Genomic DNA, 461,373 nt, shown 5'->3' on the forward strand with positions numbered 1-461,373 from the left:
CATCGGCGAGCGCCTGCTCGGCCTCCGCCTTGAGGGACTCGGCGTCCTTGGTGGCCTCGCCGACCAGCCGGGCGATCTCCGACTTGGCGGTACGGGTGCGCTGCTCGTTCTGCGACTCGGCGCCGGCCAGCCGCTTGACCGCGGCCTCCTTCGCCTCGGACAGCACCTTCTCGGCCTCGACGCGCGCCTCGCGCAGCTGAGTCTCGGCCTCCTGCATGCGCTGCTCGGCGGCCCGGTTCAGCTCGGTGGTCTGCTGCCGGGTCTGCTCGGTCTCGGCCGTCGTCGACGTACGCAGCTGCTCGGCGTGGGCGGTGGCCTCCTGCGCCTGGCTGGAGGCGGCGCCCAGCATCCGCTCGGCGTCCTTGCGGGCGCGCAGCAGGATCGACTCGGCCTCGGCGCGGGCGGCCTCGGCCTCGGAGCCGAGACGCTGCCGCGTCTCGTCGGCCAGCCGCGAGGTCTCGGCACGGGCGGCGCTCAGCGCCTGCTCGGCCTCGGCCCGCGACTCCTCCAGCAGCCTGCGGGCCTGGGACTCGGTCCTGGCACGCAGCTGCTCGGCCCACGCCACGTTCTCGTTGACGTGCGACTCGACGGTCTGGCGGCGCTCCGCCAGCTCCTGGTCGAGCTGCTGGCGGCGCTGTACGGCCTCGTTGTGCAGTTCGGCCTGGAGCCGCGCCTGGTGCTCGGCGTGCTCCTGAAGGATCCGCTGCGTCTGCGCGCGGGCGTCGCGCAGCTCGCGCTCGGCGTCGTTGCGCAGCTGGTCGGCCTGGATCTGGGCGTTACGGAGCAACTGCTCCGCCTGGTAACCGATGTCCGCGCTGTCGTAGGCGGGACGGGTCGCCAGACTGCGCCGGGCCTCGTGCAGCTTGGCACGCAAGACCTCGACCTGGTAACCGAGGTCCTCGGCGTGCTGGACGGCCTTCTCCCGGTCGGTCTTCAGCCGGTCCATCTCGGCTTCGAACCGCGAGAGATGGTCGTCTTCAGCTCGGTGGCTCTCCTGGCGTTCGTAGCCCCGCACTGCGCGGTCCCATCCGTCCCCTGGTCGCAAACTCCAAACGAGTACCGCTCGCCGGCGAACGGTCCCCCGGGGAATGGTGACAGATCAACGGCTGAGGCCACGGCGCGGCCCCGACCCGGCCCCGGCCCGGAACCGCCCACTCTACCGGGCCGGGTATCCCTGAGAAGCTGTTGTCCGGCTCCGGACAACAGCTTCTCAGGTCAGTGCTCCGTCCGGGCCGTGACCAGTTCGGTCAGTACACCGTGGCAGTCCTTGGGGTGCAGGAAGGTGATCCGGGACCCCATCGACCCCGTCCTGGGCTCGTCGTACAGCACCCTGATCCCCTTCTCCCCGATGTCAGCGGCGTCCGCGTCGACGTCCGCAGTACCGAAGGCGATGTGGTGCACGCCCTCACCATTCTTGGCCAGCCATTTGCCCACGGCGGAGTCCTCGCGGGTCGGTTCCAGCAGTTGGAGGTAGGAGGCGCCGCCGTCCGACGTCTCGTTGATCTTGAGCATGGCCTCCCTCACGCCCTGCTCCTCGTTGATCTCGGAATGGAACACCTCGAACCCGTAGGTCGAGCGGTAGAACTCGACAGTCTTGTCGAGGTCGAAACAGGCGATCCCGATGTGGTCGATTCGCGTCAGCATGGAACCAGTGCAGCGCTCGGCGGATGGTTACGCAACGTGCGCGCGATCACACCCGTTGCCGGATGACGAGCGAGGTACTGCTCAGTACATTCAAGTAAACCCTCGTTCACAATCGATCCCAAGGGGCTGCGCCTCATGTCAGGAACGACCGGATCCACCTCAGTGATCGTCGCGGGCGCCCGTACGCCCATGGGCCGCCTCCTCGGCTCCCTGAAGAGCTTCTCCGGAGCCGACCTCGGCGGCTTCGCCATCAAGGCGGCGCTGGACCGGGCCGGCATCGGCGGCGACCAGGTCGAGTACGTGATCATGGGCCAGGTGCTGCAGGCCGGGGCAGGGCAGATGCCGGCCCGCCAGGCAGCGGTCAAGGCCGGCATCCCGATGAACGTCCCGGCGCTCACCGTCAACAAGGTGTGTCTCTCCGGGCTCGACGCCATCGCCCTGGCCGACCAGCTGATCCGCGCCGGTGAGTTCGACATCGTCGTGGCCGGTGGCCAGGAGTCCATGACGAACGCCCCTCACCTGCTCCCGAAGTCCCGCGAGGGCCACAAGTACGGCGCCATCGAGATGCTCGACTCGATGGCGCACGACGGTCTGACCGACGCCTACGAGAACATCCCGATGGGCGAGTCCACGGAGAAGCACAACACCCGCCTCGGCCTGGCGCGTGCGGCCCAGGACGAGATCGGCGCCCTGTCGCACCAGCGCGCCGCAGCGGCCCAGAAGAACGGTCTCTTCGAGGCCGAGATCACCCCGGTCGAGATCCCGCAGCGCAAGGGCGACCCGGTCCTCTTCTCCAAGGACGAGGGCATCCGCGCCGAGACGACCGTCGAGTCCCTCGGCAGGCTGCGCCCCGCCTTCGCCAAGGACGGCACGATCACCGCGGGCACCGCCTCGCAGATCTCCGACGGTGCGGCCGCGGTCGTCGTCATGAGCAAGGCCAAGGCCGAGGCGCTGGGCCTGGACTGGATCGCCGAGATCGGCGCGCACGGCAATGTGGCGGGTCCGGACAACTCCCTCCAGTCGCAGCCGTCCAACGCGATCCGCCACGCCCTGAAGAAGGAGGGCATCGGCGTCGAGGACCTCGACCTGATCGAGATCAACGAGGCGTTCGCGGCCGTCGCCCTCCAGTCCATGAAGGACCTCGGCGTCACCTCGGACAAGGTCAACGTCAACGGCGGCGCCATCGCGCTCGGCCACCCGATCGGGATGTCCGGCGCCCGCGTGGTGCTGCACCTGGCGCTGGAGCTCAAGCGGCGCGGCGGCGGCACCGGTGCGGCGGCGCTGTGCGGCGGCGGCGGTCAGGGTGATGCGTTGATCATCCGCGTTCCGGGCAAGTAGTCGGTACGAGCGAGCGAGGAGGCCGAGCGTGAAGGTGGACGTCCCCACCCTGGTCGAGCAGGCCCGCGAAGGCGGGCCGCGGGCCGTGGCCCGGCTCATCTCCCTGGTGGAGGGGGCATCGCCGCAACTGCGTGAGGTGATGGCGGCACTGGCGCCCCTGGCGGGCAACGCCTGTGTCGTCGGCCTGACCGGATCACCGGGTGTCGGCAAATCGACATCGACATCGGCGCTCGTCTCCGCCTACCGGCGGCAGGGCAAGCGGGTCGCCGTGCTCGCAGTCGACCCGTCGTCGCCGTTCTCCGGCGGCGCGCTCCTCGGTGACCGGGTCCGGATGTCGGACCACGCATCCGACCCGGGCGTCTACATCCGCTCCATGGCCACGCGGGGCCATCTGGGCGGGCTCGCCTGGTCGGCACCGCAGGCGATCCGGGTGCTGGACGCCGCGGGCTTCGACGTGATCCTCGTGGAGACGGTGGGCGTCGGCCAGTCGGAGGTGGAGATCGCCTCCCAGGCCGACACCTCCGTCGTCCTCCTCGCCCCGGGCATGGGCGACGGCATCCAGGCGGCGAAGGCCGGAATCCTGGAGATCGGCGACGTGTACGTCGTGAACAAGGCCGACCGGGACGGCGCCGACGCCACCGCCCGCGAGCTCAACCACATGCTGGGCCTCGGGGAGTCCCGAGGTCCCGGCGGCTGGCGGCCGCCGATCGTGAAGACGGTCGCCGCCCGGGGCGAGGGCATCGACGAGGTCGTCGAGGCGCTGGAGAAGCACCGGGCATGGATGGAGGAGCACGGCGTCCTGGCCGAGCGGCGCACGGCCAGGGCCGCCCGCGAGGTCGAGACGATCGCTGTCACCCGGCTCCGCGAACGCATCGGCGACCTGCACGGCGACCGCCGCCTGGACGCCCTCGCGGAACGCATCGTGGCCGGCCGCCTCGACCCGTACGCGGCGGCGGACGAACTGGTGGCAGGGCTCACCGGGGAGGGCTGACCGACCCTGTTCCAGGCGCGGCGTGCGGCCGCACCGGGAACAGGGACGTGCGGCCGCACCGGGAACAGGCAAGGCGCCTGTGCGGCGGCCTCAGCCGTCGTCGCCCCGGTCGTCCCCGTGACCGTCGTCCGACCGGTCCACCGTGACCTGGGCCGACTTCGCGTCCACGTCCAGCTCGGACGCCCTGCCGTCCTTGCCCCGGACGTCGACCTCCCAGCGCACCGCCCCACCGCTGCGGCCCTCCAGCTCGACCGAGGTCACCGTGCCCGGTGACGTCCTGAGCGCGGCGGCGACCGCCGCGTCGAGCGTGACGGGGGCAGACCGCGGGGCGTGGCGGTCGCGGTCGTCGTTGTCGTCGGACGTGTGCTTCCCGAGCACCTTGCCGTTGCCCGCGTCCACCGTCACGTCGTGCCAGACCCTGTCGGAGCCGTACACGTCCAGCTCCCAGACGAGTCCGCCGTCCTCGTCGTCGAGCTCCGCCTCGGTCACCGTGCCCGGGACGGCCCGGACGGCGGACGAGGCCGCGTCGCCGACGGTGACACGGGCGGCACCACCGCCCGCGGCACGGCCGTCGTCGTCCGCGAAGGCCACGGCGGTGGCGGCTGTGCCGCCGACGAGTACGGCCGCGGTGACGGCGGCGATGACGATCTTTCGCTTCATGAGGGGTCCTCCCCGGTCGGATCAGTCCGTTGCGATGCGGTCCACACTGCCGGGGCGATGCTGAACGCAGCCTGAAGCCGCCTGAAGCCTTCTTCAGGTTCCGTTTGCGACGCTGTGCCCATGCGCCTGTTGATCGTGGAGGACGAGAAGCGGCTGGCGATCTCCCTGGCCCGGGGGCTCACCGCCGAGGGCTTCGCCGTGGACGTCGTGCACGACGGCCTCGAAGGGCTGCACCGGGCCTCCGACGGCGCGTACGACCTCGTCGTCCTCGACATCATGCTGCCGGGGATGAACGGCTACCGGGTCTGCGCCGCCCTGCGCGCCGCCGGCCACGAGGTGCCCATCCTGATGCTGACCGCGAAGGACGGGGAGTACGACGAGGCGGAGGGGCTCGACACCGGCGCCGACGACTACCTGACCAAACCGTTCAGCTACGTGGTGCTGGTCGCCCGGGTCCGCGCGCTGCTGCGCCGCCGGGCCGGGTCCGCCTCGCCGGTGGTCACCGTCGGATCCCTGCGCATGGACACCGCGGCTCGCCGGGTCCACCTCGGCGACGGCGAGATCACCCTCACCGCGAAGGAGTTCGCCGTGCTGGAACAGCTCGCCCTGCGGGCCGGGCAGGTGGTGAGCAAGGCGGACGTTCTGGAGCACGTCTGGGACTTCGCCTACGACGGCGACCCGAACATCGTCGAGGTGTACGTCAGCGCCCTGCGCCGCAAGCTCGGCGCGGCTTCCATCCATACGGTGCGCGGCGCCGGCTACCGGCTGGAGGCGCTGTGAGGTCCGTACGGGCCAGGGCGGCGCTCGGTGCCACCGTGGTGGTCGCCCTCGCGCTGGCCGTCGCCGGAATCGCCGTCCTGCTGGTCCTGCGGGCCAACCTCACCGACCAGGCGGGCCTCCAGGCCGAGGTGGCGGCCCGGGAGGTCGCGGGGCAGCTGGCCCTGGACGTGCCGTACGACGAACTGGAGATGGGCGACGAGGAGGACCACCCCGTGCAGGTGACCGACGAGGACGGCCGGGTGGTGGCCGTCTCCAAGGACCTGGAGGCGATCTCGGGCACCGGCACGGACCGGGTCGCCCCCGTCGTGCAGCCCTCGGCCGAAGGCGACCGCCACGGCGGCGAGGACCGCGACGACGACGATGACGAGGACCGGGAATCGGGCAGCGCCGACCCCGCCCGCCGCGAAGTCTCCACCGACGAACCGGACTTCACGAACGGCACCGCCACGGTCGACGGCGACCGCGCGGACTACCGGTTCGCCTCCGTCGAGGCCACCAACTCGGCCGGACTGACCCTGACCGTGCACGCGGGCTCCCCGCTCGCCGCGGAACAGCGGGCCGTCGCCAGCGTGCGCGGCGCGATGCTGACCGGACTGCCCGTCGTGCTCCTCGTCGTCGCCGGCGTGACCTGGCTGGTGACTCGGCGGGCGCTGCGCCCGGTCGAGGGCATCCGGCGCGAGATGGCCGCGATCACCGCGTCCGAAGATCTGAGCCGACGGGTACCGGAGCCCGGCTCGCACGACGAGATCGCGCGTCTGGCGCGTACGACCAACGAGACGCTCACCGCGCTGGAGGCCTCCGTCGACCGGCAGCGGCGCTTCGTCGCCGACGCCTCGCACGAACTGCGCAGCCCGATCGCCTCGCTGCGCACCCAGCTGGAGGTGGGAGCCGCGCACCCCGGGCTGCTGGACGTGCCGGGCGCGGTTGCCGACACCGTACGGCTCCAGGCGCTGGCCGCCGACCTGCTGCTGCTGGCACGGCTGGACGCGGGGGAGCGGCCGGGCACGGGCAGGCTGGATCTTGGCGCGCTGGTCCACGAGGAGGTCTCGCAGCGCACCGGCGACCGCATCCCGGTGACGGTGTCCGCGGCGGAGGGCGGCGGCTTCGAGGTGACCGGTTCCCGCACGCAGCTGGCCCGGGTGATCGGCAATCTGCTGGACAACGCCGAGCGGCACGCGCGCAGTGCGGTCGCGGTCGCCGTGCGCGCGGAGGGCGGCGACGTGGTCGTCGAGGTCACCGATGACGGCGACGGGGTTCCCGGGGCGGAGCGTGAGCGGATCTTCGAACGGTTCGTCCGCCTGGACGACGCCCGCACCCGCGACGAGGGCGGGGCGGGCCTGGGCCTCGCCATCGCCCGCGATGTGGCGGTACGGCACGGGGGCCGGCTGACTGTGACGGATACGGGGGACAGGGGCGCCCGGTTCGCGCTGTGGCTGCCGGACGCCCGCTGAACACTCCGGGGTGTCAGACCTTGCCGCGCCGCCCGCGCAGATGGTCGGCGACCGGGGCCAGGGCCGTGTGCAGCTGCTCCAGGGCCTCCGGCGCCAGCAGGTCCATGAAGTGCTTGCGGACCGACGCCACGTGGTGCGGCGCGACCTTGCGCATCGTCTCGGCGCCGGTCTCGGTGAGGACCGCGTACAGCCCTCGGCGGTCGGACTCGCAGTTCTCCCGGCGGACCAGGCCGGCGTTCTCCATGCGGGTAATCTGGTGCGAGAGCCTGCTCTTGGACTGCAGCGTGGCACCGGCGAGGTCGCTCATCCGCATGCGCTGGTCATCCGACTCCGAGAGATTGACGAGGATCTCGTAGTCGTTCATGGTCAGGCCGAACGGCTGGAGGTCCTTCTCCAGTTGGTGCGTCAGCAGTCTGCCGACGTCCAGGTGGGTGCGCCATGCGCACTGCTCCGCGTCGCTCAGCCAGCGGGTGGCCGTCTCGGTCTCCATGTATGGATTCTACCTAAGAAGTTGAAAGCCGGACGAAGTGGGGGTGTGTGACGCCGGGCACGCACTCGCAGGCCGGTGTCGCGACGGGCAGGGCCCCCCGAGGGGCGCTAGGCGCAGACGTTCGACGTCACACTCCGCAGACTACCGCTCACAAGCCGAAGTGATGTTGGAAGTCCCCCCGCTGACCGGGCCTGCGGGGTCCGGATCCAGGTTGACCCGCCCCCGGGATTCCCGCCTGCTGCGGCACGGCCCCCGTCGGCTGCTCGGCCATCAGCACCTCGCTGGACTGGAGCAGTACGGTACCGGCGCCCACGAACTCGAACTGGTGCTCCTCGCCCGAGGTGCCCCCGATTCCGGTGAACGCCCGCAGCCCGCCCAGCACGCCCGTCATATAGCCGTGGTCGTAGTGGTGGCACGGCGAAGGGCAGTCCGCCCAGCCGACCAGTGCCTGCGGGTCGACCCGCAGTGGCGGCTCCATGAAGACCACCGGACCGTTGGAAGCGGCGACGAACTTCCCCGTACCGATCAGCGTCAGGAACCCCGGCACGATCGACTGCTTCAGCGCCAGTGTCGGCTGATAGGCGAGGAGATTGCCGGACCGGATCGTCAGGTTCCCGTCGTCCAGGTCGTACGAGTTCACATCGAAGGCCCGGTCCGCGAGCAGCATCTTGCCGCTGCCCTCGGCCACCACCCAGTCACTCGCGTGCAGCGGCGAGTGGAAGCTCGTACGGATCAGCCCCTCGAAGCGGCCGTGCCCGATGCCGTTGAACTCGATCCGCCCGTAGTAGGCGATCATCTTGCCCTTCTGCAGGAACCACTGGCTCCCCTTGAGCTCCACACAGAAGGTGTACGCGTTGACGTTGTCGTCCGACGGCAGCGTCATCGGGTCGAAGACCATGGGCCCGCTCACAGCTTCTCCTCCGACGCCTGGACGTACACCGCACCACTGCCGCTGAGCTCCAGCTGGAACCCCTCGCCGGAACCGCGCCCCACCATCTCGCGCCAGCCCAGCGCGGTGGAGAGCTTGTTGGTCACGTCGCCGTGGTGCGCGACGTACGCCTGCGGGTCCACATGCACCTCGCGGCCCGGCGCGATCGGCAGCTCGATGACCCCGCCGTGCGCCATCACCGCCACCGCGCCGTGCCCCTTGAGCGTCGTGGTGAACAGGCCCTGCCCGCTCACCTGGCCGCGCACCATGCCCATCACGCCGCCCTGTGAGCCCATGAACATCGTGCCCTGCTGCAGCGTCCCGTCGAAGGCGAGCAGCCGGTCGGCCTCCACGTAGAGGGTGTCGCCGGTCAGGTTGATCACCTGGATGTGGTGGCCGCCGTGGCCGAACATCACGGTGCCGCTGCCCTCGACCGTCATGAGTGGCGTCGCCTCGTTCGCCATCCGGCGGCCGATCATCGACATGACGCCGCCCTGGCCGCCCTGGATGTTCGGCGTGAACGACACCTCGCCCCGGTAGGCGAGCATCGCGCCGCGCTGGCTGAACATCTTCTGGCCGGGGATCACCGTCGCCTCGACCATCTTCGAGTTGATCTCGCGGAACGGCATCAGACGTTGCCCCCGATCGTGTTCCGCTCGCTGGGCTGGACGTAGACGAGTCCCTCGCCCTCGAACCGGATCTGGAAGGACTCGCCCGACCCCTCGCCCATCAGCGTCCGGAAGTTGACCCCGGACTGGAAGTGCTGCTGGAGGTTGCCCTGGTGGGCGATGTAGGCGCCCGGGTCGACGAAGAGCGGGTACTGGGCGGAGACCCGCAGGGCCACGGCCGACCCGTCCGACATGATCGCCGCCTGGCCGGTTCCCTCGACGGTGGTGGTGAACAGGCCGTTGCCCGCCGCGCTGCCGCGCATCCCGGTGAAGGCGGTGCCGGTGCGCAGACCGGAGTCGGTGCAGAGCAGGTTGCTCGCTTCGACGTACAGCTTGTCGCCGTGCAGCGAGACGAGGTTGATCTCGCTCGCGCGGTCGGCGAAGTAGCAGGTGCCCTGCCCGGTCACCTCCATCACGGCCATCTGCTCGCCGGTCAGCCGGCGGGTCACCATGCCGCGCAGGCCCTCACCCCCGCCGGTCATCTTCTTGAACGTCACCCGGCCGTCGTACGCGACCATCGAGCCGTTCTTCGCCTTGACGGCGTCGCCGGTCAGATCGACGGCGAGCGTCTTGCTGCCTTGGAGTCGGAACATTGCCACCCGGCGACGGTAGCGGCAGGGGCCGCCGGCGGGACAGGGCCTGCGGCACGATCCGGCCCCTGAACCATCCCTGATACGCATCCGGTACCGGACCCGGACGCAATCGGGACGTATCCCTTACGGAGCGGGTGGCGCGGGACCCGCCCGGGGCCGCCCCCGCTGCCGGGCGCCGCGGGCGGCGATGCCACAATGGGTGCCGCTTGTGCCTGCGTTCACAAGCTGTCACCGTCCTCCCACCGAAGGTGCCCCCGTGGACATCAAGACCGCTACCGCCCTGCACCGGCTGCGCCTCATCTCGATTCCCGAGGCGCTCTCCTTCCCCGCGCTGATCCTCTTCGGCTCGGTCCTGAGCCGGGTCTCCGACATCGACTTCCTGATGAAGCCGCTCGGCATGCTGCACGGCGTGCTCTTCGTGATCTACGTCGTCCTGCTGCTGGACGTGTGGAACAAGACCAAGTGGCCGCTCAAGCGCGTCGCGTTCTTCTTCCTCCTCTGCGTGCTGCCCTTCGGTGGTCTGTACGGCGACAAGGTGCTCAAGCGCTACGAGGCCGACGGCGTCATCGCCGCCCGGGCCCGCCGGGAAGGCACGGTCAGCGCATGATCGTCGCCTTCTCCGTCAGCCCGCTGGGTGTCGGCGAGGACGTCGGCGAGTACGTCGCCGACGCCGTCCGGGTCGTCCGCGAGTCGGGGCTGCCCAACCGCACGGACGCCATGTTCACCTCCATCGAGGGGGAGTGGGACGAGGTCATGGACGTAGTCAAGCGCGCCGTCGCCGCCGTCGAGGCGCGCGCCGGACGGGTCTCCCTCGTGCTCAAGGCTGACATCCGCCCGGGTGTCACCGACGGTCTGACCTCGAAGGTCGAGACGGTCGAGCGCTACCTCGCGGACTGACTCGCCGCGCCCGCCCGTACGAAGCCCCCTGCCGCACCCGGCAGGGGGCTTCGGTCATGGCGGAGGGTGGTGCTCCCGCCGTCGAGGTCCGCAGGAACGCTCCCGCACCCGCTCACCCGTATTCGGACCGAAGTTCGAGACAGGGAGGACCGGCATGTGGTCAATGGGTAAGGTCGATGCCGTGCCGAAGCCGCTCAGTCTCCCCTTCGATCCCATTGCCCGCGCCGACGAACTCTGGCAGCAGCGCTGGGGCCCGGTGCCCTCCATGGGGGCGATCACCTCGATCATGCGTGCGCAGCAGATCCTGCTCGCCGAGGTCGACGCGGTCGTCAAGCCGTACGGACTCACCTTCGCGCGGTACGAGGCACTGGTGCTGCTCACCTTCTCCCAGGCCGGAGAGCTGCCGATGTCCAAGATCGGCGAGCGGCTGATGGTCCATCCCACCTCCGTGACGAACACCGTGGACCGGCTGGTGCGCTCCGGCCTCGTCGACAAACGCCCCAACCCGAACGACGGTCGCGGAACACTCGCCTCCATCACCGACAAGGGCCGTGAGGTCGTCGAGTCCGCCACCCGTGAGCTGAACGCCATGGAGTTCGGTCTCGGGGTGTACGACGCCGAGGAATGCGCGGAGATCTTCGCTCTGCTGCGCCCGCTGCGCATCGCGGCCCAGGACTTCGAGGAGATCTGAGCGGGCCTCCGAGGGGGTCCGTTCCGGCCCCGGGCCCGCTGCAAGATCGCCCCGGGTGTCCGGTTACGCTCGATGGCATGAAACGCAGTGTGCTGACCCGCTATCGGGTGATGGCTTACGTCACCGCCGTCATGTTGCTGATCCTCTGCGTGTGCATGATCTTCAAGTACGGCTTCGACAAGGGTGAGGGGCTGACCCTCGTCGTCTCCCAGATCCACGGCGTGCTGTACATCATCTACCTGATCTTCGCCTTCGATCTCGGCTCCAAGGCGAAGTGGCCGATGGGCAAGCTGGCCTGGGTGCTGCTCTCCGGCACCATCCCGACGGCCGCGTTCTTCGTGGAGCGCAAGGTCGTCCGCGAGGTCGAGCCGCTGATCACGGACGCGTCCTCCGCCGTGACCGCGAAGGCCTGACCGGCGTAGGCCTGATCCGCGAAAGTTTGACCCGAAAAGCCTGACCGAACCGCCCCGTGCGAAGCACCGGGCGGTTTGTCATCGACATTTACTAGGACGTCCTAGTAAATTGATGAGTATGGACGCTGACGCGATCGAGGAAGGCCGCCTCCGCTGGCAGGCCCGTTACGACAAGGCCCGCAAGCGTGACGCGGACTTCACCACGCTCTCCGGGGACCCGGTCGAGCCCGTCTACGGTCCCCGGCCCGGGGACGCGTACGAGGGCTTCGACCGGATCGGCTGGCCCGGCGAGTACCCCTTCACCCGGGGGCTCCACGCGACCGGCTACCGCGGCCGTACCTGGACCATCCGGCAGTTCGCCGGCTTCGGCAACGCCGAGCAGACCAACGAGCGCTACAAGATGATCCTCGCCGCGGGCGGCGGCGGGCTGAGCGTCGCCTTCGACATGCCGACGCTGATGGGCCGGGACTCCGACGACCCCCGCGCGCTCGGCGAGGTCGGCCACTGCGGGGTGGCCATCGACTCCGCCGCCGACATGGAGGTCCTCTTCAAGGACATCCCGCTCGGCGACGTCACGACGTCGATGACGATCAGCGGCCCCGCCGTGCCCGTCTTCTGCATGTACCTGGTCGCCGCCGAGCGCCAGGGCGTCGACCCGGCCGTGCTCAACGGCACGCTGCAGACGGACATCTTCAAGGAGTACATCGCGCAGAAGGAGTGGCTCTTCCAGCCCGAGCCCCACCTGCGCCTCATCGGCGACCTGATGGAGCACTGCGCCCGCGACATCCCCGCCTACAAGCCGCTCTCCGTCTCCGGTTACCACATCCGGGAGGCCGGGGCCACGGCCGCGCAGGAGCTCGCGTACACCCTCGCCGACGGCTTCGGCTACGTGGAGCTCGGCCTCTCCCGCGGACTCGACGTCGACACCTTCGCCCCTGGCCTCTCCTTCTTCTTCGACGCGCACCTCGACTTCTTCGAGGAGATCGCCAAGTTCCGCGCGGCCCGCCGGATCTGGGCCCGCTGGATGAAGGAGACGTACGGCGCGAAGACCGACAAGGCGCAGTGGCTCCGCTTCCACACCCAGACCGCCGGCGTCTCGCTCACCGCCCAGCAGCCGTACAACAACGTCGTACGGACCGCCGTGGAGGCGCTCTCCGCCGTCCTCGGCGGCACCAACTCCCTGCACACCAACGCCCTCGACGAGACCCTCGCGCTCCCCTCCGCGCAGGCGGCCGAGATCGCGCTGCGCACCCAGCAGGTGCTGATGGAGGAGACCGGCGTCGCCAACGTGGCCGACCCGCTGGGCGGTTCCTGGTACGTGGAACAGCTCACCGACCGGATCGAGGCGGAGGCCGAGAAGATCTTCGACCAGATCAGGGAGCGCGGCACCCGGGCCCACCCGGACGGGCAGCACCCCATCGGGCCGATGACCTCCGGCATCCTGCGCGGCATCGAGGACGGCTGGTTCACCGGCGAGATCGCCGAATCGGCCTTCCAGTACCAGCAGTCGCTGGAGAAGGGCGACAAGCGGGTCGTCGGCGTCAACGTCGCGCTCGGCTCGGTCACCGGCGACCTGGAGATCCTGCGGGTCAGCCACGAGGTCGAGCGCGAGCAGGTGCGCGAGCTCGCCGGCCGCAAGGAGGGGCGCGACGACGCCCGGGTGGGCGCGGCGCTGGACGCGATGCTGGCCGCCGCCCGCGACGGCTCCAACATGATCGCGCCGATGCTCGACGCCGTACGCGCGGAGGCGACCCTCGGCGAGATCTGCGGGGTGCTGCGCGAGGAGTGGGGCACCTACACGGAGCCGCCCGGCTTCTGACGGCCCGCGGGAGCCCCGTGGCTCCGATCGTTCATGAGTCCTCGTCGGGTCCCCGGCGGGGACTCTGTGCTTGTGAGGTGTGGAGTCTCGTGGGCCAGGGCAGGCCGGCGGACCTGCCTTCCCGTCGGGTGGGCACTGGGGACATGTGTGCGCCCGGTGCACCAAGAAGCGGTCGCGTTCTCGGTGCTACGAGGTGCTCAGTTCCGATTGTGGAGCCCGGCCGGCCGTGTCGGGTAACAAGATGATCAACAAGCCGCTCGCTTTGTCCACCGCTGAGACCCATGACCTTTTGCTGAAGATTATTTGTTCTTCTCGTGAAGAACCGCACATGACATGGTCACAGAGCAAGCGGCAGCGTCGACTCGTGGGGAAGGCGGGCACGCCGGCAGTTGCCGCGCAAGGGGGAGTGCGACCCGGACGGTAGGCATCGCCTGTCATGCTCATGTAGAACAGCTGCCGGTCGATCCAAGAGATCAAAGCAGACATGTCAATGCTCAGAGATGTCGGCAGACGCCGGCGTCGCATACGTTCCACACTGGCCAGAGCCACTAGTGCGACGGCGCTCGTCACTGCCGCAGCCGTGCTGGCGGGTGTGTTCCAGGCTCCTCCGGCGCTGGCCGACCCGGCACCCCAGGAGGACACCGGGGTCAGCCGCAACAGCATCGGGTGAGGACGTTCGGCGTGACCGCTGCCTCGCCGGTGTGGCATTGCACGTTGGCGGTCCTCAGATGAAGGCCAAGGCCATCGAGGCCCTGACCGGCACCAACGAGCAGCTCCGCGAAGCCATCGGCGACATCGGCTGGATCGGCTTCGGCCCGCTGGGCGTTGCCGGAACCGCAGACAAGGAGGCCGGCAGCGCCTACGCGGACGCGAGTGCCCTGCGTACCGAGGAACTCGACGAGGCCAACAAGCCCTACCGCGAGTCCGCGTGGGCCAGCGATGACATGGAGTGGCACGCGCCCGTCTTCGGTGCGGACGTGAACTACTTCACCGCGATCAATCAGGTCCAGCTCGCCTCCCCGCTCGGGTGGGACGGCCACAGCGAGGCCAGCGACGAGGCGATCGCCCGGGCCCGCGCGATCACCGACGAGAACCAGGGCAAGGACAGCTGGCACGACGCCGCGGCGGACGTGATGCTGCGGGACGTCGGATACGGGTATTCGGGCGGAACCACCTCCAGCGACATCGCCTCCTACCTGCGACGTGGCGGATTCGCTTCCGAAGCACCGGCCGAGGACTCGGCTGAGTACCGCGTCGAGGTCGAAGACCTCAAGCAGGCCTGGATGGCCTGCGACTACCAGAACCCGATCGACCCGCGGCGCATGCTCAACGCCCCAGTCATGACCGCGATGGTCGAGTGGGAGGCGGAGTACGCGGGGCAGGCCCCCCAGCGCGCCACGGTCATCCAGGCCGAGGCGGACGCAGCCGCGGCAACCCAAGCCGCGACCGACGACATGATCGAGGCCATCAGGCAGGCCTGGATCGTCGAGCAGATCCTGACCTGGCGCAAGTACTGGCAGGACGACCTCGCCGACGATTCCGAAGAGAAGCCCGACCAGGCGTTCTACGACAAGGCCACGGCCGACCTGAACGCCGCCCGTACCAAGGTGGGCGCCCTGGTCGTCTCGTCCAAGGCACAGGCCGCCAAGGCCGCTACGGCCGCGCAGAAGGCCGCGACCGCGCAGCAGGAGGCCTGGGCCGTCGCGGACACGGCCCACGTGCCGCGCGGCCGGGGTCTGATGTACGCGCAGCAGTCGGTCCAGGTGGCCCGCGCCTCGGCGGCGGCCGCCACGGCCGCCGCGAAGGCAACCGAGACCGCGCTTTCCGCCGCCAACGCGACGATCGCTGACGCGGATGCCCTGCTCGCCAAGGCACAGACCGACTCGCACGCCATCAGCACCGAGTTCCGCCGTGTCGCCGCAGAGGAGGCCGCAGCTCAGGCCAAGGCCGCCGCCGACAGCGCCGAGACCAATGCCGGGGCCGCCGCCGACAGCGCGAAGACGGCGAAGGACGCTCGCACGACAGCGGAGCAGAAGCGCGACAAGGCCAAGGCCGCCGCCGCTACCGCTGCTTCCCAGCGGGCCAAGGCACAGACGGAGAAGGCCAACGCGGCCGCCTCCCGCGCGACTGCCGCCGCCGAGCGCACTAAGGCGCAGGAGGCCGAGCAGCGGGCGGCGACGCAGCAGACCAGTGCCAGCAGCGCCGATACGGCAGCCGAGACCGCGACGACCGACGCGACGGCGAAGCGCAAGCTCGCTACCGAGAAGGCGAAGGCCGCGCAGACTGCGCGCGAGAAGGCCGTCGCCGCGCGCCAGGCGAAGCAGGCTGTCGCGGCCCGCGCCGCCGCGCTAGAAGCCGCGGCCACCGCTGCCGAGGGCACCGCGGCCTCTGCCGAGACCCGGGCCGCGGCCACCGCGGCCCGTACGGCGGCGAACCAGGCCGCCCAGGCCGCCACCGCCGCGCAGACCGCGGCGGACGAGGCGACCACCGCCGCCGTCGGCGCGCGGACCGCCGCGACCACGGCGGAGGGCGCCGCCCAGCGTGCCAAGGCCAACGCGACTAAGGCGTGGTCGGCTTACCGCACGTCCCTTAGCGCGGCCTCTTCGGCGTACGCCGCCGCTGCCGTCGCCCTGGACGCGTCGCAGGACGCGGCGCTCCTCGCGGACAACGCCGCCACGGCGTCGGGGAACGCCACGAAACTGGCCGAGAAGGCCGAGCAGGAGGCCGCGGCCGCCGGGGCCGACGCGACCGCGGCCGTGAAGTCGGCTGCGACCGTGGTCGGCCGTGCCTACGCGGCCGGACAGGCGGCGCTCGCCGCGCGCGACAGCGCGAAGGCGGCGACCACCGCGTCCAATGAGGCCGTGGCGGCGGGGACCCCCTACCGGGTGACCGACAGTTCGGCCGCGTTCGCCGTACTCGTCGGGCAGTCGTCGAAGACGATCGCCGAGCAGCAGGCGGCAGCGGCCGAGGCCAAGGCCACCGAGGCGGCAGCGGCATCCGAGACGGCGCAGCAGGCTGCCACGCAGGCGACGGGTGACGCCAAGCTGGCCGCGGAGGCCGCCGCACGTGCCGCGAGCGATTCGGTGCGTGCCGTCGAGGCCGTGACCCGCGCCCGGGCGTCCGCCACTGAAGCGGCAGACGCCCGGAAGGGTGCCGGGAGCGCGTCCGCCGCAGCGGCCGGATACTCCGAGCAGGCAGGTACCGACGCGGCAAGTGCCCTTCTCCTCGCGAACGACGCGAGCGACACCGCCGCCGAGGCGGACCGCGAGGCGACCGACGCCGAGCGGCACGTCGCCGAGGCGAACGAGAAGGCCGGCCGGGCCGGGGAAGCCGCCGAGGGCGCCCAGGACAAGGCGACTCAGGCGGAGAAGGACGCCAAGGCCGCCGAGGACAAGGCATCCGACGCACAGGGCGACAGCACCGCCGCCGAGGACGCGGCGGCCCAGGCCGAGCAGGAACAGCGCGAGAAGAACGAGGCCGCGCACAAGGACGCGCTCGCCGAGGGCGTCACGCCCATCAAGGGCGGCGCCTCCAACTGGCCCGTCCTGGGGGACCGCGAGGAGAAGATCCTCCTGGACGCGTGCGGCCAGACCTGTGTCGACGACTACCGAGAGGGCCTCGCGGCCGTCTCGGTGGACATCGTCGCCTGGGCGACGGCCAACGGCGGACAGATCCTCTTCGAGGAACTCGACGCGGCCGAGGTGAAGAAGTGCCTGGCCGGCTACGACGTCGAGGACTGCCTCTGGGAGCTCGTCGACATCGGTTCCTCCGTCGCGATCGTGGGCCGCGTTCCCGCGCTCGCCCAGGCGGTCGAGAAGGTCTCAGCCGGCGTCCGGCAGATCTTCGTCGACGCCGACAACGCCCTGCGCCGGCTCACCGAGCTGACCGCCGTCCTCAGTGACGTCCGCTCGACCCCGCGCCTCAACCAGTGCCTCGCGGGAGTCGCCCTGCACGCGGGCGGCGCCAAGATGAAGGCCAAGGCCATCGAGGGCCTGACCGGGACCGACGAACAACTCGACGCCGTCATCGGCTGGATCGGGTTCATGCCCCTGGGGCAGGCCCGGGACCAGGACGAGAAGGACGGCTACGCCTTCCAGGACGCCATGGCCGCCCGTGAGGCCCTCCTGGAGGACGCCAACCGGCCGTACGCGATGAGCTCGTTCGACGACGGGATCACCCTGCACACGCCGGAGTTCGGCGAGGACGTCCTCGGGTTCACCCTGGCCTCCCAGGCCGAGCTGTCCCAGCGTCTGGGCTGGGACGACCACACCAACGCCGGCGACGAGGCGCTGGCGAAGGCCCGGGAGATCACCGAGCAGAACCGGGGCAAGGACACCTGGCACGACGCCGAGGCCGATGTCATGCTGCGGTCCTCCAACGTGAGCAACACCCGGTACTCCGGTGGTACCACCTCCGCGGACATCGCCTCCTACCTGCGGCACGGCGGCTTCCTCGACAAGAAGGTCACCGAAGGCACCGTCGAGTTCCGCATCGAGGTCGAGAACCTCAAGCAGGCCTGGGCCTCGTGCAACCACCAGGACCCGGTGGACCCGCGCAACTCCCTGAGCGAGGTCGTCTCGCAGGCCTCGGCCGAGTGGCAGGCGGAGTACGCCGGCCAGGCGGCCCCGCGCGCGGTCATCATGCAGGCGGAGGACGACGCCGCCGCCGCGACCCGGTCCGCAGCCGACAACATGGTCGAGGCCATCGGCCAGGCGTGGTTCGCCGACCAGATCCTGCGCTGGCAGAAGTACTGGCACGACCAGCTCGAGAACGACCCGGACGACATCCTCAAGCCGAAGCAGGCCCTCTTCGACAAGGCGAAGACGGACCTCGCGAAGGCCCGCGGCAGGGTTCAGGCACTCGTCACCACCTCCAAGCAGCAGGCCACCTCCGCCACCGCAGCCGCGCAGCGGGCGGTGACCGCCCAGCAGCAGGCCTGGGCGATCGCGGACGCCACCGATGTGCCGCGCGGCCGCGGGCTGCTCTACGCCCAGCAGTCGGTCCAGGTCGCCCGCGCCTCCGGTGCGGCCGCCACGGCCGCCGCGAAGGCGACGGAGACGGCTCTGAACGCGGCGAACGCGACCGTGTCGACGTCCGAGGCGCTGCTCGCCCTGGCGAAGACCGAAGCGCACGCGGTGAACACCGAGTTCCGCCGCATCGCCGCGCAGGAGGCCGCCTCCCAGGCGAAGGCCGCGGCGGACAGCGCCGACGCCTACGCGGCCTCGGCCGCGGCGAACGCCGCCATTGCCAAGAAGGCCAAGGAAACCGCTCTGGCGGAGGAGGAAGACGCCCGCAAGGCCGCGGCCGAAGCCCAACGGACGCGTGCCGTGGCCGAGCTCGAGCGTGCCAACGCGGCGGCCTATCGGGCCACCGCGGAGAGCGAGCGGGACAAGGCAGCCGCTCACGAGGCGGATGCGGTCGCGCAGGGCCGGATCGCTTCGGACGCCCGGATCTCCGCCGAGGCCGCGGGAACCACGGCGTCGACCCGCAGGGGTGACGCCGAACAGGCGGAGCGCGAGGCGGTCGCCGCCCGTGGCAGGGCCCTTGAGGCCGAGCAGCGGCGGGACTCGCTGAGTGCGAAGGCGGCAGCCCTGGAGGCCTATGCCGCCGCTGTGGACGGTACGGACGCCGCGGAGGCGGCCCGTGCCGCAGCGACCGACGCTCGCAGCGCCGCGACCACCGCAACCACGGCAGCCACCAACGCACGCGCGTCGGCGAACGCGGCCACGGCCGCCGCCACCAACGCCCGTGAGGCTGCCACCAAGGCACAGGGCGCGGCCTCGCGCGCCAAGGCAGCCTACGAGGCCACCTGGGCCTCGTACCTGAAGGCGGCCGGTGCCGCTGCGGCGGCCCACGCCGCAGCGGCCGAGGCGATTGACGCCTCCGAGGCGGCGGCACTCGATGCCAAGGGCGCCAAGGAGGAGTCGGCGAAGGCCTCTGCCGCAGCCAAGACAGCAAAGGAGGAGGCGGCTGCCGCTCGCGGTGAGGCGCTCCAGACAGCGTCCTGGGCGGCGACCACCGCCGGCAAGGCGCTCGCGGCCGTGCACTCGTCACTCGCGGCGCGGGACTCCGCGGCAGCGGTGAACAAGCCGGCGAACGAAGCGATCACGCTCGGCGGTCCCTACCAGGAGACTGACAGCTCAGCCGCGTTCGCCACGCTTCTCGGCCAGCAGTCCCTGACGGTCGCGCAGCAGCAGGCGGCCGCGGCGGCCGCTACGGCCGGCCTGGCCGAGGGGTTCTCCGCAGAGGCGAAGGCCCTCGCCGCCCAGGCCGCGGCGGACATGAAGCTCGCGGCGCAGGCGTCCGCGGCAGCGGCGTCCGACGCGGCCCGCGCCGCCAAGGCGTACCAACGGGCCCAGGCCTCGGCCACCCAGGCCGCGGCGGACGCGAAGCTCGCCCAAGCCTCCGCGACGCGCGCCGACGGCTACGCACAGGCGGCGGGCGCGGACGTGGCGAAGGCCTGGTCGGCGTCGAACGACGCTCAGCTGGACGCGACCGCGGCGGACAACGCGGCCACCGAGGCGGAGCACGACGCCGCTTCGGCCCGTGCCGCCGCCACCAAGGCCGAGGAGGACGCGGCCAGCGCCCGCGACACCGCCACCCAGGCGGAGACCGACGCGACGGCGGCGGAGGAGGCCTCCGAAGGCGCGTGGGACGCGGCGAACGAGGCCCAGGAAGCCGCGGACCGCACGGAGAAGGCCGACAACACCGAGCAGATCACGCAGGGCGCCACCACCGGGATCGGTGGGGTGTGGCAGGTCCTCGACCACATCGAGTACATCGGTGAACCCAAGAACGTCGTCAAGGACAACTGCAACCCGATCGTCCACGTCGGCAACTGCACGATCACGGCCGACATCACCTACAAGTCGCATGCCGACGTGTTCATGTGTCTGGCCTCGCCGGAGTCCTACTCGGGCAGCTGCCCGAACGCGGACACGATCTACCTCGGTACCGACGTCTCGGAGGTCCAGACCCGGCGGATGTCGCAGACGCTGACGATGGTCGAGTTCAACTCGGGCATCGATCCCATCGACGTCCTGCTGGGCGATTTCATCGGCTGCGCCAAGCTGATCAACCCGTTCACGGCGGGCGGCAGCTGGGGTGACTGTGCCTGGATCGTGGGCTTCATCGTGATCGGCGCGCTCTTCAAGGCGGGCAAGGCCGCAGTGACGGCGATGGATGCCGCCGCCAGGATGGAAATCAGCTTCGTCGAGGCGTGGAAGGCGCTAAGGGCCCTCAGTCTTTCCGACGCCGCCGTCGCCGGAATTGCCGGGAAGATGGCGGAGAAGTTCTACGCCGCTTGCCGGAAGGTCTCGCGGGTCGCCTCTGTCGCGCCGACGTCGCGGGTCGCGACCATCGTTCCGATGGGCACCATCGGGAGCCCGGTTTCCGAGTATTCCTGCATCGGGCTGATCGCCTACAACAGCACCGAACTCTCCAGCATGGCCTATCGGGCCAGAATCAAGGCGGGTTTCGGCATCTTCGGCAAGAAGAATGTGGCCGTCGCTAGGGTGCCGGGCTGGAACGACCCGGAGACCGGCGATCTCGTCGTCGGTTTCAGTAAGTACGAGAGCGGGCTTCACGCGGAGGACCACATCCTGGAGCAGCTGGCCAAAAAGGAAGTCTCACCGAAGAAGATCACGGAGCTCTACTCCGAACGGCAGCCGTGCCCCGCGTGCGGACCGAATCTGGAAAGCAAACTCGAGAAGGGCACAGAGATAACGTGGTCCGTGCAGTACGGCTCGGAGCCACTGATGAACGCCGCATTCCGGGATATGCTGTCGGATATGATTCAGGCCCAGGGACGCCCCTAGCGCCTGATCTCGACCCACTGATCCCGTAGGATGTAAAAGGGTGGGTGACCCGGCCGGGTCACCCACCCTTTTCCTGACCGCATGGCGAAATGGCAGCAGGTAGTGATGTTCGAAATCAAAAAGGCGAGTGAGGCGGAGATCGCCGAACGGAACGATCTGGCCGGTAAGGTGGCCCAAGCGTTGGCGAGGGCCGGATTCTCCGTGCATCGGGACGTGAACCAACCGGCTGCCGCGCTGGGCGCGCTGGTCTGGGCGGACCCGGCAGAAGGCTCCGAGGGCGGAGTCTTCGTCCAGTGGCTCATCGATCCGTCCCTCAGCCGAGCTGCAGCGGAAAGTGCGCAGAAGGGCGAGGTCCAGGCGCCGGCATTCCGGCATTTCGGCTTCGTGACCGAGCACATGTGCGCGACGCTGATCGCAATTCTCGGATCTGCGGGCTTTCGGGCCGGCGACGCCGACGACGATATGAGTCCCTTCCTGATCCGTGTCGAAGGCTGATCTCCGGGGGGAGGGGCCGGGCCGGCCGGCGTAGTCGCCCCGACCCGAGCAGGGGTATCGGCTCCTGACCACGGCCCGCGCGGACGGGCCTGAGAACGGCCCGCGCGGACGGGATGGAACCCCCCCGTCCGCGCGGGCCGGCTGCGTCAGCCCGTCTCACCCGCGATCCGGTCGAGCTGCGCCTGGATGAAGCTCTTCGGGATCGCCGCGTTCTTCATGTCGAGCATGTTCACGCCGTAGAACGCGGCGATGACACCACCGCTGCGAACGACCGTGTACGTCATCGGCACCTTCTGCTTGCCGATGTCACCCGTGATCCGGTAGTCGACGCTCTCGTCGCCGAGCTCGGTCGCAGGAAGCTTCTCCACCTTGCCGTACGTGAGGCCCAGCGTCTTGAACCCCTTGGGGCACGCGGTGACCGCAGTGCGGAGATCCTTCATGACCTGAGTGGCGTTCTTCTCGGAGTGCGAGGCGAGCCACATCGAGCCGACGGTCGCATTGGTCGCCTTGACCGGCTGGAGGGACCGGTGCGCCTCGCTCACCGCAGGGATGTGCGTAAAGCCGCCGATGAGACTGGCGAGGGGCTGACAGACCTTCTTGTCCGCCTTCATCCCGCGTCCGGCCTCGACCTCTGCCTTGGCCACCTTCTTGGCGTTGATCCCCTTGGTCGTTCCCGTGAGAGTCGCCTTTTCGAGGTGCTCGGTGTCGAGGGCGCCGACGCGCTTTGCCTCTGCGGCTTCCTTCTCCTCGGCGCTCTGCGTGCTTTTCGCGCTCGCCTTCGGCTTTCCTTCACTGGAATCTGCCGACTCGCCGCTGCACGCGGAGATCACCAGCAGCGTCGACAAAACGGAAGCGATCGGAAGGGCCCTACGCAGTCTCACGTTCTTGTTCTTTCCTGGCGTCTCTCGCGGGCGAAGGCAAAGCGAAATGATCTTACCGGCGACAGGAAGTTTCCCTCGTTACAATTTGAGATCAGCTCAATCTGGCATGACGCTCATATTGGGCATATCGCATGCCCTGGTCCCACGAAGGCCCGGGCTAACCCGCAGCGGCCGCGCCCAGCCCCGCCAGCAGCAGCAGCGTGAAGCGCCGGGCCCAGTCCTCGTCGACGGGCTCGGCGCTCACCAGTGCCCGGTGGACCACCGCACCGGCGATCACATCGAAGATCAGGTCGGCGGTCAGCGCCGCCGTGGCCTCGTCCTGCTCGACGGGCAGTTCGCCCCGCTCCTGCGCCCGCTGCCGGCCCTGGAGGACGAGGCGCTTCTGCCGGTTCACGATCGAGTCGCGGATCCGGGTCCGCAGCGCCTCGTCGCGGGTCGACTCCGCGACCACCGCCATCAGCGCCGTCTGGGTCTCCGGCCGCTCCAGCAGCGCGGCGAACTGCAGCACCACCGCCTGCACATCGGCGGACAGGCTACCCAGGTCCGGCAGTTCCAGCTCGTCGAAGAGCACCGCCACGGCGTCCACGACCAGTTCGTTCTTGCCGGCCCAGCGCCGGTACAGGGTCGTCTTGGCGACCCCCGCGCGCGTCGCCACATCACCCATCGTCAGCTTCGACCAGCCGAGGTCGACCAGTGAGGCTCTGGTGGCCTCGAGGATCGCCTCGTCGGCCGCGACACTGCGCGGACGTCCCGTTCGGGAGGGTTTGGGGTGGCTTCGGCTCAGCATCCCGCGACCATACCCGCCGGTAGCTAGTTCCGGCCGACCCCGTTCACCGTGAGACAGATCACCGAACACTCTTGTGCATCGAGGGTGAGGGCCAGTTACGCTACGGGTCGTAGCGTAAGAGCGACGGTCCAGCCGTTGTGGCGCCACGAACGAGCAACAGCCACAGGCGCCGGGTGGGGACCGGGCGCCGAACCGGGTCTTTCAGGGGCCCTCGGACCGTGTCTGTCCGTGCACCTCGCACACCGGCGGGGGCTGCGGACGGGCGCGGTTCCCGTAACGCTTTCCGGAACAGGGCGACGAGGGGGGAGGATGTACGCATGCAGCCTAGGAACATGTCCATGAGCGGCGTCGTCGACCTCGCCGCGGTGAAGGCGGCCGGTGAGGCCAAGGTGAAGGCGGAGCAGGCCCGTGCCGAGTCCGCCCGGCAGGGCGGCCCCGCAGCCGTGCCCCCGTCCTCCCTCGTGATCGATGTCGATGAGGCGGGTTTCGAGAGCGACGTCCTCCAGCGCTCCGCCGAAGTCCCCGTCGTCATCGACTTCTGGGCCGAGTGGTGCGAGCCGTGCAAGCAGCTGGGTCCGCTCCTGGAGCGCCTGGCCCACGAGTACAACGGCCGGTTCCTGCTGGCCAAGGTCGATGTCGACGCCAACCAGATGCTGATGCAGCAGTTCGGGATCCAGGGCATCCCGGCCGTCTTCGCGGTCGTCGCCGGACAGGCGCTGCCCCTCTTCCAGGGCGCCGCCCCCGAATCCCAGATCCGGCAGACGCTGGACCAGCTGATCCAGGTCGGCGAGGAGCGGTTCGGGCTCACCGGTATTCCGGTCGACCAGGACGCGGCGGGCCCGGACGCGGCCACCGAAGCCCCTGAGGTGCCCGCAGGGCCGTACGACGCGCTTCTGGAGGCGGCCGCGCAGGCGCTGGACGCCAATGACTTCGCCGGCGCTGTGCAGGCGTACAAGAACGTCCTCTCCGACGACCCGGCCAACAGCGAGGCCAAGCTCGGCCTCGCGCAGGCGGAACTCCTGGCCCGGGTCCAGAAGATGGACCCGCAGCAGGTCCGCAAGGCTGCCGCCGAGAACCCGGGGGACGCGGACGCGCAGATCGCCGCGGCCGACCTCGATCTGGTCGGCGGTCATGTCGAGGACGCGTTCGGGCGTCTCGTCGAAACGGTCCGACGGAATTTCGGCGACGAGCGGGACCGGGTACGGGTCCGCCTGCTGGAGCTCTTCGAGGTGATCGGCCCCGACGATCCGCGCGTCGGCGCCGCGCGCACCGCACTCGCGCGCGTCTTGTTCTGATCTGACAACACGGCCGTGGCTCCCGGTGGGGGTCACGGCCGTTTTCGCGTTCTGGCGATAAGAGACCCCTCTGCTTTACCAAATCTTGATAAAAGCACGGCCTGTTACTCGCAGTAAATCGATCATCGCGATCTGTCCGATTTCACTCCCCAATGATGGCTTTCGTCTGCCGGGCCGGGGCAACCCTGTGTGGCCGCTCGGTGCCGCGCGGTCGCGGGTCGGTTATCGGGCCGTTACTAGCGAGTAACGAACCCCCTTGTGTCACGGCCGCGAATGGACCACGATCGGCCACGCTCGGTCCAATAACGCCAGTCCGGCTGCCAGTCGGTGCGGCGGCTCTGTTGGGTCCCCACCGAGTGGGTCGGCGGCAGTGGCGCCGACTCCGGACAGGGGGGTTCCTGCTGACCGGCAGGGCCTGTCCGAAACAGGTTGCGCGAACGCGTGGCCAGTGGTTGTCGCTCGGGGGTGATCGCCAGTGATTCGGGCGCGGTTCAAGCCTCCGTTTGCAGGCGCTCTCCTTTCCGAGGACGTAGCACTTCTCCCATCCCAGGTCGGGCAGGATGCCAGGCCGGAGATGTACGTCCGAGAAGGAGGAAAAGTATGAGTTCCCAGGTTCGCGGTGGCACGAGATGGAAGCGTTTCGCTGTCGTCATGGTGCCGAGCGTCATAGCCACCGCCGCGGTGGGTGTCGGTCTGGCACAGGGCGCGCTCGCCGCGTCGTTCAGCGTGTCCGGCCAGGAGTTCAAGGTCAGCGCGGATGAGCTGGTCGGCCATGACTTCGTGCAGTACGGCAGTGTGGCGACCGGTAAGGACCTCAAGGGCAAGGACCAGGCGGCCCCGGTCGCCGTGTCGGGGTTCCACGACGCCACCATCACCAACATGTGCCAGTCGGTCGTCACTCCTGACCTGCCGTTCGGTCTCGGCAGCATCACGCTGCAGCTCAAGGCCGGCACCGGCAAGGACAAGGTCTACGCCGAGGGTCTGTACCTCGATGTGTCGCAGCTCGACGCGGACGCCGAGTTCAAGAACATCGACATCGGCGTCGCTGCCGGTTCGCTGAAGCGCAACGACAAGGGCACGGGCATCCAGCCCGGAACCCAGGCCAACCCCTACGGGTTCTCGCAGCGGGCCGAGGAAGCCAAGCTGACGGGCGTCAAGCAGCAGGCGTGGGCCACGACGGCCGGCACCTTCAAGCTTCCTGACCTGAAGCTGAGGCTGCTCAAGGGCGTCAAGGAGTGCTACTAAGCACTCGCCCGGGTGGCCGGGGTACGCCTCGCAGCGGACCCCCGGCCACCCACCCTTCTCTTTCTCACAGCAGTACCGGTTCCAGGGAGCTGTTTTCCATGAGCCCCGAATCCCAAGGGCAGAACGAGCACTACCTCAGCGTCTACCGGCGGAGCTTCCGCACCTGGCGGGGTAACCGGCCGTTCTGGGCGGGCCTGTTCACCATGCTGGGCGGTGTACCCATCGCGTACTTCCCGTACGCGAACATGCACCTCGGCAACATGACGCTGGCCATGTCCACCACCGCGGGCGCCGGATCGCTCATCATCGGGGTCCTGCTGATCACACTGGGTCTGACGATGTGGTTCCACCACATCGTCCGGGTGTTCGCCGGTGTCGCGTCGATCCTGCTGGCGCTGATCTCCATACCCGTCGCCAACATCGGCGGCTTCTTGATCGGCTTCCTGTTCGCCCTTATCGGTGGCGCACTCTCCGTCTCCTGGGTCCCGGGCGAGCCGAAGGCGGACGAACCCGGCCCGGCCCAGGGCCTTCTCGGCGAGGAGGAGCCGGAACTTCTGGGCGCGGAAGCGCTGGACGGTAGCTCGTTCGCGAAGGACGGGCAGGCCGCCCCGGTCCATCCCGAGGGTGCGCTCCACGGGATGGGTGTTCCCGAGCAGCAGCCGGCGCAGTACGACACGACAGTTGAGGTCGACGGCGGGAGGCATCGTGCGGGGTGACGACAGGCAGGTGAACGCCTCGGGCGAGGGCGGGCTCGAGGAGCGAAGAGGGCCGCGCCACGCAGCCCCCAGGAAGTCGCTGCTGACGAAGCTGCACATGCCTGCCGGCAAGAAGGCGTTCGCGCTCGCCGCGATGCCGACGGCGGTCTTCGTCGGGATGGGGCTCACCCCGAAGCTCGCGATGGCCGACGACAGCACGGACATCCCCTTCGCGCCCGGCCCCTGTGTGACGCGCTCCGACGAGCCGAGCGAGTCGGCGGATCCGTCGCCCTCGGCGTCGAAGACGCCGTCCCCGTCGGCCACCGAGAGCGCCAAGCCCACGCCGGACAAGAGCGGCGAGGCGACCCCGAAGCCCACGGCCACCCCGTCGGCGAGCGCCACGGACGAAGCGACGGCCGACGCGACGGCCGACGCGGCCAGGACGAGCGCCGACGCCCCCGCTGCGACGGCGAGCCCGAGTCCCACCCCCACGAAGTCGACGAACCCGCTCGACCCGCTGGGAGTCGGAGACGCGCTCAAGGACCTCTTCGACGGACCGGACAAGGAGACGGAGAGCCCGACCGCCAGTGCCACCACTGCGGCCCCGGAGCCCTCGGAGTCCGCCACCGCGGAGGCCACGGACAAGGCGGCCGGCAATACAGCCGACGGGTCCGCCGAGAAGCCCGTCGAGAAGGTCACGGACGCGGCGAAGGGCACGGTCGACAAGACCACCGACGCCATCCGCGAGGCGGCGGAGAAGGCCGGGAAGCCGGTCGAGGAGCTCGACGAGGACGTCAAGGGGCTCGACCCCAAGGCGGACGAGGACATCCCGGACGGCGCCAAGCAGCCCTTCCCGTGCCCGACCGCCGACCCGGAGGCCCTGGCCGCGGCCGATCTGGAGCAGGGCATCCCCCGCCTCCCGAACGACCCGTGGATCCTGGAGAGTTCGATGCTCACCCTGAGCGGACTCGACTACAAGGGCATCGTCGAGGTGGAGAAGGGCGACGGCACCACGAAGAAGGTGCTGAAGTTCACCGCCTCCTCCGTCGACATCAAGGACCTTCACCAGCTGACGGTCGGCCCGATGGACGGCGTGACGGGTCACGTGAAGGCGCGGAAGGGCTCCACGTCCACCATCCGCAACGGCACGGTGACGATGTACACGGAGGAGCTGAAGGGCAACCTCTTCGGCCTCATCCCGATCACCTTCAGCCCGGAGACCCCGCCGCCGCTGAACGTGCCGTTCGCCTTCTTCACCAACGTGAAGGTGACGCAGGCCGGCCAGTTCGGCGGGACGCTGACGGTGCCCGGTCTGCAGAACTACTTCACCCAGGGCACCGGCTGACGCACCCTGACCCGTCCGGGAGCCGCAGAAAGACTGTGGGCCGTACCCCTTCCTTCGGGGTACGGCCCACAGTCATGTCCGGGGCGGACGCGCGCGGTCAGTCGCGGCTCTGGCCGCCCACGTGGTGCACGCGCACCATGTTGGTCGTGCCGGGGATGCCGGGAGGCGAGCCGGCCGTGATGACCATCGTGTCGCCGTTGCTGTAGCGGTTCAGCTTCCGCAGCTCCGCGTCGACCAGGTCCACCATGGCGTCCGTGTTGTCCACGTGCGGGACCACGTAGGCCTCGACGCCCCAGCTGAGGGCCAGCTGGTTGCGGGTCGACTCGTCCGTGGTGAAGGCCAGGATGGGCTGGGCGGCACGGTAGCGGGAGAGGCGGCGGGCGGTGTCGCCGGACTGGGTGAAGGCGACCAGTGCCTCACCGTTCAGGAAGTCCGCGATCTCGCAGGCCGCGCGGGCCACCGAACCACCCTGGGTGCGGGGCTTCTTGCCCGGCACCAGCGGCTGGAGGCCCTTGGAGAGCAGCTCCTCCTCGGCGGCGACGACGATCTTCGACATCGTCTTGACCGTCTCGATCGGGTACGCGCCCACGGAGGACTCCGCGGACAGCATGACCGCGTCGGCACCGTCCAGGATCGCGTTGGCGACGTCGGACGCCTCGGCGCGCGTCGGGCGCGAGTTGGTGATCATCGACTCCATCATCTGGGTCGCCACGATCACCGGCTTGGCGTTGCGCCGGCAGAGCTCCACCAGGCGCTTCTGCACCATCGGGACCTTCTCCAGCGGGTACTCGACGGCGAGGTCGCCACGGGCGACCATCACACCGTCGAACGCCATGACGACGCCCTCCATGTTGTCGACGGCCTGCGGCTTCTCGACCTTGGCGATGACGGGGACCCGGCGGCCCTCCTCGTCCATGACCTTGTGGACGTCCTTGACGTCGCTCGCGTCCCGCACGAAGGAGAGCGCGACCAGGTCACAGCCCATCCGCAGGGCGAAGCGCAGGTCGTCGATGTCCTTCTCGGACAGGGCGGGGACGTTGACCGCCGCACCCGGCAGGTTGATCCCCTTGTGGTCGGAGATCACCCCGCCCTCGATGACGATGGTGTGGACGCGGGGGCCGTCCACGGAGACGACCTTCAGCTCGACGTTGCCGTCGTTGATCAGGATCGGGTCGCCCTTGGTGACGTCGCCGGGCAGACCCTTGTAGGTCGTGCCGCAGATCGACTTGTCCCCGGGGACGTCCTCGGCGGTGATGACGAACTCGTCCCCGCGGACCAGTTCGACGGGGCCCTCGGCGAACTTCGCGAGGCGGATCTTCGGGCCCTGGAGGTCGGCGAGCACGCCGACCGCCCGGCCGGTCTCGGCGGCGGCCTTGCGGACCCGGTCATAACGACCCTGGTGCTCCGCGTGGGAACCGTGACTGAAGTTGAATCGGGCCACGCTCATGCCGGCCTCGATCAGAGCGACGAGCTGCTCATGGGAGTCGACGGCGGGACCGAGGGTGCAGACGATTTTGGAACGGCGCATGAGGCGGATCCTATCGGTTTGTTTCGCTGCGGAATATTCCGTCTGGTGGAAGATACAAAGGGGCGCGGGGGTGCTCAGTTGTCGACCAGTGCGAAGGTCTGACCGGCGATCTCCAGCTCCTCGTCCGTCGGCACCACGGCGACCGCGACCCGTGCGTAATTCGGCGAGATCAGCCGCGGTTCGCCGGACCGTACGGCGTTGAGATCCGCGTCCACCACAAGGCCGAGCTCCTCCAGACCCGCGATGGCAGCCTCCCGTACCGGAGCCGAGTTCTCCCCGACCCCGGCCGTGAACACGACCGCGTCCACCCGCCCGAGGACCGCCGAATAGGCGCCGATGTACTTCTTCAGCCGGTGGACGTAGATGTCGAAAGCGAGCGCGGCCCGCTCGTCGCCCTCGTCGACCCGGCGCCTGATCTCCCGCATGTCGTTGTCGCCGCAGAGGCCGACCAGACCGCTCTTCTTGTTGAGAAGTTCATCGATCTCGTCGGCGGACATGCCCGCCACCCGCTTGAGGTGGAAGGTGACCGCCGGATCGATGTCCCCGGAACGCGTACCCATGACCAGCCCCTCCAAGGGGGTCAGTCCCATCGAGGTCTCCACGCACCGGCCGCCCGCCACGGCCGAGGCCGAGGCGCCGTTGCCCAGGTGCAGCACGATGACGTTGACGTCCTCGGGGGCGCTGCCCAGCAGCTCGGCCGTCTTGCGGGAGACGTACGCGTGCGAGGTGCCGTGGAATCCGTAGCGGCGGATCCGGTGGGCGTCGGCCGTCTCCACGTCGATCGCGTACCGCGAGGCGTATTCCGGCATCGTCGTGTGGAACGCGGTGTCGAAGACCGCCACCTGCGGCAGGTCGGGGCGCAGCGCCTGGGCCGTACGGATGCCGGTGATGTTCGCCGGGTTGTGCAGCGGCGCCACCGGCACCAGGCGCTCGATCTCCTTCAGCACCTCGTCCGTGATCACGGTCGGTTCGGTGAACCGCAGCCCGCCGTGCACCACTCGGTGGCCGATGGCGGCCAGCTCGGGGGAGTCCAGCCCGAGCCCGTCGGCGGCGAGTTCCTCGGCGGCCGCCCTGAGCGCCGCCTCGTGGTCGGGGATCCGGCCGATGCGCTCCCGGGGCTCTCCGCCGCCGCCGGCCAGCGGGGTGTGGACGAGCCGGGAGGTCTCCTCGCCGATCCGCTCGACCAGGCCGGCCGCGAGCCGGGAGTGGTCGCGCATGTCGAGGAGCTGGTACTTCACGGAGGAGGATCCGGAGTTGAGGACGAGCACCCGGCTCGCTCCGGTGCCTGCTGTGTCTTCTGCGGTGGGGGTGGTCATGCGGGTCGCTCCTCGCCCTGTGCCTGGATCGCCGTAATGGCCACGGTGTTGACGATGTCCTGGACGAGTGCGCCCCTTGACAGGTCGTTGACGGGCTTGCGCAGCCCCTGGAGGACCGGGCCGACGGCCACGGCGCCCGCCGAGCGCTGCACGGCCTTGTAGGTGTTGTTGCCGGTGTTCAGGTCCGGGAAGATGAGGACCGTCGCCTGGCCCGCCACCTCGGAGCCGGGCAGCTTCGTCGCGGCGACGCTCGGCTCCACCGCGGCGTCGTACTGGATCGGGCCCTCGATCATCAGGTCCGGGCGGCTCGCGCGCACCCGGTCCGTCGCCTCACGGACCTTGTCGACGTCGGCGCCCGCGCCCGAGGTCCCGGTCGAGTACGAGAGCATCGCGATCCGGGGCTCCACGCCGAAGCGGGCGGCGGTGACCGCGGACTGCACGGCGATGTCCGCGAGCTGCTCCGCGTTCGGGTCCGGGTTGACCGCGCAGTCGCCGTACACCAGGACCTTGTCGGCGAGGCACATGAAGAACACCGACGAGACGATCGACGCGTCCGGCTTCGTCTTGATGATCTCGAAGGCCGGCCGGATCGTCGCCGCGGTGGAGTGCACGGCCCCGGAGACCATGCCGTCCGCGAGCCCCTCCTGGACCATCAGGGTGCCGAAGTAGTTGACGTCCGAGACGACGTCGTACGCGAGCTCGACCGTCACTCCGCGGTGGGCGCGCAGCTGCGCGTACCGCTCCGCGAACGCCTGGCGCAGCTCGGAGGTCTGCGGGTCGATCAGCTGGGTGCCGGCCAGGTCGATGCCGAGGTCCGCGGCCTTCTTGCGGATGACGTCGGGGTCGCCGAGCAGCGTGAGGTCGCAGACGTCGCGCCGCAGCAGTACGTCGGCGGCGCGCAGCACCCGTTCCTCGGTGCCCTCCGGCAGCACCACCCGGCGCCGGTCCGCGCGCGCCTGCTCCAGCAGCTCGTGCTCGAACATCATCGGAGTGACCCGGCCGCTGCGGGCGACCGAGATCCGGTCGAGGAGGGCCCCGGTGTCGACATGTCGCTCGAAGAGGCCCAGCGCCGTCTCGGCCTTGCGCGGCGTCGCCGCGTTCAGTTTGCCCTCCAGGGCGAAGAGCTCCCCGGCCGTGGGGAAGGAGCCGCCGGCCACCGAGACGACCGGGGTTCCCGGTGCGAGCCGTGCGGCCAGCTTGAGTATCTCCTCGCCCGGCCGCTCGTTCAGCGTCAGCAGCACGCCCGCGATGGGCGGTGTCCCGGCGCTGTGCGCGGCCAGCGAGCCGACCACCAGGTCCGCCCGGTCCCCGGGGGTCACCACGAGGCACCCCGGGGTCAGTGCCTTCAGCAGATTCGGCAGCATCGCGCCGCCGAACACGAAGTCCAGGGCGTCCCGCGCCAGGCCCGCGTCGTCACCGAGCAGCACCGTGCCGTCCAGGGCCGCGGTGATCTGCGCGACCGTCGGCGCGGAGAGTGCCGGGTCGTCGGGCAGCACCGAACAGGGCACCGGCAGCGTGGCCGAGAGCCGCTCCGCGATCACCTCACGGTCCGCGGAGGCCACCCGGTTCACGATCATCGCCAGCACGTCGCAGCCCAGACCGGCGTACGCGCGGTACGCGTTGCGGGTCTCGGCCTTCACCGACTCCGCGTCCTGGCCCTGGCCGCCGACCACCGCGAGGACCGAGGCGCCGAACTCGTTGGCGAGGCGTGCGTTCAGGGCCAGCTCGTCGGGGAGCTGGGTGGCGGCGAAGTCGCTGCCGAGGACGAGCACCACCTCGTACTCCGCGGCCACCCGGCGGAAGCGCTCGACGAGCCGGGAGACCAGTTCGTCGGTACCCTGCTCCGCCTGGATCGCCGAGGCCTGGTGGTAGTCGAGGCCGTAGACGGTTCCCGGGTCCTGGGAGAGCCGGTAGCGGGCCCGCAGCAGCTCGAACAGCCGGTCGGGGTCGTCGTGGACCAGGGGCCGGAAGACCCCGACCCGGTCCACCTGACGCGTCAGTAGCTCCATGACTCCCAGATCGACGACCTGACGGCCGTCTCCCCGGTCGATCCCGGTCACGTACACGCTGCGCGTCACGCGTGCTCTCCCGTCATCTCTTGTCCGGTACGTTGTCCGGTTCGAGTGGTATCGCCTGTTTGACGATACCTGCGGGGACCGAGAGGTCGCCCGCCGGGCGAAAGCCCCTGGTCGCAGCCGTCGTAGCAGCCGCCGCAGCCGGTCCGGCCGCCCATGGAGCAGCCGAAAGCGCGAGGTACGGACCTGACGTGGGACAATCGTCGCGACTCACGGTACGGGGGATCACGCCGTTGCCCCCGGCCCGTACGGCTTACGACGGGCCCCAGCGAGCAGGAGATACAGCACGATGCGCATCGGAGTTCTCACCGCAGGCGGCGACTGCCCAGGCCTGAACGCAGTGATCCGCTCGGTCGTGCACCGTGCCGTTGTGGGGCACGGAGACGAGGTCATCGGGTTCGAGGACGGGTTCAAGGGCCTCCTCGACGGTCACTTCCGCCCCCTCGATCTCAACGCGGTGAGCGGCATCCTCGCCCGCGGCGGAACCATCCTCGGCTCCGCCCGCCTGGAGCGTGACCGGCTGCGCGAAGCGGCGGAGAACTGCGCCGAGCTGAGTCGCCGTTACGGCATGGACGCACTGATCCCGATCGGCGGCGAGGGCACCCTCACGGCCGCCCGGATGCTGTCGGACGCGGGCATGCCCGTCGTCGGCGTCCCGAAGACCATCGACAACGACATCTCGGCCACCGACCGCACTTTCGGCTTCGACACCGCGGTGGGCGTCGCCACCGAGGCCATAGACCGGCTGAAGACCACCGCCGAGTCCCACCAGCGCGTGATGGTCGTCGAGGTCATGGGCCGCCACGCGGGCTGGATCGCGCTGGAGTCCGGCATGGCCGGCGGTGCGCACGGCATCTGTCTGCCCGAGCGGCCGTTCCAGGTCGAGGACCTCGTCAAGATGGTCGAGGAACGCTTCGCGCGCGGCAAGAAGTTCGCGGTCATCTGCGTCGCCGAGGGCGCGCACCCGGCCGAGGGCTCCATGCCGTACGCCAAGGGCGCGATCGACCAGTTCGGCCACGAGCGCTTCCAGGGCATCGGCAACCGCCTCGCCGTCGAGCTGGAGACCCGCCTCGGCAAGGAGGCCCGGCCGGTCATCCTCGGCCATGTGCAGCGCGGCGGCACGCCGACCGCGTACGACCGGGTGCTCGCCACCCGCTTCGGCTGGCACGCGGTGGAGGCGGCGCACCGCGGTGACTTCGGCCGGATGACTGCCCTGCGCGGCAACGACATCGAGATGGTGCCGCTGGCCGACGCGGTCACTCGGCTCAAGACGGTGCCCCTGGACCGGATGCACGAGGCCGAATCGGTCTTCTGAGCCGGTACCGGCGCGTGGCGTGACCAACGGGCCCCGACCGGCCTCGTGGACGGCCGGGGCCCGTCCTGGACGGAAGACGCCGCGTCGGGCTGTGGCTCGCGGAAGCGCGACGTCAGGACCCGGACATGGCTGGGCTCAGCTTTCAGCAGAAGCCCGAGCCGTCAACGGCATCCGGGCGCGCGCTTTCGCGGCGCCGGGCCCGGACCGGCGCGGACGGCGGCCGGCGCCTGACACCTCCCGCCCCGCCGGGCAGCGTGCGGCCCCGGGCACCTACGCCTCCGCCGTCTCCCAGAACCGCTCCACGATCCCCGCCAGGAACGCCCGGCCGGCTTCCCCGGTCGCACCGGCCGGCTCCGTGCCCGTGCTGCTCCAGCTGAGCGTGGACGCCATCAGCGCCTGGTAGTCCGAGTGCAGTCGCTCCAGCATCTCCTGGAGCAGTGACCGGTCCACCGGCGCGAGCTTCGACACCGGCCTGACGTAAGCCTGCCAACGGGTCGTCACCGAACTGCGCAGCAGCTCGGCCAGTTCCTCGTCCCGCCCGCAGGCCGTCACGAATCCGGCGGCGTTGAGTCCCAGCGCCTCGATGAGGGCCGCGGACTGGCGCTCGTTGCCCCGCCAGCGGCCCGACTCCTCCATCCGCAGATACGAGGGCACGGACATGGACACCTGCCCCGCCAGCTCGTCCACGGTCAGCTCCCGGGCGATCCGGTGCTCGCGGAGCGTCCGGGCGTCGGTGAGGAGTTCGCCCGGAGCGCACCACAACACACCGGCCAGCGCCGTGAGTTCGTAATCGGTCGGCCGGGCGAGTCCGCGCTCCCAGCCGACGACCGTCTCGGCGCTGATCCGGAGGCCGTACTGGGCGCCGAGGCCGTAGGCGACATGGCCCGGAGCCATCCCCAGGGCCTCGCGCAGTCTGCGCGCGGCGGGGGCGTTGAAAGGCGGGGTGGGGTGCACGGCCCCACCGTAGGAGGCCGGAGGGCATATGACTACGGTGTGTTCGCCCGAGACCACGGCTCGTAGGAACGTCCAGGCCGGGCGGCCCTTCCGGGGCACCGCGGACCCCGCTCAGCGCCCCTCGGCCAGCCATCGGTAGTGCAGCTCCGGGCGCCCGATCTGCCCGTACTGCGGACTGCGCACCGCCCGCCCCGCCGTCACCAGGTGCTCCAGATAACGACGCGCGGTGATGCGGGAGATGCCGAGCTCCAGCCCGGCCGCCGCCGCCGTCACGCCGTCCGGGGCCGCACGCAGCACACGGGTCACCGCCTCCAGGGTCGGGCTGCTGAGGCCCTTGGGCAGGCGGGCGGGCTGCGGGGTGCGCAGGGTGGCCAGGGCGCGGTCCACCTCGTCCTGGCCGCTCGCCTCGCCGGCCGTGGACCGGAACTCGGCGTAGCGGACGAGCCGGTCGCGCAACGTGGCGAAGGTGAAGGGCTTCAGCACGTACTGGACGACGCCGAGCGAGACCCCCTCGCGGACCACGGCCAGATCGCGCGCCGAGGTCACCGCGATCACATCGGCCGCGTGCCCGGCGGCCCGCAGCGCACGCAGCAGCTGGAGACCGTGGCCGTCGGGCAGGTACAGATCGAGGAGCAGCAGATCGACCGGTACGCGGTCCAGTGCCCGCACCGCCTCGGCCCGGGTGTGCGCGACGGCCGCCACGGAGAAGCCCGGGACGCGGTCCACGTACAGCTGATGGGCGTCGGCGGCGACGGGGTCGTCCTCGACGACCAGCACCTGGATCACGGGATTCACAGGGCCGCCTCCTTCTGCGCGCCGCTGCCCCGCGGCAGCGGCAGCCGTACCGTGAACTCCGCGCCGCCGTCCGGTCCCTGCTCCAGTACCACGGCCCCGCCGTTGCGGTGTGCGGCCTGCCGGACGAGTGCCAGGCCTAGCCCGCGGCCGGCGCCGTGGGTCGACCAGCCGCGGCGGAACACCTCCGCGGCGTCGGCCGGTCCGACGCCCGCCCCGTTGTCGGCGACACGCAGCAGGAGCTCCCCGTCGCCGGCGAGTGCGGTGACCGTGACCCGGGCGCGGGCCGGCCGGGGGCCCGTGCGCTGGACGGGGACGCCGCCTCCGTCGGCACCGGGGGTGCCCGCCACCGACTCCGACGCGGCGTCCACCGCGTTGTCGATCAGGTTGCCGAGGATGGTCACCAGGTCGCGCTGCGGCAGCGTCGCGGGCAGGGCACCGTCGTCGATCAGGCTGTCGTCCGCCAGCACCAGCTCCACCCCGCGCTCGTTCGCCTGCGCCGCCTTGCCGAGCAGCAGCGCCGCCAGCACCGGTTCGGCGACCGCGTCCACGACCCGGTCGGTGAGGACCTGGGCCAGCTCCAGCTCCGCCGTGGCGAAGCCGACCGCTTCCTGCTCCCGGCCCAGCTCGATCAGCGAGACCACCGTGTGCAGCCGGTTCGCCGCCTCGTGCGCCTGCGAGCGCAGCGCCTGGGTGAACCCGCGCTCGGAGTCCAGCTCGCCGGAAAGGGCCTGGAGCTCCGTGTGATCGCGCAGGGTGACGACGGTGCCGCGCCGCTCCCCGCCCACCACCGGACGGGTGTTCACCACGATCACCCGGTCCGCCGTCAGATGCACCTCGTCGACCCGCTCCTCGGAGGCGAGCAGGGCCCCCGTCAGCGGGGCCGGCAGGTCGAGTTCGGCGACCCGGCGCCCGACCGTGCCGGGAGCCAGCCCCAGCAGCTCGCGGCCCGCGTCGTTGATCAGGGCGATCCTGCGCTGCCCGTCCAGCATCAGCAGCCCCTCGCGCACCGCGTGCAGGGTGGCCTCGTGGTAGTCGTGCATCCGGCTCAGCTCGGCGGCGTTCATCCCGTGGGTGTGCCGCCGCAGCCGGGCGTTGATCACGTACGTGCCGAGACCGCCGAGCGCCAGTGCCGCGCCCGCCGCGAGCCCCAGCGCGCCCAGCTGCGCCCGCACCTGCGAGGAGACCCGCTCGACCGTGATGCCCGCACTGACGAGGCCGACGATCCTGCCGCCGTCCCGGATCGGCGTGACGACCCGTATCGAGGGGCCGAGCGTGCCGGTGTACGTCTCCGAGAAGGTCTCACCGCGCAGGGCCCGCGCGGTGTGCCCGAGGAAGGTCTCGCCGATCCGCTCGGCGTCCGGGTGCGTCCAGCGGACCCGGTGCGGATCCATGATGGTGACGAAGGTGATCCCGGTGTCCTTGCGGACCTGCTCCGCGTACGGCTGAAGCACGGCCGACGGGTCCGGGGTGCGGATCGCCTCCCGTACCGACGGCGAACCGGCGATCGCCAGCGCGGCCGCCCGCACCTGCCGGGTCGCCGTCTCCTTGGCCTGGCCGCTGCCGGAGACGTACGCGAAGAACGCGCACCCCGCCACCACGGCCGCGACCAGCACCACCTGCATGGCGAAGAGCTGGCCCGCCAGGCTGCGCGGGCGGGTACGGGGAAAGCGCATGGCCACAGTCTGCCTGTCCGAAAACCCAAGAGGGGCCGGCCATCGGGGGCCGGCCCCTCTTGTGAACGAAATGCACGCAAGGGTGACCGGCATCACAGGGGGCGGGATAGTCGCCGGGGCCCCCAGGGACGGGGGAGGGACAAGAACGAGCCGAGGAGACCCCCGTGGGAGTGGCCGCCGCCAAGCGGGACCGTACGAAGTATCTGTATCTCGCCGTGATCGCTGCGGTGGGGCTGGGCATCCTGGTGGGCCTCGTCGCTCCGGACGCCGCCGTCGAGCTCAAGCCGATCGGGACCGGCTTCGTCAACCTCATCAAGATGATGATCTCGCCGATCATCTTCTGCACGATCGTGCTGGGAGTCGGCTCCGTACGCAAGGCAGCCAAGGTCGGCGCCGTCGGCGGTCTTGCCCTCGGCTACTTCCTGGTGATGTCGACCGTGGCCCTGGCCATCGGCCTGGTCGTCGGGAACATCCTGGAGCCCGGCTCCAGCCTCCACCTGACCGAGGCGACCCGCGCCGCGGGTGAGGCGCAGGCGGGGGACAGCGAGTCCACCGCGGACTTCCTGCTCGGCATCATCCCCACCACCATCGTGTCGGCCTTCACCGAGGGCGAGGTCCTGCAGACCCTGCTCATCGCCCTGCTCGCGGGGTTCGCGCTCCAGGCCTTGGGCTCGGCCGGCGAGCCGGTCCTGCGCGGCATCGGCCACATCCAGCGCCTGGTCTTCCGCATCCTCGCCATGATCATGTGGGTGGCCCCGGTCGGCGCGTTCGGCGCCATGGCCGCGGTGGTCGGCGAGACCGGCGTGGACGCGCTGAAGTCCCTCGCGGTCATCATGATCGGCTTCTACATCACCTGCGCGCTCTTCGTCTTCGTGATCCTGGGCACGATCCTGCGCCTGGTGGCCGGGGTCAACATCTTCTCCCTGCTGAAGTACCTGGGCCGGGAGTTCCTGCTCATCCTCTCCACCTCCTCGTCCGAGTCGGCCCTGCCCCGGCTGATCGCGAAGATGGAGCACATGGGCGTCAGCAAGCCCGTCGTCGGCATCACCGTGCCGACCGGCTACTCCTTCAACCTCGACGGCACTGCGATCTACCTCACGATGGCCTCGCTCTTCATCGCCAACGCGACGGGTGACCCGCTGAGCATCGGCGAGCAGATCTCGCTGCTGGTCTTCATGGTGATCGCCTCGAAGGGTGCGGCGGGCGTCACCGGCGCCGGACTGGCCACCCTCGCGGGAGGCCTCCAGTCGCACCGCCCCGAGCTGGTGGACGGCGTCGGCCTGATCGTCGGCATCGACCGCTTCATGAGCGAGGCCCGCGCCCTCACGAACTTCGCGGGCAACGCGGTGGCCACGGTCCTCGTCGGTACCTGGACCAGGGAGATCGACCGCGAGCGGGTGGACCGGGTCCTCTCCGGAGCGCTTCCGTTCGACGAGAAGATGATCACGGACGAGGGTCCCGCCGAGCCGTACGTCCCCGAGGCCAGGGACGGCGGCGAGGAGCAGCCCTCGCTCGCGAAGGTGTAACGCGTTGCCGATGCGGCCGGTACGGGATTCCCGTACCGGCCGCATCCGTGTGTCCGTCCGTGTGTCCGTCCGCCCTTGCCTTGACGCCGACGTCAAGGATTACCGTCGAGACATGCGAATCGGGGAACTGGCCGAACGCGCCGGAACGACGACACGGACGCTGCGGTACTACGAGTCACGGGGCCTGCTGCCCGCACGCCGTGCGGACAACGGCTACCGCACCTACGACGAGGGGGACCTGCGCCTGATCCAGCAGATCCGGACCCTTCAGGACTTCGGGTTCGACCTGGAGGAGACCCGGCCCTTCGTCGACTGTCTGCGCGCCGGCCATCCGGCGGGCGACTCCTGCCCGGCGTCGCTCGCCGTCTACCGGCGCAAGCTCGGCGAGCTGGACGCGCTCATCGGCCAGTTGCAGTCGGTCCGCACGGAGGTGGGCGCCCAGCTGGCCCGCGCCGAGATCGAGGCCTCCGCCGAGCTGCCGGGCGGGCCCGAACCACGATGTGAACTGAGACCGGTCGGTCTGAACTGGGAGGACGAAAGATGATCCACGCAGATGGTGTCGCCGAGGTCACCGACACGACGTTCGACGCGGAGGTCCTGGCAGCCGGTCTGCCGGTCCTGGTCGAATTCACCGCCGACTGGTGCGGCCCCTGCCGTCAGCTGGCTCCGGTGCTCGGCGCGATCGCCGGGGAACAGGCCGGCCGGCTCAAGGTGGTGCAGATCGACGTGGACCACAACCCGGAGATCACGGGCCGCTACGCGGTGCTGTCGATGCCGACCCTGATGGTCTTCCAGGACGGCGAACCGGTGAAGTCGATGGTGGGCGCCCGCCCCAAGCGGCGGCTGCTCCAGGAACTGGAGGACGTGCTGCCGACGGCGGTCTGAGAAAGCCGGACACACCCGCGCCTGCGGGAGCGGACCGGATCGGGGCAGCCGTCAGGAGAGTTCCTTCCGCATCAACGTGCACATCGTCTCGTGGCGGCGCAACGATCCATCGGGGGCCTGCTCGTCCCACGAATCCGGCTCGCGGTCGTACGCGACATAGCCCAGCCGTTCGTACAGAGCGCGCGCCCGGGGGTTGCTCTCCTCCACGGCCAGCTCGGCGCGGAGCAGACCGCGGTTCCTGATCCGCTGTTCCGCGGCTTCGACCAGGAACGCGCCGATCCCGCACGACTGCAACGCGGGGTGGACCGCCAGCTGCCAGAGAGTGCCTGCGCCCTCCTTGACCTGGTAGTCGACGCCGCCCTTCGCCACGGGAATGTCCGTTGCGGGGCAGACCGCGAGGTAGTCGACCTCACCGGTCCGGACACGTTCCAACTGCTGGGCGACACCGGTCAGATGGTGGTCGGACCCTGACCATCCGCACGACGCCAGGTCCGCATGCACCAAATCGCGGACCGTCAGCTTCAGCACCACATCGATCATTTTCCGTACCTCCGGCAAGCCAGCATCCACGCCGAACGCACGGGGCGCAAAGCTGTTTCCCTGCCGGAAGAGGCCGTCGGGCGAGCGGGGGCGCGGCCGGCGGGAGCACACCTCGCCCCCGCCGGCCCCGGTCCCGCTTGCGCAGCCCGGTCAGGCCGGCCGCAGCCACACCGTCGCCAGCGGCGGGAGCGTCAGCGTGATGCTGGTGTCCCTGCCGTGCGCCGCCACCGCCTCCGGCTTCAGCGGTTCCTCGTTGCGCACATCGCTGCCGCCGTACCGCAGTTCGTCCGTGTTCAGGACCTCCACCCAGGCCTCCGGCCCGTCCGGCACCCCGATGCGGTAGTCGTGCCGCACCACCGGGGAGAAGTGGGAGACGGCGATCAGTGGTGATCCGTCCGCGTCGTAGCGCACGAACGCGAAGGCGTTGTCCTCCGCGGCGCCGCCGTCGATCCAGCTGAAGCCCTCCGGGACGGTGTCGCGCTGCCAGAGCGCGGGCGTCGCCCCGTACACCGTGTTCAGATCGCTGACCAGCGTCCGCACGCCCCGGTGATCGCTCTCCGCCGCGTACGACGGGTCGAGCAGCCACCAGTCCGGGCCGTGCCCCTCCGACCACTCCGCACCCTGGGCGAACTCCTGCCCCATGAAGATGAGCTGCTTGCCGGGGTGGGCCCACATGAAGCCGAGATAGGCGCGGTGGTTGGCGCGCTGCTGCCACCAGTCGCCGGGCATCTTGCTGACGAGCGACCTCTTGCCGTGCACGACCTCGTCGTGCGAGATCGGCAGGACGTAGTTCTCGCTGTACGCGTACACCATCGAGAAGGTCATCTCGTTGTGGTGGTACTTGCGGTGCACCGGTTCCTTCGACACGTACTCCAGCGAGTCGTGCATCCAGCCCATGTTCCACTTCAGCCCGAAGCCGAGACCGCCGAAACCGCCGGGGCCCACATGATGGGTGGCGCGGGTGACGCCGTCCCAGGCGGTGGACTCCTCCGCGATGGTGACGACACCGGGGTTGCGCCGGTAGACGGTGGCGTTCATCTCCTGGAGGAAGGCGACGGCGTCCAGGTTCTCCCGGCCGCCGTGCTCGTTCGGGGACCACTCCCCGTCCTCGCGCGAGTAGTCGAGGTAGAGCATCGAGGCGACCGCGTCGACCCGCAGCCCGTCGATGTGGAACTCCTCGCACCAGTAAGTGGCGTTGGAGACCAGGAAGTTGCGCACCTCGGTGCGGCCGTAGTCGAATTCGAGCGTTCCCCAGTCGGGATGGGCTGCCCGCTGCGGGTCCGAGTGCTCGTACAGCGGGCGGCCGTCGAACTCGGCGAGTGCCCAGTCGTCGCGCGGGAAGTGCGCGGGCACCCAGTCGACGATGACGCCGATCCCGGCGCCGTGCAGGGCGTCGACCAGGAAGCGGAAGTCGTCCGGTGAACCCATCCGGGACGTGGGGGCGTAGAAGCCGGTGACCTGATAGCCCCAGGAGCCGCCGAAGGGATGCTCGGAGACCGGCATCAGCTCCACGTGGGTGAAGCCCAGATCGCGTACGTACGCGGGGAGTTGCTCGGCGAGCTGGCGGTAGGTCAGCCCCGGCCGCCAGGACGGCAGGTGGACCTCGTAGACCGAGAGCGGCGCCTCGTGCACGGGTACGTCCCCGCGGTGGGCCATCCACTCCTGGTCCTGCCAGACGTGGTGCGCGGCCGTCACGACCGAGGCGTTGGACGGCGGGACCTCGGCATGCCGGGCCATCGGGTCGGCGCGCAGCGTGTGCGAGCCGTCCGGGCGGCAGATGTCGAACTTGTACAGAGCCCCCTCCCCGATCGCCGGCAGGAACAGCTCCCACACCCCGGTGGAGCCGAGCGAACGCATCGGGAAGCCGGTGCCGTCCCAGTAGTTGAAGTCCCCGCTGACCCGCACCCCGCGGGCGTTGGGCGCCCACACCGTGAACCGGGTGCCGGTGACGCCCTGGTGCTCCATCGTCCGGGCACCGAGCGCGGTCCACAGCTCCTCGTGGCGGCCCTCGCCGATCAGATGCAGATCGAGATCGCCGAGCGCGGGCAGGAAGCGGTACGGATCGTGGATCTCGATCTCGTTGTCGTCGTAGGCCACCAGAAGCCGGTACTCGGGAACCGCGGGCATCGGCAGCAGCCCGGAGAAGAAGCCGTCGCCGTCGTCGAGCAGCTGGGCCCGCAGCCCCTTGGCGAGCACGGTGACCGAGCGGGCGAACGGGCGCAGCGCCCGGAAGGTGACCCCGCCGCGGATCTGGTGGGCGCCGAGCAGCTCGTGCGGGGCGTGGTGCTCACCCGCCAGGAGCCGTGCCCGGTCCCCGTCGTCGAGCGCGCGGGCCGGGCGGACCCCCTGCCCGCCTGCGCGGCGGGGACGCGGTGGGGCCGCCGTCCGCTTCGCCCGCTTGGCGGGTGCGGCTGCGGGGGCGGCGGGCGGCGCGTCCGCCTCCACCGGTGCGAGGGTCCCGGTGGCCGGGCCGGCGGCGGCGTCCGCGTGCTCGGCGGAGGCCGCGGAGAGAGGGGCCGCGGAGAGGGGGGCGTCGGTGGTGGGCTGGGCGGGATCGGACGCGTTGCGGGACGGCTTGCGGGCGGTCACAGGGACAGCCTCCTCGGAGGGTGTGGGTGGGGCGGGGCGGGCGGAAGGGGGTCTGGCGGGCCGGATGGCGCGGTACGGGAGGGCGCTTGCCGCGTCAGTCGGCGTCGGCCGCCAGGCGGTGGATGGCCGCCATCGGGACCGGCAGCCAGTCCGGCCGGTGGCGGGCCTCGTACAGCACTTCGTAGACCGCCTTGTCGGTCTCGTGGGCGCGCAGCAGCTCCGGCTCCTCCCGGGGGTCGACGCCCGCGGTCTGCGCGTAGCCGTCGCAGTAGGCGGTCCGGCAGCGCGCCGCCCATGCGGCGTTCCAGGGCCGGTGCGAGCGGGCCGCGTAGTCGAAGGAGCGGAGCATTCCGGCGATGTCGCGCACCGGTGGCTGAGGGCTGCGGCGCTCCGGGAGCGGGCGGGCCGGTTCGCCCTCGAAGTCGATCAGTGACCAGAAACCGTCGGTCCCGCGCAGGGTCTGGCCGAGGTGGAGGTCGCCGTGTACCCGTTGGGCGGCCCAGCCCTGGCCCCGGTGGCCCAGTGCGGTCACGGCGTCGAAGGTGGCGCGCAGTCCGGGTACGTACGGCACCAGCTCGGGCACCGCGTGGGCGGCCGCCTCCAGCCGCCGCACCATGGCGGCGGCCAGCTGGTCGGTCTGGGAGCGGTGCAGGGACGGTGTGGGCAGGGCCGCGGCGAGGGCGGTGTGTACCTCGGCGGTGGCCCGGCCCAGGGCGTGGGCCTCGCGCGTGAAGTCGTCGCCTGCCGCCAGTGCCTGCAGGGCGAGCTGCCAGCCGTCCTGGGCGCCCGGCAGGAACGGCTGGAGCACGCCGAGCGTGAGACGTTCCGGTGCGGCGGCCTCGAACCAGGCGACGGGTGCGGGGACGCGTCCGCATCCCTCACGGGCGAGCGCGAGTGGCAGTTCCAGATCGGGGTTGGTGCCGGGGAACACCCGGCGGAAGATCTTGAGGATGTAGGAGTCGCCGTACACGAGTGAGGAGTTGGACTGCTCGGTGTCCAGCACTCGGGGGGTGAGCCCGTCGGGGATCGGCTCCGCTCCCCGGCCGAAGCGCAGGCCGCCGAGCCCGCCGGGCGTCCGCAGCCGCTCCAGCAGCAGGGAGGCGAGGCGGGGGTCGTGCAGCCCGTCGTAGACGGTGCGGCCGGCCAGCGGCCCGTCCGTCACATGACCCATGAGGGCGGGCGCCAGCCGCGAAGGCAGCGTGGACCGCACACCGAGCAACAACTGGTAGCAGTCCGGGGGCGGCTGGGCCGGCATCGTGGGCTGATGGGCCCTCACCAGAAGGTGGAGGAGCCCCGGCCCGGTTTCGGCCGCGCCGGAGTCCACCGGCAGTATCTCGGTCGCCGAGACGAGCGAGAAGGCGGTGATGGGTCGCCCCTTGCCCGCGAACCACCGCTGCCGGGGCAGCCATTCGTGCAGCAGCGGTCCGAGAGACGGGAGCAGGGCTGTGCTGTTCGCCAGGGTGACCTGAGCGGATGCAGCCTCCGACATGGCATCGCGTCCTTTCCCCGGGCACACCACAGGATGCGAAGAGTGTCCCGGATTGCGGCTTTGGCTGTCCGGCTGTGCGGGACGTGTCGGGTCAGGATGGTCCGTACGGACTCGACTCGGAGTGATCGAAACGCCAGGAAGATCCAAGAAGGCTACGGAAGTGTTCGATATGGGGGGAAGAGTGCCCCGTGCGGGGCGGCGGAAACCGCCCCGCCGGTGGTGCCGGCAGCCGATGCCGGATCAGCTCGGCGGTGCGTCCTTCCGCAGCCGGAACCAGTAGAAGCCGTGTCCCGCGAGAGTCAGCAGGTAGGGCCACTGACCGACGGCGGGAAAGCGCACCCCGCCGATCAGCTCCACCGGATGACGCCCGTTGAAGGACCTGAGATCGAGCTCCGTCGGCTGCGCGAACCGCGAGAAGTTGTGCACGCACAGCACGAGATCGTCCCCGTGCTCACGGGTGAAGGCGAGCACGGCGGGGTTGGAGGAGGGGAGTTCGTTGTACGAGCCCAGCCCGAACGCGGGGTTCTGCTTGCGGATCTCGATCATCCGTCGCGTCCAGTGCAGCAGCGACGACGGCGAGGCCATCGACGCCTCGACGTTGGTGACCTGGTAGCCGTAGACCGGATCCATGATCGTGGGGAGGTAGAGCCGCCCCGGATCGCTGGAGGAGAAGCCGGCGTTGCGGTCGGGCGTCCACTGCATCGGGGTGCGTACGGCGTCCCGGTCGCCCAGCCAGATGTTGTCGCCCATGCCGATCTCGTCCCCGTAGTAGAGGATCGGGGAGCCGGGCAGGGACAGGAGCAGGGCGGTGAACAGCTCGATCTGGTTGCGGTCGTTGTCCAGCAGGGGAGCGAGGCGGCGGCGGATGCCGATGTTGGCCCGCATCCGCGGATCCTTGGCGTACTCCGCGTACATGTAGTCGCGCTCTTCGTCCGTGACCATTTCGAGCGTCAGCTCGTCGTGGTTGCGCAGGAAGATGCCCCACTGGCAGCGCGCTGGGATCGCCGGTGTCTTGGCCAGGATTTCCGAGACCGGGTAGCGGCTCTCGCGCCGTACGGCCATGAAGATCCGCGGCATCACCGGGAAGTGGAACGCCATGTGACACTCGTCGCCGCCGGCCTGGTAGTCGCCGAAGTAGTCGACGACGTCCTCGGGCCACTGGTTGGCCTCGGCGAGCAGCACGGTGTCCGGGTAGTTGGCGTCGATCTCCTTGCGGACCCGCTTGAGGAAGCCGTGGGTCTCGGGGAGGTTCTCGCAGTTGGTGCCCTCGCGCTGGTAGAGGTAGGGCACGGCGTCGACCCGGAAGCCGTCGATGCCGAGGTCCAGCCAGAAGCGCAGGGCGGAGATGATCTCCTCCTGCACCGCCGGGTTCTCGTAGTTGAGATCGGGCTGGTGCGAGAAGAACCGGTGCCAGTAGTACTGCTTGCGCACCGGGTCGAAGGTCCAGTTGGACGTCTCGGTGTCGACGAAGATGATCCGGGCGTCCTGGAACTGCTTGTCGTCGTCGGCCCAGACGTAGTAGTCGCCGTACGGACCGTCGGGGTCGGTGCGGGACTGCTGGAACCAGTCGTGCTGGTCGCTGGTGTGATTCATGACGAAGTCGATGATCACGCGCATGCCGCGCTGGTGCGCGGCGTCGACGAACTCGACGAAGTCGGCGAGGTCGCCGAACTCCGGCAGCACGGCGGTGTAGTCGGAGACGTCGTAACCACCGTCGCGCAGTGGCGACTTGAAGAACGGCGGCAGCCAGAGGCAGTCGACGCCCAGCCACTGCAGATAGTCCAGCTTGGCGGTGATCCCCTTCAGGTCTCCGATGCCGTCGCCGTTGGAGTCCTGGAAGGACCGGACGAGGACCTCGTAGAAGACAGCACGCTTGAACCAGTCGGGATCGCGGTCCTTGGCCGGGGTGTCCTCGAACTTGTCGTGGACGGGCTCATTGACGATCATGGTGTGGGTGACCCTCCGGTCGGCGGGGACGGTCGCAGGACGGCGATGTGCGCGGGCGTGACGCCCGGCTCCAGACGCACATAGAAGGTCCTGCCCCAGTGATAGGAAGTGCCGGTGAGCTCGTCGCGCACCGGCACGCTCTCGTGCCGTTCGAGGCCGAGTTGCGGCATGTCCAACGAGACGGTCGCCTCCTGGGTGTGGTGCGGGTCGAGGTTGACGACTGTCAGAACGATGTTCGAACCGGAGCGCTTGCTGTACACGATCAGGGCGTCGTTGTCGGACGAGTGGAAGTGCACGTCACGCAGCTGCTGCAGCGCCGGATGACGGCGCCGGATCCGGTTGAGTGTGGTGATGAGCGGGGCCAGTGACCGGCCCTCGCGCTCGGCGGCTTCCCAGTCCCTGGGCCGGATCTCGTACTTCTCCGAGTCGAGGTACTCCTCACTGCCGTTGCGGACCGGGGTGTTCTCGCACAGCTCGTACCCCGCGTACACCCCCCAGGAGGGGGAGAGGGTCGCCGCGAGCACCGCCCGTGCCTCGAAGGCCGGCCTGCCGCCTTCCTGAAGATGACCGGGAAGGATATCGGGGGTGTTCACGAAGAAATTGGGCCTCATGACGGAGGCTGATTCACCGGACAGCTCGGTCACGTACTCCGTGATTTCCTGCCGGGTGTTGCGCCAGGTGAAGTAGGTGTACGACTGCTGGAAGCCGATGGCGGCAAGGGTGCGCATCATCGCAGGGCGGGTGAATGCCTCGGCCAGGAAGATCACATCGGGGTCGGTGCGGTTGATGTCGGCGATCACCTTCTCCCAGAAGATCACCGGCTTCGTGTGCGGATTGTCGACCCGGAAGATGCGTACGCCGTGATCCATCCAGAAACGCAGGATGCGTACGGTCTCCGTGACGATCCCCCGCAGATCCTTGTCGAAGGCGATCGGATAGATGTCCTGGTATTTCTTCGGCGGATTCTCCGCGTAGGCGATGGTGCCGTCCGCGCGGTGGTGGAACCACTCGGGGTGTTTCTCCACCCACGGATGGTCGGGAGAGCACTGGAGGGCGAAGTCCAGCGCGATCTCCATGCGCAGGGTGCGGGCCGTCTCGACGAAGTGGTCGAAGTCGTCCAGGGTGCCGAGATCGGGGTGGACCGCGTCATGACCGCCCTCGGCGGAACCGATCGCCCACGGCACACCCACGTCGTGCGCGGCGGGGGAGAGGGAGTTGTTGCGGCCCTTGCGGTGGGTGGTGCCGATGGGGTGGATGGGCGGGAGGTAGACCACGTCGAACCCCATGGCGGCGACCGCGGGCAGCCGTTCGGCCGCCGTGCGGAACGTTCCGCTGATGATCCGGGGCGGCTTCGGGGCCGTGGCCCCCTTGGCCGTACGACCCTTGCGGGGCGCCTTGGCCGGTTCGACCCTGGCCCCCTCGGAACGGGGGAACAGCTCGTACCAGGAGCCGAACAGCGCGCGCCGGCGCTCGACGACGAGCGGGTGCGGGCGTGACGCGGTGACCAGCTCACGCAGGGGGTGACGGGCCAGCGCGGCGGCCGCCTCGGGGGCGAGGGCCGCGGCCAGCCGGGAAGCGGCCGGCCGGGACTCGTCGCGCAGGGCGTCGACGGCGGCCAGCACCGACTCGCGCCCGTCCCGCTTCGGTACGCCCTCGGCGGCCCGCTCGAACAGCTCGGCGCCCTCCGCCAGGACGAGTGCGGTGTCGATCCCCGCCGGGATCTTGATCTGCGCCGCGTGGAGCCAGGTGGCCACCGGGTCGCTCCAGGCCTCGACCGTGTACGTCCAGCGGCCCTCCGCGTCCGGAGTCACCTCGGCGCCCCAGCGGTCGGTGCCCGGAGCGAGCTCGCGCATCGGCGTCCAGGGGCCGGGGCGGCCGCTCGGGTCCCGCAGTACGACGTCGGCCGCGACCGCGTCATGGCCTTCGCGGAAGACGGTCGCGGTGACCTGGAAGGTTTCACCGGCGACGGCCTTGGCGGGCCTTCTGCCGCAGTCGACGAGCGGCTGGACATCGAGGACGGGAATACGACCGATCATGAAATCACCTGGGGACTGGAGCTCGGACTCGACAGGGCGCGAAATGGGCGCGGAGGGCTGAACGCGCGCGCCGCGATGGTGGGGTCCGGTCCTTTCTAGCCGCTCCGTCGATGGCTGATGGGGTGTGGGCATGGCCGCTCCTGTCCGCGTTCACTCGAATGGCACTCGAATGGATGAGGCGGGTGGTCCGGTGCACCGGTGTGGACCGAATGCCTACGACGTCCGTACCGATTGCATACGAACCATGTGCGGATCGCTGGTGGACGGGGGTGAATCGTGCGCGGAGTGGTTACGGATCGCTTTCGGCTCTCATCCGAATGCATGCGTTCCGGGTACCGGAGAAGCCTTCCCACGGATCTCGGTGGGCCAATCCGGCGGTGTGTTAACTACTCGGGCGTATCTGTGACGTTCCGAATGCGCCCGGCTCCGCCGCGCGTGCGCGGGATTGCGCGGAACCGGCGCACGCGGGGCGGTACGGGCGCCACAGGGCAGCTTTCCCTGTGACGCGAAGGCCCACAAGGCCACGCGAGGTGAGGGAATCGGCCATAACGCCTGTGACGGATGTGTCTGGATCTGCGGACAGTGCGGGACGGGACGCGAGAGGCACCGGCGGCGGGGCGGCCGGACCGCCCGGGGTCGCACACCCCGAGCCCGCCGCGCGCCGTGGTTGCGGGATGCCGCACACCGCTACCGTCGAGGGTGACGGAGCGGCGCACACAGCGGTGCGTCCCCTCGGATTCGTACGTCCCCTGTAAAGGTGGAATACGTGAAGGCCATTCGTCGATTCACCGTGCGTCCCGTCCTCCCCGACCCCCTTCAACCGCTCAGCGACCTCGCGCGCAACCTGCGCTGGTCCTGGCACAACGAGACCCGTGAGCTCTTCCAGGCCGTCGACCCGGTGGCCGGCCGGACGGCGGAGTGCGATCCCGTGCGCCTGCTCGGTGCAGTGTCCGCCGGACGCCTCGCCGAGCTGGCCCGGGACGAGCAGTTCCTGCACCGTCTGACCGAGGTGTCCGCCGATCTCCGGGAGTACCTGGAGGGCCCCAGGTGGTACCAGGAGCAACGCGCCCAGGGCGACGGGCTCCCCGCCGCCATCGCCTACTTCTCGCCCGAGTTCGGAGTGACGGCTGCCCTGCCGCAGTACTCCGGCGGGCTCGGCATCCTTGCCGGAGACCATCTGAAGGCCGCCAGCGACCTGGGTGTTCCGCTCATCGGCGTCGGCCTGCTCTACCGCCACGGCTACTTCCGCCAGAGCCTCTCGCGCGACGGCTGGCAGCAGGAGCGCTATCCCGTCCTCGACCCGAACGAACTCCCGCTCACGCTCGTGCGCGAGGCCGACGGGACGCCCAGCCAGGTGGTCCTCGCCCTCCCCGGCGGCCGCTCGCTGCACGCCCAGATCTGGCAGGCCCAGGTGGGCCGGGTGCCGCTGCTCATGCTCGACTCCGACGTCGAGGACAACGCCCCCGTCGAACGCGAGGTCACCGACCGGCTCTACGGCGGCGGCAGCGAACACCGTCTGCTCCAGGAGATGCTGCTCGGCATCGGCGGGGTGCGCGCGGTGCGGACCTACTGCCGGCTCACCGGCCATCCGGACCCCGAGGTCTTCCACACCAACGAGGGGCACGCCGGCTTCCTCGGACTCGAACGGATCCGGGAGCTCTCCGGAACCGGCCTCGACTTCGACTCCGCGGTGGAGTCCGTCCGCGCCGGCACCGTCTTCACCACCCACACCCCGGTCCCGGCCGGCATCGACCGGTTCGACCGCGAACTGGTCGCCCGCCACTTCGGCGACGAGGGCGAACTGCCCGGTGTCCCGGCCGACCGCATCCTGCACCTGGGCACGGAGACCTACGACGGCGGCGATCCGGGCGTCTTCAACATGGCGGTCATGGGGCTCCGGCTCGCCCAGCGGGCCAACGGGGTCTCCACCCTGCACGGCGCCGTCAGCCGGGAGATGTTCGCCGGTCTCTGGCCGGGCTTCGACGCCCCGGAGGTGCCGATCACCTCCGTGACCAACGGGGTCCACGCACCCACCTGGGTCGCGCCCGAGGTCTACCGGCTGCGCACCGAGTCCGGGGGCACCCCCGGCCGGTGGGACTCCGTCGCACAGATCCCCGACCGGCAGCTCTGGGACCTGCGCCGCACCCTGCGCGAACAACTGGTGACCGAGGTGCGGGAGCGGCTGCACGCCTCATGGCGCACCAGGGGCGCCCAGGCCGCCGAACTCGGCTGGATCGACGGGGTGCTGGACCCCGGCGTCCTGACGATCGGCTTCGCCCGCCGGGTGCCCTCGTACAAGCGCCTGACGCTGATGCTGCGCGACCGGGACCGGCTGCGGAGGCTGCTCCTGCATCCCGAGCGCCCGATCCAGATCGTGGTGGCGGGCAAGGCGCACCCGGCCGACGACGGCGGAAAGCGCCTGGTCCAGGAGCTGGTCCGGTTCGCCGACGACCCCAGGGTGCGCCATCGCATCGTCTTCCTGCCCGACTACGGGATGGCGATGGCCCAGAAGCTCTACCCGGGCTGCGATGTCTGGCTGAACAACCCCCTGCGCCCGCTGGAGGCATGCGGTACGAGCGGGATGAAGGCGGCGCTCAACGGCTGCCTCAACCTGTCGGTCCTGGACGGCTGGTGGGACGAGTGGTTCGAGCCGGACTTCGGCTGGGCCATCCCCACGGCCGACGGCTCCGCGCTGGACGAGGACCGGCGCGACGACCTGGAGGCGGGCGCCCTCTACGAGCTGATCGAGGACCGGGTCGCGCCGCGCTTCTACGACCAGGGGGACGAGGGGCTCCCCGGGCGCTGGATCGAGATGGTCCGCAGCACCCTGGGCACGCTGGGCCCCAAGGTCCTCGCCGACCGGATGGTCCGTGAGTACGTGGAGCGGCTGTACACCCCCGCGGCCCGGGCCCGGCGTTCCCTGGACGACGCCACGGCACGGGAGCTCGCCGCGTGGAAGGCCAGGGTCCGGGTGGCCTGGCCGCGGGTGGCCGTCGACCATGTGGAGGCGGTGACGCCCACCGAGGCCGGCGGCTCGGCCGAACTGGGCTCCACCCTGGCGCTGCGGGTCCGGATCACCCTCGGGGCGCTGGATCCGGACGACGTGGAGGTGCAGGCGGTGGCCGGCCGCGTCGACTCCGCCGACGCGATCTCGGACGCCCAGGTCTTCCCGCTGAAACCGGCGGGCGGCCAGGATCTGGAGGGCCGCTGGCTGTACGACGGTCCGCTCGCCCTCGACCGCACCGGTCCGTACGGCTACACCGTGCGGGTGCTGCCGGCCCACCGGCTGCTGGCCACCGGCGCCGAACTCGGCCTGGTCGCACAGCCGACAGAGGCGACGGGCGAGGGCGCGGGCGTGCTGATGCGCTGACGTCCTGCCCGAGGACGGGCCCGGCACCCCCTGGAAACCATCCGGGGTGCCGGGCCCGTCCGCTGCCGGGGCGCAGCTCCTTCGTTCTCTGAACACATGTCCTTGACGTGTTCATGGGATGCCTTTAGGTTCCTCACTCATTGCAGCGTTCACAACCCGACTCGATGTTCACGGACGTGAACTCTTGTTGTTCCGGGCCGGGTTGTGGACCTCCTCCGCACCGGAAGGCACCCCACATGCGCACCGGAACCATCGGGCGCGGCCTCGGCCTCGCCACCGCCCTCGCGGCACTGATCACCGGCATCTTCATGGCGCCCGCCTCGGCCGGCCGAGGAGCCCCGGACCCGGCCCCGGCGGCAGTGAAGGCCGCGGCCCCCACGGCCTTCACCCACCCCGGCGTGCTCGTCAGCCGCCCCCAGCTCGACTTCGTGCGTGCCAAGGTGCAGGCCGGCGCGCAGCCCTGGAAGAGCGCCTACGACCAGATGATGGCGAGCAAGTACGCCTCGCTCGGCCGGACGGCCGAACCCCGCGCCGTCGTCGAGTGCGGCTCGTACTCGAACCCCAACTACGGCTGCACCGACGAACGCGAGGACGCGATAGCCGCCTACACGCTCTCGCTGGCCTGGTACATCACCCAGGACAGCCGCTACGCCGTGAAGGCAGTCGAGATCATGGACGCCTGGTCGGCCGTGATCAAGGACCACACCAACAGCAACGCCCCCCTCCAGACGGGCTGGGCCGGCTCCTCCTGGCCGCGGGCCGCCGAGATCATCAAGTACACCTACAGCGGCTGGCCGAACGCGGGCCGCTTCGCCACCATGCTGCGCACCGTCTACCTGCCGAAGGTCATCAACGGCTCGAACAGCAATGGCAACTGGGAACTGAGCATGACCGAGGCCGCGATCGGCATCTCGGTCTTCCTGGAGGACCGCACCTCGTACGACAAGGCCGTCGCCAAGTTCCGCGGGCGCGTACCCGCGTACATCTACGTGACCGCGGACGGCGCCCTGCCGAAGACCGCGCCGGGCAGCGGACTGGACACCCGCGACGAGATCATCAACTACTGGCAGGGCCAGTCGACGTTCATGGACGGTCTCTCGCAGGAGACCTGCCGGGATCTGACCCATACCGGGTACGGCCTCTCCGCCGTCTCGCACATCGCCGAGACCAGCCGGATCCAGGGTCAGGACCTCTACCCGGAGATCGCCGACCGCCTCCGCCACGCCCTCGGTCTGCACGCCAAGTACCAGCTGGGGACGGCTGTTCCGTCGTCGCTGTGCGGGGGGTCGCTCAAGGACGACCTCGGGCCGGTGACCGAGGTCGGTTTCAACGCGCTGCACAACCGGATGGGCATCGCGATGACCAACACCCAGACCCTCACCGAGCAGCAGCGGCCCGCCGGGTCCAACAACCTGTTCGTCGCCTGGGAGACCCTGACCCACGCGAACAACCCGAACTGACCGCACACACGCAGCCGCCCGGGAGGAGTGATCTCCTCCCGGGCGGGGCGGTGCATCAGATGCGGGTCATGCGGCGCTGCCGGTTCAGAAGGTCAGCTTGAAGCTGTTGATCTTCCCCGTGTCGCCCGAGTAGACGTCCTGGACCTTCAGCTTCCAGGTTCCGTTCGCCACCTCCGAGGAGGCGTTGACGGTGTACGTCGTCTGGACGTTGTCCGCCGAGTCGCTCGACGAGGAGTTCTTCAGGCGGTAGGCGGTGCCGTCCGGGGCGACGAGGTCGATGACCAGGTCACCGCGCCAGGTGTGGGTGATGTCCACCCCGACCTTGAGGGTGCTGGGCGCGTTGCCGGTGACACCGGTGACGGCGACCGAGCTGGTGACGGCCGAACCGGCGTCGGGGATGGAGACCGCGGTGGTGCTCTCGAAGACCTTGCCGCCGGGGTCGGTGCCACCGGGGCGCGTACCGACGTTGATGCCGGCCCAGGCGTTGGCGACGGCGGTGTACTCGGCGCTGGTCGTGCCGTACAGCTCACCGGCCACGGCGAGCGTGCCCGTACGGGCGGCCGCGTAGTTGGTCGTGGAGGTGAACTTGGTGGAGAGCGCCTTGAACCAGATCTGCTCGGCCTTGGCGCGGCCGATGCCGGTCACCGGCAGGCCGTCGGAGGTCGGGGAGTTGTAGGAGACGCCGTTGATGGTCTTGGCGCCGCTTCCCTCCGAGAGGAGGTAGAAGAAGTGGTTGGCCGGACCCGACGAGTAGTGCACGTCGACGTTGCCGATGCCCGAGTACCAGGCGTCCTTGGACGCGCCGTCCTTGCTCGGCTTGTCCTGGTAGCGCAGCGGTGTGCCGTCGCCGTTGATGTCGATCTTCTCGCCGATGAGGTAGTCGCCCACGTCGGAGGAGTTGTTCGCGTAGAACTCGACGGCGGTGGCGAAGATGTCGCTGGTCGCCTCGTTGAGGCCACCGGACTCACCGCTGTAGACCAGGCCGGCGGTGTTGGAGGTGACACCGTGGCTCATCTCGTGGGCCGCGACGTCCAGCGAGGTCAGCGGCGAGGCGTTGCCGCTGCCGTCGCCGTACGTCATGCAGAAGCAGCTGTCGTCCCAGAAGGCGTTGACGTAGTTGTTGCCGTAGTGGACGCGGGAGTACGCGCCGACGCCGTCGCCCCGGATGCCGGTCCGGCCGTGGACGTTCTTGTAGTAGTCCCAGGTCTCGGCCGCACCGTAGTGGGCGTCCGCCGCCGCGGTCTCCGCGTTCGAGGCAAGGCCGTTGCCCCAGACGTCGTCGGAGCCGGAGAAGAGCGTGCCCGTCCCGGACGTACCGTGGTTCAGGTTGTACGTCTTGTGGTTGCCGCGGGTGGTGTCGGTCAGGTTGTACGTACCCGAGGTGTTGAGGGTGACCGTGCCGCTGTACTCGGTGTTGCCGGTGCCGTTCTCGATGGCCTGCCACTCGTAGAGCTTCGCGCCGGAGGTGGCATCGGTGATGACGTGCAGGGCGTTCGGGGTGCCGTCCTCCTGCAGTCCGCCGACCACGGTCTCGTAGGCCAGCTGCGGCGTGCCCGACGCCATCCAGACGACCTTGCGGGGCGCCTTGTCGGCAGTGGTCCTGGACGAGCCGTCCGCCTTGGCCAGGCCGACGGCCTGCTTCTCGGCGGTCGCCGGGGCGACGTCCGCGGTCGTGTCGACGGCCTTGAGCTGCGCCGAGGTCGTCTTGGACGCCTTGGTGACGCTCTTGGTCGCGCCGGCCTTCGACTCCTGGACGACCAGGTCGCCGCCGAGGACGGGGAGTCCGCCGAAGGTGCGCTCGTAACGCGTGTGCGTGGTGCCGTCGTTGTCCTGGATGACGTCCCGGACGACGAGCTTCTCCTGCGAGCCGAGCCCGAGCTCCTTGGCGGTGGCCGCGCTGCTCGCGGTGGCCTCGCGGATCAGCTCGGCGCGCTGCGAGGGCGAGAGCTGCTTGGCCAGTGCACCGGGATTGGGCTGTGAGGCCGAAGAGGCGGCCTGTGCGGCACCGCCCGGTGTGGCTGTGGCTGTTCCGGTCTGGACTCCTACGGCGAGGAGGGCTGCTGCGGCTATCAGAGCGCCGGTCGCGGTGGTACGACGGCTGAGCGTGGATCTCACGCGGACTCCTTCTGCGAGGGGGGTACCGGCGGCTGGGTGACCGTCCGGGCAGTGCAAGCAGTGAGCAGAACGGGGTGAAGAGTGTCAGCAGAGAGCGACCTCTGTCAGGACCGCGTCAACAAGTTGGCCGGAATTCGTCCGTTGCCGGAATGGTCATGTTCGTTAAGCGGACGTTTCGCCGATCATCACCGCGATGTCGTCCGGGGGCCTTTGGCGCCCGGATTCCAAGAGGGAGCTGCGGTCGGGCACGAACGTGTCGTGTTCGAAAAGTATGTGAAGAAGTGGAAAGTGCCCACCTGCCGAGACGGCTTCGAACTGTGGCGCGTTCCGCGCCCTGCGCGCCCGGCGCGAGGCGGCGCAGGGGCGGGCTCGAAGACATCGACGCCGGGATACGGGAGATCAGTTGAGCGAGCCCGGGCCGACAGCCTGCTCCTCAGCCGCGCGGAGGCCGGTCCGACGCCGGAGAGCGCTTCCCGGCTGTCATCCTGAGCAGGACGAGCGCCGGCGCCTACGCGCAGCAGGCGTCCAAGACGCTGGATCCCGCCGCGCTCAGGTACGCGTGCTGACGGGTATGTCCCGTGCGGACGCTTCCTCGTGCCGGATCGACCCCTGGACGGGCGATGCGGACGGAGGCTTCAGGCCAGGCTCTCCCGCCACGCGCGGTGCAGGCCGGCGAACCGGCCCGTGCCGCCGATGAGGTCCGCCGGGGCGCCGTCCTCCACGATGCGGCCGTGCTCCATCACCAGGACCCGGTCCGCGATCTCCACGGTCGACAGCCGGTGGGCGATGACCACCGCGGTGCGGCCGTGCAGCACGGTGTCCATCGCCCGCTGCACCGCCCGCTCGCCCGGGATGTCCAGCGAGCTCGTCGCCTCGTCGAGGATCAGGACCGCCGGGTTGGCCAGCAGGGCGCGGGCGAACGCGACCAACTGGCGCTGACCTGCCGAGATCCGGCCGCCCCGCTTGCGTACGTCCGTGTCGTACCCCTCGGGCAGACCGGCGATGAAGTCATGGGCACCGATCGCCTTGGCGGCCTGCTCGATCTCCTCACGGGTCGCGTCCGGGCTGCCGATCGCGATGTTCTCCGCGACCGTGCCGGAGAACAGGAAGGCCTCCTGGGTCACCATGACCACCCCGCGCCGCAGTTCGGGCGTGGCGAGGTCGCGCAGATCGGTGCCGTCCAGCAGGACCCGGCCCTCGGTCGGGTCGTAGAAGCGGGCCAGCAGTTTGGCCAGCGTCGACTTGCCCGCGCCCGTCGAACCGACCACGGCGACGGTCTGGCCCGCGGGTACGGTCAGATCGAAGCGGGGCAGCACCTCTCCACCCGTCCGGTATGCGAACCGCACCCCGTCGAAGTCCACTTCGCGGCCCGGGTGGTCGCCCGTGAGCGGCGGCAGCTCCTGCGGCTCCAGGGCTTCCGGAACCGTGGGGGTCTGGGCCAGCAGCCCCGCGATCTTCTCCAGCGAAGCCGCCGCCGACTGGTAGGAGTTGAGGAACATGCTGAGCCGGTCGATCGGATCGTAGAGGCGCCGCAGATACAGGACCACCGCGGCCAGCACGCCGAGGGCGAGACTTCCGGAGGCGACGCGGTAGGCACCCCACAGTACGATTCCGGCCACGGCGGTGTTGGCGACCAGCCGGGAACCGACGACGTAACGCGCGTTCTCCAGCATCGCGTCGCCGTTCGTACGCCGGTGTTCGTGGTTCAGCTTCCGGAAGACCTCGTCGTTCACGGGCTCGCGGCGGAAGGCCTGGACGGGACGGATCCCGTTCATCGTCTCCGCGAACTTCACGATGACCGCGGCGATCGCCGTCGACCGCGAAGCGAAGATCACCGCGGCCCGGCGCTGGTAGAGCCGCACCAGCAGGTACAGCGGCACGAAGGACAGCACCGCGACGGCGCCCGTGGCGAAGTCCAGCCAGAGCAGCATCAGGGAGATGGAGACGAACGAGAGGACGACTCCGATCAGCTCCTGCAGCCCCTCGCTGAGCAGCTCCCGCAGCGACTCCACATCGGTGGTGGAACGGGAGATCAGCCGCCCCGAGGTGTACCGCTCGTGGAAGTCCACGCTCAGCGCCTGCGCATGGCGGAAGATCCGCCCGCGCAGATCGAGCAGCACGTCCTGGTTGACCCGGGCGGAGGCCCGGATGAAGGCGTACTGCATGGCGCCCGCACCGGCCGAGCAGAGTGCGTAGCCGAGGGCCACCGCGATCAGCGGCCCGTAGTCCTCGTCCCGGAACGCGGGCACCCCGCTGTCGATGGCGTACGCCACGAGCAACGGCCCCGCCTGGACCGCGGCCTGCTGGATCAGCAGGAGCAGCGCGGCGACCACGACCCGGCCGCGCAGTGGCCGCAGCAGCGAGACGAGCAGCGTGCGCGTGGCGCCGGGCGGAGTGGGCAGGTCGTCGCGGTCGAAGGGGTCCCCGGGCCGCTCGGCGGGCGCGTCGCCCGCTGATACCGGGGCCTGCGGATGCCCGGTCCCGTCGTTGCCGCTGTCGCCCGGTTCGGTGGGACGCCCCGTCGTGGTGCTCGTCATCGGGTGCTGCTCTCCTCTGCGGGGGCGTGCACGCCCGGAAGGTCATCGGCCGTCGTTCCCGAACCGGGCGTCTCGGTGGGCTCCCCGCCACCCGAGACGCCCGCTCCGGACATCAGCCAGGCGTACTCGGCGTTGCTGCGCAGCAGTTCCTGGTGGGTGCCGACCGCGCTGATCCGGCCCTCCGACAGCAGGGCCACCCGGTCGGCGAGCATCACCGTGGACGGGCGGTGCGCGACCACGATCGCCGTGGTCTCCTCCAGCACGCGCCGCAGCGCTGCCTCGACCAGCGTCTCCGTGTGCACGTCCAGCGCGGAGAGCGGGTCGTCCAGCACCAGGAAACGCGGCCGGCCGACGACGGCCCTGGCCAGTGCGAGACGCTGGCGCTGGCCACCGGAGAGGCTGAGGCCCTGCTCGCCGACCTGGGTGCCGATGCCGTGCGGCAGGTCGTGGACGAAGTCGGCCTGCGCGACGGACAGGGCCCGCCGCAACTCCTCCTCGCCCGCGCAGGCCGCGCCCATCAGCACGTTCTCCCCGACGCTCGCCGAGAAGAGGGTCGGCTCCTCGAACGCCACCGACACCAGCTCACGCAGTCGTTCGCGCGACATGGTGGTGATGTCCTCGCCGTCCAGCGTGATCCGGCCCGACGTGGCGTCGTGCAGCCGGGGAACGAGCGCGGTGAGCGTGGTCTTCCCGGATCCCGTGGCCCCGACCAGGGCCATCGTCTCGCCGGGCCGGATCCGCAGATCGATCCGGGTGAGAACGGGTACGGAATCCTCCGCCGCGTCCGGGTAGCGGAACCCGACGCCCTCGAAGACCATGCCGCCGGCCTCGGGGTGCCCATCCGGGACAACGCCCCCGGGCACGGCCGTGTCCTCCTCCTCCGCCACGTCCATCACCTCGAAGAACCGCTCCGTCGCCGTCGCCGACTCCTGGCTCATCGCCAGCAGGAAGCCGATCGACTCCACCGGCCAGCGCAGCGCCAGCGCCGTGGAGAGGAAGGCGACCAGGGTGCCCGCCGAAAGACCGCCGTCCGCGACCTCGATCGTGCCGAGCACCAGCGCCGCCCCGATCGCGAGTTCGGGAATCGTCGTGATGAGCGCCCAGATGCCCGCGAGCAGCCGCGCCTTGCCGATCTCCGTGGTGCGCAGCCGCTGGGAGAGCGCCCGGAAGGCGAGGGCCTGGCTGCGGTGCCGGCCGAAGCCCTTGATGATGCGGACGCCGAGCACGCTCTCCTCGACCACCGTCGTCAGATCGCCCACCTGGTCCTGTGCCCTGCGCGCCACGACCGAGTACTTCGTCTCGAAGACCGAGCAGATGATCACCAGGGGCACGACAGGGGCGAGCAGCACCAGGCCGAGCGTCCACTCCTGGAGCAGCAGGATCACGAAGCCGATCAGGATGGTGGTGGCGTTGACCAGCAGGAAGGTCAGGGGAAAGGCCAGGAACATCCGCAGCAGCATCAGATCCGTGGTGCCACGCGACAGCAACTGGCCCGAGGACCAGCGGTCGTGGAAGGCCACCGGCAGGCGTTGCAGATGCCGGTAGAGGTCGGCCCTCATCGACGCCTCGACTCCGGCCAGCGGACGCGCCACCAGCCATCGACGTACCCCGAACAGGACCGCCTCGGCGATCCCCAGGAGCAGCAGGAACAGTGCGCCGAGCCAGACGCCGCCCGGGTCCTGGTGGGCCACCGGGCCGTCGACGATCCACTTCAGCACGAGCGGGATCACCAGGCCGAGACACGAGGCGACGATCGCGATCAGGGCAGCGCCGAACAGACGGTTCCGTACCGGCTTCACATACGGCCACAACCGCAGCAGGGTCTGCGCGACGGACCGGTCCTTGGGCTCTACATGTTCTTCGGGCATCAGGAGCGAGCTTACGTTTCACCGCTGACATCGCTCATGTGGTTTTCCTCGCTCTGCGGAGGCTTGAGGGAAGGCGGGCATGCGATATCTGTCCAGCCCCGGGGGAGGGGCGAGTGCGCGCGCGGTTGCCCACCCACCTTGTGGGCGACTCGGGTCGGAACGCATGACGACGGCCGAGGCGTACAACGAGCGCTGCGAGCAGCCGTTCCTGGCGGGCGGACGCGACGCCGGGTCGTAGCGCGGCATCAACCGATCGGCCGATGCCGGTTCGAGCGCGATGGGGGATGCCGCCGAGGGGCCTGCGCCCGCGATGCTCACAGGCATGGCAATCATCGAGCTGAACGGGGTGCGCAAGACCTACGCCGGCCGCCCCGTGGTCGACGGGATGAGCTTCTCCGTGGACGAGGGGGAGATCTTCGGGATTCTCGGCCCCAACGGCGCGGGCAAGACCACCACGGTCGAATGCGTCGAGGGCCTGCGGGTCCCCGACGCCGGTACGGTCCGGGTCGCAGGTCTCGACCCCGTCGTCGACCACGACCGCGTGACACTCCTGCTGGGCGCGCAGCTCCAGGAGAGCGAACTGCAGCCGAAGATCACCGTGGGGGAGGCGCTTGAGCTGTACAGCGCCTTCTACCCGCAGCCCGCCGACTGGCGCCCGCTCGCCGAACGCCTCGGGCTGCACACCAAGCTCACCACCCGGTTCGGCCGGCTCTCCGGCGGCCAGAAGCAACGCCTGTCCATCGCGCTCGCCCTCGTCGGCAACCCCCGGGTCGTGGTCCTCGACGAGCTGACCACCGGACTGGACCCGCGGGCCCGGCGCGACACATGGCAGCTCATCGAGGAGGTACGGGACAGCGGGGTCACGGTCCTTCTGGTCACCCACTTCATGGAGGAGGCCCAGCGCCTCTGCGACCGTATCGCCGTGATCGACCAGGGGAGGATCGCCGCCCTCGACACCCCGTCCGGACTGATCGCCGGGGCCGGCAGCTCGACGGCCATCTCCTTCACGCCCTCCGAGCCGCTCCCCGACGCCGAACTGGCCGGACTGCCCGGCGCCGTCTCGTGCGAGAACCGGAACGGGCGGATCGTCATCAACGGCACCGACGAGACCGTCAACGCCGTCATCTCGCTGCTGGCCCGGCTCCGTGTCACCGCGCAACAGCTCCGTGTCGCCGAGGCCACGCTCGACGACGCCTTCCTCGACCTCACCGAGCACCCCGGCCCCGCGGACGAGCGCGGCCTGACAGAACAGGCAGTCTGAGATGGCCACAGCGAACACCGTCCCGGCACAAGCGCCCCGCGCCACCTCCGCCGGCCCGATGCTCTCGGTCCTGAGGTCCGAGGCCCGGCTCTTCCTCCGTGAACCCGGCAGCATGTTCTGGATCCTCGCCTTCCCGACCGTACTCATGACGATCCTCGGTCTGATCCCGTCCTTCCGGGAGCACGACGACGCGCTCGGCGGGCGTCGCGTCATCGACCTGTACGTACCCGTGGCCGTGCTGCTCGCCATGATCATGGCCGGTCTCCAGGCGATGCCGCCCGTACTCACCGGCTACCGCGAACGCGGCATCCTGCGCCGCATGTCCACCACCCCCGTGCGGCCCTCCGCCCTGCTCGGCGCGCAGATCGTCCTGCACGGAGCCGCGGCGCTCGGCTCCACCCTGCTGGTGACGGCCGTCGGCCGGATCGCCTTCGGGGTGCGGCTGCCCGGTCAGCCGTTCGGCTATCTGCTCGGGCTGCTGCTGGCCGTCGCCTGCGTGCTTGCGCTGGGCGCGCTGGTCTGTGCCGTCTCGCGCACCACCAAGATCTCGGCCGCCGTCGGCTCGGTCGTCTTCTTCGTCATGATGTTCACCGCGGGCGTCTGGGTGCCGGTGCAGACCATGCCCGACGCACTCCGGCGCATCGTCCAGGTCACCCCGTTCGGCGCGGCGTCCCAGGTGCTGGACCGCGCGGCCACCGGCGCCTGGCCGAGCTGGGCGTATCTCGGGGTGGTGGCTCTGTGGACCGTGCTTGCGGCGGTGGCCGCGATCCGTACGTTCCGGTGGGAGTAGGTGTCACGGGGGAGACTTCACCCATGGACGCGGGGGAGAGGGAAGGCATGACCGGGGTGACGACGGCCGAGCAGTGGTGGGAACGGTTCTTCCGGCACGGACCGTACGGCCTGCTGGGCCTGGCCACCGTGGTCTCGGCCGTGACCAGCGGGCTCATCATGTCCCGCACGGATGTGTACGCCACAGCGGTGCTGCTCCCCACGGCACTCGGCCTGCAGCTCTGGTGGAGCCGCACCCAGGCCGGCCCGGGATCGCGGGCCGCGCTGTGCTACTTCGTCGTCCGCACGCTGCTGGCCTTCGGGCTGACCTGGTGCAACCCGTTCTTCTCGATCTACGCGGTGCTCGGCTACTTCGACGTGGGCCGGGTCCTGCCGCGACGGGGCGTGCGGGCCGGACTGCTGACCACGGCCGTCATCATGGCCGGGGCGCAGTCCGGCAGCGGCCTGCCGCCCCTCTCCTTCATGAACTGGGTCGTCTTCTTCATCGTGCTGGCCGTGCACGTGACCCTCACCATGGTCTTCGCCCAGATCGGCGACCGGGAGGCCGAGCAGTCCCGTACCCAGACCGACACCATCACCGCGCTTGAGTCCGCCAACGCCCGTCTCGAACAGGCCCTGGCGGAGAACGCCGGCCTGCACGCCCAACTCCTCGTGCAGGCCCGCGAGGCGGGGGTGGCCGACGAGCGGAGCCGGCTGGCCGCCGAGATCCACGACACCATCGCCCAGGGGCTCACCGGCATCATCGCCCAGCTCCAGGTCGTCACCTCCACGGCGGAGACCGACCCCGCGCTTGCCCGGGAGCACCTGGCCCGGGCCGCCGCACTGGCCCGGCACAGCCTGGGCGAGGCACGTCGGTCGGTGCACAATCTCGTCCCGGCCGCTCTGGAACACGACGACCTGCCCCGCGCCCTGGAGAAGACGGTCACCACCTGGTCGGAACGGACCGGTGTCCGGGCCGAGTTCACCGTCACCGGCACCGCTGAACCCCTGCACGACGAGGTCGGTGCCACCCTGCTGCGCATCGCCGAGGAGGCCCTGGCCAACGCGGCCCGGCACGCCGGGGCGTCCCGGGCCGGTGTCACCCTGTCCTACATGGGCGACGAGATCTCGCTGGACGTACGGGACGACGGCCGCGGCTTCGACCCGGCCGCGCTGCCGCCGTACCGGGGCGCCGGCGGATTCGGACTCGGCGGCATGCGGGTCCGCGCCGAACGCATCGCGGGCACGGTCGAGGTGGAGACCGGACCGGACCTCGGCACCGCCGTCTGCGCCCGGGTCCCGATGGTCCGCAACGGTTGAGAGGCTGTCGGGTGGGGCGGGCACAGTACGGTTGGCCGCTATGGCCCAGGAACCCGCACGCGTCATCACCCTGATCGTCGTCGACGACCACCCCGTCGTGCGGGACGGACTGCGCGGCATGTTCGAGTCGGCACCGGACTTCAGGGTGCTCGGTGAAGCGGCCGACGGCGTCGAGGGCGTCGAGATGGCCGTGCGGCTCGACCCCGACGTCGTCCTCATGGACCTGAGGATGCCGGGCGGCGGCGGTGTCGCGGCGATATCCGAACTGACCCGGCGCGGCGCCCGCTCCAAGGTCCTGGTGCTCACCACGTACGACACCGACTCCGACACCCTGCCCGCGATCGAGGCGGGCGCGACGGGCTATCTGCTCAAGGACGCGCCGCGCGACGAGCTCTTCACCGCCGTCCGCGCCGCCGCCGACGGCCGGACGGTCCTGTCGCCGGCCGTCGCCTCCCGGCTGATCTCACGGGTGCGCACCCCGGTCGCGCCCGGCCACGAGTCGCTGTCCGCGCGCGAGCGCGAGGTGCTCGGACTCGTCGCCAAGGGGACGTCGAACCGGGAGATCGCCGCCGAACTGTTCATCAGCGAGGCGACCGTGAAGACGCATCTCACCCATGTCTTCGCCAAGTTGGGTGCCAAGGACCGCGCCGAGGCGGTCGCGGTCGCCTACGAACGCGGCATCCTCGGCTGACCGCCTCCCTCACCCTGTCACCCGCAGCAGCAGCACCGACCTCGCCGGTACCGTCATGTGCGCGCCGCCCCGGTGGAGCGTGCCCGGCGCGGCGGACTGGTCCTCCCGCGAGGTGTCCAGGACCAGTTCGTACGCGTCGGCCCACGGCGGCCCCGGCAGCAGGAAGTCCGCCGGGCGGTGACCGGAGTGCAGGACGGCCAGGAAGCTGTCGTCGGTCACCTGCTCGCCCCGGGCGTCGCGGCCCGGGATGTCGCGGCCGGAGAGGTAGAGCCCCACCGTCGCGGCCGGTGCGTACCAGTCCTCCTCCGTCATCTCCGCGCCCTGCCGGGTGAACCACGCCAGGTCCCGCAGCCCGTCCGGGGCCTGCGCCCGGCCGGAGAAGAACGCCCGGCGGCGCAGCACCGGATGGGTGTGGCGCAGCTCCAGCACCCGGGCCGTCAGCTCGGTCAGCTGCCGCCACTGCGGCTGCTCCAGCAGGGACCAGTCCACCCAGCTGACCTCGTTGTCCTGGCAGTAGGCGTTGTTGTTGCCGCCCTGGGTGCGCCCCAGCTCGTCACCCGCCACCAGCATCGGCACCCCGGTCGACAGGAGCAGAGTGGTGAGCAGGTTGCGCAACTGGCGGCGGCGCAGTGCGTTGACACCGGCGTCCTCGGTCTCGCCCTCGGCACCGCAGTTCCAGGCCCGGTTGTCCGAGGTGCCGTCCCGGTTGCCCTCGCCGTTGGCCTCGTTGTGCTTCTGCTCGTAACTCACCAGGTCGCGCAGGGTGAAGCCGTCGTGTGCGGTGATGAAGTTGACCGAGGCGTACGGCCGGCGTCCGCCCCATGCGTACAGGTCGCTCGATCCGGTCAGCCGGTAGCCGAGATCGCGTACGTCGGGCAGGGCGCCGCGCCAGAAGTCCCGTACGGCGTCGCGGTAGCGGTCGTTCCACTCGGTCCACAGCGGTGGGAAGGCCCCCACCTGGTAGCCGCCGTTGCCGACGTCCCACGGCTCGGCGATGAGCTTCACCCGGCGCAGCACCGGGTCCTGGGCGATCACCGCGAGGAACGGGGACAGCATGTCGACGTCGTGCATCGAGCGGGCGAGCGCCGCCGCCAGGTCGAAGCGGAACCCGTCCACGCCCATCTCGGTCACCCAGTACCGCAGCGAGTCCGTGATCAGCCGCAGTACGTTCGGCTGCACCACGTGCAGGGTGTTGCCGCACCCCGTGTAGTCCGCGTATCTGCGGGCGTCGGACTGGAGGCGGTAGTAGCCGCGGTTGTCGATGCCGCGCAGCGACAGCATCGGGCCCAGTTCGCCCGCCTCGGCCGTGTGGTTGTAGACGACGTCGAGGATCACCTCGATGCCCGCGTCGTGCAGGGCGTGGACCATCCGCTTGAACTCACCGACCTGCTCCCCCGCCGTGCCGCTCGCGGAGTATCCGGCGTGCGGGGCGAAGTAGCCGATCGAGTTGTAGCCCCAGTAGTTGCGCAGCCCACGCCGCAGCAGATGGTCCTCGTGGGCGAACTGATGCACCGGCAGCAGCTCCACGGCCGTCACCCCGAGGCGCTTCAGATGGCCGATCGCCGCGGGGTGCGCGAGTCCGGCGTAGGTGCCCCGCAGCTCCTCGGGGATACCCGGGTGGCGGGCGGTGAAGCCGCGCACGTGCAGTTCGTAGATGACGGAGTCCGCCCACGGCGTCTTGGGCCGACGGTCCTCGGCCCAGTCGTCGTCATCATGGACGACCACCCCTTTGGGGACGTACGGAGCGGAGTCCCGTTCGTCGCGCACCGTGTCGGCGACATGCTGCTCGGGCCAGTCCCTCACATGGCCGTACACCTCCGCCGGAAGGGTGAAATCGCCGTCCACCGCACGTGCGTACGGATCGAGGAGCAGCTTCGCCGCGTTCCACCGGGCGCCCGTCCACGGGTCCCAGCGGCCGTGCACCCGGTAGCCGTAGCGACGGCCGGGGCGCACACCGGGCACGAAGCCGTGCCAGATCTCGTGGGTCAGCTCGGTCAGGGCGAGCCGGGTCTCGGTGCCGTCCTCGTCGAAGAGGCAGAGCTCGACGGCCTCCGCCCCGCCGGCCCAGAGGGCGAAGTTGGTGCCCGCCACCCCGCCGGGGCCCACCCGGAAGCGGGCACCCAGGGGCGTCGGCGCCCCCGGCCACACGTCGGGCGGCCGCCGGGCCGGCTCGACGGTCCGCCCGGATCCGGCGGCGGGAGCCCGCTCCGCCGGCGGCCCGGACGGCCCCGTATCCGTCCTCGGTACTGCCTCCTGCTCGGCTGCGCTCGACACCTGCTCGCCTCCCGCGGCTCGTGGGGACCGGCACCGGAAGGGGGCGCGCGGCGTCCCGGCCGCGGCTCCCCGAGTGTGGTCGTCCCCTCTGTTCTGCCCACGACGGGGCCCGCACTCACGTTTCCCCCGGACCGCCCGCGTCGTTGGGGGGACGTGAACCACGTAGCGAAGAAGACAGGGGCGATCCCGGCGACCGTGACGGCCCGGTCGGGACTGCTCGCCGTACTGGCCGTACTGGCTGTCCTGACCGGCTGCTCGGGTGCGAACTCGATCATCGGCGGGAAACCCCGCTCGCCGCAGGAGGCCATCCGGATCACCCCCCGGGACGGGGCCGAGGACGTCGCGCCGGACAGCCGGGTCGAGGTGAAGGTCCCGGACGGGCGGCTGGAGAGCGTCGAGGTGACCCGGATCGAGGACGCGCAGAAGCAGGAGGTGCGTGGCCTGATCGCCGAGGACGGGCTGTCCTGGTCCCCGCAGGGGGTGGCCGGCCGGCTCGGGCTCGCCGCCAAGTACAGCGTCGACGCGGTGGCGCTGGACGGGGCGGGGCACCGCTCGGCCCGGCACACCACGTTCACCACGGCGGTCCCCGAGCACCGCTTCATCGGGTACTTCAAACCGGAGAACCGGTCGACGGTCGGCACCGGCATGATCGTCTCCTTCGAGTTCAACCGTCCTGTCACCCGCCGGGCGGCCGTGGAGCGGGCCGTCCGGGTGACCTCCGATCCGGCGGTCGAGGTGGCGGGGCACTGGTTCGGCGACGACCGCCTCGACTTCCGCCCCGCCGCCTACTGGCAGCCGGGCACCGAGGTGACCGTCGAGGTGGGGCTGCGCGATGTGGAGGGCGCGCCAGGCGTGTACGGCAGCCAGCGCAAGACGATCCGCTTCACGGTCGGCCGGGAGCAGGTGTCCCGGGTGGACTCGGCCGCGCACACGATGGAGGTGCGCCGGGACGGGCAGCTCGTCTCGACCGTCCCGATCACCGCGGGCTCGCCGACGACGACCACGTACAACGGCAAGATGGTGGTCAGCGAGATGCACGAGGTGACGCGGATGGACGGGCGGACCGTCGGCTTCGGCGGCGAGTACGACATCAAGGACGTCCCGCACGCGATCAGGCTCACCGAGTCCGGCACCTTCCTGCACGGCAACTACTGGTCCGACGAGGACATCTTCGGTTCGACGAACGTCAGCCACGGGTGCATCGGACTGCGCGACGTGCAGGGCGGCAGCAGCTCCGCTCCGGCCGGCTGGTTCTTCGACCGGACACTGATCGGCGACGTCGTCGAGGTCGTCAACTCCAAGGACAAGCAGGTCGCTCCGGACAACGGCCTGGGTGGCTGGAACATGGACTGGAAGCGGTGGAAGGCGGGTTCCGCACTCCGCTGACACCCGGGGGTTTCCCCCGGTCCCTCATCGACGGCGCGGCCGCTCCCGGCCGCGCCGTCCGGCGTACCGGCCCCGTGGCGGCCGCACCGCCCGCGACCAGGAGAACTTCTGGGCCGAGTTGGGACTGAACGGTGACAATAGTGGGGCGATCTGCCTGCGGGTGGTGTGATTATCTTTCGCTGAGCGCGCATGTGCAGCGTGCGGGGGTGGGGGCCTGCGGGCCCCCGGGGCCTTGGCTGGGCCAGGCCGTGTGAGGGGAGACGACCACATTGAACGGGCAGCCGATATCGGGGACATCGGCCGGGGCGACCGGCGGACGGCGGGGGCGTGGTGCCACCGGCCTGCTGGCTCTGGTGCTGGGTGCGCTGCTGTTGCTGGTGACGGCGTGCGGCGGGGGAGACGCCGACGGCGGGAGCAAGGGCGGCGGCAAGGCGGACGGGGCGGGGACGGGGGACACCACCGCCTCGCAGGCCGTCGTGGACATCGTGCCGAAGGACGGGGCCGATTCCGTCGCCACGAGCGGGGCACTGAAGATCTCGGCCGAGCAGGGGAAGCTGGCCACGGTCAAGGTCTCCGACCCCAAGGGGGCGGAGGTCGCGGGGAAGATCGCGGCAGACGGTACGAGCTGGGAGCCGGACCGGCACCTGGCCTCGGCGACCAAGTACAAGGTCCATGCGGTCGCCAAGGACGCGAAGGGCCGTGAGTCGGCGAAGGACACCACCTTCACCACGCTGGTCCCGCAGAACACCTTCATCGGGCAGTACACCCCGGAGGACGGTTCCACGGTCGGCGTCGGTATGCCGGTCTCGATCCACTTCACCCGGGGCATCACCGACCCGGAGGCCGTCGAGAAGGCCATCGAGGTGTCCGCCGAGCCCGCAGTGGAGATCGAGCCCCACTGGTTCGGCAACGACCGTCTGGACTTTCGCCCCGAGGACTACTGGGCCGCGGGCACCAAGGTGACCGTGAAGCTCGACCTCGACGGCGTCGAAGGGCGTCCGGGGGTCTACGGCAAGCAGGCCAAGACGGTGTCCTTCACCGTAGGACGCCGGCAGGTCAGCACGGTCGACGCGAGTACGCACCGGATGAAGGTCGTCCGCGACGGCAAGCAGATCAAGGACGTCCCGATCTCGGCGGGCGCCCCGGCCACCACCACGTACAACGGCCAGATGGTCATCAGCGAGAAGCTCCGGGTGACCCGGATGAACGGAGACACCGTCGGCTTCGGCGGTGAGTACGACATCAAGGACGTGCCGCACGCGATGCGCCTGTCCACGTCGGGCACCTTCATCCACGGCAACTACTGGGGCGGCTCGGGCATCTTCGGCACCACCAACACCAGCCACGGCTGCGTCGGTCTGCAGGACGCGCGCGGCGCCGGCGACCCGAGCACCCCGGCGGCCTGGTTCTTCGACAGCTCGCTGATCGGCGACGTCGTGATCGTCAAGAACTCCCACGACGACACGATCCAGCCGGACAACGGCCTCAACGGCTGGAACATGAGCTGGTCGGAGTGGACCAAGTAGGGCCCACCGCACGGACATTCACGGGCCCGGTGCCGACGGACAGACGCCGTTGGCACCGGGCCCGTGAATGTCCGTGGACCCGCGAACGGCGTCGGCTCCCGCGACCACACTGTGGTCGCGGGAGCCGACGCCGTTATAGGGACCGGCGGCCCAAGAGCGGTGTGAAGCGATATTTCCGCCCGTATTCGATACGTGTGCGACGGTCCGGTTCGTTACGTGGGTGATGTTCCGGGCGTACATGCCGAGGATGTGGACCCATCCGCGGTCCCGGCGTTATCCGATAGGTCGGGCTCTTTCCTCGTCACGGAAGTCCGGGACGGTGGAAAGGGATCGTCGACCAGGCCCGCCCGAGTCAGGTGAACGCCGGCTTGAAAGCGGCTGATGGCTCCCTGGGCATCCATGATTTCAGCGATGTGCCGGCGGCATGTGCGGACCGATATACCGAGCCGTCGAGCCACCATTTCATCTTTGTGCCCCATCGCCATAAGGCGCACTATCGACTTCTTGAGGGCATCGATCGTTTGCGGAGTTTCCTTCGCGTCGGGAATGAGTGGGCTTGCGGTGTTCCACAGGTTCTCGAAAGCGGCGCAGGCGAACGCGACCATTGCCGGGTCCCGCACCGCGGCCGCCGTCGTCATGCGGCCTCCCCGGGAGGAGCCCGGGGAGTGGGGCAGCACGAGCGCTTCACGGTCGAAGGCGACGAGCGGATCGATCAGCTCGGCGCTGGTCCTGACCTCGGCCCCGTGCTGCGTCAGCTCCCGCACCAGGGCTCGGGTCACCAGGTCGCCGCGTACGGCGTGCTGGTAGATCAGCCGGGCCCGCACCCCGCGGTCGAGCAGGTCCAGGGCGATGGTCCGGGCGGCCGGGAAAGCCTGACAGGGGCGGGCGCCGCTGGGCAGAACCAGGAGGAGTTCCTCCTGGCAGTGGGCGCTCATGTGCTCGATCAGCGCATGTAAGGCCGTGATACCGGCGGGGTCGTCCATCGGCGGAGGGGCCGCGGCGAGCGGACCGGCCGGGTCCGGCCGGCTCTCCTCGTGGTCGCGGGCGCGGTCCGTGCGACGGTCGCGCAGCCGCGCTCCGAGCGCCCGTGCCAGCTGCGCCCCGGTCTCCTGCGCGTCCACCGGGGCGACGGGCTCGTCCTCGGCGGCATCCGGCCGGATCAGGCCCAGGAGGCGCAGCACCCGCTCCGCGCCTATCGACTGCTCAGGGCTCAGGCTCAGGCTCTTGGCGACGTCCTCGTGCTCGAGCCGGGTCGCTTCCCCACTGAATCCTTGCGTCGATGCGCTGTGGTCCAGTGGCGTGCATTCCCCGACCGAGCGGGACCCTCTGGCTGCCGGCATTCGCTGCTCCCCCTTTTGCCCGCAGGTCACTGGGCGTCAACTCTAAGGTATCTGGATTTCGTGAAGGGAAATGGAGCGTGAATTCGCTCACGAGTGATCCGAGGGTACGGCCGTGCAATGGCGGGAGGGGATACGGAAAGCGTCGGAAGGGTTGGCGGAAATTAACGCAAGAGGAATCGGGCGGGTGTGCTTCGGTGGTGCTGAGTCAGGGTGGACTCTCCTGGTCCGGAATTTCCTGTAAGGGTAATCAGGGTGGGATTGGTCGAGCACGAGCGTAACCGAGGGGGTTGCCCACCCAACAGTGTTTACTCAATTAATGCATTTCATTTACTTTCCCTTTACTTGTGTTCGGAGGGTAACACCGTTTGGGCGTGCCGCATGAAGGGAAGAGCGGTTTCCGATTTCCCGGGATTTCGGCACGCTCGCTGCGGCCGCCGGGCCACGGCCGGCCGTGGCCCGGCCGCTCACATGTCGCGACGTTGCCCCGCCGCCCCGGGCCCGGGCGCCACCGGCCGCGCCGAGAGCGTGCCCGCGACCGGATCGAAGCCGGGCTCCGCCTCCGTGAAGTCGAGCTCGCGCCGGGGCGGCGGATGCAGGCCCCTCTCGCGCGGCAGGGAGGCGGCCGCGCGGAAGCCGGGGCGGTGGGTCATGCTGCCGGTCACACCGTCCGGCCGGTCACGCCGTCCGGCCGGACGGGCTGATCAGACCGTTTCGGCCGTGGAGACCGTGAGGTGGAGGTCCACCGGAAGGTCCTGCCGGCGCGTGATGTTGAGCTTGCGGTAGACGCGCGTGAGGTGCTGCTCGACCGTGCTGACGGTGATGTGCAGCTTCAGCGAGACCTCACGGTTGGTGTATCCGCTCGCCGCGAGGGTGGCCACCCGGCGCTCGGAGTCGCTCAGCTTGGTGTCGAGATCGGAGCGGCACTCCTCCGGGGCGCTGCGCCGGTGCATCCGGTCCTCCGGGCCGAGCTCCGGGGAGATCTCCTCGCACAGTGACTCGGCACCGCACTCCCGGGCCAGGTTCCAGGCCCTGCGGAGCGCCGCGTCCGCACGGGCGGGTTCGGAGACCGCCCGCAGGGAACGGCCCAGCGCGGCGAGCGAACGGGCCAGTTCCACCCGGTCGCCGGAGCGGCTCAGTTCATCGACCGACTGATTGAGCAGGGCGAGTTGCTGCCGCGGATCCGAAGTCACCGCGCGTAGACGCAAGCTGATGCCGCGTACCCACGGCCTGCGCGCGTCCGGATCGGCGAACTGCTGCTCCACGAGCGCCTTGGCCCGCTGCGTCTCACCGAGCCGGAACAGCACGTCGGCCGCGTCCGTGCGCCAGGGCAGCATCGCCGGCCGGTCCACGCCCCAGCTCTTGGCGAGCCGGCCCGCTTCCAGGAAGTCACCGAGCGCGGCGTGGAGTTGATGCGTCGCCATGAGGTAGAGGCCGCGAGCGCGCAGATAGGAGAGACCGTGGGTGCTCTTGAACAGCGTGTCCGAGACGGGCTGGTGGAGCTGACGGGCCACCGCCGCATGGTCGCCCATGAGGGTGCGCGCCCGGATCAGCGTGGCCGTCGGGCTCCCGATGAACGCGCTGCTGCTCTGCTCGGGCAGGCAGTCCAGTGCCCGGCGCGCGTACTCCTCGGCGGCGTGCAGATCACTCAGGCGCAGAAGTACCGCCGCGAGTGCCGAGGAGAACAGGGCCTGCCAGGCGGGGGCCTTCTGCCGCTCGGCCTCGGCGATCAGCTCACGGCAGCAGGCGGCGGCCCGTTCGGGGTGACCGAAGTAGGAGAGGGACCGCAGGGCGCGCATGACCGGTTCCAGCGTCTCGTCGGTGAGGATGGTCGTGCGCAGGAAGCGTTCGGCGACCGTGGCCTCCGCGCTGTTCTCGGTGCCGGGCGAGGGTCTCCCCTCGCCGGGTCCCCGCGGATTCTCGATCCGGACGCCGGGTGCGCCGGGCGCCTCGTCCGGGCCGGGTCCGGGCCCGAGTCCCTCGTGGCCGGCCGCGCCGCTCGTCACGGTCTCCCTGAGGATCATGGACATCACCTCGGCGGCCTCGGCGATGCGGCCCTGGGAGGTGAGGAGTCCGGCCAGCGGTGCCAGACGCTCCACGGCCATCCGGCCGGAGCGGAGCACTGCGAGCGGGGCGGACAGGTGCTTCTCCGCCCGTCCCGGATTGACCCGCCAGGTGACGGCCGCGAGCCGGGTCTTGATGTCCGCCCGCTGCTGCTCGTCGAGGCTCAGTTCGTGGGCGAGTTCGAGTGCCTCGGTGGCTCGGGCGGGGTCGCTGCGCGTCAGCAGGTCCTCGGCGGCCTCCCGCAGCACGTCCACGGCCCAGGGGGCGGCGTTGAGCGATGCCCCCATGTGGGTGGCGGCGAGCAGATGCCTGGCGACCTGGGTGACGGATTCGCCCTCCAGGTGCAGGAGTTCGGCGGTACGCAGATGCAGACCGGCCAGCACGTCGGCCGGCACCTGATCCAGGACCGCCCGTTCGGTGTGCGGGTGCGGGAAGCGGTGGCCGTTGAGGATCCCGGAGGCGGAGAGCGAGGCGACCGACTGGGCGGCGGCGAACGCCGGGACGGCCAGGAGCCTGCCGGCCCGTTCCGGCGTGTAGGCGTCGCCCAGCACGGCGAGCGCCGCCCCGAGGTCCAGCATGTGCGGTCCGTTGTGCCGCAGGCAGGTCAGGACGGCCTGCCCGAACAGCCCGCCCTGCTCGGGCCGGAAGGTGTCGGTGCCGGTAGGAGCGGAGCGGTACTCCTCCAGGAGGGCGCGCAGCAGCAACGGGTTGCCCCCGCTGATCGCGTGCAGCTCGCCCGAGAGCGCCTCGCGAGGTGTGGGGCCGTGGGAGCCGGCCGCGACGCGTCGGCATCCCTCGGGGCTGAGCCGCCGGAGCCGGATGCGCCGCACGTTGCGGCTGCGCAGCAACTCCGTACCGAAGGAGGCGTCCTGACAGTCCTGGTGCAGGGGCGTCGTGAGGACGAGCAGCATCCTGGTGGAGCGGCAGTGCCGGACGATGTGCTGGAGGTAGCGCAGGGACGCGCTGTCCGCGTGGTGCACGTCGTCGACGGAGATGACGAGGGGCGTGGCGGCGCTCAGCCGCTCCAACGCCGCCTGGAACTCCCGCATCGCACTGACCTGCGGCTGGCCGTCCGGCGCCGTGGAGACCTCGGGGAGTGCGCCGGCCGGTGCGTCTCCGGTCAGCTGTCGCATCAGGCCGAGCGGCAAATCCCGTTCGGTCGGTGAGCCGAACGCCCGCAAGGCCAGGTCGTCGCTTGCTTCGGTCCATTCGGCGAGAGTGTCGATGAGCTCACTCTTGCCGCATCCGGCAGCGCCCTCGATGAGGACGATGCGGGCTGCGCCGCCCCGGCTCTCACCGAGCGCGGTGCGCAGTATCTGGACTTCCGGCTCTCTTTCGGCAAATTCCACTCTGTCCCCCGAGGCCCACGCTGCAGATTGACTTGTCCCGGCATTGGGAAATGCCCTGATGGAACACGTGTGGCGTATATGGAACGCGTGTGCGTACGCTACACGCCTATGAGTGTGGCGCACGCTCGGCGTATCCTCTAGTGGCCACAAGTTGCACGCCCGGCGAGGCGCTGTTGTGTTCGGCAGCCGGGTCAACACTTCGCAGTTCCACGGGAGTTCGGTCGGTCTAAGATGCCCCGACGGCTTCGAGGCAAGGGTGGTGCTGTGGGTCACCGTGAAGATCTCCTGGAAGGCGCGAAGCGCTGTCTGCTGGAGAAGGGGTTCGCCCGTACGAGCGCGCGGGACATCGTTGCGGCATCCGGAACCGCTCTGGCGTCCATCGGCTACCACTACGGTTCCAAGGACGCCCTGTTGGTGCAGGCCTACGTCCAGGCGATGCAGGAGTGGGCGGACGAGTTCGCGCCGGACACCGCGATCGGGGTCGACCTCGAATCCGCGGAGTCGACGATCGAGCGCTTCGAGATGGTCTGGAACCGTATCGTCGAGATCTTCCCGGAGCGCAAACCCCTGTGGGCGCTGAGTGTCGAGGTCGCCGTGCACGCGGAGAACCTGCCCCAGATGCGCCAGGGGCTCTCCAGGGCGCAGCCGTTCGGCTGGTCGGCGCTGGTGGCTCTCTTCCACGGCGTGGACGAGAGTGAGGTCGACGAGCAGATGGCGGTCACCCTCGGGCGGTTCTACGCCGCGTTGCTCAACGGGGTGATGTCGCTGTGGCTGTTCTCGCCGGAGACCGCGCCCTCCGGGCGCGATCTGGCCGAGGCGATGCGAGCCATTCTGGTGCTGCACCAGGGCGCCGCCGTCGGTTCGGGCCCGGCCGCCTGAAGGGGGCCGGGGAGTGACCGGGCGCCCGGAAGGGGGGTGGGCGCCGCACCCCGCCCGGTGGGTGCCGCACCACCGCCCGGTGGGCGCCGCACCCCGCCCGGTGGGTGCCGCACCATCACCCGCTCAGGGCTCGTCGCGGACCAGGCCGGCGTCCCGTAGCTCGCTCACCCAGATGTCCATGTCGGTACGGGTGTTCTCCGGGTCCGTACACCACAGCTCGGCCAGCATCTCCGCAGCCGGGCCGAGTTGGCCGTTGTGCTGGCGCAAAGCGATCCACATGGCTGCGGCGACGGGGCTGCACCGGTAGCTGGTGCCGTCTGCCGAGGTGAGGAATTCGAGGTACCCGTCCTCGGTGACGCGTGAGGTGACGCCGTGCTCTGGTCGTACCGGCACTCTGGCCTCCGTTGTCGATAGCCGGCTGGTGACGGCCAACCATGAGGAGGAGGCGTGACCGTGTACGCGGGGTGGGGGTGGGATGTCTGTCAGGTCGGTCCGTCTGTGAGCGCCGACCGGGTCTGCCTCGCACATCGGCTCATGAGGGCAGGACACCCGATGCCGCGATAGACGTTAGTCTAGTACGGTCGTCTAGATTCTGGTGAGCGAAGTTCAACTCTGTCCGGAATGCATTGGCCGGGGCCATGAAGCGCGCCTGCCCCGGAGTTGACTCCGGGACAGGCGCGAGCACGCTTCCCGAAGGGGGCGCCGGTCCCGGCGCCCCGCGCGGGACTCACATGTGTGCGACCGGGAGCGCGGGCCGGACGGTCCGGCGCTCCCGGCCGCTCACGATTCCACGGTCACCGCGCTCGTGCGGGCGCGGATCAGGTCGAGGACCGGGGGCACGTGGGAGTCGAGGAAGAAGTGGCCACCGGGGAACACCTTCAGCTCGAACGACCCCGTGGTGTGCTCGCCCCACGATGCCGCCTCGTCGACGGTCACCTGCTGATCGCTGTCACCGACGAGCGCCACGACGTCCAGGCCGAGCAGCGGTCCCGGCCGGTAGCGGTACGTCTCCGCGGCCTTGTAGTCGCTGCGGATCGCCGGAAGGATCATGCGCAGGATCTCGGGATCGGCCAGCACGGCGGAATCCGTCCCGCTCAGCTGGGCGATGTCGGCTATGAGGCGGTCGTCGGTCGCCAGGTGCACGGTCTCCTCGCGTACCCGGGAGGGGGCCCGGCGGCCGGAGGCGAACAGCGTGGCCGGTGGTGTCCCCGCAGCCTCCAGCCTGCGGGCCACCTCGAACGCGAGCGTGGCCCCCATGCTGTGGCCGAACAGGGTCAGGGGCACGTCCCCCCAGGGGCGCAGCTCCTCGATGACGAGATCGGCCAGTTCCTCGATGTCCTCAACACAGGGCTCGGTCCTGCGGTCCTGGCGGCCGGGGTACTGGATCGCGAGAACGTCGATCGCCGGGGACAGTGCACGTGACACCGGGAAGTAGTAGGTGGCCGATCCGCCCGCGTGCGGGAAACAGACCAGGCGGGCGGGGGCCTCGGGCGCCGGATGGAAACGCCGGATCCAGGGCCCGGTCTCCCGTGAGTCGTCCGTCATCAGTGCTCTACATCCTTCTGTCGCTGTCGCTGTCGCTGTCGCTGTCGCTGTCGCTGTCGCTGTCGGTCCAGGTCCGGTACGGAGTCCGAGTCGGGGTCGCCCCGGCCGTTGCCGAAGTACCTCACCGTGCCGCCCAACTGCCGGGTGGGCGGTAGTGAAGCGGCGCGCTCCACCGGGGTGCGGCGCAGGGACGGGTGTCCGGGCCGGCCGTAGGAGCGCGGCGCAGGCTCAGCAGAGCGGCGGTCACGGCGGCGATCTCCTCGGCGGACGGCACGCCGCCGAGGAAGCGCAGCGCCGGGCCGGCGCCGTCCGGGCCGGCGGCTCCGGTGGCCGGGGCGTAGGGGGCAGCGGTCATGGCTCGGTCACTCCTCACAGGGCTCAGGTCGGGGGGTTGCCGTGCTTGCGGGCCGGAACCCGTGCGTCCTTGGTCCGCAGCATCGCGAGGGAACGTACCAGCACCGCGCGGGTCTCGGCAGGATCGATCACGTCGTCCACGAGACCGCGTTCGGCCGCGTAGTAAGGGTGCATCAGCTCCTGCTGGTACTCCTTGATCCGCTGCTCACGGGCCGCCGCGGGATCGGGAGCGGCGGCGATCTCCCGGCGGAAGACGATGTTCGCCGCGCCCTCCGCACCCATCACGGCGATCTCGTTGGTCGGCCAGGCGAAGGAGAGGTCGGCCCCGATGGAACGCGAGTCCATCACGATGTACGCACCGCCGTACGCCTTGCGCAGGATGACCTGGACACGGGGGACAGTCGCGTCGCAGTAGGCGTAGAGCAGCTTCGCGCCGTGCCGGATGATGCCCTGGTGCTCCTGGTCGGTGCCCGGCAGGAAGCCCGGCACGTCGACCAGCGTGACCAGGGGGATGCTGAACGCGTCGCAGGTCTGGACGAACCGCGCAGCCTTCTCCGAGGCGTGGATGTCCAGCACCCCGGCCTGCGAGGCGGGCTGGTTCGCCACGATGCCGACCGTGTGACCGTCCAGCCGGGCCAACGCGCAGATGATGTTGGTGGCCCACTGCGCGTGGACCTCGAAGAAGTCCTCGTCGTCGACGATCTCCCGGATCACCGCGCGCATGTCGTACGACTGGTTGGCGTGGTGCGGCACCAGGCTCAGCAGACTCTCGCACCGCCGGTCCGCAGGGTCGTCCGTCGGGGCCTCGGGCGGCAGTTCGCGGTTGTTCGCGGGCAGCAGGGAGAGCAGGTGCCTGACCTCCTCCAGACACTCCGCCTCGTCGTCGTACACGAAGCCGGCCGCGCCGGAGACGGTCGCGTGGACCTCCGCCCCGCCGAGCTGTTCGTGCGTCACGCGCTCGTTCGTGACGGCCTGGACCACGTCCGGCCCGGTGATGTACATCTGCGAGATGTCCCGCACCATGAAGACGAAGTCGGTGAGCGCCGGCGAGTAGGTGGCACCGCCCGCGCACGGCCCGAGGATCACACTGATCTGGGGGATCACCCCGGACGCCCGAACGTTGCGGCGGAAGATCCCGCCGTACCCGGCGAGCGCCGTCACACCCTCCTGGATCCGTGCCCCGGCACCGTCGCTCAGCCCCACCAGCGGCGCACCGGACGAGATCGCCAGATCCATCACCTTGTGGATCTTCTGCGCGTGCGCCTCGCCCAGCGAGCCGCCGAAGACCCGGAAGTCATGCGCGTACGCGAACACCGTGCGGCCGTGCACCTGGCCCCACCCGGTGATCACCCCGTCCCCGCTGGGGCGTCGGTGCTCCAGGCCGAACCCCGTGGACCGGTGGCGCCGCAGCGACTCGACCTCCTGGAACGTGCCCGCGTCGAAGAGCAGCTCCAACCGCTCCGGAGCAGTCAACTTTCCCCGTGCGTGCTGCTGTTCGGTGGAGCGTGGGCCCATTCCCTCGCGCGCGGCGCTCTTCAGCGCCGCCGCCTGAGCCACCAGCGAGCGCAGATCCGGCCGGAGCGGCGCGGAGTTGGCGCCGGCGCTGCTCGACGGGGCGTCCTGATTGACTGTCATGGTCCCACCCATCCTTGGCTCGACGGTGCGCGGTGGCTTCTTGCACCGGCGCCGGAATCCGGATATCCGTCCCTCATTGAAGACCCGGCGCGGTCCTCGTGCCCTCCCCTAAGTTGTCCGGCACCCCCCTAAAGGGCTGTCCCGTCATCCCTGCCAGGACAGCCCTGACGACCTGCGGCCGGGCCCCGGCCCGCCCCCCGGACCGGCCGGCCCGGACACGGGGCCCTTAGGGGACCTACGGGGCACCACCGGGTGGAAGCGAAGTCCCTTTACGCCGCCCGGACGGTGGGGCGCCACGCCTCCACGGCCGAGGGCGTCAACGGAATTGGGACCCGCGAACCTTAGGGGTTTTGGCGGGGGCGGGCAGACCTCAGCCTGGGTCCCGACCGGTTCGGAAACGAAGCGCCCGACGGGCTGATCGCGCCGGGACGACGTGCTGAAGGGCAGGACACCATGAGAGACGACTTCCGTACCGGCGGTGCGCTGGTCTTCCCCGGCATGAGCCCCACGCGCTTCCAGGAATCGGCCAAGTTCATGCTGGTCAACCCGGTGGCCCGCCGACTCGTCGCCGAGGCCGACCGCGCACTCGGCTACTCACTGGTCGACCGCTACCGCGAGACCGAGGGCGACTACAGCGAGTACGCGCAGGTCGCGTTCCTCGTCAACTGCCTCGCCCTCGCCACCTGGGCGCAGGACCGGTTCGACCCGGAACCCGCGCTCTGCGTCGGACCCAGCTTCGGCGGAAAGACCGCGGCGGCCCACACCGGCGTCCTGGACTTCGCCGACGCCGTCCGCCTGACCGCCGGCTGGGCCAGGCTCCTGGAGTCGTGGTTCGCCGAGAACCATCGCGACGTCGTCACCCATTCCTTCACCCGCGTCCCGCGCCCCGAACTGGACCGGGTCCTCGCCGAACTCGACGAGCTCGGCGAGTGGTACGAGATCTCCTGCCATGTCGACGAGGACTTCTACATGGTGTCGCTGCGCGCGACCGTGCTGGAGTGGCTCGGCAAGCGACTGCGCTCGGTCGGGGGCCTGCCGCTGTACACGATGCGCCCGCCCATGCACGCGAGCGTCTTCGCCCCTCTGCGCGAGCGGGCCGAGGAGGAACTCTTCGCCCCGCTGACCTTCCACGATCCCCGGATCCCGGTCGTCGCCGACCAGGACGGCACCCTGCTGACCACCGGCGACCAGGTCCGCACCATGCTGCTGGACGGCTTCGTCCGCCCGGTTCAATGGCCCGCCGTCGTCGACTCGCTGCGCCGCCAAGGCGTCGGCAAGCTGTACGTCGCCGGTCCGGACAGCCTTTTCGGCCGGGTTCCCGTCACCACCAGGAACTTCGACGTCGTCGCCGTGGACCCGCGGACGGCGCTCCGGCCCGTCCGCCGGAGCCTCGCCGCCTGAGCGCGGCCCGGTCTCCCCGGACCCGAAGCACCTTTGAGGGACGCGCCCAGGCCGGCGCCGTGTCCCTGCCACCGGCACCAGGACCGGCCGCGGACTTTCGAGCGAGAGGTACACCATGACCCTTCTGACCAGGACCGACCTGGGATTCGCCTATCTGCAGCTGACCGGGTCGGCCTGGCAGGAGCCGGTGCGGTACACGCTGGAGGAACGGCTGGCGGCGCTGGCCGAGAACAACTGTGTCTCGATGGGCATGGCCGTCGAGGAGCTGGAGTCGTTCCTGGCCGACCACTCGGCGGACAAGCTGCGCGGCCTGCTCTCCGAGTACGGGGTCCGGCTGCACGAGCTGGAGGTCCACTTCGGCTGGAACGCCGGACCTGAGGAGAGCGGCCCCGCCCTGGAGTCGGAGACCCGCCTCTTCGAGCTGGCAGGACTGGCCGGCATTCCCGCCGTCAAGTCCTGTGCCGTGTACCCGCCCGGTGTGGAGATGCCCCCCACCGAGGTCCTCACCGAGCGCTTCGGCGCGATGTGCGACCGTGCCGCCGCGCGCGGACTGAACATCTCCCTCGAAGCCATGGCCGTGATGCCCGGCTTCACCTACCAGGTCGCCTCCGACATCATCGTCGCCGCGGACCGTCCGAACGCCGGTCTGCTCATCGACATGTGGCACCTCTTCCGCGACCCGACCGGCGTCGGCGCGGTCGACCAGCTGACGGGCGCGCAGATCGCGGCCGTGGAGTTCGCGGACGCCCCGCTCACCCCGTCCCCCGACGTCATGAACGAGGTCCTCAGCGGGCGGCTGCTGCCCGGCGAGGGCGACTTCGACATCACCGGGCTGCTGCACACGCTGGACGCCAAGGGCGTCGACCTCACCCCGTCGGTGGAGGTCCTCTCCGCCGACCTGCGCGCCCTGCCGCTCAGCGAGAACATCGCCCGCACCGCCGCGGCCGTGCGCGCCTCCCTCGAGAAGGCCCGCGGCTGAGAGCGCCACCCCTCACGGCCGCACCCGCGACAGGGAGATCGGCTCCCTGTCGCGGGGAGGCGGCTACCCACCGAGCGCAGAGACCTCTGGAGAAGGAACCATGTCCGATCTCGTCGACGCATGTCCGCACGCCCAGCCCCGCCCCTTCCCCCTGGAGCGCACCGGCTGCCCCCTCGACCCCGCACCGGAGTACGCGGTGCTGCGGGAGACCGAGCCGGTCTCCCGGGTCAAGCTCAAGTTCAACGGCCGTGAGGCCTGGCTCCTCACCCGGTACGAGGACGTCCGGCAGATGCTGGTCGACCCGCGGTTCAGCTCCAACATGGCCGACCCCGGCTACCCGCTCCAGTTCCACTTCCCCATGGAACTGCTCGGCAAGGTCAAGCCCGCCCTGCTGCACATGGACCCGCCGGAGCACACCGCCCACCGCATGATGCTGATGCCGGAACTCAGCGTGAAGCGCGTCGAGGCGATGCGGCCGCGCACCCAGGAGATCGTCGACGAGTGCATCGACGCGATGCTGGCCCAGGGCGGCCCGGTGGACCTGGTCTCCATGCTGTCGATGCCCGTGCCGTCCATCGGCATGTGCGAGCTGACCGGAGTTCCGCACGAGTCGCGCGACCTGTTCCACCGCTGGGTCACCCTCCTCGTCACCCAGGGCAGCGCCGAGGAGCACGCCTCGGCCAACGCCGAGGTCGAGGTGCTGCTCTACGAGCTCATCGCCGAGCGTCAGAAGAACCCCGGTGACGACCTGATCAGCAGCCTGCTCCAGCGCAACGACCAGAAGAAGGAGCTGGAACCGGCCGACATCAGCGCCCTGGTACGGGCCATGATCGCCGCCGGCCACGAGAGCACCGTCAACGGCATCACCATCGGCACCCTCGTCCTCCTCCAGCACCCCGAGCAGGCCGACTGGCTGCGCGCCCACCCCGAACTCTCGGGCCAGGCCGTCGACGAGCTGTCGCGCTACTCCAGCATCTCCGACCACGGCACCGTCCGCGTCGCGCTGGAGGACGCCGAGATCGGCGGCCAGCTGATCCGCAAGGGCGAGGGCGTCATCTGCTCGCTCTCCGCCTCCAACCACGACCCGGCGGTCTTCAAGGACCCCAACACCCTGGACCTGACCCGCCGCGAGGCGCGCCACAACGTGGCGTTCGGCTTCGGACGCCACCAGTGCGCGGGCCAGATGCTCGTCCGCATGCAGCTGGAGGTCGTCTTCACGACCCTGCTGCGGCGCATCCCCGGACTGCGCCTCGACGCGGCCCTGGACGAACTGCCCTTCAAGGCCAACGCCCTCATCGACGGCGTCCACGAGCTGCCGGTGACCTGGTAAAAGGAGATATCCATGCGTGTGATCGTCGACAAAGAGCGTTGTGTCGCGGCGGGTTCCTGTGTGATCACCTCGCCCGCCGTCTTCGACCAGAACGACGAGGACGGCAAGGTGGTGCTGTTGATCGCGACACCGGACGAGAAGCTGCGTGACGAAGTCCTGGAGTCCGTCAACGTCTGCCCCGTCGGGGCGCTGAGCGTCGCCGACTAGGCCACCGGCCACCCCCCGGAAGCCGGGGCACGGACCCACTCCCCTCGGGGCCCGTGCCCCGGCCGCTCCAGACCTCCCCACCCCCCCCGAAGCGTCCGGCCCCCGTCACGCGACGATGCCGGCCCGCTCGTCACCCACACCCGAAAGCGACGTTGGAACCGTGGAGAATCCGAACACCACTTACGCGCCGACGGCGCACGGGAACGGCGGGACGGTCCATTCCCTGCTCGACGACGCGACCGCGGACACCCCGGACGGGCAGTGTCTGCACGACTCCGCCGGCGAGGTGACGTACCGGCGGATGGCCGAACTCAGCCACGGTTTCGCCGCCTGGCTCGGCGAGCAGGGCGCGGCACGCGGTGACCGGCTGGTCGTGCAGCTCCCCAGCCGGCGCGAGCTGGTGGCCATGGTCTACGGGGCCTCGCGCCTCGGTGTGATCCTGGTACCGCTCAACCCCGCCATGAAGGAGTACCACCTCCGGTCCGTCATCGAGGACGCCGAACCCTCCCTGATCATCGGCGACGGCCCCACCACCGAGGTGCTCGGCCGGGCCACCGCCCTTCCCGTGCACGACCTCGCGGCGATCTGGCCCCACGTCGAGGAGGCCGCAAGGCGCCCGGCGCCCCCGCCCCTCGACATCAGCGCCGACGACACCGCGTTCCTCGTCTACACCTCCGGCAGCACCGCGGCGCCCAAGGCGGTCGTGTGCCCCCACGCGCAGGTCACCTTCGCCTCCCGCGCCATCCAGGAAGTGCTGGCGTACCGCCCGGACGACGTCGTCTTCTGCCGCTTCCCGATCTCCTGGGACTACGGCCTGTACAAGGTGCTGCTCGCCTGCCTGGGACGCTCCCAACTGGTCCTGGACGGCGGCGAGTCCGACCTCGTACTGCTGCGGCGGATGCGTGAGACCGGTGCCACCGTGGTCCCCATCGTGCCGTCCCTGGCCACGATGATCGGCACCCTCGCCCGGCGCGACACCCAGGACCCGCCCCCGGTACGGATGTTCACCAACACCGGTGCCGCGCTGCCCGACCACGCGGTCGCCACCCTGCGCGAGGCGTTCCCCGGTGTGCAGGTGGTCCGCCAGTTCGGCCAGACCGAGTGCAAGCGCGTCACCATCATGCCGCCGGACCAGGAGAACGAGCGCCCCCAGTCGGTGGGGCTGCCCCTGCCCGGTACCACCGTCCTCATCCTCGACGCGGAGGGCCGGTCCCTCCCGACCGGCGAGACCGGTGAGATCGTCGCCGTGGGACCGCACGTCATGCCCGGCTACTGGCGCCGCCCCGAACTCTCGGCGCGCACCTTCCGCCGCGACCCCGACACCGGGGCGCTGCGCCTCCACACCGGCGACTACGGCCGGCTCGACGAGGACGGCTACCTCTACTTCGAGGGCCGCCGCGACGACATGTTCAAGCGCAAGGGCATCCGGATGAGCACGGTGGAGATCGAGGCCGCCGCCATGGACATCCCCGGGGTGCGCACCGCCACGGCGCTTCCTCCCACCGACACCCGCGACCTGGTCATCTTCGCTGAGACGGAACTGGCCCCCCACACCGTCCTGAAGGAACTCGCCGAGCGCCTGGAGTCGGCCAAGGTGCCCGCTCTGTGCCGGGTCCTGGACGAACTGCCGCTGAGCCTGCACGGGAAGAACGCCCGGCAGGTACTGACCGAGATGATCGACGGGGAAGGGCGATGAGCCGCTACCAGGCACTGGCCGAACGCTTCGGCACACCGCTGTACGTGTACGACCTCGACGAGCTCGACTCGGCACGGCAGCAGCTGTTCGACTCCCTGCCCGAGGAGTTCACCCTCTTCTACGCCCTCAAGGCCAACCCCCACCCGGGCCTGGTCCGGGCCCTGCGGGAGGGCGAGGGCCGCCACTGCCGGCCCGAGATCAGCTCCACCGGCGAGCTGGAGTCCGCCCTCTCCGCCGGCTTCCGCGGCGAGGACTGCCTCTACACCGGCCCCGGCAAGACCCCGGGCGAGCTGGACGAGGCGATCCGCCTGGGTGTCCGCGTCTTCTCCACCGACTCGGTCTCCGACGTCCGCCATGTGGCCGACGCCGCCCTGGCGAACGGTGTGACCGCCGACTGCCTGCTGCGCGTCAACAGCGCGTCCGCCAGCGCCACCAGCAGTATCCGGATGACCGGTACTCCCTCGCAGTTCGGCTTCGACAGCGAGACCCTGGCCGACGTGGTCCCCGAGCTGCGGACGATCGCGGGCGTCCGCATCACCGGGATGCACTTCTTCCCGCTGAGCAACGCCAAGGACGAGGACAGCCTCGTCGGCGAGTTCCAGCACACCATCGAGCTGGCCGCCCGTCTCCAGAACGAACTGGACCTTCCCCTGCGCTTCCTCGACATCGGCGGCGGCTTCACCGTGCCGTACGCCGTTCCCGGCACTCGCGGGACGTACCCCAAGCTGCGCGGCGAGCTCGCGGCCGCGCTGGACACCCACTTCCCGCAGTGGCGGACCGAGGGCCCCGAGATCGCCTGCGAGTCGGGCCGCTACCTCGTCGGGGCGAGCGGCACTCTCGTCGCCTCGGTCAGCAACGTCAAGGTCAGCCGCGGCCGCAAGTTCGTCATCCTCGACGCGGGCATCAACACCTTCGGCGGCATGTCCGGCCTCGGCCGGCTGCTGCCCGTCGCCGTCGGGACCGAATCGGGGGAGTGCGTCGAATCGGCCAGTCTGGTGGGCCCGCTGTGCACGCCCGGCGACATCCTCGGCCGTGAGATCGACCTGCCCGCACTCGCCGCCGGCGACCTGGTGACGATCCCCAACGCCGGCGCGTACGGGCCGACCGCCAGCCTGCTGATGTTCCTGGGCCGCCCGGCCCCCACCGAGGTGGTCGTGCGCGGGGACACGGTGCTGTCCGTCTCCCGGATCGAGCACAGCCGCTCCTACGCGTCCCTGGACGAACCGTCCGCGAACACCGTCGAGGGAGGTACCGAATGAGCACCGGCCTCATGCACGGCGCCACGAGCACCATGAGTCCGGCGGGTGCCCGGCGCGGCACCGTGGTCGTCACGACCATGGCCTCCGACTCGCACACCTGGAACCTCGTCTTCCTCCAGCTGCTCATCGAGGAGCTGGGCTACGAGGTGATCAACCTGGGCCCGTGCGTCCCGGACCAGATCCTCGTGGAGGCCTGCCGGGAGACCGCCCCCGACCTGGTGGTGATCAGCAGCGTCAACGGGCACGGCCACCAGGACGGGCTGCGCGTCATCGAAGCGCTGCGCGCCTGTGGTGACCTGACCTCGACCCCGGTGGTCATCGGCGGGAAGCTCGGCGTCGCCGGGCAGCAGAGCGACGCGGCGATCGGTGAGCTGATCTCGGCCGGGTTCGATGCCGTCTTCGACGACGCCTCCACGGCCGCACGGGAGTTCAGCCGGTTCGTCGGCACGCTCTCCACCGCCCCCCGCTCCCTGGAGCGCACCGAGGTCGGGGCGTGAGACCGGGCGCGCACCCGCTCCGGCGGACGGCCGAGGGGGCGCGCCCGGTTGACTTCGGAGCCTTCGTCCGAGCGAGAAGCCGCGCCGGTGACCTGGTGGTGCAGCCCCGGATGGGGTTCAGCGACCCCGCCACCATGCGTGCGGGGCTGGCCGCCACCCGCGCAGCCGACGCCACGACGGTCGGCACCGTCACCCTCGACAGCTACACGAGGGTCGGTGAACTCGCCTCCGTGGAGAGCGCTTTGCGTGCCGGGGCCGGACTCAACGGCTACCCCATCGTCAGTTACGACCCGGCCGTGACCGGTCAGGTTCTCGCGGGGATCAGGGACGAGACGTTCCCGGTCCAGGTCCGGCACGGATCGGCCGTCCCCGGGGACATCTTCGCCGCGCTGGGCAGGACGCTGATCAACGCCACCGAGGGCGGCCCCGTCTCGTACTGCCTCCCCTACGGACGTACTCCGCTGGACGAGTCCGTACGGAACTGGGTCCGCTGCACCGAGGATTTCGCGCAGCTGCGGGAATCGGGAGTGGAACCGCATCTGGAGACGTTCGGCGGCTGCATGCTCGGGCAATTGTGCCCACCGAGCCAGCTGGTGGCGATCAGTGTGCTCGAAGCGCTTTTCTTCTGCCAGCACGGAATACGAAGTGTGTCGCTCAGTTATGCCCAGCAGACCCACCCGGGGCAGGACCGGGAAGCGGTCGCGGCTCTGCGGCGGCTCTGCGAGGAATTGCTTCCGACGCCCAACTGGCACGTGGTCATCTACGCCTACATGGGCGTCTATCCGACCACGGACGAGGGCGCCTATCTGCTGCTCGACCAGGCGACGCGCCTCGCGGTCGACTCCGGGTCGGAACGGCTCATCGTGAAGACGGTGGCGGAATCCCGCCGGATCCCGACCGTCGCGGAGAACGTCGCCGCACTGGAGTCGGCGGCCAGGGCCGCCAGGACGGCGCCGCCCGGCGAGCCGGCCCCCGCCGAAGCCGACTCGCAGACATACCTGGAGGCCAGAGCCCTGGTCGAGGGCGTGCTCGAACTGTCCTCCGACATCGGACACGCCTTCGAACTCGCCTTCAGGCGGGGAGCTCTGGACATCCCCTACTGCCTGCACCCGGACAATCACGGCCGGGCCCGCAGCTACATCGACGGCGACGGCCGGCTGCGGTGGGCCGGTATCGGGCGGCTGCCACTGGCCGGGCTCGTCGGCCCGGCCCGTACCCGGGATGTCACCTCGTCCGGGCTGCTCGCCGATCTCTCCTACGTACAAAGGGCGTTCGACCGGGTGGCGATGGAATCCGGTGGTTCGCACAACCGCGACGGCGCCGGCATCGCGCCGGCCGGATTCCGGTCCCTCTCCCCCGGCGAATCGCAGGAGAGTTCCTAGGACTTAGGGGGGCCGTAGGGGCTGTGCGCGGCCTTTCGCCTTCATAGCGTGACCCGCAGTGGTGCGGTTCCTTGGTGAATTCCGTCCGGTGACGGGCGACAATTGTGTGGAGTGCAGATGACTGAGTCGGAAAACTTCGTCTCTGGCACCGACGGTGTGCCGGACGGGGGCACGGTGCAGCAGGCCGCACTCGTGCGTGAGCTGGAATCCCTCCCCACCTCGGAGCAGACCCGGGTGCTGCTGGAGCTCGTGCGGGAGAGCACCGCGGCCGTACTGAGGCAGACCCGGCCGGACGCCACGCAGACCGTGGACCCGGCACGCGCCTTCCGCGAACTGGGGCTCGACTCCGTGGCGCTGGTGGCCCTGCACGTCCGGCTGATCGCGGCCACCGGCCTTCCGCTACCCCCTACCGTCGCCTTCGACCACCCCTCACCGGCCGCCCTCGCCGCACATCTGCGCACCGAGGCCCTGGGCCTGCCCGACCTGCCCGACCCGGTCTTCGCGCCGGGCATCGCCACCGACGACCCGATCGCCGTCGTCGGCATCGGCTGCCGCTACCCCGGTGATGTGTCGTCCCCCGAGGACCTGTGGCAGCTGGTCGCCGACGGCACCCACGTCCGCGACGACTTCCCCGCCGACCGGGGCTGGGACCTCGACCGCCTCTTCGACGACGACCCCACGACCCCCGGCACCACCTACGCCCGCCACGGCGGATTCCTGTCCGGCGCGGCCGAGTTCGACGCGGACTTCTTCTCCATCAGCCCCCGTGAAGCCCTCGCGATGGACCCCCAGCAGCGCCTCGTGCTGGAGACCGTGTGGGAGGCCGTGGAGCGGGCCGGGATCGACGCGCAGACCCTGCGCTCCAGCCGGACCGGCGTCTTCGTGGCCGCCGAGCCGCAGGAGTACGCGATGCGCCTGCACGAGGCGCCGGACGGCCTGGACGGATACCTGCTCAGCGGCAACGCACCCAGCGTCGTCTCCGGCCGGGTCGCCTACACGCTCGGCCTGGAAGGCCCCGCGCTGACCGTCGACACCGCCTGCTCGGGTTCGCTCGTCGGCCTCCACCTCGCCGTCCAGTCCCTGCGGCGCGGCGAGTGCACCCTCGCGCTGGCCGGCGGGGTCGCCGTCATGGGCAGCCCCGGCGTGTTCACCGCGTTCGCACGGCAGCGCGGTCTCGCGGCCGACGGCACCGTCAAGGCGTTCGCCGCCGCCGCGGACGGCACCGCGTTCGCCGAGGGCGCCGGTGTGTTCGTCCTGGAACGCCTCTCCGACGCACGGGCCAACAACCACCCCGTCCTCGCCGTCGTACGCGGCACGGCCGTCAACCAGGACGGCGCGTCCAACGGCCTGACCGCGCCGAGCGGCCGCGCGCAGCGCCAGGTCATCCGCCAGGCACTCGCGGACGCCGGACTCACCGTCGGCGATGTCGACGCCGTCGAGGCGCACGGCACCGGTACCACGCTCGGCGACCCGATCGAGGCCCAGGCGCTGATCGCCACCTACGGGCAGGAGCGCACCGGGGGACCGGTCTGGCTCGGTTCGGTGAAGTCCAACATCGGGCACACCCAGGCGGCGGCGGGCTCGGCCGGCCTGATCAAGATGATCATGGCGATGCGCCATGGTCTGCTGCCCGCGACGCTGCACGTGGACGACCCCTCGCCCAACGTCGACTGGTCGGCGGGGGAGGTCCGGCTGCTGACCGAACCCGTGCCGTGGGCGTCGGGGGAGCGCACCCGCCGGGCCGCCGTCTCCTCCTTCGGCGTCAGCGGCACCAACGCCCACATCGTCGTCGAGGAACCGCCGGCCGAGACCACGCAGAGCGCCGCCGCCGAGGGCGACGGCACCCCGGCCGAGGACGGACGGCCCCTGCCGGCGACGCTCTCGGCCAAGAGTGAGGCCGCCCTGCGTGACCAGGCACGACGCTTGCTGGCACACGTCGAGAGGAACCCCGGGGCCCGGCCGCTCGACCTCGCCCACTCCCTGGCGACCACCCGCTCCGCACTGCCGCACCGCGCCGCGGTGCTCGCCGGCGACCGCGCGGCCCTCCTCGACGGGCTGCGCGCCGTGGCGGACGGCCGCGACGCCCCCGGCGTGTTCACCTCGGTCACCGGCGGCGCCACCGCCTTCCTCTTCACCGGCCAGGGCAGCCAGCGCCTCGCCATGGGACGCCGGCTGTACGACGCCTACCCCGTCTACGCCAAGGCCCTCGACAACGCCATCGGCTATCTCGACCTCCAGCTCGACCGCTCCCTGTGGGACGTCCTGTTCGCCGAGGAGGACACCCCCGAGGCGGCCCTGCTGGACCGCACCATGTACGCGCAGGCGGCCCTCTTCGCCGTCGAGGTCGCCCTGTTCAGGCTCCTGGAGTCCTGGGGCGTCCAGCCCGACTACGTGGCCGGGCACTCCATCGGCGAGCTGACCGCCGCGCACGTCGCCGGTGTGCTCTCGCTCGACGACGCCGCCACCCTCGTCGCCGCGCGCGGCCGGCTGATGCAGGCACTGCCCGAGGGCGGCGCCATGATCGCCGTGGAGGCGGACGAGGCGACGGTGGAGCCGCTCCTCGCGCACTGCCGCGACACGGTGAGCATCGCGGCGGTCAACGGCCCCCGCTCGGTCGTCCTTTCCGGCGACGAGGACACGGTCACCGCCATCGCCGCCCGGCTGGAGGCCGACGGCCACCGCACCAAACGGCTCCGGGTCAGCCACGCGTTCCACTCGCCGCTGATGGAACCCATGCTCGACGAGTTCCGGCAGATCGCCCGGATCCTCACCTACAGCGCGCCGAAGCTCCCTGTCGTCTCCGCCCTCACCGGCGGGCTCGCCACCGCCGAGGAACTCACCGACCCCGAGCACTGGGTACGGCACATCTGCGCGCCCGTACGCTTCCACGACGCCGTCGCCTCCCTCGCGGGCCGGGACGTCGCCACCTTCCTCGAACTCGGACCCGACCCGGTGCTCTGCGCCATGGGCCGCGCGAGCGCCGACCCGTCCGCGGTGTTCACCCCGCTCCTGCGCCGCGGGCACGACGAGGCGTACCAACTGCTCAGCGCCCTGGCCGTCGCCCACACGCGTGGCACCCGTGTCGACTGGCACGCCTTCTTCGCCGGTGCCGGCGCCCACCGCGTCGAGCTCCCCACCTACGCCTTCCAGCGCGAGCGGTTCTGGCTCAGCGCCCCCGACGCCGCCCAGGACGCGACGGCGCTCGGCCAGATGGCCGCCGACCACCCCCTGCTGGGCGCGGTGGTGGGCCTCGCGGACACCGGGGGCGCCGTCCTCACCGGACGGGTCTCGCTGCGCTCGCACCCCTGGCTCGCCGACCACGTGATCGACGGCCATGTCCTGCTGCCCGGCACCGCGTTCGTCGACCTCGCGGTCCGGGCCGGTGAACAGACCGGCTGCGAACACCTCGACGAACTGGTCATGGCGGCCCCGCTGACCCTGCCCACCACGGGCGGCGTCGCCCTCCAGATCGTCGTCGACGCCCCCGACACCACCGGCCGGCGCGCCGTCGCCTTCTACTCACGCGACGAGGACGCCCCCGCCGACGCCCCGTGGACCCGTCACGCCACCGGCCGCCTGGCCCCCCGGGACCTGACCGGCCCGCCGCCCGCGGACTTCGCGGCAGGCACCTGGCCGCCGCCCGGCGCTGAGGCCCTCGACATCACCGGCCTCTACGGTGACCTGGCCACGCAGGGCTACGGATACGGCCCCGCCTTCCACGGACTGCGAGCGGTCTGGAAGGCCGGGGAGGGCGAGGTGTTCGCCGAGGTACGGCTGCCCGAGACGGCCGGGGACCCGGCCTCCGCCTACGGACTCCACCCCGCGCTGCTCGACGCGGTCCTGCACGCCACGGACTTCGCCACAGCGGCCGCCACGGACGGCCCGGAAGACCGCATCCTGCTGCCCTTCGCCTGGACCGGCGTCACCCTGCACGCGGTCGGCGCCACCACGCTGCGGGTACGCGTCACCGCCACCGGCACCGACGAGGTCGCCCTCGAACTGGCCGACGCCACCGGAGCCCCGGTGGCCTCCGTCGACTCCTTCCTCGTCCGGCCCCTCGCGGCCGGCGGACTGGCCGCCACCGCCCACCCGGACGCCCTCCACCACGTCCGGTGGACCCCGCTGCCGACCCCCGCCGCCACCCCGCCGAACCCCGACGCCGCATTCCACACCTGCCCCGCACCGACCGGGCCCGACGTCGCCGCCGACGTCCGCACCGTCCTCGGCGACACGCTGACGGCCGTACGCGACTGGCTCACCGACGAGCGGTCCACCACCGCGCGCCTGACCGTAATCACCCGGGGCGCGGTCGCCGCCGCCCCCGGTGAGCAGGCCGCACTCGCCCAGGCACCCGTCTGGGGCCTGGTGCGCTCGGCACAGGCCGAACACCCCGGCCGCTTCCTCCTGCTCGACACCGACGGCTCCCTCGACACGGACGAACTGCTGCGCCTCACCGCCGACTCGGACGAGCCCGAGATCGCGCTGCGCGACGGCCGGTTGCACGCCCCCCGGCTGACCCGCACCACGCAGGCGCCGGACACCGCCGCGACCCCCTGGCGCACCGACGGCACCGTCCTGATCACCGGTGGCACCGGCGGCGTCGGCGCCACGGTCGCCCGGCACCTGGTCACCGCACACGGTGTACGCGGACTGCTGCTCACCGGCCGCCGGGGCGCGGACGCCCCCGGCGCAGAGGAGCTGCGCGCCGAGCTGACCGCACTCGGTGCCGAGGTCGTGATCGCCGCCTGCGACGCCGCCGATCGCGAGGCGCTGGCCGACGTACTGGCCGCCGTACCGGAGCGGCTGCCGTTGAGCGCCGTGGTGCACGCCGCAGGGGTGCTCGACGACGCACTGGTCGAATCGCTCGACGACGCCCGCCTGGACACCGTCCTGCGGCCCAAGGCCGACGGGGCCTGGAACCTGCACGAGCTCACCCGCGACAGCGACCTGTCGGCGTTCGTCCTGTTCTCCTCCACCGCCACCCTCCTGGACGGTGCGGGACAGGGGAACTACGCCGCCGCCAACGTCTTCCTCGACGCACTGGCCACCCACCGCGGCGCCCTCGGCCTCCCCGCGACCTCGCTCGCCTGGGGGCTGTGGACCGGCACCGGCGGCATGGGCGGCAGCCTCGACGAGGCCGCGCTGCGGCGCATCGAACGCCTCGGCCTCCAGCCCCTGTCCGTCGCGGAGAACCTCGCCCTGCTTGACCGTGCGATCACCACCGTCGACCACCCGGCCGTCGTGCCCGTACGGCTGAACCTGCGCACGCTCAACGCCCGCGCCGACGACGTCCCGGCCCTCCTGCGAGCCCTGGTCCGCCCGCCGCGCCGCTCCGTGGGCGGCGGCGGGGTCAGCGTCGAACAGTCCCTCGCGCGGAGCCTGAGCGGCCTGACCCGCTCGGAGCGCGGCGAGGCCCTCCTCGACCTGGTCCGTACCCAGGTGGCCGCAGTCCTCGGCCACGACGGACCCGAACGCGTCCTCACCACAAGGGCGTTCAACGAAATGGGCTTCGACTCCCTCGCGGCCGTCGAGCTCCGCAACCGGCTCAGCGCCGCCACCGGCCTGCCACTGACGGCCACGCTCGTCTTCGACTACCCCTCGCCCGGATCCCTCGCCGACCACCTGGCATCCCGGCTCGGCGGCGACGCGGAGCAGCACGCCGGGCGGCACACTCCGGCCGCCCCCGCCGCGACCGACGACGACCCCATCGCCATCGTCTCCATGGCCTGCCGCTACCCCGGGGGCGTGACCTCGCCCGAGGAGCTGTGGCAGCTCGTCGAGGAGGGACGCGACGTCGTCTCGGCCTTCCCCACCGACCGCGGCTGGGCCACCGACATCCACGACACCGAGCCCGGCGCGCCGGGCAAGAGCCTCACCGACCAGGGCGGTTTCCTTTACGGGGCGGCCGACTTCGACGCCGAGTTCTTCGGCATCAGCCCCCGCGAGGCCCAGGCCATGGACCCCCAGCAGCGACTGCTGCTGGAGATCGCCTGGGAGACCGTCGAACGCGCGGGCATCGACCCGCACACCCTGCGCGGCAGCGACACCGGCGTGTTCGCCGGCGTGATGTACCACGACTGGGGGCTGCGGCTCGGTCCGCTGCCCGAGCACGTGGCCGGCTACCACGGCAACGGCAGCCTCGCCAGCGTGGTGTCCGGACGTGTCGCCTACACCCTGGGCATCGAAGGCCCCGCCGTCACCGTCGACACCGCCTGCTCGTCCTCCCTCGTCGCCCTGCACTGGGCCGCCCAGGCGCTGCGCCGGGGCGACTGCGCCCTCGCCCTCGCGGGCGGCGTCACCGTCATGTCCACCCCGGACACCTTCGTCGACATGAGCAGGCAGCGCGGCCTGGCCACCGACGGGCGGTGCAAGTCGTTCGGCAGCGGTGCCGACGGCACCGGCTGGGGCGAGGGCGTCGGCATGCTCCTGCTGGAGCGGCTCTCCGATGCCGAACGCAACGGCCACCGCGTGCTCGGCATCGTCCGAGGCTCCGCCGTCAACTCCGACGGGGCCTCCAACGGCCTCACCGCCCCCAACGGCCCCGCCCAACAGCGCGTCATCCGTCGCGCGTTGAGCGTCGCCGGCCTCACCCCGGCCGACGTCGACGCCGTCGAGGGGCATGGCACAGGCACCGTCCTGGGCGACCCGATCGAGGCCCAGGCACTGCTGGAGACGTACGGCCAGGAGCGCCCGGCCGCCGACAGCCCGCTGCTGCTCGGCTCCATCAAGTCCAACATGGGCCACACCCAGGCGGCGGCCGGCGTGGCGGGCATCATCAAGATGGTGCAGGCGATGCGCCACGGCACGCTGCCCGCGACCCTGCACGCCGACGAGCCGTCACCCCAGGTGGACTGGGACTCCGGCGCAGTCGCGCTGGTGACCGGTCCCACCGCCTGGCCCGCGCACGGCCGCCCGCGTCGCGCAGGCGTGTCGTCGTTCGGCATCAGCGGCACCAACGCCCACGTGATCATCGAGGAGCCGCCCGCCGCCACCGCGCCGCAGGACGTGCCCGAGCCGGCCGGGCCCACGCCCGGCCCGGTCATCTGGCCGCTCTCGGCGAGGACCCCGGACGCGCTGAGCGCCCAGGCCACGCGCCTGCTCGGCCACCTCGCCACGGTCCCCGACGACGCACTCGCCGCGACGGGCCACGCCCTCGCGACGACCCGCGCCGCCCTGGACCACCGCGCCGTCGCCCTCGGAGCCGACCGCACGGAACTCGCCGCCGCTCTGGAGGCGTTGGCTTCCGGTGGCGGGGCGGTGCGGGACGCGGTCAGTGAGGGCAAGGTCGCGTTCCTGTTCACGGGTCAGGGTGCGCAGCGTCTTGGTATGGGCCGGGAGTTGTATGAGGCGTTCCCGGTGTTCGCGGAGGCGTTCGACGCGGTGCTCGCGGAGCTGGATGCCCGGTTGGGGCGTTCGTTGCGTGACGTGGTCTGGGGTGAGGACGCCGGCCTGCTGAACGGGACGATGTTCGCCCAGGCCGGTCTGTTCGCGGTCGAGACGGCGTTGTTCCGGCTGGTGGAGTCCTGGGGTGTGCGTCCGGACTTCCTGGTCGGCCACTCGGTCGGTGAGATCGCGGCCGCGCATGTGTCTGGTGCGTTGTCGTTGGCGGATGCGGCTGAACTGGTCGTGTCACGTGGTCGGTTGATGCAGGCGCTTCCTTCCGGCGGCTCGATGGTGGCGGTGGAGGCGGCGGAGGCTGAGGTGCTTCCGTTGCTGAACGGTGAGGTGGGCATCGCTGCGGTCAACGGGCCGCGTTCCGTCGTTGTCTCGGGTACGGAGGCGGCGGTTCGCGAGCTGGTCGCGACGTTCGAGGCTCAGGACCGCAGGACGAGTGTGCTGCGGGTGTCTCACGCGTTCCATTCGCCTTTGATGGAGCCGATGCTGGCGGAGTTCGGGGCGGTGGTGGCCGGGCTGGAGTTCGGTGCCCCGTCGATTCCGGTGGTGTCGGGTGTGTCCGGGGATCTGTCGGAGGGTTGGGGTTCGCCGGAGTACTGGGTGCGGCATGTCCGTGAAGCGGTGCGCTTCGCCGACGCGATCCGGTTCCTTGAGGACCGCGGCGTCACCTCGTACATCGAGATCGGACCGGACGCCGTGCTCAGTGGCATGGGCCAGGACTGCGTCCAGGATGCGGAGGGGACGGCGTTCGTCCCGTCGCTGCGACGGAAGCGGCCCGAGGTCCGCGACCTCCTCGCAGCCGTCGGTCGTGCCCACGCACGCGGTGTCACCGTCGCATGGGACGCCTTCTTCGGTCTCCATGGCATCGGACAGGGCCCGGACCTGCCCACCTACGCCTTCCAGCACCAGCGCTACTGGCTCGACCTGGCCACTGCCCCCGGCGACCTGGACGCGGTCGGTCTCGAAGCGGTCACCCACCCGCTGCTGAGCGCGGCTGTGGCGACGCCGGACGACGGTGGCGTCGTCCTCACGGGGCGGCTCGCGACCGGCACCCAGCCGTGGCTCGCGGACCACGGCGTGCTGGGCAGCGTGCTGCTGCCGGGCACCGGTTTCGTCGAGCTGGCGATCCGGGCGGGTGACCACGTCGGCTGCGGCCGGATCGAGGAGCTGCTCCTCGAAGCGCCGCTGACGCTGCCGGCCCGGGGAGGGGTCGCCCTGCGCGTCGTCGTCGGCGCACCGGACCCCTCCGGCGCCTGCACGGTCAGCATCCACTCCCGCGGCTCCGCGGACCCCGACGCCCCGTGGACCAGACATGCCCACGGCACCCTCACCCGCGAGGCGTCCGAACCCGCCTTCGACCTCACCCAGTGGCCGCCGGCCGGCGGCACCCCGCTCGACGTCGAATCCGCCTATGAGCGGCTGCGCGAGCGCGGCTACGCCTACGGCCCCGCCTTCCAGGGCCTGCGCGCGGCCTGGCGGCGCGGCGACGACGTGTTCGCCGAGGTCGCTCTCGACGGTGCCGCCCGCGACGAGGCAGCGGCCTTCGGACTGCACCCCGCGCTCCTCGACGCGGCCATGCACGCCGATCTGCTGACGGACCCGGCCGCCGACGCGGCCACCCTGCTGCCCTTCTCGTGGAACGGCGTCACCCTGCACGCCGCCGGAACCCCCTCGCTACGCGTCCACATCCAGCGGATACGCGGCGACGAGGTGTCCGCCATCATGGTCGCCGACGAGAGCGGCGCACCGGTGGCCACCGTGGAGTCGCTCGTCTCCCGCCCGGTCTCGCCGGAGCAGATCGCCGCGGCCTCGGGCGCAGCCTCCGCCGCCCTCCACCGGATCGTCTGGCAGCGGACGGAGCCGGTCACCGCGACGGCCGACGACACCTCCGCGTACACCGTCCTGCACTGCCCGGTGTCGCCCGAGGGCCAGGACGTCCCGGACGCCGTGCGCGCCCTCACCCACCGCGTGCTCGGCGAGATACGTGACCGGCTCGCCGGCCCCGAGGCCGGCAGCGGCCCCCTCGTCGTGGTCACCCGGCGTGCCGTGCCCGTGCGGCCCGGCGAGGACGTGGACCCGGCCCAGGCCCCCGTATGGGGTGTGGTGCGTGCCGCACAGGCCGAGAACCCGGGCCGGTTCCTCCTCCTCGACGTCGAGGACGAGTCCGGGGCGACGGAGGCCGCCCTCGCCGCGGCCGTCGCGTCCGGCGAACCCGAATCCGCCCTGCGCGGCGGCGAGTCCTGGGTGCCGCGACTGGGCCGCGCCACCGCGCCCGAGCCCGCGCGGACTTCCCCGTGGGACACCGAGGGCACGGTGCTGATCACCGGAGGCACCAGCGGCCTCGGCGCACTCGTCGCGCGTCACCTCGTCACCCGGCACGGAGTACGGCACCTCCTCCTGGCCGGCCGGCGCGGCCCGGGCACACCCGGCGCGGAGGAACTCGCCGCCGAACTGACGGGCCTCGGCGCCCAGGTGAAGATCGCCGCGTGCGATGTGGCCGACCGCGACGGGCTGGCCGCCCTGCTCGCCGGGATCGACGCCGACCGCCCGCTGCGCGCCGTCGTGCACGCGGCGGCGGTCGCCGACGGCGGCCTGGTCGGCAGCCTCACGCCCGAACGGTTCGACGCCGTCCTGCGCCCCAAGGCCGAGGGCGCGTGGCACCTGCACGAGCTGACCAGGGACGCCGATCTCACCGCGTTCGTCATGTTCTCCTCGGCAGGCGGCCTCGTCCTCGCTGCCGGACAGGCCGACTACGCGGCGGCCAACGTCTTCCTGGACGCGCTCGCCACCCACCGCGCGGCGGCCGGACTGCCCGCGACGTCCCTCGCGTTCGGCATGTGGGAGGTCAGCACCGGGCTCGGCGGCGACCTCACCGAAGCCGACCTGGAGAGGATGCGGCGGCTCGGCCTGCCCGCCCTCCCCGCCGAGCGGGGCCTGGAGCTCTTCGACGCCGCCCTCGTCGCCGAGGACGCCGTCGTCGTCCCCCTCGCCATCGACGCGGCGGCGCTCGCCGCCCGCAGCGACGAGGTGCCCGCACTGCTGCGCGGCCGGGTCCGTACCCCCGCCCGCCGCACCGTCCGGGCGGCCGCCACCGGCTCCGCCCTGGAACGCCGCCTGGCCGGTGCGACCCCCGACGAGCGGGCCCGCATCCTGCTGGACACCGTCCGCACCCAGGTCGCGTCCGTCCTCGGCCAGCCGACCCCCGAGGCGGTCGGACCCGACACGGCCTTCCGCGACCAGGGGTTCGACTCCCTCGCCGCCGTGGAACTGCGCAACCTGCTGGTCGGCTCCACCGGGCTGCGGCTGCCCGCGACGCTGGTCTTCGACTACCCCAACTCCCGTGCCGTGGCCGGGTACCTCGACACCCTGCTCACCGGCTCGACCGCCGCCGCCGCTCCCGTCGCCACCCCGCTCGCGGCCGTCGACGACGACCCGATCGCCGTGGTGGCCATCAGCTGCCGCTTCCCCGGAGGCGTCCGCTCACCCGAGGACCTGTGGGACCTCGTCGCGGAGGGCGTCGACGCCATCGGTGACTTCCCCGCCGACCGTGGCTGGGACGCCGACGGCCTCTACGACCCCGAACCGGGGCTCCCCGGCCGCACGTACGTGCGCGAAGGCGGATTCCTCTACGACGCGGCCGAGTTCGACCCCGAGTTCTTCGGCATCATGCCGCGCGAGGCCCTCGCGATGGACCCGCAGCAACGGCTGCTGCTTCAGTCCGCGTGGGAGACGTTCGAGCGCGCCGGCATCGACCCGGAGACGCTGCGCGGCAGCCAGACCGGTGTGTACGCCGGTGTGATGTACCACGAGTACGGCAGCCGGGTCACCAACGTCCCCGACGACCTGGCCGGCTACCTCGGCAACGGCAGCGCGGGCAGCATCGCCTCCGGCCGCGTCGCCTACGCGCTGGGCCTCGAAGGGCCCGCCGTCACGGTCGACACCGCCTGCTCCTCATCCCTGGTCAGCCTTCACATGGCCTGCCAGGCGCTGCGTACCGGCGAGATCGACCTCGCCCTGGCGGGCGGTGTCACCGTCATGCCGACCCCGGAGATCTTCGTCGACTTCAGCCGGCAGCGCGGACTCGCTGCCGACGGACGCTCCAAGGCGTTCGCGGGCGCCGCCGACGGCACGAGCTGGGCCGAGGGCGTCGGCCTCCTGCTGGTGGAGCGCCTTTCCGACGCCCGCCGCAACGGGCACCCCGTCCTCGCGGTGGTCCGGGGCAGCGCCATCAACCAGGACGGCGCCTCCAACGGCCTGACCGCCCCCAACGGCCCCTCCCAGCAGCGCGTCATCCACAAGGCCCTCTCGGCCGCGGGACTCACCCCTGCCGATGTGGACGCGGTGGAGGGACACGGCACCGGCACCCGGCTGGGCGACCCGATCGAGGCCCAGGCCCTGCTCGCCACGTACGGCCAGGGCCGCCCCGCCGACCGCCCGCTGTGGCTCGGCTCGGTCAAGTCGAACATCGGGCACGCCCAGGCCGCCGCGGGTGTCAGCGGAGTCATCAAGATGGTGATGGCCCTGCGCAACGGCCTGCTGCCCCGGACCCTGCACGTCGACGAGCCGTCACCGCAGGTGGACTGGGAGGCCGGTGGCGTACGGCTGCTGACCGAGCCGGTCACCTGGGCGGCGCACGACCGGCCCCGACGGGCAGGCGTATCCTCCTTCGGGCTCAGCGGCACCAACGCCCACGTCATCATCGAGGAAGCACCCCGGGACGACACCGCGTCCTCCGAGCCCTCTGCGCAGGACGGCCCGGCCGGCGTCGCCGCTTCCGCCGGACCGCTGCCCGTCGTAACGCTGCCGCTGTCCGCGCGCAGCGCCACGGCCCTCGCGGCGCAGGCCGGTCGCCTCCTTGCCCATGTGGAGGCGCACCCGGACGAGGCGTTGGTGGATGTCGGTTATTCGTTGGCGACGACGCGTGCGGTGTTGGATCACCGTGCGGTGGTGCTGTCCGCGGACCGTGAGGCGGCGGTGCGTGCGTTGTCCGATCTGGTGGCGGGCCGGGAGTGTGCGGATGTCGTCACGTCGGCGGGTTCGTCGGCGGAGGGTCTGACGGCGTTCCTGTTCACGGGTCAGGGTGCGCAGCGTCTCGGTATGGGCCGGGAGCTGTATGAGGCGTTCCCGGTGTTCGCGGAGGCGTTCGACGCGGTTCTCACCGAGCTGGATGCCCGGCTGGGGCGTTCGTTGCGTGACGTGGTGTGGGGTGAGGACGCCGGCCTGCTGAGCGGGACGATGTTCGCCCAGGCCGGTCTGTTCGCGGTCGAGACGGCACTGTTCCGGCTGGTGGAGTCGTGGGGCGTACGGGCCGATGTGGTGGCGGGCCACTCGATCGGCGAGATCACGGCCGCGCATGTGTCGGGCGTGCTGTCGTTGGCCGATGCGGCTGAACTGGTCGTGGCACGTGGCCGGTTGATGCAGGCGCTTCCCGCGGGCGGGGTGATGGTGGCGGTGGCCGCGTCGGAGGCGGAGGTGCTTCCGTTGCTGAGCGGCGAGGTGGGGCTGGCGGCGGTGAACGGTCCGTCGGCCGTGGTGGTGTCGGGGGCGGAGAAGGAGACGCTCGCGGTCGCGGAGCACTTCACCGCGCTGGGGCGCCGGACGAAGCGCCTGAACGTCTCGCACGCCTTCCACTCGCCGCTCATGGAACCCATGCTCGACGAGTTCCGGAAGGTCGCCGGGACACTCTCGTACAACGCTCCCTCGATGCGCGTCGTGTCCCACGTGACCGGAACCGAAGCGACCACCGAGCAGCTGACCTCGCCCGAGTACTGGGTACGTCACGTGCGCGAGGCCGTCCGTTTCGCCGACGGCATCGCCCACCTCTCGGGACAGGGCGTCACCCGATTCGTGGAACTCGGACCCGACGCGGTGCTCACCGCACTCGCCGAGGCCACCGCACACCACTCGACCGACACCCTCACCGTGCCCGTCCTGCGCAAGGGCAGGCCAGAGGTTCCCACCCTGCTCGCAGCCCTTGCCCGGCTGCACGTCGCCGGGCCCGGCATCAGCTGGGCCGACGTCCTCGACGGTCGCGGCGGCCGCAAGGTCGAGCTGCCCACGTACGCCTTCGACCGGACCACGTACTGGCTCGACGCCCCCGATCCCGTCGGCGGCGATGTCACCGGCCTCGGCCAGACCGCCGCCGCGCACCCGCTGCTCAGCGCCGTGGTCGCCTCCCCGGAGGCCGGCGGCGTGGTGCTCACCGGGCGACTCTCCGTCCGCACCCACCCCTGGCTCGCCGACCACGACGTCCTCGGGACCGTGCTGCTGCCCGGCACCGGCTACATCGAACTGGCCATCCGGGCCGGTGAGGAAGTCGGCTGCGAGGTGGTGGAGGAGCTCACCATCGAGGCACTGATGCCGCTCCCGCCCCACGGCGGACTCGCCGTCCAGGTCGTCGTCGACGCACCCGACGCGGGCGGGCGCTGCTCACTCGCCGTCTACTCCCGCGCCGACGACGCCCCGGCCGGCGCACCCTGGAGCAAGCACGCCAGCGGCGTACTCGCCCCGGGAAGCGGACAGGCGCCGCCCGCCGGCACCTTTGCCCCCGCCCCGGCGGACTGGCCGCCCACGGGCGCGACCGAGGTCGACATCTCCGGTGTGTACGACTACCTCACCGGCCAGGGCTACGGCTACGGCCCCATGTTCCGGGGGCTGCGCGGCATCTGGTCCCGGGGCAGGGAGACGTTCGCGGAGGTGTCCCTGCCGGAGGACTCCCTGGACGTCGGCAAGGACTTCCGTCTCCACCCCTCGATCCTCGACGCGGCGCTGAGCGCGACCGACTTCATGGACGGGCGCCGCCCCCAGGACGTCGGCGGCACCCAACTGCCGTTCGCCTGGTCAGGCGTCACCCTGCACGCCGCCGGCTCCTCGCGGCTGCGGGTGCGCATCACCGCCGTCGAATCCCACCGGTCACAGGGCTCGGACGCGGTACGCCTCGAACTCACCGACCCCATGGGCACCCCGGTCGCCACGATCGAGTCCCTCGTGGTCCGCCCCGTCACCGCGGCCAAGGTCAACGCGGCCGCCGCCGCGGGTGGCGGTGGTGAGCACGAGGCCGTGTTCCAACTGGTAACCCAGCAACTGCCCCTCGGCGCGGCCGTCGCCGCGGCCACCGACCGCTGGGCGGTGCTCGGTGCCGACCCCGGCGGCACGCAGGCCGCCGGACCCGGCACCCCCTACCGCGACCTCTCCGCCCTCGGCGCCGCGCTGACCGGCGGCGCCCCGGTCCCCGACGTCGTCCTCCTGCCCGTGCCGCACTCCACGGACCACGAGGACATCCCGGCGGCGGTCCGCTCCGTCACCGGACAGGTCCTCGCCACGCTCCAGTCCTGGCTCGCGGACGAGCGGTACGCCCGGTCCCGCCTCATGGTGGTCACCCGCGACGCCCTCCCCGCCGAGGACAGCGGCGCCGCCGCGGACCTGGTCCAGGCACCGGTGTGGGGGCTGCTGCGCGCCGCCCAGGAGGAGTACCCCGGCCGGTTCGTGCTCGTCGACTCCGACGGCAGCGCCACGGCCCGCGAGTCGCTGCCCGCCGTGGCCGCGTCCGGCGAACCCGAGGCGATCCTGCGCGGCGCCGAAGTACGGGTGCCCCGCCTGGCCCGGGTGCCGGCGACAGCACCCACGGTGCCCCTGCCCTGGGACGCCGAGGGGACCGTACTGATCACCGGAGGGACCAGCGGCCTCGGCGCCGTCGTCGCCCGCCACCTGGTGGAACGGCACGGCGTACGCCATCTCCTGCTCGCCGGACGGCGTGGCCAGGACGCGCCAGGAGCCACCGAACTCCGCGACGCACTGCACGGACTCGGCGCCCGTGTCACCCTCGCGGCCTGCGACACGTCCGACCGCGCGGCGGTCGACGACCTGCTGACCGCGATACCGGCCGCACACCCGCTGACGGCGGTGGTCCACGCGGCCGCGGTCATGGACAACGCACTGATCGCCGCCCTCACCCCTGCACAGGTCGACACGGTGATGCGCCCCAAGGTGGACGCGGCCTGGAACCTGCACGAGGCGACACGCGGCCTGGACCTGAAGGCGTTCATCCTCTTCTCCTCCTGCGCCGGCCTGGTCGTCGGCATCGGCCAGGGCAACTACGCCGCAGCCAACCGTTTCCTGGACGCCCTCTCCGCCCACCGCCGCGCGGCCGGACTTCCCGGTACGTCCCTGGCGTTCGGCCTCTGGGAGACCAAGACCGGCCTCGGGGGCGGCGTCACCCACGCCGACCTGCGGCGCATGCGCACGATGGGCATGCCGGCCCTGCCGACCGCCGAGGGCCTGGCCCTTCTCGACGAGGCCCTGGAACTCGACCGGCCGGTGCTCGTACCGATCCGGGTGGAACGCGATCGCCACGCCACGGCCGAACCGCCGCACCTGCTGAAGGACGTGCTCGGCGCACCGGAACGGCCCGCCGCCCGCAAGGAGGTGCGGGCACCCGCCGTCACCACGGTGACCGCTCCTGCCACCGAACTCACGCTGGAACAGAGGCTGGCCGGCATGAAGGCGGCCGAACGCAGGCGCACCGTCCTGGACGTCGTACGCGAGCAGGTCGCCGGAGTCAGCCACAGCGTTCCGGCCACCATCGACGTCTCCAAGGGCTTCACCGAGCTCGGCCTCGACTCGCTCGCCGCGATCGATCTCCGCAACCGGCTCCAGAAGGCCACCGGCCTCCGGCTCCCGGCGACCCTCATGTTCGACTACCCCAGCCCGACGGTGCTGGCCGACTACCTTCTCGACGAACTCCCGCCGGGCCTCGACGAGAACACACCGGACGCGCCCGCCGGCACCGCACCCGCACAGAGCGGGCCGGGGACCGCGGAGACCGACGACTCCATCCGGCAGGCCCTCGCGGACATCCCGGTCGACGCGCTCCGGGAGTCCGGCCTGCTGGACGCACTGCTGAAACTCGCCGCCCGACCCGCGGCACCCGCACCCGCCACCGAACCCGGTACGCGCACCCCGCGGGACGAGGCCGCACAGGCCGGCGAAGCGATCAGGACCATGGACGTCGACGACCTGGTGCGCGCCGCGCTCGCGTCCGCCGACCCGACCCGGAACCCGAGCGAGGGCTGAGAACATCATGGAAGCATCTGTAGAGCAGTTGGTCGCCGCCCTCCGCACGACCATGGTCGAGAACGAACGCCTGCGGTCGGCCAACGACCGCCTCACCGGCGACGCCACCGAGCCGATTGCGATCGTGGGGATGGCGTGTCGTTATCCGGGTGGGGTGGGTTCTCCGGATGAGTTGTGGGATCTGGTGGTGGAGGGCCGGGACGGTGTGTCGGGGTTTCCGGTGGACCGTGGGTGGGATGTGGAGGGGCTTTACGATCCGGAGCCGGGGAAGCCGAATCGTACGGTGACGCGTGAGGGCGGCTTCCTGTATGACGCGGCTGATTTCGATGCCGGGGTGTTCGGGATTTCGCCGCGTGAGGCGTTGGGGATGGATCCGCAGCAGCGGTTGTTGCTGGAGGCGTCCTGGGAGGCGGTGGAGAGTGCGGGGATCGATCCCCTCTCCCTGAAGGGCAGCCGGACCGGAGTCTTCGCCGGCGTCATGTACCACGACTACGGGCCGGGCACGAGCGACGGCAGCCTCGTCACCGGCCGCGTGGCCTTCACCCTCGGCCTCGAAGGTCCCGCCGTCACCGTCGACACCGCGTGCTCGTCCTCGCTCGTCGCCCTCCACTGGGCAGGCCAGGCGCTGCGCCGAGGCGACTGCTCGATGGCGCTGGTGGGTGGCGTGACGGTGATGACGACGCCGGACATGTTCCTCTACTTCAGCCACCAGCGGGGCATGGCGAAGGACGGCCGTTGCAAGTCCTTCGCCGCCGATGCCGACGGCACCGGCTGCTCGGAGGGCGTCGGCGTCCTCATGGTCGAACGCCTCTCGGACGCCCGGCGGAACGGGCACCCGGTCCTTGCGGTGATCCGGGGAAGCGCCATCAACCAGGACGGCGCGTCGAGCGGGATGACCACCCCCAACGGTCCGTCGCAGCAGCGGGTGATCCGCGCGGCGCTGGAGAACGCCGGGATCGCGACCACGGACGTGGACCTGGTGGAGGCGCACGGGACAGGCACCCGGCTGGGTGACCCGATCGAGGCGCAGGCGTTGCTGGCGACGTATGGGCAGGGGCGCCCCGAGGGCGATCCGCTGTGGCTGGGGTCCTTGAAGTCGAACCTGGGGCACACCCAGGCTGCCGCGGGTGTGGGCGGGGTGATCAAGGCGGTGCAGGCGATTCGGCACGGTGTGCTGCCGAAGTCCCTTCACTCGCAGACGCGTTCGCCGCATGTGGACTGGGACGCGGGTGCGGTGGAGCTGCTGACGGAGTCGCGTGCGTGGCCGGAGCGGGATCGTCCGCGTCGTGTGGGTGTGTCGTCGTTCGGTCTGAGTGGGACGAACGCGCATGTGATCGTGGAGCAGGCTCCGGTGGTGGAGGAGCCGCAGGCGGTTGCCGGGGTTGAGCTGCCGGTGGTTCCGGTGGTGTTGTCGGCGCAGAGTGAGAGTGGGCTGTCGGGTCAGGCGGCGCGGTTGCTGGCCCGGATCGAGTCCTCTGATTCATCTCTGCTGGATGCGGGTTTCTCGTCGGTGGTGTCGCGTGCGGTGCTGGAGCATCGTGCGGTGGTCGCGGCTTCGGACCGTGAGGAGTTGGTACGGGGCCTGCGCGCGTTGGTCGAGGGCGAGTTGTCGCCGTCGGTGGTGCGGGGGGTTGCACGGCCGGCAGGTGCCACGGCCTTCCTGTTCACGGGTCAGGGTGCGCAGCGTCTTGGTATGGGCCGGGAGTTGTATGAGGCGTTCCCGGTGTTTGCGGAGGCGTTCGACGCGGTGCTCGCGGAGTTGGATGCCCGGTTGGGGCGTTCGTTGCGTGACGTGGTGTGGGGTGAGGACGCCGGCCTGTTGAACGGGACGATGTTCGCCCAGGCCGGGTTGTTCGCGGTCGAGACGGCGTTGTTCCGGCTGGCGGAGTCCTGGGGTGTGCGCCCGGACTTCCTGGTCGGCCACTCGGTCGGTGAGATCGCGGCCGCGCACGTGTCTGGTGCGCTGTCGTTGGCGGATGCAGCTGAGCTGGTGGTGGCGCGTGGTCGGTTGATGCAGGCGTTGCCGGCCGGTGGGTCGATGGTGGCGGTGGAGGCGGCGGAGGCTGAGGTGCTTCCGTTGCTGAACGGTGAGGTGGGCATCGCGGCGGTCAACGGGCCGCGTTCCGTCGTTGTCTCGGGTACGGAGGCGGCGGTTGCTGATCTGGTGGAGAAGTTCGCCGGTCAGGGCCGTCGTACGAGTGTGTTGCGGGTGTCGCATGCGTTCCATTCGCCTTTGATGGAGCCGATGCTGGCGGAGTTCGGGGCGGTGGTGGCCGGGTTGTCGTTCGGTGCCCCGTCGATTCCGGTGGTGTCGGGTGTGTCCGGGGATCTGTCGGAGGGTTGGGGTTCGCCGGAGTACTGGGTGCGGCATGTGCGGGAAGCGGTGCGTTTCGCGGATGCGGTGTCGTTCGTGGTGTCGCGGGGTGTGACGTCGTTCGTCGAGGTGGGTCCGGACGGTGTGCTGAGTGGGATGGCGCAGCAGTCGGTGGACACGGAGTCGGCGACGGTCTTCGTCCCGCTGGTGCGCAAGGGCCGCCCCGAGCTGCCCACGGCCGTGGCGGCGTTGGGGCAGTTGCATGTGGCGGGTGTTCCGGTGGACTGGGCCCGGCTCTTCGAGGGCTCGGGTGCCCGCCGCGTCGATCTGCCGACCTACGCCTTCCAGCGCGAGCGGTTCTGGTTGGAGTGTGTGGGTGGTGGGGATGCGGGTGGTTTGGGTCAGGTGGTGGTGGATCATCCGGTGTTGGGTGCTGCGGTGGCGTTGCCGGATTCTGGTGGTGTGGTGTTGACGGGTCGGTTGTCGGTGGAGGGGATGGGGTGGTTGGGGGATCACGTGGTGTTGGGTTCGGTGTTGTTGCCGGGGGCGGCGTTTGTGGAGTTGGTGGTGCGGGCTGCTGATGAGGTGGGTTGTGGGGTGGTGGAGGAGTTGACGTTGCGGGCGCCGTTGGTTGTTCCGGAGCGTGGTGGGGTGGCGTTGCAGGTGGTGGTGGGTGGTCCGGACGATGTGGGTAGTCGTTCGGTGCGGGTGCATTCGCGTCGGGAGAGTGCGGGTGCGGGTGCGGCGTGGGTGTTGCATGCGGATGGTGTGGTGGGTGGTGGTGCGGGGGAGTCGGTGCCGGCTTTCGACCTCACCGCATGGCCCCCACCCGGCGCGACCGCCGTACGTACGGACGACGCCTACGAGCTCCTCCACAAGCAGGGTTACGTCTACGGCCCCGTCTTCCAGGGACTCAAAGCAGTGTGGCGGCGCGGGGACGACGTCTTCGCCGAGGTCGAGCTGCCCGAGCAGGCGCACGGGGACGCCGAACGTTTTGGTCTCCATCCCGCCCTGCTCGACGCGACCATGCATGCACTGGGAGTCGGGGAGGACGTCACGGGCGACGAGCCGACCGAGCTTCCCTTCTCCTGGACGAACGTGTCCCTGCACGCCGCCGGTGCCCGCTCGCTGCGGGTGCGGCTTTCGCCGCAAGGCGCCACAAGCCGCACGCTGAGCCTGGCGGACCAGGACGGCGCCCCTGTGGCCACGATCGGCGGACTCATGTTCCGTCCGGTGTCGGTGGAGCAGTTGGCCGGGTCGGGTGTGGGTGGTGGGTTGCATGAGGTGGTGTGGCGGCCGTTGGTGGCGGCTGGGGTGGTTGAGGGTGCGGGTGTGTTGAGGCCGGCTGTGTTCGAGGTGCCGGTGGTGGGTGTGGATCCGGTGGTGGGTGTGCGGTCGGTGTTGGGTGGGGTGCTTGAGGCGGTTCAGGGCTGGCTGGCTGATGAGGGTGCGGACGGTCCGCTGGTCGTGGTGACGCGTGGTGCGGTGTCGGTGGGTGCGGATGGCGGGGTGGATGTGTGCCAGGCGCCGGTGTGGGGTTTGGTGCGGGCGGCTCAGGCGGAGAATCCGGGGCGGTTCGTGTTGGTGGATGTGGATCCCGCGGGTGGGGTGTTCGCGGATGTTGTGGGTGTGGTGCTGGCTTCGGGTGAGCCTGAGGTCGCGGTGCGTGGGGGTGAGGTTCTGGTTCCGCGTCTGGTGGAGGTGGCTGCTGGTGTCGCGGTGGCGCAGGGGGTGCCGGACGGGGTTGTGTTGGTGACGGGTGGCACGGGTGGTCTGGGTGGTTTGGTGGCGCGGCATCTGGTGGAGGTGCATGGGGTGCGGCGTCTGGTGTTGGCGGGTCGTCGCGGTCTGGAGGCTCCGGGGGTGGGTGAACTGCTCGATGGCCTTGCGGGGTTGGGTGCCGAGGTGTCGGTGGTGGCGTGTGACATGTCGGACCGTGATGCGGTGGCCGGTCTGGTGGGGGGTGTGGGTGCGGATCTGGTTGGTGTGGTGCATGCGGCGGGTGCTGGTGACAACGGTTTGGTCGGGTCGATGGACGGGGCCCGGTTTGATCGGGTGTTGGGTGCGAAGGCGGATGGTGCCTGGTACTTGCACGAGCTGACGCGTGAGCGTGAGTTGGCGTTCTTCGTGATGTTCTCGTCGGCGGGTGGTTCGGTGCTGGCTGCGGGTCAGGCGAACTATGCGGCGGCGAACGTGTTCCTGGACGCACTGGCTGTGCAGCGTCGGGCGGAGGGTCTGCCGGCCACCTCCCTCGCGTACGGGCTGTGGGACGTCGCCACCGGCCTGACCGAGGCCATCGACGACGACGCCCGTCTCATGGCAGCACGCGGCCTGCCCGCGCTCGCCCCGGCCGACGCGCTCCGGCTCTTCGACGCCGGCCTGCGCTCCGGGCGGCCGGCGCTGGTGCCTCTCGCCGTCGACGTACCGACCCTGAAGGCGAAGCCCGGCGCGCTGCACTCCCTTCTGCGGGACATGGTCCTCACCGAGGCCGGCCCCGTCGTCCGGAGCCGCACGAAGAGCGCCGATCCCGCCGCGCTCGTCGCCCGCCTCACCGGGCTGAGCACCGAGGACCGTGAACGGGCCCTGCTGGACCTGGTACGCGGTCACGCCGCCGCCGTTCTGGGGCACTCGGGTGCCGAAGCGGTCCCGGCCGAGCGCGGATTCCTCGACATCGGATTCGACTCGCTGACGGCTCTGGAACTCAGGAGCCGCCTGGGCGAGGTGACCGGCTGCCGGCTGGCGCCGACGCTCATCTTCGACTACCCCTCGGCCGCCGAGCTTGCCACGCACCTGCGCCGGACGCTCTTCGGCGAGGACACCCCCGCGGATGACCTCAGCGCGGCCACCGCGGACGAGTTGTTCGACATTCTCGACGGCGAGGCGTAGTGCCCTCCCGGCAGGCCCTGCCGGGAGTGGCCCCAGGCGTTCACGTGAGCACTGACCGGAGACGAGGAGTGAGTGTGCTGAACCAGATAGTCGTCGTGGGCGCGGCGGCAGCAGGACTGACCGCGGTGGAGACGCTGCGTGCGAAGGGCTACGAAGGCGGGCTGACGCTCGTCGGTGACGAGCGCCATCCGCCGTACGACCGGCCGCCCCTCTCCAAGGAGTTGCTGAGCGAGGGCTGGGAACCCCCGAGCACCTGGTTGCGCAAGGAGGACGTGCTGTCGGCCGTCGATGTCGATCTGCGCCTCGGCTGCCGGGCCACCGGCCTGGACCAGGCCGCCCGCACCGTCACGCTCTCCACCGGTGAGAGGCTGCCCTACGACGCGGCGATCATCGCGACCGGACTTCGGCCTCGCAGGCTGCCGTGCGGGGACGGTCTGCGGGGCGTCCATGTCCTGCGTTCACTGGACGACGCGGTCCGCCTGCGCGAGGCGCTCCTGGCAGGACCCAAGGTGGCGGTGATCGGGGCAGGTTTCCTCGGTGCGGAGATCGCCGCCACGGCGCGCGGTGCCGGGCTCGAGGTGACGCTGATCGACACGAACGACCAGCCGCTCGCGCGCCAGGTCGGTGAAGAGATCGGCGGGCTCGTGGCCGGCCTGCACCGTGACCACGGAGTACGGCTCGTGCTCGGCGCGGATGTCGTGGGCATGGCTCGGGACGGCACCGGTGTCCGCGGGGTGCTGCTGTCGGACGGCACCGTCGTCGACGCCGATCTGGTCGTCGTCGCGATCGGCTCGGTACCCGCCGTGGACTGGCTCGCCGATTCCGGACTGCCCCTGGGGGACGGGGTCCTGTGCGACACCTACTGCCGGGCCGCCCCCGGGGTGTGGGCGGCGGGGGACGTCGCCAACTGGCCCCACCCGATGGTGGCCGGGGCCCGGGTCAGGCTCGAACAGCGGACCAACGCCGCCCAGCAGGCCATGGCGGTCGTCGCCAACCTGCTGGCCGGCGACGCGGGCGCGCAGCCGTACACCCCCGTGCCCTTCGGGTGGACCCATCAGTTCGGGGAGAAGATCCAGACCGTCGGCTGGTGCCCTCCGGACGCACGGACGGAGATCATCAGCGGGTCCACCGCGGACCGGGAGTTCGTGGCCGCGTACCACCGCGACGGGATCCTCGTCGGCGGGGTGGGCTGGAACAGCGCGCGCGGCCTGCGGCAGTGCCGGCTGCTGCTCGGCCGGCCGTCGACGGAGCTGGCCGCCACGGCGGCGGGCGTCTGACGTACTCACCGGGAGGCGGGCGGGAACCGCCCGGTGCTTCACCGCGTGCGGTGTCGTACCGTCTCCCCACCCCGGTCTCACACCGGCTCCGCGTACGGCGGACCCGAGGCGTATACGATGCTCTATGCGTGCGTGATACGCATGGGAAGGCTTCCGATGAAGGCAGGCACGAGATGACTACTGGTGAAGGAACGAGCTCGGAAGGCATCGGCCTGCCGAACAGCATCGCGGTGCTCTGGGAACTGCGGAACCGGGAACAGCGCACCGCGCGCACCGGTCTGAGTGTCGAGCGCATCGTGACGGCCGCGATCGAGTCGGCGGACGCCGACGGTCTTGCCGGGCTGTCCATGTCCCGTGTCGCCAAGAGCCTCGACTTCGGCACCATGTCTCTGTACCGCCACGTGTCGAGCAAGGACGAGCTGCGACAGCTGATGCTGGACATGGCCTACGGAACCCCGCCCCGTATCGACACGGCCGACGGGGACTGGCGGGGCGGGCTGGAGCAGTGGGCCCGCGCCTTCCAGGAGGTCTTCCACCGGCACCCCTGGATGCTTCAGATCTCGGTCAGCGGACCGCCCCTGGAGCCGGGCCAGCTCAGCTGGCTGGAGTGCGGCCTGCGCACGCTGGGCGGCACCGCCCTGAGGCCGGACGAGAAGCTTTCCGTGATGATGCTGATGATCGGGTACGTGCGCAACAACGTGCAGATGTCCCTCGGTGTCGTCACCCAGGACATCAGCGAGGCGGACCTGATGGCCAACTACGGCCGCGCGCTGGCCAAGTACGCAGACTCCGCGTCGTTCCCCGCTCTCGCCGAGCTGTTGGATGCCGGGGCGTTCGACGAGCCCGAGGACGACTTCACCTTCGGGCTCCAGCGGGTCCTGGACGGTATCGACGTGCTGGTCCGTATCCGTAACGGCGAGAAGCCGCTCACCTGACGGCCTCACCGGCCGGGACCGCGAAGGCCCGGCCGGTACACGTGGGGCATGCCGGAGCACTTGGGACCGGCGGGGGCACACGGGAGTACAGCAGTACGGGGCGGGGCTGCATACGGACTCGTACGGACTGCATGCGAAAGGGGGCTGGTTCCCCACCCGGCCGGGTGGGGAACCAGCCCCCTTCCTTTGTTTACGGCGCCTCAGCTCGCGGTGGGCTGCATGCGTCCCGGGGCGGGGACGGTCGCCGGCGCGTCGATGTCGAACGGGTCGATCGGCTCGCCCGTCTCGATCGGTACCTTGCGCAGCAGTACGGCGACGATCGCGGCCACCACGACCATGGCAGCGGCCCCGGAGAGCGCTGCCACCTGGAGGCCGTGGGTGAAGGCCTCGCGGCTCGTGGCGAGCAGCTCGGCACCGATCGCGGCCGGCTGCTGGGCGGCGACGGTGGCGGCACCGCCGATGGTGTTGCGTACGGCGTCCAGCGCCTCGCCGCCGAGACCGGCCGGGTTCACCGCGTTCATGTCGTGCCGGTAGATGGCGGAGCCGATGCTGCCGATCACCGCGAAGCCGAACGCGCTGCCGAACTCGGTGAACGTCTCCGAGGTGGCCGTGGACGATCCGGCGTGCTCCTTCGGTGCGGAGGTGACGACGATCTCCGCCGTGAGCGTCTTCGAAGCCGTCATGCCTGCCGCCATCAGCCCCACGCCCACCAGCAGGACGGCGACGTTCGACTCCACCGTGAGGCGGCTGAGCACGCCGAAACCGATGGCCATCACCAGCATGCCGCTGGCGACCAGATAGACCGGCTTGACCTTGCGGGACAGGGCCGAGACGAGGCCGACCGCGATCCCGATCGCCGGCATCACCGCCATGGACCACAGGGCCGCCCGGAAGGGCGTCATGCCCAGCACCATCTGGAGGTACTGGTTGGTGAGGATGCTGACGCCCATGAACGAGAACATCACCATCAGGTTGGTGAGGATCGCCCCGGTGAAGCCGCCGTAACGGAACAGCGAGATGTCGATGAGCGGGTGGGATGTCATGCGCTGGCGCTGTACGAAGGCGATGAGCAGGACGGCGCCGACACCGGCCCAGATCGCGGACTCGCGGGACCAGCCGTCGACGGCCAGCTCCTTGAGGCCGTAGATGAACGGCATGATGCCCGCGATCGACAGGAACGCGCCGAGCAGGTCCAGCTTGCCGCGCGAGGGGTCGCGCCGCTCCGGCAGCAGGATCGGGGCCAGGATCAGCACCAGCACCATCACCGGGGTGTTGATCATGAAGACCGAGCCCCACCAGAAGTTGTTCAGCAGCAGGCCGCCCACGACCGGGCCCAGGGCCGCCCCGGTGGCGAGGGTGCCGCTCCAGGCGGCGATGGCCGACTTGCGCTGCTTGGAGTCGTGGAACATGTTGCGGATCAGGGCCAGGGAGGTCGGCGTCAGCGTGGCGGCGCCGAGCCCCAGCAGGGCGCGCGAGCCGATGAGCATCTCGGGGGTGTCCGCTGTCGCGGCGAGCGCGGACGCGACGCCGAAGACCAGGGCGCCGATGATCAGGAGCTTTCGCCGCCCGAAGCGGTCGCCCACCCAGCCCATCGTGATCAGCGCGCCGGCCAGCACGAAGCTGTAGATGTCCATGATCCACAGCAGCTGGGTGGCGCTCGGCTTCAGCGACTCGCTGATGGGCGTGATCGCGAAGCCGAGTACCGAGATGTCAATGGCGATCAGCAGGGTGACCAGGACGATCACCACGAGGCCGAGCCATTCCTTGAGCCCCGCCCGGGGCTTGATTTCTGTCATGGCAAACGTCCATGCCTTCCTGCGTCATGACCCTGGGTACGTAACACGCTGAGCGTATCAGGTACGCGTCGGCGTGTCGCGTACTCATCCCTGCCGGGCAGGGCCCCGGAGCCCTGTCGCGCCAAGGTCTCAGTGCGTTCGGCCGAGCAGTTCCTGTGCGCGGCGCAGCAGTGCCCGGCGGTCGATCTTCCGGTTGGTGTTGAGCGGGAATTCCGCGATGTGGAAGAAGCGCTGGGGGAGTACGGCCCGTGGGAGCGTGCGGCTCAGCTCGCGGGCCAGGACGACGGGCGGCACGGGCTCGCCGGTGTGGAACGCGGCCAGCGTGATGCCCTCCTCGGAGGGCACAGGCACCGCGACGGCGTCCTCGACCCCCGGGCACCGGCGCAACGCCTCGTCGATCTCGGCCAGTTCGATCCGTACGCCGCGGACCTGAACCTGCTGGTCCAGTCGGCCGAGGTAGAGCAGCTGCCCGTCCTCGCCCAGCCGGATCCGGTCGCCCGTCCGGTAGTAGCGGACTCCGTCCCGGTCGAGGAATCGGCCCACGTCATCGGCCGGGTCCAGATATCCGGCGGTGAGCTGCGGACCGGCGACACACAACTCGCCTTCCAGCGCGTCCGGTTCGCCATCCGCGCCGACCAGCATCCACTCGTGCCCCGCGTGTACCGGACCGATCGGGACGACGCCCGCGACCGAGATCCCGGGCGACGTCTCACGCGACCAGCGGTGCCGGGTGATGGTGATCGTCAGCTCGGTGGGGCCGTAGAGGTTCTCGATGGCCGAGCCCGTCGCCGCGCGCTGCCAGTCAGTCACGTCCTGGCAGGTCACCGCCTCGCCCGCGAAGAAGCTCCAGCGCAGCGAGGGCAGGGCACCGTTCGCGAGCTGGTCGGTGCGACGGATCAGGCTGATCACGCTGGGGGTGGAGAACCAGACGGTGATGCCCTGTTCGGCGACGAAGGCGGGAAGGTCCCGGTACGCGCCCGCCGGAACGGCCACCAGAGTGGCGCCGGCGCCCCACGCGCAGAACAGGTCGAACATCGCGCAGTCGAAGTTCAGATCGAAGTTCTGGGAGAACACGTCGTGCGGACCGAAGTCGTACCGCGCGTCGAGCAGGCCGAAGTAGTGGGCACCGTTGGCGTGCGTGACCGGTACACCCTTGGGCCGGCCCGTGGAACCGGAGGTGAAGAGCACATAGGCGGTGTCGTCGGGTGCGACCGGGTGGGGCCGCGCCAGGCGTGCCGCCGGATCGGGGGCGATCACCCCGTCGGCTCCGTCCGTCGCCCCGTCCGTCGCCCCGTCCAGCAGGGCGGGAAGCGCCACGCCTTCCGCACGCAGCTTCTCCAGTGCGGTGACTGCCTCGGCGTCCACGATCAGCGCCTCCACCCCCGCCGCTTCGAGCATCTGGAGGGTACGGAGCACCGGGAAGGAGGACTGCAGTGGAACCATCGGCACCCCGGTGAACAGGCAGGCCAGGATGCCCGTGTAGGCATCGAGGCCCTTGCCCGCGAGCACGCCCACCGCGGCCGGACGCTCCGGGAGCGCGGCCAGCAGCGAGCCCGCCCAGGTCAGCGCCCGGTCATGCAGCTCCTGGTACGTCAGCGAGGCGTCGCCGACGCGGATGGCCACCCCCTGCGGGGACCGCGCGAGTCCGCGCAGGAAACGGTCATAGAGGGCGTGGGCCGACGTCTGGTCCATGAGTGTTCCCCGGATGGCGGTGGATGGATGAGGTGGAGCGGTGCTCGATGCCCGCGAGGCTCCCGCCGGACACCGGACCGCCGAGCGGCTCGTACGGGCTTCCCCGACGGATCTCGGCGAGGGGCCGCGTCGACGGGGCGTCGGTGGGGGTGTGCGGCGGCCGGCCGGATGCCGGGGCGGACTCGTTCGCACCGGGACGCGGCATCGGGCCCGCGACCCGCAGGAGGAACTCGGTGAGGTCGGCCCAGGAGCGGGTGGCCGGCGCATGGTGCAGGGAGACCCGGGGGTTCCTCGCGAGCCACTCGCGTACGTCCCGGGACCGCACCGCTCCGTTCCCGTCCAGAAGCACGTGCAGCCTCGGGTAGGGATGGGCCTGGGCGACCGCGTCCAGGAGGTTCAGGAAGGTGGTCGGCGCGGAGGCCCTGTCGGACCCCGGTCCGGCCCGGTCGAGCAGCAGGGGGCGGAGCCGTTCCTCGGGCCGGTGCCCCGCCCGGTCGTCCGCCCGCAGGACCACGGCGTTCCACGGCGCCGCGCGACAGACGCCGACGACACCGCGATGGGCGCCGGGCGGCAGAGGTGGCACGGCAGGCAGCTGGAAGGTCTCGGGGCGTTGCGGATGCACCCCCCACTTGCGCCACACACGCGCGACCGTGGAGTGGGCGATCCCCAACTCGCCGGCGAGCAGCCGCGACGACCAGTACGGCGCCCGCAGCCGGGCCGGAGGCGTACCGCGGTCGCAGAGCGTGGCGACGAGCACCGCCACCTCGTCCACCGTCGCGGGGCGCCCCGGCCGGGGCAGATCGCCCAGTGCCGCGATGCCTGATTCCTCGTACCGGGAACGCCACTTGAGGACGGTCGGACGGGACACGCCCAGCAGAGTGGCGACCTCCGTGTTGGAGGCACCCCCTGCCGCGAGCAGCACGATCCGCGCCCGCCGTACGAGCCCGGCCGGCGCGGTCGACATACGGGTCAGCGCCTCCAGTCGGGCCCGGTCGCCCTCCTGCAGTCGCAATGCCGGGACTCTATGCATGGTCGCGGCCCTCAGCGCAGACGTTGCAGCGAGTTCCAGAGAACGTCCGGGGTCTTGAATATCTCCAGGGAGAGCGCATCGTCGCGGAAGTGCACGTCGTACGCGGATTCAAGGCCCGCGAGCAGCTCGATCATGCCCAGTGAGTCGAGACCGAATTCACGCATTTCCATGTCCCCGGTGATCGGCTCATCCGGAGGAAGGAAGGACAACTGCTTCCGAAGGAGAATGTCGAACTGCTCATCCCACATGATGACTCCGGTTCAGGCGTGAAGGGGTGGATGGTTGTTCCGGGATCGCCGGACTGCACCGGTGCCCCGGCGCAGAGCTGCCTGCGGGCATCGACGGAAGTGCCGAGGAAGCCGCCCGATGGGTGGCAGTGCGGAAACGAATGGACGGGCCGGAACGGAGACGGGAAACAGCCGGCCGCCCACATGCCCGGCAGGAATGGGGTACCTGGCCCCGACGCTAGTCCCGGCAGGCCCGGACCAGTACCCCTACCCGCCCCTATGAAGGCGCCGCGCCGAAGTCGCCATCGGCTGTGGGCTGGGCGCAAGCCGCTCGTGCCCGCGCCCTCCCTCGCAGGTGAGACCTGTCGGGCGGCACCCAGGTCAGCCGTGTTCCGCCCGCCGGGACGGTCCGGTGACCCCACCCCGGCTCTGGGGTGACCGGGGTCGGGCAGGGGCCCGATTGTGGGGACCCAGGGCACGACTAAGGGGTGGGCAACAGGTCCGTCGACACCGTAATTTTCCGAGTGGCCCCACTCTTCATTCTCTTCATTCCGCCATTCGCTCGGGTCCGCGGTCCGCTGAACGTCATGACACAGGAGGGCATGCTCGGTGAGTAACGAGGAAAAACTTCTCGAGTATCTGCGCCGGGCGACAGCCGACCTGCGCGACATGCGTAAAAGGCTCGCTGCCGCAGAACGCAAGTCCAGTGGCGAGCCGATTGCGATCGTGGGGATGGCGTGTCGTTATCCGGGTGGGGTGGGTTCTCCGGATGAGTTGTGGGATCTGGTGGTGGAGGGCCGGGACGGTGTGTCGGGGTTTCCGGTGGACCGTGGGTGGGATGTGGAGGGGCTTTACGATCCGGAGCCGGGGAAGCCGAATCGTACGGTGACGCGTGAGGGCGGCTTCCTGTATGACGCGGCTGATTTCGATGCCGGGGTGTTCGGGATTTCGCCGCGTGAGGCGTTGGGGATGGATCCGCAGCAGCGGTTGTTGCTGGAGGCGTCCTGGGAGGCGGTGGAGAGTGCGGGGATCGATCCCCTCTCCCTGAAGGGCAGCCGGACCGGCGTCTTCGCCGGCGTCATGTACCACGACTACGCCCTGGGCACCGAGGCCGCCGCCACGACCGGTGGCAGCCTCGTATCGGGTCGCGTCTCCTACACCCTCGGCCTCGAAGGACCGTCGGTCACGGTGGACACCGCGTGCTCGTCGTCGCTGGTTGCCCTGCACCTGGGCGCCCAGGCACTGAGGTCCGACGAGTGCTCGATGGTGCTGGTCGGCGGCGTGACGGTGATGCCGACGCCGGACATGTTCCTCTACTTCAGCCACCAGCGCGGCATGGCGAAGGACGGCCGCTGCAAGTCCTTCGCCGCCGATGCCGACGGCACCGGCTGCTCGGAAGGCGTCGGCGTCCTCATGCTGGAGCGCCTCTCGGACGCCCAGCGGAACGGGCACCCGGTGCTTGCCGTGGTCCGGGGAAGCGCCATCAACCAGGACGGCGCCTCCAGCAGCATGACGGCACCGAACGGCCCGTCGCAGCAGCGGGTGATCCGCGCGGCGCTGGAGGGCGCGGGGCTGACCGCCACGGACGTGGACCTGGTGGAGGCACACGGGACAGGCACCCGGCTGGGTGACCCGATCGAGGCGCAGGCGTTGCTGGCGACGTATGGGCAGGGGCGCCCGGAGGGCGATCCGCTGTGGCTGGGCTCGCTGAAGTCGAACCTCGGCCACACCCAGGCTGCTGCGGGTGTGGGTGGCGTGATCAAGGCGGTGGAGGCGATTCGGCATGGTGTGTTGCCGAAGACGTTGCATGTGGATGTGCCGACGCCGCAGGTGGACTGGGCTGCGGGTGCGGTGGAACTGCTGACGGAGTCGCGTGCGTGGCCGGAGCGGGATCGTCCGCGTCGGGTGGGTGTGTCGTCGTTCGGTCTGAGTGGGACGAACGCGCATGTGATCGTGGAGCAGGCTCCGGTGGTGGAGGAGCCGGAGCCGGTGGCCGTCGCTGAAGTGCCGGTGGTTCCGGTGGTGTTGTCGGCGCGGAGCGAGGCGGGGCTGTCCGGGCAGGCCGGGAAGCTTCTGGCCCGGATCGAGTCCTCTGGTTCTTCTCTGCTGGATGTGGGTTTTTCGTCGGTGGTGTCGCGTGCGGTGCTGGAGCATCGTGCGGTGGTCGCGGCTTCGGACCGTGAGGAGTTGGTACGGGGCCTGAGCGCACTGGCCAAGGGCGAGACGTCGTCTTCGGTGGTGCGTGGGTCGGCGCGGCCGGCGGGCAAGGTCGCGTTCCTGTTCACGGGTCAGGGTGCGCAGCGGATCGGTATGGGACGGGAGCTGTATGAGGCGTTCCCGGTGTTCGCGGAGGCGTTCGACGCGGTGCTCGCGGAGCTGGATGCCCGGTTGGGGCGTTCGCTGCGTGACGTGGTCTGGGGTGAGGACGCCGGCCTGTTGAACGGGACGATGTTCGCCCAGGCCGGTCTGTTCGCGGTCGAGACGGCGTTGTTCCGGCTGGTGGAGTCCTGGGGTGTGCGTCCGGACTTCCTGGTCGGCCACTCGGTCGGTGAGATCGCGGCCGCGCATGTGTCTGGTGCGTTGTCGTTGGCGGATGCGGCTGAGTTGGTGGTGGCGCGTGGTCGGTTGATGCAGGCGTTGCCGGCTGGTGGGTCGATGGTGGCGGTGGAGGCGGCGGAGGCTGAGGTGCTTCCGTTGCTGAACGGTGAGGTGGGCATCGCTGCGGTCAACGGTCCGCGTGCGGTGGTCGTTTCGGGTACGGAGGCGGCGGTTGCTGATCTGGTGGAGAAGTTCGCTGGTCAGGGCCGTCGTACGAGTGTGTTGCGGGTGTCGCATGCGTTCCATTCGCCGTTGATGGAGCCGATGTTGGCGGAGTTCGGGGCGGTGGTGGCCGGGCTGGAGTTCGGTGCCCCGTCGATTCCGGTGGTGTCGGGTGTGTCCGGGGATCTGTCGGAGGGTTGGGGTTCGCCGGAGTACTGGGTGCGGCATGTGCGGGAAGCGGTGCGTTTCGCGGATGCGGTGTCGTTCGTGGTGTCGCGGGGTGTGACGTCGTTCGTCGAGGTGGGTCCGGACGGTGTGCTGAGTGGGATGGCGCAGCAGTCGGTGGACGCGGAGTCGGCGACGGTCTTCGTCCCGCTGGTGCGCAAGGGTCGTCCCGAGCTGCCCACGGCCGTGGCGGCGTTGGGGCAGTTGCATGTGGCGGGTGTTCCGGTGGACTGGGCCCGGTTCTTCGATGGTTCGGGTGCCCGCCGTGTCGATCTGCCGACCTACGCCTTCCAGCGCGAGCGGTACTGGATGGAAGCGGAACTCGGCGCCCTCGACGCGGGTTCGTTGGGGCTGGACCAGCCCGGCCACCCCCTGCTCGGTGCCGCCGTCACTCTTCCCGGAACGGACGGGCCCGTGCTGACGGGGCGGCTGTCCCTCGACAGCCAGCCGTGGCTTGCCGACCACCGGATGGGCGCGTCCGTCCTGTTCCCCGGGACGGGTCTGGTGGAGCTGGCGCTCTGCGCCGGCGCGCAGGTCGGATGCGACGTGCTCGACGAGCTGACCCTCCAGGCACCCCTCGTGCTGCCGCCCCGCGGCGGCGTCCAGGTCAGGGTCCTGGTGGGGGCCGACGACGGTACCGGCGCCAGGAGCGTCGCTGTGCACGCGCGGCACGAGGACGACGAAGCGGGCGACACACCGTGGACCCTGCACGCCGACGGTGTGCTGCTCCCGGATGCGTCGGCACCCGTCTTCGACGCCTCCATCTGGCCACCTGAGGATGCCTCTCCGGTAGAACTGGGCGATGTCTACGGCCAGTTGGCCGTGCAGGGGTACGAGTACGGACCGGCGTTCCAGGGGCTCGAAGCGGTCTGGCGGCGCGACGGCGAGATCTTCGCGGAGGTGGCCCTGCCCGAGGTGTCGGCCCCGGACGCCGAGCACTACGGCCTGCACCCCGCCCTGCTCGACGCCGCGCTGCACGCCTCTCTCCTCGACGGGGCCGACGCGATGCCGGGCGACGAGGGAACGGCACAGCTTCCCTTCGCATGGAAGGGCGTCCGCCTCCACGCCACGGGCGCAGCCCGGCTCCGGGTGAGGATCGCACCATCGGGTGCCGACAGCATCACCGTGGACGGCGCGGACACCGAAGGACGCCCCGTGTTCTCCGTGGGCGCCCTCGTCACCCGGCCGGTGTCCGTCGCGGCCACGACCGGAACGTCACAGCGCGGTTCCCTGTACTCCGTGCGATGGACGCCGCTCACGCCGGCTGCCGCCCCCGACGTCGTCGCCGTGCCCTGGGACGACCGGGACGGTGGCTCCGTGCCCGAGGCTGCCGTGCTCGTCTGGGAATGCCCGCCGCCCGTCGGCGACATGGTGTCCGGGGCCCACGAACTGACCGCCCGCGCCCTCGGTGTCGTGCAGGAGTGGCTGACGGACGAGCGGTTCGCGTCCACCAGGCTGCTCGTGGTCACCCGGGGAGCGGTCGCCCTGCCGGGCGAGACGCTCACGCATCCGGCTGCTGCGGCTGTCGCCGGTCTGGTGCGGTCTGCTCAGACCGAGAATCCCGGGCGGATCCTGCTCACCGACACCGACACCGACACCGACACCGACACCGACACCGACACCGACACCGACACCCGTACCGACACCCGAACCGGCGCCCTCGTCCCTCTGGACGTCGCCGCGGTGGTCGCCTCCGGCGAACCCGAGTCGGCGGTCCGGGAAAGCGGCGTGTGGGTGCCCCGACTGGTCCGCCGTGTCCCGCCGGCACGGGACACGACGGACCGCTCCCCGTTCAGTGGCGACGACGCGACCGTGCTGGTCACCGGCGGTACGGGCACGCTCGGCGCCCTCGTCGCCCGTCACCTCGTCACCGCGCACGGCGTCCGGCGGCTGGTGCTCACCGGCCGCCGCGGACTCCACGCACCGGGAGCCGCCGAACTGGGTGCCGAACTGGCAGGTCTGGGAGCCGAGGTCACCGTCGCCGCGTGTGACCTCGCCGACCCGGAGGCCGTCCGCGCCCTGCTGACCTCGCACCCGCCGACGGCGGTCGTCCACTGCGCAGGGGTGCTGGAGGATGCCACCCTCGGCTCGCTCACCGCCGGCCAACTGGCCCGCGTACTGCGGCCGAAGATCGACGCTGCATGGAACCTCCACGAACTGACGGCCCATCTGGACCTGTCCGCGTTCGTACTCTTCTCCTCCGTCGCGGGCGTCCTCGGCAATCCGGGGCAGGCCAACTACGCCGCCGGCAACGCCTTCCTGGACGCCCTCGCCGTCCTGCGGCAGGGGCTCGGCCGCCCGGGGCAGTCGCTCGCGTGGGGACTGTGGGCCGACGGCGACGGCATGGCGAGCGGGCTGGACGGCACCGATCTGCGACGTATGAGCCGCTCCGGCGTGGAACCCCTCGTGCCGGCTCACGCACTGGCACTGCTGGACGAGGCCGGGCAGTCGGACGACGCGCTGCTCCTCCCGGTCCGCCTCGACCTCAGGACCCTGCGCGCGGCGGAGCCGCCGTCGCCGATCCTGTCCGGCCTGGTACACCGCAAGGCGCGTGCCACCTCCGCCGCACCCGCTCGGGAGCCCCGGTCCGGTCTGGCCGCTCTCGCGCCCAAGGAGCGACTGCGCGCTCTGCTCGACCTCGTGCGGGCCCAGGTGGCCTCCGTGCTCGGCCACGGGTCGGCGGCCGACGTGGAGCCCGACCGGGCCTTCACCGAGATCGGGTTCGACTCCCTGACCGCGATGGAGCTGCGTAACCAGCTCGCCTCCGCGACCGGGCTGAGGCTGCCCGCCACCCTGGTCTTCGACCACCCCAACGCCCGTGCCGTCGCCGGGCACCTGGACACCCTGCTCGCGGGCGACAGCACCACCGCAGCCGCCGTAGTCGCCGCACCGTCCGCCGACGACGATCCCGTGGTCATCGTCTCCATGGCCTGCCGGTACCCCGGCGGTGTGCGCTCGCCCGAAGACCTGTGGCGGCTCGTCGACGACGGTGTCGACGCCATCACCGAGTTCCCACGCAACCGCGGCTGGGACCTGGAACGGCTCTACGACCCGGAGTCCGCCCGGCCCGGCACCTGCTACGTACGCCACGGTGGATTCCTGCACGACGCCGCCGACTTCGACCCCGGCTTCTTCGGGATCAGCCCGAACGACGCGCTGACCAGCGACCCGCAGCACCGGCTGATGCTGGAGGTCGCGTGGGAGGCGATGGAGCGGGCGACGATCGATCCGCTCTCGCTCAAGGGCACCGCGACCGGCGTCTTCACCGGCACGATGTACCACGACTACGCGGGCAACAGCGCCGCCGGATCGCTGGGCCCCGGCCGCGTCTCGTACACCTTCGGTCTCGAAGGGCCCTCGTTGGCCGTCGACACCGCGTGCTCGTCGTCCCTGGTCGCGCTGCACCTGGCCGCCCAGGCCGTGCGGTCGGGCGAATGCGGGCTGGCCCTGGTCGGCGGTGTGACCGTCATGTCGACCCCCGAGACGTTCATCGAGTTCGCCCGGCAACGCGGGCTGTCCCGTGACGGCCGGTGCCGCTCGTTCTCCTCGGCCGCCGACGGCGCCGCCTGGTCCGAGGGGGCGGGCGTGCTCGTGATCGAGCGGCTCTCCGATGCCCGCCGGAACGGGCATCCGGTCCTGGCCGTCCTGCGCGGCAGCGCCGTCAACCAGGACGGAGCCAGTAATGGGCTCATGGCCCCCAACGGCCCGTCCCAGCAGCGCGTCATCCGCCAGGCCCTCGCGAACGCGGGACTCGGCGCCGCAGATGTGGACGCCGTCGAGGCCCATGGCACCGGGACCACCCTGGGCGACCCCATCGAGGCGCAGGCCCTGCTCGCCACCTACGGTCAGGACCGCGTCGAGGGCAGGCCGCTGTACCTCGGGTCGATCAAGTCGAACATCGGGCACGCCCAGGCCGCCGCCGGCATCGCCGGGGTGATCAAGATGGTCGAAGCGATGCGGCACGGCGTCCTGCCGACCTCGCTCCACCTGGACGAGCCCTCGTCCCAGGTCGACTGGGAGACCGGCGACGTCACGCTGCTGACGGAGCCGCGCCCGTGGCCCGAACTGGACCGTCCGCGCCGCGCGGGAATCTCGTCGTTCGGTATCAGCGGCACCAACGCCCACGTGATCATCGAGGCGCCGACGGCCGATCGCCGTGCCGCAGCGTCGACCGGGGCCGAGGCCACCCCCGAGGCCGCAGCGTCGACCGGGGCCGACGCCGCCTCTGCCGCCGTTGAGCACGCCGTCCCCGTGCCGTGGCTCCTGTCGGCCCGCGACCCCGAGGGCATAGCCCGCCAGGCCGGGCGGCTGCTGACCCACCTGGAGGCCCGGCCCGGCGCGACCGCACTCGACGTCGCCCACTCCCTGGCCACCACCCGCACCCCCCTGGAACAGCGCGCCGCGCTCCTGGTCACCGACCGCGCGCAGGCCCTGCGCGACCTGGCCGTGCTCGCGGAAGGCGGCTCCACGGCCTCGCTCGTGGCCGCACAGGACACCGGACGCACCGGCGGCGGACCGACCGCGTTCCTCTTCTCCGGCCAGGGTGCCCAACGCCTCGGCATGGGCGAGCGGCTCCACCGCACCCACCCCGTCTTCGCGCATGCCTTCGACGAGGCCGTGGCCGCGCTCGACGTCCACCTCGGCCGGCCGCTCGCCGCCGTCGTCCGCGAGGACGAAGCCGCCCTGAACCGCACCGGGTACACGCAGGCCGCGCTGTTCGCCTTCGAGGTGGCACAGTTCCGCCTCCTCGAGTCCTGGGGCGTCCGCCCCGACTTCCTCGCAGGTCACTCCATCGGCGAACTGGTCGCTGCCCACGTCTCAGGGGCCCTGTCGCTGCCGGACGCCGCACGCCTGGTCACCGCGCGCGGCCTGCTGATGCAGGCACTGCCGGAGGGCGGGGCCATGGCCGCGCTGCGGGCGAGCGAGGACGAGGTGGCACCGCTTCTCACCGGCGAGGTCGCCGTCGCCGCCGTCAACGGTCCCGAATCCGTCGTCGTGTCGGGCACGGCCGCCGCCGTACGGGCCGTGACGGACCACTTCGCGGCGCTGGGCCGCCCGGCCAAGCCGCTCCGGGTGTCGCACGCCTTCCACTCGCCGCTGATGGAACCCATGCTGGCCGACTTCGCGCGCGCCGCCGCAGGGATGACGGTGTCCGAGCCGTCCGTCCCGCTCGTCTCCACACTGACCGGGCGTGCAGTGACGGCCGCCGACCTCGCCGACCCCGCGCACTGGGTCAGGCACGTACGGGAAGCCGTACGGTTCGCCGACGCCGTACGCACCCTGGACGAGGCGGGAGTCACCACGTACCTGGAGATCGGTCCGGACGCGGCACTGGCCGCCCTCGGCCCCGCCTGCCTGCCCGAGACGACCGCTGCCGCGTTCCTGCCGCTCTCCCGCCGCGACCGCGACGAGGCGGCGGAAATCGCGGGAGCCCTCGCGCTCGCCCACGTACGCCATGTTCCGGTCGACTGGGCGAAGTTCTTCGCCGGGACCGGGGCGCGCCGCATCGAACTGCCGACGTACGCGTTCCGCCGCGAGCCGTTCTGGGCGCTGCCCGAACGGGCCGGGGCCGACCTCACCGCCGCCGGACTCGGCGCGACGGAACACCCGCTGCTCGGTGCGGTCGTGGCGCTCCCCGACGGCGGCGCCCTCCTGACCGGCCGGCTGAACCGTTCCGAACTGCCCTGGCTCGACGACCACGACCTGCTGGGGACCCCCGTCCTGCCCGCCGCGGCGTTCGCCGACCTCGCGCTGAGCGCCGGAACGGAGACGGGCTGCCCCCGCCTGGACGAGCTGACCGTGACGGCGCAACTGCCGCTCACGGCCGGCCCCGGCGCCGCACTGCGCGTCACCGTCGGCGCGCCCGCGGACGACGGCCGCCGCACGGTCGAGATCCACTCCAGGACACGGGGTGCGCAGTCGGGAGACGAAGACGCGGCCTGGATCCGGCACGCCCGGGGAGTCCTCGCCCAGCCCGCCGCCGAGCCGGCCGGGGAAACGACCACCTGGCCGCCGCCCGGCGCCACCCCGGTGGATCCGGGCAGCCTCTACGACCGGCTGTTCGCCCTCGGCCACGGACACGGCCCGGCCTTCCGTACCCTCACTGCCGCCTGGCGGCGCGGGGACGAACTCTTCGCCGACGCCGTACTCGACGAGAACACGGCCCGTGAGCAGTGCGCGCTGCACCCGGTCCTGCTCGATGCCGCCGTCCAGCTGGCCCGCTTCGGATCCCTGCCCGCCGGCGCGGAGCCGGACGGCGACGCGCCACTGAGCCCTGCGGCCTGGACCGGTGTGCAGGTGCACCGCGCCGGCGCCACCGAACTGCGGATACGGGTCCGGCCGACCGGCCCGGACCGGGCGTCGTTCGACATCGCGGACGGCCAGGGCCGGCCCGTACTGACGGCCGCGGACGTCGCATGGAAGCCCGTCACCCCGGCCGAACTGACCACCGGCGCCCCCGTGGGCGCGCTGTACCGGCTGGAGTGGGCGCCCGCGCCCGTCGACATCGCCGACCTCGGATCCAGGACCGCCGTGCTCGCCGCCGCCGGACCCCTCGACGACCCGCGCACCGGCCTCCCCTTCCCGGCCTTCGACCCGCGCGACCCCCTGGACGGGGACGCCCCGGACTTCGTCCTGCTGCCGCTGCCCGCCCCCTCCGGCGATGTGCCGGACGCCGTACGTACCCGCACCGCCGAAGTCCTGGCCCACATGCGGGAATTCCTCCGCCACGCGCCGGACGGAGGATCGGCCAGGCTGGTCGTCGTCACCCGGCACGCCGTCGCGGCGGGGGACGAGGCGCCGGACGTCCGCCACGCGGCCGTATGGGGCCTCGTCCGGGCGGCGCAGAGCGAACACCCCGGACGGTTCGTCCTCGCCGACGTGGACGGGCTGGACGCCTCGTCGACCGCGCTGCCGGACGCGCTCGCCACCGGTGCCGACGAACTCGCCGTCCGGGGCGGCACCGTACTCGTCCCGAGGCTGGTCCCGGCGGAACCGGGCGCCGACGCGGCGCCCCTCCCGTCCGGGGGCACGGTGCTCGTCACCGGCGGACTCTCCGCAACGGGCGCTGCGCTGGCCCGCCACCTCGTCACCGCACACGGCGCCGGCCGCGTCCTCGTCGCCGGCGGCGGCGCCGCACCCGGAGCGACGGACGCGCTCACCGACGGCACCGATGCCGAACTGGTGCTCAGCGACTGCGACCCCGCCGACCGCGCCGCGCTCGCCGCGCTGCTGGCCGGCCTTCCCGACGGCCGGCCGCTCACCGCCGTCGTCCACACGGGCCCCGCCGGGGAGAGCGCACCGATCGGCGAGCACACCCCGCACCTCCTGGACGACGCACTGCGCCATCACGCCGACGCCGCCTGGAACCTGCACGAACTCACCACCGGCCTCGGCCTGTCGGCCTTCGTCCTGCTCACCTCGACCCACGGCCTCGTCCACGGAGCCGGTGCGGCCCACAACGCTGCCGCGCACACCTTCCTGGACGCCCTCGCCCGGCACCGGCACGCCCTCGGCCTCCCCGCCACGGCCGTCGCTCTCGCCCCGGGGGACGCCACCACCGACCCCGCGGACGAGCACAGCTCACGCGCCGGCACCGGGCTCCTGCCGCTGACCACCGAGCGCTCCACGGCGCTCCTCGACGACGCGCTGCGCACCCGGACCGCCTCCCTGCTCGCCCTCCACCCCGACCAGGGCGCCCTGCGCTCCCTGGCCGGCCATCTGCCACCCGTGCTCGGCACACTGGTCCGCACTCCCGGCCGCCCCGGAACCCTGCCGGGCACCGGCCTCTCCGCCGCAGCCGACCTGCACAGGCGCCTCGCCGGGCGGGGCGAGGACGAACGGGGCCGCATCCTGCTGGAGCTGGTCCGCTCACACGTGGCCACCCTGCTCGGCCACCCCACGCCCGAGGCAGTGGGTGCCGACCGGGCCTTCCAGGACCTCGGCTTCGACTCACTGGCCGCCGTCGAACTGCGCCGCCGGCTCGGCAGCGCCACCGGCCTCAGCCTTCCCGCCAGCCTCGTCTTCGACCACCCGGACTCCCGCGCCGTCGCGGCCCACCTCACCGGACTGATCGGCGACGGATCCGACGAACAGGACGACTCCGGCGCCCTGTTGGAGATGCTCGACCAGCTCGACGCGAGCCTCACCGCCGCACGGCCCGACGCCGGGGACCGCCCGCGCATCACCTCCCGCCTGGAAGCGCTGCTGCGCCGCTGGCACGACACCCACGGCGACGGCATCAGCCGCGCCGGGGAAGAGGACGACGCACTCGACTCGGTCACCGACGACGAACTGTTCGACGTGCTGGACCAGGAGATCGGACTCCTCTAGTGCCCCCATCCACACGCCCGTCGGACCGACCGGAGCCTCGCCGGGCAGGAACGTCTGCCCCCTCGGCTCCCCGCCTGACAGGACCGTCTGCCCCGTCGGCTCCCCGTCCGGCAGGGCCGTCGGACCCGTCGGCGACCCGCCCGACACGACCGTCGGACCCCTCGGCCTCGGCGCCCCGCCCCGACACCGCGCCCACCACCGACACGCTTTGCCCCGTCGCGCACACCACTGCCGGTCACGGCACCGGTTCCGCCGGCACGGCTGACACCCGCACCGAGATTGGTTGAGGTACAGATGGCAACCCAGGACAAGCTTCGCGACTACCTCCAGCGGGCCACGGCCGACCTGCGGCAGGTGAAGCGCCGTCTGCGGGAAGCGGAGGCCAGGGAACACGAGCCGATGGCGATCGTCGGCATGAGCTGCCGCTACCCCGGCGGCGTGACCACCCCCGACCAGCTGTGGGACCTGGTGGCCGAGGGCCGGGACGGCATCACGACCTTTCCGGTCAACCGCGGCTGGGACGTGGACGGGCTGTACGACCCCGAACCCGCCACGCCCGGACGTACGTACGCCCGCGAGGGCGGCTTCCTCCACGAGGCCGACCGGTTCGACGCCGACTTCTTCAGGATGAGCCCCAAGGACGCCCGGGAGACCGACCCCCAGCAGCGGCTGCTGCTGGAGACGTCATGGGAGGCGCTGGAGCACGCCGGAGTGGACCCGCTCTCCCTCAAGGGCTCCCTCACCGGTGTGTTCGCCGGCGTCGTCTACCACGACTACGCCACCGACGGCGGCACCGGCGGCCTGGCCAGCGTCGCCTCCGGACGTGTCTCCTACACCCTCGGACTCCAGGGCCCGGCCGTCACCGTCGACACCGCCTGCTCCTCCTCCCTCGTCGCCCTCGACTGGGCGGTCAAGTCGCTGCGTACGGGCGAGTGCGACCTGGCCCTGGTCGGCGGCGTCACCGTGATGGCCACACCCACCTCCTTCGTCGGCTTCAGCCAGGAACGCGGCCTCGCCCCCGACGGCCGATGCAAGTCCTTCGCCGCGGCCGCCGACGGCACCGGCTGGGGCGAAGGCGTCGGCATGCTCGTCGTCGAACGGCTCAGCGAAGCCCGGCGCAACGGACACCGCGTGCTCGCCGTGGTCCGCGGCAGCGCCGTCAACTCCGACGGGGCCAGCAACGGCCTCACCGCCCCCAACGGCCCCGCACAGCAACGGCTCATCCACCAGGCCCTCGCAGCCGCCCAGCTCACCGCCGACCAGGTCGACGCGGTCGAGGCCCATGGCACCGGCACCACGCTCGGCGACCCGATCGAGGCCCAGGCCCTGCTCGCCACGTACGGCCAGGGCCGCCCCGCCGACCAGCCGCTGTGGCTCGGCTCGGTCAAGTCGAACATCGGGCACGCCCAGGCAGCCGCAGGCGTCGGCGGGATCATCAAGATGGTGCAGGCCATGCGTCACGGCATCCTGCCCCGGACCCTCCACGTGGACGGCCCGACGCCGAACGTCGACTGGACCACGGGCAACATCTCCCTGCTCACCGACGCCATCGCCTGGCCCGACCGCGGGCACCCCCGCCGCGCCGCGGTCTCCGCCTTCGGGCTCAGCGGCACCAACGCCCACGTCATCATCGAGGAGGCGCCGGCGGCCGAGGAGGGCGAACCCGAAGCCCCGCCCACCGTCACGTCCTCGCTGATCCCGCTGCCGCTCTCCGCCAAGACCCCCGAAGCCCTCGCGGCGCAGGCCGGTCGCCTCCTTGCCCATGTGGAGGCGCACCCGGACGAGGCGTTGGTGGATGTCGGTTATTCGTTGGCGACGACGCGTGCGGTGTTGGATCACCGTGCGGTGGTGCTGTCCGCGGACCGTGAGGCGGCGGTGCGTGCGTTGTCCGATCTGGTGGCGGGCCGGGAGTGTGCGGATGTCGTCACGTCGGCGGGTTCGTCGGCGGAGGGTCTGACGGCGTTCCTGTTCACGGGTCAGGGTGCGCAGCGTCTTGGTATGGGCCGGGAGCTGTATGAGGCGTTCCCGGTGTTCGCGGAGGCGTTCGACGCGGTTCTCACCGAGCTGGATGCCCGGTTGGGGCGTTCGTTGCGTGACGTGGTCTGGGGTGAGGACGCCGGCCTGCTGAGCGGGACGATGTTCGCCCAGGCCGGTCTGTTCGCGGTCGAGACGGCACTGTTCCGGCTGGCGGAGTCCTGGGGCGTGCGTCCGGACGCCCTGCTGGGCCACTCGGTCGGTGAGATCACGGCCGCGCATGTGTCGGGCGTGCTGTCGTTGGCGGATGCGGCTGAACTCGTCGTGGCACGTGGCCGGTTGATGCAGGCGCTTCCCGCGGGCGGGGTGATGGTGGCGGTGGCCGCGTCGGAGGACGAGGTGGTGCCGTTGCTGGGTGAGGGGGTGGCACTGGCGGCGGTGAACGGTCCGTCGGCCGTCGTGGTGTCGGGGGCGGAGAAGGAGACGCTCGCGGTCGCGGAGCACTTCACCGCGCTGGGGCGCCGGACGAAGCGCCTGAACGTCTCGCACGCCTTCCACTCGCCGCTCATGGAACCGATGCTCGACGAATTCAGGGACGTCGCCGCCCGGATGACGTATCACGCACCCCGGCTGCCCGTCGTCTCCAACGTGACGGGCCGGCTCGCCGGACCCGACGAACTGACCTCGGCCGACTACTGGGTCCGCCACGTCCGCGAAGCGGTCCGCTTCCGCGACGGCGTACGCACCCTGCACGCCGAAGGGGTCCGTGTTCTCATCGAGATCGGCCCGGACGCGGCGCTCACCCCCATGGCGGCCGACTGCCTGACGCCCGCCGACGAGACCCTGTGCGTCCCCGTCCTGCGCCGCACCCGCGACGAGGAACGCACCCTGATCACCGCCGTGGCCCATGCCCACGCGCACGGCACCTCTGTTGACTGGAACGGCCTCTTCGCGGGCCGGGGCGCCCATCGCGTCACTCTCCCCACCTACCCCTTCCAGCGCCGCAGCCACTGGCTGGAGCGCCCCGAGGCGCAGGACACGACGAACAGGGCCGCCGACCCGGCCGGGGCCGCATTCTGGGAGGCCGTCGACCAGCAGGACGTCGCCGCACTCGCCGACCGGCTCTCGGTCACCGAGACCGCACTCGCAGAGGTGCTGCCCGCGATGGCGCGCTGGCGCCGGCTCCACCAGGAGAGGGCGGCTCTCGACGACCTGCGCTACCGCGTCGTCTGGCAGCCCGTCACCACGCCCGCCGCCCCCGCCACCGCGCTCGACGCCCCCTGGCTCGTCGCCGTCGCCGAAGGACAGGCCGACACCCCCACGGTCACCGCGATCCTGGCCGCACTCATCGAACGCGGCGCCTCCCCGCACGTCATCGAAGCGGTCCCCGGACAGAGCCGTGCCGACCTCGCCGAACGGCTCGCCGCACAGCCCGCCGCAGGCGTCCTGTCCCTGCTCGCCCTCGACGAACGCCCCGAACCCGAACACCCCCATCTCACCCGCGGCCTCACAGCCACCGTCACCCTCGTGCAGGCCCTCGCCGACACCCCGGACGCCCCCAGGCTCTGGTGCGCCACGCAGTCAGCCGTCGCCACGTCCCGCTCCGCCGAGCTGACCGCCCCGGCACAGAGCCAGTTCTGGGGCCTCGGTGGCGGCCTCGCCCTCGACCACCCCGACACCTGGGGCGGCACCGTCGACCTCCCCGCCGAACCGGGCTCCGCCGACCTGCGCCGCCTCTGCGACGTGCTCTCGGGCGCCACCGGCGAGGACGCGGTGGCCCTGCGCTCCGACGGCCTCCTCGCCCGACGCCTGGTCCGTGCCCCCCTGGGCGACCGCACCCCGGTCCGGGCCCGCCCGTCGCACGGCACCGCCCTGATCACCGGCGGCACCGGCGGCCTCGGCGCCCACGTCGCCCGCATGCTCGCCGCCGACGGCATCCCGCACCTGCTGCTCCTCAGCCGGCACGGCGACGCGGCCGCCGGCGCCCGCGAACTGGCGGCCGAACTGGAGGCGGGCGGCACCCGGGTGACCCTCGCCGCCTGCGATGTCACCGACCGCGCCGCACTGGCCCGGGTCCTCGACGCCGTACCCGAGGAACTGCCCCTGACCACCGTCGTGCACGCCGCCGGTGCCATGCAGCGCATGGCACCCCTCACCGAACTGACCGACGACGAGTTCGCGGCCGTCGGCCATGCGAAGGTCACCGGTGCCCAGCACCTCGACGACCTCCTCGGTGACCGCCCCCTCGACGCCTTCGTGCTCTTCTCCTCCGGCGCCGCCGTCTGGGGCAGCGCAGGGCAGGCCGCCTACGCCGCCGCCAACGCCCACCTCGACGCCCTCGCGCACCGCCGCCGCGCCCGCGGACTCACCGCCACCTCCGTGGCCTGGAGTTCCTGGCAGGGTGGCATGGTCGACGCCGAACTCAGCGCCGTGATGGAGCGCATCGGCGCACCCGCCATGGACCCCCACCTCGCCATCGGCGCACTGAAGCAGGCCCTGGAGCACGACGAGAGCCATCTCGTCGTCGCCGAATTCGACTGGTCCCGCTTCGCCCCCACGTACACGCTCGCCCGCCCCCGCCCGCTGCTCGACGCACTCGACGACGTGACGGAGATCCTCTCCGCCGAGCCGGACTCCGCGGCCTCCGGCGCGGACGGTCTGATGGCACAGCTCGCCGGCCTCTCCGTCGCCGAGCGCGGCCGTGCGCTGCTCGACCTCGTACGCACCCGCGTCGCGACCCTGCTCGGCTACGACGCACCCTCCCAACTCGACCCGCAACGCGCCTTCGAGGACCTCGGCTTCGACTCCGTCGCCGCCGTGGAGCTCCGCCAGGCCCTGACCGCCGCCACCGGCACCCAGCTGCCCGCGACGCTGGTCTTCGACTACGCCACACCCACCGCGCTCGCGGACCACCTGCACACCCGGCTCTTCCCCGACAGCGACGACACGGCAACGCCGATCCTCGCGGAGGTCGACCGGTTCGAGGAACTGGTCGGGGCGCTGGACATCGAGGAGATCCGCAGCAGCCGCATCACCTCACGGCTGCAGACCCTCCTCGACACCCTGACCACCCTCCAGAGCGGCGAAACGGGGGTGGCCGCCGTGCGGGACTCGCTCGACGAGGCCTCCGCCGACGACGTCCTCGCCTTCATCGACCAGGAACTCGGCCTCGCCTGACACGGGCACGCTGCCGGCATCTGACCCAAAGGACTCGGTGAGACCGATATGGCCAACGACGAGAAGATCCTCGACTACCTCAAAAAGGTGACCGCCGACCTGCACCGCACCCGGCGCCGCCTTCAGGACGCCGAGGCCGCCGCGCAGGAACCCATCGCCATCGTCGCCATGGGCTGCCGCTACCCCGGCGGGGTGACCACCCCCGAGGAACTGTGGCACCTGGTCGCCGAGGGCCGCGACGCCGTATCGGGCATGCCAGACGACCGGGGCTGGGACCTCGACCAGCTCATGGGTGAGGACGCCTCGCAGCCGGGCACCAGCTACGTCCACCAGGGCGGATTCCTGCAGGGTGCGGGTGACTTCGACGCCGGGTTCTTCGGCATCGGCCCCATGGAGGCGGAGGCCACCGACCCGCAGCAGCGCCTCACCCTCGAAGTCGCCTGGGAAGCCTTCGAACGGGCCGGAATCGACCCGGAGACCCTGCGCGGCGGCCGCGTCGGCGTCTACATGGGATCCGGAATCCAGGACTACGGCGACTTCCCGGAGGGCGTACCGGAGGCCGTCGAGGCCTACATGGCCACCGCGCGGGCCGCTTCCGTCATCTCCGGCCGCATCTCCTACACCCTCGGCCTCGAAGGCCCCTCCTTCACCGTCGACACCGCCTGCTCGTCGTCGCTCGTCGCCCTCCACCTCGCCGCACAGGCTCTGCGCCAGGACGAATGCAGCCTCGCACTGGCCGGCGGCGTCATGGTCATGTCGACGCCCGCACCCTTCGTCGCCTTCAGCAAGCAGCGCGGCCTCGCGCCCGACGGACGGTGCAAGGCGTTCTCCGACAGCGCCGACGGCACCGGCTGGTCGGAGGGCGCGGGCATCGTCCTGCTGGAGCGCCTCTCCGACGCCCGCCGCAACGGGCACCCCGTGCTCGCCGTCATCCGCGGATCGGCCATCAACTCCGACGGGGCCTCCAACGGCCTCACCGCCCCCAGCGGCCCGTCCCAGCAGCGCGTCATCCGCCAGGCCCTCGCCAACGCCCGTGTACCCGGCGCCCACGTCGACGCCGTCGAGGCCCACGGCACCGGCACCACGCTCGGCGACCCCATCGAGGCGCAGGCCCTGCTCGCCACGTACGGCCAGGACCGCACCGCCGAACAGCCCCTGCGGCTGGGCTCCCTCAAGGCCAACATCGGCCACGCCCAGGCGGCGGCGGGCGTCGGCGGCGTCATCAAGATGGTGATGGCCCTGCGCAACGGCCTCCTGCCCAGGACCCTGCACGTCGAGCAGCCCTCCACCCACGTCGACTGGACCTCGGGCAACGTCAGTCTGCTCACCGAGGCCGAACCCTGGGCGCAGCACGGCCACCCGCGTACCGCCGGCATCTCGGCGTTCGGGCTCAGCGGCACCAACGCCCACGTGATCCTCCAGGAGGCACCGGCGGAGGAACCGGCGCCGGAACCCACGGCGGAACCTGCCGCGGCCCCTGGCGCGACCGAGCCGGCCACGGAGCTCCGCCCCGCTCCCTTCACCTCGTCGCCGGCCCCGTTCCTCGTCTCCGGCCGCAGCGCCGCGGGTCTGCGCGCACAGGCGGGGCGGCTCGCCTCCTTCGTACGGGACGGAGCCGGCGCCACCGCCCGCCCCCAGGACATCGGCCACGCCCTGGTCGCCAACCGCACCGCGTTCGAGCACCGTGCCGTCGTCCTCGACAACGGGACCCCTCCGGGCACGGACGGCACCGAGCCCACGCCCCTGCTCGCCGGCCTGGACGCGCTCGCGGAGGGCGCCAAGGCACCGCACGTGATCCGGGGCACCGCCACCGGCCCCGCCCAGGTCGCCTTCGTCTTCCCCGGCCAGGGGTCCCAATGGGTCGGCATGGCCGTCGAACTCCTCGAATCCTCACCGGTGTTCGCCGACCGTATGCGCGAGTGCGCCGACGCGCTGGCCCCCTTCACCGACTGGGACCTCCTCGACGTCGTCCACCAGCGCCCCGGAGCGCCCACCTTCGACGAGGTCGACGTCGTCCAGCCCGTCCTGTGGGCCGTCATGGTCTCTCTCGCGGCCCTCTGGCGCGCATGCGGTGTGGAGCCCGCCGCCGTCGTCGGTCACTCACAGGGAGAGATCGCGGCCGCCTGCGTCGCCGGGGCTCTCTCGCTGGAGGACGGCGCCCGCGTCGTCGCACTCCGCAGCAGGATCATCCGCCAGGACCTCGCCGGGCGCGGCGGCATGATGTCGGTCGCGCTGCCCTCCGCAGAGGCCGAGTCGGTGATGCGCGGCTGGGGCGACCGGCTCCAGATCGCCGTGGTCAACAGCCCCGCCTCCACCGTCGTGTGCGGTGAGACGGAAGCCCTCGACGAGCTGTACACCCACCTGGAGTCACAGGGCGTGCAGGCCCGCCGGATACCGGTGGACTACGCCTCGCACTCGGTGTTCGTCGAGGAGATACGCGAGCGCCTCCTCGCAGAGATCGCCGAGGTGACACCGCGCCCGTCCACCACGACCTTCTACTCCACGGTGACCGGCGGCCCGCTCGACACCACCGCACTCGACGCCGGCTACTGGTACGAGAACCTGCGGCGCACCGTGCGCTTCGAGGACACCACCCGGGCCATGCTCGACGACGGTTTCACCCTCTTCGTGGAGGCCAGCCCCCACCCGGGCCTCTTCATCGCCATCGGCGAGACGGTCGCCGCGACATCGTCCGGCGCCACCGCTGTCGGATCGCTGCGCCGTCACAGCGGCGACCCTGCGCGGTTCGCCCAGTCACTGGCCGAGGCCTACGTACACGGTGCCCCGGTCGACTGGAGCCTCTTCTACGACGACGCCGCGCCCACCGCCCGCGTGGAGCTGCCGACGTACGCCTTCCAGCGTGAGCGCTACTGGGTCACCGCGCCCACCGGTGCCGGCGACGTGCTGACCGCCGGTCTCGAACCGGCCGGCCACCCGCTGCTCGGCGCACGGATATCGGCTCCGGACACGGACGCGCTCAGCCTGACGGGCCGCCTGTCCCTCGGCACGCACCCGTGGCTCGGCGACCACCGCGTGGGCGACGCCGCCTTCTTCCCCGGCACCGGACATGTGGAACTCGCGATCTACGCCGGTGACCAGGTCGGCTGCCCGGTCATCGACGAACTGACGCTGGAGACCCCGCTGATCGTCCCCGAACGGGGCGGCGTGGCGGTACGCGTCACGGTCGGCACGGCCGGCGACGACGGCCGCCGCCAGGTGACCGTGCACGCCCGCCCGGAGGACGGCGACCAACCGTGGACCCGCCACGCGACCGGCATCCTCGCGCCGGCGAAGCCGGCCTCGGGGGCGAACGGCTCCGAGAGCGCCGACTGGGCCTCGGGCCAGTGGCCTCCCACCGGTGCGGAGCCGGTCGACCTGGACGGGTTCTACGACGGCATGGCCGAGGAGGGCCTGCGCTACGGGCCCGCCTTCCGCGGACTGAACGCGGCCTGGCGCTCGGACGGCGACCTCTACGCGGAGGTCGCCCTCCACGCCGGAACTCAAGCGACCGACTTCCAGCTCCACCCGGCCCTCCTCGATGCGGCGTTGCATGGGGTGGCGTTGTCGGGTGCGGTGGGTGAGGGGGCTGCGTTGCCGTTTGCGTGGTCGGGTGTGTCGTTGGGTGTGGTGGGTGCGTCGGTGGTGCGTGTCCGGGTTTCGGTGGTGGGTGAGGGCCGGGTGTCGGTGGTCCTGGCCGATGCGGGTGGTGGTGTGGTGGCGTCGGTGGGCTCGCTGGTGCTGCGTGCCGTGGGCGGGGAGCGGCGCGCCGTCGCGGAGTCGGGCGTCCGGGGATCGCTGTTCTGCGTGGAGTGGCCCGAGGTGGCCCTGCCGGACGCGGGAGCCGTCGACGGTCTCTCCGTGGGGCGCTGGTCCGATCTCGTGGGCTCGGACCGGGCTGTGGTGCCGGATGTGGTGGTGTTCGATTCGACCCGCGCCGGTGTCGGTGCCGGTGGGGTGGGGGCTGGTTCCGCGGGTGGTGTGCGGGATGCGGTGTGCGAGGCCCTGGAGGTGGTGCAGGAGTGGCTGAGCGATGAGCGCTTCGGCGACGCGCGGTTGGTGGTACGGACGGTGGGCGCCGTGGCGCTGCCGGGCGAAGGCCTGGCGGACGTGGCCGGCGCGGCGGTGTGGGGGTTGGTGCGGTCGGCGCAGTCGGAGAACCCGGGACGCCTGGTGCTGCTGGACAGCGCCTCGGGTGCCACGGCCGACGAAGCCGCACGGGTGGTGGCCCTGGGCGAATCGCAGGTGGTGGTGCGCGAGGGCCGTGCCCACCTCGGCCGGCTGGTGCGCGCGACGCAGCCGGCCGATGAGGTTGAGAACGAGGGCGTGGAGTTCGGTTCCGCGGGGACGGTGTTGCTGACGGGCGGTACGGGGACGCTGGGCCGGGTGTTCGCGCGTCACCTGGTGGTGGAGCGTGGAGTGCGGCGGCTGGTGCTCACGAGCCGGCGCGGTGCCGGGGCCGAGGGCGTGGCGGAGCTGGTGGAGGAGCTCGCGGGCTGGGGGGCCGAGGTCGTCGTGGAGGCGTGCGATGCCGCCGACCGGGCCTCTCTGGAACGGCTGTTGGGGGCGATTCCGGTGGATCGGCCGCTGGTGGGTGTGGTGCATCTGGCGGGTGTGCTGGACGACGGGGTGATCGGTTCACTGACGGCGGAGCGGGTGGGGGCGGTGCTGCGCCCCAAGGTGGATGCGGCGTTGAACCTGCACGAGCTGACGCGGGGCATGGACCTCGCGGCCTTCGTCCTCTTCTCCTCGGTGGCCGGCACCTTCGGCAACGCGGGCCAGGGCAACTACGCCGCCGCGAACGCGTTCCTGGACGCGCTGGCCACGTACCGCAGAGCGGAAGGACTCCCCGCCCACTCCCTCGCCTGGGGCTTCTGGGACGAGGCCAGCGGGATGACCGGCAAACTGTCCGGTGCGGAACGCTCCCGCATCTCCTCCGTCGGTGGCGTCTTCCCGATCTCCTCGGAGAGCGGTGTGGCTCTGTTCGATGCCGCGCTGCAGATGACCGAACCGGTGATCGTCCCGGTGCACCTCGACCTCGCCGCCGTACGGGCCCAGGGCGACAGCAGCCGCGAGCTCTTCCGCACCCTGGTCCCGGTCGTCACCCGGCGCAGGGCCACGGGCCACGTCGAGGCGAACGGCCTTCAGCAGCGGCTCGCGCGCCTCGCCGAGCCCGAGCGCGAAGCCGCCATGCTGGAGGTCGTCCTCGAGCAGGTCGCCTCCGTCCTCGGCTACAGCTCCCTCCAGGCCATCGAGCCGGAGAAGGCGTTCAAGGACCTCGGCTTCGACTCCTTGCGGGCGGTGGAGTTCCGTAACGCGCTGGCCGACGCCACCGCGCTCCGCCTCCCCGCCACAGTCGTCTTCGACTACCCCACCCCCGTGGCCCTGGCCCGCCACCTGCTGAGCGAGGTGTCCGACACCGACGCTCCCGCGACGGCCACCCTCGCCGCGGTGCGCACGAACCCCGCCGCGCACGCCGACGACCCGATCGCGATCGTGGGCATGGCGTGCCGCTACCCGGGCAACGTCGGCTCACCCGAAGCGCTCTGGCAGGCCGTGACCGAGGGCGCCGACCTCATCTCCGACTTCCCGACCGACCGGGGCTGGGACCTGCGGAAGATCTACGACCCGGAAGGCACACGGCCGGACACGAGTTATGTCGCCCGCGGCGGGTTCCTCGACGACGCCCCCGGGTTCGACCCGGCGTTCTTCGGCATCAGCCCGAACGAGGCCCTGATCATGGACCCGCAGCAGCGACTGCTGCTGGAGACGTCCTGGGAGGCGTTCGAACGGGCCGGTATCGACCCGCTCTCCCTCAAGGAGAGCCGGACCGGCGTCTTCGCCGGAATGATGTACCACGACTACGCCCACAACGCGAGCACGGGCGGCATCGCCTCCGGCCGGATCTCCTACGTACTCGGTCTGGAAGGCCCGTCGATGACGGTGGACACCGCGTGCTCCTCGTCGCTGGTGGCCCTGCACCTCGCGATCCAGGCGCTGCGCTCCGGAGAGTGCTCCCTCGCGCTGGCGGGCGGCGTGGCCGTCATGTCGGAGCCCGAGGTCTTCGTTGAGTTCAGCCGTCAGCGCGGGTTGGCGAAGGACGGCCGGTGCAAGTCGTTCGCGGGTGCCGCGGACGGTGCCGCGTGGTCCGAGGGCGTCGGTGTTCTGCTGGTCGAGCGGCTGTCGGACGCCCGGCGGCTCGGGCACGAAGTCCTGGCTGTGGTGCGGGGCAGTGCCGTCAACCAGGACGGTGCGAGTAATGGGCTGACGGCTCCGAACGGTCCGTCGCAGCAGCGGGTGATTCGTGCGGCGTTGGCTGATGCGCAGATTTCGTCGGATCAGGTGGATCTGGTGGAGGCGCATGGGACGGGTACCCGGCTGGGTGATCCGATCGAGGCGCAGGCGTTGTTGGCGACGTATGGGCAGGGGCGTCCGGAGGGTGATCCGCTGTGGCTGGGGTCGTTGAAGTCGAACCTGGGGCATGCGCAGGCTGCTGCTGGTGTGGGTGGTGTGATCAAGGCGGTGGAGGCGATTCGGCATGGTGTGTTGCCGAAGACGTTGCATGTGGATGTGCCGACGCCGCAGGTGGACTGGGCTGCGGGTGCGGTGGAGTTGTTGACGGAGTCGCGTGCGTGGCCGGAGCGGGATCGTCCGCGTCGTGTGGGTGTGTCGTCGTTCGGTCTGAGTGGGACGAACGCGCATGTGATCGTGGAGCAGGCTCCGGTGGTGGAGGAGCCGGAGGCGGTGGCCGTCGCTGAAGTGCCGGTGGTTCCGGTGGTGTTGTCGGCGCGGAGCGAGGCCGGGCTGTCGGCGCAGGCCGGGAAGTTGCTGGAGCAGATGGGGGTCTCCTCTTCGCTGTTGGATGTGGGCTTCTCCTCCGTGGTGTCACGTGCGGTGCTGGAGCATCGTGCGGTGGTCGCGGCGTCGGACCGTGAGGAGTTGGTGCGGGGTCTGACCGCGCTGGCGGAGGGTGGTGTCGCGGCGTCTGTGGTGCGTGGGTCGGTGCGGCCGGCGGGCAAGGTCGCGTTCTTGTTCACGGGTCAGGGTGCGCAGCGGCTTGGTATGGGCCGGGAGTTGTATGAGGCGTTCCCGGTGTTTGCGGAGGCGTTCGACGCGGTGCTCGCGGAGCTGGATGCCCGGTTGGGGCGTTCGTTGCGTGACGTGGTGTGGGGTGAGGACGCCGGCCTGTTGAGCGGGACGATGTTCGCCCAGGCCGGTCTGTTCGCGGTGGAGACGGCGTTGTTCCGGCTGGTGGAGTCCTGGGGTGTGCGTCCGGACTTCCTGGTGGGCCACTCGGTCGGTGAGATCGCGGCCGCGCATGTGTCTGGTGCGTTGTCGTTGGCAGATGCGGCTGAACTGGTCGTGGCGCGTGGTCGGTTGATGCAGGCGTTGCCGGCCGGTGGGTCGATGGTGGCGGTGGAGGCGGCGGAGGCTGAGGTGCTTCCGTTGCTGAACGGTGAGGTGGGCATCGCTGCGGTCAACGGGCCGCGTTCCGTCGTTGTCTCGGGTACGGAGGCGGCGGTTGCTGATCTGGTGGAGAAGTTCGCCGGTCAGGGCCGTCGTACGAGTGTGTTGCGGGTGTCGCATGCGTTCCATTCGCCGTTGATGGAGCCGATGTTGGCGGAGTTCGGGGCGGTGGTGGCCGGGTTGTCGTTCGGTGCCCCGTCGATTCCGGTGGTGTCGGGTGTGTCCGGGGATCTGTCGGAGGGTTGGGGTTCGCCGGAGTACTGGGTGCGGCATGTGCGGGAAGCGGTGCGTTTCGCGGATGCGGTGTCGTTCGTGGTGTCGCGGGGTGTGACGTCGTTCGTCGAGGTGGGTCCTGACGGTGTGCTGAGTGGGATGGCGCAGCAGTCGGTGGACCCGGAGTCGGTGACGGTCTTCGTCCCGCTGGTGCGCAAGGGCCGCCCCGAGCTGCCCACGGCCGTAGCGGCGTTGGGTCAGTTGCATGTGGGCGGTGTTCCGGTGGACTGGGCCCGGCTCTTCGAGGGCTCGGGTGCCCGCCGCGTCGATCTGCCCACCTACGCCTTCCAGCACCAGAACTACTGGATCGTCGGCGAGCAGCGCGGTACGGACCTCGAATCCATCGGACAGGAGTCTGCGGGCCACCCCCTTCTGAGCGCGGTGGTGTCGTCGCCCGAATCGGACAGTGTGGTGCTGACCGGTCGCCTGTCCACCGGATCGCACCTCTGGCTTGCGGATCACGCAGTCGGTGACACCACCCTCTTTCCCGGCACTGGTTTCGTGGAACTTGCGCTGAGAGCGGCACACGAGGTCGGCTGCACCACTCTGGAAGAGCTGACCCTCGAAACACCGCTGGTTCTTCCGGACCACGGTGGCGTCGCCCTCCAGGTCGTCGTCGGCTCTCCCGACGAGTCCGGCCGGCGAGCGGTCACCATTCACTCGCGGGGCGAGGCGACGGACCTGCCGTGGGTGCGGCACGCCACCGGTTCGCTCGTCGTCGTGGCCGATGCCGTCGGCGCCGAGGACGTGGCGTGGAGCGCGGGGCAGTGGCCGCCGGCGGGTGCGGAACCCGTGGACCTGGACGGGTTCTACGACGGAATGGCGGAAGCGGGCCTGCGGTACGGTCCGTCCTTCCGCGGACTGAGTGAAGCCTGGCGGACCGACGAGCACGTCTTCGCCGAGGTGGGTCTCCCCGAAGGCATCGAGCCGGGAACCTTCGCACTCCATCCGGCGCTGTTTGATGCGGCGTTGCATGGGGTGGCGTTGTCGGGTGCGGTGGGTGAGGGGGCTGCGTTGCCGTTTGCGTGGTCGGGTGTGTCGTTGGGTGTGGTGGGTGCGTCGGTGGTGCGTGTCCGGGTTTCGGTGGTGGGTGAGGGCCGGGTGTCGGTGGTCTTGGCCGATGCGGGTGGTGGTGTGGTGGCGTCGGTGGGCTCGCTGGTGCTGCGTTCGGTGGACGGGCAGCGGCGTGCGGTGGCGGAGTCGGGTGTGTCGGGGTCGTTGTTCTGCGTGGAGTGGCCCGAGGCGGCTCTGCCGGACGCGGGAGACGCCGACGGCATCTCGGTTGGGCGTTGGAGCGAGGTGAAGAGCTCGTCGAGCGTCGTCGTGCCGGATGTGGTGGTGTTTGATTCGCTGCGCGTCGGTGGGGTGGGGGCTGGTTCCGCGGGTGGTGTGCGGGATGCGGTGTGCGAGGCCCTGGAGGTGGTGCAGGAGTGGCTGAGCGATGAGCGCTTCGGCGACGCGCGGTTGGTGGTACGGACGGTGGGCGCCGTGGCGCTGCCGGGCGAAGGCCTGGCGGACGTGGCCGGCGCGGCGGTGTGGGGGTTGGTGCGGTCGGCGCAGTCGGAGAATCCGGGGCGTGTGGTGTTGCTGGATGGTGAGGTGGGTGACCTCGCCGAGGTGGCACGGATGGTGGCGCTCGGCGAGTCCCAGGTGGTTGTACGGGCGAGCCGTACACATGTGGCGCGGCTGGAACGTGCCCTGCCGTCTGCGGAGGACACGGGAGGCGTGGAGTTCGGTTCCGCGGGGACGGTGTTGCTGACGGGCGGTACGGGGACGCTGGGCCGGGTGTTCGCGCGTCACCTGGTGGTGGAGCGTGGAGTGCGGCGGCTGGTGCTCACGAGCCGGCGCGGTGCCGGGGGCGAGGGCGTCGAGGAACTGGTCGAGGAATTGGCCGGTTGGGGTGCCGAGGTGGTGGTCGAGGCGTGTGATGCGGCTGACCGTGAAGCGTTGGCCGGTGTGTTGGGGGCGATTCCGCTGGATCGGCCGTTGGTGGGTGTGGTGCATCTGGCGGGTGTGCTGGACGACGGGGTGATCGGTTCGCTGACGGCGGAGCGGGTGGGGGCGGTGCTGCGTCCGAAGGTGGATGCGGCGTTGAACCTGCACGAGCTGACGCGGGGCATGGACCTCGCGGCCTTCGTCCTCTTCTCCTCGGCTGCCGGAGTCCTCGGCAACCCGGGGCAGGGCAACTACGCCGCGGCGAACGCGTTCCTGGACGCGCTGGCCACGTACCGCAGGGCCGAAGGGCTTCCCGCCCAGTCCCTCGCCTGGGGTCCCTGGGCGGACGGCGGCATGACGGACACCCTGCAGAGCGCCGACTCCCAGCGAATGCGCCGGACCGGCATCGAAACCCTGTCGGGCGAGGAAGGGACCGCCCTCTTCGACGCGGCCGAGACCTCCGGTGGGGCCGCACTCGTCACCATGCGCGTCGATCTCACAGGACCGGGGGCCCCGGAGCCGGACGACCTGCCCGACCTCTTCCGAGGACTGGTACGGCCCAGCGGCCACCGAACCACCGACGCGTCGGCATCCGGCGCTGCGGCGTTCCGCAGGCGGATGACCGCCCTGACCGACAACGAGCGCGCGGAACAGGTGCTCGACCTCGTACGCGCCCACGCGGCCGCGATTCTCGGATACGCGGGTCCCTCGGCCATCGAGCCGGACCGGGCGTTCAAGGAGCTCGGGTTCGACTCGCTGGCCGCGGTGGAGTTCCGCAACGGACTGGCCCAGGCCACAGGACTGCGCCCACCGGCCACGCTGGTCTTCGACTATCCGAACTCGCGCGCGCTCGCCCAGTACCTCGCGGACGAACTGCGTCCCGATTCCCCCACGGACGACGAGGCCGTCGGGGAGGAGCGGGTCCGACGCATTCTGCAGGGAATTCCCCTGAGCCGGCTCAGGGACGCAGGACTGATGGAAGTCCTCTTCGAACTCGCCGGTGCTCATGACGAGCCGGCGAATCCGGCGGGGGGAACGGACGAGCCTTCGCCCGACTCCATCGACTCGATGGATGCCGAGAGCCTGATCAGCATGGCGCTCGACGGTTCCGGCCTTGACGACGCGACGCAGGGAATGTGAGTGCCCCGATGAGTAATTCTGACGAGAAACTGGTCGCCGCGCTGCGGGCGTCGCTCAAGGAGAACGACCGTCTGCGGGCCCACAACAGGAAACTGTCGTCCGCGGCCCGCGAACCCATCGCCATCGTCGCGATGAGCTGCCGCTTTCCGGGTGGCGTCGAATCACCAGAGGCTCTGTGGCAGTTGGTGAACGATGGTGTGGACGCCATATCCGACTTCCCGGAGAACCGTGGTTGGAACCTCGGTGCTCTCTACGACCCGGACGGCGAGCGACAGAACACCAGCTACGTCGACAAGGGCGGGTTCCTTCACTCCGCGGACACGTTCGACCCCGTTCCCTTCGGCATCAGCCCGAACGAGGCCCTGATCATGGACCCGCAGCAGCGACTGCTGCTGGAATGCTCGTGGGAGGTCTTCGAGCGGGCCGGTATCGACCCCACCACGTTGAAGGGCAGCAAAACCGGCGTATTCGCCGGAATGATGTACCACGACTACGTCCACAACAGCGCCACGGGTTCCATTGCGTCGGGCCGCGTCTCGTACGTCTTCGGCTTTGAGGGGCCGTCGATGACGCTGGATACGGCGTGCTCGTCGTCGCTGGTGGCGTTGCATCTGGCGGCCCAGGCGCTGCGTTCGGGCGAGTGCTCGATGGCGCTGGCCGGAGGCGTGGCGGTCATGTCGACGCCTGAGGTCTTCGTCGAGTTCAGCCGACAGGGCGGCCTGTCCAGGGACGGTCGCTGCAAGTCCTTCGCAGGGTCCACCGACGGCACCAGCTGGTCGGAGGGGGCCGGCGTCCTGCTCCTGGAGAAGCTCTCCGACGCTCGCAGCAACGGACATCCGGTTCTGGCCGTGCTGCGGGGCAGTGCGGTGAATCAGGACGGTGCGAGTAATGGGCTGACGGCTCCGAACGGTCCGTCGCAGCAGCGGGTGATTCGTGCGGCGTTGGCTGATGCGCAGATCTCGTCGGATCAGGTGGATCTGGTGGAGGCGCATGGGACGGGCACGCGGCTGGGTGATCCGATCGAGGCGCAGGCGTTGTTGGCGACGTATGGGCAGGGGCGTCCGGAGGGTGATCCGCTGTGGCTGGGGTCGTTGAAGTCGAACCTGGGGCATGCGCAGGCTGCTGCTGGTGTGGGTGGTGTGATCAAGGCGGTGGAGGCGATTCGGCATGGTGTGTTGCCGAAGACGTTGCATGTGGATGTGCCGACGCCGCAGGTGGACTGGGCTGCGGGTGCGGTGGAGCTGCTGACGGAGTCGCGTGCGTGGCCGGAGCGGGATCGTCCGCGTCGGGTGGGTGTGTCGTCGTTCGGTCTGAGTGGGACGAACGCGCATGTGATCGTGGAGCAGGCTCCGGTGGTGGAGGAGCCGGAGCCGGTGGCCGTCACTGAACTGCCGGTGGTTCCGGTGGTGTTGTCGGCGCGGAGCGAGGCGGGGCTGTCCGGGCAGGCCGGGAAGCTTCTGGCCCGGATCGAGTCCTCTGGTTCTTCTCTGCTGGATGTGGGTTTTTCGTCGGTGGTGTCGCGTGCGGTGCTGGAGCATCGTGCGGTGGTCGCGGCGTCGGACCGTGAGGAGTTGGTACGGGGCCTGAGCGCACTGGCCAAGGGCGAGACGTCGTCTTCGGTGGTGCGTGGGTCGGCGCGGCCGGCGGGCAAGGTCGCGTTCCTGTTCACGGGTCAGGGTGCGCAGCGGCTTGGTATGGGCCGGGAGTTGTATGAGGCGTTCCCGGTGTTCGCGGAGGCGTTCGACGCGGTTCTCGCGGAGTTGGATGCCCGGTTGGGGCGTTCGTTGCGTGACGTGGTGTGGGGTGAGGACGCCGGCCTGTTGAACGGGACGATGTTCGCCCAGGCCGGGTTGTTCGCGGTCGAGACGGCGTTGTTCCGGCTGGTGGAGTCCTGGGGTGTGCGTCCGGACTTCCTGGTGGGCCACTCGGTCGGTGAGATCGCGGCCGCGCATGTGTCTGGTGCGTTGTCGTTGGGTGATGCGGCTGAGTTGGTGGTGGCGCGTGGTCGGTTGATGCAGGCGTTGCCGGCCGGTGGGTCGATGGTGGCGGTGGAGGCGGCGGAGGCTGAGGTGCTTCCGTTGCTGAACGGTGAGGTGGGCATCGCTGCGGTCAACGGGCCGCGTTCCGTCGTTGTCTCGGGTACGGAGGCGGCGGTTCGCGAGCTGGTCGCGACGTTCGAGGCTCAGGACCGCAGGACGAGTGTGTTGCGGGTGTCTCACGCGTTCCATTCGCCGTTGATGGAGCCGATGCTGGCGGAGTTCGGGGCGGTGGTGGCCGGGCTGGAGTTCGGTGCCCCGTCGATTCCGGTGGTGTCGGGTGTGTCCGGGGATCTGTCGGAGGGTTGGGGTTCGCCGGAGTACTGGGTGCGGCATGTCCGTGAAGCGGTGCGTTTCGCGGATGCGGTGTCGTTCGTGGTGTCGCGGGGTGTGACGTCGTTCGTCGAGGTGGGTCCTGACGGTGTGCTGAGTGGGATGGCGCAGCAGTCGGTGGACACGGAGTCGGCGACGGTCTTCGTCCCGCTGGTGCGCAAGGGCCGCCCCGAGCTGCCCACGGCCGTGGCGGCGTTGGGTCAGTTGCATGTGGCGGGTGTTCCGGTGGACTGGGCCCGGCTCTTCGAGGGCTCGGGTGCCCGCCGCGTCGAACTGCCCACCTATGCCTTCCAGCGCGAGCGGTACTGGATGGAAGCGGAACTCGGCGGCAACGACCCCGGCTCGCTCGGCTTGGGCACCACCGATCACCCACTCCTCGGCGCGGCCGTCGCTCTGGCGGAAGCCGACGAGATGGTGCTCACCGGAAGGCTCTCTCTGGCCACCCAGGCCTGGATCGCCGATCACGGCGTGCTGGGCAGCGTGCTCCTGCCCGGCACAGCCTTCGTCGAGCTGGCCGTCAGAGCAGGTGACGAGGTCGGATGCGACCTCCTGGAAGAGCTGACGTTGCAGGCGCCACTCGTGATCCCTGAGCAGGGAGGTGTCGCGATTCAGGTGGCGATCGGCGCAGCCGATCAGACGGGCCGCCGTTCGGTCGGCGTGTACTCACGAGGCGACGGCTCCGGTTACGGGCCGTGGACGCGTCACGCGGAAGGCATCCTTGCCACGGGCGCGGAGACGCCGGTCGCGGACCTGACTGCGTGGCCGCCGAAGGGTGCCACGGCGATCAGCGTCGAGGGAGCCTACGGCCTCCTCTCGGAGCGTGGCTACGGTTACGGACCGGTGTTCCAGGGGCTCAAGGCCGCCTGGACCTCCGGGGAGGAGCTGTACGCGGAGGTCGCACTGCCGGACTCGGCGCACGACGACGCCCAGCGCTTCGGCTTGCACCCCGCTTTGCTCGACGCCGCCATGCACGTGGCGCTCATCGATGACGGTTCGCGGACCGACGAGTCGACCGTGCTGCCCTTTGCCTGGACCAATGTGGCTCTTCACGCGGCAGGAGCATCGGCTCTTCGTGTACGGATCGCGCCTGCCGGGCAGGACAGTGTGTCGGTCCTGGTGGCCGACGGGGCGGGCCAGCCGGTGCTCAGCGTTGGTGCGTTGGTCTCCCGTCCGGTGTCGGTGGAGCAGTTGGCCGGGTCGGGTGTGGGTGGTGGGTTGCATGAGGTGGTGTGGCGGCCGTTGGTGGCGGCTGGGGTGGTTGAGGGTGCGGGTGTGTTGAAGCCGGCTGTGTTCGAGGTGCCGGTGGTGGGTGTGGATCCGGTGGTGGGTGTGCGGTCGGTGTTGGGTGGGGTGCTTGAGGCGGTTCAGGGCTGGCTGGCTGATGAGGGTGCGGACGGTCCGCTGGTCGTGGTGACGCGTGGTGCGGTGTCGGTGGGTGCGGATGGCGGGGTGGATGTGTGCCAGGCGCCGGTGTGGGGTTTGGTGCGGGCGGCTCAGGCGGAGAATCCGGGGCGGTTCGTGTTGGTGGATGTGGATCCCGCGGGTGGGGTGTTCGCGGATGTTGTGGGTGTGGTGCTGGCTTCGGGTGAGCCTGAGGTCGCGGTGCGTGGGGGTGAGGTTCTGGTTCCGCGTCTGGTGGAGGTGGCTGCTGGTGTCGCGGTGGCGCAGGGGGTGCCGGACGGGGTTGTGTTGGTGACGGGTGGCACGGGTGGTCTGGGTGGTTTGGTGGCGCGGCATCTGGTGGAGGTGCATGGGGTGCGGCGTCTGGTGTTGGCGGGTCGTCGCGGTCTGGAGGCTCCTGGGGTGGGTGAACTGCTCGATGGCCTTGCGGGGTTGGGTGCCGAGGTGTCGGTGGTGGCGTGTGACATGTCGGACCGTGATGCGGTGGCCGGTCTGGTGGGGGGTGTGGGTGCGGATCTGGTTGGTGTGGTGCATGCGGCGGGTGCTGGTGACAACGGTTTGGTCGGGTCGATGGACGGGGCCCGGTTTGATCGGGTGTTGGGTGCGAAGGCGGATGGTGCCTGGTACTTGCACGAGCTGACGCGTGAGCGTGAGTTGGCGTTCTTCGTGATGTTCTCGTCGGCGGGTGGTTCGGTGCTGGCTGCGGGTCAGGCGAACTATGCGGCGGCGAACGTGTTCCTGGACGCACTGGCTGTGCAGCGTCGGGCGGAGGGTCTGCCGGCCACCTCCCTCGCGTACGGGCTGTGGGCGGGTGCGGGGATGGGGGAGTGGTTGGGTGAGGCGGATCTGGAGCGGATGAGGCGTCAGGGGTTGCCGGCGTTGGAGCCGGAGCAGGGTCTGGCGTTGTTCGATGCGGGTCTGGCGTCCGGCCGGGCTGCTCTGGTTCCGTTGCCGATCGACGTCACCGCACTCCGTACGCGTACGGACACCATCCCCGCACTCCTCCGCGACCTCGTCCCCACCACCAGGCGACCCGCCGCACGTGCGGTGGCCGGGGCCGGAGACGGTCAGGAGCTGCTGCGCAGCCTGGCGGGGCTCGCGGACGACGAGCGGTCCCGCAAGCTGCTCGAGATGGTCCGTGGCCGCGTGGCCAAGGTGCTGGGCCATGCGTCGGCCCAGGCCATCGAGGCGGACCGGCCCTTCCAGGAGCTCGGCTTCGACTCGCTCAGCGCGGTGGAACTCCGTAACGAACTGAACCTGACGACCGCGCTCCGGCTCCCCGCGACGCTGGTCTTCGACTACCCGACCTCGCGGGCCGTGGCGGGGTACATCGACGGCGAGCTCGACGGAAGCGGGGCGCGGGAGGCCGAGCAGTCGAGCAGCAGTCCCGCCGCGCGCGACCTGGACGACGAGCCGATCGTCATCGTGGGCATGGCGTGCCGCTACCCGGGCGGAGTGACCTCGCCCGACGACCTGTGGGATCTGGTCGCCGACGGCCGCGACGCGGTCTCAGGCTTCCCGCGCGACCGGGGCTGGGACGTCGAGGGTGTGTACGACCCCGAGCCGGGTGTGCCGGGCAAGACCTACGCGAACGAGGGCGGCTTCCTCTACGAGGCGGGTGAATTCGACCCGGCGTTCTTCGGCATCAGCCCGAACGAGGCTCTGATCATGGACCCGCAGCAGCGGCTGCTGCTGGAGGCGTCGTGGGAAGTCCTCGAACGTGCGGCGATCGATCCCCGCTCCCTGAAGGGGACCAGGACGGGAGTCTTCGCCGGCCTGATGTACCACGACTACGGCCAAGGAACGGAGGCCGCCGCGACCACGGGCGGAAGCCTGGTGTCCGGTCGCATCTCCTACACGCTGGGACTTGAAGGTCCTTCTCTGACGGTCGATACGGCGTGCTCGTCGTCGCTGGTGGCGTTGCATCTGGCGGCGCAGGCGCTGCGTTCGGGCGAGTGCTCGATGGCGCTGGCCGGCGGTGTGGCCGTGATGTCCACCCCGGACATGTTCGTTGAGTTCAGCCGTCAGCGCGGGTTGGCGAAGGACGGCCGGTGCAAGTCGTTCGCGGGCGCCGCGGACGGTGCCGCCTGGTCCGAGGGCGTCGGTGTTCTGCTGGTCGAGCGGCTGTCGGACGCCCGGCGGCTCGGGCACGAAGTCCTGGCTGTGGTGCGGGGCAGTGCCGTCAACCAGGACGGGGCGAGTAATGGCATGACTGCGCCGAACGGTCCGTCGCAGCAGCGGGTGATCCGTGCGGCGCTGGAGAACGCCGGACTGTCGTACTCCGATGTGGATCTGGTGGAGGCGCACGGGACGGGGACCCGCCTGGGTGATCCGATCGAGGCGCAGGCGTTGTTGGCGACGTACGGGCAGGGGCGCCCGGAGGGCGATCCGCTGTGGCTGGGCTCGCTGAAGTCGAACCTGGGGCATGCGCAGGCTGCTGCTGGTGTGGGTGGTGTGATCAAGGCGGTGGAGGCGATTCGGCATGGTGTGTTGCCGAAGACGTTGCATGTGGATGTGCCGACGCCGCAGGTGGACTGGGCTGCGGGTGCGGTCGAGCTGCTGACGGAGTCGCGTGCGTGGCCGGAGCGGGATCGTCCGCGTCGTGTGGGTGTGTCGTCGTTCGGTCTGAGTGGGACGAACGCGCATGTGATCGTGGAGCAGGCTCCGGTGGTGGAGGAGCCGGAGCCGGTGGCCGTCACTGAAGTGCCGGTGGTTCCGGTGGTGTTGTCGGCGCGGAGCGAGGCCGGGCTGTCGGCGCAGGCCGGGAAGTTGCTGGAGCAGATGGGGGTCTCCTCTTCGCTGTTGGATGTGGGCTTCTCCTCCGTGGTGTCACGTGCGGTGCTGGAGCATCGTGCGGTGGTCGCGGCGTCGGACCGTGAGGAGTTGGTACGGGGCCTGAGCGCGTTGGTCGAGGGCGAGCTGTCGCCTTCGGTGGTGCGGGGGGTTGCACGGCCGGCAGGTGCCACGGCCTTCCTGTTCACGGGTCAGGGTGCGCAGCGTCTTGGTATGGGCCGGGAGTTGTATGAGGCGTTCCCGGTGTTTGCGGAGGCGTTCGACGCGGTGCTCGCGGAGTTGGATGCCCGGTTGGGGCGTTCGCTGCGTGACGTGGTGTGGGGTGAGGACGCCGGTCTGCTGAACGGGACGATGTTCGCCCAGGCCGGTCTGTTCGCGGTCGAGACGGCGTTGTTCCGGCTGGCGGAGTCCTGGGGTGTGCGCCCGGACTTCCTGGTGGGCCATTCCGTCGGTGAGATCGCGGCCGCGCACGTGTCGGGCGTGCTGTCGTTGGCGGATGCGGCTGAACTGGTCGTAGCGCGTGGTCGGTTGATGCAGGCGTTGCCGGCCGGCGGGTCGATGGTGGCGGTGGAGGCGACGGAGGCCGAGGTGCTTCCGCTGCTGAATGACGGCGTTGCCGTGGCTGCTGTGAACGGTCCGCGTGCGGTGGTCGTCTCGGGTACGGAGGCGGCGGTGCGCGAGCTGGTCGCGACGTTTGAGGCTCAGGACCGCAGGACGAGTGTGCTGCGGGTGTCCCACGCGTTCCATTCGCCGTTGATGGAGCCGATGTTGGCGGAGTTCGGGGCGGTGGTGGCCGGGCTGGAGTTCGGTGCCCCGTCGATTCCGGTGGTGTCGAACGTGACGGGTGAGGTGTCGCAGGAGGTCGCGACGCCGTCGTACTGGGTGCGGCATGTCAGGGAGGCGGTGCGGTTCGCGGACGCGGTCCGTTTCCTGGAGGACCAGGGCGTCACCTCCTACGTCGAGCTGGGCCCCGATGGTGTGCTGAGCGGAATGGCGCAGCAGTCCGCACGCTCGGAGGCGGCCCTCTTCGTCCCGCTGGTGCGCAAGGGCCGCCCCGAGGCGGCTACGGCTGTTGGGGCGTTGGGTCGGTTGCATGTGGCGGGTGTTCCGGTGGACTGGGCCCGGTTCTTCGATGGTTCGGGTGCCTGCCGTGTTGATCTGCCGACCTACGCCTTCCAGCGTGAGCGGTTCTGGTTGGAGTGTGTGGGTGGTGGGGATGCGGGTGGTTTGGGTCAGGTGGTGGTGGATCATCCGGTGTTGGGTGCTGCGGTGGCGTTGCCGGATTCTGGTGGTGTGGTGTTGACGGGTCGGTTGTCGGTGGAGGGGATGGGGTGGTTGGGGGATCACGTGGTGTTGGGTTCGGTGTTGTTGCCGGGGGCGGCGTTTGTGGAGTTGGTGGTGCGGGCTGCTGATGAGGTGGGTTGTGGGGTGGTGGAGGAGTTGACGTTGCGGGCGCCGTTGGTTGTTCCGGAGCGTGGTGGGGTGGCGTTGCAGGTGGTGGTGGGTGGTCCGGACGATGTGGGTAGTCGTTCGGTGCGGGTGCATTCGCGTCGGGAGAGTGCGGGTGCGGGTGCGGCGTGGGTGTTGCATGCGGATGGTGTGGTGGGTGGTGGTGCGGGGGAGTCGGTGCCGGCGTTCGACCTCACCGCATGGCCCCCGCCCGGCGCGACCCGGGTCGAGGTCGCCGACATGTACGACCTTCTGTCGGAGCGTGGCTACGGTTACGGGCCGGTGTTCCAAGGGCTCAAGGCGGCCTGGACCGTCGGAGAGGACATTTACGCCGAGGTGGAACTCGACGAGTCCGGACATGCGGATGCCAAGCGGTTCGGGCTGCATCCCGCGCTTCTCGACTCCACCATGCACGCCCTCGGACTCCGAGCAGCCGATCTCGAATCCGGCCCGGCGGGGGACGGTCGTCCCGCACTCCCCTTCTTCTGGGAGGGGGTCCGCCTGTTCGCTTCGGGTCCGACCGCGCTGCGCGTACGCCTCACGGGGTCCAGTGACGACACCGTGTCCCTGGCCATGGCTGATTCCGCGGGAGCACCGGTCCTGTCGGTCGATGGACTGACGCTGCGTCCGGTGTCGGTGGAGCAGTTGGCCGGGTCGGGTGTGGGTGGTGGGTTGCATGAGGTGGTGTGGCGGCCGTTGGTGGCGGCTGGGGTGGTTGAGGGTGCGGGTGTGTTGAGGCCGGCTGTGTTCGAGGTGCCGGTGGTGGGTGTGGATCCGGTGGTGGGTGTGCGGTCGGTGTTGGGTGGGGTGCTTGAGGCGGTTCAGGGCTGGTTGGCTGATGAGGGTGCGGACGGTCCGCTGGTCGTGGTGACGCGTGGTGCGGTGTCGGTGGGTGCGGATGGCGGGGTGGATGTGTGCCAGGCGCCGGTGTGGGGGTTGGTGCGGGCGGCTCAGGCGGAGAATCCGGGGCGGTTCGTGTTGGTGGATGTGGATCCCGCGGGTGGGGTGTTCGCGGATGTTGTGGGTGTGGTGCTGGCTTCGGGTGAGCCTGAGGTCGCGGTGCGTGGGGGTGAGGTTCTGGTTCCGCGTCTGGTGGAGGTGCCTGCTGGTGTCGCGGTGGCGCAGGGGGTGCCGGACGGGGTTGTGTTGGTGACGGGTGGCACGGGTGGTCTGGGTGGTTTGGTGGCGCGGCATCTGGTGGAGGTGCATGGGGTGCGGCGTCTGGTGTTGGCGGGTCGTCGCGGTCTGGAGGCTCCGGGGGTGGGTGAACTGCTCGATGGCCTTGCGGGGTTGGGTGCCGAGGTGTCGGTGGTGGCGTGTGACATGTCGGACCGTGATGCGGTGGCCGGTCTGGTGGGGGGTGTGGGTGCGGATCTGGTTGGTGTGGTGCATGCGGCGGGTGCTGGTGACAACGGTTTGGTCGGGTCGATGGACGGGGCCCGGTTTGATCGGGTGTTGGGTGCGAAGGCGGATGGTGCCTGGTACTTGCACGAGCTGACGCGTGAGCGTGAGTTGGCGTTCTTCGTGATGTTCTCGTCGGCGGGTGGTTCGGTGCTGGCTGCGGGTCAGGCGAACTATGCGGCGGCGAACGTGTTCCTGGACGCACTGGCTGTGCAGCGTCGGGCGGAGGGTCTGCCGGCCACCTCCCTCGCGTACGGGCTGTGGGCGGGTGCGGGGATGGGGGAGTGGTTGGGTGAGGCGGATCTGGAGCGGATGAGGCGTCAGGGGTTGCCGGCGTTGGAGCCGGAGCAGGGTCTGGCGTTGTTCGATGCGGGTCTGGCGTCCGGCCGGGCTGCTCTGGTTCCGTTGCCGATCGACGTCACCGCACTCCGTACGCGTACGGACACCATCCCCGCACTCCTCCGCGACCTCGTCCCCACCACCAGGCGGCGCAGTGCCGTGATCAGGACGGATGCGACGTCTCTGCGGCAGCGATTCGCGCAGGCCGATCAGGCTGGGCAGGAGGCCCTCCTCAGGACGCTCGTCATGGAGCGGGCGGCCGCGCTCCTCGGCCACAGCAGCGCGGACGCCCTCGACGCGGAACGGGACTTCCTGGAGGCAGGGTTCGACTCGCTCGGCGCGATGGAACTCCGTAACGCCCTGATGAAGGACACCGGACTACGGCTCCCTCCGATGGTGGTCTTCGACAGCAAGAGCCCGGCCGGGCTCGCCCGGCTGCTGCGTACGGACCTCCTGGCGGCAGAGCCCCTCGCGGCCGACGAAGCGGGAGCGCCCGTGGGTGCCGACGGGGTGCAGAGCGGCGCCGTATCCGGTGAGGCCGAGGCCCGTTCGGCCGGCAGGCCGCCCGAGACGCTCCGAGACCTGTTCCATTCCGCCGTCGTGTCCGGCCGCGCGGACAAGGGATTCGCGCTCCTTCAGGCAGCCGCCGACGTCCGGCCGGGCTTCGGCTCCGTGGACGAGATCGACCGGCTGCCCGCCGCGGTGCGTCTCGCGGACGCCGCCGAAGGGCCGCACCTCATCTGCCTCAGCACGCCCATGGCCACCGGTGGTGTCCACCAGCACGCGCGTCTGGTGTCCCACTTCGGAGGCAGGCACAAGATATCCGCACTGCCCGTCCCCGGATTCCTTGCGGGCGAGAGCCTTCCCACGTCGTCCGACGCAGCCGTCCAGGCACTCGCCCGGAGCGTGCTGGACACGGCGGACGGGAAACCGTTCGTTCTGCTCGGCTACTCGTCCGGCGGCACCCTCGCCTACGCCACCGCCGGACACCTGGAACGGGAATGCGGGGTGCGCCCGGCGGGCGTCATCCTGCTGGACACGTTCAAGGTCCACGACGGCGGGAGTGACGGGGTCCCCCTCGACGGACTCGCACTCGGCATGTTCGACAAGGAAGCAGTGTTCGGCCGCTTCGACAGCAGCCGGCTCTCGGCGATGGGCCGCTGGGTCGAACTGGTTCCGCAACTCCCGCTCACCCCGGTCGAGGCACCGGTGCTCTTCGTCCAGTGCACCCAGTCCTTCGTGCCGGACGGGGACGACGCGTCCCCCGACCTGGTCAGTGGCCGTGCCGAGCCCTGGGAGGCCAGCCATACCCTGCGGACCGTACGAGCCAACCACTTCACCCTCGTCGAGGACCGCGCCGAGGAAACCGCGCACGTCATCGACGAGTGGCTGGCGTCGAAGAGTACGGCGTCCGACCCCGGAGTGACCGCGTGACCGCGTGACCGCGTGATCGCGTGACCGCGTCACCCACCGCTCCCCTCCGCGAGCAGCGTGCGGGACGAAGCGTAACGAAACGAAATGAAACGAGGCGAAGTGACGTGACCGTGGCACCCAGCGCGAAGGGGACCCTGCCGTTCGGCGAGCATGAGACGTGGTACCGGGTGACGGGCGACCTTCGCTCCGACCGGCCCACGCTCGTCGTCGTGCACGGTGGCCCGGGATCCACCCATGACTATCTGCAGAACCTCTCCGACCTGGCCGACGACGGCTGGTCCGTCGTGCACTACGACCAGATCGGGAACGGCGGATCGACCCATCTGCCCGACCGGGGAGCAGACTTCTGGACGGTGGACCTGTTCGCCGCCGAACTCGACAACCTGCTCACGGGTCTCGGGATCGCCGACAACTACGTACTGTTCGGGCAGTCCTGGGGCGGCATGCTCATCACGCACCACGCCGCGGCGCGTCCGGCCGGCCTGCGCGGCCTCGTCATCGCCAACTCGCCCGCCTCCTATCCGCTCTGGCTCCAGGAGGCCAAGATCCTCCGGGACCAGCTCCCGCCCGGTGTCAACGACACGCTGCTCCGGCACGAGGCCGCCGGAACCACCGAGTCGGACGAGTACCACGCGGCCATGCGCACCTTCTACGAGCGTCACGTCTGCCGCCTCGCGCCCTGGCCCCGTGACTACCTGGCGTCGTTCTACGAGGTGTACAACGACCCCACCGTCTACTACGCGATGAATGGCCCCAGCGAGTTCCATGTGAACGGCACGCTGCGTGACTGGTCCGTCATCGACCTCTGTCCCGACGTCGACGTGCCCACCCTGCTGATCTCCGGGCGTCACGACGAGGCCACCCCCGCGACGGTGCAACCGTTCCAGGACCTCATTCCAGGAGCACGCTGGGAGATCTTCGAGGAGTCCAGCCACCTGCCGCACCTCGAGGAACCGGAACACTTCCGTGAGGTCATGCGGACGTTCCTCGACGAGGTGGATCCGCCGGTGGGGCAGCCGGACTCCTCCGCGCCGTCCCGCCGGCCGTAGGCTGCACGGAGTGCTGACAAGATGGTGTGCCGCTGAAACAAGGGCCCAGGTGTCACCTGCGGGGCGATGACATCTGGGACGCTAGCGGTCAGGTAGTCGCAAGGCGCGTCCGGAGTGGGTGCACGAGGTCCGGGCGGCCTGTCGCGGCAGGGATGGTCCCGGACACAGGTCCGGGATTCGTTGAGAGGGCGGTTCCCATGGTCATCGGTCGTGTGGTGCGTTTCGACAGCGTGAAGGGTTATGGGTTCATCGCTCCCGACCACGGTGGCGAGGACGTCTTCCTGCATGTGAACGACCTTCGTATTCCCGAGGCGTCTCTCCGGCCCGGCCTGATGGTCGAGTTCGAGATCGAGCAGGGTGACCGGGGTCTGAAGGCGTCCTCGGTGCAACTCGCCGCGGGCAACGGAAGCGGGGCGGCGTCGGTTACGGCATCGGTCTTCCCGGGGCGCTCCGAGTCCCCGAGCAGGCACCCCGTGGACGGCGACGACGTGTTGTGCGATGTGCTCAACTCGGAGGAGTACGTACGGGACGTCACGGAAGTACTGCTGGAATCGGCACCCGGACTCACCGCGGCGCACATTCTTCAGGTACGCCAAGGGATGCTGCAGTTCGCCAAGAACCACGGATGGGTCGAGGGCTGAATCCGGGGAGCACTGCCGCACGCCGCGGCCCGGGACAACGGACCCGGGCCGCGCGGGCTTTCGGGCTGTGACGAACGGCACCGGGCCCGGCCCTGTCCGGCCCGGCGTTAGCGCCGGTTAACCTGCCTCCCATGACCGTAACCCTTGAAGTGAGCGGCGGCGTCGGCACGATCCGGCTGGACCGTCCGCCGATGAACGCCCTGGACATCGCCACCCAGGACCGGCTGCGCGAGCTCGCCGAAGAGGCGTCCCGGCGCGACGACGTGCGTGCCGTGGTGCTCTACGGCGGCGAGAAGGTGTTCGCGGCCGGCGCGGACATCAAGGAGATGCAGGCGATGGACCACCCGGTGATGGTCGTACGGTCCAAGGCGCTGCAGGACTCCTTCACCGCGGTGGCCCGGATCCCCAAGCCGGTCGTCGCAGCCGTCACCGGCTACGCGCTCGGCGGCGGCTGCGAGCTGGCCCTCTGCGCGGACTTCCGGATCGCCGGCGACAACGCCAAGCTGGGGCAGCCGGAGATCATGCTCGGGCTCATCCCGGGCGCGGGCGGCACTCAGCGCCTCGCCCGGCTGGTCGGCCCCGCCAAGGCGAAGGACCTGATCTTCACCGGCCGTCATGTGAGGGCCGAGGAGGCCTTGACCATGGGGCTGGTGGACCGGGTGGTGCCCGCAGCCGAGGTGTACGAGCAGGCGCACGCCTGGGCCGCCAAGCTGGCGAAGGGCCCCGCGCTCGCGCTGCGCGCCGCCAAGGAGGCCGTCGACGCCGGACTGGAGACGGACATCGACACCGGTCTCACGATCGAGCGGACCTGGTTCGCCGGCCTCTTCGCCACCGAGGACCGGGAGCGCGGAATGCGCAGCTTTGTAGAGGAGGGTCCGGGCAAGGCCAAGTTCCTCTGACCGAACGCCAGTTGGGAACGTCCGGGCGTGCGTTCATCCGTGTGGGCGGATTAGCTGAGCCTTAAGGCAACCTTAAGGCTCAGCCTCCCGTCCGTTCCGGCAAACCCGTTCGGGCAGGGTATCCATGCAGGTCGGCGTGGGTATCGGGTGCGGCATTCTGCCAGCGGCATATGCCTCCAGCCCTCTACGGAATGCCTGATTCCGGGTCAGGGATTCCGCGGGAACGGCCACGGAGCGACTGCTGTGCAGCCATGATGGTGTCCATGGCGGGCCTGGAGGGTGTGGAGCAGCCGCGACAGCGCAGTAGCGCGACAGCGGCACGGAGAGTGCCGGCCGTCGATGACGAACAGGCGTTCAAGGCGCTGGAGTTGTTCGGAAATCCGACGGAGGATGAAGTGCGGCTGCCCTCCCGCCCGGAGTCCGCCGCAACCGCCCGCAGGCTCACCTCCTGCGTGGTGCTGCGGCAGTGGGCGCTTTCCCCGCAGACTGCCGAGTATGCCGTTCTGCTCGTGTCCGAACTCGTCGGGAACGCCGTGCGGCACACCGGTGCCAGGGTCTTCGGGCTGCGGATGATGCGGCGCCGCGGTTGGATCAGGATCGAGGTGCGCGACCCCTCGCGCGGGCTGCCGTGCCTGATGCCCGTCCAGGAGATGGACATCAGTGGGCGCGGGCTCTTCCTGGTCGACAAGCTCTCCGACCGGTGGGGCGTGGACCTGCTGCCGCGTGGCAAGACCACCTGGTTCGAGATGCGGATCTCCGACCGCTGACCCGGTGGCCCCGCTGCTCGCGGAAGCGCGGGAGTCCCTGGATGTGCGGATGTCCTCGGATGCACGGAGCCCCCGGCGCGCAGAAGCCCCCGGATCGGCCGTGGTGCGGCGCTTCGGGGGCTTCTGTGTGGGGGCCGTGAAATGGGGGGTGTGTTCACGGCCGCTTGTGACGACCTGGCCCGGGTCAATGGGGGTCGCGTCCCCGACTATGGCAGACGGACGACTCCAGCACCAAAGTCGCAATATGCGCACTACGTGTTGAATCTGGACATTCCTTCAATGAATCATAGGTGTGTTAGGTCACTCACCTTGAAAACAGTGCATATGCATGGCATTCCTCGGGTGATTCATTGATCGCCCAAAGTGTGGGCGTGCGCATCCGTGTGACCTTCGCCAGCCACTATGGGTCAATTGTCATTTTCCTGACATATCACCCTTAGTGTTCTGCGCATGAACGCCCCCGACAGACCGGTGCACCGCCGCAGCGCCCTGCGCGCAGGAGCCGGGGCCGCCCTCACGGCCGCCCTCGCCACCGGCTGTGCGGACCCGGACGCCACCGGTACACCGGCGAAGCCCCTCAGCCACCCGGCACAGAAGAGGCAGGCCGCCACCACCGGCGCGCACGCACCCGCACCCGCACCGCACCGCATCGCCGGGCAGCCCGTGCAGATCGACCACGGCCCCCGCGACCGGGCACGCGTCGCCCTCACCTTCCACGGTCAGGGCGACCCCGCCGTCGCCCGGACCGTCCTGGGAGAGGCCGAGCGTGCAGGGGCGAGGGTCACCGTCCTCGCCGTCGGCAGCTGGCTGGACGAGCACCCCGAGATGGCCCGCCGGATCCTCGACGGCGGCCACGACCTCGGCAACCACACCCAGCATCACGTCGACATCTCGTCGATGGACGAGACACGGGCGTACGCGGAGATCACCGGCTGCGCCCAGCGGCTGCGCCGGCTCACCGGCTCCATCGGTACCTGGTTCCGGCCTTCCCGCACCCGGTACGCCACCCCGCTCGTCCAGCGGCTCGCGGTCCGGGCCGGATACCCGCACGTCCTCTCGTACGACGTGGACTCCCTCGACTTCACCTCGCCCGGTGCCGCGGCCGTCACACGCAAGGTGGCCGGGGAGATCCGCAACGGATCGGTGGTGAGCCTGCACTTCGGCTATGCGGACACGGTCGCCGCGCTGCCCCTCCTCCTCACCGAACTCGACCGCCGCCAACTGCGTGCGGTGACGACCACGGAGCTGCTGACCTGATGTCTCCCTCCACCACCCGCACCGCGGCCCTCCTCGGGGGCGTCCTGCTCGCCGTCCTCACAGGCTGCGGCACCCCGCCCGCGGACAGGGGTGCGTCGGACGCCCCCACCGAGGCCGCCGCCCCGCCCGCCCGGCCCAAGCGCGTCACCCCGCCCGCGCCGCCGGGCCTGCCCGGGATGCCTCCGGTGCTCGACGCCAGGAACGTGTACGCGGCCGACGCGCCGGGGAAACTGTCGCCGGCCGTCAAGGACTTCCCGTCCCGCGTCTACGTGCCCAACACCAACTCCGACACCGTCTCGGTGATCGATCCCGCCACGTACAAGGTCATCGAGACGATCCCGGTCGGCCGTCAGCCGCAGCACGTCGTCCCGTCGTGGGACCTGAAGACGCTCTGGGTCAACAACGATGTCGGCGACAGCCTCACCGCCATCGACCCGGCGACCGGGAAGGCGGGGAAGACGGTCGACGTCTCCGACCCGTACAACCTCTACTTCACGCCGAACGGCAAGTACGCCATCGTGATGGCCTCGATGGACCGCGAACTGGTCTTCCGCGACGCGCACACCATGAAGACGGCCAAAGCCGTCCCGGTGAGCTGCGCGGGCGTCAACCACGCCGACTTCTCCGCGGACGGCCGGTACTTCATCGTCTCCTGCGAGTTCTCCGGCGAACTGCTCAAGGTCGACACGGCGAAGATGAAGGTCGTGGGCCAGCAGAAGCTGCCGTCCCAGGGCGCCATGCCGCAGGACGTCAAGCTGTCACCCGACGGAAGTACCTTCTACATCGCGGACATGGTGGCCAACGGCGTGTGGGTGCTGGACGGGGAGAAGTTCAGCACGCCGGAACTGCTGCCCACCGGCAAGGGCTGCCACGGGCTCTACGTCAGCCGCGACGCCAAGGAGATGTACATCTCCAACCGCGGTGAGGGCTCGGTCTCCGTGTTCGACTTCGCACAGAAGAAGCTGGCGAAGAAGTGGCACCTGCCGAACGGCGGCAGCCCGGACATGGGCGGGGTCTCGGCGGACGGGAAGGTCCTGTGGCTGTCCGGGCGTTACAACGCGGAGGTGTACGCCATCGACACCACCACAGGCAAGCAGCTGGCCCGGATCCCGGTGGGCAGCGGCCCGCACGGCCTCGCCGTCTATCCGCAGCCGGGCCGCTACTCGCTCGGCCACACGGGCGTCTTCCGCTGAGCCGCTACTGGCTCGGCCGCGCCGGCGTCCGCCGCTGAGCCGCTCGCGTACCGTGCGGGCCGCCGGCCGCTTCCCGCGTGGGCGGCCGGTGGTTCACCCCGCGATCAGCAGGGCCTCCGAGCCCACCGGCCGGTATCCCGCCGCCTGGAACGTCCGCACACTGCGGGCGTTCCCCGGCGACTGCTGGGCCCACACCACCGAGTCCGGCACCAGATGGCGGGCCGCCCGGGCCAGGCGCTCGCCGAGCCGTTGCCCGCGCGCCTCCTCGGACACCTCGACCGAGGTCTCCCAGCGCCCCGCCACACCGCGTCCGAGGATCACCACACCGCCCTCGGCTCCCCACACCCGCACCTCGTCACGGAACCTCATCGCCCGTGCCACCCGAGGGTGTCCGGGGTCGCGGATCTCCCGCAGCTCCAGCTCCGGTGCGCCCGGCAGCGCGGGCGCGACCGTGAGCAGATCGGTCGTGTTCATGTACCGGCCGGTGCGGGCCAGCAGGGCACTCAGGAACGGCGGACTCATGGTCGCGGCGAGCGGGTCGCCAGGGCTGGCGGCCAGCATGTCGTGCACCCACCGCGGGTCCTCGTCGGTGAAGACCACCGAGTGCGCGGTGAACGCCAGCACCCCGGCATCGCGTTCGCTCGGCTGCCTCACCACGGTCGTGGAACCGTCCGGCGGCGGGAACCGCCCCTGCGCCGCGGCGTCCAGGATCCGTGCCAGTGCCTCGCTCATCGCGCCTTGCGCTCCCCGCTCGGGTCACCGGCCACCGGGCGGTGGCCGGCCCACCCCATGATCGACGACCGGCCGCCGCGAGGGCCATCCGTCGCGCCCGTTAATCTGACCTCCGTCAGACAGTCATACGAAGGGGCGGAAAAGTGGCGGACATCGAGTCGGCGCGCAAGGCATTCGAGCGGTTCGACCTGAACAGCGACGGGCTGATCTCGGCTGTCGAGTACAAGAGCGTCATGGCTCAGCTGGGTGACCCCTACGTCACCGAGACGGTCGCACAGGCCGTGATCAACTCCCACGACGCGAACGGGGACGGGCTCCTCACGTTCGACGAGTTCTGGGCCGCGCAGAACAAGGGCTGACGGCCGGGGTCCCCCGGCCGGCGGGCCGGGGGCCGCGGGACGGTGCTCGGGGACGGGCGCCCCGCCCCGCTCAGGAGCCGGCAGGAGACACGGGCTCCGCCGTGCGGAAGACCTCGTCCGGGGTGGCCACCGGACAGAACAGGTCGTGCAGCCGGCCGGCCCGCAGCAGGCGCAGGATCCGAGGGCAGCCGCAGACGAGCCAGAACCGCCCCTTGCGGTCCAACACGCGCCGGCGGGCCCGGCACAGCAACGTCAGTCCCGAGCAGTCGAGGAAACTCACCTCCGTCAGGTCGACCACCAGCTGGGGTGAGCCGTCCGATGTCGCCCCGTCCAGGGCCGGTGCGATGAGCGCGGCGGTCGCGAGGTCGATCTCGTCGCGCAGCGCCACCACCGTGCGGCCTTCCCTGCGGTACACCCGGCCGCACGGCTCGGGCAGCGGGGCCGGTACGGAGGGTGCCGTGGGGGCCGGCGTCTCGGTCATTGGTGCCTCTCCTCGCGGCGCCGGGCCCGCAGGACGTACCAGGAGCCCGCATGACGGCCGGTGGGGGACGGTCGGTGAGGTGACAGTCGGTGAACCTAACCCGAGGGTCCGCCAGGGAGTGGCGCAGAAACGTTCGAGCTTTCTCCAATGCCTTCTTCCGGGTGAACGTCCGCTGTCCACCGTGGACAGGAGTGGGTGATTTGTACGGTTATCGGTGAGGTAGGGGTGGGCGGTGCCGTGCTCACCGTCGTCCACTCGGCGTCCGGCTCGGGCCGCGATCGTGCGACAACCGCGGGATCGGCCGTGAGTCCTGCTGCCGTATCAACCGACGGACGGCCCGCGCTCCCCTCGTGGGGGGTGCGCGGGCCGCCTTTGCGTGCCGGTCAGTTGTAGCCGAAGCCCGCGGGGAGCGGGGACGGCCAGAACAGGCGGGCGGGGACGGCTTCGGCCAGGATCCGGTAGCCCGCGGGGTTGAGATGGAGGTGGTCGCCGACGTCCACCGAGGCGCGGAGCGCACGGGGGTTCTCCGGATCACGGACGGTCCGGTCGAAGTCGATCACCCCGTCGAAGCGGCCGCCGGTGCGGATCCAGGTGTTGACCTTCTGCCGGGCCCCCTCGCGGTAGCCGTCCGGGTCGTCGTACCCGGTGTTGCCGCCGAAGGGGGTCAGCGTCGCTCCGTACACGCGGATCCCCAGCGCGTGGGCCCGGGTGATGATCTGGCCGTACGCCGCGATGACGTCGTCCGCCGCCTGCTTCTGGGCGGCTGGTTCCGCGGCCGCCGTCCCGATGTCGTTGACGCCCTCGAAGACGATCAGCCGGTCGACACCGCTCTGGGCCAGCACGTCGCGGTCCAGCCTGGCCAGGCCGTTCGGGCCCAGACCGTCGTTGAGCAGGCGGTTCCCGCCGGCCGCCTGATTGACGACCGAGGTCCGCACCGCGCCCCCGCCGGCCGCCAGCCGCTGCTGGAGCACGTCCGGCCAGCGGTCGTTCCCGTTGGTGGTGGACCCCCGGCCGTCGGTCAGCGAGTCGCCGAGCACGGCCGTCGCCGAGGTGGTGCTGCTGGACCAGGCCTCGACGCCGCTGAGGAAGTACCAGTGGTCGGTGGTGGCCGCACCGGGGAGATCCGGGTCCTGGACGTGATCCCCGGACCGGAGGTACGAGGTCGTACGGGAGCCGGGGTGCGAGGTGATGGCGGTGGACGCCTGCCCGGTGGCCAGGTAGACCGTCGCCGTCAGGTTGGAGCCGGGTGCGAGGCGGAAGTCCAGAGGATCGGAGACGGCCTGCGAGCCGGCGGGGACGGTCACCGACGCGCTGCCCCCGAAGGTCACCGAGCGCGTGGTCCCCTCCCTGATGGCGCCCGTACCGGCGCGGCCGTCGAGCGGCAGCGCCACGGACACCTTGGTGAGCGGCAGCACCGCCCCGCCGAACGCGTTGGAGAACCGCAGTCGGATGTGGTCGCCGCCCGCCGAGACGTGGACGGTCTGCCGCAGCGTGGTGTCCGTCAGGACGGAGTCGTCCTGGGTGAACGGTGCCGGCGGCATGTTGGACGGCTCCGTCAGCTGCGGCATCGACGTCCAAGCGGCGACCCAGTGCGCGTTCCGTTCCTTGGGTCCGGGTGCGTGGTCCGCCCCCGCCGTGTCGCCGGCCCCGAGCGCCGGCGACACGGCGGCGAGGAGCGCCCCGGCGGTGATCAGGCTGATGAGAGAGGTTCTTCGGTTCATGGATGTGTTCCCTCTGTGCGGTGGGGAAACGGGGTGAAGCGCAAAGCGTCCACGTACGCGGACGGCATCCCCATCCATGCGCCCGCCGGACCACGCGGCACGCTAGTCCTTCCGATAATTGCGGTCAATCATTCGAAATGTTTCGGTCGAATGGATCGGCGGGGACGCGACACCAGGTCGCTCACAAGATCGACGAACCGGGCCATTCCCATGCATCCGATGCCTCTGGCCGACATAGCGCGATGAACTGGGGGCTTTTTCTGTCCGGAATGACGGGCAAGGCAGCACGGTTCCACGAGGTAGTGCAACGATGCGGGCGAAGAAGAGGTCTCTCGCGGATTCGAAGGAGCAGTAACAGTGACAGGGTCACGCGTGGTCAGCATGGGCCACTACCAACCCCCGAAGGTCCTGACGAACGACGATCTGGCCCAGCGGATCGAGACCAGCGACGAATGGATCCGCAGCCGCGTAGGCATCGAGACGCGGCATGTGGCCGGGCCCGACGAGACCGTTGACTTCATGGCCGCACAGGCGGGCAAGAACGCGCTGGACCGCGGTGGCGTCGCCCCCGACGACATCGACCTGGTCCTCGTGGCGACCTGCACCGCCATCGACCGCTCTCCCAACACCGCGGCCCGTGTCGCCGCCCAGCTGGGTATCCTCGGCGCGGCCACGCTGGACATCAACGTCGCCTGTTCGGGCTTCTCCCACGCGCTGGCCACCGCCGACCACACCATCAAGGCGGGCTCCGCGACCCGGGCCCTGGTGATCGGCTCCGAGAAACTGAGCGACTTCACCGACTGGGACGACCGCACCACCTGTGTGCTGATCGGCGACGGCGCCGGCGCGGCCGTGGTCGAGGCGGCCCCCGAGGCGCAGATCAGCCCCGTCGTGTGGGGGGCGGTCCCGGAGCTGAGCAACGCGGTGCGCATCGAAGGCGTGGGCGGCACGTTCCAGCAGGAGGGGCAGTCGGTCTACCGCTGGGCCACCACCCAGCTTCCGGCCATCGCCCGCAGCGTCTGCGACAAGGCCGGGGTGGCGCCGGAGGAGCTCGGCGCGGTGGTGCTTCACCAGGCGAACCTCCGCATCATCGAGGCGTTCGTGAAGCGGCTCGGGGCCGGTAACGCGTACATCGCCCGCGATGTCGTCGAGTCCGGCAACACCTCGGCAGCCAGCATCCCGCTGGCGCTGTCCAAGGCGCTGGAGCGGGGTGACATCCCCTCCGGCGCGCCGGCCCTGCTGTTCGGGTTCGGCGGTGGTCTGGCCTACGCGGGCCAGGTCATCCGCTGCCCCTGAGAGGCGGCGCCGACGTGACGTGAGACCCGGCGTCCACCGCACGGAGGTCGTGGTGGGCGGTGCTTCGCCGACCGGAGGCCGCCCCCGTGGCGCCGCGCCGACGACCGGTGGTGCTGCCGCACTCGGCGGCAGGCCCCACCGCACCGGCCGACGTCCTGGGACCGGTGCACCATGACGCGGAGACCGTTCCGTCCGGGCACGGCCTCGGCGCGCTGCTCGACCTTCACGTCGCCGGGGTCCTCGGCGGCTCCTGCAAGGCCCCGGTGACCGGCGCGCAGGTCCCGGGGCCTGCTGGGAAGCCGCCGTGCCGTCGTCCTGGCCCGCGGTCGGGCCGGCGGGCGCGACGGGGACCGGCGGCCTGCCGGCACGGTGGACCGAGGCCAGGTTTCACGGCGCCCGTGGCGAGGCCCTCCGGCCCGGTCCGGGGCCTCCCGCTCGGATCGTGCCGCGCTCGCGGGGTCCGGCACACCGGACCCCGCTTCATGCTCCTGCCTGCTCCAGACGAAAGGCCCTAGCGCCCGTCGAGCGGCAGTTGAGCCGACGCACCTAGCTTCCCGGTGTGAAGCCGAACCGTAGAGACCCCCTGGAAACCGGCGTCGCCGGCGGTGCGGTCACACTCCCTCCGCCGGGCCGTGCCCTTCTGGCGGCGCCGGAGGCCGGGCCGCCGGGGCCGGGCGCACCAGCCCTTGCCGGGGTTCCGCATGGGCCAGCAAGCGATCGCACCGGCCCCGGGCCGGGGTGCGGATCGAGTATGTCCGGGCCCGCGCAGCCGCCGGCATTCCGGCAGCCGTGCGGTGACGTGCGAGACGACGTGAGCCGCCCTCCCGGCCGTGCTCTCCCGGTGAATCCGCCGGAGGACGCCGCACCCATGAGAAAGGACCCTCGTATGGAGGTGCTCGTGTTGTCGGGCGGGGCGGGGAGCCGCCCGCACGCCACGGAGACGTCGGTCCGCCCCGCCGCGTACGGCGGGGGCCTCGGCAGGCGCCCGGGCGGTGCCCGGTGAACATCGTCGTGCTGGGTGCCGGCGGCTTCCTGGGCACGCACATCTGCCGGGCACTGACGGAAGCGGGCGACCGGGTGGTCACCCTTCCCGCCGGCTTCGACCTGGTGACGGCCGGGCCCGAAAGGATCGCGGCGTTCGTCGCCGGAGCCGACGCGGTCGTCAACGCCGCGGGCCGGGCCTGGAAGGCCGATGAGCCTCAGATGCACACCGGCAACGTCGAGCTCCCTCTCCGCGTCATACGCGCGCTGGCCCTGCTGGACCGGCGGCCCACCCTCGTGCAGCTGGGCAGCAGTCATGAGTACGGTCCCGGAACCAGCGGCTCGGGCACCCACGAGAGCACCGAGCCCGCGCCGGTCACGCCGTACGGACGTACCAAGCTTCTCGGCGCGCGGGCTGTGCTCGACGCGGCCCGGGAAGGCGCGCAGCCCGGGGTGGTGCTGCGCATCGCGAACGTCTGCGGTCCCGGCACGCCCCCCGGCAGCCTGCTGGGCTCGGTGGCGGGCCGGCTGGTGCGGCTCGCCCACGACCCGGGCCCGACCGGGGTCCCCGCAGAGTTGCGGCTGCCGCCGCTGCACGCCTGGCGTGACTTCGTGGACGTACGCGATGTCGCCGACGCCGTCCTGTGCACCGTCCGGGCCGATGGCGCCGAGGTCGCGGGCCAGGTGATCAACATCGGCAGTGGCGCGGCCGTCCACACCCGGGACCTGGTCAGCCGGCTGATCGCGGTCAGCGGGCTGCCCGTCCGGGTCGTCGAGGAGGCCCCGGCCGGCGGACAGGCGCGCGTCGACACGGAATGGCAGCAACTGGATGTCTCGCGCGCCGCCAAGGTGCTCGGCTGGGAGCCACGCCGCTCCCTCGACCAATCGCTGCGGGATCTGCTCGCGGCCGCATGACCACCCATCAGCACGGCAGGAAGGAAGCGGAGATGAGCGACCACAGGGCGCTGGTGCTGGACGAGGTCCGCAAGTACCACCAGGAGCGGGAGGAGGGCGTTTCGGGCTTCGTGCCCGGCGTCACCGAGATCTGGCCGTCCGGCGCGGTACTGGACGAGGAGGACCGGGTGGCGCTCGTCGAGGCCGCTCTGGAGATGCGGATCGCGGCCGGTCGCAGCTCACGCAAGTTCGAGTCGGCCTTCGCGCGCAAGCTCAAGCGCCGAAAGGCACATCTGACCAACTCGGGGTCATCGGCCAACCTGCTCGCCGTCTCCGCGCTGACCTCCCATCTGCTGGAGGACCGGCGCCTTCGGCCGGGCGACGAGGTCATCACCGTGGCCGCGGGATTCCCCACCACGGTGAACCCGATCCTGCAGAACGGGCTGGTCCCGGTCTTCGTCGACGTGGAGCTCGGCACGTACAACACCACTGCCGAGCGAGTGGCGCAGGCGATCGGCCCCAAGACCCGGGCGATCATCATCGCGCATGCACCTCGGCAACCCCTTCGAGGTGGCCGAGATCGCCGAACTCGCCGCTGAGCACGAGCTGTTCCTCATCGAGGACAACTGCGACGCGGTCGGCTCGACGTACGACGGCCAACTCACGGGGACCTTCGGCGACTTCTCGACCGTCAGCTTCTACCCGGCCCACCACCTGACGATGGGCGAGGGCGGCTGCGTCCTCACATCGAACCTGGCCCTGGCCCGGATCGTGGAGTCGCTGCGGGACTGGGGCCGGGACTGCTGGTGCGAGCCGGGTGAGAACGACAAGTGCCTCAAGCGCTTCCAGTACCAGATGGGCACGTTGCCGATGGGCTACGACCACAAGTACATCTTCTCGCACGTCGGGTACAACCTGAAGGCCACCGACATCCAGGCCGCCCTGGGACTCAGCCAGTTGACCAAGCTGGACGGATTCGTGGCGGCCCGCAAACGCAACTGGCAGCGGCTGCGCGACGGGCTGCAGGACGTGCCGCACCTGGTGCTGCCCGAGGCGACGCCCCGCAGTGACCCGAGCTGGTTCGGATTCGTGCTGACCGTCGCCCCCGACGCCCCCTTCACCCGGGCGACGCTGGTCGACTTCCTGGAGAACCGCAAGATCGGCACCCGGCGGCTCTTCGCCGGGAACCTCACTCGCCACCCGGCCTACATCAACAAGCCGTACCGGGCCGTCGGCGACCTCACCAACAGCGACATCATCACCGAGCAGACCTTCTGGATCGGCGTCTATCCCGGCCTCACCGACGAGATGCTCGACTACGTCATCGCCTCGGTGAAGGAGTTCGTGCAGGCGCGGGGCTGAGAACCGCGGCAGGGCCCTCGGCCCGGCCGTACCCACGCAAGGACAGCGGTCCGGCCCCAGGCCGGACCGCTTCGCCGGGTTCGGGACCGGACAGGTATCCGGCTCCGGGAACATCCAGGGGCGTCCAGCGACATCCATGGGCATCCGGGGGCTGAGCGGAGCGGCCGGAGATGCCGGCGCCGGCTCGGCAGCGCAGCGGCACCGTGCCGATGCGCTGCCGCGCCGGCTCGGCAGGGCCACCGTGCCGATGCGCTGCACGCGTGTCGACAGGCTTGCCGCCTTCTGTGCATGCTCTGTTCTGCGTGCACGGACGGCGTACGAGGACAGGGCCTGCCGGGGCGGGGCCATGCCGGCCGACGGCACACGGGCCACCGTCAGCCGTCCGAGGCAGCCCGCGTACCCGGCCGGAGCCCCCGCTGCGGAGCCACGAAGTGGGCAACGGGGGCGACATACGCGAACGACGCGCCGAGGGCGTGGTGTGCCCTCAACGCGTCGTTCGGGTTCCTCCGTCAGCCGGCCTGGGGATGCCAGGCGACCGGGAGGCGGCGCGGGCCGCGGATCAACGCGGTGTCCTCACGCCAGGGCACCTCGGCCACGGGTACAGCCAGGTGCAGTCGGGGGAACTCGCGCAGCAGTGTCGCGAGTGCGACCCGGATCTCGGTCCGGGCCAGTTGGGCACCGAGGCAGAAGTGCGGGCCGAAGCCGAAGGCCAGGTGCGGATTGTGCTTCCGGTCGAGGTCGAGAACGTCCGGATCGGTGAACACCTTGCCGTCGAAGTTGGCCGAGACCATCGCGGGAAAGACCGCTTCCCCCTTGCACACGGTCACGTCCCCCAACGACACGTCCTCGGTGGCGACCCTGGGCAGGGACTCGCTGCCGCCCAGCGGAACGAACCGCAGCAGTTCCTCGACCGCGGTGTCGAACCGGTCCGGACGCGCCGCCAGATCCGCCCACAGCCCGTCGACGAGCAGGGTGTGGACGAAGTTGGCGATCGCGTTGGCCGTGGTCTCGTGTCCCGCGGCCAGGATGGTCATACCGAGGGTGACCAGCTCTTCCTCGGTCAGCCGTCCCTCGTCCTCGTCGCGCGCGGCGATGAGTTCGGAGAGCAGGTCGTCCTGCGGCTCGGCGCGGTGGCGGGCGACGTGTTCGGCGAGATAGGACATCAGCGCGGTGGCGGCGTCCTGGATGTCCTGGGCGGCGACTCCGGTGCCGCTGAACATCAGCTCGGAGAACCGCTGGAAGAAGTGGCGGTCCGCGGCCGGCACGCCCAGCATCTCGCAGATCACGGTGATCGGGAGCGGCATCGTGAACGACTCGACCAGATCCACCGGGGAACCGGCCGCCCGCATGCCCGCGACGAGTTCGTCGACGAGCTCCTCGATGCGGGGCCGCCACAGCTCCACATTCCGGCGCGAGAACGCCCCCGACACCAGCTTGCGAATCCGGGAGTGCTCCGGCTGGTCCAGCGAGAGGATGTCACCGCCCGGATTCAGCCATTCCTTCGTCCGGGGGATGTCTGCCTGAACGGTGGCCGCCCGGGAGAACCGGGAGTCGCCGAGCACCGTCTTGACGTCGGCCTGCCGGGTCACCAGCCAGCCTTCACCGCCGTACGGAAGTTCCACCCGCTGCACCGGACACTTCGCCCGCAGGCCGGCGAACTCCGGCGGGACGTCCAGCCGGTGGCTGTCGGGGAAGGGGAACTTCATCACCTGGTCCGGATCGGTCACAGGAGCTCCTCGGTCAGTCGGGGGACGGTCAGGCGGCCGGTACGGGGTCGGGGGCCGGTTTGCGGCGCGCGGAGCCGAACCGGCGCATGACCGGCCGTTCCACCGCGAGGAACATGGCGACACCGACAAGCTGGGTGATCACGAAGAGCACGACCACGATGAGGAGGCCGGTCCCCACACCGAACTGCTTGCCGTCGCCGACCACGTGCCGGGTCAGTGCGAGCAGGGGGAAGTGCACCAGGTAGGCGGCGTACGAGGCGTTCCCCAGCAGCACCATGAACTTGTTGTCCAGCCAGCTCGGCCGGTTGTCCAGATCACGCATGGCGATGGCGGGGACGAACAGGCACAGACCGATGGTGAGCAGACCGCTGGCGCGGAACGTCTCGGGCAGCTGGAACATCAGCCAGCACAGGCCGACCGTGAGGAGCACCGGCAGCCAGATGCTCATCCGGGGCCAGTTTCCGGTCTGGACGATGCGTGCGAGGAAGACGCCCAGCAGGAACTCGGGCATCCGGGAGAGCGGGAAGAAGTCGGTGTAGTAGATCTGGTCCCAGGACAGGCTCTGGCCCGGTGCGAGCGGTCCGTCCAGGAAGAAGTGCGTGAGGGTGGGGATGGCGACGATCACCACGGCGCACAGGGTGAACCAGTGCCAAAGGCGCTTGTCGGCGATGCGCAGGATCGGGCGTATCAGCAGCGGCAGCGCCAGGTAGAACACGATCTCGACGGAGACCGACCAGTTCACGCCGTACACGCTGAAGACGTACGGCATCTGGGGAATCCAGTCCTGCACCAGGAACAGATTGGCGACCGCGGGGCCGGCCTCGGTCTGCTCCCAGGAGCCGATCATCGCCATCGGGCCCACGGCGAACAGCATCAGCAGGGTGGCAGCCCAGACGATCATGTGACCGGGGTAGATCTTGACCACGCGGCGCCGCCAGAAGCGGCCGATCGTGCTGCGCCACGGCTCACCCCAGGTGAGCACGAAGCCGCTGAGCACGAAGAAGGTGGCCAGGGCGCCCGTGCCGTAGGGGAGCTGGGTGCCGGCCTTGTTGATCGACTGGTCGGCGAAGAAGTAGCCCGCGCCGAGAGCATGGGTGACGAACACGGCGACGAACAGGATGGCGCGGTAGCCGGTCAGAGAGGGCAGCTGGCGGATCGGTGGAGACGCACTGGTCATGTTCCAGCTCCTGGAATGGGTTGGGGAGTCGGCGCCCGACGCCGGATCGGCCCGAAAGCTATGGGCGGCCGCTAGGGGCAGACTCGAGATCCGGCCCAACTCCGGCTCAACTCCGGTACGCAGCCGGGGCGTACGTGCTCGCAGGGCGGCGTACGTGCTTGGGCGGGGCGTTGCGTACTGGCTCGAACGTGTCACGTTGCCCGCTCGGAGGGGCGGTGCTACGGTTTTCTCCGAGCCCCGTATGGGCCTACGCATGGAGGTAGCGGCTACTCAGCCATTACAGAGATCGGCATGGTCCGTCTCTCGCAGCTTGTCAATCCCTGACCTGGGATTGCTGCGCCCATCTTCACTGCGTAGGCGTGCGGGGTATTTCTGTGTCGATTTCCGGTTGCGTGGCCCGCCTTCTGTCGTCAATCGACTTCGGGAAGGTAGTGCATGAGCAAGGAACAGGCCGAGACCTGGGAAGCGCAGTCCGAGACCTGGGCGGGCTTCGACGTCAATGAGTTCCAGCGTCAGGTCATCGCCGAGTTTCGGGCGAACAACGGAAAGATGAGCGGGATGTTCGAGGGCTGGACATTGGCTGTGCTGACCACCGTCGGAGCCAGGACCGGTCAGCGCCGGGAGAGCATCCTGGGGTACCTCGAATTCGACGGAAAGGGGATTGTCGTCGCGTCTTCGAACGGCGCCGACAAGCACCCCGCGTGGTACCACAACATCCGCAAGAACCCGATTGTGACGGTGGAGACCGGCACCGACACCTATCAGGCGATCGCCGCCATTCCGCCCGGTGAGGAGCGCGACAAGCTCTTCGACCGGGTGATCGCGGAGGCGCCGGGGTACGCCGACCACCAGGCCAAGACGACCAGGGAGATTCCCGTCGTCGTCCTGAACAGGATCGGTCCCAAGCCCGGCGAGGAGCGGGTCAAGGGCATGGGGGACTGGATCGTCGAGGTGCACGACTGGCTGCGGGGAGAGCTGGAGACGCTGCGTACGCAGGCGGACCAGTTGATCGAGGGCAGCGCGGACACGATCGAGCGGATGCCGCCGGACCTCGCCCAGCAGATGCGCACCCACTGCCTCAGCTTCTGCGGAGCGCTGAGCAGGCACCACGGTGGCGAGGACGCGGCCATGTTCCCGATGCTGGCCAAGCAGTTCCCGGCGCTCGCTCCGGCGCTCGGGCAGCTCGGTGAGGAGCACAAGGTGGTGGCGCGGCTGCAGGACGACATCCAGCAGCTCGTCGACGGCTTCGTCCCCGGTGAGTCCGACCCGGTGCGGCTCCGTGCGGATCTGGAGCGGCTGGCGAACCAGCTCGAGTCCCACTTCAGGTACGAGGAGGAGACGATCGTGACGGCGCTCAACGCCACGGCCCCTGCTCCGAACTACGGCTGATCGGTCACCAGCGCCCCCGGGCCGGATCCTTCCCCGGCCCGGGGGTGCTGCCGTGCGTGGGGAAGAGGCGTGCCGCGGCCGGGGAATCCCGCTTCCGGGGTTCTCGATAGCAGGCGTTGAGTTGTCCTCAAGCGGGGGTTGCCAACCTGAGCCGAGGAAGATGCTCGGCGTTCTCCTCGGGGGACCGCAAAGGCTCGCAGCGTGAGTTCTTCCCAGAATCCAGGAAGGAACTTTTATATGTCCTGTCGCGTCGTGATTACGGGAATCGGGGTGCGAGCGCCAGGGGCATCCGGAACAAAAGAGTTCTGGGACCTGTTGAGCTCTGGCCGCACCGCGACTCGTCGGATCAGTTTCTTCGATCCCTCGCCCTACCGGTCCCAAGTGGCCGGCGAATGTGACTTCGACCCCGAACTCGAAGGCCTGACCGCCCGGGAGATCCGGCGCATGGACAGGGTCGCCCAGTTCGCCGCGGTGTGCACCGACGACGCCGTCGCGGACAGCGGGCTCGTGCTGGACTCCCTCGATCCCCACCGGGTCGGTGTCAGCCTCGGCAGCGCTGTGGCGGCATCCACCAGCCTGGACCGCGAATACCAGATCCTGTCCGATGCGGGCAAGCGGTGGAACGTGGACTCCGGGTACCTGTCGCCGCACATGTTCGACTACCTCACCCCCGGTGTGATGCCGGCCGAGGTGGCGTGGCGGGTCGGGGCCGAAGGGCCGGTGGCGATGGTCTCCAACGGCTGCACGTCAGGGCTCGACGCGGTCGGCAACGCGGTCCAGACGATCCGCGAGGGCGCGGCCGACGTCATGATCGCCGGAGCCGCGGACACCCCGGTCACCCCGATCGTCGTGGCCTGCTTCGACGCGATCAAGGCCACCACCACGTACAACGACGACCCCGAGCACGCCTCCCGGCCCTTCGACGCGACCCGCAACGGCTTCGTACTCGCCGAGGGCTGCGCCATGTTCGTCCTGGAGAGTTACGAGCGGGCCACCGCCCGCGGCGCGCACATCTACGCCGAGGTCAGCGGCTACGCCACGCGCAGCAACGCGTACCACATGACCGGTCTGAAGAGGGACGGCCGCGAGATGGCCGAGGCCATCGGCGCGGTGCTCGACCAGTCGAGGACGAACCCCGACGCCCTCGACTACATCAACGCCCACGGCTCGGGCACCAAGCAGAACGACTGGCACGAGACCGCCGCGTTGAAGCGCAGTCTCGGCGAGCACGCGTACGGGACACCGGTCAGCTCGATCAAGTCGATGGTCGGGCACTCGCTGGGCGCGATCGGGTCGATCGAGATCGCGGCAAGTCTGCTCGCGATCGAGAACAACGTGGTGCCCCCCACCGCGAACCTGCACCAGGCCGACCCGGACTGCGACCTCGACTACGTGCCGGTGGTCGCCCGCGAGCAGCGGGTGGACACCGTACTGAGCGTGGGCAGTGGGTTCGGCGGATTCCAGAGCGCGATACTGCTGAAGCAGCCGGGAGGAGCGGAATGACCACGGCTGTAGTGACCGGCCTCGGCGTGGTGGCCCCCAACGGGCTGGGCATCGAGGAGTTCTGGAAGTCCACACTGGACGGCCGCAGCGGCATCGCGGCGATCACCCGGTTCGACGCTTCCGAGTACGGAGCCGAACTGGCGGGCCAGGTGACGGACTTCGAAGCCGCCTGGCCGACACCCGCCAAGCTGCTTCCGCAGACCGACGTCTCCACCCGGTTCGCACTCGCGGCCGCCGAGTGGGCGCTGTCCGACGCCGCAGTGGACCCGTCCGCCCTGGTCGACTACGACATGGGTGTGGTGACGGCCAACGCCTTCGGCGGCTTCGAGTTCACGCACCGGGAGCTCAGCAAGCTGTGGTCCAAGGGCGGGCAGCATGTGAGCGTCTACGAGTCGTTCGCCTGGTTCTACGCCGTCAACACCGGCCAGATCTCCATCAGGCACGGGTTGCGTGGGCCGAGCAAGGCCCTGGTGGCCGAGCAGGCGGGCGGACTGGACGCGATCGGGCACGCCCGGCGCACGCTCCGGGACGGCACCGGCCTGGTCGTCACCGGAGGGGTGGATTCGGCACTCGACCCGTGGGGCTGGGCGTCCCAGCTGTCCGGCGGACGGGTGAGTCCCACCGCCTACCGGCCGTTCGACGTGCACGCGAACGGCTACCTGCCGGGTGAGGGCGGCGCGATCCTCGTGGTCGAGGACGTCGACGCGGCCCGCCGGCGTGGAGTCGGCCGGATCTACGGAGAGATCGCGGGGTACGCGACGACCTTCGACCCGGCTCCCGGCTCCCCGCGCCCGCCGGGGCTGCGCCGGGCCGTCGAACTGGCCCTGGCCGATGCGGGACTCGCACCGGGCGACGTCGACGTGGTCTTCGCCGACGCAGCCGGTGTTCCCGAACTGGACCGGCAGGAGGCCGAGGCGATCGCCGGGGTCTTCGGCCCGTCCGGTGTGCCGGTGACCGCGCCCAAGACGCTGACCGGCCGGCTCTACTCGGGGGGCGGACCGCTCGACGTGGTCGCGGCCCTGCTGTCCGTCCGGGACGGCGTGATCCCCGCGACGGCCGGCGTCGTCGACCTTCCCGACGACCACCCGATCGACCTGGTGCGCGGGGAACCGCGCTACCGGACCGTGTCGAACGCCCTCGTTCTGGCCCGTGGCAAGTGGGGCTTCAACGCGGCGATCGTCGTACGTGCCCACAACGGCTGAAACCCCCCTATCTCTAAGGAAATCACCCATGAGCAACACCATCACCGCTGACGATCTCCGCCGCATCCTGGCCACGTGCGCCGGGGCCATGGACGGCGGGAGCCTCGACGGGGACGCGCTCGACAAGGCCTTCGACGACCTGGGGTACGACTCGCTGGCTCTGATGGAGACCGCGTCCGCGATCGGCCGTGAGTACGGAATCGTGATACCGGACGACGAGCTCTTCGACCTGGAGACTCCGCGTGCGCTGCTTGACATGGCCAACGGCCTCGTCCGCACGGCCGGCTGAGCGATGCGGAGGCACACGCGACACACACTGATCTCCTCCGCGCCCGCCGATGTGCTCTACAGCCTGGCCGCAGACGTGAGCCGTTGGCCCGCCGTCTTCGCGCCGACCGTGTACGCACACCACTTCGAGCGGTCCGAGCGGTCCGAGCGGTTCCAGCTGTGGGCCGAGGTGGGCGGCGAGGTGAAGACCTGGGTCTCCCGGCGGGAACTCGACGCGCACCGGCGCCGCATCCGCTTCGACCAGGAGAGGAGCGCCGCACCCATCGCGAGCATGGGCGGGGAGTGGATCTTCGATCCGCTGCCCGGCGGAGGGACCGAGATCGTCCTGCTGCACGACTTCACGGCCGTGGGCGACGCCCCGGGGACGGTGGACTGGATCAATGCCGCGCTGGACCGCAACAGTCCGGTGGAGCTGGCCGCCCTCGCCCGGGTGGCCGAGTTCGGCCACCCCGTCGAGGACGTGGTGTTCTCCTTCAGCGACACGGTGACCGCGCAGGGCTCGGCCGCCGATGTCTACGACTTCGTGTACCGCTCGGACCTGTGGCCGCAGCGACTGCCCCATGTGGGCCGGGTGGCCCTCACGGAAGAAGTGCCGGGCATCCAGCACATGGAGATGGACACCGTCACCCAGGACGGTTCCGCACACACCACCCGGTCGATCCGGGTGTGTTCGCCGGGGGAGCGGATCGTCTACAAGCAACTCGTGCCGCCGAAACTGCTGCTCGGCCACAGCGGGCGGTGGGAGTTCGCCGACACCCCGGACGGTGCGGTGGTCACGGCGCAGCACACCGTCGCCATCGACCCTGCCGCCGTCACCGAGGTGCTCGGCGGTTCGGCGACGCTCGCGGATGCCAAGGAGTACATCCGGGAAGCGCTCGGCAGGAACAGCCGCAGCACGCTGGCCCACGCCCGGGTCTCCGCGCCATGAGCGCGGTGGGCGCGGTGAGTGGTGTTCCGCGGGGCGGGTCGGTGGAGGACGCCTTCGCCGAGGTGGCGAAGGCGTTCGAGGCGAACTTCGCGTCGGGCGCGGAGGTGGGGGCGGCCGTATGCGTCTACCACCGCGGCCGGCCGGTGGTGAACCTGTGGGGCGGGACCGCGAGCGAGGACGCAGACGACCTGTGGCGGCCCGGCACGGTGAGCATGCTCGCCTCACCCACCAAGGCGCTGGTCACGGTGTCGGCGCTGCTGCTGGTGGAGCGGGGGCTCCTGGAACTGGACACTCCGGTCGCGGAGTACTGGCCCGAGTTCGCCGCCGGCGGCAAGGAGCACATCACCCTCAGGATGGTGCTCAGCCACCGTTCCGGAGTGGTCTGTCTGGACCACGCCCCGATCACGAACGAGGACATGCGGGCCCACACCCCGATCGCCGAGGCGCTCGCCGCGGCGCGCACGGAGTGGGAGCCGGACACCGCGCACGGCTATCACGCGATCACCTTCGGGTACCTGGTGAGTGAACTGGTGCGCCGCAGGACCGGGTTGACGGTCGGCCGGTTCTTCGCCCGGGAGATCGCCGGGCCGCTCGGGCTGGACAGCTACATCGGCGTGCCCGATCCGGACGCGGTCCATGTCGCCACCATGTTCCAGTCCAAGGCCGAGGACGTGATGTCGGGTGGCGATCCCGGTGACGCGGTTCCCATGCTGGTCGAACTCGGCAAGCCGGAATCGCTCACCTGCCGCGCGACGATCAGCAGTATGTCGCTGGATCCGGGATTCCTGGATCTCACGGTGGAGGACCCGTCCTACGGGGGCCTCAGCAGCGCCCGGTCGCTGGCCAGGCTGATGGCCCTGCTCATCGGAGAGGCCGACGGGCCCCGCCTGATCGGCCCGGACCTCACCGCGGAGCTGAGCCGGGTGCACGCGAGCGGCCCGTGCCGCATCACGATGATGAACACGGCCTGGAGCCTGGGATTCATGCGCGGCGACAGCCCGGTGTTCCCGGTCTCCGCCGGCCTGGACACCGCCTTCGGCTTCGACGGTGCGAACGGCACCTTCACCTTCGCCGATCCGGTGGACGGACTCTCGTTCGCCTATGTGCAGAACGCGGGCTCGCCCGGGCTGGGCAAGCTGGACGACCGGGCCCGAGGTCTGGTCGAGGCCGTCTACCGCAGCGTGGGAGCACTCCGCTGACAGGAGCCCTTCGGCTCGCGGCGGCCTCGGGGCGAGTACGGCTCGGGGCCGCCGGCTACGCACAACCCATTCGACCTTCATGGAGGAATCATGCCGGGGAACAACCGGGTGGCACTCGTCACCGGCGCCACCAGCGGAATCGGTCTGGAGATCACCAGGCGGCTGGCTCAGGACGGGGGGCGTGTCTACATCTGCGCCCGGAAGGCGGACGCGCTGGCGGCCACCGTCAAGTCGCTGCAGGACGACGGCCTGGACGTCGACGGGCAGGTCTGCGACGTGACTTCGCCCGAGGACATCCGCTCGTACGTGAGCTCCGCCACCGAGCGCTTCGGCCCCGTCGACATCCTGGTGAACAACGCGGGCCGCTCCGGCGGCGGGGTCACCCGGGACTTCCCGGACGACGAGTGGTTCGACGTGATCAACACCAACCTCAACAGCGTCTTCCTGATGACCAAGGAAGTCCTCAACCACGCGGGGATGCTGGAGAAGGGTCACGGGCGGATCATCAACATCGCCTCCACCGGCGGAAAGCAGGGTGTACTGCACGGTGCGCCCTACTCGGCGTCCAAGCACGGTGTGGTCGGGTTCACCAAGTCACTCGGCCTTGAACTCGCCAAGACCGGCATCACCGTGAACGCGGTGTGCCCGGGCTTCGTGGAGACCCCGATGGCGGAGCGGGTGCGGGAGCACTACTCCGGTATCTGGGGTGTTCCGGTGGACGAGGTGCACGAGCGGGTGAGCGCGCGCGTGCCGATCGGCCGGTACGTGATGCCGGAGGAGGTCGCGGCGATGGTCGAGTACCTGGTCGGCGCCGGCGCTGCGGGTGTGACGGCACAGGCACTCAACGTCTGCGGTGGGCTCGGCAACTACTGAACCTTCCCGGAGCCGGTGTCCGGACTCCGTTCCGGCTCCCGGGCGTGCGCTCGCACGCCAGGGGGCCGGCCGCCGTGCAGCTTCCCCTTCCGGCACGACGGTGACGTCAGCAGGCCGCAGCGTGAGTACCCGCTGCGGCCTGCTGGTGTTCCCGGGCGAAGCCGGGCTCATACGGTGCGACGGCTCCGGTGGAACGCCTCGACGGCCAGGTCGAGATGGGCGGCGTCGCCCGTCCGGAAGGTCTCCACACCGGGGCTGATCCGACGGCAGAGGCCCCCGAGGGCCTTGCCGGGACCCACCTCGACGAACCGCCCCACCCCCGCAGCCGTCAGGTACTGCACCGTGCCCGTCCAGTTGACCCGGCCGGTGAGCTGCCGGAGCAGGCAGGCACGGGCCGCGTCCCCGTCGGCCACCGGTTCGGCCGTGACGCTGGAGATCACCGGGACCACCGGGTCCCTGAACTCGATCTCCCCGAGTGCGGCGGCGAATTCCGGCTCGACGCCTCCGAGCAGCGTGCAGTGGGCCGCGCCGCCGATCTCCAGCACCACGATCCGGTTCGCGCCGGCGTCGTTCACCAGATCGAGGAGGACGTTGACCGCCTCCGTCTGACCGGAGATCACCACCTGGGTGAAGTCGTTGTGGTTGGCGACCTCCACGACCTGTCCGGATTCCGCGGCGGCCTTGGCGCACAGCACCTCCATCACCGCCAGCTCCAGGCCGACCACGGCGGCCATCTTGCCGGGCACCTTCTCGGTGACCGATGCCATCAGCTTCCCGCGGATGTTGACCAGTCGGAGGGCGTCGGTCCAGTCCAGGACCCCTGCGCAGACCATCGCCGTGAACTCGCCCAGGCTGTGGCCGGCGACGAAGTCCGGTACGACTCCGCGCTCCTCCAGCACCCGAAGGGCGGCAAGGCTGGTCAGCACCATCGCGGGCTGTGTGACCGTCATGTGCCTGAGTGCCTCGGCCGGTCCTGTGAAGCACAGGTGCGACAGCCCGAAGCCCAGCAGCTCATCGGCGGGCCGGTAGTGGGTGTCCGCCAGCGTGGGCCAGCGTTTCAGCAGGTCGAGGCCCATGCCTACGCGCTGGGCGCCCTGGCCGGGAAAGACGAACGCGGTCCTGTCCATGGGGACGAGGATCCGGGACCGGCCTACACGGCTGCTCGAGTCCCGCTGCAGCCCCGCGCCGCCGGCCTGCTCAAGCGGATCTCAGGTCGTTTCTGCGACGGTGCACGCCGACACTCAGGAGGGCAGTATGCAGGGAATGACGACAACACGCCGCGGCTTCCTCGGCCTCGGCGCCGCGCTGGGCGGTGCGGTGGTGCTGGGGGCCGGGCAGGGCACGGCCCGGGCGGCGGACGTACGGTCCAGGGGGGCATGGCCCACCACGCTGAACCTGCCGGACGGCTTCCACCCGGCGGACATCACCATCGGAAGGCAGCCGTACGCCTACTTCGCGTCCCTGCTCGGTGGTGCCGTCTGCCGCGTCAGCCTCGCGTCCGGGCAGAACGAGGTCATATACCCGGGGCTGGGAGACGGGTACATGGCCATCGGGATCCAGGTGGACGACCGCGGGCGGCTGTTCGTCGCGGGCGGCTGGGGACGGACCATCAGCGTCATCGACGCCGGCAGTGGTGCCGTGCTCAAGACGTACCAGGTGGGCATCCCCCACTCCTGTGTCAACCACGTGACCGTCACGCCGGAGGGCGCGTGGTTCACCGACGCCTGCAACGGGCTCCTGTACGGGCTCCCGTTCGGACCGGACGGCTCGCTGCCCGGCCAGGACGAGGTGGTGACCCTGGAACTGTCGGGGGAGTGGGTGCAGGGACCGCAGGACGTCATCACCTCGGCCGGTGTCGCGCCGACACCGGACGGCAGGGCCCTGCTGGTGGTCAACCAGTTCACCGACGGAGGGACCCTGTTCCGGATCGACCGGACCACCGGATCCGCCCGCCGGGTGCCGCTGGGTGACCTGAAGCTGCCGACCGCGAACGGGATCACCCTGCACGGCAGGACCCTGTACACGCCGCAGCAGACTGATCTGACGGCCATCCGGCTCGACCGTACGGGGCACAACGGATCCCCGGTCGTCAGGCTCACGGACCCGCGCTTCGACACACCCTGCGCGGCCGCCGTGTACGGCGAACGCCTCTACCTGGCGAACTCCCGCTTCCCGCTCCCCCCGACACCGACGACGAAGTACAACGCGGTGTCCATCCCGCTTCCGGTGTAGCGCTCGGACCGCCGGGGCGTGCCGGAGCCACGGCGCCGGCACGCCCCGGCGGACACGGACACCCTCAGAGGACAGGAGGAGAATCCCATGCCCGAGGACGGCATACAGCTGATCGAGCTGGAGGACGGGTTCCAGTGCTACACGAGCAGTGAGGCGGAGGCCCGGTTCATCCACCGCGAGATCTTCCAGGACGACACCTACGATCTGGACGGGCTGCCCGACGACCCCGTGGTCGTCGACGCCGGGGCCAACATCGGTCTGTTCACCCTGTTCGTCAAGCGCAGGTACCCGGCGGCCCGGGTCATCGCCTTCGAGCCCGTCCCCGACAACATCCGCGTCCTGAAGAAGAACCTGCGGCTGCACGGCATCCACGACGTCACGGTCCACCCGGTCTGCCTGGGCGCGGAGCCGGCGGCCGCGGCTGACTTCACGTACTTCCGGCGCATGCCCGGCAACTCCACCCGCCACCCGGAAGGGCTCGCCCTCCAGAAGACCCTCATGGCCGCACACATGGGCGAGGAACAGGCCGAGGCCGCTCTGGAGCCGACCAGGATCACCGTCCCGGTCGACCGCCTCTCCGACGTACTGGCCGCCCGGCATCCCGGGACCGGCCCCATCGACCTGATGAAGATCGATGTCGAGGGAGCGGAGCTGGACCTGCTCAGGGGTGTCGACGCGGCCGACTGGGAAAGGACCCGCGCCGTAATCATCGAGGTCAGCGCTCTCGACGGCGTACGCGCTGAGGTGGAGCGGACCCTGCGGGAGCGCGGGCTGACCGTCTCGGGCGCCCGCGCCCCGTTCATGTGGCCCGAGCTGGAGCTCTACAACGTGACGGCCAGGCGCTGAGCCCGCCGGGGCGGGACGAGTGACTCGAGGCGCCGGACCGTGTCGTGCGGGCTCGGCGCCTCCAGCATCTCCCGGTGCAGCAGGTCTGTGCCCTCCCGGAACGACGGTTCGGTGAGGACCCGGGTCAGCTGCTCGCGCAGTGTCCCGACGGTGAGTTCCTTCGGTTCGAGCAGCAGTCCCGCGCCGCGATCGGCCATGTGCCGTGCGGTGATCGCCTCGCCCCACATCGGCATGGGCGCGATCAGCTGCGGCACCCGGTGTGCCACGGCCGCCGCGAACGTGCCGCCACCGCCGTGGTGGATCAGCGCACTGCACGTGGGCAGCACGTAGTTCAGCGGCACGTACTCGACCAGGCGGACGTTGTCGGGCACGTTGCGGACGGTGTCCAGATGCTGGGGGTGCAGAGTGGCGATCAGCTCGATGTCCAGCTCGGACAAGCCGGAGACGACCTCGGCGAACGTCACGCCGGCCTCGCGGAACAGCTGCCTGCCGCGCCCGCCGACCCCGAGGGTCAGCAGCACCCTGGGGCGCTCGGGCCGGTCGTGCGTCCAGGGCTGCGGAGCGAGGTTCCCGTTGTAGGGAACCCGCCGGATCGGCTGGTACGTCAGGTCCAGCGGCAGCCGCAGCGCGGCCGGCATCGGATCGATCGTCCACTCGCCGAGCAGGAGGTCCTCCGTGAACTCGAGGCCGTGCGGCTCCAGCATCGGACTCATCAGGGCCGTCACCGGATCCTCCTCGGCGCCCGCGCCGCGTTCGGCCAGAGCGGCACGCGACTTCGCCCGCAGCCAGCCGATGTTGTCCTGGCCCCAGAGGAAGCGTGCCTGCCTGGCGCCGGTCACCCTGGCGGCGACGGCGGCCGCCACGCAGAAGGGGTCCCACAGCACCAGATCGGGGCGCCACCGCTCACAGAAGTCCACGAGGTCGTCCAGCATCGGTGTGAACCGGGAGAGCATGCCCGTGGTGCCACGCCACTGATCGGCCCAGGTGTCGTCGTGCTCGGCGTCGAGAGCCATGAAGTCGGTGAGGGCCTCCAGCTTCTCGAAGTTGTCGTTCCACTCCATGACGTCCTTGAGCCGGCCGCCCGCGGGGACCGCGGCGAGACCGGCCTCCGTCACCAGGTCCACCGCGTCCGGATGGATCGCGACGCGGACCTCGTGCCCGGCGTTCTGCAACGCCCAGGCCAGCGGGACGATCGGGTGCACATGTGCCGTCGCCGGAAACACACTGAACAGGACACGCATCGGGGTTCTCCCAAAATCCGGGTAGGGGCGGGTTCGTACCACACTGGAGGCGCGTCCTCGATCCTTGCTCGAATAGCGATCGGGGTCCCTGACGGAGCGCTGTTAGGGCCCCGCTCGAGTGCGGCCTGCGCAACGCTGGAGTGCCCCGACTACCGCTGCCCCGGCGGTGATCGGTCTGGCAACATCGAGCGGACCCAGACCACCGAGTGAATGGATGTGTCATGCAGGTGCGCCAGCTCGCCGTTCCGGGCAGCTTCGAATTCACTCCGCAGCATCACCGTGACCATCGCGGGGTCTTCGTGTCGCCGATGGAGGAACCGGCTTTCGTCGAGGCGGTCGGCCACGGGTTCCACGTCGCCCAGACCAACCAGAGCCGATCGGCCAAGGGCGTGCTGCGGGGGGTCCACTTCACCACGACCCCTCCGGGGCAGGCCAAGTACGTCCACTGCGTGAACGGGCGTGCGCTCGACGTCGTCGTGGACCTCCGGGTCGGCTCACCGACCTTCGGGGTCTGGGACACCGTCGAACTGGACACCGTCTCGTTCCGGTCGGTCTACCTCCCCGTGGGCGTCGGCCATGCCTTCCTCGCGCTGGAGGACGACACGGCGATCTCCTATCTCGTCTCCACCGGCTACCAGGTCGGCCTGGAACAGGCGGTGGACGCGTTCGACCCGAAGCTGGGCCTGCCGTGGCCCAAGGACACGGAGTTCATCGTGTCCGAGCGGGACACGGCCGCGCTCAGCCTCGACGAGGCGCTGGAGAAGGGAGTCCTCGCACGGTATGCCGACTGCCTGCCGGGTCCTTCCGCGGCAGCTTCCTGACCGCACCGGAACGTGCCGGAACGGCCGGCCCCGCTTCCCGACGGGAGCGGGGCCGGCCGTTCCGGCCTCTGGGCGGTCAGTGCGCGGCGCGCACGCCGTGCGCGGCACCTGCACACGGCGCGTGCCCGGCCGCGTCGAGGATGCGCGGCCGGACGGGGTCAGGCGTGGCAGGTGATCGGGCCGCCGTTGTAGTCGACCATCTCCTGGAAGATGACGCCCATCTCCTTGAGCATCGCCGCGACATCCGGTTCCTGGCCGAGCGCGGCGCCGCGCTCCTCGGCGTAGGCACGGTGCAGGTTCGCCACCAGCCGCTCCGGCTCCAGGAGTTCGGTGAAGGGTCCCGCCTCGGCGTCGCGTGCCGCCTCGTGGGGCGGGACGCCGGCCGCGACACCGGCCTTGGCCAGTTCCTGGACCCACCGCAGGTACGCCTCGCCGGTCTCGAGGATCTCGGGACCGCCGACCGGGCCGTGACCGCTCACCACGGTGACGGCACCCAGAGCGCGCATGTGTGCGACAGCCCGCAGCGAACCGGCGATCGAACCCATGGGGAAGAACGGAGTCGCTCCGGACATGACAATGTCTCCGGTGAAGAGGACCCGCTGTCCGGGTATCCACACGATGGTGTCGTTGCTCGAGTGGGCGGGCCCGGTGTGGATGAGTTCGGCCGTGAGGTCGCCCACGTGCAGGGTCATGCGGTCCTCGTACGTCGCCGTCGGCAGCGCGAGTTCGATGCGGCCCCACTCCACGTCCGGCCACAGTTCGGTGAGGTGCAGACCGGCCTTGTGCATCTCGTCCCGGGCGAGGGCGTGCCCGAAGACCGTCGCCTCGGGGAACACGAAGTTACCGAAGCTGTGATCCCCGTGCGAGTGGGTGTTGATGACGGCGAACGGTGCACCGCGGCCGTCGCGGACCACGTGCTCGCGCAGTCGGACGGCACGCGCCTCGGTGGCCGCGGTGTCCACCAGTGCCACCTTGTCGCCGGAGGTGAGCACGCCCGCGTTGTTCACGCACCATCCGCCGGGTGCCTGGATGTAGGCGAAGACGCCGTCGGCCACCTCCTGCAGTACGGGTTCGCTCTGGGGGGTCGCTGATGACGGGCGCATGGAAGTGTTCCTCGCTGTGTTGGTCGTCCTGGTCTTCACGCGGTGCGTCGGCATCAGACGGCACCGAACGCGTGGAGTGACAGGTCAGGGGCGTTCGCCAGTACTGCCCGGTGCAGTTCCTGCAGTCGGCTGGAGGGTTCGACGCCGAGTTCGCTGCTGAGGGTCTGGCGGAGGTCCCGGAACGCCTGCAGTGCCCGCCACGGCGCCCCCGACTTGTGGAGGCAGACCATGAGCATGGCGCAAAGTCGCTCATCCATCGGGTTCTGAGCGATCAGCACCCGTAGCTCGGGGATCAGCATGGCGTGTTTGCCGAGGCTCAGATCGGCGAGGATCCGCTGCCCGTGCACGCGCATCCGGCCTTCCTCGAAGCCGATCGACTCCATGTGGAGCACACGTCCGGCCGGCACGTCCATCAACGCGGGACCGCGCCACTGGTCGAGTGCCTCTTTCAGGCACTTCGCCGCGGTGGCGGCATCCCCCGACTCGAGTGCGAGATCACCCTTCACCGAGAGCCGCTCGAATTCCCGTACGTCGAACGCGCAGGAGTCGATCATCAACTGGTACCCGTTGAAGTGCGTCACCAGGATGCTCTTGGCCCCTCCGGGGTAGTCCGGGGGCAGGGATTCCGTGATCAGCTTGCGCAGCTGAAGGATGTACGTCTGGAGAGTCGTCGTACTGCTCCGGGGAATCGAGTCCCCCCAGATCTCCTCCATCAGGGTCGAGATGGGTACGACGCGGCCGCAGCGCAGGGCCAGCAGGGCGAGTAGCTGCTTCGGCTTGCCTGCCGAAGGAACGATTGACACCCCGCCTATTCGCACATCCAGCGGCCCGAGAAGATTTATCTCTGCCGTCTGTATGGGCCGCGCCTCGACCAATTGCTTAGATGTATTGTTCTGGATAATTATCCTCATCCCCCTGTGAATTGTCCAGAAAAGCATTTTCGGGAAATTGACGAGCTTTTTCTTGCCCCATTCTGGTTTGCGGGGCTGAATCCCTCCGGGAGAGCAGCAAAAATCGCCATTGAATTTTGTGCTGTGTTGAGGGGTGCAACGCTGCTACCCATGACGGGGTTCCGGTGGAACAGGGTGGCGCTCGGGGTGCCGAGTGCACCGCCGCCACCGCTGATGACTCCCTCACGCCTGGATCGTTGCTGGTCATGCGCAGGTGTGGGGGGATCGGGCGGGTCAGGCCCTATGCGCGCTCCAGGAGGTCACGTGGTTATCCGTGACCGCACTTCCCTATCGGTACCTCTTCCGGTGGGTGGAGCGCCCGTGCTCATGGCTTGATCGACTGACCCAGTTTGCAGCCTGCCCCTGCGGGAGCACAGGTGGATTTCAAGTCATGCCTGAGTGCCCGGTTCCGGCTGCCGATGGCGCGTGCCCGGTTACATCGCGGCAACAAATGCGTCGGCGGTATGTGTGGGAGGTGTGAAAGGTGACGTTTGCAGTATGAAATGCTTGCTCCATCAAGGATATACCCGGACTCAAGTGGCGGTGTGGAGACTGCGTTCGCGGTTAGGGCCGACGAGAGGAGCTCCGCAGTCATGGGAAGCGGTTTGAGAATGCTATTCGTCGCGGCGGGAAGCCCCGCGACCGTCTTCGCCCTCGTACCGCTGGCGACCGCGGCGCGTAACGCCGGGCATGACGTCTTCGTGGCGGCGACCGAGGAGATGACGCCGGTCGTCGTCGGGGCGGGGCTGCCGGCGGTGTCCCTGACCGGGCGGACGATGCGCGAGTACATGTTCATCGGTGACGACGGTGCCCGGCTCACGCTGCCCACCGAGCCGACGGAGCGGATGCGATTCGGTGGTCACGGCTTCGGCCGCCTGGCGTCGGACGGCCTGGAGAACCTGCGGGCGCTGAGCGACGTGTGGCGGCCCGACATCGTCGTCGGAGGCACCCTGTCCTTCGCGGCGCCGCTTTTGGCCAGGCATCTGGGTGTTCCCTGTGTACGGCACGCGTGGGACATGGGCGAGCCGCTGGAAATGGACCTCGGAGCGGCCGAACAACTCGCGCGGGAGCTTTCCCGGCTCGGCCTCACCGAACTGCCCGAGCCGGATCTGTGGGTCCATATCTGCCCACCGAGTCTGCTCGCGCCCGACGCGGCGGCCGGTGAGGTGATGCGGTTCGTGCCCACCGGCGGGCAGCGGCTGACGGAACCGTGGATGTACACCCGTCCGGCGAGGCCGCGGGTGTGTGTGACGGCGGGCAGCCGGGCCGGCCGTGAGCAGGATCTCGACCTGCTCGACGGCCTGGTGGCACAGGTCGGCAGCCTCGATGTGGAACTGGTGATCGCCGCACCGGACGAACTCGCCCCGGCCCTGACCGAGGGGCGGCCGCAGGTGCGCGCGGGCTGGCTTCCGCTGGGCACCGTGCTCCCCACCTGTGACGTGCTCGTGCACGCCGGCGGAGGGCAGACCGCGCTCACCGCCTTGCACGCCGGTGTGCCGCAGCTGGTCCTGCCGAACATGCCCAAACTGGTTCCGCACTCGCGGCGGCTGACCGAGTCCGGCGTCGCACTCACCCTGCTGCCCGGCGAGGAGACTGCGGACGCCGTCGTGGAAGCCTGCCGCGAGCTGTTGTCCACGCCGTCGTACCGGAAGCGGTCGCAGGAGGTCGCCGCCGAGATGGCCGCGCTGCCCGGTCCGGCCGAGGTCCTGGAAGTCCTGGAGGATCTGAAGGCGGGCTGACGACCACTGGCGGACCGGCCCGGGTGAACCGGGCCGGTCCGTCCGGCTGTTGCCCTCCGGCTGTTGCCCTCCGGCCCCCGCCGGCAGGGCCTCCGGCCCGTGCCCCCGCAGTCCCGCCGGTGCCCCCGGGGACCTGGCGCGGCGGCACTACGAGGAGAGGCCCGGGGCCCGCACCCGGCCCCCTCTCACACGCCGTCGGCGGTCCGCAGGACTGCGGCCAGGAGATCCGCCTGAGCCACGCACTCGGCGTGCGGCGTCTCGCGGGTGCGTACCGCCGACACGAAGGAGGAGAGGGTGTTCGCGACCTGGTCGTCCGGTGGCAGCGGGACGGTCCGCGTGCCCGATGCGGTCTCCAGCGTGACCGCCGGCGTGTGGTCCGCGGGCGGAGTGAAGGCACGGTCCACGACGACGCGGCCGGTGCTGCCCGTCAGCTCGTAACGGGAGCTGTAGGCGTGCTCCATACCGAACGACAGATGTGCGGTGACGCCGTCGCCGCGACGCAGCAGCACGGCACCGGAGGTGTCGACCTGCCGCCCGGGAGGACGCTCGAGTACGGCGCCCCGGACCTCCAGGGTGTCGCCGAGGAAGTGCAGCGCCGCCCGTAGGGGGTACACACCGACGTCGTACAGACTTCCGCCGCCCAGCTCGGGCTGATACCGGATGTCCTCGCCCGGCAGGGCGGGAATGGTGAAACTCGAATGGAACGAGCGGAGATCTCCGATCGCGCCGTCCGCCACGAGCCGCCGCACCGCCGCGTGCTGGGAGTGATGGACGAACATGACGTTCTCCATCAGCGTCAGCTCTCGGGTGCGCGCCGTCGCCATCAGTCTGCGCGTGCGCGCGGGGTCCGTGGTCAGCGGCTTCTCCGCGAGCACGTGCTTGCCGGCGGCGAGGGCCGTCCCGGTCCAGTGTTCGTGCAGCGCCGCGGGCAATGGTATGTACACGGCCTCCACGTCGTCGAGGGCCATCAGCGCTCCGTAGCCGGTGACCGGGCGGCAGCCGAACTGCCGGGCGGTGTCGGCGGCCTTGGCGGCATCCCGGCTGGCGACGGCCACGATCTCGATGCCGGGGTGGACCAGCATCGCGGGCAGCATCCGGCGCCGGGCGATCGCGGCACAGCCGATGACTCCGATTCGCAACATCGAGGGCACTCCACGATTGGGTGGGGGAGGGGACGGGACTCCGTGAACCATGGCCGTCCCGTCTCGATCGCGGCTCAAGTATCGGCGGAACGGGGCCGGCAGCCGGTACGCCCTTCGACCGGACCGGCACCCGTCTCCACCGCCCGCGGGGCGGTGCGTCGTGGTCAGTCGCGGACGCCGGACCGGTCCAGCGCCGTCATGGCCTGCTCCAGGATCGCGAGCCGCCCGTCGAGGTCCGTCGCCACCGCCGAGATCATGACGCTCAACGTGGTCACACCCGCGTCGGCGTACTCCCGCAGGCGTTCGGCGATCCGGCCGACGGGACCCACGAGTGCCGTCCGGTCGATGAAGTCCCGGGGCACGGCCTTGGCGGCACGGGCCCGGTCGCCTGCCCGGACGGCGTTGCTGACCTCGGCGGCCTCGTCCGCGAAGCCGAGCCGCGCCGCCAGCGAGCAGTAGAAGTTGCGCTCCGCCGTTCCGATGCCCATGAGGTGTGCGTAGTGGTCGCGCAACAAGTCGATGCACGCGTCGGTGTCCTCGCCGATCGACGTCGCAAGGGCCGGTACCGTCTGGAAGCCGCTCATGGTCCTGCCGACCGACTCACGGCCCTGTCTGATGTGTTCGACGGACTGCGCGACATGCTCCGGCGCGGCGAAGACGCCGATCCATCCGTCGGCGATCTCGCCCGCCAGCCGCAGGTTCTTCGGCCCCACCGCACCCAGATAGACCGGGACGGGGGAGTGGGCGGGTTCGGTGATCACGTGCAGGGGCGCGCCGCCCGAGCCGGAGTAGGGCAGCCGGTAGTGCTCTCCCTGGTACCGCACCGGCTCGCCGGAGAGAGCCATCCGCACGATCTCCACGTATTCGCGGGTTCTGGCCAGGGGATGCCCGAAGGGAACGCCGTACCAGCCGTCCGACACGTCGGGGTTGGAGACGCCCAGACCGAGGCGGAACCTGCCGTTCGACAGGGAGTTCAGCGTGGCCGCGGTCAGTGCGGCCAGAGCCGGTGTACGGGCGGGGATCTGCATGACCCCGGAGGCGAGGCCGATGCGTTCGGTGCGCCCCGCGACGAGCCCCAGCACACTGGGCGCGTCCGAGCGGTATCCCTCGGGTGCGAAGGCGACGTCGTAGCCGAGCCGTTCGGCCGTGACGGCGAGTTCCGCCGCACCTTGGTAAGTGAGGTTCACGCCAAGTTTCATCACTGCCCCTTTGTGAGCGTCGAGGGTGCGGGTCGTGCTCAGATCAGCAGGTGGGCGCCGCCGTCGGCCAGGACCACCTGGCCCGTCGAGTACCTCGCCCGGTGCAGGCCGACGACCAGCTCGGCGACGTCCTCCGGGGTGCCGACCCGGCGCAGCGGAGTGGTGGCCTCGACCCGTTCGCGGATCGCGGTGAAGTCCTTCGTCCACGCGGTGTCGATCAGCCCGGGGGCGACCGCGTTGACCCTCACGGCCGGTCCGGCCGACGCCGCGAGCAGCCGGGTCATGTGGTCGACGGCCGCCTTGCTGACCGCGTACGGGATGGAGCTGCCCGCCGGCCTGGTCCCCGCCACGGAGGAGATGTTGACCACGTGCCCGTCGGCGGACCTGCGCAGGTGCGGCATGGCGGCCACGGTCGTCTGCCAGGTTCCGATGACGTTGAGGCCGAGGATCTCCCGCCAGACGTCGCCCGTCGCCGCCTCCAGGTCGGTGTGGGGGATGGGGCGGGTGACGCCGGCGTTGTTGACGAGCAGGTCCAGCTGCCCGTATTCGGCGATGACCGCCTCCGTCAGGGCGCGGGCCTGCTCCTCGTCGGAGACGTCGGCCTGGACGAACCTCGCGTCCGGCAGCGACTCGGCGAGATCCTTGCCCGCCTCCACGCTCCGTACCGCGTTGACGACGACCGCCATGCCCTCGGCGGACAGCCGGCGGGCGATGGCTGCGCCGATACCGGACGACGATCCGGTCACCAGGGCGACCTGCTTACCGCTCATGTGTGGTGCCTTTCTGCGTGGTTGGCGGTGCCCGGGACTCAGAACAGCTGGTCGTGTCCGACCTTGCGGGAACGGTTGCGCAGCTCGCCGTCCTCGAGGACCAGTACGTCGTTCACGAAGCAACTGGGGCCGACGAGGGGCTCCTTGACGCCGGGACGCGTGGTGAGGACCAGGGCGTAGAAGGAGGCGTCGAAGGCGCCGTCCGGGCGCTCGGCCAGATTGATCATGTTGAACCAGTGGCGCCGCTGCACCGGGTCGCCGTCGAACCGGGTGTTGAACGACCTCAGTTCGGCGATGATGCCGGCCGTCGTGCGCGCGGCGGGCATGTTGGGGGTGTGCTGGAACTCGCCGTCGGCGGTGAAGGTCGCCGCGTACTCCTCGAACCGCCCGGAGTCGAGGAGTTGCACCTGCCGCGCGTAGAACTGCAGCACTGCGGCGTAGGTGTCGGTGAAGGTGGTGTTCACGACAGTCGTCATCGCGGGTTCCTCCGGTGAGTGGATCGGTGCGGGACGAGCCGCGCCTGGGAGCGGCGCAGAGCGCACCGCGGGGGCAGCGCAGGGCGCACCGCGGGGTCACGTCCGTTCGGAGGAGTCTGTGGCTGCCGCCTAGAGCCCGGCTCGAAGGGCCGGTGAGCCGTGGTCCGGCCGGTCGGCTCCAGCGGCGTTCTAGCTGTCCGCGATCCGTGGTGCCCAGGATCGGCCCCGGAGTCGAGCCGAGGAGGCCATGTAGATGACCGACCAGTCTCTGCCCGGATCAGGGGTGGCACGAGCCGCGCAGGACGTCGCGTCCCTCGCGGCTCTTCGGGCCGACCAGGCCGAAGAGGACCGGCAGTTGAGCGCAGACGTCGTGCGGGCGATGGTCGTGGCGGGGTTCGCCCGCCACTTCGTGCCGGCCGGCCACGGCGGCAGCGCCGGCACCTTCGCGGAGCTGTCCGCCGCGATCACCGTCGTCGGCGCTCGGTGCGCGGCGGCGGCCTGGTCCGCCTCACTGATGGCGAACCTGGCCAGGATGGCTGCCTATCTACCGGAGGAAGGGCGCAAGGAGGTCTGGAAGGACGGGCCCGACACGCTGATCGTCGGCGGTGTCTCCCCGGTCGGGAGGGCGCACGCGGAGGGTGACGGATGGCGGCTGTCGGGGAAGTGGCCCTACATCAGCGTCGTCGACCACTCCGACTGGGCCCTCGTGTCCGGTGTGGTGCCGACCGGCGCGGGCTACGAACCGAGACTCTTCGCCCTGCCCCGCGAGGTCTACACCGTCGAGAGGACGTGGTCCGACATCGGGATGCGGGCCACCGGGAGCAACACCTTGGTCGCCGACGACGTGTTCGTCCCGGCCACGCTGAGTTTCCCGGTCAGGGACCTGCACGGAAGCGGTGCCGCCGAGCCCGTGTCCCCGTGCCACGCCGTCCCGCTGCCGGCGGTGAACGGACTCTCGTTCTGTCTGCCGATCCTCGGCGCCGCCGAGGGCGCGCTGGAATACTGGTCGGCCTACGCCGCGCAGAAGATCCGCGCCTGGTCGCCCGCCAGGCCGGGCCCCGGCCCCGGCCGTGGGTTCTACGAGGAGGTGCTGGCCCGGTGCTCCGGCGAGATCGACGCCGCACGGCTGCTGCTGGAGCGGGTGGCCCGGGTCGCCGACAAGGGGCCGGGGATCACCGCCGTGGAGACCGCCCGCAACCAGCGGGACTGCGCCCTCTCGGCGGATCTCCTGGTGGGCGCGGTGAACCGGTTGTTCAGAGCTTCGGGAACCGCCGGACACAGCGACGGGCAGCCCCTCCAGCGGATCTGGCGCGACGTCAACTCGGCCGCGGGGCACGTGGTGCTGCAGTTCGGCCCGTGTGCGACCGCTTACACCGATCGGGCGCTCGGCCTGAGCGCCGGTGGCCACGACGGCCCGCCGGCACGTAAGTAGACGCGTATCTCGAAGGGACAGTCGTATGAGCGTGGAAGAGAACGGAGAATCCGGGGACACCGGACAGGAGTCTCCGCGTGAGGAGTTCGACGCCGGGGCGTTCCAGCGCGGCGTCATCGCGGAGTTCCGGGCGAACGGGGGGAAGGTCGGGGGGATGTTCGAGGGAGCGCGTCTGCTCCTGCTGACCACCACCGGCGCAAGGAGCGGCGAGCCGCGGACCAACCCGCTGGGGAAGGTCGAGGTCGAGGGCAGGACGGTCGTCGTCGGGTCGATGTTCGGCGCACCCAAGCATCCCGACTGGTTCCACAACATCAGGAAGAACCCGAAGGTCACGGTCGAGGTCGGCACCGAGACCTATGAGGCGGTCGCCACCGTCCCGCAGGGCGGGGAGCGCGACCGGCTCTTCGAGAAGGTCGTCGAAGTCGCTCCGGGATACGGCGAGTACCAGGCCAAGACCACCCGGGTGATTCCGGTCGTGGTCCTGGAACGCGTCGGCCCCGGCAGCGCTCCCGCAGGGTCCTGAGGCGCCACCACTCGTGCCGGTGAGCCAGGGCAGGGCCCTGGCTCACCGGCATGCCCGTGGCCGGCGCACCCGCAGATGGCCGGTGTTCCGGCCGCCGCGCCGGGCCCGCCCGGCCGGTGGCGCTGATATCAGGACGCGGTCCCCGCGGAACCTTCCCCGGTCTGCAGGGTGCCGCCTTCGCGCTGCCACCGGGTGATACCGCCCTCGAGCGGACGGGCCGGGATCTCATGGCTGCGCAGCAGACGGACCAGGTCGGGGGAGAGCACGCAGTACGGGCCCTGGCAGTAGGCGATGACCTCCACGTCCCTCGGGATGCTGTCCATCTTCTGCCTCAGCTCAGCGGCGGGCAGCGAGATCGCGCTGGGCACATGGCCCCTGGCGTAGTCCTCCGACGGGCGCACGTCGATGATCAGGATCCTCGGATCGTCGATGTGCGCCCGCAGTTCGTCGACCGTGACCGGCCGGAGCTCGGAGGCGTTGCCCAGCAGATCGTCGATGGCCAGCCGGAGATCGGCGAGCCGGACCTCCGCGCAGGTCTGCAGAGAGCCGAGCAGGCGCGACACGTCGGGCCCGGCGAGCCGGTAGAAGATCCGGGTGCCCTCCCGCCTGGTGGTGACCAGGTTCGCGCCACGCAGCTGCTGGAGCTGGGCCGAGGTGTTCTTCAAACCGACGCCGGAGGCGGTGACGAGGCCTTCCACGTCGCTCTCGCCGTTCTCGAGCAGATCGAGCAGGCGCAGCCGTACAGGACTGGCCAGCGCCTTCCCGATCCGAGCGAGCTGTGTGTAGACCTCGGTCTCGATGAACTCTCCCATGGGACCATTCTCGCTTCCGAGGCCGTCGCTTCTATGCCTGCTGTGACCGAGGGCCCGTGAGCCCCGGCTGCTGCGGTTCGGCCGGCCCGGTGGGCGGCGGCGCGTCCGGCCGGACCGCCCGCTCGGGAAGCCGGGGTTCGAGGCGGATCAGGGTGAGCGCCGAACCGGCGACCCCGAAGGCGAGCAGCAGCCACATGCCCGTCGGGGACAGCGTGAGCAGCGCGGTCAGCGCGGCGGGTGCCAGCGCGGTCGGGACCGCCCAGGACAGCTGGTAGACCGCGAGGTGCCGGCCGCGGGTGGCTTCCGGGGCGGCGCTGGCCACCAGTGCCGACGTGGTCGCTCCGTGCATCAGCTCGCCCAGGGTGAACAGCAGCGTGGCCGCGAAGACACCGATCAGTACGGGCGTCCTGGCCGATACGAGGCCCAGAGCGGCGAACGACAGGAAGGCCGCGCAGAACACCATCCCGCCGAGTGCGGCGACCCGGGTGCGCCGGTAGCGGGTGAGCAACCGGGTCACCGGGATCTGCAGCAGCGCGATGCCCACGGTGTTGGTGGCGTAGAGCACGCCGACCAGCGAATCCGCGGTGTTCAGCTCCTGGGTGATGTACACCGGCAGGCTCACCGAGAGCACCATGTAGCCGAACGCGGTCGGCACGTTCAGCGCGGTGAGCAGGAGGAACGGCCGGTTGCGCGCGACCAGCCGGTAGCCGCGCTTCGCGCGTGCGGGCAGCACGGCGCCCGCGGCCCGCGCCTGCGGGATGGACCGGATGAGTGCGGCGGCCGCCAGATACGCGGCGGCCGTGCTCAGCACGATCGCCTGGAAGGCGGCGCCGAAGCCAAGGGCGAGCACACCGCCCGCTATCAGACCGCCGACGCCCAGACCCGCGTTGCGCAGGCTGCGCTGGGCGGCGAGGAGCTTGTCCCGTGCGGTGCCCTGCACGATCTCCGCGATGAAGGACTGGATCGACGGCGAGAACGACACGTCGCCGAAGGCCACCACGGCCACCACCGCGAACATCGGTCCGGCCGAGTCCACCAGCGGATACGTCGCGAAGCCCGCGGCGCGCAGCACGTATCCGCCCACCACGACCGCTCGGGCGCCGTACCGGTCGATCAGGATGCCGGTGACGGGGTTGCCGACCAGGCCGAGCAGCGCGGCGGCCGTCATGACGGTGCCGACCCGGGTGAGCGACATGCCGGTGACGTGGTGGAAGTACAGCAGCGACAGCGGCAGGTACATGCCGCTGCCGGTGGCGTCGATCACCATGCCGAGCATGTAGCGCGTCTGTATCGAGAGCCTCCTCACGGCGCCGCCGTGATCTCGGTCTGGGCCTCGAAGCGCGCACCCAGCTCCCGCAGTCTGCGCTCGCACTCCGTGCGTGTGGGCGCGGTCGCGACGGCGCAGGTGAGGAAGTCCGAGGAGCCCGAGGCGGGCGGGATCACCTGGCCGGCCTCGCCGTAGAGCCAGAAGTGCTCCACCCAGAGCTCGTCCGGTACGGCCGGCACGGAGCGGAGGAGCCCCGGCCGCTTCATCATCAGCACCTGGCCCGCCATGGACTGCGGCCGAGGCCGCGGCCCGCCCCGCAGGCTCTGCTCCAGCAGGGGCAGCGGCAGTCCGAGGGGGGCTCGGGCCGCGTACGCGCCGAGGTTGAAGCCGAACATGGAGTGGAAGACCTCGCGGACCTTGGCGCCGCCCGGCCGGCAGGCGATCTCGCACAGGACGAGCCGGTCGTCCGGGGTGTGGAAGATCTCCGCGTGGAACCCGAAGTCCTGCATTCTGCCGCCGGGTTCGCGCAGGGCTGCCAGGACCCGGTTGGTCAGCGACAGCAGCCGCTCGGTGAGCGGATCGTCCGGGTCCAGGGTCAGATCGATACGGGCGCCCGGGTCCGATCCGTAGGAGGCCAGGTCGTACTGGTACTGCGAGGGCCAGGCCAGCACGGTCCGTCCCTGGGCCACGAGTCCGTCGACATGGCACATGCGGCCCGGGACGAACGACTCGAGGATCAGGTCGTCACGCGGGGCGCCGGCCAGCACCCGCGCGGTGTGGGCGCGCAGTTCCTCCCGGTCACGCAGGATGCGCAGGCCGATGGAGTTGTAGCCCGCCCGGTCCTTGAGGACCAGCGGGAAGCCGTGGAGGCCGGCGAAGTCGAGCGCTTCCTGGGCGTTCTGCGGCACGGTGTAGCGGGCGACCTCGACTCCCGCCTTCTCCAGGCGCTCCTTCATCAGGGCCTTGTCCCGGAAGGGCTGCACCTCGGCGGTCCAGGCGCCGGCCAGCTCCAGAGCCTCACGCAGCCAGGCCGCGATGGTCACGTCGCCCTCGTGGAACGCGAGGACGTGCCGGACGCCGAACTCGTCCGCGAGCTTCAGCGCCCTCCCGCGCACCTGCTCCTCGTCCTCGAAGTCGTCGAGCATCTCCAGGTGGGTGAAGCCGTGGTTCCCGGTGGGGATCTGCTCGCCGGACAGCCTCAGCCTGTCGCGGGCGGCGAGCACGACGATGTCGCCCGTGTAGTCACTCAGCCAGCTCCGGTAGGGGAAGGGCTCGAACGGGTTGCGGTGCAGGATCAGCAGGCTCATGCCGCGTCTCCCGAGTCCTGCGTGAGGGCCTCGCGGCCGGCGACGCGGGCGCGGGTACTGCCGCCGCCTGCGCGGGCGATCCGGATCTCGACGGTGTCGCGGATGAGCTCCGCGCCGCGCAGGATCGCGCTTGTCGTGTCCGGGCCGGTGACGGCCACCAGGCCGAGCCGGTCCCAGTTGTCCTTCAGTTCACGTACGGCGTCGCCCGGACCGGCGCTGAGCCGCACGTCGAGGACGTCCGGTTGCCTCCGGGCCTCCTCGACCCCGGAGACCGACTCGACCCGCCCCGCCTCGCCGACGAGGAACCGGGTGCTCGCACCGGCGTGTGCCTCGAGCGCGTCCGGCAGTTCCGGCACCAGGCCGAAGGGCCAGCCCAGAGCGTGGGTCACCAGGTCGATGCCGTAGGCGCCCTGCACCAGATCGGTGATGGCGTCACCGGCGATGCGGTTGTGACTCTCGATGATCGCGGGCCCTCGCGCACCGATCCGTACCTCGGTGTGGCAGACCCCGTCCCCGATGCCCATCAGGTCGAGGAAGCGGCTGACGCACTCGCGCACCTGCTGGGCCGGGGCCGGGTCGAGGCGGGCGGGCACGGCGTGCCCGAGTTCGGCGAAGTGCCGGGGGTCGACGAACTTCTCGGTGATCGCCACGACGACGTGGCGGCCCGCGAAGCTGAAGGATTCGACGCTGAACTCGGGGCCGTCGACGTACTCCTCCATCAGGAAGTCCTGAAGGACGAACAGGGTCGAGATCCGGTCGGTGCGGGTGCCGCGCAGCCGTTCCACCTCGGCCCAGACACGGTCGGTGTCCTCGGGGGCTCCCACCCGGAAGACACCCAGGCTGGCGGTGCCGTCGGTCGGCTTGACTATGAACGGGTACCCGTGGCGGTCGGCGAAGACGTCGAGGTCCTCCCGCTTGGCGAGCGGGGCCGCCGCCGGCGCCGCCGGGTCGAGTCCGGCGAGGTGCAGACGCATGGCCCACTTGTCGCGGATACGTTTCGCCACCTCGAACCCGGTGCCACCGAGGCCGAACAGGTCGTTGACCCGACCGGCGTTCTCCAGCCCCGCTTCGGTGAGGGAGAGCGCGGCGCCGAAGCCCGGTGACGCCTTCAGCTCCTCGGCGACGGGCCGGACCTCGGACCAGTCGGTGTAGTCGAGGACCCGGGTGTGGTCCGAGAGCCGTTCCTGTTCGACACTGAGCTTGCTGGGGTGCTGCAGCAGTAAGACGTGGAGGCCGAGTTGCTTGGCCTTCTGCACGGTCTCGTCGTTGGCGCCTACGAGCAACAGTGTGGTGTCCGGGTTCAAGCGGTCCGTTCCTTTCCTGCGGGTGATGTGCGGGCGGGTGGGGTGAAGGTCTATGGCCTCTCGGCCGTGTCGTCCCCTGGAGCGTTGGCCCAGACGCTGAGATAGCGCTCGCCCGTGTCGGGGAGGATGGTGACGACGGTCCTGCCCGCGTTCTCGGGCAGCCGGGCGGTGCGCATGGCGGCGTGCACCGCCGCACCTGAGGAGACTCCGGCGAGCACGCCCAGGCGCCGGGTGAGCCACCGGGCCGTTTCCATGGCCTCGTCGTCGGAGACGGTCAGCACCTCGTCGATGAGATCGACATCGGTGGTCTCGGCGACGAAACCGCCGGTCAGCCCGGGGATGGCGTGCGTACCGGCGTAGCCCTTGGACAGTACGGGGGAGCTCTCGGGTTCCACCGCGACGGCCTTGAGCCCCGGATTGTGCTTCTTGAGGAAGCCGGCCGTGCCGCAGAGCGTGCCGCCGGTGCCGATGCCGCACACCAGGATGTCGACACTGCCCTCGGTGTCGGCCCAGATCTCCGGGCCCGTGGTCTCGTGGTGGGCACGGACGTTGTCGAAGTTCTCGTGCTGCCGGGCGTACCAGGAGCCCGGAGTCGCACGGTGCAGTTCCTCGGCCCGGTCGATTGCGCCCTGGAAGCGGAGCTCGTGGGAGGTCAGCACCACCTCGGCGCCCAACGCCTGTAGCAGGTTGATCCGTTCGGTCGTCGCGCTGTCCGGGAGCACGATCACACAGCGGTATCCGCGGGCACCCGAGAGGGCGGCCAGCGCGATGCCGGTGTTGCCCGACGTCGCCTCGATCACGGTGCCGCCGGGCTGTAACCGCCCGGATGCCTCCGCGCTGTCGAGCATCCACAGCGCGGCCCGGTCCTTGACACTGGCCAGCGGATTGGCCGACTCCAGCTTGGCCAGCACACGGGTGCCCTCCGCCGCCCCGGTGACAGGCAGGGCGAGCAGCGGCGTGTTCCCGATCAGTTCGTCGATGCGGTTCGCGATACGGGGCCGGACACCGGACCGTACCCGGAGCGGTGATTCGGGCATGTGGGGCTCTCCTCCGACGTCCTTGACGGTGCGGGCCGGGGTCACCAGGAGCCCGCCGATGCGTTTCGGCGCAGGAGCTCGAAGGCGCCTTGCGGGGTGTTCCGGGGCGGCGCCGCGGCGGAGCCGTGCGCGTGGACCCTGGCCTTGGCCGGTACGTCCCTGACGACGAGGGCCCGGGCTCCGATGACGGCGCCGGCCTCCACGGTCACCGGGCCGAGGACCGTGGCGCCCGCACCCAGCACCACGCCGTCCCCGACGACGGGGTGTCGCCGCTCTCCCTCGGCCCGCCTGTTGTCGTGCCACCAGCCGACCGCGCCGAGGGTGACCTGGTGGTAGATCGTCACGTCATCACCCACCCGTGCGGTCTCACCGATGACCACGGCCGCGCCGTGGTCGATGAACACCCGGCGGCCGAGCTCCGCGCCGGGGTGGATCTCCGTGCCGGTGACCGCGCGCACGAGGACCATCAACGCCCGCGCGGTGACCCGGTGCCCTCGCCGGTGCAGCCGGTGGGCGATGCGGTGGGTCCAGACCGCGGGCAGTGCGGGGTGGAGGACGGCCTCCGCACGCGTGCGGACCGAGGGGTCCCGCTCGATGACGGTACGCAGATCCTCGCTCAGTGTCCCCAGAAGCGTCCCTGAGCGACTCACGCGCCGACCTCCGAATCTGTAATTCTAGTGATCTTTAGATTAGTAGAATGAGTGTGGCTCCGCAAGAGATCGCCGCCCCGGTCCGTCACTTGGCGTCCGGCCCGGCTTCCCGCGGGATGCCGGCCATCGTGTCCTGGTCGAAGTTGACCGCGCTGCACCAGCGGCCCGGCGCCAGGAGCAGCCAGATGTCGCTGACGATCGTTCCCTCGATGACCTCGTCGCCGTACGCCCATCCGACGGCCCGGTGACTCACCCGGTCGTCGGGGAGGAGTAGTTCGAGGACGGGACTGTCCAGCGAAGGGCCGGAACGGACGTTGGCGTCGCGCCAGATCGGTCCGGCCGTGAAGGCGTCTGCGGGCCGCTGCTCTTCGGACATCGGTTCCTCCTGTAGGTGGGGCGAAAGGGGGGAGCGGTGGATCAGCTGCGGCTGCCCGCGAGGCGCTGCCGGGCCGAGGCGGTGGCGTTCACGAACGCCATGGAGAGCACCTGGGAGATCATCACGGCCATCTGGTCGCGCGACTGCCGCTGTTCGGAGGTCACGTCGTCCGTCGGTACGGCCCCGTCGTCGGCCCAGTTGCGCGCGGTCACCCCGAGGGGCGTCGGCCAGGCGCGCAGGGCGTGGCCGATCGTGCGCAGGGTGGTCAGGGTGGACGCCATGCCCTGCGCCCCCGCGCCGACCGCGACGCAGCCGACCGGCACCCCCTCCAGGAACGCCCGGGGCGCGACCAGGTCGTTGGCGTAGTCCAGCGCGTTCTTCAGGAGTCCGGAGACCGTGCCGTGATAGGTGGGCGAGACGAGCACGAGCCCGTCCGCGCGGCCCAGCGCGCGCACGAACCCGCCGATCTCGCCGTCCTCACCGTCCTGTTCGGACAGACCGGGCCGGTAGAAGGGGAACTGCAGCTCGGCCCCGGTGAACACCCGGGCGTCGGCCCCCTGTTGCGCACACTGCCGCGCGCACCAGCGTGCCACCCGGTCAGAGGTCGAGTCCGCCCTCAGCGATCCGCTGACAAGCACTATGTTCGGTGTGTCCACTGGTGCGAGAACCTCCGTCGATGTCATCGGTCTGCCGCCTCGGCGCCCGGCCGGTGGTCCGGGGCCCTTCGGCCCCGGACCGCTTCGGTGAGAGGACCGGCCGTGTCCGGCCGCCAGTCGACGACGTCGAGCGTGGCGGCGTCCTTGCGGCCCCTCTGCTTCATGGCGCCGTCGCGCGCCTGCGCGTGCTTCCGGCTCGCGCCCTGGTCGAGAGCGCCCTGCCGACGCGAGTGCAGGACGATCCGGGTCGTGCGCCCGACGCGCTGTGCCTGATAGCGCCGGAGCGCCTCGCCCGGATCGGCGCACTCCCGCAGCGACTGCGCGAGCACGACCGCGTCCTCGATCGCCGTGTTCGCGCCCTGTCCCATCGCGGGCGCCATCGGGTGCGCGGCGTCGCCGAGCAGGGTCACCCGGCCGTCCACCCAGCGGGACACCGGGTCGCGGTCGTGGATGTCCGTCACCGACAGATCCGCGGGGTTCGCGGTACGGATCATCCGCACGACCGGCTCGTGCCAGCCGGCGATGCGGTCGAGCAGCGCCGCGAGCGCACCCTGCTGCCCCAAGGCCGGCCAGACACCGGGCGGGGAGGTGATCTTGGCCGTCCAGTACAGGGTCTCCCCGTCGGCCGGGGCCACGAAGATCTGCACTCCCAGCCCGTTGACGACGAACGCCTGGGGGTGCAGTTCGGATCCGACGGCCCGGCCCCGGACCGAGGTGTACCCCAGGTACTGGGGCGGACCGTCCCGCAGCATCGCGGTCCGGATCACGGAGTTGAGGCCGTCGGCCGCTACCAGCACGTCGCCGTCCAGGGCGGTGCCGTCGGACAGGCCCACCGACACCCGGCCGCCGTCCTGGGAGTACCCCTCGACGGCAGTGCCGAGGCGGATGTGCGCCCCGGCGGCGGACGCTTCCCGCAGCAGCAGGTTCTGCAGCGCCGACCGCAGGATGGGCACCTGCGGCAGGCCGAGGCGCCGGCCCATCTCACCGATCTCTTCCCGGGCCAGGACCCGGCCGGCCGAGTCCATCAGCACGCGTACGTCCTCGGGGCCCACCACATGTCCGGCGGCGCGGATCCCCCTGCCCAGCCGGGTGCTGATGGCGTCGGCCGCAGCGATGCCGTTCTGGTAGAGCAGCAGACCTGAACCGACGTCACCGATGTGTGCCGCACGTTCGAGCACGGTCACCCCGAACCCCGAGGACGCCAGGGCGGCGGCGGCCGCGAGGCCGCCGATCCCGCCGCCCGCCACGACCACGTGGCTGCCGCCGCTCACTGGATCCACCGCCCCTCGTACGAGCCGAAGGTGCCGCTGTCGGCATCCCAGACGACCTCGCCGCGCCGTATGGTCCGCGTCACCCGGCCGGTCATCGTCCAGCCCTCGTACGCCGACCAGCCGCACTTGGAGCGCAGGGTCCGCGCCGAGAGCATCCAGGTGTCGTCCGGAGCGAAGAACACGAGGTCGGCATCGGCTCCGGGCGCGATCCGCCCCTTGTCGCGCAGACCGAAGAGTTCTGCGGGCCGCGTCGACATGTGGCGGACCAGCCGCCCGACGGCGACGTCGGGATGCTCGTCGGGCAGCCGCCTGCGCATGCCCGTCCACACCGCGACCGCGAGTTCCTGCACGCCCGGCAGTCCGGGTGGCGAATCCCGGACCGATCTGGTCTTCTCCTCGATCGTGTGGGGCGCGTGATCGCTGCCGATCGTGTCGGCCTGACCCGACGCCAGCGCCTGCCACAGCCGGTCCTGGTCGCTCTGCTGGCGGATCGACGGTGAGAGCCGCGTCCGGGCGCCCAGGCGCAGGGTGTCGGCGTCGGTGAAAGACAGGTGATGCCCCGTCACCTCGAAGGTGACGGGCAGTCCGGCGGCGCGGGCCGCGCACACCAGATCCGCCTCCTCCCGGCTGGAGAGGTGGAGTATGTGCGCCTCGGTGCCATGGCGGCGGACCAGCTCGATGACCTTCGCCACAGCCGAGATCCCCCCGCTGCGCGGGCGGCGCGCCTCGTAGTCCAGATAACTGCCCGGGGTGCCCCACCACTCGTCGAGCAGTGCGAACAGTTCGCCGTCCTCGGCATGCAGCACCAGACGCACCCCGCCCTCCGCCGCGGCGATGAAGGCCTTCTCCAGCTGCGCCGGGTCGCGGAACACGGTGGGAGCCGTGTGGTGCCCGGCCATGAAGATCTTCGCGCTGGTCGCGACGGCGGGTTCGAGCCCGGCCAGCGTCTCGGGACGGGCGGGGTCCGCTCCGATGTGGAAGCGGTGGTCGACCAGGGAATGGCCCGCGACCAGCGCAGCCTTCTCCCGCACCGCGTCGGCCGTCAGCGCCGGCGGACTGGTGTTGGGCATGTCCAGCACCGTGGTCACCCCACCCGCCACGGCCGCCCTGCTGCCGTGCTCCCAGTCCTCCTTGTACGTCAGGCCGGGGGTGCGGAAGTGCACGTGGGAATCGATGAGACCGGGCATGACGTAGCAGTCACCCGCGTCGGTGACGGGCACCCCGGGAGGTGGTGCGACACCGGGGTCCAGGACGGCGAGGACACGCCCGTCCCGGATCAGCACCGTGCCCGCGCGCACCCCTGTGGGGGTCACGAGCCTGCCGGCGGTGACGGCCAGATCGGCGGAGGTCAGTCGGACCATGTCGAAGCCACCAGCTCTCGGCAGAGTGCGTTGGTCGGTCCCATCAGGGCCACGGCCCGTGCGTCGGCCAGCAGCCGGTTGAGGCCCGACGAGGCCGTGTATCCGGCCGAACCGAGCATTCCGGCCGCCTCCAGGCAGACCTCCTCGGCCACGACGGACGCGTGCAGCTTGCTGTGCAGGGTGGTCATCCCTGGGTCGGCCGAGGACCGGGCACCGGCCCGCTCGACCACCGCCCGCGCCGACTCGATCCGCGTCGCCATGGACACCAGCCGGTCCCTGACGACGGGCTGCGCCAACTGCCGGCGGCCCCGGAGGTGTTCGACCAGCAGCTCGAGCGCGGCCTGGGAGGCGCCGACGGCGACAGCGCCCAGGGACGCCCCCGACTCCCGTACTCCGGCGATGATCTGCGCCGCACGGCCTTCGGGGCCCAGCCGGTCCGTCCCGGCGACGACACACTCGTGCATCGAGACGAACCCGGTCGCCGACCCCCGCATCCCGATGAGGTCCAGGCTCAGATCGGGGACCAGCCCGGGATTGCCCGCGTCGACGAGGAAGAAGGTCTGTCCGGCCGCGCCGTAACCACTGCCGGGATCCTCGGACCGCTCGCCCGTGCGCACCAGGACGAGGTAGACATCGGCGACGGACGCGGTGGTGGTGAAGGACTTCGTCCCGTTGAGGACCCAGGACCCGTCGGGCCGGCGGACAGCGGTACTGCTGAGGTCGCGCTTCGCCGCGCCGGCGCCCTGCTCGCTCCACGCGGACGCGGCGAGACAGGTGCCGTCGGCCAGCCGCGGCAGGAGGTCCCGCTTCTGTGCGGGCGAGCCCCATTCGGTGATCCGGGAGCTCACCGCGAAGTGCTGGAATGCCACGATGGCCAGGGACGGGTTCAGCCGCGCGAGCCGCTCGACGATCCGGTTGACGTCGGTCGCGTCGCCCCCGGCGCCGCCGTGTTCGCGGGGAACGGCGGTGGCGAGCAGACCGGACCTGCGCAGCTCGGCCAGCGCCTCGTGATCGGGCTGTCCGGTGACGGCGGTCCGGTCGGCCGACTGCCGTAATCTCGCGGCCAGTCCGGGCTCGATGTCGGTATCGGCCCGGACCTCGTGGATGTCGTGGACGGTGACAGGCATTTTCGGCGAACTCCTCACAACGTGGCTGGTGCCGGCGGATCGAGCGACAACGGCCCCTGGAACGTCACCCGCTTGTGGTCGACGGAGGCCCAGCTCAACGCGGTCACCCCGTCGGTGTTCTGGACGGCCGCGGTCACCGCGGTGCGGCCGCCGGGCGTGATGATCTCCAGGCCGTCCGGGCAGCCCAGTTCCTGCGCCACCTGCCACGGCACGGTGCCGGGGATCTGCACGGCGGAGCCGAGGCACACCGCACCGGTCAGCGCGATGGTCGGATGCCACGACGGCACCGAGATCGCCCGCGCGGCGATCCGGCCCTCGTCGACCGGCAGCAGGGCGGCGATCTTGGGGAACGCCCCGCCGGTGGGCCAGCCCAGCTGGCTCGTCACCGCGGCGCGGATGCGGGTGAGCGTCCCGAAGAGCGCCTCGCCGCCGGCGAAGAGCGCCTCGGGATCCTTGACGCCCACCGTGCGCGCGTCGAGGAACGCGTACGCGTTGCCGGACGACACGAGCGACACCTGCGGCAACTCGCCGTCGACCGCGACCGTGGTCTGCGGCTCCCCGGTGATCAGCAGGTCCGTCACCGGGATCGCCTCGGGAGGGACGAAGTGGACGGTGAACCGCGCCGTGTCACGATCGACGGCGTCGGCCTCGCACACCACGCTGTCACCGTTGTTGAGGACCTTGACCCGCACCCTGGAGCCCACGGAAAGCCTCGGGAGCATGCCCACCCGCTCGGCGACGAGGGCCGAGGACAGGATCGAGTGCCCGCACGACCCTCGCAGGTCGAACGAGTGCACGGTGTCCGGCAGCGCCTGTACGAAGCGGTACTCGAGATCGAACATGGGGTGACGGGACGGACGCACCAGCGCGATCTTGAGCACCTGCCCGTTGCCGGTCGCCTCCAGGCGGCGCCGGACTCCGGCCAGGTATTCCAGCAGGGAGCCGTCGTCCTGCGGAACGGCGTCCGCGTCGAGTACCAGCGTCGGGCAGGGGCTGCCGGCCGCGTACGCGAGATGCGCGATCACGACGCTGCCCCGACGCCGACGAACCTGGCAGACCCCTGGAACTGGTCCTGCCACACCTCGTACGTCATCAGCGCCCAGATGGTCAGAGCGGTGGTGTCGTCGGGCCGCAGCTCCTGCGTCCTGAAGAGGGCGTCGACGGCGTGCGGGTCGAGCCGGCCGGCCGGGCGCAGCCGGCCAGGGGCGAGAGTGTCCCGCGCCATCTCCCAGAGCGGTGATCCGGGAGCCAGCATGGCCGTGACGGGAAGCGTGAACGGCTGCTTGACCCGCTCGTGCACCGCGTCGGGGACCAGGCCGGCAGCCGCACCGTAGAGCGTCCGCTTGACCTTGCCGCCGCCGATCCGGAGCCGGTCGGGCAGCGCCTGGCCCAGCGAGGTGACGCTGGGCTGGCAGAAGGGCAGCCGCGACTCGACGGAGTGCGCCATGCTGAGGTGGTCCACCCTGCGCAGGTGGTAGGCGGGCAGACGGTGGGCCAGTTCGAAGTCCGTGATGCGTTTCAGCACCGTGCCTTCGCCGTGGCGCAGCCGGTCGAGCGCCGCGGCGGGGATCGGCGGGACGCCCCGGACGAGCCGCCGGTAGTCGTCGGTGTAGAGCGAGTGCCGCCGTTCGGCCGGGACGACGGCCAGCGCGTCGAGGTAGCGCCCGTACCACGGGCCGGCCGGTGCGGCCTCGTGTGCCGCGTGCATCCGCGCGTAGCCTCCGAACACCTCGTCCGCGGCGTCCCCCGTGAGCGCGACCTTGAACCCGGCTTCGCGCACCGCGGCGAACAGCGCGTAGGTGCTCACGGTGATCGGGTCGGCGTTGGGCTGGCCGAGGTGCCAGACCACGTCCTCGACCAGGTCGGGCAGCGTCGCAGGGTCCAGTTCGACCTGGTGGTAGACGGCGGAGGCGTGCTCCGCGGCCTGCCGGGCGAAGTGCCGTTCCTCGAACGGCCAGGTGCCCCGGTAGGCGATGTTGAACGAGTGCACGGGCCCGTGTTCGGCCGCCAGGGCCGTCACCAGGCTGGAGTCGAGACCGCCCGAGGTGATCACGGCGACCGGGACGTCGGCCACCAGGAGCCGTCCGACCTCCGTGCGCAGGGTGTCACGCACCAGCTCGGCGGCCTCGTCCGCGTCGTCGGGCACCTGCACGGGAGCGTGCGGACGGTGGAGCACCTCGGGTGCATCGCCCAGCGTGCACCGCAGTGTGGTCGCGGCCGGCAGGACCTTGATCTCCTGGAACATGGTCTGCTCGCCGAACGGAGTCCTGCTCGCCAGGTACGCGTCGAGCCCCGGTCCCCAGATGTCCGTTCCGAGCCCTTCGAAACCCAGCAGTGCCGGGATCTCCGACGAGAAACGCAGTGACCTGTCCACCGCGTCCCACCGGTAGTAGAGCGGCTTCATCCCCATGTGGTCGGTCACCAGCAGCAGCTTCGGCCGGTCCCGCAGGTCCAGCAGGGCGATGGCGTACATGCCGTCCAGGTGGTCGGTGAACTTCTCCCCGTACTCCTCGTACAGGGCTGGGATGATCGCCCCGTCGCAGCGGTCGGTGAACGTGTGGCCGCGCTTCCTCAGCCGGTCCCGCAGGGCGTCGTGGTTGTAGATCTCCCCGTTGAACACGGCCGAGATCCGTCCCTCGATCTCGTACGGCTGTATGCCGCCGTCGAGGTCGATGACCGCGAGTCTGTTACTGCCCAGGCCCCAGCCGGGAGCCCGTGACAACCCTGTGCGGTCCGGTCCCCCGTGCCGCTGCAGTGCCCCGACCCTCTTCATCTCGTTGGGTGACGCGACGGCGTTGAAGTAGCCGTAGATGCGGCACATTCTCTTCCCCTCCTTCAGGACCGCGGTGCGGACGACGGGCTGGTCAGCTGCTCCGGAGCCTCGGAGGCCAGGGACAGATAGCGCTCGCCGGTGTCGGGGAAGACGGTCACGATCGTCGACCCGGCCCAGCGCCCACGCCGGCTCAGCACCCGGCACGCGTGTGCCGCGGCGCCCGAGGAGACGCCGGCGAGCAGGCCGGTGGCCAGAGTGATCTCCTGGCGTGTGGTGGCAGCCGTCAGGTCCGGCACGGTGACGACCTCGTCGATGACACCGAGGTCGGTGATCTCCGAGACGTAGCCCGCCCCGAGACCGGGGATCCCGTGCGGTCCGGCCTCCCCGCCGGACAGGACCGCCGAGCGTTCGGGCTCGACCGCGACCACGTGTACGTCCCCGCGCTCCTTGAGGTAGCGGGCCACTCCGGTCAGCGTTCCGCCGGTTCCGACCCCGCACACGAAGACGTCGACCCGCCCGGCGCACGCCTCCCAGATCTCCGGCCCGGTCGTCTCGTAGTGCGCGAGGACGTTGGCCGGATTGCGGTCCTGGTGGGGCAGCCAGGAGCCGGGGGTCTCCCGGTGCAGCCCCTCGGCGAACTTCCAGGCGGCAAGCAGCCCTTCCTCGTGCGGCACCAGGACGGTCTCCGCGCCGAGTTCGCGCAGGATCTGGCGCCGTTCCGCGGTCGCGTTGTCCGGCATGACGATGATGCAGCGGTGACCGCGCACCGCGCACATCGCCGCGAGGGAGATGCCGGTGCTGCCCGACGAGCACTCGATCACCGTGCCCCCGCGGGCGGGCAGCAGGCCCGTCCGCTCCGCCTCGCGCAGCATGAAGAGGACCGCCCGGTCCTTCACGTTGAACAGCGGGTTGAACATCTCCAGTTTGGCCAGCAGCCGGACCCCGTCGGGGACTCCGGGCAGCTGCACCTCCATCGTCGGAGTGCGGCCCACCAGCTCCTCCAGGGAGCGGACCGGTCGTGCGGACGTTCCCGTCATCACGGCTCACGGACCGGTGACGTGGCGGGAGAGGCCGCTCCCGTGCCGGCGGCCGCCAGATGGGCGGCCGCCACCTCCTGCAGGTGGGTGATGTCGCTCGACACCGTCGCGAAGGTGAACCCCTCGGCCAGCCGGCGGGCCGCCGTGGAACCGTCCAGGCAGTGGATCCCGCAGGCGATGCCTGCTTCGGCCGCGGCTTCCACGATGTCCTTCAGCGTCTGCTCCAGGCGGTCCTGCACCGCCGGGTCGCCGAAGTACGTGGCCCCGAGTGCGACGGACAGGTCCGCCGGACCGACGTACACCGCGTCCAGCTGCGGGGTGGCGCAGATCGCGGCCAGGTCCTTCAGTGCGCCGGCGGTCTCGATCATGACTATGCAGGCCACCGCGTCGTCCAGCTCCCCGGGAACGGCGCCGAGCCGGAGCTCCGCGCGCACCGGGCCCCCCAGGCTTCGGGTGCCCACGGGCCAGTGGCGGCAGGCGCGGGCGGCGACCGCGGCCTCCTCGGCCGTCTCGACCATGGGCACGATCACCGCGCGCGCACCCGAGTCCAGGGCCGCCCCGATGGCGATCGGGTCGACCGAGGGGACCCGGATGACCCCCGCCGAACGCCCCATGGCGTCCACGGCGAGCATCGCGGACTGCCAGCCCTGCTGGTGCAGGACACCGTGCTGGCCGTCGACGCCGATGTAGTCGTAACCGACGCCGGCGATGCGTTCGGTGCCGACCGGGTTGTCGCACGCGATCCAGTAGCCGACGAGTCTCTCCCGGTTGCGCAGCCGGGCCACGAACGCGCCCGGATCCTGCTTCCCGGGCCTCACCGGTCCTGCTCGATGGCGTAGCTGCTTCTGCCGTCCAGGCCCACCGGCGTGTCACCGGTGATCGAGACGCGGTTCAGCACCCGCTTGTGGCTGCCGTAGTCGTTGACCGCGAAGTGCTGGGTGTTGCGGTTGTCGAGGATCAGCACGTCCCCCGGCTGCCAGGTCCACCGCGCCACGTTCTCCGGCCGGTGCACGTAGGACTGGAGTACGTCGATGACCGGGCGGGACTCACGCAGTGTCAGGCCTGTCAGCCGCTGGGCGAAGCCGCCGAGGAACAGCGACGGCTCACCGGACTCCGGGTGCACCCGCACCACCGGGTGCGCCGTCTCGAACCGCTTGGCGAGGAACGCCTTGCGCGTCGCCTCACCGCGGTCGGTGCCGAGCCGGGGCTGCTCGGCGTGGTTGGTGTGGACGGCCCACAGCCTGTCGGCGATCTCCCTCAGCTCCGGCGGGAGCTGCTTGTAGGCCGCCTCACCGTTGGCGACCATGGTGTCGCCTCCGTAGGGCGGCAGGACGACGCTGCGCAACGTCGTCCCCATGGACGGCGTCGGTGTGAAGCTGATGTCGGTGTGCCAGTGGTCCGCACGCTGGTCCTCGCCGTCGACCGCGATCACCTGGGGCTTGCCGTCCACCGTGCGCATCATCGGGTGCTTCTGCGTCAGTGGGCCGAACCGGCCGGCGAAGGCCAACTGGTCCTCGTCGGTGATCTTCTGGTCCCGGAAGAAGAGCACTTTGTGCTCGAGAAGCGCCTGGTGGACCTGGGAGAAGACCGGACCGGAAAGCTCACTGCTCAGATCGACGTCGATCACCTCGGCGCCGATATGGCCACCGATCCTGCGTATCTCTAAGGACATTCTTGGTTCCCTTCACCGGCAGCGGCTCGAAGAAGATCAGGGGCGGCTATGCGCTGAATGCGGGCGGGTCGAACTTTCCGACGCTCCGGTAGACGGCCTCGATGAGCCGTCGGGGCCGGTCGTCCAGACTTCCCATCACCGGGGAGCCGGCATTCTGCATATATCCGAAGGCGAGGTCGTACTCGGGGTCGGCGAAGATATACGATCCGGTCGCCGCGCTGAGGCCGAAAGCGGTGTCGAGGCCGGCCGAGGCCGGGAACACCGGATGGTCAGGCACCTGGAACCCCAGACCCCAGTTGCACTGCGTGAGCGTCACCAGGCAGTGTCCCTCGGAGTGCGGCCGGGTGAGCTCCGCCAGGGTGGCGGGGCTGAGCAGCCGGATGCCGTCGACCTCACCGATCAGCGCGGCCATGAAGCGGGCGAGCGAGGGCGCGCTGGCCCGTGCCCCGTAGGACGGGTCCTCCGCCACCAGCTCCACCACACCACCGTCCAGCGCCAGGCTGCCCATCATCGAGCGGTAGGTGAGCGAGGCGGTGTCGATGAACGAGGCCAGGTCGATGTCGTCACCTGCGAACAGGGCCTCGGCCTTGGACTGGAACATGGTGGCGACATGGACCGCGTCCGGATCGGGCACGCCGATGTAGCAGTCCAGCCCGAGCGGCCCGGCGATCTCCCGGGCGAAGAACCGGCCGACCGTCAACCCGGTCCTGCGGCGCACCAGTTCACTCACCAGGTACCCGAAGGTGATGCCGTGATAGCCGTGCGCGGTGTCCGGCTCCCACTCCGGACGCGCCGCGGCGAGCGCCTCGGCGATCGGGGTGTGGGCCCGCATGGCCTCGTTCGTGATCGGGGCGTGGTCCAGACAGACCACTCCGGAACGGTGGCTGAGCACCATCCTGAGAGTGATGTGCTCCTTGCCGCCCGCGGCGAACTCGGGCCAGTACTCCGCGACCGGAGTGTCCAGTTCCAGGAGTCCCCGCTCCACCAGCAGCAGCGCCGACACCGTGACCAGCGCCTTGGTGGGGGAGGCGAGCAGGCCGAGGGTCTCGGGCCGCCACAGGTCGCCGGCGTCCTCGCTCGCGGTGCCGGCCCACAGGTTCACCACCGGCCGGCCGCGGTGGTAGACGCATACGCCGGCCCCCACCTCCGCGCCCGACGCGAAGTTCGCCTCGAACGCCTTCGCCACCTCGGCGAAGGCGTCCTCCACCGACCCGTTCCGCGGAATACCACTCACAGCGCCCACCCTTCATGCTCACGTCGGATCAAACCATGACGATAGTTTCGCCACTCGCGTCCCACTCGAATTCCGGTAATGCGGCACTCGGGCCGGAACGGGATGTCGCGCATGAAGGGGAAAAGCGATCGATGGCCTCCGTTTCCGGTCTTCCCGGCGAGCTCGGATCCTGGCACCTCCACGGCTGGCTGAGCTTCACTGGGGGCACACTCGAATAACGATGGTGAATTCCTGTACCCCGTATTGAGTGGTGAATTCACCTGGGTCGGGCCAGCCATTTATTGACGGCCCTGTGGCAGTATCCAGAATATGAAAATCCTCTTTCCTGCCGCACCCGGCTATGGGCTGCTGCTGCCGGTCGTGCCGCTGGTGTGGGCCGCACGGGCCGCCGGACACGAGGTCCTCCTCGCCACCACCGCCTATGTGACCGCAGCCGCGGCGGACTCCGGACTCCCGACCGTCAACGTCTTTCCGCACCGCGATGTCGGCGCGGACCTGCTGCTCGCACAGAGCGGCGAGACCCCTCCGCCGGACGCCGGGGAGCCGGACCGGCTGCCGCCGGGCTACTGGGAGGCGGCCCGTGAGATGAAGCCCTTCGACCTCTTCACGCTCGCCATGACCGAGGGCACCATCGAGGCGGGCCGCAGCTTCGGAGCCGACCTCGTGGTGTACCCCTCCGACCATGCGGCCGGCCTGCTGGCCGCGGCCGCGCTGGGGGTCCCGGCGCTGGAGGTCGGCAACCGCGTCTCATGGTCGATGCGCGACAAGGGCATCAAGGAGAGCGGTGCGCAGAACCACCGCACCGGCGTCATCGACGAGGACTCGCCGGTCATCGCCGGGCTGCGGGAACGGCTGGGTATCGGCGACCGCCGGCCCCGCCTGGTCGCGCGTATCGATCCGCGCCCCCCGAGCCTCGGCGGACTGGACCAGGACGAGCCCGACACAGAAGGCGGAACCCCTTGGTGGCCGATGCGCTACGTCCCCTACAACGGCGGCTCCGTCGTGCCCGAGTGGGTGCTGAACCGGAGTGAGCGGCCGAGGATCTGCCTGACCCTGGGCACGGTCATCCCGCTGCTCTCCGACGGCAGTGGACTCCTGCTGCTGATCAAGGCACTGAGTGAACTGGACGTCGAGATCGTCCTCGCCGACCACTCGACGGACTTCGAGGCGCTCGGTGAACTGCCCGACAACGTACGCCTGGCCGGGTACCTTCCGCTGTCGTCCTTCCTCGGCACCTGCTCACTGATCGTGCACCACGGCGGCTCGGGCACCACCGCCGCCGCGCTGCACAGCGGAACGCCGCAGCTGGTGCTGCCCGACGGCGCCGACCAGCCCCTGGTGGCGCAGCGGGTCGTCGACTGCAAGGCCGGCCTGTCCCTGCCGCTCGGCGAGGCCGACCCGGTCACCGTGCGGGAGATGGCCGACCGTCTGCTCACCGATCCCGCCTATGCCGAAGCGGCGGCGGCGGTGAGCGCGGAGATGGCGGCCCAGCCCAGCCCCGCGGCCGTGATCGACCGACTCATGCGGGAGCTGCAGCCCCGGTAGCGGCCCGGCTTTCGAACAGTACTTGGGAGCCCCAATTGTTTTCTGGAATAGCCGACTTCACCAGCTGGTTCACCGCCCGGTGCGAGGCGAACGAGTACCACGTGTCCCAGGTCCCGCTCGACCGGCTCGACGGCTGGCACGTCGAGCCGGGAACCGGGAACCTGGTGCACCGCAGCGGGCGCTTCTTCTCCGTCGAGGGCCTGGACGTCAGGCACTCGGGCCGTGAGGTCGACGCCTGGCAGCAACCCATCATCGTGCAGCCCGAATACGGGATCCTCGGGTGCCTCGTCAAGCAGTTCGACGGCGTCCCGCACTTCCTGCTGCAGGCCAAGATGGAGCCGGGCAACGTCAACCTCGTCCAGCTCTCGCCCACCGTGCAGGCGACGAAGAGCAACTACACACAGGTGCACGGCGGCAAGGCCGTTCCGTACCTGGAGTGGTTCGTCACCCCTCGCAGGGGACGGGTCCTGCACGACGCGCTCCAGTCCGAGCAGGCGTCCTGGTTCCTGGGCAAGCGCAACCGCAACATGATCGTCGAGGTGGAGGAGGACATCGACCTGCTCGACGACTTCTGCTGGCTCAGTGTCGCCCAGATCGGTGAACTGCTCGCGGTCGACAACCTGGTGAACATGGACACCCGGACCGTCCTCTCGGGTGCGGCCCCGTTCCGGCTGACCGGTTCCGAGCGCCGGGGAGACACGTTCCGCAACGCACTGGCCCGCTCCTGGCAGCCGGATTCGGGGAGCCATCGCGAAACCGCGGAGCTGCTGAGCTGGTTCACCGAGGCCAAGTGCCGGGCCACCCTGACCCGGGAGTGCATCCCGTTGTCGAAGGTGCACTCGTGGTCGCTGTCCGACGGCGTCATCACCCATGACGAGGGCAAGCACTTCAGTGTCGTCGGCGTCGACGTCGCCGCCAGCAACCGCGAGGTGGCCAGCTGGTCCCAGGTGATGCTCAAGCCCCGCAGCGAGGGTGTGATCGCCTTCGTGGCCAAACGCGTGGAGGGCGTGATGCACCTGCTGGTGCAGGCCCGGGTCGAGACGGGGGCCGGCGACGTGATCGAGATGGCGCCGACGGTCCACTGCCAGCCGGGCAACTACGGGTCGCCCCCCGGCGCCGGAAAGCCGCAGTTCCTGGACGAGGTCCTCACCGCACCGCCCGAGAACGTGCGCTTCGAGGCGATCCATTCCGAGGAGGGCGGCCGGTTCTACCACGCGCAGAACCGCTATCTCCTGGTCGAGGCGGACGACGGCTTCCCGGTCGACGTCCCGGACAACTACACCTGGATGACGTTGCGTCAGCTGATGGAGTTCGTGCGCTACGGCAACCACCTCAACGTGGAGGCCCGCAGCCTGCTGACCTTCCTGGGCTTCGCCGAACTGGACGCGCCGGCCCTGAGGAACGCCGCCTAAGGGCTGTCCTGCAATTCCTGGTGGATCAGCGCGCGGCGTCAGGTGCGGTGCATCGCAAGGCGGAGGGACGCCCGCATACTGGATGTATTCGGGCGTTCCGCCATCGCGGCGAGGTGCCGTAGCTGTCGTCGCGCGCCCGCCAGGAATTGCGGGACAGTCCTTCGGGCCTCTCGTCCGGATCACGCCGGGCATCCCCGCCCCTGGCCCCGACTCGTACGAGTCGGGGCCAGTCGTGCGGGCGGGGCGTTGAGCACTCCAGAACCGCGAAGCCCCGGCCGACGGCGGCCCCGGGATCCCGCCCCGTGCCGTACCCGACGCCGCCGGAAGCGCAGGCCGGCGCACCGGCCGGGCGAACGCCTCCGAGCCCGGTCCAGGAGGACCGGGCTCGGAGCATGGGGAAGGACGGGCAGAGGCCGGCCGTCAGGCCGAGCGCAGGGGCCGGCTGTCCGCGCCGCCGGCCCGGCCGCCGCCGGCCGCTCGGCGCACCTCGGGCAGCGCTTCGGCCAGCGCGTCCCGCCAGGGCCTGATCGGTTCGATCCCCGCCGTGCGCCACCGGCCGTGGCTCAGCACGCTGTACGCGGGCCGGGGCGCGGGCCGCGGGAAGACATCGGTGGAGGTGGGGCGTATGCGCTCGGGATCCGCGCCGAGAAGGGTGAAGATCTGCCGGGCGTACTCGAACCAGGTCGTCTCTCCCGTACTGGTGCCGTGATACACCCCGGGCGGGGCGGTCCCGTCGAGCGCACCGCGTCCGAGGGCGACCAGCCGGTCGGCGAGGTCCCTCGTCCAGGTGGGCTGCCCCCGCTGGTCGTCGACCACGTCGAGGGTGTCCCGCGTCTGCTCCAGGCGGATCATCGACCGTACGAAACTGGGCCCGTTCGCCCCGTACAGCCAGCCGGTCCGCACCACGTAGCCGGCGTCCGGCAGGTTCTCCAGCACACCCTGCTCGCCCGCCAGCTTGGTGCGCCCGTACACACTCCGGGGCGCGGTGGGCGCGTCCTCCCGGTACGGTGCTCCGGCGTCGCCCGCGAAGACGTAGTCCGTGGAGACCTGGATCAGTACGGCGCCCGTCGCGGCACACGCCTCGGCTACCCGGCGCGCGCCCGTGCCGTTGACGGCGAGAGCCGCTTCGGGCTGCGCCTCCGCGTCGTCGACCGCCGTCCAGGCCGCGCAGTTGACCACGACGGCCGGGCGGTGATCCCGGAGGAGGAACCGCACGGAGTCGGCTTCAGTGACGTCCAGGGCGGAGCGGCCCAGGCCGAAGGCGGGGACGCCGGCCGCCGCGAGCTGTCGCAGGACGTCACGGGCGAGCATCCCGCCCGCCCCCGTCACCAGCCACGGGTTCACAGCGCGGCCCGCTCCTTCAGCGGCTCCCACCAGTCGCGGTGGTCGCGGTACCACTGGACCGTCTCCGCCAGTCCTTCGCGGAAGTCCACCCGCGGCGCGTAGCCCAGCTCGTCGCGGATCTTCGAGCAGTCGACCGAGTACCGGCGGTCGTGGCCCTTGCGGTCCTCGACATGGACGACGCTGGAGTCCCAGTCGGCGCCGCACGCGGCGAGGAGCATCACCGCCAGCTCCTTGTTGGAGAGTTCGGTGCCGCCGCCGATGTTGTAGACCTCGCCGGCACGCCCCCGGGTGCGTACGAGTTCGATGCCCTGGACGTGGTCGTCGACGTGCAGCCAGTCCCGGACGTTGCCGCCGTCGCCGTACAGCGGGATCTTCCCGCCGTCCAGCAGTTCCGTGACGACGAGCGGGATGAACTTCTCGGGGAAGTGGTGGGGGCCGTAGTTGTTGGAGCAGCGGGTCACCCGCACGTCCAGGCCGTGCGTCCGGTGGTAGGACAGCGCGATGAGGTCGCTGGACGCCTTCGCCGACGCATAGGGGGAGTTGGGCCGCAGCGGGTCCGTCTCCGGCCAGGAGCCCTCGTCGATCGACCCGTACACCTCGTCCGTGGAGATGTGCACGAACGTCTCGACGCCGGCCCGGCGGGCGGCGTCCACCAGGGTGTGCGTGCCCAGCACGTTGGTCCGTACGAACTCGGCTCCTCCGTCGATCGACCGGTCCACGTGCGACTCCGCCGCGAAGTGCACCACCTGGTCGTGTCCGGCCATCAGCCGTGCGACGACCTCGCCGTCGCAGATGTCGCCCTGCACGAACGTGAAACCGGGATGCGCGCGTACGGCATCCAGGTTGGCGGGATTCCCCGCGTAGGTGAGTCGGTCCAGTACCGTCACGGACACATCGCCGGGCCCCTTCGGGCCCAGCAGTGTCCGGACGTAGTGGGAACCGATGAAGCCGGCACCGCCGGTGACCAGTACACGCTTCGTCATGACGAGATCTGCACCTTGCTGTGGTCACCGAGCACGAACCGGTGGGCGGACGGGTTGCGGGGGGCCGGGGTCACCTGCACGTCGCGGCCGATGAGGGAGGCCTCGACACGGCGCACACCGGTCAGTGCGGAGTTCTGCAGGATGATCGTGTACTCGACCTCGCTGTCCGCGATGTGGCAGCCCTCGGAGATGGAGGTGAACGGCCCGACGTACGAGTCGGTGATCACGGCGTCGGCTCCGATGATGGCGGGTCCGACGACCCTGCTGCCGGTGATCCGGGCGCCCTTCTCGATCCGCACCCGGCCGATGATCTCGCTGTCGGCGTCGACCGTGCCCAGCACGTCGGGGACGACGGTCTCCAGCACCGAGCGGTTGACCTCCAGCATGTCGGTGACGTTGCCGGTGTCCTTCCAGTACCCCGAGATCGTGGTCGACCGCACGTCCCGGCCCTCGTCGATCAGCCACTGGATCGCGTGGGTGATCTCCAGTTCGCCACGCCACGACGGCTTGATGGCCAGAACGGCGTCGTGGATGGCCGGGGTGAACAGGTAGACGCCCACCAGGGCGAGATCGCTCTTGGGGTGTTCGGGCTTCTCCACCAGTGCGGACACCCGGCCCTCCGCGTCCAGTTCCGCCACTCCGAAGGCCGACGGGTCGAGCACGGGGGTCAGCAGGATGTGCGCGTCGGGGCGCTCGGTGCGGAAGCTGTCCACCAGTTCGGTGACGCCGCCGACGATGAAGTTGTCGCCGAGGTACATCACGAAGTCGTCGTCGCCCAGGAACTCACGGGCCACGCGTACTGCGTGCGCCAGCCCCAGCGGCGCGTCCTGGCGGATGTAGGTGACCTCGAGTCCGAACGCGGAACCGTCCCCCACGGCCTTGCGGATCTCGTCGGCGGTGTCCCCGACGACGACGCCGACCTCGGTGATGCCGGCATCGGCGATCGCCTCGAGACCGTAGAAGAGGACGGGCTTGTTGGCCACAGGAACCAACTGTTTCGCCGAAGTATGGGTGATCGGTCGAAGTCGGGTCCCAGCCCCGCCCGACAGCACGAGTGCCTTCACGTAGCCAGCCTCCACAGCAGATGACTCCAGTCTCTTTCCGCTCGTAGCGTGGAGGCCGGAGCTGCAGGGAAGGTGGAGCCGCGGTGGAGAGCCGCCGTCCCGGAACGCGGAGGGACGTCCGCACCCACCCCCGGGGACTGGGTGCCGGACAAGCGCTTCATCGCGGCGTACCGCCATGCTTCGGCGCCTCGTTCACGACCCCGTTGGACGTGCCCGAACCGAGTTGTGGGCCGCTCCCGGCTGAAGGCTGTCCACCGCGAGCACGCCATGCAGGGCCCCGTGCCCGTGCACCCGGCCGAGCCGCCCGGGTGGGTGCCGGTGCGGCTCGGTCACGGCGTCACCCCGAACGCGGGCGGCGGCCCAGCAGCTCGGGGCGGCCTGCCTTCAGACGTTCGTCCAGGCTTCGAGGAAGGCCTTTCGTCCAGCGGGATCGTCCGACCTGCCGTCGGCGTGCAGGACGCGCCAGGCAGTGAGTTCGAGATCGCGGAGCCACAGTTCTCCAATGACCTGTGTCTTGAGCTCGGGGAGGTGGTCGGACTCGGCGAGGGCCTGGCCGATCACCTCCCCGGCTGCGACACGCTGGGGCGGGGTCATCTCGTCGACGGCCGAGAGGATCTGCCGGGCCAGGGCGGCTCCTTCGCCTGTCAGCGACTGCAGTACGTCAGCCTTGATGGTGGCCGGTAGCAGGTAGGCGGTGCCCGAAGACCTCCACAGGTCCGACCAGAAGCGTTCTCCTGCCTCGGCGGGGGCAGGGAGCGCGGCCAGTAGTCCGAGGAGGTGGCCGATGGCCGCGTATCCACCGGAATGGGCAGCCGCGACGACTGCGATACCTGCGACGCGCTCCACGTCGAGCCGGCCGGCATCGCGGTCCGAAGCCGGGCCCAACTGCTGTTCCAGCTGGTCGGTGAGGGAGGCGGACACGTGGGGGCGAACCTCAGGAAGCATCGGCGGTCCTTGCGGGTTGGCGAGCGGAGATGCTCGTTCGGAAGCCCTGATCGTTCCCCACGACCAGCTGATCTACTCGGCTTCGGAAGGCCCAAATGGCGTCGGGACCAAGGGGCCGGCGCCCACATGGCGGCGAGAGGGCCCGCGTTGGCGGCATGGGCTTTCGAGCAGACCCCTCGATGTGTGACGTCGCCCCGGGCCGGAGGGGCTCACGGCCGCAAACGTCGGCGTCACCTGGGTTGCCCGGCAGCAGGGGCGCCACCCTGATCCCGCGTCGTGACCGATGTATGCACCGATGTACGGACGTTCAGTCGATTGGTCGTTGTCTTCGAGCGTGAAGGGTGGTCGTTCTTCCTGTGACGCCGTGCTCCGGGTGGACCAATATCTACGGTCGCGATATGAGGGTTCAACGCGCCGCGCTGGGAGTGTTTTTACCGCTGTGAAGAGAGTGGAATTATTCACCGTACGTGGACCATTACGGCATGCTACTGTCGATCTCAGTTGCAGTTGTGGTTCCCAAAACTTCAAGCTTCTTCGTCGGTGTTTCGGCCAGGGAAAGCTTCATTGTATTTCCGGTTTCCTCCGGGTGGGGCATCATCGCGGCGACGCGGCATCCGTGCATCACGGATCCCGACGTACTGCCCCCCCAAGGAGACATGACATGGCGTCAGGCACTGTGAAGTGGTTCAGCGCAGCCAAGGGTTTCGGCTTCATCGAGCAGGACGGTGGCGGCGCTGACGTGTTCGCCCACTTCTCGAACATCGCCGCCCAGGGTTTCCGTGAGCTGCTCGAGGGTCAGAAGGTCACCTTCGACATCGCACCGGGCCAGAAGGGCCCGACGGCCGAGAACATCGTCCCCGCCTGACGCTGACGTGCACTTCGTGGCTGGGGCCCCCACCCCTCGGGGTGTGAGCCCCGGGTACGGGCATTCCCTGCAGTGGTGTCACCTGCAGGGCAACCCCCTCCCGTGGAGTCTTCTCCGCAGGTGACTGCTCCTTCGCAGCTGCACCCCGGCGCCGTCCTGGATTCCTCGGCCACGTGACGTCACCCCTTTCATGGGCTGTGCCCCGCTCCGGGGGCAACCGCAGGCCCGATCTATTTCGCATTCTCTTCGGCCCGTTCTTGTGATTCCCTGCGCTGCTGTTCCGCTGCGGGAATTCCTTGATACGTGCCGTATCAAGGAAGGTTCTGAATGAATCCCACACGTACGAACAACCGATCCTCCCGCAGCCGCAACGCCGACTCCGGCGCGGGTTCAGGCCGCGGCAGCCGCTCCGGCTCGTTTGCCCCGAGGGGTTCCGGCGGCCAGGGCCGTCCGGGTGGTCCGGGCCGCCGGCCCGCCGCGGTCCAGGGCGAGTTCGCCCTGCCGGTCACGGTCACTCCCGCGCTGCCCGCGGTCGAGACGTTCGCCGACCTCGACATGCCCGCCCCACTGAAGGACGCGCTGACCGCACAGGGTGTGAGCGTTCCGTTCCCGATCCAGGGGGCGACCCTGCCCAACACCCTCGCGGGCCGCGACGCCCTGGGACGCGGGCGAACCGGCTCCGGCAAGACTCTCGCCTTCGGCCTGGCTCTGCTGGCCCGCACCGCCGGTCAGCGCGCCGAGCCCCGCCAGCCCCTGGCCCTGGTCCTCGTGCCGACGCGTGAGCTGGCACAACAGGTGACCGACGCCCTGGCCCCCTACGCCCGCTCGGTGCGGCTGCGCCTTGCCACCGTCGTCGGCGGAATGTCGATCGGGAGGCAGGCCAACGCGCTGCGTGGCGGTGCCGAGGTCGTCGTTGCGACGCCGGGCCGGCTCAAGGACCTCATCGACCGCGGTGACTGCCGACTCGACCAGGTCGCGATCACCGTCCTGGACGAGGCCGACCAGATGGCCGACATGGGCTTCATGCCCCAGGTCACCGCGCTCCTCGACCAGGTCCGCCCCGAGGGCCAGCGGATGCTGTTCTCCGCCACCCTCGACCGCAACGTCGACCGCCTGGTCCGACGCTACCTCGCCGACCCGGTCGTCCATTCCGTTGATCCGTCCGCAGGCGCGGTCACCACGATGGAGCACCACGTCCTGCACGTCCACGGCGCCGACAAGCACCGGACGACGACCGAGATCGCGGCGCGCGAGGGCCGGGTGATCATGTTCCTGGACACCAAGCGGGCCGTGGACAAGCTCACCGACCACCTGCTGGCCAGCGGTGTCCGGGCCGCTTCCCTGCACGGCGGGAAGTCGCAGCCGCAGCGCACCCGGACCCTGGCCCAGTTCAAGACCGGGCACGTCACCGTGCTCGTGGCCACGAACGTCGCCGCACGCGGCATTCACGTCGACAACCTCGACCTCGTCGTCAACGTCGACCCGCCGACCGACCACAAGGACTACCTCCACCGCGGCGGCCGTACCGCGCGGGCAGGGGAGTCCGGCAGCGTCGTCACCCTCGTCACCCCCAACCAGCGCCGCGACATGACCCGCCTCATGACCGCCGCCGGCATCGTGCCCCAGACCACCCAGGTCCGCTCCGGCGAAGAGGCACTCGGCCGCATCACCGGAGCCCAGACCCCCTCCGGTATTCCCGTGACGATCACCGCGCCGGTAGTCGCGCGTCGTCAGCGCGGCGCGTCCTCACGCGGACGGCGCAGCCCCGCCTCGGCTGCACGGCGCGTGACCGCGCAGCAGTCCTCCTTCGATGCGGCGGCCTAGGGCCTCTCGTCTGGATCATGCCGGGCTCCCTGATCCGGCCGGATCCAAACGAAAGACCCTGGAACTCTCGTGATCAGGAAACTGACCCACCTCTGCAGGAGACACACTTTGACGCTGGTTCAGATGCAATCCCGCTCGGCCAGTGCCACCATCGGGCACACGGCGGCGGCCATGGCCAAGGGCACGGGCGGACCTGAGGTCTGTGACGACATGACTGTCGAGGTCGCGCTGTCTGTCATGGCCAGTGCCCGCACCGGGCACCTGCTTGTCTGTGACCCCTACGGGCCGTGCACCCAACTGGTCACCTGGGCACAGCTCGCCGCGGTACGCGACAGCCCCGACTACACCGACCGGGTTCAGCTGCGCGACATCCTCGGCGACCACAGGCCGCCCACCCCGCCCGTGACCACGATGCCCCGAGCTGAGCACGCAACGCGCGGCGGCTTGCTCTATGCGCTGCCGGCCGCCGACGCACAGGGCAGCACTCCGCGCATCCTTGCCCTTGCCGGCTGAACTGCCTCACCGCGGCACGACCATCTCCCCTCCGCCCTCTCCTTGTGAGGCATCATGCGCTGTGTCATCGCCCGTTTCCCGTTCGACCTCACCAGGAGCGGCGTCCTGGAAGCGATGAACGGCATCAAGCCCGAGCAGGTTTCCGGCGAGTCCGTGATCATCGGCCGACGCACCTACCCCGTCAAACAGGTCGGACAGGTCGTCACACGCCAGGACCGCCGCGACTTCAGCGCCGGCGAGGTCCTTCGGGCCATGGCCCAGCTCGGCTTCACCTGCCGCGACCTCCCCCAGGCCTCCGCCCCCAGCCGCGTTCTCGACCCGTTGACACGCGCGTCCGCGATGCTCGGCGGCTCTGTGGCCGCCTGACCGGCGGGCAGCGGCCACAGAGCCGCCGGCAAGCAGCGGTGAGGGTCCGACCGGGGTGCGCCGGTCGGACCCTCACCGTGTGCCGGGGGCTGTCCGGACGGCAGTGGGTCAGCGGTCGGAGTAGCTGAAGTTGCCCATGGTCCAGGCACTGACGTCTTCGATCGCCACCCGGTACATCCCGCCTGTCTCCGGGATTCCCACCGTGCCCTGCAGAATCCGAGCCACATGGAAGTGCAGATGTGTGGGCGGTCCTTCCTGGGGTGCCGCGGTGGCGAACATGGCAGAAAAGTCGCTCAGGCGGGCCGAGTCCGCCAGGACCTCCGACACCCGTTGCCTCCAGACAGCTTCGGGAGCCAGCCGGCCAGTGATGACAGCACCACCGGCAACCACGGTCAACGACATCTGATTGCTGTGCCCGGATTCCACCAGGGCGACAACGTCAACAAGCAGCGCGTCAGGCTTCGTCATGGGGCCGATCATATTCGTCGACCATCGGGCTGCTTCTGTGCGGTGCCGGTTTCGGCTAAGAGGGTGCTGAGGTCCTGACGCCGAAGGCGCCGGGGGCTTGTGGGCGGCACCCAGGATTCCCCCGCATGCGGCCGGCTGGGTTCCCACCCTCAAGGACACCTCAGCGATGCCAGTCCGGCAGCAGGGCCGAAGGGGAGCAAGTCGGCATGCCCCCGCGTCGTGTCGGTCCTCGGGCTCGACGTGCACTCCGGTCCTGGGATGAACGTGGCCGGGCAACTTCACGTTCGGGAGTCCGCGGGCCCTGGGGGTGCGGTGTGCTGCCCGGCCGCGGGGGAGGCGTCGGTGACGTCAGCGCCGTGGTCGGCGTCGCGGCGGGTTGACTCGGTGCCGTACCAGTCCAGGCACATCACGGTGGCGTCGTCGTGAAGGAGGCCGTCATGGGCACGGACGACGTGCTCGACCAGGACGCGAGCGGCCTCCCGCGGGTGCAGGTCCTGAGTGCTCTCGATGAGGCCGGGCAGATCGAGGTTCGCGGCGCTGCGCTCCTGCATTCCGTCGGTGAGCATGATCAGCCGGTCCCCTTCCTGCAGGTCCAGGTGCTGGACCGTGTAGGTGTGCGGGGCCAGGAAACCGAAGGGCATGTCGATGGCCGGCGCGATCTCCTCGACTTTCCCGGCGCGCAGGCGCAGGGGCCAGGGGTGGCCGGCGTTGATGAACTCGGTTTGACCGTCTTGCAGGCTGATCCGCAGCAGTTGTCCGGTGGCGTAGCGGCCGCCGCTGTGCTCGGCCACGGCCTGGTCGGCGGTCCGTGCTTGTTCGGCGAGGTCGGCTCCCTGCCTGCGGGCGCGGCGCAGTGCGCCGACAAGCAGGGTGGCCAGGAGGGCGGCGTCGACGTCGTGGCCCATGGCGTCGGTGACGGACAGTTGGACGTGGTCGCGGTCTATGACGTAGTCGAAGGTGTCGCCGCCGACGTGCTCGGCCGGCTCCAAGGCCCCGGCGACCGCGAACTGGGCGGCCTCGCAGGCCAGGGAGGTCGGCAACAGCTGGTACTGGATCTCGGCGGCCAGGCTCAGCGGGGTGGTGCGGCGGCCCCACTGGTACAGGTCGGTGAAGGGCCGGTTCGCGATGACGATGTAGGACAGGGCGTGGGCGCTCCGGCTGATTTTCAGCAGGGTGTCCGGGCCGGGGTGGTGGGGCAGATGAAGCTCCAGCAGCCCGAGGGCGTCCCCGCGATTGGTGACCGGTGCGATCACCCGAGTCCAAGCACTGTCCCCTATGGACTCCACATGCGGTTGCTGGGCCCGTATCACCCTGTCGTAGACGGTGCCGGAGACGGCGATCGGATCTGCGGGACACTCCAGGTCGATGCCGTCCGCGGTGCCCAGGCGGACGACGGAGGCGCCGGTGAAGTCGGTGATCAGGAACGACACCGACCGGGCCCCGAGCTGTCTTCGCAAAGTCGCGGCGATGACGTCGACGGACTCCACCGGCGGCGCGGCCTCCGCAGCGGCCAGTGCCTCACCCAGTTCGTCCATTCCGCTGTCCCGCATGGAAGAGCCCTTCCCCCCTGGCGTGTCGCCCCAGTACGTGCCTGCGACACGTCTTGTCGGGCGAGTACGGAAAGGCAAGCTACCCCACTGCATGACACGGGCTCCCCCTTTCGGTCGCGCGACGTGCCGCCGTGAGCCCGACCTGTTCCCGCCACAGCGGTCGTACTTCCGAGGGGCGGCTGTGCACCGCCCGGCCGGAAGGACGCGCAGCCGCTGGGTCGTGTCTGCCGACTACCTGGGCGGGGACAGCACCGGCGGTGTCGTGCGCTTCGAGCGAGGCCCCCGCCCTGTCTGAGTTGTTGATCGGGCGTCTTCGGTATCGCCGACGACAGTGGAAAGCGTTCGTGCGTGCGCCGATCGCTTCGGGCTTTGGCTCTTCCGGCGTGCTCCTCGTGCTTCCAGGAAGGCCGCTCCCGTCACCCGTGCGACGCGACGGACTCGGGTATCCGGGCTGCTCGCGGGCTCGGCCTGCGGGGCCGCGGGGTTCCCGGCTGCGCGCCTGTGTGCTGCCTGGGCTCGATTATCTTCTCGCGGACCACATGGAAATCTATGGTGACTGGAGTAGACATTGGGTGGTGGTGTGGTTATGGTTTCTCTCGTAGCCCAGAGGACAGCAGGACCCGGCAGGGACGAACTGCCGGGCAGCGGTACTGCAATCGCAGGGTGTTGGACGGTTCGGTGGTGGAGCTTTCGAAGCCGGAGCAGTTGCTGGATGGCGACGGGACTGACCACCGGGCTGGGTGGCCCGCAGTGATCAGGGGCCGCCGCGAGCAGTTCACGCAGTGGCACCACACAGCGGCAGGACGAAAGAGCGGTACCTCGGTGAAGGCGTCTGCTGTGGGCGCACGCTCCGGGGGGTTCGGCAGTGGGGTTCCAAGCCAGAGCAGTCGCAGGACGGGCGACGGGGCTGGCTGCCGAAGCGGTGGCACTGTCAGTCCACCGAGCAGTACGCAGTGAAGTAGTGCCGGCAGTAGTGATTCAGAGGGTAAGAAGCGGAGGAGTCGGGCGCCATCAGGATCGCCCGGGCGGTAATTCTGGGCCCGGGTACCGCAGGACATCGTGAGTGAGGTGGTCTCCGGTCAAGCAACCGCGATCCCCGCAACCCCCGACCTCTCCCGGGTGGGAATGCGGAACAAGAAGGGCCGGCACAGCCGATCAGGGCCGGCCGATGGTGTAGCAGTTCCTTCGGGGCCCTGGTGCCAATGGCACCAGGGCCCCTCCGATGTGTCCCGCCAACCCCGCCGCCCGCCCCCGTCGTGAGGTGCGAGTGGCGGCAGACGATTCGTACAGCCGTCTTGACGACAATGACCACCCGGTCAAATTCTGGGCGGCCTCGATATTTTCCACGGATTCTCCGCCGCGTGGGCAGGGAAGGCCCTGACAAGCACCAAAGGTAGAAACGCGCTGGTCAGGGCCTGGAACCTCAGCACTCGATGATGTTCACCGCGAGCCCGCCCCGCGCCGTCTCCTTGTACTTGACGCTCATGTCGGCGCCCGTCTCCTTCATGGTCTTGATGACCTTGTCGAGGGAGACCTTGTGGATGCCGTCGCCGCGCAGTGCCATCTTCGCGGCGGTGACTGCCTTCACCGCCGCCATGCCGTTGCGCTCGATGCACGGGATCTGGACGAGCCCGCCGACCGGGTCGCAGGTCAGGCCGAGGTTGTGCTCCATGCCGATCTCGGCGGCGTTCTCGACCTGCTCGGGGGTGCCGCCCAGAACCTCGGCGAGGGCGCCCGCGGCCATGGAGCAGGCGGAGCCGACCTCGCCCTGGCAGCCGACCTCGGCGCCGGAGATGGAGGCGTTCTCCTTGAACAGCATGCCGATGGCGCCGGCCGCCAGCAGGAAGCGGACGATGCTGTCGTCCTTCTCCGCCTCGGTGGCGCCGCCGGCCGCGAAGTTCATGTAGTAGTGCAGCACCGCCGGGATGATGCCGGCCGCACCGTTGGTCGGGGCGGTGACGACGCGGCCGCCCGCGGCGTTCTCCTCGTTGACCGCCATCGCGTAGAGGGTGATCCACTCCATCGCGTGGGTCTGCGGGTCGCCCTCGGCGCGCAGCTGGCGCGCGGTGTTCGCGGCGCGGCGGCGGACCTTGAGGCCGCCGGGCAGGATGCCCTCGCGGGACATGCCGCGGGAGACGCAGGCCTGCATGGCGCGCCAGATGTCCAGCAGGCCGGAGCGGATCTCGTCCTCGGTACGCCAGGCGCGTTCGTTCTCCAGCATCAGGGAGGAGATCGACAGACCGGTGTCGCGGGCGAGGCGCAGCAGCTCGTCGCCGGTGCGGAAGGGGTGCTTGAGGACCGTGTCGTCGAGGACGATCCGGTCCTCGCCGACGGCGTCCTCGTCGACGACGAAGCCGCCGCCGACGGAGTAGTACGTCTTCTCGAGGAGCAGGGTGCCCTCGTGGTCGTACGCGAAGACCGTCATGCCGTTGGCGTGGTACGGCAGCGCCTTGCGGCGGTGCAGGATCAGCTGCTTGTCGGCGTCGAAGGCGATCTCGTGCATGCCGAGGAGGTTGAGCCGGCCGGTGGTGCGGATCGTGTCGACCCGGTCGTCCGCCGTTTCGACGTCGACGGTACGGGGGGACTCGCCCTCCAGGCCGAGCAGCACGGCCTTGGGGGTGCCGTGGCCGTGGCCGGTTGCGCCGAGGGAGCCGAAGAGTTCGGCGCGTATCGAGACGGTGTGGGCCAGCAGGCCCTCGTTCTTCAGCCGGCGCGCGAACATACGGGCCGCGCGCATGGGGCCGACCGTATGGGAGCTGGACGGGCCGATGCCGATCGAGAACAGGTCGAAGACCGAGATGGCCACGGGGTGACTCCTAAGGGTTGGTAGACGCCTTTGTCTGCCGGGTGGTGCGGTACGGGCGGGGTGGGCCCGAAGAGCGGGGACAAGGGATGGGGCACCGCGCTCACTGTTCAGTGTGCGCGGTGCCCCTCCCCAACGTGCAAATACGCTGGTCCGGACTACTTCAGGCCGGGGTACAGCGGGAACTTCTCGGCGAGCGCGACGACGCGGGCCTTCAGGTCGTCCGCGTCGTAGGACGGCTTGAGAGCGGACGCGATGATCTCGGCGACCTCGGTGAAGTCCTCGGTCTGGAAACCGCGGGTGGCCAGGGCCGGCGTGCCGATCCGCAGACCCGAGGTGACCATCGGCGGCCGCGGGTCGTTGGGGATGGCGTTCCGGTTGACCGTGATGCCCAGCTCGTGCAGCCGGTCCTCGGCCTGCTGGCCGTCCAGCTCGGAGTTGCGCAGGTCCACCAGGACCAGGTGCACGTCCGTGCCGCCGGACAGGACGGAGACGCCGACCTCGGTGACGTCCGGCTGCACCAGACGCTCGGCGAGGATGCGGGCGCCGTCCAGGGTGCGCTGCTGGCGCTCCTTGAACTCCGCGGTCGCCGCCACCTTGAACGAGACCGCCTTGGCCGCGATGACGTGCTCCAGCGGACCGCCCTGCTGCCCCGGGAAGACCGCCGAGTTGATCTTCTTGGCGAGTTCCTGCGTCGACAGGATCACGCCACCGCGCGGACCGCCGAGGGTCTTGTGCGTGGTGGTCGTGACGACGTGGGCGTGCGGCACCGGGTTGGGGTGCAGACCCGCGGCGACCAGACCGGCGAAGTGCGCCATGTCGACCATCAGGTACGCGCCGACCTCGTCCGCGATGCGGCGGAAGGCGGCGAAGTCCAGCTGACGGGGGTAGGCGGACCAGCCGGCCACGATCAGCTTCGGCTTGGACTCCTTGGCGAGGCGCTCGACCTCGGCCATGTCCACGGTGCCCGTGTCGTCGACGTGGTACGGGACCACGTTGTAGAGCTTGCCGGAGAAGTTGATCTTCATGCCGTGGGTCAGGTGACCGCCGTGCGCCAGGTTCAGGCCCATGATCGTGTCGCCCGGCTTCAGCAGCGCGAACATCGCGGCGGCGTTGGCCTGCGCACCGGAGTGCGGCTGCACGTTCGCGGCCTCGGCGCCGAAGAGCGCCTTGATGCGGTCGATCGCGATCTGCTCGACCACGTCGACGTGCTCGCAGCCGCCGTAGTAGCGGCGGCCGGGGTAGCCCTCGGCGTACTTGTTGGTCAGGACGGAGCCCTGGGCCTCCATGACCGCGACCGGAGCGAAGTTCTCCGAGGCGATCATTTCGAGGGTGGACTGCTGACGGTGGAGCTCGGCGTCGACAGCGGCGGCGACGTCCGGGTCCAGCTCGTGGAGGGAGGAGTTGAGAAGCGACATCAGGTGGTCCCTTGGGGTCTCAGTTGCCGGAGAACTCGGTGTACTCGTCGGCGGAGAGCAGGTCCTTCGGCTCCTCCGCGACGCGTACCTTGAACAGCCAGCCGCCTTCGAACGGAGCGGAGTTCACCAGCGACGGGTCGTCCACGACGTCCTGGTTCGCGTCCGTGACCTCGCCGGTCACCGGCGAGTACAGGTCGCTGACCGACTTGGTCGACTCCAGCTCGCCGCAGGTCTCGCCCGCGGTCACCGTGTCACCGACCTCGGGGAGCTGGGCGTAGACGACGTCACCGAGCGCGTTGGCCGCGAACTCCGTGATGCCGATCGTGGCCACACCGTCCTCGACGGCCGACAGCCACTCGTGCTCCTTGCTGTACCGCAGCTGCTGGGGGTTGCTCATGACCTGAATTCTCCTGTACGCGGGGGAGTGCTGATGAACGATGGTCTTACGGTGTGAGACGGGACTGCGTCACTTGCGCAGTGCCGGATCCGCCTGCGGTTCTACTTCTGCCGCTTGTAGAACGGCAGCGCCACGACCTCGTAAGGCTCGTGGCTGCCCCGGATGTCCACCGCGACGCCCGCGGTGCCGGGCGTGGCGTGTGCGGCGTCGACGTACGCCATGGCGATCGGCTTGCCGAGTGTGGGCGAGGGCGCGCCCGAGGTGACCTCGCCGATGACCTGGGCGGCGGTCCCGCCGACGGCGACAACGGGGTACCCGGCGCGCGGCACCCGGCGGCCCTCTGCGACCAGACCGACGAGCTTGCGGGGCGGGGCGGTCTCGGCGCGCTCGGCGGCGGCCTCCAGGGCCTTGCGGCCGACGAAGTCGCCCTCCTTCTCGAACTTCACGACCCGGCCCAGACCGGCGTCGAACGGCGTCAGCGCCGTGGTCAGCTCGTGGCCGTACAGCGGCATGCCCGCCTCCAGGCGCAGCGTGTCGCGGCAGGAGAGCCCGCACGGGATGAGGCCGCGCGAGGCACCCGCCTCGGTGAGGGCCCGCCACAGCTGCTCGGCGTGCTCGGGTGCGACGAACAGCTCGAAGCCGTCCTCGCCGGTGTAGCCGGTACGGGCGATCAGCGCGGGGACTCCGGCGACCGTGCCGGGCAGCCCGGCGTAGTACTTCAGGCCGTCCAGGTCGGCGTCGGTGACGGCGGCGAGGATGGCGGGGGACTCGGGGCCCTGGACGGCGAGCAGCGCGTACGCGTCGCGGTCGTCGCGCACCTCGGCGTCGAAGCCCTCGGCGCGCGCGGTCAGGGCGTCCAGCACGATCTGCGCGTTGCCCGCGTTGGCGACGACCATGTACTCGGTCTCGCCCAGGCGGTAGACGATCAGGTCGTCCAGGATGCCGCCGTCCTCGGCGCAGATCATCGTGTAGCGGGCGCGGCCCACCGAGACGGTGCCGATGTTGCCGACGAGCGCGAAGTTCAGCAGGGCCACGGCCTCGGGGCCGGTGACGGTGATCTCGCCCATGTGCGAAAGGTCGAAGAGGCCGGCCTTCGTGCGCACGGCGTTGTGCTCGTCGCGCTCACTGGCGTACCTCAGGGGCATGTCCCAGCCCGCGAAGTCGGTCATGGTCGCACCCAGCGAACGGTGCAGGGCATCGAGGGCGGTGAGACGGGGGGCGGTGCTCATGGATAAGGCTCCCAGGGCATGACGACGAGGACGATCCCTCCCCATCTGTCATCGGAACCTGAGAGGTTCGCCGAGAGGCCCCGGAGGGGTTCGGCTTGCACCTTGGGTGGAGCCGCAGGGCGACTCGCTTTTCAGATCTGCCTCATCCACGCGGTACGGGGCCTGAGAGATTCAAGGGAGGATCTTGCTCCTTCGGCGCCCGGCACGGTGGCCGGGACTCTCCCGCGCGGATTCGAGCGGCCTATATGCAGTTGACGGGGTCATCATCGCACGCATTGCGGGAGAGTGGGGGGCCGGTACCGGTGCCGGTCTCCTGCGGGATCCGGCGGGTCGGACGGTTGTGCCGCATTACCTTTTCTTTACACTTCTTGGGCAGGTGTGGGTCAGCCGACAGGGGGAGGGCGATGACGACGCAGCGGTACGCGACGACCGCGGGGGTCGCGCACGGCGCACTGCCCGCGCAGCCGGGTGCGCCGGCCAGGGAGGTGGTGGGCCCGCACGCACCCGTCGTACGGGACCTGCGGGAGCGGGGCGGGCGCAGCCCTCGCAGCCTGCACTTCGCGGCGGGCGACGTGGTGGTGGTCTCCGGACTGCCCGGCAGCGGCAAATCGACCCTCATCGCACGGGCTGTCTCGGTGCACGCCGTCGACTCCCAGAACACCAGGGACCGCTGGGCGGACCTGGTGCCCCGCTTACTCCCGTACGCCCTCTACCGTCCGCTCGTCCGCGTCGCCCACTACTGGGGCCTGTGGCGGGTGCTGCGCTCCGGCGCATCCGTCGTCGTCCACGACTGCGGCACCCAGGCCTGGGTGCGCGGCTGGCTGGCCCGTGATGCCCGGCGCCGCGGCCGCATCCTGCACCTCGTGCTGCTCGACGTCACCCCGCAGACGGCGAGGGAGGGGCAGCGCGAGCGCGGCCGAGGGGTCTCCGGATACGCGTTCGCCCGGCACCGCCGGGCCGTGGGGCGGCTGCTGCGGGACACCGAGGCGGGCCTGCTGCCGCTCGGGTGTGCCTCGGCGGTGCTGCTGGACCGGGAGGCGGCGGGGCTGCTGACGCGGATCTCATTCGCAGATGCACAGAGTGAGGCCTGAGCGAGGGCTGTCCGATGACTGGACAGTACGGTGGGCCCGCCAGGGTCCCGGGGATGCGGCGTTAATCTCTTGCTGCACGACATGGGGCGCGAGAGGGAGACAGTGGACATTCCGGCACCGGCCCGGACCCATCCGCAGGGCGGATGGCCGGCCAATGAGCTCGAAGAAGTGCTGAGCGCCTCGCTCGGCAGCCCGGAGGCGGGCGGCCGGCTGGTGGAGGTGCTCGGTCGCAGCCACCTCTGGGTGCCCCTGCCCAGCGGCGGCTCTCCGGACGCGACCGACCTCGACCTGCCGACGCTGGACATCGAGGGCGCGCCGTACGTCCCCGTGTTCAGCTCCGAACAGCAGTTCCTCGCCTGCGTCGGCGCCCACATGTCGTTCACCGTGGCCCCCGCCCGCGAGTTCGCCCGGGGTCTGCCCCCGCAGCTCGGCATCGCGGTGAACCCGGGCGGCGCGGTCGGCATGCCGCTGCCCCCGCCCGCTGTCGCCGAGCTCTGCCGGGCCGGACGCACCGTGCTGGACGGACCCGCCAGCGGTGGCCGGGTCCGGCTGTACGAGCCGGACTGGCAGGAGGAGCCCGTCGACTTCCTCTCCGCCGCGGCCGGGGAGTTCGAGGCGAGCGGCGTCGTGCTCAGCGCCCGCCGCGCCCTGGCCAGCATCGAGGGCGGCGACCCCGTTCTCTTCGTCGGCATCGAGTTCTCCACCTGGGACGGAGCCGGGCGCAACGCCCCCATGGACGCCCTGGGCCGGGCGCTGGGGCGCGTCGAGGTGCCGTGGCCGGTCAACCTGGTGCTGCTCGACGTGGCCCAGGACCCGGTCGCCGACTGGATGCGGGCACGGGTGCGGCCCTTCTATCAGCGCCCCGCCGAGTAGCGGTACGGCAGAAGGACCGGCGCCGCGGGCTGACGGCTCCGGCCCGGGGAGTCAAGTCGGTGTCAGGGCCGCCGCATAAGCTGGTTTGATGGCTGGTGCCTCGGCACCGTGCCGCCCCCGAGAGCCCCGGGAGCGGCAGGCCGACACAGTGGATCGAAGAGGGGCGGGACCCAGGGTGAGTGCGTCAGGCACCGCGGCGGCCGGGCAGGTCGAGCACATGCTGCGCCAAGTGACCCCCGGGCGCTACGACGCGTACGAGGCACTCCTCCAGGCCCTGGCGGCCGACCGGATCTGGATGCTCCTCTGGCACGGCCGGGCCGGCTCGCCCGACGCCCAGTACGGCAACATGGAGATCGACGGCCTCGGCTACGCCCCCTGTGTCACCTCCGCCCAGGAGCTCTCCGCCAGCGGCTGGAACCGGGACCACGAGGTCGTGAGCGGCCGCGACATCGCCCGCGCCCTGTTCCCCGACCGCTGGGGCATCTGGCTGAACCCGCACGCGCCGGGCGGCGGTGTGGGCATCCCCTGGCTGGACCTGCGCCGGATCGCCACCGGCCTCGACCGGATGCCCGCCGGCCCGTTGCGAATCAGCGACCCCGCCATCGAGATCCCGCAGTTCTACGCCCAGCTCACGCAGAACGCCCACCACACCCCCGCGATCCGCTCGCTGCGCCGCGCCTGGGTGCAGCCCGCGCTCGGCGTCCCGTACCTCGCCATCGGACTGGATCTGTACGACACGAGCGGGCCGTCCGTGGACGCCGTGCGGTCGATGATGCAGCAGTCCATCGGCACGGTCCCGGAAGGGCTCCCGGTCTCCACGGTCGCGATGGCCGACGAGTACGACCCGGTCGCGATGTGGCTGCGCGCCAACTCCCGTCCGTTCTACGACCGCGAGCCGCACGCCCCGGCCGGCCGTGGCGCCGTCGTCGCTCCCGGTTACGGCTACCCCCAGGCCCCCGGCCCCGCCCCGCGCGCCTACTAGGCCCGCCCGGGCCCGGCCCCAGGAACGGACAAACGACTCCCCGGCGGACAAGACATCCGCCGCAGTCACCCAAATAACCACGCAATAACGCCTGTTGGGCGTCATGTCCGTTCTGGTGGATTAGCGGCCGAGTGGTCCGCTCACTCGATCAAGCTGTCCGGATAACGGAAGTTCACTGACCGCATCACGTTTGAGCAAACATTCCCCGCCAGGTCTGGCGGGTGATCACGACGGCATTGAAGACTCCCGGCTAGTGGGGATCGTCCGCCCTTTGTACGAGGTTGCACCGGCGGTCACTCCACAGACGCATTCATCGCATCGAACACATCAGTCGAGTCAAGCGCCTCGGCTGACACGCGCCAGGCCGTTACCGCGGCGAGTAGGGGCCGGCCACCGCCGGCGGGAGGGGTCAGAGGCACTGTGACCGCACCGATCGAGACCACCGGACCGGCTGCCCAGGCGCAGCCGGAGGCAGTACTCACGGGAGTGAAACAGAGCCAGATCGAGGGCCGTTCGCTCGGACGGATCGCCTGGACGCGCTTCAAGCGCGACAAGGTGGCAGTGGCCGGCGGCATCGTTGTCATCCTGCTGATCCTGCTCGCCGTGCTCTCCAAGCCGATTCAGGCCGTCTTCGGCCTGGACCCCAACGAGTTCCACCAGGACCTCATCGACCCGGCACTGCTCGCCCCCAAGGGCGACTGGGGCGGCATCAGCTGGAGCCACCCGCTCGGTGTCGAGCCGCAGTACGGCCGCGACATCATGACCCGCATCATCGAGGGCTCCTGGGTGTCCCTGGTCGTCGCGGTCGGAGCCACCCTGCTCTCCGTGGTGATCGGCGTCTTCTTCGGTGTGGTCTCCGGCTTCTACGGCGGCTGGGTGGACACCGTCATCAGCCGCATGATGGACACCTTCCTCGCGTTCCCGCTGCTGCTCTTCGCGATCTCCATCTCGGCGGCGCTGCAGGACGGCGCGTTCGGCCTGGAAGGGCTGCCACTGAGGATCGCGGTCCTGATCTTCGTGATCGGCTTCTTCAGCTGGCCCTACATGGGTCGCATCGTCCGCGCCCAGACCATGAGCCTGCGCAATCGTGAATTCGTCGAGGCGGCACGGTCGTTGGGTGCCCGTGGCCCCTTCATTCTCTTCCGGGAGCTGCTGCCCAACCTGGTGGCGCCCGTTCTCGTCTACTCCACGCTGCTCATCCCCTCGAACATCCTCTTCGAGGCGGGCCTCAGCTATCTCGGTGTCGGTATCGCGCCGCCGCAGTCCTCCTGGGGCGGGATGCTGACCAACGCGATCGACTTCTACGAGAACGACCCGATGTACATGATCGTGCCGGGCGTGGCCATTTTCGTCACGGTCCTGGCGTTCAACCTGCTGGGAGACGGGCTGCGTGATGCGCTCGACCCCCGTAGTAAGTAGTGCCCGGGCGCTCGTCACGTGCGACATGCCACGGCAACCATCGATTGAGGGGGATTTCCTCAGGTGAAGACCAGAAAAACGACAGCGTTGGTCGCTACGGCTGTGGTCCTGATGCTGGGAGCGTCCGCGTGCAACGGCTCCAAGGACGACAACGGCGGCGGCAAGGACGGCGGCAGCAGCGCCGGAGCCACTGACGCCGCGCTGACCTCGATCGTCAACAAGTCCGACAAGAAGGGCGGGACTCTCAAGCTGGAGATGTCCGACGAGCCCGACTCGCTGGACCCCGGCAACACGTACTACGGCTGGGTGCAGAACTTCGCCCGCCTGTACGGCCGTACCCTGACGTCCTTCAAGCCGGCTGCCGGCAAGGAGGGTCTGGAGATCGTCCCGGACCTCGCCGAGGGCCTCGGCAAGGCGAGCCCGGACGCGAAGACCTGGACGTACACGCTGAAGAAGGGTCTCAAGTACGAGGACGGGACCCCGATCACCTCGAAGGACGTCAAGTACGCCGTCGAGCGCTCCAACTTCGCGCCGGAGGCCCTGTCCAACGGCCCGACGTACTTCAAGGCCCACCTCGTCGGTGGCGACAAGTACAAGGGCCCGTACAAGGACAAGAACCCGAACGGCATCGCCTCCATCGAGACGCCGGACGACACCACGATCGTCTTCAAGCTGAAGGACGCCTTCGCGGACTTCGACTACCTGGCGACCTTCTCGCAGACGGCCCCCGTGCCGGCCGCGAAGGACAAGGGTGCCGACTATGTGAAGCACATCGTGTCCTCGGGCCCGTACAAGTTCGAGTCGTACGACGAGGGCCGCGGCGCGACCCTCGTCCGCAACACGAACTGGGACCCGAAGACCGACCCGATCCGCCCGGCGCTGCCGGACAAGGTGACGGTCCGCTTCAAGGTCAAGCAGGAGACGGTCGACAACAACCTGCTCGCCGACAACATCACCGTTGACGGTGCCGGCACCGGTGTCGCCCCGGCGACCCAGCCGAAGGTCCTCACCAAGGCCGACCTGAAGAAGCAGATCGACAACTCGTACGCGGGTGCCACCTCGTACATCGGTCTGAACGTCAACGTCGCGCCGTTCGACAACATCCACTGCCGCAAGGCCGTGCAGTGGGGCATCGACAAGGCGTCGGTCCAGGCCGCCCAGGGTGGCGACCCCAAGGGTGACGTCGCGACGACCCTGCTGCCGCCGACGGTCAACGGCTACGAGAAGTTCGACCAGTACGAGTCCGCCGGCCACAAGGGCGACGAGGCCAAGGCCAAGGACGAGCTGAAGCAGTGTGGCAAGCCGAACGGCTTCGACACCAAGATCTCGGCCCGCTCCGACCGCCCCGCCGAGATGGCCATGGTCACCGCGGTGCAGGCTTCGCTGAAGAAGATCGGCGTCAACGCCGAGATCAAGACCTTCCCGGCGGGCAAGTACTTCCAGAACTTCGCGGGCAACCCGAGCTACGTGCACGCGAACAAGCTCGGCATGATCATGAGCGCCTGGGGTGCTGACTGGCCGACCGGCTTCGGCTTCCTGGACCAGATCATCAACGGCTCGGCCATCAAGCCGTCCGGTGGTAACAACGTCCAGGAACTGAACGACCCGAAGATCAACAAGCTGCTCAACGAGGGCATCGCCAACACCGACGACGCCGCCCGTGCGAAGGCCTGGGCCAACGTCGACAGGGCTGTCGCCGAAGGCGCCACCGCTGTGCCGCTGATCTACCGCAAGAACCTGCTGCTCCGCCCGGTGTCCGCGACGAACGTCACGGTCACGCAGGCCTACCTCGGCATGTACGACTACGTGCTGATGGGTTCCGCCAAGTAGGAACGGCCCCGCTTCCCGGGCCGCGCACGCGGCCCGGGAAGCGGCCTCCGGACCCCCAGAATTGTCCCGAAAGGCAGGTGAAGGCACGGTGTCCGAACGCATGGGTAGCCCCCGGCGAGCAGATACCGGCGCCGGATAGCTGTGGCTGCGTACATCATCCGACGCGTCTTCGGCGCGGTACTGCTGCTGTTGATCGTCAGCGCAGTCACCTTCGCGATCTTCTTCCTCGTCCCCCGACTGGCCGGGCAGACGATGGACCAATTGGCAGCCCAGTACGTGGGCAAGGACGCCAATCCGCAGTCCATCCTCGCGGTCAAGCAGAACCTCGGCCTCGACCAGCCGCTGTACATCCAGTACTGGCACTTCCTCAAGCAGCTCTTCGTCGGCGCCGACTTCCAGTTCGGCCCCGAGGCCACGCACTGCGGCGTGCCGTGCTTCGGCTACTCCTTCAAGCGTCACATCGAGGTGTGGCCCGAGCTGACCGCGCGTATCCCGGTCACGTTCTCGCTGGCCATCGGTGCCGCGGTGATCTGGCTGATCAGCGGTGTGGCGATCGGAGTCGTCTCCGCGCTGAAGCGGGGCTCGATCCTCGACCGCTTCTTCATGGGCGTCGCGCTCGCCGGTGTCTCCCTGCCGATCTTCTTCACCGGCATGCTCGCGCTGGGTGTGCTGACGGTGCAATGGCCCATCTGGGAAGGCGTCAACTACGTCCCGTTCACGGACAGTCCGCTGGACTGGGCGTGGAACCTGCTGATCCCGTGGTGTTCCCTGGCCTTCCTCTATTCCGCGCTCTACGCCCGCATCACCAGAGCCGGGATGCTGGAGACGATGGGCGAGGACTACATCCGTACCGCCCGTGCCAAGGGCCTCAAGGAGAGCCGGGTCATCGGCAAGCACGGCCTGCGGGCCGCGCTCACCCCCATCGTGACCATCTTCGGAATGGACTTCGGTCTGCTGGTCGGAGGCGCCGTCATCACCGAGACCGTGTTCTCCTTCCCCGGACTCGGCCAGTACGCCATCAAGAGCGTGCAGGAGAACGACCTTCCGATCGTCATGGGCGTGACCCTCGTCGCCGCCTTCTTCATCGTCATCTGCAATCTGCTGGTGGATCTGGTGTACGCCGCCATCGACCCCCAGGGTGAGGCTCTCGTGAGTGAGGTTTCCAAGACCGAGGCGCCGGGCGAGCCGGTGGCCGGCCGGCGTTCCGGCGACGACGAGGCCTTCCTCTCCGTACGGGATCTGCGTATCCACTTCCAGACCGACGACGGGCTGGTCAAGTCGGTCGACGGCGTCAGCTTCGACGTGAAGCCCGGACAGACCCTCGGCATCGTGGGCGAGTCCGGCTCCGGCAAGTCCGTCACCTCGCTCGGCGTGCTCGGCCTGCACCGCACGGCCCCCAACGCCCGTATCTCCGGCGAGGTCTGGCTGGACGGCGAGGAGCTGCTCGGCGCGTCCGACGACCGGGTACGGGAGCTGCGCGGCCGAAAGATGGCCATGATCTTCCAGGACCCGCTCTCCGCGATGCACCCGTACTTCTCGGTCGGCTCGCAGATCGTGGAGGCCTACCGGGTCCACAACAAGGTCAGCAAGAAGATCGCCCGCACCCGCGCCATCGAGATGCTCGACCGGGTCGGCATCCCCGAGCCGCACAAGCGGGTCGACTCCCACCCGCACGAGTTCTCCGGTGGTATGCGCCAGCGCGCCATGATCGCGATGGCCCTGGTCAACAACCCGGAACTGCTCATCGCCGACGAGCCGACCACCGCCCTGGACGTCACCGTCCAGGCGCAGATCCTGGACCTGATCCGGGACCTGCAGAAGGAGTTCGGCTCCGCCGTCATCATGATCACCCACGACCTCGGGGTCGTGGCGGAGATGGCCGACGAGCTCCTGGTGATGTACGGCGGCCGGTGCATCGAGCGCGGTCCGGCGGAGAAGGTCTTCTACGAGGCCCAGCACCCCTACACCTGGGGCCTGCTCACCTCGATGCCGCGCATCGACCGTGAGCAGACCGAGCGGCTGATCCCCGTCAAGGGCCAGCCGCCGTCGCTGATCAACGTCCCGAGCGGCTGCGCCTTCAACCCGCGCTGCCCGTACGCGGACATCCCCGAGGACAACGTCACCCGCACGACGCGTCCCGAGCTGGAACTGGTCGGCGACGGCCACTTCTCCGCCTGCCACATGGCACCGGAGGAGCGGACCCGGATCTGGACCGAAGAGATTGCGCCGAAGCTGTGAGCGAGGCGAGTGAGGTGAGCGACGTGAGCGAGAAGAAGGATCCCCCGGTGCTGGAGAAGGACGTGAGGATCCCGGAGCAGGCGACCTCCTCGCGCGAGCCGCTGCTCAGGGTCGAGGGCCTGGTCAAGCACTTCCCGATCCGCAAGGGGCTGCTGGGACGGCAGACCGCCGCGGTCAAGGCCGTCGACGGGATCGACTTCGAGGTGTACCCGGGGGAGACCCTGGGCGTCGTCGGCGAGTCCGGCTGCGGCAAGTCGACGATGGGCCGGCTCATCACCCGGCTGATCGAACCGACGGGCGGCAAGGTCGAGTTCGAGGGCCGGGACATCACGCACCTGTCCATGGGGAAGCTGCGGCCGATGCGCCGTGACGTCCAGATGATCTTCCAGGACCCGTACTCCTCGCTGAACCCGCGGCACACGATCGGCACGATCGTGAGCGCGCCGTTCAAGCTCCAGGGCGTCGAGCCCGAGGGGGGTCTCAAGAACCACGTCCAGGAGCTGCTGTCGCTGGTCGGGCTCAGCCCCGAGCACTACAACCGCTACCCGCACGAGTTCTCCGGCGGTCAGCGCCAGCGCATCGGCATCGCCCGCGCGCTCGCCCTGCGCCCGAAGCTGGTCGTCGCCGACGAGCCGGTCTCGGCGCTGGACGTGTCGATCCAGGCACAGGTGGTCAACCTGCTGGACGACCTCCAGGACGAGCTCGGGCTCACGTACGTGATCATCGCGCACGACCTCTCGGTCATCCGCCATGTCTCGGACCGCATCGCGGTCATGTACCTGGGCAAGATCGTCGAGCTGGCGGACCGCAAGTCGCTGTACTCGGCGCCCATGCACCCGTACACCAAGGCCCTGATGTCCGCGGTGCCGGTGCCGGACCCGCGGCGGCGCGGCCTGAAGAGCGAGCGCATCCTGCTCAAGGGCGATGTGCCCTCGCCGATCTCGCCGCCCAGCGGCTGCCGGTTCCACACCCGGTGCTGGAAGGCGACGGAGATCTGCAAGACGCAGGAGCCGCCGCTGATCGCGCTGAAGACCGGCCACCAGGTCGCCTGTCACCACCCGGAGAACGCTCCGGACCAGGTGCCGGGGGAGCAGGTGCTGGCCGCGGCCCGGGAAGCGGTCGAGCTGGTCACGGTCGCCAAGGCGGATCCGGTCGTGGAGCCGGAGGCGGTCGCGAAGGCGGAAACGGTCGCGGAGCCCGAAACCGCGACGCCGTCGGAGGCCTCCGGGGCCTCGGAGGACAGCCCCAAGGAGTAGTACCGGCACAATTGCCCGGTGCTCAACGAACTGTTCACGCCCTCCGTCCAGCATGCGCTCGACATCGTCGGGATCTTCGTCTTCGCGATCTCGGGCGCTCTGCTCGCCGTACGCAAGAACTTCGATGTCTTCGGCATCGCGGTGCTCGCCGAGGTGACCGCGCTGGGCGGGGGGCTGTTCCGTGACCTGATCATCGGCGCGGTGCCGCCCGCCGCCTTCACGGACCTCGGGTACTTCACCACCCCGCTGTTCGCCGCCGGCCTGGTCTTCTTCCTGCACCCGCAGGTCGAACGGATCCAGCTCGGCGTCAACGTCTTCGACGCGGCCGGCCTCGGGCTCTTCTGCGTCACGGGGACGGTGAAGGCGTACGACTACGGCCTGGGTCTCACCGCGTCGGCGGCGCTCGGTCTGGCCACCGCGGTCGGCGGCGGTGTGCTGCGCGACGTGCTGGCCAACGAGGTGCCGTCGCTGCTGCGCTGGGACCGTGACCTGTACGCGGTGCCCGCCATCGTCGGGGCGACCATGATCGTGCTCTGCATCCGCTTCGACGCACTCAACGCCTTCACCAGCGGCTGCGCGGTGCTCACGGCGTTCGTGCTGCGGCTCCTGGCGCTGCGCTACCACTGGCGGGCCCCGCGCGCCTACAACCGGCGCTCGGCGACACCGGACGAGGGATAGGCCGGCTGCCGTCATCTCACCGACGCGCAAAAGCTACCGCTCAGTAACGCGATCGGTGTAGCGTGCATGCCATGGCACAGGCAGCAGAGCAGGCGGCAACGACCGCGCAGGCGACCATCGGGGACAGCGAGTTCGACCGGGACACCGCAGTCACCCTCCGCGAGGAAGGCGTCTACGACGCAGAGCTCTCCGCGGGCTGGACGATCATCCACGCGGTCAACGGCGGCTATCTGCTGGCCATGCTCGGCCGCGCACTCGGTGAGGCACTGCCGCACCCGGACCCCTTCTCGGTCTCGGCGCACTACCTCACCGCATCCGTCCCCGGCCCCGCCGTGATCCGTACCCAGACCGTCCGCACCGGACGCACCCTCTCCACCGGACAGGCCTCGCTCTTCCAGTACGCCGCCGACGGCACCGAGGTCGAGCGCATCCGGGTCATCGCCACCTACGGCGATCTGGACGCCCTGACCGACGACATCCGCACGTCCGCCAAGCCGCCGGCCATCCCGCCCCGCGAGCACTGCCTCGGCCCGGGCGACGGCCCGGCCGCGATCCCCGGCAGCTCCGCGATCACCGAGCGGCTCGACATCAAGCTCGACCCCGCGACGATCGGCTGGGCCGTCGGTCAGCCCTCCGGCAAGGGCGAGATGCGCGGCTGGTTCGGGCTCGCGGACGGCCGTGACGCCGACCCGCTCTCGCTGCTCCTCACCGTCGACGCGCTGCCGCCGACCTCCTTCGAGCTCGGGCTCAAGGGCTGGACCCCGACCATCGAGCTCACCACCCACATCCGCTGCCGCCCCGCCCCCGGCCCCCTCCGTGTCTCCATCACCACGCGCAACCTGGCGGGCGGCTTCCTGGAGGAGGACGCGGACGTCTGGGACAGCGCCGACCGGCTGGTCGCCCAGTCCCGCCAGCTCGCCCGCGCACCGCGCAGCTGAAGGCCCGCACCGCCCCCGGTCCGGAATCGCCGGTCCGGCCCGGGAGATGCTGGTCCGGTGAAATCCGACCGGCTGCTCTCGATCCTGCTGCTGCTCCAGACCCGCCGTCTGGTGCCCGCCACCGAGCTGGCCGAGCGCCTCGACGTCTCCGTACGCACCATCTACCGGGACGTCGAGGCGCTCTCGGCGTCCGGCGTGCCCGTCTATGCCGAACGCGGCCGCCACGGCGGCATCGTTCTGCTGCCCGGGTTCCGTACCGACGTCACCGGGCTGACCGCCGACGAGTCGCGCGCCCTGTTCGTCCTGGCCGCGGACGGCGCCCACGCCGCGCTCGGGCTCGACGAGGCGATCGCCTCCGCCCTGCGCAAGGTGATGGCGGCGCTGCCCGCCCCGCACCGCCCCGCCGCCGAACTGACCAGCCGCCGCATCCTCGTGGACCCGGTGCGCTGGATGAGCGGACCGCGCGCCGTCGTCGACATCGCCGACCTGTACGACGCCGTGTTCGCCGACCGGCGGCTGCGGCTGCGCTACCGGCACAGCGGTACGAGGACGGCCCGCACCTACACCGTCGATCCCTACGGCCTCGTGGTGAAGGCGGGCGTCTGGTACCTGGTCGCCGACCACGACGCGGAGCCCCGGCTGTACCGCGCCGACCGGGTGCGGGGGGTCACCCTCACCGAGGACCCGGTCGTGCGCAGGCCCGGCGTGGAACTGACACACGTCTGGGAGGAGTTGCGTCGCCAGGTCGAGGAACGGCAGGGGGAGTTCACCCTGCGGGTGCGGGTGCACCGCTCCCGGCTCGACCTGTTCCTGCGGCTGAACGCGGGTGTGCTCACGGGGAGACCGAGACCCGATGAACAGGACGGCGAGTGGCTGCGGGCCGACCTTGCCGTGGAGTCGGTGGAATGGGCGCGCTCCCTGCTCTCCTTCGGCCCCAACGTCGAGGTGCTGGAGCCGCCGGAGGCCCGTGCGGTGGTGGCCGCGCACGCGGCCGCGGTCATGGCGCTGTACGGGGACCGGGAGCCGGGGGCGTCCGGAGGCGGGGCTTGATTCAGGGGCCGGCGTCCGGCGCGGGTCCGTCCAGCCAGTGCAGGCGGCCCAGGGTGACCAGCCGCAGGCGGCGGCGGGCGACGCGGGCCACCTGTGCGTCGCCTGCCGGGCCGGCGTCCAGCATGGCCGACGCGGTGATCACCATGTGGTCGACGTAGAGGCCCCCCAGCATCAGCAGATCCTCCTCGTCCCAGCCCCGTGACTCGGGCTCGTCCGCCAGCGCCGCCGCCACTTCCTCGGCGAACCGCTGGAGCTGGGCGGCGATCGCCTCGCGGACCGGGCCGACCCCGCCGTGCTGCTCGCGGGCGATGAAGCGGAAGTGCGCGGGCTGCTCCCGGACGTGGCGCGCTATCAGATCGACGCTGCGGTCCAGCCGGACCTCGCTGTCGCCGGTCTCGGCGAGGATCGCGCCGATCATTCCGTGGAGGCTGCCCAGCGTCTGCTCGACCAGAGCCACCCCGAGCGCGGCGATGTCGTCGAAGTGCCGGTAGAAGGCCGTGGGCGTGACACCCACGGCTCGCGTCACCTCGCGCAGTCCCAGGCTGCTCAGACTCTGGTGCTCCAGCAGCCCGAGGGCGGCGTCCAGCAGGGCCTGGCGTGTCTTCAGCTTCTGGGTCTGGCGGATGCCGGCGGTGTGACTCATGCCATTCAGTAAACAACTGTTCTCTGGTGCGGGAAAGGGGAGTGCGGGTCTAGACTGACAAGTCAGTGAACAGTCGTACTCTCAATCATGGAAAGGCTGACCATGATCGTCCTCGTCGTCGCCCTGCTCCTGCTGGGGATCGTGCTGGGAGCGGTGGTCCAGATTCCGCTTCCGCTGTCCCTCACGCTCGGCGCCCTGATCGGCTGCTGGCTGCTGGTCTTCGTCGTACGCGAGCGGACGGGCGCACGCCGCCGCTCCCAGTGACCGCCCGGCCGTCCACCGCAGCGCATCCAGATCCGAAGGAGTCCGCACGATGACACTCACCACATCCACCCGCCGCTCCGAAGCCACCGCCCGGCCCCCCGTCGACGACACCTCCGCCCCGGCCGCCCACTCCACCCCGCCCCGGCGCTCCGCCCGGGACGCGGACGGTCTCGCCGTCGCGTCCTTCGTCCTCGGCCTCGTCGGCCTCCTGGTGATGAACCTTCTGCTCGGCCCGGCGGCCATCGTCATGGCGATCGTCGCGCTGGCCCGCTCCACCACCCGTCGCGGCCGCGCCCTGCTCGGGCTCGCGCTCGGCGTCGCCGACCTGGTGATCCTCGCCTTCCTCGTCACCGGAAACGGCGTCGTCGCCTGGAACTTCGGCGGCTGACGGAGCGCGGATCCTGACGCTCGCCCCGACCGGATCGGGCTCCGGACCGGGCTCCGGGCCGGACGGGTCGGACCCCGCCTTTCGCGGTGCGCGGGCACCGGGACACCATGCGCTCGCCGTACGCCCCGCCGCAGGCTCGTAGAATCGAGCCCACCATGGCTTACCTCGACCACGCCGCGACCACGCCGATGCTGCCGGAGGCGATCGCGGCGATGACCGCGCAGCTCGCCGTCACCGGCAACGCGTCCTCACTCCACGCCGCCGGGCGCCGGGCCCGCCGCACCGTCGAGGAGTCCAGAGAGACCCTCGCCGACGCCCTCGGCGCCCGCCCCAGCGAGGTGGTCCTCACCTCCGGCGGCACCGAGTCGGACAACCTCGCGGTGAAGGGCCTGTACTGGGCCCGCCGCGACGCCGACCCCCGCCGCACCCGGGTCCTGGCCAGCCCCGTCGAGCACCACGCGGTGCTGGACGCCGTCGACTGGCTCGCCGAGCACGAGGGCGCGACCGTCGAGTACCTCCCCGTCGACCGGTACGGCCGCGTCCACCCCGACGTGCTGCGCGAGGCGCTGGTCCGTAACCCCGACGACGTCGCGATGATCACCGTGATGTGGGCGAACAACGAGATCGGCACCGTCATGCCGGTACGTGAACTGGCCGAGGTCGCCCGCGAGTTCGACGTCCCCATGCACGCCGACGCGGTACAGGCCTTCGGGCAGCTCGAAGTCGACTTCGCCCGCTCCGGACTCGCCGCGATGACCGTGAGCGCGCACAAGATCGGCGGCCCGTTCGGAGTCGGCGCGCTGCTGCTCGGCCGCGAGTACACCCCCGTACCCGTGATGCACGGCGGAGGACAGGAGCGCCGTGTGCGCTCCGGGACCCTGGACGTGCCCGGCGTCGCCGCGTTCGCCGTCGCGGGACGGCTCGCGGCCGACGGGCGAGAGGATTTCGCCCGGGAGATCGGCGGGCTCCGCGACGAGCTGGCCGCGGCCGTCCTGGCTCAGGTCCCGGACGCCGTCCTCGGCGGCGACCCGGCCCCCGGCGGCCGGCTGCCGGCCAACGCGCACTTCACCTTCCCCGGCTGCGAGGGCGACTCGCTCCTGCTGCTGCTGGACGCGCAGGGCATCGAATGCTCCACCGGCTCCGCCTGTACGGCCGGGATCGCCCAGCCCAGCCACGTCCTGCTGGCCACCGGCACGGATCCGGACCTGGCCCGTGGCACCCTGCGGTTCTCGCTGGGCCACACCTCGACCAAGCAGGACGTCGAGGACGTGGCGCGGGCGATCGGCCCGGCGGTGAAGCGGGCGAGGACGGCGGGGCTCAGCTGACGCCGCCTCTTTCGCCTGCCAGCCGTCAGACTTTCGCCGCCCGGACCAGCTTCATGTAGCGGTCCCAGTCCCAGCCCCTTCCCGGGTCCGTGTGGTCGGTCCCCGGCACCTCCACGTGCCCGATGATGTGCTCGCGGTCCACCGGTATGTCGTACCTCGCGCATATCGCCGCGGTGAGCCGGGCGGACGCCCCGTACATCGCCGTGGTGAAGCCCTGCGGGCGTTCCACGAAGCCCTCGTGCTCGATGCCCACGCTGCGTTCGTTGTAGGAGCGGTTGCCCGCGTGGAAGGCGACGTCCAGCTCGCGGATCATCTGTGTCACATGACCGTCCTTGCGCACCACGTAGTGCGCAGCGGCCCGGTGCCCCGGGTCCTGGAAGACCTGGACCGCGCTGCTGAAGCTGCCCTGTGTGACGTGGATGACCACGCGGTCGATGTCGTAGTCGTCGGGGCGGTCCGCGCGCCGCCAGTTCGCCTCGGAGGCAGCCGTCCAGGTGGCCCGTGCGTAATCCACCTCACCCGGTGTGCGCGGCTTCTCCACTCCGGGCAGCCGCCACCAGGCCCGCTTCAGCTGCTCCCGCGCCAGCGCCGCCGTACCTGCCGCGGTGACGACGCCGCCGATCAGCACCGCGCGCCGGCTGATCCCGCTGCCGGTCCCCGATCCTGCGGGGCCCTTGGCGCCCGCCGTCCCCTTGGTCCCCATGTGACCGACAACGCTTATCCGCGAGCATTCGGTTCCCGGCGACCCGTACCCTGGTGGAGCTATGACTCAGACTTCCCAGCGCCCCCTCCGTGTGCTCGCCGCCATGTCGGGCGGTGTCGACTCCGCCGTCGCGGCGGCCCGCGCCGCCGAGGCGGGCCACGACGTGACCGGTGTGCACCTCGCCCTCTCCGCGAACCCGCAGTCCTTCCGGACCGGCGCCCGGGGCTGTTGCACCATCGAGGACTCCCGGGACGCCCGCCGTGCCGCGGACGTCATCGGCATCCCCTTCTACGTCTGGGACCTCGCGGAACGCTTCCGCGAGGACGTCGTGGAGGACTTCGTCGCCGAGTACGAGGCGGGGCGCACCCCCAACCCGTGCCTGCGCTGCAACGAGAAGATCAAGTTCGCGGCCCTGCTCGACAAGGCCCTGGCGCTCGGCTTCGACGCGGTCTGCACCGGCCACTACGCCACCGTGGTCCTCGCCGAGGACGGCAGCCGTGAGCTGCACCGCGCCTCCGACATGGCCAAGGACCAGAGCTACGTCCTCGGCGTCCTGGACGAGCGCCAGCTCGCCCACGCGATGTTCCCGCTCGGTGACACCCTCACCACCAAGGACGAGATCCGCGCCGAGGCCGAGCGCCGGGGCCTGGCGGTCGCCAAGAAGCCCGACAGCCACGACATCTGCTTCATCGCCGACGGCGACACCCAGGGCTTCCTGGCTGACCGCCTGGGCGGCAAGGCGGAGGGCGACATCCTGGACGAGTCCGGTACGAAGCTCGGCACCCACGAGGGCGCCTTCGGCTTCACCATCGGTCAGCGCAAGGGCCTGCGCATCGGCCACCCGGCCGCCGACGGCAAGCCGCGCTACGTCCTGGACATCTCCCCGGTGAACAACACGGTGACCGTCGGCCCCGTCGAAGCCCTGGACGTGACCGCCCTGACGGCGATCAGGCCCCGCTGGTGCGGCACACCGCCGTCAGGCCCCGGCACGTACACCGCCCAGCTCCGCGCCCACGGCGGCGAGACCGAGGTGAGCGCCGAGCTGGTGGACGGGACGCTCAGCGTCGCGTTCACCGAGCCGGTACGGGGCGTGGCCCCCGGCCAGGCGGTCGTGCTGTACGACGGCACCCGCGTGGTCGGGTCGGCGACGATCGCCACCACGGTGCGGCGGGAGACGGCGGCGGGGGTCACCTCCGACTGACCGGTGCGGCCGGTCCGTCACTCGGCGCCCGACAACGCCCCCCGGTGCCCCGCGCGGCAACGCCCGACCCCTGTACGGGCGTGGCCGCGCGGGGGGCTCTGGCCCCCCGGCCCGCCCGGTGTGCTCTCAGGACGTCTGGCGCGCGTGCACGTCCCGGGTGAAGAACTCCGCCAGGACCGGAGCGATCACCTGCGGCGCCAGCTCCCGCGTCTGCCCCGTCAGGGTGCGGTGCCGGCCCCGGGGCAGGGCGTCCGCCAGCAGGCGGGTCGACGTCCTGGCGGTGGCCGCGCTGAAGCCGCCGCAGACCACCAGGGTCCGCGCCGTCACCGAGGCGAACCGCTCCGCCGGAACCGCCCCGTTGCCCAGCACCGCGTCGTCGTACGCGAGGGTGTGCGCCACGGACTCCAGCGTCCGCCACAGCGGCGCCTTCCGCATCCTGGCGACCGTGTCGGCCGCGACCCCCGTCACGGACAGGAACAGCTCCACCGCCCCGCCCCGGTCCCCGGCGGACAGCAGCCGGTGCAGCCGGGCCGTGCAGCCGGCCTTGAACAGCAGGCCCGCTGCCCCCGGGGTGTACGGCGGCTCGTACACCGCGAGCCGCGCGACCGGGAGCCCGGCGGCCTGCGCCTCCAGGGCGAGCGCACCGCCGGCCCCGACACCGAACACCGAGGGCCGGCCGCCCACCGCCCGGGCGAGCGCGGCCAGGTCCTCGGTCTCGCGCTCCACCGCGTAGGGCGACCCGTCCCCACTGGCGCCCCGGCCTCGCCGGTCGTACGTGACGACCTCGAAGTGCGGCGCGAGGAGACGGGCCAGCGGGGCCTCGGTCACCGCGGTGCCCAGCGCGCCGCTCACCAGAATCAGCGGCGGTCCTTCGCCCCGGCGCCGGTACGCGATCAGGGTGCCGTCGCGGGAGAGAGTCTTGTCCATGTGGAGGTGGACTGCGGGGCGTGCGGAAACTCATCGCTCTCCGCGAAGACTTTCCGAACTTTCTCTTCTTCGCGGCTCAGAACTGTTGTTGACGAGCGGCCGACCCTTCAGTCCGCGAGAGTCTCGGTGTCGTAGAAGCAGAAGTGGTCCTTGATCGCGGCCACTTCGTCCTTCGGGTCCGGGTACGCCCAGACGAGGTCGGCCGCATCCGGGCGGGACCAGTAGGAGGCATCTCCCTTGAACGGGCAGTGGGTTCCGGTCTCCGACGCCGTCAGCAGCTCGGTGCGGACGTCCTCGGGCGGCAGGTAGTAGCGGACCGGACAGCCCGTCTCGCGCAGGACGAGCGGGCGCCGGCTCTCGGCGAGCAGCACTCCGTCGCGGACCACGCGCACATGCTCGGTGCCGGGCTCGACGGTGATGTGGTGTCCTCGGGTGGCAGTCATGTACTTCTCAGCCCCGCGACCCATGGGTTTCTTCCCCGGATTCCGCACTGTCGGTGCCGGGCTCTACCGTGGCACCCATGAAGATCTGCGTTTTCCTCTCCGCCGCCGACCTCGACGACCGCTACACCTTGCCCGCCCGCGAGTTCGCCGAACTGATCGGCCGCGGCGGGCACACCCTGGTCTGGGGCGGTTCGGAGAGCGGACTGATGAAGGTCGTCGCCGACGGCGTGCAGGAAGCGGGCGGGAAGTTGGTCGGGGTGTCGGTGGACTTCCTGGCCGCCAAGGCGCGTACGAACGCCGACGAGATGGTGATCGCGGGGGACCTCGCAGAGCGCAAGGCGCTGCTCCTGGAGAAGTCCGACGCGATCGTGATCATGGTGGGCGGCACCGGCACGCTCGACGAGGCCACCGAGATCCTGGAGCTCAAGAAGCACGGCAAGCACACCAAGCCGGTCGTGCTGCTCAACACGGCGGGGTTCTACGACGGTCTGCGCCAGCAGTTCCAGCGCATGGAGGACGAGGGCTTCCTCCCGCTGCCGCTGACCGACTTGGTGTTCTTCGCGAAGGACGGGGTCGGCGCCCTCGCCTACCTGGAGGAGTGGGCCGGCCTGCAGTGATGTGGGGGCGGTCAGGTGCCGGGTGCGACGATGGGGGCATGTCCACTCACCTCATCACCGGTGCCGGTTCCGGCATCGGCGCAGCCGTCGCCCGTCGTCTCACGGAGCGCGGGGACGAGCTCGTCCTCCTGGCCCGTGACGCGGGCCGCGCCAAGGAACTGGCCGCGCTCCACCCCGGCGCCCGCACGATCGTCGGCGACCTGTCCAACCCGGACCGGCTCTCCTGGGCCTTCGGCCAGCAGTCGATGCCGGAGCGGCTGGACTCGCTGCTGCACATCGCGGGCGTCGTCGAACTCGGCCGCGTCGGCGAGCTCACCCCCAAGGCCTGGCACTTCCAGCTCAACGCCAACCTCGTCTCCCCGGCCGAGCTGACCCGCCTCCTCCTGCCCCAGCTGCGCATCGCCCAGGGCCACGTCCTCTTCGTCAACTCCGGCGCCGGGCTCGCCGCCCACGCCGAGTGGGGCGCCTACGCTGCGAGCAAGCACGGACTGAAGGCGCTGGCCGACTCGCTGCGCCACGAGGAGCACGGGAACGGGGTCCGGGTGACGTCCGTGTACCCGGGTCGCACCGCCAGCCCCATGCAGGCCAAGGTCCACCAGCAGGAGGGCAAGGAGTACGACGCCTCGCGCTGGATCGACCCGGAGTCCGTCGCCACCACGATCCTGATGGCGCTGGACCTGCCCCGCGACGCCGAGGTCAACGACCTCACGGTGCGTCCCGGCCGCTGACGGGCCGGCCGGCGAAACGAGGCGCCCGGCCGCTGACGGTCCGGGCGGGGAACCGCCGTAGGCTTCCCGCGTGAGCGAGAAGAGCAAGTTCAGCGGGTGCCCGGCCACCGGAATCGGTTCGATGCCCGGAGGGGACGCACGGGAGGCGGCGAAGACCGTCACCGGCTCCTTCGGGGACGGCCAGGGCGTGCCGTATCTGGCGGAACTGCCCGCGCGCGGTCCCGGCGCGGACATGATCGGGCGGACCATCGGGCTGCTCGTCGAGATGTACGGACACGTCGAGCCGAGCGGCTGGCGCATCAGCGACCGGCCCGGGCGCGACACCCGCCGGGCCCGGTCCTGGCTCGGCGAGGACCTCGACGCACTGGAGGAGTTCACCCAGGGGTACGAGGGCCCGCTCAAGGTGCAGGCCGTCGGGCCGTGGACGCTGGCCGCCGCGCTCGAGCGCCGGAGCGGCGAGGCCGTCCTCGGCGACCCCGGCGCCTGCCGCGACCTGGCCGGCTCGCTCGCGGAGGGGCTGCGCAACCACCTCGCCGAGGTGCGGCGCCGGATGCCCGGTGCGCGCGTGATCCTCCAGCTCGACGAACCGTCACTGACCGGGGTCCTGCTCGGGCGGATCAGAACGGCGAGCGGCTACCGCACCTACCGGGCCGTGGACCGCCAGGTCGTGGAGGACACGCTGCGCGAGGTGCTGGGCGTGGCCGGAGACGGAGCCACGGTCGTGCACACCTGCGCTCCCGACGTGCCGTTCGCCCTGCTGCGCCGGGCCGGGACCGACGGGATCTCCTTCGATTTCTCCCTGCTCACCGAGCGTGAGGAGGAGGCGATCGGGGAAGCGGTCGAGGGCGGTACCCAGCTGTTCCTCGGGGTGGTGCCGGGCACCGACCCGGCCTCGGGCGGATTGTCGGACCCGGGCGGTAGCGTCATGGGTGTCAGGACGCTGTGGCGCAGGCTGGGGCTGAATCCGGGGACTCTGACCGAGTCCGTGGCGATCACCCCCTCGTGCGGTCTCGCGGGTGCCTCGCCCGCGTACGCCCGTGCCGCGCTCGCCCACTGCGCCCGGGCCGCGAAATCGCTCGCAGACAACCCTGAGTAACGGGGTACTGGGTAACGGGAGGACGGGACGATGGCCGGCGAACAGCAGACGTCACTGCCAGGTGAACAGGAGACGGCGGTGCCGGCGGAGGCACGGGAGCGGCACGCGCTCCTCGCCGAGCAGATCGAGGAGCACCGCTTCCGTTATTACGTGAACGACCAGCCGGTCGTCAGCGACGCGGAGTTCGACCGGCTGATGCGTGAGCTGGAGGCCCTGGAGGACGAGTACCCGCAGCTGCGCACGCCGGACTCGCCGACCCAGAAGGTCGCGGGGCCGTACCGGACGGAATTCACCTCCGTTGCGCACCGCGAGCGGATGCTGTCCCTGGACAACGCCTTCGACGACGAGGAGCTGGCCGCCTGGGGCGAGCGAGTCGCCCGGGACGTGGGGGCCACCGGCTACCACTTCCTGTGCGAGCTCAAGATCGACGGCCTCGCGGTCAACCTCACCTACGAGCACGGGCTGCTGACCCGGGCCGCGACCCGGGGCGACGGCCGCACCGGCGAGGACATCACGCCCAACGTCCGGACGATCGCGGAGATCCCGCACCGGCTGAAGGGCGACCGGATCCCGGAGCTGGTCGAGATCCGCGGCGAGGTCTTCTTCCCGATGGAGGGATTCGAGGAGCTGAACGCCCGGCTGGTGGAGGCCGACGACAAACCCTTCGCCAACCCGCGCAACGCGGCGGCCGGTTCGCTGCGCCAGAAGGACCCCAAGGTCACCGCCACCCGGCCGCTGCACATGGTGGTCCACGGCATCGGCGCCCGTGAGGGCTTCGACATCGACTGCCTCTCGCACGCCTACGAGCTGCTTCACGAGTGGGGTCTGCCCACCGCCAAGTACAACAAGGTGGTGGACTCCCTCGCCGGGGTGCGGGAGTTCATCGCCTACTTCGGCGAGCACCGGCACTCCGTGGAGCACGAGATCGACGGTGTCGTCGTCAAGCTCGACGAGATCCCGCTCCAGGGCCGGCTCGGCTCCACCTCCCGCGCCCCGCGCTGGGCGATCGCCTGGAAGTACGCGCCGGAGGAGGTCAACACCAAGCTGGTCAACATCCGCGTCGGCGTCGGCCGCACCGGCCGCGTCACCCCGTACGCCCAGGTCGAACCGGTCGAGGTGGCGGGCTCCGAGGTCGAGTTCGCGACGCTGCACAACCAGAACGTGGTCCGCGCGAAGGGCGTCCTGATCGGCGACACCGTCGTGCTCCGCAAGGCCGGCGACGTGATCCCGGAGATCCTCGGCCCGGTCGTCGACCTCCGGGACGGCACCGAGCAGGCCTTCGTCATGCCCACCCACTGCCCCGAGTGCGGGACGGAGCTGCGGCCGATGAAGGAGGCCGACATCGACGTCCGCTGCCCCAACGCCCGCTCCTGCCCGGCGCAGCTGCGGGAGCGGGTCGCCTACCTGGCGGGTCGCAAGTGCCTGGACATCGACCACTTCGGATACGTCGCGGCCGCAGCCCTGACCCGGCCGCTGGAGCCCGCCGATCCGCCGCTCCGGGACGAGGGCGACCTCTTCGGGCTGACCGTCGAGCAGCTGCTGCCCATCCGCGCGTACGTCCTCGACATGGACAGCGGGCTGCCCAAGCGGGACCCGAAGACGGGTGAGGAGAAGATCGCGACGGTCTTCGCCAACCAGCAGGGCGAGCCGAAGAAGAACGCCCTCGCCATGCTGGACGCCATCGCCGAGGCGAAGGAGGCCCCGCTGGCCCGGATCCTCACCGGGCTCTCCATCCGCCATGTCGGGCCGGTCGCCGCGCAGGAGCTGGCCCGCCAGTTCCGGTCCATCGACCGGATCGACGAGGCCACCGAGCAGGAGCTGTCCGACGCCGACGGGGTCGGGCCCATCATCGCCGCCTCGGTCAAGCAGTGGTTCGCCGAGGAGTGGCACCGCGAGATCCTGCGCAAGTGGCGGGAGGCCGGGGTCCGGATGGAGGACGAGGGCGCCGGCGAGGAGGAGGGGCCGAGGCCGCTCGAAGGGCTCACCGTCGTCGTGACCGGCACCCTGACCGGGCACACCAGGGACGGTGCGAAGGAGGCCCTCCAGAGCCGTGGGGCGAAGGTCACCGGTTCGGTCTCGAAGAAGACGTCCTTCGTGGTGGTCGGCGACAACCCCGGATCGAAGTACGACAAGGCGATGCAGCTGAAGGTGCCCGTGCTGGACGAGGACGGCTTCGCGGTGCTGCTCGAACAGGGGCCCGACGCGGCGCGCGAGGCCGCGGTTCCGGTCGAGGAGCAGTAGGGGAGCGGAAGGAAGTGTGCCGGACGGTGAGGAGGGGGTGACGCACCGTCGGATTCACCCGATCGGCGCATAGCAGATGCTGACGGATGGTCGGTTCGCATTCGGGCAAGAGCTGTAGACCGCTGCCCCTGGACGCCTTCGGCGGCCTACTGTTGGGAGATGCGCCTGCGGTACCCGGCCCCCGCACGGGACAGGGCGTGGAGGCACGGAACGGAACCATCAGGTGACATCGGCACCGCCGGCTGTGAGAGGGACGGAATGAAACCGACCGAGAACGCCGCACCGGGGTCGCGGCTGCAAGGTTTCGTCAGCCTCATGCCCAAAGTGGGTGCCGTCGTCGTGGCCCTCGCCACGGTCCAGCTCGCGACCGGTTTCTACCGGACCGTGAGCGGCGGGCACGCCCTCTTCCCGGACGGGAAGGCCGGCTGGTCGCTCGCCGTCCTCACCGGGATAGTCGTCGGCCATCTGGTCGCGCTCGGCCGCGACCGCTGGTGGGGCGGCACCGGTTCCGGCGCCGCCCTCACCCTCGCCGTGCTGCTCCTCTACGGCTGGGTGCCCGCGGGCCTGGTCAGCCTGGTCGTGGTCGTCCTCGTCGGTGTGGCACGGCGGCACCGCTGGTGGCAGGGGCTGCTGCACGGGGCGGTGGACATCCTGGGCGTGGGCGCGGCGGCGCTGGTCCTGGCCGCGTTCGGTGAGGTGCAGACCGTCGAATCGCCCTGGCGGCCACTCGACTGGGGCATCGACGCCGTCCCGGAAGTCCTGCTCGCGGCCTCCACGTATCTCCTCGTCACCCGGGTCCTGCTGTGGTACGCCCGGTCCCCGCAGAGCGGCGGGCTGCCGACGGTCGCCCGCACCGCGCTGCTGAGGCAGGGGCTGGTAGCCGTCGCCCTCCTCGGCATCGCACCGCTGATCTGCGTCGTCGCGATGGCCATGCCCGTCCTGCTGCCCCTCTTCGCGGTCCCGCTGATCGCGCTCGACTCCACGCTCTGGATCGCCCGTGCCAGGGCCGAGGAGCAACTGCGGGACCCGCTGACCGGACTGCCGAACAGACAGTGGCTGCTGGAGCGGACGTGGACGGCGCTGGAGGAGGCCGAGAGCCTCGGCAGCCGGGTCGGCCTCGTCCTGATCGACCTCGACCGCTTCCGGGCGGTCAACGACACCCTCGGCCATCTCGCCGGGGACCGGCTGCTGCTGCAGATAGCGGACCGGCTGCGGCTCGCCCTGCCGCGCGGCGCGGAGGCGGCGAGGCTCGGAGGCGACGAGTTCGCCGTCCTGCTGCCGGCCGCGGACTCCGCCACCAGTGCCCAGCGCGTCGCCCGCCATCTGGTGGCCGAGCTCTCCTCACCACTGGACCTCGACGGACTCACGCTGGTGCTGGAGGCCAGCGCGGGCGTCGCCGTCTACCCCGACCACGCGCTGGACGCGGAGGGGCTGCTCCGGCGTGCGGACGTGGCGATGTACCAGGCCAAGCGCGACCGGACGGGCGTGGAGGTGTACGAGTCGAAGCGCGACAGCAACACCCCGGACCGGCTCGGCCTCCTCGGTGATCTGCGGCGCGCGCTGGACGCCGGCGAGGTGGAGCTGCACTACCAGCCGAAGGTCCGGTTCGACGGTCAGGTGGCCGGCCTGGAGGCGCTGGTGCGCTGGGTGCATCCGGAGCGGGGGAGGGTCCCCCCGGACGAGTTCATCGCCATTGCCGAGTCGTCCGGGCTGATGCCGCACCTCACGGAGTACGTCCTGGAGACGGCGCTGGCGCAGGTCGCCCGGTGGCGGGCGCAGGGACTGTTCGTCCCGGTCGCGGTCAACGTGTCCCCACGCGATGTGCACACCCCCGGATTCGCGGGCAGCGTCGCGGCCCGGCTGGCCCGGCACGGCGTCCCGCCCGGCGCCCTGCAGCTGGAGATAACGGAACACGTGTTGCTGGAGGACCCGCAGCGGGCCGCGGACACGCTGGCCGGACTGACCGCACACGGCGTGAAGATGTCCCTGGACGACTTCGGTACGGGGTACTCCTCGCTGGTCCACCTGCGGCGGCTGCCGGTCAGCGAGCTCAAGATCGACCGGTCGTTCGTGGCCCGGCTCGCCATCGACCACGAGGACGCGGAGATCGTCCGCTGCACGATCGACCTGGCCCACTCGCTCGGTCTGGTGGTCGTCGCCGAGGGCGTCGAGGACGACGAGACGTGGGAGCGGCTGCGGGACCTGGGCTGCGACGCGGTCCAGGGTTGGCTGGTGGCGGCCGCGATGCCGCCGCAGGAGACGACCGCGTGGCTGCGGGCGCGCGGCGAGCACGGATGGCGGCGGCCGGCGGAGCTGGCAGCGGCTGCCGCGGCGGCCGCCGCGGCAGCGAGTGTGGCCGCTGCGGCGACGCCCGAGCTGGAGCAGCGGCCGTCCGGGCGGGCGGTCGAATCGCGGCCCGCGACGACGTAGGGCGGGCGTGGGGCGCGGGGCTGCCGTGAGGTGACCGGAGGCGCCCGGTGGCCGCTTTGTCCTGGAGCGCCGCACGGGCTTGACGGGTGCCGACGGCCGCTTTGTCGTCGAGCGCCGGGCGGGTCTTCCACGGGTGGCCGTAGCCGGTGCAAGCGACACCATAGGATTGGGCCAAAACCACACACCAACCCCTGAGGATCGCTGCATGCCTGGCATCACGCGCGAGGAGGTCGCCCACCTCGCCCGGCTGGCGCGTCTGGAGCTGAAGGGCGAAGAGCTCGATCACTTCGCCGGTCAGCTCGACGACATCATCGGCGCGGTCGCCCGCGTCTCCGAGGTCGCCGACCAAGACGTACCGCCGACCTCCCACCCGCTGCCGCTGACGAACGTCATGCGGGCGGACGAGGTCCGTCCGTCGCTCACCCCCGCGCAGGCGCTCTCCGGCGCCCCGGCCCAGGAGCAGCAGCGTTTCAAGGTGCCGCAGATCCTGGGGGAGGACTAAAAAGTCATGACGGACATCAGCACCATCATCAAGCTCACCGCCGCCGAGATCGCCGCGCAGATCGCTTCGGGTGAGCTCACGGCCGTCGAGGTCACCGAGGCCCACCTGGCCCGGATCGAGGCCGTCGACGAGAAGGTCCACGCCTTCCTGCACATCGACCGCGAGGGCGCGCTCGCGCAGGCCCGCGCCGTCGACGCCAAGAAGGCGGCAGGCGAGAAGCTCGGCCCGCTGGCCGGCGTCCCGCTCGCGCTGAAGGACATCTTCACCACCGAGGACATGCCGACCACCGTCGGCTCGAAGATCCTCGAAGGCTGGGTCCCGCCGTACGACGCGACCGTCACCAAGCGGCTGAAGGCCGCCGACGTCGTGATCCTCGGCAAGACCAACATGGACGAGTTCGCCATGGGGTCCTCCACCGAGAACAGCGCCTACGGTCCCACCGGTAACCCGTGGGACCTCACCCGCATCCCGGGCGGCTCCGGCGGCGGTTCGTCGGCCGCTCTCGCGTCCTTCGAGGCCCCGCTCGCCATCGGCACGGACACGGGCGGCTCCATCCGCCAGCCCGCCGCCGTCACCGGCACCGTCGGCGTCAAGCCCACCTACGGCGGCGTCTCCCGCTACGGCATGGTGGCCTTCTCCTCCTCCCTCGACCAGGGCGGGCCCTGCGCCCGTACGGTCCTGGACGCGGCCCTGCTGCACGAGGCCATCGCCGGGCACGACCCGCTCGACTCGACCTCCATCGACGCCCCGGTCCCGCCGGTCGTCGAGGCCGCGCGCAACGGCTCCGTACAGGGCATGCGCGTCGGTGTCGTGAAGCAGTTCTCGGGCGAGGGCTACCAGGCCGGTGTCGTCCAGCGCTTCAACGAGTCGGTCGAGCTGCTGAAGTCGCTCGGCGCCACGGTCGTCGAGCTGGACTGCCCGTCCTTCGACCTCGGCCTCTCGGCGTACTACCTCATCGCGCCGTCCGAGTGCTCCTCGAACCTCGCCCGCTTCGACGCCATGCGCTACGGCCTGCGGGTCGGCGACGACGGCACTCGGTCCGCCGAGGACGTCACCGCGCTCACCCGTGAGGCCGGCTTCGGCGACGAGGTCAAGCGCCGCATCATCCTCGGTACGTACGCGCTGAGCTCCGGCTACTACGACGCGTACTACGGCTCGGCGCAGAAGGTCCGCACGCTGATCACGCGGGACTTCGAGAAGGCCTTCGAGCAGGTGGACGTCATCGTCTCCCCGACGACGCCCACCACCGCCTTCCCGATCGGCGAGCGCGCAGACGACCCGATGGCGATGTACCTTGCGGACCTGTGCACCATCCCGACCAACCTGGCCGGCAACGCAGCCATGTCGCTGCCCTGCGGCCTGGCGCCGGAGGACGGTCTGCCGGTCGGGCTGCAGATCATCGCCCCCGCCATGAAGGACGACCGGCTGTACAAGGTCGGAGCCGCCGTCGAGGCCGCCTTCGTGGAAAGGTGGGGGCACCCGCTGCTTGAGGAGGCTCCGTCGCTATGAGTGCCATGGCTAAGAAGGCCAAGAACTTCAAGAAGTCCAAGTCCGGCGTGTACATGTCCTTGGGTACCACCGCTTTCGGCGCGCTCAGCGTCGTCAAGCAGGCGAGGATGGCCCGCCAGGACAACGACACGCTGCGGCTGATCGACGCCGCCGTATCCGCCGCCGCGATCGTGACCGGACTCGCGATCCTCTACCGCGAGCTCAAGCGTCTCGGCGACGACGACGTCCTGCTGGGCTGAGAGGGAAAGTTTCAGTGACTGTCATTGACCTGGAGTCGTACGAGGACGCCCTCGCGACGTACGACCCCGTCATGGGCCTCGAAGTCCATGTCGAGCTCGGCACCAAGACCAAGATGTTCTGCGGCTGCTCCACCGAGCTCAAGCAGGACGCCAACTCGCAGACCTGTCCGGTCTGTCTCGGACTGCCCGGCGCGCTGCCGGTCGTCAACGAGATCGGCGTCGAGTCCGCCATCAAGATCGGCCTCGCGCTGAACTGCGAGATCGCCGAGTGGTGCCGTTTCGCCCGGAAGAACTACTTCTATCCGGACATGCCGAAGAACTTCCAGACCTCCCAGTACGACGAGCCGATCGCCTTCGACGGCTATCTGGACGTCCAGCTGGAGGACGGGGAGATCTTCCGGGTGCAGATCGAGCGCGCCCACATGGAGGAGGACACCGGCAAGTCGACGCACGTCGGCGGTGCCACCGGCCGGATCCACGGCGCGTCCCACTCCCTGCTCGACTACAACCGGGCGGGCATCCCGCTCATCGAGATCGTCACCAAGCCGATCGAGGGAGCGGGCGCACGAGCCCCCGAGGTCGCCAAGGCGTACGTCGCCGAGCTCCGCGAGCTCATCAAGGCGCTCGGCGTCTCGGAGGCCCGCATGGAGATGGGCCAGATGCGCTGCGACGTGAACCTGTCGCTGCGCCCGCACGGCCGTGAGACGTTCGGTACCCGCTCCGAGACGAAGAACGTGAACTCGCTGCGTTCCGTCGAGCGGGCCGCCCGCTTCGAGATCCAGCGCCACGCCGCGGTGCTGAACTCGGGCGGCACGATCGTGCAGGAGACCCGGCACTTCCACGAGGAGGACGGCTCCACCACGGCCGGCCGCATCAAGGACAACGCCGAGGACTACCGCTACTTCCCCGAGCCCGACCTGGTGCCGGTCGCCCCGGCCCGGGAGTGGGTCGAGGAGCTCCGCAAGGGGCTTCCCGAGCTGCCGCGGCTGCGCCGCGCCCGGCTCAAGGAGGAGTGGGGTGTCTCCGAGCACGACATGCAGTCCATCCTCAACGCGGGCGCGGTCGACCTGATCGTGGCCACGACCGAGGCGGGCGCCCCGTCGGACCAGGCCCGCAAGTGGTGGATGGGCGAGCTCGCCCGTAACGCCAACGAGACCGGCCGCGGTCTCGACGAGCTGGGTGTCACCCCCGCGCAGGTCGCCAGGGTCGCCGAGCTCGTCACCTCCGGCGATCTCAACGACAAGCTGGCCCGTCAGGTCCTGGAGGGTGTCCTCGCGGGCGAGGGCGACCCGGACACCGTCGTCGAGAAGCGCGGCCTGAAGGTCGTCTCCGACGAGGGTGCGCTGTCCACGGCCGTGGACGAGGCCATCGCGGGCAACGCCGCCATCGCGGACAAGATCCGCGGCGGCAAGGTCGCAGCCGCCGGTGCGCTCGTCGGCGCCGTCATGAAGGCCACCCGTGGCCAGGCGGACGCGGCCCGGGTGCGCGAGCTGATCCTGGAGAAGCTCGGCGTCTAGGGCCTTCCCGTACGTCCGCGAAGGGGCGGTGCATCCGGTTCTCCACCGGGCGCACCGCCCCTTCGCGCATCACCCGCCGGCGTCACCTCTTGAGCGTCGGCGCCCCGAGGATCAGGCTGCCCATCTCGCAGTCGTCGGCGGGGTCGGCGTAGGAGACGCTCAGCCGGAGCACGCCGGTGACCGGCACGGAGATGGTCTTCGGCTTTCCGAGCAGCACCTCACCGGTGAAGCCGGGCTCGCCGTCGACCTCGATGGTGACCCGGGCGGCCTTGTTCGACGAGTTGTCGTCGACACCCGCCACCATGGTCAGGGTCTTCCACTCGCGGCTCAGGTTGTACTCGGCGGAACCGCTGCACTCCTCGTCACCGCCGTCGGGCACCAGGGCGGTGTCGTAGTACTTGCTGTTCAGCGTTCCGTTCCCGACGGCGATGCCGGCGTACTGACCGGTCGCGACGGGGTCCAGGGTGGTGAGCGACTTGGTGTCGGACGTGGTTGCCGCCGGGGGCGTGCCGGTCCCCTGCGACGCGTCCGGGGACGCGTCGGGCGTCGTCTCCGACCCGTCGGCCTGATCGGCGGGCGCGGTGGTCGTGACGGTCACGGTCGGCGCCGCCTTCGCCCCCTTGCCGTCGCCCTTCTCGTCGTCCCCCGAGCGCAGGGCCTGGACCCCGATCGTGGCCAGGGCGGCCACCAGGGCGAGCGAGAGCAGGGGGACGAGGACCGGTCGGCGCTTCTTCGCGGCGGGCACCGGCTTCGCCGCGCCGTCCGGCCGCGTCGGGAACGGTGACTCCTCCCGCAGGGAGTGCGCCGGAGCGGGTTCGGGCTCGGCCGGACGGGCCGGCTCCTCCTGTGTGCCCGCGGGATTCACCGTGGTGGGCAGCGGCACCCCGGGGTCACCGGACGCGGTGATCGGCGGCGGGAAGACCGGCTGCGCGTCCGGCGGCGGCACCGGTGCCACGGACGGCGGCACCGGTGCCACGGACGGCGGTACGGGGGTGCCGGGCGGCAGCAGGGGAGGCGGCGGCACGGCTGCCGGGGCAGCGGTCGGCGGTGTGTCCCGTACGGACTCCGAGGCCACCGCGGCGCGTGAGGAGGAGCCGGTGACCGTGGTCGACACCACGGCCGAGCGCACATCCTTCACCCACGACGAAAGGCTCTCCGGCCGACGGTCCGGTTCGGCCGCGCAGACGGACAGGATGCGCTCGCAGCGCTCCGGAGCCGCGGCCGCCACCTGGGGCAGCGCGCGCAGCGCGGCACGCAGCTGCTCGGGGGTGCTGGGCGGGGCCTGGCCGCTGAGCAGGAAGTAGGCGATCGCGCCGAACGCGTACCGGTCGGTGTTCGGCGTCCGCTTGCCCTCGAAGACCTCGGGGGCGGCGTATCCGGGAGTGAACCACACCTCCGCCGTCTGGTGGTCCGCGGTCAGCTTGCTCAGCCCGAAGTCCACGAGGGTGGCCTGGCCGTGCTCGTCGACCATGACGTTGCCGGGGGACAGGTCACCGTGCACGACGGTGCGCCCGGACGGTGTCGCCCGGCCCGAGTGCAGCCAGTCCAGCACGTCCGCGAGCTGTTCCAGCGTCCGCAGCACCTCGCGGCGCTCGGCGTGGGAGACGAGGGTCCGCTCGGCGCGCCAGTCCCTCAGGTCGAGACCGGCCACATGGTTCATGACCAGGACCAGGGCGCGCCCGGCAGCGGTCGAGGCGTCCCCGGCTCCGTGGATCGGAGGTCCCTCGAAGTGCTCGCGCACGCCCACGACACCCGGCCGGTTCACGAACCGCAGCAGCTCCGCCTGCTCCCGCCATTTCGAGCTGAGCCGCTGGAACTGCTCGATGGTGATCGTGGTCTTCGAGTCCAGCACCTTCACGACCACGGTCTCGGGCGCCCCGTCGAGCTCTATCTCCGCCCGGTAGAGGACGGCTTCGCCGCCCCGGCCGATGGAATTGAGCAGGCGGTATCTGTCCGGAGCCGAATCCGGTCCGATGTGGTGCGACGCACTGTTCAACTGAGCCCCCCAGGGACGGTAATTGACGGCTCATAAGATAACCGGGTCCGTCCGTCCCCGGTCAACGAAGCCAAGAGCCGGCTTCCCGGGCGCGGGTGCTCCCGGGAGGGGAGCGCGGGCCGGTGAGGGCTGTGCGACCGCTGCCGCGCCGTGTATGCGCCCCCGCCGTACGGCGGTGCTTATATCGCTCATATGTGGATCCAAGCCCTGTGAGTAAGGCCACGAAACGGGCAAATGATCACAGTTGGCTGTCAGAGTGACGGCACTCAGGTCATGCGTTCTCACGCGGACGGTTCTGCCGGACCCGCGTCGAGACCACGAACCCGCAGGGAGCACGTCCCTTGGCTGCCATCGCCCGCTGGTGCGTCACGCACCGCCTCCTCGCCGTCCTCATCTGGCTGCTCGCCCTCGGCGGCACAGCGGCCGCAGCGGGGTTCGCGGGTTCCGCCTACTCCAACGACTACGAGGCCCCCGGCACCGAGTCCGGGCGGGCGGCCGAGCTGCTGAAGAACGGGTTCACGGATCTCGGCGGCGACACCGACACCATCGTCTGGCACACCGACGACTCCACCGTGCGGGCCGCCGACGTCACCCAGAAGATGACCGCCACCCTGCACGCCGTCGAGCGGCTGCCGGGTGTGGGAGCCGTCACCGGGCCCTACACGGACCCCGGCTCCGGGCAGATCAGCCCGGACGGGCACACCGCCTACGCCACCGTCACCTTCGACCGGCAGGCGGACGACGTGCCGGCCGGGCAGGCCCGGGCCGTCGTCGACACCGCGAAGGCCGCCGCGGGCGAGCACCTCCAGGTCGAGCTGGGCGGCTCCGCCATAGCCCTCACCGAGGCACCGGCCGCCCACCTCAGCGAGGCCGTCGGGGTGGTCGTCGCCGCCGTCGTGCTCTTCCTCGCCTTCGGCTCGCTCGCCGCCAGCCTGCTGCCCATCGCCACCGCCCTCGTCTCGGTCGGCACGGCGTACGCCGGCATCGTGTTGCTCGGACACGTGATGACCGTCGCCGACTTCGCGCCCATGCTGGGCATGCTGGTGGGGCTCGGCGTCGGCATCGACTACGCGCTCTTCATCGTCACCCGGCACCGCAGAGGGCTGCGTCGCGGCATGACCGTACCCGAGGCGGCGCAGCACGCCGTCGCGACGACCGGCCGGGCCGTCGTCTTCGCCGGCGCCACCGTCTGCATCGCGCTGCTCGGCATGCTGATCCTGCGGCTGAGCTTCCTCAACGGAGTCGCCGTCGCGGCCTCGCTCACCGTCGTGCTGACCGTCGCGGCCTCCGTGACGCTGCTGCCCGCGCTGCTGTCCCTCATCGGCATGCGGGCGCTGAGCCGGCGCGAGCGCAGGCGGCTGGCCGCGCACGGCCCTCAGCCGGCACCGCCCACGGGCTTCGCCGCCCGCTGGTCCGCCTTCGTGGAGCGGCACCCCAAACTGCTCGGGGCTCTCGCCGCCGTCGTGATGCTGGTCCTCGCCCTTCCCACGTTCTCGCTCCATCTCGGCAGCTCCGACCAGGGCAACAACGCGAAGTCCTCGACCACCCGGCAGGCGTACGACCTGCTCGCCGACGGATTCGGTCCCGGCGTCAACGGCCCGCTGACCGTCGCCGCACACCTGGACGGCGCCGACGACCGGCTCGCCATGGACACCCTGCCCGCGACGCTGCGCGCCACCGACGGGGTCGCGTGGGCCCACCCGGTGACGTACAACTCCAGCGGCGACACCGCGTACGTCACCGTCGTCCCGGACTCGGCGCCGCAGTCCCGGCAGACCAGCGAGCTCGTGGACCGGCTGCGGACCGACGTCCTGCCGAAGGCGTCCGAGAACACCTCGCTCCAGGCCCATGTGGGCGGTGTGACGGCGAGCTACGACGACTTCGCCCAGATCATCATCGGCAAGCTCCCGCTCTTCATCGGCGTCGTCGTCGGACTCGGCTGCCTGCTCCTGCTGATGGCGTTCAGGTCGGTCGGCATCCCGCTTAAGGCGGCGGTGATGAACGTGGCGGCGGTGGCCTCCTCGTTCGGCGTCGTCGTCGCGATCTTCCAGTGGGGCTGGGGGAGCGAACTGCTGGGCCTCGGCAGCGCGGGGCCCATCGAACCCTTCCTGCCGGTGATCATGGTGTCCGTGCTCTTCGGCCTCTCAATGGACTACCAGGTGTTCCTGGTCGGCCGGATGTACGAGGAGTGGCTGGAGACCGGCGACAACCGGCGGGCGGTGAGGGTCGGTCTCGCCGAGACGAGCCGGGTGATCAACTCGGCCGCCGTGATCATGATCTCGGTCTTCCTCGCCTTCGTACTCAGCGGGGACCGCGTCATCGCGATGTTCGGCATCGCACTGGCCGCGGCCGTTGCCCTGGACGCCTTCGTCCTGCGCACCCTGCTGGTCCCCGCCCTGATGCACCTGCTGGGCGGCGCGAACTGGTGGCTGCCCGGCTGGCTGGACCGGCGGCTGCCGCGCATCAGCATCGAGCCGCCCGACTGCGGTGCGTCGCCTGCGAAGGTCCCGGAGGCGTACGCGAGCGAGAGCGAGAGCGACGCGCTCGCGGCTACCGCTGAGCGCGTGCACTGACCGCGGGAGTCGTCCCGAGCGAAAGACTGACCACGAGCACCACGAAGCGGCCGTCCCCGGTGGGTGCGGCCGCTTCGTACTGCTAGCCGATCGAGATGCGGACGTTCCAGTAGTTGTTGGTGGTGACGATCTCGGTCCAGCTGCTCGAGACGGCCACTTATGAACACCCTTTCTGGGTTCCCTCTCTCGGAGCCTGGGTCGAAGCGAGAAACCGCTGGTACGGATCTGCGGACTCCGGACGGGACCACCGTCTCTGTCACGGCCAACCGAGCCTCAAGCCGGCGGGGCCGGTGTACGCGGTCAAGGGTCGTGGCGTCTTCGTGCGCCAGGAACCGGAGCCGGGTAAGCCCGGCGGGCTCGCGCCGTCCCGGACGCCCATGCTTGCTGCCTGGCTGGGGGGCGTGACGATGGAGATAACTGGGCTGATGCCGCTGCGGGGTTGAGCGAGACACACGTGGCGGGTGGTCGGTCGGCGCGCCCTCCGTCGTGGCTGACTCTCTGTGGCAGAGGCCAGAACCCCCACAGTCATGGGCACGACACGCACGTGAGGGCCCGTCCCTGCCGGGGCTGACGAGGGTGGGGGAGCCTCGATCGGCCGCGCCCGGCAGGGACGGGAGTCGGGTGGGTCAGCGCGGTGGGCAACACCGTATGAGAGGAAGGCTGACCGTGGCCCGCACCGAGTACTACGACGACCCGAACGCGCCCGAGCCGAACAGCATGGTCGTCGCCGCGTCCGCCGTCGTCACCGACGACCACGGGCGCATCCTCCGCCAGCGCCGCCGCGACAACGACCTGTGGGCCCTGCCCGGCGGAGGAATGGACCTCACCGATTCCCTGCCAGGCACGGCCGTCCGTGAGGTCAAGGAAGAAACGGGCCTCGATGTAGAGATCACCGGCCTGGTCGGCACCTACACCGACCCGAAACACATCATCGCCTACACCGACGGCGAGGTCCGGCGACAGTTCAACGTCTGCTTCACTGCCCGCATCACCGGCGGCCGGCTGGAGATTTCCGACGAGTCCACCGAGCTCCGGTTCGTGCCGCCGGAAGAGATCGAGCAGCTGCCGATGCACCACACCCAACGACTCAGGCTCCAGCACTTCCTGGAACAGCGCGAGAAGCCGTACCTGGGCTGAACCGTCTGACGGCAGTAGCGACGGCAACATCCCCGGACACCCACGCACTTCACCCGACCTGTGGTGAAGACCACCATCCCCGGAATGGTGACGGATCAGCCCGATCCACACCAGGAGGCGAAAGGGCCGTCCCACAGCCCGCACGCGGCCGCTCCCGGTGACGTCCGGGGCACCCCGGAACACACCGGACGGAGGTCGGGAAGGCCGTGTGGCGCAACCGGAGCGGGCGCGTTAAGAGGGCTCTCATCTGAGGCACCTACCGTGCGGTACATGAACCCCACGACTCCCACTGCACCCACCGCTCCCGTCGCCGAGGGCGACGGCGAGTCGAAGACCGCCAAGGAGACGACCGCGGACAAGGCCGCGGGCAGGACCGCCGAGATCACCGCCGAGAAGGCCGTGACCAGCGGCACGGAGACGCGACTCGACAAGGCGGGCCCCGAGTCCGGCGCGGAGCAGGACCTCGACCCGGAGCAGGACCTCGATCTCGACCTCGACTCCGACCTGGAGCTGGACGACGACGAGTCGGACAAGGAGTCCTCCGGCCTCGCCACCGCCGCGGCGGCCGTCGTCTCCGTCGGACTGGGCATCGTCTCGCTCACCGGCGCCTGGAGCGGCCGGGTCGCCGCCGAGCGCGAGACGCTGATCGGGCAGATGAAGACCTCGTCCGGCGGGTCCGCCGCACAGCAGATCTCCGAGATCTACGGCGACGCGTGGCACGCCACCGCGCTCGTCAACGGTCTCTTCGGCCTGCTCGCGCTGCTTGTCGGCAGCTACGTTCTGGTCCGTCCGGCATTCGGCACCCCGTCCGCGCACCCGCAGCCGGGCTGGATCCGCGCGGTCGCCAAGGGGGGAATCGCCCTCGGCGTCCTGGGCGTGCTGATCGCCGTGTGCATGTACTTCGACCTCATCGTCGCCCTGCCGACGGCGCCGACGACGGCTGGATAGAGCCGGGTCTGTCCGACTGCGGAGATCACGGTTCCTCGCGTACGGCACCTCGCGGTGCGGTCTAAGGCATGTGCGGGCGCCTCGGCAGGGCCCCTGCGGTGGCGTAAGCCCCTCCCTAAGGCCCCCGGCCGCCACAGATGCGGAACTCGCCCGATGCGGCACCACCCCCTGGGGGACGACAGTGGTGGCACGGCAGAAGCACTGCCGCCACCAAGGCCCAACGGGCCCGTCCCCAGGGGGAATCGCATGTACCAGCTGGAACTCCACAAGATCATGGCAGCCGAACTCGTCCGCCGCGCCGACAACGAGCGGCTCGCTCTGGAGGCCCGCCGTGCCCGCAAGGCGGCACGCAGTTCCGCGAGCCAGGAGCGCGAGAGGACGGTGAGCGCGGACAGGGGCCGGGAGCGGTTCGCGCACGCCGCGTAAGGACGGACGACCGTGCCTGTCAGGCTTCCCGGCTCCGCGTCGTCGGACTCGTGTGCGATGCTCGGCGACGTGGAGACCAGGTCAGTCAGTCCCGTGTTCGTCGGCCGCGCACGTGAACTCGGCGCCCTCACCGACGCACTTGCCGCCGCCACCACCGCCCCGGCCGGCGGTGGCGGCGAGCCGCAGGCGCTTCTCGTCGGCGGCGAGGCGGGCGTCGGCAAGACCCGCCTGGTCGAGGAGTTCCTCGCGGTGGCGGTCCGCCGCGAGGCCGTCGTCGCCGTCGGCGGCTGCGTCGAGATCGGAGCCGACGGCCTGCCGTACGCCCCCTTCTCCACCGCCCTGCGCGCCCTGCTCCGCACCCTGCCCGAGGAGATGGCCGCCGCCTGCGCGGGCCAGGAGGGCGAACTGGCCCGGCTCCTTCCCGAACTCGGCGAGGCCGGCCCGGACGCGGCCGACGAGCACGGCACCGCCCGTCTCTTCGAGCTCACCGCCAGGCTGCTGGAGCGCATCTCGGCGGACCGCGCCGTCGTGCTCGTCCTGGAGGACCTGCACTGGGCCGACTCCTCCACCCGGCACCTGCTCGCCTACCTCTTCCGTACGCTGCGCAGCGGCCGCCTCGTCGTGATCGGCACCTACCGGGCCGACGACATCCACCGCCGCCACCCGCTGCGCCCCCTGCTGGCCGAACTGGACCGGCTGCGCACGGTGCGCCGCCTCGAACTCTCCCGGTTCAACCGGGCCGAGGTCCGCCGCCAGCTCACCGGCATTCTCGCGGCCGCCCCCGAACCCGCCCTGGTGGACGAGATATTCGAGCGATCCGACGGAAACGCCTTCTTCGTCGAGGAGCTCGCCTGCAGCCTGGAGTGCGGCGACGGGGCCGGGCTGCCCGGCTCCCTGCGCGACCTGCTCCTCGTCCGTGTCGAGGCACTCTCCGACGACGCCCAGAGAGTCGCCCGCATCATCGCCGAGGGCGGCTCCGCGGTCGAGTACGAACTGCTGGCCGCCGTAGCCGGCCTCGCCGAGGACGAGCTCATCGAGGCCCTGCGCGGAGCCGTCGGCGCCAATCTGCTGCTGACCACCCCGGAGGGCAACGGCTACCGCTTCCGGCACTCCCTGGTCCGCGAAGCCGTCAGCGACGACCTCCTTCCCGGCGAACGCTCCCGGCTCAACCGCCGCTACGCCCAGGCCCTGGAGGCCGAACCCGCCCTCGTCCGCGACGGGGAACGCGCCACGCGCCTTGCGAGCTACTGGTACGGGGCACGCGATCCGGCCAAGGCGCTGCCCGCCGTACTGAAGGCATCGGTGGAAGCCCGCCACCGCAACGCCTACGCCGAGCAACTGCGGCTGCTGGAACGGGCGATGGAACTGTGGGACGACGCCCCCGAGGCGATACGTGGCACCCTGCGCCCCATCGACTACGCCGAGGTCTATCCGGCCTGCGGCCGCGACGGCTCCGCACCGCTCAGCCATCTCGACCTGATGGCCGAAGCCACCGTCGCCGCCCGCTTCGGCGGCGAGCGTGAACGGGCCCTGACCCTCTGCAAGAAGGCCCTGCGGATCCTTGACGACGACGGCGACGCCCTGCGCGCCGCCTGGTTCTGGGTCCAGCGCTCCCGTCTGGTCCAGGATCTCGCCCGGGGCGACGGCTGGGAGGAGCTGGCCACGGCCGAGGAACTGGTGCGCGGTCTGCCCCCGTCCGCCGTGCACGCCGACGTCCTGACGAGCGTGGCCGGCTGGGGCGCCCTGCACCGGCCCGGGGCCGAGACCCTGGCCGCCGCCGAGCGGGCCGTCGAGTACGCCCGGCTGATCGGCGACGAGTACATCGAGCTGCACGCGCGGCTCACCCGCGGCTGGCTGAACGCCGACGCCGGAGCCGTCGACGAGGGCATCGCCGAGATGTACGCCGTCCGTGACCGGGCCGATGAGCTGGGTCTCGTCGGCATCATGGGCCGCACGGCCACCAACCTCCCCTCCACCCTCGAAGCCATGGGCCGTTCGCTGGAGGCGGTGGCCGCCGCCGACCACGGCATCGACATCTGCCACAGCCACGGTGTCGCGGACATGGAGGCCTGGGTCCGCACCAACCAGGCGATGTCGCTGTTCTCCCTCGGCCGCTGGGACGAGGCCCTGGCCACCACCGAGGCCGCCGCCCGCAAGGCGCTCTCCCGAAAGCCCCAGGGCCTGGTGGCCGCACGCCGCACCGAAGTGGCCCTGGCACGCGGGGACCTCGCCGAGGCCGAACGTCAACTGGCGCTGACCAAAAGGGGCTTCGGCTCCAGCGATCCGCAGCCGCAGCACGTCATCAACATCGTCCGCCACACCCTCACCATCGCCGTGCAGCAGGGGAACCTCGCCGAGGCGCGGGCCGTCTTCGAGGCCCAGGCGGCGGAGGGCTTCCCGACCGGCACCCAGCGGTACGCACTCCCGCTGCTGCACGTCGTCGCTGCGGCGGAGGCCGACGCCCGGGGACTGCCCGCCACCGAACCGGGCAGGCCGGGCATCCTCGCCCTCGTCCGCAACCACCTCAAGCGGCTGCCCGTGCTCGTGCCCGTATGGGCCGCCTACGGTGTGCTGATCGACGCCGAACTGGCCCGGGCCGAAGGCCTCGACACCCCGGAACACTGGTCCCGCGCCGCCCAGGTCTTCACGCCGCTGCACCGGCCGTACGAACTGGCCCAGATCCGCCACCGCTGGGCAGAAGCCCTGCTCATCGCCTCCGGCGACCGGACCGCGGCCACTGCGCTGCTGCGCGACGCCCACGGCACCAGCCTGCGCCTCGGGGCGCGCCCGCTGACCGAGACCATCGAGCTGCTGGCAGGCCGGGCCCGCATCACCCTCACCGATCCCGATGCCGCTCACGGCTCCGCACCGGCCTCGGGCGACGCGATCCCGGTGGCGGTGCTCGTCCCGGACCACGGCGACGAGCAGGGAGGCCAGGACCACTCGGAGGAACAGCTCCGGGCCGCGGCGGCCGCCGCCGTGGAGTCCTTCGGCCTGACCCCGCGCGAGCAGGACGTGCACCGGCTCGTGGCCGCCGGCCATTCCAACCGCAGAATCGCCGAAGAGCTCTACATCTCACCCAAGACCGCGAGCGTGCACGTCTCCAACATCCTGGCCAAGCTCGGTGTCGCCGGCCGGGGAGAGGCGGCCGCACTCGCCCACCGGCTGCGGCTGTACCGGACGCCGAAGGACGCGTAGGGCGGGCGTCCGGGCAGCACCGTACGGACGGGCCCTGCAAGGTCAGGCCCCGTCGCCCCCGTCGCCGTCGCCCCCGTCGCCGTCGCCCCCCGCACCGCCCCCGTCGGATCCTCCGGCCCCGTCCTCGTCACGGCGCCGGACCACGACCTTGCCCGAAGTCAGGTCGATGGGGCCGCGCGCGGGGTCGCCGATGCCGAGATCCACCCGGGTCAGCTCCAGCCGCTTCTGCTCCTCGGCGGTGTGCTTGCGACCGGGTGCGAAGAGCTCCTCGAAGAAATTGAACACGGGCCGCGCACCCTTCCGCCTGCTGTAGCCGCCAGGACCTCCCGCTCGAAAGGTCCTACCGCACCTCGACCACCAGGATCCTGTCGTCTCCCGGCTTCGGGGTGCCGCGGGTGTCCGTCTCGCTCGTCACGAGCCAGAGTCTGTTGCCGCCCGCCGCGAGCACGGTGCGCAGACGGCCGTACTTACCCTCCAGGAACGACTGGGGTGCTGCCAGAGGTTCCTTGTCCGCCGTACCGGACAGCGGGATCCGCCAGAGCCGCTCACCCCGCAGACCGGCCATCCAGATCGATCCCTTGACGAAGGCGATACCGCTCGGGGACGCCTCGGACGTCTTCCACTGTGCCACGGGATCAAGGAATCCGGCCTGGCCGGCCTTGCCCTCGGCGTCCGGCCAGCCGTAGTTCCCGCCCGGCACGATCCGGTTCAGCTCGTCCCAGGTGTCCTGGCCGAACTCGGCCGCCCACAGCTGCTTGTTCCCGTCCCACGCCAGACCCTGCACATTGCGGTGACCGTACGAATACACCACGGAGTCGGCCTGCGGATTGCCGTGCAACGGCTCACCGTCCGGGGTCATCCGAAGGATCTTGCCGGCCAGCGACTTCTTGTCCTGCGCGAGCCCGTCGTCCCCCGTCTCGCCCGTGCCCGCGTACAGCATGCGGTCCGGGCCGAAGGCGATCCGCCCGCCGTTGTGGACGGCGCCCTTCGGGATGCCCCGCAGAATCGTGTCCGGGGCGCCCAGCAGGTGACCGGGGGTCGTCCCGTCCTCGTCGTAGAGCATGCGGGCGATGCGGTTGTCCGAAGCGGTGGTGAAGTACGCGTACACCAGGTGGTCCGTGCCGTAGTCGGGGGAGACGGCGAGGCCCAGCAGCCCGCCCTCGCCGGCCGCTGCCACCCCCGGCACGGTGCCCAGCAGCGTCTTCTTCCCGCTCTTCGCGTCGATCCGGGTGATCGTCCCCTTGTCGCGCGAGGACACCAGCAGATCGCCGTCGGGCAGCTTCGCGAGACCCCACGGCGAGTCCAGACCCTCCGTGAGGGTCGACACCACCTTCACCGAGCCCTTCGCGGGCGGCAGATCGGCCGGGGGGCGCGAGGCCGACGGCGAGGTGGACGGCGAGGCCGCCCGGCTCGGCGGGGGCGCGGACGAGCCGGCCGGTGAGCTCACCCCCTGGCCCGCCGTGCTCTCGGCCCCCTCCTGCGAGGAGCACCCCGCGCCGAACACCAGGGCGCCGGCCGCCAGCACGGCCACCGCACCCCGCCGCGCACCGCGACCGCTCCCGCGGGGCGTCGCGCGACGCCCCACCGGTTCCCGCACAGATCCGAACCTCGCACCGCGCACAGCACCGACCCCTTCGACGACCGCCTGTCCACTGTTCTTACACCGCGGTCGCGCCCAGGGTTCCCGAAGCCCGGGGACTTTCTCGCTCGGCGATCAAACTTCACACGCCGAGGCACGGGTACTCAGTCCCACGACTCCCGTGCGGCCGGAAGCCGGTCGATCTCGTCGAGGTCCTGCGCCGTCAGCGTCAGCCCGGCCGCCGCCGCGTTCTCGACGGCCCACCGCTCCTGCTTGGTCCCCGGCACCGGAACCACCTGGGGCCCCTGCCGCAGCACCCAGGCCAGCGCGACCTGCGCCGGCGTCGCCCCGTACCGCTCCGCGATCCGCCGCAGCCCCACCACCACCGGCTGGTTCGCGGCCATCATCTCGGCGGTGAACCGCGGATGCCTGGCCCGCAGATCCTCCGGCTCGAAACCCTGCCCCGGAGTCAGCGTCCCCGTCAGATAGCCGCTGCCCAGCGGCATCGCGGCCAGTACCCCGACCCCGCGCGCCGCACACCACGGAAGCAGGGCCTCCAACGCCTGCGGGGACCACACGGAGAGCTCCGCCTGCACCGCGCTCACCGGAAAGACCTGCTGGACCCGCTCCAGCTGCCGGATCGTTTCGTCGTGCGTCCGCGCTCCGCGCCGGCGCCCGGCCCTGGCACCGACCGCGCACAGCCCGAGCGCTCGCACCTTGCCCGCGGTCACCAGCTCCGCCATCGCGCCCCAGGTCTCCTCGACGGGCACCTCGGGGTCGGCCCGGTGGAGCTGGTACAGATCGATCACATCCGTCTGCAGCCGCCGCAGCGAGGCGTCGCAGGCCCGTCGTACGTAGCCGGGCCTGCCGTTGGCCACGATGTGCTGATCGCCCACCAGCAGCCCGCACTTGGTGGAGAGGAAAGCCTGCTCACGGCGTCCCTTCAACGCCCGCCCCATCAGCAGCTCATTGGTGAACGGCCCGTACATGTCGGCGGTGTCGAGCAGGTCGACGCCCGCGTCGAGCGCCGCGTGCACCGCACGCAACGCCTCGTCACCACGCTGCCGCGAGGCGCTGTACGCCCAGCTCATGGGCATGCAGCCGAGGCCGACCGCACCCACGGCGAGCGCCGCCGCACCGAGACTCCTGCGCTCCAACTCCCCGAACCCTCCCTCGCACCGCACCCCCCAAGCTAACCTCTGCGTCCCTCCGGGCATCGCATAGCCTCCTGACCATGACTTCCACCACGCATTCCGCCACAGCCCCCGACGTATGGCTGCCCTTTCCGGCCGACGAGATCGAAGGGCTCCCCGAGGGTCTCAACTACCGCTTCTGGGACGGCGGGCAGGACTTCCCCGCCGACCCCGCGCACTGCGCCTTCTACGTCGTCCCCTACATGAAGGGACCGGTGGTGGCGGTCCGTCCGCTCGCCGGCATGGGCGGGGTCCAGGTCGTGCAGACCCTCTCCGCGGGCATCGACCATGTGGAACCGGGCCTCGGGCTGTTGCCCGCGGGCGTACGGCTGTGCAACGCCAAGGGGGTCCACGAGGCCTCCACCGCCGAGCTCACCCTCGCGCTGGTCCTCGCCTCGCTGCGCGGGTTCCCCGGCTTCGTGCACGGCCAGGACAAGGAGGAGTGGCGGTCCGGCTTCTACCCGGCCCTCGCCGACAAGTCGGTGCTGATCGTCGGGTACGGATCGATCGGCTCCGCCATCGAGGACCGGCTCGCGCCCTTCGAGTGCGCGCGGGTGGCGCGCGTCGCGCGCTCCGCACGGACAACCGCACGCGGGCCCGTACACACACTCGACGATCTGCCCGCGCTGTTGCCCGAGGCCGACATCGTCATCCTCTCCACCCCGCTGAACCCGTCCACGCAGGGGCTGGTCGGCGCGGATTTCCTCGCCGCGATGCCGGACGGGGCCCTGCTGGTGAACGTGGCCCGCGGCGGAGTCGTCGACACCAAGGCCCTGTTGTCCGAACTCGAATCCGGCCGGCTGCACGCCGCCCTCGACGTCACCGACCCGGAACCGCTCCCTTCCGGCCATCCCCTCTGGCATGCTCCGAACGTCCTCATCACTCCGCATGTCGGCGGCAGCACCTCGGCGTTCCTGCCGCGCGCCAAGCGCCTGCTCGCCGGACAGCTCAGCCGTTTCGCCGCGGGCGAGCCGCTGCACAACGTCGTACGCACCACCGGCTGAACACGCTGCGAGCACACGCCGTACCTCTCCGTGCCGACAACAGCGCAGGTCGTCACGGAGAGTAGAGGAACTATGTCCCTCTGTGACGGGTCTGGTGTATCGTCCCGAAAGGGGGGCTGCGCCGTGGAGGGCGGCGCCGGGGAGGAAGCCACACGCGAGGGGGCGACGGGCGATGTACGGCCGATGGGCGAACGATCCGACACGGCAGGGCGGCCGACGGCGGCCGACGCTGCGTCCGGTGCGTCGGCGCCGCAGCCGTCCGGCGACATCGGGAGCACCCCGGTGAGCGCCCAGGCGAGCGCCCGCGGGGCATTCCTGGCCGGTCGGCCGGTCGCGGACCGGGCGCCCGCGCTGGTCCCGCGGCTCCTCCTCGGTCTCGTCTGCGCAGGATATGCGGTGGGTGCGGCCATGGGATGGGGTGCCGAGCGACTCGCGGTGTTCATGGGGGACTTCGGTCTGAGCGCGGCCGCCCTGGTCGCCGCGGTCTCCTGCTTCCTGTTCGCGCGCTCCGCGGACAACGGGTTCCGGCCTGCCTGGCTGCTGTTCTCGCTCTCCTCCGTGATGGCCGCGGCGGGCAACGGGGTATGGGGCTGGTACGAGTTCGTGCGCGGGGTCCAGGTGCCCAGCCCCTCCCTCGCCGACCTCTTCTTCCTCTGCTTCGCACCGCCCGCCATCGTGGGACTGCTCGTCCTTGCCAAGCGCCCCGTCACCCGGGCCGGCTGGGTCTGTCTGGTTCTCGACTCCTGGCTGATCGGCGGATCGCTCCTCACGCTCTCCTGGAGCCTCGCCCTCGCCCACACCGCGCACATGGTGGACGTCGAAGGGGCCAGCGTCGCCCGCGCCGCTCTGTCGCTGGCCTATCCGCTGCTCGACATCGTGCTGGTCTCCATGGTGCTCGCGCTGCACTTCCGGCGCTCCAGCGCCAACCGCGCCGCGGTGAACACCGCCATCGCCGCACTGGCCCTCACCGTCCTGTGCGACGCCCTGTTCACCTCGCCCCTGCTGCGCCAGACCTACCGGTCCGGCCAGTTGCTCGACGCCGGCTGGTTCGCCGGATCGCTGCTCCTCGCGTACGCCCCCTGGGGCGTTGCCCGTGACGAGGACGACACCGACCTGCAGCGCCCCCTGCCCCGTACCGCCAGCCGCCCCATCTCCGGCTCGCTGGCCGCGCTGACGCCGTATCTCGCCGCGGCGGTCTGCACCCTGGGCATCCTGTACAACGTCATCGAGGGCCGCCGGGTGGACCGCGTCGTGGTGTTCACGGGGTGCACGGTGGTGCTCGCACTGGTCGTCCGGCAGGGCATCATGCTCGTCGACAACATCGCCCTCACCCAGGAACTGGCCCAGAAGGAGAACCACTTCCGCTCCCTGGTGCAGGGCTCCAGCGATGTCATCATGATCGCAGCCCCGACCGGCGTACTGCGCTACGTCAGCCCCGCCGCCGCCGGAGTCTACGGACGCGAGGCGGACGACCTCGTCGGTGCCGAGCTCTCCTCGATCATCCATCCCGAGGACCTCGGCGGGGTGGTCCACGAGTTGCGGCGGTTCCTCGCGGCCCCGCCCGGTGAGGAGCCTGCCACCCGCATCGAGTGCCGCTTCCGGTCCGGCACCGGTGAATGGCTGAACGTCGAGTCCACCGTCAACCGTCACCAGGGCGGTCTGATCCTCAACAGCCGCGACGTGACCGAACGGGTGCGCCTGCAAGCCCAGTTACAGCACAATGCGGAGCACGACCCGCTCACCGACCTGCCCAACCGGGCGCTCTTCACCGACCGGGTCCGCCGGGCCCTCGGCGGCCGCCGGGCGGGTGACGCGGGCACCGCCGTGCTCTTCATCGATCTGGACGGCTTCAAGGCGGCCAACGACCGGCTCGGCCACCAGGCCGGCGACGAGCTGCTGATCCAGGCCGCCCGCCGCCTCCAGGAGTCCGTCCGGGCGGCGGACACCGCGGCCCGCCTCGGCGGGGACGAGTTCGCCGCCCTCATCGTCGGCGACGGCGGACGCGACCAGGCCGCCCGCGAGTACCAGGTCCACGAGATCGCCGACCGGCTGCGCCTCACGCTCTCGCAGCCCTACCGCATCGGCGCCGGCGAGGTCCGGGTCACCGCCTCCATCGGGGTCGCCTTCGCCGAGCCCGGCATCACCCCCAACGACCTCATGCGCAACGCCGACCTGGCCATGTACCGCGCCAAGGCCGGCGGCAAGGACCGCGTCGAGCTGTACGCCCCGCAGATGCAGGCCGAGGTGGTGCGCCGCTCCGAGCTGGCGGCCCGGCTGCGCACCGCGCTGCGCGACGGCGAGTTCGCGCTGCTCCACCAGCCTGTGGTCCATCTGGCCAGCGGCACGGTCGCGGCCGTCGCCGCGCAGGCCCGCTGGCGCTCCGCCCAGGGCATCCTCTTCACGCCCGCCGAGTTCCTCCGCGTGGCCGAGGACAGCGACCGCACCGCGGAACTGGGCCGCTGGCTCCTCGAAGAGGCCGTCGAGCAGGCCGCCGACCGGGCCAGGGCCGGCCACCAGGTCTCCGTCGCCGTCCGGCTCTCCGCCCGCAGACTGCTCGACAAGGGGACGCCGTTCGGCTCCGTCGAGGCGTTGCTCACACGGCACGGGCTGCCGTCCGGGGCTCTGATGATCGAGGTCGCCGACAGCGACCCGCGGGTCTCCTTCGACGAGCTCGAAAGGCGACTGGTCGCCCTGCGGCGACTCGGCGTACGGATCGCGCTGGACGGCTTCGGCAGCGGCTATGCCGCGATCAACGCACTGCGCCGGCTCCCCATCGACGTACTGAAGCTGGACCGCGGTCTGGTCGAGGGTGTCGTCGAGTCCGCCCGGCTGCACAAGATCACCAGTGGGCTGCTGCGGATCGCCTGCGACCTCGGCATGCAGTCCGTGGCCGACGGCGTCGACGTACCGGAGCAGGTGCTCGCCCTGCGCGCGATGGGATGCACGCACGGCCAGGGCATGGCCTTCTCCGGCCCGCTGGACGAGTACCGGCTGCGCCGTGCACTGGTCCGCGGCGAGTTCCCGGTGCCCGGCAGTCCGGCCGCCCAGCCGGTCCTGGCGGGCGGCTCCATCCCGCTCCTCACCGGCCCACATGGTGAGACGCCCGTCCCACCCACTTGACACGTCGAGTGCGTCGGAGAGAGGGTCAATGCCATGCGCACCCGAATTCTCGTACTTGGAAAGCGCGTCGGCTGAAGCAGAGTTCCTCGGTGACACTCTGCAGACCGCACCGACGCGCTCCCCTCGCTTGCCTCACGGCACGAGGGGTTTTTTGTTGCACCGGCACTACGCAAACCATCGCAAAACACTCGCAAAAACCCTCAGCTTCGAGAAGAGAATGCCGATGACCGAGCAGGCCACCGGGGCCCACCATCCCCAGCCGCGGGCCCGTAACGGCGGATCGTCGTCCGCCACCGTTGAGCACGTCACGGGCGCGCAGTCCCTCATCCGTTCTCTCGAGGAAGTCGGGGCCGACACCGTATTCGGCCTCCCTGGTGGCTGCATCCTGCCGGCGTACGACCCGCTGATGGACTCCACCCGGGTCCGCCACATCCTGGTCCGCCACGAGCAGGGCGCGGGTCACGCGGCCACCGGTTATGCGCAGGCCACCGGCAAGGTCGGCGTCTGTATGGTCACCTCCGGGCCGGGCGCCACCAACCTGGTCACCCCGATCGCCGACGCGGCCATGGACTCCGTGCCCATGGTCGCGATCACCGGCCAGGTGGCCTCCGGCGCCATCGGTACGGACGCCTTCCAGGAAGCCGACATCTGCGGCATCACGATGCCGATCACCAAGCACAACTTCCTGGTCACCCGCGCCGAGGACATCGCGCACACGATCGCGGAGGCCTTCCACATCGCCTCCACAGGCCGTCCGGGCCCGGTCCTCGTCGACATCGCCAAGGACGCACTCCAGTCGAAGACCACCTTCAGCTGGCCGCCGGTCATGGACCTGCCGGGCTACCGCCCGGTGACGAAGCCGCACGCCAAGCAGATCCGCGAGGCCGCCAAGCTCATCACCCAGGCCAAGCGCCCGGTGCTGTACGTGGGCGGCGGCGTCATGAAGGCCGGGGCCACCGCCGAACTCAAGGTGCTGGCCGAGCTCACCGGAGCGCCCGTCACCACCACGCTGATGGCGCTCGGCTCCTTCCCCGACAGCCACCCGCTGCACGTGGGAATGCCCGGTATGCACGGTGCGGTCACCGCCGTCACCGCGCTGCAGAAGGCCGACCTGATCGTCGCCCTCGGCGCCCGGTTCGACGACCGGGTCACCGGCAAGCTGGACAGCTTCGCCCCGTACGCCAAGATCGTCCACGCCGACATCGACCCGGCGGAGATCGGCAAGAACCGCGCGGCCGACGTCCCGATCGTCGGTGACGCCCGCGAGGTCATCGCCGACCTCGTCCAGGCGGTCCAGGCCGAGCACACCGAGGGCCACACCGGCGACTACGCCGCATGGTGGAAGGACCTCAACCGCTGGCGCGAGACCTACCCGGTCGGCTACGACCTGCCGGAGGACGGCAGTCTCTCGCCGCAGCAGGTCATCCAGCGGATCGGTGAACTCGCACCCGAGGGCACGGTCTTCGCGGCGGGCGTCGGCCAGCACCAGATGTGGGCCTCGCACTTCATCCAGTACGAGCAGCCCGCCACCTGGCTGAACTCCGGCGGCGCGGGCACGATGGGCTACGCGGTCCCGGCCGCGATGGGCGCCAAGGCCGGCATGCCGGACCGCACGGTCTGGGCGATCGACGGCGACGGCTGCTTCCAGATGACCAATCAGGAGCTCACCACCTGCGCGCTCAACAACATCCCGATCAAGGTCGCCATCATCAACAACGGCGCACTCGGGATGGTCCGCCAGTGGCAGACCCTCTTCTACAACCAGCGCTACTCCAACACCGTGCTGCACTCCGGCGCCGACACGGACGGCAACGCGGCCAAGGGCACCCGGGTGCCCGACTTCGTCAAGCTGTCCGAGGCCATGGGCTGCTACGCGATCCGCTGCGAGGACCCGGCCGACCTGGACAAGGTCATCGCCGAGGCCAACTCGATCAACGACCGCCCGGTCGTCATCGACTTCATCGTCCACGAGGACGCCATGGTCTGGCCGATGGTCGCCGCCGGCACCTCGAACGACGAGGTCATGGCAGCCCGCGGCGTCCGCCCCGACTTCGGCGACAACGAAGACGACTGAGAGACAGAGAGAGACCGACTTCCATGTCCACCAAGCACACACTCTCCGTCCTGGTCGAGAACAAGCCCGGTGTCCTCGCCCGGATCACCGCCCTGTTCTCCCGCCGCGGCTTCAACATCGACTCGCTCGCGGTCGGTACCACCGAACACCCCGACATCTCCCGCATCACCATCGTCGTGAATGTCGAGGACCTGCCCCTGGAGCAGGTGACCAAGCAGCTCAACAAGCTGGTCAACGTCCTGAAGATCGTCGAACTCGAGCCGGCCGCTGCGATCCAGCGGGAGCTCGTCCTGGTGAAGGTCCGCGCCGACAACGAGACCCGCTCCCAGATCGTCGAGATCGTCCAGCTGTTCCGCGCCAAGACCGTGGACGTCTCCCCGGAGGCCGTCACGATCGAGGCGACCGGAGGCGCCGACAAGCTGGAGGCGATGCTCAAGATGCTGGAGCAGTTCGGCATCAAGGAGCTCGTCCAGTCCGGCACCATCGCCATAGGACGCGGCGCGCGCTCGATCACCGACCGGTCGCTGCGCGCCCTCGACCGCACGGCTTAAATCATTCCGGGCCCGCCGCGCCGCTCGCATGGCGAGACCCGAAAACGTATCTGACGCACCCCGCCGTACGGTGGGACGCAACACCTGCACACCAAGGAGAAGACCCAGTGGCCGAGCTGTTCTACGACGACGATGCCGACCTGTCCATCATCCAGGGCCGCAAGGTCGCGGTCCTTGGTTACGGCAGCCAGGGCCACGCCCACGCGCTGTCGCTGCGCGACTCGGGTGTCGACGTCCGTGTCGGTCTGCACGAGGGCTCCAAGTCCAAGGCCAAGGCCGAGGAGCAGGGCCTGCGTGTGGTGACCCCGTCCGAGGCCGCCGCCGAGGCCGACGTCATCATGATCCTGGTGCCGGACCCGATCCAGGCCCAGGTCTACGAGGAGTCCGTCAAGGACAACCTCAAGGACGGCGACGCGCTGTTCTTCGGTCACGGCCTGAACATCCGCTTCGGCTTCATCAAGCCGCCGGCCGGCGTGGACGTCTGCATGGTCGCCCCCAAGGGCCCGGGCCACCTGGTCCGCCGCCAGTACGAGGAGGGCCGCGGCGTTCCGTGCATCGTGGCCGTCGAGCAGGACGCCACGGGCAAGGGCCTCGAGCTCGCCCTCTCGTACGCCAAGGGCATCGGCGGTACCCGTGCCGGCGTCATCAAGACGACCTTCACCGAGGAGACCGAGACCGACCTGTTCGGTGAGCAGGCCGTCCTCTGTGGTGGCACCGCCGCTCTGGTGAAGGCCGGTTTCGAGACGCTGACCGAGGCCGGCTACCAGCCGGAGATCGCGTACTTCGAGTGCCTGCACGAGCTGAAGCTCATCGTCGACCTCATGTACGAGGGCGGCCTGGAGAAGATGCGCTGGTCGATCTCGGAGACCGCCGAGTGGGGCGACTACGTCACCGGCCCGCGGATCATCACGGAGGCCACCAAGGCCGAGATGAAGAAGGTCCTCACCGAGATCCAGGACGGCACCTTCGCCAACGCCTGGATGGCCGAGTACCACAACGGTCTGCCCAAGTACAACGAGTACAAGAAGGCCGACAGCGACCACCTGCTGGAGACCACCGGCCGTGAGCTGCGCAAGCTCATGAGCTGGGTCAACGACGACGACGCGTAACACCGATGCCTGAGGGGCGGGTCCCGGACCCGCCCCTCAGGCGTCATCCCTGCTTCACCGCTGGAAGAGGCGGCGCCGTACGTGTGTACAAGTCGTCCAGCCCCATGTGGGTGATCCTTCCAACGGGGCGCAGATTGCGTTCTCGCGCATGACTACACTTCTCCACACATACACGCGTCAGGCCCACAGTGTCGTGCGTCTTCCACGCGGCAAGCCCCTCCACCGCCTGCGGCCGTCGGGACGGCCGTCCGCACTGGATCTGTGAGGACTCACGTGAGCTCGAAACCTGTCGTACTCATCGCTGAAGAGCTGTCGCCCGCCACGGTGGACGCCCTGGGCCCGGACTTCGAGATCCGGCACTGCAACGGCGCGGACCGCGCCGAGCTCCTCCCCGCGATCGCCGATGTCGACGCCATCCTGGTGCGCTCCGCCACCAAGGTCGACGCCGAGGCCATCGCCGCCGCGAAGAAGCTGCGGGTCGTCGCCCGCGCGGGCGTCGGTCTGGACAACGTCGACGTCTCCTCGGCCACCAAGGCCGGCGTGATGGTCGTGAACGCACCGACCTCCAACATCGTCACCGCTGCCGAGCTCGCCTGCGGTCTGCTCGTCGCCACGGCGCGCAACATCCCCCAGGCCAACACCGCCCTCAAGAACGGCGAGTGGAAGCGCTCCAAGTACACCGGCGTCGAGCTGAGCGAGAAGACCCTCGGCGTCGTCGGCCTCGGCCGCATCGGCGTCCTGGTCGCCCAGCGCATGTCGGCCTTCGGCATGAAGATCGTCGCGTACGACCCCTACGTCCAGCCGGCGCGCGCCGCGCAGATGGGCGTCAAGCTCCTCTCGCTGGACGAGCTGCTGGAGGTCTCCGACTTCATCACCGTGCACCTCCCCAAGACCCCGGAGACGCTCGGTCTGATCGGCGACGAGGCGCTGCACAAGGTGAAGCCCTCGGTGCGCATCGTCAACGCCGCGCGCGGCGGCATCGTCGACGAGGAGGCGCTCGCCTCCGCCCTCAAGGAGGGCCGCGTCGCCGGCGCCGGTCTCGACGTGTACACCAAGGAGCCCTGCACGGACTCCCCGCTGTTCCAGTTCGACCAGGTCGTCTGCACCCCGCACCTCGGCGCCTCCACCGACGAGGCCCAGGAGAAGGCGGGCATCGCGGTCGCCAGGTCCGTCCGCCTCGCCCTCGCCGGTGAGCTCGTGCCGGACGCGGTCAACGTCCAGGGCGGCGTCATCGCCGAGGACGTCCGTCCCGGACTGCCGCTCGCCGAGAAGCTCGGCCGGATCTTCACCGCGCTCGCGGGCGAGGTCGCGGCCCGCCTCGACGTCGAGGTGTACGGCGAGATCACCCAGCACGACGTGAAGGTGCTCGAACTCTCCGCGCTCAAGGGTGTCTTCGAGGACGTCGTCGACGAGACCGTGTCGTACGTCAACGCCCCGCTGTTCGCACAGGAGCGTGGTGTCGAGGTCCGCCTCACCACCAGCTCCGAGTCGCCCGACCACCGCAACGTGGTCACCGTCCGCGGCACGCTGTCCAGCGGCGAGGAGATCGCGGTCTCCGGCACGCTGGCCGGCCCCAAGCACCTCCAGAAGATCGTCGCGATCGGCGAGCACGATGTGGACCTGGCGCTCGCCGACCACATGGTCGTGCTGCGTTACGACGACCGCCCCGGCGTCGTCGGCGCGGTCGGCAAGATCCTCGGCGAGGCCGGTCTGAACATCGCGGGCATGCAGGTCTCCCGGGCCGCCGCGGGCGGCGAGGCGCTGGTCGTCCTCACCGTGGACGACGACGTCCCGGCGTCGGTGCTGACCGAGATCTCCTCGGAGATCGGCGCGGCCTCGGCCCGCTCGGTGAACCTCACCGCCTGAGTCCTCACTGACGGGATCGCTCCCGGAGCTGCCGTACCCGGCATGTAGACGTGTGTCTTACACGAACGTCCACATGCCGGGTACGCTGCTGTCATGGGACATCGTGAGGATCTGCTCGAAGGCGCCAAGCGCTGCCTGCTGGAGAAGGGGTACGCCCGGACGACGGCACGCGACATCGTGGCCGCCTCCGGTACGAACCTGGCGTCCATCGGCTACCACTACGGCTCCAAGGAGGCCCTGCTCAACCTCGCCTTCATCAAGGTGACGGAGGAGTGGGGCGACGTGCTGACCAACGAACCCGAGGGGGCCGCCGACGGCGAGGACGAGTCCCGGGCACCGCTCGACCAGTTCCGCGACACCTGGGAGCGGGTGATCGGCAGCTACGAGCAGACCCGGTCGGTCTGGCAGCTCCAGATGGAGGTCATCTCCAGGATCGACACCGATCCCGAACTGCAGAAGGCCCTGGCAGGCCCGCAGCGCGAGGGCCGGAACGGGCTCGCGGAGAACATGCTGGGCATCGACCCGGAGGCCGATCCCGAGAAGGCCCGGGTAGCCGGACTGTTCTGCCAGGCGCTGCTCGCCGGAGTCATGGTCCAGTGGATGATGGACCGCGACTCGGCGCCGTCGGCGCAGGACCTGACGGACGGGCTGAAGGTGGTTCTGGAGGGCCGGAACTCGCCTTCTCAGGATGCTCGGTGAACGCGCTCGGCAACTGTGTTGGCGGAGGCGGAAGTTGACACACGGCATGGTGCGACTTCAGGGGGCGTGCGGGAACACCGGTCCGCAGCCGACGGGCCGGGCCGCGCTGTGAGCGCCCGGGCCGGAGAGACGTTCGACGTCGCGCGGGCCGTCGCCGACATCGAGGCCCTGCTGGCTGCGCCGCTGCCGGCCGCCGGGCCGACGGTGGCCGAGGGCGAGCCGGGCACGGGGGAGTGGACGGTGACCGCGGGCGAGGGCTTCCGGATCGCCCCGCTCTGGGAGGGCTACGCCCCCGACGAGGTGGACGGCACCGAGTGGGACGACGCGGAGGAGGCGGCCGAGGCGCAGCTGGCTTCGCTCGTCGAGGAGTTGGAGGGCCGCTGGGGCGCCCACCAGCAGGTGGCCGTCCACGTTCTGCTTCTCCGGCAGGAGGACGGCGGCGATGCGAAGTCTCTCCCGCGGCAGGAGGGAGAACCGGTGCCGCCCCTCTTCGCGGCCCTGCTCGACGAGGACTGCTACGGCGACCTCGCGGTGTGGGGACCGGCGTCCGCGCGGGGGCGCTGGGTGGGGGTGAGCGTCGGCCGGAGTGACGGGGACGCGCCGTGGGTCATGGCCGCCGTCGTCAGCGACCGGCCGATCGTCACGCCCGCCCCGCTGTCCTGGATGTAGCTCCTGTCCGGCCCGCCGGACGGGAGTCAGGCCGGCGGCAGCGCCCGGCAGAGCGCCTCCAGCGCCGCGGCGAACGCGTGGTCCGGCGGGGAGGCGTACCCCACGACCAGGCCGTCCGGAGCCGGCATCGTCGCAGCCGGGTGGCGGAAGGCGTCGAGCCCGTCGAGGCCGAGCCCCTGCCAGGCGGCGGCCTTGACCGTGGACTGCTCGGTGCCCGGCGGCAGCCGCAGGACCGCGTGCAGCCCGGCGGCGATGCCGGTGGGCGTGATGTGCGGGGCATGGGCGCCGAGGGCCGCGACGAGCTGGTCGCGACGGCCACGGTAGCGCTGGCGCATCCGGCGGACATGGCGGTCGTAGTGGCCCGATTCGATGAGCTCGGCGAGGACCAGCTGATCCGGCACGCTCGCCCAGGCCTCACGTTCGCCCTTCGCCGCCAGCACCCGGTCGACGAGGTGTTCCGGCAGCACCATCCAGCCCAGCCGGACCGCCGGTGACAGGCTCTTGCTGACCGAGCCGGCATAGAGGACGCGCTCCGGGTCCAGCCCCTGCACGGCACCCACCGGCTCCCGGTCGTACCGGAACTCCCCGTCGTAGTCGTCCTCCAGAATCAGCCCGCCCCGGCCGCGGGCCCAGTCGACGACGGCCGAACGCCGTTCCGGATGCAGCGGCCCACCGGTGGGGAACTGGTGGGCCGGGGTGAGCAGGACGCTCCGCACTCCGGACAGTCCGGTCAGCTCGTCGACGCGTGCGCCGTCCTCGTCGAGCGTCAGCGGGACCGTGCGCACCGAGGCCGCCTCCAGGATCGACCGGTGGAAGCCAAGCCCGTACGACTCCACGGCCAGCGGGCCGCGCAGGACCCCGCCCCCGAACAGCAGCCGCAGGGCATGGGCGAACCCGGAGCAGACCACGATCCGTTCGGGGGTGGTGCGGACCCCGCGCGAGCGCCCCAAGTAGTCCGCCAGGGCCCGCCGGAGCTCGATGCGGCCCTGGGGGTCGCCGGGCCCGAAGGCGTCGTTCGGCGCGGCGTTCAGGGCGCGCCGGGCGGCGCCGAGCCAGGCGGTGCGCGGGAACGAACCGGGGTCGGGCTTGCCCTGGTGCAGGTCGTGGACGGGGTCGGCCGGGCGGTGCGGCGCCTTCTTCGGGACGCGGGCGGGTGCCACGGGTGCGGCGCGGCGGGCGACCCGGGTACCGGAACCCTGCCGGGCCGTCAGCCAGCCCTCCGCGACCAGTTCGGCATAGGCGTCGGCGACGGTGTTGCGGGCCAGACCCAGGTCGGCGGCGAGCGACCGATAGGGCGACAGCCGGGTGCCGGGGGCAAGCCTGCCGTCCCGCACGGCGTCGCGCAGCGCGCGGATGAGGACGGCCCGGCGACTGCCCGGCCCCGCCAGGTCGAGGAGCAGGTCACTGCCGATCCGCTCCGCGGAATTGACCCATGAATCCGACATGAGAATGCACCCTACGCGAGGTCTTTACGGCTCCTAACGTAGAGGACATGACGAACCACGAAGCAGCAGTCCACGCCCCTCGAATCAACTTCGCCAAGGCCGCTCCGAAGGCCTTCAAGGCCCTCATCGGCTTCGATGCCGCCGCCCGTCAGGACTTGGATCCCGCACTGGTGGAACTGGTGCAGATCCGCTCCTCGCAGCTCAACGGCTGCGCGTACTGCCTGCACATGCACACCGGCGACGCCCGCAAGGCGGGGGAGAGCGAGGAGCGGCTGCACATGGTGGCGGTCTGGCGGGAGGCCGCGCACTTCTTCACCACCGAGGAACAGGCGGCCCTGGCCCTCACGGAGGCCGTCACCCTGGTCTCCCACGGCGGCGTACCGGACGACGTCTACGCCCGCGCGGCAGCGGTGTTCGACGAGACCCGGCTCGCCGGACTGCTGGCCCTGATCTTCACCATCAACACCTGGAACCGCATCGCCCTGTCCACCGCCAAGGTGCCCGGCACGGACGAGCGGGTGGCGTAGTCACCCGGTGCCCCGGAGCCGGAACGCCTTCAGCGCCATGTGCAGCAGCAGCCGGTCCTCGCCGTCGTTCAGGTCCAGGCCGGTGAGCTGCTGGACCCGGGAGAGGCGGTAGTAGAGAGTCTGGCGGTGGATGCCCAGCTCGGCGGCGGTCCGGGACGCCTGGCCCGCGCAGTCGAGGAACACCTCTGCGGTGCGGGCGAGGTCCCGGTGCGGCGGGGTGAGCAGCGGGCGGACCGTGTGGTCCGGCAGGGTGCCGGGGGTGAGCGCGGTCAGCAGGCGGTACGGGCCGATGGCCGACCACTCGGCAACCGGGCCGAACCGGCTCTCCGCCGCTGCCGCCCGGGCCGCGGCCGATGCCTCGTGCCAGGCGTCGGCCAGCTCGGCGAGGCCGCGGCGGGGGACCGCGATCCCGGCGGTGGCGGCCGTTCCCGCGGTGGTGCGCAGCCGGTCGGCGGCCGTGAGCGCCGGGTCCAGGACGTCGTGCGACCGCAGCCGGACCAGCGCGGCCAGCGCCGGGACCCCCGCGCCGCCCGGGGAAGGGACACCGGACAGGGCCGCAGCCGACGGCACCGTGCGCACCGACGGCGGGTCGTCCGGCCACGGTGTCACGCACACCACGGTGTGCAGCCCCTCCGCGTCCGGGCCGAGCGCCTCGCTGAACGCGGCCACCGCCATGTCGCGCTGCCAGCCGTGCCCCGCCGTGAGGACCGCGCCGAACTCCCGGGACAGATCGGTGCCCGCCCGCGCCTCGTCGGAGAGCAGCGCCCCGATCCTGGCCGCCACGTCCATCGCCGCGTCGAGCTGCTCGTCGGTCGGGCCGGGGTCGGCGTCAAGCAGCCAGACGTAACCGAGCACCACACCCCGATGGCGTACCGGCAGACAGATCCGGTCCCGGTAGACACCGGCTTCCGGGGCGGCCGGGATGCGGACGGGGCCGGTGGCGCGGGTGATGCCGAAGTTCTCGAACCAGGCGCGGACCGCCGGGGTCGAGCGGCGGGTCAGGATCGAACGGGTGCGGACCGGGTCCATCGCCGTGTCGTCGTCGCTGTCATGGGCCCCGAAGGCGACCAGGCCGAAGTCGCGGTTCTCCAGCGTCGCGGGGACGCCGAGCAGCGCGGAGATCTCGTCGACCAGCTCCTGGTAATCGCCCTTCACCCGGCCATTCTCGCACCCCTTCAGACATATGTCTGAGATCCAGGGCACGGATGCGTGACAGCTGTCGATGGCACAGGATCGGAGGGATCCTTAGATTTCACGGTGGTTCTCCGTGCTGTACCGCTTCTGTTCCCTATCGGGTAGTTGTGGCGGTTCGGCCTTCGTTCGTACTTTCCGTGGAGGTGCCCCGTGCTGGGTCCCGTGATTCTCGCCGCGTCACGCAGCGACAAGATGCGCCGTTTCATCTCGGCAGCGCCGGGCACGAAGCAGGTCGTCGACCGGTTCATCGCCGGTGAGACCGTCGAGCAGGTCGTCCCGATCATCGAGGACGCCGCCGACAAGGGGCTCGAAGTCACGCTCGACGTGGTCGGCGAGGACATCACCACTCCCGAGCAGGCCGCCGCCGCGCGCGACGCCTACCTGGAGCTCATCGGCCGCCTCAAGGAGCTCGGTCTGGGCACCAAGGCGGAGATGTCCGTCAAGCTCTCCATGTTCGGCCAGGCGCTGGAGGGCGGTCACGAGCTGGCCCTCGCCAACGTCCGCCCGGTCGTCGAGGCCGCCGCCGCGATCGGCACCACGGTCACCCTGGACGCCGAGGACCACACCACCCTCGACTCGATGTTCGCCATCCACGAGGAGCTGCGGAAGGACTACCCGCAGACCGGATGCGTCATCCAGGCCTACCTGTTCCGCACCGAGGACGACGCCCGCCGCCTGGCCGACGCCGGCAGCCGCGTGCGCATCGTGAAGGGCGCCTACAAGGAGCCCGCCTCCGTCGCGTACCAGGACAAGGCCGAGATCGACAAGGCGTACGTCCGCATCCTGAAGACGCTGATGGAGGGCGAGGGCTACCCGATGATCGGGTCCCACGACCCGCGTCTGATCGCCATCGCCCAGGAGCTGGCCCGCAAGGCCGGCCGCAAGCTCGACGAGTACGAGTTCCAGATGCTGTACGGCATCCGCAGCGACGAGCACATCCGGCTCGCGGCCGAGGGCCACCGCATGCGTGTCTACACCGCGTACGGCACCGACTGGTACGGCTACTTCATGCGCCGCCTCGCGGAGAAGCCGGCCAACCTGCTGTTCTTCGGCCGCTCCATCCTCACCAAGGGCTGAGCGGTGTTTGTCGCGTGCCAGGCGCATCCTGGAAGGTGACAACCGCTCGCCGCCCGGCTGTGCCGGACCTGTTCCGCTCTGCCTCCCCAAGGAGCAACGGAACCCGTGACTCCGCCCCTTGAGGCTTCTCAGTCACCCACCGAAGCGGGCTCGTGACGGTCAGGCCCTGACCTGTCGCCCAACATACGCAGAGGACTTTCAGTTCCTCCCGGCCGAGGTCGGCCATTCACTCGGAAGAGGTAACTCATGGACGCCGTGACCCAGGTTCCGGTCCCCGTCAACGAGCCGGTCCACTCCTACGCCCCGGGCTCCCCGGAGCGCGCCCGCCTGGAGGCGAAGCTCAAGGAGCTCAGCCAGAACCCGATCGACCTGCCGATGACCATCGGCGGGGAGAAGCGGATGGGTGGCGGCGAGCGCTTCGACGTCGTCCAGCCGCACAACCACAAGGCCGTCATCGGCACCTTCGCCGGCGCCACCGAGCAGGACGCGCAGGACGCGATCGACGCCGCCCTCGCCGCCGCCCCGGCCTGGCGTGCGATGGCCTTCGACGACCGCGCCGCCATCATCCTGCGCGCCGCCGAGCTGCTCTCCGGCCCCTGGCGCGAGACGCTGGCCGCCTCCACGATGCTCGGCCAGGGCAAGACCGCCCAGCAGGCCGAGATCGACACCCCCTGCGAGCTCGTCGACTTCTGGCGCTTCAACGTGCACTACGCGCGCCAGATCCTCGCCGAGCAGCCCCCGGCCAACTCCCCGGGCGTGTGGAACCGCATGGACCACCGCCCGCTGGAGGGCTTCGTCTACGCGATCACGCCGTTCAACTTCACGGCCATCGCGGGCAACCTGCCCACCGCCCCCGCCCTCATGGGCAACGTGGTGGTCTGGAAGCCGTCCCCCACGCAGACCCACGCCGCCGTGCTGCTGATGCAGCTCCTGGAGGAGGCCGGTCTGCCCAAGGGCGTCATCAACCTGGTGACGGGCGACGGCATCGCCGTCTCCGAGGTGGCCCTGAACCACCGCGACCTGGCCGGTATCCACTTCACCGGCTCGACCCCCACCTTCCAGCACCTGTGGAAGACGGTCGGCAACAACATCGCGAAGTACCGCACCTACCCGCGCCTCGTCGGTGAGACCGGCGGCAAGGACTTCGTCGTCGCCCACCCCTCGGCCGACCACGCCATCCTGAAGACCGCGCTGACCCGTGGCTCCTTCGAGTTCCAGGGCCAGAAGTGCTCGGCGTCCTCGCGCGCCTACGTCCCGGCCTCCATCTGGAACGCCGGTTTCAAGGAGAAGTTCGCGGCCGAGGTCGACTCCATCACGATGGGCGACGTCACCGACCTGTCGCACTTCATGGGTGCCGTCATCGACGACCGCGCCTTCGCGAAGAACAAGGCCGCCATCGACCGCGCCGCGGCCGACCCGGCGTGCACGATCGTCGCCGGCGGCACGTACGACGACTCGGTGGGCTACTTCGTCCGCCCGACCGTGATCGAGTGCAGCGACCCGGAGAACGAGGTCTTCACGACCGAGTACTTCGGCCCGATCCTCGCGATCCACGTCTACGAGGACGACAAGTTCGACGAGATGCTGGAGCAGATGGAGTCGGTCTCCGACTACGCCCTGACCGGTTCCGTCATCGCGAACGACCGCGCCGCGGCCGCGTACACGATGGAGAAGCTGCGGTACGCCGCGGGCAACTTCTACATCAACGACAAGTCGACCGGTGCCGTCGTCGGCCAGCAGCCCTTCGGTGGCGGCCGTGCCTCGGGTACGAACGACAAGGCGGGCGCCCCGCAGAACCTCCAGCGCTGGACCCTGACCCGGGCCATCAAGGAGACGCTGGTCCCGCCGACCGAGTACACCTACCCCCACCAGGGCTGACACACGTGCGGGGTGCTGCCCTCCCGGCGCCCCGCCACGAACTCCGCCTCCCGATCGGTTCCCCTGCCGGCCGGGAGGCGGTTTCCATTCACGGGCGGGGTGCGGGTCAGTACAGGAACCGCTTGACCACCGCGTCGCCCGTGTGTGCCGTGCGCTCGTAGAAGTCCACCACCTGCCGGAAGTGGGCGGCGAAGACGGCGCGGACCTCGGGTTCCGGTATGCCCCAGTGCGTGGTGAAGCCACCCGCGGCCGCGTCCCACAGCCCGTCGAACGGATGGCTGCGGAGGAACTCCACCGCCTCCCGTACCTGCACAGCCGTCAACGTGACGGACGGAGCCTCGACTCCGGCCGGATCCTCATGAATGGTCCCGCCGAAGACCGGGAGCTCGCCGCTGCCGTGGCCCGGCGGTGCGAGGAGGCAGAGCTCGTGCACCGTGGAGAAGTCCTTGGATATGTGCAGATCCGTCGCGAGGCGGTCGAGCTCGTCGTCCGTATCGGCGAAGACGGCCGCCGCCCCCGCGAAGTCCTGCGGCAGCCCAGGGACCGGGACGGCACGCGCCTGCATGCTGAAACTCATCGCTGTCCTTTCCCACCGGGCTGTCGTCCCAGCCTCTGCTCCCGAACAGTAGGGGCGCCCACTGACAACCGGCCCGCCCGCACGCCGCGCTCAGCCCCACCCGTGCACGATCAGCGCCAGCCCCGCCGCGAACCCGCCGCCCAGCAGCGCCAGGTAGCGGCCGTACCGGCGGCGGTGGCGGCGCATCAGGAGGCCGAAGCCGGCGAAGGCGAGGCCCACCGTCAGGGTGCGGGAGCCGCGGGCGGCCGCCGACGCGGTGAGCCAGTCGAGCGCGGGGACGTCGGCGCGGCCCGCCTCGGCGCCGTACACCTTGAACGGGATGCCGTTCCACGGCTGGTGGCGCACCGCGGACGCGCCCTCCAGGGCCGGTTCGTGCCGGACCTCCGCCCGCATCCGGTCCGTCGTCAGCGGCGCGGGCAGGTGAACGCCGGCCGAGGCCAGGTGCAGCGCCAGCAGACCGCCCGCCAGGCTGCCGGCCAGCGCGCCCAGGGACATCTTCAGCGCCGCGCGCGGCACCGCCACGCACACGACGCCCAGCAGCAGCTCCGGCATCAGCGGCCAGCTCAGCGCCTCCGCGAACGCCCAGCAGAACGCCAGCGGCACACCCCAGCGCGAGGTGACGACCGCCGCCACCCGGCGTCGCGTCGCGGAGTCCCTCAGCGGCTCGGCGACCGCACGCGTATGCAGTGCCACCACCGCGTCGCGGGCCTCCTCGGGGGAGACGGCCGACGGCAGCGGCTCACCGATCGTCACCCGGACCAGCGACGAACGCAGCCGTCCGTGCTTGGGCAGCAGCCGGTCCGTGCCCGCGATCCCCACCGGCACGACCGGCACCCCCGCCTCCTCGGCCAGGACCAGCGCGCCCCGGTGGAAGGCGCCCAGCGAGCCGTCCTTCGCCCGGGTGCCCTCGGGGAACAGCACGACCGCCCGGCCCGCCCGCAGCTCACCCGCCATCGTGAGCAGGTCCTCCATCCCACCGCCGCCCCGCCGCACCGGGAAGCCGGCCGCCAGCCTGCGGCAGATCCGCCGCCGCCACGGGGAGGCGAACCAGTAGTCGGCCGCCGCCCCGATCGCCGGGCTGTGCCGGGCGTCCAGGGCCGCGAGGAGCGCCGCGGTGTCCGCGTGCGAGGAGTGGTTGGCGACCACCACACAGCCGCCGCGCGGCAGCCGGCCGCGCCGCTCGACCCCGCCGGTGAGGCTGAGCACGCCCCACCACAGGCCGCGCCGGAGGGCGGCGGCGACACGGGAGCGGCGCGGGAGCACGGCTCGGACGGGGATGCTCAGGAGCGTACTCATCACGTCATCACCGTCGCCAGGAGAAGGGCCACCAACAGGGAGTCGATCCGGTCGAGCAGGCCGCCGAAGCCGGGGAGCCAGCTGCCCGCGTCCTTCACGCCCGACTCGCGCTTGACCATGGACTCGATCAGGTCGCCGAGGACACAGCCGCCGATCACCGCCGCCCACAGGGGGAGGCTGAACTCGCCGAGCACCAGAAGGAGTACGGCCGTCGCGACGGCCGCGCCGAGCACGCCCGCCCAGGTCTTGTTGGGCGAGAGCGGCGACAGCGGCCGGGCGAGCGGGCCGCGCCGGCCAAGCGCCGTACCGCCGCACCAGGCGCCCACATCGCCGAGCGCCACCGCGAGGCCCACCGCGACACCCGTCTCGCCGAGCGTCACCAGACCGGTCAGCGCGACGGGGATCCACAGCAGCCCGAACGCGGTCCGGGCGGTCCGGGTGAAGCCCGTCCGGTCGTCCCCGCCCAGCACGGACGGCAGCGCGGCCGCGACCAGCAGCAGCGCCGCCGCGCGCAGGTCCAGGAGGTGCGGCGCCAGCCAGGCCAGCGCCGGGAGCACCACCGCGGCCCCCGCCAGCACCACCTGGTCGCCGCGCCGCAGCCCCGCCATCCGGACGAACTCGCTCGTCGCGATCACCCCCAGCCCCGCGGCCAGCGCGTAGGTGCCGCCGCTGCCCAGGAAGTACGCGCCCAGGAAGACCGGCGCGACCAGCGCCCAGGTCCGCCACCGCCTGCGCAGTTCGGCCCGCATCCGCACCTTGGAGGGGAGGACCGCGACCGCGACCCCGCCCGCCCCCAGCACACCCGCGACCAGCGGCAGCGCCCGCGCGGCCGCCTCCTCGGCGATCAGTACGGCGCTCATGCCAGCTCCCTCCACAGCCCGGCCAGCCGGAGCACCGCCGTGAGCAGCGAACCGGCGGCGATCACGATCAGTACCGGTACGGCCCAGCCGCTCGCCGCTGCGACCACGACCAGCAGGCAGCGCTCGGTCTTGCCGACCGGCCCGCCGTTGCGCCGGGGTGCCCCGGCCGCGGCGCCGGCCAGTGACACCCAGGACGGCAGCGTCGCCGCGAGTGCGGCGACCGCCACCAGCCACAGCGGGGCGAGCGCCAGGAAGCCCGCCAGCACGATCAGGTCCGCGACCCGGTCGCCGAGCTCGTTGAGCACCGCGCCGCGCCGGGTCGTGCGGCCCGTGTCGCGGGCCAGTGCCCCGTCCAGGTTGGCGAAGGCGAGCCGGGCCGCGAGCAGTACGGCGACCGGCAGGGCGGCGAGTCCGGTGGGCAGCCAGGCCAGCGCGGCTGCGGCGCCGGCCGCGGCGACGACGCCGGCGGCGGTGAGGGTGTCGGGCGACACCTCACGGCGGACCAGCGAGGCGCGGACACCGGAGAGCCGGTTCGCGTACCAGGGCTTGAGAGCGTAAAGGCCGTTCATGGGACCAACTCTTGTGCGCCGCACAATCTTTCGACACGGGCCGGGTACTCAAATGGCGGCTGAGTACCTGGTAGGTGCGGTGCCTGCGAGGCTGGAGCACATGACCGATCCGATCCTGCACACCGCGCACACCTGCCGGCTGGCCCCGGCCGTCCTCGACGAGATCCACGTCTTCCTGGACACCGCGTTCGAGGGCACGTTCAGCGACGACGACTGGGACCACACGCTCGGCGGCATCCACGCCTGCGTGCGCGATGCGAGCGGGCTGCTCGCGCACGGCAGTGTCGTGCAGCGGCGGGTGGTCCACGCCGGACGTTCCCGCCGCGTCGGCTACGTGGAGGGCGTCGCGGTCCGCGCCGACCGGCGGCGGAAGGGCCTCGGCGGGCAGGTCATGGCCGCGCTGGAGGAGGTCGTCGACGGGGCGTACGCCTTCGGGGCCCTGTCCGCGTCGGCCGCCGGGGCCGCGTTGTACGCCGGGCGCGGCTGGACGGTGTGGCCGGGACGGATCGCCGTGCAGGGGCCGCACGGGGTGGAGCGGCTGCCGGAGGAGGAGGGCAGTACGTACGTCCGGGGGGTCCGGGGCGGTCCGGTCCCGTCGGCAGGGGACGCGTCCGCCGAGGTGCTGGTCTTCGACTGGCGGGACGGGGATGTGCTGTGAGGCCGCTCGTGCTCAATCGCCGGACGGGCCCGATGCGGCGTCGGTGCGGATCAGCATCCTGGGCTACGTCACCACCCCTGAGCTGGCACGATCGCTCGCCGTCCGGGCGCTCATCCGGGAGCTGAGAGTGAGTGGGGAGTGAGCGCGCGTAAACCTCCGTCTCAGATAGTAGGAAGTCCGAGTAATTGTGGAGACAGACCGGCGTGGCTGCCCTAGCTTTGTAGAAGCCGAACGTCTCGCTAGATCAAGCGACTGGCGGTCGTGAGCGCGCGCCCCGAAGCAGGCAACCCCTGCGGCGCCTGCTCCCCGCCCCTTCCGGCACCTCGAAATCCCTGATCTCGACATCACGTTCAAGATTTTTCGATCTCGAAATCCTCGCGATCTCAAGGAGTCGATCCACCATGCCCGAGACCACTGTCCGCCGCGTCCGCCACACCCACCGCCCGACCGAGTCGGAGCGGCAGAATGCCGCCGCCGCCCTGCAGCGAGCCCTCGACCGCAGGGACAACGGCGGCTCCACCGGTCACTGAACCGGGCCTCACCTGGGACCGGCCCCCGGGCCGTGCGTCGGGTTCAGCCGCGGCCGGCCCCCGGGCCGTGCGTCGGGTTCAGCCGCGGCCGGCCCCCGGGCCGTGCGTCGGGTTCAGCCGCGGCTGATCTCGAAGTGGTCGATGCGCTCGCCGGACTCGGCGAGCGCGGTGACCTTCATCCGCGCGTTCTTCCCGGGCTCCACCTCCACCGCGAGGAACGAGAAGCCGGTGTAGCGCACCCGGGACCACTCCACGGTCTCGACGGCCTTACCACCGCCCTTGACCACGTGGTACGTGTCCACGCTCTCCAGGTCCGTGACGTGCCCCTCGTAGCTGTCGGGCGCCGGGAAGTTGTACAGCGCCTTGCCCGCACCGCCCGCGGTGACGTACACGATGCCGTCCCGCGTCGGGTCGGTGCGCTCGCCGATCGGTACCTTGCGCTGGACCGCGTTCCTCAGGATCGCGTCGGTGCGCTCGTAGACGTGGTTGTGCCCGTTGATGACCAGGTCCACCTGGTGCTTCTCGAAGAGCGGCACCCATGCCTCGCGCACCCCGCCGTCCGAGGCGTGCGCATTGGTCGTGGAGAAGGCGCAGTGGTGGAAGAAGACCACCAGGAAGTCGATGTCGTGGCGGGCTCGCAGCTCGCCCAGGCGCCGGTCCAGCCAGCGGGTCTGCTTGCCGCCGCTGATGCCGAAGTTGGCGGGGATCTCGTACGACACGTCATTGGCGTCGAGCGCGATCACGCCGACATTGCCGTGCACGAAGGAGTACGCCCCGGGCTGGTTCACCGGGTCCGGGCCGTTGTCCGGCAGGGTCCAGCGGGCGTTCTGGCCGCCGTAGCCGTCGGGCGAGTACCAGGCCTCCATGTCGTGGTTCCCGGTCGTCACCATCCAGGGCACGGTCTTGGAGACCGTCTCCGTCTGCGCCAGGAACTGGTCCCAGGTGCGGGCGTCGTAGGTGTCACTCGTCTGGCCGGAGCCCGACGGGTCGGCGTAGCAGATGTCACCCGCGTGGAGGTGGAAGGCGGGGTTCTGGCCCAGGATCAGCTGGTCGTTGCCGAGCGCGTGGTAGCTGACACCCTGGTCGCCGAAGGCGGTGAAGGTGAACTTCCCGGCGCGCGAGGGCGCCGTGGTGAAGGTGCCGAGCGTGCCCAGGTTGCGGGTGTCGGCCGGGTCGAAGCCGTCGTGGCCGACGCCGTAGTAGTACGTCGTGCCGGGCTTGAGGCGCTCCAGGGCCGCGTGCACGTAGAACTGCTCGGCAGCCGCGATCTTGCCGTCGTTCAGCAGCGGCGTCGTCAGGTGGCGCACCTCGGCGTCGATCTTCCGGCTCAGTGCCCACGGCTTCAGGCCGATGCGGATGTACGGGCGGCGCACGGCGAACGGGACCTGCCAGGAGACCGCCATCTGGGTCTTCGGGTCGGCGCCGTAGGCCAGGTGCCGGCCGAACGGCGCGACCAGCGAACCGTCCACCCGGGTGGTGCTGTGCGAGGTGAGGACCGACGGGGCGGCGTACGCCGGCGAGGAGGTGAGCGAGGTGCCGAGACCGGCACCGGCGACGGCGGCGGTCGCCACGCTCGTACGCAGCACACCGCGTCGGGTCAGCCGGGTCCGCAGGTAGTCGTGCTGCTCGGCCATGCTCATGCGGTCGGCGAGCTTCTCGGGGATGCCGAAGCGGGGTATGTCCATGGGCGACAACCTCCACCCGTTCCCTGACGGCACTCCGTCGGGTAGGTGAACGGTACACGTACAGCTGCCCATGTGTCCGTATAGTGGACGTGACATGTCATGGGGTGGGACGCGCAGTATCGTGCGGGACATGGCTTCCAGCATCAATCTCGCAGTGATCCCCGGTGACGGTATCGGCCAGGAGGTCGTGGCCCAGGGCCTCAAGGTCCTCAACGCTGTTCTCCCGCAGGACGTGAAGCTGGAGACCAAGGAGTACGACCTTGGTGCCCAGCGCTGGCACCGCACCGGTGAAACCCTCCCGGACGCGGAGCTGGAGGCCCTCAAGGGTCACGACGCCATCCTGCTCGGTGCGATCGGTGACCCGTCCGTGCCCTCCGGTGTGCTGGAGCGCGGGCTGCTGCTGAAGCTGCGGTTCGCCTTCGACCACTTCATCAACCTGCGGCCGTCGAAGCTGTTCCCGAACACGGCGACCCCGCTGGCCGGCCGTCCGGACATCGACTTCGTCGTCGTCCGCGAGGGCACCGAGGGCCCGTACACCGGCAACGGCGGTTCGCTGCGCACCGGTACGGAGCACGAGGTCGCCACCGAGGTCAGCCTCAACACGGCCTTCGGTGTCGAGCGCGTCGTCCGCGACGCCTTCGAGCGCGCCGCCGCCCGCCCGCGCAAGAAGCTGACGCTGGTCCACAAGAACAACGTTCTCGTCTACGCGGGCCACCTGTGGAAGAACACCTTCGACAAGGTCGCGGCCGAGTACCCCCAGGTCGCCACCGACTACCTGCACGTCGACGCCGCGACGATCTTCTTCGTCACCCAGCCGGAGCGCTTCGACGTCATCGTCACCGACAACCTCTTCGGCGACATCCTGACCGACCTCGCCGCGGCCGTCTCCGGCGGCATCGGCCTGGCCGCCTCCGGCAACATCAATCCGACGGGCGCCTTCCCGTCGATGTTCGAGCCGGTCCACGGCTCTGCCCCCGACATCGCGGGCCAGGGCAAGGCCGACCCGACCGCCACGATCCTCTCCGTCGCCCTCCTGCTGCGCCACCTCGGCTACGAGGCCCAGGCCGTGCGTATCGAGGACGCCGTCTCCGCCGACCTGGCGGAGCGAGGGGGGGACCTCCCAGGCCTTTCGGGCTCTGGGGGAGGGACCGCCCGCAGCACCGACGAGATCGGCGACGCGCTCGCGGTACGCGTAGCGGGCTGATCCGACGACTCCCTCACGAAGCCGCCGGGTCGCACACGCACCCGGCGGCTTCTCCTGTGCGGCCCCGGGTGTCACCATCGAACCCTGGACCGCATTCACGTCATTTCGTGCATGGCCCCCCCGCGAGAGACAATCGAACGGGACCGTGGTTTGCCACGAAGCTCGGACGTCCTAGCACCTGTCCGTCAGGAGCTGGCGTGGGCGCGGTCCTACACACACAAAACCGGTGAAGGACACGCACTCATGACGACGCCCACGATCGAGCTCAAGCCCTCCTCGAACCCGCTGTCCGACGCGGAGCGCGAGGCGATCCTGGTCAAGCCCGGCTTCGGCCGCCACTTCACCGATCACATGGTGACGATCAAGTGGACCGAAGGCCGCGGCTGGCACGACGCCCAGCTCGTCCCGTACGCGCCGCTGTCGATCGACCCCGCCAACATGACGCTCCACTACGGCCAGGAGATCTTCGAGGGCCTCAAGGCCTACCGTCAGCCCGACGGCAAAGTCGCCACCTTCCGCCCCGAGGCCAACGCCGAGCGCTTCCAGTCGTCCGCCCGCCGCCTCGCCATGCCGGAGCTGCCCGTCGAGACGTTCGTCGCGGCCTGCGACGCGCTCGTCCAGCAGGACGCGGCCTGGGTCCCGGCCCATGGGGGCGAGGAGTCGCTGTACCTGCGCCCGTTCATGATCGCGACGGAGGTCGGGCTCGGCGTCAGGCCCGCCAACGAGTACCTCTTCCTGGTCATCGCCTCGCCGGCCGGCGCCTACTTCCCGGGCGGTGTGAAGCCCGTCTCCATCTGGCTCTCCGAGGACCGCGTCCGCGCCGTCCCCGGCGGCATGGGCGACGCCAAGACCGGCGGCAACTACGCCGCGTCCCTCCTCGCCCAGGCCGAGGCCGCCGCCAAGGGCTGCGACCAGGTCGCCTACCTCGACGCCGTCGAGCACAAGTGGGTCGAGGAGCTCGGCGGGATGAACCTGTACTTCGTGCACGGGAACAAGATCGTCACCCCGGCCCTGACCGGTTCGCTGCTCGCGGGCATCACCCGTGACTCGCTGCTCAGGCTCGCCGCGGACCTCGGCTACGAGCCCGAGGAGGACCGCGTCTCCATCGACCAGTGGCGCGACGACACCGCGAACGGCACCCTCACCGAGGTCTTCGCCTGCGGCACGGCCGCCGTCATCACCCCCGTGGGCACCGTGAAGAGCACGGGTGGCGAGTGGACCCAGGGCGACGGCACGCCGGGCCCGGTCACCCTGCGGCTGCGTGAGCGCCTGCTGGACATCCAGCGCGGCGTCGCGGAGGACACCCACGGCTGGATGCACCCGATCGGCTAGTCGACCCACCCATCCGCAGAAGGCCGCGTCCGCAGGGCGCGGCCTTCTTGTGCGTGAAGACTTGGAGTGCTGCTCGAAACCTTCAGTCAAGGGTTCCAATTATCACTGCCTCCTCGTTAGAGTGCTGCTCTAACACTGCTTGACCAGGAGGCGTGACGACGTGCGACTGACCCCGACCGAGCGGGACCGGCTGCTGCTCTTCGGCGCCGCCGAGCTGGCCCGCGCCCGCCGGTCCCGCGGCCTGAAGCTCAATGTCCCCGAGGCCACCGCCCTGATCGCGGACACCGTCTGCGAGGCCGCCCGCGACGGGCGCCGGCTCGCCGAGGCCATCGAGGCCGCCCGCCGGGTGCTCGGCCCGGACGACGTGCTGCCCGGGGTCGCCGATGTCGTCACCGAGGTCCATGTGGAGGCCGTCTTCGACGACGGATCGCGGCTCGCCGTGGTCTCCCGGCCGCTGGGCGCCGGCCTCGGCGACGAGGCGCCCGGCGCCGTCGTGCCGGGGCCCGCCACGCCGGAGCCCGAGCCCTCCGTACGGCTGACCGTCCACAACACCGCGACCGTCCCGGTCTCCGTGACCTCGCACTTCCACTTCTTCGAGGCCAATCCGCGGCTCGACTTCGACCGGGCGACGGCGTACGGGATGCGGCTGGCCGTGCCCGCGGGATCGTCGGTCCGCTTCGGGCCGGGGGAGCGGGCCGAGGTGGGCCTGGTGCCGATCGGCGGCGACCGCGTCGCGATCGGGTTCGCCGGGCTGGTCGACGGCCCCCTGGACGCACCCGGCGCCCGCGAGGAGGCGCTGCGCCGCGCGGTGGCCTGCGGCTACCTGGGGGCCGCCCGATGAGCATCGACCCGTACGAGTACGCCTCCGTGCACGGCCCGCGCGCCGGTGACCGGGTCAGGCTCGGCGACTCCGGGCTGACCGTCAGGGTCGAGTCCGACGCCCAGAAGCCCGGCGACGAGTTCCTCGCCGGATTCGGCAAGACCGCCCGCGACGGCCTCCACCTCAAGGCCGCCGCCGTCCGGGAGACCTGCGACGTGGTGATCAGTAACGTGCTGGTCATCGATGCGGTGCAGGGCGTCCGGAAGGTGTCGATCGGCATCCGCGAGGGACGGATCTCCGCGATCGGCCGGGCCGGGAACCCGGACACCCTCGACGGGGTGGACGTCGTCGTCGGCACGGGCACGTCCATCGTGTCCGGCGAGGGCCTCATCGCGACCGCCGGCGCCGTCGACACCCATGTCCACCTGCTCTCGCCGCGGATCATGGAGGCATCGCTCGCCTCCGGCGTCACCACGGTCATCGGCCAGGAGTTCGGCCCGGTCTGGGGCGTCGGCGTGAACTCGCCGTGGGCCCTGCGCCACGCCTTCAACGCCTTCGACGCCTGGCCGGTCAACATCGGCTTCCTGGGCCGCGGTTCCTCCTCCCACCAGGCACCGCTCGTCGAGGCGCTCGCCGAGGGCGGGGCCTGCGGCTTCAAGGTCCACGAGGACATGGGGGCGCACACCCGCGCCCTGGACACCGCGCTGCGCGTCGCCGAGGAGTACGACGTCCAGGTCGCCCTGCACAGCGACGGGCTGAACGAGTGCCTGTCGGTCGAGGACACCCTGCGCGTCCTGGAGGGGCGCACCATCCACGCCTTCCACATCGAGGGCTGCGGCGGCGGGCACGTCCCCAACGTCCTGAAGATGGCCGGCGTACCGAACGTCATCGGCTCCTCCACCAACCCCACGCTCCCCTTCGGGCGGGACGCCGTCGCCGAGCACTACGGGATGATCGTCTCCGTTCACGACCTGAAGACGGACCTGCCCGGTGACGCCGCCATGGCCCGCGACCGGATCAGGGCCGGCACGATGGGTGCCGAGGACGTGCTGCACGACCTGGGTGCCATCGGGATCACCTCGTCCGACGCCCAGGGCATGGGCAGGGCAGGCGAGACCGTCCGCCGCACCTTCGCCATGGCCGGGAAGATGAGGGCCGAACTCGGCCCGATGGAGGGCGACGGACCGGGCGACGACAACGCCCGGGTGCTGCGCTACATGGCCAAGCTCACCATCAACCCGGCCATCGCCCACGGCCTCGCGCACGAGATCGGCTCCATCGAGACCGGAAAGCTCGCCGACATCGTGCTGTGGCGGCCCGAGTTCTTCGGGGCGAAGCCGCAACTGGTCCTGAAGTCAGGCTTCCCCGCCTACGGGGTCACCGGCGACCCCAACGCAGCCACCGACACCTGCGAACCCCTCGTCCTCGGACCGCAGTTCGGCGCGTACGGGGCCACCGCCGCCGATCTCTCGGTCGCCTTCGTCTCGCAGGCAGCCACCCAGCTGGGGGCCGACGCCATGCCGACCCGCAGACGCCGCGTCGGCGTCCGGGGCACCCGCTCCATCGGCCCCGCCGACCTGCGCCTCAACTCCCGTACCGGAACGGTCGACGTGGACGCGCGCAGCGGCCTCGTCACCCTGGACGGCGACCCGCTCCGTTCCGAACCCGCCGAGTCGGTCTCCCTCAACCGGCTCTACTTCCTCTGACCTCCCCGTCCGCCGAACCCTCCAAGGACCCGCCGTGACCTTCCGCATGCCGCCCGAATGGGCCCCGCACGAACGCACCTGGATGGCCTGGCCCGGCCCCAACCCCACCTTCGCCGCCGCGGCCGAACTGGACGAGGCCCGCCGCGCCTGGGCCGCCGTCGCCCACGCCGTCCGCCGCTTCGAACCCGTCACGATGGTCGTCGGCCCCGGCCAGGAGGACAGCGCCCGCGCCCTGCTCGGCCCGGACGTCGAACTCGCGGTGCGCCCGCTCGACGACGCCTGGATGCGCGACATCGGCCCCACGTTCGTCACCGACGGCCGCGAACTGGCCGCCGTCGACTGGACGTTCAACGGCTGGGGCGCCCAGGGCTGGGCCCGCTGGGAGCACGACCGCCACATCGCCCGCTCCGTCGCCGAGCTCGCCGGTGTCCCCGTGCACAGCTCGCCGCTGGTCAACGAGGGCGGCGCGATCCATGTCGACGGCGAGGGCACCGTGCTGCTCACGGAGACCGTCCAGCTCGGCAAGGAACGCAACCCCGACCGGACCCGCGAGCAGGTCGAGGCCGAGATCCACGCGCGCCTGGGCACCAGGAAGGCGATCTGGCTGCCCCGTGGCCTGTCCGGGGACTACGGCACGTACGGCACGCTCGGCCACGTCGACATCGTCGCCGCCTTCGCCCGCCCCGGCACCGTCGTCGCCCACGTCCAGCCGGACCCGGCCCACCCCGACCACGAGATCACCCGGGAGACCGTCCGCATCCTGCGCGCCGCCACCGACGCGAAGGGGCGGCCGCTGGAGGTCGTGGAGGTCCTCGCGCCCACCGTGCTGAGGGCCGGCGGGGAGTGGGTCGACTACTCCTACATCAACCACTACCTCTGCAACGGCGGCGTCGTCCTGTGCGCCTTCGGCGACCCGCGCGACGAGCTCGCCGCCGGGATTTTCCGCCGGCTCTTCCCCGGCCGTACGGTGACACTCGTCGACGCCCGCGCGATCTTCGCCGGGGGCGGCGGCATCCACTGCATCACCCAGCAGCAGCCGAAGGTCTGAACCGTGTCCACCGCCCCGCGCCGCCGCAACACCGCCCCGCCCCGCGAGGACGTGCTCGCCGCCGTCATGGCGACCGTCGCCGAACGCGGCCTCGACGGCCTCACGATGGCCGGGCTCGGCCGCGAGGTCGGCATGAGCAGCGGTCACCTCCTCTACTACTTCCGTACCAAGGACGAACTGCTGCTCCAGACCCTGGAGTGGAGCGAGAACCGGCTCGGGGACCGGCGGCGCCGGCTGTTGTCCCGGCCCGGGACGGTCCGTGAACGGCTCGACGCGTACATCGCCCTCTACCTCCCCGCCGGCCACCGCGACCCGCACTGGACGCTCTGGCTGGAGGTCTGGAACCGCTCGCGCGACGCCGACGACGACGCGCGCGCCCGGCAGGCCGCGATCGAGGGCGCCTGGCACCGCGACCTGGTGGCGCTGCTCGCCGAGGGAGGCTCGCGCGGGGAGTTCCGCCGGGTCGACGCCGAACACTTCGCCACCCGGCTGCGCGCCCTGCTCGACGGTTTCAGCGTCCATGTGGCGGTCGGCATCCCCGGCACCGGCCGGGACCAGGCCCTGTCCCGCGTGGCGGAGTTCGTCGACGAATCGCTGACCGCCACCGGCTGACGTCACCCGCCCGTGAACGAAACGCACGTAAGTACGCGCGATCGTTGCGCCCTGCACCCTTGTTGGACTTCCGGCGGTTCGGGCACGGTGGCCAACCATGGGACGAGAGCAGTGGAAGAAAATCTGGGTCGGCTCGGCCGGCAACATGGTCGAGTGGTTCGACTGGTTCGTGTACGCGACCTTCGCGGTCTACTTCGCGGACTCGTTCTTTCCCGAAGGCAACGAGACCGCCAACCTCATGAACACCATGGGCATCTTCGCCGTCGGCTTCTTCATGCGGCCGGTCGGCGGCTGGCTCCTCGGCCGGATCGGTGACCGCAAGGGCCGCAAGGCCGCGCTCACCCTGACCGTCACCCTCATGTCGGCCTCCGCGGTCCTCATCGCGATCGCACCGACCTACGACGTCGCCGGGTACGGAGGCGTCGCCGTACTGATGGTGGCCCGGCTGCTCCAGGGGCTGTCCGTCGGCGGTGAGTACGCGGCCAGCGCCACCTACCTCACCGAGGCATCCGCACCCGAGAAGCGCGGCTTCGCCTCCAGCTTCCAGTACGTGTCCATGACCGCGGGACAGCTCGTGGGCCTCGGCCTCCAGATCGTCCTGCAGCGCAACATGTCCGAGGCGGCGCTGCACAGCTGGGGCTGGCGCATCCCGTTCGTCGTCGGCGCACTCGGCGCGGGCATCGTCTTCTACCTGCGCCGCTCCATGCTGGAGACCGAGGTGTACGCCGACTCCGGAGCCGCCGAGCAGCAGGACCGCGGCACGCTGAAGGTGCTGTGGCAGCACCGGCGCGAGGCGTTCCTGGTGATGGCCCTGACCATGGGCGGCACCGTCGCCTACTACACGTACACGACCTACCTCACGAAGTTCCTCTCCAAGAGCGCCGGCATGGAGAAGTCCACCGCCTCGCTCGTCAGCTTCTGCGCGCTGTTCGTCTTCATGTGCATCCAGCCGCTGGCCGGAATGCTGTCCGACCGGATCGGCCGCCGCCCGCTGCTGATCACCTTCGCCGTCGGCTCGACCTTCCTGACCGTGCCGATCATGACGATGCTCAAGCACGCCGACACCTTCTGGCCGGCGCTCGGCCTGGCGCTGCTCGCCCTGGTCGTGATCACCGGCTACACCTCCATCAACGCCTGCGTGAAGGCCGAGCTCTTCCCGACCGGCATCCGGGCCCTGGGCGTCGGTCTCTCGTACGCCGTCGCCAACGCCCTCTTCGGCGGCACCGCCGAGTACGTGGCGCTGTGGTTCAAGAACGCCGGCGCCGAATCCGGCTTCTACTGGTACGTGGCAGGTTGCGCCGCGGTCTCACTGGTCGTCTACCTGACCATGCGTGAGACCCGCGACATCGACCTGAACCGGGTCACCGCCGCCGGGCGGGCCGGGGAGCAGACGCAGCCGGCCGGAGCGACGAGCGTCACGCCCGCATCCTGAGACGGGGCGGGGCACGGAAGCGGTCCTGTGCCAGACTGCTTCCGTGTCCTCGTGCGTCATGATTATTGGCAACAGGCGCGCCGGTCCGCAGTGACCGTCCCGTACCACCATGTACGGCACGGCCATCGTGCCCCAGACCCGCGCGCAGACCTCTCGCACCCGCGAGGGGTTTTTTGTTTTCCGGCCCTCACCACCGGCCGGGACGAGGCGCGCGGGATGATGGGGGCAAGTGGAGTCAGATCGTCCGGATCCACTCATCCGACAGGAGTCAGATCAGCATGACCACCAAGGCCAAGCCCACCGACGACAGTTTCCATGTCTTCGACACCACGCTGCGCGACGGTGCCCAGCGTGAAGGCATCAACCTGACGGTCGCGGACAAGCTGACCATCGCCCGGCACCTGGACGATTTCGGCGTCGGTTTCATCGAGGGCGGCTGGCCGGGAGCCAACCCCCGCGACACCGAGTTCTTCGCCCGCGCGCGCCAGGAGATCGAGTTCAAGAACGCCGAACTGGTCGCCTTCGGCGCGACCCGCAGGGCCGGCGGCAAGGCGGCCGAGGACCCGCAGGTCAAGGCGCTGCTGGAGTCGGGCGCCCCGGTGATCACCCTGGTGGCCAAGTCGCACGACCGCCATGTGGAACTCGCCCTGCGCACCACACTGGAGGAGAACCTGGAGATGGTGCGTGACACCGTCTCCTACCTGGCCGGCCAGGGCCGCCGGGTCTTCGTCGACTGCGAGCACTTCTTCGACGGCTACCGCGCCAACGCCGGGTACGCCAAGGCCGTCGTCCGGACCGCGTCCGAGGCGGGCGCCGACGTCGTCATCCTCTGCGACACCAACGGCGGGATGCTCCCGGCCCAGATCCAGGCCGTCGTCGCCACCGTCCTGGCCGACACCGGTGCCCGCCTCGGCATCCACACCCAGGACGACACCGGCTGCGCCGTCGCCAACACCCTGGCCGCCGTCGACGCGGGCGCCACGCACGTCCAGTGCACCGCCAACGGCTACGGCGAACGGGTCGGCAACGCCAACCTCTTCCCCGTCGTCGCGGCGCTGGAGCTCAAGTACGGCAAGACCGTCCTCCCCGAGGGCGCGCTCGCCGACATGACCCGCGTCTCGCACGCCATCGCCGAGGTCGTCAACCTCACGCCCTCCACCCACCAGCCCTACGTCGGTGTCTCGGCCTTCGCGCACAAGGCCGGGCTGCACGCCTCCGCGATCAAGGTCGACCCGGACCTGTACCAGCACATCGACCCCTCGCTGGTCGGCAACACGATGCGGATGCTCGTCTCCGACATGGCGGGCCGCGCCTCCATCGAGCTCAAGAGCCAGGAACTCGGCATCGACCTCGGCGGCAACCGCGAGCTCATCGGCCGGGTCGTGGAGCGGGTCAAGGAGCGCGAGCTCCGGGGCTACACCTACGAGGCGGCCGACGCCTCCTTCGAACTGCTGCTGCGCGCCGAGGCCGAGGGCCGGGTACGCCGGTACTTCCGCATCGAGTCCTGGCGCGCGATCGTCGAGGACCGCCCCGACGGCACCCACGCCAACGAGGCGACCGTGAAGCTGTGGGCGAAGGGCGAGCGCATCGTCGCGACCGCAGAGGGCAACGGACCGGTCAACGCCCTGGACCGGGCGCTGCGGGTCGCCCTGGAGCGGATCTACCCGCAGCTCGCCAAGCTGGAGCTGATGGACTACAAGGTCCGCATCCTGGAGGGCCGCACCGGCACCGACTCCACCACCCGCGTCCTGATCACCACCGGTGACGGCACCGCCGACTGGTCGACCGTGGGCGTCGCCGAGAACATCATCGCGGCGTCCTGGCAGGCCCTGGAGGACGCGTACACCTTCGGTCTGCTGCGCGCGGGGATCGAGCCGACGGAGTAGGGCGGGCGCACGGCGGCCGCGGACCGGGCCCGGTCCGCGGCCGCCGTGCACGCGTCTGCTACCCGAGGTGCCACTTCTGGTTGGCCGCTCCCGTGCACGTCCAGATCTGGGTGCGGGCCCCGTTCGCCGTCGACTGGTCGATCACGTCGAGGCACTTGTCCGCGGCCGTGTTGACGACGTCGCCCGTTGAGGCGTTGTACGTCCAGCGCTGCGCCGCGGAACCGTTGCAGGTGTACAGCTGGACCTTCGCCCCGTTCGCCGTCGAGCCCGAGGTCACGTCCAGGCAGGCCCCGAGGGTGCGGATGGAGCCGTCGCTCTGGACGGTCCAGCGCTGGTTGGCCGCGCCCGTGCAGTCCCAGAGCTGGACGGGGGTGCCGTCGGCGCCGGTGTTGCCCGTGGCGTCGAGGCACTTGCCGCCGGGACCGGACAGGGCTCCCGACGACGCGTCCGCCCCGGACTGCGTCCCCGACCAGGTGAACGTCGCCGACGTGCGGGCGGGCAGCGAGTAAGTGAACTTCTGACCACCCCAGTTGACCGTCACCTGCTGGGCCGAGCCGCCGCCGTTGTACGCGATCAGCGCCTTCGAGCCGTCCGGGTTGCGCCAGGCGACATTGGGCACCGTGGAGCTGGCCGTGGAGGAGATCCGGGAGGCGCCCGGGCGGACGAACTTGGTCAGGTGGCCCATCGTGTAGTACTCGATGTTGTAGTCCACCTGGCCGCTCCTGCTGTCCCCGTTGTGCACGGTGATCAGCCCGTCGCAGGTGCCGCAGCCGCCGTTGTGCGGGCCGCGGTTCTGGTCCACCGCCAGGGACCACTTGGTCACCGACTTCGCCCAGTTGCGGGTGTAATCGATGATGTTCAGCATGTCCTCGCGCTGCTGGTCGGCGATCCAGGTGCCGCCCGAGTGCTCGGTCTGGAACGCGTCCATCGACGGGTACTGGTTGTGCACCGTCGTCTGCTTGGCGATGTCACCGCCGTACCCGTGCCAGGCCACCCCGCCGAAGTTGGGGTGGTTGCGCACGGCCGCGTCGTCCACGGTGGCCGCGGCGTACGCGTCGTAGGTGTCCCAGTTCCAGTCGTGCGCGAGCACCTTGGTGGCCAGGCCCGCCGACGCCAGCTTCGGCAGCAGCTCGCTCTTGGTGAAGTAGGCCAGCCCGGAGCCGTTCCAGCTCATCGAGGGATAGCCCGAACAGCACGTCGGCTCGTTCTGCGTGGTGACGTAGTCGACCGGGACGCCCTGGTCGCGGTAGGCCTGGAGGTACTTCACGAAGTAGTCGGCGTACGCGCCGTAGTTCTCCGCCTTCAGCCAGCCGCCGTTCAGCTGCCCGCTGTCCTTCATCCACGCCGGAGCCGTCCACGGGGAAGCCACCGTCGTCAGCGCGGGGTTGAGCTGCCTGGCCTGTTTCGTCAGCGGCAGCACATCCTCCAGATCGTGTGCGATCGAGAAGTTCGACAGCGAGGGGTCGCTCTGCCCCGCGGGCATGTCGTCGTACGTGTAGCCGTACCGCGCCAGGTCCGAACCGCCCATCGGATTGCGTACGAACGACAGCCCGATGCCGTCCGTGGGGGAGAAGAGCTTCTTCATCGTGGCGTCGCGGGTCGCCTGGCTCAGCGCCCCGCTGCTCTTCATCAGATACGCCGCGGTGTCGGTGAACGAGGCGCCGCCGCCGGTGAAGGTCTGGTAGCGGGTGTTCTCGTCGACCGTGATGTTCGTACCGCCGCCCCCGTTCCCGGCCCCGAACGCGACCGGGGTCTGGGCCTCCAGGCCCCGGGTGACATGCCGGCCGCCGGAGTCGTCGGTGGTGGTGAGGGCGATGTTCACCGGTTCGCCCGCGGCCTGCGCGGTACCGGACGAGAGCCCGGTGAGGCCGGCGGTCGCGAGCACGGCGGCGAGCAGCGCCCTCGCCGCCCTTCCTGATCGGATCATGGCTGATGCCTTCCTCGGCGGGAGCGTGGGGGACGTGCCGTCGAACGAGGCGAGAGTGAACTGCTCTTGCGTGCTCACGTCAAGAGTTTGCGCGTTCAGGACTTGAACGCAAGCGCGTTCCTGGCCGCTCCGAGGATGGGTACGGACCAATCTCGGTGTGAAGTATTGACGGCTCTGTTCCAGCGGGGTTAACTCACGCCACCAACGCCGGTACCGGTTCCGGAACCGGTTGCGGTACCGGTTCCACAGCCGTTCGTTCGCTCTGTCCCGTTGTGTCCTGGAGGCCCCCGATGCGTGTCACCATCGCTGATGTCGCCCGCGAGGCCGGCGTCAGCAAGACGACCGTCTCCCGGGTCATCAACACCAAGGGGGAAGTGGACGGTTCGACGGCCGCCCGTGTTCGTGAAGTGATCGCACAGCTCGGATATGTGCCCAGCTCCGGCGCCGTCGGTCTGGCCCGCGGCAGCAGCCGTACGGTCGGCATGCTGGTGCCCTCGCTGACCTGGCCGTGGATGGGCGAGGTGCTTCAGGGCGTCGTCGACACCGTCGAGGCCGCCGACTACGGGCTGCTGCTCTTCACCTGCAACCGCGGGGTCGAGTCCGTGGAGCGCTTCACCAGCCAGGTGTCGGCACGGGCCTTCGACGGACTGGTCGTCGTCGAACCCGAGAACACCATGGACCACCTCACCGCACTGCACCGCGGTGGCCTGCCGATCGTGCTGATCGACGATCGCGGCAACCACCCCGAGTTCCCCTCCGTCGTGACCACCAACTACGAAGGAGGCGCGTCGGCCGCCCGCCATCTGCGGGCTGCCGGCCGCACCAGGCCCCTGGTCATCACGGGCCCCCAGGACTTCGGCTGCGTACGCGACCGGCTGGAAGGATTCGTCTCCGTCCTGCCCACCGACCTCGTCGTCCGCGGGGACTTCACCGAGCTCTGCGGCCGTCAGGCCGTCGAGCAACTCCTCGCCTCCGGCGTTGAGTTCGACTCGGTCTTCGCGCACAACGACATCACCGCGGCAGGTGTGCTGCGGGCGCTGCGCGCCGCGGGGCGGACCGTGCCCGGCGACATCGCGGTGGTCGGATTCGACGACATCCCGATGGCCGAGCACACCGAACCGCCGCTCACCACCGTGCGCCAGCCCACCCGGCAGATGGGTGAGACGGCCGCACGGATGCTGCTCTCCCACCTCGGCGGCACGGCCGTACCCGACGCACCCGTCGTGCTGCCCACCGAACTGGTCGTGCGCCACTCGGCGCCCTAGCAGCCCGGGCTCCGGCCCGTCTGCACCCGCACCACCCGCACCACCCGCACCGCCCGTACCCGGCGCGCCGAGCGCTGCCCTCTTCCGGATCTCCCAGACCCGCCAGTCCCTCCTGGAGTCGCCATGTCCGCACGCCGTCACCACACGCTCAGAGCGGTCGCGCTCGCCACCGCGGTGGTCGCGCTCGCCGCCGGATGCTCGTCAGCCAACTCGAACCACAACAAGAGCGGCAGCGGCGCCTCCGGCGTCCTGAACATCGGCAAGCCGGACGGGCCGCAGACGAACAACAGCAACCCGTTCCTGAACACCTCGGCCGGTGCCACCCTCGGCTACCGCTTCATGATCTACGAGCCGCTGGCGATGGTGAGCCAGATCCGGCCCACCGCCAAGGCCGACCCGTGGCTGGCGTCGAACTGGACGTGGGACCTCAACTTCACCAAGGTCACCTTCACGCTGAACGACAAGGCGAAGTGGGCCGACGGCAAGCCGGTGACCGCAGAGGACGTGGCGTTCACCTTCAACCTGCTGAAGAAGCACCCGGCGCTCAACGGCGACGGCATCGCGTACGACGGCGTGAAGGTCCTGGGCAAGAAGGTCGTTCTGACCTTCGAGGACTCGCAGTACGTCAACCAGAACAAGATCATCCAGCAGTTCGTCGTGCCCAAGCACATCTGGGAAGGCGTCAAGAACCCGGAGACCTGGCCCAACCGCACCCCCGTGGGCTCGGGCCCGTACAAGCTCAAGACGTTCACCCCGCAGACCACTACGCTGACCGCCACGCCCACGTACTGGAAGGGCGAGACGAAGGTCAAGGAGCTGCGCTACAGCACCTACAACGACAACAGCGCCGCCACCACCGCGCTGGCCAGCGGCAAGCTGGAGTGGTCGTTCGTCTTCATGCCGAACTACAAGCAGCTGTTCATCTCCAAGGACCCCAAGAACCACAAGCTGTGGTTCCCCTCCGGTCTCGGCATCCACGGACTGTGGTTCAACACCGCCCGCAAGCCGTTCGACAACCCGGCGCTGCGCAAGGCCATGGCGATGGTCGTCGACCGCAACGCGATCTACACCCAGGCCGAGGCGACCCTCTACCCGGAGATCACCAACCCGACCGGTATCCCGCTGCCCGCCGGCAAGTCCTTCATCGCCCCCGAGTACCGGAACGCCACCACCAAGCCCGATGTCGAGGGCGCCAAGAAGGTCCTGGAGAAGGCCGGCTTCACTCTCAGTGGCGGTGTGCTGAAGGACCCGAGCGGCAAGGCCGTGAAGCTCACCTTCACCGACCCCGCGGGCTGGAACGACTACATCACCGGTCTCGCGATCATCAAGGACAACATCAAGAAGATCGGCATCGAGGCCAAGGTCAAGACGCAGACTGCCGAGGCCTGGGGTGCGGACGTCGCCAACGGCAACTTCGACGCCACCCTGCACTGGACCAACAGCGGTGCCACCCCGTACGACATGTACCAGAACATCATGGACGGCGCGCTGCTCCAGCCGATCGGCAAGGCCTCCCAGCTCGGCAACTTCGGCCGCTTCAAGAGCCCCGAGGCCACCGAGGCGCTCAAGGACTTCGCCGGCGCCACGACCGACACCGCCCGCACCACCGCCATGAACACCCTCCAGAAGATCATGGTCGAGGAGGCGCCGATGATTCCCACCGCCGCCGCCCCCATCGGGGCCGAGTACTCCACCAAGAACTGGGTGGGCTGGCCCACCGAGGCCGACCCGTACGCCGACCCGCAGCACACCCAGCGCTCGGCGCTGGAAGTCGTGCTGAAGCTCAAGCCGTCCAAGTAGGACAGGGATCCAGGTACCGGCCATGTCTGAACAGACAGAGAAGAACCACGTCGTGCTCGAAGCACGCGGAGTCACCAAGCACTTCGCCGTACGGCGCACCGGCCGCGATCTCCTCGCGGGCAAGCGCCGCAGCGTCCACGCCGTCGACGACGTCTCGCTGCAACTGCGGCGCGGCACCGTCACGGCACTGGTGGGGGAGTCGGGCTCCGGAAAGTCCACCGTCGCCAGACTGCTCGCTCAGCTGTATCCGCTCACCGAGGGCGAGATCCACCTGGGCGGCCAGCCGGTGAAGGCCGGACGTGGCCGGTCCTTCCGCAGTTACGTACGCCGGGTCCAGCTCATCTTCCAGGACCCGTTCGCCTCGCTGAACCCCGTACACACCGTGCGCTACCACCTCACCCGCGCCCTCAAGATCCACGGCCGGGCGGGCAGCGGCGAGGCGGAACTGGAAGAGAACCTGACCGCTCTGCTGAACCGCGTCCAGCTGACTCCTCCTCATCAGTACCTGGACAAGTTCCCGCACGAGCTGTCGGGAGGTCAGCGCCAGCGCGTGGCCATCGCCCGCGCGCTCGGCGCCGACCCCCAGGTCCTCCTCGCCGACGAGCCCGTCTCGATGCTGGACGTCTCGATCCGGCTCGGGGTGCTCAACCTGCTCAAGGACCTCAAGGACCGCATGCACCTCGCGATCCTCTACATCACCCACGACATCGCGTCCGCCCGCTACTTCGCGGACTCCACGCTCGTCATGTACGCGGGCCGGATCGTCGAGGGCGGTGACAGCGAGACCGTCACCCAGCGCCCCGCCCACCCCTACACCCAGCTGCTGATCGCCTCGGCGCCCGACCCGGACCGGGTCGTCGACGAGGAGGAGCAGGAGGAGACCGGCAGCGGCGAGCCACCGTCGCTCATCGACCCGCCGGCCGGCTGCCGGTTCCACCCCCGCTGCCCCAAGGCGATGGAGCGCTGCCGCACCGAACTGCCGCCGCGCTTCGACCTCGCCGACGGCCAGTGGGCCGCCTGCTGGCTGTACGACGGGACCACCGGCGACGCCACCACCACCGACGACCACGAGAAGGAGGCTGCGAAGTGAAGTACCTGCTCCAACGGCTCGCCTTCTACCTGGTCACCGCGTGGGCCGCGATCACCATCAACTTCTTCATCCCGCGACTGATGCCCGGCGACCCGGTGCAGTCCCTCATCGCCCGCTTCCAGGGACAGCTGGACACCAGCGCCATCGCGTCGCTCAAGGCCCTCTTCGGCCTGGACAAGCACCAGTCGCTCTGGCAGCAGTACACCGACTACTGGAGTCATCTGCTCGACGGCGACCTCGGTCTGTCCTTCACCTTCTTCCCGACGCCGGTGAGCGAGGTCATCGCCCAGTCGCTGCCGTGGACGCTCGCCCTCGTCGGCATCACCACGCTCATCAGCTTCGTGCTCGGCACCGGCATCGGGGTCTTCACCGGCTGGCGGCGCGGCTCCTGGATGGACAGCCTGCTGCCCGTCACCACGTTCATCTCGGCCATCCCGTACTTCTGGCTCGGCCTCATCGCCATCTCACTGTTCGCCGTGAAGTGGCCGCTCTTCCCGGCCGCCGGCGGCTACGACAACTCGCTGGTGCCCGCCTTCGACTGGCCGTTCATCTCCAGCGCGCTCTACCACGGGGTGCTGCCCGGCCTCACGATCGTGCTCAGCGCGGTGGCCGGCTGGATCCTCGGCATGCGCAACATGATGGTGACGGTGTCGAGCGAGGACTACGTCATGGTCGCCCAGGCCAAGGGGCTCTCCGAGCGCCGCGTGATGTTCGGGTACGCCGCCCGCAACGCGATCCTGCCCAACATCTCCGGCTTCGCCCTCTCCCTGGGCTTCATCGTCGGCGGCACGCTCCTGGTGGAGATGGTCTTCTCCTACCCGGGCATCGGCTACCAGCTCTTCCAGGGCGTGGGAGCCAAGGACTACCCCCTCATGCAGGGCGTCTTCCTCATCATCACGCTCTCCGTCCTCGCGGCGAACCTCCTCGCCGACGTGCTCTACATGCTCCTCGACCCCCGTACCCGAAGGGAGGCGTAGGGACATGGCCGTCACCGCCACCGAAGTCGCCGTACTCGACGCGACCGAGACCCCGGCCGCGAGCAAGCGCAGGTTCCGTTTCCTGCGCGGCCGCAAGACCGTCGTCGGACTCGGCATCCTGCTGTTCTTCGTGCTGATCGCCGTCATCGGCCCGTGGATCGCCCCGTACGACCCCGACACGATGAGCAGCGAACTGCTCCAGCCGCCGTCCGGCTCCCACTGGTTCGGCACCACGCAGACCGGCCAGGACGTGCTCTCGCAGATCCTCGTCGGCACCCGAGGCGTCCTCGTCGTCGGATTCGTCGCGGGCATCATCGCCACGGCCCTGTCCGTGCTGATCGGCGTCAGCGCCGGCTTCCTCGGCGGCACCGCCGACGAAGTGCTCTCGCTGCTCTCCAACGTCTTCCTCGTCATCCCCGGACTGCCGCTGATCATCATCATCGCCAGCTTCGTCTCCGACACCGGCGACCTGCTGATCGCCGCCGTCATCGCCCTGACCTCCTGGGCCTGGGGAGCCCGGGTGCTGCGCGCCCAGACGCTCTCCCTGCGCCGCCGGGACTACGTCGAGGCGGCCCGCGCCACCGGTGAGTCGACCTGGCGGATCATCCTCTTCGAGGTGCTCCCCAACCTGACCGCCGTCATCGCGTCCGGCTTCGTCGGCACCGTCATCTTCGCGATCCTCTCCGAGATCACGCTCGCCTTCATCGGCGTCGCCGACATCTCCAACTGGAACTGGGGGACCGTCCTGTTCTGGGCGCAGTCCAACCAGGCACTCGCCCAGGGCGCGTGGTGGTGGTTCGTCCCGGCCGGGCTCTGCATCGCGCTGCTCGGAATGTCGCTCGCCCTCATCAACTTCGGCATCGACGAGTTCGTCAACCCGCGCCTGCGCACCGAGACCGGCGGCTCCCGGAAGGTCCGCATGCGCGTCGGCTTCACCCCCGTGGCCCGTACCGGCACCCCCGCGGCCCGTACCGGCACCTCCGAGGCCGGCTTCACCCCCGTGGCCCGTACCGGCACCTCCGAGAAGGAAACCCGCTCATGAGCGAGCCCGTCCTCACCATCAGCGGCCTCAACGTGGACTACGGGACCGGCGCGGACGCCGTACACGCGCTGCGTGACATCGACCTCACCCTGCACCGCGGCGAAGTCCTCGGCCTCGCGGGGGAGTCGGGCTCCGGCAAGTCCACCCTGGCCTACGCCGTCACCCGGCTGCTCTCCCCGCCCGGCGTGATCACCGGCGGCGAGGTCCACTACCACCAGCGCGACGGCGAGGCGCTCGACCTGCTGACCCTGTCGGCGCCCGAGCTGCGCGCCTTCCGCTGGCAGGAGCTGTCGATCGTCTTCCAGGGCGCGATGAACTCCCTCAACCCGGTGCACACGGTCCACAGCCAGCTCACCGACGTACTCCAGGCCCACCGCCCGGAGATGAAGAAGAGTGAACGGACCGCGCGGGCCAAGGAACTGCTCAACCTGGTCGGCATCTCCGCCGACCGGCTCGGTGCCTATCCGCACCAGCTCTCCGGCGGAATGCGCCAGCGCGTGATGATCGCGATGGCCCTCGCGCTGGAGCCCGAGATCGTCATCATGGACGAGCCCACGACGGCGCTCGACGTCGTCATGCAGCGCCAGATCCTGCGCCAGCTGGTCAAGCTCCGTGAGGAACTCGGCTTCTCCGTCGTCTTCATCACGCACGACATCTCCCTCCTCATCGAGTTCTCCGACCGGATCGCGATCATGTACGGCGGACGGATCGTCGAGGAAGCCGGCGCGTCCGACATCTACCGCGACCCCCGCCACCCGTACAGCGACGGGCTGCTGCACTCCTTCCCCGCGCTGCACGGCCCCCGCCGCGAGCTCAGCGGCATCCCGGGCTCGCCCCCGCACCTGTCCGCGATGCCGGCCGGCTGCGCCTTCCACCCCCGCTGCGCCAAGAAGGTCGACGGCTGCGACACCCACGTCCCGGTGCTCGCCGCACCGGACGGGGACGGCTCCCGCTCGGTGGCCTGCTGGCTGCACAAGGAAGCCCCCGCCGCCCGCTCGTAGCGTCGTACGCCACGCACACCACAGGAGAACCATGAACCTCGTCACCCCCCAGGCCTACGCCCGCGAGCTCGCCGCCCAGGCCGTACCCGGTCTGCCCGCCGACTTCCGCTGGGGCGTCGCCACAGCCGCCTACCAGATCGAGGGAGCGGCGGCCGAGGACGGCAGAACGCCGTCCATCTGGGACACGTACTGCAGGGTGCCGGGCATGGTCGTCCGCGGCGAGAACGGCGACGTGGCCTGCGACCACTACCACCGGATGCCCGAGGACGTGCAGCTGATCGCCGACCTGGGCGTCGACACGTACCGCTTCTCGCTGGCCTGGCCCCGCATCCAGCCGGGCGGCCGAGGCCCGGCCAACGCGAAGGGCCTGGACTTCTACAAGCGCCTGGTCGACGAGCTGGACGCCAGGGGCGTCACCCCGTGGGTCACCCTCTACCACTGGGACCTGCCGCAGGAGCTGGAGGACGCGGGCGGCTGGCCGGCCCGCGACACCGCCTACCGCTTCGCCGAGTACGCCGCCCTCGCCTACGACGCCCTGGGCGACCGGGTGAAGCACTGGACCACGCTGAACGAGCCGTGGTGCTCGGCGATGCTCGGTTACGCGTACGGCAACCAGGCCCCCGGCCGGAAGAACTTCGGCGAGGCGATCCACGCCGTCCACCACCTGCTCCTCGGCCACGGCCTCGCCTCGCAGTACATGCGGGAACAGGCCGCCGCCCGCGGCAACGAGATCGAAATCGGCATCACCCTCAACCTGGGCACCGCAACGCCCGAGACCGACAGACACGAGGACGCCGAGGCAGCCCGCCGCGCCGACGGACTCGGCGCCCGCCTCTACCTGGACCCGGTCGTCAAGGGTGCCTACCCCGAGGACATCGTCGCCGACCTCGCCGCCCAGGGCGTCGAACTCCCGGTCCAGGACGGTGACCTGGAGGTCATCTCCACCCCGCTGGACGTCCTCGGCGTCAACTTCTACCGCGGCTCCCTCTTCTCCGGCGTGACCGAGGACGGCGCGACGACGGACGCCGACGGCCTGCCCGTCACCCGCGTCGTCGAGCGCGACCTGCCCCGTACCGCCATGGACTGGGAGATCACCCCCACCGCCCTCACCGACCTGCTCGTCCGTCTGGAGAAGGACTACGGCCTCCCGACGGTCATCACCGAGAACGGTGCCGCCTTCGACGACACCGTCTCCGCGGACGGCGAGGTCCACGACGCCGACCGCACCACCTATCTCGCCGACCACATCGCCGCCGTCGCCGACGCCCGTGCACAAGGGGCCGACGTCCGGGGGTACTTCGCCTGGTCGCTGATGGACAACTTCGAGTGGTCCTACGGCTACGACAAGCGATTCGGCATCGTCCGCGTCGACTACGACACGCAGGTGCGGACGCTCAAGGACAGCGCCAAGTGGTACCGCGACACCATCCACCTCACCCGCAACGCGTAGGGCCTGTCCGGCGGATCATGGCCGGGGTCACGGCGCCTGGCCGACCCTGATCCGCCGGACAGGCCCCGGCCGCGCCCGAGCGCGCGCCCGCGCAGCCCCCATGCATACGAACGGGAGCCCCACCGTGCCCTCTCGTACGACTCTGGCAGCCACCACCGCCGCTCTGATCGCCCTCGCCGCCCCCATGGCCTTCGCCGCCCCGGCCCCCCGGCCGGCGGCGCAGGCCGCGGCGTGGGACACCGACCGGGCGGCCGCCGCCCACGCCGCCGACCCCGGCGCCGTCACCGCGTCCGGCAGCGAGAACGACGCCACCGGACCGGGGGCCGCCGCGGACGGCGACGGCGCCACCCGCTGGTCCAGCAACGCCGCCGACGACGCCTGGATCCGGGTCGACCTCGGCTCCGTCATCCGGATAAGCCAGGTCACCCTGGACTGGGAGGCCGCCTACGGCAAGAAGTACGTCCTGGAGGTGTCGAGGAACGGCACCGACTGGACCACCTTCTACACCGAGGACGACGGGGCCGGCGGCAGCGTCACCGCGCACACCTACCCGCAGGAGGTCACCGGCCGCTACGTCCGGATGCGCGGCATCCAGCGTGCCACCGCCTGGGGCTACTCCCTCTACTCCTTCAAGGTGTACGGAGGGGAGCAGGCACCCGCCTCCACGACCCGTACCAACCTCGCCCTGAACCACCCCGCGTACGGCAACCTCTACCAGCACGCGGGCAATTCACCGGCCTTCGTCACCGACGGCGGCTGGCCGGCCGACCTCAAGGCTGACCAGTCGCGCTGGTCGAGCGACTGGAACGCGGACCGCTGGGTCGGCGTCGACCTCGGAGCCACCTCCACGATCGACACGGTCGACCTGTACTGGGAGGCGGCGTACGCCGTCGACTACCGGATCCAGGTCTCCGACGACAACCGCACCTGGCGCACCGTCCACCAGCCTTCCGCCGCCGAGGTCGCCGCCCGCCGCGCCGACGTGAAGGCGCCGGCCGACGCCGCCGGACGCCACGACACCGTCACCCTGCCCACCCCCGCCACCGGCCGATACGTCCGGATGCTCGGCACCGAACGCCGCTCCTTCTACAACCCCGCGCCCGCCACCGCCCAGTTCGGCTACTCCCTCTACGAGTTCCAGGTCTGGGGCACCGGAGGCAGCGCGGACGCCGCCTACCCGGCCCTGCCCAAGGACCCGGGCGGCGCGTACAGCACCACGTTCTTCGACGACTTCACCGGCTCGGGTCTGGACCGCTCCAAGTGGCGGGTGGTGCGCACCGGTACGGAGATGGGCCCCGTCAACGGCGAATCGCAGGCCTACGTCGACTCGACGGACAACATCCGCACCGAGAACGGCGCCCTCGTCCTGGAGCCGAAGTACTGCAAGGGCTGCACCCCCACGCCCAACGGCACCTTCGACTTCACCTCCGGCCGGGTCGACACCAACACCAAGTTCGACTTCACCTACGGCAAGGTCAGCGCCCGCATGAAGCTGCCGGTCGGCGACGGCTTCTGGCCCGCCTTCTGGATGCTCGGCAGCAATGTCGACGACCCGTCCGTCTCCTGGCCCGGCTCGGGCGAGACGGACATCATGGAGAACATCGGCTACGGCGACTGGACCAGCTCGGCCCTGCACGGTCCGGGCTACTCGGCCGACGGCAACATCGGCAAGCAGCAGACCTACCCGAACGGCGGCCGCGCCGACGAGTGGCACACCTACGCTGTCGAGTGGACACCCGAAGGCATGACGTTCACCGTCGACGACCGGGTCGTCCAGACGACCTCCCGCCAGAAGCTCGAGTCCACCCGCGGCCAGTGGGTCTACGACCACAACCAGTACGTGATCCTCAACCTGGCCCTCGGCGGCGCGTATCCCGCCGGCTGGAACAAGGTCACCACCCCCTACTGGGGCCTTCCGCAGTCCAGCGTCGACCGCATCGCCCAGGGCGGCGTCAAGGCGGAGATCGACTGGGTGCGAGTCGAGCAGAAGAAATAACAGGACCACCACCCCCCGCACCTCCAGGTCCCCCGCAGCGGCACGGCACCCGAACCCTGCCGTGCCGTGTGCGCAGCAACCGTACGAAGGAGCCGCACATGCCACCACGCACCCGTCACCGGGCGAGACCCGCGACAGCCGCACTGGCCGCCGCCACCGTCCTGGCCGGCCTGCTCGCCGGGGCCGTTCCCAGCGCGGCGGCGCCCACCGCGGCCGATGAACCGGCACCCGTCGCCATCGACCGCTTCGAGGGCGAGGTCCCCTTCGCCAACCAGCCCGCCGAGGGCATCTTCACCTGGGGCGGCGACGCCGACGACCCGCCCACCCTCTCCCTCAAGGAGCGTGCGGACGCCCCCGAGGGCGCCAAGGTCCTCGAAGGCACCTTCGACATCAGCGGCTACGGCGGCCTCAGCCACGACTACGCCGCCGACCAGCCCGCCCACGACTGGTCCGCCCACAAGGGCATCCGATTCTGGTGGTACGGCCAGAACACCGCGCCCCTGCCGCCCGGTTCGGGCAAGAAGATCAGCTTCGAGATCAAGGACGGCGGCGCCAACGGCGAGGCCTCCGAGCTCTGGACCACGTCCTTCACCGACGACTGGGAGGGCTGGCACCAGGTCGAGATCCCGTTCGCCGACTTCACCTACCGCGGCGACTACCAGCCCGTCGGCGGCATCGACCAGGTCCTCGGCCTCGACGAGATGTGGGGCTACGCCCTCACCCTGCCGCCCGGCGCCCCCGGCAAGTTCGCCATCGACGGCATGGAGCTGTACGGGAAGGCGGACGCCGCGCTGAAGGCGAGCGTCGTCACCGACGCGGCCGTGCACCCGGTCAAGCAGGGCGCCACCGCCGGCATCGACCTCTCCGTCGCCACCACCGGCTCCCTCCCGCTGGACGAGCCCGTCACCGTCGCGTACGAGACCAAGGGCGGCACCGCGGCCTCCGGCACCGACTACACCCCGGTCAGCGGCACGTACACCTTCCCGGCGGGCACCGCGTCCGGCACCACGCACCGCGTCTCCGTCACCACGAAGAAGATCGCGGGAGCCGCGTCCGCGAAGACGGTCCCGCTCGAACTCACCGTCACCGGCGCCAAGCCGCCGAAGGAGAACCCGCAGGTCGTCATCGACGCCCACGGGCTGCCCTACCAGAACCCGAAGCTGCCGGTGAAGCAGCGGGTCGCCGACCTGCTCGCCCGGATGTCTCCCGCCGAGAAGGCCGGACAGATGACGCAGGCGGAGCGCAACGCGCTCTCCTCGCAGGGCGACATCGCCACGTACGACCTCGGCTCGCTGCTCTCCGGCGGCGGTTCCGTCCCGACGCCCAACACCGCCGCGGCCTGGGCGAAGATGGTCGACGGCTACCAGTTGCGCGCCCAGGCGACCCGCTTCCAGATCCCGCTGATCTACGGCGTGGACGCGGTGCACGGCCACAACAACGTGATCGGCTCGACGATCATGCCGCACAACGTCGGCCTCGGCGCGACCCGCGACCCGAGGACCGTCGAGAAGACCGGCGCCGTCACCGCGAACGAGGTGCGCGCCACCGGCATCCCGTGGGACTTCGCCCCCTGCCTCTGCGTCTCGCGCGACGACCGCTGGGGCCGCGCCTACGAGGCGTACGGGGAGGACCCGGCACTCGTCGAGTCCCTGGAGACCGTGATCCAGGGCATGCAGGGCGCCGCGTCCGGCAAGGACCTGGACCGCAACGACAAGGTGCTGGCCACCGCCAAGCACTACGTCGGCGACGGCGGCACGGAGTACGGCTCCTCGACCACCGGTTCGTACCCCATCGACCAGGGCGTCACCAAGGTCACCCGGCAGGAGCTCGAAGCCGTTCACCTCGCTCCCTTCGACGAGGCTGTCAAGCGCGGGGTCGGCACGGTCATGCCGTCGTACTCCTCGCTCGACATCCTCGGGGACGACGAGGGCCCGGTGAAGATGCATGCCAACGCCGAGATGATCAACGGTGTGCTGAAGGACCGGATGGGCTTCGACGGCTTCGTCATCAGCGACTGGCAGGCGATCGACCAGATCCCCGGCGACTACGCGAGCGACGTCCGCACCTCGATCAACGCCGGACTCGACATGATCATGGTGCCGACGGCATACAAGGACTTCACGAAGACGCTCCAGGACGAGGTCACCGCGGGCCGCATCAACCGGGCCCGGATCGATGACGCGGTCTCCCGCATCCTGACGCAGAAGTTCAAGCTGGGCCTGTTCGAGAAGCCGTACGCCGACACGTCCAACCTCGACAAGGTCGGCTCGCCGGAGCACCGTGCCGTGGCCCGCGAGGCCGCAGCCGAGTCCCAGGTGCTGCTGAAGAACGACGGCGGCGTCCTGCCGCTGAAGTCCACGCAGAAGGTGTACGTCGCCGGCTCCAACGCCGACGACATCGGCAACCAGGCCGGCGGCTGGACCGTCAGCTGGCAGGGCTCGTCCGGCAGCATCACCCCGGGCACCACGATCCTGTCCGCCATGAAGAAGGACGCCGCCTCGGTCACGTACTCCAAGGACGCGTCGGCCGCCACGGACGGTTACGACGTCGGCGTCGTGGTCGTCGGTGAGACCCCGTACGCGGAGGGCATCGGCGACGTCGGCAACGGCCACGACCTGGAGCTGTCCGCCGCCGACAAGGCCGCGGTCGACAAGGTCTGCGCCGCGATGAAGTGCGCCGTCCTGATCGTCTCGGGCCGCCCGCAGCTCATCGGTGACCGGCTCGACGGCATCGACGCCCTGGTGGCCTCCTGGCTGCCGGGCACCGAGGGCGACGGCGTGGCCGACGTGCTCTTCGGCAAGCGCGCCTTCACGGGACAGCTGCCGGTGACCTGGCCGAAGTCCGAGTCGCAGCTGCCTATCAACGTGGGCGACGCGGCGTACGACCCGCAGTTCCCGTACGGCTGGGGCCTCACCACGCTGAAGAAGCCCCCGGCCGGCGGCGAGCTGACGCTCGGCGCACTCGCGCTGGCCGCCCAGGTCGCTGAGAAGACCGGCCTCGGCCGGACGGACGTGGGCCGCACCATCGTCGGCCAGGCCCGGCTGCTGGTCCAGCAGAAGATCAACGGAAAGCTGACGGAAGCGGTCTCCAAGCCGTTCGCGGACGCCGACCACCTGCTGCTCACCGGTGACCTGACCGGTGCGGTGGCGCAGCTGAGGGCGGCGTACCGGGCCGCCTGAGATACGAGTGCGGGCGGGCGGCGAGGTCTGCCGCCCGCCCGCGTTTCTCACCCTTCTGGGTTAGCTTTGAATTATGCGGAACAGGCCGTTCCCCTCCTTTCTGGTCCCGGCGCTCCTGGCGGGACTCCTTCTCCTGCTGTCGGCTGCCGCCCTGCTCCTGGCCCCCGCCGCACCTGCCGCGACCGGCGCCTCCACCGTCGACGAGGTCGCCCAGGCCCTGCGCAAGGGCCCGGTGTACGTCGATCCGGCAGCGGCCGGACAGCTCTCCCGGAGCCAGGCCGACGCCCTGACAAAGAAGATCAAGGACGCCGACAAGCCGGTCTTCGTGGCCGTGCTGCCGCAGAGCTCCGCCTTCCCCGCGGACACCGTGCTCCGCACCCTGCGCACCGACACCGGGATCACCGGCGTCTACGCGATCCGCCTCGGCGACGGCTTCAACGCCGGCGCCGACCCGCAGGTTATGTCGCAGCAGGCGGTCCAGAACCTCACCGCGGCCGTGAAGGCACCCGGCGCGGACACGTCCGCCTCTGCCCAGCTGAACACCTTCGTCGACCGGGCCGTCGAACAGGCCCGGGGCAACGCCCCCAGCTCCTGGGGCGGCGACGCGTCCTCCGGCGGCAGCTCGGCCACCGCGGGCCTGATCGCGGTCGGAGCGGTGGTGGTCCTCGGCGGCGCGGGGGCCTACACGGTCGTGCGCCGCAACCGGAAGCGCAAGGAGGCCGAGGAGCAGGCCGCCCTGGACAAGCTCCGGGTCGTCGTCGACGAGGACATCACCGCGTACGGGGAGACCCTGGACCGGCTCGACTTCCACCCCGCGGAGCCGGGCGCCGACGACACGATGCGCGCCGACTACGAAAGCGCCCTCGACTCCTACGAGAGCGCGAAATCCCGGATGGAACAGGCCCGGCACCCCTCGGACGTGCGCGGGGTGACCCAGGCCCTGGAGGACGGGCGCTACTCGCTCGCCGTCCTGGACGCCCGCCGCACCGGCGGCGAACTCCCCGCCCGCCGGCCGCCCTGCTTCTTCGACCCGCGCCACGGCCCCTCGGTCGCCGACGTCCAGTGGACCCCGTCGGGCGGCACGCCCCGCGAGGTCCCGGTCTGCGGCGCCGACGAGGTACGGCTGCAGAGCGGCGAGGACCCGATGAGCCGCACCGTCGACATGGGCGACGGCAGCAGGCGCCCGTACTGGGAGGCCGGTCCGGCCTACGGCCCCTGGGCGGGCGGATACTTCGGCGGTGGCCTGCTCCCGGGCCTGCTGGTCGGCACCATGCTCGGCTCGATGCTCTCCACCCCGGCGTACGCGGCGGAGTACGGCGGCGGCGACTTCGGCGGCGGTGACTACTCCGGCGGCGACTTCTCCGGCTCCGACTTCGACTCGTCCGGCTTCGGTGGCGACGGGGGAGGCGGCGGGTTCGGTGACGGCGGCGGCTTCGGAGGCGGCGGGGACTTCGGGGGCGGCGGCTTCTGAGTACGCGGGGAAGCGACGCAAGGACGGGCCCGGCCGAGCCCACGCCGATCCGTTGGATCGGCGTGGGCCGCCTTGCGTCGTGGGACCGTCTTCCGGCGTCAGCCCCGGCGGGCCGCTCCCTGCGGCTGGGATCAGCCGTCGATCTCGTACTGGCCGACCGTCCGGAAGTGCCGTAGGGCCTCCGGGCTGCCGTCGTCGAGGACGGCCTGGATCGCGTCGTACATGGCGTCGCTGATGTTCGGGTCCGTGAGCATGTGGACGATGTACACCGAGTCGTCCTCGGCCTGGGCGAGCCGGTACCCGGTCCACCGGAAGTCGCTCAGGGCTTCGGGGGTGTTGGCGTCGAGGGTGTCGTTGGCCTCCCGTATCACCCTTTTGTCGCCGTTCTTCGTGGCTACGAAAAGGATGTGGGCGACAGCGACGGAGTCGTCCTCGGCCTGGGCCTCGGCGTACCCCGTCTCCAGGAAGGTGCGCAGGGCTTCGGGGGTGGCGGCATCAAGGAGGTCGTTGACCTCCTGTATCACCCTCTTGTCGCCGTTCTGGGTGGCGACGCCGAGGATGCGGAAGACAGAGACGGTGTCGTCCTCGGCCTGGGCCGTGCTACAGCCCGTCTCCAGGAAGGCGCGCATGGCGTCCACCGTGCCGCCCAGGACCTCGTTCGCCTCACGCAGGACGCCCTTGCCGGCGTTCTCGTCCGCGAGGACGTCCTGGATCGCGGCCCGGAGTTCGGCCTCCGTCATCTCGTCGACCGGAGTGCCGGCGTCGGACGGGATGGCCGGGCAGGCCGTCGCCGGCGTGGGGGTGACGGGCGTGGTGGACGTGGCGGGGGTGGCCGGCGCGTCAGCGGCGAAGGCCGGTGCGGTGAAGAGGAGGGCGGGCGTCAGAGCGGTCGCGGCGATCAGTAGTGCGGCGCGGGTCGGTCTCATGGGTGTGCCTCCAGGCGTGGTGTGTCCGTCGGCATGAAGGATCCACGTGTCGCATACAGAGATCAACGCCGTTTTGCGGCAAGGAACCGTCAGCAACTGTTGCCGGGCCCGCCCCTGCCGCAGAAGGCCGGTAACGGCGGCCGAGGCCGGTGACGAGGTTGGGTCCGTCCGGCGCCCGGTCGGGCAGTTCCCGCGCAATCACCGCGCAATCACCGCGAAGGTTCGCGATGACTTCCGGGCGGCGTGGCAGTCTCACTTCCCGTACACCTGAACCGCGGTCCATGAGGAGAGAGAGTCACATGCGCATCGTCATCAGCGAGTTCATCAGCCTGGACGGCGTCGTACAGGCGCCGGGCGGTGCCGAGGAGGACACGGACGGCGGCTTCGCCCACGGCGGCTGGTCGCACCCCTTCTTCGACCCGGAGGTGGTGGGCGGCTCGTTCAACGACTCGATGAACGCGGCCGAAGCCCTGCTGTTCGGCCGCCGCACCTGGCAGACGATGGCCGCGGCGTGGCCCGAGCGGGCCGGCGACCCCTTCGCCGACCGGATGAACGCGATCGAGAAGTACGTGGTGACCGACACCCTGGGCGACGACGACCTGACGTGGAACAACACCGAGCGCGTCCCCGGCGAGAAGTTCGCGTCCCGCATCCAGGAGCTGCGTGAGAAGGACGGCGGAGACCTGCTCGTCATGGGCAGCCCCACCCTCGTACGCAGCCTGCTGAGCGAGGGACTCGTCGACGAGCTCCGGCTCGTGATCATGCCGGTTCTGCTCGGCGGCGGTAAGTCGATCTTCCCGGCGGACGGCGGGCTGCGCACGCTGGAACTGGTCTCGCACGTCACCAGCGACGCGGGTGTGCAGGTGTGCACGTACCGGACGGTGGCGCAGGCGTAAGGGGTGCGGGGCCACGGCCCCGCACCCCTTACGCCTCACACGCCGCTTGCGTCAGCGGCGACCGCCGTTGTCGCGCTCGAAGGCGGTGAAGGCCGTCTCCTGACGCCACTGCGTCGCGGCCTTCGGGTTGTCGGCGAGGTAGCGGCCGCAGCGCGCGCTCGGGCGGCCGGCGCCGGGCCGGCTGCCGGTGCAGGCGGGGACCGGGCGGTAGCCCGAGGGGGCGGAACCGGCGGCCCACAGGCTGCGGCCGTCGCGGAAGGCGTACTCCAGCGAGGCGCGGGCCAGGTCCTTCAGCGCCGTGTAGCCGAGGTCGTAGGTCTTGGCGGCGTACTGGTACTCGTGGCTGATGTCGATCCGCGAGACGCCCGGGTCGTCGGTGGACAGGACCACCGGGACGCCGTAGCGGCGGTAGGCGTTGAACGGGTGATCGGCGCCCGCGATGCCGAGGATCTGCTTGTTGCTGGAGAACGGGACCTCGACCGCGACCTGGCGCCGTGCCATGGTCCGGGCGAGCTGCCGCCAGTCGTCCTCGTGGACCAGGTCGACGCCGTGGCCGATGCGTTCGGCGCCGGCGACGAGGACCGCCTCGCGGATGTGGAAGGTCAGGTCCTCGGGCTTGACCAGGCCGGGGGCCAGCTCACCGGCGTGCAGGGTGAGGTGGGCGTCCGGGTACTGGCCGCGCAGGTACTGCAGCATCCGCATCTGGAGGCTGTAGTTGCTCAACGAGCTGTCCCAGTCCTCCGGCTGTACGAGGTTGACCGCGACGAACCTCGGATCGCGCTCCGCCAGCCGCAGACCGACCGCCATCTGCGTGAACACCCGCGCCGGGGAGCTGCCCCGGGAGACCTGGGAGATCCAGCGGACGGGCAGCCGGCAGCCCGGGTCGGGGCGGGCGGTGTCGCAGTGCGCGGTCGCGCGGAACTGCGCGTTCGCGTCGTCGGCCTCCCGGACCGCCTCGTTCACGACCCGGTCGAGCTGCCCGCCGGCCAGGAGCCTGCGGTGGAAGGCGGCCAGGTCGGCGTCGTAACCCACGGTGTCGGCAAGCTTCTTGGCGCTGTCCGACGCGGGAGTGACCATGGTCTCCAGATAGAACTGGTTCTGCTCCACCACGGTGTTGGCCACATTGGCCAGGAGCTTGCCCCGGTCCCACGTCGCCAGGCCGAACTTGCCGAACGTGTCGAAGAAGTGGTCGTGCCCGGACTCATCGGCCGGGAAGTCCTGCATGGACCAGGCCCGGACGATCTGCTGGCGGAAACCGGCGTCCGTCCGAGCGTCGGCGGCGGGCCGCGTGCCGGGACCGCAGGGCGGTGCGATGGCCGTCATCGTCGCGTCGATGCACAGGCCCCGCTCGATCGCGAGCTGGATCAGGTACTCCGTCGAGGCCGCACCCGACAGGTGGTTGTGGAGGTCGCCGCCCTTCGGCAGCGCCTTGAAGAAGGCCTTCAGCCGCTGGGGCCTGCTCCGCAACGAGTCGAGGTACGCGGCGGTCCTGCGCTCGGCCGCGGTCACCTCACGGGGGGAGGTGAACCCGGCGGCCGCCGGCGACGCGTCGTTCGCCGGTGCAGCCTCGGCGGGGATCGCCGGGAGCAGGGTCAGTACGGCGAGCGAGCCGAGCCCGGCCAGGAACGGGTACTTGGGACGGCGTGCCGTCCGGATGGTTGAGATCACCGCCGAATGATCGCGTCTGGTTCAGAAGGATATCGCCTGAATCGCGGCTGGGGTCGGACACGTCCACTCGATCGAGTGGGGGACCGCCTGGCCTTCGCCTGCCCTTCGACGGCCCTTGACGTGACGTACAGCCAGAGTCCTATAGTGCTAGGACCCTAGATGAATAGAGGCGACGGTGATCGAGTTTCACCTCGATGCCCGGTCCGGCGTCGCGCCGTACCTGCAACTGGTTCACCAGGTCCGACAGGCCATGCGCCTGGGGCTGTTGTTCGAGGGTGATCGCCTGCCCACGGTCAAGGACGTCGCGGCGAAGGTGGCGATCAACCCGAACACCGTGCTCAAGGCGTACCGGGAGCTCGAGTACGAGGGGCTGGTGACCAAGAAGCCCGGCGTCGGCACCTTCGTTTCGAGCACCCTCAGCGACGCCTCGCTATCCGAACACGAGCCCCTGCGGCAGGAGTTGCGCGGGTGGCTGACGCGGGCCCGGGCCGCCGGTCTGGACGAGGAAAGCATCGAGGCCCTGTTCCTGAGCACGTTCCGTACGGCCACCGAAGAGGAGCAATGACCGCCATTCTCGAAGCCATCGGCCTGGGCAAGCGATACGGCCGCCGCCAGGCACTCGCCGACTGCACGCTCAACGTGCCCGCCGGCCGGGTGGTCGGCCTGGTCGGACCCAACGGGGCAGGGAAGTCAACGCTCCTGCAACTCGCCTGTGGGCTGATCACCCCGACCTCGGGCACCATCGAAGTCGTCGGCGGACGCCCCGCCGCCGACGCGGCCCAGCTGGCCAAGGTCGGCTTCGTCGCCCAGGACACCCCCACGTACACCGGGCTGTCCATCGCCGACCATCTGCACCTGGGCGCCCGCCTCAACCCCACCTGGGACAAGGGCCTGGCGGAGGGCAGGATCCGGGACCTCGGCCTCGACCCCGCCCAGCGGGTCGGCAGGCTCTCCGGCGGTCAGCGGGCCCAGGTCGCGCTGACGCTCGCCGTCGCCAAGCGCCCCGAACTGCTGATCCTGGACGAACCCGTCGCCGCCCTCGACCCGCTGGCCCGCCGTGAGTTCCTCCAGGGGCTCATGGAGCATGTCGCGGAGCACGGCACCACCGTCATCCTCTCCTCGCACCTGGTCTCCGACCTGGAGCGGGTCTGCGACCATCTGATCTCCCTGGTCGCCTCCCGGGTCCAGCTTGCCGGAGACGTCGACGACCTGATCTCCACCCACTTCCGGCTGACCACGACCCGCCGTGACGCGGAGAGCCTCCCGGAGGAGATGCGGGTGCTCCAGGCCACCCACACCGAACGCCAGAGCACCTTCCTGGTGCGAGCCGACACCGCCCTCCACGACCCCGCCTGGGTCCTGGAACCCCTCGATCTGGAGGACCTGGTCCTCACCTACATGGCCGAAGGCAGAAGCGCCGCCGCCACGAAGACCCCGGAGGCACAGCGATGATCTGGCTGACCTGGCGCCAGTACCGCGTCCAGACCCTCGTGGCCCTCGCGGCACTGGCCGCTGTCGGGGTCGCCCTCGTGATCACGGGGACGCAGATGCGGACCTCGTACGACGGCGACGTGGCCGGCTGCTCCACCACCTGCGAAGCGGCCAAGAACGCGTTCGTCCACGAATACGAGACCCTGGCCGCCCTCGTCACGGGACTGCTCGTCGTCGTGCCGGGCGTCATAGGGATCTTCTGGGGTGCGCCCCTCATCGCCCGCGAGCTGGAGACGGGCACACACCGGCTGATCTGGAACCAGAGCATCAGCCGCAGCCACTGGCTCGCCGTGAAGCTCACGGCCGTCGGCCTGTCGTCCGTCGCCGTCACCGGTCTGCTCAGCCTCATGGTGACCTGGTGGGCCCGCCCGCTCGACGAGATCACCAGCAACCGCTTCGATCCGCTGCTGTTCGACGGCCGGGGCGTCGCACCACTCGGCTACGCCGCCTTCGCCTTCACCGTCGGAGTCTGTGCGGGCCTGCTGATCCGCCGGACGGTCCCCGCGATGGCCGTCACCCTCGGCCTCTTCGCCGCGGTCCAGATCGTCATGCCGTACGCGATCCGGCCGCTGCTCATGGAGCCGGTGCGGGCGGAGGTGGCACTGGCCGGCCTCGGCATGGCGGCGCAGGAGGGAAGGCCGGCGGAGGGTGCCGCATGGAGCGCCACCGACATCATGCTGTCGGGCGACGGGGAGAACGCCCAGGTGAAGGTCGGCCTGTCCAGGCCCGGGGCCTGGGTCCTGTCCGGCCTCGGACCCGTACTGAACGCCGACGGCGAGGAGATGCGCGGGAGCGCGGGCTGTGCCGCGCGGGAGACCGACCCGATGCGCTGCTTCGCGAAGTCGGACTTCCACGTGGCCGTGGAGTACCAGCCGGGGGACCGCTACTGGACCTTCCAGTGGATCGAGACGGGGATCTTCGTCGCGCTCGCGGGCGTCCTTGCCGGGTTCAGCGCCTGGTGGCTGCGCCGGCGTCTGGACTGAGCAGACACCTGACGGGCCTCCGGGCTCGTCAGGTGGTCGCCACCAACAGGTCCTCCCCGCTCGACGGCCGCAGCCCGTCCGCCCGACCGGCGAAGTAGCGTTCGCCGAGCGAGGACCCCGACACATGACGGACGTCGGCGAATCCCGAGGCGCGCCCCAACTCCAGCATCTCTTGCGGACGGTAGAAACTGATGAACGGCGTCCCGGACGCCTGCGCCTGCGGTTTGGTGGCCTCCATCGCGGGGCGGTCGGCGGCATCGAGGAGTTCGGTCGGCAGCATGAACGTCATGGCGAGCGTCGATCCGGGTGCCAGCCCCGCCAGCCGCCGCAGGGTCGCCGCCGTGGCTTCCTTGGTGAGGTACATGGTGACTCCGGTGCAGACGACGAGCGCCGGGCGTCCGGGATCGAATCCGGCGTCGGTCAGCCGCTCCCACCAGTCCTCGCTCGCCTCGAAGTCGACCGGTACGAGGCGAAGCCGGTCCGGGACGCCGTACCCGGTCTCGTTCAGCCGTCGCGCCTTCCACGCGATGGTGGCCGGCTGGTCGATCTCGAACACCCGCAGACGGGAGGCGATTTCCGGCCTCCGCTGGGCGAAGGTGTCCAGCCCGGCTCCCAGGACGACGTACTGGGTGATCCCGTGACCGGCCTGATCCACGACCAGGTCTTCGATGAAACGGGCGCGGGCCACGATGGCAGCCCGGAAGGTGCTGGTGCCCTGCGGGTGCATGTCCGGGCGCTGTCGCCACCCCTGGTCGGGGTCCGCCAGTCGCAGCCCGACCTCGTCCTCGATGACATGGGGCGGAGCGTCCACCTGCACATGCAGCGCCCGCCACAGAGCCACCCGTACCGCGGAGCTGTCCGGAACCTCGCTCTGTCCATCCGTCATGGCGAAACCACTCCCTCGGGTCGGATGCCACCTCACTAGATTGTGACCATGTCAGATGCGCCCTCCTCCGCGCCGGAGCCCGGCAGCGCCGCCGACGTCGTTCGTACGTGGGACGCGCGCGCCGACCACTATCTCCGGATGTTCCGCCACGAGTGGGACGGAAAGCCCTTCGACCTGGATGTCCTGAACGCGTTCGCCGGGCGAGTCGCCGAGGGCGGCAGGGTGTACGACGTCGGCTGCGGGCCCTGCGGCCATGTGACGGAGATGCTGGCCGCCCGCGGTCTCGACGTTCTGGGAATCGACCTCTCACCGCGCTGCGTCACCCTCGCGCGGCAGGAGAAGCCGACGTGCCAGTTCGCGGTCGTGGACCAGCGGGACATCGCGGGGGAGCGGCTGGACGGGCTGGTCTCGTACTACTCGCTCCACGACCAGCCGAAGGGACAGCTGGCCGAGGCCCTCGCCTCGTGGGCCGCGGCGCTCCGCCCCGGCGGGCAGCTGCTGATCGTGGCGAAGGAGGGGACCGGCGACGGGGTGGTCGACGATCCGCTCGGCAGTGATCTGCGCGTGTACTGGGCGGAGTTCACGGAGTACGAGCTCCGCACGGCTGCCGGGGACGCGGCCTTCCGCGTCGACGACTGCACGGTCCGCGAGGCGTACGACGACGAGATCCCGACCCGCCGCATCTACCTCTCGGCGACGCGCCACCGGGGCTGACGAACGGCCCCGATCTCGCCCCGCCACCAAGGGTCCTTGCGAACATGTCCGGCAGCCCCGTCTCTTCAGTCCAGATCGGACATGTCGAGCACGAAGCGGTAGCGGACGTCGTTTCGCCGGAGGCGGTCGAGTGCCGTGTCCACCTGTGACGACGGGAGTACTTCGATGTCGGCGGCGATGCCGTGGTCGGCGCAGAACCGAAGCATCTCGGCTGTCGCCGGGCGTCCTCCGCTGCCCGCGGAGCTGAGCTTCTTTCGGCCGACGAGCAGGTCCATGGCCTCGACGGTGACGGGTCCCAGGTACCCGAGGAGGCTGAGGGTGCCGTCCATCGCCACCAGCTTCAGATACGGGGCGAGTTCGTGAGGGGCGGAGACGGTGTCGATGACGACGTCGAAGGTGTCGCGTGCCGTGGCCATCTGCTGGGTGTCGGTGGAGGCGATGAGGTCGTGAGCGCCGAGCTTGCGTGCGTCGTCGCGCTTGTCCTGGGTGCGGCTGATGACGGTCGTGGTGGCGCCGAGTGCCACGGCCATCTTGACCGCGAGATGGCCCAGGCCGCCGAGGCCGGCCACGGCGACGCGACTGCCGGGGCCGACGCCGAGGGAGCGCAGGGGTTCCCAGACGGTGACGCCGGCGCACATCAGCGGGGCGGCCGCGGCCGGGTCGAGGCCGGAGGGGAGCGGGTAGGCGAAGGCGTCGCGCACGACGTACTCGCGGGAGTAGCCGCCCAGGGTGGCCGACCCGTCCTGCCGGTCGGTGCCGCCGTAGGTCAGAGTCGGGAAGGAGTGGCAGAAATTCTCCTGTCCGGCTTCGCACATGGCACACACGCCGCAGGAGTCGACGATGTTGCCCACCGCGACGCGGTCGCCGACCGAGAAAGTGGTCACCTCCCGTCCGGTCCCGGTCACCACGCCGGTGAATTCGTGACCGGGCACCAGGGGTGCTTTCGCCTGCTCGTCGTAGGCGCGCAGGGCGTGCAGGTCGGTGTGGCACACGCCGCAGTAGTCGACCCGCACCGCGATGTCATCCGGGCGCAGGTCGCGGCGCTCCAGCGACGTGCGCCGCAGACCTGTCGGGCCGGTCGCCTGCCATCCGGTGGTCGTTCGCATGAGTGGCTCCTTTAGACAGACTGTTCGGTCTGTCCGAGCTTAAGGGTGACCGGACCTCAAAGTAAACAAACTGTTCTGTTTGCTAGGATGTGGGCATGCCGGAACAGCCCCAGACCTCGCGAGGCGCCGCGACCTACCAGCGCATCCTGGACGCCGCCACCGAAGAGTTCGCCCAGCACGGCGTCGCCGGGGCGCGCATCGAACGTGTCGTGACGGCAGCGCGCACCAACAAGGCGCAGCTCTACGCCTATTTCGGCGACAAGGAGCGGCTCTTCGACGCGATCTTCCTCAGCTCGCTGGAGCGCATCACCAACGTCGTGCCCATCGACGCCGACGATCTCGCGGAGTGGGCTGTTCGTCTCTACGACGAATACCTGCGCCGCCCCGACCTCATCCGGCTGGCGACCTGGACACGGCTGGAACGCCGCCCTGTGGGGCATCTCGTCGAGACGCACCAGCACTACGACGACCGCAAACTTGCGGCCATTGCCGAGGCTCAGGCCGCAGGGCGGGTTCGCTCAGGTGACCCGTTCGACATCATGGCCATGGTCATCGCCATGTCCATGGCCTGGTCTCCGGTCAGCAACGTATATGCGGCCAGCAGCCAAGAGCCCGATGACGTCCATGACCGGCGACGCGCTCTGCTCCGCGACTGCGTCCGAAGCGCCACCGCGGCCGGCAGGGGCGACTCCTCTCCCGTGTGATGCGCGGGGGTGCAGCCCTGTGCGGGTGCCCGGCGTCGCAGCCGCGTGCACGGGGATGCCCGGCAGGCCGGACAACTTCTTTCAGTGCCGGTCGTTTGTACAGCTCACCAGGGCGAGGGTAGGTCTAGACCACTAACGAGAGGCGAAAACTATTTACCCCGCGGGCGCTCCTGTGGCTCACTATGACGTGTTCCCGACAACTAGACGCGCGTAGACCGTCGTGGAATCACATCCCCCCACAGCAGGAGGCCGCCATGTTCCCCCGAATTGCTTCCCTCAGGTCCACCAAGAAGAGAATCACCGTGGCCGGTGTCGTCGGCACGAGCGCCGCGCTGCTGCTGAGCCTGATGTCCGGCGCCGCGTCGGCGGCGCCCGTGCCGGAGAACCCGGTGCCCTACGGTCAGGGGTACATGGGCGTCGGCTACGTCCAGGACAGCAGGGACTTCAAGCCGGACACCAGTCAACTGCACCTCGGCGCCCGGGCGGACGCCAACCTCAAGGCGAACCCCGAGGGCATCGACGTCTCCAGCTGGCAGGGGGGCATCAACTGGAGCTCGGTCCGCGGCGCGGGCATCGAGTTCGCCTGGATGAAGGCGACCGAGGGCCTGTCGTACAAGGACCCGACGTTCAGTGCCAACTACCTGAACGCCTACAACGCGGGCGTGATCCGGGGCGCGTACCACTACGCGCGGCCCGACGTCTCCGGTGGCGCGGCCCAGGCGGACTTCTTCGCGAGCAACGGCGGCGCATGGTCCCGCGACAACCTCACGCTCCCCGGCGTGCTGGACATCGAGGGCACCTGCTACGGATATTCCCAGGCCGGCATGCGGCAGTGGGTCCTCGACTTCTACAACACGTACAAGGCCCGCACGGGCCGTGACGTCGTGATCTACACCAGCCCGAGCTGGTGGAACACCTGCACCGGCGGCTGGAGCGGCATGTCCGCCCTCAGCCCGCTGTGGGTCGCGAACTGGACCACCGGCACCCCCAGTATCCCGGCGGGCTTCCCGTACTACACGGTCTGGCAGTACAGCTCCACCGGCTCGGTGAGCGGTGTCTCCGGCAACGTCGACCGCGACCGCTTCAGCGGTGACCGCTCCCGCCTGCTGGCTCTGGCCAACAACACCCCGTGACGGCCGACGCCGGAACACGTTGTCCCGTCCCGGGCGTGGCCTCTGCGTGAGGGGTACGGGGGCCGGAGCGGCCGTACCCGGTCGCTCCGGCCCCTGCATTCCCTCCCGAGGGGCTGCCCGGTTCCACGACAGTTCGCGAAGGAGCAAGTCATGCGCTCGACACCACCCCTCAGCCGGCGCGGCGCCCTGATCGCCGGAACTGCGGCCCTGGCCGGCGGGCTGGGGCTGACGGCCGGCTCGGAAGCGGCCGTACGGATGCCCGAGAGCTCACGTACCCAGGTCGCCGCGCTGTCCCCCCAGCAGCGCGCCGGGCAGTGCGTCATCCACTCCTACCCCGGCCTCACGCCCCCCGCCTCCCTGATGAACGCCATCAAGGAAGGCCGCACGGCCGGTGTGATCTTCTTCGGGGAGAACATCGAGAACCTGAGCCAGATCGAGAGCGTCATCCAGTCGATGAACGCGGCGCACGCCTCGGCCCCCGTGAAAGCCCCGCTGCTCCTGATGACCGACCAGGAAGGCGGCATGATCCGCCGTCTGCCCGGTGAGCCCGTCATGTCCGCCAAGGACGTCGGCGCCTCCACCGACCCGCACCAGTGGGCCGACTTCACCGGCAGCGGCGCGGGGATGAACCTTGCCGGCATCGGCATGAACGTCAACCTCGCGCCGGTCCTCGACGTCTACCGCCAGAACGGCGACTTCACCGACCAGTACGAGCGCTCGTACAGCAAGTCCGCGGCCGCCGTGGCCAGTTGCGGTTCGACCTTCATCACCGCCCAGCAGGACGTCGGCGTCGCCGCCACCGCCAAGCACTTCCCCGGCCTCGGCCCCGCGACCGCGAGCCAGAACACCGACATCCGCCCCGTCACCATCACCACGTCCGCGGCCACCCTTCGCAGCGTGGACGAGGTGCCGTACCGGGACGCGATCGCCGCCGGTACCAAGCTCGTCATGCTGTCCTGGGCCATCTACACCGCCCTGGACTCCACACGCCCAGCCGGTCTGTCCCCGACCGTCGTCGGTGAACTGCGCGACCGGCTCGGCTACACCGGCGTCACGATCACCGACGCCCTGGAGGCCGGTGCTCTCCAGTCCTTCGGCAGTACGTCGCAGCGCGCCGTCACGGCCGCCTCCGCGGGCATGGACCTGTTGCTCTGCTCGTCGCGCAGCGTCTCCCAGGGGGACGAGGCGGTGACCGCCCTGAGCGACGCACTGGCGTCCGGCGGGCTCGACGGTCAGGCCTTCGACGCCGCCGCCGCGCGCGTCGCCGCTCTTCGCGCCGGGCTGTGACGAGCGGGCGCTCCCCGTTGTGGATAGGCGGGCCCCTGTGCCCATCTGCATCCCGCCGCCGACCGGGCACGAGCTCGCTAGGCCGTGTATCGAAAGTAGATCTTGAACGATGGATGATCTCGGTTCATGGGGCGGGGAGATCTCACGGATGAGCAGTGGGCGGCGCTTGAGCTGGTACTGCCGAAGGGTGCGAGGGCGGGGGGCGGCCGCTCGTCTGGCCTCGGCGGCGGCTGATCGACGGCATACGGTTCCGGGTCCGGACCGGTGTTCCGTGGCGGGACGTGCCCGTCGAGTACGGGCCGTGGGGCCGGGTCTACGACTTGTTCCGACGGTGGCAGCGGAACGGCACCTGGCACCGGGTTCTCACCCGGCTCCAGTCCCTGGCCGACGCGAGGGGCGCGATTGTGTGGGATCTGAGCGTCGACTCCACAGTGTGCCGCGCTCATCAGCATGCGGCCGGGGCTCGCAAGCAGGGGGACCTGCAGAAGGAACCACCAGGTGGCCTCTTCGCCGAGCCCGGTGATCACGGGCTGGGACGTTCGCGCGGTGGGTTCACCACCAAGGTGCACCTGGCCGTCGAGCAAGGGCAGAAGCCCATGTCGATCGTGGTCACGGCTGGGCAGCGCGGGGACTCGCCGCAGTTCCAGGTCGTCCTGGGCCGCATCCGCGTGCCTCGGCCCGGCCCGGGACGGCCGCGCAGTCGACCCGGCAAGGTGCGCGCGGACAAGGCGTATGGCTCCCGTGCGAACCGCGCCTACCCACGCAGACGCGGTATCCGCTGCACCATTCCGGAGAAGAAGGACCAGATCGCCAACCGCAAGAAGCGCGGCTCCCACGGAGGCCGGCCACCGACGTTCGACAAGGACGACTACCGCGCGCGCCACGTGGTGGAGTGCGGGATCAATCGCCTCAAGCGCCATCGCGCGGTGGCCACGAGATACGACAAGCTCTCCGTCCGCTACGAGGCCACGGTGCTGATCGCGGCCATCAACGAGTGGCTGTGATCAGGGGTTTTCGCGGAGACTAGTGCTCTGACCGGGAAGGTTCGCCGGGTCTAGGCAGGCGGAACTCCGTACGGACGCTTCTGCTGGCGGATAGCGTCATGTCCAGGATGAAGGGGGATTCGTGATCATGGCAGAGCGTGCGGTTCCGTCTCGCGTGGTGGCCGCGGAGCGTGTCGCCTCCGAGGCGGGTTTCAAGAAGAGCTGCATCCCTGAAGTGGGCAGGTTGCTCAGGCTGGCCGCTGCTGCGAAACCCCACGGAGTCATCGCGGAGAGCGGCACCGGCTCGGGGGTGGGTACCGCCTGGCTGCACAGCGGGCTTGGCGCCGGTGCCCGCCTGGTCACCGTGGAACGGGACGAGGAGCTCGCGCGTCGAGCGGCTGGTGTCTTCGCGGACGACGACCGCGTCAGCGTCCTCACTGGGGACTGGCGGCTGCTTGAGCAGCACGCCCCCTTCGATGTCTTCTTCTGCGACGGCGGAGGCAAGCGTGACGACCCCGAGCAGGTCCTCGAGCTGCTGGCTCCCGGTGGCCTTCTCATCCTGGACGACTTCACTCCATCGCCCCATTGGCCGCCTCGTTTCGGCGGCGAAGTGGATGAGCTCCGCCTGTTCTACCTCACTCATCCGGCCCTGGACGCCACTGAAGTACACACAACGCCCGCCAGTTCAGCAGTGGTTGCGGCACGCCGCCTCTAGTGCTCTGACCGGGAAGGTTCGCCGGGTTGGTGGTGGCGGCGGTTGGATGTGCGGTGACGTCCGTCCGATTGGCGCCACCTCGCGCCCCTGACGGTTCCCTTGGTCGTCCGGTTCCCGCCGCGCTGCTAGACCGTCGCGTCGAGGAACGCGGACCACACGTGCGGGGGGACGGTGAGGACGGGACCGTCGGTGACCTTGGAGTCCCGGATGTGCACGGCGGCGGGGTGGGCGGAAACCTCTACGCAGTCGCCGCCCTGGTCGCTGCTGTGGCTGGACTTGCGCCAGTCGTAGGCGACTTCGAGGCAGTCGCCGCCCTCGCTGCCGCTGTAGCTGGACTTGAACCAGCTGAGCCCTGTGCCGTGTCCTGCGCGGGTCATGTCTCTCCAAGCAGCTCGGTCAGTAGGCGCACGCTCTCCTCGGGCGAGAGCGCCTGCGATCGGAGCATCCCATATTTCTGCTGAAGGACGCTGACCTCGTCGAGGTCGTCTACAAGGAAGCTCACGCGCTGGCCCTCGATGTAGGCCAGTTGATCGTGATGGGGTGTCTCCAGCAGCACCATCGGACCATCCAGCGCAGCGTGGTTCTCGCGCCCTGTCTCCATGATCTGGAGGCCGAGAAAGGGGAGCTCGGCGCACAGCAACAGGTGTCGGATCTGCTCGCGTAACACCTGGGGTCCGCCGAGTGGCCGCCGCAGGATGACCTCCTCAAGCAGGAAGTTCATCATCGGCCTCGGCTTGCGTTCCAGGAGGTTTCGCCGGTCCAGACGGGTAGCGACCCGCTCGTCTACCTCCTCCGGTTCGAGGGGTGGGTAGAGCGAGCTGAACACTGCTCGCGCGTAGCCCTCGGTCTGAAGCAGCCCCGGCACCACCTGATTCTGGTACGAGAGCAGCGTCACCGCCTCCTGCTCGTACTCCACGAAGTCCTGTACGAACGCCGGGAACCGCTCCTTCTGCGGCACCTTCGCCACCGCGACCTCCAACACCCCCTTCGTGTGCAGCAGTTCATCCAGCTGGCGTGCGAAGTCCGCCTGCAGGGGTCGCCGCCCCTGCTCGATCGACGCGATCGTGTCCTCGCCCACGCAGCACCGCTCCGCGAGCTCCGCCTGCGTCATCCCGGCCGCCTTGCGGAAGGTGGCGAGCTGGGCGCCGATCACGTGCCACGACGTGACGCGCTTGTTCCTCTTTGCCGACTGCATGGAGTGCCTCTCCCCGTAACGGCCACCGGATGACCCGTCAGGGGCCGTACAGCCACGATGTACGACCTGACGCACTGATCAACCGTAGTGACGGTGTGTGACCTTCGTCTCATGAACGAGACAACTCAACTGCCTTGCTTCCGTGAAGCGTTCTACCGGCGCGAACGCAGGTCGGTCCCGCTCGTACGGAGGTTCGTGCGCGAGGCGCTGGTCGACTGGGCGTGCGGGGTGGATGTCGACGACGTACTGCTCTGCGTGAGCGAGCTCGCCACCAACGCGCTCGTGCATGGGGTGCCGCCGGGGCGCGGGTTCCGTATCCACCTCTACTGGGAGCGGGGTGGAGGCGGCAGGCTCCGGGTCGAGCTGCACGACAGCGGTGACGGCCTGGTCCCGACCGCCCATCACTCCGAGCCCTGCCCCGACGCCGAAGGCGGGCGCGGGCTGCTGCTGGTCTCGGTGCTCGCCGACGCGTGGGGGGTGGGGGAGCGGAGCCCCGGCAAGGTCGTCTGGTGCGAGTTTGCCGCTTCGGCAAGGAACTTTGCCGAATCAGGGCCCGGTGCGCACCATCTTCCGTAGATGGAGGTGTTTCGCATGAGCGACATGACGCAGATGTACGACGTGGTGGTGATCGGCGGCGGGGCCGCCGGCCTGAGTGGGGCGCTGGCCCTGGGGCGGGCCCGGCGTTCCGTGCTGGTGATCGACGCGGGCAGCCCGCGCAACGCACCCGCGGCCCACGTGCACAACTACCTGGGCCGGGAGGGCACCCCGCCCTCGGAGCTGACGGCCATCGGCCGCAAGGAGGCGGCCCAGTACGGGGCCGAGTTCGTCGAGGGCGAGGTCACGGCGGCGGAGAAGCTGCCGGGCGGGGCCGGGTTCCGCGTCGTGCGGGGGGACGGGATCGCTGTCACAGCGCGTCGCCTCCTCGTCACCACCGGGCTCGTCGACGAGCTGCCGTCCATCCCCGGCCTGGCCGAGCGCTGGGGGCAGGACGTGCTGCACTGCCCGTACTGCCACGGCTGGGAGGTCCGGGACGCGGCGATCGGCATCGTGGCGCTGACGCCGATGGCCGTTCACCAGGCGCTGCTCTGGCGGCAGTGGAGCGCCGACGTCACCCTCTTCCTCCACGACGGGCCCGAGCCGAGCGACGAGGAGTACGAGCAGCTGGCGGCACGCGGCATCGCCGTGGTGGACGGGGAGGTGGCCGGTCTTGAGGTGAGCGACGACCGCCTGACCGGGGTGCGGCTGGCCGGCGGCCGGGTCGTTCCGCGCGAGGCCGTCGTGGTCCAGCCGCGGTTCACGGCACGCTCCGGGGTGCTCGACGGCCTCGGTCTGCACGCCACGCCGCTGGAGACGGGCGGCCACACCCTCGGTACGCACATCGCGGCCGACCCGGCCGGGGCGACGGAGGTGCCCGGGGTGTGGGTGGCCGGTAACGTCGCCAGCCTGATGGAGCAGGTCATCGGCTCCGCCGCGGCGGGGCTGAAGGCGGGCTCCGCCATCAACGCCGACCTCGTCGCCGAGGACACCCGCCGCGCGGTCGAGGCCCGCCGCGCACCCTTCTCGGCGGAGGCCGAGCGCCAGGTCTGCGAGAAGACCCTCGGAAACCGCCGGCACGGACTGCAGGAGACACGATGACGACCGACAGCACCGCCTCAGACGCCGAACTCTGGGACGAGCGCTACCGCGAGAGCCACCGGATCTGGAGCGGGAACCCCAACACCGCGCTCGTCCGTGAGGTGGAGGGCCTGACGCCCGGGCGCGCCCTGGACCTCGGGTGCGGCGAGGGGGCCGACGCGGTGTGGCTCGCCCGCTGGGGCTGGCAGGTCACCGCCACCGACATCTCGCGCGTCGCCCTGGACCGGGCCGCCGAGCATGCGGCCGAGGCGGGGGTCGCCGACCGTATCGACTGGCAGTTCCACGACCTCGGGGTCTCCTTCCCCGAGGGGGAGTTCGACCTGGTCTCCGCGCAGTTCCTGCACTCCATGGGCAACCTGCCGCGCGAGCAGATCCTGCGCCGGGCCGCAGCGGCGGTCGCCCCCGGCGGCGTGCTTCTGATCGTCGGCCATGCCGGCTTCCCGTCCTGGGAGCACGACCACGCGGACGTGGAGCTCCCCACCACGGACGAGGTGCTCGCCTCCCTCGAACTCCCCGACGGACAGTGGGACGTGCTGGTCAGCGCGGAGCACGAGCGCGTGCAGAACGACCCGGAGGGAAATCCCACCATCCGTACCGACAACGCGCTGAAGGTCCGCCGGCGCTGACGGCGGTCCGTAGGGATCGGTCCATAGGGATCGGTCCGTGGAGGTGTCCGTCTGCCAGGAGCCTGGTTCGCTTGCGAGGCATATGCGCAGGAAGGCGTCGACGCGGGTGAACGCGGGCACCCGCGTCAGCGGTGGTGAGGCGCAACACGCATGCGAGCAGGAATCGGGAACCCCACTTCCGGAACCGAGCCCCGGGGCTTGCGACGCCGTAGCCGCCCTCCCCGGAGATGCTGTTGCCCGTCGAGGCCGTGAAGCTTGACGGGTTTTCCCGCAGGCCGGCTCGGGATGTCAGAGCCAGCCGCGTTGGGCGGCGCGGAGCCCGGCTTCGAAGCGGCTGGAGGCACCGAGACGTTCCATGAGGGCGGCCATCTGGCGGCGGACGCTGCGTACCGATACGCCGAGGCGCTTGCAGGCGCCTTCGTCGGTCATTCCAGAGGCCAGGAGTCTGAGGAGTTCGCGTTCGCCGGAGCTGAGGCCGGTGTCCGTCGCGTGGGGAAGGTCGGCGCCCAGCGGCACGGCAGCCTGCCAAGTCTGTTCGAACAGGGCGACCATGGAGGCGACGATTCCCACTTCCCGGGTGCACAGAGCGCCGCGGCGGGTGTCGGACGGGTCGATGGGCACGACGGCGACCTGGCGGTCGAAGACCAGCATGCGAGGGGGAAGGGTGGGGCACGTCCGGACCATGCCGCCTTCCTCGGTCATCCAGCGGGCGTAGGCGAGCGTGGCCGAATTGTTCCTGGCGCTGTCCTGGTAGAGGGTCAGGAGGGCGATTCCGCGGTCCATGGCGTCCCGGTCCAGCGGGCGGGAGGCATCGAGGCTGGCCTGGGACTGGGCCCCGCCGGGCATGACCGACAGGCACTCCTGGGAGACCTCATGGGCGAGGATCTCCAGCTTCGCCTGGATGGCGTCCAGTCCGACCAGCCGCTCGGTGGTGTCGGCGACCGTGCCCGGCCGGAGATCGGTGTACTCGGCGATGGCCCGGGCCGCCGCGGCTTTGCTCAGGGCGAGTTCCTGCTGCCGGCGCAGGAGATCCTCCTCCTGGCGGCGCAGTATCAGCTCCAGCCCCAGCTCGGGACTGACCGGCCGCAACCCCCCGGGCAGCTCGCGCGAAGGCCGCAGCAGTTCCAGGTCCGCGAGCCGGTCCAGGGCCTCGCGTACGGCCGTCTCCGTCAGCCTCAGCCGGCTGCGTAGCTCCGCGACGCCGACTACGGGATCCGAGAGCATCGCCGCGTACACGGACTCCGCGACCGGATCCAAACCCAGCACATCCAACATCTGTCCGACTCCCCCCGGCCCTACTGGACACAGCAGAGCGACATCGCAACAGACGTGATATTCGCAGCGCCACCTGGGGATCGCAAGCAGCAGTGCACCGCTGTACCCGGCACAGCACCGGATCTGTTGCCTCCGGATCCGAAGCCGCCGGACCGGTTGCTGCCAGGCCGGTTGCTGCCAGGCCACAGACCTTCCCGGCCGTCGGAGCCGAACGCAGGATGGTGATCACCGGAAAGGCAGTGGGCACCACGCCCCGACCACCCTCCGGTGCGGCCGCCGTCACGGCACCGCTGACACCCATCCACCACCCATGGGGGCCACCATGTCCAGAACAGCCATGCCCGCATTCGTCCGCGTGCTCACCGGCGCCGCCGTCGCCGCCGTCCTGTCAGCCGCGGCACTGTCCGCCGCCCCACTGGCCGGTACCGCGCCGGCCGGTGATGACGGCATCGGCTGGGACTCGTCCACCACCTCCCCGACCGCCTCGCATGCCCTGGTCCTCGCCGGCGGGCAGACCCCGGACGTCCCCGGCGACGGCATCGGCTGGGACTGACCGGCCGTGCTCCCCGTCCACCTGACACTCCTGCGCGCAGACGGCCGGGCCTCGACCGAGGACGAAGCCCGTGCCGTCCAGGACGCCGTCTGGGCACACGCCGTACCCGAGATCCAGCTCGAACACGCCCGGGCTCGCGCGGTTCCCGATGGGATCGGCCTCGTCCTCTACGTACGCGCCCGCACCCCGGACGCGGCACAGGATCAGGCCAGGCGACTGCTCTCGGACGTCTTCGCGTCCACCGCCGCCGTCGTCCACGGCTACTCCCTCACCTTCCAACACTGATTCCGGCACGGGCCTGTTCGGTTAGCGCAAGTTGACGAGACGAAATGTCGAGGGCAGGGGAAATGGGCGTATTGGTAGGACTTCAGAAATCTGACGACCTGATCGGACGTCATTCCGCGCTCGTGTTCTGGGACGGGCTGCTCACCCGGCCGGCCGGCGCACGCGGCGCCGTCGTGGACCTCGCCGGAGAGCCGGGGACCGGAAAGTCCCGGATGCTGGCGGAGTTCGCACACCGAGCGCGGCGGCGCGGCTTCCCGGTGGAGACCGACTGCTCCGAGGGACAGCCACAGAACGGGGCCGAACAGCGGCCGCGGGTCGTGCTGCTCGACGACGTCGGGCGGACCGGCGGCACGTCGGTCCGGGACGCCATACGGATGCTCGCGGCCGGACCCCCCGAGGGGGCGATCGTCGTGGTCGCCCGACGGCCTCGGCAGACCGAACCGCGGCTGATGCGGGAGCTGGAGATGTCGGGGGCGGCCCGGCTTCCCCTGGAAGGTCTTGGCGCGGACGCACTCGACCCGCTCGGGGCGGACCGGATCTGCGGGCCGCACCGCGGACGGGAACTCCGCGAGTCCGGCGGCAATCCCGAGTACGTGAAGATCCTCGTCGCGCTGTGCGGCGGACCCGGCGAGTGCGCCGGAGGGCCGCTGCCCGACCAGGACCTTGCGCTGCCCGCCGCCGCGGCCGGCATCCTGGCGGACTTCGCCGGCCTGGGAGCCTCCGCGAAACTCGTCGGCTACGCCGCCTCGGTCATCGGTGGAGCATTCGAACCGGTCCTGCTGGCCGACGTCGCCCGGCTGTCCCAGGACGAGGTGCTCGACGGCATCGACGAACTGCTCGGCGCCGATCTCGTTCGCCTGGCGGGGTCGGTCGGGGAGCTGCGATTTCGCGACCGGATGGTCCGCTGGGTGCTGTACGCGACCGCGCCCGGCGGCTGGCGGTTCGGCGCCCACCTGCGCGTCCTGCGTCTGCTGCGGAGTCGCGGCGAGCCGGCCGACCGGTACGCCGCCCATGTCGAGCGCACCAGCGGGGTCGGCGACCTGGACAGCGTACGCATGCTGGCGGAGGCGGCCGGGCTGGCATCGCGGCTGGACCCTGAGGCGGCCTCGTACTGGTACGAGGCCGCCCTGCGCCTGCTGCCGTCGGGGGCCGTACACGCCATGTTGCGGGACCGGCTCGTCGCCGAGCGGGCGCGGCTCGCAGCGGATCGGGGCGGCGGCGCTGGACGGCGCGACGGGGCCGACGGCGCTCCCGTACCGCGGAAGCACGCACTGCGTGCGATGCCGTACTCCGCGGGCTCGGAGCTGCTGAAGGCGCTCAGTACCCGGGAGCACGAGATCGCCGTGCTGGTCAGCCAAGGGCGTACCAACCAGCAGATCGGGCGGCAACTCGGGGTGAGCCACAAGACGGTGGAAACCCACCTGAGCCGCATCTTCGCGAAGCTCAAGGTGGCCTGCCGGGCCGAGGTCGCCAACCTGGTGGGCCGCACGGTCTCCGGTGGTGCGCCGGTCCTGGTCCGGGAGGCCGTGTCCTCCGCAGCGGGGTAGCGGGGCGGGACAGCGGGGGGACGGTCCCCGACACCGTTGCGCCCACGGGTCGGGGATATCCCTGACTGGGCGGTCGGTGGTGACTGCCCGACCATCACCTTGTCAGGAAGCACAGGTGTGCGGGCGGCAGAGGGGGAGGGCGTGATGGTCGCAGGAGCGGGTGAATGCCGATGCGGACCACCGGCCGACGGTCGCGGGCTACCCACTGGCGGTTCTGGGAGCGAGTCGGACCCATTGCGCCAGGGCTCGCCCGACCAGGGTGCCGTCGTCGAGGTAGAGCGCCGTTCTGGTGGTCAACGCGTGTCCGTCGTCCGCGTCCCGCTCGCCGACCACGACGTGGGGCGTACCGACGATCGGCGGCTCGGTCAGCAGCACGGTGAATCGCTTCAGGACCATGGGCGCCTGCACGAGGTCCGCGGTCCAGCCACCTGGGCAGTCCAGTGCCGCCCACGCGAACTCCGGCGGCACCGGCTGCCCGTGACCGGCGCCGAGGGAAGCGTCCGGCGTCCACCGGCAGCCGGTGATCCCGGGCCGGCCCGGCAACTGCCCGGGGGCCAGGCCGAGACCGTCCGTGCCGGAGCGCAGCGGCCCGCACACGAAGCAGGTCGGGAACGGGTGCTCCGCGGCGGACGGGTAGCCGCGCTCGGCGTCGGCGATCAGGTCCGGTGGCACGAACGGGACGGTCCCGAGACGGGCTTCGGCCCGCGACACCGACGCCACCAGGGTCTCCTCGTGCCAGATGTGGACCCGGTTGCCGGCGCGCTCGATGCGCAGCTGCACATCCAGTGGTGGCGGGGCGTGCAGCGTCACCACGCCCGGCGCGGTACCGCCCAGCAGCTCCTGCGCGCGGCCGGCGAATCGGCCGCAGGCAAGTCCGCCGTGGGCGCTCTCCGGCGGACCGTTGAACCGCCGTTCCATGACCAGATTCCCGGCAGTCCCGTTCACGAGATCTCCTCTCTCCCCCTGAGTGATCGCCGAAGAGCCCTCGAACCGCCGCATGATCCCGGCCATCGATATCCCGACGCTTCGCTACCGCAAGGACAGGCATGACGACCCTGCAGGACACACACATATCCACCGACCGGACTCTGGCAGCCGTCGCAGCCGTCGCAGCTGTCATCCACCGGCGGACCGGGCAGGACCAGGTCAGAATCGACGTTCACGCTACCGGATCGATCACCGGCCGGATCACCGTCCGCCTCGACGGCGATCCGACGTTCGCGGCACTCACCGCGCGCGTGGGCGAGGCGGTAGGGGCGCCTGCGGCCGGCGACGGGCAGCCGGGGGATTTCCCTGACGCAGTGCTGGAGTTGGCGGCGGACGTCTCCCCGATCGCGGTACGCCTCCCGGCCGAGCCCGCCGCGGCGGACGACGAACCGACGGTCATGGCGGCGACGGTTGCCGCGATGGCCGCTGCCGAGCGGGCGCCCGACACCCCGGTGTCCTGCCTGCCCCTGATGACGGAGGAGGAGGCGGCGGCCTTTGCCCGCTGGTGCGACACCGACGGCGACGGCCGCACGCAGACCGCTGCCGGCACCGTCCATGACCTCGTCGTCGAGCAGGCCCTCCGCACACCGGACGCCTTCGCGCTGCGCGGAACGGAGCGGCTGACCTACCGGGAGCTGGAGCAGCGATCCCGCACCCTCGCCGCCGAGTTGCGGGCACTGCCGGGTGGGCCGGGCGCCGTCGTAGGCGTGCTGGCGCACCGCTCGCCCCAGCTCATCGTCACACTTCTCGCGGTGCTGCGGGCCGGCGCCGCCTATCTCGCCCTCGACCCGGACGACCACCCCGCGCGGCTGTCCGTCCTGCTGGCCGACGCCGGTGCGACGTTGGTGGTCACCGAGCCGTCGCTGTACGAGCGGGTTCCCGGCGAGGTCCGCGCGCACGTACCGGGGGCCGCCGGACCCGACATCCACAGGGGCGTGCCCACGACCGGACTCGCCACCGAGGCAGCGGCCGAACCCGCTGTCGGTGCAGACCAGTTGGCCTACGTCTGCTACACCTCGGGTTCCACCGGCGAGCCCAAGGGGGTCGCCGTGCCGCACCGCGCCGTGGTCCGGCTGGTCGCGGCGCCGGACTGGATCACCGTCCGGGCCGACGACGTCTTCCTGCAACTGGCCCCGGTCTCGTTCGACGCGTCGACATGGGAAATCTGGGCGGCGCTGGCACACGGCGCCGAGCTCGTACTCTTCCGGCCCGGGCCGGTCGACACCGACGAACTCGCGCGAACCATCAGGGACCAGCGGGTCAGTGTGCTGTGGCTGACGGCGGGCCTGTTCCACCAGATGGTCACCGGGCACCTCGACACCTTCTCCGGCGTACGGCATCTCGTCGCCGGAGGCGATGTGCTGGCCCCCGAGCATGTGCGCACGCTGATGGCGGCCGCTCCGGAACTGGTCTTCACCAACGGGTACGGCCCGTCCGAGAACACCACCTTCACGACCTGCTGGACCAGCACCGTACCGCCCGCCCCCGGCGCATCGGTCCCGATCGGCCGCCCGGTCGGCGGCACCCGCGTGGCCGTCCTCGACGCCGCGCTGCGCCCCGTACCGGTGGGCGTGCGCGGCGAGCTGTACGCCATGGGCGCCGGCCTGGCGCACGGCTACCTCAACCGGGCCGGTGCGACGGCGGAGCGTTTCGTGCCCAGCCCGTACGAGGGCCGCTCCGGACGCATGTACCGCACCGGCGACCTGGTGCGCGAGCTGCCCAGCGGTGACCTGGAGTTCCTCGGCAGGGCCGACCAGCAGGTCAAGATCCGGGGTTTCCGGGTCGAGCCGGGGGCCGTCGAGGCCGAACTGCTGCGGGACCCCCGGGTCCGCCAGGCTGCCGTCCTGCCCCAGTCCGACGGCGCGGGCGGCAAGCGGCTGCTCGCCTACGTGACCCTTGCGGAGCGAACCGAGCACGCCGGGGACATCAGCGTGCGCCTGCGCGAGTCGCTCGCCGGCACGCTGCCGGACTATCTGGTGCCCTGGGCAGTTCTGGTCCGCGCGGACCTGCCGCTCAATCGCAACGGCAAGGTGGACCGAGGTGCGCTGCCGACCGCGCAGCGGGTCCCCCGCAACGCCTGGAACGACTTCGTGCCGCCCAGGACCCCGCTGGAGTCCGCGATCGCCGATGTCTGGGGAGGGCTGCTGGGCATCGAACCCATCGGAGTCGAGGACGACTTCTTCGACCTGGGCGGGCACTCGCTGCTGGCAGTCAACCTGATCGACACCCTGCGCAGGCGGCTCAGCGTGAACCTCGAGGCCCGGACGCTCTACCTCCAGCCGACCGTCGCGGAGCTGGCGGAGAACCTCATCACCCTGTCCCCGTCGCTCGCCACGCCGGAGGTGCTGCAGTCATGACCGACGTCCTCACGTCCGAGCCCAGGGGCTGTCCGGTCCACCACTCGGCGTCCGATGACGCGGCGCCCGACCTCGTGGACCCGATGGTGCACAGCCACGGCGATCCGCACGCGGTATGGCGTGAGTTGCGCCGCCACGATCCGGTCAGCAGGCACGAGCTCGGCGACGGCCTCGGCTTCTGGTCCGTGACCCGCTATGCGGACGCCGACACCGTGCTGCGCGACCATGTGCGCTTCACCTCGGAACGCGGCACGATGATCGATCTGCTCGGCACCGACGACCCGGCCGGCGGGAGCCAACTCGCCGTCACCGACCCGCCCATGCACACCGTCATGCGCCAGCCGCTCCAGCGCGCGCTGACCCTCAAGGCAGTGGAGCGCAGCCAGGACGTGATCCGGCAGCAGATCGTCCGGCTGCTGCGGCCGCTCGCCGACGGAGGCCCCTTCGACTTCGCGGACGCGATGCTGGCCATGCCGATGGCCGTCACCGGGGTCCTGATGGGCCTGCCGGAGCAGGACTGGGACCGGCTCACCCGCCTCACCACCGTGTGCATCGCGCCGGACGACCCCGAGTACCGGCATCCGAAAGGCCGCAAGCACACCCTCCAGCTGGCCCACCGAGAGCTGTTCGCGTACTTCCAGGACATCGTCAGGTCCCGGCAGCAGAATCTCGGCGACGATCTGATCAGCGTCCTGCTGCGGACCGAGTTCGACGGCCGGCGGATGTCGGTCGGCGAGATCGTCTCCAACTGCTACAGCATGCTGCTGGGCGCCAACGTGACGACGCCGCACGCGCCGGGCTTCGCTCTGGACCACCTGCTCGGCACCCCGGGACTCGACGACTGGGTGGCCCACCCCGAACTGATCCGTAGCGGCGTCGAGGAAGCCCTCCGCTGGGCGTCACCGATCACCTATTTCATGCGATATGCCACCCGGGACGTGGAGTTGAGCGGCACGCGCATCACGGCGGGGGACGCTGTCGTGGTCTGGATCGCCTCGGCGAACCACGACGAGCGGGTGTTCGCGGACCCGTTCCTCTTCGACATCCGGCGGCGTCCCAACCGGCACATCGCCTTCGGCGCCGGTCCCCACCACTGCGTCGGCCACAGCGTGGCGCGGGTGACCCTGCGGCTGCTGTTCGCCGAACTGTTCGGCTCATTCACCGGATTCGCCCGCGCCGGTGCCACCGAGCGGCTCAGCTCCAACTTCGTGTCGGGCGTCAAGCACCTGCCGATAACCGCTGCCGTCAAGAAGTGATCAAGAGGTGATGAGGATGAGACGACCGCAGAAATGGCTGATCCGGGAACCCGCGGCCGACAGCGCCGCCCGCCTGTTCTGCATTCCGTACTCGGGCTGCGGCGCGAGCATGTACCGGAAGTGGCCGCGGTTCTTCGACGGGATCGAGATCTGCCCGGTGCAGTTGCCGGGTCGCGAGAACCGGATGCGCGAGGCCGCGTACGGCACTTACGAGGAGATGGCGGACGGGCTCGTGGAGGGCCTGGCGCCCTATCTCGACCGGCCGTTCGGCTTCTTCGGACACTGCGGCTCGGCGCTCGCCGCCGTCGAGACCACGATCCGGCTCGCGGAGCGCGAACTCCCGCTGCCCACACGACTGTTCCTGTCCTCCCAGGTGGCGCCGCACGACCCGCCGTACGGTCGGCTGCTGGGCATGACCCACGCCGAACTGCGGGACGAACTGCTGCGACTGTTCAACGAGTTGAGCGCGGCCCCGCCCGATGACCTGGTCGACCTCGCCCACGGGATCCTCATCGCCGACATGGAGGCGACCCGCAAGTACCACCACGACGCACCGGTGAGACTGGGCTCCCCGATCACCGCGATCGGCTGGACCCAGGACATCGACGTGCCGAACCACCTGATCAAGGGCTGGTCGGACTGTGCGCCGACCGATTTCGAACTGCTCGAAGGCGTGCACTACGCCTTCCTGGAAGCGCCGGAAGCGCTGCGGGCAGTGGTCCGCCGCGACCTGGGAGGAGGGGCATGAAGAGCGTCGTCATGGACACCGGCTTGATGGACACCGTGGTCCCCGAACTGATCAATCGTTACTACGAGTTGGTGGACGCCGGCGACCCGGCGATGTTCGAGCTGTTCCACCAGGACATCGAGTACAAGCGGCCCGGCTACCCGCTGCTCAAGGGCCTGGACGAGCTGCGGCACTTCTACCACGTCACCCGCGTCATCACGCACGGCGAGCACCGGATCGGCTCGCTGTTCTGCTCCGGCCGCCGGGCGGCGGTGGAGGGCAGGTTCGTAGGTGTGCTGCGCGACGGTTCCGAGGCGGACCTGCACTTCAGCGACTTCTTCGACGTCGCGTGGCGGGTACCGGGCGAGCAGCGCTCGGGCGGGGTGATCCGGTCCCGCCGCACGTACTTCGACGATGTCCGCGTCTGAGCCGCGCGTGGCCACCGTCGATCCGGGCCACCGCTGAGGAGAACCATGACGACGTCCCGTACTCCCGACCCCTACCGCTTCGGCGAACGCGTCGAGCGCGCCGTAGCCCACCACGCCGCACACACGCCCGAAGCCGTCGCCCTGCAGCAGAACTCCCGCCGGGTGACGTACCGGCAGCTGCGGCGGGAGGCCGCCGCGGTCGCCACGGGACTTCGGACCAGGGGGATCGGCCCCGGGGACTTCGTGCCGGTGCAGCTGGAGCGGTCGCCCGAGTTCGTGGCCACGCTGCTCGGCATCATGGAGACCGGCGCCGCGTACATCGCGATGGACACCCGCTGGCCCCGGGAGCGTGTCGAGGACGTGGTGATACGCAGCGGCGCCCGGATCGTCGTGGACGGCGCGCTGCTGGCCGAGTTCCGGGCGATCCCGGCGGCCCCGGTGGCCGCGCCGCCACTGTCCGACGGAACCGCCGCGGCCTGCGTCTTCTTCACCTCCGGGTCGACCGGCCGGCCCAAGGGCGTGATCTCCCCGCACCGCGGCACCCTGCGCACCCTGGTCGACTGCGCCGCCGTGCCGCTGGACAGGGACTCGGTGTTCCTCCAGTGCGCCCCGCTGCCCTGGGACGGGCTCTCGCTGGAACTGTGGGCGCCGCTCGTCAACGGTGGCCGGTGCGTCCTGCTCGACCCGGACCGGCCCGCTCTCGACGCGGCCGCCCTGCGCGCCGCGGTCGGCCAGGGCGTCAACAGCCTCTGGCTGACCAGCTCGCTGTTCAACGTCCTGGTCGAGGAGGCCCCCGAGCTGTTCGGCGGTATCCGCCTGCTGCTGACGGGCGGGGAGCGGGTGTCGCCGACGCACGCCCGGCGGATCCTGGACCAATTCCCCGGTCTGCACCTCGTCAACGGATACGGCCCCGCCGAGAGCACCATCTTCACCACAGTCCACCGGATCCGGCCCGAGGACGTCGCCCCCGGGGCGTCGGAGGTCCCGATCGGCTGCGTCGTCCCCCGCACCGGACTGCTGCTCCTGGGACCGGACGGCCGACCGGTCCCGGCCGGGCAGGAGGGGGAGATCGCCGTCAGCGGCGACGGCCTCGCGCTCGGCTACCTCGGTGACCCGATGCAGACGGGGCAGCGCTTCTTCACCTCCGACGGTGTCCGGTACTACCGCACCGGAGACCTGGCCTGCGCCGGGAACGACGGGGTACTGCGCTACCGGGGCCGTTCCGACCGCCAGTTCAAGGTCAACGGTCTGCGGATCGAGCCGGGTGAGATCGAGGCGGTGGTCGAGGACCACCCGGACGTCTCCTCGTGCCACGTGCTCCGGTCGGAGTCCCCGCCCGGCCGGATCCGGATCGGCTGCCTCTACACCACCGTCGACGGCCGGCCGCTCGACCCGGCGGTGCTCCGCGCCTTCGCCGGGCGGAAGCTGCTCGCCGGGATGGTGCCGGCGGTGCTGCGCCATGTGGCGCACCTCCCGCTGGGAGCGACCGGGAAGATCGACTCGGCGGAGGCCGGCCGACTGCTGGCGCAGGATCCCGCCACCGGGTCCCGTCCGGCTCCGGGCACGCCCGGGAGCGTGACAGAAACAGCGGCGGACAGCGCGGCGGAGCCGCTGCTGCGCGAGATACGGGAGCTGCTCGGCCGCCCCGCACTCACCGCCCGGGACGACCTGGTCGCCGCCGGTCTGACCTCGCTCGACGCGATCCGGCTGAGCGCCCGGCTCGGGGCGCGCAGCGGCATTCGCCTCCCGCTGCTCGACGTCTACCGGCTGGGTACGGTCGACCGCCTGTGGGCCGCGGTCCGCGACGCCCCGGCGGCCGGACCCGAGTCGGTGCCTGTGCCGTCGGCGGGGCCCGGAGCCGAGGGCCCGGCCCCGCTGTCCCACGCGCAGGAGCGGTTCTGGCTCGCCGAGCAGTTCTTCCCCGGCGAGGTGGACAACCTGATCGTCCGCGGGTACGTCCTGCGCGGCCCGCTGGACCCCGGCGCCCTGCAGGCCGCGCTGGACGAGGTCGTCGCCCGGCACCCGATCCTGCGCACGCTCTACAGGTGGGCCGGGGCGACCGCCGTACAGCGCGTCCTGGACGCCGCGGACGCCCCGGTGCCGTTGGTCGCAGTCGACCTGCCGGCCCACCTCGTCGGCGCCCCGGCACAGGCGGTGGCCGAGCACATCACCGCCGACTGGTGGGACACGCCCTTCGACCTGAGCGGTGAGGTGCCGCTGCGGGCGCGGCTGTGCCGCCTCGACGCCGAGCGGCACCTGCTGTGCCTGCACCTCCACCACGTGGCCTTCGACGGTTGGTCGGAAGCCGTGCTGGTGCAGGATCTCGGCGCGGCCTACGCGGCGCGCGGTACGGCAGCGGACCGGCTGCCTGCAGACGGCGCCGGGTCGCCTCCGGGGGGCGCCGCGCTCGGCTACGCGGACTACAGCCGTTGGGAGCGGGCTCAGGCCGACTCCTGGACCGATGCCGACCTGCCTTTCTGGCGCAAGGCCCTCGACAGTTGCCCCGACCCGTGCCTGCCCGCCCCCGCGCACGGGGGCGAGGCGGCACGCTTGGAGACCGTGCTGCGGGTGGAGCCTCACGTCGTCCAGGGGCTGGCCCGTGCCGGGGCCGCGCACGGCGGCCCGCTGGTGGGTGCGCTGGTCGCCGCTGTCGGGTCGGCGCTCGCGCACACGCTCGGCGTACGGGACGTCTGCCTCGGCACCCTCACGGCAGGCCGCGCCCTGCCCCAACTGGAGCCTTTGGTGGGCTACTTCGTCAATCCACTCGCGCTCCCGCTGGCCGGTGTGCCGGACCTGGAGCCGACCGCCCTGCTGCGAGCCGCGGCCGAAGCCGTCGGCTCGGCCCTGGACCATGCGCGGACCCCGTTCGACCGGCTGGTGCACGAGCTGCGGCCCGTACGCGACCGGCACCCGTGGTTCCAGGCCTGGGCCGTCCTGCACGGCCCCGCGGTACGTGGCCGGCTCGGCGACCGGGTGACCCTCGGAACACTGCGGATTCGGCCGCCCCGGACGCGGTTCGAGCTGATGGTGGAGGCGTTCCCGCAGTCGGACGGATCGTGGGAACTGATCGTCTTCCGGCGCGCGGACGGCCTGGACGACCTCACCGCCGTACGCCTGGTCGCCGAACTCACGGCAGCCTTCCGCCTGTTGTCGCAGAACTGGCAGAAGTGAGAGGTGGGGCCCCGGCGATCTCCGGGGCCCCACCTCGTCGGCATTGCCGGTTCGCTACGCGACCGCAGAGCGGCGGGCGCTCAGCGGGGTGATGTCGGTCCACACCGCGTCGATGTGGGCCAGGCAGTCGGCCTTCCGTCCCTGGAAACCGGTACCGGTCCAGCCGTCCGGGAGGTCACGGCCGACCGGCCAGATCGAGTGCTGCTCCTCGGCGTTCACGACGACATCGAAGATCTGGTCCTCATCGGCGAACATGTTCCTCGTCCTCTCACTGGTGCGCTGGCGTGTCGGTCTGCTGAGTCACTTGATCCGCTTGATCCACCGGCCGTCACGCCGGATTCCGCAGCCCCTCGGCGATGAGCCGGAGCATCGTCGCGGCGTGGTCCCACAGGAAGAAGTGGCCGCCGGGGTACGTGTGCAGCGTGGTGCGCGCCGAGCTGAGCTCGGCCCACGCGGCCAGGCTCTCGGGCGGCGCGTCGTGATCCTCGGTGCCGCCGAACACCAGCAGCGGGCAGTCGAGTGGGGCGCTCGGACGGGTCCGGTACGTTTCGACGGCGGTGAAGTCCGCCCGCATCGTGGGCAGCATGAAGTCCAGCAGATCGCGGTGTTCCAGGAGCTGCGGCGGTATACCGCCGAGCTGTTCGATCCGTGCCATGAACTCGGCGTCCGGCATCAGATGGTAGGGCTGGAAGCCCTCGACCTCGATCTGCGGGGCCCGCCGCCCGGACAGCGCCAGCAGGCGCGGCGCGGGGGCGCCGAGCCGGCGTAGTTCCAGGGCGATCTCGTACGCGAGCAGGGTGCCCATGCTGTGCCCGAACAGCCCGTAGGGGCGGTCGTCGAGATCATTGAGCACGGCTGCCGCGAGGTCCGGGACCTGGGACCGCAGATCGGTGGCGGCGGGCTCGCCCATGCGCTCCATGCGGCCCGGCAGCTGGAAGGTGTCCAGCGATACGTCTTGGGGCGCCGACGCGGCCCAGGGGCGGTAGGAGGCGGCGGAGCCGCCGGCGAAAGGAAAGCAGTAGAGGCGTACGCCCGAGGACCGGCCAGGAGTCAGCCGGTGGAGATGGGCGTCGAAAGCCACAGAGGTCATGTCGGCTCGCATCCGGAGTCGGTTCTTGGCATGGGGGCACGCTAGCCCGCCTGTCCGTCGACCGCAGTCAGGGAAATCCCCCGGCATCGGCGCCCCCGGGGCGCAGCCTCCTGCAGGCAAACCGTACGGGGATATCCCTGACTTGGACGCCCCAGCCGCTGCGTCCAGCATGTGCCGGGACCGGGAAAAGGGCGAGAACCGATTGGGAGACCCGCATATGGACAACGATCGTGAGTCCGGCTTGGACATCGCCGTCATCGGCCTGTCGTGCGCCTATCCCGGAGCGGACGGACCCGCCGAGTTCTGGCACAACATCGTCTCGGGCGTGGAGTCGCTCACCGACCTGACGGACGCCGACCTGGCCGCCGCCGGCGAGCACTCGGAGCTGATCCGCGGCCCGGAGTACGTACGGCGCGCCGCGTGTATCGAGGGCGTCGACCTGTTCGACGCCGAGTTCTTCGGGCTGACCCCACGTCAGGCCGAGCAGATGGACCCACAGCACCGGTTGTTCCTCGAGCACTGCTGGCGGGCGGTCGAGAGCGCCGGATACGACCCGAGGGGCGTGCCGGGCCCGGTCGGCGTGTATGCGGGGCAGGGTGCCAACACCTACATCCGGAACGTGCGGTCCCAGGTCGACTGGGAGACCAGCGTCCGGGCGGGTGAACGCTGGGAGTCCGTCGGCTCGTTGGAGAACGACGTCGACTACCTCACCCCGAAGGTCTCCTACCACCTGGGCCTGTCCGGGCCCAGCATCCCGCTCGGCACTGCCTGTTCGACCTCCCTGGTCGCGATCCACCTCGCCTGCCAGGCGCTGCGGACCTTCGAGTGCGACGCGGCGCTCGCCGGAGGCGTGGCGATCACCCCGCCGGTGAAGCGCGGCTACCTCTACGTCGAGGGCGGCATCGCGTCCGCCGACGGCCGCACCCGCTCCTTCGACTCCCGGTCCACGGGCACCGTGTTCGGCTCCGGCGTAGGGGTCGTGATGCTCAAGCGGCTGGAGGACGCGCTCGCGGACGGCGACGTTGTGGAGGGCGTCATCGTCGGCTCGGCGATCAACAACGACGGCGCCGCCCGCGCCGGGTTCACCGCGCCGAGCGTCGACGGCCAGGCCGAGGTCATCATGCAGGCGCAGGCAGTGGCCGGAGTGCACCCCGACACCGTCACCTATCTGGAGGCGCACGGCACCGGAACCCCGGTCGGCGACCCCATCGAAGTGGCCGCGCTGACCCGGGCGTTCCGTGAACAGACCGAGCGGAGCGGCTACTGCACCCTCGGTTCGGTCAAGGCCAACATCGGCCACATGGACTCCGCCGCGGGAGTCGCCGGCGTCATCAAGGCGCTGCTGGCCGCCAAACACGGTGTGATCCCGCCCCAGCTGAACTACAACGAGCCCAACAAGGCGCTTCGGCTGGACGACAGCCCCTTCCGCATCACCACCGAGCGGGAGACGTGGCGCACCGCCGACGGTGTGCCACGCCGAGCCGGTATCAGCTCCTTCGGCATCGGCGGCACCAACGCCCACGTCGTGATCGAGCAGCCGCCCGCCGTCGAGCGGGACCAGGAGACCGGCGGCTGGCACCTGATTCCGGTCTCTGCCCGGAACGACCAGGCGCTCGGCGACGTCATCGGCGACATCGCCGAGACTCTGGAGGCAGGCGCCGCCAGGCTCGACGACGCGGCGTACACGCTGCAGACCGGGCGCACCAGGTTCGCCCGCCGCGCGGCCGTCGTGGCCCGCAACCGAACCGAGGCGGCCCAGGCGCTGCGCGACCGCGCCGCCGGGCCCTTCGGGCAGGCCCTGCCCGGCGCCGCCACCGCCTTCCTGTTCCCCGGTCAGGGCGCCCACTACCCGGGGATGGCTCGAGGGCTGTACGACGGGCTGCCTGAGTTCGCCGAGAGCTTCGACCGCTGCGCCGAGTTGTTCGCACCGCTGATCGGCCTCGACCTGCGGGACCTCGTGATGAACGGCGAGACCCCCGCGGACGAGACGCCCGCCGGCGAGGTCCAGGACGGCCGGACCGCCGGGCTGCTCGGCCGGACCCGCTTCATCCAGCCCGCCCTCTTCTCGGTGGAGTACGCGCTCGCCCGGACGATGATCGCACGCGGCGCGAAGCCGACCGCGCTGCTGGGGCACAGCCTGGGTGAGCTGGTCGCGGCCGCCGTGGCCGGCGTGTTCACGCTGGAGGACGCCGTCCGCGTGATCGACGCGCGGGCCCGGTTCATGGACGAGGCCCCGGACGGCGGAATGCTGGCGGTCCCGATGCCGGCGGCCGAGCTGGAGCCCCTGCTGCCGGCGGGCATCACCGTGGCGGCGTACAACGGGCCCCGACTGGTGACGGTGGCCGGCGAGCGCGTGGTACTCGATCAGCTTCGGCAGACCCTGGACGCCCGTGGCGTCACCTGCCGGCCGTTGCGGGTGCCGCACGCCGCGCACTCGGCGGCGATGTCGGAGGCCGCCGCCCGGTTTACCGCCTTCGTGGCGACGGTGCCGGTGCGAGCGCCGCGTATCCCGTTCCTCTCCAACGTCACCGGCACCTGGATCACCGAGGCCGAGGCCTGTTCCCCGGCGTACTGGGGGCGGCAGATGCGCGAGCCGGTCCGCTTCGAGCAGGGTCTGAGCGCCCTGCTCACCCGGATCGACGGCCCGCTGGTCGAGGCCGGTCCCGGCCACGGCCTGCTGTCGCTGACCCGCGGCGCCGTCGACCCGGCGGCGCAGGGGCGCCTGGTACGCACCATGCGGTCGTCCAGCGAGACCGAGGACGACGACCTCCAGGTCGTCCAGGCCGCCTTCGCGGCCCTCTGGGAGCTGGGCGTCGAACTGTCGTGGTCCGCCTTCGGCACCGACGGGCGGCGGCGTACCGGCCTTCCCACCTACGCCTTCCAGCGCAAGCGCTACTGGATCGACCTCGCCGCGGACCGCCCGTCGGCCGTACCCGCACCGGTGAAGCGGGTACGGGACCCCGAGCGCTGGTTCTACAGCCCGGCATGGCGCAGTACCGCCGCCCCGCGCCGTCGGCCCGCCGCAGCCGGGGCGGCGAACGGCGTCGTCGTGGTCGGCGCGGACTGCGCGCTCACCGCCACCCTGGCCGCTCGCGCGGCGGACGCGGGCCGCCAGGTCACGCGGGTACTGCCCGATTCCGGCACGGACCTCGTCACCGAGCTGAGCGACACCCTCAGCGGCGTCGAGCACGCCGCGGTGGTGTTCGCGGCCGGAGTCGACGGCCGCGCCGCCGGCTCCGCGCAGACGTCGGCCGAACTCCTGGCCCTCTCCCGGGCGCTGGCCACGTGCGACGAGACCCGGATCTCCCTGCTGGTCCTCACCTCGGGTGCCTTCGACGTGTCCGGCGATGAACCGATCACCCCGGACCACGCGCTGCTCGCCGGAATCGGAAAGGTGATCCCCAAGGAGCTGCGCCACGTTTCCTGCCGGGTCGTCGATCTCGACCCGGCCCAGGGCGCCGCGCTTCCGGCCGACCAGCTGCTGCGGGAGCTGGACGGGGAGTCCGACGATCTCGTCATCGCCTACCGGGGTACCCGCCGCTGGACCCAGGACGTCGAGCAGTTGCGGCTGGCGGCCCCGCTCCCGCAGGACATACCGCTGCACGACAAGGGCGTCTACCTGATCACCGGCGGACTCGGCGGCATCGGTCTGTCCCTCGCGCGGTTCCTTGCCCGGGAGTACGGCGCCCGGCTGGTGCTCAGCGGACGCACCGCGCCGCCCGAGCGCGCGGAGTGGGACGGCTGGCTCGCGCGGTACGGAGCCGACGATCCGGTGAGCCGGCAGATCGGCGCGCTGCGCGCCGTCGAGGCGGCGGGCGGTGAGGTGGTCGCGGTGTCCTGCGACGTGACCGATGCCGAGGCGGTCCGCTCGCTGTTGGTGGCCACCGTCGAGCGCTTCGGCCGGCTGGATGGCGTCGTGCACTCGGCGGGCCTCACCGGCGGTGGCGGCCTGATCGAGACGCTCGCACCCGAGGAGTTCCACCGTACGGTCGCGCCCAAGGTGGCCGGCGCCGAGGCACTGCTGGCGGCGACCTCCGGCATCAGCCTCGACTTCCTCGCGCTGTTCTCCTCGCTGACGACAGTCGACAGCTGGGACGGCGCGGCGGACTACACCGCGGGCAACGCCTACCTTGACGCGCTCGCTCACCGGGCCCGCCGACAGGGCCGGTCCGAGGTCCTGACGATCGACTGGACGGGCTGGATGGAGACCGGGATGAACGCCGGCGATCAAACGCCGGACAGCGACACCGACCAGTACCTCACCGAGGACGAGGGGCACTCGGCGTTCGTCGCCGCGCTCGCCGCGGGCCTGCCCCAGATCCACGTGTCGGTGGACGACCTGCACCGCGTCCTCGAACAGGCCCGGCGGTTTGCCCGGGACGGGGCCGAAGCCCTGCCCGGTACGCAGGCCACCGCGTCGGCTCCGTCCCCGGATGACCGGACAGCGCCGGCCGAGCGGCACGACCGGCCGTCCGGCCTGGGCGACTTCGCCGCCCCCGAGACCACCACCGAGATCTTCATCGGTGAGGCGTTCCAGCGGGTGCTCGGCTTCGACAGGATCGGGCGCGACGACAGCTTCTTCGCCCTCGGCGGCAATTCGCTGCTGGCCCTCGACCTCGTCGGCCAGATCCGCAGGCACTGCGGCGCCAGGATCCTGCTGCGCGACTTCTTCAGCGGGCCCACCGTCCGAGGGCTCGCCGCCCTGGTCGAGGCCGGTGCGCCGCAGGCCGGTGCACCACAGGCCGATGAGCCGCAGGAGCTCGCGGCGGTCTCGGGGGGAGCACGCCGGTGAGTGACGCGACCGAGCCGATCCCGTACGGCACCGAGGGCCGTCCAGCGTCCCGCCTGCAGACCCGCCTCTGGTTCTTCACCCGGCTCTATCCGGAGCTGCCGTTCTTCATGGTCCCGATCCTGCTGCGCCTGCACGGGAACCTTGACCATGACGGCGTACGGGCCGCGCTCAGGGTGCTGACGGACCGCCACGAGACCCTCAGGACGCGCCTGGTACCGGGCGAGGAAGGCCCCGTACAGGTCCTCGACGACGCGGCGCCGGAGCTGGCCGTCACCGATCTGGCCGGGGCGGCCGATCTGGAACAGGCGTGGTCCGACCTGCTGACCGGCGAATATGCCCGCCCGCTGGACGTGGAGCGCGGTCCGCTGGTGCGCGCCCACCTGGCCCGCACCGGCCCGGCCGAGCACCGGCTGGCGCTGTTCGTCCACCACATCAGCGTGGACGGCACCTCCCTCGAGGTGCTGCTGAACGAATTCGCCGCGCTCTACGACGCGTGGGCCTCCGGCCGGCCGCTGGAGCACGCCCTGGGCCCCGTCCCGGAGAGCTACGACAGCTTCAGCAGAGCGCTCGACGAGGAGCTGTCCGGGCCGGAGTACGAGCAGTCCCGGGCCTTCTGGCGCGCGGAGCTGGGCGGGCAGCCCGAGTTCGATCCGCCCGCCGACCGGCCGCGCCCGTCCCGCCGGACCTTCGAGGTGCATGACGAACGGACCGTGATCCCGGCGGAACTCGCCGCCGCGGTCCGGGAGGCCGCCCGGCACCGGCGCAGCACGCCGTATGTCCTGCTCGCCGGCACCCTCGCGGTGCTGCTCGGCCGCCGCAACGGCCCGCTGCGCGACGTCGTCATCGCCGCGCCCTGGTCGCTGCGCGGCGGCCCATGGCTGGACGGAACGGTCGGCTTCTTCATCAACACCGTGCCGATGCGCGTCCGGATGACGCCCGCCTCCTCCTTCACCGACGTGCTGGCCGCCACGCGGGGAGCGTTCCTCGACGCGATGGACCACGGCAGCCTGCCGTTCGATGAGATCGTCGCCCTGGTCAATCCGGTCCGCGACGCCCGGCGGCTCCCGATCACTTCGGTCAGCTTCCAGGTGCTCCCGTCCGCCGAACCGGAGTTCGCGCTCGGCCCGGTCCGGGCCGTGCGACAGGCCGACATCGACGGTGCCAGCGAGTTCGATCTGGTCTGGGACGTCATCGACCCGGGCGACGGCGCCATGACACTCTCCGCGAAGTACACCGCCGACATCTACGACCGCGACACCGTCCGGCGGATGACCGAGGAGTACGTCCGGCTGCTCGGCGCCGCAGTGGCCGACCCGGACCGCCGCGTCGTGGAACTCCCGCTGTACGGCGAGGCCGAACGCGCCCGGCTGCGGGCGCCGCAGGGTGCGGTCCGGGAGATCCCGGGCCTGGAGGTCGACGGCTGTCCCGCCGAGGGACCGTTCCTCCTGCTGGACGACGTCGGGCGGCCGGTCCCGGTGGGCGCCCTGGGTGCGGTGTACGTGCCGGTGCCGGGCCCCGCCGATCCGACAGGGGCTCACGGGGACCTGCTCCCCGGCGAGCCGGCCGGGCTGCCGGGCGGGCGGCTGCGTCCGACCGGCGCCCTGGCCCGGCGGCGGCCCGACGGCACCGCGGACCTGCACGCCCCGGCGAGGTTCCCGGGCACGCCCGGCACGCCCGTCGCCGTTCTCGAACGGCACCCCTCGGTCCGGGCCGCCGTGCTGGCCCCGGCGCCCGGTGCCGCGACCGGGACGCCGGAGCTGATCGCGTACGTAGCCACGGACGACGCCGGGCTGACCCCGGCGGCGCTGCGTGAGTTCCTGAGCGACGGCGTCCGGCCGGGCGATCTGCCCGGCTGGTTCGTCCTGCTGGACGAGCTGCCGGTGGACGACACCGGGCAGCCGGACCTGGCCGAGCTGGACGGCATCGCCTGCGCCACCGGCCTCGGTCCGCCCGAAGGGGGCGACGAGACCGGCACCGAGCTGGAGGAGACCGTCCGTGGCGTGTGGCAGGAGCACCTGGGCGGGCGGGCACCCGCCCTGGACGCCGCGTTCTTCGACGTCGACGGGCACTCGCTGATCGCTGTGCGGATCGTGGCGCGGCTCCAGCGCCTGCTCGGCCGGCCGATTCCGGTCCGGGCCGTGTTCGACCAGCCCACGGTCCGGTCCTTCGCGGCCTGGCTCGTCGAGACCGGCACCGACGCGCGGGCCGGCGAGCCCACCGGCGCTCCGTCCCCGCGGCCGGCCGAGGACCGGCCGGCCGCCGGGACCGACCGCGCCCCCGCCCCGTCGGCCGCCGACCTGACCGCCGACCTGCTGGCCGCCAGCAGCGAGGAACTGGCCGCCCTGCGGATGCTGACCGCGTGCCTCGAAGTGCCCGCCGACCACTCTCAGAAGGAACGTCTGTGACGTCAACTCAGACCGGCCACGGGACCGTCTCCGCCGCCGGGACCGACACCCTTGGGCCCCGGGCGGCCGAGCCGCCCACCGGGGTCTGGCCGCTGGGGCCCACCCAGCGCGCCCTGTGGTTCCTCGACACCTTCCACCCCGGCAGTTCCTTCTACGTCATCTGCCTGGGCCTGCGGCTGCGCGGCGACCTGGACGTTTCCGCGCTGCGGGCCGCACTGGACGACTGCGTGGCACACCAGGACGCCTTGCGGACCCGCTTCGTGTCCCTGGACGGCTACCCGTACCAGGTCTTCGTTCCCAGCCAGCGGATGGACCTGCCGTTGCTGGACGTCTCCGGCCTCGGCCCCGCCGCCGCCGAGGACTTCGTCCAGATGCGCTGCGACGTCGCCGCCGACACGCCGTTCGACCTGACCGCCGACTTCCCGCTGCGCGCGGAGCTGATCCGGCTTGCGGACGACCACCATGTGCTGGTCGCCGGCATCCACCACATCGTCTTCGACGGCTGGTCCGCGCAGGTGCTGCTGACCGAGCTGGCCGAAGCGTACGCAGCCCGGGCGGCCGGGCGGGAGCCGGGCTTCGCCCCGCTCGAACTGACGGTGGGTGAACACGCCGCGCAGCACGGGGCGCGGTTCGCCGACGGCACCGCGGAGCGCGCCGCCGAGGTCGAGCACTGGCGGCAACTGCTGGCCGGCGCCCAGCGGGTCGACCTTCCGCTCGACCAGGTCCGGCCCGAGGTGCGCAGCTTCGCCGGCGACACCCTCTCCCGGGACATCGACTCCGCGACGACCGGGGCGCTCAGGGCGCTCGCCGGGGCCCACGGCACCACCGTCTTCACCGTTCTCGCCACCGCCTTCTCGCTGGTGCTCGCGGAGCTGTCCGGGCAGCAGGACGTGATGTTCGGGGTGCCGCTGGCCGGCCGGCTGAGCGACGAGAGCACCGCCGTGATCGGCTTCCTGGTCAACGTACTGCCGCTGCGGGTCGACCTCGGCGGCACCCGTACCTTCGCCGAGGCGCTCGACCGGCACCGGCAGCCGGTGCTCGACCTGCTGACGCACCAGGAGTTCCCGTTCGCCCTCCTGGTCGACGAGCTGCGTCCGGAGCGGACGGGCAACCGCAACCCGTACTTCGACGTCTGCTTCCAGTACCTGCCCTCGCCCGAGGTGGGTCTCGCCCTCGGGGACGTGCAGCTCGACCTGGTCGACGGCCGGCGCCCCTCGTCCCAGTTCGACCTGAGCTGCGACGTACACGACCGGGGTTCCTTCCTGACCGTGGCGCTGGAGTACAGCACCGAGGTCTTCGCGGCGGAGACCGTCGAACTCGTCCACGAGCTGATCGCCGCGGTGCTGACCGCGGCCCTGGCCGACCCGTACGCGCCGGTACGGATGGCCGGTCCGCGTACGGAGCCGCTGCGGCCCGCCGAACCGCTGGCGGCGCAGTGGCGTCCGGGCGGGCTGCGCGAACTGGTGGCGGGCTGGGCCCGGCTGCGGCCCGAGGCGGCGGCCGTCGTCGTCGGCGCGGACCGGCTGGACTACGCCGGGCTCGACGCCGCGGCGACCCGGCTGGCCGCCCGCCTGATCGCGGCCGGAGTGCGGCCCGGCGATCGGGTGGGGCTGCTCGTCGAGCCGTGCGCGGAGCTTCCGGTGGCGATGCTGGCCGTGCTGGAGTGCGGCGCGGCCTATGTCCCGGTGGACCCGCGCACGCCGGCCGAGCGGGCCGCGGCCATGCTGGGCCAGGCCGCCTGCGGCCTCCTGCTCGTCCATCCGGCGACGCGCGGCAAGGCCGCCGGACTCGGGTGCACGCTCATGGACGTGACCGAGGACGTGGCCGAAGGCGTCACCGCGGACACCGCGGCGCCCGCCGCCGTCGCGCCGATGTCCCCGGCGTACGTGATCTTCACCTCGGGCAGCACCGGGCGGCCGAAGGCGGTCGCGGTCCAGCAGTCGGCGGCCCTGACCCTCGCCGCCTCGACCGCGCACATCTACGAACTGACCGGTGAAGACCGGGTGTTGCAGATGGCCGCAGCCGCCGTCGACGTCTCGGTGGAGGAGTTCTTCGGCGCCTGGTACGCGGGCGCCTGCGCCGTCATGCACAACCCGGAGGCGGAGGACCTGGAAGAGGTGGTCCGGCGGCAGCGCGCGACGGTCCTGAACCTGCCGGCCAGCCGCTGGCACGAGTGGACCCTCGACCTGACCGACCGGGGCGCCGACGTACCGGCCTGCGTCCGCTTGGTCGTCGCGGGCAGCGAGCGGGTGGATCCGGCCAGGGTCAGGGCCTGGCAGTCGCAGCCGGGGCGGAACACCCGCCTGCTCAACGCCTACGGCACCACCGAGGCGTGCGTCTCCTCGGTCTGGTACGACACCGCGCGGCTCGACCGGGACGCGGCCCACACCGGGAACGTCCCCGTCGGCGGCCCACTGCCGCACGTGCGGCTGTACGTGCTCGACGGCGCCGGGGAGCCGGTGCCGCCGGGTGTGCCGGGCGAACTGCACATCGCGGGGCCGGGCGTGGGCCTGGGCTACCTCGATGACGGCGCGGCCACGGCGGAACGCTTCCTGCCCGACCCGTACGCTCCGGAACCCGGTGGCCGCATGTACCGCACCGGTGACCGAGTCCGCCAACTCCGCAGCGGCGCACTGGACTTCCTGGGACGCACCGACACCCAGGTGAAGGTCCGCGGCTCGCGGATCGACCTCGCCGAGGTGGAGCGGACCGCCGCCGAGGTGGCCGCGGTGGCGGACTTCGTCGCCGACGTCCGGGAGGACGAGCACGGCGCCGCGCGACTGGTCGGCTACCTCCGGCCGGCCGACAGCCGGGACGGTTCCCTGGAGCAGGACCGGGTCGCCCAATGGCGGCTCATCCACGACGAGGACTCCTACAACGAAGCCGCGGCGCAGGCGGACTTCAACACGAGCGGCTGGATCAGCAGTTACACCCAGGAACCCATCCCGGACGCTGACATGCGGGAGTGGCTGGACGAGACCGCCGCGCGGATCCTGCGGCAGCCGGCCGGCCGGGTCCTGGAGATCGGCTGCGGCACCGGACTGGTGCTGCTGCGGGTCGCCCGCGGCGCGGAGCGGTACGTGGCCACCGACATCGCGGCCGGCGCCCTCGCCTATGTGGAAGGCCAGTTGGAGGCCGCGGGTCTCGACGACGGCCGGGTGCGGCTGCTGGAGGCGGCCGCGGACGACTTCACCGCTCTCGGCGAAGAGCGGTTCGACCTGGTGGTCATCAACTCCGTCAGCCAGTACTTCCCCGACATGGCCTACCTGGAGCGGGTCCTCACCGGCGCGTGGGAGCGGCTGCGGCCCGGGGGCCGGGTCTTCCTCGGCGACGTCCGCGACCTGACCACCCTGGAGGCCTTCCACCTGTCGGTGCGGCTGGCCCGTACCGACCCGGCCACCTCGTCGGCGACCGCCCCGGCGGCGCTCGCCGACGAGGTGTCCGAACTGGTCGACGCCGAAAGCGAACTGTGCGTCGCACCGGGCTGGTTCGCCCGGTTCGCCGAGCGGCTGCCGGGCGCCGCGGCCGTCACCGAGGTGAAGCGGGGCCGCGCGGACACCGAGATGAACCGGTTCCGCTACGACGTGTCGCTCTGGCGCGACGCGCCCCTGGCCCCGCCGGTGGAGGCGGCAGGGCACGACGGCCCGGTCACGCTCGACGGTTTCCGGGCGCTGATCGACGGCCTCGACGGCGGTGGCCTGGTCCTGACCGGGATACCCGACGTCCGCAACCACCGGGACATGCTGCTCGCCTCCCGGCTGAAGTCCGGCGCGGACGTCAGCACCGACGTGGCGCCGGACGCCCTGCCGCGCGAAGCCGTGCACCCGGACGACCTGGTGGACGCGGCAGCCGCCGGAGGCTACGCGGCCGTCGTGTCCCCCCACGGCGCCGGGCTGCTCACGGTCACCGTGACGCCCGTGGGCCCCGACGGCACGGCACCCGTCGTCGCACGCGCGGCGGAGCCGGTAGCGGTGGCCGGGAACCAGCCCCTGCGCGCTGCCCGGAACCGCGAGGCCATCGCGGCCGTACGAGAACACCTGGCCCGGCGGCTGCCGTCGGCGATGATCCCCGCCCGCTTTGTCGTGGTCGACCGGATCCCGCTGACGATCAGCGGAAAGGCCGACCGGCGGCGGCTGCCCGACCCCGGCCGGATGCCGGACACCCCGGGCCGGATGACGGCCCGGACGGACGACGAGCGCGCCCTGTGCGGGATCTGGGCCCAGGCCCTGGGCCTCGCTTCCGTGGGCGTCCGGGACAACTTCTTCCGGATCGGCGGCGACTCGATCACCTGGCTGCGGATCATGTCCCGCTGCGTCCGGGCGGGCTACCCGGTGGGCGCGCGGGACATCTTCGACCACCAGACCGTCGAAGAGCTGGCCCGGCTGCTGTCCGACCGCAGGCACGCCGCCCCCCGACCGGAGTCCGGGAACCCGGGGTCCGACGACGACGCCGAGCGGCCGGACAGCGCGGCCCTCAACCCGATCCAGCACTGGTTCTTCGAGGCGTTCGGTCAGGGGCGGGACCACCAGAACCAGTACCAGTGGTACGAGCTGACCGTCCCGTGCGGCACCGAGGAGTTCGTCCAGGCGGTCCGCTCGGTCGCCGTGCACCACGACAGCCTGCTGAGCACCTTCACCAAGGGCGAGGACGGCTGGCGGCAGTATCGCCCGCAGCGCCCGGAAGCGCAGAGCATGCCGGTCCGTGAGGTCGACCTCACGCGGGTCCCGGAGCCCGGGCGGAACGAGGTGCTGCGCCGCGAGAGTGACCTGGCCCAGGCGTCCCTGCGGATCACGGACGGACCGCTGTTCGCCGTGGTGCTGTTCCGTACCGGCGAGGGGGAAGCCGACCTGGTCTTCTGGTGCATTCACCACCTCGTGGTGGATGCTGTCTCCTGGCAGCCACTGAGTGAGGACCTGGATACGGCCATCGAGGCACTGAACGCGGGTGGCCGGCCCGTCCTTCCGCAGGCCGTCGGCGACGACGCGGCGGCCTGGGCCGCTTGGTCGCGGCAGGAGGCGGACCGGCTCTCGGACGACGAACTGGCGTACTGGCACAGCACCGCTTCGGCGCCGGGGCTCACTCTGCCGGTGGCCCACCCGGACGCCTCGCCGCTGGCCAAGGACGGGCATGTCCTCGTACGGAGCGTCCGCCTGATCCAGGGGCCCACGCGGGCAGGCGACGCCGTACTGGCCGCCTGCCTGGCCGGGGCCCAGCCGGCGCTCGCCGCCGCGGCCGGAGTCGATTCCGGCACCGTATGGCTGGAGTTCCACGGCCGCCCGCTGACCGCGGACGCGCCGGAGGTCTCCCGTACGGTCGGCTGGTTCACGGCGCTGTTCCCGTTCCTGCTGGCCGCCGATCCGGCCGGCGCGGGGATCCGCGGCCGGCTGGCGGCCGTCCCGCACGGCGGCATCGGCTACGGGCGGGCCCGCTACCTGCGCGGTGAACGCCTGGACACCGCAGCGAACGTCGTCGTCAACTACCTCGGCGCGATGGCACCGGGGGAGGCGAAGACGCTGCGGGCGGCGCCCCGCTACTCCCGGATCAGCGGCCCGGTCGCCGCCCCCGACGCGGTCCTGCCCTTCGCGGCCGAGATCAACATCGGGCTGGAGGAGGACGGTTCCCTGACCGTCGCCGCCCACCTGGGCGCCCGGCACTTCGACGCGCCCGCCGCCCGTGCCTTCGTCGACGAGCTCACCGCCGGCATAGCGGACCGGCTCGGCTCCGGTGCCGAGCCGCCGGCCGAGGACGGCTTCGAACTGCTCCCCGACAGCGTCAGGGCCTCCGCCTTCGCCGCCGAACTGCGGGACCGCCCGGACGTCGTGGCCGCGTACGCCCTGGCTCCCGTACAGCGCACCATGCTGTACCGGCACCTGCTCGACCCCTCGGGGGACGTCAACTACAACGACTTCGTCCTGGCGCTGTCGGGCGAGCTGGACGCCGACCTGTTCCGTGCCGCCTGGCGGGCGGTCGGCGAGCGCCACGAGGTGCTGCGCACATCCTTCGAGTGGACCAGGAGCAGTGAACCGGTCCAGCTCGTCCACCGTGCCGTGCCGGAGATCCGGTTCCTGGACTGGACCGGAACCGCCGACGGCGACCTCGCTGCGCGCCTGGAGCGGCTGGTCCGCGCGGAGCGGACCGATCCGCCGGCCCTCGACGCCGGACCGCCGTTCCGGCTGACCCTGGTCACGGTCGCGCCCAACCGGCACCACATGGTCTGGCTCGACCACCACATCCTGCTGGACGGATGGTCCTCGGGCATCCTCGTACGGGAGCTGACCGAGGCGTACGCGCACCTCGCGGCCGGCCGTGAGCCGTACGCCGGGGCCGAGGCCCCGGTCCGCTACCGCGACTACCTCGGCTGGCTGCGGCAACGGCCCAGCGGTGCGGCCAGCGCCTATTGGCGGGCAGCGCTTGACGGGTTCGAAGGGCCCACCGCGCTGCCGTTCGACGCACCGCCCTCGGCGTCGGTCGCCGCGACGGGCGATTTCCACGAGAGTGAACTGGTCCTGGACGCCGGACTGCCGGACGCGCTGCGGACCGCGGCCGAGCGGCACCGGACCACCGCCGGCAGCCTGTGCTACGCCGCCTGGGCGGCCTTCCTGCACCGCTGCTCCGGCCGCTCGCTCATCACCTTCGGCATCGCCCAGAGCGGCCGGCCGGCCGGGCTCGGAGATGTCGGCGCGATGGTCGGCATGTATATGTCGACGCTGCCGATGGCGATCCGCGTCGACCCGGACCAGCGCGTCGCGGACCTGTTCGCCCAGGTCTCGGAGCAGGGCTGGAAGATCATGTCGGTGGCCGGCTCCGGGTCGCTGTGGGACGTCTACGACTGGGCGGGGATACCGGTGAGCCGGGCGCTGTTCCACAGCGTCGTCGTGGTGCAGAACTTCGGCGCGGCCCTCGGCGGCGGAGTCGGCCGGCCCCCGAACGCCGGCCGGCCGCAGGGCGCCGGACTGCCTCTCAGCGCCGAGATGGCTCCGGCCCGTACCGCCTCCGGTTTCCCGGTCACTCTCGCGGTCGACCCGGACGGCGGCGTCCTTCGTCTCGTCGCTGACAGCCGTTGCCTGTCGCCGGACACCGCGCGGCAGCTGCTCACTGCGTTCGCCGCCGTACTGCGCCAGGCCGTCACCGAACCCGACACCCTGGTAGGTGAGTTGACCGCTCCGCCGGTCAGCGCCGGTCCCACGCGGACCCTGCCGGGCGCGCACGGCGGCGAGCCGCCGCGAGGAGAGATCGAGGCGAGGATCGCCCGGGCCTGGTGCGCCGAGCTGGGAGTCGACCGCGTGGGGCGCTCGGTGAATCTCTTCGACGCCGGTGCGACCTCGCTGAGCGCCGCGAGGCTGCACGCCAGGCTGTGCGCCGACTTCGGCAGAGCCCTGCCGATCACCGACGTGTTCCGCTATCCGACGGTGGCGAGCATGGCGGCGGCCCTCGCCCCCGACGGCTCGTCCGACGCGTCCGACGCGGCGGACAGCCGGGTCAGGACAGCGGAGAGGGTTTCCAGGAACAACCGACGCCGCGAGGCACTGCGCGCCCGACCCGGGCGTACGGGACGACGCGTTTCCCACGAGAGGGAGGACACGGACCAGTGACTATTCACATCTTGAGCCCGCTGCGGAACGAACAGTTCCGCCGGGTCTGGTGCGGACAAGTGATCAGCTCCATCGGCGACGGCATCTTCACCATCGCCTTGATCGGCACCATCCTGCAGCACCACAAGGCCACCGACCTCGGCTTCGTGCTGGCCGCGGAGAGCGTGGCCCTGGTCGTGGTCTCGCTGCTGGGCGGAGTGCTCGCGGACCGGATGCGGCGCAGCCGGGCCATGGCCCTGTCCGACCTGATCCGGATGCTCGGGGTACTCGGCTTCGTCCTGGGCGTGGCAGAGGGGCCGCTGCTGCTGGCGCTGCCCTTCGCTGCCCTGATGGGCGCCGGCACCGCGGCCTTCCAGCCGGCCTTCGGCGCGCTGGTCCCCTCGCTCGTGCCCGAAGCCGACCTGTCCGCGGCGAACGCGCTGCGGACCACGACGACCCGGGCAGCCGCGATCGTCGGCCCCGGCATCGGTGGCCTGCTGCTGGCCACTTGGGGCCCGTCCACAGCGCTGTTGATCAACCTGGCGACCTTCGGGGTCAGCATCCTCACCCTGATCGGCATCACCGACCGGGCTCCCGAGCGCGGGGAACCGCAGAGCGTCTTCCGGGATGCCAAGGACGGCCTCTCCGCGGTGATCGAGCGCCGCTGGGTCACGACCGTCATCCTCCAGGGAACCGTCCAACTCCTGCTGGTCATGGGCCCCGCGGTCGTCCTGCTGCCGATCCTCCTCAAGGAGCGGGGCATGTTCTCCGTCTACGGCGTCATGGCCGGCCTCGAAGCGGTCGGTGCCGTACTCGGCGGTCTCGCCGCCTCAGCCTGGAAGCCCGCCAGGGCCGGCGTGGCGGCCGTCTGCGCGCTGTCGCTGCTTGGCCTGCAACTGCTCTGTCTGGCCCTGGACCTCTCGGTGTACGTCCTCGCCCCCGCCGTACTGGCCACCGGTTTCGGCTACTCGATCTTCGGCGTGCTGTGGATGAGCGCTCTCCAGCGGTCGATCCCGGACGAGCTGCTCGGACGGGTGCTGTCGGTCGAGATGCTGGGCACGTTCGCACTGGCGCCCTTCGGTCTCATGCTGGCGCCGGTCGGCCTGCAATGGTTCGGCGACAAGCCGATCCTGGTCTTCGCCCTGGTGGTGCTGGCCGTCTCCACGGTCGTCCCGCTGTTTCAGCGCGATGTGCGGAATTTCGGCTCCGTCGACGAACCGGACGCCGAGGAGGCGGACGAGGCCGGCCCGGCCTTGCGGACCGACAAGGCCGACAGGTCCGTCGAGGCGCCGATCGGAGAGAGCTTGTGACCCGCAATCTCGTGACCCTGTCGGAACCCGGCCGGACTCAGATCTTCCTGCTTCCGTTCGCCGGCGGCAGCGCCTCCTCGTACTGGTCGTGGAGCAACCTGCTCCCGGCGGGCATGCAGGTGTCGGCGGCGCAGTTGCCCGGCCGCCAGGACCGCTGGCAGGAGCCCCCCTACAGGGACTTCGGCACCCTGGTCGGCGACCTGGCCGACGAGATCACCGAGTTGGCTGCCGACGGCCCCTACGTCCTCCTCGGGCACAGCCTGGGCGCCACGATCGCCTACGAGACGGCCCGTGAACTGCAGCGCAGGTCAGCGCCCGACCCGGCCCTCCTGGTCATCTCGGCCGCGGTCGCCCCGCAGATCGACCACGACCCCATCGGAGCCGGCCGGCTGTCCGACGACGAGCTGATCGACAAGACCCGGGAGGCCGGCCGGCTCCCGGCACAGATCCTGGAGAGCACCGAACTGCTGGAACTGGTGCTGCCCGCGCTCCGCGCCGACCTGGCCCTCGTCGACTCCTACCGGTATCTGCCGGGTGCGTTGCTGAGCTGCCCGGTCAGCGTCTTCGGCGGCCGGCAGGATCCCCAGGTCCCGGTGGACGCCCTGGGCCCGTGGCAAGAGCTGACCACGAACCGCACGGCCCTGCGCGTGCTGGACGGCGACCACTTCTATCTGTGGGGCCGCGAAGCCGAGGTGGCGGAGGCGATTCTCACCGACCTGAGCACCGGCCCCGGCACAGACCTGGGCACCGGCCTGAGCACCGCGGTGACGGCATGACGGCCCGTACCGCCTGTTCCGAGAGGGCTCCCCGGGCGACGGGGTTCCCCGAACCGGTCGCCGCGGCCAACCGCACCGGCCGCGCGTACGACGACGCGGCCGACGCGGTCGATCTGCTCGACCAGGCGGTGCGGCGGCACAGCGCCCGGCCGGCCCTGCGCACCCCCGACGGTGTCGCGCTCACCCACGGCGAACTGGCCGCCGGGACCCGCCGGATGGCCGCGCTGCTGGCGGCGCACGGAGTCCGGCGCGGTACGCCCGTCGGGCTGCTGCTCGACCACCGGCCGGAGTCGGTGGCCGCGCTGATCGCTACCGTCCGGGCGGGCGCCTACTACGTTCCGCTCGATCCCCGCTGGCCGGACCGGCGGATCGCGGAGGTCATCACATCGCTCGGGATCGGCACGCTGGTCGCGGCGCCCGCGTTCGACCGGAGGGTGACCGAGCTGGCCACCGGACTCGTCGGCATCGATCGGGTTTTCCGTATACCGGAAGCGGGAGCGGCCGCCGTGACGGACGACGCCCGGCAGACGCTCGCCGACGTGTCCGAGGTGTGGGACGGCATCACCGCATCCGACGACCTCTGCGTCGCCGCGGGCTTCAACCTCGACCGGGCAGGCCACCGCTTCACCGCCGACGAGGTGCGCGGCTACGCGGCCCACGTGGCGCGGCTGGTGCTCGACCGCTACCGGCCGGGCACCGCCGTGCTGGAGATCGGTTCCGGCAGCGGTCTCATCGTGGACGCGCTGGCCTCGGCGGCCACCGGGAGCACGGGGACCATCGAGATCGCCGGGATCACCGCCACGGATGTGTCACCCGCCGCCATGGAACGGCTCGCCGACCGGGCCCGTGCGCAGGGGCTGCCGGTCACAGCGCGGGCCTGTCCGGCCCATGAGGCGGCCGCGTTGCTCAAGGACACTGACACGAGCGTGGTCGTGCTCGCCAGCGTGACGCAGTACCTCCCCGATCTCGGTTACCTGCGCGGTGTCCTGCACGAGCTGATCGGCTCGCTGCCGCCCGGGGCCGCGATCGTCGTGGCCGACGTCATCGATCCGGTGTCCGGTCAGTTCCCCGGCAGCCTGCGGATACCGCCCGCGTGGTGGGAGGGGTTCGTCGCGCAGTACCCGGGCCTGGCGCTCAACCTCGGCCGCCGGGCGCCGGGCGCTCTCGCCGGCCCGCTGGCCGAGCGGTACGACATCGTGCTGACCGTGCCGGCCGGGCGCCCGGCGACCACCCCGGCTGCCCGGCCGGGCAGCGCGGAGGCCCCGTATCCGCTGGACGCTCCGCTACCGGCCGGTGCGGCGCCCTGGTCGGACCGGCCGCTGTCCCGGCCGGACGAACTGGCGTACACCATCACGACGTCCGGCTCGACCGGGGTGCCCAAGGCGGTCGCCATCCGGCACCGCAGCGTCGTCAACCTCGTCGACTGGTTCAACCGCCGCCACGGCATCGGGCCGGACGACGTGATGCTCCAGGTCGCCGCGTTCTCGTTCGACCTGTCCGTATACGACGTGTTCGGTGTGCTCGCCGCAGGCGGCAGTCTGCTGCTGCTCCCCGATGCCGACCTCGGCGAGCCGGGCCGCCTCCTGGAGGCTCTCACCGAGTACGGGGTCACCCTGTGGAATTCGGCGCCCGCCGCCTTCACCGCGGTCCTGGCCTTCCTCGAATCCGCCCCCGGACCGGGCTCCGGCCCCGTGGTCCGCCCGGCCGTGCGGCGCGTGTTCCTCAGCGGCGACTGGGTGCCGCTGACGACGTATGACGCGGTGGCGTCGGTGTTTCCGGACGCGGAGCTGGTCGCACTCGGCGGAGCGACCGAGGCCTGCGTGTGGTCCAACGACTTCATCGTGCGCGGTGTCGACCCGGAGTGGAAGAGCGTCCCGTACGGACTGCCCATGCAGAACGCCCGGTACTACGTCCTGGGCGCGGACGGGCTGCCGTGCGGCGTCGATGAGCCCGGCGACCTCTGGATCGCCGGGGACTGCGTGGCCGTCGGCTATCTCAACGACGCCGCGCTGACCGCGGAGCGCTTCGTGCCCGACCCGTGGTCGCCCGAGCCGGGTACCAGGATGTACCGCACCGGCGACCGCGCGCGCTGGACCTCCCACGGGTGGATGGAGTTCCTGGGACGCCTGGACCAGCAGGTCAAGATCCGCGGCTACCGCATCGAGTTGGGGGAGGTCGAGCACGGGGCCGGCCGGATGCCCGGCGTGGCGGAGGCCGTCGCCATCCCGGTCAGGGAGGCCGGCAGCGTCGAACTAGGTCTGGCCGTCCGGGCCGCGGAGGGCGTCACGGAACGGTCCGTACGGGACTATCTGCGTACCGCGCTTCCGGAGTACATGCAGCCCAGCCGGGTCCGTGTGGTGACGTCACTGCCGGTCTCGGCCACGGGCAAGGTCGACCGGGCCGCGCTGGCCGGGTTGTTGGCCACGCCCCGTGGTGGCCGGCGGAAGGTGAGGGTGCTGGCGGCGGGTAGCGGCAGCTGACCGCGTCTCCGGGCCCGGCCCGGAGACGACGGTTTCCGGTCGTGCGCGGGTGAGTCCGGTCAGTCCCGGGCAAGCTGTCCGCGCTCCACGTGCAGTCGGCGGTCCAGCCGTACCGCCTCGAGCATCCGGCGGTCATGGGTGATCAGGAGCAGTGCGCCCGTGTACTCGGCCAGCGCGGACTCCAGCTGCTCGATGGCAGGGAGGTCCAGATGGTTGGTCGGCTCGTCGAGGACCAGCAGATTCACACCGCGGGCCTGGAGCAAGGCCAGTGCGGACCGGGTCCGCTCGCCCGGGGACAGCGTCGCGGCTGCCCGCAGCACATGCTCGCCGCGCAGCCCGAACTTGGCCAGCAGCGTACGGGCGTCGGCAACCGGCATGTCGTCGGCCGCCGCCCGGAACGCGTCCAGCAGCGAGTCGCCCCCCAGGAACAGGCCGCGGACCTGGTCGACCTCGCCGACGACGACGCCGGAACCGAGCGTCGCCGTCCCCGAGTCGAGCGGGATCCGGCCGAGCAGCGCGCCCAGCAGGGTGCTCTTGCCCGCGCCGTTCGGTCCGGTGATCCCGATCCGGTCGGACCACCCGACCTCCAGGTCGAGCGGTCCGAGCATGAACTCGCCGAGCCGGACGACCGCCTCGCGCAGGACCGCCACCGTGCCGCCGGCCCGGGGCGCGGTGCCGATCTCCATGCGCAGCTCCCACTCCTTGCGGGGCTCCTCGACCGCCTCCAGCCGCTCGATCAGCCGTTCGGTCTGGCGCGCCTTGCCGGCCTGGTTCTCCGCGGACTCCGTCCGCTGCCGGCGCCCGATCTTGTTGTTGTCGGTCACCCTGGTACGGGCGGTGCGGACGCCCTGCTCGGCCCAGCCGCGCTGTGTCTGGGCCCGTGCCTCCAGGCCGGACTTGGCCTCGGCGTAGTCCTCGTACCGCGACCGGGCCTGGGTACTGGCCCGGTCGCGCTCCTCCAGGTAGGACGTGTAGCCGCCGCCGTAGTACCCGATGCGGTGCTGCGCCTTGTCCAGCTCCACCACCCGGGTGACCGTCGACGCCAGGAACTGGCGGTCGTGGCTGACGAGGACGGTCCCGGCCCGCAGGCCCGCGACGAATGCCTCCAGGCGCTCCAGCCCGTCCAGATCCAGGTTGTTGGTCGGCTCGTCCAGCAGGAACACGTCGTAGCGCGACAGCAGCAGTGCCGCCAGCCCGGCCCGCGCGGCCTGCCCGCCGGAGAGTCCGGACATGGGGTGATCGAGCGCGACCGCGAGACCGAGGTCCGCGACCACGGCGGCGGCCCGTTCGTCCAGGTCGGCACCGCCCAGGTTGAGCCAGCGGTCCCAGGCGGTGGCGTACGCGTCGTCCGCGCCGTGGGCACCGTCAGTGAGCAACTCGATGGCGCTGTCGAGGTCGGTCTGGGCGGCGGCCACCCCGGTCCTGCGGCCGAGATAGTCGGCCACCGTCTCGCCCGGCCGGGGCTCGGGCTCCTGCGGCAGGTATCCCACGGTCGCGTCCGCCGGGCCGAAGGTCACCGTGCCGTCGTCCGGTTCGTGCTGCCCGGCAAGCGACCGCAGCAGCGTCGACTTGCCCGCGCCGTTGGGCCCGACCAGGCCTACGACATCGCCCGGGGCGACCACCAGATCCAGCCCGGCGAACAGTTCGGTGCCACCGAATCCGACGGCCAGACCCTTCACACCCATGGTAGCTGTCATGCAGTCACGGTAGATGTCCCCAACGGGCGCCGCCTGTAAGGGATTTCCCTGACGACCGACCGCAGCCGGGTACGGGCCTCCCGCTGTTAGCGTGCGGCGCAGAGCGCATCTTCACATAGGCATGGTGGAAACGGAGGCTGCATGTACCCCGCGGAATCTTCCGGGCAGACGCCGGACTCGGAGGACGAGGTGCCCCAGGGCGACATGGAGGAGCTGGTCGCCTCGGTCTGGACCACAGTTCTGGGGGTGAAAGCCGCCTCTCGGTACGACGACTTCTTCCTGCTCGGCGGCAGCTCGATGGGCGCGGTGCGGGTAAGCGCCGACCTCGCCCGACGGCTCGGCTTCACCGTCCCCGCCCGGACGGTCTACGAGAACACCGAACTGGCGGAGCTGGCAGCGCGGTTGACGCAGCTGAGTTCCGCACGGGCCGCCCGCCCGCTAAGGGCTGTCCCGCCTTCACGCCCCTGGGAGCACTGACATGGTTACCACCGCCGAACCCGCCACCGGCCTCCGCAGCACGGCAGTGCGCAACCCCGGCCACGGCGAGTCCTTCACCGATCACATGATCGTCATGGACTGGTCCGAGGAGCGGGGCTGGACCCGGCCCGAGCTGACCGGCCTGCAGAACCTCTCGATCCACCCCGCCATGATCGGCCTGCACTACGGCCAGGTCGCTTTCGAGGGCCTCAAGGCGCATCGGCGCGCGGACGGCGCGATGGGTGTGTGGCGACCCGTCGACCACGCCCTGCGGTTCCAGCGCTCCTGCCGGCGGCTGGCCATGCCCGAACTGTCCGTGGACACCTTCGTCGCCGTGATCGACCAGCTGGTCGGCGTCGACAAGGACGCACTCTCTGACGACCCTTCGCACAGCATCTACCTCCGGCCGCTGATGTTCGCCACCGACACCACGCTGATGCTGGGCCCCTCCCGGACGTACCGGTTCCTGCTGATGGCATTCGTCGCGGGTGGCTTCTTCGGCGACAGCGTCGAGTCGGTCTCGGTGTACGTCAGTCACGACTTCAGCAGGGCGTTCCCGGGGGGCACCGGCGACGTCAAGATCGCCGGAAACTACGCCCCTTCCTTCCTCGCCCAGCGGCAGGCCGAGGCAGCCGGCTGCCGGCAGGTCGTCTGGCTGGACGCCCGCGAACGGCGTTACATCGAGGAGATGGGCGGCATGAACCTCTTCCTCGTACGGGGTGATCGCGTGATCACCCCGCAGCTGACCGGTACGGTCCTTCCCGGTGTCACCCGCGACACCGTCCTCACACTGGCTCGGCGACTCGGCTACGACACCTCCGAGGAGCGGATCTCCCTCGACGACTGGCGCGCTGAATGCGCCTCCGGCGTGGTGACGGAGGTCTTCGCCTGCGGCACCGCCGCAGTCGTCACCCCGGTCGGCCGGGTATGCGACGCCGACGGTGACTTCACGATTGCCGCAACCCGCCCGGGCCCCGTCACCCTGGCCCTCCGCAAGGCCCTGACCGACCTGCACCACGGCCTGGCAGCCGACCCCAACGCCTGGCTGCACCACTGCCGTTGACCGTTGTTCTGCAGGTACCGGGGTGGACCGCTCCGGTCATGGCCCACCGCATGCTCCAGCCGCCTCGGGGTGCGGAGAACGCCCTTCTCGGAGACGGGTCGCAGGCCCCGCTACGGGCCCCCGCGCGACGTCCACGCCGCCTGCGCCCACGGTCGAGGCTTGATCCGTTCCCTTCAGGTCGGGAACTGGCCTATATGACTTCTAGCGTGTTCCTCGACCGGCGGAACAGGAACGACAGAAGGCAGAGATCATGACCGTCAGCGAGAAGACCACCCGCGACGTGGCCGATGCCCCGGCTCTCACCGGCGAGCGCGCCGATCTGCTGGAGATGCTGGCCAAGCACCGGCACTTCCTCCGCTTCACCACTCGTGACCTCACCGACGAGCAGGCCGGGCTGCGCACCACGGTGAGCGAGCTGTGTCTGGGCGGTCTCATCAAGCACGTCACCGGGGCCGAGCGGAGCTGGGCGGGCTTCGTCGTGGACGGCCCGTCGTCCATGCCGGACTTCACCGCGATGACCGAGGCCGACTGGGCCCAGCGAGCCGACGACTTCCGGATGCTGCCCGGCGAGACACTGGCCGGCGTGCTGGCCGACTACGCCGAGGCTGCCCGCAGGACCGACGAACTGATCGCCACCCTGCCCGACCTGGACGCCACCCAGCCGCTGCCCAAGGCTCCGTGGTTCGAGGGTGACGTCCGGTGGTCGGCGCGCCGGGTGCTGATGCACATCATGACCGAGACCGCTCAGCACGCCGGCCACGCCGACATCATCCGGGAGTCGATCGACGGCGCGAAGAGCATGGGCTGATCGCCCGGCGGCGAACACAGGGCGTCGAGAACGCCATGATCTCGTCATCCCGGGCCCGGCACTCTCCCGGAACCAGTCGAACCGGCCGGCCCCTCACGATTCTGACGACAAGCGAATACGCCAAGGCCTTGGGCTGTGCCTGGCGCACGTGGTTTCCGACAAGCGGAATGGACACCGGTGTCTTCCGGGACGGCGGGCTGCCGGAGGGGGCGGCCCGCCGCACTCACTGGGGCAGCCGATGTCGACCTCTCCTCCGAGGAGGAACTCGCGCGACTGCGGGGTGACCATGCCACGCTCGTTCGAGACCGCTGTCAGGGAGGTCCGCGCGCCGGCGCCGCGCTCCTCGAACAGGGCTTTCCACGAGCGTCTCACGCGGTTCCAACCTCGATACGCTCGGCGGCGTGTGCCCCGTAGGCTGCGCGGATGAGCGACGATGCACTGTCACCCCCAGGTGCCGAACCGCCTGCACGAGCCGCCGAACCACGGGTCAGTGCCCGCGCGGTCGTCGTGGATGAGGCGAGTCGGATCCTCCTGATCCGGCACTGTGACAACGGCCGAGAATTCCACGTGCTGCCCGGCGGACGTGTCGAGCCCGGTGAGACGACTGCCGAGGCGGTCGCCCGTGAGGTGCGGGAGGAGACTGGACTGCGGGTCAGTGTCGGCGAGCTGCTCTGGGTCCGCGAGTACTTGCCGGAGCGGCACCCCGGAAATCCGTATCACCGCACCCGACTTCAGCAGCTTCAGGTGTACTTCAAAGCCCAACTGGACTCCGACGCCGCGTTGCCGGCGACGGCGCCGGACCGCACACAGGCGGCCGTTGTCTGGCATCCCCTGGCCACGCTCGCCGAGTTGGTCCTGCTTCCGCTCGGGCTGGAGATTCCGCTCACCGCACTTGGCACCGGACACGCTGAGAATACGCCCGTGTACCTCGGTGACCTGCTCTGATCTTGACGTTCCGCCGGCCCGGCAGCGAAGTCTGAGGGGAAGCGGGGAGAGATCATGCGGCGGATGGTGAAGGACGCCCACGCGGGCGACGCCGCTCGCAAGGCGGCGGACACTGCCCTCGCCGCCCAGCGGGAGGACGCCCTCCACGAAGCGGTGAAACGCTTCCGCTCGGCAGCGGCGACGCCTTCGACAGGGCGCGCTGACCGCGCCGAGCACCCACGCCGTGCCCCTACGCCGAGCGCCCGCCCCGCGTAAAACGCCCGCCCCACGCCGAGCGCCCGCCGTCCTCCCCGGCGGGGGCGGAAGGCGGGCGCGCTCGGTTCGGGGTTCCCCCCCGGGGATCAGGCCTGCGGTGCGGCGGCCTTGATCGCGGAGATGTCGAAGTTCAGCTTGACCTTGTCGCTGACCATCACGCCGCCGGTCTCCAGCGCCGCGTTCCACGTCAGGCCCCAGTCGGAGCGCAGGATGTCCGCGCTGCCCTCGAAGCCGACGCGCTCGTTGCCGTACACATCGGTCGCGGAGCCGTTGAACTCCAGGTCGATGGCGAGCGGGCGGGTGACGTCCTTGATGGTGAGGTCGCCGGTGACCCGGTACTTGTCGCCGCCGAGCTGCTCGGCAGCCGTCGAGCGGAACGTCATGAGGGGGAACTTCTCGGCGTCGAAGAAGTCGCCGCCGACCAGGTGGCCGTCGCGGTCGGCGATGCCGGTGTCCACGCTGGCGATCCTGACGTCGATCGAGGCGGCGGAGTTGGCCGGGTCGCTGCCGTCCAGCTTCAGGCTGCCCTCGTGCTCACCGAAGGAGCCGCGCACATTGGTGACCATCGCGTGACGGACGGTGAAGCCGATGCTGCTGTGGGCCGGGTCGATCGCGTAGTCGCCGGTGAGGGCGGCCAGGGCCGGGTCGACGGCGACGGTGGTGGCGGCGGGGGCGTCGTTGTTCTTGCGGTTGAACAGAGCCATGGCTCCTCCTCGGGGACGTGATCGAGCGGGGCTCGAAGTAGTTGTTTAACCTTCAACGAGATTCACTGTAGACCTATCTTGTTCAAAGTTCAACATCCATGGTCCCGACTGTTACGGAACGGGGTGCGGCAGGGGGCTGAGGGGGGCTCGTATTCACGCGACCGTCACCGTGGGCCCTCTGGCGGACGCGCGTAGAACTCGGGCAGTATCTGAACTACCCGTTTGTCATGCACAGGAGGAGTCCTCACATGGTGTCCCGTATGACGCTGCGCCCCGTCCTGACCGCCCTCGCCCTCGTGCTCGGCGCCCTCTTCGCCCCCGGAATCGGTGTCGTCACCGGTTCGACGGACGCCTACGCCGTCACCAAGCTCACCCACAGCCAGGCGACCGCCAGATTCAGCTCGTCCGGCGTCACCTGGTCGTCCTCCGGCGGCTGCTCCAACCGCAACGTCTCCACCTGCACCTCGTTCGACCAGCTCAACCTGCCGACCGCCCAGGGCGCACAGACCCTCAAGAGCGCCACGGGCTGCGCGCTGAACATCACCGGCGGCACCGAGACCGGGCACGCCAGTGGCACGTACTCGCACTGGAACGGCTACAAGCTCGACTTCGCCAAGACCACCTGTCTCACCAACTACGTCCACGGCGTGTTCAGCTACATCGGTCTGCGCGGTGACGGTGCGCCCCAGTACAAGTCCGGCTCCGGCAACATCTACGCGGACGAGGGCAACCACTGGGACGTGACGTACTACAACTGCGGCGGCTGCTGACAGCTAGCCCGCGCATGACGGCGCCCCCGCCCGTGAAGTGAAGAGCGGGGGCGCCGTCATGCGCGGGGCGGCGGTCAGCCCACCGCCTCCAGCGCCCGTCGCGCCTGAGCGACGACCTCGGGGTCGGTGACGAAGTGCGTGTCCTGCTCGGCCGACGCTCCGCCCGCGCCGAGCGGTATCCAGGTACCGCCGAGCCGGCGCGGCGCGCGGGTCTTGGCGGAGAGGTGGACGGAGGCGACGCCGGCCGAGGCCAGCGCCGGGATATCGGCGGGGCGCATGCCGCCGCCGGCCATCACCTGCACCCCCGGCGCGGCGGTGACCATCGCGGCGATCGCCGCCCGCCCGTCGGCCGCGGCGGGAGCGCCGCCCGAGGTGAGGACCCGGGTCAGACCGAGGGAGGGCAGAAGCGCGGCGGTGGCCACCGGGTCGGCGGACTGGTCGATGGCGCGGTGCAGGGTGACGTCCACCGGGCGGCCCGTGGCGCGGGCAGCCTCGGCGAGGCGGGCGACGCCGACGGTGTCCAGGGCGCCGTCGGCGGTGAGCGCGCCGATGACCACTCCGGCGGCGCCGGAGGCGATGACGGACCGCACTTCGGCGACCATGAGTGCGATCTCCTCCGCGTCATGGACGAAGTCGCCGGGCCGGCACCTGACCAGCACCTGGACCGGCAGCCCTTCTGCTGCGACCGCCTCGACCAGCGCGGCCGACGGGGTCAGGCCGCCCAGCTCCAGCGCGGTGCAGAGCTCGACCCGGTCGGCGCCGTTCTCCCTGGCGGCGCGGGCGCCCGCCGGTGACGTGACGGCGATCTCCAGGGCGGGACGTGCGATCACTCGTCGTCCCCGGTCAGCGGCTGGTCGGAGGCGGGGATGACGCGGGCCGACAGGTCCGGGTCGGCCATCTCGCGGTCGAACGGGAACATCGGGCGGCGGATGCGGTGGTGGCCCAGACGTACCAGGTCCTGGTCCACACCGCCGGGGGTGAGCGCCATCTTCCAGCCGACCGACATGTCGAAGAGTTCGGGCTCCAGGTAGCCGATCTTCACGATCACGATGTCGGCGCCACGCGGGTCGAGGCCGAGGTCGGTGAAGTCGTGTTCGTGGTGGTAGGGCTTGCGGAACTCCGTGAGGATCGCGTACACACTGCCCACCCGGATCACGACCTCGGTCCGGGCGTCGCGGTCGCCGTGCCGGACGGAGTGCACCGTGCCGGTCAGGGTGACCGGGCCCGCGTGCCGGTCGTCGACCTCCGCCCCGGCGGTGACCGTGACGGTGGCGCCGACTCCGGCGGCTACGGCCGTCGCGACGGCGGCCGGTCCCGGCACCGAGGCGTAGATGACGGTCGGGCCGTCGTCGTCCCGGAACTCCGGGCGGGCCAGCAGCCGGGTCAGCCCCCAGGTCATGTCACCGGAACCTCCCGCGGTCGGGTTGTCCCCGGTGTCGCTGATGAAGTACGGCCGCTGGTCGGAGCCCAGGGCCTCGTCCAGGATGCCGTCGAAGGTGCCGGTCGGGGCGACGAAGGCGAAGTCGTCGCGGGCCTTCCAGAAGCCCTGGGCCAGGCGCTCCGCACCGGCGCACACGGCAGCCCGATCGGTGCCGGTGACCACCACCGCGGCGCGGTTGCGGGGTTCGTCGGCCCAGGCGTAGCCGACCCAGATGGCGGCGTCGGTCACGCCGTCCATGGCCTCGACGTCGTCCACCGCCGCGTACACGCTCCTGGCGGGCTCGATCCGGGTGGAGGTCTGCTCGCCGGCCAGCAGCACCGGTACCGGCACCCAGGCCTTGACCGGACGGGGCGCCCCGGAGGCCAGCAGTTCCACCAGGTTGCGGACGGCCCGCTCCTTGGTCTCCATGTGGTCCTCGTGGGGAGCCATCCGGTAACAGGTGATCAGGTCGCTGCCGTGGACGAGTTCGCGAGAGACGTTGCCGTGCAGGTCCATCGAGGTGGAGATGATGACGTCGGGGCCGACGGTGGCGCGGATGCGTTCCAGCAGGACCGCCTCGGCGTCGTCGATGCCCTCCACGGTCATCGCGCCGTGAATGTCGTACCAGAGGCCGTCCGGGCGGGGCAGCGCGGCGAGCCGTTCGATCAGCTCGTCGGTCAGCTCGGTCCAGGCTGCGGCGGTGACGGTGCCGCCCGGCAGCGACTTGCCGACCAGGGCGCCGCGCCAGTCGGCCGCCTCGCGCAGTTCCTCACCGGGGGCCAGGAAGGGGTAGCGGTCCAGCACCTCGGCGCCGCGCGAGGGATGGAAGGCGGCGGCCCGGGTCCGGGCGGGGGAGAAGGTGGAGGACTCGATGCCGAGCCCTGCGATGACGATGACCGGGCGGGATGCTGCGGTGCGGGATTGCGACATGGCTCCTCGTAGGGGTCGGGCGTCAGAGATGGCGGGGGGTGAGAGTGCCGAACCGGTCGGTTCCGCCCACCTCGTGCAGGGCGTGGGTCAGGGCGCGCTGCAGGGCGAACTGCCCGGCGCCGACCAGTCCGGCGTCGGCGCCGAGCCTGGTCCGCTCGATGGTGAGGTGCTCGGTGACGAGCGGGTGGCAGCTCTCGTAGAGCCGGCTGCGCACAGCGGCGACGAACTGTTCCAGGGTGGAGAGGATGCCGCCGAGGTAGACGGCGTCCGGGTTGAAGAAGTTGACGTTGGCGGCCAGCACCTGACCCAGGTAGTCGCCGGCCCTGCGGACCGTGCGGGTGGCCAGCGGATCGCCGTCCAGAGCCAGTCGGGCCACGTCCTCGGTGCTGCTCACATCCACCCCCCGCTCGCGCAGGATGCGGACCAGCGCGGCACCGGACGCCACGGTTTCCAGGCAGCCGGTGTTGCCGCAGGAACAGGGGATATCGGCACCGGCGTCGATCCGGATATGGGTGATGTCCCCGGCGGCGCCGGTCGCGCCGCGGTAGAGACGCCCCTCGGCGATCACACCTGCTCCGATCGCGGATCCGATCTTCACCATGATCGTCTGAGCGTGCCCGTCGAGCCGGACGGTGTGTTCGCCGACCGCCATGCAGTTGGCGTCGTTGTCCACGGCCGCCGGGACTCCGAAGCGCTCCTCCAGCCAGGCGGCGACCGGAAAGCGGTTCCAGCCGGGCATCCGCGACGGCCGGACGACCGACCCCGAGGCGATGTCCACGGGTCCGGGCAGCGAGACCCCGACCCCGCGCAGGCGGCCGGGCCCGCGCTGTTCGGCCAGCGCTTCCAGGGCCTCGGCCAGCCGGGGCAGGGCCGCCTCGGGCCCGTCGGCGATCAGGAAGGGGACGGTCGAGACGTCGGTCAGGCCGCCGCCCGGAAGCACCACGCCGATCCTGGCGTGCCGCCCGCCGAGGTCGGCGGCGACGGCGAACTCGTCACGGCTCCCGATCCTCAGCGCTTTGCGGGGACGCCCACCGGTGGAGGAGTGGGTGCCCTCCTCGGCGACCAGGCCGCGCTCCACCAGGTGTCCCACGGCGAGGGAGACGGTGGAGGCGGCGGCCCCGAGGCGTTCGGCGAGTTCGGCACGTGACGTCGCCTCGCCCGATGCGATGAGTTCCAGGACACGCACGGCGAGGGACGGGGTCCCTTTCGTGGCCTTGCGGTCCCACGCACTTATTCCAGTCATGTACAAAGTTACTTCCGCAACGGGGTATGTGGCGAAGACGATACGCCCGCACTTCGCACAGGGGAACAGCTTCATGAAGGAAGTGCGTCACCCGTAAAATCCCTTATATCACCCCAAAGTGCCGCAAGTTGTCGGGAGGAATGGGGCGAGATGACTTTCGTCGAAAGTGCAGTAACTTACTTGTTATTAATTCTTGTTTGTTTCTTCGGCAATGGCGGCGTTAGCTGTCGTGAACGCAGCGCCGACCCCCCTGAGCGGCTGCGGGCCCTTTCACTCCGAGGAGAGTCATGATCCTTACCCGCACGGCGAACAGCCGCCGCTGGGCCCTCGCCGCGGGCGTCGCCACCACGGCGGCCGTTCTGCTGTCCGGCTGTTCCGGCGGCGGCACGACCTCGTCCGGCTCCAGCTCGTCGGACAGCATCAACTACGCGCTGCCGGCGAACTTCACGCCGAACTGGATCCTCCCGGTCGGCACTGCCGCTCACCTGAACACCAACAACTCCTCGATATCCCAGTCCCTCTGGGAGCCGCTGATCGCGTACGACGGCTCCACCGGCAAGGTCGGCTGGAACAAGGACAACTCGCTGGCCACCGGCGCCGACTTCGCGAAGGACAGCAAGAGCGTCACGATCACCCTCGGCGACCGGCACTGGAGCGACGGCGAGCAGATCACCTCGCGCGATGTGCAGTTCTGGTTCAACCTGGTCAAGGCGAACAGGGAGGACTGGGCCAGCTACAGCCCGGGCAAGGCGCCGGACAACTGGACCTCGCTGAAGATCGTGGACGACACGCACTTCACCATCACGTTCGACAAGGCGTACAACACGCAGTGGATGCTCGCCAACGAGCTGAGCATGATCCGCCCGATGCCGCAGCACGTCTGGGACAAGACCAGTGACGCGGGCAAGGTATCGGACCTCGACCTCACCACCGAGGGCGCCAAGAAGGTCTGGACGTACCTCAACACGGCCGCCAAGAAGATCTCCGGTTACGCCACCGACCCGCTCTGGAAGACGGTCAGCGGCCCGTACACCATCAAGTCGTTCTCGACTGCCGGCAAGGTGCAGCTGTCGGCCAACGCCAAGTACGACGGCGGCGGCAAGGCCAACATCAAGACGGTGAACCTGCTGCCGTTCACCACCACGGACGCCGAGGAGAACGCACTCCGGGCAGGCACGGTCGACTACGGCTACATCAACGCCACGAACCTCAGCCAGGAAGCGTCCTTCACCGCCAAGGGCTACACCCTCAAGCCGTGGGCCGGCTGGGCGATCACGTACATGCCCTACAACTTCAACAACCCCACCATGGGCCCCGTCTTCAAGCAGCTCTACGCCCGCCAGGCGATCCAGATGTCGGTGGATCAGACGACCCTCTCCAAGGTGATCTTCAACGGGACCGCCGTCTCCACCTACGGACCCGTCCCGCAGGGCCAGACCTCCTCCTTCGTCTCCTCGGAGCAGAAGAACAACCCGTACCCCTTCTCCACCACCAAGGCGAAGAAGCTGCTCACCGACCACGGCTGGACCGAGCAGGGCGGCACCATGGTCTGCACCGACCCGGGCAGCGGCGACGACCAGTGCGGCGCCGGGGTGGACAAGGGCACGAAGTTCCAGATGCAGGTGCTGTCGCAGTCCGGCTCGACCGTGACCGACAACCTGATGAGCGCGCTCCAGTCGTCCTTCGCCAAGTCCGGCATCGGCTTCAGCATCAAGACCGCACCGGTCAACTCGGTTCTCTCGCAGGCCGGTCAGTGCAACGCCGACGAGTCCGGCTGCAAGTGGCAGCTGTCCTTCTTCGGCAGCGCGGGCAGCTGGTACTTCCCGGCCTACCCGAGCGGTGACTCACTCTTCGCCACCGGCGGCGGCTCCAACTTCGGCAGCTACTCCAACGCCGCCGTGGACAAGCTGATCAGCGAGACCACCACCGACTCCTCCTCCGCCGCCATGCAGAAGTACAGCGCGGCCCTGGCCGAGGACCTTCCGGTGGTCTGGCTGCCGGAACCCGACTACCAGGTCTCCGTGGTCAAGAGCGGCCTCGGCGGCTTCGCCCAGGACTCGCTCGCCAACTTCCACCCCGCCATGTGGAAGTGGACCAACAAGTGAGCCCGGTCGCCGACCACGCGCATCACTGAGCCGAAGCGACCGGAAAACACATGAGCACTTCCTCGTACCTCATCAGGCGGGTCCTCCAGGCCGTCGTGGTGATCGTCATCGTGACGATCGTGGTCTTCGGTCTGCTGCACGCCCTGCCCGGGGGTCCCGCACGCGGGATCCTCGGCCCGCAGGCCACCGCGCAGCAGATCACGTCCTTCAACCACGAACAGGGCCTCGACAAGCCGCTGCCCGTGCAGTACTTCTACTACCTGAACCAGCTGTTGCACGGTGACCTCGGGACCTCGTACACCCTCAACGAGCCGGTGTCCCAACTCATCACCGAACGGCTGCCGAAGACACTGCTGCTCACCATCCTGTCGGCGATCGTCGGCCTGGTGCTGGCGATCCCGCTGGGCATGTGGCAGGCCATGCGTCGCAACAAGCCGGCGGACTACGTCATCACCACGCTGAGCTTCATCGCCTACTCCACGCCCGTGTACTTCCTCGGGCTGATTCTGGTGCTGGTGTTCAGCCAGGTGCTGCCGTGGTTCCCCTCCCAGGCACCGCAAGGCGACACACTCGCCCAGGTGTTCTCCGAACCGCAGGCACTGGTCCTGCCGGTGGTCGCGGGCGCAGCCTCGATGATCGCGGTGTTCAGCCGCTACATGCGGGCGGCCACCCTGGAGAACCTCTCCGAGGACTACGTCAGGACCGCGCGGGCCGGCGGTTCCCGCTCCCGCGCCATCCTGTGGCGGCATGTGTTCCGCAACTCGCTGACGCCGGTGGTCGCCATGCTCGGGTACTACGTGCCAGTGCTGTTCGGCGGTGCGCTGGTGGTCGAGCAGCTCTTCAACTACCCCGGTATGGGCCTGCTCTTCTGGACCGCCGCACAGTCCTCCGACTACCCGGTGCTCCTGGGCTGTGTGCTCGTCATCGCGGTCGCCACGGTGACCGGCACGCTCCTCGCCGACATCGTCCAGCGCGTCATCGACCCCCGAGTGAAGGCAGGCCGGGCATGAGTGCCGTCATCCAGCCGGGCCAGGTGCCCGGCACGGCCACCGCCGTCACGGCGTCCGGCTCCCGCCTCGCCGTCCGGCGCTTCCGCCGCAACAGGCTCGCCGTCGTCGGGCTCGGTGTCGTGGCCGTCTTCTTCCTGTTCTGTTTCGTCGGTCCGCTGGTGTACTCCACCGACCAGACCCACACGATGCTCCAGCAGGTCAACCTCTCGCCCAGCGGCTCGCACTGGCTGGGCACCGACGCCGTCGGCCACGACGTGCTGGGCCGGCTCATGTACGGCGGCAAGGTGTCGCTGATCGTCGGTCTCGCCGCAGGTGTCCTGGCCACCGTCATCGGCACCCTGTGGGGCGCCGTCGCCGGCTACGCGGGCGGCTGGGTCGACGCGGTCATGATGCGGGTCGTGGACGCGGGGATCGCCATCCCGGCGCTCTTCATCCTGCTGGTGGTCTCGGCCATCACCACCCCGGACCTGACGGGACTGATCGTCATCCTGGGCTTCGTCTCCTGGCTGGTGCCGTCGCGGCTGATCAGGGCGGAGACGCTGAGTCTGAAGAACCGCGACTACGTGTTGACGCTCCGGGCGATCGGCGGGACGCACGGCCGGGCGATCATCCGGCACATCCTGCCGAACTCGGTCTCGACCATCATCGTCGCCGCCACCTTCCAGATCGCCGACGCCATCCTGCTCGTCGCCTACGTCTCCTACCTGGGCCTGGGCGTCCAGCCGCCGGCCACCGACTGGGGCGGCATGCTGTCGGCCGGTCTCACCGCCGCCTACTCCGGCTACTGGTGGCTCATCATTCCGCCCGGCCTGGCCATCATCCTGGTGGTGTGGGCGTTCAACGCGATCGGGGACGGGCTCCGCGACGCATTCGACGTGAGGGGACGCGGATGACCGTCACCAAGAGCCCCGCCGCACCGCAGGCCGGGCCGATTCTCGAACTCGACGACCTCGGCGTCGTCTTCACCACCGAGACCGGTGAGGTGCCGGCCGTCCGGGGTGTCTCCCTGCACGTCGAACCCGGCGAGACGCTCGCCCTCGTCGGCGAGTCGGGCTCCGGCAAGTCCACCATCGCGCTGGCCGCGATGGGCCTGCTGACCGGCAACGCCCGTGCCACCGGCAGCGCCCTCATCGCGGGCACCCAGGTGGTCGGCGCCCGTGAGAGCGACCTCGCGTCGCTGCGCGGCCGGACCGCCTCCATGGTGTTCCAGGAGCCGGCCACGGCGCTGGATCCGCTGACCCGGGTCGGCAGGCAGATCGCCGAGGTGATTCGCAACCACCGCGAGATATCCGCCAAGGACGCCGCCGCCGAGGCCGTCGGACTCCTCCGCAAGGTCGGCATACCCGAACCGGAGAAGCGGGCTGCCGCCTACCCCTTCCAGCTCTCCGGCGGGCAGCGCCAGCGCGTGGTCATCGCGATGGCCATCGCCAACAACCCCGCCCTGCTGATCGCCGACGAGCCGACCACCGCGCTGGACGTCACGGTGCAGGCCGAGATCCTCGACCTGCTGCGCCGGCTCGCCGCCGAGACCGGCACCGGTGTCCTGCTGGTCACCCACAACATGGGCGTCGTCGCCGACTTCGCCGACCGGGTCGCCGTGATGTACCGCGGCGAGATCGTGGAGACCGGACCGGTCGAGGACGTGCTCCTGCGCCCGTCCCACGAGTACACCCGCCGCCTGCTGGCCGCCGTCCCCCGGCTGTCGGTGGCCGAGGCGGGCCAGGCGGCCCCGGCCGCCTCCGCCGTGGACCAGGGCACCGAGCCGGTGGCCGAACTCCGCGACGTCTCCGTGGTCTTCGGCCGCGGCAAGAACGCCGTGCGGGCCCTGGACGGCGTCTCCCTCGCCGTGCACGCCGGTCAGACCCTGGGGCTGGTGGGCGAGTCGGGTTCCGGCAAGTCCACCGCGTCCAGGGTCGCGCTCGGCCTGATCGCGCCGAGTTCCGGCACGGTCTCCCTGTTCGGCACCGACCTGGGGCGCACCCGGTCCCGGGCCCGCCGGGCGCTGCGGGCCGGCATCGGCGTGGTCCTCCAGGACCCGGTCGCGTCGCTGGACGCCCGGATGACGGTCGGCGAGTGCGTCGCCGAGCCGCTCAGGGTCCACCGCCGGGGCCTCTCCGCCAAGGACCGCCGGAGCAAGGTGGCCGCCATCCTCGACCGCGTCCGGCTGCCGCGCGAACTCGCCGACCGGGCGCCCCGGGAGCTGTCCGGCGGTCAGCGCCAGCGGGTCAGCCTGGCCCGCGCGCTGGTCCTGGAGCCCCGTCTGCTGGTCGCCGACGAGCCCACCAGCGCACTGGACGTGAGCGTGCAGCAGGCGGTACTCGAAGTGATTTCCGAGCTCCAGGACGAGTTGGGCTTCGCCTGCCTCTTCGTCTCCCACGACCTGGCCGTCGTCCAGCACTTCGCGCAGCGCGTCGTGGTGCTGCGGGGCGGCCGGATCCAGGAGCAGGGCCCCACCGGGGCGACCCTCCTGCACCCGGAGACCGACTACACGCGCGGCCTGCTGGCCGCCGTACCGGTGCCCGACCCGGTGATCCAGCGCGGCCGCAGGGCCGAGCGCCTGGCCGCCCTCACGGCCGGCCGGACGGAGGTCCAGGCATGAACCCGTACGACCGCAGGCTCTTCGCCGGCGTGGACATCGGCGGCACCACCACGCAGGTGGTCCTGTGCGACGACGGCCTGAACGTCCTGAACCGAGCCGGGACGGTGACCCCGGCGGCTCACGGCGGCCCGGACATGATCCGCGCGGCCCTGGACACGCTGGCCCCGCTGCTGGAGCGCACCCCCGGCCGGCTCGCCGGGTGCGGGGTCGGCGCCGCCGGCGTCGTGGACTCCGCCACCGGTCACATCCTGGTGGCCAGCGACTCCTTCACCGGCTGGGCCGGCTTCGGGGTGACGGACGCCGTCGAGGACGCGCTGGGAGTCCCGGCCTTCCTGGACAACGACGTCAACGCCTTCCTGTACGGGGAGACGTCGGGCGGCGCGGTCCGGGACGAGCCGGACGTACTCGGGATCACTCTCGGCACCGGGGTCGGTGGCGCGTTGTGGAGCGGTGGCACGCTGTTCACCGGCCCGCACGGCGCGGCCGGCGAGATCGGGCACATCCCCGGCTTCGGTGACCTGCTCTGCTCGTGCGGCGGGCGGGGGCATCTGGAGACCCTGGCCTCCGGCCGCTCCATCGGTGCCCGCTACGCGGAGCGCACCGGCCGGCGGGTGACCGCCCGAGAGGTCGCGGGGGAGGCGGAGCGCGGTGACGAGGACGCCCTCGCGGTGTACCGGGCCGCCGGTGCCGGCATCGCACGGGCGATCGTGATGACGGCGGGCGTCGTCGACATCACGACGGTGGTCGTGGGCGGCGGGGTCAGCCACGCGTGGCCGCTGCTGAGCCCGATCATCCTCGCGTCGTTGGACGCCGATCCGCCGGTGAGCGGTCACCCCGTGCGGCTGGTCAGGTCGGGCCTGGGCGCCGACGCCGTACCGGTCGGTGCCGCGGCACGGGCACGGCAGGAACTCGCGGTGGGTTCCCCGGGCTGATACCGCCCGGCGCACGGGAGAGGCATCGGGTCCCCCGCTCCGGTTCCGGGAAACCGGTTCCGGGGCGGTTCGGGCCCTGACACGGGTGTGCCCCCGTCCTGGAACCCACGGACGGGGGCACACCCGGTTCCGGGCCCGAACGGGGTCAGGACCCCACGGTCACCGTGAATCGCCGCGGGTTGCCGTCGTTCGCGGCGCCCGAGACGTCGGGCTCCCCGTCGGGGCGTACGTCGTCGTACGGGAAGGCGTAGCCGATCGGGCTGTTGGCGTGGACGATGCGCGACCAGTGGTTGGTCACCGCGCCCTGGTAGTAGTCGGCCACCGTGGTGCCGTTCGGCTGGTCGGGGTGGCTGAGCATGATCGAGCGGTTGAAGCCGGCCGCGAGCCGGGCCAGCAGGCCCTTCTTGTCGTCGGAGTCCGCCGGGTTGTTGGTGAACGGCCCGTGGTTGCAGGTGAAGATGTCCTTGGAGACGGGCTTGGTGAACGTGTGCCCGCCGTTGAAGGTCAGGGTGTCGCCGCTGACCCGCCCGGTGAAGACGCCACGCCCGCCCTGGAGGTCGATCCGCAGATCGGTCGAGCGGTACTTCTGCCAGACCTCGTCGATCTGCGCGGTGAACAGATCGCGGAACGGCATCTGGTCCGGCCGGTCGAAGAACGGGGCCATCAGGTTCTGCGGCGAGATGACCCGCAGCACGCTGCCGTCCGAGCCGCGCGTGACCAGCTGGTCCCACGGCTGCCCGTCGGCGGCGGCCTGGGCGGTGAGGCCGTCGGCGATCTTCTGCACGGCGCCGTCGGGGAGCGGGGCCACCGTGTGCGTGGTGTCACCCTCCAGCTTCAGGCCGATCGGCAGTGCCGTCACCAGGTCGACGTAGCTGATGTTCGCGTACAGCTGCTGCGGGTTGAAGGTGAACTCGCAGAACGACCAGGTGCGCCCGTAGTTCGCGTCCGTGGACGTGGCGAACGCCGGCTCGACCAGCGCCGGGCCCGGGTTGAGGTAGAAGTCCAGGGTGTCGTCGCGGACGAAGTAGACCCGGGCGCCGTACATCTGCGGCAGCGTGAGGACGACCGGTGCGCCGCCCGCCGCGTTCAGCGGGATGGCGCAGTCGACCGGCAGCGGGGTCTGCGGGGCCGCGGGGGAGTCGGGGCGGTAGACGCTGCCGTCAGCCCGCAGCAGCACCCAGCGGTCGGTGCCCTGCTCGTGGCCGGTGACGTAGGCGTTGACCCGGCCGGGCAGGGACTTGTTCTCCAGGGCCAGTTCGCAGGTCGCGGCGGCAGCCGACGCGCTCGGGCTCAGCGCGCTTCCCCAGAGGGGATAGGTGAGTGCGGTCGCGGAGGCGGCGACGCCACCGGTGAGGAACATTCTGCGCGAAATCATGAGGCGACTCCGGGTGTGTGGGGGGTCGCGGACGGGGTGGTCGTGCGAGGAGGTGGAACGGAGGCGTCCGCGGTGCGCACCACTCTCGCGACGGCCGGGTTGGGCGTCAAGACTTGTGACTGAGAGCGCTCTCAAAAAAAAGAAGTCTTCACAACTCGACGCTGCTCGGCGGTATTTGGCGGGGCGTGCAGCGAACTCTCCGGATCCGCTTGATCAGGAACTGAACACGGCCACCGCGATGACCTGCGCGTCCCCACTTGGACTTACGCGGCACGGTTGTTGGACTGGAGGGGCCCTCGGGGCCGTACGTCGTTGACGGTGTCCCGACACGGCGACTACGCAGAGCACATGTCGCCAAGATTTACTTCGGTGGGCGCCGCAGCCGCCGCCTCAGCAGCCGTCCTGGCTCTGGTGGGGACCGCCCTCCCCGCCTCAGCCGCCGCCCCCGCCCCAGCCGCGGCCGAGTCCGCCGTTCCGGCGGACGCCTCCGTCATCGGATCGGCGCAGCTCGCCGTCGCCGTCGCCGACGACTTCCCGCGCGTCCTCACGTACACCGACCGGGCCACCGGGGACCAGCTGGCCGGCAGCACCCGGCCGGTCACCGCCGTCACCCTCAACGGCACCGCGCACCCGGTGCAGCTCAAGGGCGCGCCCGAGATCACGGCATCGGCCGCCCGCTACACACTCGTCTTCGCCGATCTGCCCGGTGTCGAGATCGACGCCTCGCTCTCCGTCTCCGGACGCGCCACCACCTTCAAGGTGACCGCCGTCCGCGACACCGAGGCGTTCCGGGTCGGCACGATCGACATCCCGGGCCACGACCTCGTCTCCGTCGCGAGCACCGACACCGGGGCCGCCACCGCCTTCACGAAGCTCGACCCCGACTCGACGAGGACCGCCGACGTCTTCGCGAAGGTCAGCGGCGACACCAAGGCCGACGCGGCCCCCGTCGGGGCCTCGTACGCGATCGTCAACACCGGATCGCTTGCGGCCGCGGTCGAGTCCAACTCCTCGTACGACAAGCCCTCCGGGGCCACCGGCGGCGACGACGCCCGCTTCTGGCACCAGGCCCGCAAGGCCGACGACGGTTCCACCCGGGTCGGTGTCTGGTCGGGCCAGTGGACCTACCGCGGCGACGGCGCACCGCAGCCGGAGAGCGGCGACAACCTGCCCTGGGCGAAGGTCGTCGTCACGCCCGACGCCAACGGGGACAAGGCCGTCGACTGGCAGGACGGCGCCGTCGCCTTCCGTTCCATCGGTGTGGTCGCCCCGGGCAGCAAGGACACCGCGGACCGGGTCGTCACCCACATCCCGTTCAACTTCGCCAGCCAGGCCACCCACCCCTTCCTGCGCACCCTCGACGACGTCAAGCGGATCTCGCTGTCCACGGACGGCCTCGGCCAGCTGGCGCTGCTCAAGGGGTACGCCTCCGAGGGCCACGACTCCGCCCACCCCGACTACGGCGGCAACTACAACAAGCGCGCCGGCGGGCTGAAGGACCTCAACGAACTCCTGAAGGACGGCAAGAAGTGGGGTGCCACCTTCGGCGTCCACATCAACGACACCGAGGCCTACCCGGAGGCGAAGGCCTTCGACGAGAACCTCGTCGACAAGACGAAGCCCGGCTGGAACTGGCTCAACCAGAGCTACTACATAGACCAGCGCAGGGACGTCAACAGCGGCGACCTGGCCCGCCGCATCCAGCAGCTGCGCGACGAGACCGACAAGAACCTCAGCCTGCTGTACTTCGACGTCTATTACACCCACGGCTGGATCCCGGACAAGACCCTCCAGGACGTGCAGAAGCAGGGCTGGAACGTCGCGACCGAGTGGGCCGACAAGTTCGAGCGCGGCTCGCTGTGGTCGCACTGGGCCAACGACCTCGACTACGGCGGCGCCACCAACAAGGGCCTCAACTCGCAGATCATCCGGTTCATCCGCAACGACGAGAAGGACGTCTGGAACAACGACCCGGTGCTCGGCCAGACCGCCATCGACGAGTTCGAGGGCTGGACCGGTGAGACCGACTGGAACTCCTTCTACGCCAACATCTGGCAGCGCAACCTGCCCGCCAAGTACCTCCAGCAGCAGAAGATCACCCGCTGGAGCGGCAACGACATCACCTTCACGGGCGGGGTGAGCGGCACGGTCGAGGACGGGAAGCGGACCTTCTACGACCACGGCCGCAAGGTGCTCAGCGGCACGGACTACCTGCTCCCGTGGGACGGCGGCAAGAAGCTGTACCACTACAGCAAGTCCGGCGGCACGAGCAGCTGGGCGGTGCCCTCCACGGGGACGTACACGGTCTACAGGCTCACCGACAACGGCCGGGTCAAGACCGGCACCGTCCGGCCCGTCGACGGGAAGATCACGCTGACGGCCGAGGCCGGGCAGCCGTACGTCCTCTACCCGGACAAGGCGCCGAAGGCCGCCGACGCCAAGTGGGGCGAGGGCACCCTCGTCGACGACCCCGGGTTCAACGACGACAAGCTGACCGCCTGGTCGAAGACCGGCACCGCCGCCCGCGACACCGACGACCAGGGCCGCAACAGCGCGAAGCTCTCCGGCACCGGCACCGCCGCGCTCTCCCAGCGCGTCGACGGGCTGAAGCCCGGCGCGCGCTACACCGCATCCGCCCTCATCGAGGTCCAGCCCGGCAGGACCCGGCACACCACGCTGTCGGCCGGCGGGAAGTCCGTCGCCGTGGACCGCTCCACCGCCAAGGACTACGTCGCCGCTTCCGACTGGCACGACACGTACTTCCAGCGCGCGAAGGTGAACTTCACCGCCCCGGCCGACGGGCGCACCACCCTGCGCATCGAGGCCGCCGGAGGCAGCGCGGCGACCGTTCGCGCCGATGACGTGCGCATCGTCGCCAACGCCCCGGCGACCAGGAAGAACACCGTCGTGTACGAGGACTTCGAGGACGTCGACCAGGGCTGGGGCCCCTTCCTCAAGGGTGACGCGGGCGGCTCCACCGACCCCCGCACCAGCGTCTCCCAGCTGCACGCCCCGTACACCCAGGCAGGCTGGAACGGGAAGCTCATCGACGACGTGCTCGGCGGCAAGGAGTCCCTCAAGGCCCACGAGGAGAACACCGGACTCGTCTACCGGACCGCCCCCTGGACCGTCCCGATGACCGACGGCCACCGCTACAAGGTCGAGTACGACTACCAGTCCAGCCACGCCGGCGCCTACGAGTGGGTCGACGGCTACGACCGGATCACCGCGGACGGCGCACCCGACTCGGTCGAGACCCGGACCACCGCGATCGGCGCCCAGCACACCACCGCTCACTTCACCGAGACCGTCACCGCGGGCTGCGGCGACACCTGGACCGGGCTGCGCAAGCGCGGCGACGCCCCCGACGGCGCCGACTTCTCCCTCGACGGCTTCACCGTGACCGACCTGGGCGCCGCCCCGGCCGGTGAGCAGGCCGCCTGCGGCACGCTCACCCTCGACCCGGCCGCCGAGACCCTGGAGCCGGGCACGGCCAACACCGTGAAGGCGAACTTCACCAACTACGAGGCCACCGCCGCCACCGCGGTCTCGGTGAACCTCACACTCCCCGAGGGCTGGAAGGCCGAGCCCGCGGGCGCCGTCACCTTCGACTCGGTCGCGGCCGGCGCGAAGGTCACCGCGAGCTGGCAGGTCACCCCGCCGGTGGACGCCAAGTACCAGGCATACCCGCTGAGTTCCGAGGCCACGTACACGGTCGGCGGCGCGCAGCGGACACTCGGCGCGCAGACGTCCGTACGGACCCTGCCGCCGCCGCCCACCACGGACAGCTGGGCCAGTGACCTGGACTGGACGGCCTCCGAGAACGGCTGGGGACCGGTCGAGCGCGACCTCTCCAACGGCGAGACCGGCACCGGCGACGGCACCGCGCTGACCATCGGCTCCACGGTGTACGAGAAGGGCCTCGGCAGCCACGCACCGGCGAAGGTCCGCTACTACCTGGGCGGGAAGTGCACCTCCTTCACCGCCGAGGTGGGCGTGGACGACGTGCAGAAGAGCGCCGGCAGCGTGCAGTTCTCCGTGACGGCCGACGCCACCGAGAAGGTGAAGTCGCCGGTCCTCAAGGCCGCCGACACCGCCTGGTCGCTGACGGCGGACGTCACCGGCGCGAAGTACGTCGAGCTGATCGCCGGTGACGGCGGCGACGGCAACGGCAACGACCACGCCGACTGGGGCAGCGCCCGCTTCCACTGCGGGAGCTGAACGGCTCCATGACGGAAGGGGGGGCGGGGCCGCTGTCGGCCTCGCCCCCCCTTCCCGCACGCACATCCACGTGTTAGACCAACCCCCGTCCGGTCTAAACCACTTGCCCACCGGAGGTAGTCCCGTGTCACTTCTGCCCGCCTGGTCCCGCCGCGCCTTTCTCGCCACCGGCAGCGCCACCGCACTCGGTCTGGCGCTCGCCCCGGCGGCCCGCGCGGCGCAGGACGAGTTCGAGACGCTCCGGCTGCGCTGGAACGACCTCTCGCTCGGCACCGGCTACGACCCCGCCGCCGAGCCCTACGCCGCCAAGCTGGCCGAGACCGGCGAACTCGCCGCGGAGTTCCGCTCGACGATGGCCCCCGCCGCCGCCTCCCTCTGGGCCGGGCACACCTTCGACCCTCCGGCCGGCATCACCTGGAGCTACAGCCGGCTGTGGACGATGACCCAGGCGTACGCCCAGCAGGGCACCGGCCACACTGGCGACGAGGGCCTCCTCGCCGACATCGTCCGCGGCCTCGACCACCTCTCCGCGACGGTCTACAACCCGTCCACGGCCCGGTACGGAAACTGGTGGGAGTGGCAGATCGGCAGCCCCCGCCTGCTCATGGACATCGTCGCCGTCCTCCACCCCCACCTCGGCGAGGAGCGCGTCGTGGCCGCCTGCGCCGCCGTCGACCACTTCATCCCGGACAGCATGCTCACCGACTACAGCGGCACCTCGACCGGTGCCAACCGGGTCGACCTGTGCCGTTCCGTCGCCCTGCGCGGCATCCTGGGCCGGGACGCCGCCAGGACCGCACTCGCGCGCGACGCCCTCTCGCCCGTCTTCCCGTACGTGACCAAGGGCGACGGCCTCTACGCCGACGGCTCGTTCGTCCAGCACACCTGGGTCGCCTACTCGGGCACGTACGGCCAGGTCATGCTCGACGGGCTCGGCCGGCTCTTCGCGCTCCTGGCCGGATCCACCTGGGCGGTCACCGACCCCAACCGGCAGATCATCCTCGACAGCGTCGAGCACGCCTACGCCCCGCTCATCCACGACGGCCTGATGATGGACAGCGTCAACGGCCGCGCCATCAGCCGGGGCCTGCTCAAGAACGACGAACGCCGGATCATGCGCAGCGACCACTTCCACGGGCAGGGGCTGATCGCCGCCGTGGCGCTGCTCGCGGGCGGTGCGTCCGCCGCCGAACGCGACCGGTGGAACGGCATGGTCAAGGGCTGGATCGAACGGGACACCGTCAGCCCGGTCCTCGCCGCCCCGCAGTTCGGCGTCGCCGACCTGTCCCGGCTGCACGCGGCCGCGGCCGCCCCCGTCCCGGCCGCGCCCGAGCCCGTCGGCCACACCCTCTTCGCGGCGATGGACCGGGCCGTGCACCGCCGCCCCGGCTGGGTCGCGAACCTCTCCATGGCATCGGAGCGGATCAGTGCGTACGAGTGCGGCAACGGCGAGAATCCGCGCGGCTGGCACACCGGGGCCGGAATGCTCTACTGGTGGCAGGGCCCGGACGGCGGCGGCCAGTACACCGACTGGTTCTGGCCCACCGTCGACTGGTACCGGCTGCCCGGCACCACCGTCTCCACCAAGCGGCTCGCCGACCGGGCCGGCGGCGAATGGGGCGAGCCCCGCCCGGCCGTGCAGTGGGTCGGCGGCGCGCACGACGGCGAGTGCGCCGCCGTCGGACAGCATGTGAAGGGCCTCGGCTCCACCCTGGAGGCCCGCAAGTCCTGGTTCTGCGCAGCGGATGCGGTCATCTGTCTCGGCGCCGGTATCAGCGCCGCCGACGGCGTCCCCGTCGAGACGGTCGTCGACAACCGCAACCTCGGCCCGGACGGGCGGCAGCGCCTCACCGTCGACGACCGCGAACGCCCCCGCTGGGCCCATCTGGAGGGACACGGCGGCTGGGTGCTGCCCGGTGGCGCCGCCCTGCAGACCCTGCGCGAGGCCAGGACCGGCGCCTGGTCCGACATCAACACCACCAGCGCCACCGAGCAGCAGACCCGCCACTGGCAGACCCTCTGGCTCGACCACGGCACCGACCCGGCCGACGCCGCCTACCTCTACCTCCTGATGCCCGGCGCCTCCCGGCGCACCGTCGCGGCCCGCGCCGCCGACGGGCACTGGCTGACGGTGCTCGCCAACACCGCGGCCGTGCAGGCCGTCGCCGTGCGCTCGCTCGGGCTGACCGCCGCCAACTTCTGGCAGCCGGGCACCGCCGGACGGCTCTCCTCGACCGGGCCTGCCAGCGCCCTCGTACGCGAGGGCCGGAGCACGACAGCCGTCCGCGTCAGCGGGCCCGACCGGAGCGGCACACCGTTCGAAGTGGTCTGGGACCGGCCGGTGCGCGAGGTCGTCTCGGCGGACCCGGGCATCGAGGTCCGTGCCACCGGCCGGCGGCTCGTGCTGGGCGTGGACCCGGGGACGGCGGGGGCCACCCTGCGGTGCGACGTCCGGTGACCCGTTGGGGCCGGAGTATGCGCGGGGTCTGGGAAGGGTGGCTGTTGCACGCGTACTCTCAAGCGGTATGGGGGAGTTGAGAGCGGACTGGCGGCTCCGGTTACGCCGCGAGGGGGCGGAAGGGCCCGTGTGCGGGGCCGGAGTGCTCCTCACCCAGGACCGGATGATGACCTGCGCACACGTCGTCGGGGAGAGGGACGCCCGGATGTGGGTGGAGTTCGCCGAGAACCCCGGCATCCCGCCGGTCGGTGCGCGGGTCGCCCCGGGCGGCTGGCTGCCGGGACCGGACAGGGCCGCCGGTGAGGACGTCGCCGTGCTCGCCCTGGACAGCCCCCGCCCGCAGGCGGCGCCCGCACCGCTCGGAAGGGGGCTGGAGCGGGGCCGCGAGGTGTGGATCGGCGGGTACTCCCAGAGCTTCGACGACGGGATGTGGCTGAGCGGCCGGATCAGCGGACTGCACGGGGACTGGGTGCAGCTCGACGCCGGGACCAACGCCGAGGTGGTGCGCCCCGGGTTCAGCGGCGCCGCCGTCCAGACCCGGGGCGAGCGGCCGGGGACGGAGGAGGTCGTCGGGCTGGTCGTCAGCTGGCGCGGCGATCTGGAACTGGCACCACCCACCGAGAACGACCTGGCGTTCTCGTACATGATCCCCGTCGACCGCATCGCCGCCCTCGTGCCGCTGGTCGCCGAGCTGAGCGGACCGGACGGCTGGGACCGGGGGCTGGAGCGGCGGCTGCGGCAGTGGTTCGCGGGCGGCGAGGAGCCCGCCGTGCGCTTCTGCGTCGTCGCACACGGCAGCGGCCGCGACCGCGTCCTGCAGCACCAGCTCCACCGGGCCCACCTCGTCTGCCGGGGCGGGAGCACGAGGCCCGAGGAGCTCGTCGAGACCCTGGTGGCGCAGCTGCGGCCGCCCCGGTACCAGCACAACGCCTACCGGGACTGGCTGCTGGAGGGCGGCACCGCCCCGGACCGCACGGACGGCGGCCGGTCCGCCGGATCGGGGCCGGTGCTCGCCGTGATCGGCCTGGACGAGGACCCGGACCCGGTGGCCCTCGTGCTGCTGCTGGCACGCGTCAGGACGCTCGGGTTCAGGCTGCTGGTCGTCTTCCGCCGCGCCGACGGCGCGGGACTGGCCGAGGTGGCGCGGCACCTGCTGGTGCCCGCCCTGGAGGAGCGGGCCGAGGTGCTGGTGCGCCGGGTCGAACGCATCGAGGGGGAGTGGGCCGGACTGCGGGGCATGGTGGACTCGGCCTCCCTGGTCCCGCGCCCCACGGTCGAAGCGGCGGCCCGCCGCCACCGGCTGCGGGAACTGAGGCTGCTGGCCGATCCGCAGGACCAGCTGACGCAACTCAAGCAGCTGTTACGGGAGTTACGTGACGACCTCGGCCGGGCGCACGGACCGGGCGCAGCGGATCTGCCCGCCCCGCGGACCGGACGCGGCCCGGCGGAGCGCCGATGAGGATTCCGTGCCCGCACCGCCGCTTCACCGGCGCCCCCTGCGGCGGGGCCGTCCAGCCGACCGGCTACTGCGACACCTGCGGCCGTGACGAAGGCGCCCCCGGACTGCCGCCGCTGCCCACCGTTCCCGAGCGGTACGGCCCCGCCGGACTGCTCGAACTGCCCCTGCTGGACCCGGGCAGCCCGGCCGAGCGCCTCGCCGCCGCCGAGCATCCGGTGCGCATCGTGATGACGTGCTCCGCCGAGGCGTGCCACACCTCGTTCGTCCCGCCGCACACGGCCGCCCCGCCGCCGGACGAGGGCTACTGCCCGAGTTGCGGTGCCCCGTACTCCTACCGCCCCGAGCTGACGAAGGACGGACCTCCGCTCCAGGACCAGTACCGGATCCGCGGCCCCATCGCCCACGGCGGCCAGGGCTGGGTCTACCTGGCGGAGGACACCCACCTGGAGGACTTCGTCGCGGTCAAGGGCCTCCTCAACCGCTACGCGGAACGCGGCGCCGCCCAGGCCGGCGAGGAGCGTCGCAGCCTCGTCGCCATCCGGCACGAACGCATCGTCCAGATCCGCGACTTCGTCAGCACCCGCAACGCGGACGGCACCGTCTCGGGCGGGTACATCGTGATGGAGGACGTCGGCGACCGGACCCTGTCGGCCGTCGTCGAATCGACCCGCCAGGGCGCCTTCGTCCTCGACATCGAGCACGTCGTCACCTACGGCTGCCAGATCCTGGAGGCCCTCGCCCACCTGCACGGCATGGGCTTCCTGTACGGCGACATGAAGCCGTCCAACGTCATCCACCACCTCGACGGCATCAAGGTCATCGACCTCGGCGGGGTCCGCAAGGCGGGGGCCACCGACCCGCCGCCCGTGATCACCCCGTGGTTCGCCGCACCCGAGATGGACGGGACGGGACCCCTCACCGTCGCCCACGACGTGCACACGGTCGGGGTCACCCTGGCCGAACTGGCCGGCTGGGCGGTCGGCGACGACGTGCCGGGGCTCGGTATCAGCTCCTTCCGGCTGGTCGTGGAGCGGGCGACGGCCCACGACCCGGAGCGCCGGTTCGGCTCCGCCGAGGACATGGCCGGCCAACTGCGCGGGGTGCTGCGCGAGATCCGGGCCCTGCGCGGCAAGCGCGACCAGCCCGAACCCTCCGCCTACTTCACCCCGTCCACCGAACTGCTGGGCGCCCGCCTGGGCTCGGTGCCCGACTACGCGCACTGGCTGCGCCGCCCGCTGTACGGCCGCCGGGAGACGCCGAAGGCGCCCGCGCTCGACTCGGGGCTGCCCACCGCGACCGAGATCGCCCGCCGGCTGCCGGTGCCCCGGCCCTATCCGAAGGACCCGCAGGCCGCCCGGTTCGGGGTCAGCAGCTACGACCCGGGGCAGCAGTTGCCCCAGCCGGACCACGGGGAGCGGTCGGTGGAGATCTGCCTGCACAACGCCCGGCTGCTGATCGGCAAGGACGGTGACGAGGCACTTGCCGCGGCCCGGGAGCAGGTGCAGGCCGCGGCCGCCATACCGGGCCCGGGGCCGGTCCGGCAGTGGCGGCTCAGCTGGCACTGGGGACTCGTCGCGCTGCGCAGCGCCGATGTGCTGGATGACCGGCGGCCGATGCTCGAAGCGGCCCTGGAGCACTTCTCGGCCGTGCACCGGGCCCTGCCCGGCGAGTACGCGGCCAAGCTTGCGCTGGCGTACTGCGCGGAACAGCTCGGCGACGACCGGCCGGCCGCGGCGGGCCCCTCGGCGTACGAACTCTTCCGGGCCGTGCACGCCCGTAACCCCGCGCACGGCGGGGCGGCCCTGGGGCTGGCCAGGCTTGCTCTGGCGCGTGGCGACCGGGCCGCGGCGACCGAGGTCCTCGGCCTGGTGCCCGACGAGTCGCGGGACCACACCGTCGCGCGGATCGCCGCCCTGCGCATCCGGGCGGCACGGCTCGCGACGGGGGAGCGGCCGCTGCCCGAGGAGTCGGAGATCGACGCCTGCCTCACCGCCCTCGCGCCGGGGCCGGGCGCGCCGGGGCCGGTGGTCGTGGGGGACGAGGCGGCCTGGCTGCTGCGGACCGAACTGTACGAGTGGAAGCTCGACGCCGTCCGGGCCGCGGGCCGGGCCCGACGGCCCCGGGGCGGCGTGCTGCGGATCGGGCTGCCGCCCCCGGTCGTGCCCGGGGAGCGGGCGGTACGGGAGGAGCTGGAGCAGTGCTACCGCTGGCTGGCCCAACGGCAGGGGCCGGCCGAGTACGAGCGGATGATCGACCTCTCCCACGCGGTCCGCCCGCAGACCCGTTTCTGACAGCCGATGCCCGCAGACCTGGTTCGGGGAGCTGATGCCCGTGGACCCGCTCACGACCGCCGCACCCCCCGTTCCGTAACCGCTGGAGGCAGTCCCATGGGCGCTGACGCCCCTTCGTCCGGGCTGGAGTTCACGGTGTCCCTGGACGTCCGGCGCGATCAGCAGCCGCACCACGACGCCCGGATCGGCGCCCACCTGCGGGTCGAGGCGGCCGGCATCGGCCCCCGTGACGAGGTGCCCGGAGTCGAACTCGCCGTCGTCATCGCGCTGGACGTCGCCGCCGGGCGCCGGGAGGCCGCGGCAGCCGCCCTCGCAGCCACGCTGCGAACCCTGCCCGACGGTGTCTCCTTCGCCGTCCTGGGCGGCGCCGACGAGAGCGGGGAGCCGACCCGCTGCTACCCGCTGCGCGGCCGGTGGGCGCTGGCCGACACGATGGAGAAGCGCCGCGCCGCGTTCAGCGCGGGCCGGATCGTCCCGGCCTCGGAGGACCGGCCGCCGCCCGGGTATCCGGCCTGGCTCGCCGCCGCCCGCGCGCTGTTCGCCGAGCGCCGGCTGCCGCTGCGGCACCTGTTGCTGATCACCGACGGCAGTGGCCGGGACCCGGCGGACGACGCCGGGCCGGACGGGGGCGGCGGTGCGCTGCGGGCGGAACTCGACGCCTGCCAGGGCCTGTTCACCGCTGACGTGCTGGCGGTCGGCGGGGGCTGGGACCCCGCGCCGCTGCTCGCCGTCGCCGAGAGCCTGCACGGCACCGCCGAGCACGCCCCCGACCGGTTCGGCCCCGCCGTCACCGGGGCGCTGCGACGGCTGCGCCGGGTCCGCAGCCCCGAACTGCCCGTCGTGGTGACCGCGCGTCCGGCGGTGCGCGCGGTGGAACTGACCGAGACGGCCCCCCGCCCGCAGGGGATCGAACCCGTCCTGCGGCAGGAGGAGCCGCACCGGGTCGCCTTCCCCACCCACCAGTGGGAGCCGGGCACCCGCGACTACCTCCTCACCGTGCACGCCGACGCGAGCACCGACCCGCTCGGCGTGCTGCTGCAACTGGCCACCGTCTCCGTCGGGGACGCCACCGCCGCGCTGCTGGTGCGCTGGCTGCCGCCCGGAGTCGCCGTGGGCGCGGGGGCGACCGGCGGCGGGGGCGGCACGCTGCAGGCGATGAACGCCGCCACCCAGATGCGGACCGCCCTCAACCGCGGATACGCCGCGCTCGACCCGATGAGCCGCGACGAGGCCGAGCAGCAGTTCGGCCTCGCGGTCCGGCTCGCCAACGAGATCGGCGCCGCCTGGGTCCTCCAGGACGTGCGCAAGGTGGCCGACATCGTCGACGGTCCGCGTGGACTGGTCCGGGTCGGCCCGACCGTCGACCGGGGCACTGTGCGCCGCGGGCGGCTGCACATCGCCTCCGGCCACCGGCTGGAACTGCCCGGCCACGCCACCGGGAAGCCGGTGAAGTGCCCGCACTGCCGTCATCTCGCGGGGCCCCACGCCCGGTTCTGCATCGTCTGCGGAAGGAGTCTGTGATGCCGATGCCCTCGCCGGTCCGCTGGGTGCGCGCCTTTCGGACCCGCCGGTCGCGCCGTTCACGTACCAGGCGGCTGCTGGAGCGGCATCTGGTCGTCATGGTGGTGACCGCGCTCGTCTCGGTGACCGCTCTGCTCGTCTCCTACCGGGAGGTGCAGAACGCCGCCGGAGAGATGCGCACCCGCGGCGCACCCGCCGTTCAGAATGTCGCCGCCACCCAGCTGGCGCTGCTGCGCGCCCATGAGGAGGCGCAGAAGTCGGTGGACCAGAAGATCGACACGGTGGTAGGCGCCGGCGCGCGGTACGAGAACCAGCTGTCCTCCGCCAGTCAGGGCGTGTACCGGCTGTCCGACGTCCAGCTCGACGGGGAGCGCGGCCGCGGCGTCCTCAAAACGGTCAACGGCGTGCTGGCCTCGTACAGCAGCTCCATCACGCCGGGCGCCGTCAAGTACGTGGGGGACGAGGACGACCTGATGCAGCGGGAGAAGTTCGGGGAGGCGCAGAGGAGCCTGCTCCGCCCCGGTACCGGGGTCGTGCCGCGCCTGGACGTCCTCCAGGGGCACCAGATGCGGCGCGTGGACCGGGTCAGCTCCCTGGGCACCCTGCAGCAGACCGGCTGGGTGGCAGCCGAACTCGGTCTGCTGGTCCTCGCCCTGACCGGCATCAGCGCACTGTGGGTGCTGCGCAGCCGCTGCGGCCGCAGCCACGACCCCTGGCTGCTGGCGGCGCTGCTGGTGACCGTCGCCCTGGCCGTCGTCCCGCTGTGGGTGACCGTCGGAACCCAGGAGCGGCTGGACACCGCCCGGCACCAGCTGGTCGGGATCGAGCAACAGGCCCACAAACACAAGGACCTGGCCCTTTCCCAGCGGATCATCATCGAAGAGTCCACGGACCTGCGCGGCCGGCTGGCCGCCCAGCGATGGCAGAGCTGGACGTACTACGGGGCGCTGGGCGGCGGCGCGCTGATCGTCCTGCTGCCGGCCATCGGCATCGTCCGGCGCCTCAACGTCGACTACTGGAGGACCGGATGACCCGGTGTACCCGTGCGCTCCTGTTCGTCCTGGCCCTGTTCATGACGGCGGCCGGCTGCGGTCTCGCGGCCCCCGGCGGCAGCGACGCGGAACCGAAGGTGACGATTCTCGGCCCGTGGACCGACGAGCAGGAGCTCCAGTTCAAGGACGTCCTGAACGGTTTCGGGATCCCGTACACCTACCAGGGCACCGCCGCGACCCGAGAGGTGCTGCTCGCCGAGGTCCAGGCGGGCAACCCGCCCGACATCGCGATCCTGCCGGGCATCGGTGAACTCGTCGAGTACGCGGCCGAGGGCCGGCTCCGTTCGCTGCGCGACCTGTACGAGCCCACGGAGTACGGGAAGCCCTGGCGGCCCGGGGCGGAGGGCATCAGGGACCATCTGTGGATGCCGCTCAAGGCCGACCTCAAGTCCATCGTCTGGTACCGCAAGGGCGAGGCGCCGCAGCTCCGACCCGCCCCGCTGGCCTCGTGGTGCATCGGCATGGGCGACGACGGCGCGTCCGGCTGGCCCGGCAGCGACTGGATCGAGGACCTCATCCTCCAGCGCATGGGCCCGGTGCTGTACGCGCGCTGGGCGACCGGCGACCTGGAGTGGACCGACGACCGCGTGATCGCTGCCTGGGACGCCTGGGCCGGGATGCTCGCCAGAGACCCGGACCGGGCCGGCCGCATGCTGCTGGCCGACCACCGCGGTCCGGTCGGGGGGCACGGACTGCTCCTGGGCGGCGGCTGCGACCTGGAGCACCAGGGGTCCTTCGCCCGCGCCTTCTACGGGGACCGCAGCGGCGAGGCGGCGTTCGAGGACTCGGCGCGACTGCTGCCCGGCGGCCCCTATACCGTGAGGGCCCATGAGGTGTCGGCCGACTTTGCCGCGCTCTTCGGCGAGGGCGGTCAGGCGCGCGAGCTGATCCGGCGGCTCGCGTCCCGGGACGCGCAGGAGGAGTGGGGCCGCAAGGGCGGGGTCTTCTCGCCGAACGCTGCGGTCCCGCCCAAGAAGGGCGCGGTCGACAAAGAGGTGAGCCGCCGCTTCACGGACCAGCGGGTGCCGCTGTGCCTGGACGCGTCGGACGTCATGCCGGCGGCGGTGCGGGACGCGTTCTACGAGGCCGTGCTGCTCACGATGGCGCACCCCGCGGAGCCGGTACGGCCGAAGCTGACGGACATCCAGAACGTCCAGAAAGCCCAGAAAGCGAACCAGAATGGGAAGCCCCACCCCCTGACCGGCGTGTGCGGCAGACCACAGTGAACCTTTGTGGAACTTCCACAAACATGCAGGGGTATGGGCTGGTACTTCGCCTGCATGGCCCAAGGGTTCTGTCAGGCTCCACCAGGAAACCGGGCAGGAGACTGTACGGAGTCGACGGCAGGATTCTCGAGGTCGAGTTCGTAGGGTCGATACATGACCGTTGTGGACGAAACCCAGGGCGAGCCGAGCGACACCCGTGGCCGTGTGGCGGAACTGCTGGCACTGCGCGAGCAGGCCCGGCGCGGACCGAGTGACCGGGCGACCGAGGCACAGCACGCCAAGGGCAAGCTGACGGCGCGTGAGCGCATCGAGCTGCTCGTGGATCCGGGTTCGTTCAAGGAGGTCGAGCAGCTGCGCCGGCACCGGGCGACCGGCTTCGGCCTCGAGGAGAAGAAGCCGTACACCGACGGTGTCATCACCGGCTGGGGCACGGTCGAGGGCCGCACGGTCTTCGTCTACGCGCACGACTTCCGGATCTTCGGCGGCGCGCTGGGCGAGGCCCACGCCACGAAGATCCACAAGATCATGGACATGGCCATCTCGGCCGGTGCCCCGCTGGTCTCGCTCAACGACGGCGCCGGCGCCCGTATCCAGGAGGGCGTCTCGGCGCTCGCCGGCTACGGCGGCATCTTCCAGCGCAACACCCGGGCCTCCGGCGTCATCCCGCAGATCAGCGTGATGCTCGGCCCGTGCGCGGGCGGCGCGGCCTACAGCCCGGCCCTCACGGACTTCGTCTTCATGGTCCGCGAGACCTCGCAGATGTTCATCACCGGACCGGACGTCGTCAAGGCGGTCACCGGCGAGGAGATCACGCAGAACGGCCTCGGCGGTGCCGATGTGCACGCCGAGACCTCGGGCGTCGCGCACTTCGCGTACGACGACGAGGAGACCTGCATCGCCGAGGTCCGCTACCTCATCGGGATGCTGCCCTCGAACAACCGGGAGAACCCGCCCACCGTGGCGAGCGACGACCCGGCCGACCGGCGCGGCGACGTCCTGCTGGACCTCGTCCCGGCCGACGGCAACCGCCCCTACGACATGCACAAGGTCATCGAGGAGCTCGTCGACGACGGCGACTACCTGGAGATCCACGAGCGCTGGGCCCGCAACATCATCTGCGCGCTGGCCCGCCTGGACGGCCAGGTCGTCGGCATCGTCGCCAACCAGCCGCAGGCCCTGGCCGGCGTCCTGGACATCGAGGCGAGCGAGAAGGCCGCCCGGTTCGTCCAGATGTGTGATGCTTTCAACATTCCCATCGTCACTCTTCTGGACGTACCCGGCTTCCTGCCCGGCGTCGATCAGGAGCACGGTGGAATCATCCGGCACGGCGCGAAGCTGCTCTACGCCTACTGCAATGCGACGGTGCCGAGGATCTCGCTCATCCTGCGCAAGGCCTACGGCGGTGCTTACATCGTCATGGACAGCCAGTCCATCGGTGCGGACCTCACCTACGCCTGGCCGACCAACGAGATCGCCGTGATGGGCGCCGAAGGTGCCGCCAACGTCATCTTCCGTCGGCAGATCGCCGACGCCGAGGACCCCGAAGCCATGCGGACCCGCATGGTCAAGGAGTACAAGGCCGAACTGATGCACCCGTACTACGCCGCCGAGCGCGGCCTGGTCGACGACGTCATCGACCCTGCCGAGACCCGCGAGGTCCTGATCGCCTCGCTGGCGATGCTCCGCTCCAAGCACGCCGACCTGCCGTCCCGCAAGCACGGCAACCCCCCGCAGTAGTCCGCGGGCCCCGCAGCCACCCTGCAAGGCCCCGCGAAGACCTGCCGAGAAGACGGAGACATTCATGAGCACTGCCACCGAGTCCGTGCTGCGCGTCGAGAAGGGTCTGGCCGACCCCGAGGAGCTGGCCGCCATAACCGCGGTCCTGCTCGCCCGCGCCGCGGCGCAGCCCGCCGACGCCCCCGTCCGCCACCGCCGCGACACCGCGGGCTGGCGCCGCCTGGAGCGCACCCCCGGCTTCCGGGCCCCCCACAGCTGGCAGGGCTGAGCCGGGAAACTGTCGCCCACCACCCAGGGACACAGCGGGGGCGGTGGGCGACAGCATGTCCCGGGCATGGCCGGGCCGGCGGCGGATGCCGGATCAGACGGCGCGCAGATGGACCAGCGCCGCGCTCTGAGGCGCCCGCGCAGGACCTGGCAGTCCCAGTGCTCCGAGCGCCGCGCCGGTGGCCCGGACGCCCGTGACCTCCCAGCTCACCGACGGGTCCGCCGGTGCGACGAGCGAGGCGTGGTAGGTCCGGTCCGGGGCGAGGCCCGGGACGCGGAGCCGCGGTGGCACGGGCACGATCTCGTCGAGCTGGGCGTAGGAGAAGAGCGCCTCCGACCGGTCCCGGGCGACCACTCCATGGGCGAGCAGACCTTCGGGCAGTTCGACGCGGGTCAGCCGCCCCGTGTGCAGGAGCGCGCGGTGCCGCTTGTAGAGACCGATCCAGCACGCGAGACGGTCCAGCTCCTCGGTCGGCACCTTCGTCAGGTCCCACTGGACGCCGAACTGGCCGAAGAAGGCCGTGGCCGCGCGGAGATCCAGGTTGCTGGTCCGGCCGGTCTGGTGGGAGACCGGCGCGGCGACATGAGCGCCCAGGTACTCCAGGGGGGCGAGCTGGACGCTCCAGTGCTGGATCGGCTGGCGGGACAGCGGATCGGTGACGTCGGAGGTCCAGACGCTCTGGACCCGCTCGAGCACGTCCAGGTCGATCCTGCCGCCACCCGAGGCACAGCTCTCCCACGCGATGCCGGGATGGCGGCGGGCCAGCTCGTCGAGGAGCTCGCCGAGGGCGAGGGTCTGCCGCCGTGACGCGGGCCGGCCGGAGCCGCGCGAGTCACCGCCGTCGATCTGGTCGCGGTTGTGGTCCCACTTGACGAAGTCGATCCGGTGCGCCGCAGCCAGACGGCCGAAGGAGTCGAGCAGGTGGTTCCGCACGTCCTCCCGGCCGAGATCGAGCAGGTAGCAGTTACGTTCCAGCACCGGTGTCCGGTTGCCCGTCCGCAGAATCCAGTCGGGATGATCGCGGTGGACCGCGGAGTTCGGGTTGACGGCCTCCGGCTCCCACCAGAGCCCGAACTCCATCCCCTTCCCGTGCACCCGGTCCACCAGCGGTGCCAGACCGTGCGGCCACACCGCCGGGTCCGGGGTCCAGTCACCCAGGCCGTCGTCGAGGGAGGTGCGGCCCGCGAACCACCCGTCGTCGAGCACGAATCGCTCGGCACCCAGATCGGCCGAGATGTCGACCAGCGCGGTCAGTGTGGAGAGGTCGTGGTCGAGGTAGACCGCCTCCCACGGGTTGAACATGACGGGTGCGGGCGACGACGGATGGGCCGGGAGCGACCGGACGTACTGATGGGTCGCGTCCGCCAGTCCGTCGAGGCCGCGCGCGGACGCGGCCACGTGCACCCAGGGCGTCGCGTACGTCTCGCCCTCGGCGAGGACCAGCTCGCCGGGGTGCAGCAACTCGCCGGCCCGGACGACCGCGGTGCCGGAGCTGAGCTGCTCGACCGCGTACCGGTGGTTGCCGCTCCAGGCGAGGTGGACACCGAGCACCTCACCGTCGCCGTATCCGAAGCCGGGGGTACCGACCACGATGAGACCCGTGCCGTCGAGAACCCGCATGCCGCGGCGGTGCTCCCGGACCCACTGCCCGTCCGCGAGGGCACGGCGCTGGGGCTGCCGCTCGCGGGCCCACCGCCCGGTGAAGTCGAGGATCTCGCCCGCGCCGGTCGGAACGGGGACGACCACATCGAGCGCGTCGACCACGTAGGGGCCGGCGCCGGTGTTGGTCAGCACGTGCCGGAGGCGGAGCCCTCCCCCCGGGACGGCTTCGGCCTCGAAGCGCAGGTCGAGCCCCGCTGCCTCGTCGGTGGCCCGGACCACGAGTGAGCCGTCGTCGCACCGCACCCGGCCGGGGCCGAACGCGGTGGACCAGTCGCTTCCCGGGCCTTCGGGGCCGACCCGGTGGCCGAGCAGCGCGGGCCGTCCGAGGTAGCCGCGCGCGTGCTCCGGGAGCACACTGACCGGTGAGCCGGTCAGCCAGGAGTTCCAGGCCGTGGTCTCGACCGAGGCCGGGAGCGTCAGGGACCGGACGTCCGTCGCCGCCAGAGGGAGCCCCACCCACCCGATATCGGGCAGGCCGTCCGCCCTCGGCAGCAGGACCATCGTCGTGGTCTCGGTCCCGCCGAGTCCGGAGAGGGACACGGGGGCGGTGGGCGCGGGCACGGCAACGCGTCCGGGCTCGATCATTCGGTGACTCCCTGGTGCGGTGAGAAAGGGGCGGATCAGGCCTGCACTGCGAGCAGGCGTTCCTTGAGGTCGTCGAGTGCCAGCCGGGCGGCGCCGAGGGCGACGGACTCGTCGCCGAGCAGGGACACACGGAACTCCGGACTGTTGAGGGAGGTAGCGGCCAAGTGGCGCCCGAAGGGGCCGGCGAGCACGTCCCCCGCGCGGGACAGGCCGCCGCCGAGCACGACGAGATCGGGGTCGACGGCGTGGACCAGGACGGAGGCGCCGAGGGCGAGGGCCTCGGCGACGCGGTCGACGGTGCGTACCGCGGCGCGGTCGCCGTTCGCGGCCGCTTCGAAGAGCGCGCGGACATTGCCGCTGGTGGACTCCTCGGCGGCCGAGCCGGCGAGCCTGCGGCTCTCGAGGTCGAGCTGCGTCATCGCTTCGGCCCACCCAAGGATCTTCATGGAACCGACGGACGCCGCCAGGCCGTGCCGGCCGTTGTGGATCTGCCCGTTGATGACGATCGCGGCCCCGAGGCGTCGGCCGGCGTGCATGTAGACCAGGTCACGCGCCCCGGCACCGCCCTGCCACTGCTCGGCCACCGCCGCGAGGTGGATGTCGTTGGAGACCAGCACGTCGCGCCTGAAGCGCTCGGACACCTCTGACACCACGTCGATCCTGTCGAAACCCGGGAGTGAGTAGACGTCCAGGTCCTGGCCCGCGGGAACGGTACGGATGTCCATGACCTCCGAGCCGTTGGCCCCCACACCGGTGATGCCGCAGGCCACCGAGCGGACGTGGTCCCTGTCCGTCCCGGTCTGCCGGAGGGTCGCCTCGACCAGACGTGCCGCGGCGCCGATGCGCCCGGCCGGCCCGATGCGTGAGTCGACGCTGCGTCTGCGCACCGCCAGGACGTTGCCGCGCAGGTCGCACACGACCACGGCCACCTTGTGGGCGCCGATGTCGACCCCGACGACGGCGAAGTTCTCGGCCACGACCTCGTAGCGCCGGGCCGGCCGTCCCGCCGACCGCTCGCCGTTCGGACGGTCGAGTGCCTCACGGACGAAGCCCTCGTCCAGCAGCGTCGCCACCAGGTCCTCGGCGGTGGGACGGGAGACCCCGACGATCGAACGCACATCACTGACCGTCAGCGACGCGGCGTCGAGGAAGGCCCGCACCGTGGCCGAGAGATTGAGCCTGCGCAGGAGGTGGGCATCGCCCGCACGGCCTGAGGAAGTTGTGCTCCGGGTCTCACCGATGTCTTGACTCACGGCGGCACGCTATCTAAATTGACGCCGCAACAGCAATATTGACAAGAAACTTACTTATCTAAATTCTGGCCGAGCGACATGCCATCCGGTGGGTTCGACCAGCAAGGAGGGCCTCATGAGCAAGCAGGCCAACTGGGTTGCTGCAGCAGCAGCGTTGGGCCTGGTCGCGCTGACCGGCTGTGCCGTCGGCGGCGGGAGCGAAGGCGGAAACGGTTCGGGCGGTGACGTGACGTTGAGCCTGCTCACCTTCGAGACCCCCAACCTCACCGCCTCCTACTGGGACGACATCATCGCCAGGACCAGCGCCAAGGTGCCGGGGGTGAAGATCAAGAAGCTCGTCGCGCCGAGTGCCGAGCAGCGCAACGAGTACACGCGCCAGCTCGACTCGACCGGCGCACTGCCCGACATCATGGTCGCGATCGACCCTGCCGGACTGGCGGAGGGCGGCAAGCTGGCCCAGTTCAGCAAGAAGGAACTGGCGGACTGGACCAGCCCGGACGCGAACAGCTTCAACGGCAGGATCTACCAGCTGCCCACCAACTCGCAGACCTGGCAGATCTACTACCGCAAGGCGGACTTCGAGAAGGCGGGCATCGCCACTCCTCCGAAGAAGTGGGACGACCTGCTCGCCGCGGTCGGCAAGCTCAAGGCAGCGGACATCAAGCCGTTCGTCATCGGCGGCGGCGCACCGGACGGCCTCGGCCCGCGATGGACCTTCGCCCAGCTGGTGGCCGACGAGGTCTACGCCAAGGACCCGAAGTGGCTCGACAAGCTGACCGCGGGCAAGACCGACTTCAGCGACCCGCTGTTCGTCAACGCCGCGACCAAGATGAAGGCACTGGCGGGCAAGGAGAACGTCGACAACCTGTCAGCCACCTACGCCCAGGCGCAGGAAGCCTTCCTCAAGGGCAAGGGTGCCATGTACCCGATGGGCTCGTGGTTCCCGGCGTCCCCGGACAAGGAGCAGCAGAAGGAGTTCGGCGCCTTCCCCATGCCCACGCAGGACGGCTCGCTCGTCCTGCCCGTGTACACGGGCGGTGGACTGTCGGTGAGCGCCAAGTCCCCTGACGTCGCGAAGGCCAAGAAGTGGGCCGTCGAGTTCTCGAAGCTGAACGCCGACGGCGGGGCGAAGTACGACGGCCTGTTCGTCGCGCTCAAGGGCTACAAGCCGCCGGCCGGCCTGCCGCCGCTGTACAACACCACCCTCGGTCTCTACGAGAAGGCCCAGGCCGGCGGAACCGTGACGCCGAGCTTCGGAAACGAGAGCGGTGTCCCGGCCCTGCCGTCGGGCTTCATACCCAAGGTCGACGCGGCACTGAACGATCTCCTCAACGGACGTGCGGACGTGGACAAGTTCGTCGCGACGCTGAACACGAAGTACAAGGAGCTCGCGAAGTGACGCGTCCCTCGCCCGCCCGGACGGGGACCGTCGCCGACGGAGGAACGCAGCGGCCCCTCAAGCCGCAGGCCGATCCGGTCCCGTCCAGGCGCGCGGGTGGGCCGCACCGGCGCCGCACCTGGACGTGGTCGTCGGTGGGATCCGGTGCCGTGTTCGTCCTGCCGACCCTCGCGATCTTCACCGCGATGGTCCTGGCGCCCATTGTGTGGACCCTTTACACGGGGCTGACCGACGAGCGCGCCACCCGCCCGGAAACCTCGTTCATCGGCCTGGAGAACTACGGTTTCCTTCTCGGGAACGAGGAGTTCCGGCACTCCCTGTGGAACACCGTGGTGATCACGGTGATCGTGGTGCTGCTGACGAACCTGCTCGGTCTCGCGATCGCCCTGCTGCTGCGCCGGCAGGGCCGGCTCTACAGCCTGCTCCGCAGCGTCTACTTCACACCGGTGATCCTCTCCGCAGTCGTGGTGTCGGTGATCGGGCGCTCGATCCTGGCGGACGACGGCCTGCTGAACAGCGCGCTCGTCTCGCTGGGGGTCGAGCACCCGCCGGGCTGGCTCACGGATCCGTCGTACGCGATCTACTCCGTCTCCGGGATCATGGTCTGGCAGCTGCTCGGCTTCGCCGTCGTGGTCTACCTCGCCGGACTCGCGGGGATCCCCGCCGAGCTCGACGAGGCGGCGAGCCTCGACGGCGCCGGCCCCTGGCAGCAGTTCCGCGCGATCACCTGGCCGCTGCTCGCGCCCTCGCTGACGATCAACACCGTGATGCTGATGATCAGCTCGTTCAAGGTCTACGACCAGATCGCCGTGCTCACCAACGGCGGCCCCGGCACCGACGGCACGGCCACCGTGGCCTTCGAGGTGATCCGCACCGCCTTCTCCGAGCAACGTCCGGGAGTGGCGTCCGCGATGGCCGGGATCATGCTCGTCGTCGTGTCGGCCGCGAGCGTGACGACGCTCAAGCTCCTGCAACGACGAGAGGTGAACCTGTGAACTCCCGAACGCCGTGGATACGGCCGCTCCTGGCCACCGGCGTGGCGGCCGTCTTCTGCATGCCGCTCTACGTGGCACTGGTCAACGTCTTCAAGCCCAGCTCCGAGGTCGTGTCATCGCCGCTGGCGCTCCCGCTTCCGCCGACCCTCGACAACCTCGGACACGTGCTGAGCCGGCCGGACGGCCTGTTCTGGTACGGCCTCGTCAACTCGGTCACCCTGACCGCGGCGTCGATCCTCATCACCACCCTGCTGGCCGCGATGTCGGCGTACCACCTCGTGCGGTCGGACCGCTGGTGGAGCCGTGTCGTCCTCGGCGTCATGCTGTCCGGCCTGATGATCCCGCCCGCGGTGATCATGCTTCCGATCACGCGGATCCTCGACGCCATCGGCCTGCTGCACACGATGCCGGGCGCCGTGCTGGTCGACGTCGGGTACTACCTGCCGTTCGCCGTGTTCGTCTTCATGGGCTTCATCCGCTCGATCCCGCGCGAACTCGAAGAGGCAGCGGCGGTCGACGGCGCCGGCCGGTTCCGGATCTTCTGGCAGGTCGTCTTCCCGCTGCTGCGGCCCGCGTCGGCCAGCGTGCTGATCTTCCTCGGGGTCTGGGTCTGGAACGACTTCCTCACCCCGCTGCTCGTCCTGGGCCCGGGGGCCGGGAACACCGTGACGGTCGGGATCTTCCGCTCCATCGGCCCCTACCAGCAGGACTTCGGGGCGGTGTTCGCGTTCATGCTGCTCGCCACCCTGCCCGTCCTGGCCTTCTACCTCGCCTTCCAGAAGCAATTCGTCCGGGGCCTGACAGGGGGTGCCACGAAGGGATGACCGGCACAGCGGCCGGTGCAGCAGTTTCCGTCGAGAGCGACAGGAGAAACATCATGCGGTTCCCCGCACGCGTAGTCAGATCGCAGTCCCCTCGCAGGAGGCCCGAGCGGCGTCGGCGCACGGCCGGTTCCGTGGCCCTGGTGATGCTGACGGCCGGCATCCTGCCCGCGGCCGGCGCACAGTCGGCGCAAGCACGACCCGACGGAGCGACTCCGTCGATCGAGATCCGGGCCGGCTATCTGGACCTGGAGCTCGACAGAACAGGGACGGTCGTGGGCCTGGAGGACGTCAGGACCGGGGTCGACCACCTCGCGGCCGGTCATGCGGCGTCCCTGGTCAGCCTGGTCATCGACGGCAAGCAGCAGCGGCCGACCACGGTTCACCGATCCGGACCCGGGGGCGGGATGCTCACGTTCCGGAACGAGGCGGCGCACTGGAAGGTCCAGGTGAAGCTGGTCACCGGGCGCGGCGGTTACACCACGTTCGAAGCGGTCGACGTCGATGTGCCGAAGGGCGTCGATGTGCAGACCCTGCTCTGGGGTCCGCTGGCCACTTCGACCTCCAAGACGGTCGGCACATCGGTGGGCGTGGTCCGCGACGACGATTTCGCCATCGGGCTCCGGCCGCTGACCGACCGTACCGAAGGCGCCTGGCCGCAGGAGGACCAGGACATGGGCTGGGAGAGCGAGGTCAACCACGATCCGGACCATGTGAGCGTGGGTTCCCTGGAGGAGTGGAGCGCGGCGGGCGTGACCCCCTGGGGTTCCGTACTGCGCGCCTTCACCTTCGACTACACCAAGGAACGCCACCGCAAGGTGCGCGGCTATCCGATCCCGGTCGGACCGCTGCCCGGCCGCGACGGCAGGATCGCCGGTTCCAAGATCGCACTCTTCGGAGCCTCGCCCGAAGCGACGCCGACGATTCTGTCCAACATCGCGAAGGGCGAGAAGCTGCCCTACCCGAAGCTGGACGGGCAGTGGCAGAAGGCATCCCAGGCGAGCAGCCAGTCCTGGCTGGTGCTCGGCGACCTGGAGACCGGCAACATTCCGGCGGCGGCCCGGTTCGCCAAGGCGGCCGGCATGAACCGGATCTACTCGCTGACCAGCAGCTACGGCCCATGGAAGTCGAGCGGCCACTACCAGTTCGACTCCAGCCTGGGCGGGAGTGACGCCGGGGCCGCGGCGGCCGTGGACATCGCCAAGGCGAACGGTGTGCAGCTCGGCGTGCACACCCTGTCGGACTTCATCAGCACCGGCGACGAGCCCTACAACTGGGCCTGGTTCCCGCGGGACGCCTACCTCGAGCCGCCTGCCGACGACCGCCTCGCGATGGGAGGCACCGCCTCGCTCACCCGTCCGCTGACGGACGGCGACACCACCCTGTACCTCGACGACGGCGCGCTGCTCGCCGCGGGACCGAGCTACAGCCTCCTGCGCATCGGGGACGAATTCGTCAGCTACGGAGCGGCCGAGCAGGTGGGGAAGGAGTGGAAGGTGACCGGTGTGCAGCGTGCGCGCTGGGGATCGGTCGCTGTCTCCCACCCCGAGGGCGACCACACCGCCCGAGTCATGGCCAACAGCTACGGCGGTGCGATCGGCGGTCATGCCGTCCTCGACGAGATCAGCGACCGGCTGACCACCGCCTGGAACACCACCGGCATCACCGGTATGTCGTGGGACGGCCTGGAGTCGGCATCGGAGTCCGGCTGGGGCGCCTACGGGATGGCTCACCTCGTGAACAAGACGTTCCGGCGCGTCGATGCCAAGGACGGATTCATCTCCGAGACCAGCCGGATGACCTCGAACACCTGGGACGCGCTGACCCGGGCCAGCTGGGGTGAGGTCGGCAGCACCTCGATGGAGCAGGTGTTCGCCAACAACAAGTACCTCCAGGCGAACTACCTCCCCGGCATGCTCGGCTGGATCAGCCTCAACGGCTCGGACAGCCTGCTCACCATGGAGTGGAAGCTGGCCCGAGGCGCAGGCCTGAACGCCGGGACAGGTTTCCAGAGCTCGGTCTCCCGCCTCGAATCGGGCGGCGAGAACACCACGCGGCTGCTCGAGGCCATTCAGCAGTGGGAGACGGCACGCAACCTGGGCGCGTTCACCGAGGAGCAGCGGGCGCGGTTCCGTGACCTGACGACGAACTGGCACCTGAGCGTGGTCGAGCCGGGCAGGAGCTGGTCCCTGCAGGAGCTGGACGCCGACGGCAAGCCGGCCGGCGCTCCCCAGGCTGTCGTGGCCCCGACCCCGGAGCTCGACGCCGGACCGCTGCCCGCGGCGGCCCAGGGCGTCCTGTACGAGGCGACGGTGAAGACCAACACGCCGGCGACCACGCGGTACGCGGTGACCTCGGGGTCCTTGCCCGCGGGCCTCGTACTCAACGCGGACACCGGCGGCATCGTGGGGACACCGGCCAGGACGGGAACGGCACGGTTCACGGTCACGGCGTACCAGGGCTCCGGCGGGCCGACGGCGCGGCGCGACTACGTGATCGAGGCCGGCAGGCACTGATCCGGCAGGCGTGACGCCGTCGGGGTGAGCCCGGCGCCTGCCTCCCCGGCCCGGCGCACCACACGAAAGGCCTCGCACTCCGAAGGAGTGCGAGGCCTTTCGTACATCCGGGCGGACGGGCCGCAGTCCCTACCGCAGGCGCGCCATCAAAGCGTGCTCCACGAGCGTGATCAGCGCGCTCTTCGCATCCGCACGGTGCCGCGCGTCCGTCGTCAGAATCGGGGTGTCGGGTCCGATCTGGAGGGCTTCGCGGACTTCGTCGGGGGTGTAGGGCTGGTGTCCGTCGAAGCCGTTGAGGGCGATGACGAAGGGGAGGCCGCTGTTCTCGAAGTAGTCGACGGCGGGGAAGCAGTCGGCGAGGCGGCGGGTGTCGACGAGGACGACGGCGCCGATGGCGCCGCGTACGAGGTCGTCCCACATGAACCAGAAGCGGTCCTGTCCGGGTGTACCGAAGAGGTACAGGATCAGGTCCTGGTCCAGGGTGATACGGCCGAAGTCCATGGCCACCGTCGTGGTGGTCTTGTCCCCGGTGTGCGTCAGGTCGTCGATGCCCGCGGAGGCGGACGTCATCACGGCTTCGGTACGCAGCGGATTGATCTCCGAAACGGCACCGACAAACGTGGTCTTACCCACGCCGAAGCCCCCTGCCACCACGATCTTCGCCGAGGTAGTGGAGCGGGCTGCTCCGCCGCTAGAGCTTGCGAAGTCCACTGAGCACCCTTTCGAGCAGTGTCACATCTGGCTGGCCGCCGGCGGACTCGTCGCCGCCGGGCTGGTGGATAGCGACGAGTCCGGCCTCAGCCAGGTCGGCTACGAGGATCCGGGCAACGCCGAGAGGGATCGAGAGCAAGGCCGAAATCTCGGCCACCGACTTGATCTCGATGCACAGCCGGCAGATCCGCTGGTGCTCGGGCAACTGCCCTTGCAGCCGGGACGGATCGGCCGTCGTACTCACCAACGCCTCAATGGCGAGTTGGTAGCGCGGTCGGGTCCGTCCACCGGTCATGGCGTACGGACGAACGAGCGGATTGTGCGCCGCGGGCGCGGCCGGCTCCGGGGCCCGGCGCGGCTGCACCGGCTGAATGCGGGGCTGCTGCGGAGAGTCGTACCGGTGCGGGCGCTGCGCCCGCTGGGGCTGCTGCGGCCACTCCGGGCCCTGAAGGTGCTGCGGCTGCCGGTACGGCTGATAAGGCTGCTGTGCGCCCTGTCTGCCGGGTGTGGAGGGGTAACCGAAACCATTGTCCCCGTGCTCACCCGGTGTGTGCTGGCCACCGTTGAACTGGTGCCCGCCTGGGGGTGTACCCACGATTCCTCCTCCGCCTGCCGGTCCCGATTCCAGTGGGTCCGCGCCACCGCACCCTATGGCGCGGTGGCGCGAAACGCACTGCCTGCTTACTAGTTGAGAAGACTTCCCTGAAGCTCGGCACGGAGGTCCGGAGTGAGGACACTGCCCGCACGGTCGACCAGAAGTGCCATTTCGTACCCAACCAGACCGATATCGGCGTCCGGGTGTGCAAGAACGGCCAACGAAGATCCATCGGAAACGGACATGATGAAGAGGAACCCTCGCTCCATCTCCACAACTGTCTGATTGACCGCGCCGCCTTCGAAGATCCGGGAGGCACCCGCGGTCAGCGACGTCAGACCGGAGGCTACAGCCGCCAGCTGGTCCGCACGGTCGCGCGGAAATCCCTCGGACATCGCCAGCAGGAGTCCGTCGGCGGAGACCACCACCGTGTGCGACACCCCAGGGGTGTTGTCCACGAAGTTGGTGATCAACCAGTTCAGATTCTGCGCCGCCTGGCTCATCGGGCTCACACTAACGCTCCTGGTTGTAGGTATTACTGGTGTCCGAACCCGCGTTACGTCCCCGCAGCACGCCACGTCGCAGGTTGCTCAACCTGCCACGTATGTCCTCCGGGGCGCGGGAGACCTGGGGGCCGCCCTGCTGGGTCTGCTCGGCCGTTCCCTCGACCAGATTGGCCTTGGGTACGCGCCGGGGAAGTCCGGACGGGGTGACCCCGCCCGCCTTCGGCTCCCGGAGCTTCTCGGCCCGCTCCCAGCGCTCGTCGTTCGCAGAGCGCCAGTCCTCGGAACCGGCACCGTCCTCCTGCGCGGGCGACGGCTGCTGCTGCGGCAGTTCCTCCTGCTGCGGCGGTGCCTGCTGCGCGGCGACGGGCTGGTCGTTGCCGCGGCCGGTGGGCTGCCAGTGCTGCTGGCCGCCGCGGCGCGGCAGGCCGGCACCGGTCAGCTCGTGGCCGGAGTTCGGGACGGGGCCCGAACGGTCGAAGCCTACGCTCTCCTGCGTGGACGTGGGAGCGCTCGCAACAGATTCCGTCTCGGCCTGCGCCACCGGCTCGTACGGGCCCTGGTACGTGCTCTGATCAGCCCACTCCTCCTGCTGGGGCTGGGCGCTGTACTGCTCGTCGTAGGCGGCCTGAGGCGCCTGCGGAGCCGGGTACGCCGTCTCCTGGTAGCCGGCCTGACCGCTGTAACCGGGCTGCTCGGCATAGCCGGTGTCGCCGCGGTACGGGTCGTAGGTGCCTTCGTACGAGGGCTGCTCGTACTGCTGTTCCTGCCGGCCGCCCGCCTGCGGCTCCTGGGCGTACTGGTCCGCGGCGTAGGGCGCCTCTTCGTACGCGGCCTCGGAGTACTGCTGCTGCGGCTCCTGCTGCTGCGGGAACGGCGGACGCTCGCTGCCGGCCTGCGCCTCCAGCGCCGCGCGGCGCTCCTCCCGCATGAGCGAGCGGCCCACCGGGTCGAGCTGAGCGGAGTCCGCGGAGTGCTCCTCGTAGCGCGAGTCGTCGAAGCCGAGCTCCGCCGCCGTACGCAACTGGGGCTGCTGAGGCAGGGCGTCGAAGGCCTGCTGCTGCGGAATGATCGAGGAGACCGTGAAGTCGTCCTGCGCGGGGGCGCCGTCGCCGCCACCACCGTGGGTGATCGCATCCGGCAGCATGACCAGCGAAGTCGTACCGGCCTGCTCGCCCGAGGGACGCAGCTGGACCCGGATGCCGTGCCGGTCGGAGAGCCGGCCGACCACGAAGAGACCCATGCGCTGGGAGACCGCGGCGTCCACCGTCGGCGGGTTGGCCAGCTTGTGGTTGATGTCGGCGAAGTCCTCGGCGGTGAGACCGATGCCCTTGTCGTGGATCTCGATCATCACGCGACTGTCGGGCAGCCGGGTGGCGGTGACCCGCACCTTGGTCTGCGGCGAGGAGAACGTGGTGGCGTTCTCCAGCAGCTCGGCCAGCAGGTGCACGAGGTCGGTGACGGACTGGCCGTGGATCTCGGTCTCCGGCACGCCGGAGAGCTCGATGCGCTCGTAGGACTCCACCTCGGAGGAGGCGGCCCGCAGCACGTCCACCAGCGGCACCGGCTGGTTCCAGCGGCGGCCGGGCTCCTCGCCGGCGAGGACGAGGAGGTTCTCGCCGTTGCGGCGCATACGGGTCGCCAGGTGGTCCAGCCGGAAGAGGCTCTCCAGCTGGTCCGGGTCGGCCTCGTTGTTCTCCAGGTCGGTGATGAGGGTCAGCTGGCCCTCGATGAGCGACTGGTTGCGGCGCGAGAGGTTGGTGAAGATCGCGTTGACGTTGCCCCGCAGCATGGCCTGCTCGGCCGCCAGCCGGACCGCCTCGCGGTGCACCTGGTCGAAGGCGCGGGCGACCTCGCCGATCTCGTCCTGGCTGTTGATCGGGATCGGCTGGACGCGGGTGTCCACCCGGCCCGGATCGGTCCGGGAGAGCTGGTCGACGAGCGAGGGCAGCCGCTGCTCGGCGATCGAGAAGGCGGCCGTACGCAGCTGGCGCATCGAGCGGCTCATCTGGCGGGCCATGAGCCCGGCCAGGATGAAGGCGGCCAGCAGGGCGATGATCACGATCGCGGCGTTGACGATGGCGTCGGTGCGGGCGCTGGACGAGATCTCCGCGGCCTCGGTCACCGCCTTGTCGACGAGCTCGTCCTCGACCGTGGTGTAGCCGTCGAACTTGGCCGTGGCCGCGGCCATCCAGGTCTCGGGGGTGATCCCCTTCGCCTTGAGCTGCTTGGGGTCCTTGCCCAGGCCGATCTCCTGGGCCATGCCGTCGTAGACCGAGCCGTCGATGGTGGGCGGCGTCACGAAAGGCACGCCGGCCGCGTCGGCCTGCTCCTTCGCGGACTTGAGGTTGGCGGCTCCCTCGGCGGCCTTGCGGGCCATGACCGTCTTCAGCCGGGCGGCGTCGGCCTCCGTACCGCCGGAGACGAATTCACCGAGGGCGATCTGCTCCAGGTAGTTGTACGAGCCGAAGGCCTTGACCTGGTCGTTGAACTTGCCGCTCTCCTGGCTGGGCCGCACCAGAAGGTGCATTCCGATGGAGCGCTGAAGCGATTCTGCAGCCTTGGCCAGCTCGATCGCGTACACGGTACGGCCGTAGCTGGTGATGTTTCCGGTGCCGAGGCCGAGCTCGTTGCAGAACTCCATGAGGGAGTGCTGGACCTGGGTGTATCCCTCTTCGGTCTTCACCGGGTCCATGGCGGCGGTGTACGCGGCCTTGCGCAGTTCCGGGAGCTTGGGCTCCTCCAGCTTGAACAGCTTGAGGCGGCGCTCCAGACCCTGCTTGCCCGGCATGTCCTTCACGGCCGTGTCGAACTTCTCCGCGGCCGCGTCAGTGGTGGCCCGGGCCTGGGTGACGACCTCGGAGTCGCGCTTGTTGGACAGCAGCGGCTGAGCGGTGAGGTCACGCTCGTTGAGCAGCGCCTGCCCGTACTCGGCGGCCGCGCGGACGATCAGCGCGGTCTTCTCGGCGTTCTGGGCCTCCTGCCAGGTGTCGACCGAAGCCTTCACCTGGAAGCCGCCCATGATCAGGCCGACCAGTACCGGGATCAGGAGGATCGCGTTCAGCCGGGTGGGCACCCGCCAGTTGCGCGGGGACAGCCGGCTGGTGCTGCCACCTGCCGGTATCCCTTCGGACACATCGGCGGACGGCGCCACGGTGCGCGACGGCGGGGTGAAGTTGCCCCGCTCCGCCTGCGCCGTTGCGCCCTCGTTGTTACGCCTCACTCGACCAACAACCTCTCGGCGTCGGCACCTACGTTGTGCCGTGTTTGTTCAGGGCCGTACTACTCGGGAGTTCATCGAATTGCAGCACGGCCACCGGTCGCGTTCCAAACAGTCGGAATGTGCGATTCCGAGTGGCCCGGACCTCAGATAAAACGGGCATAAAGAACGAGCCCCGTCAAAAGGCGGGGCTCGTGTGAGCGCAGTGATACCGGCCGTGCGCATCGGGTGCTGACCGTGGCTTAATTCTCTTTCGAAACGTTATGAACACGGGGGTGGATCGTGTCAAAGGACACACTCCGCCCCCGTGTGACTACTGTAATTGCCGTACGGAAATACCGGCTTGTGCCTACTTGAGCCGCGCCATCAAAGCGTGCTCCACCAGCGTGATCAGACCGCTCTTGGCGTCACCGCGGTGCCGCGCGTCGGTCGTGATGATCGGGGTGTCGGGTCCGATCTGGAGGGCTTCGCGGACTTCGTCGGGGGTGTAGGGCTGGTGTCCGTCGAAGCCGTTGAGGGCGATGACGAAGGGGAGGCCGCTGTTCTCGAAGTAGTCGACGGCGGGGAAGCAGTCGGCGAGGCGGCGGGTGTCGACGAGGACGACGGCGCCGATGGCGCCGCGTACGAGGTCGTCCCACATGAACCAGAAGCGGTCCTGTCCGGGTGTACCGAAGAGGTACAGGATCAGGTCCTGGTCCAGGGTGATACGGCCGAAGTCCATGGCCACCGTCGTGGTGGTCTTGCCGCCGGTGTGCGTCAGGTCGTCGATGCCCGCGGAGGCGGACGTCATCACGGCTTCGGTACGCAGCGGATTGATCTCCGAAACGGCACCGACAAACGTGGTCTTGCCCACGCCGAATCCGCCCGCCACCACGATCTTCGCCGAGGTGGTGGCCCGGGCTGCACCGCCACTAGAGCTTGCGAAGTCCACTGAGCACCCTTTCGAGCAGTGTCACATCCGGCGCGCCGCCGGCCTCTCCGTTGCCCGGCTGGTGGATGGCCACCATGCCGGCTTCCGCCAGGTCCGCGACGAGAATCCGGGCCACACCGAGCGGCATCGACAGCAGGGCCGACACCTCGGCCACCGACTTGACCTCACGGCACAGGTGGCAGATCCGCTGGTGCTCGGGGAGCAGGGTCCCCAGATGCGCCGGGTCGGCCGTGGTGCTGACCAGCGCCTCTATCGCTAGCTGGTAGCGCGGTCGGGTCCGTCCGCCGGTCATGGCGTACGGACGGACCAACGGCTGGTCGCCTTCACCTTCGTACGACGCGCGGTTCAACGCGCCGTACGGATCGGGTGAGGCGGGTGGCGGGGTCATGAATCCTCCGGGCGTGACAGCAGGGTGTCGGCTTGCCGTCTGAAGGGGCCGGTGGGGGGCTGTAAGCGGCCGGACGGGCGAGAGATGGGTGCGGTACCTGGGCTAATCGTCGTCTGTGTCACCGATTCATGGCCGCCTAGTGGAGCAGGCTGCCCTGGAGCTCGGCGCGGAGGTCCGGGGTCAGGACAGTGCCCGCCCGATCCACCAGCAGAGCCATTTCGTAGCCGACCAGACCGATGTCGGCGTCCGGATGGGCCAGCACGGCCAGCGAGGAGCCGTCCGAGATGGACATCAGGAAGAGGAACCCGCGTTCCATCTCCACCACGGTCTGGCTGACGGCGCCGCCCTCGAAGATCCTGGAGGCACCCGCGGTCAGCGACGTCAGACCGGAGGCGACAGCCGCCAGCTGGTCGGCGCGGTCGCGCGGGAAACCTTCGGACATCGCCAGCAGCAGGCCGTCTGCGGAGACCACAACCGTGTGCGACACCCCTGGGGTGTTGTCCACGAAGTTCGTGATCAACCAGTTCAGATTCTGCGCGGCCTGACTCATCGGGCTCAACTAACGCTCCTGCTGGTGAGTGGGGCCGAGTGGGAAACTGCCGGTCGACGGGCCGTTGTTGGCCTGACGTCCCTGCTGGATGCCCCGGCGGAGATTGGTCAGCCGCCCGCGCACATCATCGGGCGCACGCGACACCTGGGGACCGGACTGATGGTTCTGCTGCTGGGCGGTACCCGGCACCAGATTGGCACGCGGGACCCGGCGAGGCAGACCGGAAGTGGTAATTCCGCCTGCTGCGGGCTTCTTCACCCGCTCCGCCTGCCGGACGAGTTCGTCGTTCGGCGAGGCGCGCCAGGAGCTTGTGGCGCCGCTGGTGTCGCCGGCACCGCGGCGCGGTGCGGCGGGAGCGGGACGCTCCTCGGCGGGCTGCTGGGGGAACCCGGGTGCCTGCGGCGCTGCGGGCGGCTGCTGGCCACCCTGCTGCGGACCGTGGAACCAGTTCGTCTCCAGCGTGTCGTACAGCGGGGTACGGCCGTCGCCGGGACCGGCCGGCGGCAGCGCCTCGGGCTGCGGCTGCTGCGGCAGGACCGGCCGGTACTCCCCACCCGGAGCCGGCGCGACGGGCGGACGCGGGGCACCGAAGTCCCCGTTGTCGCGGTCACGCTGGCGCGGCGCGGGCTGACCCTGGGCCTGCCCGAAGTCCGGGCGGGCGAACTGCGCGGTGCTCGCCGGGTCCGGCGCCTGCGGCGCGGGCCGCTGCTGCGGAGCCGGTGCCGAGAAGTCGGGACGGGCGAACTCGGCGGTCGAGCCGGGACCCTGCTGGCTGTTCATCGGCGGACGCGGGCTGAGCGGCGGCGGGTTCAGCGGCCGCTGGAACTGGCCGGTGGACTCGGGCTCCTCATGACCGCGGGGCGCGTCGAGCGGGGAGTGCCGCGGCGCGGACGGTTCCTCGTTGCTGCCCCAGCTGGTGGTCTGCGGGCGCTGCGGCTGGGGGTTGCCACCCGGCAGCTCCGCACGCGGACCGCCGGCCGGAGGCAGCTGACGGTCGTTCTGACCGGGCCCGCCGGGCTGCTGGAAGCCGCCGCCCTGATTCTGCCGGGCCTGCTGAGGCTGCGGGGCCTGCCATCCGGGACCGTTCCGCTCCGGACGCTTCTGGTCGAACAGACTGGGCTGGCCCGAGTCGGTGCGGCCGTCGCCCTGGCCGCGGGCGCCCAGCCGGGCACCGCCGCCGAAGGCACCGGAGAGCCCGCCGCCCTGACGCGGCGGCTCCTGGCGCGAGACGTCCGGCTGCCGGCCCTGCGGACCGGTGCCGGGGAGCCCGGGGCTCTGGAAGCCCGAGTTCTGCTGACTGCCGGGCTGACCGGGCTGACCGGGCTGGTTCTGGGGACGGCGCGAGCCGCCGTCGCGAGCCGGCAGCGCCGCCCGCGGACCGGAGCCCGCACCGACCTGGCCTCGCGTGGCACCGGGACCCGCGGGGAGCCGTCCGCCCGGGGCCGACGGAGAAGCGTCGAGACCGGCGCGGGGCGCGTTGCCACCGGCCATGAGCCCGCCCGGAGCATTGCCGCTGCCGCCGGCGAGGAGCCCGCCCGGAGCGGGGGCCTGCTGACCCGGGCCCTGCTTCGGGACCGGCTGCTTGCCACCGTGCGCGACGTCGACGGGGAGCATGACCAGTGCGGTCGTGCCACCCGAGTCGGAGGGGCGCAGCTGGATGCGGATGCCGTGACGCAGCGACAGCCGGCCGACCACGAACAGACCCATGCGGCGGGAGACCGAGACGTCCACGGTGGGCGGCGAGGCGAGCCGCTCGTTGATCGCCGCGAGGTCCTCGGGGGAGAGGCCGATGCCGGTGTCGTGGATCTCGACGAGCACCCGGCCGTCGGGCAGCGCGTGACCGGTGACCCGGACCTTCGTCTGCGGCGAGGAGAACGACGTGGCGTTCTCCAGCAGCTCGGCGAGGAGGTGCACGAGGTCGTTGACGACCCGGCCGGCGACCTCGGTGGCGGGCACCGCGGCCAGTTCGATGCGCTCGTACTGCTCCACCTCGGAGGCGGCGGCACGGAGCACGTCGACCAGCGGCACGGGCCGGGTCCACCGGCGGCCCGGCTCCTCGCCCGCGAGGACGAGGAGGTTCTCACCGTTACGACGCATGCGGGTCGCGAGGTGGTCGAGCTTGAAGAGGGAGGACAGCTGGTCCGGGTCGGCCTCGCGCGACTCCAGCTCGGAGATGAGCGAGAGCTGACGCTGGATGAGGCCCTGCGAACGGCGCGAGAGGTTGGTGAACATCGCGTTGACGTTGCCCCGGAGGAGGGCCTGCTCGGCGGCGAGACGGACGGCCTCGCGGTGCACGTCGTCGAAGGCCGCGGCCACCTTGCCGATCTCGTCGCGGGAGTGCACACCGACCGATTCGACCGAGGTGTCGACGTCCTGCGGGTCGGCCTCGGAGAGCTGCTTGACGAGCTCGGGCAGCCGGTCCTGGGCGACGCGCGTCGCGGTGTCCTGCAGCCGGCGCAGCGAGCGGATCATGGACCGGGCGACGACGAAGGCGCCGACCAGCGAGACACCGAGCACGAGCAGGATGAGCGCACCGGAGATGATCGCTTCGCGCTGGGACTCGTCGCGCAGCTCGCGCGCCTTGCCCTCCATGTCGCTGAGGAGCGTCTCCTCGATCTGCTTCATGGCCTGGATCTTGGTGGAGTCCTGGTCGTACCAGTCCATGTACGAACGGCGCACGCCCGGGCCGCTCATGCCGTTGGCGTTGTCGAGCACCCTCTTGGCGTAGGTGTCGGCGGCCTTGATCTCGGGCTGGCCCTCGTCGAGCGTGGAGGTCAGCTCGTCGGCGCTCTTGCCCGTGGTCGTGTAGATCGCCTCGAAGGAGCGGCGAGCCGCGTCCTCCTTGCGGTGGGCGGCCAGACCGAACTGCTGGTCGTTGCGGTCGAGGTGCGGCTGCTTGTCGTTGCCGCTCGGCAGCGCCGCGGCGATGATCGCGCGCTGGACCGACGCGTACTCCTTGGCGGAGGAGAAGGCCGCCAGGGCGCGGGTCCGCTTGATCATCTCGGGGCTGCTGGTGGCCTGCGCCATGTCCTGGGAGAGGCTCAGCAGCGAGGTGATCAGCTGGCTGTAGGCGTCGACGGTCTGGAGACTCGGACTGTCCTTGGAGTACGCCTGCTTGCGGATGTCGCGGATGGAATAGAGCTGCGAGGCGATCTGCTGGACGCTGGAGTGGATGCTCTCCAGGGCCTCGTCACCGGTGGTGTCACCGAGGTCGCTCGTCGCGGTGAGGAACGCCTTCTTCGCCCGGTCGGTCTTCTTCCGCGGCTCGGTGACTTTGAAGTCGGTCGCGGGCACCCCGTTGGACAGCGGTCCCGCCGACCGGTCGCGCTCCTCCTGGAGCGCCTGGGCCAGAGAGGTCGCCTGCTTCGTCATCTTCGTCAGCAGCTGCATGTGCTCCAGCTGCTGGATGTCGTTCATGGAGTCATTGATGCGGAGACCACCCAGCGTGGTCGCCGCGACCACGGGGAGGGCGAGCAGGGAGACCAGACGCGTGCTGATGCGCCAGTTGCGAAGAGCTACGCGTGATCCCGTGCCGACCGGACCGCGCGGCTTGAGCGCGGAGACCGGATCGGACCCGCCGCTCGCCGCCGCGCCGGAGCGCTGGGCGCGGTCGTTGCTGTCGCCGGCCGCGGCCGGTCCGGGGTTCTGGGCGTGCTGGGGCGAGGAACCGCGGTCGGTCCCGCCGCGCGGCTCCTGTTCCGCCGCAGCGCTGCCATCCCTCTTGAAACGTCCCTGCACTAGCGTCGCAACCTCTGGACCAGGCGTTCTCTCCCGCCATGGACGGAAGGAACGGTGTCGGCGTCGTGGGGCGTTGTACCGCCCCATGGTGGTCGTGAGTGACCGGCGCTCTTCCCCTTCCCGCCGCCACTCGGCGCTGCGTTGCGCCCCTGCGCGCCGGCTTGAAACCGCGGCGGTGCGTGGAATTCCAGCACAGTGGCGGATCTCCAACAAGGGCCAGGTACCGGGCTGTGACCTGGGTGACACGTTGTGATGAGGGGGTAACAAGGGGTGGAGTCCGTTCAGTGACATAACGGACCATTGCGGGTGAATCAGGTCTGGGCGACGGGTGTCCCAGTCGACATGATCAGGAGCGGAATGATTCATTCAATGGTGCAATGTCCGTTTCTTTCGACCGCGCGCGCCGCCCGAATTGGTGGAATTGTCGGCCGCTTCGTGAGCAAACTCACAGGATGATCGCCGTCTCTTCCGGGCTCCCGGAGGGAATCGGATGTTTAGCCTGGCGCTTTACAGGGATGGCAAAACCGACAACCGGCGCCCCTCCGGGTGGCGCCCCTACCGACAGGGTCCGTACGGCAGATGAAGACGACGATGATGTTCCGCAACATTGCCAACCCCCGGCGCACCACGCTGGCGCACCTCAAGGACGCCGAAGCGCTGCAGACGCCGGAGCAGCCGGAGCACGCAGTCGACCTGCCGACGCAGACGGCCAACCCGCGCCGCACGATCCTGATGGTGGCCCCCGCGGCCGCCACCGCCGCCGCGGAGTAATGCGCACAGCGTCCCCCCTCACCCGCGTTAGCCTGGAGCGTCAGTCTTCAGCTACCCAGCAAGTGAGGGGCGACAGCTTCCCGTGCGCATCGCCAGGTTCTCCATCGACGGCAATGTCGCCTTCGGCGCCGTCGAGGGCGACGGGCCCGATGGTCTCGTCCTCGACATCATCAAGGGCATCCCGTACGCCGAGTTCGAGCTCTCCGGGACCAAGGTCCCGCTGAGCAAGGTCCGGCTGCTGCCGCCCGTGCTCCCCAACAAGGTCGTGGCCATCGGCCGCAACTACGCGGAGCACGCCGCGGAGCTCGGCAACGAGGTCCCCGACGTCCCCGTGGCCTTCTTCAAGCCCACCACCTCGGTGATCGGCTCCGGCGACGCCATCGAGTACCCCTCCTTCTCCAACGAGCTGCACCACGAGGCCGAGCTGGCCGTGGTCATCGGCCGGATGTGCCGCGAGGTGCCGCGGGAGCGGGTCAAGGACGTCATCTTCGGCTACACCTGCGCCAACGACGTGACCGCCCGCGACGCCCAGAAGCGCGAGAAGCAGTGGGCCCGGGCCAAGGGCTTCGACACGTCCTGCCCGCTCGGCCCCTGGGTGGAGACCGACCTGGACCCCAGCGACATCGCCATCCAGGCCACGGTCAACGGCGAGCAACGCCAGCTCGGCCGGACGAGCGAGATGATCCGCTCCATCGAGGACCTGGTCGTCCACATCACGGAAGCGATGACGCTGCTCCCGGGCGATGTGATCCTCACCGGAACTCCCGCAGGGGTCGGACCCCTCCATGTCGGCGACGAGGTCGCCGTCACCATCGAAGGCATCGGCACTCTCACCAACAAGGTGATCAAGCGTGGTTAACGCACCAGTCCGCGTACGTTTCTGTCCCTCCCCGACCGGCAACCCCCACGTGGGCCTGGTCCGGACAGCTCTCTTCAACTGGGCCTTCGCCCGGCACCACCAGGGCACCCTGGTCTTCCGCATCGAGGACACCGACGCGGCGCGCGACTCCGAGGAGTCGTACAACCAGCTCCTCGACGCGATGCGCTGGCTCGGCCTCGACTGGGACGAGGGCCCCGAGGTCGGAGGCCCGCACGCCCCGTACCGCCAGTCGCAGCGCATGGACATCTACAAGGACGTCGCCGAGAAGCTCCTCGCCGCCGGTCACGCGTACCACTGCTACTGCACCACCGAGGAGCTCGACGCCCGTCGTGACGCCGCCCGCGCCGCCGGCAAGCCGTCCGGCTACGACGGCCACTGCCGCGACCTGAGCGCCGAGCAGACCGCCGCGTACGAGGCCGAGGGCCGCACCTCCATCGTCCGCTTCCGGATGCCCGACGAGGCCCTCACCTTCACGGACCTGGTCCGCGGCGACATCACCGTCCAGCCGGAGAACGTGCCGGACTACGGCATCGTCCGCGCCAACGGCGCCCCGCTCTACACGCTGGTCAACCCGGTCGACGACGCGCTGATGGAGATCACCCACGTCCTGCGCGGCGAGGACCTGCTCTCCTCCACCCCGCGCCAGATCGCGCTGTACGCGGCGCTCACCGAGCTGGGCATCGCCAAGCAGACCCCGGAGTTCGGCCACCTGCCGTACGTCATGGGAGAGGGCAACAAGAAGCTCTCCAAGCGCGACCCGCAGGCCTCCCTCAACCTCTACCGCGAGCGCGGCTTCCTGCGTGAGGGGCTGCTCAACTACCTCTCGCTGCTCGGCTGGTCGATCGCCGAGGACCGGGACATCTTCGACATCGACGAGATGGTCGCCGCGTTCGACATCACGGACGTCAACGCCAACCCGGCCCGCTTCGACCTCAAGAAGTGCGAGCACATCAACGCCGAGCACATCCGCCGGCTCGATGTGAAGACCTTCACCGAGGCGTGCGGTCCCTGGCTGCAGGCCCCCTTCGCCCCCTGGGCCCCGGAGGCCTTCGACGCGGACGTGTTCGCGTCGATCGCCCCGCACGCCCAGACCCGGGTCACCGTTCTCTCCGAGATCACGGCCAACGTCGACTTCCTCTTCCTCGACGAGCCGGCGACCGACGAGGCGTCCTGGGCCAAGGCGATGAAGGAGGGCTCCGACGCCCTGCTCGTCACCGCCCGCGCCAAGCTGATCGCCGCCGAGTGGAACGCGGAGGCCCTGAAGGCCGCCATCCTCGCCGCCGGCGAGGAGCACGGCCTGAAGCTCGGCAAGGCGCAGGCCCCGGTCCGTGTCGCCGTCACCGGCCGCACGATCGGCCTGCCGCTCTTCGAGTCCCTGGAGATCCTGGGCCGCGAGAAGACGATCGCCCGCATCGACGCGGCGCTGGCCAGGCTGGCAGCGTAACGACGACAGACGGACGGGCCCGGCAACCGCGCACAGCGGCTGCCGGGCCCGTCCGTCTGTCGTCAGGCGCGCCCGGACGCCCTAAGGTCGGATTCATGCCGATCAGAGCCGTCCTCTGGGACGTTGACGACACACTCTTCGACTACACGACGGCCGCCGCCACCGGCATGTCCCGGCATCTCGCGGCCGAGGGGCTGCCGGCGGGCTACGGCACGGCCGACGAGGCGGGCGACGCCTGGCAACGGCTCACCCGGTACCACTGGCAGCGGTTCGCCGACGGGGAGACCGACTGGCAGGGCCAGCGCCGCGACCGAGCAAGGGACTTCCTCGCACGCCCGCTGGACGACGCCGCGGCCGATGCCTGGTTCGAGCGGCACATCGCCCACTACGAGGCCGCCTGGGCGCTCTTCCCGGACGCCGTGCCCGCGCTCGACGCCCTGGCGGGGGCGTACCGGCACGCCGTGCTGTCGAACTCCGCCCTGGAACAGCAGCACCACAAGCTGACCGTGCTCGGTGTGCGCGACCGCTTCGAGTCCGTCCTGTGTGCGGCGGAGCTGGGCATCGCCAAGCCCGCCCCCGGGGCGTTCCTCGCCGCCTGCGAGGCACTGGCACTGCCGCCGGCGGAGGTCGCCTACGTGGGGGACGAACCCGACATCGACGCCCGCGGCGCGGTGGCCGCCGGTCTCACGGGCATCTGGCTGGACCGGCACGGACGGGGCGGACGGCCCGAACTCGTCCGGATCACGGCCCTGGACCAGCTCCCCGGCCTGCTCGCGGCCAATACCCGTTTTGGAGCGCCGGACACCTTCGGGTAATGTTCTTCCTGCGCCGCCCAAGCGGAACGAAAGATCCGGTCGGGAAGCGCAGACAGAAACAACACCCCTCAGGGGTTGCGTTTCAGTGGGCTATGGTGTAATTGGCAACACTACGGTTTCTGGTACCGTCATTCTAGGTTCGAGTCCTGGTAGCCCAGCGCAAGACCGCAAGAAAAGTAAGTTGCAGGAACAAGCCCCCGTTGTGTAGCGGCCTAGCACGCTGCCCTCTCACGGCAGTAGCGCCGGTTCGAATCCGGTCGGGGGTACAGATCCTTCCCGCGAGAACATCTGGGTCGCACCCACGTTCTTGATGCAGGATCGCTAGGGCCCCCGTTGTGTAGCGGCCTAGCACGCTGCCCTCTCACGGCAGTAGCGCCGGTTCGAATCCGGTCGGGGGTACTTGTAACACCATGGGCTATGGTGTAATTGGCAACACTACGGTTTCTGGTACCGTCATTCTAGGTTCGAGTCCTGGTAGCCCAGCGCAAGACAAGCAAGTCGCAGTATCCAAGCCCCCGTTGTGTAGCGGCCTAGCACGCTGCCCTCTCACGGCAGTAGCGCCGGTTCAAATCCGGTCGGGGGTACAACAGAGCATCAGGCGAAGGCCCTTCACTCCGGTGAGGGGCCTTCTGCTTATGTGTGCGGGCCGTTCGGCCCGGACCCGCATGAGGAGTCCGTACGGGGTCGCGCTCAGAGCCCGTACCGCCGGGCCGACTCCTCCTCCTGGGCCAGCCGGCGCAGGGCCGCCAGCACCGGCTCGTACAGCACCGCGGAGGCGACCGCCATCTCCACCTGCTCCGACTGCGTGGGATACGTCTCCATCATGTCCAGATCCCGGGCCGCCGCCTCGTGCATGAGGCGCGCGTGGTCCGCCAGATAGTCGCCCCGGAACGGGTAGCCGAGACGGATCAGGGTGGCCAGGGACGCCACCAGTGAGCGGTGGGAGGGGGAGAGGGAGCCGACCTCCCGGGCGGTCGACCATCCCAGCCGGTCCAGGAGCCGGTCGACCTCCGCGTGGGCGGCCGCCGTCTCCGGTGCCTCCTCGTCCGGGTCCGGACCGTGCGGCAGCGACCAGAGGGCCGCACCCAGCCGGATCGTCCGGCCGAGGGACTCGTCGTCGGCGTGGTTCAGCACCTCGCGGGCCGTGGCCACCGGGAGGCGGCCGACCTGGAGCAGGGCCCGGACCAGCCGCAGCCGGCGCACATGGCTCTCGTCGTACTCGGCCTGCGTCGCACTCACCCGCTGCCCCGGCGCCAACAGCCCTTCGCGCAGGTAGTACTTGATCGTCGCCGTGCTGACGCCGCTCTGCTCACTCAGTTCCGAGAGCCGCATTCGGTCCCCTCCCTTGCGCCGCCGTTGGGGCGGTGCCACGATCCAATCATTGGATAGTTCAACTCTCCAACCGAACCAGGGGGCCCGCATGTTCGCGAAACCGATACCGGGACGGATGACCGCGGCAGCCGAGGGGGACGTGGTCATCCTGCTGATCGGCATGCGCATCAACCACTTCTGGGGAGTGCACCACTGGCTCCCCGTCTTCCTCGCGATGCCGCGCCTGCTGCGGGAGTTGAGCAGGGACAAGAGCAGGGGGCTGCTCGGATACAACCTGCTGTCCGGCTCGCCGAGGACGTACTACGTCGTCCAGTACTGGGAGTCGAAGGAGAAGCTGTACGAGTACGCCGTGGCGCCGGACATGCTGCACCGCAAGGCGTGGGCGATGATCAATCGCAAGGAGAAGAAGTCCCGGCAGCACGTGGGGCTGTGGCACGAGACCTATGTCGTGCCCGAGGGCGGGTACGAGTCCATCTACGCCGACATGCCGGCGTACGGACTGGCTGCCGCGACCGGGTCGCTGCCGATCGAGGGGCGGGGCCGCCGTGCGGCGGATCGCTTCGCGCACCGCTCGCCGGCGAAGTGAGATGCTGAACTGATGCTGAGAGGGGGCCGCCACGACGCTGGGGCGGCCTCTTGTGAAGGGTGGGAGCGCCTGATCAGCCCGTGCGGCGCAGCGCCTCGCTCAGCCGGGCGGCCGAGTCGATGACGGCCTGGGCGTGCATGCGTCCCGGGTGCCGGGTCAGCCGCTCGATCGGTCCGGAGACCGAGACTGCCGCGACCACCCGGTTCGAGGGGCCGCGCACCGGGGCGGAGACCGAGGCGACGCCCGGCTCGCGCTCGCCGATCGACTGGGCCCAGCCCCGGCGGCGGACGCCGGAGAGCGCCGTCGCCGTGAAGCGGGCGCCCTGGAGGCCGCGGTGCAGGCGCTCGGGCTCCTCCCAGGCCATGAGGATCTGGGCGGAGGAACCCGCCTTCATGGTGAGCGTGGAGCCGACCGGCACGGTGTCCCGCAGACCGGACAGCCGCTCCGCCGCCGCCACGCAGATCCGCATGTCGCCCTGCCGGCGATAGAGCTGGGCGCTCTCGCCGGTGATGTCGCGGAGGTGGGTGAGCACCGGTCCCGCCGTGGCGAGCAGCCGGTCCTCGCCCGCCGCAGCGGCGAGCTCCGACAGGCGGGGGCCGAGAATGAAACGGCCCTGCATGTCCCTCGCCACCATGCGGTGGTGTTCCAGTGCCACGGCCAGTCGGTGAGCCGTGGGTCGTGCGAGCCCGGTCGCCGCGACCAGCCCGGCGAGGGTGGCCGGCCCGGACTCCAGGGCGCTCAATACCAGAGCTGCCTTGTCGAGAACGCCGACGCCGCTAGAGTTGTCCATACGACGATACTCGCGTCTCACTCTGTGAAACGCAAGTTCAATTTTCCAGCGAAGTTGCGAACCTGTAGGGGCGGCCGCACAACGGCCCGTAGCCACCGCCCCGTACGGGGGTCCGGACGGGGGCGCACCGAATCTCTAGTTGGGCCGGCGACGACGCCGGCCGGAGGGAAAGCGATGGGTAGGACACTCGCGGAGAAGGTTTGGGACGACCATGTCGTCCGGCGCGCCGAAGGTGAGCCCGACCTCCTCTACATCGATCTGCACCTGCTGCACGAGGTGACCAGCCCGCAGGCCTTCGACGGTCTGCGGCAGGCCGGACGCCCGGTGCGGCGCCTCGACCTCACCATCGCCACCGAGGACCACAACACCCCGACCCTCGACATCGACAAGCCGATCGCCGACCCGGTCTCCCGCGCTCAGCTGGAGACCCTGCGCAAGAACTGCGCGGAGTTCGGCGTCCGGCTGCACCCGCTGGGCGACGTCGAGCAGGGCGTCGTGCACGTGGTCGGCCCGCAGCTGGGTCTGACCCAGCCCGGCACCACGGTCGTGTGTGGTGATTCACACACCTCCACGCACGGCGCGTTCGGCGCGCTGGCGTTCGGTATCGGCACCAGCCAGGTCGAGCACGTACTGGCCACGCAGACGCTGCCGCTGGCCCGTCCGAAGACGATGGCGATCACCATCGACGGCGAACTGCCCGAGAGCGTCACGGCCAAGGACCTGATCCTCGCGATCATCGCGCGGATCGGCACCGGCGGCGGTCAGGGCTACATCCTCGAATACCGCGGCTCCGCCATCGAGAAGCTCTCGATGGAGGCCCGGATGACCATCTGCAACATGTCGATCGAGGCCGGTGCACGGGCGGGCATGATCGCCCCCGACCGGACCACCTTCGACTACCTGCAGGGCCGGGACCACGCCCCGCAGGGCGAGGACTGGGACGCGGCCGTCGCGTACTGGAAGACGCTGCGCACGGACGACGACGCCGTCTTCGACGCCGAGGTGGTCATCGAGGCCGCCGAACTGGCGCCGTTCGTCACCTGGGGCACCAACCCCGGCCAGGGCGCACCCCTGTCGGCCAACGTCCCCGATCCTGCTTCGTACGAGGACGCCTCGGAGCGCAACGCCGCCGAAAAGGCGCTGGAGTACATGGGGTTGACCGCCGGCCAGCCGCTGCGCGAGATCAATGTCGACACCGTCTTCGTAGGCTCCTGCACCAACGGCCGGATCGAGGACCTGCGCAACGCGGCCGCGATCCTGGACGGCCGCAAAGTCGCCGACGGCGTACGGATGCTGGTCGTCCCGGGCTCCGTCCGGGTCGCCCTGCAGGCCGTGGAGGAGGGCCTGGACAAGGTCTTCACCGCCGCCGGCGCCGAATGGCGGCACGCGGGTTGCTCGATGTGCCTCGGCATGAACCCCGACCAGCTGGCCCCCGGCGAGCGCTCCGCCTCGACCTCGAACCGTAACTTCGAGGGCCGGCAGGGCAAGGGCGGCCGTACGCACCTGGTCTCCCCGCAGGTCGCCGCCGCGACCGCCGTGCTGGGCCATCTGGCCTCGCCGGCCGACCTGTCCGACGCCCGTACGCCCGCCGGAGTCTGAGAATCATGGAAGCTTTCACCGCACACACCGGCCGGGCCGTCCCGCTGCGCCGCAGCAACGTGGACACCGACCAGATCATCCCCGCCCACTGGCTGAAGAAGGTCACCCGGGACGGCTTCGAGGACGGGCTCTTCGAGGCCTGGCGCAAGGACGAGAACTTCGTCCTCAACCGCCCGGAGCGCAAGGGCGCCTCGGTCCTGGTGGCCGGCCCCGACTTCGGCACCGGCTCGTCCCGCGAGCACGCCGTCTGGGCGCTCCAGAACTACGGCTTCAAGACCGTCATCTCCTCCCGGTTCGCCGACATCTTCCGCGGCAACTCGCTGAAGAACGGGCTGTTGACCGTGGTCCTGGACCAGAAGGTCGTCGACGCCCTCTGGGAGCTGACCGAGGCCGACCCGACGGCCGAGGTCACCGTCGACCTGGAGAAGCGGCAAGTCCTCGCCGAGGGCATCACCGCGGACTTCGAGCTCGACGAGAACGCCCGCTGGCGGCTGCTGAACGGGCTGGACGACATCAGCCTCACCCTGCAGAACGAAGCGGACATCGCGGCCTACGAGGCGGCCAGGCCGACCCACAAGCCCCGTACAATTAACGCCTGAGCAGCACGTTTCCAGTACTGCGCCCCCTGCCTTCTGGTAGGGGGCGCAGTCGCTTGTTGAGCCCCCGTCGGGCGACAACTCGCCCCAGATGGCACAATCGGTGCATGGAACGCGACAGCCAACTCAAGCTTTACGGCCAAGTCGCCGACCAATTGAAGGAAGCGCACTCACGAGTGCGTGCACTGCAAGTCCCGGAGGGCGTACGGATGGCGCTGAACCGGAAGCTGTTGGTCGTCACGGCCGCGGCAAAGCACGATCTCCCAGATGCAGCAAGGCGTCTGGACCGGTTGATGAAGGACCTCGATGAGGGCCGATTCCCCGAAGGTGACTGACTCTGCGGAACTGCGCAGCGGTCGACTTCGTTGCGGCACTAGGGTGATTAGCCCGTTTCGTGTTTGATTTGCGGTATATATCTGCCTAACGTGCGAAAAAGCCTGAACAGTTTCGTTCGGGCAATGTCTCCGAAGGGGAAGACGTGAACAAGGCACAGCTCGTAGAAGCGATTGCCGACAAGGTCGGCGGCCGTCAGCAGGCCGCGGACGCCGTCGATGCGGTGCTCGACGCGATCGTTCGTGCAGTCGTCGCAGGTGACCGGGTTTCGGTCACCGGCTTCGGCTCGTTCGAGAAGGTCGACCGCCCCGCCCGCTACGCCCGCAACCCGCAGACGGGTGAGCGCGTACGGGTCAAGAAGACCTCGGTGCCCCGCTTCCGTGCGGGACAGGGCTTCAAGGACCTGGTGAGTGGTTCGAAGAAGCTCCCCAAGAACGACGTGGCCGTGAAGAAGGCCCCCAAGGGCAGCCTCTCGGGCGGTTCTTCCACCCGTACGACGGCCAAGGCCGCCGCGAAGAAGGCGACCGCCAAGAAGGCCGTGGCGAAGAAGGCCACCGCCAAGAAGACCGTGGCAGCGGCGAAGACGACTGCTGCCGCCAAGAAGACCACCGCGAAGAAGACCTCCGCGGCGGCGAAGAAGACCACGGCGGCCGCGAAGAAGGCGACCCCGGCGGCGAAGAAGACGACGACGGCAGCCAAGAAGGCCGTCGCCAGCAAGACCGCGCCCGCCAAGAAGACCACGGCGAAGAAGGCGCCCGCGAAGAAGACCACCGCGCGCAAGACCACGGCCAAGAAGGCCACTGCACGCAAGAAGTGAGGACCGGCACCACAAGGTTCCTCACACGCGCCGGGCCGGGCTCCCCTCGGGGAGCCCGGCCCGCGGGCTGTTCGGGGCGGTCCCGGGCCCGGTCTCAGAAGGTCTGCAGCGTCACCAGGGTGATCCGCAGCCCGGCGCCTTCGCCCTCGCCCTCGATCCGCACCCGTTGCCCCGGGCGCAGCAGCCGCAGGCCGCCGGCGTCGAAGGCCGGGGCGTCGAAGTCCACCGGGGTGCCGTCGTCGAGCAGCACGCTGCCGGTGCGGGTCTCGGGGTCGTATGTGTACGAGGTCGCCTGCATGGGCGGCAGCCTATCGGTCCGCCGCAGGGACCCCCGCGGCCCAGCGCCCCGCCGTGTACGGGCCGACGCCCAGGGCCAGTGCCGCCCGAAGATCGTCGCCCGTGTCCACGTCCTGGCGCACCGAATCGATACCGGACAGCGTGACCTCCACCGCCCCCGACGTGAGATGCCGGGCCCTGGACGGACCGCCGAAAGCGGGGCGCAATTCCACTCCTGGCCCAGCGGAGAGAAAAGTCGTTCCGATTCCCGCGACATCGGTCACAAAGGCCCGGGGAAAAGCGGCAGAAAATTCGAGTACGCGGGACAATTCCGCCGGGCGCAACGCGGGAAGATCGGCGTTGAGCGCGGCGAGGGCTCCGTGGGGCCGGGCCGACCGCACCGCGCGCTCACCGTGCGCGAGGGCGGCGTTGAGCCCGGCGGCCGGGGTGTCGGCCACGATCCGGGCCCCGAGCGCGGCCAGCGCGGCCCCGGCAGTCGTGTCGTCCGTGACGACCACCACATCGGCGACGCCCGGGCAGGACAGAGCGGCGGACACGGTGTCCCGGGCGAAGGCCAGAGCGAGTCGCGGCCGCAACAGGGCGCCGGAAGCGGGCGCCAGCCTGCTCTTGGCCCGCGCCAGGGGCTTCAATGGGACGACCAGTGACCAAGGGCCGGTCGGGTCGGTGTTCGTGGCGGTCTCCCCCCTCGATGTGCATGGCCGCCTATTCTCGCCTGCCGGTACGACAACCCGGAGGGTCGGTCCCGAAGGTGAGGCGTACGGTGTTCTCGACAGAGCAGGGGCCTGGGGCGAGACTTGACCGTCGGTAGTCAGTCAGCAGTCAGCTCCACAGTCAGGTCATAGAGGAAGGTGTCCGAGTGTCCCGCCGCAGAATCGGCTTCTGGTACCGCCTGGCGGCGGTCATCGCGAAACCGCCGCTGGTGATTCTGTTCAAGCGCGACTGGCGGGGAATGGAACACATTCCGGCCGACGGCGGATTCATCACCGCGGTCAATCACAACTCGTACCTGGACCCTCTTTCGTACGGGCATTTCCAGTACAACACCGGACGGGTGCCGCGGCTCCTCGCCAAGGCGGGCCTCTTCAAGACCCCCTTCGTCGGAATGATGCTGCGCGGCACCGGCCAGATCCCGGTGTACCGCGAGACCACGAACGCGCTGGACGCCTTCCGGGCCGCCGTCGACGCCATCGAGCGCGGTGAGTGCGTCGCCTTCTACCCCGAGGGCACCCTCACCCGCGACCCCGAGATGTGGCCGATGGCCGGCAAGACCGGCGCCGCCCGCGTCGCGTTGATGACCAGGGCCCCGGTCATCCCCGTCGCGCAGTGGGGTGCCAACCTGGCAGTGCCGCCCTACGCCACGGAGAAGAAGGTGCGGCTCTTCCCCCGCAAGACCCTCCAGGTCCAGGCAGGGCCGCCCGTCGACCTCTCCCGGTTCTACGGTCAGGAGCCGACGCCCGACGTGCTGCGCGAGGCGACCGAGGTCATCATGCTCGCGGTCACCGCGCAGCTGGAGGAGGTGCGCGGCGAGAAGGCGCCCGCCGAGCTCTACGACCACCGCAAGGCCCGTGCAGAACAACGGCGCAAGGCCGAAGGAGAGGGACCCAAGTGACGCACCCCGTAAAGGCAGCCGTCTTCGGAACCGGCTCATGGGGTACGGCCTTCGCCATGGTCCTCGCCGACGCCGGCTGCGAGGTCACCCTCTGGGGGCGCCGGGCCGAGGTCGCCGAGGCCGTCAACACGACCCGTACCAACCCCGACTACCTGCCGGGCATCGAACTCCCCGCATCGGTGCGGGCCACCACTGACCCCGCCGAAGCCCTGCGCGGCGCCGACTTCGCGGTGCTCGTCGTGCCGTCCCAGACACTGCGCGCCAACCTCGCCGACTGGGCCCCGCACCTGGAGCCGCAGACGGTCCTCGTCTCCATGATGAAGGGCGTCGAGCTCGGCACCGCGAAGCGGATGAGCGAGGTCATCGAGGACGCCACGAAGGTCTCCGCCGACCGGATCGCCGTCATCACCGGGCCCAACCTCGCCAAGGAGATCGCCGAACGCCGCCCCGCCGCGGCCGTCGTGGCCTGCCGGGACGAGGCCGTCGCACGCCGCCTCCAGGCCGCCTGCCACACCCCGTACTTCCGCCCGTACACCAGCACCGACGTGGTCGGATGTGAGCTCGGGGGAGCCGTCAAGAACGTCATCGGGCTGGCCGTGGGCATCGCCGACGGCATGGGGCTCGGCGACAACGCCAAGGGCTCGCTCATCACCCGCGGCCTCGCCGAGACCATCCGGCTCGGACTGGCCATGGGTGCCGACCCGCTGACCTTCTCCGGACTCGCGGGCCTCGGCGACCTGGTGGCGACCTGTTCGTCGCCGCTCTCGCGGAACCACACCTTCGGGGTCAACCTCGGCCGCGGCATGACGCTCCAGGAGACCATCGCGGTCACCAAGCAGACCGCCGAGGGCGTCAAGTCGTGCGAATCCGTGCTCGACCTGGCCCGCAGGCACGGCGTCGACATGCCCCTCACCGAGACGGTCGTCGGCATCGTCCACGAGGGCAAGCCGCCGATGGTCGCGCTCAAGGAACTCATGTCGCGCAGCGCCAAGGCCGAGCGGCACTGAGCCGGTTCACCCACCGGGCGGTACCTGCCGCGCTGACGCGACCCGTACCAGAAGGTACGCTCATCGCGATATGAGCAGCGAGAACCTCCCCCAGAGCACGGAGCAGCAGCTCCGCAAGCCGCGTGTAGCCGTCGTGTTCGGCGGCCGCAGCTCCGAACACGGCATTTCGGTGGTCACGGCCGGTGCGGTCCTGAACGCGATCGACCGGACGAAGTACGACGTCCTGCCGATCGGCATCACGACGGACGGCCGCTGGGCGCTCACCGCCGACGAACCCGAACGCATGGCCATCACGGACCGGAAGATGCCCGACGTGGCACAACTGGCCGAGTCCGACGAGGGCGGCGTGGTGCTCTCCGTCGATCCCGGCAGCCGCGAAGTGGTCTACAGCGAGCCCGGATCCGTCCCCAAGGCGCTCGGCGAGGTCGACGTCGTCTTCCCCGTCCTGCACGGTCCCTACGGTGAGGACGGCACGCTCCAGGGCCTCCTGGAGCTCTCCGGTGTGCCGTACGTCGGCGCCGGCGTCCTCGCCTCGGCGGTCGGCCAGGACAAGGAGTACATGAAGCGCGTCTTCACCTCCTTCGGGCTCCCCGTCGGGCCGTACCTGGTCGTGCGCCCCCGCGAGTGGGACAACGACGCCCTGGGCGCCCGCAAGCGCATCACGGACTTCGCCGGCGAGCACGGCTGGCCACTCTTCATCAAGCCCGCCCGGGCCGGCTCGTCCATCGGCATCACCAAGGTCGACGACCCCTCCGGCCTCGACGAGGCGATCGAGGAGGCTCGCCGCCACGACCCCAAGTTCCTTGTGGAGTCGCTGCTGCGGGGCCGCGAGATCGAGTGCGGGGTGCTGGAGTTCGAGGACGGTCCGCGCGCCAGCGTGCCCGCCGAGATCCCGCCGGTCACCTCGCACGACTTCTACGACTTCGAGGCCAAGTACATCGACGCGGCGTCCGGGATCGTGCCCGCCCCGCTCACCGACGAGGAGACCGCAGAGGTCCAGCGGCTCGCGGTCGAGGCGTTCGAGGCCACCTCCTGCGAGGGCCTGGTGCGCGCCGACTTCTTCCTCACCGAGGACGGCGGCTTCGTCATCAACGAGATCAACACCCTGCCGGGCTTCACCCCGATCTCCATGTACCCGCGCATGTGGCAGGAGAGCGGCGTCAGCTACCAGCAGCTGGTCGACCGGCTCATCCAGGCGGCGCTGGACCGGCCGACCGGCCTGCGCTGAGAGCCGCCGGCACAGCACGGGGAGTGCGCCCCGGCCGGGGCGCACTCCCTACAGGCTGCTGGGAACCGTCTTCTTGACCGCCGGGGCGAAGGCCGCCAGCGGGGTCGCGTCATGCGCGTACGCCACCGAGAGCGTGACCTCGACGTACGCCTTGCGCAGGGTGGTCGTGAAGCGCGGCCCGTCGTCCTCCCGCTGCTCCAGCAGCCAGTTGACGCCGTCGGCCTCGGCGGCCTTCGACTGGGCGTCGTCCATCTTCACGGGGCGCGGGACACCGCAGCGCAGTACGATCGCCCCGTCCCCCCACCCGGCGGTCAGATCCGAACGGGGCGCGGGATCACTGCGCTCCAGACCGGCGACGGAACTCGGCAGCTCCTCGTGCAGCGCACGGCAGTAGGCTGCGGCTTCCGAGGACGGGGTGGGCACCGTGACCGATGCCGACGGGTCCGTGGAGGTGCAGCCCGCCGCAGCCATGAGGACCAGGGCGGCGGACGGACCGAGGAGCACGGGGTGGGGGAGCCGGCGGCAGGAAGATGTCACCGGCCCAGCGTAGACGGGGGCTACAGGTGAACGACCGGACAGGTCAGGGTTCGGGTGATGCCGTCCACCTGCTGGACCTTGGCGACCACCATGCGTCCGAGTTCATCGACCGTGTCGGCCTGGGCCCGCACGATCACGTCGTAGGGGCCGGTGACGTCCTCTGCCTGGATCACTCCCGGAATCTTGGCGATGGTCTCGGCGACGGTCGACGCCTTGCCCACCTCGGTCTGGATAAGGATGTACGCCTGTACCACGGAACCTCCAGGGCGGCCACGAGGATCATGTGGGGGAAAGGGACGCCACGTTATCGCGTTGCCGCGGGCCGCGGGGAGACCTGCGGGCCGGATGACGCCCACAGCGTGGCGTACAGAACACACAAGTTGACGTATCTCTTGACAGTACCGACAGCAGTGAAGGCCCGCGACCGCAAGCTCAGCGGGGCGGACGGGGGACAGGCGTGCCCGTGACCAGCAGGACGGGCCGCCCCTGCCGGCGGCCGGTCCACGGTCCGGACGCCCGGCCGCTGAAGCAGGCCGGACACCCGTCCGGCCCCATAGATGAGAGGTGAGACTCGGTGAAGGGAACCGTGGGCGAGTTGGGGGAGTTCGGGCTCATCAGGGAGCTGACGTCCCGGCTCACCACCACTCCGGCGGTACGGCTGGGACCCGGCGACGACGCCGCGGTCATCACCGCCCCCGACCGCAGGGTCGTGGCCAGCACGGACATCCTGCTGGAGGGACGGCACTTCCGGCGTGACTGGTCGACGGCGTACGACGTCGGCCGCAAGGCGGCCGCACAGAACCTCGCCGACATCGCGGCCATGGGTGCCGTGCCCACCGCACTGCTCCTCGGCCTCGTCGTCCCCGCCGAACTCCCGGTCACCTGGGCCGGGGAGCTGATGGACGGCATCCGCGACGAGTGCCAGGTCGCGGGAGCGGCCGTGGTCGGCGGCGATGTGGTGCGCGGCGACACCATCACCGTCGCGATCACCGCGCTCGGCGATCTGCGCAACCACGAACCCGTCACCAGGGCGGGCGCCCAGCCCGGCGATGTCGTCGCCGTCACCGGCTGGCTCGGCTGGTCGGCTGCCGGGTACGCCGTCCTCTCTCGCGGCTTCCGCTCGCCCCGCGCCTTCGTGGAGGCACACCGCCGCCCCGAACCGCCGTACCACGCGGGCCCCGCGGCGGCCGGGCTCGGCGCCACCGCGATGACGGACGTCAGCGACGGGCTCGTCGCCGACCTCGGGCACATCGCCGAGGCCAGCAAGGTCCGCATCGACCTGCGCTCCGGGCTCATCGACATCCCGTCGCAGATGTCCGACATCGGGCAGGCCGTCGGCGTTGACCCGCTCCAGTGGGTGCTCACCGGCGGCGAGGACCACGCGATCGTCGCCACGTTCCCGTCCGACGTGAAGCTGCCGGCCCGCTGGAAGGTGATCGGCGAGGTCCTCAACCCCTCGGCGCTGCCGCAGGTGACGGTCGACGGGGCGCCCTGGACAGCCAAGAGCGGGTGGGACCACTTCGGCGACATCGAGGACGCCCAGTAGATTGCGGCGTATGCACATACCTTCCGCCGTACCGCCCCGAGTGCTCACCGTCGCCGGATCCGATTCCGGCGGCGGTGCGGGCATCCAGGCCGACCTGAAGACGATGCTGGCGCTCGGTGTGCACGGCATGAGCGTGCTGACCGCCGTCACCGCACAGAACTCCCTGGGCGTGCAGGGCGCCTGGGAGCTGCCCGCGGAGGCCGTACGCGCCCAGTACCGCAGCGTCGTGGACGACATCGGCGTGAACGCGGTCAAGACCGGCATGCTGGCGTCGGCACTGCTCGTCGAGACCGTCGCCGCACTCCTCGCCGGGACGGACGCCCCCGTCGTCGTCGACCCGGTCGGCGTCTCCAAGCACGGAGACCCGCTCCTGGCCGCCGAGGCGCTCGACTCGGTCCGCACGAAGCTGCTGCCCGTCGCGACCGTGGCGACCCCGAACCTCGACGAAGTGGCACAGCTCACCGGCCTCACGGTCACCGACGAGGCCGGAATGCGGCAGGCCGCGGCAGAACTGCTGGGATACGGGCCCCGCTGGGTGGTCATCAAGGGCGGACACCTGCCGGGCGAACCCGTCGACCTGCTCACGGACGGCAGCGAGGAGCACTGGCTGCGCGCCCCCCGCCACGACAACCGCCATACCCACGGAACGGGCTGCACCCTCGCCTCCGCCATCGCCTGCGGACTGGCCCTGGGCCAGGACGTGCCCACGGCGGTACGGGCCGCGAAGGCCTACGTCACCGGGGCGATCGCGGCGGGCTTCCCGCTGGGATCGGGGATCGGCCCGGTCGACCACGGGTGGCGGTTGCGGGACGCCCGCTGAGGGACCCGAGCCGCTTCCACCGCCGGAGCACAGCAAAAAGCCGGTCCACCGAGGTGGACCGGCTTTTTGGGCAACCGGTAGGGCTGCGCTACGACGGGAACGTCAGCGCGCGACCTTGCCGGCCTTGATGCACGAGGTGCAGACGTTGAGCCGCTTCGGCGTCCGCCCGACCACGGCACGCACGCGCTGGATGTTGGGATTCCAGCGACGGGACGTACGGCGGTGCGAGTGCGAAATGCTGTTGCCGAAGCTCGGCCCCTTGCCGCAAACGTCGCAGTTGGCAGCCACGGGTCACTCCAAAACTTCAGATGCACTTACAGTGAATTCCGGCACGCCGGATTCATTGACTGAAGTGGCGGTACCGGGGGGTGTTCCCGACTCTCGTCGGGCAACCGAAGCAGCATACAACGGCTGCGTCGGAGATACGAAACTACCATGGGTGCACAGCCGCCCGCCCCGCCCCTGGGCCTGTCCCGGCCGCCGGCCGGGACTACTCTGCGATGCAGCCCGCCGCCCCGGTACGCGTTTCGAGGAGGACCATCAGGTGCCGCAGACCGCCGACGACCTGGACGCCGTCGCGGTGCGTACCTGGTGCTCACTGGCCCTGGACGCGCTGGGCCGGGAGCGCGAGGCCATCGACGCGATCAACGTGTATCCCGTCGCCGACGGTGACACCGGAACCAATCTCTACCTGACCGTGGAATCCGCGGCGGCGGCCGTCGAGGCCGTCTTCGCCGCCCACGAGACCGGTACCTCGGTCCCCTCCACTGCCGACGCGGTACGCGCCATGGCGCACGGGGCGCTGATCGGGGCCCGCGGGAACTCCGGCACGATCCTGGCCCAGCTGTTGCGCGGCATGGCCGGGGTACTGGCCGAAGGAGCGGGCGCCGGCTCGCTGCGCGCCGCGCTGGCCAGGGCCGCGGCGGCGGCCCGCGAGGCGGTCGCCCACCCCGTCGAGGGCACGGTCCTGACCGTGGCCGCCGAGGCCGCCGCGGCCGCCGGGCGGGCGCCGGACGCCGCCGGAGCGACCGCGGTGGCGCAGGCGGCGTACGAAGGGGCGCGGACGGCCCTGGACGCGACCCCCGGACAGCTTGCCGTCCTCGGCCGCGCCGGGGTCGTCGACGCGGGCGGACGAGGACTGGTGGCGGTGCTCGGGGCTCTGGTCGAGGCGGTCTCGGGCCGGGCCCCGGAAGGGGGGCCCGTCTTGTCCACCGCACCGGCCGCTCCCGCTCCCGCTCCGGAGGCCGCCGCGGACTGCCCCGGCGACGACCCGCAGGACGGGCCGGCCTTCGAGGTCATCTACCTGCTGGAGGCCGGTGACGACGCCGTGGAGCGGCTGCGGGCCCGGCTCGACGGGCTGGGCGACTCCCTCGTGGTGGTCGGCGGCGACGGGCTGTGGAACGTCCATGTGCACGTCGACGACGCGGGAGCGGCGGTGGAGGCCGGTGTCGAGGCCGGGCGGCCGTACCGCATCCGGATCACCCACTTCGCCGCGGACCGCATCCACGCCCGCCCGGAACCGGCCCAGCGCGCGGTCGTCGTGGTCGTCCCGGGCGACGGCCTCGGCAGCCTGTGCGCCGAGGCCGGCGCGACGACGGTGCTCGCGCGGCCCGGTGAGCCCCCGGCCAGCGGCGAACTCGTCGACGCCATCCGGCGCGCGCACGCCCGCGAGGTGGTGCTCCTGCCCAACGACGGGGAGCTGCGGCACACCGCCGCGGCCGCCGCCGAACAGGCCCGGGCCGAGGGCATCCGGGTCGCCCTCATCCCCACCCGGGCCGCGGTCCAGGGCATCGCGGCCCTGGCCGTCCACGAACCGGACCGCAGCTTCGACGAGGACGTCGTCGCGATGACCGCGGCGGCCGGCGCCACCCGCTACGCCGAACTGGCCGTCGCCGAACGGCAGTCCTGGACCATGGCGGGCATCTGCCAGGCCGGCGACATCCTCGGCCTGGTCGACGGCGATGTGGCCGTCATCGGCGAGGACGTCCCCGAAACGGCCCGGAAGGTGCTGGACCGGATGCTGGCGGCGGGCGGCGAACTCGTCACCCTGGTCCTCGGCGAGGACGTCCCCGGTACCCTGGCCGACGCGCTGGAGGAACACGTGCGCGAGAGGTACCTGGCGGTGGACACGGTGGTCTACCGCGGCGGCCACCAGTGCGCTCCGCTGCTGATCGGGGTGGAGTAGCCCCCACGCGGCGAGCGGCCCGCCGCCCCGCAGGCGGGTCCTCGATCGCCGGACGGGCCTGGGTTCGGCGATCGATCGAGGAGGAGGCGCCGCGCCCGGGCGCCCCGGTGTCATGCCCCCGCAGCCGCCCCCGACCCCGCCGCATACGCCCGCACCGACTCCGCCTCCGAGCGGCGCGCGTCCACCGTCTCGTCCGTGCCCGCCGGCACCCCCTCGTACGCCGCGAGGACCTCCGCAGCCCGCCTCAGCGCCGCGTCCGCGCGGCCCAGGCTCGCCTCCAGCCAGGCGGCCGTCAGGTCGGCGGCCGTGAGCCGGTCGAGGTGACCGGGGCCGGCCTCGCGGAAGGCCGCCGACGCCCGGTCGGCGAACCCGATCGCCTCCTCGTACGCGACCCGCACCGGATCGTCCGCGGCCTCGCCCGGCTCGCCCTCGCACGCGTGGGCGAGCAGTTCGGCGGTCTGGTGGCAGGTGTCCGCGAGCTCCACCCGCAGCTGCGGGCCCTCGCACTCCCGTTCCGCCGCGGCCATGAACGCCCGCGCCGCTTCGAGCCCCGGCTGCCCCTCCCGGGCCGCGTTCCAGGCCCGGACCCGCAACGTCCGTACCAGCGCGGGAACGTCACCCAGCGCCCGCCACAACTCCCCGGCCCGCTCGTACGCCCGCTCCGCCTCCGAGGTCAGCTCGGCCCGGTACAGCGCCTGCCCGGCGAGCTGGGCGAGCATCGCGTGGTCGTGCTGCTCCGGCCAGCCGCGCGCGATGTCCGCCGCCCGCAGCCAGTACTCCGCCGCGGCCCGCGGCTCACCGAGCGTGGACAGCCCGTCGCCGAGCCACCACAGCGTCTGGACGACCATGCCGTCCCCGTGGTCCTCGGCCGAGACATCGGGCAGTACGGCCTCCAGCACGGCCGCCGCCTCCGCCGCGCGCCCCAGCCGAAGCAGCCAGCCGCCGAGCTGGTGCCGGGCGTGGACCCCCAGCGATTCGCTCTCGCCCGCCTCGTCCGCCCAGTGCGCGGCGTCGAGGGCGTGCTCCGTCGCCTCCGCGAACTGCCCCGTGGCGCCGAGCACTTCGGCCAGCTGGAGATGGAGCCGGGCCCGCCCGGGGGCCGCCAGCGACGTCCCGCCGTGCTCCAGCGCCGCCCGTGCGGCCCGTTCCGCCGTCCCGTGGTCGTCGAGGTGCGCGGCGAGCCGTGCGGTCCGGGACTCGTACTCGACGGCGTACCAGGGCAGTTCCGCCGCGTGGACCTCGGCGGCCGCTCGCGCGTACAGCTCCGCCGCCCCCGGACCGTCGCCGCGGTAGGCCGCGACGTCCGCGAGGAATCCCAGCGCCTCGGAGATGCGGGTGGCCACCTTGTCCCGCGCACGCAGGGGTTCGGCGAACGCGAGCACCTCGTGTGCCGCCCGCCCGAGAGCGTCGGCCGCCGCGTCCGTGGCCTCCTCGTCCGCGGCCCGGAACATCCGCTGCTGGAGGATCCGGGCCCGGCAGACCAGCACCCCGCTCGCCTGCCGGCCAGTGGCCCCGCCCTCCGCGTGCAGGGCGAGAGCCAGGTCCACGAGCGGGCCGATCTCCGTCAGCGCCGCGTCCGTGGCGCCGTCCTCCGTCGAATGCAGAAAGGAGCGCCTGGCATCCGCCGCGACGGCCTCGCCCCGGTCGCCGGCCGCCTCGTACAGCCGGGCGGCCGCCCCGAACGCCTCCGCCGCCTCCGCGGGCGGCAGCGAACCGTCCATCGCGCGATGGTCCGCCACGTTCGCCCGGTCGTGTGCGGTCAGTGCGTCCGCCTCCCCGGACTTCTCGGCCCGCTCGGCGACCGCCCGCCAGGCGGCCCCGGCGTCCGGATGCTGGGCGTCCGAGAGCCGGTGGGCCTCGGCCAGCAGTCCGGCCAGGTCCTGCGCGGGTTCCGCCGCAGCGGGCGCCGTCGCGGAAGCGCGCGGAGCGGACGGCGCCGCGAGCCGCACGGCCCGTACGCCCAGAGGCAGCCGGTCCAGCAGCGGCCTGCGCGCCAGACGTTCCCGCACCTGCTCACCCACGTAGCCGTTGCCGTTGCGTGCGTCGAAGCGGGCCGCGAGGGCGAGCGCCCGGGCCCTGGCCCCGACGGCCAGCGACGCGGCGGTCCAGTCCGTGCCGGCCGGGCCCGGTACGGACTGCGCGCCGTGTCCCAGCTCGGCCAACCGGCCCATCAGCACGGCGGTGACGGCCAGGAAGTCCATCAGACTGCCGGGGTTGCCGCTGTCGGTGAAGTACGCGGGCCGGTCCGCCAGGATCTCCAGCGCGCGCGGCTCGTTGCCGGTCAGCGCACAGAACTCGACGTGCAGCGCGACCGAGTACCGCATGCTCTCCATCGGCCGGACCATCCGGTACCCGCGCAGATGGTTGGCGCGGGCCTGCTCCGCACAGCCCGTCCGCAGGAGCGGCAGGAGCGAGGCGGCCAGCACGGCGTGCGGCTCGTGCGCGCACGTGTGCTCACCCTCCAGCACCGGCGCCCAGGCCGCCAGCGCCTCCTCGTCCAGCCCCCGCAGCGCCTGCCAGCTCCCCTGCTCGTGCAGCTCGCAGGCATGGCAGTTGGCCATCCGGTCCCGGTCCGCCGCCTGCCAGGCGGTGTACGCCCGCCCGGCCCGCTCGAGATCGCCCAGATGCCGGGCGATCTCCAGCTCGCCCTGGCGTACCGCCCGCTCGGAATGCCCCGCCAGCCGGTAGCGGTGCTCCATCTCGCCCTGCCACTTCTCGATGGAGGCGAGCGGGATGTGCGGCTGGTCGACCATGGAGCTGGAGACCCACTTGAACATCCAGAAGAGATGGTGGGTCATGAACGGGTCGAAGTCGCCCGGCCGTTCGTCCCACAGCCGCAGCAGCCGCGCGAACGGGACGAACATCTTGTCCTTCTCGGAGCTGTAGTTGTAGACCTGCAGCTGATGGACGAGCGCCTCGACCAGCAGGGCCGCGTCCCCGCTCTGCTCCGCCTCGGTCAGCAGCCGCTCCGCACGGGCGTTGCGCGCGGGCCCCTCCGGCTCCTCCTGGTTGTCCCGCAGGGCCTGGCGGATCGTCGCGGCATCGGCGCTCATCGGCCGTCCTCCTGAGGGTTCGCGGGGGAGTGCCCCGGGGCGGCGGGATGCGTGGCCCACTCCAGCAGGCCGAGGAATGCCCGGTTCAACAGCGCCGAGTCGGCCGGCCGCAGCGGCCGCTGCGCCATCAGCAGCGCCTGCCCGTACAGCGCCTCCGTCGCGGTCACCGCCAACTCCGGGCTGTCCAGCGAACTGATCCGGCGGATCAGCGGATTGAGATGGTTCAGTACGAGCCGGGCCCGCGGGGCACTGCCGCGCAGCGAGCCGAGAATGCCCGCCCACAGATCGTCCGCCTGCTCCTCGGCCTCGGCACGCGCCTGCTCGTGGCGGGCCGAACGGTCGTCCAGGTGCAGCGCCGGCACCGTCAGCGGGTGGAAGGCGCGCAGCACCACATCGCAGCCCAGCGGGTCCAGCCCGGCGCGCGCCGCCGTGAGGAACGCGCCGAGCGCCAGCTCCTCCTCCGGGGCGACGGAGTCCAGGTGCGCGGTGACCGTGTCGGCGTCCAGCTCCGCGACCACCGTCCCCGGCCGGGCCGAGGGCAGCCGCTCGACCAGCTCGGTGTCGTACGTGTAACCACCGTTGACCACCCCGATGCCCTGCGCCGAGGCGATCGGCGCGACCTGCCGGAACTCCTCCACGGTCCGGGTGAAGTGCACCACCGGATGACGCCGGGCGAACTCCTCCAGCGACAGCCGGCCGTCCGTCGTCTCGAACGGCAGCCACGGGAGCATCGTGCGCAGCATGGCGCTGTCGTGCCGGGCGAGCGACTTCACGCCCAGGTGGTGCACGGACAGGAACTGCGCCAGCCGCTCCGGATCGCCCGCTGCCAGCCCCGTGAGCCAGTCCCTGATCCGCTCGCCCAGGGCGTCCCGGACCGCGGCAAGGGTCTCGTCCGCGTACAGCGCCTCCCGTGAGGCCGTGGGCCGCAGACTGTCCGTGTCGATGACGCACCGTACGAAGAACGCCCACTCGGGCAGCAGCTCGTCCGCCCGGTCCGTCAGCAGCATGCCCTTCAGATGCACCCGGTGGCCCGCGCGTTGTGCCGGACTGACGGCGGACGGCAGGACATGGGCCACCCCGCGGATCCCGGCGAGCGGCAGACCGAGATCGATCGTGTCGAGCGGCGTGAAGCCGAACTGCTCGTGGCAGTGGCGCGCCAGCGCCACCCGCCGCCCCGCCGGACTCGTGTACGCGCGGTCCCACGGCGCCGGCAGACCGGTGACGGCCGCCTCGCCGACCCGTACGTCGTAGGGCAGCAGCGAGCCGAAATCCCGGGCCAGCGCGAGCACCCGCTCCTCGGACAGCCACTGGGCGCTGCCCGGGCGTGCCGTCAGATGCACGGTGGTGCCGGGCTCGGGGCGCTCGCTGTCGGGGAGCGTACGGACGGTGTACGAACCGTCGTCACGGGCGCACCACTCCACCGGCGGGGCATCGGGCGTCCGCGCGGAGCGGCTCACCACCCGGATCTCGGCCGCGACCACGAAGCAGGCCAGCAGCCCGATGCCGAACTGGCCGAGGAAGTCCGCACGCGCCGAGGCGAGCCCCTCCGCCCCGTCGCGCTTGGAGCTGCGGCCGATCGTGGCGAGCAGGCTGTGCACATCCGCCTCGGTCAGACCGATGCCGCTGTCCTCGACGCGCAGCCGGCCGCCCTCGGCGTGCAGCCGCACCAGAGCGGGCGCGTCCGGCTGCTCGGCACGCCGGGCGGTGATGGCGTCCACGGCGTTCTGCAGCAGCTCGCGCAGATAGACGCGGGGCGAGGAGTAGAGGTGATGGGAGAGGAGGTCGACCAGTCCGCGCAGATCCACCTGGAAGGTGTGCGGCTCCTGGGCGGCGGCGGACTCGGTGGACGCGGAATTCGCTGAGGTCTCAGATGTCATCGTCGCAGCGCCGGTGGGGGGACTTGCGACAGCGCGGGTCGGGCGATCCCCCGCGGGGTGATCGCGAACGAGAAGCGTGGGAGCCGATCCTAGAGTTGCGGGCACGATTCTGACCAGGAGTTTCGGGGGCCCGGTGGTGCCCATCGGACAACTGTCAGTGGCGTGGTGTGCAATGGATCGCGTGTCTGCGTTCGACGAACCCCTCAAGAAACTGCTCGGTGGCGCCACCGCGAAGGTGATGGCCGAGCACCTCGACCTGCACACGGTCGGTGATCTCCTGCATCACTACCCGCGGCGGTACGAGGAGCGCGGCCGGCTCACGGCGCTGACCGAGCTCCCGCTCGACGAGCACGTGACGGTCGTCGCCCAGGTCGCAGACGCCCGCGTGATGATGTTCAACGGCGGCCGGGGCAAGCGCCTCGAAGTGACGCTCACCGACGGCCACGGCCGGCTTCAGCTGGTCTTCTTCGGCCACGGTGTCCACAAGCCGCACAAGGAGCTGCTGCCGGGCCGGCGCGCCATGTTCGCCGGCAAGGTCTCCGTCTTCAACCGGAAGATGCAGCTGGCCCACCCCACGTACCAGCTCCTCGATGCGGAATCCGACGACGAGGCCGGTGCCACCGAGGCCGTGGACGCCTTCGCCGGCAGGCTGCTGCCGATCTACCCCGCCTGCAAGCAGCTCGACTCCTGGCGCATCGCCAAGGCGGTCGACGCGGTGCTGCCCAGCGCTCAGGAGGCCGTGGACCCGCTGCCGCCCGCGCTGCGTGAGGGCCGCGGCTTCACCGCACTGCCCGAGGCCCTCCTGAAGATCCACCGGCCGCAGACCAAGGCCGACGTCGCCGCGGCCCGGGACCGGCTGAAGTGGGACGAGGCCTTCGTCCTCCAGGTCGCCCTGGCCCGCCGCAGATACGCGGACACCCAGCTGCCGGCCGTCGCCCGCCGCCCCGTCCCGGGCGGACTCCTCGACGCCTTCGACGCCAAGCTGCCGTTCACCCTCACCGACGGCCAGGTCAAGGTCTCCAAGGAGATCTTCGACGACCTGGCGACCGAGCACCCGATGCACCGGCTGCTCCAGGGGGAAGTCGGCTCCGGGAAGGCGCAACCCCTCGATTCGCTCGTCCTGACGCCTGAGGGCTTCAGGAGGATGGGGGATGTCTCCGTGGGGGACCAGGTCGTGCTCCCCAGTGGGGAGATCAGCTTGGTCGACGGAGTCTTCCCTCAGGGCGAGCGGGACGTATGGCGTCTCGTACTCTCCGACGACACCTCCGTGGAATGCGATGACGAACATCTGTGGATCGTCGGAACAAGTTGCGGCTGGGATCGGGGACAGGCCCCGAAGGTCATGACGACTCGCGAGATCCGCGCGGATACGTTCCAGGCCAACGGTTCGTCGAAGTGGTACATCCCGGTGGCTACCCCGGTGGATCTGTCCGATGGCACGGAAGTGCCTCTCGACCCCTACCTGTTCGGTCTGCTGCTGGGAGACGGATCCTTCCGGTACAACCTGCGCTTTTCGACGGCCGACGAGGAGATTCTGGCTGCCGTGCGTACGGCTCTGGTTCCGGATTGTGCGGTCGCACCGGTTCCCGGCTCGCGCTACGACTACAGCATCGGGCTGGCGGGCCTCAGGGGTGGCACCCGACGGAACCCAGTGATCAGCGTGTTGCGTGAGCTCGGTCTCTGGGGGCTCACTTCGCACGACAAGTTCCTGCCCCTCGCTTTCAAGAACACATCGATCAAGAACCGTCTGGCGGTCTTGCAGGGGCTTATGGATACGGACGGGACAGTGGATGCCCAAGGCCTGAGCGTGTCGTTCTGTTCGGCCTCCAGGGCGCTGGCCGACGACGTGGCATGGCTGGTTCGCTCGCTGGGAGGACGGGCTCGAGTGCTGCCGAAGAAGGCCGCGTTCAACGTCTCGATCGCCTTGCCGGACGAGCACGTCCCGTTCCGGCTGGCCCGGAAGGCGCGTCGCATGCGTCCGAGGCCGAAGTGCAACACGTTCCGACGGGGCATCCGTGCGGTCGAGTACGTCGGGCGCAAGCCCGTGCAGTGCATCAGCGTCGACGACGCGAGTCATGCCTACGTGACTGATCACTTCACTGTGACGCACAACACCATGGTCGCGCTGCGCGCCATGCTGGGCACCGTCGACGCCGGCGGACAGGCCGCCATGCTCGCGCCCACCGAGGTCCTCGCCCAGCAGCACCACCGGTCCGTCACCGAGATGATGGGGGAGCTCGCCGAGGGCGGCATGCTCGGCGGGGCCGACCAGGGCACGAAGGTGGTGCTGCTCACCGGTTCGATGGGCATGGCAGCCCGCCGTCAGGCCCTGCTCGACCTGGTCACCGGCGAGGCCGGGATCGTCATCGGGACGCATGCGCTGATCGAGGACAAGGTGCAGTTCCACGACCTGGGGCTGGTCGTCGTCGACGAGCAGCACCGCTTCGGGGTGGAACAGCGCGACGCCCTGCGCTCCAAGGGGAAGCAGCCACCACATCTGCTCGTCATGACCGCCACGCCCATTCCCCGTACGGTCGCCATGACCGTCTTCGGCGACCTGGAGACCTCCGTCCTGGACCAGCTCCCGGCCGGCCGCTCGCCGATCGCCAGCCATGTCGTCCCGGCCAAGGACAAACCCCACTTCCTCAGCCGCGCCTGGGAACGGGTCCGCGAAGAGGTGGAGAACGGCCACCAGGCGTACGTGGTCTGCCCCCGCATCGGTGACGACGAGGACGACGCCGCCAAGAAGAAGGGGAAGAAGAAGGGCGCCGAGGAAAAGGAGAAGGAGGAGGGGGACAAGCGCCCTCCGCTCGCTGTCCTGGAGATCGCCGAGCAGCTCGCCAGGGGCCCGCTGACCGGTCTGCGCATCGAGGTGCTGCACGGCAGGATGCACCCCGACGACAAGGACGACGTGATGCGCCGCTTCGCGGCGGGCCAGGTCGACGTCCTGGTCGCCACCACCGTCATCGAGGTCGGGGTCAACGTCCCCAACGCCACCGCGATGGTGATCATGGACGCCGACCGGTTCGGCGTCTCCCAGCTCCACCAGTTGCGCGGCCGCGTGGGCCGCGGATCCGCTCCCGGGCTCTGCCTGCTGGTCAGCGAGGCCCACGAGGCGAGCCCCGCCCGCGCCCGGCTCTCCGCCGTCGCCGCCACCCTCGACGGCTTCGAGCTCTCCCGTATCGACCTGGAACAGCGGCGCGAGGGCGACGTCCTCGGCCAGGCCCAGTCCGGGGTCCGCTCCTCGCTCCGGGTGCTGAGCGTCATCGACGACGAGGAGGTCATCGCCGCCGCCCGCCAGGAGGCCGTCACGGTCGTGGCCGCCGACCCGGACCTGGAGCACCTGCCCGAGCTGCGCGTCGCCCTGGACGCACTGCTCGACAAGGACCGCGAGGAGTACCTCGACAAGGGGTGACGTACGGGGGCACGGGAGGGGGAGGGGCGGGCGGCCGGGGGAGCCCCGGCCGCCCCGACGCCATATCGTGGGTGGCACGGCGCCCGCAGCACCCTGCGCGCCGCCCCGACCCGAGGATCAGACACCCATGACCCGCGTGATCGCCGGCTCGGCCGGCGGACGCCGCCTGGCCGTCCCGCCCGGCACCGGCACCCGCCCCACCTCCGACCGCGCGCGCGAGGGCCTGTTCTCCACCTGGCAGGCGCTCCTCGGCACGCTCGACGGCATCCGGATCGCCGACCTCTACGCGGGCTCGGGAGCCGTCGGCCTCGAGGCACTCTCCCGCGGAGCGGTCCACGCACTGCTCGTCGAGGCCGATGCCGCAGCCGTCCGTACCGTCCGCGACAACGTCCGCACCCTGGGCCTGCCCGGTGCCGAGGTCCGGGCCGGCAAAGCCGAACAGACCGTGACAGGACCGGCGCCCGCGGACCCGTACGACGTGGTCTTCCTCGACCCTCCGTACGCCGTCACCGACGACGATCTTGGCGAGATACTGCTCACACTCCGTTCCCAGGGGTGGCTCACAGCCGATGCGCTCGTCACGGTGGAACGAAGCACCAGAGGCGGAGAATTCAGCTGGCCCAAGGGATTCGAGCCATTGCGGGCCCGTCGCTACGGCGAGGCAACGCTTTGGTACGGTCGCGCCGCCGCTACGTGCGAAGACGCACGATGACCGGACCGGAGAGCGAGGGAATCAAGTTGCGCCGCGCCGTCTGCCCGGGGTCGTTCGACCCCATCACCAACGGACATCTCGACATCATCGGCCGCGCCTCGAAGCTGTACGACGTCGTACATGTCGCGGTGATGATCAACCAGTCCAAGAAGGGCCTGTTCACGGTCGACGAGCGGATCGATCTGATCCGCCAGGTCACCGGCGACTTCGGCAACGTCCAGGTCGAGGCCTTCCACGGGCTGCTGGTCGACTTCTGCAAGCAGCGCGACATCCCGGCGATCGTGAAGGGCCTGCGGGCCGTCAGCGACTTCGACTACGAGCTTCAGATGGCCCAGATGAACAACGGGCTCTCGGGCGTCGAAACGCTCTTCGTGCCGACCAACCCGACCTACAGTTTCCTGTCGTCCTCCCTGGTCAAGGAGGTGGCGGCATGGGGCGGAGACGTCTCGCACCTGCTGCCGCCACTGGTCCACGAGGCACTGACCGAGCGCCTCTCTCAGCAGTGAGGCGCTGACAGTCCGTCACCAGGGCCTTCCGCTGGATCAGGACGGTCAGGGAGCGGGGTCCGGTGCCGTGCGTCGCAAGGCGGAGGATCGAGGCAACGCGAAGGGGGTGCCCCCATGCCTTCAGGGCTGTGGGGGAGTTGGTGATCGACGACAACGCGGCGAGGCGCGGTGCCGGGGCACGCGAGCCCGGCCCGATCCAGCGGAAGGCCCCGTAGGTGTCGGGCGGGCGCCGACTGGCCGTACAGTCGTCCCGTCCGTCTCCAATCGGCAGTAGAGAGTGGCGAGCACACGGTGGACGTGCAGAAGAAGCTCGACGAGATCGTCGAAGCGGTCGGGAACGCCCGGTCCATGCCCATGTCGGCGTCCTGCGTGGTCAACCGCGCCGAACTGCTCTCGATGCTCGAAGAGGTGCGCGAGGCCCTGCCCGGCTCGCTCGCACAGGCCGCGGAGGTCATCGGCGGCCACGAGCAGCTCGTCGAGCAGGCCCGCCAGGAGGCGGGGCGGATCATCGAGACCGCCCACGCCGAGCGCGGCTCCCTCATCTCCGACACGGAGATCGTCCGGCGGTCCCAGGCCGAGGCGGACCGGATCCTAGGCGAGGCCCGCAAGGACGCCGAGGAGATCCGCGCCGAGGCCGACGAGTACGTCGACAGCAAGCTCGCCAACTTCGAGGTCGTCCTCACCAAGACGATCGGTTCCGTCGACCGGGGCCGCGAGAAGCTCCTCGGCCGCGGCCAGGGGTTCGACGAGCAGGGCTACGAGGACCCGGACTTCGCCGAGGCCCCCGAGCGCAGCGCCGACCCGGCCACGCTCCAGCGCCGGGCGGACGAGTACGTGGACACCAAGCTCGGCGCCTTCGAGGCGGTGCTCGCCAAGACGCTGGAGGCGGTCGGCCGCGGCCGGCAGAAGCTGCACGGCCGGGTCGCCACCGACGACCTCGGCGTGCACATGGCCGCTCAGGACGCCGCGGGCACCCAGGGGCACACCAGCGACGAGGACCACTGGGCGGGTCTGGCCGAGATCGCCACCCCGGAACCGCTCCAGGTCCCCCAGCAGTACCCGGCGCAGCCGGAGCCGCAGTACGCGCAGACGTATGCGTACCAGGAGCCGCAGGACGCGTACCAGAGCCAGTCGCAGCAGCCCGACCCGTACGCCGGCTACCAGCAGCAGCCCGACCCCTACGCGGGCTACCAGCAGCAGGGCTACGACCCGAACCAGGTGCCGGCGCAGGGCTACGACCCGAACCAGGTCCCGGCGCAGGGCTACGACGCCTGGCAGCAGCCGGTGCAGGCCCAGCAGCCCCTCCAGCAGCACGGTGAGGGCGCCCTGGACGAGACCAGCCTGTTCGACACCAGCATGATCGACCTGGAACAGCTCCGCCGGTACGAACAGGAGCGCTGACCGCCCCCTGGAAGCCGGTCCGGTTCCGCCCCGGGGGTCGGATCAGGGCCGGATTGGGAGCTGGGCGGTGTGTCCAGTATCCTGGCTCTTCGGTCGCGCGTATGTCCGCGATCCCGGCTGCCCGCTTCGACTCCGAACCGGTCGGCCCACCCCCACCAAGCGTGATGCGCACGATTTCGAAAGCAGGAAAAGCCCTGAACGGCCACCTCGACCACCGAAACCCTCTCGTGTTCGATACGCACGAGCTGGGCCGGCGTCCGGGTGCCCTCAAGCGGCTGACCCGCTCGGCGGACGCCCCCAAGGACCTCGGTATCGACGGGGTCATCGGTGTGCCTGAGGGCGCACCGGTGCAGTTGGACATCCGCCTCGAATCGGTCATGGAAGGTGTGCTTGTCACAGGCACCGCCCGTGCATCCGCCGAGGGGGAGTGCGTAAGGTGTCTGGAGCCGCTGAGCCTTGAGGTCAAGGCGGACTTCCAGGAAATGTTCTCGTACCCTGACGCCGATGACCGGAACCGCAGCAAGACCGCGGACCCGGTCGACGACGCCGAGGACGACGAGGACAGGTACTTCCTCGAGGACGGCCTGTTCGACCTCGAGTCGGTGCTGCGTGATGCGGTAGTGCTCGCACTGCCGATGCAGCCGGTGTGCAAGGAGACCTGTGCCGGTCTGTGTTCCGAATGCGGAATCAGGCTGGACGAGAATCCGGACCATCATCACGATGCCGTCGACATTCGTTGGGCGGCACTGCAAGGACTCGCCGAGACCGTTCAGGACGGCGAGAAGGACAACATGGGCGGCGCCGAACCTGGCGTCGACGAGAAGCAGGAGAAGTAGCCGTGGCTGTTCCGAAGCGGAAGATGTCGCGCAGCAACACGCGCCACCGCCGGTCGCAGTGGAAGGCTGCGGTCCCCACCCTGGTTTCGTGTGAGCGTTGCCAGGAGCCGAAGCTGCAGCACATCGCGTGCCCCAGCTGCGGCACGTACAACAAGCGCCAGGTCCTCGAGGTCTGAGCGGCTGGTGAGAGGCCCGATGTCTGAGTTGTCCCACGCCAAGAAGCAGGCAGACAACGTCAACACAGCCTCGTCCCACACGCTTCTGGAAGGGCGGCTCGGGTACCACCTCGAGTCCGCCCTTCTGGTGCGTGCGCTGACCCATCGTTCGTACGCGTACGAGAACGGCGGTCTGCCCACCAACGAGCGGCTCGAATTCCTCGGGGATTCGGTGCTCGGCCTGGTGGTCACGGACACGCTGTACCGCACTCACCCCGACCTGCCTGAAGGCCAGCTGGCCAAATTGCGGGCCGCGGTGGTCAACTCGCGTGCGCTTGCGGAAGTGGGCCGCGGCCTCGAACTCGGCTCCTTCATCCGGCTCGGCCGTGGTGAAGAGGGCACGGGTGGCCGGGACAAGGCGTCCATCCTCGCCGACACCCTTGAAGCGGTGATCGGTGCGGTCTATCTCGATCAGGGCCTCGACGTGGCCTCGGAGCTGGTCCACCGGCTCTTCGACCCGTTGATCGACAGGTCCTCGAACCTCGGTGCCGGCCTGGACTGGAAGACCAGTCTCCAGGAGCTCACCGCGAGCGAGAGCCTCGGAGTCCCCGAGTACCTCGTCTCGGAGACCGGTCCGGACCACGAGAAGACCTTTACTGCTGCTGCTCGCGTCGGTGGTGTCTCGTACGGCACCGGCACCGGCCGTAGCAAGAAGGAAGCGGAGCAGCAGGCGGCCGAGTCCGCCTGGCGCGAGATCAGCGCCGCTGCGGAAGCACGGGAGGCTGCGGAGAAGTCCGCTGCCGACGGAGGGGCCGCCGACACCCCTGCCGACCCGGCGTCCACGGACGTTGCTCCTGCCTGACCCCGAGATCCCCTCGGTGCCCTGCGCACCGGGGGGATCTCTCTGTCCGCCACAAGATCCAGCCCCACATCCAGGAGCGACACCGTGCCCGAGCTGCCCGAGGTCGAAGTCGTCCGGCGCGGTCTCGAGCGCTGGGTCGCCGGGCGCACGGTCGGCGAGGTCGAGGTCCTGCACCCGCGTGCCGTCCGTCGGCACCTTGCGGGCGGTGCTGACTTCGCGGCCCGGCTCGCCGGTGTCCGCCTGGGCACGGCGATGCGCCGCGGCAAGTATCTGTGGGTGCCGCTCGACGACGCGGCCACCTCGCTCCTCGGCCACCTGGGCATGAGCGGTCAGCTGCTCGTACAGCCCGAGGGCGCACCGGACGAGAAGCATCTGCGGATCAGGCTCCGCTTCGACGACGCCGTCGGTACCGAGCTGCGCTTCGTCGACCAGCGAACCTTCGGCGGGCTCTCCCTCCACGAGAACACCGCCGAGGGACTGCCCGACATCATTGCCCACATCGCCCGCGATCCACTGGACCCGGCCTTCGACGACGACGCCTTCCACACCGCGCTGCGGCTCCGCCGTACGACCGTCAAGCGCGCCCTGCTCGACCAGTCGCTGATCAGCGGTGTCGGCAACATCTACGCGGACGAGGCGCTCTGGCGGGCCAAGCTGCACTACGACCGGCCGACCGCGACCCTGACCCGCCCCAAGTCGGCCGAGCTGCTCGGCCACGTCCGCGACGTGATGAACGCTGCGCTGGCACAGGGCGGCACGAGCTTCGACAGCCTCTACGTGAACGTGAACGGCGAGTCGGGCTACTTCGACCGCTCGCTCGATGCCTACGGGCGCGAGGACGAGCCCTGCCACCGCTGTGGTACGCCGATGCGGCGCCGCGCCTGGATGAACCGGTCGAGCTACTTCTGCCCCCGCTGCCAGCGGCCGCCGCGCGTCTAGTGCTGTGACCGCATAGGTTCGCCGGGGTGGCCGTGGTGGCGGTTGGATGTGCGGTGACGTCCGATCCGACCGCTGGAGGCGCGGTGGCCGAGCCTGTCCGTGTGCGCAGACTGACCGACCAGGAGGGGCAGAAGCTGCAGCAGATCGTGCGCCGGGGCAGCACCAGCTCGGTGCGCTATCGGCGGGCGATGATGCTGCTGGCGTCGGCCGGCGGGAACCGGGTGCCGGTGATCGCCCAGCTGGTGCAGGCCGACGAGGACACCGTGCGTGATGTGATCCACCGGTTCAACGAGATCGGCCTGGCCTGTCTGGACCCTCGGTGGGCGGGAGGCCGTCCCCGCCTGCTCAGCCTTGACGATGAGGATTTCGTCATCCGGACGGTCACTACTCGCCCCACCAAGCTCGGCCAGCCTTTCACCTGCTGGTCGCTGCGCAAGCTGGTCGCTTACCTGCGGAAAGTCCACGGCCGGGTCATCCGGATCGGCCGCGAGGCATTACGGTGCCTGCTCGCCCGCCGCGGTGTTACCTTCCAGCGCACCAAGACGTGGAAGGAATCCCCCGACCCCGAGCGGGAGGCGAAGCTGGACCGGATCGAGGAGGTCCTGGACCGCCTCCCGGACCGGGTCTTCGCCTTCGACGAGTTCGGCCCGCTCGGGATCCGTCCCACCGCGGGCTCGGGCTGGTCCGCCCAAAAGCACCCCGACCGGCTGCCCGCCACGTATCACCGCACCCACGGCGTGCGCTACTTCCATGGCTGCTACTCGGTCGGCGACGACTGCCTGTGGGACGTCAACCGCCGCAAGAAGGGTGCCGCCAACACGCTGGCCGCGCTGAAATCGATCCGTGCCGCCCGGCCCGACGGCGCCCCGATCTAAGTGATCCTGGACAACCTGTCCGCCCACAAAGGCGCCGTCATCCGCCGCTGGGCCGACAAGAACAAGGTCGAGTTGTGCTTCACGCCGACCCACGCCTCGTGGGCGAACCCGATCGAGGCCCACTTCGGACCGCTTCGGCAGTTCACCATCGCCAATTCCAACCACCCCAACCACACCGTGCAGACCCGGGCACCGCACTCCTACCTGCGCTGGCGCAACGCCAACGCCCGCCACCGCGACGTCCTGGCCGCCGAACGCAAAGAACGCGCCCGCATCCGCAGTGAAAAGGGCATCCGCTGGGGCGGACGCCCCCTCGCCACCGCGGCCTGAAGCGCGGCATGCCGCCCTCACCCGCTGCCTATCAGTCTGACAAGGGCAGCGTGCCCGCAGTGAGGAAGAACGTGACGGCGTAGGTAAAGCGACCTGCGCGCACGGCATCGTCGAACTGGCCCACGAACCGGTCCGCGTCCACGGGGTCGAGGTAGCCCCGGTCTGCGGCTGTGTGCGCCCAGGTGCGCAGGCCCATGACATTGTCGGCCGCCGACGGGTCGCGCACGACCAGCGTTCGGGCTTCCACCGTGATGTCGTGGATGCCGCGGGCCGCGAGCAATCCGGCGTGCCGGTGGGCCAGCGAGCCGTTGCGCAGGCCCACATCGGCCCTGAAGCGCAGCACCCGGCGGGCGAGCTCCTGGTCGTCGATGTCGAGTACCTGAGTGTCGTAGTCCGGGTCTGCCAAGGCAACCCGGCCGCCGGGGCGGACCACCCGCAGCAACTCGTCCAGCACCCGGGCCGGTTCGACGACGTGCTGCAGGACCCGGTCCGCCCAGGCCCCGTCGAACTGACCCGCTGCGAACGGCAGCCGGTGCCCGTCCGCGACAGCGGCGCGTGGTAGCCCTCTGTCCCGTGCCTGCGCGATCATCGTCAAGGAGCTGTCGACCGCGACGACCTCGGCCCCACAGCGCGAGCGCAGGGCCACGGCGGCGTCCCCGGTACCCGCTCCGACCTCAAGGAACAGCCCGCCGGGCTCGGCATGCAGGAACTCTTGCAACCGCTGCTTGTAAGCGGCGTAGAACGGCTCCGCACTCAGCCGGTCCAAGACCTGAACCCACTCAGCGGGCCGGGGCTGCGTGTCCACCGACGTGAAACCGTGAGCAACACCGTGATCGTTCATGGGAGCACGTTA

Annotated in this window: 332 protein-coding genes, 5 tRNA genes, 4 pseudogenes and 1 riboswitch (1 of these 342 cut by a window edge); of the genes and pseudogenes, 214 read left to right on the forward strand and 127 right to left on the reverse strand. The window is 70.7% G+C overall.

Going from position 1 to position 461,373, the window contains the following annotated elements; all coding sequences use genetic code 11:
* Positions 1-1,015: the 5' portion of a polarized growth protein Scy gene (gene scy, locus SH922_RS27625; RefSeq protein WP_393060516.1), read on the reverse strand. The gene continues 2,783 nt to the left of window position 1, outside the view; only the first 1,015 of its 3,798 coding nucleotides appear in the window; the start codon lies at positions 1,013-1,015; the stop codon falls past the left edge of the window.
* A gap of 200 nt (positions 1,016-1,215) precedes the next feature.
* Complete coding sequence (mce, locus tag SH922_RS27630; RefSeq protein WP_393060517.1) at positions 1,216-1,644, reverse strand: methylmalonyl-CoA epimerase; 429 nt, start codon at positions 1,642-1,644, stop codon at positions 1,216-1,218.
* 135 nt (positions 1,645-1,779) lie between these two features.
* Here mce and SH922_RS27635 point away from each other — a divergent pair, with 135 nt between their 5' ends.
* Together SH922_RS27635 and meaB are read left to right on the forward strand one after the other, a co-directional pair.
* Entirely contained in the window at positions 1,780-2,982 is a 1,203-nt protein-coding gene (locus SH922_RS27635; RefSeq protein ID WP_393060518.1) for an acetyl-CoA C-acetyltransferase, read from the forward strand.
* 28 nt (positions 2,983-3,010) lie between these two features.
* Positions 3,011-3,973, forward strand: a complete 963-nt coding sequence (gene meaB, locus SH922_RS27640) for a methylmalonyl Co-A mutase-associated GTPase MeaB (RefSeq protein WP_393060519.1) — start codon at positions 3,011-3,013, stop codon at positions 3,971-3,973.
* 90 nt (positions 3,974-4,063) lie between these two features.
* On the opposite strand, the gene SH922_RS27645 is transcribed toward meaB, so the two are convergent.
* Positions 4,064-4,633: a PepSY domain-containing protein gene (locus SH922_RS27645; RefSeq protein ID WP_393060520.1), complete on the reverse strand. Its 570-nt coding sequence runs from the start codon at positions 4,631-4,633 to the stop codon at positions 4,064-4,066.
* A gap of 120 nt (positions 4,634-4,753) precedes the next feature.
* Between SH922_RS27645 and SH922_RS27650 the strand changes: the two genes are divergently transcribed.
* The gene (locus SH922_RS27650; protein ID WP_393060521.1) at positions 4,754-5,413 is read left to right on the forward strand and encodes a response regulator transcription factor; all 660 of its coding nucleotides are present in this window, start codon (positions 4,754-4,756) and stop codon (positions 5,411-5,413) included.
* The gene (locus SH922_RS27655) at positions 5,410-6,864 is read left to right on the forward strand and encodes a sensor histidine kinase (protein ID WP_393060522.1); all 1,455 of its coding nucleotides are present in this window, start codon (positions 5,410-5,412) and stop codon (positions 6,862-6,864) included. Before SH922_RS27650 ends, SH922_RS27655 begins: the two co-directional genes overlap by 4 nt.
* A gap of 13 nt (positions 6,865-6,877) precedes the next feature.
* On the opposite strand, the gene SH922_RS27660 is transcribed toward SH922_RS27655, so the two are convergent.
* The 4 genes from SH922_RS27660 to SH922_RS27675 form a co-directional block, all read right to left on the reverse strand.
* Positions 6,878-7,354, reverse strand: coding sequence for a MarR family winged helix-turn-helix transcriptional regulator (locus SH922_RS27660; protein WP_393060523.1), 477 nt, complete (start codon positions 7,352-7,354; stop codon positions 6,878-6,880).
* Between the two features lie 148 nt (positions 7,355-7,502).
* Positions 7,503-8,264, reverse strand: a complete 762-nt coding sequence (locus SH922_RS27665; protein ID WP_393060524.1) for an AIM24 family protein — start codon at positions 8,262-8,264, stop codon at positions 7,503-7,505.
* Positions 8,261-8,911: an AIM24 family protein gene (locus SH922_RS27670; RefSeq protein ID WP_219568196.1), complete on the reverse strand. Its 651-nt coding sequence runs from the start codon at positions 8,909-8,911 to the stop codon at positions 8,261-8,263. Before SH922_RS27670 ends, SH922_RS27665 begins: the two co-directional genes overlap by 4 nt.
* Positions 8,911-9,543, reverse strand: coding sequence for an AIM24 family protein (locus SH922_RS27675; RefSeq protein WP_393063709.1), 633 nt, complete (start codon positions 9,541-9,543; stop codon positions 8,911-8,913). Before SH922_RS27675 ends, SH922_RS27670 begins: the two co-directional genes overlap by 1 nt.
* A gap of 256 nt (positions 9,544-9,799) precedes the next feature.
* Between SH922_RS27675 and SH922_RS27680 the strand changes: the two genes are divergently transcribed.
* From SH922_RS27680 to SH922_RS27715, 8 genes are all read left to right on the forward strand, one after another.
* Complete coding sequence (locus SH922_RS27680) at positions 9,800-10,150, forward strand: DUF3817 domain-containing protein (protein WP_393060526.1); 351 nt, start codon at positions 9,800-9,802, stop codon at positions 10,148-10,150.
* Positions 10,147-10,440 carry an MTH1187 family thiamine-binding protein gene (locus SH922_RS27685; protein WP_030971479.1) on the forward strand — a complete coding sequence of 98 codons (294 nt, stop codon included), beginning with the start codon at positions 10,147-10,149 and terminating at the stop codon, positions 10,438-10,440. The genes SH922_RS27680 and SH922_RS27685 overlap by 4 nt, the downstream gene beginning before the upstream one ends.
* Before the next feature lie 181 nt (positions 10,441-10,621).
* Positions 10,622-11,131 carry a MarR family winged helix-turn-helix transcriptional regulator gene (locus SH922_RS27690; RefSeq protein WP_393063710.1) on the forward strand — a complete coding sequence of 170 codons (510 nt, stop codon included), beginning with the start codon at positions 10,622-10,624 and terminating at the stop codon, positions 11,129-11,131.
* A 77-nt stretch (positions 11,132-11,208) separates the two neighbouring features.
* Entirely contained in the window at positions 11,209-11,544 is a 336-nt protein-coding gene (locus tag SH922_RS27695; protein ID WP_393060528.1) for a DUF3817 domain-containing protein, read from the forward strand.
* 118 nt (positions 11,545-11,662) lie between these two features.
* Entirely contained in the window at positions 11,663-13,363 is a 1,701-nt protein-coding gene (locus SH922_RS27700) for a methylmalonyl-CoA mutase (RefSeq protein WP_393060530.1), read from the forward strand.
* Between the two features lie 484 nt (positions 13,364-13,847).
* A complete protein-coding gene (locus tag SH922_RS27705) occupies positions 13,848-14,033 on the forward strand; it encodes a hypothetical protein (RefSeq protein ID WP_393060532.1) in 186 nt (61 codons plus the stop codon).
* Between the two features lie 31 nt (positions 14,034-14,064).
* Positions 14,065-21,180: a nucleic acid/nucleotide deaminase domain-containing protein gene (locus tag SH922_RS27710; protein WP_393060534.1), complete on the forward strand. Its 7,116-nt coding sequence runs from the start codon at positions 14,065-14,067 to the stop codon at positions 21,178-21,180.
* Positions 21,181-21,261: 81 nt separating this feature from the next.
* Positions 21,262-21,675: a hypothetical protein gene (locus tag SH922_RS27715; protein WP_393060536.1), complete on the forward strand. Its 414-nt coding sequence runs from the start codon at positions 21,262-21,264 to the stop codon at positions 21,673-21,675.
* A gap of 146 nt (positions 21,676-21,821) precedes the next feature.
* Here the strand turns inward: SH922_RS27715 and SH922_RS27720 are convergent, their stop codons facing one another.
* Together SH922_RS27720 and SH922_RS27725 are read right to left on the reverse strand one after the other, a co-directional pair.
* Positions 21,822-22,556, reverse strand: a complete 735-nt coding sequence (locus SH922_RS27720; protein ID WP_393060538.1) for a hypothetical protein — start codon at positions 22,554-22,556, stop codon at positions 21,822-21,824.
* 157 nt (positions 22,557-22,713) lie between these two features.
* On the reverse strand, positions 22,714-23,343 hold the full coding sequence (locus SH922_RS27725; RefSeq protein ID WP_326657905.1) for a TetR/AcrR family transcriptional regulator: 630 nt from the start codon (positions 23,341-23,343) through the stop codon (positions 22,714-22,716).
* A gap of 317 nt (positions 23,344-23,660) precedes the next feature.
* Here SH922_RS27725 and SH922_RS27730 point away from each other — a divergent pair, with 317 nt between their 5' ends.
* The 4 genes from SH922_RS27730 to SH922_RS27745 all read left to right on the forward strand — a co-directional run bounded on the left by SH922_RS27730 (position 23,661) and on the right by SH922_RS27745 (position 27,923).
* Positions 23,661-24,638, forward strand: coding sequence for a tetratricopeptide repeat protein (locus SH922_RS27730; RefSeq protein WP_393060541.1), 978 nt, complete (start codon positions 23,661-23,663; stop codon positions 24,636-24,638).
* Between the two features lie 600 nt (positions 24,639-25,238).
* Entirely contained in the window at positions 25,239-25,883 is a 645-nt protein-coding gene (locus SH922_RS27735) for a DUF6230 family protein (RefSeq protein WP_393060543.1), read from the forward strand.
* Between the two features lie 98 nt (positions 25,884-25,981).
* A complete protein-coding gene (locus tag SH922_RS27740) occupies positions 25,982-26,599 on the forward strand; it encodes a DUF6114 domain-containing protein (protein WP_393060545.1) in 618 nt (205 codons plus the stop codon).
* A complete protein-coding gene (locus SH922_RS27745) occupies positions 26,589-27,923 on the forward strand; it encodes a hypothetical protein (protein WP_393060547.1) in 1,335 nt (444 codons plus the stop codon). The genes SH922_RS27740 and SH922_RS27745 overlap by 11 nt, the downstream gene beginning before the upstream one ends.
* Before the next feature lie 97 nt (positions 27,924-28,020).
* Here the strand turns inward: SH922_RS27745 and pyk are convergent, their stop codons facing one another.
* The 3 genes from pyk to pta all read right to left on the reverse strand — a co-directional run bounded on the left by pyk (position 28,021) and on the right by pta (position 32,845).
* Positions 28,021-29,451, reverse strand: a complete 1,431-nt coding sequence (pyk, locus tag SH922_RS27750) for a pyruvate kinase (RefSeq protein ID WP_393060549.1) — start codon at positions 29,449-29,451, stop codon at positions 28,021-28,023.
* Between the two features lie 74 nt (positions 29,452-29,525).
* Entirely contained in the window at positions 29,526-30,767 is a 1,242-nt protein-coding gene (locus SH922_RS27755) for an acetate kinase (protein WP_393060551.1), read from the reverse strand.
* Positions 30,764-32,845: a phosphate acetyltransferase gene (gene pta / locus SH922_RS27760; protein ID WP_393060553.1), complete on the reverse strand. Its 2,082-nt coding sequence runs from the start codon at positions 32,843-32,845 to the stop codon at positions 30,764-30,766. Before pta ends, SH922_RS27755 begins: the two co-directional genes overlap by 4 nt.
* Before the next feature lie 286 nt (positions 32,846-33,131).
* Here pta and SH922_RS27765 point away from each other — a divergent pair, with 286 nt between their 5' ends.
* Entirely contained in the window at positions 33,132-34,157 is a 1,026-nt protein-coding gene (locus SH922_RS27765) for an ATP-dependent 6-phosphofructokinase (protein ID WP_393060555.1), read from the forward strand.
* Positions 34,158-34,427: 270 nt separating this feature from the next.
* Here SH922_RS27765 and SH922_RS27770 read toward each other — a convergent pair whose 3' ends face one another.
* The 3 genes from SH922_RS27770 to SH922_RS27780 form a co-directional block, all read right to left on the reverse strand.
* Positions 34,428-35,051, reverse strand: a complete 624-nt coding sequence (locus SH922_RS27770; RefSeq protein ID WP_393063711.1) for a helix-turn-helix domain-containing protein — start codon at positions 35,049-35,051, stop codon at positions 34,428-34,430.
* A gap of 171 nt (positions 35,052-35,222) precedes the next feature.
* Positions 35,223-35,897, reverse strand: coding sequence for a response regulator (locus SH922_RS27775; RefSeq protein WP_393063712.1), 675 nt, complete (start codon positions 35,895-35,897; stop codon positions 35,223-35,225).
* Between the two features lie 5 nt (positions 35,898-35,902).
* A complete protein-coding gene (locus SH922_RS27780) occupies positions 35,903-37,579 on the reverse strand; it encodes an ATP-binding protein (RefSeq protein WP_393060557.1) in 1,677 nt (558 codons plus the stop codon).
* Between the two features lie 164 nt (positions 37,580-37,743).
* Between SH922_RS27780 and SH922_RS27785 the strand changes: the two genes are divergently transcribed.
* From SH922_RS27785 to trxA, 3 genes are all read left to right on the forward strand, one after another.
* A complete protein-coding gene (locus SH922_RS27785) occupies positions 37,744-39,105 on the forward strand; it encodes a cation:dicarboxylate symporter family transporter (RefSeq protein ID WP_393060559.1) in 1,362 nt (453 codons plus the stop codon).
* 112 nt (positions 39,106-39,217) lie between these two features.
* Positions 39,218-39,649, forward strand: coding sequence for a MerR family transcriptional regulator (locus SH922_RS27790; RefSeq protein ID WP_393060561.1), 432 nt, complete (start codon positions 39,218-39,220; stop codon positions 39,647-39,649).
* Positions 39,646-39,990, forward strand: a complete 345-nt coding sequence (gene trxA, locus SH922_RS27795) for a thioredoxin (RefSeq protein ID WP_393060563.1) — start codon at positions 39,646-39,648, stop codon at positions 39,988-39,990. Before SH922_RS27790 ends, trxA begins: the two co-directional genes overlap by 4 nt.
* 51 nt (positions 39,991-40,041) lie before the next feature.
* On the opposite strand, the gene SH922_RS27800 is transcribed toward trxA, so the two are convergent.
* The 5 genes from SH922_RS27800 to SH922_RS27820 all read right to left on the reverse strand — a co-directional run bounded on the left by SH922_RS27800 (position 40,042) and on the right by SH922_RS27820 (position 48,591).
* Complete coding sequence (locus tag SH922_RS27800) at positions 40,042-40,530, reverse strand: GNAT family N-acetyltransferase (protein WP_393060565.1); 489 nt, start codon at positions 40,528-40,530, stop codon at positions 40,042-40,044.
* 150 nt (positions 40,531-40,680) lie between these two features.
* Complete coding sequence (gene glgB, locus SH922_RS27805; protein WP_393060567.1) at positions 40,681-43,119, reverse strand: 1,4-alpha-glucan branching enzyme; 2,439 nt, start codon at positions 43,117-43,119, stop codon at positions 40,681-40,683.
* 94 nt (positions 43,120-43,213) lie between these two features.
* Positions 43,214-44,608: a maltokinase gene (locus SH922_RS27810; protein ID WP_393060569.1), complete on the reverse strand. Its 1,395-nt coding sequence runs from the start codon at positions 44,606-44,608 to the stop codon at positions 43,214-43,216.
* Positions 44,609-44,848: 240 nt separating this feature from the next.
* Positions 44,849-46,555, reverse strand: coding sequence for a maltose alpha-D-glucosyltransferase (gene treS, locus SH922_RS27815; protein ID WP_393060571.1), 1,707 nt, complete (start codon positions 46,553-46,555; stop codon positions 44,849-44,851).
* Positions 46,552-48,591, reverse strand: a complete 2,040-nt coding sequence (locus tag SH922_RS27820) for an alpha-1,4-glucan--maltose-1-phosphate maltosyltransferase (protein WP_393060573.1) — start codon at positions 48,589-48,591, stop codon at positions 46,552-46,554. The genes treS and SH922_RS27820 overlap by 4 nt, the downstream gene beginning before the upstream one ends.
* Before the next feature lie 766 nt (positions 48,592-49,357).
* On the opposite strand from SH922_RS27820, the gene glgP reads away from it, so the two are divergent.
* Both glgP and SH922_RS27830 read left to right on the forward strand, forming a co-directional pair.
* Positions 49,358-51,961, forward strand: coding sequence for an alpha-glucan family phosphorylase (glgP, locus tag SH922_RS27825; RefSeq protein ID WP_393060575.1), 2,604 nt, complete (start codon positions 49,358-49,360; stop codon positions 51,959-51,961).
* 236 nt (positions 51,962-52,197) lie between these two features.
* Positions 52,198-53,421, forward strand: a complete 1,224-nt coding sequence (locus SH922_RS27830; protein ID WP_393060577.1) for an alginate lyase family protein — start codon at positions 52,198-52,200, stop codon at positions 53,419-53,421.
* An 84-nt stretch (positions 53,422-53,505) separates the two neighbouring features.
* Here the strand turns inward: SH922_RS27830 and SH922_RS27835 are convergent, their stop codons facing one another.
* The 3 genes from SH922_RS27835 to SH922_RS27845 all read right to left on the reverse strand — a co-directional run bounded on the left by SH922_RS27835 (position 53,506) and on the right by SH922_RS27845 (position 59,941).
* Positions 53,506-55,536, reverse strand: a complete 2,031-nt coding sequence (locus tag SH922_RS27835; protein WP_393060579.1) for a M4 family metallopeptidase — start codon at positions 55,534-55,536, stop codon at positions 53,506-53,508.
* A 635-nt stretch (positions 55,537-56,171) separates the two neighbouring features.
* Positions 56,172-58,073 (reverse strand): ABC transporter ATP-binding protein, encoded by a 1,902-nt coding sequence (locus SH922_RS27840; protein WP_393060581.1) that lies wholly within the window; start codon positions 58,071-58,073, stop codon positions 56,172-56,174.
* Positions 58,070-59,941: an ABC transporter ATP-binding protein gene (locus SH922_RS27845; protein WP_393060584.1), complete on the reverse strand. Its 1,872-nt coding sequence runs from the start codon at positions 59,939-59,941 to the stop codon at positions 58,070-58,072. Before SH922_RS27845 ends, SH922_RS27840 begins: the two co-directional genes overlap by 4 nt.
* Positions 59,942-60,263: 322 nt before the next feature.
* Between SH922_RS27845 and SH922_RS27850 the strand changes: the two genes are divergently transcribed.
* From SH922_RS27850 to SH922_RS27865, 4 genes are read left to right on the forward strand one after another with little or no spacing between them, the layout of a single operon-like run.
* Complete coding sequence (locus SH922_RS27850) at positions 60,264-61,202, forward strand: ABC transporter ATP-binding protein (protein WP_393060586.1); 939 nt, start codon at positions 60,264-60,266, stop codon at positions 61,200-61,202.
* A 1-nt stretch (position 61,203) separates the two neighbouring features.
* Positions 61,204-61,992, forward strand: a complete 789-nt coding sequence (locus SH922_RS27855) for an ABC transporter permease (RefSeq protein ID WP_393060588.1) — start codon at positions 61,204-61,206, stop codon at positions 61,990-61,992.
* Positions 61,993-62,015: 23 nt separating this feature from the next.
* Positions 62,016-63,290 (forward strand): sensor histidine kinase, encoded by a 1,275-nt coding sequence (locus SH922_RS27860; protein WP_393060590.1) that lies wholly within the window; start codon positions 62,016-62,018, stop codon positions 63,288-63,290.
* Between the two features lie 40 nt (positions 63,291-63,330).
* On the forward strand, positions 63,331-63,981 hold the full coding sequence (locus SH922_RS27865) for a response regulator (RefSeq protein ID WP_393060592.1): 651 nt from the start codon (positions 63,331-63,333) through the stop codon (positions 63,979-63,981).
* Positions 63,982-63,990: 9 nt separating this feature from the next.
* On the opposite strand, the gene glgX is transcribed toward SH922_RS27865, so the two are convergent.
* A complete protein-coding gene (glgX, locus tag SH922_RS27870; protein WP_393060594.1) occupies positions 63,991-66,255 on the reverse strand; it encodes a glycogen debranching protein GlgX in 2,265 nt (754 codons plus the stop codon).
* 153 nt (positions 66,256-66,408) lie between these two features.
* Here glgX and SH922_RS27875 point away from each other — a divergent pair, with 153 nt between their 5' ends.
* Positions 66,409-67,641 carry an Ig-like domain-containing protein gene (locus SH922_RS27875; protein ID WP_393060596.1) on the forward strand — a complete coding sequence of 411 codons (1,233 nt, stop codon included), beginning with the start codon at positions 66,409-66,411 and terminating at the stop codon, positions 67,639-67,641.
* Between the two features lie 269 nt (positions 67,642-67,910).
* On the forward strand, positions 67,911-69,167 hold the full coding sequence (locus SH922_RS27880) for an Ig-like domain-containing protein (RefSeq protein ID WP_393060598.1): 1,257 nt from the start codon (positions 67,911-67,913) through the stop codon (positions 69,165-69,167).
* 212 nt (positions 69,168-69,379) lie between these two features.
* Here the strand turns inward: SH922_RS27880 and SH922_RS27885 are convergent, their stop codons facing one another.
* From SH922_RS27885 to SH922_RS27895, 3 genes are all read right to left on the reverse strand, one after another.
* Positions 69,380-70,507: a hypothetical protein gene (locus tag SH922_RS27885; protein WP_393060600.1), complete on the reverse strand. Its 1,128-nt coding sequence runs from the start codon at positions 70,505-70,507 to the stop codon at positions 69,380-69,382.
* Positions 70,508-70,971: 464 nt separating this feature from the next.
* Positions 70,972-71,157: a hypothetical protein gene (locus SH922_RS27890; protein WP_393060602.1), complete on the reverse strand. Its 186-nt coding sequence runs from the start codon at positions 71,155-71,157 to the stop codon at positions 70,972-70,974.
* A gap of 51 nt (positions 71,158-71,208) precedes the next feature.
* Positions 71,209-73,917 (reverse strand): AAA family ATPase, encoded by a 2,709-nt coding sequence (locus SH922_RS27895; protein WP_393060604.1) that lies wholly within the window; start codon positions 73,915-73,917, stop codon positions 71,209-71,211.
* 264 nt (positions 73,918-74,181) lie between these two features.
* On the opposite strand from SH922_RS27895, the gene SH922_RS27900 reads away from it, so the two are divergent.
* Entirely contained in the window at positions 74,182-74,796 is a 615-nt protein-coding gene (locus SH922_RS27900; RefSeq protein WP_393060606.1) for a TetR/AcrR family transcriptional regulator, read from the forward strand.
* A gap of 123 nt (positions 74,797-74,919) precedes the next feature.
* Here the strand turns inward: SH922_RS27900 and SH922_RS27905 are convergent, their stop codons facing one another.
* From SH922_RS27905 to SH922_RS27920, 4 genes are all read right to left on the reverse strand, one after another.
* The gene (locus SH922_RS27905; RefSeq protein ID WP_393060608.1) at positions 74,920-75,189 is read right to left on the reverse strand and encodes a PqqD family protein; all 270 of its coding nucleotides are present in this window, start codon (positions 75,187-75,189) and stop codon (positions 74,920-74,922) included.
* Between the two features lie 387 nt (positions 75,190-75,576).
* Complete coding sequence (locus SH922_RS27910) at positions 75,577-76,341, reverse strand: thioesterase II family protein (RefSeq protein ID WP_393060610.1); 765 nt, start codon at positions 76,339-76,341, stop codon at positions 75,577-75,579.
* A 121-nt stretch (positions 76,342-76,462) separates the two neighbouring features.
* Complete coding sequence (locus SH922_RS27915; RefSeq protein ID WP_393060612.1) at positions 76,463-76,696, reverse strand: acyl-CoA carboxylase epsilon subunit; 234 nt, start codon at positions 76,694-76,696, stop codon at positions 76,463-76,465.
* A 23-nt stretch (positions 76,697-76,719) separates the two neighbouring features.
* Positions 76,720-78,330 carry an acyl-CoA carboxylase subunit beta gene (locus tag SH922_RS27920; protein WP_393060614.1) on the reverse strand — a complete coding sequence of 537 codons (1,611 nt, stop codon included), beginning with the start codon at positions 78,328-78,330 and terminating at the stop codon, positions 76,720-76,722.
* 534 nt (positions 78,331-78,864) lie between these two features.
* Here SH922_RS27920 and SH922_RS27925 point away from each other — a divergent pair.
* The 12 genes and pseudogenes from SH922_RS27925 (at position 78,865) to SH922_RS27980 (ending at position 110,960) form a co-directional block, all read left to right on the forward strand.
* Positions 78,865-79,731 carry an ACP S-malonyltransferase gene (locus SH922_RS27925; RefSeq protein ID WP_393063713.1) on the forward strand — a complete coding sequence of 289 codons (867 nt, stop codon included), beginning with the start codon at positions 78,865-78,867 and terminating at the stop codon, positions 79,729-79,731.
* Positions 79,732-79,846: 115 nt separating this feature from the next.
* On the forward strand, positions 79,847-80,710 hold the full coding sequence (locus tag SH922_RS27930) for a sugar phosphate isomerase/epimerase family protein (protein ID WP_393060616.1): 864 nt from the start codon (positions 79,847-79,849) through the stop codon (positions 80,708-80,710).
* A gap of 100 nt (positions 80,711-80,810) precedes the next feature.
* Positions 80,811-82,040, forward strand: a complete 1,230-nt coding sequence (locus SH922_RS27935) for a cytochrome P450 (RefSeq protein ID WP_393060618.1) — start codon at positions 80,811-80,813, stop codon at positions 82,038-82,040.
* Between the two features lie 12 nt (positions 82,041-82,052).
* Positions 82,053-82,247 (forward strand): ferredoxin, encoded by a 195-nt coding sequence (locus tag SH922_RS27940; RefSeq protein ID WP_393060620.1) that lies wholly within the window; start codon positions 82,053-82,055, stop codon positions 82,245-82,247.
* Positions 82,248-82,407: 160 nt separating this feature from the next.
* A complete protein-coding gene (locus tag SH922_RS27945; protein WP_393060622.1) occupies positions 82,408-83,943 on the forward strand; it encodes an AMP-binding protein in 1,536 nt (511 codons plus the stop codon).
* Positions 83,940-85,202: a type III PLP-dependent enzyme gene (locus SH922_RS27950; RefSeq protein WP_393060624.1), complete on the forward strand. Its 1,263-nt coding sequence runs from the start codon at positions 83,940-83,942 to the stop codon at positions 85,200-85,202. The genes SH922_RS27945 and SH922_RS27950 overlap by 4 nt, the downstream gene beginning before the upstream one ends.
* On the forward strand, positions 85,199-85,699 hold the full coding sequence (locus SH922_RS27955) for a cobalamin B12-binding domain-containing protein (protein WP_393060626.1): 501 nt from the start codon (positions 85,199-85,201) through the stop codon (positions 85,697-85,699). Before SH922_RS27950 ends, SH922_RS27955 begins: the two co-directional genes overlap by 4 nt.
* Complete coding sequence (locus SH922_RS27960; protein ID WP_393060628.1) at positions 85,696-87,081, forward strand: methylaspartate mutase; 1,386 nt, start codon at positions 85,696-85,698, stop codon at positions 87,079-87,081. The genes SH922_RS27955 and SH922_RS27960 overlap by 4 nt, the downstream gene beginning before the upstream one ends.
* A 117-nt stretch (positions 87,082-87,198) precedes the next feature.
* Positions 87,199-103,548: an SDR family NAD(P)-dependent oxidoreductase gene (locus SH922_RS27965; protein WP_393060630.1), complete on the forward strand. Its 16,350-nt coding sequence runs from the start codon at positions 87,199-87,201 to the stop codon at positions 103,546-103,548.
* A 103-nt stretch (positions 103,549-103,651) separates the two neighbouring features.
* A pseudogene (locus SH922_RS27970) lies at positions 103,652-108,748 on the forward strand (type I polyketide synthase); the annotation flags it as partial.
* Positions 108,749-108,822: 74 nt separating this feature from the next.
* Positions 108,823-110,025 carry an NAD(P)/FAD-dependent oxidoreductase gene (locus SH922_RS27975; RefSeq protein ID WP_393060632.1) on the forward strand — a complete coding sequence of 401 codons (1,203 nt, stop codon included), beginning with the start codon at positions 108,823-108,825 and terminating at the stop codon, positions 110,023-110,025.
* Positions 110,026-110,198: 173 nt separating this feature from the next.
* Positions 110,199-110,960 (forward strand): TetR/AcrR family transcriptional regulator, encoded by a 762-nt coding sequence (locus tag SH922_RS27980; protein WP_393060634.1) that lies wholly within the window; start codon positions 110,199-110,201, stop codon positions 110,958-110,960.
* Between the two features lie 200 nt (positions 110,961-111,160).
* Here the strand turns inward: SH922_RS27980 and SH922_RS27985 are convergent, their stop codons facing one another.
* The 4 genes from SH922_RS27985 to SH922_RS28000 form a co-directional block, all read right to left on the reverse strand.
* Complete coding sequence (locus SH922_RS27985) at positions 111,161-112,756, reverse strand: MFS transporter (protein ID WP_393060636.1); 1,596 nt, start codon at positions 112,754-112,756, stop codon at positions 111,161-111,163.
* A 129-nt stretch (positions 112,757-112,885) separates the two neighbouring features.
* The gene (locus SH922_RS27990; protein WP_393060638.1) at positions 112,886-114,448 is read right to left on the reverse strand and encodes an AMP-binding protein; all 1,563 of its coding nucleotides are present in this window, start codon (positions 114,446-114,448) and stop codon (positions 112,886-112,888) included.
* Positions 114,417-115,460 carry a helix-turn-helix domain-containing protein gene (locus tag SH922_RS27995; RefSeq protein WP_393060640.1) on the reverse strand — a complete coding sequence of 348 codons (1,044 nt, stop codon included), beginning with the start codon at positions 115,458-115,460 and terminating at the stop codon, positions 114,417-114,419. Before SH922_RS27995 ends, SH922_RS27990 begins: the two co-directional genes overlap by 32 nt.
* A 29-nt stretch (positions 115,461-115,489) precedes the next feature.
* Positions 115,490-115,726 carry an acyl carrier protein gene (locus SH922_RS28000; protein ID WP_393060642.1) on the reverse strand — a complete coding sequence of 79 codons (237 nt, stop codon included), beginning with the start codon at positions 115,724-115,726 and terminating at the stop codon, positions 115,490-115,492.
* 588 nt (positions 115,727-116,314) lie between these two features.
* Here SH922_RS28000 and SH922_RS28005 point away from each other — a divergent pair.
* The 10 genes from SH922_RS28005 to SH922_RS28050 all read left to right on the forward strand — a co-directional run bounded on the left by SH922_RS28005 (position 116,315) and on the right by SH922_RS28050 (position 159,976).
* Complete coding sequence (locus SH922_RS28005; protein WP_393060644.1) at positions 116,315-127,021, forward strand: SDR family NAD(P)-dependent oxidoreductase; 10,707 nt, start codon at positions 116,315-116,317, stop codon at positions 127,019-127,021.
* A gap of 279 nt (positions 127,022-127,300) precedes the next feature.
* Complete coding sequence (locus tag SH922_RS28010; RefSeq protein ID WP_393060646.1) at positions 127,301-132,172, forward strand: type I polyketide synthase; 4,872 nt, start codon at positions 127,301-127,303, stop codon at positions 132,170-132,172.
* A 48-nt stretch (positions 132,173-132,220) separates the two neighbouring features.
* Positions 132,221-142,984, forward strand: a complete 10,764-nt coding sequence (locus SH922_RS28015; RefSeq protein WP_393060648.1) for a type I polyketide synthase — start codon at positions 132,221-132,223, stop codon at positions 142,982-142,984.
* Between the two features lie 8 nt (positions 142,985-142,992).
* The gene (locus tag SH922_RS28020; RefSeq protein ID WP_393060650.1) at positions 142,993-154,170 is read left to right on the forward strand and encodes an SDR family NAD(P)-dependent oxidoreductase; all 11,178 of its coding nucleotides are present in this window, start codon (positions 142,993-142,995) and stop codon (positions 154,168-154,170) included.
* A 104-nt stretch (positions 154,171-154,274) separates the two neighbouring features.
* The gene (locus SH922_RS28025; RefSeq protein WP_393060652.1) at positions 154,275-155,219 is read left to right on the forward strand and encodes a proline iminopeptidase-family hydrolase; all 945 of its coding nucleotides are present in this window, start codon (positions 154,275-154,277) and stop codon (positions 155,217-155,219) included.
* 197 nt (positions 155,220-155,416) lie between these two features.
* The gene (locus tag SH922_RS28030; RefSeq protein ID WP_393060654.1) at positions 155,417-155,860 is read left to right on the forward strand and encodes a cold-shock protein; all 444 of its coding nucleotides are present in this window, start codon (positions 155,417-155,419) and stop codon (positions 155,858-155,860) included.
* 131 nt (positions 155,861-155,991) lie between these two features.
* On the forward strand, positions 155,992-156,759 hold the full coding sequence (locus SH922_RS28035) for an enoyl-CoA hydratase/isomerase family protein (protein ID WP_393060656.1): 768 nt from the start codon (positions 155,992-155,994) through the stop codon (positions 156,757-156,759).
* Between the two features lie 251 nt (positions 156,760-157,010).
* Positions 157,011-157,526 (forward strand): ATP-binding protein, encoded by a 516-nt coding sequence (locus SH922_RS28040; RefSeq protein WP_393060658.1) that lies wholly within the window; start codon positions 157,011-157,013, stop codon positions 157,524-157,526.
* Positions 157,527-157,976: 450 nt separating this feature from the next.
* Positions 157,977-158,783, forward strand: coding sequence for a polysaccharide deacetylase family protein (locus SH922_RS28045; protein WP_393060660.1), 807 nt, complete (start codon positions 157,977-157,979; stop codon positions 158,781-158,783).
* On the forward strand, positions 158,783-159,976 hold the full coding sequence (locus SH922_RS28050) for a beta-propeller fold lactonase family protein (protein ID WP_393060662.1): 1,194 nt from the start codon (positions 158,783-158,785) through the stop codon (positions 159,974-159,976). The genes SH922_RS28045 and SH922_RS28050 overlap by 1 nt, the downstream gene beginning before the upstream one ends.
* Positions 159,977-160,069: 93 nt before the next feature.
* Here SH922_RS28050 and SH922_RS28055 read toward each other — a convergent pair whose 3' ends face one another.
* Positions 160,070-160,708, reverse strand: coding sequence for a GNAT family N-acetyltransferase (locus tag SH922_RS28055; protein WP_393060664.1), 639 nt, complete (start codon positions 160,706-160,708; stop codon positions 160,070-160,072).
* Between the two features lie 143 nt (positions 160,709-160,851).
* On the opposite strand from SH922_RS28055, the gene SH922_RS28060 reads away from it, so the two are divergent.
* Positions 160,852-161,067, forward strand: a complete 216-nt coding sequence (locus SH922_RS28060; RefSeq protein ID WP_326738861.1) for an EF-hand domain-containing protein — start codon at positions 160,852-160,854, stop codon at positions 161,065-161,067.
* Positions 161,068-161,137: 70 nt separating this feature from the next.
* Here the strand turns inward: SH922_RS28060 and SH922_RS28065 are convergent, their stop codons facing one another.
* Both SH922_RS28065 and SH922_RS28070 read right to left on the reverse strand, forming a co-directional pair.
* Positions 161,138-161,548 (reverse strand): STAS domain-containing protein, encoded by a 411-nt coding sequence (locus tag SH922_RS28065; RefSeq protein WP_393060666.1) that lies wholly within the window; start codon positions 161,546-161,548, stop codon positions 161,138-161,140.
* A 383-nt stretch (positions 161,549-161,931) separates the two neighbouring features.
* Positions 161,932-163,269 (reverse strand): SGNH/GDSL hydrolase family protein, encoded by a 1,338-nt coding sequence (locus tag SH922_RS28070; RefSeq protein WP_393060668.1) that lies wholly within the window; start codon positions 163,267-163,269, stop codon positions 161,932-161,934.
* A gap of 357 nt (positions 163,270-163,626) precedes the next feature.
* On the opposite strand from SH922_RS28070, the gene SH922_RS28075 reads away from it, so the two are divergent.
* The 4 genes and pseudogenes from SH922_RS28075 (at position 163,627) to rfbH (ending at position 167,802) form a co-directional block, all read left to right on the forward strand.
* Positions 163,627-164,565, forward strand: a complete 939-nt coding sequence (locus tag SH922_RS28075) for a beta-ketoacyl-ACP synthase III (protein ID WP_393060670.1) — start codon at positions 163,627-163,629, stop codon at positions 164,563-164,565.
* Between the two features lie 868 nt (positions 164,566-165,433).
* Positions 165,434-165,568: a hypothetical protein gene (locus SH922_RS28080; RefSeq protein WP_393060672.1), complete on the forward strand. Its 135-nt coding sequence runs from the start codon at positions 165,434-165,436 to the stop codon at positions 165,566-165,568.
* Complete coding sequence (locus SH922_RS28085; RefSeq protein ID WP_393060674.1) at positions 165,565-166,461, forward strand: NAD-dependent epimerase/dehydratase family protein; 897 nt, start codon at positions 165,565-165,567, stop codon at positions 166,459-166,461. The genes SH922_RS28080 and SH922_RS28085 overlap by 4 nt, the downstream gene beginning before the upstream one ends.
* A gap of 32 nt (positions 166,462-166,493) precedes the next feature.
* Positions 166,494-167,802: pseudogene (rfbH, locus tag SH922_RS28090) on the forward strand (lipopolysaccharide biosynthesis protein RfbH).
* A gap of 509 nt (positions 167,803-168,311) precedes the next feature.
* Here rfbH and SH922_RS28095 read toward each other — a convergent pair.
* Positions 168,312-169,529 carry a cytochrome P450 gene (locus tag SH922_RS28095; protein ID WP_393060676.1) on the reverse strand — a complete coding sequence of 406 codons (1,218 nt, stop codon included), beginning with the start codon at positions 169,527-169,529 and terminating at the stop codon, positions 168,312-168,314.
* 28 nt (positions 169,530-169,557) lie between these two features.
* Positions 169,558-170,706: an acyltransferase family protein gene (locus SH922_RS28100; RefSeq protein ID WP_393060679.1), complete on the reverse strand. Its 1,149-nt coding sequence runs from the start codon at positions 170,704-170,706 to the stop codon at positions 169,558-169,560.
* Between the two features lie 435 nt (positions 170,707-171,141).
* Here SH922_RS28100 and SH922_RS28105 point away from each other — a divergent pair, with 435 nt between their 5' ends.
* The 7 genes from SH922_RS28105 to fabG all read left to right on the forward strand — a co-directional run bounded on the left by SH922_RS28105 (position 171,142) and on the right by fabG (position 178,088).
* Complete coding sequence (locus SH922_RS28105; protein WP_393060681.1) at positions 171,142-172,095, forward strand: nitroreductase/quinone reductase family protein; 954 nt, start codon at positions 171,142-171,144, stop codon at positions 172,093-172,095.
* 237 nt (positions 172,096-172,332) lie between these two features.
* Complete coding sequence (locus SH922_RS28110) at positions 172,333-173,598, forward strand: beta-ketoacyl-[acyl-carrier-protein] synthase family protein (protein WP_350990911.1); 1,266 nt, start codon at positions 172,333-172,335, stop codon at positions 173,596-173,598.
* Positions 173,595-174,800 carry a ketosynthase chain-length factor gene (locus tag SH922_RS28115; protein ID WP_393060683.1) on the forward strand — a complete coding sequence of 402 codons (1,206 nt, stop codon included), beginning with the start codon at positions 173,595-173,597 and terminating at the stop codon, positions 174,798-174,800. The genes SH922_RS28110 and SH922_RS28115 overlap by 4 nt, the downstream gene beginning before the upstream one ends.
* A 28-nt stretch (positions 174,801-174,828) precedes the next feature.
* The gene (locus tag SH922_RS28120) at positions 174,829-175,089 is read left to right on the forward strand and encodes an acyl carrier protein (RefSeq protein WP_393060685.1); all 261 of its coding nucleotides are present in this window, start codon (positions 174,829-174,831) and stop codon (positions 175,087-175,089) included.
* A gap of 3 nt (positions 175,090-175,092) precedes the next feature.
* A complete protein-coding gene (locus tag SH922_RS28125; RefSeq protein WP_393060687.1) occupies positions 175,093-176,016 on the forward strand; it encodes an aromatase/cyclase in 924 nt (307 codons plus the stop codon).
* The gene (locus SH922_RS28130; RefSeq protein WP_393060689.1) at positions 176,013-177,215 is read left to right on the forward strand and encodes a serine hydrolase domain-containing protein; all 1,203 of its coding nucleotides are present in this window, start codon (positions 176,013-176,015) and stop codon (positions 177,213-177,215) included. The genes SH922_RS28125 and SH922_RS28130 overlap by 4 nt, the downstream gene beginning before the upstream one ends.
* Positions 177,216-177,302: 87 nt before the next feature.
* Positions 177,303-178,088: a 3-oxoacyl-ACP reductase FabG gene (gene fabG, locus SH922_RS28135; protein WP_362550999.1), complete on the forward strand. Its 786-nt coding sequence runs from the start codon at positions 177,303-177,305 to the stop codon at positions 178,086-178,088.
* Between the two features lie 167 nt (positions 178,089-178,255).
* Here the strand turns inward: fabG and fabD are convergent, their stop codons facing one another.
* Positions 178,256-179,215 (reverse strand): ACP S-malonyltransferase, encoded by a 960-nt coding sequence (gene fabD, locus SH922_RS28140; RefSeq protein ID WP_393060691.1) that lies wholly within the window; start codon positions 179,213-179,215, stop codon positions 178,256-178,258.
* Positions 179,216-179,351: 136 nt separating this feature from the next.
* Here fabD and SH922_RS28145 point away from each other — a divergent pair, with 136 nt between their 5' ends.
* Positions 179,352-180,320, forward strand: coding sequence for a superoxide dismutase (locus SH922_RS28145; protein ID WP_393060693.1), 969 nt, complete (start codon positions 179,352-179,354; stop codon positions 180,318-180,320).
* A gap of 87 nt (positions 180,321-180,407) precedes the next feature.
* Complete coding sequence (locus SH922_RS28150; protein WP_393060695.1) at positions 180,408-181,166, forward strand: FkbM family methyltransferase; 759 nt, start codon at positions 180,408-180,410, stop codon at positions 181,164-181,166.
* Here the strand turns inward: SH922_RS28150 and SH922_RS28155 are convergent.
* Entirely contained in the window at positions 181,142-182,407 is a 1,266-nt protein-coding gene (locus SH922_RS28155; protein ID WP_393060697.1) for a nucleotide disphospho-sugar-binding domain-containing protein, read from the reverse strand. The genes SH922_RS28150 and SH922_RS28155 overlap by 25 nt on opposite strands.
* A gap of 221 nt (positions 182,408-182,628) precedes the next feature.
* On the opposite strand from SH922_RS28155, the gene SH922_RS28160 reads away from it, so the two are divergent.
* Positions 182,629-183,228, forward strand: coding sequence for a dTDP-4-dehydrorhamnose 3,5-epimerase family protein (locus SH922_RS28160; RefSeq protein ID WP_393060699.1), 600 nt, complete (start codon positions 182,629-182,631; stop codon positions 183,226-183,228).
* A gap of 158 nt (positions 183,229-183,386) precedes the next feature.
* Here SH922_RS28160 and SH922_RS28165 read toward each other — a convergent pair whose 3' ends face one another.
* Positions 183,387-184,331: an MBL fold metallo-hydrolase gene (locus tag SH922_RS28165; protein WP_393060701.1), complete on the reverse strand. Its 945-nt coding sequence runs from the start codon at positions 184,329-184,331 to the stop codon at positions 183,387-183,389.
* 53 nt (positions 184,332-184,384) lie between these two features.
* Positions 184,385-185,134 (reverse strand): BTAD domain-containing putative transcriptional regulator, encoded by a 750-nt coding sequence (locus SH922_RS28170; RefSeq protein WP_393060703.1) that lies wholly within the window; start codon positions 185,132-185,134, stop codon positions 184,385-184,387.
* 758 nt (positions 185,135-185,892) lie between these two features.
* Here SH922_RS28170 and SH922_RS28175 point away from each other — a divergent pair.
* Complete coding sequence (locus SH922_RS28175; RefSeq protein WP_393060705.1) at positions 185,893-187,020, forward strand: glycosyltransferase; 1,128 nt, start codon at positions 185,893-185,895, stop codon at positions 187,018-187,020.
* Positions 187,021-187,205: 185 nt separating this feature from the next.
* Here SH922_RS28175 and SH922_RS28180 read toward each other — a convergent pair whose 3' ends face one another.
* From SH922_RS28180 to SH922_RS28195, 4 genes are all read right to left on the reverse strand, one after another.
* Positions 187,206-188,162, reverse strand: coding sequence for a Gfo/Idh/MocA family protein (locus tag SH922_RS28180; RefSeq protein WP_393060707.1), 957 nt, complete (start codon positions 188,160-188,162; stop codon positions 187,206-187,208).
* A gap of 164 nt (positions 188,163-188,326) precedes the next feature.
* Complete coding sequence (locus SH922_RS28185; protein WP_393060709.1) at positions 188,327-189,361, reverse strand: LLM class flavin-dependent oxidoreductase; 1,035 nt, start codon at positions 189,359-189,361, stop codon at positions 188,327-188,329.
* A gap of 38 nt (positions 189,362-189,399) precedes the next feature.
* The gene (locus tag SH922_RS28190; protein ID WP_393060711.1) at positions 189,400-190,131 is read right to left on the reverse strand and encodes an SDR family NAD(P)-dependent oxidoreductase; all 732 of its coding nucleotides are present in this window, start codon (positions 190,129-190,131) and stop codon (positions 189,400-189,402) included.
* Positions 190,132-190,169: 38 nt separating this feature from the next.
* Positions 190,170-190,607 carry a nuclear transport factor 2 family protein gene (locus SH922_RS28195; RefSeq protein WP_393060713.1) on the reverse strand — a complete coding sequence of 146 codons (438 nt, stop codon included), beginning with the start codon at positions 190,605-190,607 and terminating at the stop codon, positions 190,170-190,172.
* Between the two features lie 253 nt (positions 190,608-190,860).
* On the opposite strand from SH922_RS28195, the gene SH922_RS28200 reads away from it, so the two are divergent.
* Together SH922_RS28200 and SH922_RS28205 are read left to right on the forward strand one after the other, a co-directional pair.
* A complete protein-coding gene (locus SH922_RS28200) occupies positions 190,861-192,039 on the forward strand; it encodes a hydrolase (RefSeq protein WP_393060715.1) in 1,179 nt (392 codons plus the stop codon).
* Positions 192,040-192,064: 25 nt separating this feature from the next.
* Positions 192,065-192,562: a nitroreductase family deazaflavin-dependent oxidoreductase gene (locus tag SH922_RS28205; RefSeq protein ID WP_393060717.1), complete on the forward strand. Its 498-nt coding sequence runs from the start codon at positions 192,065-192,067 to the stop codon at positions 192,560-192,562.
* Between the two features lie 128 nt (positions 192,563-192,690).
* Here the strand turns inward: SH922_RS28205 and SH922_RS28210 are convergent, their stop codons facing one another.
* The 17 genes from SH922_RS28210 to SH922_RS28290 all read right to left on the reverse strand — a co-directional run bounded on the left by SH922_RS28210 (position 192,691) and on the right by SH922_RS28290 (position 210,446).
* A complete protein-coding gene (locus SH922_RS28210) occupies positions 192,691-193,374 on the reverse strand; it encodes an ArsR/SmtB family transcription factor (protein WP_393060719.1) in 684 nt (227 codons plus the stop codon).
* Between the two features lie 31 nt (positions 193,375-193,405).
* Positions 193,406-194,650: an MFS transporter gene (locus SH922_RS28215; protein WP_393060721.1), complete on the reverse strand. Its 1,245-nt coding sequence runs from the start codon at positions 194,648-194,650 to the stop codon at positions 193,406-193,408.
* Between the two features lie 26 nt (positions 194,651-194,676).
* Entirely contained in the window at positions 194,677-195,948 is a 1,272-nt protein-coding gene (locus tag SH922_RS28220; protein WP_393060723.1) for an acetyl-CoA carboxylase biotin carboxylase subunit family protein, read from the reverse strand.
* Positions 195,945-197,252, reverse strand: a complete 1,308-nt coding sequence (locus tag SH922_RS28225) for an ATP-grasp domain-containing protein (protein WP_393060725.1) — start codon at positions 197,250-197,252, stop codon at positions 195,945-195,947. The genes SH922_RS28220 and SH922_RS28225 overlap by 4 nt, the downstream gene beginning before the upstream one ends.
* 50 nt (positions 197,253-197,302) lie before the next feature.
* A complete protein-coding gene (gene cysK, locus SH922_RS28230) occupies positions 197,303-198,289 on the reverse strand; it encodes a cysteine synthase A (RefSeq protein ID WP_393060727.1) in 987 nt (328 codons plus the stop codon).
* A 41-nt stretch (positions 198,290-198,330) separates the two neighbouring features.
* Positions 198,331-198,939, reverse strand: a complete 609-nt coding sequence (gene epsC / locus SH922_RS28235) for a serine O-acetyltransferase EpsC (protein WP_393060729.1) — start codon at positions 198,937-198,939, stop codon at positions 198,331-198,333.
* Between the two features lie 85 nt (positions 198,940-199,024).
* The gene (locus SH922_RS28240; protein ID WP_393060731.1) at positions 199,025-199,315 is read right to left on the reverse strand and encodes a hypothetical protein; all 291 of its coding nucleotides are present in this window, start codon (positions 199,313-199,315) and stop codon (positions 199,025-199,027) included.
* Between the two features lie 41 nt (positions 199,316-199,356).
* Positions 199,357-199,971 carry an NADPH-dependent FMN reductase gene (locus SH922_RS28245; RefSeq protein WP_393060733.1) on the reverse strand — a complete coding sequence of 205 codons (615 nt, stop codon included), beginning with the start codon at positions 199,969-199,971 and terminating at the stop codon, positions 199,357-199,359.
* A gap of 23 nt (positions 199,972-199,994) precedes the next feature.
* A complete protein-coding gene (locus tag SH922_RS28250; RefSeq protein ID WP_393060735.1) occupies positions 199,995-201,251 on the reverse strand; it encodes an FAD-dependent monooxygenase in 1,257 nt (418 codons plus the stop codon).
* Positions 201,239-202,603, reverse strand: coding sequence for a dihydroorotase family protein (locus SH922_RS28255; protein ID WP_393060737.1), 1,365 nt, complete (start codon positions 202,601-202,603; stop codon positions 201,239-201,241). Before SH922_RS28255 ends, SH922_RS28250 begins: the two co-directional genes overlap by 13 nt.
* A complete protein-coding gene (locus tag SH922_RS28260) occupies positions 202,591-203,730 on the reverse strand; it encodes an acyl-CoA dehydrogenase family protein (RefSeq protein WP_393060739.1) in 1,140 nt (379 codons plus the stop codon). The genes SH922_RS28255 and SH922_RS28260 overlap by 13 nt, the downstream gene beginning before the upstream one ends.
* Before the next feature lie 14 nt (positions 203,731-203,744).
* Complete coding sequence (locus SH922_RS28265; RefSeq protein WP_393060741.1) at positions 203,745-204,755, reverse strand: PrpF domain-containing protein; 1,011 nt, start codon at positions 204,753-204,755, stop codon at positions 203,745-203,747.
* Positions 204,752-206,551 (reverse strand): asparagine synthase (glutamine-hydrolyzing), encoded by a 1,800-nt coding sequence (asnB, locus tag SH922_RS28270; RefSeq protein ID WP_393060743.1) that lies wholly within the window; start codon positions 206,549-206,551, stop codon positions 204,752-204,754. Before asnB ends, SH922_RS28265 begins: the two co-directional genes overlap by 4 nt.
* Before the next feature lie 14 nt (positions 206,552-206,565).
* Positions 206,566-207,540 carry a PLP-dependent cysteine synthase family protein gene (locus tag SH922_RS28275; RefSeq protein WP_393060745.1) on the reverse strand — a complete coding sequence of 325 codons (975 nt, stop codon included), beginning with the start codon at positions 207,538-207,540 and terminating at the stop codon, positions 206,566-206,568.
* The gene (locus SH922_RS28280) at positions 207,540-208,358 is read right to left on the reverse strand and encodes an HpcH/HpaI aldolase/citrate lyase family protein (RefSeq protein WP_393060747.1); all 819 of its coding nucleotides are present in this window, start codon (positions 208,356-208,358) and stop codon (positions 207,540-207,542) included. Before SH922_RS28280 ends, SH922_RS28275 begins: the two co-directional genes overlap by 1 nt.
* Positions 208,355-209,212, reverse strand: a complete 858-nt coding sequence (locus SH922_RS28285; protein WP_393060749.1) for a TauD/TfdA dioxygenase family protein — start codon at positions 209,210-209,212, stop codon at positions 208,355-208,357. Before SH922_RS28285 ends, SH922_RS28280 begins: the two co-directional genes overlap by 4 nt.
* 46 nt (positions 209,213-209,258) lie before the next feature.
* Entirely contained in the window at positions 209,259-210,446 is a 1,188-nt protein-coding gene (locus SH922_RS28290) for a serine hydrolase domain-containing protein (protein WP_393060751.1), read from the reverse strand.
* A 309-nt stretch (positions 210,447-210,755) separates the two neighbouring features.
* Here SH922_RS28290 and SH922_RS28295 point away from each other — a divergent pair, with 309 nt between their 5' ends.
* Complete coding sequence (locus SH922_RS28295; protein ID WP_393060753.1) at positions 210,756-211,991, forward strand: nucleotide disphospho-sugar-binding domain-containing protein; 1,236 nt, start codon at positions 210,756-210,758, stop codon at positions 211,989-211,991.
* Between the two features lie 35 nt (positions 211,992-212,026).
* Positions 212,027-213,403, forward strand: coding sequence for an NDP-hexose 2,3-dehydratase family protein (locus tag SH922_RS28300; RefSeq protein ID WP_393060755.1), 1,377 nt, complete (start codon positions 212,027-212,029; stop codon positions 213,401-213,403).
* A 420-nt stretch (positions 213,404-213,823) separates the two neighbouring features.
* Here the strand turns inward: SH922_RS28300 and rfbD are convergent, their stop codons facing one another.
* The 4 genes from rfbD to SH922_RS28320 all read right to left on the reverse strand — a co-directional run bounded on the left by rfbD (position 213,824) and on the right by SH922_RS28320 (position 217,739).
* Positions 213,824-214,747 (reverse strand): dTDP-4-dehydrorhamnose reductase, encoded by a 924-nt coding sequence (gene rfbD / locus SH922_RS28305; RefSeq protein WP_393060757.1) that lies wholly within the window; start codon positions 214,745-214,747, stop codon positions 213,824-213,826.
* On the reverse strand, positions 214,744-215,730 hold the full coding sequence (gene rfbB, locus SH922_RS28310) for a dTDP-glucose 4,6-dehydratase (RefSeq protein ID WP_393060759.1): 987 nt from the start codon (positions 215,728-215,730) through the stop codon (positions 214,744-214,746). Before rfbB ends, rfbD begins: the two co-directional genes overlap by 4 nt.
* Positions 215,727-216,794, reverse strand: a complete 1,068-nt coding sequence (locus SH922_RS28315; protein WP_393060761.1) for a glucose-1-phosphate thymidylyltransferase — start codon at positions 216,792-216,794, stop codon at positions 215,727-215,729. The genes rfbB and SH922_RS28315 overlap by 4 nt, the downstream gene beginning before the upstream one ends.
* A gap of 384 nt (positions 216,795-217,178) precedes the next feature.
* Positions 217,179-217,739, reverse strand: a complete 561-nt coding sequence (locus tag SH922_RS28320) for a hypothetical protein (RefSeq protein ID WP_393060763.1) — start codon at positions 217,737-217,739, stop codon at positions 217,179-217,181.
* 661 nt (positions 217,740-218,400) lie between these two features.
* Between SH922_RS28320 and SH922_RS28325 the strand changes: the two genes are divergently transcribed.
* From SH922_RS28325 to SH922_RS28340, 4 genes are all read left to right on the forward strand, one after another.
* A complete protein-coding gene (locus tag SH922_RS28325) occupies positions 218,401-218,604 on the forward strand; it encodes a cold-shock protein (RefSeq protein ID WP_393060765.1) in 204 nt (67 codons plus the stop codon).
* 327 nt (positions 218,605-218,931) lie between these two features.
* Complete coding sequence (locus SH922_RS28330) at positions 218,932-220,428, forward strand: DEAD/DEAH box helicase (RefSeq protein WP_393060767.1); 1,497 nt, start codon at positions 218,932-218,934, stop codon at positions 220,426-220,428.
* A 108-nt stretch (positions 220,429-220,536) separates the two neighbouring features.
* Entirely contained in the window at positions 220,537-220,941 is a 405-nt protein-coding gene (locus SH922_RS28335) for a hypothetical protein (protein ID WP_393060769.1), read from the forward strand.
* A 54-nt stretch (positions 220,942-220,995) separates the two neighbouring features.
* A complete protein-coding gene (locus SH922_RS28340) occupies positions 220,996-221,307 on the forward strand; it encodes an SCO5918 family protein (RefSeq protein WP_393060771.1) in 312 nt (103 codons plus the stop codon).
* Between the two features lie 108 nt (positions 221,308-221,415).
* On the opposite strand, the gene SH922_RS28345 is transcribed toward SH922_RS28340, so the two are convergent.
* From SH922_RS28345 to gcvT, 6 genes are all read right to left on the reverse strand, one after another.
* Positions 221,416-221,775: a hypothetical protein gene (locus SH922_RS28345; RefSeq protein ID WP_393060773.1), complete on the reverse strand. Its 360-nt coding sequence runs from the start codon at positions 221,773-221,775 to the stop codon at positions 221,416-221,418.
* A gap of 278 nt (positions 221,776-222,053) precedes the next feature.
* Positions 222,054-223,325: a PP2C family protein-serine/threonine phosphatase gene (locus tag SH922_RS28350; RefSeq protein ID WP_393060775.1), complete on the reverse strand. Its 1,272-nt coding sequence runs from the start codon at positions 223,323-223,325 to the stop codon at positions 222,054-222,056.
* Positions 223,326-224,748: 1,423 nt separating this feature from the next.
* On the reverse strand, positions 224,749-226,131 hold the full coding sequence (locus SH922_RS28355) for an L-serine ammonia-lyase (RefSeq protein ID WP_393060777.1): 1,383 nt from the start codon (positions 226,129-226,131) through the stop codon (positions 224,749-224,751).
* A 155-nt stretch (positions 226,132-226,286) separates the two neighbouring features.
* Entirely contained in the window at positions 226,287-227,546 is a 1,260-nt protein-coding gene (glyA, locus tag SH922_RS28360) for a serine hydroxymethyltransferase (protein ID WP_393060779.1), read from the reverse strand.
* A gap of 19 nt (positions 227,547-227,565) precedes the next feature.
* A complete protein-coding gene (gene gcvH, locus SH922_RS28365; RefSeq protein WP_393060781.1) occupies positions 227,566-227,943 on the reverse strand; it encodes a glycine cleavage system protein GcvH in 378 nt (125 codons plus the stop codon).
* 101 nt (positions 227,944-228,044) lie between these two features.
* A complete protein-coding gene (gene gcvT, locus SH922_RS28370) occupies positions 228,045-229,172 on the reverse strand; it encodes a glycine cleavage system aminomethyltransferase GcvT (protein ID WP_393060783.1) in 1,128 nt (375 codons plus the stop codon).
* A gap of 141 nt (positions 229,173-229,313) precedes the next feature.
* Positions 229,314-229,407: riboswitch (glycine riboswitch) on the reverse strand.
* 169 nt (positions 229,408-229,576) lie between these two features.
* Between gcvT and SH922_RS28375 the strand changes: the two genes are divergently transcribed.
* The 11 genes and pseudogenes from SH922_RS28375 to SH922_RS28425 all read left to right on the forward strand — a co-directional run bounded on the left by SH922_RS28375 (position 229,577) and on the right by SH922_RS28425 (position 241,527).
* Positions 229,577-230,263: an AAA family ATPase gene (locus tag SH922_RS28375; protein ID WP_393060785.1), complete on the forward strand. Its 687-nt coding sequence runs from the start codon at positions 229,577-229,579 to the stop codon at positions 230,261-230,263.
* A gap of 102 nt (positions 230,264-230,365) precedes the next feature.
* The gene (locus SH922_RS28380; protein WP_393063714.1) at positions 230,366-231,136 is read left to right on the forward strand and encodes an enhanced serine sensitivity protein SseB; all 771 of its coding nucleotides are present in this window, start codon (positions 230,366-230,368) and stop codon (positions 231,134-231,136) included.
* A gap of 175 nt (positions 231,137-231,311) precedes the next feature.
* On the forward strand, positions 231,312-232,118 hold the full coding sequence (locus tag SH922_RS28385) for an enhanced serine sensitivity protein SseB C-terminal domain-containing protein (protein WP_393060787.1): 807 nt from the start codon (positions 231,312-231,314) through the stop codon (positions 232,116-232,118).
* Between the two features lie 420 nt (positions 232,119-232,538).
* Positions 232,539-233,537 (forward strand): ABC transporter permease, encoded by a 999-nt coding sequence (locus SH922_RS28390; protein WP_393060789.1) that lies wholly within the window; start codon positions 232,539-232,541, stop codon positions 233,535-233,537.
* A 111-nt stretch (positions 233,538-233,648) separates the two neighbouring features.
* A complete protein-coding gene (locus tag SH922_RS28395; RefSeq protein ID WP_393063715.1) occupies positions 233,649-235,367 on the forward strand; it encodes an ABC transporter substrate-binding protein in 1,719 nt (572 codons plus the stop codon).
* 141 nt (positions 235,368-235,508) lie between these two features.
* Positions 235,509-236,441 (forward strand): annotated as a pseudogene (locus tag SH922_RS28400) (ABC transporter permease); the annotation flags it as partial.
* A gap of 75 nt (positions 236,442-236,516) precedes the next feature.
* Positions 236,517-237,605 carry an ABC transporter ATP-binding protein gene (locus SH922_RS28405; RefSeq protein ID WP_393063716.1) on the forward strand — a complete coding sequence of 363 codons (1,089 nt, stop codon included), beginning with the start codon at positions 236,517-236,519 and terminating at the stop codon, positions 237,603-237,605.
* A 23-nt stretch (positions 237,606-237,628) separates the two neighbouring features.
* Positions 237,629-238,861, forward strand: a complete 1,233-nt coding sequence (locus SH922_RS28410) for an ABC transporter ATP-binding protein (protein WP_393060791.1) — start codon at positions 237,629-237,631, stop codon at positions 238,859-238,861.
* Positions 238,862-238,879: 18 nt separating this feature from the next.
* Positions 238,880-239,539 (forward strand): trimeric intracellular cation channel family protein, encoded by a 660-nt coding sequence (locus tag SH922_RS28415; protein ID WP_393060794.1) that lies wholly within the window; start codon positions 238,880-238,882, stop codon positions 239,537-239,539.
* Positions 239,540-239,610: 71 nt separating this feature from the next.
* Positions 239,611-240,477, forward strand: coding sequence for a thioesterase family protein (locus SH922_RS28420; RefSeq protein WP_393060796.1), 867 nt, complete (start codon positions 239,611-239,613; stop codon positions 240,475-240,477).
* Positions 240,478-240,534: 57 nt separating this feature from the next.
* The gene (locus SH922_RS28425) at positions 240,535-241,527 is read left to right on the forward strand and encodes a helix-turn-helix transcriptional regulator (RefSeq protein ID WP_393060798.1); all 993 of its coding nucleotides are present in this window, start codon (positions 240,535-240,537) and stop codon (positions 241,525-241,527) included.
* Between the two features lies 1 nt (position 241,528).
* On the opposite strand, the gene SH922_RS28430 is transcribed toward SH922_RS28425, so the two are convergent.
* On the reverse strand, positions 241,529-242,170 hold the full coding sequence (locus tag SH922_RS28430) for a TetR family transcriptional regulator (RefSeq protein ID WP_393060800.1): 642 nt from the start codon (positions 242,168-242,170) through the stop codon (positions 241,529-241,531).
* An 87-nt stretch (positions 242,171-242,257) separates the two neighbouring features.
* Here SH922_RS28430 and SH922_RS28435 point away from each other — a divergent pair, with 87 nt between their 5' ends.
* The 3 genes from SH922_RS28435 (at position 242,258) to SH922_RS28445 (ending at position 244,147) form a co-directional block, all read left to right on the forward strand.
* On the forward strand, positions 242,258-242,434 hold the full coding sequence (locus SH922_RS28435; RefSeq protein WP_393063841.1) for a hypothetical protein: 177 nt from the start codon (positions 242,258-242,260) through the stop codon (positions 242,432-242,434).
* A 49-nt stretch (positions 242,435-242,483) separates the two neighbouring features.
* Positions 242,484-242,822, forward strand: a complete 339-nt coding sequence (locus SH922_RS28440; protein ID WP_393060802.1) for a DUF4190 domain-containing protein — start codon at positions 242,484-242,486, stop codon at positions 242,820-242,822.
* Positions 242,823-242,977: 155 nt separating this feature from the next.
* Positions 242,978-244,147 (forward strand): cysteine desulfurase family protein, encoded by a 1,170-nt coding sequence (locus SH922_RS28445; RefSeq protein ID WP_393060804.1) that lies wholly within the window; start codon positions 242,978-242,980, stop codon positions 244,145-244,147.
* A 25-nt stretch (positions 244,148-244,172) separates the two neighbouring features.
* Here SH922_RS28445 and SH922_RS28450 read toward each other — a convergent pair whose 3' ends face one another.
* Positions 244,173-244,850 (reverse strand): N-acetylmuramoyl-L-alanine amidase, encoded by a 678-nt coding sequence (locus SH922_RS28450; protein ID WP_393060806.1) that lies wholly within the window; start codon positions 244,848-244,850, stop codon positions 244,173-244,175.
* Between the two features lie 61 nt (positions 244,851-244,911).
* On the opposite strand from SH922_RS28450, the gene mnmA reads away from it, so the two are divergent.
* Positions 244,912-246,051: a tRNA 2-thiouridine(34) synthase MnmA gene (gene mnmA, locus SH922_RS28455; protein ID WP_393060808.1), complete on the forward strand. Its 1,140-nt coding sequence runs from the start codon at positions 244,912-244,914 to the stop codon at positions 246,049-246,051.
* Between the two features lie 126 nt (positions 246,052-246,177).
* On the opposite strand, the gene SH922_RS28460 is transcribed toward mnmA, so the two are convergent.
* Together SH922_RS28460 and SH922_RS28465 are read right to left on the reverse strand one after the other, a co-directional pair.
* Positions 246,178-246,978, reverse strand: coding sequence for an alpha/beta fold hydrolase (locus SH922_RS28460; RefSeq protein ID WP_393060810.1), 801 nt, complete (start codon positions 246,976-246,978; stop codon positions 246,178-246,180).
* Between the two features lie 107 nt (positions 246,979-247,085).
* Positions 247,086-247,421, reverse strand: a complete 336-nt coding sequence (locus SH922_RS28465; protein WP_393060812.1) for a DUF427 domain-containing protein — start codon at positions 247,419-247,421, stop codon at positions 247,086-247,088.
* A gap of 77 nt (positions 247,422-247,498) precedes the next feature.
* Here SH922_RS28465 and SH922_RS28470 point away from each other — a divergent pair, with 77 nt between their 5' ends.
* From SH922_RS28470 to gatB, 9 genes are all read left to right on the forward strand, one after another.
* Positions 247,499-248,038 (forward strand): TIGR00730 family Rossman fold protein, encoded by a 540-nt coding sequence (locus SH922_RS28470; RefSeq protein WP_393060814.1) that lies wholly within the window; start codon positions 247,499-247,501, stop codon positions 248,036-248,038.
* Between the two features lie 38 nt (positions 248,039-248,076).
* Positions 248,077-248,766 carry an SDR family oxidoreductase gene (locus SH922_RS28475; RefSeq protein WP_393060816.1) on the forward strand — a complete coding sequence of 230 codons (690 nt, stop codon included), beginning with the start codon at positions 248,077-248,079 and terminating at the stop codon, positions 248,764-248,766.
* A 70-nt stretch (positions 248,767-248,836) separates the two neighbouring features.
* On the forward strand, positions 248,837-249,862 hold the full coding sequence (locus tag SH922_RS28480) for a methionine synthase (RefSeq protein ID WP_393060818.1): 1,026 nt from the start codon (positions 248,837-248,839) through the stop codon (positions 249,860-249,862).
* Positions 249,863-249,892: 30 nt separating this feature from the next.
* Positions 249,893-252,103, forward strand: coding sequence for an NAD-dependent DNA ligase LigA (ligA, locus tag SH922_RS28485; protein WP_393060820.1), 2,211 nt, complete (start codon positions 249,893-249,895; stop codon positions 252,101-252,103).
* A gap of 315 nt (positions 252,104-252,418) precedes the next feature.
* Positions 252,419-254,533: a putative bifunctional diguanylate cyclase/phosphodiesterase gene (locus SH922_RS28490; protein WP_393060822.1), complete on the forward strand. Its 2,115-nt coding sequence runs from the start codon at positions 252,419-252,421 to the stop codon at positions 254,531-254,533.
* 205 nt (positions 254,534-254,738) lie between these two features.
* Entirely contained in the window at positions 254,739-255,035 is a 297-nt protein-coding gene (gene gatC / locus SH922_RS28495; RefSeq protein ID WP_003966094.1) for an Asp-tRNA(Asn)/Glu-tRNA(Gln) amidotransferase subunit GatC, read from the forward strand.
* Between the two features lie 6 nt (positions 255,036-255,041).
* The gene (gene gatA, locus SH922_RS28500; RefSeq protein WP_393060824.1) at positions 255,042-256,544 is read left to right on the forward strand and encodes an Asp-tRNA(Asn)/Glu-tRNA(Gln) amidotransferase subunit GatA; all 1,503 of its coding nucleotides are present in this window, start codon (positions 255,042-255,044) and stop codon (positions 256,542-256,544) included.
* A complete protein-coding gene (locus SH922_RS28505; protein WP_393060826.1) occupies positions 256,541-256,783 on the forward strand; it encodes a hypothetical protein in 243 nt (80 codons plus the stop codon). Before gatA ends, SH922_RS28505 begins: the two co-directional genes overlap by 4 nt.
* Before the next feature lie 14 nt (positions 256,784-256,797).
* The gene (gene gatB / locus SH922_RS28510) at positions 256,798-258,300 is read left to right on the forward strand and encodes an Asp-tRNA(Asn)/Glu-tRNA(Gln) amidotransferase subunit GatB (protein ID WP_393060828.1); all 1,503 of its coding nucleotides are present in this window, start codon (positions 256,798-256,800) and stop codon (positions 258,298-258,300) included.
* 82 nt (positions 258,301-258,382) lie between these two features.
* Here gatB and SH922_RS28515 read toward each other — a convergent pair whose 3' ends face one another.
* Complete coding sequence (locus SH922_RS28515; RefSeq protein ID WP_393060830.1) at positions 258,383-260,296, reverse strand: protein kinase; 1,914 nt, start codon at positions 260,294-260,296, stop codon at positions 258,383-258,385.
* A gap of 341 nt (positions 260,297-260,637) precedes the next feature.
* On the opposite strand from SH922_RS28515, the gene SH922_RS28520 reads away from it, so the two are divergent.
* The 5 genes from SH922_RS28520 to SH922_RS28540 all read left to right on the forward strand — a co-directional run bounded on the left by SH922_RS28520 (position 260,638) and on the right by SH922_RS28540 (position 268,578).
* Complete coding sequence (locus SH922_RS28520; protein ID WP_393060832.1) at positions 260,638-262,869, forward strand: MMPL family transporter; 2,232 nt, start codon at positions 260,638-260,640, stop codon at positions 262,867-262,869.
* 666 nt (positions 262,870-263,535) lie between these two features.
* Positions 263,536-264,006, forward strand: coding sequence for an NUDIX domain-containing protein (locus tag SH922_RS28525; protein ID WP_393060834.1), 471 nt, complete (start codon positions 263,536-263,538; stop codon positions 264,004-264,006).
* 270 nt (positions 264,007-264,276) lie between these two features.
* The gene (locus SH922_RS28530) at positions 264,277-264,954 is read left to right on the forward strand and encodes a hypothetical protein (protein ID WP_393060836.1); all 678 of its coding nucleotides are present in this window, start codon (positions 264,277-264,279) and stop codon (positions 264,952-264,954) included.
* A gap of 246 nt (positions 264,955-265,200) precedes the next feature.
* Positions 265,201-265,380 (forward strand): hypothetical protein, encoded by a 180-nt coding sequence (locus SH922_RS28535; RefSeq protein ID WP_393060838.1) that lies wholly within the window; start codon positions 265,201-265,203, stop codon positions 265,378-265,380.
* 57 nt (positions 265,381-265,437) lie between these two features.
* Positions 265,438-268,578 carry an AAA family ATPase gene (locus SH922_RS28540; RefSeq protein WP_393063717.1) on the forward strand — a complete coding sequence of 1,047 codons (3,141 nt, stop codon included), beginning with the start codon at positions 265,438-265,440 and terminating at the stop codon, positions 268,576-268,578.
* 42 nt (positions 268,579-268,620) lie between these two features.
* Here the strand turns inward: SH922_RS28540 and SH922_RS28545 are convergent, their stop codons facing one another.
* From SH922_RS28545 to SH922_RS28555, 3 genes are all read right to left on the reverse strand, one after another.
* On the reverse strand, positions 268,621-268,863 hold the full coding sequence (locus SH922_RS28545; protein ID WP_393060840.1) for a DUF6191 domain-containing protein: 243 nt from the start codon (positions 268,861-268,863) through the stop codon (positions 268,621-268,623).
* 55 nt (positions 268,864-268,918) lie between these two features.
* The gene (locus SH922_RS28550) at positions 268,919-270,109 is read right to left on the reverse strand and encodes a PQQ-dependent sugar dehydrogenase (protein WP_393060842.1); all 1,191 of its coding nucleotides are present in this window, start codon (positions 270,107-270,109) and stop codon (positions 268,919-268,921) included.
* 212 nt (positions 270,110-270,321) lie between these two features.
* Positions 270,322-271,314: an aldo/keto reductase gene (locus tag SH922_RS28555; protein ID WP_393060844.1), complete on the reverse strand. Its 993-nt coding sequence runs from the start codon at positions 271,312-271,314 to the stop codon at positions 270,322-270,324.
* A gap of 77 nt (positions 271,315-271,391) precedes the next feature.
* Between SH922_RS28555 and SH922_RS28560 the strand changes: the two genes are divergently transcribed.
* From SH922_RS28560 to SH922_RS28595, 8 genes are all read left to right on the forward strand, one after another.
* On the forward strand, positions 271,392-272,354 hold the full coding sequence (locus tag SH922_RS28560; protein ID WP_393060846.1) for a 2-hydroxyacid dehydrogenase: 963 nt from the start codon (positions 271,392-271,394) through the stop codon (positions 272,352-272,354).
* 183 nt (positions 272,355-272,537) lie between these two features.
* Positions 272,538-275,474, forward strand: a complete 2,937-nt coding sequence (locus tag SH922_RS28565) for a putative bifunctional diguanylate cyclase/phosphodiesterase (RefSeq protein WP_393060848.1) — start codon at positions 272,538-272,540, stop codon at positions 275,472-275,474.
* A 217-nt stretch (positions 275,475-275,691) separates the two neighbouring features.
* The gene (locus SH922_RS28570; RefSeq protein ID WP_393060850.1) at positions 275,692-277,548 is read left to right on the forward strand and encodes an acetolactate synthase large subunit; all 1,857 of its coding nucleotides are present in this window, start codon (positions 275,692-275,694) and stop codon (positions 277,546-277,548) included.
* Between the two features lie 23 nt (positions 277,549-277,571).
* Entirely contained in the window at positions 277,572-278,099 is a 528-nt protein-coding gene (gene ilvN, locus SH922_RS28575; RefSeq protein ID WP_393060852.1) for an acetolactate synthase small subunit, read from the forward strand.
* Between the two features lie 107 nt (positions 278,100-278,206).
* Entirely contained in the window at positions 278,207-279,208 is a 1,002-nt protein-coding gene (ilvC, locus tag SH922_RS28580; RefSeq protein WP_393060854.1) for a ketol-acid reductoisomerase, read from the forward strand.
* Between the two features lie 273 nt (positions 279,209-279,481).
* Positions 279,482-281,074, forward strand: coding sequence for a phosphoglycerate dehydrogenase (gene serA, locus SH922_RS28585; RefSeq protein ID WP_393060856.1), 1,593 nt, complete (start codon positions 279,482-279,484; stop codon positions 281,072-281,074).
* A 93-nt stretch (positions 281,075-281,167) separates the two neighbouring features.
* Entirely contained in the window at positions 281,168-281,773 is a 606-nt protein-coding gene (locus tag SH922_RS28590; RefSeq protein ID WP_393060858.1) for a TetR/AcrR family transcriptional regulator, read from the forward strand.
* A 108-nt stretch (positions 281,774-281,881) separates the two neighbouring features.
* Complete coding sequence (locus SH922_RS28595; protein ID WP_393063718.1) at positions 281,882-282,442, forward strand: hypothetical protein; 561 nt, start codon at positions 281,882-281,884, stop codon at positions 282,440-282,442.
* Between the two features lie 26 nt (positions 282,443-282,468).
* Here SH922_RS28595 and SH922_RS28600 read toward each other — a convergent pair whose 3' ends face one another.
* Complete coding sequence (locus tag SH922_RS28600) at positions 282,469-283,887, reverse strand: PLP-dependent aminotransferase family protein (RefSeq protein WP_393060860.1); 1,419 nt, start codon at positions 283,885-283,887, stop codon at positions 282,469-282,471.
* A gap of 47 nt (positions 283,888-283,934) precedes the next feature.
* On the opposite strand from SH922_RS28600, the gene SH922_RS28605 reads away from it, so the two are divergent.
* On the forward strand, positions 283,935-284,414 hold the full coding sequence (locus tag SH922_RS28605) for a carboxymuconolactone decarboxylase family protein (RefSeq protein WP_393060862.1): 480 nt from the start codon (positions 283,935-283,937) through the stop codon (positions 284,412-284,414).
* On the opposite strand, the gene SH922_RS28610 is transcribed toward SH922_RS28605, so the two are convergent.
* Entirely contained in the window at positions 284,415-285,569 is a 1,155-nt protein-coding gene (locus SH922_RS28610; protein WP_393060864.1) for a PucR family transcriptional regulator, read from the reverse strand.
* Positions 285,570-285,758: 189 nt separating this feature from the next.
* Here SH922_RS28610 and SH922_RS28615 point away from each other — a divergent pair, with 189 nt between their 5' ends.
* Positions 285,759-286,685, forward strand: coding sequence for a proline dehydrogenase family protein (locus tag SH922_RS28615; protein ID WP_393060866.1), 927 nt, complete (start codon positions 285,759-285,761; stop codon positions 286,683-286,685).
* Between the two features lie 246 nt (positions 286,686-286,931).
* The gene (gene pruA, locus SH922_RS28620) at positions 286,932-288,563 is read left to right on the forward strand and encodes an L-glutamate gamma-semialdehyde dehydrogenase (protein WP_393060868.1); all 1,632 of its coding nucleotides are present in this window, start codon (positions 286,932-286,934) and stop codon (positions 288,561-288,563) included.
* Positions 288,564-288,669: 106 nt separating this feature from the next.
* Here the strand turns inward: pruA and SH922_RS28625 are convergent, their stop codons facing one another.
* From SH922_RS28625 to SH922_RS28640, 4 genes are all read right to left on the reverse strand, one after another.
* Positions 288,670-289,140, reverse strand: coding sequence for a hypothetical protein (locus tag SH922_RS28625; RefSeq protein ID WP_393060870.1), 471 nt, complete (start codon positions 289,138-289,140; stop codon positions 288,670-288,672).
* A gap of 90 nt (positions 289,141-289,230) precedes the next feature.
* Complete coding sequence (locus tag SH922_RS28630; protein ID WP_393060872.1) at positions 289,231-290,436, reverse strand: lysophospholipid acyltransferase family protein; 1,206 nt, start codon at positions 290,434-290,436, stop codon at positions 289,231-289,233.
* Complete coding sequence (locus SH922_RS28635) at positions 290,436-291,296, reverse strand: phosphatidate cytidylyltransferase (protein ID WP_393060874.1); 861 nt, start codon at positions 291,294-291,296, stop codon at positions 290,436-290,438. The genes SH922_RS28630 and SH922_RS28635 overlap by 1 nt, the downstream gene beginning before the upstream one ends.
* Positions 291,293-291,865 (reverse strand): CDP-alcohol phosphatidyltransferase family protein, encoded by a 573-nt coding sequence (locus tag SH922_RS28640; protein ID WP_393060876.1) that lies wholly within the window; start codon positions 291,863-291,865, stop codon positions 291,293-291,295. The genes SH922_RS28635 and SH922_RS28640 overlap by 4 nt, the downstream gene beginning before the upstream one ends.
* Before the next feature lie 100 nt (positions 291,866-291,965).
* On the opposite strand from SH922_RS28640, the gene SH922_RS28645 reads away from it, so the two are divergent.
* Both SH922_RS28645 and SH922_RS28650 read left to right on the forward strand, forming a co-directional pair.
* Positions 291,966-292,523, forward strand: a complete 558-nt coding sequence (locus SH922_RS28645) for a GNAT family N-acetyltransferase (RefSeq protein ID WP_393060878.1) — start codon at positions 291,966-291,968, stop codon at positions 292,521-292,523.
* A gap of 401 nt (positions 292,524-292,924) precedes the next feature.
* Positions 292,925-293,053: a hypothetical protein gene (locus SH922_RS28650; RefSeq protein ID WP_393060880.1), complete on the forward strand. Its 129-nt coding sequence runs from the start codon at positions 292,925-292,927 to the stop codon at positions 293,051-293,053.
* Positions 293,054-293,166: 113 nt separating this feature from the next.
* Here the strand turns inward: SH922_RS28650 and SH922_RS28655 are convergent, their stop codons facing one another.
* Complete coding sequence (locus SH922_RS28655) at positions 293,167-294,738, reverse strand: purple acid phosphatase family protein (RefSeq protein WP_393060882.1); 1,572 nt, start codon at positions 294,736-294,738, stop codon at positions 293,167-293,169.
* 130 nt (positions 294,739-294,868) lie between these two features.
* On the opposite strand from SH922_RS28655, the gene SH922_RS28660 reads away from it, so the two are divergent.
* The 8 genes from SH922_RS28660 to cimA all read left to right on the forward strand — a co-directional run bounded on the left by SH922_RS28660 (position 294,869) and on the right by cimA (position 304,778).
* Positions 294,869-295,942 carry a 3-isopropylmalate dehydrogenase gene (locus SH922_RS28660; RefSeq protein ID WP_393060884.1) on the forward strand — a complete coding sequence of 358 codons (1,074 nt, stop codon included), beginning with the start codon at positions 294,869-294,871 and terminating at the stop codon, positions 295,940-295,942.
* 243 nt (positions 295,943-296,185) lie between these two features.
* Positions 296,186-297,274, forward strand: a complete 1,089-nt coding sequence (locus SH922_RS28665) for a branched-chain amino acid aminotransferase (RefSeq protein WP_393060886.1) — start codon at positions 296,186-296,188, stop codon at positions 297,272-297,274.
* A 160-nt stretch (positions 297,275-297,434) separates the two neighbouring features.
* Positions 297,435-298,115 carry an urease subunit gamma gene (gene ureA / locus SH922_RS28670; RefSeq protein WP_393060888.1) on the forward strand — a complete coding sequence of 227 codons (681 nt, stop codon included), beginning with the start codon at positions 297,435-297,437 and terminating at the stop codon, positions 298,113-298,115.
* The gene (locus tag SH922_RS28675; RefSeq protein ID WP_393060890.1) at positions 298,112-299,800 is read left to right on the forward strand and encodes an urease subunit alpha; all 1,689 of its coding nucleotides are present in this window, start codon (positions 298,112-298,114) and stop codon (positions 299,798-299,800) included. Before ureA ends, SH922_RS28675 begins: the two co-directional genes overlap by 4 nt.
* A gap of 46 nt (positions 299,801-299,846) precedes the next feature.
* Positions 299,847-300,848, forward strand: a complete 1,002-nt coding sequence (locus SH922_RS28680; RefSeq protein WP_393063719.1) for an agmatine/peptidylarginine deiminase — start codon at positions 299,847-299,849, stop codon at positions 300,846-300,848.
* A gap of 3 nt (positions 300,849-300,851) precedes the next feature.
* Complete coding sequence (locus tag SH922_RS28685; protein ID WP_393060892.1) at positions 300,852-301,460, forward strand: TetR/AcrR family transcriptional regulator; 609 nt, start codon at positions 300,852-300,854, stop codon at positions 301,458-301,460.
* A 97-nt stretch (positions 301,461-301,557) separates the two neighbouring features.
* Entirely contained in the window at positions 301,558-302,892 is a 1,335-nt protein-coding gene (locus SH922_RS28690) for an MFS transporter (RefSeq protein ID WP_393060894.1), read from the forward strand.
* Between the two features lie 278 nt (positions 302,893-303,170).
* Positions 303,171-304,778, forward strand: a complete 1,608-nt coding sequence (gene cimA, locus SH922_RS28695) for a citramalate synthase (RefSeq protein WP_393060896.1) — start codon at positions 303,171-303,173, stop codon at positions 304,776-304,778.
* Positions 304,779-304,836: 58 nt separating this feature from the next.
* On the opposite strand, the gene SH922_RS28700 is transcribed toward cimA, so the two are convergent.
* A complete protein-coding gene (locus SH922_RS28700) occupies positions 304,837-306,705 on the reverse strand; it encodes a lectin (RefSeq protein WP_393063720.1) in 1,869 nt (622 codons plus the stop codon).
* A 290-nt stretch (positions 306,706-306,995) separates the two neighbouring features.
* Here SH922_RS28700 and SH922_RS28705 point away from each other — a divergent pair, with 290 nt between their 5' ends.
* From SH922_RS28705 to SH922_RS28750, 10 genes are all read left to right on the forward strand, one after another.
* Positions 306,996-307,970 (forward strand): LacI family DNA-binding transcriptional regulator, encoded by a 975-nt coding sequence (locus SH922_RS28705; protein WP_393060898.1) that lies wholly within the window; start codon positions 306,996-306,998, stop codon positions 307,968-307,970.
* A gap of 123 nt (positions 307,971-308,093) precedes the next feature.
* A complete protein-coding gene (locus SH922_RS28710) occupies positions 308,094-309,770 on the forward strand; it encodes an ABC transporter substrate-binding protein (RefSeq protein WP_393060900.1) in 1,677 nt (558 codons plus the stop codon).
* A gap of 22 nt (positions 309,771-309,792) precedes the next feature.
* A complete protein-coding gene (locus SH922_RS28715) occupies positions 309,793-310,860 on the forward strand; it encodes an ABC transporter ATP-binding protein (RefSeq protein WP_393060902.1) in 1,068 nt (355 codons plus the stop codon).
* Complete coding sequence (locus SH922_RS28720) at positions 310,857-311,837, forward strand: ABC transporter permease (protein ID WP_326738940.1); 981 nt, start codon at positions 310,857-310,859, stop codon at positions 311,835-311,837. The genes SH922_RS28715 and SH922_RS28720 overlap by 4 nt, the downstream gene beginning before the upstream one ends.
* Before the next feature lie 4 nt (positions 311,838-311,841).
* Positions 311,842-312,879 carry an ABC transporter permease gene (locus tag SH922_RS28725; protein ID WP_393060904.1) on the forward strand — a complete coding sequence of 346 codons (1,038 nt, stop codon included), beginning with the start codon at positions 311,842-311,844 and terminating at the stop codon, positions 312,877-312,879.
* The gene (locus SH922_RS28730) at positions 312,876-313,880 is read left to right on the forward strand and encodes an ABC transporter ATP-binding protein (protein WP_393060906.1); all 1,005 of its coding nucleotides are present in this window, start codon (positions 312,876-312,878) and stop codon (positions 313,878-313,880) included. Before SH922_RS28725 ends, SH922_RS28730 begins: the two co-directional genes overlap by 4 nt.
* Positions 313,881-313,911: 31 nt before the next feature.
* Positions 313,912-315,330, forward strand: coding sequence for a GH1 family beta-glucosidase (locus SH922_RS28735; protein WP_393060908.1), 1,419 nt, complete (start codon positions 313,912-313,914; stop codon positions 315,328-315,330).
* Positions 315,331-315,454: 124 nt separating this feature from the next.
* Positions 315,455-317,326 (forward strand): discoidin domain-containing protein, encoded by a 1,872-nt coding sequence (locus SH922_RS28740; protein ID WP_393060910.1) that lies wholly within the window; start codon positions 315,455-315,457, stop codon positions 317,324-317,326.
* Positions 317,327-317,424: 98 nt separating this feature from the next.
* Positions 317,425-320,505 (forward strand): glycoside hydrolase family 3 N-terminal domain-containing protein, encoded by a 3,081-nt coding sequence (locus SH922_RS28745; RefSeq protein WP_393060912.1) that lies wholly within the window; start codon positions 317,425-317,427, stop codon positions 320,503-320,505.
* A 73-nt stretch (positions 320,506-320,578) separates the two neighbouring features.
* Positions 320,579-321,976, forward strand: coding sequence for a hypothetical protein (locus tag SH922_RS28750; RefSeq protein WP_393060914.1), 1,398 nt, complete (start codon positions 320,579-320,581; stop codon positions 321,974-321,976).
* Positions 321,977-322,107: 131 nt separating this feature from the next.
* Here the strand turns inward: SH922_RS28750 and SH922_RS28755 are convergent, their stop codons facing one another.
* On the reverse strand, positions 322,108-322,902 hold the full coding sequence (locus tag SH922_RS28755) for an ALF repeat-containing protein (RefSeq protein ID WP_393060916.1): 795 nt from the start codon (positions 322,900-322,902) through the stop codon (positions 322,108-322,110).
* Between the two features lie 299 nt (positions 322,903-323,201).
* On the opposite strand from SH922_RS28755, the gene SH922_RS28760 reads away from it, so the two are divergent.
* Positions 323,202-323,798 carry a dihydrofolate reductase family protein gene (locus SH922_RS28760; protein ID WP_393060918.1) on the forward strand — a complete coding sequence of 199 codons (597 nt, stop codon included), beginning with the start codon at positions 323,202-323,204 and terminating at the stop codon, positions 323,796-323,798.
* 51 nt (positions 323,799-323,849) lie between these two features.
* Here the strand turns inward: SH922_RS28760 and SH922_RS28765 are convergent, their stop codons facing one another.
* Positions 323,850-325,466: an adenosine deaminase gene (locus SH922_RS28765; protein WP_393060920.1), complete on the reverse strand. Its 1,617-nt coding sequence runs from the start codon at positions 325,464-325,466 to the stop codon at positions 323,850-323,852.
* Positions 325,467-325,641: 175 nt separating this feature from the next.
* On the opposite strand from SH922_RS28765, the gene SH922_RS28770 reads away from it, so the two are divergent.
* The 3 genes from SH922_RS28770 to SH922_RS28780 are packed head-to-tail and all read left to right on the forward strand — an operon-like array spanning position 325,642 to position 327,940.
* On the forward strand, positions 325,642-326,031 hold the full coding sequence (locus SH922_RS28770; protein WP_306071775.1) for a GntR family transcriptional regulator: 390 nt from the start codon (positions 325,642-325,644) through the stop codon (positions 326,029-326,031).
* On the forward strand, positions 326,028-326,918 hold the full coding sequence (locus tag SH922_RS28775; protein ID WP_393060922.1) for an ABC transporter ATP-binding protein: 891 nt from the start codon (positions 326,028-326,030) through the stop codon (positions 326,916-326,918). Before SH922_RS28770 ends, SH922_RS28775 begins: the two co-directional genes overlap by 4 nt.
* Positions 326,915-327,940, forward strand: a complete 1,026-nt coding sequence (locus tag SH922_RS28780; RefSeq protein ID WP_393060924.1) for an ABC transporter permease — start codon at positions 326,915-326,917, stop codon at positions 327,938-327,940. The genes SH922_RS28775 and SH922_RS28780 overlap by 4 nt, the downstream gene beginning before the upstream one ends.
* A 28-nt stretch (positions 327,941-327,968) precedes the next feature.
* Here SH922_RS28780 and SH922_RS28785 read toward each other — a convergent pair whose 3' ends face one another.
* Positions 327,969-328,826 (reverse strand): class I SAM-dependent methyltransferase, encoded by an 858-nt coding sequence (locus tag SH922_RS28785; protein WP_393060926.1) that lies wholly within the window; start codon positions 328,824-328,826, stop codon positions 327,969-327,971.
* A gap of 48 nt (positions 328,827-328,874) precedes the next feature.
* On the opposite strand from SH922_RS28785, the gene SH922_RS28790 reads away from it, so the two are divergent.
* Positions 328,875-329,540, forward strand: a complete 666-nt coding sequence (locus SH922_RS28790) for a class I SAM-dependent methyltransferase (RefSeq protein ID WP_393060928.1) — start codon at positions 328,875-328,877, stop codon at positions 329,538-329,540.
* A gap of 65 nt (positions 329,541-329,605) precedes the next feature.
* On the opposite strand, the gene SH922_RS28795 is transcribed toward SH922_RS28790, so the two are convergent.
* Entirely contained in the window at positions 329,606-330,646 is a 1,041-nt protein-coding gene (locus SH922_RS28795; protein ID WP_393060930.1) for an NAD(P)-dependent alcohol dehydrogenase, read from the reverse strand.
* Positions 330,647-330,741: 95 nt separating this feature from the next.
* Here SH922_RS28795 and SH922_RS28800 point away from each other — a divergent pair, with 95 nt between their 5' ends.
* From SH922_RS28800 to SH922_RS28820, 5 genes are all read left to right on the forward strand, one after another.
* The gene (locus SH922_RS28800) at positions 330,742-331,350 is read left to right on the forward strand and encodes a TetR family transcriptional regulator (protein ID WP_393060932.1); all 609 of its coding nucleotides are present in this window, start codon (positions 330,742-330,744) and stop codon (positions 331,348-331,350) included.
* Positions 331,351-331,604: 254 nt separating this feature from the next.
* Positions 331,605-332,483 carry a GH25 family lysozyme gene (locus SH922_RS28805; RefSeq protein WP_393060934.1) on the forward strand — a complete coding sequence of 293 codons (879 nt, stop codon included), beginning with the start codon at positions 331,605-331,607 and terminating at the stop codon, positions 332,481-332,483.
* Between the two features lie 150 nt (positions 332,484-332,633).
* A complete protein-coding gene (locus SH922_RS28810) occupies positions 332,634-333,770 on the forward strand; it encodes a glycoside hydrolase family 3 N-terminal domain-containing protein (RefSeq protein WP_393060936.1) in 1,137 nt (378 codons plus the stop codon).
* 126 nt (positions 333,771-333,896) lie between these two features.
* Positions 333,897-334,774, forward strand: a protein-coding gene (locus tag SH922_RS28815; RefSeq protein WP_393060938.1) for an IS5 family transposase whose coding sequence is annotated in 2 segments (ribosomal slippage) — positions 333,897-333,953 and positions 333,956-334,774 — 876 coding nt in all. Because the reading frame shifts where the segments join, the coding sequence is not laid out codon by codon here.
* A 121-nt stretch (positions 334,775-334,895) separates the two neighbouring features.
* Positions 334,896-335,468, forward strand: a complete 573-nt coding sequence (locus tag SH922_RS28820) for an O-methyltransferase (RefSeq protein ID WP_393060940.1) — start codon at positions 334,896-334,898, stop codon at positions 335,466-335,468.
* 125 nt (positions 335,469-335,593) lie between these two features.
* Here SH922_RS28820 and SH922_RS28825 read toward each other — a convergent pair whose 3' ends face one another.
* Both SH922_RS28825 and SH922_RS28830 read right to left on the reverse strand, forming a co-directional pair.
* Positions 335,594-335,845: a DUF397 domain-containing protein gene (locus SH922_RS28825; protein WP_393060942.1), complete on the reverse strand. Its 252-nt coding sequence runs from the start codon at positions 335,843-335,845 to the stop codon at positions 335,594-335,596.
* Positions 335,842-336,663, reverse strand: coding sequence for a Scr1 family TA system antitoxin-like transcriptional regulator (locus SH922_RS28830; RefSeq protein ID WP_393060944.1), 822 nt, complete (start codon positions 336,661-336,663; stop codon positions 335,842-335,844). Before SH922_RS28830 ends, SH922_RS28825 begins: the two co-directional genes overlap by 4 nt.
* A gap of 111 nt (positions 336,664-336,774) precedes the next feature.
* On the opposite strand from SH922_RS28830, the gene SH922_RS28835 reads away from it, so the two are divergent.
* From SH922_RS28835 to SH922_RS28845, 3 genes are read left to right on the forward strand one after another with little or no spacing between them, the layout of a single operon-like run.
* Positions 336,775-337,239: an ATP-binding protein gene (locus SH922_RS28835; RefSeq protein ID WP_393060946.1), complete on the forward strand. Its 465-nt coding sequence runs from the start codon at positions 336,775-336,777 to the stop codon at positions 337,237-337,239.
* Positions 337,240-337,254: 15 nt separating this feature from the next.
* Positions 337,255-338,298: an NAD(P)/FAD-dependent oxidoreductase gene (locus SH922_RS28840; RefSeq protein ID WP_393060948.1), complete on the forward strand. Its 1,044-nt coding sequence runs from the start codon at positions 337,255-337,257 to the stop codon at positions 338,296-338,298.
* Positions 338,295-338,924: an SAM-dependent methyltransferase gene (locus tag SH922_RS28845; RefSeq protein WP_393060950.1), complete on the forward strand. Its 630-nt coding sequence runs from the start codon at positions 338,295-338,297 to the stop codon at positions 338,922-338,924. Before SH922_RS28840 ends, SH922_RS28845 begins: the two co-directional genes overlap by 4 nt.
* 288 nt (positions 338,925-339,212) lie before the next feature.
* On the opposite strand, the gene SH922_RS28850 is transcribed toward SH922_RS28845, so the two are convergent.
* Positions 339,213-340,199: a LuxR C-terminal-related transcriptional regulator gene (locus SH922_RS28850; protein WP_393060952.1), complete on the reverse strand. Its 987-nt coding sequence runs from the start codon at positions 340,197-340,199 to the stop codon at positions 339,213-339,215.
* 322 nt (positions 340,200-340,521) lie between these two features.
* Between SH922_RS28850 and SH922_RS28855 the strand changes: the two genes are divergently transcribed.
* The 3 genes from SH922_RS28855 (at position 340,522) to SH922_RS28865 (ending at position 342,584) form a co-directional block, all read left to right on the forward strand.
* Positions 340,522-340,752, forward strand: coding sequence for a hypothetical protein (locus SH922_RS28855; protein ID WP_393060954.1), 231 nt, complete (start codon positions 340,522-340,524; stop codon positions 340,750-340,752).
* 6 nt (positions 340,753-340,758) lie between these two features.
* Positions 340,759-341,037 carry a hypothetical protein gene (locus SH922_RS28860; protein ID WP_393060956.1) on the forward strand — a complete coding sequence of 93 codons (279 nt, stop codon included), beginning with the start codon at positions 340,759-340,761 and terminating at the stop codon, positions 341,035-341,037.
* 62 nt (positions 341,038-341,099) lie between these two features.
* Positions 341,100-342,584 (forward strand): LuxR C-terminal-related transcriptional regulator, encoded by a 1,485-nt coding sequence (locus tag SH922_RS28865; protein ID WP_393060958.1) that lies wholly within the window; start codon positions 341,100-341,102, stop codon positions 342,582-342,584.
* Positions 342,585-342,782: 198 nt separating this feature from the next.
* Here SH922_RS28865 and SH922_RS28870 read toward each other — a convergent pair whose 3' ends face one another.
* Positions 342,783-343,529, reverse strand: coding sequence for a hypothetical protein (locus SH922_RS28870; protein ID WP_393060960.1), 747 nt, complete (start codon positions 343,527-343,529; stop codon positions 342,783-342,785).
* 101 nt (positions 343,530-343,630) lie between these two features.
* On the opposite strand from SH922_RS28870, the gene SH922_RS28875 reads away from it, so the two are divergent.
* From SH922_RS28875 to SH922_RS28895, 5 genes are read left to right on the forward strand one after another with little or no spacing between them, the layout of a single operon-like run.
* Positions 343,631-345,928, forward strand: a complete 2,298-nt coding sequence (locus SH922_RS28875) for an amino acid adenylation domain-containing protein (protein ID WP_393060962.1) — start codon at positions 343,631-343,633, stop codon at positions 345,926-345,928.
* Entirely contained in the window at positions 345,925-347,184 is a 1,260-nt protein-coding gene (locus SH922_RS28880; RefSeq protein ID WP_393060964.1) for a cytochrome P450, read from the forward strand. Before SH922_RS28875 ends, SH922_RS28880 begins: the two co-directional genes overlap by 4 nt.
* Positions 347,185-347,200: 16 nt before the next feature.
* On the forward strand, positions 347,201-347,932 hold the full coding sequence (locus tag SH922_RS28885) for a thioesterase II family protein (protein ID WP_393060966.1): 732 nt from the start codon (positions 347,201-347,203) through the stop codon (positions 347,930-347,932).
* Positions 347,929-348,339 (forward strand): nuclear transport factor 2 family protein, encoded by a 411-nt coding sequence (locus tag SH922_RS28890; protein WP_393060968.1) that lies wholly within the window; start codon positions 347,929-347,931, stop codon positions 348,337-348,339. Before SH922_RS28885 ends, SH922_RS28890 begins: the two co-directional genes overlap by 4 nt.
* A gap of 45 nt (positions 348,340-348,384) precedes the next feature.
* Entirely contained in the window at positions 348,385-351,510 is a 3,126-nt protein-coding gene (locus tag SH922_RS28895) for an amino acid adenylation domain-containing protein (protein ID WP_393060970.1), read from the forward strand.
* Positions 351,511-351,564: 54 nt separating this feature from the next.
* Here the strand turns inward: SH922_RS28895 and SH922_RS28900 are convergent, their stop codons facing one another.
* Both SH922_RS28900 and SH922_RS28905 read right to left on the reverse strand, forming a co-directional pair.
* A complete protein-coding gene (locus SH922_RS28900; RefSeq protein ID WP_393060972.1) occupies positions 351,565-351,765 on the reverse strand; it encodes an MbtH family protein in 201 nt (66 codons plus the stop codon).
* A gap of 73 nt (positions 351,766-351,838) precedes the next feature.
* Complete coding sequence (locus SH922_RS28905; RefSeq protein WP_393060974.1) at positions 351,839-352,600, reverse strand: thioesterase II family protein; 762 nt, start codon at positions 352,598-352,600, stop codon at positions 351,839-351,841.
* Between the two features lie 217 nt (positions 352,601-352,817).
* On the opposite strand from SH922_RS28905, the gene SH922_RS28910 reads away from it, so the two are divergent.
* Genes SH922_RS28910 through SH922_RS28935 form a run of 6 tightly spaced genes read left to right on the forward strand, consistent with a single transcriptional unit; the run spans position 352,818 to position 371,934 of the window.
* Entirely contained in the window at positions 352,818-357,392 is a 4,575-nt protein-coding gene (locus SH922_RS28910) for an SDR family oxidoreductase (protein WP_393060976.1), read from the forward strand.
* A complete protein-coding gene (locus SH922_RS28915; protein ID WP_393060978.1) occupies positions 357,389-359,797 on the forward strand; it encodes a condensation domain-containing protein in 2,409 nt (802 codons plus the stop codon). The genes SH922_RS28910 and SH922_RS28915 overlap by 4 nt, the downstream gene beginning before the upstream one ends.
* The gene (locus SH922_RS28920) at positions 359,794-367,389 is read left to right on the forward strand and encodes an amino acid adenylation domain-containing protein (protein WP_393060980.1); all 7,596 of its coding nucleotides are present in this window, start codon (positions 359,794-359,796) and stop codon (positions 367,387-367,389) included. The genes SH922_RS28915 and SH922_RS28920 overlap by 4 nt, the downstream gene beginning before the upstream one ends.
* Positions 367,386-368,678: an MFS transporter gene (locus tag SH922_RS28925; protein ID WP_393060982.1), complete on the forward strand. Its 1,293-nt coding sequence runs from the start codon at positions 367,386-367,388 to the stop codon at positions 368,676-368,678. Before SH922_RS28920 ends, SH922_RS28925 begins: the two co-directional genes overlap by 4 nt.
* Positions 368,675-369,454, forward strand: a complete 780-nt coding sequence (locus tag SH922_RS28930; RefSeq protein ID WP_393060984.1) for a thioesterase II family protein — start codon at positions 368,675-368,677, stop codon at positions 369,452-369,454. Before SH922_RS28925 ends, SH922_RS28930 begins: the two co-directional genes overlap by 4 nt.
* Positions 369,451-371,934 carry an AMP-binding protein gene (locus tag SH922_RS28935; RefSeq protein ID WP_393060986.1) on the forward strand — a complete coding sequence of 828 codons (2,484 nt, stop codon included), beginning with the start codon at positions 369,451-369,453 and terminating at the stop codon, positions 371,932-371,934. The genes SH922_RS28930 and SH922_RS28935 overlap by 4 nt, the downstream gene beginning before the upstream one ends.
* 59 nt (positions 371,935-371,993) lie before the next feature.
* On the opposite strand, the gene SH922_RS28940 is transcribed toward SH922_RS28935, so the two are convergent.
* On the reverse strand, positions 371,994-373,631 hold the full coding sequence (locus SH922_RS28940) for an ABC-F family ATP-binding cassette domain-containing protein (RefSeq protein WP_393060988.1): 1,638 nt from the start codon (positions 373,629-373,631) through the stop codon (positions 371,994-371,996).
* Positions 373,632-373,772: 141 nt separating this feature from the next.
* Between SH922_RS28940 and SH922_RS28945 the strand changes: the two genes are divergently transcribed.
* The 4 genes from SH922_RS28945 to SH922_RS28960 all read left to right on the forward strand — a co-directional run bounded on the left by SH922_RS28945 (position 373,773) and on the right by SH922_RS28960 (position 376,924).
* Complete coding sequence (locus SH922_RS28945; protein ID WP_393060990.1) at positions 373,773-374,108, forward strand: phosphopantetheine-binding protein; 336 nt, start codon at positions 373,773-373,775, stop codon at positions 374,106-374,108.
* 1 nt (position 374,109) lies between these two features.
* Entirely contained in the window at positions 374,110-375,171 is a 1,062-nt protein-coding gene (locus SH922_RS28950; RefSeq protein ID WP_393060992.1) for a branched-chain amino acid aminotransferase, read from the forward strand.
* Between the two features lie 250 nt (positions 375,172-375,421).
* Positions 375,422-375,979: a DinB family protein gene (locus SH922_RS28955; RefSeq protein WP_393060994.1), complete on the forward strand. Its 558-nt coding sequence runs from the start codon at positions 375,422-375,424 to the stop codon at positions 375,977-375,979.
* A gap of 423 nt (positions 375,980-376,402) precedes the next feature.
* A complete protein-coding gene (locus SH922_RS28960) occupies positions 376,403-376,924 on the forward strand; it encodes an NUDIX domain-containing protein (RefSeq protein ID WP_393060996.1) in 522 nt (173 codons plus the stop codon).
* A 341-nt stretch (positions 376,925-377,265) separates the two neighbouring features.
* On the opposite strand, the gene SH922_RS28965 is transcribed toward SH922_RS28960, so the two are convergent.
* Positions 377,266-377,883, reverse strand: coding sequence for a YceI family protein (locus SH922_RS28965; RefSeq protein WP_393060998.1), 618 nt, complete (start codon positions 377,881-377,883; stop codon positions 377,266-377,268).
* Positions 377,884-378,131: 248 nt separating this feature from the next.
* Between SH922_RS28965 and SH922_RS28970 the strand changes: the two genes are divergently transcribed.
* A complete protein-coding gene (locus tag SH922_RS28970; protein ID WP_393061000.1) occupies positions 378,132-378,653 on the forward strand; it encodes a hypothetical protein in 522 nt (173 codons plus the stop codon).
* A gap of 74 nt (positions 378,654-378,727) precedes the next feature.
* Here SH922_RS28970 and SH922_RS28975 read toward each other — a convergent pair whose 3' ends face one another.
* From SH922_RS28975 to SH922_RS28985, 3 genes are read right to left on the reverse strand one after another with little or no spacing between them, the layout of a single operon-like run.
* Positions 378,728-379,483 carry a copper homeostasis protein CutC gene (locus SH922_RS28975; RefSeq protein WP_393061001.1) on the reverse strand — a complete coding sequence of 252 codons (756 nt, stop codon included), beginning with the start codon at positions 379,481-379,483 and terminating at the stop codon, positions 378,728-378,730.
* Positions 379,480-381,003: a M81 family metallopeptidase gene (locus SH922_RS28980; RefSeq protein WP_393061003.1), complete on the reverse strand. Its 1,524-nt coding sequence runs from the start codon at positions 381,001-381,003 to the stop codon at positions 379,480-379,482. Before SH922_RS28980 ends, SH922_RS28975 begins: the two co-directional genes overlap by 4 nt.
* Positions 381,004-381,025: 22 nt before the next feature.
* Positions 381,026-382,246, reverse strand: coding sequence for an ROK family protein (locus SH922_RS28985; protein WP_393061005.1), 1,221 nt, complete (start codon positions 382,244-382,246; stop codon positions 381,026-381,028).
* A gap of 287 nt (positions 382,247-382,533) precedes the next feature.
* Here SH922_RS28985 and SH922_RS28990 point away from each other — a divergent pair, with 287 nt between their 5' ends.
* From SH922_RS28990 to SH922_RS29010, 5 genes are read left to right on the forward strand one after another with little or no spacing between them, the layout of a single operon-like run.
* Entirely contained in the window at positions 382,534-384,351 is a 1,818-nt protein-coding gene (locus SH922_RS28990) for a peptide ABC transporter substrate-binding protein (protein WP_393061007.1), read from the forward strand.
* Between the two features lie 50 nt (positions 384,352-384,401).
* A complete protein-coding gene (locus SH922_RS28995) occupies positions 384,402-385,361 on the forward strand; it encodes an ABC transporter permease (RefSeq protein ID WP_393061009.1) in 960 nt (319 codons plus the stop codon).
* Positions 385,358-386,254 (forward strand): ABC transporter permease, encoded by an 897-nt coding sequence (locus tag SH922_RS29000; protein WP_393061011.1) that lies wholly within the window; start codon positions 385,358-385,360, stop codon positions 386,252-386,254. Before SH922_RS28995 ends, SH922_RS29000 begins: the two co-directional genes overlap by 4 nt.
* Positions 386,251-387,960 (forward strand): dipeptide ABC transporter ATP-binding protein, encoded by a 1,710-nt coding sequence (locus SH922_RS29005; RefSeq protein ID WP_393061013.1) that lies wholly within the window; start codon positions 386,251-386,253, stop codon positions 387,958-387,960. The genes SH922_RS29000 and SH922_RS29005 overlap by 4 nt, the downstream gene beginning before the upstream one ends.
* A complete protein-coding gene (locus SH922_RS29010; RefSeq protein WP_393061015.1) occupies positions 387,957-388,892 on the forward strand; it encodes an ROK family protein in 936 nt (311 codons plus the stop codon). The genes SH922_RS29005 and SH922_RS29010 overlap by 4 nt, the downstream gene beginning before the upstream one ends.
* A gap of 145 nt (positions 388,893-389,037) precedes the next feature.
* Here the strand turns inward: SH922_RS29010 and SH922_RS29015 are convergent, their stop codons facing one another.
* Entirely contained in the window at positions 389,038-390,267 is a 1,230-nt protein-coding gene (locus SH922_RS29015; RefSeq protein ID WP_393061017.1) for a glycoside hydrolase family 64 protein, read from the reverse strand.
* 348 nt (positions 390,268-390,615) lie between these two features.
* Between SH922_RS29015 and SH922_RS29020 the strand changes: the two genes are divergently transcribed.
* The 9 genes from SH922_RS29020 (at position 390,616) to SH922_RS29060 (ending at position 406,500) form a co-directional block, all read left to right on the forward strand.
* Positions 390,616-394,488 (forward strand): endo-alpha-N-acetylgalactosaminidase family protein, encoded by a 3,873-nt coding sequence (locus SH922_RS29020; RefSeq protein ID WP_393061019.1) that lies wholly within the window; start codon positions 390,616-390,618, stop codon positions 394,486-394,488.
* A 133-nt stretch (positions 394,489-394,621) separates the two neighbouring features.
* Positions 394,622-396,946, forward strand: coding sequence for a polysaccharide lyase 8 family protein (locus tag SH922_RS29025; RefSeq protein WP_393063721.1), 2,325 nt, complete (start codon positions 394,622-394,624; stop codon positions 396,944-396,946).
* Positions 396,947-397,013: 67 nt separating this feature from the next.
* On the forward strand, positions 397,014-398,405 hold the full coding sequence (locus tag SH922_RS29030) for a serine protease (RefSeq protein WP_393061020.1): 1,392 nt from the start codon (positions 397,014-397,016) through the stop codon (positions 398,403-398,405).
* Positions 398,402-400,696: a tetratricopeptide repeat protein gene (locus SH922_RS29035; protein ID WP_393061022.1), complete on the forward strand. Its 2,295-nt coding sequence runs from the start codon at positions 398,402-398,404 to the stop codon at positions 400,694-400,696. The genes SH922_RS29030 and SH922_RS29035 overlap by 4 nt, the downstream gene beginning before the upstream one ends.
* A gap of 96 nt (positions 400,697-400,792) precedes the next feature.
* Positions 400,793-402,217: a hypothetical protein gene (locus tag SH922_RS29040; protein ID WP_393061024.1), complete on the forward strand. Its 1,425-nt coding sequence runs from the start codon at positions 400,793-400,795 to the stop codon at positions 402,215-402,217.
* Positions 402,217-403,248: a hypothetical protein gene (locus SH922_RS29045; protein WP_393061026.1), complete on the forward strand. Its 1,032-nt coding sequence runs from the start codon at positions 402,217-402,219 to the stop codon at positions 403,246-403,248. Before SH922_RS29040 ends, SH922_RS29045 begins: the two co-directional genes overlap by 1 nt.
* Positions 403,245-404,495 (forward strand): carbohydrate ABC transporter substrate-binding protein, encoded by a 1,251-nt coding sequence (locus tag SH922_RS29050; RefSeq protein ID WP_393061028.1) that lies wholly within the window; start codon positions 403,245-403,247, stop codon positions 404,493-404,495. Before SH922_RS29045 ends, SH922_RS29050 begins: the two co-directional genes overlap by 4 nt.
* Before the next feature lie 153 nt (positions 404,496-404,648).
* A complete protein-coding gene (locus SH922_RS29055; RefSeq protein WP_393061030.1) occupies positions 404,649-406,232 on the forward strand; it encodes an acyl-CoA carboxylase subunit beta in 1,584 nt (527 codons plus the stop codon).
* A gap of 64 nt (positions 406,233-406,296) precedes the next feature.
* On the forward strand, positions 406,297-406,500 hold the full coding sequence (locus SH922_RS29060; protein WP_393061032.1) for an acyl-CoA carboxylase subunit epsilon: 204 nt from the start codon (positions 406,297-406,299) through the stop codon (positions 406,498-406,500).
* A gap of 93 nt (positions 406,501-406,593) precedes the next feature.
* Here the strand turns inward: SH922_RS29060 and SH922_RS29065 are convergent, their stop codons facing one another.
* Positions 406,594-408,747, reverse strand: coding sequence for an alpha-galactosidase (locus SH922_RS29065; RefSeq protein ID WP_393061034.1), 2,154 nt, complete (start codon positions 408,745-408,747; stop codon positions 406,594-406,596).
* A 35-nt stretch (positions 408,748-408,782) separates the two neighbouring features.
* Positions 408,783-410,000: an ROK family protein gene (locus SH922_RS29070; RefSeq protein ID WP_393061036.1), complete on the reverse strand. Its 1,218-nt coding sequence runs from the start codon at positions 409,998-410,000 to the stop codon at positions 408,783-408,785.
* 115 nt (positions 410,001-410,115) lie between these two features.
* Here SH922_RS29070 and SH922_RS29075 point away from each other — a divergent pair, with 115 nt between their 5' ends.
* The 4 genes from SH922_RS29075 (at position 410,116) to SH922_RS29090 (ending at position 415,731) form a co-directional block, all read left to right on the forward strand.
* Positions 410,116-411,399: an ABC transporter substrate-binding protein gene (locus SH922_RS29075; RefSeq protein ID WP_393061038.1), complete on the forward strand. Its 1,284-nt coding sequence runs from the start codon at positions 410,116-410,118 to the stop codon at positions 411,397-411,399.
* Between the two features lie 185 nt (positions 411,400-411,584).
* Complete coding sequence (locus tag SH922_RS29080) at positions 411,585-412,394, forward strand: carbohydrate ABC transporter permease (RefSeq protein ID WP_393063722.1); 810 nt, start codon at positions 411,585-411,587, stop codon at positions 412,392-412,394.
* On the forward strand, positions 412,391-413,218 hold the full coding sequence (locus SH922_RS29085) for a carbohydrate ABC transporter permease (RefSeq protein WP_393061040.1): 828 nt from the start codon (positions 412,391-412,393) through the stop codon (positions 413,216-413,218). The genes SH922_RS29080 and SH922_RS29085 overlap by 4 nt, the downstream gene beginning before the upstream one ends.
* Before the next feature lie 131 nt (positions 413,219-413,349).
* Positions 413,350-415,731 carry an Ig domain-containing protein gene (locus SH922_RS29090; RefSeq protein WP_393061042.1) on the forward strand — a complete coding sequence of 794 codons (2,382 nt, stop codon included), beginning with the start codon at positions 413,350-413,352 and terminating at the stop codon, positions 415,729-415,731.
* 129 nt (positions 415,732-415,860) lie between these two features.
* Here the strand turns inward: SH922_RS29090 and SH922_RS29095 are convergent, their stop codons facing one another.
* The 8 genes from SH922_RS29095 to SH922_RS29130 all read right to left on the reverse strand — a co-directional run bounded on the left by SH922_RS29095 (position 415,861) and on the right by SH922_RS29130 (position 426,367).
* Positions 415,861-416,442: an ATP/GTP-binding protein gene (locus tag SH922_RS29095; protein WP_014048542.1), complete on the reverse strand. Its 582-nt coding sequence runs from the start codon at positions 416,440-416,442 to the stop codon at positions 415,861-415,863.
* Positions 416,423-417,037, reverse strand: coding sequence for a DUF742 domain-containing protein (locus tag SH922_RS29100; RefSeq protein WP_393061044.1), 615 nt, complete (start codon positions 417,035-417,037; stop codon positions 416,423-416,425). The genes SH922_RS29095 and SH922_RS29100 overlap by 20 nt, the downstream gene beginning before the upstream one ends.
* An 89-nt stretch (positions 417,038-417,126) precedes the next feature.
* Entirely contained in the window at positions 417,127-417,540 is a 414-nt protein-coding gene (locus SH922_RS29105; RefSeq protein ID WP_018551717.1) for a roadblock/LC7 domain-containing protein, read from the reverse strand.
* Between the two features lie 10 nt (positions 417,541-417,550).
* Positions 417,551-420,763, reverse strand: a complete 3,213-nt coding sequence (locus SH922_RS29110) for a nitrate- and nitrite sensing domain-containing protein (RefSeq protein WP_393061046.1) — start codon at positions 420,761-420,763, stop codon at positions 417,551-417,553.
* A 346-nt stretch (positions 420,764-421,109) separates the two neighbouring features.
* Positions 421,110-421,691 carry an ATP/GTP-binding protein gene (locus SH922_RS29115; protein WP_073738725.1) on the reverse strand — a complete coding sequence of 194 codons (582 nt, stop codon included), beginning with the start codon at positions 421,689-421,691 and terminating at the stop codon, positions 421,110-421,112.
* On the reverse strand, positions 421,672-422,079 hold the full coding sequence (locus SH922_RS29120; RefSeq protein ID WP_148021032.1) for a DUF742 domain-containing protein: 408 nt from the start codon (positions 422,077-422,079) through the stop codon (positions 421,672-421,674). Before SH922_RS29120 ends, SH922_RS29115 begins: the two co-directional genes overlap by 20 nt.
* Positions 422,080-422,215: 136 nt before the next feature.
* Entirely contained in the window at positions 422,216-422,629 is a 414-nt protein-coding gene (locus tag SH922_RS29125) for a roadblock/LC7 domain-containing protein (protein ID WP_006127850.1), read from the reverse strand.
* A gap of 9 nt (positions 422,630-422,638) precedes the next feature.
* On the reverse strand, positions 422,639-426,367 hold the full coding sequence (locus tag SH922_RS29130; protein ID WP_393061047.1) for a nitrate- and nitrite sensing domain-containing protein: 3,729 nt from the start codon (positions 426,365-426,367) through the stop codon (positions 422,639-422,641).
* A 579-nt stretch (positions 426,368-426,946) separates the two neighbouring features.
* On the opposite strand from SH922_RS29130, the gene SH922_RS29135 reads away from it, so the two are divergent.
* From SH922_RS29135 to SH922_RS29175, 9 genes are all read left to right on the forward strand, one after another.
* Complete coding sequence (locus tag SH922_RS29135) at positions 426,947-427,138, forward strand: hypothetical protein (RefSeq protein ID WP_393061048.1); 192 nt, start codon at positions 426,947-426,949, stop codon at positions 427,136-427,138.
* 82 nt (positions 427,139-427,220) lie between these two features.
* Complete coding sequence (locus SH922_RS29140) at positions 427,221-427,997, forward strand: fumarylacetoacetate hydrolase family protein (protein ID WP_393061049.1); 777 nt, start codon at positions 427,221-427,223, stop codon at positions 427,995-427,997.
* Positions 427,990-429,462 carry a glutamate--tRNA ligase gene (gene gltX, locus SH922_RS29145; protein ID WP_393061050.1) on the forward strand — a complete coding sequence of 491 codons (1,473 nt, stop codon included), beginning with the start codon at positions 427,990-427,992 and terminating at the stop codon, positions 429,460-429,462. Before SH922_RS29140 ends, gltX begins: the two co-directional genes overlap by 8 nt.
* A gap of 95 nt (positions 429,463-429,557) precedes the next feature.
* Positions 429,558-430,277: an HAD family hydrolase gene (locus SH922_RS29150; RefSeq protein WP_393061052.1), complete on the forward strand. Its 720-nt coding sequence runs from the start codon at positions 429,558-429,560 to the stop codon at positions 430,275-430,277.
* Positions 430,278-430,363: 86 nt separating this feature from the next.
* A tRNA-Gln gene (locus SH922_RS29155) sits at positions 430,364-430,435 on the forward strand.
* Between the two features lie 35 nt (positions 430,436-430,470).
* Positions 430,471-430,543, forward strand: a tRNA-Glu gene (locus SH922_RS29160).
* 60 nt (positions 430,544-430,603) lie between these two features.
* Positions 430,604-430,676, forward strand: a tRNA-Glu gene (locus tag SH922_RS29165).
* 12 nt (positions 430,677-430,688) lie between these two features.
* A tRNA-Gln gene (locus SH922_RS29170) sits at positions 430,689-430,760 on the forward strand.
* A 28-nt stretch (positions 430,761-430,788) separates the two neighbouring features.
* Positions 430,789-430,861 (forward strand) — tRNA-Glu (locus tag SH922_RS29175).
* 106 nt (positions 430,862-430,967) lie between these two features.
* On the opposite strand, the gene SH922_RS29180 is transcribed toward SH922_RS29175, so the two are convergent.
* Positions 430,968-431,609, reverse strand: coding sequence for a MerR family transcriptional regulator (locus SH922_RS29180; RefSeq protein ID WP_393061054.1), 642 nt, complete (start codon positions 431,607-431,609; stop codon positions 430,968-430,970).
* Between the two features lie 88 nt (positions 431,610-431,697).
* On the opposite strand from SH922_RS29180, the gene SH922_RS29185 reads away from it, so the two are divergent.
* Positions 431,698-432,195, forward strand: coding sequence for a DUF4188 domain-containing protein (locus tag SH922_RS29185; RefSeq protein WP_393061056.1), 498 nt, complete (start codon positions 431,698-431,700; stop codon positions 432,193-432,195).
* A gap of 73 nt (positions 432,196-432,268) precedes the next feature.
* Here SH922_RS29185 and ndgR read toward each other — a convergent pair whose 3' ends face one another.
* A complete protein-coding gene (gene ndgR, locus SH922_RS29190; protein ID WP_003966003.1) occupies positions 432,269-432,985 on the reverse strand; it encodes an IclR family transcriptional regulator NdgR in 717 nt (238 codons plus the stop codon).
* A gap of 174 nt (positions 432,986-433,159) precedes the next feature.
* On the opposite strand from ndgR, the gene leuC reads away from it, so the two are divergent.
* From leuC to SH922_RS29210, 4 genes are all read left to right on the forward strand, one after another.
* Positions 433,160-434,584 (forward strand): 3-isopropylmalate dehydratase large subunit, encoded by a 1,425-nt coding sequence (gene leuC / locus SH922_RS29195; RefSeq protein WP_393061058.1) that lies wholly within the window; start codon positions 433,160-433,162, stop codon positions 434,582-434,584.
* A 5-nt stretch (positions 434,585-434,589) separates the two neighbouring features.
* Positions 434,590-435,183, forward strand: a complete 594-nt coding sequence (leuD, locus tag SH922_RS29200; protein WP_393061060.1) for a 3-isopropylmalate dehydratase small subunit — start codon at positions 434,590-434,592, stop codon at positions 435,181-435,183.
* 104 nt (positions 435,184-435,287) lie between these two features.
* Positions 435,288-435,515, forward strand: a complete 228-nt coding sequence (locus tag SH922_RS29205) for a hypothetical protein (protein WP_136330716.1) — start codon at positions 435,288-435,290, stop codon at positions 435,513-435,515.
* Positions 435,516-435,658: 143 nt separating this feature from the next.
* Entirely contained in the window at positions 435,659-436,330 is a 672-nt protein-coding gene (locus SH922_RS29210; protein ID WP_385284757.1) for an HU family DNA-binding protein, read from the forward strand.
* 94 nt (positions 436,331-436,424) lie between these two features.
* Here the strand turns inward: SH922_RS29210 and SH922_RS29215 are convergent, their stop codons facing one another.
* Both SH922_RS29215 and cofC read right to left on the reverse strand, forming a co-directional pair.
* Complete coding sequence (locus SH922_RS29215) at positions 436,425-436,628, reverse strand: hypothetical protein (RefSeq protein ID WP_393061063.1); 204 nt, start codon at positions 436,626-436,628, stop codon at positions 436,425-436,427.
* Positions 436,629-436,638: 10 nt separating this feature from the next.
* Positions 436,639-437,256: a 2-phospho-L-lactate guanylyltransferase gene (gene cofC, locus SH922_RS29220; protein WP_393061065.1), complete on the reverse strand. Its 618-nt coding sequence runs from the start codon at positions 437,254-437,256 to the stop codon at positions 436,639-436,641.
* Between the two features lie 227 nt (positions 437,257-437,483).
* On the opposite strand from cofC, the gene SH922_RS29225 reads away from it, so the two are divergent.
* The 3 genes from SH922_RS29225 (at position 437,484) to SH922_RS29235 (ending at position 440,471) form a co-directional block, all read left to right on the forward strand.
* The gene (locus SH922_RS29225; protein ID WP_393061067.1) at positions 437,484-438,236 is read left to right on the forward strand and encodes a lysophospholipid acyltransferase family protein; all 753 of its coding nucleotides are present in this window, start codon (positions 437,484-437,486) and stop codon (positions 438,234-438,236) included.
* The gene (locus SH922_RS29230) at positions 438,233-439,243 is read left to right on the forward strand and encodes an NAD(P)H-dependent glycerol-3-phosphate dehydrogenase (protein WP_393061069.1); all 1,011 of its coding nucleotides are present in this window, start codon (positions 438,233-438,235) and stop codon (positions 439,241-439,243) included. The genes SH922_RS29225 and SH922_RS29230 overlap by 4 nt, the downstream gene beginning before the upstream one ends.
* A 70-nt stretch (positions 439,244-439,313) precedes the next feature.
* The gene (locus SH922_RS29235) at positions 439,314-440,471 is read left to right on the forward strand and encodes a D-alanine--D-alanine ligase family protein (protein WP_393061071.1); all 1,158 of its coding nucleotides are present in this window, start codon (positions 439,314-439,316) and stop codon (positions 440,469-440,471) included.
* 48 nt (positions 440,472-440,519) lie between these two features.
* Here the strand turns inward: SH922_RS29235 and SH922_RS29240 are convergent, their stop codons facing one another.
* Complete coding sequence (locus tag SH922_RS29240) at positions 440,520-441,008, reverse strand: DUF3515 domain-containing protein (RefSeq protein ID WP_393061073.1); 489 nt, start codon at positions 441,006-441,008, stop codon at positions 440,520-440,522.
* 20 nt (positions 441,009-441,028) lie between these two features.
* Positions 441,029-441,262: an Lrp/AsnC family transcriptional regulator gene (locus SH922_RS29245; protein WP_064070330.1), complete on the reverse strand. Its 234-nt coding sequence runs from the start codon at positions 441,260-441,262 to the stop codon at positions 441,029-441,031.
* A 320-nt stretch (positions 441,263-441,582) separates the two neighbouring features.
* Here SH922_RS29245 and SH922_RS29250 point away from each other — a divergent pair, with 320 nt between their 5' ends.
* The gene (locus tag SH922_RS29250; protein WP_351003002.1) at positions 441,583-442,554 is read left to right on the forward strand and encodes a thiamine-phosphate kinase; all 972 of its coding nucleotides are present in this window, start codon (positions 441,583-441,585) and stop codon (positions 442,552-442,554) included.
* 10 nt (positions 442,555-442,564) lie between these two features.
* Positions 442,565-443,374, forward strand: a complete 810-nt coding sequence (gene thiD, locus SH922_RS29255; protein ID WP_393061076.1) for a bifunctional hydroxymethylpyrimidine kinase/phosphomethylpyrimidine kinase — start codon at positions 442,565-442,567, stop codon at positions 443,372-443,374.
* A gap of 102 nt (positions 443,375-443,476) precedes the next feature.
* Here the strand turns inward: thiD and rpmB are convergent, their stop codons facing one another.
* Positions 443,477-443,662, reverse strand: a complete 186-nt coding sequence (rpmB, locus tag SH922_RS29260; protein WP_003965989.1) for a 50S ribosomal protein L28 — start codon at positions 443,660-443,662, stop codon at positions 443,477-443,479.
* Positions 443,663-443,918: 256 nt separating this feature from the next.
* Here rpmB and SH922_RS29265 point away from each other — a divergent pair, with 256 nt between their 5' ends.
* Positions 443,919-445,559, forward strand: a complete 1,641-nt coding sequence (locus tag SH922_RS29265) for a DAK2 domain-containing protein (RefSeq protein WP_393061078.1) — start codon at positions 443,919-443,921, stop codon at positions 445,557-445,559.
* 110 nt (positions 445,560-445,669) lie between these two features.
* Here the strand turns inward: SH922_RS29265 and SH922_RS29270 are convergent, their stop codons facing one another.
* Together SH922_RS29270 and SH922_RS29275 are read right to left on the reverse strand one after the other, a co-directional pair.
* Positions 445,670-448,612 carry a tetratricopeptide repeat protein gene (locus SH922_RS29270; protein WP_393061080.1) on the reverse strand — a complete coding sequence of 981 codons (2,943 nt, stop codon included), beginning with the start codon at positions 448,610-448,612 and terminating at the stop codon, positions 445,670-445,672.
* Entirely contained in the window at positions 448,609-450,489 is a 1,881-nt protein-coding gene (locus tag SH922_RS29275; RefSeq protein WP_393061082.1) for an HSP90 family protein, read from the reverse strand. The genes SH922_RS29270 and SH922_RS29275 overlap by 4 nt, the downstream gene beginning before the upstream one ends.
* Positions 450,490-450,661: 172 nt before the next feature.
* Here SH922_RS29275 and SH922_RS29280 point away from each other — a divergent pair, with 172 nt between their 5' ends.
* The 9 genes and pseudogenes from SH922_RS29280 to SH922_RS29320 all read left to right on the forward strand — a co-directional run bounded on the left by SH922_RS29280 (position 450,662) and on the right by SH922_RS29320 (position 460,520).
* On the forward strand, positions 450,662-453,904 hold the full coding sequence (locus tag SH922_RS29280; protein WP_393061084.1) for a helicase-related protein: 3,243 nt from the start codon (positions 450,662-450,664) through the stop codon (positions 453,902-453,904).
* Positions 453,905-454,031: 127 nt separating this feature from the next.
* Positions 454,032-454,616 carry a 16S rRNA (guanine(966)-N(2))-methyltransferase RsmD gene (rsmD, locus tag SH922_RS29285; RefSeq protein ID WP_393061086.1) on the forward strand — a complete coding sequence of 195 codons (585 nt, stop codon included), beginning with the start codon at positions 454,032-454,034 and terminating at the stop codon, positions 454,614-454,616.
* Between the two features lie 26 nt (positions 454,617-454,642).
* Entirely contained in the window at positions 454,643-455,122 is a 480-nt protein-coding gene (coaD, locus tag SH922_RS29290; RefSeq protein ID WP_393063723.1) for a pantetheine-phosphate adenylyltransferase, read from the forward strand.
* A 291-nt stretch (positions 455,123-455,413) separates the two neighbouring features.
* Positions 455,414-456,523 carry a cell division initiation protein gene (locus SH922_RS29295; RefSeq protein WP_393061088.1) on the forward strand — a complete coding sequence of 370 codons (1,110 nt, stop codon included), beginning with the start codon at positions 455,414-455,416 and terminating at the stop codon, positions 456,521-456,523.
* A gap of 227 nt (positions 456,524-456,750) precedes the next feature.
* Positions 456,751-457,359: a YceD family protein gene (locus SH922_RS29300; protein ID WP_393063724.1), complete on the forward strand. Its 609-nt coding sequence runs from the start codon at positions 456,751-456,753 to the stop codon at positions 457,357-457,359.
* A 2-nt stretch (positions 457,360-457,361) separates the two neighbouring features.
* Positions 457,362-457,535: a 50S ribosomal protein L32 gene (rpmF, locus tag SH922_RS29305; RefSeq protein WP_003965982.1), complete on the forward strand. Its 174-nt coding sequence runs from the start codon at positions 457,362-457,364 to the stop codon at positions 457,533-457,535.
* 19 nt (positions 457,536-457,554) lie between these two features.
* Positions 457,555-458,376: a ribonuclease III gene (rnc, locus tag SH922_RS29310; RefSeq protein ID WP_393061090.1), complete on the forward strand. Its 822-nt coding sequence runs from the start codon at positions 457,555-457,557 to the stop codon at positions 458,374-458,376.
* Between the two features lie 84 nt (positions 458,377-458,460).
* Positions 458,461-459,315 carry a bifunctional DNA-formamidopyrimidine glycosylase/DNA-(apurinic or apyrimidinic site) lyase gene (gene mutM / locus SH922_RS29315; protein ID WP_393061092.1) on the forward strand — a complete coding sequence of 285 codons (855 nt, stop codon included), beginning with the start codon at positions 458,461-458,463 and terminating at the stop codon, positions 459,313-459,315.
* Positions 459,316-459,398: 83 nt separating this feature from the next.
* A pseudogene (locus tag SH922_RS29320) lies at positions 459,399-460,520 on the forward strand (IS630 family transposase).
* A 31-nt stretch (positions 460,521-460,551) separates the two neighbouring features.
* On the opposite strand, the gene SH922_RS29325 reads toward SH922_RS29320, so the two are convergent.
* Positions 460,552-461,361 (reverse strand): methyltransferase domain-containing protein, encoded by an 810-nt coding sequence (locus SH922_RS29325; RefSeq protein ID WP_393061094.1) that lies wholly within the window; start codon positions 461,359-461,361, stop codon positions 460,552-460,554.
* Between the last annotated feature and the right edge of the window lie 12 nt (positions 461,362-461,373).

This window comes from Streptomyces sp. LN549, assembly GCF_043203805.1.
In the GTDB taxonomy this organism is placed as follows: Bacteria; Actinomycetota; Actinomycetes; order Streptomycetales; family Streptomycetaceae; genus Streptomyces.

Coding starts and splice junctions, on each gene's coding strand:
- SH922_RS28115 (WP_393060683.1), top strand. CDS start 173,595: ATGACCACGGCTGTAGTGACCGGCCTCGGCGTGGTGGCCCCCAACGGG.
- SH922_RS28850 (WP_393060952.1), bottom strand. CDS start 340,199: ATGTTGGATGTGCTGGGTTTGGATCCGGTCGCGGAGTCCGTGTACGCG.
- SH922_RS28855 (WP_393060954.1), top strand. CDS start 340,522: ATGTCCAGAACAGCCATGCCCGCATTCGTCCGCGTGCTCACCGGCGCC.
- SH922_RS28145 (WP_393060693.1), top strand. CDS start 179,352: ATGACGACAACACGCCGCGGCTTCCTCGGCCTCGGCGCCGCGCTGGGC.
- SH922_RS28865 (WP_393060958.1), top strand. CDS start 341,100: ATGGGCGTATTGGTAGGACTTCAGAAATCTGACGACCTGATCGGACGT.
- SH922_RS28885 (WP_393060966.1), top strand. CDS start 347,201: ATGAGACGACCGCAGAAATGGCTGATCCGGGAACCCGCGGCCGACAGC.
- SH922_RS29105 (WP_018551717.1), bottom strand. CDS start 417,540: ATGAGCCAGGCGGCGCAGAATCTGAACTGGTTGATCACCAACTTCGTG.
- SH922_RS28490 (WP_393060822.1), top strand. CDS start 252,419: ATGCCCAAAGTGGGTGCCGTCGTCGTGGCCCTCGCCACGGTCCAGCTC.
- SH922_RS28710 (WP_393060900.1), top strand. CDS start 308,094: ATGTCCGCACGCCGTCACCACACGCTCAGAGCGGTCGCGCTCGCCACC.
- SH922_RS29270 (WP_393061080.1), bottom strand. CDS start 448,612: ATGAGCGCCGATGCCGCGACGATCCGCCAGGCCCTGCGGGACAACCAG.
- SH922_RS27845 (WP_393060584.1), bottom strand. CDS start 59,941: ATGCCCGAAGAACATGTAGAGCCCAAGGACCGGTCCGTCGCGCAGACC.
- pruA (WP_393060868.1), top strand. CDS start 286,932: ATGGACGCCGTGACCCAGGTTCCGGTCCCCGTCAACGAGCCGGTCCAC.
- SH922_RS28965 (WP_393060998.1), bottom strand. CDS start 377,883: ATGGCTCTGTTCAACCGCAAGAACAACGACGCCCCCGCCGCCACCACC.
- SH922_RS28030 (WP_393060654.1), top strand. CDS start 155,417: ATGGTCATCGGTCGTGTGGTGCGTTTCGACAGCGTGAAGGGTTATGGG.
- SH922_RS29015 (WP_393061017.1), bottom strand. CDS start 390,267: ATGATTTCGCGCAGAATGTTCCTCACCGGTGGCGTCGCCGCCTCCGCG.
- SH922_RS28560 (WP_393060846.1), top strand. CDS start 271,392: ATGACTTCCACCACGCATTCCGCCACAGCCCCCGACGTATGGCTGCCC.
- SH922_RS28275 (WP_393060745.1), bottom strand. CDS start 207,540: ATGACGGGAACGTCCGCACGACCGGTCCGCTCCCTGGAGGAGCTGGTG.
- SH922_RS28325 (WP_393060765.1), top strand. CDS start 218,401: ATGGCGTCAGGCACTGTGAAGTGGTTCAGCGCAGCCAAGGGTTTCGGC.
- SH922_RS28895 (WP_393060970.1), top strand. CDS start 348,385: ATGACGACGTCCCGTACTCCCGACCCCTACCGCTTCGGCGAACGCGTC.
- mce (WP_393060517.1), bottom strand. CDS start 1,644: ATGCTGACGCGAATCGACCACATCGGGATCGCCTGTTTCGACCTCGAC.
- SH922_RS29040 (WP_393061024.1), top strand. CDS start 400,793: ATGGGCGCTGACGCCCCTTCGTCCGGGCTGGAGTTCACGGTGTCCCTG.
- SH922_RS29080 (WP_393063722.1), top strand. CDS start 411,585: ATGGTCCTGGCGCCCATTGTGTGGACCCTTTACACGGGGCTGACCGAC.
- SH922_RS29135 (WP_393061048.1), top strand. CDS start 426,947: ATGAAGACGACGATGATGTTCCGCAACATTGCCAACCCCCGGCGCACC.
- SH922_RS29235 (WP_393061071.1), top strand. CDS start 439,314: ATGAGCAGCGAGAACCTCCCCCAGAGCACGGAGCAGCAGCTCCGCAAG.
- SH922_RS28890 (WP_393060968.1), top strand. CDS start 347,929: ATGAAGAGCGTCGTCATGGACACCGGCTTGATGGACACCGTGGTCCCC.
- SH922_RS27700 (WP_393060530.1), top strand. CDS start 11,663: ATGGACGCTGACGCGATCGAGGAAGGCCGCCTCCGCTGGCAGGCCCGT.
- SH922_RS28345 (WP_393060773.1), bottom strand. CDS start 221,775: ATGACGAAGCCTGACGCGCTGCTTGTTGACGTTGTCGCCCTGGTGGAA.
- SH922_RS27695 (WP_393060528.1), top strand. CDS start 11,209: ATGAAACGCAGTGTGCTGACCCGCTATCGGGTGATGGCTTACGTCACC.
- SH922_RS28750 (WP_393060914.1), top strand. CDS start 320,579: ATGCGGAACAGGCCGTTCCCCTCCTTTCTGGTCCCGGCGCTCCTGGCG.
- SH922_RS29055 (WP_393061030.1), top strand. CDS start 404,649: ATGACCGTTGTGGACGAAACCCAGGGCGAGCCGAGCGACACCCGTGGC.
- SH922_RS29075 (WP_393061038.1), top strand. CDS start 410,116: ATGAGCAAGCAGGCCAACTGGGTTGCTGCAGCAGCAGCGTTGGGCCTG.
- SH922_RS27840 (WP_393060581.1), bottom strand. CDS start 58,073: ATGACGAGCACCACGACGGGGCGTCCCACCGAACCGGGCGACAGCGGC.
- SH922_RS28375 (WP_393060785.1), top strand. CDS start 229,577: ATGACGACGCAGCGGTACGCGACGACCGCGGGGGTCGCGCACGGCGCA.
- SH922_RS28630 (WP_393060872.1), bottom strand. CDS start 290,436: ATGAGTACGCTCCTGAGCATCCCCGTCCGAGCCGTGCTCCCGCGCCGC.
- SH922_RS28420 (WP_393060796.1), top strand. CDS start 239,611: ATGGCACAGGCAGCAGAGCAGGCGGCAACGACCGCGCAGGCGACCATC.
- SH922_RS28825 (WP_393060942.1), bottom strand. CDS start 335,845: ATGACCCGCGCAGGACACGGCACAGGGCTCAGCTGGTTCAAGTCCAGC.
- SH922_RS28660 (WP_393060884.1), top strand. CDS start 294,869: ATGGCTTCCAGCATCAATCTCGCAGTGATCCCCGGTGACGGTATCGGC.
- SH922_RS28935 (WP_393060986.1), top strand. CDS start 369,451: ATGACGGCCCGTACCGCCTGTTCCGAGAGGGCTCCCCGGGCGACGGGG.
- trxA (WP_393060563.1), top strand. CDS start 39,646: ATGATCCACGCAGATGGTGTCGCCGAGGTCACCGACACGACGTTCGAC.
- SH922_RS28285 (WP_393060749.1), bottom strand. CDS start 209,212: ATGTCCTTAGAGATACGCAGGATCGGTGGCCATATCGGCGCCGAGGTG.
- SH922_RS28150 (WP_393060695.1), top strand. CDS start 180,408: ATGCCCGAGGACGGCATACAGCTGATCGAGCTGGAGGACGGGTTCCAG.
- SH922_RS28980 (WP_393061003.1), bottom strand. CDS start 381,003: ATGTCGCAATCCCGCACCGCAGCATCCCGCCCGGTCATCGTCATCGCA.
- SH922_RS27735 (WP_393060543.1), top strand. CDS start 25,239: ATGAGTTCCCAGGTTCGCGGTGGCACGAGATGGAAGCGTTTCGCTGTC.
- SH922_RS28755 (WP_393060916.1), bottom strand. CDS start 322,902: ATGAGACCGACCCGCGCCGCACTACTGATCGCCGCGACCGCTCTGACG.
- SH922_RS27965 (WP_393060630.1), top strand. CDS start 87,199: ATGACTGAGTCGGAAAACTTCGTCTCTGGCACCGACGGTGTGCCGGAC.
- SH922_RS28955 (WP_393060994.1), top strand. CDS start 375,422: ATGACCGTCAGCGAGAAGACCACCCGCGACGTGGCCGATGCCCCGGCT.
- SH922_RS27685 (WP_030971479.1), top strand. CDS start 10,147: ATGATCGTCGCCTTCTCCGTCAGCCCGCTGGGTGTCGGCGAGGACGTC.
- SH922_RS28210 (WP_393060719.1), bottom strand. CDS start 193,374: ATGGGAGAGTTCATCGAGACCGAGGTCTACACACAGCTCGCTCGGATC.
- SH922_RS28020 (WP_393060650.1), top strand. CDS start 142,993: ATGAGTAATTCTGACGAGAAACTGGTCGCCGCGCTGCGGGCGTCGCTC.
- SH922_RS28940 (WP_393060988.1), bottom strand. CDS start 373,631: ATGACAGCTACCATGGGTGTGAAGGGTCTGGCCGTCGGATTCGGTGGC.
- SH922_RS28080 (WP_393060672.1), top strand. CDS start 165,434: ATGAGAAAGGACCCTCGTATGGAGGTGCTCGTGTTGTCGGGCGGGGCG.
- SH922_RS28845 (WP_393060950.1), top strand. CDS start 338,295: ATGACGACCGACAGCACCGCCTCAGACGCCGAACTCTGGGACGAGCGC.
- SH922_RS29125 (WP_006127850.1), bottom strand. CDS start 422,629: ATGAGTCAGGCCGCGCAGAATCTGAACTGGTTGATCACGAACTTCGTG.
- glyA (WP_393060779.1), bottom strand. CDS start 227,546: ATGTCGCTTCTCAACTCCTCCCTCCACGAGCTGGACCCGGACGTCGCC.
- SH922_RS27770 (WP_393063711.1), bottom strand. CDS start 35,051: ATGGCTCCGGGCCATGTCGCCTACGGCCTCGGCGCCCAGTACGGCCTC.
- SH922_RS28905 (WP_393060974.1), bottom strand. CDS start 352,600: ATGACCTCTGTGGCTTTCGACGCCCATCTCCACCGGCTGACTCCTGGC.
- SH922_RS28995 (WP_393061009.1), top strand. CDS start 384,402: ATGAGCACTTCCTCGTACCTCATCAGGCGGGTCCTCCAGGCCGTCGTG.
- SH922_RS28160 (WP_393060699.1), top strand. CDS start 182,629: ATGCAGGTGCGCCAGCTCGCCGTTCCGGGCAGCTTCGAATTCACTCCG.
- SH922_RS28000 (WP_393060642.1), bottom strand. CDS start 115,726: ATGTGGGATGAGCAGTTCGACATTCTCCTTCGGAAGCAGTTGTCCTTC.
- SH922_RS28805 (WP_393060934.1), top strand. CDS start 331,605: ATGTTCCCCCGAATTGCTTCCCTCAGGTCCACCAAGAAGAGAATCACC.
- SH922_RS28650 (WP_393060880.1), top strand. CDS start 292,925: ATGCCCGAGACCACTGTCCGCCGCGTCCGCCACACCCACCGCCCGACC.
- SH922_RS29185 (WP_393061056.1), top strand. CDS start 431,698: ATGTTCGCGAAACCGATACCGGGACGGATGACCGCGGCAGCCGAGGGG.
- SH922_RS28120 (WP_393060685.1), top strand. CDS start 174,829: ATGAGCAACACCATCACCGCTGACGATCTCCGCCGCATCCTGGCCACG.
- SH922_RS27715 (WP_393060536.1), top strand. CDS start 21,262: ATGGCGAAATGGCAGCAGGTAGTGATGTTCGAAATCAAAAAGGCGAGT.
- SH922_RS28570 (WP_393060850.1), top strand. CDS start 275,692: ATGCCGATGACCGAGCAGGCCACCGGGGCCCACCATCCCCAGCCGCGG.
- SH922_RS27675 (WP_393063709.1), bottom strand. CDS start 9,543: ATGTTCCGACTCCAAGGCAGCAAGACGCTCGCCGTCGATCTGACCGGC.
- SH922_RS29010 (WP_393061015.1), top strand. CDS start 387,957: ATGAACCCGTACGACCGCAGGCTCTTCGCCGGCGTGGACATCGGCGGC.
- SH922_RS28800 (WP_393060932.1), top strand. CDS start 330,742: ATGCCGGAACAGCCCCAGACCTCGCGAGGCGCCGCGACCTACCAGCGC.
- SH922_RS28155 (WP_393060697.1), bottom strand. CDS start 182,407: ATGCGTGTCCTGTTCAGTGTGTTTCCGGCGACGGCACATGTGCACCCG.
- SH922_RS28970 (WP_393061000.1), top strand. CDS start 378,132: ATGGTGTCCCGTATGACGCTGCGCCCCGTCCTGACCGCCCTCGCCCTC.
- SH922_RS28185 (WP_393060709.1), bottom strand. CDS start 189,361: ATGAAACTTGGCGTGAACCTCACTTACCAAGGTGCGGCGGAACTCGCC.
- SH922_RS27885 (WP_393060600.1), bottom strand. CDS start 70,507: ATGCCGGCAGCCAGAGGGTCCCGCTCGGTCGGGGAATGCACGCCACTG.
- SH922_RS28945 (WP_393060990.1), top strand. CDS start 373,773: ATGTACCCCGCGGAATCTTCCGGGCAGACGCCGGACTCGGAGGACGAG.
- SH922_RS28880 (WP_393060964.1), top strand. CDS start 345,925: ATGACCGACGTCCTCACGTCCGAGCCCAGGGGCTGTCCGGTCCACCAC.
- SH922_RS27910 (WP_393060610.1), bottom strand. CDS start 76,341: ATGACGGACGACTCACGGGAGACCGGGCCCTGGATCCGGCGTTTCCAT.
- SH922_RS29060 (WP_393061032.1), top strand. CDS start 406,297: ATGAGCACTGCCACCGAGTCCGTGCTGCGCGTCGAGAAGGGTCTGGCC.
- SH922_RS28625 (WP_393060870.1), bottom strand. CDS start 289,140: ATGAGTTTCAGCATGCAGGCGCGTGCCGTCCCGGTCCCTGGGCTGCCG.
- SH922_RS28745 (WP_393060912.1), top strand. CDS start 317,425: ATGCCACCACGCACCCGTCACCGGGCGAGACCCGCGACAGCCGCACTG.
- SH922_RS28960 (WP_393060996.1), top strand. CDS start 376,403: ATGAGCGACGATGCACTGTCACCCCCAGGTGCCGAACCGCCTGCACGA.
- SH922_RS28665 (WP_393060886.1), top strand. CDS start 296,186: ATGACGACGCCCACGATCGAGCTCAAGCCCTCCTCGAACCCGCTGTCC.
- SH922_RS29180 (WP_393061054.1), bottom strand. CDS start 431,609: ATGCGGCTCTCGGAACTGAGTGAGCAGAGCGGCGTCAGCACGGCGACG.
- SH922_RS27645 (WP_393060520.1), bottom strand. CDS start 4,633: ATGAAGCGAAAGATCGTCATCGCCGCCGTCACCGCGGCCGTACTCGTC.
- SH922_RS28200 (WP_393060715.1), top strand. CDS start 190,861: ATGACCGACCAGTCTCTGCCCGGATCAGGGGTGGCACGAGCCGCGCAG.
- SH922_RS28050 (WP_393060662.1), top strand. CDS start 158,783: ATGTCTCCCTCCACCACCCGCACCGCGGCCCTCCTCGGGGGCGTCCTG.
- SH922_RS28215 (WP_393060721.1), bottom strand. CDS start 194,650: ATGCTCGGCATGGTGATCGACGCCACCGGCAGCGGCATGTACCTGCCG.
- SH922_RS28260 (WP_393060739.1), bottom strand. CDS start 203,730: ATGCCTGTCACCGTCCACGACATCCACGAGGTCCGGGCCGATACCGAC.
- cimA (WP_393060896.1), top strand. CDS start 303,171: ATGACCACCAAGGCCAAGCCCACCGACGACAGTTTCCATGTCTTCGAC.
- SH922_RS29050 (WP_393061028.1), top strand. CDS start 403,245: ATGACCCGGTGTACCCGTGCGCTCCTGTTCGTCCTGGCCCTGTTCATG.
- SH922_RS29035 (WP_393061022.1), top strand. CDS start 398,402: ATGAGGATTCCGTGCCCGCACCGCCGCTTCACCGGCGCCCCCTGCGGC.
- SH922_RS29280 (WP_393061084.1), top strand. CDS start 450,662: ATGGATCGCGTGTCTGCGTTCGACGAACCCCTCAAGAAACTGCTCGGT.
- SH922_RS28460 (WP_393060810.1), bottom strand. CDS start 246,978: ATGGACAAGACTCTCTCCCGCGACGGCACCCTGATCGCGTACCGGCGC.
- SH922_RS28130 (WP_393060689.1), top strand. CDS start 176,013: ATGAGCGCGGTGGGCGCGGTGAGTGGTGTTCCGCGGGGCGGGTCGGTG.
- asnB (WP_393060743.1), bottom strand. CDS start 206,551: ATGTGCCGCATCTACGGCTACTTCAACGCCGTCGCGTCACCCAACGAG.
- SH922_RS28985 (WP_393061005.1), bottom strand. CDS start 382,246: ATGACTGGAATAAGTGCGTGGGACCGCAAGGCCACGAAAGGGACCCCG.
- SH922_RS27920 (WP_393060614.1), bottom strand. CDS start 78,330: ATGACAGTCAATCAGGACGCCCCGTCGAGCAGCGCCGGCGCCAACTCC.
- SH922_RS29005 (WP_393061013.1), top strand. CDS start 386,251: ATGACCGTCACCAAGAGCCCCGCCGCACCGCAGGCCGGGCCGATTCTC.
- SH922_RS28475 (WP_393060816.1), top strand. CDS start 248,077: ATGTCCACTCACCTCATCACCGGTGCCGGTTCCGGCATCGGCGCAGCC.
- SH922_RS28705 (WP_393060898.1), top strand. CDS start 306,996: ATGCGTGTCACCATCGCTGATGTCGCCCGCGAGGCCGGCGTCAGCAAG.
- SH922_RS28680 (WP_393063719.1), top strand. CDS start 299,847: ATGCCGCCCGAATGGGCCCCGCACGAACGCACCTGGATGGCCTGGCCC.
- SH922_RS27980 (WP_393060634.1), top strand. CDS start 110,199: ATGACTACTGGTGAAGGAACGAGCTCGGAAGGCATCGGCCTGCCGAAC.
- SH922_RS27800 (WP_393060565.1), bottom strand. CDS start 40,530: ATGATCGATGTGGTGCTGAAGCTGACGGTCCGCGATTTGGTGCATGCG.
- SH922_RS27730 (WP_393060541.1), top strand. CDS start 23,661: ATGCAGCCTAGGAACATGTCCATGAGCGGCGTCGTCGACCTCGCCGCG.
- SH922_RS27860 (WP_393060590.1), top strand. CDS start 62,016: ATGGACGCGGGGGAGAGGGAAGGCATGACCGGGGTGACGACGGCCGAG.
- SH922_RS27650 (WP_393060521.1), top strand. CDS start 4,754: ATGCGCCTGTTGATCGTGGAGGACGAGAAGCGGCTGGCGATCTCCCTG.
- SH922_RS28780 (WP_393060924.1), top strand. CDS start 326,915: ATGATCTGGCTGACCTGGCGCCAGTACCGCGTCCAGACCCTCGTGGCC.
- SH922_RS27810 (WP_393060569.1), bottom strand. CDS start 44,608: ATGTCGGAGGCTGCATCCGCTCAGGTCACCCTGGCGAACAGCACAGCC.
- SH922_RS28165 (WP_393060701.1), bottom strand. CDS start 184,331: ATGCGCCCGTCATCAGCGACCCCCCAGAGCGAACCCGTACTGCAGGAG.
- SH922_RS28205 (WP_393060717.1), top strand. CDS start 192,065: ATGAGCGTGGAAGAGAACGGAGAATCCGGGGACACCGGACAGGAGTCT.
- SH922_RS28035 (WP_393060656.1), top strand. CDS start 155,992: ATGACCGTAACCCTTGAAGTGAGCGGCGGCGTCGGCACGATCCGGCTG.
- SH922_RS28505 (WP_393060826.1), top strand. CDS start 256,541: ATGAGTGCCATGGCTAAGAAGGCCAAGAACTTCAAGAAGTCCAAGTCC.
- SH922_RS28790 (WP_393060928.1), top strand. CDS start 328,875: ATGTCAGATGCGCCCTCCTCCGCGCCGGAGCCCGGCAGCGCCGCCGAC.
- SH922_RS28190 (WP_393060711.1), bottom strand. CDS start 190,131: ATGAGCGGTAAGCAGGTCGCCCTGGTGACCGGATCGTCGTCCGGTATC.
- SH922_RS28645 (WP_393060878.1), top strand. CDS start 291,966: ATGACCGATCCGATCCTGCACACCGCGCACACCTGCCGGCTGGCCCCG.
- cysK (WP_393060727.1), bottom strand. CDS start 198,289: ATGCCCGAATCACCGCTCCGGGTACGGTCCGGTGTCCGGCCCCGTATC.
- SH922_RS28440 (WP_393060802.1), top strand. CDS start 242,484: ATGACACTCACCACATCCACCCGCCGCTCCGAAGCCACCGCCCGGCCC.
- SH922_RS28180 (WP_393060707.1), bottom strand. CDS start 188,162: ATGTTGCGAATCGGAGTCATCGGCTGTGCCGCGATCGCCCGGCGCCGG.
- SH922_RS29045 (WP_393061026.1), top strand. CDS start 402,217: ATGCCGATGCCCTCGCCGGTCCGCTGGGTGCGCGCCTTTCGGACCCGC.
- SH922_RS27660 (WP_393060523.1), bottom strand. CDS start 7,354: ATGGAGACCGAGACGGCCACCCGCTGGCTGAGCGACGCGGAGCAGTGC.
- SH922_RS29325 (WP_393061094.1), bottom strand. CDS start 461,361: ATGAACGATCACGGTGTTGCTCACGGTTTCACGTCGGTGGACACGCAG.
- SH922_RS27635 (WP_393060518.1), top strand. CDS start 1,780: ATGTCAGGAACGACCGGATCCACCTCAGTGATCGTCGCGGGCGCCCGT.
- SH922_RS28470 (WP_393060814.1), top strand. CDS start 247,499: ATGAAGATCTGCGTTTTCCTCTCCGCCGCCGACCTCGACGACCGCTAC.
- SH922_RS28045 (WP_393060660.1), top strand. CDS start 157,977: ATGAACGCCCCCGACAGACCGGTGCACCGCCGCAGCGCCCTGCGCGCA.
- SH922_RS28220 (WP_393060723.1), bottom strand. CDS start 195,948: ATGAGCCTGCTGATCCTGCACCGCAACCCGTTCGAGCCCTTCCCCTAC.
- SH922_RS28465 (WP_393060812.1), bottom strand. CDS start 247,421: ATGACTGCCACCCGAGGACACCACATCACCGTCGAGCCCGGCACCGAG.
- SH922_RS27915 (WP_393060612.1), bottom strand. CDS start 76,696: ATGACCGCTGCCCCCTACGCCCCGGCCACCGGAGCCGCCGGCCCGGAC.
- SH922_RS27925 (WP_393063713.1), top strand. CDS start 78,865: ATGCTGGTCAACCCGGTGGCCCGCCGACTCGTCGCCGAGGCCGACCGC.
- SH922_RS29065 (WP_393061034.1), bottom strand. CDS start 408,747: ATGATCGAGCCCGGACGCGTTGCCGTGCCCGCGCCCACCGCCCCCGTG.
- SH922_RS28675 (WP_393060890.1), top strand. CDS start 298,112: ATGAGCATCGACCCGTACGAGTACGCCTCCGTGCACGGCCCGCGCGCC.
- SH922_RS28110 (WP_350990911.1), top strand. CDS start 172,333: ATGTCCTGTCGCGTCGTGATTACGGGAATCGGGGTGCGAGCGCCAGGG.
- SH922_RS29000 (WP_393061011.1), top strand. CDS start 385,358: ATGAGTGCCGTCATCCAGCCGGGCCAGGTGCCCGGCACGGCCACCGCC.
- SH922_RS27990 (WP_393060638.1), bottom strand. CDS start 114,448: ATGGACCAGACGTCGGCCCACGCCCTCTATGACCGTTTCCTGCGCGGA.
- SH922_RS29020 (WP_393061019.1), top strand. CDS start 390,616: ATGTCGCCAAGATTTACTTCGGTGGGCGCCGCAGCCGCCGCCTCAGCA.
- gcvT (WP_393060783.1), bottom strand. CDS start 229,172: ATGAGCACCGCCCCCCGTCTCACCGCCCTCGATGCCCTGCACCGTTCG.
- SH922_RS28730 (WP_393060906.1), top strand. CDS start 312,876: ATGAGCGAGCCCGTCCTCACCATCAGCGGCCTCAACGTGGACTACGGG.
- SH922_RS28840 (WP_393060948.1), top strand. CDS start 337,255: ATGAGCGACATGACGCAGATGTACGACGTGGTGGTGATCGGCGGCGGG.
- SH922_RS28295 (WP_393060753.1), top strand. CDS start 210,756: ATGAAAATCCTCTTTCCTGCCGCACCCGGCTATGGGCTGCTGCTGCCG.
- SH922_RS28430 (WP_393060800.1), bottom strand. CDS start 242,170: ATGAGTCACACCGCCGGCATCCGCCAGACCCAGAAGCTGAAGACACGC.
- SH922_RS29030 (WP_393061020.1), top strand. CDS start 397,014: ATGGGGGAGTTGAGAGCGGACTGGCGGCTCCGGTTACGCCGCGAGGGG.
- SH922_RS28320 (WP_393060763.1), bottom strand. CDS start 217,739: ATGCTTCCTGAGGTTCGCCCCCACGTGTCCGCCTCCCTCACCGACCAG.
- SH922_RS28255 (WP_393060737.1), bottom strand. CDS start 202,603: ATGGTCCGACTGACCTCCGCCGATCTGGCCGTCACCGCCGGCAGGCTC.
- ndgR (WP_003966003.1), bottom strand. CDS start 432,985: ATGGACAACTCTAGCGGCGTCGGCGTTCTCGACAAGGCAGCTCTGGTA.
- SH922_RS28565 (WP_393060848.1), top strand. CDS start 272,538: ATGGGCGAACGATCCGACACGGCAGGGCGGCCGACGGCGGCCGACGCT.
- SH922_RS28605 (WP_393060862.1), top strand. CDS start 283,935: ATGACGAACCACGAAGCAGCAGTCCACGCCCCTCGAATCAACTTCGCC.
- SH922_RS27725 (WP_326657905.1), bottom strand. CDS start 23,343: ATGCTGAGCCGAAGCCACCCCAAACCCTCCCGAACGGGACGTCCGCGC.
- SH922_RS27790 (WP_393060561.1), top strand. CDS start 39,218: ATGCGAATCGGGGAACTGGCCGAACGCGCCGGAACGACGACACGGACG.
- pyk (WP_393060549.1), bottom strand. CDS start 29,451: ATGCGCCGTTCCAAAATCGTCTGCACCCTCGGTCCCGCCGTCGACTCC.
- SH922_RS28715 (WP_393060902.1), top strand. CDS start 309,793: ATGTCTGAACAGACAGAGAAGAACCACGTCGTGCTCGAAGCACGCGGA.
- SH922_RS27935 (WP_393060618.1), top strand. CDS start 80,811: ATGTCCGATCTCGTCGACGCATGTCCGCACGCCCAGCCCCGCCCCTTC.
- SH922_RS28450 (WP_393060806.1), bottom strand. CDS start 244,850: ATGGGGACCAAGGGGACGGCGGGCGCCAAGGGCCCCGCAGGATCGGGG.
- SH922_RS27855 (WP_393060588.1), top strand. CDS start 61,204: ATGGCCACAGCGAACACCGTCCCGGCACAAGCGCCCCGCGCCACCTCC.
- SH922_RS27955 (WP_393060626.1), top strand. CDS start 85,199: ATGAGCACCGGCCTCATGCACGGCGCCACGAGCACCATGAGTCCGGCG.
- SH922_RS28910 (WP_393060976.1), top strand. CDS start 352,818: ATGGACAACGATCGTGAGTCCGGCTTGGACATCGCCGTCATCGGCCTG.
- mnmA (WP_393060808.1), top strand. CDS start 244,912: ATGACTCAGACTTCCCAGCGCCCCCTCCGTGTGCTCGCCGCCATGTCG.
- SH922_RS28655 (WP_393060882.1), bottom strand. CDS start 294,738: ATGGACATACCCCGCTTCGGCATCCCCGAGAAGCTCGCCGACCGCATG.
- SH922_RS28775 (WP_393060922.1), top strand. CDS start 326,028: ATGACCGCCATTCTCGAAGCCATCGGCCTGGGCAAGCGATACGGCCGC.
- treS (WP_393060571.1), bottom strand. CDS start 46,555: ATGATCGTCAATGAGCCCGTCCACGACAAGTTCGAGGACACCCCGGCC.
- SH922_RS28240 (WP_393060731.1), bottom strand. CDS start 199,315: ATGTCCGAAGAGCAGCGGCCCGCAGACGCCTTCACGGCCGGACCGATC.
- SH922_RS28070 (WP_393060668.1), bottom strand. CDS start 163,269: ATGAACCGAAGAACCTCTCTCATCAGCCTGATCACCGCCGGGGCGCTC.
- SH922_RS27755 (WP_393060551.1), bottom strand. CDS start 30,767: ATGACCACCCCCACCGCAGAAGACACAGCAGGCACCGGAGCGAGCCGG.
- SH922_RS28065 (WP_393060666.1), bottom strand. CDS start 161,548: ATGACCGAGACGCCGGCCCCCACGGCACCCTCCGTACCGGCCCCGCTG.
- SH922_RS28590 (WP_393060858.1), top strand. CDS start 281,168: ATGGGACATCGTGAGGATCTGCTCGAAGGCGCCAAGCGCTGCCTGCTG.
- leuD (WP_393061060.1), top strand. CDS start 434,590: ATGGAAGCTTTCACCGCACACACCGGCCGGGCCGTCCCGCTGCGCCGC.
- SH922_RS27780 (WP_393060557.1), bottom strand. CDS start 37,579: ATGCGCTTTCCCCGTACCCGCCCGCGCAGCCTGGCGGGCCAGCTCTTC.
- SH922_RS27820 (WP_393060573.1), bottom strand. CDS start 48,591: ATGATCGGTCGTATTCCCGTCCTCGATGTCCAGCCGCTCGTCGACTGC.
- fabD (WP_393060691.1), bottom strand. CDS start 179,215: ATGGACAGGACCGCGTTCGTCTTTCCCGGCCAGGGCGCCCAGCGCGTA.
- rfbB (WP_393060759.1), bottom strand. CDS start 215,730: ATGACGAAGCGTGTACTGGTCACCGGCGGTGCCGGCTTCATCGGTTCC.
- SH922_RS27670 (WP_219568196.1), bottom strand. CDS start 8,911: ATGCCGTTCCGCGAGATCAACTCGAAGATGGTCGAGGCGACGGTGATC.
- ilvN (WP_393060852.1), top strand. CDS start 277,572: ATGTCCACCAAGCACACACTCTCCGTCCTGGTCGAGAACAAGCCCGGT.
- gcvH (WP_393060781.1), bottom strand. CDS start 227,943: ATGAGCAACCCCCAGCAGCTGCGGTACAGCAAGGAGCACGAGTGGCTG.
- SH922_RS28350 (WP_393060775.1), bottom strand. CDS start 223,325: ATGCGGGACAGCGGAATGGACGAACTGGGTGAGGCACTGGCCGCTGCG.
- SH922_RS28530 (WP_393060836.1), top strand. CDS start 264,277: ATGAACCCCACGACTCCCACTGCACCCACCGCTCCCGTCGCCGAGGGC.
- SH922_RS28760 (WP_393060918.1), top strand. CDS start 323,202: ATGCGCATCGTCATCAGCGAGTTCATCAGCCTGGACGGCGTCGTACAG.
- SH922_RS28340 (WP_393060771.1), top strand. CDS start 220,996: ATGCGCTGTGTCATCGCCCGTTTCCCGTTCGACCTCACCAGGAGCGGC.
- SH922_RS28055 (WP_393060664.1), bottom strand. CDS start 160,708: ATGAGCGAGGCACTGGCACGGATCCTGGACGCCGCGGCGCAGGGGCGG.
- SH922_RS28835 (WP_393060946.1), top strand. CDS start 336,775: ATGAACGAGACAACTCAACTGCCTTGCTTCCGTGAAGCGTTCTACCGG.
- SH922_RS28125 (WP_393060687.1), top strand. CDS start 175,093: ATGCGGAGGCACACGCGACACACACTGATCTCCTCCGCGCCCGCCGAT.
- SH922_RS28640 (WP_393060876.1), bottom strand. CDS start 291,865: ATGAACGGCCTTTACGCTCTCAAGCCCTGGTACGCGAACCGGCTCTCC.
- SH922_RS28040 (WP_393060658.1), top strand. CDS start 157,011: ATGATGGTGTCCATGGCGGGCCTGGAGGGTGTGGAGCAGCCGCGACAG.
- SH922_RS28990 (WP_393061007.1), top strand. CDS start 382,534: ATGATCCTTACCCGCACGGCGAACAGCCGCCGCTGGGCCCTCGCCGCG.
- gatC (WP_003966094.1), top strand. CDS start 254,739: ATGCCTGGCATCACGCGCGAGGAGGTCGCCCACCTCGCCCGGCTGGCG.
- SH922_RS27985 (WP_393060636.1), bottom strand. CDS start 112,756: ATGACAGAAATCAAGCCCCGGGCGGGGCTCAAGGAATGGCTCGGCCTC.
- SH922_RS28735 (WP_393060908.1), top strand. CDS start 313,912: ATGAACCTCGTCACCCCCCAGGCCTACGCCCGCGAGCTCGCCGCCCAG.
- SH922_RS28435 (WP_393063841.1), top strand. CDS start 242,258: ATGGAAAGGCTGACCATGATCGTCCTCGTCGTCGCCCTGCTCCTGCTG.
- leuC (WP_393061058.1), top strand. CDS start 433,160: ATGGGTAGGACACTCGCGGAGAAGGTTTGGGACGACCATGTCGTCCGG.
- SH922_RS27765 (WP_393060555.1), top strand. CDS start 33,132: ATGCGCATCGGAGTTCTCACCGCAGGCGGCGACTGCCCAGGCCTGAAC.
- gatA (WP_393060824.1), top strand. CDS start 255,042: ATGACGGACATCAGCACCATCATCAAGCTCACCGCCGCCGAGATCGCC.
- SH922_RS27950 (WP_393060624.1), top strand. CDS start 83,940: ATGAGCCGCTACCAGGCACTGGCCGAACGCTTCGGCACACCGCTGTAC.
- SH922_RS28330 (WP_393060767.1), top strand. CDS start 218,932: ATGAATCCCACACGTACGAACAACCGATCCTCCCGCAGCCGCAACGCC.
- SH922_RS29275 (WP_393061082.1), bottom strand. CDS start 450,489: ATGACATCTGAGACCTCAGCGAATTCCGCGTCCACCGAGTCCGCCGCC.
- SH922_RS27890 (WP_393060602.1), bottom strand. CDS start 71,157: ATGACCCACCGCCCCGGCTTCCGCGCGGCCGCCTCCCTGCCGCGCGAG.
- SH922_RS28445 (WP_393060804.1), top strand. CDS start 242,978: ATGGCTTACCTCGACCACGCCGCGACCACGCCGATGCTGCCGGAGGCG.
- SH922_RS28175 (WP_393060705.1), top strand. CDS start 185,893: ATGCTATTCGTCGCGGCGGGAAGCCCCGCGACCGTCTTCGCCCTCGTA.
- SH922_RS29150 (WP_393061052.1), top strand. CDS start 429,558: ATGCCGATCAGAGCCGTCCTCTGGGACGTTGACGACACACTCTTCGAC.
- SH922_RS28875 (WP_393060962.1), top strand. CDS start 343,631: ATGACGACCCTGCAGGACACACACATATCCACCGACCGGACTCTGGCA.
- SH922_RS27830 (WP_393060577.1), top strand. CDS start 52,198: ATGCGCACCGGAACCATCGGGCGCGGCCTCGGCCTCGCCACCGCCCTC.
- SH922_RS28105 (WP_393060681.1), top strand. CDS start 171,142: ATGAGCAAGGAACAGGCCGAGACCTGGGAAGCGCAGTCCGAGACCTGG.
- SH922_RS28015 (WP_393060648.1), top strand. CDS start 132,221: ATGGCCAACGACGAGAAGATCCTCGACTACCTCAAAAAGGTGACCGCC.
- SH922_RS27930 (WP_393060616.1), top strand. CDS start 79,847: ATGACCCTTCTGACCAGGACCGACCTGGGATTCGCCTATCTGCAGCTG.
- SH922_RS28795 (WP_393060930.1), bottom strand. CDS start 330,646: ATGCGAACGACCACCGGATGGCAGGCGACCGGCCCGACAGGTCTGCGG.
- SH922_RS28785 (WP_393060926.1), bottom strand. CDS start 328,826: ATGACGGATGGACAGAGCGAGGTTCCGGACAGCTCCGCGGTACGGGTG.
- SH922_RS29215 (WP_393061063.1), bottom strand. CDS start 436,628: ATGCAGGCGACCTCGTACACATACGACCCCGAGACCCGCACCGGCAGC.
- SH922_RS28690 (WP_393060894.1), top strand. CDS start 301,558: ATGGGACGAGAGCAGTGGAAGAAAATCTGGGTCGGCTCGGCCGGCAAC.
- SH922_RS27940 (WP_393060620.1), top strand. CDS start 82,053: ATGCGTGTGATCGTCGACAAAGAGCGTTGTGTCGCGGCGGGTTCCTGT.
- SH922_RS28195 (WP_393060713.1), bottom strand. CDS start 190,607: ATGACGACTGTCGTGAACACCACCTTCACCGACACCTACGCCGCAGTG.
- rnc (WP_393061090.1), top strand. CDS start 457,555: ATGTCTGAGTTGTCCCACGCCAAGAAGCAGGCAGACAACGTCAACACA.
- SH922_RS28950 (WP_393060992.1), top strand. CDS start 374,110: ATGGTTACCACCGCCGAACCCGCCACCGGCCTCCGCAGCACGGCAGTG.
- SH922_RS28540 (WP_393063717.1), top strand. CDS start 265,438: ATGCTCGGCGACGTGGAGACCAGGTCAGTCAGTCCCGTGTTCGTCGGC.
- SH922_RS27740 (WP_393060545.1), top strand. CDS start 25,982: ATGAGCCCCGAATCCCAAGGGCAGAACGAGCACTACCTCAGCGTCTAC.
- SH922_RS28725 (WP_393060904.1), top strand. CDS start 311,842: ATGGCCGTCACCGCCACCGAAGTCGCCGTACTCGACGCGACCGAGACC.
- SH922_RS29120 (WP_148021032.1), bottom strand. CDS start 422,079: ATGACCCCGCCACCCGCCTCACCCGATCCGTACGGCGCGTTGAACCGC.
- SH922_RS28810 (WP_393060936.1), top strand. CDS start 332,634: ATGCGCTCGACACCACCCCTCAGCCGGCGCGGCGCCCTGATCGCCGGA.
- SH922_RS27850 (WP_393060586.1), top strand. CDS start 60,264: ATGGCAATCATCGAGCTGAACGGGGTGCGCAAGACCTACGCCGGCCGC.
- thiD (WP_393061076.1), top strand. CDS start 442,565: ATGCACATACCTTCCGCCGTACCGCCCCGAGTGCTCACCGTCGCCGGA.
- SH922_RS28100 (WP_393060679.1), bottom strand. CDS start 170,706: ATGACCAGTGCGTCTCCACCGATCCGCCAGCTGCCCTCTCTGACCGGC.
- SH922_RS28535 (WP_393060838.1), top strand. CDS start 265,201: ATGTACCAGCTGGAACTCCACAAGATCATGGCAGCCGAACTCGTCCGC.
- SH922_RS28900 (WP_393060972.1), bottom strand. CDS start 351,765: ATGTTCGCCGATGAGGACCAGATCTTCGATGTCGTCGTGAACGCCGAG.
- SH922_RS27705 (WP_393060532.1), top strand. CDS start 13,848: ATGTCAATGCTCAGAGATGTCGGCAGACGCCGGCGTCGCATACGTTCC.
- SH922_RS28600 (WP_393060860.1), bottom strand. CDS start 283,887: ATGTCGGATTCATGGGTCAATTCCGCGGAGCGGATCGGCAGTGACCTG.
- SH922_RS28635 (WP_393060874.1), bottom strand. CDS start 291,296: ATGAGCGCCGTACTGATCGCCGAGGAGGCGGCCGCGCGGGCGCTGCCG.
- SH922_RS28395 (WP_393063715.1), top strand. CDS start 233,649: ATGCTGGGAGCGTCCGCGTGCAACGGCTCCAAGGACGACAACGGCGGC.
- SH922_RS28830 (WP_393060944.1), bottom strand. CDS start 336,663: ATGCAGTCGGCAAAGAGGAACAAGCGCGTCACGTCGTGGCACGTGATC.
- rsmD (WP_393061086.1), top strand. CDS start 454,032: ATGACCCGCGTGATCGCCGGCTCGGCCGGCGGACGCCGCCTGGCCGTC.
- SH922_RS28700 (WP_393063720.1), bottom strand. CDS start 306,705: ATGATCCGATCAGGAAGGGCGGCGAGGGCGCTGCTCGCCGCCGTGCTC.
- SH922_RS29205 (WP_136330716.1), top strand. CDS start 435,288: ATGGAACGCGACAGCCAACTCAAGCTTTACGGCCAAGTCGCCGACCAA.
- SH922_RS27865 (WP_393060592.1), top strand. CDS start 63,331: ATGGCCCAGGAACCCGCACGCGTCATCACCCTGATCGTCGTCGACGAC.
- ligA (WP_393060820.1), top strand. CDS start 249,893: ATGGCCGGCGAACAGCAGACGTCACTGCCAGGTGAACAGGAGACGGCG.